This is a genomic window from Limnohabitans rimovensis (SeqCode) (genome assembly GCF_965234775.1).
Taxonomy (GTDB): domain Bacteria; phylum Pseudomonadota; class Gammaproteobacteria; order Burkholderiales; family Burkholderiaceae_C; genus Limnohabitans; species Limnohabitans rimovensis.
Genome location: NZ_OZ248562.1, coordinates 916,132 through 1,362,882, shown reverse-complemented (window position 1 = coordinate 1,362,882; position 446,751 = coordinate 916,132). Strand labels below are relative to the sequence as shown.

Here is a 446,751-nt window from a genome sequence, read left to right as displayed (position 1 = left end):
ATTGAACAAAATGCCGCCTTGGCCTTAGAGGTGGCGCAGCGTGCCTATGTGATTGAAGGCGGTCGCATTGTCACCACCGGCAACCCCAAAGAACTCATGACCCAACCCCACATACGCCAAGCCTATTTGGGCGAAGCCGCATAACACAAGGAGGATGAACCATGTCCCATGTCAAAGTCACTGACCTGGCCTTTGGCCGCTTGCAGTCGCCCAGCTTGGACCAAGCTGAAGAATTTCTCACCATCTTTGGCATGCACCGCGCCGAGCGCACCAAAGATGCGCTGTACATGCGCGGCACCGACCCCAATCACCACATCCATGTCACGCACCTGGGCCCGTCCAAGTTCGTGGGCTTGTGCTTTTTTGTTGACAACGAAGACCAACTCAAGCAATTTGCCAAGGCCCCCGGGGCCAGTGGCATTGAAAACATTGACGAGCCGGGTGGCGGCAAGCGGGTGCGCATCAGCGATCCCCATGGCTACCAAATGGAAGTCATGTGTGGCATGCAACAGGTGGCTCCCCTGCCCGTGCGCAAGGCCGTGGTCAACACCGGCGACAACAAATTGCGCCGCGCTGGTGAATTGATGCGCTTGACGCCAGGACCGGCCCAGGTCAAGCGTGCAGCACACGCGGTGATCATGACGCCCAACGCCAAAGAAAAAATCAAGTGGTACCGCGAAATGTTCGGCCTGATTTGCTCGGACGAGGTGTATGCCGGCGACAAAGAAAACGTGATCGCTTCTTTCAACCGCGTTGACCGCGGTGAAACCTTTGTTGATCACCACACCTTTTTGTGCATTGAAGGCCCCAATTCGGGTTTGAACCATTTGTCGTTTGAAGCGCAAGACATCGATGACATCATGCTGGGCCACCAGCATCTGCGCAAGGCCGACAAATACAAACACGTGTGGGGCATTGGCCGCCATGTGTTGGGCAGCCAGGTGTATGACTACTGGCAAGACCCCTGGGGACGTGTTCACGAGCACTGGAGCGACAGCGACGTGCTCAATGTCCATGCCCCCACCAATTACCTGCCGGCTGAAGAGGGTCTCAATTCCCAATGGGGTGAGGCTGTGCCCGAGGCATTCATCACCCACGCCTCACCCTGAGCCCATTCGTTGGCATGGGCTGCGTTGGTGCTGGCGACTAATGCCCGTGCCAAGCCAATCTTTTTTGACACGCTTTTGAACCCAGGAGAGCCTTTATGAAACCGTTTAACCAATGCATGCGTTTCGCCCCACTGTGGGCGGCCCTGGCCTTGTTGGTGGGCTGTGCCGCCCCTGCCCCTGTGGTGGCCCCGGCGAACGACCCGGCCACTCTGCGGGTGAATGTGTTTCGCGGCGGCAGCAATATTCCCATTTACATGGGTTTGGAAAAAGGGTATTTCCAGCGCCGTGGTCTGACCTTGCAAATGCAGTTCACGCCCAACTCCGACCAGCAGCGCGCCGGTTTGGCGGCAGGTCGATTTGAAATTGCCCATGCAGCGGTGGACAACGCCGTGGCCATGATCGAAGTGGCCAAGAACGACGTCATCATCATCGCTGGTGGCGACGGTGGCATGAACGAGTTGCTGGTGCGCCAAGACATCAACAAGCCTGCCGATATCCGTGGCCGCACTTATGTGGTGGACGCGCCCAACACCGCTTATGCATTGATTGGCCGCAAAGTGTTTAAAAATGCTGGCCTGATTGATGGCCGTGATTACAAGCTCGACCCCTTGGGCGGGTCTGAAACCCGCACCAAAGGCCTGGACACCCCAGCGGGTGCGGCCACCATGCTGAATCCACCGTGGAACTTCATTGCCCGCGACCGGGGTGCCAAAAGCCTAGGTCGAACGTTAGAGTTGTACGGGCCATACCAAGCCGTGGGTGCGTTTGTGATGCGCCCTTGGGCGCAGGCCAATGCCTCGGCTTTGGAGCGCTACATGGCCGCTTACATCGAGGGCTGCCGTGCCGCCCAAGACCCGACACAGAAAGCGCAGGTCTTGGCTGTGCTCAAGCGTGAGCTCAAGCTCGACGATCGCTTGACCGAATTGACCTACCGCGAGTTGATGTTGCCTGGCAGCGGCTTGTCCAAGGACTGCGCTCTGGATTTACAGGGCTTTAAAAATGTGCTGGCCTTGCGCGCTGACATCGAAGGCCAATGGGGCGGTCAAGCCCCAGCACCCGAGAAGTTTCTGGACCTGTCGTACTACGAGCGCGCCCTCAAGCACACTATGCCTTGATGGCTTGGGCCGGCCTGGCTCAGGCCGGGCCGGCTGATTGGCCTATGCTGTGTCCAAGTTGGTGATGGTTGGGCCAGGGCGGCTGTTTGTGATCGCCTGGGCTTTTATAAAGGTAATTCGCATGAAATCACTTCATCGCCGTTGGATCTTGGCTGCTGGTTTGACTGTGGCCACCGGGTTCGTGCCTGTGCTGGCGCAAACCGCCTACCCGAGCAAACCCATTCGCATCATTGTGCCCACCGCACCCGGTGGGGGCTATGACGTGATTGGCCGGTTGGTGGCTGAGCGATTGGGCCAAGAGCTGGGCCAGTCGATCGTGGTCGAAAACCGCACCGGTGCGGGCACTTTGGTGGGCACGCAGTTTGTGGCCAGCGCTGCGCCCGACGGCTACACCTTGGTGGTTGGGGGTTTGGCCAATATGGCACTCAACCTGGGGCTGTACAAAAACCCGCAGTACACCGCAGCTGACTTCACCCCCATTGGCTTGATGGCCAGTTTCAGCTACACCTTGGTGGCGCGCAAAGACCTGCCGCAAAACACCTTGAGAGAAGTCATCACCTATGCCCAGCAAAACCCCGGCAAATTGAGCTTGGCCACAGGCGGCGCCGGGTCTGGCCAACACGTGGCTGGGGTGTTGTTCAAACAGTTGGCCAAAGTGGACATCGTCGAAATTCCCTATAAGGGCGCTCAACCGGCTTACACCGACATGTTGGGCGGACGGGTCGATTTGTTTTTCGACAACACCACCACCGCGCAGCCGCTGATCGAGGCGGGTCGCATCAAACCCTTGGCCACGTCCGGAACCCGGCGCGAGCAGTCCATGCCGCAAATTCCCACCGCCCGCGAGGCGGGTGTGGATGGCCTGGAGATGGAAAGCTGGATTGGTATTTTTGCCTCCGCCAAAACCCCAGCACCCGTGCTGGAGAAGTTGCGCGTTGTTCTGGCCAAAGTCACCGCCCAGCCCGAATTGCGTCAACGCTTGGAAAAAGGTGGCTGGCGCATGATGGGCATGTCGGTTGCTGAAGCCGAAAGCTATGCCCGCGCAGAAGCTGACAAGTGGACGCGCTTTTTGAAGCAAGCCGGTATCTCTGGTGACTGACACACAAGCCATTGAGCAGGTGGTGCGCCATTGGGCGTTGTGCCGCGATACCCGCCAATGGGAGGGTCTGCGCCGCTGTTATGCCCCTGGAGCCAGCGTCAAAACCACTTGGATGGTGGGCAGTGCAGAGGACTTCATCGCCGCATCGATCAAAGGCGCAGACAACCCCCATGCCCCGCAGTCATTGCATTCGATTGGCGCCAGCAGCATCGAGCTTTTGGGTGACAAAGCCTTGGCCGAAACCCGCATGGTGCTGATGCTGCGTGCCCCGCTCGATGGTGTAGATGTGGACATCACCGCCTGGGGCCGGTTTTTGGATTTTTTTGTGCGCCACCATGGCCGCTGGTGCATCCAGCAGCGCCACCCCATCCATGAAAAAGACCGCATGGACCCAGTGGACCCCAGCGCAGTGTTGAAGCTTGACGCCGAGCGCTTGGCCAGTTTGCCCAAAGCCTATCGCCACATCACCTACATGCAGTCTTTGCAAGGCGCGACCATCACGCCCGATTTGGTGCAACACAATACGCTGGAACAAGCGCTGCTGTATCAAACGGCCCAGGACTGGTTGCGCGGCTGACATCGCCGTGGTGGTCAGCCCAGGTTTGTTGCTGCGCCAACACCGAAACCAATACCATTTGGAGCCTCGCCGATCATGAGCCCAGCCAACACCGCGCAAGACACCGACATTTGGCGCAACCAGCCCCACACGGCTGTCTCTGCCAGTGCACACGTGCCCTTTGTGGCCGCGCACCGATCGCCCGACCCGGCGATTGAAATCATCGACCCTTCTTTCGCCCGTTACCGTTTGTTCAGCGCGGGTGTCGAGCAACTGGCCAGCGGATTGCGCTGGGCCGAAGGGCCGGTGTATTTTGGCGACCACCGTGCTTTGTTGTTTTCGGACATTCCCAACAACCGCATCCTGCGCTTTGATGAAGTCAGCGGACACACCAGCGTGTTTCGTGCGCCCTCGCAGTTTGCCAATGGCCTGTGCCGCGACCGCCAAGGCCGCCTATTGGCTTGTGAACACCTGGGGCGGCGTGTCACCCGCACCGAGCATGATGGGCGCATCAGCGTGCTGGCCGATCGCTTTGAGGGCAAGCGCCTGAACTCCCCCAACGACATCGTGTGCGGCGCAGATGGCAGCATTTGGTTCACCGACCCGGTGTTTGGCATCAGCGGCCATTGGGAGGGCGAGCCTGCCACCCCCGAATTGGGACAAAACGTCTACCGCATCGATGGCCAAACCGGCGCCCTCAGCGTTGTGGTGAGTGACCTGCAAGGTCCCAATGGCTTGGCCTTCAGCCCAGACCAAAGCCATTTGTATGTGGTGGAGTCGCGCGCCAAACCGCACCGTTTGGTGTGGCGCTACCGCGTCAACGCAAGCAGCACCCTGACAGACAAAACCCTGCTCATTGATGCCCAAGGCCCCGGCGCCTTGGACGGCATCAAGGTGGACGTGGATGGCAATATTTGGTGCGGCTGGGGCAGCGATGGCTCAGTGGGCGCTGACTTGGAGGCCTTGGACGGGGTGCGTGTGTTCAACCCCCAGGGCCAGGCGATTGGTCACATCCACCTGCCCGAGCGCTGCGCCAACTTGGCTTTTGGCGGGCCGCAACGCAACCGCTTGTACATGGCCAGCAGCCACTCGCTGTATGCCTTGTTTGTCAATACCCAAGGGGCTGTGGTTTATTGATGCACTGGGACGGCCAAAAATGATTTCGGTATTACCGTTATAGAATTCGGTAATACATTGAAAGAGGTCTCCATGAGCACTACCCTCACTCTCAAGGGCCAGGTCACGATCCCCAAGCCCATTCGAGACGCCATGGGTTTGACGCCTGGCACCGCCATTGACTTTGCTTTGAACCAACATGGCGAAGTGGTGTTGCAAAAGGCGATCGATCCAAAAGTCCCCAACGCGAAGCCACCCAAAGATCGGTTCGAGTCCGCCCGTGGCCAGGCCGATGTGACTTGGCGCACACAAGAGTTGATGGACTTGCTGCGCGGCTGATCGGGAAGACCATGCTGGTCGACACCAATGTCTTGGTCGACGTATTGGAAAACGACCCAGATTGGGCCGATTGGTCGATTGGGCAATTGCGCGCTCAAGCGCAAATTCATCGCTTGGTCATCAATCCGGTGATCTATGCCGAACTGTCCCTGACCTTCAGTTCAGTGGAGGCCTTGGACGAAGCCTTGGCCCAAATGCAGATCACCCTCATTGAAATTCCAAGGGCAGCACTTTTTTTGGCTGGCAAAGCCTTTGTGAAATACCGCAGACAAGGCGGTACCAAAACCAATGTATTGGCCGATTTCTTCATCGGTGCCCACGCTGCGGTGGCTAAATTACCAGTGCTCACGCGGGATGTGGCGCGGTATGAAAGTTACTTTCCAACCGTGCAGTTGGTAGCGCCAGGGATCAAATATTGACTTGAACAGAGGCTTGGGGTTCAGCGGTTCCCCTCAATCCGCTCCCCATTGGCATAGCGCCCATGAAAGCGAAACCAGTTCTCGGCCGATAAGGCGTCGGGCAGGATTTGTTTGAACGCTTCGGGCGTGCCGCGTGGCCCTTTTTGCACCTCGTAGTACAAAAACATGTGGTGGATGTCTTTGAGCAGCAAGCGGCGCAGAAACAGGGGCATGGCCAATTTGGCTTTCACCGGCACGCCGCTGACCTTTTCCAAAGCCGCAGCGACTTGCGACAAATCACCTTCCCAGCCAATCACGTCCAAGCCTTTGCCCAGCCATTGATCGGGGTTCTTGAACTGAATGGCCGCTGCGCGACCAATGTCATAGGTCGCGCAGAACTTGCAGTTTTGCAGGCTTAAAAACTTGACCACGCCTTTTTTGAGCGGGTTCCAATTGGCCGGGTCGTCCAGGTTTTCAAAAAATGCGCAGGGTCGCAATATTGAAAAAGGCACGCCTGAGGCGCGCAGGTATTTCTCTAGCGCCACCTTGGCATGCAGATGGACCACGTGCTCATCGAACATCTCTGCATCGGCCACGCTCATGAAGATCAAGTGGTCAACCCCAGCCGCTTTGGCCGCGTCAATGGCGGTTTGGCCTTGAGCCAATTCGAGCCTTGCACTCTTTTTGGCCGCACCAAAAAAGTCGGTGATGACAAACATTTTGCGGGCGCCGGTTTGCGCCAAGGCGCGGTCAAGGTCAGCGCGCTGCGTGTAGTTGCACACCACCGGGTTCACACCCTGGGCCAATAAGTTGTTGTTTTGTGAGCGGGTGGTTCCATGCACCGCAAAGCCAGCCTCGCGCAGAGCGCGGCAAACGTGGCGACCGACCTTGCCGGTGGCGTTGAGGACAAGAACAGATTCAGTGGACATGGTCAAACCTTTTTTTTAATATCAAGACGGGGTGGGTGTTTTGCTGATCGGGGGCAAGCCAAACGGGGTGATCAACAGTGCCAAAAACCAAATGACCGGACCACCCACGCTGCCAGCGTTGAGTTCGATGACCCCAGGGGTGACCATGCTGAACAAAAACGCGAGGTCGGCGATGCCGATCACCCCCACGCCGATGACATAACCCAACCAAGCAGGGCCTTTGAGAATCATCCAAGACACAAACAAGCCAAGGACACCGTAGCCGCCCACATCCACGGCGAAATTCACGATCAATTGCCCGTGGGCAAAAGCGGTGGCGGCATCGCTGGCGTGCACAAAAGCCTCGCGCGGCATAGCGCGACCGCCCAGGAGCATGGCCCACTGGCTCATCGGGCTGCCTGCCAAGTACTGGTTCAGGCCTTCGACCCCCACCCAAATGTGGAGGATGCTCCACAAGACAAACAAACCGGCGCCAACTTTGGCGGGGGTGCGCAAAGGCGCGTCGTTGGGGGTGGCGTTCATGTTCATGATGTGAGTCCTTGGGGAGTAGAGATGGGTGCATTGTGATAGGTGCATAAAAGTAGATAAAGACCATTTAATGGAATTAATTGTTTTATAAATGGCACAATAAAAAAATGGAAACGTTTAAAAATATGCATTTATTCGTACAGGTGGCCAAAACCAGCAGCTTTCGCCGTGCCGCCGAGGTGCTGGACATGCCCCCTTCCACGGTCTCACGGCGGATTGCCGAGTTGGAGCGCGATGTGGGCTTGCGTTTGTTCAACCGCAGCACGCGGCGGGTGGAGTTGACCGAGGGTGGTCGTTTGTACTTTGACAACTGCAAGCGCCTCATTGAAGAGGCCGAGTTGGCACATCAAGCCCTGACCGAACTGCACACCCAGCCCAGCGGCGTGTTGCGGGTATCGATGCCCGTGGATTTCAGCGTGATTTACCTCAGCCCGGTGCTGGCCGACTTTGCGCGCCGCTACCCCCGCATTCAATTTGACCTGGACCTCTCGCCCAACCAAGCCGACTTGATGGGCGAAGGTGTGGACATGGCGATTCGCATGGGGCCACCCAAGGACACCCGCTTGATTGCGCGTCCGATTGCCCAGTTAAAGACCTTGCTGGTGGCTTCTCCGGGCTATGTGCAATCGCGCAAGGCACCCATGGTGCCAGCAGATTTGCGCGATCACGATTGCCTGCGCATGAAGGATGCGCCTTGGGCTTTGCACCACGCGGATGGGCGCAGCGAGATTGTCCAAGTGGGGGGCACTTTTGTGGCCAATAATCGGGGCTTGTTGCAGCAATTGGCTTTGCGCGACCAAGGCATTGCCATCACAGCCCACGACTGGGTGCAAGACGATTTGACCGCGCAACGCTTGATGCATGTCTTGCCCGATTGGTCACCCCCATCGGCACAGGCCTATGCCGTGACCACCACCCGCTTGCTCCCGGCCAAGGTGCGGGTGTTTTTGGACTGCCTGGTTGAATACATGTCACCCAAGCTCATTTCCCAACCCTTGGGATGACAGGCTGCGCCCATTCATCTGGCCAAGAAAAAAGCGGGTGGTGCCCAAAGCACCACCCGCTTTAACCATGGGGGCCGCGACCCCGTTTTCAGCGACCGGCTGCAGCTTTCAGAGCGGCAGCCTTGTCTGTGCGCTCCCAAGTGAAGTCGGGCTCGTTGCGGCCAAAGTGGCCGTAAGCGGCAGTCTTCTCATAGATGGGGCGCAGCAGGTCCAGCATTTGGATGATGCCTTTGGGGCGCAGGTCGAAATGCTCGTTCACCAAGGCGGCGATTTTGTCGTCAGCGATGACGCCGGTGCCGTGGGTGTTGATGGTGATGTTCATCGGGCGCGCCACGCCAATCGCATAAGCCACTTGCACTTGGCACTGGGTGGCCAAGCCGGCGGCGACCACGTTTTTGGCCACATAGCGAGCGGCGTAAGCGGCTGAGCGGTCCACCTTGGAGGGGTCTTTGCCGGAGAACGCGCCACCACCGTGGGGGCAAGCGCCACCATAGGTGTCGACAATGATTTTGCGACCGGTCAGGCCGCAGTCGCCCTGCGGACCACCCACCACAAAGCGGCCGGTGGGGTTGATCAGGTATTTGGTGTCTTTGAGCCACTCTTTGGGCAGCACGGGCTTGATGATTTCTTCGATGATGGCCTCGTTGAACTCGGGCTTCATCTTGTCGCCCAAGCTCATCTCCGGGGCGTGTTGTGAAGAAATGACCACGGTATCGATGCTGTGGGGCTTGCCATCGACATAGCGCATGGTCACTTGGCTTTTGGCGTCGGGGCGCAAAAAGGGCAAGCGGCCGTCGCGGCGCAGTTGGGCTTGGCGCTCCATCAAGCGGTGGGCATAGTAAATGGGCGCAGGCATCAGTTCAGGGGTTTCGCTGCAGGCGTAACCAAACATCAGGCCTTGGTCGCCCGCACCGGTATTCAAGTGGTCGTCAGACGCCTGGTTCACGCCCTGTGCAATGTCATTGGATTGCTTGTCGTAGCAAACCATGACCGCACAGCCCTTGTAGTCGATGCCGTACTCGGTGTTGTCGTAGCCAATGCGCTTGATGGTGTCGCGAGCCACTTGGATGTAGTCCACATGTGCGTTGGTGGTGATCTCACCGGCCAACACCACCAAGCCGGTGTTGCACAAGGTTTCGGCGGCCACACGGCTGCGTGGATCTTGCTTGAAGATGGCATCCAAAATCGCGTCTGAAACTTGGTCAGCGACCTTGTCAGGGTGACCTTCGGAAACAGATTCGGATGTGAAGAGATAGTCGTTCGCCATGATAAAACTCCATGTGGTTGATGTTGACGCGTTGCCAACTTCGGGAGCCTGGCGAACGCTTTAGCAGATGGTTTAGGGTTGCCCTCAAAACCTTTGCCACCGAGGTGGCGGTCGCCCTGCAAGTTGTTCAGTAACTCAGCGACAATTCAGATTGTAGCCAAAACCGAACATGCCAAATAACAAGCCCGGGTGTTCGGACGTGCTGCGCCACACCCAACATGACCGCTTTGTTTCGCTTGCTCGCCCGACTGCCTCTGCCTTGGTTGCAAACCTTGGGTGTGGGTTTGGGTTGGTTGGTGTGGTGGTCTTCCCCAAGCTATCGCTGGCGCTTTTTGCAAAACACCCAAGCCGCGGGTTTGCCTTTGGACCAGGTGCGGCCCGCCGTGGCCGCTGCGGGCATGATGCTGGCAGAGTTGCCTTGGCTGTGGATGCGTCCGGCCTCAAAGCGATTGGACGTGCCCTTGCATTGGGATGGCTTGAACCATGTGACCGACGCTTTGCAACAAGGTCGGGGCATGATTTTGTTGTCACCGCATTTGGGATGCTGGGAGTTGGGCGCCCAAATGATGGCCGAGCATTTGGGGCCCGCTCACGGCCCGATGTGGGTGATGTACCGCCCGGCGCGCAAAGCTTGGCTGCGCGACTTGGTGGCCAGTTCGCGCCAACGCCCCTTTTTGCAAGCTGCACCGGCCAATCAAAGCGGTGTGCGGCAGTTGTTGCGCACCCTGCGCCAAGGCGGCTACACCGCCATCCTGCCCGACCAAGTGCCGCCACAGGGGCAGGGTGTTTGGTCGCGGTTTTTTGGCCGCGATGTTTACACCATCACCTTGGCTGTGCGCTTGGCGCGCCAAACCGGTTCCCGCGTGGTCATGGGTTGGTGCGAGCGTTTGCCCAAAGGGCAGGGCTTCATCAGCCACTTTGAGCCTTGGGACGATGTGGGCTTGCATGATGCCCAGGTGCCGATTGAAGCCACTGTGCTGGCGATGAACCAACGCATCGAAGCCATGGTGCGGCGCGCACCTGGTCAATATCTGTGGGGCTATGCGCGGGACAAGCAACCGCGTGCAGAGGTTTGAAGATGTTCAGTGCCTTGGGTGTAGGCTTCATGCGCTTGCTGGCGCGCTTGCCGCTGACTTGGGTGCGTGGCTTGGGCACGGCTTTGGGCTGGGTGCTTTATCGGGGGGTGCCCGCACGGCGGCGGGTGGTGCAGGTCAACCTGGCTATGTGCTGGCCCCACTCCCCACAGGTCGAGCTTGAACGCATGACCAAACAATGCTTTGTGTTTTTTGCCCAGGCTTGGTTGGATCGCAGCTGGCTGTGGCATGCGCCTGCTGATGTGGTGCAACAACGCCTGCACTGGTTGGGTGACCTGGGGGCTTTGAAGCAGCCCGAAGGCGTGGTGGTTTTCGCGCCGCATTTTGTCGGCCTGGATGCGGGCTGGACAGCCTTGAGTTTGGCAACCCATCGACCCCTGAACACCATTTACACCCCGCAGTCCAACGTGGGCGTGGATGCCTGGATCGCGAAAGGGCGGCAACGTTTTGGAACGGTCAATTTGAGCAAGCGCTCTGATGGTGCGCAAGCATTGATCAGCGCCTTGCGCCGGGGCGAGTTGTTGTACTTGTTGCCTGACATGGACAGTGGCGAAGACGACACGGTATTCGTGCCTTTCTTTGATGTCCCAGCAGCCACCTTGACCTCTTTGTCACGGTTTGCCAAGCTCGGTCGCGCCCAGGTGGTGCCCATCACCACGCGGCTCACACCCCAGGGCTATGAGGTGCAAGTGCACCCCGGTTGGAGCGATGTGCCCAGTGGCGATGTGTTGGCCGATACCGCCTTGATGAACCAGCGTTTGGCCGATTGGGTTCGCACCATGCCTGCGCAGTATTTTTGGGTGCACAAGCGCTTCAAAACCCGGCCACCGGGCGCAGCCGATGTTTATGCCCGGCCCAAAAAACCGCTGATGTAGGCCTGCACCACGGCGGGTTGTTCATGCACCACCCAATGGCTGGCATCCGCCAAGGTGTGCAATTCCAAATCGGCGATGTAAGTGTCCAACCCTTCGATCAAACACGGCAACAAGGCTTTGTCTTGCAAACCCCAAATGACCATGGTGGGCACAGCTATGCGCAGCATGGCGTCGGGCAGGCTGATCACGCTGGCTGCTTGGTCATCGGGCCGAGGTGGGCGCAGGGGTGAGGCGCGGTAGTAATTCAAACCACCTTCCAAGCCGTGTGACCAATGGGCGCGGTATCGATCTTTCATGGCTGAATCCAGCCAAGCAGCAGGGCCATTGGCCAAGGTGTTGAAAAACCCCCACAAGCGTTGGTAATCATGGGCCGCCAGCAAGGCCGCCGCATCGGGGCGGATCAAAAAATTCATGTACGCGCTGGCGGCTTGTTGCCCTGGGTTGCTTTGCAAGTCGCGCAAAAAGGTACCCGGGTGAGGCGAGTTGATGATCACCAATCGCTGCAAGCGCTCGGGGTGTTGGTTGGCCAGGTTCCAGGCCACAGCGCCGCCCCAGTCGTGGGCCACCAATGCGGCCAAGGCTTGACCGGGGCTGACGATGTCGATCAAGGCCACGATGTCTTGCACCAAAAATTTGGCGCGGTAGGCGGCTGGGTCCGCGGGTGCGCTAGAGGTTTCAAAGCCGCGCAAATTTGGCGCCACACAAAAGAAGCCGCCGTTTTCGGGTTGTGAGAAATGGTCCAGCAAAGCATCCCAAGCAAACGCACCTTCAGGGAATCCGTGCAAAAACAGCAGCACCGGCCGCCCGGGCTGGCCGGTGTGGCGGCAATTCAAGCGGATGCCGTGCGGCAATGCGTGTTGGGTTTCAACGATGTTCGCCATCGGTATATTCGTCTCCAACGTTCAGGTCAGTGCCCAAGTCAGTGCCCACCTCAGTGTCTAAACCAGCAATCAGGTTTGTATCCAGCGTGGCCGGGGGCGTCCAGTTGGCCACCCATTGGGACAGCAGCAAAGCGGTTTCTTCCACCCCTTGGCGTTTGAGGGCCGAGAACAAGCGCACTTGGCCCCCGCCGGCTTGCAGCCTTGCGATGGACAAGGCTTTGGCGCCTTCGCTGCGGTTGAGTTTGTCAGCCTTGGTCAGCAAGACCAAAAACTGCATGCCCGCCTCCACCCGGGGGCGGATGACCTCGAGCAGGATGTCGTCGAGCTCGGTCATGCCATGGCGCGGGTCGCACAACAAGACCACACCACACAGGTTGTCGCGGCTCATCAGGTAGTTGGCCATCACCCTTTGCCAGCGGATCTTGTCTTGCTTGGGCACGGCGGCGTAGCCATAGCCGGGCAGGTCGGCCAACACCGCATCGGTTTGGCCATGGCGACCGAGGGCGAACAAATTGATGTGCTGGGTACGACCGGGTTTTTTAGAGGCATAAGCCAGCTGGTTTTGCTGCGTCAAGGTGTTGATGCAGGTGGATTTGCCCGCATTGGAGCGGCCCACAAAGGCGATTTCGGGCAAGCGGTACTGGGGCAGGTGGTGCAGCTGCGCCGCAGTGATCAAAAAGCGGGTGGTGTGCAACCAGCCCATGGCCTGTTTGGTCTGCCCGGCCAAGTCGGTTGCCGCCGCCAGGTCGCTGCTGGTGCTGGTTGGGGTGGGCGGGGCTGGTGGGTGGGGCTGGGTCATCACGGGTCCGGCAAGGGTGGGGGGCCCGTGGACCCCAAGTGGGCATTGTAGAATCCACCGGTTTAGCGCCACCCAACTGACCCAAGCCATGAAGCTGTTTGCCCCCTTATTCGTTGCCGCCGCACTTGCGTTGCCCCTGACTGGTCTGCATGCCGCAGACAAAGCGCCTGCCGCCAAAGCCCCCGATGTGGCCAAAGGCGAGGCCAGCTATGCCCCTTGCGCAGCTTGTCATGGTGCCGATGGCAACTCAGGCTCTCCGGCCAACCCCAAGTTGGCAGGCCAGCACCCTGAATACCTGAACAAACAGTTGCAAGAGTTCAAGTCGGGCAAACGCGCCAATGCCATCATGTCTGGCATGGTTGCAGCGCTCAGCCCGGAAGACATGAAAAACATCTCGGCCTGGTTGGGCCAACAAAAAGCCAAGCCGGGTTTTGCCAAAGACAAGCAAACCGTGGCTTTGGGTGAGCGGATTTACCGCGGTGGCATTGCCGATCGCCAAATCCCTGCCTGTGCCGGATGCCACAGCCCCAATGGCGCTGGTTTGCCCTCGCAATACCCCCGCCTGAGCGGTCAGCATGCGGATTACACGGCAGCTCAATTGAGTGGCTTCAGAGATGGTGTGCGCCTCAATAACCTCACCATGACCCAGGTGGCGGCCAAACTCAATGACCGTGAAATCAAAGCGGTGTCGGATTACATCGCCGGTCTGCGCTGATGCCCTGAACAACGGGCCCCGATCACCAAAACCGGCCCTTGAGGCCGGTTTTTTTTGGAGGTGAGGCACAATGTTTTGACTTTGATCGGAGACCGCCATGCACGCACGACATTCAGACAATGGACACAACCATCCCTTGGGCAGCGAGATCACCCCTGCCCACGCCCACCACAATCGCCGGCAAATGATGCAGCACCTCGCCACTGGGGTGGCTGGGGCTGCGTTGGCGAGCTGGGCCTCGCGAGAGGCTTTGGCCCAAAGCGATAAAGCCTTGGCGCGCCCGGGCAAGCTGGCACCACTGGCCGCGCGTCCATCGACATTGGCAGGGGCCAACACGATGGAAAAGCCCACCACCTATGCCGACGCCAGCACCTACAACAACTTTTATGAGTTTGGCACCGACAAGGCCGACCCCGCCAAAAACGCCCACACTTTGAAGACCCAACCCTGGTCGGTGGAAATCGAGGGCTTGGTGAAAAAACCCGGTCGCTGGGATATCGAGGATTTGCTCAAACTGAGTGCCATGGAAGAGCGCATTTACCGCATGCGCTGCGTCGAAGGCTGGTCCATGGTCATCCCTTGGATCGGCTATTCATTGTCCGAATTGATCAAGCGGGTAGAGCCCCAGGGTAGCGCCAAGTTTGTTGAGTTTGTGACCTTGGCCGACCCCAAAACCATGCCTTTTGTGGGTTCGCGGGTGTTGGAGTGGCCCTATGTGGAGGGCCTTCGCTTGGACGAGGCCATGCACCCCTTGACCCTGCTGACCTTTGGCATGTACGGCGAAATATTGCCCAACCAAAACGGCGCCCCGATTCGCTTGAATGTGCCATGGAAGTACGGCTTCAAAAATGCCAAAAGCATTGTGAAAATTCGCTTTGTGGAAAAGCAACCGGGGACTGCGTGGGTCAAGTCCGCTTCTCATGAATATGGTTTTTACTCCAACGTGAACCCCAATGTGGATCACCCGCGCTGGAGCCAGGCGACCGAGCGGCGCATTGGTGAGGACGGCTTGTTGTCGAAAAAACGCAAGACCTTGATGTTCAATGGGTATGAAGCGCAGGTCGGGCAGTTGTATGCCGGTATGGATTTGAAGAAAAACTATTGATAGCTTCCCATGTGGCGACACCCTGCGGCCAAACCTTTGTTGGCCCTGTTGTTGGCGTGGCCTGCATGTTGGCTGTTGTGGGCGGCTTTCCACGATCAGTTGGGCCCCAATCCCGCTGAAGCCTTGATTCGCCAATCGGGTGATTGGGCTTTGCGCGCTTTGTGTGTGGCCTTGGCGGTGACCCCGCTGCGGGTGATCACCGGACAAGTGTTGCTGATGCGTTTTCGGCGCATGCTGGGTGTCAATGTGTTTGTCTACGCTGCCTTGCACATGCTGTCCTACGCCTGGCTCGACATGGGATTGGACTTGGAAGACATTGCCCGTGATATCGCCAAGCGCCCTTTTATATTGGTGGGCTTTTTGGCTTTGTTGGTCTTGAGCGCCTTGGCGGCCACATCGTTCAACAAAGCGGTGCGCTGGCTGGGGACACAGCGTTGGCAAGCCTTGCACCGCAGCGTGTATGCCGTGGCTGCGCTGGCGGTGCTGCATTTTTACTGGATGCGAGCGGGGAAGAACAACCAGACCGAGGTGTTGATTTACGGTGCCATTTTGGCCACCTTGTTGGGCTGGCGCGTGTGGCACTGGTGGCGTAAACGTCCGCGCGCATGATTAGCTGAGTCCGTCCTAGCGGGGTAATTGGGATCAGAGTCCAATTTTTCGGTGTCCATGTTTGCTGAACCCGCCCCGCTGGCGGGCACGCCGTCCTCCGCCAGTCGCTTCGCTCCGATGTTGTCGGGCGGCGCACCCACCATCGGTGCTGCGAAAGTGATTGATGCGCGCCAACAACTTATAAACCCACACCCCATTGAAACCGACACGAGCGGGTGTGCGGGCCGACGACATTGGAGCAAAGCGACTGGAGGAGGCCTGCGTACCCCGAGATGGCAGTTTTATAGGGGTAGTTCACCGCCACTCAAAAAACAATGGCACCCAAAAACCGAAACAGACGTTCAGAGCAAAAGCTCGCCCCGCATTTGATCGGCAAAGGTTTCACGCTCGCGGATGATGTGCACTTTGTCACCATCGACCAACACCTCGGCAGCGCGGCCGCGGGTGTTGTAGTTGCTGGCCATGCTCATGCAATAAGCCCCTGCGGACAACACCGCCAAGTGGTCACCTGCTTGCACCGCCAGCGAGCGGTCGCGACCAATCCAGTCGCCGCTTTCGCACACGGGGCCGACCACGTCGTACACGGTGGCGTCACCTGCGCGCTGCGCCAGCGGGACAATTTGGTGAAACGCTTGGTACATGGCCGGACGCGGTAAATCGTTCATGGCGGCGTCAATGATGCAAAAGTTTTTTTGCTCGCCAGGCTTCAAATACAGCACTTCGGTCAGGCACACACCGGCATTGCCCACCAGCGAACGCCCAGGTTCGATCATCAAGCGACGCCCCCCAAAACCACGCGCATCCAAAAGGGCCAGCAGTTGCGCCCACAGCGCATCGGCCGCAGGTGGCGTGTCGCCGTTGTAATTGATGCCCAAGCCGCCACCAAAGTCGAGGTGGGGGATGGGCACACCCGCGGCTTCGATGGCTTGCACCAAGTCCAGCACTCTGTCGAGGGCGTCTAGGTAAGGTCCTGCACTGGTGATTTGTGAGCCAATGTGGCAGTCAATGCCCACCACCTTCAAGCCGGGCAAGGAGGCGGCGTGTTGGTAGCAGCGCAAAGTGTCTTCGTGGGCAATGCCAAACTTATTGCCCTTGAGCCCAGTGGAAATATAGGGATGGGTTTGCGGGTCCACATTGGGGTTGACGCGTATGCTCACCGGTGCGACCTTGCCGCACGACAGCGCCACTGCGCTCAGCACATCCAACTCGGCTTCGCTCTCGACATTGAAGCAAGCGATACCGGCATCCAATGCTTGGCGCATCTCTGCGCGGGTTTTGCCCACACCCGAAAAAATCACCTTGTCCGCTTGGCCTCCGGCAGCCAGCACACGGCTGAGTTCGCCGCCAGAGACGATGTCAAAGCCGCAGCCCGCTTGGGCGAAGACTTGCAACACACCCAAAGACGAATTGGCTTTCATCGCGTAATGCACCAGCGCATCGCGTCCCGCAAAAGCTTTTTGGTATGGGGCCAAAGCGCCCAGCATGGCGGCCTTGGAATACACAAACAGCGGCGTGCCGTGTTGCGCGGCCAGGTCGCTCAAGCGCACCCCTTCCAACCACAAATGGCCTTGGCGGTGGGACAAATAAGGCGAGCCGGGCAAGTCGGAGGTGGTCATGGTGTTTTGGGGGTGGCCGTTTCGGCGGGTGGGGTGGCTGGTGCGGGGGTGGGTGTGGCTGGCTTGCCCATGCCCGGGATCAGCACTTGGGGAAAGGGGCTGCGCTGTTCGGGTGGGACGTCGTTGGGCAAATACAAAGCACCGCGTTGACCGCAGGCCGAGACCATGGCGGCCACACCGACCGCAAGGACAAACCGTCTGAATAGAATGGGCCTGTGTTTCATTCTGAAATTGTAGCCAGCGCCTGTGGTGCCTTTGTATGACCGATAACGAATTCATGAACCTGGCTGAGGCCTTGCTGCTGTCGGTCGAACAACATTGCGACCGCATCAACGAATCCACCGATGCCGATATCGACAACCAACGCGTGGGTGGCATGGTCACTTTGGTTTTTGCCAACCGCAGTCAAATTGTGATCAACCTGCAAAAGCCTTTGCATGAGGTGTGGTTGGCCGCCCGCAGTGGCGGTTATCACTATCGCCACAACGGTGAGGCCTGGATGGACACCAAGGGCCAAGGCGATTTTTGGGTGCAACTGGGGCAAGATGCCAGTGCACAAGCCGGCCTGCCGCTGAGCTTCAGTTCTTGAACAGGTCGAGGATTCTCTTTTTCTCGTCGGCCGCAGGCAACTCACTGTTGCCCGACTTGTTCTCCATCCCCAAGCCAATGATGCCCGTGGTGCGGGAAAACTCCGTGAAAAACCAGTCGCCGGCTTCATAGACCACGCCAGCTGGCGCGCTCAATTCGGCAATGGGTGCGTTTTTGAGGGCGGTTTGCATGTATTGGATCCACACCGGCAGGCTCAGTCCGCCACCGGTTTCGCGGTCACCCAGTTTGCGCGGCGTGTCGTAACCAATCCAGGTCACCGCCGTCAATGTGGGGTGGTAGCCGGCAAACCATGCGTCCATCGAGTCGTTGGTGGTGCCGGTTTTGCCGTAAATATCGTTGCGCTTCAAGGTTGACTGCGCCTTGGAAGCGGTGCCCGATCGGGTCACCTCTTGCAGCAGACTGCTCATCACAAAGGCATTGCGGGCGCTGATGGCGCGCACCGATTCCTCTTGTTCAATGGGGGTGTAGTCGGAGAGCACTTTGCCCATGGCATCGGTCACCTTGGTGATCAGATAGGGGTTGATGCGAAAACCACCATTGGCAAACACCGAATAACCGGTGGCCATTTGCAACGGGGTGACCGAACCTGCCCCCAGCGCCATGGTCAGGTAGGCGGGGTGGCGTTGGGGGTCAAAGCCAAATTGGGCGATCCAGTTTTGGGCGTTTTGTGGCCCCACGGCTTCCAGCACACGTATCGAGATCATGTTCTTGGACTTGGCCAGTCCCTTGCGCAAGCTCATCGGCCCTTCAAAGGTGCCGTCGTAATTTTTGGGTTCCCAGGCTTGGCTGCCGGTCACGCTGGCGTCGTAAAACAGCGGTGAATCGTTGACCACGGTGGCGGGTGTGAAGCCCTTTTCCAAGGCGGCAGAGTAAATGAAGGGTTTGAAGCTCGACCCCGGCTGGCGCCAGGCTTGGGTCACGTGGTTGAACTTGTTTTTATCGAAGTCAAAGCCACCCACCAAGGCACGGATGGCCCCGTCGCGCGGGTCCAAGGCGACAAACGCACCCTCTACCTCGGGCAATTGGGTGATTTCCCACACAGTGCCTTTGACGATGCGGATCACCGCCCCGGGCCTGAGCTTGATGTTGGGCGGTGCTTTGTCGGCCAAACCCGATTGCACCGGCTTGAGACCTTCACCCGTGACCTCGATCACCTCGCCGTTTTGGCGCACGGCCCGCACCATTTTGGGCGAGGCTTCCAGAACCACAGCGGCCAACAAGTCGCCCTTGTCACCTTGCTCGACCAGGGTGTCATCAATCAGCTCATCGCGTTCGCGCACATTGGCGGGCAGGTCGATGAACTTTTCAGGGCCCCGGTAGTGTTGGCGCTTTTCATAGTCCATGATGCCCCTGCGCAAGGCTTGGTAAGCCACTTCTTGATCGGCCGCTCGCACCGTGGTGTAGACCTTCAAACCACGGGTATAGGCGTCGGCCCCGTATTGGGCGAACATCAATGACCGCGCCATCTCGGCCACGTAGTCTGCGTGGTTGCGAAAGCCCAGATTGGCATTGCGCACCTGCAACTCTTCGCCCTTGGCCTGATCGGCTTGTGCCTGGGTGATGAAGCCGTTGTCGAGCATGCGCTCAATGATGTAGAGCTGGCGCGAGCGTGCGCGCTTGGGGTTGTTGATGGGGTTGTAGGCCGATGGGGCTTTGGGCAAGCCCGCCAACATGGCGGCTTCGGCCACGGTGATGGCCTTCAATGGTTTGCCGAAATACGCCTCGCAGGCGGCGGCAAAGCCGTAAGCGCGGTTACCCAAAAAAATCTGATTGAGATAAATCTCAAAAATTTGGTCTTTGGTCAGCAGGTGTTCGAGCTTGAAGGTCAGCAGCAGCTCGTAAATTTTGCGGGTAAAAGTTTTCTCTGAAGTCAGGTAAACATTGCGCGCCACCTGCATGGTGATGGTCGACGCGCCTTGGCTTTTCGCCCGGCCCAAGTTGGCCAAGCTGGCGCGCACCAAACCAATGTAATCGACCCCACCATGGTGATAAAAGCGGGCATCTTCAATGGCCAAGACCGCGTCCTTCATGACCTGCGGTATGTCTTTGAACTCGGTGTAATTGCGCCGTTCTTCGCCAAACTCGCCAATCAAAGTGCCCTCGACCGAGTACACCCGCATGGACAGCTTGGGTCGGTAATCAGCCAGGTCAGAGATATCGGGCAGTTGGGGGTAGGCCATCGCCAGCGCCAAGGCGACCAGCAGTGACACCGATAAAACACCGGCCACGCTCAAGCCCACCGACCACTTGAGAAAGCCCCATACCAAGGCCCCCAGTTGGGATGGGCTGCTGTCGTTGGCGGGTGCCTCGGGGGGGGACTTGCGGTTCATGGGCGACCGCGCCGGTGTGGCCTGCGCGGTGAAACAAAACGCCGATTATAAAAAATACCACCCGGGCGTGAATCGGGCGGTGGGTGTTGAAACCAAAAGCATTCATGGTTAGGATGTGGTGAAACATCAGGGGGGTGCACATGGCGTGGGGCAAATCCTTCATGCGCGCTGGGCGACAAGCCCTGCTCGGGGTCGACTGGGGCGACGGCTGCTTGAGCTTGGTCGCTGTGGACGGTCACCCGGCCCAAGGCTGGCGGCTGAGTTTGAGCGAGCAAGAAAGCTGGCTGGGTGAGCCCAACCCCAGTGCAGCGTTGGCGCGTGCTTGGCGGCGCAGTGCCAGTCGGGTGCGGCGGGTCGCCGTGGCCGTCCCCGACGACAGTGTGTGGCAACAGGTGATGGTGTTGGATGCGCGCTTGCAAGGCGAGGACTTGCACTTTCAAATTGGCTTGCGCTTGCGCGACCAACTGCCCTGGGATTTGTCTCAAGTGAGCTGGGACTACGCTGGTCACGACACCCATGAAGCACCGCATGCCAATGGCACGTCCTATGCCGTGTGTGCGGTGCCATTGAGCGACTTGCAACCCATGCTGGATTGGGTGCGCGCCGCAGACCTGAAGCCGTGGGTGGTCGATGTGCACGCCCAGGCGTTGCAGCGCTGGAGCGAGCACGCGCAACGTTTGGTGCCTGGTCGGGCCGATGTACAGGCCAGCCCTTTGGCCATGGGGCTGGCATTGCGCCGGTTTGTGGCATGAACCCCATCAACTTATTGCCCCAGCGCGAGCGCCTGTGGCAGCGCCAGCGGCGCTGGTGGCGCCAACGCTGGTCTTGGACCTTGGGGGTGTCCTTGTCTGTGTGGGCAGGTTTGGCCGGGGTGCTGGCTTGGCACCACCAGCATTGGGTGGACGCCAATGCGCATGTGCAGGCCCAAATCGATGCGCAAGCACCCCTGCGCGCTCAGCAACAGCGCTTGCTGCAAGCGCAACGCCAATGGCAAGACGCGCTGCAAGGCATGGAGCACAAGAATGCGGCGATGCAGGAGCCATGGCGCAGTTGGCAAGCCTTGGCCCCAATGGCCGCGCCCCAGGTGCACTGGGAGCGATTGTTTTGGGACGGCCAGACCTTCAGCGCTTCGGGCCAAGTCTTGCAAGCGGCTGTGGCCACCCAGTTGCAAGCCCAATGGCAGCAGCACTTGGGCCCAGGCGTGGTGGTGCAGGCACTGGCCTTGAAAGCCGAGCCCACCCTCGACCCGCAAGGGGTGGCAGACCAGTGGTGGCATGGGGAGTGGCGCTGGCGCTACCCCGCCGCTGGGGAGGAAAAAAAGGCGCCAACTGCCTCAGCGGGTGCCGCACCGCAGCCCCAGGCCGTTGTGCCCGATGTGAAGGAGGGCAAACAGCGATGAACAGCCCGCCACAGCGTCTTGAATGGCCCCATCGCTTGGCAGCATTCAGCTGGGACACCCCTTGGGCCTGGCCTTTGGCCCAACAAGTGGCTGCGCTCACCGCACTGGTTCTGGTGTTGCTGATGGCCTGTGTGGCCACATTGTTGCCCTGGTGGGAGGCCTTGGCAGCATTGCAACAAAGCCATCAAAGTTTGTCCGCCCAATACGAAGCGGGCCAACAGAAGTTGCGCGATCTGCCCGATTTGGAGCAGCGCGTTCAGGCTTTGCGCGAGGCCCACGAACGCCGCCATCGCGACAGCACGGTGGCCCCCTCCCCGTGGATGCAATCGGTGAGTTGGACGCCAGTGTCGGGGCCGACGAATACCAGCGCTGCCCCGCGCTGGCGCGGCCAAACACAAGGCCAGGCCAGCGAGGTGGCCCAGGTGTTGGCCCAAATCGCGGCCACGAATGCCGCTTTGCAGGTTGAATTGATGCGCACCGCCCAAGCCGGTCAGTGGCGGTTGACATGGGAGGTGTGGGCTACACAGCCACCCCTGGGCAGCCGGATTGAGCCCAGCAACCCCAACAAGTGGTACCCCTTGCTCGACGACGCGCCCATGCGCGCCCATTGGCGCGCGCAGTTGCTGGCGCAACCTGGGCGGGTGCAATGGTTGATGCCACAACTCCACCGGCCCGCTGAAGCCTTGGAGGCTTTTGATCTGAGCCAAATGGCCTGGATCGGTTGGTTGGAACAAGGCGATCGGCGCATCGCCCTGGTTAAGGCTGGCTCAGGGGTGCAACGGGTGGCTGTGGGGGGTCACATGGGGCGTCAGCATGGCCGTGTTGAGCACATTGGCACAGATCACCTGGTTTTGCGTGAGGTGAAGCGCAACCCCCAAGGTGGTTGGTCGCCCGTCTTGACCCGTTGGCCCGCCCTGGCCCCAGACGTGCCCAAGGGCTCACCGCCGTCATCTCAAGCAAAGGCACCGCCATGAAAACTTGCGACCCGATCCAGTGCGCCACGCATTCACGCTTTATGCCAGTGACTTTCGGTTGGGTACCGTGGTGGCGTTCAGCAGGACGCTGGTTGGTGCCCTGGGCCATGGTGGGGAGCGTTCTGGGAGAGGCGCTGGCCCAAACGGGAACACGCGAGCAGACTGCGTCGTTTCCCTCAGCAACCACCTCAGCACCACCCACCGACGCCGACAAAGGTTTGCCCCTGTCGATGAATTTTCAAAACATCGAACTGCGCACCGCGCTGCAGGTGATGGCCGACTTCACTGGCTTGAATGTGGTGGTGTCGGACTCGGTCACGGGTCAGGTCACAGTGCGCTTCAAAGACGTGCCCTGGGAATTGGCTTTGGACAGCTTGCTGCAGGCCAAGGGTTTGGCCTACCAACGCCAAGGCTCGGTGTTGTGGGTGGCCACCCAAGCCGAAATCAGTGCGCGTGAAAAGAAAAACCTGGAGGCGCGCCAGGCCATGCAGGCCATTGAGCCGCTGCAAACCCGCGCCTTCGAGCTCAGCTACGCCCGTGCCACCGAGGTGCTGGCCCAGTTGCTGGGCAACACAAGCGCGGCAGTGGGTGCCGCGATGCCTTGGGGACCGTTTGGCTTTTCCCAGAACAACCCTGGTGGCGCATTGGCCAGCCACAGTGGCAACCCGCGCATCTTGAGCGCCCGGGGCAGCGCCATGGCCGAGCCGCGCACCAACCAGTTATTTGTGACCGATGTGTCAGAGCGTTTGCAGCAAGTGGCCCAGATGTTGGCGCGCATTGATGTGCCACTGCGCCAAATCATGATTGAAGCGCGCATCGTGGAAGCCACCGACACCTTCAGCAAGGCCTTGGGTGTGCGCTTGGGTGCCATCGTCGCCGCAGGTGCAACGACAGGGGTGGGCAACAATTTGGGCGCGGTGATCAACAATGCACGGGTCCCTGGCGTGACCGCAGCGGCCACCGATATCACGGGCAGTTTGGTCAATTTGCCAGCAGCGTCCATTGGCGGTGTGACAGCGGCGACGATGGCGGTATCCATTTATGACGCATCCAAAACGCGCTTATTGGGCCTGGAAATTTCCGCATTGGAGTCCGATGGCCAGGGCAAAGTGGTCTCCAGCCCCCGGGTGGTCACGGCCAATCAAACCAAGGCCATCATTGAGCAAGGCACCGAGCTGCCCTACCAAACCGCCACCAGCAGCGGGGCCACATCGATCGCCTTTCGCAAGGCCAACTTGAAGCTCGAAGTCACACCGCACATCGCCCCCAACGGCGGCATCATTTTGGACCTCGATATCAGCAAAGACAGCGTGGGTCAGGCCACCACCGCTGGTTTTGCCATCGACACCAAGCACATCAACACCCAGGTATTGGTGGAAGACGGCGGCACGGTGGTGATTGGCGGCATTTATGAACTCAATGAGACCAGTGGCCGCAATAGAGTGCCTTTTTTGGCCGATATCCCGGGCATGGGCTGGTTGTTCCAAAACAGTTTGCGCGCCACCAAAAAGCAGGAGTTGATGGTGTTCATAAGCCCTAAAATGGTTCATTCCAGTGCACCTGCACGCTGAGAAAGTATCTTTTGTTGGTTTTGGTTGGTCTGCCAGGTTCTGGCAAATCCACGGTGGGCCGTCAACTCGCTCGCCGTCTCGACATCCCTTTTTTGGACTCGGATCATGCGATCGAGCAGCGCTTGGGCTGCTCCATCCGCGAATATTTCGAGCGCCAGGGGGAGGAGCGCTTTCGCGACATCGAAACCGAGGTCTTGGCCCAGTTGGTGCTGCAAGGCCAAGGCGTGTTGTCCACGGGGGGTGGCTCGGTGTTGCGAGAACAAAACCGAGATCTGTTGCGCCAGAACGGCCAGGTGTTTTATCTCTACACCAGCCCGCAAGAGGTGTTTCGCCGTTTGCGCCACGACCGCCATCGGCCATTGCTGCAAGTGGCCGACCCGCTAAAGCGTTTACAAGACCTGTTCGCCTTGCGCGACCCTTTGTACCGAGCCGCCGCCCACCATGTGATCGAAAGCCCTCGGCCTTCAGTGGGTGCGATGGTGCAAGGCGTGCTGCAACATTTGGAGCGCGCGCCCGAATCTGACCCTGCCCCAGGGACCTCTCCCACCCCGACGCTGGCGCCTCCCGCATCACCTTCTCACTGAGCAATTGCCATGGCCCATACCCCGATCGAGACGGTTCACATCCATTTGGGTGACCGCAGCTACCCCATTCTCATCGGTGCGGGCTTGCTGTCGGACCCCGGCACTTGGGCCGACTTGCCCCGCGGCAGCAGCGCGCTGATCGTCACCAACACCACTGTGGCCCCGTTGTATGCGGCGTCAGTGCGGGCGGCATTGGCCCCCTGCTTTGCCCAGGTGCATGTGCTGGCCTTGCCCGATGGCGAGGCGCACAAGGGGTGGGAGGCGTTGAACCAAATTTTCGACCTGTTGCTGGGCATGGCCTGTGACCGACGCACCGTGTTGGTGGCCTTGGGCGGCGGTGTGGTGGGCGACATGACCGGTTTTGCCGCCGCCTGCTACATGCGGGGCGTGCCCTTTGTTCAAGTACCCACCACCTTGTTGGCCCAGGTGGACTCATCGGTGGGCGGAAAAACCGCCATCAACCACCCCTTGGGCAAGAACATGATTGGCGCTTTCTACCAACCTGTGCGGGTGGTGTGCGACCTGGATACCTTGCAGACCTTGCCGGCGCGCGAACTCAGCGCGGGTTTGGCCGAAGTCATCAAATACGGCCCGATTGCGGACATGGCTTTCCTGGATTGGATCGAAACCCACTTGGACGCTTTGTTGGCCCGCGACCCAGCCCCTTTGGCCTGGGCGGTTCAGCGCAGTTGCCAAATCAAGGCCGAGGTGGTGGGCCAAGACGAGCGTGAAGGGGGCTTGCGCGCCATCCTCAACTTTGGCCATACCTTTGGCCATGCCATCGAAGCCGGTTTGGGTTTTGGCGAGTGGTTGCATGGCGAGGCCGTGGGTTGTGGGATGGTGATGGCCGCCCATTTGTCTCAGCGCCTGGGCCTGGTGGATGTGGCCTTTGTGCAGCGCTTGACCCAGGTGATCGAACGCGCGGGCTTGCCCATCGTGGGGCCCGCCTTGGGCGTGGAAACCTATTTGCACCACATGCGGGTGGACAAGAAGGCCCAGGCCGGTGACATCCGCTTTGTGCTCATCGACGGGCCAGGGCGCGCTGTGGTGCGGGGTGCACCCGACGCCATGGTGGCTGACGTGTTACTGGCCTGTTGCGCCGCATGAGTTGGTTGGCTGTGCCCTTGCAGGAGGCAACGCATGGCGTGGTCCCATTGGAAAAGGGCGAACACCTGGCCCCCGCACTCAGCGACTTGGCCTGTAACCCGGCGTTGAGCCGGGGCCGGCTTCACCCCCAGCCTGACGCCCCCACCCGCAACGCCTTTCAGCGCGACCGCGACCGCATCGTGCATTCCACTGCCTTCCGCCGCCTGGTCTATAAAACCCAGGTTTTTTTGAACCATGAAGGCGACTTGTTTCGCACCCGCATGACCCATTCACTGGAGGTTGCGCAACTGGCGCGATCCCTGGCGCGGGCTTTGGGGCTGCACGAGGACTTGGTGGAGGCGATTGCGCTGGCGCACGACCTGGGCCACACCCCGTTTGGCCACGCGGGTCAAGACGCATTGCACGATTGCATGGCCGAACACGGCGGCTTTGAGCACAACTTGCAAAGCCTGAGGGTGGTGGATCGGTTGGAGGCGCGCTACCCCGACTTTGACGGCCTCAACCTGTGCTTCGAAACACGCGAGGGCATCCTCAAGCATTGCTCGCTGCACAACGCCCAAGCCATCGAGCGCGAGGAGCCTGATGGTGTGGGCGCCCGTTTTGTGAATCGCACCCAACCCAGCTTGGAGGCGCAGTTGTGCAATTTGGCTGATGAGGTGGCCTACAACGCACACGACATCGACGACGGTGTGCGCTCGGGTTTGATCAGCCTGGAGCAGTTGCAAGATGTGCCTTTGTTCGATGCTTATCGACAAGCCGTCCAACTCGAATACCCGGCTTTATCGCCCAGGCGTTTGCTCTATGAGTCCATCCGGCGAATGCTCAGTGATCAGGTGTATGACGTGATGGCGCACACCCGTGGCTCGATGCAAACGGTGGTGCTGCGCAGCGCCGATGGCGTGCGCCTGTCGCCCCCGGTGGTCGGCTTTGGTGCCGACATGCGCGAGCGCTCCTTGGCGTTGAAGCAGTTTTTGTTTCACAACCTCTACCGACACCCGCAAGTGATGGCCACCACCGATTGGGCGCGCTGCGTGGTGGAGGAGTTGTTTCACAACTACCTGGATCGGCCGCAAGAAATGCCCCCTGAACACCGCGAGCGGGCGAATCGCCATCGGGCAGTGGCCGATTACATTGCCGGTATGACCGATCGTTTTGCCACCCGCGAGCATGCCCGTTTGTGCCCCAACTCGGCCACGGCCATCAACCACCCGATGGCGAGGCCATGGCCATGAGCGGCACAGCCCCAGCCAAGGGATTGAGCCCCGCCACGGTGGTGATTTGGGCCGGCATCAGTGCGGCTTTGCATGTGGGCAAGATCCCGCCGGCCATTCCGCTGCTGCACCTTGAACTGGGATTGAGCCTGATGCAATCGGGTCTGATGCTGTCCATGGTGCAGTTTGCCGGCATGCTGCTGGGCTTGGTGGTGGGCCTGAGCGCCGACCATTGGGGCCTGCGCAAATGCATGCTCATGGGTTTGAGCCTGATGTTTTTTTCCAGTTGCCTCGGTGGTTTGGCCCCCGACGCCACCAGCTTGCTGGTGCTGCGGGGGGTGGAAGGCCTGGGGTTCTTGCTGGTGGTCACACCCGCGCCGGGTTTGATTCGGCAAAACGTGGCGCCTGCTGAGTTGAGCGCGCGCATGGGCGGGTGGGGCACCTACATGTCATTTGGCAGTGCTTTGGGTTTGTTGCTGGGGCCCATCATCATGGGCTTGTGGGGCTGGGCCACGTGGTGGATGTTTGCTGGCGCTGTGTCATTTTTGGCCTGGCTGGCGGTGTGGACGGTGGTACCTCGGCCCTTGTCGCTACCCGCTCCCATGGCCCCCAAAGAAACGCTGGCGGCTGTGGCCGGTTGGCGTGACCGCTTGGTGCGCACCCTCACCACCCCGGGGCCGTGGCTGATTGCGTTCGCGTTTGCGGTTTACACCGGGCAATGGATGTCGGTGATTGGCTTTTTACCCACCATCTACACCCAAAACAACATTTCTTGGGGCATGACGGGCGTGCTCACCGCGCTGGTGGCTTTGGTCAATTTTTCGGGCAATTGGATGTCGGGCCGTTTGCCCCAGCGCGGTTGGAGTGCACGCCAAACCATGGCCACCGGCTATGTGGTGATGGGCTTGGGCGCAGTGGGGGCGTTTTGGGATTGGGGTGGCTTGCAATTGCCCTTTGCTGCCCGCTACGCCTGCGTGGTGTTGTTTTCGGCGGTGGGTGGCCTGATACCCGGCACCTTGTTCGCCTGCGCGGTGCGCTTGGCCCCCAGCGAAGACACCGTCTCCACCACCGTGGGATGGATGCAGCAATGGTCGGCCACCGGCCAATTCATCGGTCCCTTGGTGGTGGCCTGGCTGGCCGGTGCGGTGGGCGGTTGGCAATGGACCTGGGTGGTCACGCTCAGCATGGCCACTTTGGGTCTGGTGCTGGCGCTGCGCATCCAAAAAGCCCTGGAACTCAAAACCTTGGCCGCAACATCCCATGGCTGACCTGGCCGACACCGAGCGCATTGCGATCGAAGACACCCAGGCGTGGCTGACCCGCGCCGTGGTGGGCTTGAACCTGTGCCCCTTTGCCAAAGCGGTGATGGCCAAAGGGCAGGTGCGCTATGTGGTGACCGAACTCACCGAACCCGAGCAGGTGTTGAAGCTGTTGCAAACCGAGATGCAAACCTTGGTCGATACCGACCCCGACACCCTGGACACCACCTTGTTGATTGCGCCCTACCTGCTGCCCGACTTTTTGGATTTCAACGAATTTTTGTTCGATTGCGAAGCGGTGTTGCAGGCCATGGACTTGGAGGGTGTGCTGCAAATTGCAGACTTTCACCCAAACTACCAGTTTGCGGGCACTGCGCCCGAAGATGTGGAAAACCGCACCAACCAATCGCCTTACCCCACGCTGCATTTGCTGCGCGAAGACAGCGTGACCCGCGCGGTTCAGGCCTTTCCTGATGCCGCCTTGATTTATGAGCGCAACACGGCTTTGCTGCGAGAGATGGGTGTGGCGGGGTGGCAGGCTTTGGAAATCAATTCCAGGCTCTATTGATGTGGCTTGACGCATCAAACCAAATGGTCAATGTTGCATAAATAGTACAAATTAACTAATTAAAAGCCATTAAATTTGAATTTTTAATTCAAAGTAATCATTAAATATCTGCTTATTGTCCAATAAAGCATGTTCTGGCTTTTGAAGGAATAAAAGTGGGTAAAAATGAAAAAGTAATACTTGATCTGACCTTTAAAAGACTGCTGTCTATTTGGTGGTCAATGGCTTGGCGCTCAATTGCTTGGACCATTTTGGCGGCACTTGTCCTTGGGGCCTTGATGGGTGGCATTGCTTATCTGCTTGGGCGTCCAGAGCTGGTGCTTACATTTTTCGGACCCTTGGTTTGGGTGGCTTCATTTTTCATATCCATCTGGGTCATGAAAACAGCGCTTTTGAAAAAGCGCAAAGAGTTCACCATCATTTTGTTGAAAAACTCGGGGTGAATGAAGTTCACACTGCTTTTCAAGAAAATTAACCATGTATTTTTTCTATTTACTGGATAAAATACATGGATGTACCAGAGGTTGTCCCAGCAAAAGCTCATCCAACGCTTGCAGCAGTTTCCGGCTGTAGGCCTGCTCGGGCCGCGTCAGGCGGGCAAAACCACCTTGGCGTTTGCCCAAAAAGCGCTGTACCCCGATGCACTTTATTTAGACCTTGAACTGCCTTCTGCGCAAAGGCAAATGGATGACCCCGAAGCCTTTTTGATGGCACATGCGCAGCAGCTGGTCATCTTGGACGAGGTGCAGCGCATGCCCGAGTTGTTTGGCATTTTGCGCGGCGTGATTGATCAGCGTCGCCGCATGGGCCAAGCCAGTGGGCAGTTCTTGTTGCTGGGCTCGGCCACAGGCGTGTTGATGCAGCAGTCCAGCGAAAGTTTGGCGGGGCGGGTGGCTTATGTGGAGTTGCCGCCACTTCAAGCACCCGAAATTTTCACGGACCAGCCTAGCGTTGCAGACCTCAATGCTTTGTGGGTGCGAGGCGGTTTCCCCCTGTCTTGGTTGGCCCCAACCGATGCCGACAGCATGACTTGGCGTGAGGTGTTTATGGCCACTTATTTGGAAAAAGACATTCCAGCGCTGGGGCCTCGCATCCCCGCCACCACCCTGCGGCGTTTATGGACCATGTTGGCGCACCACCAAGGCGAATTGTTGGACCTGTCCAAACTCGCCGCAGCTTTGGCCATCAGCGGTCAAACTGTCAGCCGTTACATCGACTTGTTGTGTGACCTCATGCTGGTGCGCCGCTTGCCCGCATGGCATGGCAATGTGGGCAAACGTTTGATTCGCTCGCCCAAGGTGTATGTGCGTGACAGTGGTTTGGTACATGCCTTGTTGGGCTTGCCAAACTTGGACGCGGTGCTGGGCCACCCCATAGCGGGTTCAAGCTGGGAGGGCTTCGTCATGGAGCAGCTGATCAACGCAGCGCCACAAGCCCAAGCCTGTTTTTACCGAACCAGCAATGGCGCCGAGGTGGACTTGGTGCTGACATTTCGCAACCAGCAAACATGGGTCATTGAAATCAAGCGTTCCAGTGCGCCCACCGTATCACGAGGCTTTTATCAAGCAGCCACAGACTTGGGGGCTGTGCGAAAACTGTTGGTCGCTCCTGTCGCGCAACCCTATCCTTTGAAAGACGGCATTGTGGTGGTGGATGTGATGACGGCCATTCGCTGGGTCACCGAACAAGAAGACAACCATGGTTAAAACAAAAAACTCATCCCCCACCCAACCCACATCCCCCAGCGATCAACTCGATCTGCGCCCCGGCCAGTCCATCGAACTCCTGAAAGCTCTGCACATCCTCACCCGTGAGGGCAAGCTCAACCAAGACTCACGGCGCAAGTTGAAGCAGGTGAAGCACCTGTTTCAGTTCATCGAAAAGCCTTTGATGGAGATGCTGACGCAGCGCTTGGCCCACGGCAACACCGCACCCATCACCCTGGCTGACCATGGCGCAGGCAAGTCGTATTTAGGCTTCATGATCCACGACTTGTTTTTTAAGCCGCAACAGCTGGTTCACGGTCGGTCGGTGGGTCAGGTGATTGGCATTGAAACCCGCCCCGAGTTGGTGGCGGCATCTCAGCAATTGGCAAAGCAATTGGGCTTTGCAGAGGGCATGCAGTTTGTCAATGCCAGTGTGAGCCAAGCCGCTACAGATGAAAGCTTGCCCGAGCAGATTGACATGGTCACCGCGCTACATGCCTGCGACACCGCCACCGATGACGCCATTGCTTTTGGCTTGGCCAAACACGCCAAGTTCATGGCCTTGGTGCCCTGCTGCCAGGCCGAGGTGGCGGCGTGCCTGCGCCAAGACAAAGCCCTGCAATTGGCGCGCACCCCTTTGGCCGAGTTGTGGCGCCACCCCTTGCACACCCGCGAGATGGGCAGCCAGATCACCAATGTCATGCGATGCCTGTACTTGGAGTTGCAGGGCTACCAAGTCACCGTCACCGAGTTGGTGGGTTGGGAGCACAGCATGAAAAACGAGCTGATCTTGGCGCACCACACGGGGCAAAAAAAGCACAGCGCCGGTGAGCGTTTGCAGGCTTTGCTGACTCAGTTGGGCCTACAAGCCTGGGGTGAGATGCGCTTTCCCGCGAGCCTATTTTGAAGCTGGGTCAAGTGAGATGGCGGAACGGCCAAAACCCGAAGTTCAGACCATCAGGTCAACGGCCAGCCCTTTGACCAGTGTGGCTGGGTGGCTGAAAGCGGCCAGTGCAAGACGCTTATGGGCAGCAGGACGTGTGGATGTCGACAAATCATCGGGGTCTGAGCGCTGCCGATAAAGGCCCCCTGGCCAACGCGGATCGGTCAATACCTCCCAGCCTTCATCCAGCTCGATGACAGGTGGTTGCAGTTTTTGACGGAAAAAGCGGTAATCCATGAAATAAATATAATACCTAAGTTAAATAAAGTCAATAAATTTACAAAAACATCCACTAAAAGTTGTATAAAAATCAAATAAAAGATTTAAATGGGGTCAGATTCCAATTAATATGACGTCATGGCCCGCTTACCTCGTTTGACCGTGACTGGTTACCCCCACCATGTGATCTTGCGGGGAAACAACCGCCAGGCCATTTTTCACACCCGTGCCGATCGGCTGCACATGTTGGATTTGCTCGCACGCCACAGTGCAGAAAACGCTGTGCAAGTGCACGCTTACGTGTTGATGGATAACCACATGCACCTATTGGTCACGCCACAAAAGGACGGTGGCCTGCCCGCCATGATGCAGGGGGTGGGGCGCAGTTATGTCAGGGCGTTCAATGACGCGCAAGGCCGCACCGGCACCCTCTGGGAGGGACGCTACCGATCGGCGGTCATCCAAAGTGAGCGCTATTTGCTCGCATGCATGGTTTATATCGATCTCAACCCGGTCCGCGCGGGGATGGTGGCGCAGGCGGTCGATCACCCTTGGTCCAGCCATGCCCACTACCTGGGCCAGCGGGTGGACAGTTTGATCACGCCCCACCCTTTGTTTTGGGCGCTGGGCAACACCCCTTTTGATCGCGAGGCCGCATACGCCGAATTGGTGCAAGCGGGCTTGGGTGCGAACCAACAAGTCGCATTGACCGATGCGGCGCTCAAAGGTTGGGCATTGGGGGAGGCTGATTTCATGGCCGAACTGCAAGAAAAAACAAGCCGACGCCCCCAAAAAGCCAAGGTCGGTAGACCGCCGTTGCCTGGTCAGGCTGAAGGGTTGGCATAGATCCCTGAAAAACCCAATTAAAATCAATGCTTTATATTTTTAATTAATCCGTCCCTAATTAAACGATTGGGACTGAAGTGCTGAATTAATTGGAATCTGACCCCAATTAAATGGCTTGGCATTGATGTTGCGCTGGACTAAGATTCACGTCCTTTTGAAGTTGAACCGCCAAGGAATGCGCCATGTCTCAGGCCTCTCACCCGTTTGATCCCCGCTCTTTCACCGAGGGTTTGTACCAGTCCTCGCAAGAACACGACGCCTGTGGCGTGGGTTTTGTGGCGCACATCAAGGGGGCGAAAACCCATGCCATCGTCAGCCAAGCGCTGAAGATATTGGAAAACCTGGACCACCGGGGTGCGGTGGGTGCCGACAAATTGATGGGTGATGGCGCGGGCATCTTGATCCAGCTGCCCGATGCGCTGTACCGCGAAGACATGGCGCGGGTTGGAACGGCCCCTGACGGGTCCGTGGGCGTGACCTTGCCAGCGTTTGGTGAATACGGCGTGGGCATGGTGTTTTTGCCCAAAGAACACGCCTCGCGTTTGGCTTGTGAGCAAGAGTTGGAGCGTGCCATCCGTTCCGAAGGCCAAGTGCTGCTGGGCTGGCGCGATGTGCCGGTGAATCTGGACATGCCCATGTCGCCCACGGTGCGGGCCAAAGAGCCGGTCATTCGCCAAGTGTTCATCGGTCGCGGCAACGACGTCATCGTGCAAGACGCTTTGGAGCGCAAGCTGTATGTCATTCGCAAAACCGCCAGCGCGGCGATTTCGCACCTGAACTTGAAGCACGGCAAAGAGTATTACGTGCCCAGCATGTCCAGCCGCACCATCATCTACAAAGGCTTGCTGCTGGCCGACCAAGTGGGTACCTATTTCAAAGACCTGCAAGACGAGCGCTGTGTCTCGGCGCTGGGCTTGGTGCATCAGCGCTTTTCCACCAACACCTTCCCCGAGTGGCCGCTGGCCCACCCCTACCGCTATGTGGCGCACAACGGCGAGATCAACACCGTCAAGGGCAACTACAACTGGATGAAGGCGCGTGAAGGCGTGATGTCCTCCGCCGTGTTGGGCGCTGACCTGAAGAAGCTCTATCCCATCAGCTTTGCCGATCAGTCCGACACCGCCACCTTTGACAACTGCCTCGAGCTGCTGACCATGGCCGGCTACCCCTTGAGCCAAGCGGTGATGATGATGATTCCCGAGCCTTGGGAAAACCACAGCACCATGGACCCACGTCGCCGTGCGTTTTACGAATACCACGCCGCCATGTTGGAGCCTTGGGACGGCCCAGCCTCCATCGTGTTCACCGATGGCCGCCAAATTGGCGCCACCTTGGACCGCAACGGTCTGCGCCCCTCGCGTTACTGCATCACCGACGACGATTTGGTCATCATGGGCTCCGAGTCCGGCGTGTTGCCTGTGCCCGAGAGCAAGATCGTTCGCAAATGGCGTTTGCAGCCCGGCAAGATGTTCTTGATCGACCTCGAGCAAGGTCGCATGATCAATGACGAAGAGTTGAAGTCCGGCTTGGCCAACAGCAAGCCCTACAAACAATGGATTGAAAACCTGCGCATCCGCTTGGACGATGTGGCCGAGCATCCCGTGGGCACACCCGACCAAAGCAATATCGCCCTGCTGGACCGCCAACAAGCCTTTGGCTACAGCCAAGAGGACTTCAAATTCCTCATGGCCCCCATGGCGGCCAACGGCGAAGAAGCTTTGGGCTCCATGGGCAACGACAGCCCCTTGGCGGTGTTGTCCAACAAAAACAAATCGCTCTACAACTACTTCAAGCAGTTGTTTGCGCAAGTGACCAACCCGCCCATCGACCCGATCCGCGAGGCCATCGTCATGTCCTTGGTGTCGTTTGTCGGCCCCAAGCCCAATTTGCTCGACATCAACCAAGTCAACCCGCCCATGCGCTTGGAGGTGAGCCAGCCGGTGTTGGACTTCCAAGACATGGCCAAGTTGCGCCACATCGAAAGCATGACCCAAGGCAAGTTCAAAAGCGCCACCTTGGACATCACCTACCCGCTCAGCTGGGGCCATGAAGGCGTGGAAGCCAAGCTGGCTTCCCTGTGCGCTGAAGCTGTGGACCACATCAAGAGTGGTCACAATATTTTGATCATCAGCGACCGCGCCATCAGCGCCACCCAAGTGGCCATTCCGGCGGTCTTGGCCTTGTCGGCCATTCACCAACATTTGGTGACTGAAGGCTTGCGCACCAGCGCCGGCTTGGTGGTGGAAACCGGCAGCGCCCGTGAGGTGCATCACTTCGCGGTGCTCGCCGGTTACGGCGCTGAAGCCGTGCATCCGTATTTGGCGATGGAGTCGCTGGCCGCCATGCACGCCGAGTTGCCCGGCGATTTGTCGGCCGACAAAGCCATTTACAACTATGTGAAAGCGATTGGCAAAGGCCTCTCCAAAATCATGTCCAAGATGGGCGTGTCCACCTATATGTCCTATTGCGGTGCTCAGTTGTTTGAAGCGATTGGTTTGAACACACCCACCATCGCCAAGTACTTCACGGGCACACCCAGCCGTGTCGAAGGCATCGGTATTTTTGAGATCGCCGAAGAAGCCATCCGCATGCACACCAGTGCCTTCAGCAACGACCCGGTGCTGGCCAACATGCTCGACGCTGGCGGCGAATACGCGTGGCGCACCCGAGGCGAAGACCACATGTGGTCGCCTGACGCGATTGCCAAGTTGCAGCACAGCACCCGTGCCAACAACTTCAGCACCTACAAAGAGTACGCCCAACTCATCAACGACCAAAGCCGCCGCCACATGACGCTGCGCGGTTTGTTCGAGTTCAAGATCGACCCCGCCAAAGCCATTCCTTTGGACCAAGTGGAATCTGCGGCCGAGATCGTCAAACGCTTTGCCACCGGCGCCATGTCGCTGGGCTCCATCTCCACCGAAGCCCACGCCACTTTGGCAGTGGCCATGAACCGGATCGGCGGCAAAAGCAACACCGGCGAGGGTGGCGAAGACCCCGCGCGTTACCGCAACGAACTTAAAGGCATCCCCATCAAAGCGGGTGAGTCGTTGAAGAGCGTGATTGGCGACAAGCAAGTCGAAGTCGATATGCCCTTGCTGGCAGGCGACTCGCTGCGCTCCAAAATCAAGCAAGTGGCTTCGGGCCGCTTTGGCGTGACCGCAGAATACCTCAGCAGCGCGGACCAAATCCAAATCAAGATGGCGCAAGGCGCCAAGCCGGGTGAGGGCGGTCAATTGCCAGGCACCAAGGTGTCCGAGTACATCGGCTTTTTGCGCTACTCGGTGCCCGGCGTGGGCCTGATCTCACCACCGCCGCACCACGACATCTACTCCATCGAAGACTTGGCGCAACTCATCCACGACCTGAAAAACGTCGCTCCCCATGCCGACGTCAGCGTGAAGCTGGTGTCCGAGGTGGGTGTGGGCACGATTGCCGCAGGTGTGGCCAAGTGCAAGGCCGACCATGTGGTGATCGCCGGTCACGACGGCGGCACCGGTGCCTCGCCGTGGTCGTCCATCAAACACGCGGGTAGCCCTTGGGAAATCGGTTTGGCCGAAACCCAGCAAACCTTGGTGATGAACGGTTTGCGTGGACGCATTCGGGTGCAAACCGACGGCCAAATGAAAACCGGCCGCGATGTCGCCATTGGTGCCTTGTTGGGTGCCGATGAATTTGGTTTCGCCACCGCACCCTTGGTGGTCGAGGGCTGCATCATGATGCGCAAATGCCACTTGAACACCTGCCCCGTGGGTGTGGCCACCCAAGACCCTGCGCTGCGCCAAAAATTCTCCGGCAAGCCCGAGCATGTGGTGAACTATTTCTTCTTTGTCGCCGAGGAAGTGCGCCACATCATGGCGCAACTGGGCATCGCCAAGTTCGACGACCTGATTGGCCGCAGCGATTTGCTGGACATGAAAAAAGGCGTCGAGCATTGGAAAGCGCGTGGCTTGGACTTCACCCGCTTGCTGGCGCAACCGCAGGTGCCCACCGGCACGGCCTTGTTCCATGTGGACACCCAAGACCACGGTTTGGACAAAGCGCTGGACAAGGTGCTGATCGAGAAAAGCCGCGCCGCCATCGACAAGGGCGAAAAAGTGCAGTTCATGGAAGTGGCGCGCAACGTCAACCGCTCGGTCGGTGCGATGTTGTCGGGTGCGCTCACCCAAGTGCGCCCCGAAGGCTTGCCGGACGACACCTTGCGCATCCAGTTGGAGGGCACCGGCGGTCAATCGTTTGGCGCTTTCTTGGCCAAGGGCATCACCTTGTATTTGATTGGCGACGCCAACGACTACACCGGCAAAGGTTTGTCGGGTGGGCGTGTGGTGGTACGACCCAGCATCGATTTCCGCGGCGAGTCCACGAACAACATCATCGTGGGCAATACCGTGCTGTATGGCGCGACCAGCGGCGAGGCCTTCTTCAGCGGCGTGGCCGGTGAGCGTTTTGCGGTGCGCTTGTCGGGTGCCACAGCGGTCGTTGAAGGCACCGGCGACCACGGTTGCGAATACATGACCGGCGGCACCGTGGTGGTGTTGGGTGGCACAGGACGCAACTTTGCCGCCGGCATGAGCGGCGGCGTGGCCTACGTTTTTGACGAAGACGGCCAATTCAACACCCGCTGCAACACCGCCATGGTCTGCTTGGACAAGGTGTTGGACGACAAGACCCAAGCCGCTGATGTGCCGCAAGCCTTGTGGCACCGCGGCCAAAGCGACGAGGCGCAGCTGAAAAAACTGCTGGAAGACCACCACCGTTGGACCGGCTCCAAACGCGCCCGTGCCTTGCTCGACGACTGGGCCCAAGCCCGTGCCAAGTTTGTCAAGGTCTTCCCCAACGAATACAAACGCGCTTTGGGTGAACTGGCCGCTGCATCCGCCGACAAACCCGCCAAGGCCAAAAAAGCCACGGTCAAGTCTTAAGCGCTCAACAAGGAATACACATCATGGGAAAAATCACCGGCTTCATGGAGTTTGAGCGCATCGACGAGGGCTACAAGCCCGTGCCCGAGCGTTTGAAGCATTACAAAGAGTTCGTCATTGGTTTGTCGCCCGAGCAAGCCAAGACGCAAAGCGCTCGCTGCATGGACTGCGGCACGCCGTTTTGCAACAGCGGCTGCCCCGTCAACAACATCATCCCCGACTTCAACGATTTGGTGTTCTCCAACCAATGGCACAACGCCTTGACGGTTTTGCACAGCACCAACAACTTCCCCGAGTTCACTGGCCGCATCTGCCCCGCACCTTGCGAAGCTGCTTGCACTTTGAATGTGAACGACGACGCGGTGGGCATCAAGTCGATTGAGCACGCCATCATCGACCGTGGTTGGGCCGAGGGCTGGGTCAAGCCCCAGCCACCCGCTGTCAAGACGGGCAAAAAAGTGGCCGTGGTCGGCGCCGGTCCTGCCGGTTTGGCGGCAGCCCAACAGCTGGCCCGTGTCGGTCATGCGGTGACGGTGTTTGAAAAGAATGACCGCGTGGGCGGTTTGCTGCGCTATGGCATCCCCGACTTCAAAATGGAGAAAAGCCACATCGACCGCCGCGTGGATCAAATGCAGGCCGAGGGCGTGGTCTTCAAAACCGGCGTGGTGGTGGGCAACTGGCCCAAAGACAGCAAGGTCACCAACTGGGCCAAAGAAAGCATCAGCGCCGATCAGCTGAAAAAAGAATTCGACGCGGTGCTCCTCACGGGCGGCTCTGAAGTCTCGCGCGACTTGCCTGTGCCTGGGCGCGAACTGAGTGGCGTGCATTTCGCCATGGAGTTTTTGCCGCAGCAAAACAAGGTGAATGCGGGCGACAAATTCAAAGACCAACTGCGAGCGGACGGCAAACACGTGATCGTGATTGGTGGCGGCGACACCGGCTCTGATTGTGTGGGCACCTCCAACCGCCACGGTGCCACCAGCGTGACCCAGTTCGAGGTCATGCCCCAGCCCCCCGAGCAAGAAAACAAACCGCTGGTGTGGCCGTATTGGCCGTTGAAATTGCGCACCAGCTCCAGCCATGAGGAGGGTTGCGAGCGCGAATTTGCCATCTCCACCAAAGAATTCATCGGCAACAACGGTCAAGTCACGGGCTTGAAAACCGTGCACGTGGAGATGAAAGACGGCAAGCTCACCGAAGTCCCTGGCACCGAAAAAGACTACAAAGCCGACATGGTGCTCTTGGCCATGGGCTTCACCAACCCAGTCGCCAGCGTGCTCGACGCCTTTGGCGTGGACAAAGACAACCGTGGCAACGCCAAAGCCCACACCGAAGAGGGCGGCTACATCACCAATGTGGCCAAGGTGTTTGCGGCCGGTGACATGCGCCGTGGCCAGTCGCTGGTGGTCTGGGCCATCCGCGAAGGCCGCCAAGCCGCTCGCACCATCGATCAGTTCCTGATGGGCGAGAGCGAGCTGCCGCGTTGATGTGGGGCTTGGGCGGGCATTTAAACCTTGGAATTACAATCCGCCCCCTGCCTCAAATCCCTTGTGGGCAGGCCCTCACACCCACCCTCAAAATGCACGCCTCCCCCCTCGTACTGGCCAAAGACCTGTGCTTTGGCTATGGTGAACGGCGCATTCTGGATGGCGTCACCTTCGAAGTGCCCCGGGGCAAGGTCACCGCACTGATGGGCGCCTCTGGCGGCGGCAAAACAACCGTGCTGCGCCTCATCAGTGGCCAATACCGCGCCCAGTCGGGCCAGCTGTTGTTCGATGGCCAAGATGTGGGTGCCATGGCCCAACCCGCTTTGTACCTGGCGCGTCGGCGCATGGGCATGTTGTTTCAGTTTGGTGCTTTGTTCACCGATTTGAGCGTGTTTGACAACGTGGCCTTTCCCTTGCGCGAGCACACCCAATTGGGCGAGGAGTTGATCCGCGATGTGGTGCTCATGAAGTTGCAAGCCGTGGGTTTGCGCGGTGCGCGGGACCTGATGCCCAGTGAAGTCTCTGGCGGCATGGCGCGCCGGGTGGCCTTGGCCCGCGCCATGGCGCTGGACCCAGAGCTCATCATGTACGACGAACCTTTTGCCGGTTTGGACCCCATTTCCTTGGGCACGGCGGCACGTTTGATTCGCCAACTCAATGACAGCTTGGGCCTGACCAGCATCATCGTCTCGCACGATTTGGAAGAAACCTTTCGCATTGCCGACCAGGTCATCATTTTGGCCAATGGTCGCATCGCAGCCCAAGGCACACCCGACCAGGTGCGCCAAAGCACCGACCCCTTGGTGCACCAGTTTGTCACCGCTGCGCCGGACGGTCCGGTGCGCTTTCACCACCCTGGCCCGGACGTAGCCAGCGATTTCGGCACCAGCACACAACGCCAACCCGGGGGGCGCGCATGAGTTGGTACCGTGCGGCTGATTGGGGTTGGTGGATACGCCGCAAATTGGCCGATCTGGGCCACGCCGCACGCTTGATGGTGCGCTTGGTTGGCATGTTGGGTGTCAGCCTGCGCCGCTGGCGCTTGGTGGTCGATCAGGTGCATTTCTTGGGCAACCATTCCCTGGCCATCATTGCGGTGTCGGGTTTGTTTGTGGGCTTTGTATTGGGTTTGCAGGGCTATTACACCTTGCAGCGGTACGGTTCTTCATCGGCTTTGGGCTTGTTGGTGGCCCTCAGTTTGGTGCGCGAATTGGGCCCAGTGGTCAGCGCCTTGCTATTTGCTGGGCGCGCCGGCACTTCGCTCACCGCCGAGATCGGTTTGATGAAGGCTGGAGAGCAACTGAGCGCCATGGACTTGATGGCCGTCGACCCCATTCAACGCATTCTGGCCCCGCGCTTTTGGGCCGGCGTCTTGGCCATGCCGGTGTTGGCAGCGGTGTTCAGTGCCGTGGGCATCATGGGCGCATGGGTGGTCGGTGTGGTGATGATTGGCGTCGATTCCGGCTCTTTTTGGGGCCAAATGCAGTCGGGCGTCGATGTGTGGAAAGATGTGGGCAATGGGGTGTTGAAAAGCCTGGTCTTTGGCATCACGGTGACTTTTGTCGCCCTGTACCAAGGGCACGAGGCCCAGCCCACGCCTGAAGGTGTTTCGCGTGCCACCACCCGAACGGTGGTGGTGGCTTCATTGGCGGTGCTGGGCTTGGATTTTCTCCTGACCGCGCTGATGTTCAGTCTTTGACAAGGGTGTGTGATGCAGCGATCTAAAAATGACGTGTGGGTGGGTTTGTTTGTCATGCTCGGTGCAGCGGCCGTTTTGTTTTTGGCCTTGCAGTCGGCCAATTTGCTCAGTGCCAGCTTTCAGTCCAGCTACAAGGTCTCGGCCAAGTTTGACAACATTGGCGGCTTGAAAAAGCAAGCGGCGGTCAAAAGCGCGGGCGTGGTGGTGGGCCGGGTCGAGAACATTGCTTTTGACGATGCCTCTTACCAAGCCCGCGTCACCATGGCTTTGGAGTCGCGCTATGTGTTTCCCAAGGACAGCTCGTTGAAAATCCTCACCAGTGGCCTTCTGGGTGAGCAATACATTGGCATCGAGGCCGGCTCGGACGAGAAAAATTTGGCTGCCGGCGACACGGTGCAAAGCACCCAGTCGGCTGTGGTGCTGGAAAACCTCATCAGCAAATTTTTGTACGACAAAGCCGCTTCTGGCAAAGACCCTGAAGGCAGCAAGCCGTGATTTCAGAAACATGTCGCAGGGCGACCCGCTTGGCCTTGGCCAGCGCCGTGTTGGGGTTGCTCACCGCTTGTGCCAGTGGTCCCACGGCCAACCCCAGTGACCCTTTGGAGCCCATGAATCGATCCATCGATCGCTTCAACACGGCGGTGGACGAGGCGGCGCTCAAACCCCTGGCCACGGCCTATAAAAAGCACACCCCAGACCCAGTGCGCACCGGGGTGAGAAACTTCTTTTCCAATTTGGGCGATGTCTGGTCGGTGTTCAACAACGTTTTGCAACTCAAGCCCAAGCAGGCCTTGGAAACCACAGCCCGGGTGGCGGTCAACACCGTTTTTGGCTTGCTTGGGGTGATTGATGTGGCCAGCGACATGAATTTGGAGCGCAACAAAGAAGACATGGGCCAAACCTTGGGTTATTGGGGCATGCCGCCAGGCCCTTATTTGGTTTTGCCTTTGTTGGGCCCATCGACGCTGCGCGATGCGGGTGGCACAGTGGTCGAAATAACCGTGGGCGATCCGATTGGCCAAATCAACGACCCTTGGACCTATGGCGGGGTGTTTGGCCTGCGCTTGCTGGATCGCCGCGCCAGCTATTTGCAAGCGGGCGACATGCTCAACGAAGTCGCTTTGGACAAATACACATTCACCCGCCAAGTCTGGCTGCAAAAGCGCCGTTCCGACGTTTATGACGGCGATCCCCCAGACGAGCCTGAGCTGCCCGATAATCGACAACCTCTTCCTGCCAAACCCGCAACCAAGCCATGACACCAGCTCCCATGCTCTCTCGCCGCCTCCTGATGGGGGTGGTCATCGCTGCATCCATGGGCACTTCGCCGCTGTGGGCTGCCGATGAAGCACCAGACGTGTTTGTGCGCCGCTTCACCAGCGAAATGATGGAGTTGGTGCGCAGCGACAAAATGATCAAAGCGGGTGACCTGAATTACATCGCCACAGTGGTGGATGCCCGGGTCTTGCCCCACCTGAACTTTCAGCGCATGACCGCTGCAGCCGTGGGCCCGGGTTGGCGTCAAACCACCCCCGAGCAGAAAAGCCGCTTGCAAGAGGAGTTCAAAATCCTCCTGGTGCGCACTTATTCGGGCGCCCTGACCCAAATCAGCGACCAAACTGTCACCGTCAAACCACTGCGCGGCTCTGCCACCGACACCGAAGTGCTGGTCCGCTCTGAGCTCAAAGGCCGAGGCGACCCCATCCAATTGGACTACCGCCTGGAAAAAACACCGGGCCAAGGCGCGGGCTGGAAAATCTACAACCTCAATGTGATGGGCATTTGGTTGATTGACACCTATCGCAGCCAGTTTGCCGAAGAGATCAATGCCAAGGGCATCGATGGTTTGATCAACACCCTGGCCGAGCGCAACCGCAGCAACGCCAAAAAATAAGCCATGTTTGCCCTGCCTGCCGTGGTGACCCACGCTCAAGCCCCTGGCGTTTTGCGCCAGTTGGTGCAGCACTGGCCAGCGCAGGCTAAGGCGCACCTGGATGCCAGTGGTTTGCAGCAATTTGACTCATCCACGTTGGCCGTTTTGCTCGCTTGTGCCCGCCAGGCCCAAAAGCGCGGGACCCCTTTGGTCATCGATGGCTTGCCCGAGCGATTGCACACCTTGGCCCAGGTCTACGGCGTGGCCGATTTTTTGGGGTTGCACCAAAGCGCCTGATGCGTGCCCAGACCCCTTCTACAGACGGGTGACACCCCGACCACAGGCCCGCCACATTGGCCACCGTGCGATTCACAGCGGGTCAGCCCCGCACACATAAAATCAAAGCACATGACCGCCATCTCTTTCGAAGCCGTATCCAAAACATTTCAAACCCCGCGCGGTCCCTTGCAGGCCCTCGACGGCGTCAGCTTGAAGGTCCAAGAAGGCGAGTTTTTTGGCTTGCTCGGACCCAACGGTGCCGGCAAAACCACCCTGATCAGCATCTTGGCGGGTTTGACCCGCGCCACCTCCGGCGTGACCCAAGTTCAAGGCTGCGATGTGCAAACCCAGGCCGCGCAGGCACGCCGCTTGTTGGGCGTGGTGCCCCAAGAGCTGGTGTTTGACCCCTTTTTCAATGTGCGCGAGGCGCTGCGGTTTCAGTCGGGTTACTTTGGCATCCGCAAAAACGACGCATGGATTGATGAGTTGTTGGATTGTTTGGGCTTGAGCGACAAGGCCAATAGCAATATGCGCCAACTCTCGGGCGGCATGAAGCGGCGCGTGCTGGTGGCCCAGGCTTTGGTGCACAAGCCACCGGTCATCGTGCTCGATGAGCCCACCGCTGGGGTGGACGTGGAATTGCGCCAAACCCTGTGGCAGTTCATTGCCCGCTTGAACCGCGAAGGCCACACCGTGCTGTTGACCACCCATTACCTGGAGGAGGCCGAGGCCTTGTGTGGCCGTTTGGCCATGCTCAAGCAGGGCCGGGTGGTGGCGCTGGCCCGCACCAGCGAGTTGCTCAAAGCCGCATCCAGCAATGTGCTGCGTTTCAAGCTCGATGCCCAACTGCCCCCAGAGCTGGCCCAACGCGCCCGCGTCACGGGGCGCATCGTGCAGTTTCCGGCCCACAACGCAGCAGAAATTGAACATTACCTGGCCGCGGTGCGACAAGCTGGTTTGGTGGCCGAGGACGTTGAAATCCGCAAGGCCGACTTGGAAGATGTGTTTTTGCAGGTGATGGGCGAGGGCGCCCAGACCCCCAGCGATGCGGTGGCGGAGGTGACGCCATGAACGGTTGGCAAGCCCTGTTCTACAAAGAAATCCTGCGCTTTTGGAAGGTTGGCTTCCAAACTGTCGCCGCCCCAGTGATGACCGCCATGCTGTACCTGTTGATCTTTGGCCACGTGCTGGAAGACCGGGTCAAGGTGTACGACCAAATCACCTACACGGCCTTTTTGCTCCCCGGCTTGGTCATGATGAGCGTGTTGCAAAACGCCTTTGCCAACAGCTCGTCGTCGCTGATCCAAAGCAAGATGATGGGCAACCTGGTGTTTTTGCTGCTCACGCCCTTGAACCACTGGAGCTGGTTTTTTGCCTATGTGGGCTCGTCGGTGGTGCGCGGTTTGGCGGTCGGCCTGGGTGTGTTTGTGGTCACCGGTTGGTTCACACCGTTGTCGTTTGTCTCGCCCCAGTGGATTGTGTTGTTTGCCATCATGGGGGCCACCATGCTGGGCTCCATGGGCGTGATCGCTGGTTTGTGGGCCGAGAAGTTTGACCAAATGGCTGCTTTTCAAAACTTCATCATCATGCCCATGACCTTTTTGAGTGGCGTGTTTTATTCCATTCACTCGCTGCCTCCGTTTTGGCAGACGCTCAGCCATTTCAACCCTTTCTTTTACATGATCGATGGTTTTCGCTACGGCTTTTTTGGTGTCAGCGACGTCTCGCCTTGGCTCAGTCTGGCCGTGGTGGGCAGTTGCACGGTGCTGATCAGTGCCACAGCCTTGCACCTGTTGCGCATCGGTTTCAAAATTCGCGGATAAACCCATGACAGCTGATCAACTCGAAACCATCATCGCCCAACAATTGCCCTGCCAACACCTGAGCGTGGAGGGCGATGGTCGGCATTGGTATGCCACCATCGTGTCCACCCAGTTTGAAGGCTTGCGCTTGATTCAGCGCCACCAAAAGGTCTACGCCACTTTGGGCCAAAAAATGCAAACCGATGAGGTTCACGCCTTGTCCATGAAAACCTACACCCCCAGCGAATGGGCCCAGCAAGGCTGATTCGCACCCAACACCGCACCCACATGGACAAATTACGCATCCGAGGCGGCCAATCCTTGCACGGCGAAATCCCGATTTCAGGGGCCAAAAACGCCGCCTTGCCCGAATTGTGTGCCGCCTTGTTGACGGCCCAACCCCTGACCTTGCACAACGTGCCGCGTTTGCAAGATGTGGCCACCATGCTGCGCTTGATCCGCAACATGGGGGTGAGTGCCGAGCGCGGCGAGGACGGCTCGGTCACCTTGAACGCCGCCGACTTGAACAACCCCCAAGCCCCTTACGACTTGGTCAAAACCATGCGTGCATCTGTGCTGGCCCTGGGACCTTTGATGGCCCGCTGCGGTCACGCCAAGGTGTCGTTGCCGGGTGGCTGCGCCATCGGATCGCGCCCCGTGGACCAGCACATCAAGGGTTTGCAGGCCATGGGCGCGGTGATCGATGTCGAACACGGCTACATGCTGGCCAAGCTGCCGCCCGGGCGCACGCGCTTGCGCGGGGCGCGGATCGCGACCGACATGGTCACGGTGACGGGCACCGAGAACTTTCTCATGGCCGCGTGTTTGGCCGAAGGTGAAACGGTGCTGGAAAACGCCGCCCAAGAACCCGAAATTCCTGACTTGGCCGAGTTGCTCATCGCCATGGGCGCCAAGATCGAAGGCCACGGCACCAGCCGCATCCACATCCAAGGCGTGGACCAGTTGCATGGCGCCACCCACAGCGTGGTGGCCGACCGAATCGAGGCGGGTACTTTTTTGTGCGCCGTGGCCGCCGCTGGTGGCGATGTGTTGCTGCACCATGCGCGCGGCGACCATCTGGAAGCGGTGATCGACAAACTGCGCGATGCAGGGGTAGTCATTGAAGACGTGCCCGGCGGCTTGCGTGTGCGCGCCACAGCCCCTGCTCATCAGTACCTCAAGGCGCAAAACTTTCGCACCACCGAATACCCGGGCTTTCCCACCGACATGCAGGCCCAGTTCATGACGCTCAATGCGGTGTCCCAAGGAACGAGCAAGGTGACCGAGACTATTTTCGAAAACCGCTTCATGCACGTCAACGAATTGGTGCGCTTGGGCGCGCACATCCAAATCGAAGGCAAGGTCGCTTTGGTTGAAGGGGTGGCCCAGTTGTCGGGTGCGACAGTGATGGCCACCGACCTGCGCGCCTCGGCCAGCTTGGTGATCGCAGGCTTGGTGGCCGATGGCGAAACCGTGGTCGATCGCATTTACCATCTGGATCGCGGCTACGACCGCATGGAAGACAAACTGCGCACCTTGGGCGCAGACATTGAAAGAATCCAATGACCGTCACCCTTGCCTTGCCCAAAGGCCGCATCTTTGAAGAAACCATGCCCTTTTTGCAGGCCGCTGGCATCCAGGTGTTGGAAGACCCAGACACCTCGCGCAAACTCATCTTGGCCACCAACCAAGCCCATGTCCGGGTGGTGCTGGTGCGTGCCACCGATGTGCCCACCTATGTGAGCTATGGTGGCGCCGACATGGGCGTGGTGGGTTTGGACACCTTGATCGAGCACGGTGGCGAGGGCATGTACCAGCCCCTGGATTTGCAAATTGCGCGCTGCCGCATGAGCGTGGCTGTGCGCCAGGGCTTTGACTACGCCCATGCGGTCAAGCAAGGCTCACGGCTGCGGGTGGCCACCAAATACACCGCCATTGCGCGCCAGTTTTTCGCCCAAAAAGGCGTGCACGTGGACCTCATCAAACTCTACGGCAGCATGGAGCTGGCACCCCTCACGGGGCTGGCCGATGCGATCGTCGATTTGGTCTCCACCGGCAGCACCCTCAAGGCCAATCAATTGGTGGAGGTGGAGCACATCATGGACATCAGCTCGCGCTTGGTGGTCAACCAGGCCTCTCTCAAACTCAAGATGTCCAGCATGCGTCCTTTGATTGACGCGTTTACCCAAGCGGTGGCTGCGCGCCCTGTGTGACTTTTCCACCCAGACGAACAGCCCTTTCTTTTCCCAACGCTGTGCCCCTGACCTTGTGACTTTCAACGCCTGACCATGAACGCCCGCCCGCTTCGCCTGTCCACCGCCCAAGCCGACTTTGAAACCCAGTTTCAGCAGCGCTTGCATTGGTCGGCCGACACCGATGCCGCCATCGAGCAGCGCGTGGCCGACATCTTGGCCGATGTGAAGCACCGTGGCGACGCGGCGGTGCTCGAATACACCGCTCGTTTTGACGGCTTGCAAGCCGACAGCATGTCGGCGCTGGAGTTGACCCAAGCCGAATTGAAAGCCGCCTTCGAGGGCTTGCCCCAAGTGCAGCAACAAGCTTTGCAAGATGCCGCTGCCCGTGTGCGGTCTTACCACGAGGCGCAGAAAAAAGCCTCGGGCGAGAGTTGGCAATACCGCGACGCCGATGGCACCTTGTTGGGCCAAAAAGTCACGCCCTTGGACCGCGTGGGCATTTATGTGCCCGGTGGCAAAGCAGCTTATCCCTCCAGTGTGTTGATGAACGCCATCCCAGCCCATGTGGCAGGGGTCGGTGAAATCATCATGGTCGTGCCCACCCCTGCCAAAGACCGCAGAGCTGCGGGTGCCGCGCGGGGCGAAAAAAACCCTTTGGTGCTGGCTGCGGCTTATGTGGCGGGCGTCACCCGTGCTTTCACCATCGGTGGCGCACAGGCGGTGGCCGCACTCGCTTACGGCACGGCCACCGTGCCGCGGGTGGACAAAATCACCGGCCCTGGCAATGCCTTTGTGGCAGCGGCCAAGCGGCGTGTGTTTGGCACGGTGGGCATCGACATGATTGCGGGGCCTTCTGAGATTTTGGTCTTGGCCGATGGCAGCACACCCGCAGACTGGGTGGCGATGGATTTGTTCAGCCAAGCCGAGCACGACGAATTGGCGCAAAGCATTTTGCTCTGCCCCGATGCCGCTTACATCGATGCCGTACAAGCGTCCATCGACAAACTGCTGCCCGAAATGCCACGCAAAGACATCATCGCCGCGTCTCTGAATGGCCGTGGTGCTTTGATCCACACCCGCAGCATGCAAGAGGCGTGTGACATCAGCAACCGCATCGCCCCCGAACATTTAGAGGTCAGCAGCCAAGCGCCCCACCAGTGGGAGCCACTGCTCAAACATGCGGGTGCCATCTTTTTGGGTGCTTTCACCAGCGAGAGCTTGGGCGACTACTGCGCCGGCCCCAACCATGTGCTGCCCACCTCGGGCACCGCGCGGTTTTCATCGCCGCTGGGGGTGTACGACTTCCAAAAGCGCTCCAGCCTCATTGAGGTGAGCGAGCAAGGCGCACAGGTGCTGGGCCAGATTGCCTCGGTGCTGGCGCACGGCGAGGGCTTGCAAGCCCATGCGCGGGCCGCTGAAATGCGCCTGAAAAACCATTGAACCGAAAGGACCCCACCATGTCAGAAACCACCCCCGCCGTTGGTCAATTGCAAACCTTCAAACAGGGCCATGTGGGCCATGTGGTGTTCAGCAATCCGGGAAAGTTCAATGCGGTCAACTACCAAATGTGGTGCGACCTGCCCGTGGCCATGGGCCAGTTTGCCCAGGACCCCGATGTGCGCTTGATCGTGTTGTCGGGTGCGGGCGAAAAGGCGTTTGTCTCAGGTGCGGACATCTCCCAGTTCGACACCCAACGCACCGGTGGTGACGCGGCCAACACCTACAACCAAGCATCAGAGGCGGGCTATGCCGCCGTGCTCGACTGCCCCAAACCCACCTTGGCCAAGATCCGAGGCGTGTGCATGGGCGGCGGCCTGGGTTTGGCCCTGAACTGCGATGTGCGCATTTGTGCCGACGATGTGCGCTTTCGCATGCCCGCGGGCCGTTTGGGTCTGGGTTATGCGTTTGACGGCATCAAACGCTTCACCGAAGTGGTGGGCGTGGCCAACACGGCCGATTTGTTTTACAGCGCCCGCATCTTTGGTGCGGCGGACGCTTTGCACATGGGCTTGGTCAAGCAGGTCACCACCGTGGCTGATTTAGACGCCGTGGTCGATGCCTATGCCGCCAATGTGTGCGAAAACGCCCCTTTAACCCTCGCTGCCGCCAAGCGTGCCTTGTTGGAGTTGCGCAAAAACCCCGAGCAGCGCGATCTGGCCCGCGTCAAAGCCATGGTCGATGCGTGTTTCATGAGCGAAGACTACAAGGAAGGCCGCAAGGCCTTTGCCGAAAAGCGCCCGCCCCAATTCAAAGCCCAATAAGCCTCTGGCCAGGGTCTGCGCACCGCATGCCTTGGCATGGCGATGAACATGAGGCCATCATCGCGAACACAGCCATGCAGACCCTCATCAGGCGCAGGGCAAATGCGGCCCAGCCTTTAGAATCAGTTCCTTCTCATGTCTGCACACCCCCTTCGCTTCATCCGCCAAGACATCCAGTCGATGCATGCCTACGCCATCCAACCCTCTGAGGGGATGGTCAAGCTCGATGCGATGGAAAACCCCTTCACCTTGCCCGCGCCCTTGCAAGCCGCGCTGGGGCAACGCTTGGGTGCGGTGGCCGTCAACCGCTACCCCGGCCAGCGCATCGAGGACTTGAAGAAAGCCCTGGCAACTTACGTTGACTTGCCCCCCGGTTACGCCTTGATGCTGGGCAACGGCTCAGACGAACTGATTGCATTGCTGGCCATGGCCTGCGACATGCCCGGTGCCACCATCTTGGCCCCCGAACCCGGCTTTGTCATGTACGCCATGAGCGCGCGCTTGCAAGGCCTGCAATTTGTCGGTGTGCCCTTGGCCGCTAACTTCGCGCTGGACGAAGCCGCCATGCAAGCCGCCATTGCACAGCACCAACCCGCGCTGGTTTATTTGGCCTACCCCAACAACCCCACCGCCAATTTGTGGGACGCGCAGGTGATGCACCGCCTGATTGCCCAGGTGGGCGCCTATGGCGGTTTGGTGGTGGTCGATGAGGCCTACCAGCCTTTTTCCAGCGGCACCTGGTTGGACGAAATCCGCCGCAACCCCAGTGCCCACAGCCATGTGTTGTTGATGCGCACCCTGTCCAAATTTGGTTTGGCCGGTGTGCGCTTGGGCTATATGTTGGCGCCGCAGGCCTTGCTGCACGAGGTGGACAAACTGCGCCCGCCCTACAACATCAGCGTGCTCAATGCCGAATGTGCGTTGTTTGCCCTGGAGCATGCCGACACCTTTGCCGAGCAAGCCGCCACCATCCGCGCTGAGCGCGCCCGGCTCATTCAAGGCTTGCAAGCCATTGCCGGTGCCACGCCATTTCCCAGCGACGCCAACATGGTCTTGGTGCGATGGGCCGGTGGCGACGCCCAGGCCCTGGCGGTGTTTGAAGGCCTCAAAGCCCGCAAGGTGCTGGTCAAGAACGTTTCTAAAATGCACCCCCTGCTCAGTGCCTGCCTGCGCTTGACCGTGGGCACCCCCGCTGAGAACACCTTGTTGCTCGATGCCCTGCGCGATTTGGCCAGCGCTTGATTGTTTGACCACCCACGGACACCCCCACCATGAACCCACGCACCGCCGATGTCAGCCGCGAAACCCGCGAAACCCGCATCCGCGTGAAAGTCAATTTGGACGGCACGGGGCAATCCAACCTGTCCACCGGCATTGGCTTTTTTGACCACATGCTGGACCAAATTGCACGCCATGGCCTGATTGACTTGGACATTCAGGCCGAGGGCGACTTGCACATCGACGGCCACCACACGGTGGAAGACGTGGGCATCACCTTGGGGCAAGCCGTGGCGCAAGCGGTGGGCGATAAAAAAGGCATCATGCGCTACGGCCACGCCTATGTGCCGCTGGACGAAGCGCTCAGCCGGGTGGTGGTCGATTTTTCGGGTCGCCCGGGTATTGAGATGCATGTGCCGTTCAAAAGCGGCATGGTCGGCGCGTTTGACACCCAGCTCACCTATGAGTTTTTCCAAGGCTTTGTGAACCACGCCTTTGTCAGCCTGCACATCGACAACCTGCGCGGTGAAAACGCCCACCACCAAGCCGAAACCGTGTTCAAAGCCTTTGGCCGTGCCTTGCGCGCTGCTTTGCAAATCGACCCGAGGGCTGCCGACCAAATCGCTTCCACCAAAGGCTCGCTGTGATTCCACTGCGCAGCGAGGGCACATGAAAACCGTGGCCGTGGTGGACTACGGCATGGGCAACCTGAGATCGGTGGCCCAGGCGGTGATGGCGGTGGCCGCAGACAGCGGGCACAGCGTGGTCATCACAGACCAAGCCAGCGTGGTGGACCAAGCGGAACGGGTGGTGCTGCCCGGCCAAGGCGCCATGGGCGACTGCATGCGCGAGTTGGCGCGCTCGGGCCTGATGGCCAGCGTGCTGCAAGCGGCGGCCAGCAAACCCTTGTTTGGTGTGTGTGTAGGCATGCAAATGCTGCTTGACCACAGCGAGGAGGGCCATGGCCCCGAGGGCACCGATTGCCTGGGCCTCATCCCCGGCCGGGTGCGGCGCTTTCAGTTGGCGGGGCAACGCCAACCCGACGGCAGCCTCTACAAAGTGCCCCAAATGGGTTGGAACCAAGTGTTTCAAACCCAACCCCATCCCCTGTGGGCGGGGGTGCCAGAGGGCAGCCACTTCTACTTTGTGCACAGTTTTTACGCCCAACCGTCTGATGCGCGCCACAGTGCTGGGGAAACCGATTATGGACAGCGCTTTACCAGCGCCTTGGCAAGGGATAATATTTTCGCTACCCAGTTCCACCCCGAAAAAAGCGCAGCCCAAGGTTTGACCCTGTACCGAAACTTCCTCCACTGGAACCCCTGAACCTGCTTGCCCCTGGCCCGTTTGGCGCTGCCACCCAACCCGCACACCATGCTCCTCATCCCCGCCATTGACCTCAAAGACGGCCACTGCGTTCGCCTGATCCAAGGCGATATGGACCAATCCACCGTTTTCAGCGAAGACCCCGCCGACATGGCCTTGCAATGGGTGAACAAAGGGGCGCGGCGTTTGCACTTGGTGGACCTGAACGGTGCGTTCGCTGGCAAACCGCAAAACTTCAGCGCCATCCGCAGCATCTTGAAGGCGGTGGGCGACGACATCCCTGTGCAGCTCGGTGGCGGTATCCGCGACTTGGACACCATTGAAAAATACATCGATGGCGGCATCCGCTACATCATCATTGGCACGGCAGCTGTGAAGAACCCTGGCTTTTTGAAAGACGCTTGCAGCGCGTTTGGCGGCCACATCATCGTGGGGTTGGACGCCAAAGACGGCAAAGTGGCCACCGACGGCTGGAGCAAACTCACCGGCCACGAGGTCGTGGACTTGGCGAAAAAGTTTGAGGACTACGGCGTGGAGTCCATCATCTACACCGACATTGGCCGCGACGGCATGCTGAGCGGCATCAACATCGACGCCACCGTCAAACTGGCGCAAGCCCTGACCATTCCTGTCATTGCGTCGGGCGGCTTGTCCAATATGAAAGACATCGAAGGCCTGTGCGCGGTGGAAGACGAGGGCGTTGAAGGTGTGATTTGCGGCCGCGCCATTTACAGCGGCGACCTCGACTTCGAGAAAGCCCAAGCCCGCGCCGACGAGCTGAACGGCTGAGATGCTGGCCAAACGCATCATTCCCTGTCTGGACGTGACGGCCGGACGGGTCGTCAAGGGCATCAACTTTGTGGAACTGCGCGACGCCGGTGACCCGGTGGAAATTGCCGCCCGTTACAACGAGCAAGGCGCGGACGAACTCACCTTCCTCGACATCACCGCCACCAGCGATGGGCGTGACGTGATCTTGCACATCATCGAAGCGGTTGCTTCGCAGGTGTTCATTCCCTTGACCGTGGGCGGCGGTGTGCGCACCGTGGACGATGTTCGCCGATTGCTGAATGCAGGTGCCGACAAAACCAGCTTCAACTCAGCGGCCATTGCCAACCCGCAAGTCATTCGCGATGCGTCTGCCAAATACGGCGCACAGTGCATCGTGGTGGCGATTGACGCCAAGCGCCGCTCTGCGCTTGAAGAACAGCGATTGGATTCACATGGCGTACCCATGGGCCCGGGCTGGGATGTGTACAGCCACGGCGGCCGCAAAAACGTCGGCCTTGACGCCGTGGCCTGGGCCACGCAAATGGCAGAACACGGCGCGGGTGAAATCTTGCTCACCAGCATGGACCGCGACGGCACCAAAAGCGGCTTTGATTTGGCGCTGACCCGCGCAGTCAGCGACGCCGTGCCCGTGCCGGTGATTGCATCGGGTGGCGTGGGCAACCTGGACCACTTGGCCGACGGCATTCAAACCGGCGGCGCCGATGCGGTGCTGGCTGCCAGTATTTTTCACTATGGTGAGTACACGGTGCAGCAGGCCAAGCAGAGGATGCGGGAGCGGGGGATACCTGTGAGGTTGTGAGTTGGTTGGGTTGAGCCGATAGCCTTTCTTCATACACAGGGTGCTGGCGTTTGACCCCACTGATGGGCCTTAAAAGACACAGAGATTCCGAATAATTATTGATTCATAAATAATATAAATATTCACTTAATTGAGCTAATTAATACACATTTTGAAGCTATAGTGCCCATAACGCAAGCACTCGTGCAGCTGGTCAAGTAAGCGGGTGAACTGCAAGGAAGGGGCACTGACTTTCATGGCAAATTTTTATCTTTATGAATTCACAGTTCATGAACCGCTGAGCCATAGCGAACGCGGCTTGCAGGCATTGCATCAAACTGATGTGTCGAATCTGGTCGGAGGTATGAACAGGGTTTTGTGGTCTACATCACTTTAGGCCTCAGAGAACAAACCATGCCACTTGACCTTTCCGACACACTCGTCGTTAGCATTGCAGCCACGGCACTCTTCGACCTCAAAGCAGCCGATGCCGTCTTCCGCGCCAAGTTCGAGCAAGACCGTCAGACAGCTGTTGTAGAGTATCGAGCCTATATGCTCGACCACGAGAAAGAGGACCTGGCCGATGGGACGGCCATGCCGTTGGTCAAGTCACTGCTGGCGCTGAACCGCTTTCAGCAGGAAGGCGACAAGAACCCACTTGTGGAAGTGGTTGTGATGTCTCGAAATAGTCCGGAGACCGGCGTGCAGGTGTTTAACAACATTCGAAAGCGAGGCCTGCCAATCTCACGTCACGCATTCACTGGCGGAGAGTCCGTAGTCGAATACCTAGATGCGTTTGATGTTGACCTATTTCTGACTACGAACGTTAAGGACGCACAGCGGGTAATTGATGGAAAGCTTTGTGCAGCGGCGATCGTCAAGCCTCCGCCAGCAGATCGACCCCCACTGCCGGATGATCACGTGCGAATCGCCTTCGACGGCGATGCTGTGCTCTTCGATGAAAGTAGCGAGATCGTCTACAAGATTGAGGGACTGAAAGGTTTCCACACGGCAGAGGACAACAAGCAAGATGAGCCAATGCAGGATGGCCCTTACGCTCAACTGCTTCGAAAGCTTGCGAGACTGCAGAAACGATTAACGGTCAGTGTTGAGTTCTCGCCTGTCCGAATCGCGATAGTCACCGCAAGGAACTCTCCAGCTGAGATGCGAGTGATAAAGACACTTCGCCACTGGGGCATCTACGTCAACGAAATTTTCTTCCTTGGCGGAGTCGACAAGACAAAGGTAGTAAAGGCGTTTCGAGCGCACATCTTCTTCGACGACCAAGATCTGCACCTTGACCCGGCAGCCAAATTCATCCCGTCCGGAAAGGTTCCGTACCGCTCGGATTCCCCGCTAAATGCATCATCGCCTAAGCCTGAGGCCTAACTGGTCGTTCAACCGGACAAATTGCGGCTGGCTTCGCCATCCACAATTTTCTGGTTAACTTCAACGTTAGGCCACGCATCACCCACCGTCAGCGACTCGAAAGACCATGGACTGGCTCACATTCACAAGTAAGCTGATCGACTCGCTTGCGTGGCCAGTTGCTGGCGTTGTTCTCGGATTACTTTTTCGAAAGAAGCTGCTTGAGTTGATTCCTACTTTACGCCGGGTGAAGGCAGGACCACTAGAAGCAGAGTTTGAGCTCGCAACCAAGCAGGTGCTGGTCGGAACCGCTGAACTAGCTCCGCAGGCGCAAGTGCCAGATGTTCCCGCATCAGTGCCTAGGCATAGCTTTGAGGAGGCCACAGCCAAGCTGCTTACGGCTCGATCTGAACCCACCGCAGCCATTATTGAAAGCTGGTCAACCCTAGACGGAGAGCTACACAAGCTGGGCCGTCAAACGCAGGTCGTGGTTGATCCGCTTGAAAGTCAAGCCAAGGTCTACCGTGCAATCATGGACTCCGATGTACTTCCCTTAGGAACAAGACAACTGATTCAGAATCTTCGGCAGTTGCGCAATCAAGTCGCGCATGCGCAGGTAGTCCCCAATCCTGAATCTGCACAGGACTACTTGGTGGCAATCGAACGCGTAGTAGAACTTATACGCAACTATCGTAAGAATTTGCCCGGCTACACAGTAGATGTTCGCTAGCCGCAGTCATGCCCAGCGAGCGGGGCCTAACCCCTCTCTCAAGCGGAGCGCCAACGGCAGGCCACCAGGCCCGGTCTGGCGTCCTGCCGTCGCCGCCCGGTTAGCTTGAACGTTATGCAGAGGTCAGTGAGCGAGAAGGCAGCCGCGTGGCGGTGGTGCTGTTTGGAGAAGTTAGGGTGTTTCACAGACCCCACCCATCCCCCAACACCGACAAAGGCGCTGTCGCCAGCATTCGTAAATGGCTAGAGCAGCACGGAGTAGAACCATGAACACCATGACAGTTGATGGCTATCACGCCAAGATCGAATACGACGAAGAGCTAGACCTGTTTCGCGGGGAAATTCTCGGGCTCAATGGCGGGGCTGACTTCTATGGAAAGAATCCCAAGGAGTTGCGCACAGAGTTCAAAAAGTCTTTGCAGGTCTTTCTGGATGTGTGCCAGGAAAAAGGCATTGAGCCCAAAAGAAATTTCTCGGGCAAATTTAACCTTCGCATTTCACCCGAGTTGCATGAGCAACTGGCCATTGCGGCGCAGGCCCAGGGCAAAAGTATCAACCTGCTGGCGCAAGAGGCTTTGCAGCTGCGTGTGGCGTCCTGAGTTACTTGCCTAACGGCCGCTCATTTATCGTAATGAAACCGACAAGCGATGATGAGTACCGCCGCATCATCGGCTTCGTAAACCAGCCGATGGGTGTCATCAATTCGGCGAGACCAATAGCCTGACAAGTTACCCACCAAGGGTTCTGGTTTGCCAATGCCGGTAAAGGGTTCTCGGCAAGCGGCGTTGATCAGCGTGTTGATGCGCTTGAGGGTTTTGCGATCCTGACCTTGCCACCACACATAGGCGTCCCACCCATCAGGGGTGAAGTGGATCTCCCTCATACATCCAACAACTGACGCTTTTTGGCCTTTCCTGCTTTGGCCTGTTCAATCGAACGTAGCAGGGCGCGAGCATTGGCTGGGTTGGACATCAAATAAAAAGTTTCCTGCATGCTGGCGTAAGCCTCTTCAGACATCAGCACTGCATTGCCTCCTTCGCGGCGGTGAATCAACGTGGGCGCTTGATCGTCTATGACCTTGTCAATCACGGCTTTGAGCGAGTTGCGGGCGTCGGTGTAACTGATGACTTGCATGGTCTGGACCTGTTCAGGTAGTTGATCAGGTATTGTAAAAGCTATTTCCTTGAATGTGAAGCCAATCTCCTTGGCGGCGATGGAAACTGAAATGGGCAAAAGGCCTTCATTTCCGGATCTAGCGATGCCCTTAACATCTCCCCCTATGAATTGGTTAGACACTATCAAATGGGACGCCCAAGGCTTGGTGCCGGTCATCGCGCAAGAGCAGGGCAGCAAAGACGTGCTGATGTTTGCGTGGATGAACCGCGAGGCGCTGCAAAAAACTGCAGAACTCGGCCGCGCGGTGTATTTCAGCCGTTCACGGGGCAAGCTTTGGTTCAAGGGCGAAGAGTCGGGCCATGTGCAAACTGTGCACGACATCCGCCTCGATTGCGACAACGACGTGATTTTGCTCAGCGTCACCCAAACCGGCCACGACCCGAGCATTGCCTGCCACACCGGCCGCCACAGCTGCTTTTACCAACGCTGGCAAACCAGCCCCGACGGCGGCCAGTGGTTGAGCGTCGAGCCGGTGTTACAAGACCCCGCCACCATTTACAAGGCCAAACCATGAGCTCTGACGACACCTTGGCCCGCTTGGCCGCGGTCATTGAAAGCCGCAAAGCGGCCAACGGCGGCAACCCCGACACCAGCTATGTGGCGAGGTTGCTGCACAAAGGCCCCGACGCGTTTTTGAAGAAAATTGGCGAAGAGGCCACCGAGGTGGTGATGGCCGCCAAAGACTTGGACCACGGCGGCGACCCGCACAAGTTGGTGGGCGAGATGGCCGACCTGTGGTTCCACAGCTTGGTGGCGCTGGCGCATTACGGCCTGACCTCCGAGGATGTGTTGCAAGAGCTGTCGCGCCGCGAAGGCTTGAGCGGTTTGGAAGAAAAAGCCTTGCGCAAAGCGCAAGCCCGTGAAGCCGGCGAAGATTAAACTTGTTCATTTAGCCCGTCATCGCGAGGTGCGAAGCGACGTGGCGATCCACTCCAAACTCACCATGCACACCGACCCCAACTGCATCTTTTGCAAAATCGTTGCCGGCAAGATACCGAGCAAAAAGGTTTACGAGGACGAAGAGATTTTCGCCTTCCACGACATCAACCCCTGGGCGCCGGTGCATTTTTTGATCATTCCCAAGGCACACATCCCGTCCATGGCGCAGGTGGAACCCGAGCACCAGGCCCTATTGGGGCGTATTTTGTTGCTGGCGCCCAAGCTGGCCTTGGAGCAAGGGGCCCGCCCGTACCCTGAGGGTGGCTTTCGCATCGTCACCAACACCGGGACGGAAGGCGGGCAAGAGGTTCATCACATGCACTTTCACGTGATGGGCGGCCCGCGCCCCTGGTTGCGGGGATAAGCCCCTCGGTCTTGGGTGGTGTCTCCAGCCCACTAGAATCGCCGGATTGTTGAGGAGATATCCATGGGATCGTTTTCCGTTTGGCACTGGTTGATCGTGTTGTTGATCGTGGTGCTGGTGTTTGGCACCAAAAAGCTCAAGAACATTGGCGCAGACTTGGGTGGTGCCGTCAAAGGCTTCAAAGATGGCGTGAAAGACGGCCAACCTGGCGCTGCGCCCGCTGAAGACAAAACCGCCGCCCCTGCGGCCCAAGTGGCTGCCGCCAGCCCTGCGGCTGACAAAAACACCATTGACGTCGAAGCCCGTCCCAAGCTCTGATCGAATGCCGTGATCGACCTGGGTGTTTCCAAAATAGCGCTGATCGGCGCGGTGGCATTGATCGTCATTGGCCCTGAAAAGTTGCCCAAGATGGCGCGCACCCTGGGTGCCTTGGTGGGCAAAGCACAGCGTTATGTGTCTGACGTGAAAGCCGAGGTCAATCGTTCGATGGACCTGGAAGAGCTCAAAAAGATGAAGGAAACCGTCGAGTCGGCTGCCCGCGACGTGGAAACCCAGGTCCATACCGCCAGCACTGACTTTGAAAAAGACTGGCAATCAGCGACCGCAGGCCTGGACACCGTGTCTTACACCCCAGAGGTGGTTTACCCCGAATACGCCCACCCCAAGAAAAAGTGGCGCATCAAGCAAGGGGCTGCCCCCCAGTGGTACAAAGCCCGCCACGGCATTCGCAGCAAGGCTTTGTCGGGTGCAGCGCGGGTGGCGCGGTTTCGCCCGCAGCGCCTAGGCTAAAGGCCCACCATGTCTGACCCCAGCACCAAACCGGAAGACGAACTGGCCGGCTCCGAGCAGCCCTTTGTGCAGCACCTCATTGAGCTGCGCGACCGCTTGATCAAGGCGGTGATTGCCATTGCGGTTTTTGCCATTGCCTTGTCCCTTTACCCTGGCCCCGGCCCACTTTATGACATCTTGGCCGCCCCATTGGTGGCCCAGTTGCCTGCAGGTGCCACGATGATCGCCACCTCGGTGATCTCGCCGTTTTTGGTGCCGCTCAAGATATTGCTGATGGCCGCTTTTTTGTTGGCCTTGCCGGTGGTGCTGTACCAAATGTGGGCGTTTGTAGCGCCGGGTTTGTACACGCACGAGAAAAAGCTGGTGTTCCCGCTGGTGGTGTCGAGCACCTTTTTGTTCTTTTTGGGTGTGGCGTTTTGCTACTTTTTTGTCTTTGGCCAGGTGTTTGCCTTCATCCAAAGCTTTGCCCCCAAAAGCATCACGGCGGCGCCTGACATCGAGGCCTATCTCAGCTTTGTGCTGACCATGTTTTTGGCGTTTGGCATGGCGTTTGAGGTGCCCATTGTGGTGATTGTGTTGGCCCGCATGAATGTGGTGTCGATCGAAAAGCTCAAAGCATTTCGCTCTTATTTTGTGGTGTTGGCCTTTGTCATTGCGGCCATCGTGACCCCCCCCGATGTGGTGTCGCAATTGGCCTTGGCCATACCCATGTGTGTGTTGTACGAAGTGGGCATTTGGGCGGCAAAGCTGTTCATTCGCCACACCCAAGCCCCTGACGCCGAGAAGCCACCCGAGGCTTGACACCGCATGAAGCGCTACTGGCTCATCTTCTCCCAGGTGGTCACGGTGTTGTTGGCCATTTGGTTTGTATTGGTCACGCTCAAGCCCCAATGGGTGGGCACGGGAGGCAATTGGTCGGGCGCGGTGCATTTGCTGCAAGCGCCCGCAGCTGCCCCGGGTGCCGTTGCAGTGGGCAGTTTCAGCCCCGCCGCACGTCAAGCGGCACCGGCTGTGGTGAGCATCAGCACCTCGCGCGCAGCAGGACCCAATCCGCATGCCAAAGACCCATGGTTCAAGTTTTTTTATGGCGACCAAGATGAAGCACCCCAAGGGGGCATGGGCAGTGGGGTGATCGTCAGCCCCGAGGGCTATGTGTTGACCAATAACCATGTGGTGGAGGGGGCCGAGCAAATTGAAATCGTGTTGCACGATGGCCGCCGCACCCAAGCCCAAGTGATTGGCACCGACCCCGACACCGATTTGGCCGTGCTCAAAATCAAACTCGACAAATTACCTGTCATCGTTTGGGGCAATTCGGATGAGTTGCAAGTGGGCGACCGCTTGCTGGCCATTGGCAACCCGTTTGGCGTGGGTCAAACCGTGACCAGCGGCATCGTGTCTGCTTTGGGGCGCAATCGGCTGGGCATCAATACCTTTGAAAATTTCATCCAAACCGATGCGGCCATCAACCCCGGTAATTCAGGTGGCGCATTGGTGGACATCCAAGGCCATTTGATGGGCATCAACACCGCCATTTATTCGCGCTCGGGCGGCAACATGGGCATTGGTTTTGCCATTCCCGTCTCCACCGCCCGCCAGGTGTTGGAAGGCATTGTGAAAAACGGTGTCGTGGTGCGCGGTTGGGTGGGCGTGGAGCCCAATGACCTGACCCCCGAGTTGGCCGAGTCCTTTGGCATATCTCGCTTGCAAGGCGTGGTGGTCACCGGTGTGCTGCAAAACGGCCCAGCATTCAAGGCCGGGGTACGCCCAGGCGATGTGTTGTTGGGTGTGGATGGCAAAACGGTCGAAAACGTCGATCAATTGCTGGCTGCGATTGCGGCGCTGAAACCCGGTGTGACCGCCTCTTTGTCGATTGAGCGTGGGGGCAGCCCCTTGTCGGTATCGGTCAACCCGGCCCAGAGGCCCAAGCAAAGGCCGGTGGAGCGATGAGCGCTGAGCTGTCTCAATTGGTGCAAGCTTGCCAAACCTTGCTCACCCCAGAGCGGTTCAAGGATTACGGGCCCAATGGTTTGCAAGTCGAGGGCAAGGCGCAGGTCGATGTGTTGATCTCTGGCGTGACCGCGTCCAAGGCCTTGATCGAAGCGGCCATCGACGCCAAGGCCGATGCCATTTTGGTACACCACGGCTTGTTTTGGCGCGGGCAAGAAGGCACGGTCACCGGTTGGATGAAGCAACGCTTGCGCTTGTTGTTGGCCCATGACATCAGTTTGCTGGCCTACCACTTGCCGCTGGACGCACACCCCGAGTGGGGCAACAACGCGCAATTGGGGCGGCGTTTGGGTTGGCGCGCCGACAGCCAATTTGGCGAGCAGCAATTGGGTTGCCTGGGCCAAGCGGCCGACGACACGGTTTGGCCCAACGCCCAAGCGCTGGCGGCGCATTTGCAGCAGGGTTTGGGTCGAGCACCCGTGTGGGTGGGGGCCGAAGATGTGACGCGACCCATCCGGCGGGTGGCTTGGTGCAGTGGCGGCGCCCAGTCTTACTTTGAAGCGGCAATCGCCGCTGGCGCCGATGCTTTTGTGACCGGTGAAATTTCCGAACCCCAAGCCCACTTGGCGCGTGAAACCGGGGTGGCTTTCTTTGCCTGTGGCCACCATGCCACCGAGCGCTATGGCGCACCGGCTGTCGCAGCCCACGTGGCCGCGCAGTTGGGCTTGGTCCACCGCTTCATTGACATTGACAACCCGGCCTGAGGGTATCGCCATGCCTGACCAACGGCCAGTGGCCATCACCTTGGGCGATGCGGCGGGCATTGGTCCTGAGATCATCGCCAAAGCTTTTGCACACCCCAGCGCCGCGCGTGGTTGCGTGGTTTTTGGCGACGCTCGCATCATGCAGCAGGCGCTGCATTTGTTGAAATTGGAGCCAAAGCTCAGCGTGGCCGTGATTTCCGATTTGACCCAGGCCCTGAGCCTTCCCGCTGGGGTGATTCCGGTCTGGCAAGTGGGTACCGAAAGCGACCCGCCACCATGGGGCCAGGTGAGCGCTGCCACCGGGCGTTTGGCCGCCGATAGCGTGCGCGCTGCGGCGCAAGCGGCACTCAACGGTCTGGTGCAGGCTGTGGTCACCGCGCCTTTGAACAAAACCGCATTGGCTGCGGCGGGCGAGAGCTTTCCGGGGCACACCGAGCTGTTGCAGTCGCTGGCGGCGAACCACTTGGGCGTGTCAGTCGACCAACTGCCGGTGCGCATGATGCTGGCCAATCCAGAGTTGCGCACGGTGTTGGTGAGCATCCATGTCTCATTGCGCCAAGCCATTGATGCGGTCACGGTGGACAACGTGTTGCAAACCCTGCGCATCGCGCACAACAGTTTGCGCAATGCCCAGGGTGGGCCGCCCCGGTTGGCCTTGGCAGGGCTCAACCCGCATGCGGGTGAGGGGGGATTGATGGGGCGCGAGGAAATTGACATCCTCGAGCCGGCATTGGAGCTGGCGCGGTCTTTGGGCATCGATGCCAGCGGCCCCTATCCGCCAGACACGGTGTTCATGCGCGCCCGCGCCAGCCATGGGCAAGCCAATGCCATTGATGCGGTGGTGGCCATGTACCACGACCAGGGCTTGATCCCAGTGAAATACATGGGCCTGGCCCATGGGGTGAATGTCACCCTGGGGCTGCCGTTTGTGCGCACCAGCCCCGACCACGGCACGGCCTACGATATTGCTGGGCAGGGGGTGGCCGACCCTTCGAGCTTGTTGGCCTCGCTAGCCATGGCCAGGACTTTGTCAACCCGGGTGGTGTGACCCTCAGGCCTTGTTTTGCAGGTTGTCGCGGATCTGGCGCAGCAGCAGCACTTCCTCGGGCGGGCTGGCAGGCTCTACTGGGGCTTCGGGGGCGGCTTGCTCGCCTTTGAGCCGATTGATTTGGCGAATCAACATGAAAATGATGAAGGCCAGCAGCACAAAATTGACCGCCACCGTGAGAAAACTGCCATAGGCCAGCACCGGTACGCCCGCTTTGCGCAAGGCGTCCAAACTGCTGCCGGTGCCGGCTGGTACCGCGCCCAAGGCGATGAACAGGTTGGAAAAGTCGAGCCGACCGATCAAGGCCGACACCATGGGCATGATCAGGTCGCCCACCAATGAGTCGACGATCTTGCCAAATGCCCCGCCAATGATCACCCCCACGGCCAAATCGATCACATTGCCCTTGATGGCAAAGGCCTTGAATTCTTGCAACATACAGCTCCTTAATGAGTTAAAAAGTACTCAATAATATACCCTTGAAAGGATGGCCCTGATCAGGGTGACAGGGTGGCGTCAGATCGGCGCTATGTCGCTCAGTTACAATCAACGGTTGACCCAACAAGCGACGTAAGTTCGAGGATTTTCATGAGTGACACCCGTTTGGACACCAGCAAGCGCACCTGGCTCATCGCCTCTGGTTGCGCTGGTGCAGTCGGCGGCATCGCCACAGCCGTTCCCTTTGTCAGCACTTTTCAGCCCTCTGAGAAAGCCAAAGCTGCCGGTGCAGCGGTGGAAGTTGACATCAGCACCATCAAGCCTGGCGAAAAGCTCACCGTCGAGTGGCGTGGCAAGCCAGTATGGATCGTGCGCCGCACACCCGAGCAACTCGATTCCCTCAAAAAGACCGAGGCCCTTTTGGCCGACCCCAAGTCTGAGCGCAACCCTGCCGACTTGACCCCCGAATACGCCCGCAACCAAGCGCGCTCGATCAAACCTGAGTTTTTCGTCGGTGTGGGCATTTGCTCGCACCTGGGTTGTTCACCCTCTGACAAGTTTCAAGCAGGCGCCCAGCCCTCTTTGCCCGACGACTGGGCGGGTGGCTTTTTGTGCCCATGCCACGGCTCGACCTTTGACATGGCCGGCCGCGTGTTCAAAAACAAACCGGCGCCAGACAACCTGGAAGTGCCGCCGCACATGTATTTGTCGGACTCTCGGCTGATCATCGGCGAAGATAAAAAGGCCTGACAGGAATCAACATGGCTGAATTCAAAGAAATCTCCCCCAACGCCAGCGTGGGTGACAAGTTGCTCAACTGGGTGGACAACCGCTTCCCGGCATCCAAGCTCTACAAAGAGCATTTGAGCGAGTACTACGCGCCCAAAAACTTTAACTTCTGGTACTTTTTCGGCTCTTTGGCCTTGTTTGTGCTCGTGATCCAAATTGTCACGGGCATTTTCTTGGTCATGCACTACAAGCCCGATGCAGCTCAGGCCTTTGCCTCTGTCGAGTACATCATGCGCGATGTGCCTTGGGGTTGGCTGATCCGCTACATGCACTCCACCGGCGCCTCGGCATTCTTTGTGGTGGTTTATTTCCACATGTTCCGGGGCCTGATTTATGGCTCATACCGCAAGCCGCGCGAGTTGGTGTGGCTGTTTGGCTGCGCCATCTTCTTGTGCCTGATGGCCGAAGCCTTCATGGGTTACTTGCTGCCCTGGGGGCAAATGTCTTATTGGGGCGCCCAGGTGATCGTGAACCTGTTTGCTGCTGTGCCCGTGATTGGCCCCGACTTGGCATTGTTGATCCGTGGCGACTACGTGGTGAGTGATGCCACCTTGAACCGCTTCTTCAGCTTCCACGTCATTGCCGTGCCTTTGGTGCTGCTTGGTTTGGTGGCGGCCCACATCATCGCCTTGCACGAGGTGGGCTCCAACAACCCCGATGGCGTCGAGATCAAGAAGTACAAAGACGATAAAGGCCGCCCCTTGGATGGCATTCCTTTCCATCCTTACTACACCGTGCACGACATCTTGGGCGTGACTGGCTTCTTGGTGATCTTCACCTCGATTGTGTTTTTCGCGCCTGAACTGGGCGGCTACTTCTTGGAGTACAACAACTTCATCCCAGCCGATCCCCTGAAAACACCGCTGCACATTGCCCCCGTTTGGTATTTCACCCCTTACTACTCGATGCTGCGCGCCATCACCACTGAGATGATGTATGCGCTGGTGCTGTGTGTGGTGATTGCCGCCTATTTGGGTGTCACCCGCATCAAAATGGCCAGCGTCCTCAAAGCTGCCGTGGTGGCCGCTGCGGTCATCATTATGGGCTTGATGCTGAAGATCGACGCCAAGTTCTGGGGCGTGGTGGTCATGGGTGGCGCGGTCATTATTTTGTTCTTCCTGCCTTGGTTGGACAACTGCGAAGTGAAGTCGATCCGCTACCGTCCCGATTGGCACAAATACCTGTACGCCATTTTCGTCATCAACTTTGTGATCCTGGGCTACCTGGGTGTGCAGCCGCCTTCACCCATCGGAGAGCGCGTTTCACAAGTGGGTACCTTGTTTTACTTTGGCTTTTTCCTCCTGATGCCTTGGTGGAGTCGTTTGGGTGAGACCAAGCCCGTGCCGGACCGCGTGACCTTCACCCCCCACTGAGCGCGCAGGAATAACACCATGAAAAAAATCCTCATCTCTTTGTTGGTCTCGCTCGGTTGCTTCTCTGGCGCATGGGCGTCTGGTGGCGACACCATTGCTTGGGACAAAGCGCCCAACAAAACCAACGACTTGGCTGCATTGCAAAACGGCGCCAAGCTGTTTGTGAACTACTGCTTGAACTGTCACTCTGCGGCTTTCATGCGCTACAACCGCTTGACCGATATTGGTTTGACCGAGCAACAAATCAAAGACAACTTGTTGTTCACCACCGACAAGGTGGGTGAGACCATGAAGGCCAACATCGATGCGCGCCAAGCCAAAGATTGGTTTGGTGGCCTGCCCCCTGACTTGACCTTGGTGGCACGTTCACGCTCTGGCAGTGGCGGCACTGGTGCCGATTACCTCTACACCTATTTGCGCACTTATTACCGCGACGACACCAAAGCCACCGGCTGGAACAACCTGGCCTTTCCCAATGTGGGCATGCCCCATGTGCTGTGGGAATTGCAAGGCGAGCGCCGCCCTGTTTTTGATGTGGCCCAGCAACATGGCCATGAGGTTCAGGTCTTCAAAGGTTGGGAGCAAGTCAAGCCCGGCACCATGACGCCATTGCAGTATGACCAAGCTGTGGGTGACCTGGTCAGCTACTTGCAGTGGATGGCTGAGCCTGGCCAAAATTCCCGGGTGCGCATTGGCGTGTGGGTGCTGATCTTCTTGTTGTGCTTCATGGTCATCGCTTGGAGATTGAACGCGTCTTATTGGAAAGACATCAAATAATTTTTCCCAACCCAAGCCTGCTGGCTGGGGTTGGATTTGGGAATGGGGGGTTAGCCCCCATTCTTTTTGAATTTCAGGAGCCTTCATCATGATGGTGCTTTATTCCGGAACCACTTGCCCCTTTTCTCACCGTTGCCGCTTCGTGCTGTTTGAAAAAGGCATGGACTTCGAAATCCGTGATGTTGACCTCTACAACAAACCAGAAGACATCAATGTCATGAACCCTTACGGCCAGGTGCCCATCCTGGTCGAACGTGATTTGATTTTGTATGAGTCCAACATCATCAACGAATACATCGATGAGCGCTTCCCCCATCCCCAATTGATGCCTGGCGACCCGGTCGACCGCGCTCGTGTTCGTTTGTTCTTGTTGAACTTCGAAAAAGAGCTGTTTGTGCACGTCAGCACCCTAGAGTCGCGCACGGCCAAGGCCAACGAAAAGGCCTTGGAAAAAGCCCGCTCACACATCCGCGATCGCTTGACGCAATTGGCCCCGGTCTTCTTGAAAAACAAATACATGCTGGGCGATAACTTCTCCATGCTCGACGTGGCCATCGCCCCTTTGCTGTGGCGTTTGGATCACTTTGGCATCGACTTGTCCAAGAACGCAGCCCCCTTGCTCAAATACGCCGAGCGCATCTTTTCCCGTCCGGCCTACATTGAGGCGCTCACGCCCTCTGAAAAGGTCATGCGCAAATAAGTCTGGCAGGGGGGAACCATGCTCAACGTTGCCGATTCCAACTCCACCCGGCCCTACATGATCCGTGCCCTCTACGAGTGGTGCGTGGATCACCACTTCACCCCCTATGTGGCGGTGCACGTGGATGAGACCGTTCAAGTGCCCCAAGAGTATGTGAAAAACGGTGAGATCGTTCTCAACATCAGTTACGACGCCACCAGTGGTTTGAAGCTGGGCAATGACTTCATCGAGTTCAAAGCGCGGTTTTCCGGTTCGGCCCGCGGCATCATGGTGCCGGTCAACCGGGTGTTGGCCATTTACGCCCGTGAAAACGGTCAAGGCATGGCCTTTCCGCTTCAACTCCATGCGCCTGAAGAGGGGTCCGATCTTGAAGGCGGTTTGAACAACTCTGGGGCGGTTAGCAGCGCCCCTGTCAAAACGCCGCGTAACCTCAATTTAACCTTGTCCGGCGAAAGCACCACACCGACGCCACCCCCCAAAAGCGGTGGCAAACGCCCAGCGTTAAAGCGCGTGAAGTAAAATTATCCAGCGCCGATTTAGCTCAGTTGGTAGAGCAACCGCCTTGTAAGCGGTAGGTCATCAGTTCGAATCCGATAATCGGCACCATTTACAAAGCCCACCCGCGTCCATCATGCATTCCCGCTTCATCGGGACATGATCTTCACCCGCATTTTTTGCACATCCCAACCTTGGGTGCGCAAATGGGCCAACAAAGCTGGCTCCAACTGGCGCAATTTGGCGCTCGCCGCATTGCTCGGCACCAACACACACCAGGTTTGACCGTCGATGGGCCCGGCTTTGAGGCCCTCGCGCAGCCCTGGGGGCAACAAAGGGGCAATCGATGCCAAACGGCGCAGCGAATCTTGGCCCAAAGCGCCCAAGCGAGCGAGGCTGGGCTCGGAGCGGGCGGCTTGCTCGGCGGTGAGCGTTTGAGGGCGTTGTTTCATGGGGCGATTATCCAACCGGTCAGCGCTAAAATGCCCGGCTACTTCAAAGGAACCCTTCACCTTCTTGGGCGCCCCTGCCCGAGGGATTGATGCACCATCCATGGCCTTTAAATTTTTGACCCAGATATTCGGCAGTCGCAATGAGCGCTTGCTCAAACAGTACAGCAAGACCGTGGCACGCATCAATGCCTTGGAGCCAAGCCTAGAGCAACTGACTGATGAAGCCCTCAAAGCCAAAACGGAGGCCTTCAAACAGCAAGTGGCTGGCGGCACCCCATTGGACGATTTGTTGCCTGAAGCTTTTGCTGTTGTGCGAGAAGGCTCCAAGCGCATCATGAAGATGCGTCACTTTGATGTGCAGCTCAGCGGTGGCATGGCACTGCACCATGGCAAAGTGGCTGAAATGCGCACCGGTGAGGGCAAAACCCTCACCGCCACCCTGGCTGTTTACCTGAATGCCTTGACCGGTCGCGGGGTGCATGTGGTGACGGTCAACGACTACCTGGCCCAGCGCGATGCGCAGTGGATGGGGCGCTTGTATAACTTTTTGGGCTTGAGTGTGGGCGTTAATCTGCCGCAAATGTCGCGCGAAGAAAAGCAAGCGGCTTATGCCAGCGACATCACCTACGGCACCAACAACGAGTTTGGTTTTGATTACTTGCGCGACAACATGGTCTACGAGCCTGCCGATCGCGTGCAGCGCAAGTTGCATTACGCCATCGTCGATGAGGTGGACTCCATCCTGATCGATGAGGCGCGCACGCCGCTGATCATCAGCGGCCAAGCCGAGGACCACACCGAGCGCTATGTGGCCATGAACCAGTTGGTGCCCAAGTTGCAGCGCCAAGAGGGTGAAGAAGATTTGCGCACTGGCGAAGGCGTCACCAAGGCGGGCGACTTCACGGTGGATGAAAAATCACACCAGGTGTTCCTCACCGAACAAGGCCATGAAAATTCTGAGCGCTTGTTGGTGGAGATGGGCATGCTGCCCGAAGGCGCGTCGTTGTACGACCCCGCCAACATCAGCCTGATGCACCACTTGACCGCTGCTTTGCGTGCGCACCACCTCTACCACCGCGATCAGCACTATGTGAACCAAAACGGCGAGATCGTCATCGTCGACGAGTTCACCGGGCGCTTGATGTCGGGGCGGCGTTGGAGCGATGGCTTGCACCAAGCGGTTGAAGCCAAAGAGGGTGTGAACATCCAGGCCGAAAACCAAACCCTGGCGTCCATCACCTTTCAAAACTATTTCCGCCTGTACGGCAAACTCTCTGGCATGACCGGGACGGCCGATACCGAGGCCTACGAATTTCAAGAGATTTACGGTTTGGAAACCGTGGTCATCCCGCCCAACCGCATCAGCCGGCGCGAAGACCAACTCGATCGGGTGTACAAAACCACCCAAGAAAAATACACCGCCGCCATCGATGACATCCGCGATTGCCACGAGCGCGGCCAACCGGTTTTGGTGGGCACGAGCTCGATTGAAAACTCGGAAATCATCTCCGCCTTGTTAACCCAAGCCAAGCTGCCGCACCAGGTGCTCAACGCCAAACAACACGAGCGCGAAGCCGACATCGTGGCCCAAGCTGGGCGCAGCCAGATGATCACCATTGCCACCAACATGGCAGGCCGCGGCACCGATATTGTGTTGGGCGGCAACCTTGAAAAAATGATTTCTGCGATGCAAGCCGATGCGGCCATCCCCGCCGATCAGCACGCACAGCAAGAGCAGGCCCTGCGTGCCCAGTGGCAGTTGGATCACGACAAAGTTGTGGCGCAAGGCGGTTTGCGCATCATCGCCACTGAGCGCCATGAGTCGCGCCGCATCGACAACCAGTTGCGGGGCCGTTCGGGCCGCCAGGGGGACCCTGGTTCATCGCGTTTTTACCTGAGCCTGGACGATCCGCTGATGCGCATTTTTGCGGGCGATCGGGTCAAGTCCATCATGGACCGCCTGAAAATGCCAGAGGGCGAGGCGATTGAGGCCGGTATCGTCACCCGCAGCATCGAAAGCGCTCAACGCAAGGTGGAGGCTCGCAATTTTGATGTGCGCAAGCAGTTGCTCGAGTACGACGATGTCTCCAATGACCAGCGCAAGGTGATCTATCAGCAGCGCAATGACATCTTGGATGCCCAAGACCTCAGCGCGCAAATCACCAGCTTGCGCGAAGGCTGCTTCACCGACTTGGTGCGCCAATTTGTCCCGGTGGAGTCGGTTGAAGAGCAGTGGGACATTCCCGCTTTGGAGCGCGCGCTCGCCATGGAGTGGCAAATCAATCTGGGTTTGCAAGCTTGGATCGAGGGCGCCACATCGGTGTCTGATGAAGATGTGGTCGAAAAAGTGGTCAGCGCTGCCCACGCCGCTTTTGCCACCAAGGTGGCTGATCTGGGGGTTGGTCAGCTCACGCCCTTCACGCGGGCGGTGTTGTTGCAAAGCATCGATAACCATTGGCGCGAACATTTGTCTTCCCTAGACTACTTGCGCCAAGGCATTCACTTGCGTGGTTATGCACAAAAGCAACCCAAGCAAGAGTACAAGCGCGAGGCATTTGAGTTGTTTGGTCAGTTGCTGGACCAGGTCAAGGCCGAAGTGACCCGCATCTTGATGAACATGCAAATCCAATCGCAGCAGCAAATTGACGAGGCTGCCCAAGCCTTGGAAGCGCAGGCCGAGAAGATCAGCAACGTCACCTATACCGCGCCCAGCGAAACCGGCGAGGCCTATACCTATGCCGGTCCCAGCAGCGAATTTGAGTTGGCCCCGCAGGGGCTGGTCAAAGTGGGTCGCAACGAACCCTGCCCCTGCGGCAGCGGCAAAAAATTCAAAAACTGCCACGGCAAGCTGGCCTAGCCTTATAAAACAACAGGTTACGCGGTTTACAGGGTTTGAAAGATGTTTTACAATTGTTAGGCAAAAGGTTGATTAATGGACTAGGTTAGGCAAATGTTAAGCACAGAATTTAAGGAAGAATTAGAGGACGGCAAAGTCCTTATCTTCTGTCGCAACGGCATATATCAGGCACGCTTTTACAAAGGCGATAGGAAGTACATTTACAAAACCTTAAAGACACGTAAGGTAGAAGAGGCACGTAAATTAGCCTTGAAATATCTCCACGAGATGGAATATAAACAGCGAGAAGGACTGCCACTACAGCAAAAATCTTTTGGCGATGTAATAGATGAATACATCGCACTTAGGCAAAGTCAATACCAAAAAAGTCTAGACGTTAAGACGAACTCAAGCTCAAGGCAGCAGACAAGTATTCATATGCTTCGTCAAATTAAGCGAGTAGCAAAGTTTTGGAGAGAGTACTGCGGTACAAAAAGTGTAAGTAATATGGACAACGCTGTTCTACAAGATTACATCCCCTGGCGTAAAGATTATTACCACCGAATGGCAGAGGATAAGCGTCCACGAAACCACAAAATAAACCCAGCTGATAAGACATTAGAGTGGGAGATGACACTAGGAAAGACGCTGATAAAGTTTGCTTATGAGCGTGGATACAGAGGACAGACACAGCTGCCAACATACAGATTTAATGCAGAAAGAGCTATTGTTCGTCCAACATTTACAGTAGCTGAGTATTGGGAAATCATAAAAGGAATGCGTAAGGGCATAAAAGATACAAAGAATAAGGAGTGGAAGTACACAAAGGAACTGCTAAGAGATTACGTTCTGGTATTGTCTAACAGTGGCATACGAGTTGGTGAAGCCAACAACTTAAAAGACAACGATATTGTTGAATTTAAGGATGAGCTAGGAAGAAAAAACTATATGTTTTCAGTGCGTGGGAAGACTGGACGAAGAGTTGTTATTCCACGAACTAATGTTGTTAGATATGTAGAACGAGTAAGACGGCGGAATCTTGTAAGAACACAAGAGGCGGAAGTTAGAAAAGTCCGAAGTCCAAAAAGAAAATTAAAAGATACAGACGGTTGGTTTTTCTGTATGTACGATGGCAACAAAATAGTCACACTCATCGACCAATTCAATGCTTTGCTTAAGTCAATAAGCTTGACAGAAAGCCGTGACAAAGAGAAATATACGCTGTACAGCTTGCGACATTTTTACGCTGTAATGATGATAAAACGTGGGATACCAATATTTGATATAGCAAGAAATATGGGTACGAGTGTGCAAATAATTGAGAAATACTATGGTAAACAAGCAACACCTTTAGCACTTGCTACTAAGCTAGGTGGGTAAGATAAACGGCAGAAGTATTACGCAATTTGAGAAAACGTATTACATCCTTAAAGAAGTTTATTTTAAAATAGAATTAATTATTTCTATACTTAGCGTACCAATCTTCTTCTTTTTCTAAAGTGCTCAATTTTAAACCGTTAGATGGTTTGATGGATGTAGTGACTATAGGCTTGGGTTGAGGAATAAACGCAGGCGTAGGTTTGATTGCTGTAATTGTAGCCGACGGTTTAATTTGAGGATTGGTAGGTGGGGGTTTTACAGCGTTTAAGGCGTTAGGGTTGAGGTTGTTAAGTGAAGAGGGTGGTTGTTTAGCTAACTGGACTTGAGGCTGCTTTGGTGGTAGTGGTGGAGGTGTAGGTATACGAATGCTTGTACCCTTACGTGATTTCTTAGTACGTGGCTTAAGCTTAGCCAGTGCCTTACGTTCCGCGTCCGAACGTTTCTGCTGTTCTGCTTGTTGTGCTATTGCTGACCAAGTGTTGTCAATAATTATTCGTAGCAATTCTAGTTGTGCTTTAGCGTCAGCAATTTCATAAAGTCGCATAGTCATCTCCTATTCTTATATTTAGCCATGAATAGGAGAATGGACTGGCAATAAAAGCCAGTCCTTAATCAATCATTTAGCAAAGCCAGCACGTAACTTATCACTTGCGTTGTTGATAGCTTCATCCAATTCACCAGCAATTACAGCATCTTTAAGCAGCACTAAGGTGCTGATAAGTTCATCACCAGTACTGAGTTCAATGGCGTTTTTACCTTTGCCAAGCTCCAAAGTCTTGCTGCCATAACGCACAGCCAAGTTAATCTTTCCATTGCTATTGGTCCAAAACCACTCTTTAACACGCTTGACAGCTTCTACACGTACACGCTCACCATCTGGCTTGGTTATGGTCTTAATACGCTTGGGTGCGTAAACATCACCATTTTTTTGTGCTTGACAAAGAGCAAGCTGCTCATCCAACTTGTCTGCTAGTTTATGACGACGAGATACAGTTGGACTAAGAAAACGTTCACGCTTGCTAGAAACAAGCTTCAATTTAGCAATTGCTGACATAGCAGAACTCCTTTTGTTAAGTGAATTATTAATGTAACTTCAGACTTTTTTAAGGTCAACCAGAAGAAAAATTTAATCTATTCTTTGGTTTCGCATAAATAAAGGTATAAATGAGATATAAAGGTTAGCACGCCGACTGTAATAGTGCCGCGAAATCCGTTCTGATGTGTGACGGTAAGCAATTTAACTCTCTCATAGTTAGCCTCATCGCACTACCCAATTTAACCGTTGGATGCCTTAAACGTCACGCCATTGCGTAGAAACGTTTGCGAAGTTGTACAGGTTGGTAATACAGAGATGTATGAACGTAAGCAAGTACGAAAATGTATAGGCTGAAAGTGAATGGGACTGCCACAATCCAACCCATAAACACACCACAAAGCTACTGATATAGGCTGTGAGTGTGTTGCGTAAGGCAAGCACATAAAAGGTGATAGCAAAACCTACCTTTCTTGTAATCAATCAAGTTGTGTGTATATCAGTTGTTAACCCTCAGTAATGAGCATTAGCTAAAGCTACGCCCTTTAACAGGGCGTGGCTTGTGCTTCCTAGTAATGAGCATTAAAAGTCAAAACACAAATAAAATTAAGAGAAGAAAAATGCGTTGAGCGTAAGCGAAGACGCAAGCGAAACAAAGTTTCGCTATCAATGTGTTCTCAAGTAACACACATACAAATGGCTAACTGCGTCCAAACATTACAGCGCAACATCAAACAACAGAGTTGTCTACATAGGAGCAATAGGGTAGTGCTTACGCAAGCTAATCGACAAAGCAAAGCACACAAGCAAGCTGAATTAAACAAGCTACAAACGCACAAAACAAGCTGAGCTAGGCTTGGATAGCTGGCGCAGCTTGCAACAGCGTACAGGGCTTATACGCAAGCTTGCTTAATTAAGTCGCAATCACACAGTATTTCCAATAAATACAAAACCAAAGCTAATTGCTAAAAGCTTTGGTTTATTGTTATACACACGCTAACCTGGCGTAATCATTAAGGAAAATAACTTGAATCAACAAAGTAAAAAAGAGGTAGGAATTAAGAAACAAAGAAAATACACTGTTCGCATTAGTAAACTTACATTTAGGAGAGCACTAATGTCCAAACAAGCAAAAGTACTCACAGCACAAGAAATACGTAGAGTGCTGGACTATGTGGCTACACGTCCCCACGCTGAGCGTAATAGAGCAATGTTTTTGACAATGCTGTACGCAATGTTACGTGTCAAAGAATGTGCGGCACTACGCTACGCAGATGTACTTGATGCAGAGGGCAAGGTTAAAACTGAGATTTACTTGACTGCAGAACAGACAAAGGGAGGCAAGGGCAGTACTGTGTTTGTGAGTGATAAGCTACGCCGAGAACTACAGACTTACGTTAAGGCTGTGCCATACAAGGAAATCACAGACAAGCTTTTCTACTCACAAAAGCGTCCAGCGGAAGGCTGGAGCAGCAATACCTTATGCCAACACTTTCACCACTTATTCCGCAATTGTGCCATTTCAGGTGGTTCAAGTCACAGTCCAAGACGCACAGGAATTACCAACTTGGCTGATAAAGGTGTCAGCGTTAGGGTGCTACAAAGCATCGCAAGGCATGCTAATCTGTCAACCACCCAGTGCTACATAGACGTCAATGACGCGATGAAACGCAAAGCGATTGAGTTGGTCTAATTATTCCGTTCTTCTAACTTTGATAGGCAAGAATTAAGCTTGTCTAAAATATACGCTTGTAGAGCACTAACATCAGTAAAAATTGTTTGTGATGCCAATCCTCTTACAGAAATATTGTAGGAACTTCCGTCAGCTTTTGGTGAAAAAGCTTCATCGCCATATATTGATAATTTGTCATTGAGCGCATCGCTTATCACATTGGTGTTATTGATAGTCATAGGCACACCCGTAACTTCAAAATAGTTGTCGTTAAAGTTTAAACTCTTACGACTTGAGTTGTGTTTTACGACAATCATATATTAGCCTTTTGAGGTTTTCTTAGCTGCAACATTTTTAGCTGCACGTGTACCGTTGGGACTACGCTTGGCGCGTGTAGCAAGAACACCTTTGAAGTCACTTGTCTTAAAACCAAAGTCTTTAATTTCTTGACGAATTCGCTTTAGTGCTTCTGTCTTCTCACCTTTAATAGCATCTTTTAGTGCTTCTTGATCAGCAGCAATTCGTGCTTTGATTTCAGCTACTTTACTCATTTTTCGTTCCTTTATCCAATGTTTAGAGAGATACAATCTTGTATTGTATCCATTATAATAAGCTGTGCAAGCCTCTTTCAATCAACATTTTTATGTCTAAATTTACATCTATAGAGATATGTGCAGGCGCTGGTGGACAAGCTTTAGGATTGGAGATGGCTGGCTTTAATCATTTAGCGACAGTAGAGATAGATGCACATGCATGTCAAACACTTAGACACAATCGCCCGAAGTGGAATGTAGTTGAACAGGATGTGAAATCTTTCAGTGCTGAAAAATTTAATGGTGTTGATCTCTTTGCTGGTGGTGTTCCTTGCCCACCTTTCTCCTTGGCTGGTAAGCAATTAGGGAATTTAGATGATAGAGATTTATTTCCAGACGCACTAAGACTTATAGAGCAATGTAATCCCAAAGCTGTTTTACTAGAGAATGTACGTGGTTTATCCACTCCGAAGTTTGAAAACTATAGGGCTTGGATTTTACAAACACTTTCTAAGCTGGGCTACAAATCGGATTGGCGTGTATTGAATGCATCTAGTTATGGTGTTCCTCAATTGCGACCAAGATTTATATTGGTAGCGATTAAGGATGAATATGCTGAATATTTTACTTGGCCTAAGGGTGAAGATAAAGTTGTAACAGTAGGGGATGCACTTTTTGATTTGATTGCTGAAAATGGTTGGCAAGGTGCAGATAAGTGGCTAAATTATTCAAACAAGATTGCGCCAACACTTGTTGGTGGAAGTAAGAAGCATGGCGGTGCTGATTTAGGACCAACGAGGGCTAAGAGACAATGGTTAGACCTCAAGGTTGATGGTAAGGGAATTGTTGATGTAGGTCCTGGAAGTGACGCGCCTTTAGATTTCACTCCAAGATTAACATTGCGTATGGCTGCACGTATTCAAGGATTCCCTGATGAGTGGCATTTTTGTGGAAAGAAGACTTCTGCTTATCGTCAAATTGGTAATGCTTTTCCACCCCCAGTAGCAAGGGCTGTTGGCTTAGCAATCATCAATGCACTTAAGAAGAAAAAACAAAAGAGAACTATTGAAGACAATCTGTTTTGCTTAGTCTAAATCTTTACGAAGTAATTGGACAAAAAATGCTTCTAGTTGTTCGTCATTTAGTTGGTTAATTTTGGGATTTTGAGATAAATTTTTTGGTATGTTTATCAACAATTTTTTGCTTGATTTTTCGGGATAAGCCCAACTGCAAGTTTCGCAATTTAAGGTGCAGTCTTGGCATTGTCTGCGTTTGACAACATTGCATTCATTGCATATAGGTTGCCAATTTCTAAGCTCTTCACTTCCACCTCGAGTTAGTGGAACTCTATGATCTGCTTGGAGTCCACGTACTCCAGCTAAACTAAATTTTCCGCAGATGGAACAAGTGTGTTTTGCTTGTTCAAACATTTCTATCTTTTGTTTTGCTGTTAAGTAAGTTCTATTGATGATTTTTGAAATATTATTGGAATTTAGTCTCCAGCAATGTTCGCCATTAATCTGCTTTGTTTCCAAATCTAATCCACCTCTGTCTCTCAGTTCTCGTAGTCGTCGGTCAAAATATTTCTGATTTGTTAAGGTTAACAATTCACTACTTCTAACCCAATCTTTTGGGAAAATATTTCCACTATTCCACAGTCTCTTAAGCATTTTAAGCTTGACTTCGCTAAGATTTAAGTGTGAAATGAATGCGTCGAAATCGTTTTGCATATGCTAACCAAAAGCAATGTAGGTAGTAAATTCTAATTCATTAGTCTTTCTTTGTGTGTATTTGTTTTATGTCGTATTGCACTCTGTGCAATCTAATCCTATTAAGCTGTTGATTTAATGATTGATTTCCTGTTTAAAAATCATGTCAAAAAATCAATAAAACACAGAAAAGTTATACTCATCTTGTGTCTGATTATTGATTGAGAATAGTAATTCTTTAGCGTAGCTATGGTCACAGTGCAACCCCAAATCACGCTATGATTAAGCTATGGCAACTTTAGTGGATTGTTAGACAAATGTTTTATACTTGTTTTTTATCAAAAAAAATCTATATAAATCAATGCCCAATCTTTAGTCCGTGGAAATTCAAAAACTGCCACGGCAAGCTGGCTTGAAACAATGGCTGTGAATTTATTGCCCCCCCAGGCCGGTGATTTGCATCCGGTGGCTGGTTTGCGCATTGGGGTCGTCGAGGCTGGCGTGCGCAAAGCCAACCGCAAAGACCTCACCGTGTTTTTGCTCGACCCTGGCGCTGCCGTGGCCGGTGTGTTCACCCAAAACCGTTTTTGTGCCGCGCCTGTGCAGTTGTGCCGATCGCATTTGGCCAGTGGGCAAGGCATCCGGGCGCTGGTGATCAACACTGGGGTGGCCAACGCAGGCACCGGTGCGCAAGGTTTGTTGGATGCCCAAGCGGTGTGCTCAGCTTTGGCCGAGCAGCTCCACATCAACCCGCAACAGGTTCTGCCGTTTTCCACCGGCGTCATCATGGAACCGCTGCCCCACGAGCGCATCGTGGCCGGTTTGCCCGCTGCCATCGCGGCGGCCCATGCCGACCACTGGTTGCAAGCCTCGCACGGCATCATGACCACCGACACCGTGGCCAAGGCCTTTTCCGTGCAGGTCATGCTGTCGGGTGTGCCGGTGACGGTCACGGGCATCAGCAAGGGCGCCGGCATGATTCGCCCCAACATGGCCACCATGCTGGGCTTTGTGGCCACCGATGCCTGCATTGCCCCTGGTTTGATGGACGCACTGGCCCATGATTTGGCCGAGGCGTCGTTCAACCGCATAACGGTCGATGGCGATACTTCGACCAACGACTCTTTCATCGTCATGGCCACCCAGCAGGCCAAGCACCCGACGGTCACCGATTGGGCTTCAACCGATGGCCAGGCCTTGCGCAGCGTTTTGATGCAGGTGTCACGCCAATTGGCCCAGGCCATCGTGCGCGATGGCGAGGGGGCGACCAAATTCATCACCGTCACCGTCGAGGGTGGGCGCGATGCGGCCGAATGCCGCCAAGTGGCTTATGCCATTGCCCATTCGCCCTTGGTGAAAACCGCATTTTTTGCCAGCGACCCGAATTTGGGCCGCATCTTGGCGGCGGTGGGCTATGCCGGTATAGCTGATTTGGACCAAGCCCACATTGATTTGTATCTGGACGATGTGCAAGTGGCCGTGAACGGCGGGCGCAGCCCCAGTTACCAAGAAGCCGATGGCCAGCGCATCATGAAGCAATCCGAAATCACGGTGCGGGTGGTGCTGGGTCGCGGTCCAGCCACCGACACCGTGTGGACCTGTGACTTCAGCCACGAGTACGTCACCATCAACGCCGACTACAGAAGTTGAGCGCCTGCAAGCTGCAGGTTTTTACGAGCGCCTTTTCATGAACGATAAATTTGATGCCCTGGTCGAGCGTTTGCACGCCTTGATGGACCGGGTGGAGTTGGTCCTTCCCCGCCCCTTGTCGGCGCCCGATTGGTCGGCCAGCGTCGCCTTTCGCTACCGCAAACGGGCCAGTGGCCATGGTGCCTTGGAGCCGGTGGCGCATGTCGCCCCTTTGAGGCTGGAAGACCTCAAAGAGATCGAGCCGCAAAAAGAAAAAATCCAGCAAAACACCGAGCAGTTTGTGCAAGGTTTGTCGGCCAACAATGTGCTGCTCACGGGGGCACGGGGCACGGGCAAATCGTCACTGATCAAAGCCTGCTTGAACCACTATGCGCCCCAAGGCCTGCGCCTGATCGAAGTCGACAAAGCCGACCTCACGGATTTGCCCGACATCATGGACCTGGTCGCCCACCGCCCCGAAAAATTCATCATCTATTGCGATGACCTGAGCTTTGAAGATGGCGAGTCCGGCTACAAAGCCCTCAAGTCCATTTTGGACGGCACCGTCTCGGCGGCGTCTCCCAATGTGTTGATTTACGCCACCAGCAACCGCCGCCATTTGCTGCCCGAGTACATGAAAGACAACCTCAGCTACACCCACACCGAAGACGGTGAAGTGCACCCAGGTGAGGTGATTGAAGAAAAAATCTCCCTGTCCGAGCGTTTCGGTTTGTGGGTGAGTTTTTATCCATTCACCCAAGACGAGTACCTCACCATCGTGACCCAATGGTTGTCCGCTCTGGGCGTGTCGCCTGCGCTGTTTGAGGCGGCGCGACCCCAGGCCTTGGTGTGGGCGCTCGAGCGCGGGTCGCGCAGCGGCCGTGTGGCGCACCAATTTGCCCGCGACTTTGCGGGTCACCACGTGGGGCGCAGCGCGGCGTGACATCCCCCTTGGTGGCCGACGCATCGCTGGCCCGTGAAGGTGGGCCCGAGCGGCCTTTGGTGCAAGTGGCCGTGGGTGTGCTGATCAAAGCCGACGGCCTTTTTTTGCTCACCTCACGCCCGCCTGACAAGGTGTACGCGGGCTACTGGGAGTTCCCAGGGGGCAAGCTGGAGGCCGGCGAAAGCGTGGCGCAGGCGCTGGGCCGTGAGTTGGAAGAAGAACTGGGCATCCGCATCAGCCAGGTTGAGGCCTGGCGCAGCACCCAAGTGGACTACCCCCATGCCTGGGTGCAACTCAACTTTTGCAAAGTCTGGGCCTGGCAAGGAGAGATGCAAATGCGCGAGGGGCAAACCTTTGCATGGCAGTCCTTGCCCGTGCAAGTGGCCCCGGTGTTGCCTGGCACGCTGCCTGTGCTGCAGTGGTTGGCCGAAGAACGTTCCCACCTTGGGCCGACCCACCAGGGGTAGGCGTTGCCACGGCTCACTGGGGCAAGGGTGGTGCGGGCAAGTTGCTGGGGTTGTCGAAATCGTCGCTGGGGGTGTCGTCAGGCAGGCGATGTTGCTCGCTGGCCCAGGCGCCGAAGTCGTGGTTTTTACAGGCCTTGGAGCAAAAAGGCCGGTAGGGGTTGGACGGGGCATACAAACTGTCCCCGCCGCATCCCGGGCATCTGACGGTGCGTGATTCCATCCCCATGCTGTGCCGAACGTCTGCCTGAATGCCTGAGTCAATGCGCCGTTGACGGGCTCAGACGCACAAGGCCACTTCGAAGGTGACGTCTTGGTTGCTTGCTTGCATGCGACCGGCCTCATCGGCCTTCATCATGCGCACCCAAATCATCAAACGATTGCCGCTGATTTCAGGGATCAGGCCATGTTGCGCGTCTAAGCGCAAGCGCATCAGCTGAAAGCGTCCTTGGGGCAGGGCTTGCTGAAACTGGCCCGCAGCAGCCACCACTTTTTGGGTCATGCCGTTGTCGCGCAACAAGCGCAGCAACAAGTTAACGGCATTTTGCAAGGGGCGCAGGCTCTCACCCCATTGGCGCAGGTCCTGACAGCGTTGTGCGCTCGGGTGTTGCTGCCACGCATGGTAGAAGGGCAAGTCAAAGCCACAGGTGCCACCTGGGATGCTGGAGCGGTTGCGCAAACTCGACAACCATTCGTTGTCGGTCACCGCTTGACCGATGCGCCCCGACAACGACTTGAGCAACTCCAGGTGCATATCGAGTTCGGCGATGACTTCGTTCAATGCCCCTTCAGATACCGAGGGGTTGCCCCGATAGGATAAAAACTGCTGGCGATTTTTTTCCAGGTCTTTGAGCACCTCGGTTTTGAGGTCGGCCCGGCCGCCCACATCCACCAGTTCAAACAAGGTGGTCAGGGCAAAGTGGTGGTCAACGGCGGACTCACGGGTGATCAATTCGTCGAAACGATGGAACAAATGCTCCAGCCGCAAGTAGGTGCGGACTCTTTCGTTGAAGGGGTGCTCGTAGAGGATCACTGCGCGTCATTTCCAGGCGCAATCATAACCTTGTCCGACAGGGCCAAATGGGGCCCTGGCCGCTGTTTTTCAGTGGCGCGGGCGCATTTCGGTCACGCCGAATCCCGTCCTGGGGTGGGCAAGCCCCACTGGCGGGCGAGTTGGGCCACCGCTGCTTCAAAGGCATCCAGCCCCAGGCCCTCATTGAGGATCAGCCAATCGGCCGCGGCCTGCCTTTGGGCCCGCGTGGCCTGGGCTTGAATGACCGCAAGAATTTGCGCTCGCGGCCAGCCATTGCGCGCTTGGACCCGGGCGATTTGGGTGTCTTCGCTGCAATCGATCACCAACACCCCATCCACCCGCTCGCGCCAGCGCCCCGACTCCACCAGCAAAGGGATGTCAAACACCAGCACCCGGGATCCAGCGTCCAGGGCCGACTGCGCTTGTCCGTCGATTGCTGCCTTGACCAAGGGGTGGACGATGGCTTCCAGTTGTGCTTTGGCTTTGGCATCGCTGAAGGCCAGCTCGCGCATGTGTTGTCGGTCCAGGCCGCCTTGGGCATCGATCACCGCGTCGCCAAAGGCCGCACGCAAAGGTGCCATGGCGGGGCCACCCGGGGCGGTGACCGAGCGGGCCACAGCATCGGCATCGATCACAGCGGCACCCAATTGGGCCAGCACTTGGGCGGCGGTGCTTTTGCCGCTGCCAATGCCGCCCGTCAAACCAATGCGCCACACTTTGTCCATGCGCGCAGTCTAATGCAGCCCTCAAAGCACTTGGCCGAGCTGAAAAATGGGCAGGTACAAGGCCGTCACCAAGCCGCCAATCAAAACGCCCAAGACCACGATCACCGTGGGTTCCATCAGCACACCGATGCGTTTTTGCAGCCATTGCACCTGTGCTTCGTGCATGCGTGCCACTTGCATGAGCATGTCATCCAAGCGGCCAGAGGCTTCGCCCACCGCGACCATTTGCACCACTTGGGGCGAGAACAACGGGCTGTATAAGCCCTCACGCCAACTTGCCGCGTTCAAGCTGCTGCCGTGTTCCAAAGCGTGGGCCAAGGCGGTTCCGGTCATCACGTCCGAGCGCACCAAGGCCAAACTTTTCTCATAGCAAAGATTGCCGCTGGCTTTTGCACTGATGTCCAAGGCCTCGGGCAAAGAGACACCGGCTTGCATCAAGCTGGAAAGCGTGCGCGCCCAGCGCGACACACAAGCAAGTTGCACCAACTGCCCCCATATCGGTAAAGCCAAGGCCAGTTGTGCCAGGGTCCATTGCCCCTTGGGGTGGTGGCGCAGCCAATGGCGCAGCGCCATCCCCAGCGCGATCAATGCGGCGGTCAGTGTCCAACCATGGGCCACCCACCAACGGCTCAAGGTCAACACCATTTGTGTGGGGGCGGGCAGCTCCGCACCCATCGAGGTGAAGATGCTTTCAAAGGCCGGCACCACCCACGCCAGCATGATGGCCAACACCACAACCGACAACACCAGCACGGCCAGGGGATAGGTCAGGGCCGACTTCAAGGCCTCGCGCAGGCCCAGGTCGCTGTCCAAACTTTGCGCCAGCTCAGCCAAAATCACATCCAGCTGGCCCGATGCTTCGGCCGCCGCCACCATCCCCAAATAAACCGGCCCAAAGCAGGCGTGTGTTTGCATGGCTTGGTGCAGGCTCACGCCACTTTCCACCTGGGCCATCAAATCTTGTGCAACGGCGCGCATGCTCGGGTGTTCGGTGGCGTTGTCCAGCAGTTTCAAGGCGCTCAACAAAGGAATGCCGGCTTGCACCAAGGTGGCCAGTTGGCAGGTGAAGCGGGCCACCTCCTTGGCGCGCGCTGGTCGGGGCGCTTGGGGCTGACGCTTGCGCTGGATGCGGATGGGCCGGATGCGCTGCGCATGCAAATGCGCTTCGATGTCAGCGCGTTGCAGGGCTGACATTTGGCCGCTTTGGTCTTGCCCCTGCGCATCGCGGCCCGTCCAAACAAACCAAATCTGTTGTTCTGGTGCCTGTGGCGCAGGCGGCTGGGGCCTAGACATGGGTGGCCCCCAACACCTCTTGCACAGCGGTGACGCCGCTGAAAACTTTGAGCCAACCGGATTGGCGCAATGTGCGCATGCCCTCGCGTTGGGCTTGGGCCGTCAGGGTGTGAAGGTCTTGGGCTTGCACCAGCAGCGTCGCCAGGGAGGTGCTCACTGGCATGACCTGAAAGATGCCGACCCGCCCCATGAAGCCCTCCAGGCATGCACCACAACCCACCGGTTGATAAATCGGTCGGTCGGGCTGAAGGTCGCTGGCAAAACCCGCCTGGGTCATGGCCGCGGCGCCCAAGCCCAGCCGATCAAACTCGGCGCCCAGGGTGGTGGGTCGCTTGCATTGCGCGCACAAACGGCGCACCAAGCGTTGCGCCGTCACCAGGTGGACGCTGGCAGCCAATTGAAACGCTTCCACACCCATGTGCATCAAACGGTACAGCACGCCCGGGGCGTCGTTGGTGTGCAGCGTGGTCAGCACCAGGTGCCCGGTTTGTGCCGCTTGCAAGGCAATGCCGGCGGTGGTGCGGTCGCGGATTTCGCCCACCATCAACACATCCGGGTCTTGCCGCAAAAAAGCCCGCAGACCGGTGGCAAAGTCCAAGCCTGCGCGCTCATTCACATTCACTTGGTTGATGCCTGGCACCACCATTTCACACGGGTCTTCGATGCTGGCAATGTTGACGTGGGCTTGGTTGAGCACGTCCAAGCATGCGTACAGCGACAGGGTTTTGCCAGACCCTGTGGGACCGGTGACGATGATCATGCCGCCCGTTCGGCGCAGTGCTTGGTGGATGTGTGCCAAGTCATCGGCCTCGTAGCCGAGCGCCGCCAATGCGGGTCGTTGCTGATCGCCCAGAAGGCGCACCACCAACTTCTCGCCATGCAAAGTCGGCAAAGAGCTGACCCTCAAATCAAAACGCCGCCCTTGCACCACCGCGCCAATGCGGCCATCTTGCGGCAAGCGCTTTTCTGCAATGTCCATTTGCGCCAAGACCTTGATGTGCGACAGCAGGCGCAGGCGCAAATCAGCGGCCGCGCTGGGTATGGGTCGCAACAGCCCATCGACGCGCAAGCGCACCTGAAAGCCGTTTTCCAGCGACTCGATGTGGATGTCAGACGCCCGCCATGCCACGGCTTGCGCCAAGATGCGCTGCCAATAGGCCACCGCATCGCCATCTTCTTCGGGCTCTACGGGTGCGGCTTCGCTCACCGCGTGGGCCTGTGACGCCGGATGATAAAAATCCAGCATGCGCTCGAGCTGATCGACATTGGCCACCACCCATTGCACCTTGCTGCGCAAGGCCTGCTCCATGGATTGGCGCGCCAGGGTGTCAGACGGGTCGGCAATCGCCACCACCACGGCGTTGTCTTTGCGTTCGATGGGCATGGCCCAGAGCTGTCGACAACGTGTGGAGTCGACCAATTGACGCGGCACTTTGCGCGGATTGATCTCTTCCAAATCCTGCCAGGGCAACTTGTAGGCATTGGCCAGCAAGCGGCACAGGGCCACCGCATCGATGAACCCAGTGCGCACACAGGCCTGCACCATGGGCCCAGCCTCACCCGACAAGGCTTGGGCTTGCGCTGGGTTGATGCGCTTGTGTTGGATCAGCAGTTGCAAAACCGGGTGCGCCAAAACTTGGCGGGTTTTGGTCAGGCCCTGCGGGTGGCTGCTTGGCGCGGTGTGTGCGCGTGAAACAGAATTTGGCAACTCGCTCATGCAATTCCCCCGTCTGACGGTTGTGGTCAGTGGCGCCTTAGAACTGCTGGTCACCTTTTGAAACATTTTCTACAGCACAGATTAAAAGCACAAGCGCCGTCTGGGCAGGGTTTGCACCTGGTGAACAGCTTGTGGCCATGGTTTTGATTTTTCACCGTCGACCCTTGCAAAAATGCCCTCTGGCATTTTTCAACCAGCGTTTGGTTCAAGGTGTTTGGCGTGCATGGGGTTGACAAAACTTTTCGCTGAACTTGCTTTCATTGATGAGAAGGGTCAACGTACTGACAGGTTTTTTGACCATGTTCCCGGTTCAGTCAATGGCCATTCAGGTATGGATCCCCATGAAATGCAGCCCAATGGACGCAAAACACACGAACCCTCATATGTTTAGCGCCTACAAAAAATTTTGAGTTTTTTGCAATAAATAATTTAATTATCGATTTATCATCCGCAATTCTGAAATTAGGTAAAACCATGAAATTCAATTTAAAACTCAACAAATTCAACATGTTATTGCTCGCCGTGGCGATGACAGGTTGCTCTTCGATGTCGGGGAAAAGCACCAGCAGTATTTGGGATGGTTTTGGCAAGAAAGCAGAGACGACTGAACTCAGCCGCACCCAAGCCTTGATGCGCGCCGGTGCCGAGTATTTAGAAAAGGGCGACTTGGACAATGCCCAAACGGTGTTCAATACTGCATTGAAATTTGACCTCAAAAACGCGCCCTTGCACTTTTTCAATGCGCTGACCTACCAACTCAAATACGAAAAGGGTGACGCCGATAGCTATGCCTTGGCCGAGGCAGGCTACAAAACTGCAGTGGGTCTGGACTCGACTTTGGATGTGGCCCATTTGCAGTTGGGGCGCTTGTACATGTCCTCCAAAAAGTTCACCGAAGCTAAGAAATCTTTTGCCTTGGCCGTGGACGCCAAGGTCAAAGCCCCGCAAGAGGCCTTGTTTGGCATGGCCCAGGCCAGTCTGTATTCGGGCGACGCAGCCACCGCAACCTGGGCCACGGCCGAGTTGGACAAGCTGGCGTGGAAAGATGCGCGTTTGTACCGCATGAAGGCCTTTCAAGCCGCGGTGGCCAAAAAGCCCGAGTTGGTCAAAACCATGCTGGCCCAGTACACGGCCATGGAAGGCAACAAGGACGAGGCCCGCTATGTCAGCGGTCGCTTGGACCAATTGCTGGCCACCAAAACATCGTTCCGCCCAGGTTCAGATGTGATGCTGGCCCAAGCCAAAACCGACGACGCCAAGCCTGAGGCCAAAGCAGACGCCAAAGAAGAGGCCAAGGACGACAAAAAAGCGGATGCGGGAGACCCCAATCAGCGCAAAAACTGGTTCCGTTGTGACCTGCGCCCAGGCCCCGTGTTCGAAAAAGACGCGGTGCCCATGAACAAAACGTTTGAGTTGCCAGCCAACGAAGAAAACATCACCGCACCCACCTTGCCCGCGCCCTGTGCCGGAGAGAACCCACCGGTGGCCATCATCGAAGTGACCATGATCCGCACCGAAGAGTCACTGCAAAAAAGCTTTGGCATCAATTTGATGGATGGCTTGACCTTGTCCAAGTCCCTGAGCTTTTCCGCCATGGGTGACACGGCCAACCAGGCCACCCAGTCGGCCAACAACCTGACCAATGCCGGCACTTTGGCTGCAGATGCGACAGGCGCAGTGACCGGTGGCTTTTTGAGCTACAACCTCAACATTGCCAACTCCCTCTACACCAAGAACGAGGTGATTGCCCGCCCCACCTTGTCGGCGATTGACCGCTTGCCGTCGATCTTTTTCAGCGGTGCCACCTACTCCATCAAGGTGGGCGGTGTCAACTCAGCCACCTTGGTCGACAAACCCGTGGGTGTGGCCTTGTCGGTCACGCCCACGTTTTTGGAGGATGACAAAATTTTGCTGTCCATCCGCGCCAGTCGTTCTTTCATTGAAGAAACGGCCAACTCCAACGTGGCGCTGATGCAAACCCGCAACGCCGTCAATGCCACGGCCCTGGTGACTTACGGCCAAACCTTTGTGCTCAATGGCTTGGTCGAACGTGAAATCGATTCCATGTCCAATGGTGTGCCGTTTTTGCAAGACATCCCCATCTTGCAATACTTCTTCAAGCGCTCGGTGACCTTGGATTACAACCGCCAAATTCTGACTTTGGTGACGGTGCGCAGATTGGTCGATTCGGACGACTCCATTGCCAAAGCCAAAAACAAAACTGGACTGATGTCGTCGCACAAAATGTCCGACCAGGTGCAAGAGTACCTGGACCTGCAAAACAACAAGCCGGTGCTCGACGAGGTGCTGGCCGGTTTGCGCGCAGACAATGGGCTGTACACCAAGCTTCGCCAGCGCGACTTGATCCAAGAGTCTTATGGCTCCAAAACCATGATCAAGCGACTGATCGAGGACATCAAGGACATGGCTTATTTCTAAGCATGCCTTCCATTGCCCGGGTCCGTGATGTCACGGGTCTCCATGGGGATATCTTTCAGGGCCTGACTTCACGGGTGGGAAGGGGAGGGGCAGATGCTTCAATGCGTGGCATGGTGAGGCTTTCAAGCCGGTTGAGCTATTGATGAAGCGGAACTGCAGGTGCAGCCACCACCGTCAACGAAAGGCTGATGCGCAGGCCCGTGCCTTGGGGGCCAGCCTCCCATTGAAGGCGCGATTTGAGCAAATGGGCGTAGGCTTTGATGATCGACAGGCCCAAGCCAAAACCAGCGTTCACATCGATTTGTGCGTCCGAGCGTACCCAACGTGCTTGTACGCGGATTTGCTGGGCCGGGTCGATGCCCGGGCCGTTGTCGGTCACTGACAACACCACTTGTGCGCCGGCCCCGGCTGTTCCAGGGTGGGGCAGGCGGGCCAAGCCAACGGTCACGCAAGGGCTGGCGCCGCCCAGGGGTCGCCCATGGCGCAAGGCGTTGTCCAACAAGTTGCCCACCACCCCCTCGATCAGGGTCGCCTGGCCCATCACCCAAACCGGTTCGTCAAGGCCTTCCGCCCCCAGGTCGACACTTTGCGACATGGCTTTGGGCATGTACCGCATCACCACCCCACGCACCAAGGTGTCCAAGCGCAGCGCTTGCAAGGGCATGCCCTGCTGGGCCTCATCCGCATAAGCCAGTGCCAACAATTGGTCCATCAAATGAGAGGCGCGTTCTTCACTTTTGACAATCGCCAGCAATTGCTCTCGCCATTGGGCCGGGTCGTTTTGTTGCAAGCCAAACTCGGCCAAGGCGCGAATGCCCGCCAAAGGGGTGCGCAGTTCATGGGCCACATTGCCAGTGAACTCGCGTTGCGCGCGCACACCGTCTTGTAAACGCATCAGCAAATCATTGAACGCCTGACCCAGCCGGCGCACATCGCGGGAACCACCCATGGGGGGTAAGGGGCTCAAGTCACTCACATCGCGACTCAAAATGCCTTGCTCCAACCCAAGCAAAGGGTCAATTTCTTTTTGAATCGCACGGCGCAAACCCCAACCCAACAGCATCAATAGCAGCACCTGCGGCACCACGGTGACCCACAGCAGGCTTTGCAACAAACCGCTGCGGCTGGCTGTGGTTTGTGCCACCACCACGAAAAAAGGCTGGGGCTGTGCTTGAAACAGCGTCACGCTGCGCATGTCCATGCTTTGAAACACCACGTTTTCAAACAATGGCGGGGCATTCAACTGCAAGGCAGGTGCCAACAAACCCGGGTGCCCCGCCACCCACGCACCTTGTTGGTCATAAATCGCAAAAAAGATGCTTTCGCTTTGGTCAAACAACACCGTGCCCAGGTCTTGGTTTGACAAGTTGAGCTCCAGCGCTTTGCCGGGCTTGATCACGCTGACCCGGCTGGCCAACAAATAAGCGTCATCGAGCAAGCTGCGGTCAAAGGCTTTTTGCGCAAAGTGGCTGGCCACAGCGATGACCACCAGGCTGGACACCAACCAAGTTAATGCCAAGGGCACCAAGATTTGCTGCAGTAAACGCGTGCGCAGTGAGTGCTCGGTCATGGTGCTGCGTCATCTGCTTGGGCTTCGATCACATAGCCAATGCCACGCAAGGTGCGAATGCCCGCGCCGCTGCCCTGCAGCCGCTTGCGCAATCGCGAGATAAAGACCTCCAGCGCGTTGTCGCCCAACCACTCGTCAAAGCCTGATAGCTTTTCTGCCAGTTCGCGCTTGGGGACCGCCCGCCCAGGGGGGCTCATCAACTCCCACAAGACTTCAAATTCGCGGCTGGGTAACTCCAAGTCCTGGCCCGCCAGGGTCAAGCGGCGCATTTGCCTGTCCAGTGACAAAGCGCCGACTTTCACCACATCTTGCACCCCAATGCCACGGCGCACCACAGCGCGCAAGCGTGCTTCCACTTCAGCCAAGTCAAAGGGTTTGCCCAAATAGTCATCTGCACCCGCATTGAGTCCGTCGATGCGCTCCTCGGTGCGGTTGCGGGCGGTCAACACAATCACCGGTGTGTGGTCGCCTCGGGCGCGGGCGGCACGCAGCACCTCCAAGCCACTGGCAGGCAGGGCCGTGCGCTGGGCGTTGGCAGGCAAGTTCAAATCCAGCAAAACAGCGTCGTAGCTTTGGATGCCCCACAGATGGTGAGCGTCTTGGACATTGCCCGCCACATCAACCCGGTGCCCCGCCGCCGTGAGGCTGCGGCACAACACGTCGCGCAAAACATCGTCGTCTTCGACCAACAACACACGCATGGCAGTTCATCCATCCCGATTGGTCAGGTCAAGGTCAGGTTGGCTGTGCGCCAATCCGTTCCATGATACGACACACCTTTTTGCAAGGCTGGCTGCCGCTGTGCGCGCTCACCTGTGGGTTGGCCACCGGCAGCTCCATCGTGGGTGCGCAAGAAAAAATGGCGCGCAACATCGCCCATAACAACATCAGCTTGGCGCTGGTGCTGCAAAGCGCAGGGCGTAACCTGGGCGTTCAACAGGCCCAGCGCAGCCTGGACGCCTCTCGCGCCGATGTCTTGTCGGCCAACCATGCGCCCCTGCCCAACTTGACACTCAAGGCCGCATCAATCGATTTGCAAAACGGTTTGGGCGCACCCTCAGGCAACCCCGTCAACGACTGGCGGGTGGACAAATCGATCGGTATCGATGTGGTTTGGGAGCGCGGCAACAAACGCGCTTTGCGCACCCAAACCAGCGAGCAGATGGTTTCGGCCGCCCAAGCCGACGTGCAAGAAGCCCAAGCGCAGCAACAAATACGAGCGGCCGTGGCGTTTTTTGAGTGGGCAGCTGCCCATCAGCGTGAGTCATTGATGCAATCGATGGCCCAAAGTGCCCAACAATTGCACCAAGCGACACAGCAACGCCTCAAAGCTGGTGACGTGTCCGAACAAGATGCCGACCGCATAGCCATTGAATGGTCCAAGGCCCAAGGCGATGTGGCACAGGCGCAAAGCGACAAAATCCGCAGCGCCTTGGTGTTGCAGCAAGTCACCTCCCTGCCAGGCCCCGTTTTTGGATGGCAAGCCCAGGTGATTTGGCCCAGCGCCACGCCTGCGGGCTCGCTGGACTTGAGCACCGCACAGTTACAAGCTTGGGTGCAAGCACGCAGCGATGTGGTCGCCGCCCAACAGCGCTGGCTGGCCGCGCGCAGCGCGCTGGAGTTGGCCCAATCGCTGAAAAAGAAAGACATCACCTGGGGTGGAGCCTACGACCATTACCCACCCAATTCGAACAGCCTGGTCGAGTTGCGGGTCCAAATCCCTTTGCACTGGGGATATGGCTTTGAAGGTGAAATTGGCCGCGCCACCGCACAGCTGCAGCAAGCCGAAGTGGCGCTGGAGCGTGCCCGCATTGCTGCACAAACAGATATCAGCGACGCTGCACAGGTGCTGCGCCATGCCCAAGAACGCTTGCAATGGTTTGAAGCACAGATATTGCCTCGGGCCCAAAAAATAGCCTCCCAAGCCGACTACGCCTACCAAAAGGGCGCCCTGTCGCTGACCGACCTGATTGAAGCACGCCGCACTTTGCGCAGCACCCAAATGGACGCCTTGAGCGCCCGCACAGAGCATGCCAAAGCCCATACCCAATGGGATATCCGCACCCAAAGTGCGGCTGCAGTGCGCCCCACCACAACCGCGACCACCCCATGACCATGACACACCGAAACCTGTTACCCGTTTGTTGGCTGGGCTTGGCCTTGCTGAGCGCTTGCGACCGCTCAGCACCTGCGGCCGTTGGGGCGCCGCAGCCGATTTTTGAAGCCAGTCAAATCAAATATCCCCCGGGTCACCCGCAACTGCCATTGCTGTCAGCCCAAGCCGCGCAAGCCGCACAAGACCTGGTGTTTGAATTGCCCGCACGCTTGGTTTGGAACGAAGACCGCACCCAGCGCATCACCTCGGCATTTGCCGCCCGGGTGAGTCAAATCCATGCCGATGTGGGCAAGTCTGTGAGTGCGGGCAGTGCTTTGGCCACTTTGAGCTCGCCCGAGTTTGGCGCTGCCCAAGCCGACGCGGCACGCGCCCTGGCCGATGCGTCCGTGGCGCAAAAAAACCTGGCCCGGCAACAAGATTTGTTCAATGCCGGTATCGTGGCACGCAAAGAGCTGGAACAAGCCCAGGGTGATGCCCTGCGCACACAAGCCGAGGTGGACCGGGCACAAGCCCGCGTGGCCATGTATGGTGGCGGGCAACGGGTGGACCAGTTGATCGCCTTGACCACGCAAATGACCGGTGTGGTGGTCGAGCGCAACCTCAACCCGGGGCAAGAGGTGCGGCCTGAAGCGGCATCCCCTGCGAGCGCGGCTTTGTTTGTGGTGACCGATCCGCGTGAGTTGTGGCTGCTGATTGACGCCAAGGTCGAAGATTTACCCCATTTGCGCACGGGTGTGTCTTTGCCGCTGCGGGTGTCCGGCGTGTCCGATGGCCGCTTTTCAGCCACCGTGGTCGGCAGCAGTGACGCCATCGATCCAGTGGCACGGGTGGTCAAAGTCAAGGCAAAAGTAGCCAACCCTGAACGATTGCTCAAGGCTGAAATGATTGGCACCGTGCAAGTCAAGCGCAAGCTCGACGGCGGGGTGATGGTGCCCTCCTCAGCCGTGTTTTTGCGCGGAACCCAACATGTGGTCTATGTGCAAAACCAAACTGGTGTGTACCAATCGCGCGACGTGGTGCTGGGGCAATCTGACAGCAAAACCTCCCACATCACAGAAGGCCTAGCACCTGGCGACATGGTGGTCAAACAAAATGTGCTGCTGCTCGAGCGCGAATTCAGCATGGCACAAGCCGCTGCCCGCACCCAGGTGGTCGAGGCGGGCAAAGCCAAGCCATGAAAAAAATTGTTTTGTATGCGCTGACCCAGCCATTGCTCATGGGTTTGGCCACCCTGGCCTTTGTGTTTGGCGGTGTGCTCGCGTTTAAAAACTTATCGGTCGAGGCGTTTCCCGACGTCACAGACACCCAAGTCACCGTGATCGCGCTGTACCCGGGCCGCGCCGCTGAAGAGGTTGAAAAGCAAGTCACCCTGCCCTTGGAAGTCGCCTTGTCGGGCTTGCCCAGTTCGATCCGCCTGTTCTCGCACACCCAATTTGGCCTGTCCTTCACTGTCATCACCTACGACGAAAGCATCCCTGTCCATTTGGCGCGCCAACAGGTCAATGAGCGGTTGCGCGGGGTGGACTTGCCCACGGGTGTTGAGGCCAATATTGCACCCAACGCCACGCCAGTGGGCGAAGTCATGCGCTATCGCCTGCGTGGCGATGGCCTGTCCACCACCGAACTGCGCGGCTTGCAAGACTGGGTGGTCGAGCGGTCCTTGCGCCAAGTGCCCGGGGTGGCCGATGTGGTCGCCATGGGTGGCTTCATCAAACAGTACGAGGTGCAGCCCGATCTGGACAAGCTCAAGGCCTACAAGCTCACCTATCAACAGTTGCTGGACGCCCTGGCGCGGGGCAACGCCAATGCCGGCGGCAGCTATGTGGCCCAGGGCGCACAGCAGTTCGCCATCCGTGGCATTGGTTTGCTGCGCGACGCCGACGATATTGGTCGCATTGTGGTGGGCAGCCGCGCAAGCACGCCGATTTTGATCCGCGATGTGGCCGCGGTGGTGGTGGGGGCTGTGCCACGCTTGGGCACTGTCGGCCAAGACGGCGACGACGACGTGATCACCGGCATTGTCATCATGCGCAAGGGCGAAAACCCCAGTGTGGTACTCAAGCAGGTGAAGGAAAAAATTGCCGACCTCAACGCCAAAACCTTGCCGCCCGGGGTGCAAGTGGTGCCGTTTTACGACCGCACCTGGTTGATGGAAAAGACTCTGTTCACCGTGTTCAAAAACCTGGTCGAAGGCGCCTTGCTCGTGGCCTTGGTGTTGTATTTGTTTTTGTCCAATGTACGCGCCAGCTTGGCGGTGGTGGTGATCATTCCGCTGTCGCTGTTGGCGACCTTCATGGGCTTGAAGATCATGGGCGTGCCCGCCAACTTGTTGAGCTTGGGGGCGATGGACTTTGGCATCATTGTGGATGGCGCGGTCATCGTGGTTGAAAACATCATGCATCGCCTGGCGCAACGTGGTGAGGGCATGAACGACAAAGAGCGTCGCCATGTGATTGCCAGCGCCGCCAACGAGGTGGGCCGCCCCACGCTGTTTTCAATGCTCATCATCATCGCGGCCCACATACCCATTTTTGCGTTGCAGCGCCATGAAGGCCGCATCTTCCAGCCCATGGCCTTGTCGGTCACCTCGGCCCTGATCGGCTCCCTGATTTTTTCGCTCACCTTGGTGCCCTTGATCGCTTTTTGGGTGTTGCGCAAAGGCTTGCCGCACCAAGACAACCGCCTGGTTTCCTTTTGCAAGCGCACCTATCAACCTGTTTTGGCTTGGGCCTTGGGACATGCCAAGGCGGTGATTGGCATGGCTTTGGGTGCGTTTATGCTGGCCTTGGTCGCCGCCTATCATTTGGGCTCTGAGTTTTTGCCCGAGCTCAATGAGGGCACGATTTGGGTCAACCTGCGCCTGCCCGCCAGCGTGTCCAACCCCGAAGCGGCGCGCATCTTGCACGATGTGCGCCGCGCCTTGCTCACCGTGCCCGAGGTCAATACCACGGTGTCCAAAGCCGGCCAACCCGAAGACGGCACCGACCCCAAAACCATCAGCATGGCCGAAGTGTTTGTCGACCTGAAACCGGTTGAGCAATGGCGGCCAGGTTTGACCAAGGAAGACTTGATCGAGCAAATGAACCAGGTGGTGTCAGACCTGCCGGGCATGGAGCCGACTTTTTCTCAACCCATTCGGGACAATGTGTTGGAGTCGATCTCGCAAATTGACGGGCAAATTGTGATCAAACTCGCCGGCGACGATTTGGCGCAGTTGCGCAAAACCGCCAAAGAAATTGAACACGAGATCAAGCAAGTGCGCGGCGTCTATCGCGCCGAAGTCGACCGCTTTGGTGAGTTGCCGCAATTGTTGATTGAAATAGACCGCGAGCGTGCTGCCCGATATGGGCTGAATGTGGGTGACATCCAAGATGTGATTGAAGCCGCCTTGGCGGGCAAGGCCGCCACCACCTTGTGGGAAGGCGAGCGCAAATTCAATGTGGCTGTGCGCTTGCCCGATGCCCAGCGCCAATTGGCCCGTTTGGCCGCCATCCCTTTGTCCACGCCAGACGGCGGCTATGTCAGCTTGGGCGCGGTGAGCACCATCCGCGAGACCTCAGGCGCCATGAACATCGCCCGCGAGTCGGGTCGACGCACCATGGCCTTGGGCATTTTCATCAAAGACCGCGACATGGGGTCAGTGGTCGAGGACATGAAAGCGCGTTTGCAAAAAAATGTGGCCATCCCGCCGGGTTACAAATTGACCTGGTCGGGTGAATTTGAAAACCAAGAGCGGGCCATGCAGCGCTTGAGCGTAGTGGTGCCCTTGTCTTTCTTGCTGATTTTCATTTTGTTGTTCCATGCTTTTTCGTCGCTCAAAACAGCATCACTCATTTTGCTCAATGTGCCCTTGGCCTTGATTGGTGGCTTCATCAGTTTGTGGATGTTCTCTATCCCCTTATCGGTATCGGCGGCCATTGGGTTCATCGCTTTATCCGGGCAAGCCGTCCTCAATGGGGTGGTTTTGATTTCTGTGATTGAACAATTGCGCAGCGCAGGCTTGAATGTGTTGGATGCGGTCAAAGAAGGCGCGATGCAACGCTTGCGCACCGTGCTGATGACCGCCTTGCTCGCTGCCTTGGGTTTGTTGCCCATGGCCTTGAGCCACGATATTGGCGCCGAAACCCAACGCCCTTTGGCGATCGTGGTGATTGGTGGCTTGTTCACCGCCACTTTGCTGACCTTGGTGGTGCTGCCCGTGTTGTATGTGCTTTGGTACAAGGACAACCAGACCCCCCAAAGATGAAACCAGCTGACATCATTGCGACGCAAGCGGCGTTGATGATCATTTCAGCGAGACTGAATGGGAATATCTTCCAGGGCTTGACAGCCGCTATTTAAGCCACAATGACGACCCCGTGTTTGCAGGCATGGGCTGAACTTTTTTTTGGGCTTGCCCATCCCCCGTTTTTTATAACTACAAAAGTCAGTTGCATGTTTTATTTCATTTCCACGGTGTTCACCAGTGCTTTTTTGTTGTTCATGGTGCAACCCATCATTGCCAAACAAATCTTGCCTTGGTTTGGCGGTTCTTCAGCGGTTTGGACCACCTGCATGGTTTTCTTTCAAATGGTGTTGCTCATGGGCTATGGGTATACCGACTGGGTGGTGCGCCGACTCAATCAGCGCAAGCAGGCCATTTTGCACACCGCGTTGGTGTTGGTTTCTTTGGTGTGGTTGCCCATCGTGGCCGGTGACCACTGGAAGCCTGACCCCGACACCGAGCCTTCGCTGCGCATCTTGTTGCTGTTGCTGGCCACCGTGGGCTTGCCGTATTTTTTGCTCTCGACCACCGGGCCTTTGGTGCAAGCCTGGGTGGCCAAAACCCATCCGCAGGTCAAGGTGTACCGCTTGTTTGCCTTGTCCAACTTGGCGTCTTTGATCTCCTTGCTGTGCTACCCCCCCTTGATTGAGCCGAACATCAATTTGCAAACCCAGGCGGTGGCTTGGAGCGGTTTGTATGGGCTGTTTGCCCTCCTGGTCATTGTGTCGGCTTGGCAAACCCTGCGCGCCCAGACAGCCGGGAAAACGGTGGATTCAGCGCACAGTGCAGCGTCTTCATCTGCCGCTGCGCCCCAGCGCCGGCAGGTGGTGTTGTGGTACCTGTTGGCGACCTTGGGTTCGGTGCTGCTCTTGTCCTTTACCAATCACATGACGCAAAACATTGCCTCGGTGCCGTTTTTGTGGATCGTTCCCCTGGTGATTTACCTGGCCACCTTTATATTGGTGTTTGATGTGGGTGGTGCGCGCTCGCAAAGTGGTTGGTACGCGCGGCAATGGTTCATGCCGCTGTTGATGGTGTTGTTGCTCATCACCGCTTATGGCATGGTGGAGGGCTATGCCTCGACCATGAACATTTATGTCGCCTTGCCGCTGTTTTGTGTGTTGTTGTTTGTGGCTTGCATGTTTTGCCACGGTGAGTTGGCGGCCATGCGGCCCGAGCCGCAATACCTGACCCAGTTTTATTTGGCCTTGTCGGTGGGTGGGGCCATGGGGGGCCTGCTGGTCGGGGTCTTGGCGCCACTGGTTTTTGACAGCTTTGCCGAGTTGCCCCTGGCCTTGATGGCGTGCGCTTTGTTGGCCACTTATTTGTGGTGGCAAAGTCCGACGGTCGGCTGGTCAAAAGGCGGAGCGCAGGCCATCACGGCAGCGGCCGTGGGCATCAGTGCCGTCACCGGCTGGTATCTGTGGGACTATTCGCAGCCGAGTGAGAACACCATTGTGTCCAAGCGCGACTTTTATGGCACCTTGAGCGTGACGCAAACGGGCCCCTTGGAAGACAAGGACACGATGCGCCACCTCTTCCATGGCACCATCAGCCATGGGTGGCAGTACACCGACGCCCAATTGCGCACCAAACCCATCAGTTATTTTGGGCCTGGGGCCGGGATTTCGCGGGTATTGGATTTTTATGCCCAGGAGCGACCCGCCATCGATGTGGGTATTTTGGGTTTGGGCATCGGGGTGCTGGCTGCCTATGGCCGTGAAACCGACCACTACCGCATTTATGAGTTGGTGCCGTCGGTGCTGGACATTGCCAAAAAATACTTTTGGTACCTTACAGATACCAAAGCCAAGGTGTCGTTCAGTTTGGGCGATGGGCGCTTGAGCTTGGAGCGCGACCCGCCGCAGCAATTTGACATGCTCGGCATCGATACGTTTTCTTCCGACTCTATTCCTATGCATTTGATGACGTTGGAGGCCTTGCGCGTGTACCAAAAGCAAATCAAACCCGATGGGGCCATCGTCTACAACGTGACCAATCGTCTGATCAACCTGGCGCCGATGGTGAAATTGTTGGCTGAGCAGGAAGGGATGACGGCGATCTTGATTTCCGACACAGCGGCCCGGGGTGACTACTACCAAACCGATTTTGTGATCGTCACCCGCAACCCCAAGCTGATTGCAGATGCCCGTTTGAAGGACGCTGTGCCCATCCAAGCCTTGCCGGGCTTGAAGGTTTGGACCGATCACCACAACAATTTGTTCGACGTGTTGCGTTGACCTCTCAGGCCCACTGGGCCTGTCAAGGTATAAAGCGGTTTCCTCAGCACTTTTGAGCACCGCATGAAAACCTACCGCATCGCTTGCATCCCTGGAGACGGCATTGGCAAAGAGGTCATCCCCGCCGGCCAACAGGTCTTGACCGCTTTGGCCCAGGCGCAGGGCCGCTTTGGGTTTGAATTCACATCCTTTGCTTGGGGCGGCGACTGGTACCGCGCCCATGGCGTGATGATGCCCGCCGACGGTTTGGACGCCTTGCGCGGCATGGACGCCATTTTGTTTGGCTCGGCCGGCGACCCGCACATTCCCGATCACATCACCTTGTGGGGTTTGCGCCTGAAAATTTGCCAGGGCTTTGACCAATACGCCAATGTGCGCCCCACCCGCATCCTGCCCGGCATTGATGCGCCGCTCAAGCGCTGCGGCCCCAAAGACCTGGACTGGGTCATCGTGCGCGAAAACTCCGAGGGCGAATACGCCGGCGTGGGCGGTCGGGCCCACCAAGGCCATCCGATCGAAGTGGCCACCGACGTGTCCATCATGACCCGCGCCGGTGTGGAGCGCATCATGCGCTATGCCTTTCGCTTGGCGCAGTCGCGCCCTCGCAAGCTGCTGACCGTGGTCACCAAGTCCAATGCCCAGCGCCATGCGATGGTGATGTGGGACGAAATTGCCGCGCAAATCGCCTTGGAGTTCCCCGGTGTGCGCTGGGACAAAGAGTTGGTGGACGCGGCCACCGCCCGCATGGTCAACCGGCCCGCCAGCTTGGACACCTTGGTGGCGACCAATTTGCACGCCGATATCTTGAGCGACCTGGCCGCCGCTTTGGCCGGCAGCTTGGGCATCGCACCCACGGGCAACATCGACCCCGAGCGGCGCTACCCCAGCATGTTCGAGCCCATCCACGGCTCGGCCTTTGACATCATGGGCCAGGGGTTGGCAAACCCTATTGGCACTTTCTGGAGTTGTGTCATGCTACTGGAGCACTTGGGCGAGGTGCAGGCCGCCAACACCTTGATGGCGGCCATTGAGCAAGCCACCGCCAACCCCGCCTTGCACACCCGCGATCTGGGCGGGCAGGCCAGCACCGAGCAAGTCACCCGCGCCGTGTGCGCGTCGATTCAATGAGGAGAGCCCCATGTCTTTTGGTTTGAGCATTCGTTCTGTACTGGCCGCCTTGAGTGTGTGCGCCACCGCGGCCTTGGCCCAACCCTGCCTGGAAAAAAACCTGCAGTACTGGCAGGCCTTCCCGCCGGGGGGTGAGTCCGATTTATCGGCACGCCATCAGCAAGCGGTTTTGCGCAAAAAATGTGCTTCGATTGAAACCATTGTTCAGTACAAGGCCGGTGCCGGTGGGGCCTTGATGTGGTCGCAAATGAACAACTTGCCTGGCGACGGTTTCAACGTGGTGGGCATCAATTTGCCGCACATTGTGTTTCAGCCCATCGAGGGCCAGGTGCAATACAAAACCGCCGACATCACGCCGGTTTTTTGGTTCCACTACACACCCGACACCTTGGTCGTGCCCACCAGCAGCGGTATCAAAAACTTTGCCGAGTTCATTGAGGCCGCCAAAAAAGACCCCGGCAAACTCTCCCTGGGCGGCTCGGGCTTGAACTCGGCCAACCACGCCGCGCACGAGCGTTTGAATGCGGCCTTTGGCATCAAAACCATTTATGTGCCGTTCAAAGGCACGGGCGACATGACCACCTCGGTGCTGGGCGGGCAGGTGGACGGTGCCATGACCTATGTGCCCTTTGTGGTGGCCAACAAAACCCGGGTGCGGCCATTGGCGGTGGCGATGGACAAGCGCCATCCGCTGATTCCCGATGTGCCCACCTTCAAAGAGCTTGGCGTGAATTGGGTGGACGGCGCCTACCGGGGCATTGGCGTGCCCAAATCCACACCGCCTGAGCAGCGCAAACGCTTGTCAGACCTGTGGATGGCTTTGAACAACGACCCAGAGATGAAAGACCTGGCCGCCAAAAGCGGCTTTGAGTTGGTCAATGTGGGGCTGGAGCAAATGGACGCGTTCATGAAAGAGCGCGCCCAGCTCTACACCGAGGGTGCGGCCCGCCTGGGTCTGGGCAAAAAGTAAGTTCGGACGGCTCCCGCATCGGCCCCAGGGACCATGTGGGGCCATGTGGGGCCGGGCAGGGGCTCACCCGATGCGCATCAACGGTTGGTGAACTGCGCTTTGCGCTTGCCCACAAATGCGGCCATGCCTTCTTTTTGATCGTTGGTGGCAAACAAGGCGTGGAACATGCGCCGCTCAAACATCACGCCATCGGCCAAGCCGCTTTCAAAGGCGCGGTTGACCGATTCTTTGGCCGCCATGGTGGCCAGCTGCGAGTGATCGCAAATCATCAAGGCGGCGGCCAGGGTCTCGTCCATCAATTTGTCCAAAGCCACCACCCGGCTCACCAGGCCAGAGCGCTCGGCCTCGGTGGCATCCATCATGCGCCCGGTCAAGGCCAAATCCATCGCCTTGGCCTTGCCCACCGCACGCGGCAAGCGCTGGGTACCACCGGCACCAGGGATGATGCCCAGCTTGATCTCGGGCTGGCCGAACTTGGCGTTGTCGGCGGCGATGATGAAGTCGCACATCATCGCCAACTCGCAACCCCCACCCAGGGCAAAACCGCTGACCGCTGCGATCACCGGTTTGCGCACCGAGCGGATGGTTTCCCAGTTGCGGGTGATGAAATCTTGTGCGTACACATCGGCAAAGTTGTAGCTGGCCATGGCACCAATGTCGGCCCCAGCGGCAAAGGCTTTTTCGCTGCCGGTGATGACCATGCAGCCAATGGCGGGGTCGGCGTCATAGGCCTTGAGCGCGATGCCCAACTCGTCCATCAACTCGCCATTGAGCGCATTCAATTGCTTGGGCCGGTTCAGGGTGATCACCCCGACCTTGTCGGCGTGGGTGGCGGTTTGGATGGTTTGGTAGGTCATGGGGTCTCCGGCAAAAAAGGGCAGGGGGTGGCTTGGGAGCATGACTATACCCAAGGGAAAACATTCACCAACTGTCGGGTCGGGTAATGTTAAATTGCAGGCCCGAGGAGAGCCCCATGTCTGAACCCCAAGTGTTGTATGAAGAGCGCGCCGCCGTGGCCTGCATCACCCTGAACCGGCCCCAGGCCTTGAACAGTTTCACCCGCACCATGCACAACGAGTTGTGGGCAGCGTTGGATCGCGCCGAGGGCAACCCCCACATCCGGGCCTTGGTCATCACCGGTGCTGGGCGCGGCTTTTGTGCCGGTGCCGATTTGTCCGAGTTTGACTTCACCCCAGGCCCAGACATGGTCGAGCGTGCCGACCCCGGCCCCTTGATCGACCAGTATTTCAACCCCACGGTGCGGCGCTTGCAGCAACTGCGCATGCCGGTGGTGGCCGCCGTCAACGGCGTGGCCGCTGGTGCTGGCGCCTCTTTGGCCATGACCTGCGACATCGCCATTGCCGCGCCCTCGGCCAGCTTCATCCAAGCGTTCAGCAAAATTGGCCTCATCCCAGACGCCGGTGGCAGCTGGTTTTTGGTTGAGCGTTTGGGTTTGGCGCGGGCCATGGCCTTGGCCATGACCGGCGACAAGCTCAGCGCCGAGCAGGCCCAGCAATGGGGCTTGGTGTGGCAAGTCGAAGCCGATTGCCTGGCTGCCGCCTGGGCCATGGCCGAGCGCTTGGCCACCATGCCCACCCAGGCCTTGGTGGCCACCCGCGCCTTGCTGCGCGACGCCAGCCAACGCACTTTGAGCGCCCACTTGGATGTGGAGCGCGACACCCAGTCGCAACTGGGTCGCACCCACGATTACATCGAAGGCGTGAGCGCGTTTTTGCAAAAGCGCCCTGCGCAATTCACCGGGAATTAAAGCCATGGACGAGACAGCGCTGGCCCAGCAGGTCGGGCAAGTGATGTTTGCCAACGACCGCGCCACCCGCGAAACCGTGGGCATGGATTTGCTCAGTTGCACCCCTGGGCGCGCCAGCATGCGCATGGTGGTAAAAGACAAGCACCTCAATGGCCACCAAACCTGCCATGGGGGTTTTATTTTCACCCTGGCCGACTCCACCTTTGCTTTTGCTTGCAACAGCCACAACAACAATGCGGTGGCAGCGGCTTGCAGCATTGAGTTTTTAAAGCCCGCGCACTTGGGCGATGAGCTGCTCACCGAAGGCGTGGAGCAGGTGTTGTCGGGGCGGCACGGCATTTACGATGTCAAAGTGACCAACCAGCGTGGCGAGACCGTGGCCCTGTTTCGCGGCAAAAGCGCGCAAATACCTGGAACGGTGGTGAACCCATGAACACCCAACACGCCTTCGCCCATGAGCCCATCGAACACGCCAGCGTGGATGAATTGCGCAGCTTGCAACTCAAGCGCTTGCAATCGACCTTGCAGCATGCCTATGCCAATTCGCCGGTTTACAAAGCCAAATTTGATGCGGCCGGTGTGCACCCCAGTGATTGCCAAAGCCTCACCGACTTGGCGCGCTTTCCCTTCACCACCAAAAGCGATTTGCGCGACAGCTACCCCTACGGCATGTTCGCCGTGCCGCGCGCGCAGTGTGCCCGCATCCATGCCTCCAGTGGCACCACGGGCAAGCCCACGGTGGTCGGTTACACCCGCAATGACATCGACACCTGGGCGCACCTGGTGGCGCGCAGCATCCGCGCGGCGGGCGCCCGACCGGGCGACTTGGTGCATGTGAGCTATGGCTATGGTTTGTTCACCGGCGGTCTGGGCGCGCACTATGGCGCTGAAAAACTCGGCCTCACCGTGGTGCCTTTTGGTGGCGGGCAAACCGAGCGCCAGGTGCAACTCATCACCGACTTCAAACCCGACATCATCATGGTCACCCCCAGCTACATGCTGGCGATTGCCGATGAGTTTGAGCGCCAAGGTTTGGTCCCCGCAGACAGCTCTTTGCGCATTGGCATTTTTGGCGCCGAGCCCTGGACCAACGACATGCGCCGCGCCATTGAGCAGCGCATGGGGCTGGACGCGGTCGACATTTATGGCTTGAGCGAAGTGATGGGCCCGGGTGTGGCCAGTGAGTGTGTGGAAACCAAAGACGGCCCGACCATTTGGGAAGACCATTTTTACCCCGAGGTGATCAACCCGGACACCGGTCTGCCCGTGGCCGATGGTGAGTTTGGCGAACTGGTCTTCACCAGCTTGACCAAAGAAGCCTTGCCCATCATCCGCTACCGCACCCGCGACCTCACGCGCTTGTTGCCCGGTTCAGCCCGCACCATGCGCCGCTTGGAAAAAATCACCGGTCGCAGCGACGACATGATGATCGTGCGCGGGGTCAATGTGTTTCCCACCCAAATTGAAGAACTGTTGCTCAAACAAGCGGTGCTGTCACCCCACTACCAGTGTGTGCTCAGTCGCCGGGGGGCGCTGGATGAGCTCAAGGTGGTGATCGAAACCCGCGCTGGCGTGGACCCCCAAGGCAGCGCCGCTCAGGCCGCCGCCCAGCAGTTGCAGCACGACATCAAGGCCTATGTGGGCACCAGCGCCGAGATCGAACTGCGCGCCGAAGGCGGTGTCGAGCGCAGCATGGGCAAGGCCAAGCGCGTCGTCGATACCCGCCAGTTGTGAGGGTTTAAACCAGCCAGCGTTTGAGCGCCGCAGCGTCGGTCACGCTCAAGCGCCAGGTGCCCACCCGCGGGTCGGTGGCCGCTGGCACCACCAAGGGCAGGCGCAGCAAATGCTGATCGCGCGCCACCAACGCGGTGCAGCGTTTAGCAGTACCCAGGTACAAACCCAAGTCATCGATTTTTTGCAAGCGCCATGCGCTGGCGGCACGGCCTTTGCTCGCGGGTACTTCCAGCCCCAGCCATTCGTCTCCAGGGGCCATGCCCGCGCGCTGGGCCGCGCCGTCGGTGAACACAAATTTCAATTGCACGCCCTTGTCCTCGCTCACCCGCAGGCCCAAGCGTTGGGCCCAGGCAGACGGGTCGACGTGCACGCTCAAGCCGTGGGCACTGAGCAACTCTTGCAGCGGCAAGTCGGCGGTACTGTGAACCCATCGCTGCACGGTTTTGCGCCAGTCTTGGCCGCTGACGCTGTGCAACACCGCCAGCAAATCGTCTTCACCCATGGGCCCGCCATGGCAGCGCTGCCACAGGCCGCGCATCACCGCGTCCAGGCTGTGGCCACATTGGCGCAAACGCAAGTCCAGGCACAGACCGACCAAGGCCCCCTTGGTGTAATAACTGACGGTGATGTTGGGGGTGTTGTCATCGGCCCGGTAATACTTGGTCCAGGCTTCAAAACTCGATTGGGCCAGCGAATGCACCAAGCGCCCCGGCGTTTGCAGCACCTGGTTGATGGTTTTGTTCAGGCCTTGCACGTAGCGCGTGCTGTCCATCAAACCACTGCGGTGCAGCAGCAAATCGTCGTAATAGCTGGTCAGGCCCTCAAAAAACCACAACAGCTCGGTGTGGTTTTCTCGGCCCCAGTCGTAGCGTTCAAATTCTCGCGGGCGCAAGCGTTTGACGTTCCAGGTGTGAAAGTACTCGTGGCTGATCAGGCCCAGCAAGGTCATATAGCCTTCGCTGGTTTTGGCCTCGCCCAGGCGCGGCAAATCGCTGCGCTGCGCAATCAGTGCCGTGCTGTGGCGGTGCTCCAAGCCCCCATAACCACTGTCAACCGCGTTCAGCATGAACACATAGCGGTCGTGCGCCGATGAAGCGACGCGCCCAGCGGCTTTGCCGTCGCCATGCCAAAAGCGAATTTGAGTTTCGCAAATGCGCTGGGTGTCGCGCAGCAAGCGTTCGCCATCGAAGCTGGGCGGGGTGCCGGCCACCACAAAGCGGTGCGGCACGCCGCAGGCCTCAAAACTACCCGACCAAAACGCACCCATCTCCACGGGCGTGTCGACCAATTCGTCGTAATCAGCGGCCTGGTAGTCGCCCCAGCCTTTGGCATTGACGCGGGTGGGGAGCAAGGCGGTGGCCACGCGCCAATCTGTGGGCACGCCTGCGGGGTTCAGGCACACGCCGTGGGCTGCATCGCGGTGGCCATGCACCCACAGAAACACGCTGGTGCCGTTGAAAAAGCCGCGCGTGCCATCCAGCCATGCGGTGCGCACCGAGTTGTCGTGGGCATGCACGCGGTAGTGCAAGACCAAGGCTTGTTGGGGGTCGGCGCTGATGTCCCAAGTGGCTTTGTCGATCTGCACCACGCTGCGAGGGCGAGTTGATTGCGTGGCGCGCAGACCCAACAATTGCTTGGAAAATTCGCGCACCATGTAGCTGCCCGCAATCCACACCGGCAATTGCACGCGCTGCAGGGCAGCGGGTTGGGCAATGGTGCAGGTGATGTCAAACACATGGGCGGCCCAGGCATGGGCTTGCACCTCAAACTGCACAGCCATCTGGGGGGTGGAGCGCTTGCGGGTGTTTGCCATTGCAATCAGGTGGCCGAAGCGCCCAGCAAACAAGACAACACCGCCACGGCTGTGAGCCGCGCACGCAAGGGCAGCCAGGCCGACCAACCCCATTGGGCCCAGGTGCGTCGGTCAACGCCGTAACAAACCACCAACAGCAAGGCCAACAGTGGCAGGCCAGCAAAGGCGGGCATGAGCAAGGCCACCCAGGCCACCAGCGAAGGAACGACGCCCCACACCAGGTGAAAACGCCGCGCCGGTGCATCCAGGGGCAAGCCCATGCCCCAATGGATGCCGCCCAAAAATGCGGCAATGGTGGCGGCATAAGCGCTCAAGGCCATGGCCACAAAGGCGTGCACATCGCCACTGACCAACCACATCAAGCCAGCCAGCCCCACAAATGGGATCAAGCCAGCGTTGCCCAGCCGCTGTACCAGGATGGCGATGTCGCCTTGCGCTTGTGGGGCGGGGTGTTGCATCTCAGGGCTTGGCCGCGATGAGCTGTTCAATTTGGGCCACCGGGATGGCACCTGGTACGCGCCTGCCATCTTGCGCCAACAAGGTGGGAGTGCCGGTGATTTTGTGTTTGCGCCCAAATTCCACATTGCGCGTCAGGGCCGAGCTGTCGCAATTGGCCACGGCAGGTGCGGTGTCGCGGGTCATGTAGTCCAGCCAAGCCTTGGGCTGGTCTTTGGCGCACCAAATGTGGCGCGATTTGTCCATCGAATCGGTGCCCAAGATGGGATACAAAAACAAGTACACGGTGATGTTGTCGACCTTTTGCAAGTCGCGCTCGAAACGCTTGCAATAGCCGCAGTTGGGGTCCTCAAACACCGCCAATTTGCGTTGTCCGTTGCCACGCACGATGGTGATGGCGTCTTTCAGCGGCAGGCTGGAAAAGGCAATCGCGTTGAGTTTGTCGCTGCGCTCTTCGGTCAAATTGCGTTTGGTGCGGGTATCGATCAAGCTGCCTTGCACCAGGTAGTGGCCGTTGGCGTCGGTGTAGTAAATCTCGTTGTCCTCCAGCAGCAACTCATACAAGCCATTGATGGGGGTTTTGTTGACGGATTGGATTTTGGGCAGGTCGGGGATGCGCTCTTTGAGGGTTTTGCGGATCGCGGCCTCTTGGGCCCCGGCCAAGCTGGGTATGGCCATACAGGCCAGCAGCATGGCGCCAAAAGACACGCGCTGGGCCAAGGCTGCACCACGTTGAAAGCTCGAAAAAATCATCATTGCATCGCCTGTTGAATCACCCATTGCTTCAAGGGTGGGATGGTGTCAAAGTTTTTCATGCCCCATTGGCGCAGGTCTTTGGCCAGCGCATGGGGGTGGGCAAACAAACGCTGCAAGCCGTCGCAAGCCACCCAAGTGGGCCACATGCCGGCTTTGCGTTGGCGCTCGTATTGGCGCAGCAAATGGCGGTCGCTCAAAGGCCGCCAGTGGTTGATGCCTTGGCGGGTTTGCAGCACATCATGCAAAGCTTGGGCATCGGCCAAGCCCAGGTTCAGGCCCAAGCCCGCCAGCGGGTGCACGCTGTGGGCGGCGTCACCGGCCAGCACCCACGCATGGCCGTCGCTGTCTTGGCCAGACCACTGGGTGGCACGGGCCATTTGCAGCGGCCAGCTGCGGCGCTCACTGGTGAGGGACAAGGTGCCCAATTGGTCGTGGCTGGCATGGTTCAAGGCTTGTTCAAACTCGGCTGCAGGCATGGCTTGCAACTGGGCGGCTCGTGCCGGGCTGAGCGACCACACCAAGGCCGCTTGCTGGCCTTGCGCGCCGCCCATGGGCAACAGCGCCAAGATATCGAGCTCGCCGTTGTCGTGGTTGAACCATTGAAAGGCCTGGCCTTGATGCGGCACGCTGCATTGCACCCGAGCGGCCAAGGCGTGTTGGTCGTAGGGCAAGACCTCGTGGGTGACGCCCAAGTGGTCGCGGCTGCTGCTGTGGCGGCCTTCGCACACCACGGTAAGGCTGGCGCTGGCTGCTTCGGTCAGCACGGTGATCAGGGGCTGGTATTGAATCGCTTGGGCCAATTGGGCTTGGAGCACAGGCACATCAACGATCCAACTCAAGCCCTCAGTGGTGGGCGCCGGCAATTGAACTTGCGCACCGCCATCGCCCCAGACCCGCATGCATTGCACCGGGGTGGCGTGCTCGGCATCGGGCCAGCAGCGCAGGCTTTGCAACAGGGTTTTGGAGGCGGCATTCAGGGCAAAAGCGCGCACATCGGGTGCGGCTTTGGGGGTGGTATCGACCAGGCCCACCCGCAAGCGCAAACCTGCCAACTGCAAGGCCAGGCTTTGACCGACCACACCGGCACCACGGATACACACATCGAAAGCAGCTTTCATGGTGGGCGATTCTAGGTGGGCCCTTTCACGCCAGCCGCCCAGGCACAATTCAACCCTCCTCATCGACCCGCCAATGAAACCATGACCGACGCCCAAGCCACCGTGTCCCAATTGTGGATATACCCCGTCAAATCTTGCGCCGGTGTGATGCTGCAAGAAGCCACCCTGACCGACCAGGGCTTGTTGAACGACCGCTGTTGGATGGTGGTCGACGCGCACGGCGAGATGGTCAGCCAGCGCGATGTCCCCCAGATGGCCTTGATCCAACCCAGCTTGCGCAGCTCAGAGGTGGTGCTGCGCGCACCAGGCATGTTGGCCTTGCACTTGGCCTTGTTTGAGGTGCAAGAAGCCGTGAAGGTTCAGCTGTGGGGGCACACCATGCCCGCGTTTGACATGGGTGATGTGGCTTCGCAGTGGTTCACCGACTTTTTGGGCCAAACCCCTGAGGGCAAAGCCTTGGGCCGATTGCGCTTGGCGCGTTTTGACCCCGACCATGTGCGCCTGAGCAGCACCCAATGGACCGGCACGGTGGCCGCGAAAAACCAATTCAGCGATGGCTACCCTTACTTGGTGTGCAGCCAAGCCTCGGTCGAAGACCTGAATGCGCGCTTGGCCACCCAAGGCCATGGCGCGGTCGATCTGCGCCGCTTTCGGCCCAACATCGTGCTCAGTGGCATTGCGGCGCATGATGAAGACCACCTGCGCAGCTTGTCGTGGCAGGCCGAGGAAGGCCAAGTGGTGTTGCAACCGGTCAAACCGTGTTCGCGCTGCCCCATGCCCAATGTCGATCCCGACACCGCCGCCGTCAACCCCTTGCTCAGCGATGTGCTGCAAAGTTACCGGCAAGACCGCCGCTTGGACGGGGCCATCAGCTTTGGCATGAACGCCATTGCCACCCAAGGCGTCAGTGAGGATGTGGAGCCGGTATTGCGCGTGGGTCAGGTGCTCGACCTCCAATACCTCCTGTGAGTTGGGCGCTGATGGGGTGCGCCTTCAGCGCGAGGCGCTGGCTACAATCCCACCCCTTTGGCGAGACTGTGCGCCCAACCATCCCCGCGCCTGCGGGTTGAGGAATTTCCATGAGTTTGAAATGCGGCATCGTCGGCCTGCCCAATGTCGGTAAATCCACCCTTTTCAATGCGCTGACCAAGGCGGGCATTGCGGCAGAAAATTACCCGTTTTGCACCATCGAACCCAATGTCGGTGTGGTTGAGGTACCCGATCTGCGCTTGGCGCAACTGTCCACCATCGTCAAGCCCGAGCGGGTGGTGTCTGCCATCGTGGAGTTTGTCGACATCGCTGGCTTGGTCGCAGGTGCCAGCACCGGCGAGGGTTTGGGCAACCAGTTTTTGGCCCACATCCGAGAAACCGATGCGATTGTGAATGTGGTGCGCTGCTTCGAAGACGACAACGTCATTCACGTGGCGGGCAAGGTCGACCCCATCTCGGACATCGAAGTGATCCAAACCGAGTTGTGCTTGGCCGACTTGAACAGCGTGGAAAAAGCTTTGCACCGGGTGCAAAAAACCGCTCGCTCGGGCGACAAAGAGGCCGCCAAATTGGTGGCCATTTTGGAGAAATGCCAACTGGCCTTGAATGACACCAAGCCCGTGCGCACCATCGACTTCAGCAAGGAAGAAAAGCCGCTGCTGAAGCAGTTTTTCTTGATCACCGCCAAGCCTGCCATGTTCGTCGCCAATGTGTCGGAAGATGGTTTTGAAAACAACCCCTTGCTGGATCGACTCACCGCCTATGCGACATCGCAAAACGCGCCGGTGGTGGCGATTTGCGCCAAACTCGAAGCCGAGATGAGCGAGATGAGCGACGAAGACCGCGATATGTTCTTGAGCGAGTTGGGCCAAACCGAGCCGGGCTTGAACCGCTTGATCCGCTCGGCCTACACCTTGCTCGGTTTGCAAACCTACTTCACCGCCGGCGTGAAAGAGGTGCGGGCATGGACCATCCATGTGGGCGACACCGGCCCGCAGGCCGCGGGTGTGATCCACACCGATTTCGAAAAGGGCTACATCCGCGCCCAAACCATTGCCTTTGACGACTTCATCCAGTTCAAAGGCGAGCAAGGCGCGAAAGACGCGGGCAAGATGCGCGCCGAGGGCAAAGAGTACGTGGTCAAAGACGGCGACGTGATGAACTTTTTGTTCAGCAGTTAAAGAACACCTGCACCAATACCTTCATCTGGCTGCGCATCGCAAGATGGCGAACGGGTGCATATTTCCAGGCGACAAAACCGCGTGAGCCACGCGAGATTTCACTTCGGGTGGGTTTTTTGCCAGTCCTCGTAAGAGGGAACGGTCATTTTGAAATGGTCGCGGGTGCGGGTGTAGAGCTGCCCAAACATGCGCCCAATCGGGTGGTATTTCTCTGGGTCGATGTAATAGGTCGCGGGGTCAAACAAACCATCGCGCACATGCATCATCACCACCTTGCCCACCACGATGTGGCGGTCTGGGCTGATTTGTAAAAAGGTGATTTTTTCGCACTCAAAGGCCACCGGGGCTTCTTGGATGCGTTTGGGTTTGATCAAGGTGGAGGGCACCATGGTCAGGCCAGCCATGTCGGTCTCGCTGACGGTGGGTGGAAAGTCCACCGCGCAAATGTTCATCGCTTCGCCCAAGCCTTCGTCGACCAAATGAATGACGAACTGGCCGTTTTTCATGATGTTGATCGTGGTGTCTTTGAGCGACTTGTCATGGCGGCGCGTTTCCAAGCCCACCACCAGCACGGGTGGGTTCTCTCCCATGGCGTTGAAAAAACTAAAGGGCGCGGCGTTGTCCCCGGTTTCTTCCCCATAGGTGCTGATCAGCGCAATCGGGCGTGGCACCACGGTGGAGGAGATGAGTTTGTACTGGATGTCATGGGACAAAGCATTGATGTCGATTTGCATGGGCTGACCTGGGTAAAAGTGGATGTTGTGCACAATAGGTTCCTCAACGCTGAGGGCCATCAAACCATTATGCCGATGAATTCTGTTTCCCCTGTGTCAACTGTTTCTCAAAACGATGTGCAAGCCGATGTGGATGCCTTGTCACACAGCTTGAAGCGCTGGGCACGTTACCCCGTTGCCGCCCAACGCGCACATGAGTTGACCGCCGAGTTTTCGCAACTCAACGCCTCGGTACAGGCGGGTGCTGCGCAGCTGCGGTTTGATGACGAGCCCAGTGCTTATGCGGCTTGGCTCCAATCGGGGCCCACAGGTGGCTGACACCGACATCGCCTTCATGGGCTTGACCGACGTGGCGCAGGCCATTGCCCAGCGAAAACTCTCTTCCCTGGAAGTCACCCAAACCTGTTTGCAGCGCATCGCGCAGTGGCAGCCCTCGCGCAAAGCCTTCATTCGCATCGATGAAGAAGCTGCTGTGGCCGCAGCGCGCCGGGCCGATGCCCAATTGGCCCAACACTCGTTCCAACCGGGCCCTTTGCATGGGGTGCCCTTGGCCCACAAAGATTTGTTTTACCGCAGTGGCCAGGTGTCCACCTGCGGCAGTTTGATCCGCCGCGATTGGCGCGCTGACACCACGGCCACTTGCTTGACCCGCTTGGATGCGGCGGGTGCCTTGGACTTGGGCACCCTCAACATGTCGGAGTTTGCCGGCGGGCCCACCGGGCACAACATCCACCACGGGCACTGCGCCAGCGCTTTCCACCCCGACCACATTGCTGGCGGTTCCTCCAGCGGTTCGGGCGTGGCGGTGGGGGCTGGCTTGGTGTTTGGTGCGCTGGGCACCGACACGGGTGGATCGATTCGCATGCCTGCTTCGGCCAATGGGGTGTTGGGGCTCAAGCCCACCTATGGCCGGGTCAGCCGCTATGGGGTGATGCCGCGCGCATGGTCGCTCGATCATGTGGGTGTGCTGGCGCGCTCGGCTGTGGACGCAGCGCGTTTGATGCGCTTAATTTCGGGCCACGATCCGCTGGACGCCACATCCATCGACCAACCGGTGCCCGATGACGAAGCGGGCTTGGGGGCGTCGGTGCGCGGGGTGCGTGTGGGCGTGCCCGATGTCAGTGCCTTGTGCGGGGTCGAGCCCGGCGTGCAAGCCATGCTCGAGGCCGCTCTGGACGTGTTACGCGATTGCGGAACGCAATCTCAGGCGGCGGCCATCGAAGACATGACGCCTTTGTTTCGCTGCGCCGAGACCATCATCAAGTCTGAGGCGGCCAGCATCCACGGGCCTTGGTTGCGCGAGCGCCCGCAAGACTACACGCCCTTGTTTCGCTCGCGCACCGAGGCCGGGTTTTTGATTCCCGCCACCCAATACATCGACGCTTTGCGCTGGCGCACGCAACTCAGCCGAAGTTTCATGGACACCACCATGCGGGGCATCGATGTGCTGATCCTGCCTTGCATGCCCTATGCCTTGCCCACCATCGCAGATTCGGATGTGGATCGCAGTGGGGAAGCGGTGCGCGCCTTGATCGGCCGCATCACCATGTACACCCGGCCCTTCAATTTATTGGGCTTGCCCGTGGTTCAAATTCCGGCGGGCTTTTGCCCAGCGGGTTTGCCTTGGGGCTTTCAGTTGGTGGGGCACCCGTTTCAAGAGGGTTTGTTGTTGCGATTGGCGAATCACTTCATGGCCCAAACCCCATCGCTGCTTCGCCGTCCACAGCTTTGAAAGGCATTCACCCATGAAGATGCAGGTTGCATGGTTCCACCGCTTTGGCGAACCTGAAGAGATGGTGTTGGAAGAAACGCAGTCCCCCATCCCCGGCCCTGGCGAGGCCTTGGTGCGGGTGCGTGCCACGGGCGTCAACCACGTGGATTTGGATGTGCGCGCCGGTACCGCCCGCGTGCCGATTCAATTTCCGCACATCTTGGGGCGCGAGTTTGCTGGAGAAGTGGCCGCCTTGGGCAGCGCTGGTGGTGCTTTCAAAGAGGGCGACCGGGTGTGGGTGGCCAGTCGCTTGGCCTGTGGTCAGTGCGAGTTTTGTTGGACCGGGAGAGACAACCTGTGTGCGCATGGGCATTTCTTCGGCATGGGTTTGCCGGGAGGCTACGCGCAATATGTCAAAGTGCCGGTGGTGTCTTTGCGCGCTTTGCAACCGCAAATGGGTTTTGAGCAAGCAGCTGCCAGCCAAATTGCGTTTGGCACGGCCTGGCATGTGTTGATCAACCGCGGCGGCTTGCAAGCGGGACAAACGGTGCTCATCCAAGCCGCAGGCTCAGGCATTGGCAGCGCGGCCGTGCAAGTGGCCAAGTACGCGGGTGCCACGGTGCTGGCCACCGCTGGCAGCGACAGCAAACTGGCCCGTGCCAAAGATTTGGGGGCCGACCACCTGATCAATTACACCGAGCACCCGCATTTTTCAGAACAAGTGCTGGCGCTGACACAGGGCAAGGGTGTGGACCTGGTGATGGAGCACATCGGCGGTGAGGTGTTCACCCAAAGCCTGTCCAGCCTCAAGACCGATGGAAAAATCGTCACCGTGGGCGCCCATGCGGGCGAGGTGGTGGCGCTGGACATCATTCCATTTTTTCGCCGGCAATTGCAATTGATCGGCTCGCGAAACGCCAACTTTGCCGAACTCAACCTGGTGATGGACTTGGTGGCGCAAGGCCGCTTCAAGCCGGTCATTCACGCGGCCTTGCCCCTGGCCCAGGCCGCCCAAGCGCATCGCATCATGGGCGCGCGGGATGTGTTTGGCAAAGTGGTGCTGCTGCCCTGAGCTTGCGTCCGGGCCCGAGCCCTGGTGCCCTGTGGGCACCGGTTCAGCGGTCGCCAGAAAAGTTGTGGCTCAACGCTGGCTGGCCCGAAAACTGGCGCACATGCGCCACCATGGCGGCACTGGGTTGCAAATACATTTGGTGGCGGCTCACGCCCGCACCGGTGGTGTGGGCAATGCGCGCAAAAAAGGCCGCGTGTTGAAACAGCACACCCAAGCTGTCCATCACCGGCACATCCCCTTGGGCTTGCAAGCGGCCCCGGCGCACCAAAAATTCGTTGAGCACCCCGTCGGCCGGAATGATGATGTCTGCGCCCTGGGCAATCATGTGGGCGCACGCGGCGTCAAAACGCGCTTCGATGGCTTGCGCCAACGCTTCGTCGGCTTCCAAAGAAAACTCATCAATCGCTGGCTCTAACGCAACGGCGCCCGCAAAGCGCCGCTCCAAACCATAGGCATGCATCAGGTCAGAGTAATCATCTGACTGGTCGGCGCACAAGGTGACCAAGCCAAATTTGCGGCCCAAGGAACAGGCCACCAGCGCACAGGTTTCGCCCAAGCCCAACACCGGGATGTTGACCAAGGAACGCGCCGCACGCAAAGCCGGGTCGAAAAAGCAGCCAATGGCCACCGCGTCATAGCCCTCGTTTTGGGCCACCATGGCGGCATCACAAATTTGCATCTCCAAGGCCGCTGCCACATAACGGTGTTTGATGGCGTCGATGGGTGCGCACCCGGGGGCATAGGTTCCCGGCCGCAAGCCATGGATCATCACGCTGGCGTCTGAGCCCATGACCTTGGCCGCATGTTCGGTCAGTGTTTTTCTATACAAGGGCATGACCGTCAGGTCGGTGAAGCTTTGGTGCCAAATGCGCATGATGACCTTTCAGGGCTGAAGAAAAAACCGACTCGCGTGGCGCGAAATGTCGCTGGCAAAGGCTTCGGTGGCATCAAAGCCTGCGTTTTGCAGCGTGACCAATTCGCCGTGTTTGAGCAACTTCATCATCTTGGGCCCTTGCGCACCCAAGTGGGCCTCTTGCGGCACACAGCACTCAATGACCTGGGTGGGGGCTTTGATGCGGCGCAAGGTGGCCGTGAAGTCGAAGTCAAAATTCATGCTGTAGACCTGGGCAATGTGCTGGCGGCATTGAACCATTTCGATCATGCGCGCCTCTTGTCCGCGCAAGGCTTCGGGCGTGATGCGCCTACCGGTCATGATGGCCGGGTTCCACCACACCTGGGCCAAGCCACTGAAGTCGGCCGCCCAGTTGCGCAGCAGGTGCGACCCGTCCGGATTGGCTTGGTAGGTGCCCATGTGTTTGCGCACCACTTCCATGATGGCGGCATTGCGGTCTTTGCGCGACACCACCAGGCTGTGGGTCATGCCGATCAGCACGGCTTTGTGGATGCGTTTCGGATAGGCCGCGGCCATGGCCGATGCGATTTTGTTGCCGGTGTGAAAGCCCAGCACATGGGCCCGCTCGATCCCCACATCGTCCATGAAGTGAATCATGCTGCGCGCCAAATCTTCCATGCGGGTGCCCGGGGCGGGGGCGTCGGACATGCCAAAGCCCAAAGTGTCAGGGGCAAAACAGTTGAATTGCTTGTCCAATTTGCGCATCAAGGGGGCGAAGCTCCAGGCCGAGCGTGGTGTTTCGTGCAGCATCAACAAGGGCTGACCACGCCCATGGTTGTAGAAATGAATTTGCCCTTCTGGCGTGCTGGCGTAGCCCCGTTTCATGCGCAATCTCCTGCGTTACGGATCAATTTTCGAACGGATGGTTTGGTGCCCCAAAGTGCATCTGAAAGCCATCCATCAGCCCTTGAAAGTCACTGTACCATGGGGTCATCATCGGAGTTCGCATGACACAAACCCCCGCACTTCACGAGCGCCAAAACGCCGCTCAACACACTCAAACTTTGTTTGCATGGGCCGCCACAGCCTGTGCCACGCCCTTGCCCGCCACCATTCGCCGACGGGCAGCAACCATCTTGGCCGATGACATGGGTGCCATGGTGGCCGGCTCGCTCGAGCCGCAAGTGGTCCAAGCCTGTGAAGCGTTTGTGCGCAACAGTTCATCGGCACAAGAGGCCACTGTGTTGGCCCCGGGTGCGGCAAGTGTGGACCGCTATGCCGCTGCCTGCGCCAATGGCATGGCCATCACCTGGTGCGAACTCGACGAAGGTTTTCGCAATGCGGCCTGCCACGGTGGGGCCTACACCTTGCCGGCTTTGTTGGCCGAAGCCCAGGCTTGCAATGCCAGTGTCGAACAAGTGCTCAGGGCGGTGGCCGTGGCCTATGAGGTGACCACCCGATTTGCCCTGGCCTACCCCTTCCCCAGTTTTTACGTGCACCCGCATGCCGCATTTGCCACCATCGGCGCGGCGGTGGCCGTGTCTTTGGTGCGTGGGCACGATGCGCAGCGCTTGCAAGACTGCGTGACCGGTGCCGCCTCGATGACCTTTGCCGGCCCATTTGACACCGCTGTGGAGGGCTCTTTGGTGCGCAATGCGTGGACTTCGGCTGGCGCATGGGTGGGCATGCGCGCCGCTGACTGGGCCCAGGTGGGCATCAGCGGTGGCATACACACCCCTTATGACGTGTTTGCCACCAACTTGCGCACCCGCTGCTTGCCAGAACAGTTGAGCGCAGGCTTGGGCGAGCGCTGGTCGGTGAGCAATGGGTATCACAAAATTTTTGCTTGCTGCAACTATGCGCATGCCGCCGTGGAGGCCAGCTTGAGCTTGCGCGCCCAACTCGGTCAGCGCACGACGGCCGACATTGCCGAAATTTGCGTGGAAGCCGGGCCGGCGGGTTTGTCTTTGTCCACCGTTGAGCCGGCCACGGTGTTGGCTGCCAAATTCTCCATGCCCCATGCCGTGGCTGCGACCACTTTGCGTGGCACCGGTGGTGCAGCCTCGTTCACCTTTGACACCTTGCAAGACCCAGACATTTCTGCCATGAGGCGGCGCGTCAAATTGGCCGCCTATGCCGGTGCTGGGCCACCGCCACGCGATCGCCCAGCGCGGGTCACCTGGACTTTTCATGACGGGGAGCAACGCTCGGCCACGGTCGAGAGTCCACGCGGCGGCGCCGATCAACCTTTTGACGAACCCACTCTGTTGTCCAAGTTGGCTGAAAACATGGGCGACGTTTTGCCCGCTGCCCCGGCATGGTTGGCCCGCCTGATCGAAGGCGATACAGCCCTGTCCAACATGGGCTGGCGCGAGGCCATGGCCGACATCACCCGGGGCGCACGCCCATGAGCGGATTGCGCCTATTGGTGCGCGCTTTGCGCGCGTGTGCCACGCAAGCCTTGCCCCCAGCGGTCAGCCATGCAGCGCGTTGGCATTTTTTAGACGCACTGGGCGTGGGCTTGGCTGCGGCCAGTGCCCAGGTCGGCGCGCCTTATCGCGAGCTGGGTCGAAGTTTGGCGGTGGGCGGGCCCAGCACGGTGCTCGGACAAGCCATGGGCGCTGCACCCGCCGATGCCGCTTTGGTCAATGGCGGCTTGATGCACAGCCTGGAGTTTGACGACACCCACACCGGGTCCATCATCCATGGCAGTTCGGTGGTGGCATCGGCAGCCTTGGCCATGGCCCAGGCGCACAACAGCTCTGGCGCTGCCATGTTGGGCGCTTATGTGCGGGGTTGGGAGGCCTTGGCCCGCATGGGTTTGGCCGCACCCGGCGGCTTTCATGCACAAGGGTTTCAGGCCAGCTCCGTGGCGGGCACCATGGCCTCGGCGTGGGTGGGTGCCGAGTTGGCGGGTTTGACTGAAGACCAAGCCGTGGCTGCCCTGGGCATTGCCCTGAGCCAGTCCAGCGGCGTGATGGAATTTGTCAGCAATGGATCGTCGGTCAAATCTTTGCACCCTGGTTGGGCGGCGCATTCGGGCTTGATGGCGGTGCAATTGGCCAAAGCGGGCATGACCGGGCCGGAGACAGCGCTCGATGGCCGTTGGGGCTTGTTCGCCCAATTCGCCCACGACCCGGCCGCTGCTGAGCGGTTTGCCCAATCGGTGGCCGACTTGGGTCAGCGTTGGCACATGCCCGACGCGGCCATCAAATTTCACCCCTGTTGTCATTACCTGCACCCGTTCATCGAAGCCGCAGGTTTGTTGGCGCAGCGCGGGGTGCAAGTGGCGCAGATCAAAGCGGTGGTGTGCGAGGTGCCCGAAGGTGCTGCGCCAGTCATTTGCGAACCCTGGTCCAGGGCTTTGAACCCTGCGAATGGCCATGCGGCGCGTTGGAGCTTGCCCATCACCGTGGCCATGCGTTGGGTGGAGGGGCGTGTGGATGTGACCAGTTTTGAGCGCAGTGCATCGGCAGATGTGCGCGCCTTGGCGCAAAAAATCAGTTGGGTGCCCCTGGCCCATGCGCGTTTTCCGCAGCGCTTTGAAGCGGTCATCACCTGCGAATTGACCACCGGCGAAAAGATCACCCAGCGCATTGACGATGTCGACGGCAACCACACCCGCCCACCCAGTTATGCACGCGTGCTGGCCAAGTTCAATGCCAATGCCGCGCTGACTTTGAAGCCCGAGGGCGTGGCCTTGTTGCAGCAAACGCTGCAAGACCTCGACAGTGCCAGCCCGGTGACCGCGATCGGTCAAGCCCTGGGACAACTCCTGGGTTGAATCAAGCCTTGAGGTGGCTGGCTTCGATCTTGCGTTGGATGTGCTCGCCGGCTGTCATGGCCGGGTAGCGGGGCGTTTCACCCGGGGCCACACAGGTGGGCACACTGGCAATGCTTTGATCGTAGTTGGGGTGCACAAACATACCGATCGATAAACGACGGCTTTGGGCCATGCCCACCGGCGGGTTGGCCACACGGTGCAAGGTCGAGGCCCATCGGTCGTTGGTCCAGCGCGCCATCATGTCGCCCAAATTCACCACAAACTCGCCTGGCTTGGCCTGAACGGCGCGCCATTGCCCATCGGGCATTTGCACCTCCAAGCCGCCTTGCGCATCGGTGGAGGCCAAGATGGTCATCGCCCCATAGTCGGTGTGTGCACCGGTGCGCAGTTGATTCGGCATGGGTGCCTCGGATAAAACCGGGTAGTGGTGGCACGACAAAATGCTGAAGTGGCGTTGCAACACCCCATCAAAATACCCTGGGGGCAAGCGCAGAGCGGCCCCAAACAAGCGCATCATGTCCTCGGCCAAGCGTTCATAAGCGCGGTACAAGCGCACCAAAGTTTGGTCCAAACCCGTGGGCAGGTTGGGGATCAGGTTGGGGGCATAACTGGTGGCGGCTTGCGCCAGGTGTTGGTAATGCGCCCGGTGATCGTCTATCGGGCCCAGGAACAAAGACTCGCGCAAATCGGGTGGCGTTTTTTGACCCAAGGTGTGCGCCAGTCCGCGTGTGGCAAAGCCATGAAAGCCGCGCTGCTTGGACGCGCCTGTGGGGTGCCATTGCTGCTTGGTCTCGTGCGGCAGATCGAAAAAATCAAACAGCTGTTGGGTGGCGGTTTCAAACAGTCCACTGGGAAAACGGTGACCTGAAATGATCAAAAAACCGGTTTGCTCACACGTTTGCGCCACCTGATGTGCAATCTGAGCTTGCGCTTGTGGATCGCCGTCTAAAAAAGGCCCGATGTGGATGGTGGGAACAGCGGTGCTGGGATGCATGGGCAAGGTCCTTCATTCAAGGGTTGAGGCTGAGGGCTTCGTCCACCACCTGCACGTAGCTGGGGTCGCGTTGAATCAAACCGCCTGAGACCAAAGCCGCTTTGAGGCGCAAAAAAGCACTTGCGGGCAAGTCGGGTTGGGTGGCCCACAGCCCGTGCAAGCGGTAGCTGTGCACGATGCGCGTCAACGCTTCTGGTGCCAGTGTTGGCAAAAAAGGCGCCACCGCTTTGGCCACATCGGCTGCGCTGGATGCCGCCAAGGCTTTTTGGGCGCGCGCCATGCCAGCCACCAAGCGCATGCAGTCATCGCGGCGGCGTTGGGTCATGGTGCGCGTGGCGTAAAACGTGGTGTAGGCAATGTCACCGCGCTGCGTGAAGCGGTGCCACACATGGCCTTGACCTTGCTGCACCAGTTGGTCCGCATAGGGTTCAAACAGTTGCACCACATCCACGTGGCCGCGCAAATAGGCGTTCAGGTTGCGCGCCATCGGGCGCACACGGTGTGCGGCGATGCGTGCGGGGTCTAGCCCGGCACGTTGCAAGTCGTCTTGAAAGGTCATCCAGGGGGTGGGCACGTCACCGGCCGGTGCCACGCGCAGGCCTTGTAAGTCAGCCCACTGGAAACGCCGCTTGCGGCTGCGACCCACCAACACAAAAGGGTCTTTGGCCACCACCTGGGCAAAGCAAACCAAGGGACAGCGCGGGTCGGCATCGTGGTGCATCATGACCCGCATCGGCCCGCCCCAGGACACATCGGCACTGCCGTCGAGCAACTTCAACGGGGTGTTGGTGGTGGCGGGCGAAACCACATGGTGCACATCCAAGCCTTCGCTTTGCCAATACCCGCCTGCCAATGCCAAGTAAAAGGGCACGTAGGGCACGGCCCGCATGTTTTCGCACAAAACCAGTGGACGGCGGGCCATGATTTTTATTAACCCAGGTAGGGAGAGAGGGGCGGTTGTGCCATGGCGCCAGTCAGCCTTTGGCGGCGCCCACTTGAGCGGCAGCGGTTTCCCCGGCCAAGCGGCCAGAGCTGGTGGCCATGAGCAAGCCGGAGCCCGACAAATAGCCCCAATCGGCAGGGCCGGACAGCCCGCGTGCGGCGCCACCCCCGGCCAACAAATTGGGGAACACACGGCCATCGGTGCGCAGCACACGCATGTCGGTGTTGATTTCCAAACCCCCTTGGGTGTGGGTCAGCGCACCAATGATCTTGCACAGGTAATACGGGGCTTGCAAAGCGGGCTTGTGGGTGAAGTCGCGCCCGAGCGCGTCAGCCTTTTGACCGCTGGCGCATGCGGCCACGTCGGCAAATGTGGCTGCCAAAACCTGTTCGTCACAACCGATGGCCTTGGCCAAAGAGGCAATGCTGTCATGGCGTTTGATGGCACCGGCCTCGTTGGCCTGCATGTGGCTGTGCTGCTTGTTGGCAGGGATCTCGCCGCGTTCGTCCCAAATGGCCCAGGCATATTGACCGGCTTGGCGGTGCACATGCAAGGCTTGCTCGGAGTAGCCGGAGTTTTCGTTGGAAAACCGCTGGCCTGCTTGGTTGACGTGAAAGCCGCCTTCGGTGACCGTGGGCCAACTCAGGTGAACCGCGTGCGGGGTGGCCACAGCACCGTGGCCTTGGAATGAACCCATGTCTTTGATCGAGGCCCCCAAGGCCGTTCCCCAGATCACCGCATCGCCTTGGTTGCCAGCATGGCCTTCATAGAACAAATCCACGGCTTCGGGGATGTACTGGCGCAGCATGTCTTTGTTGCCGCCAAAACCGTTGCAGGCCAAGATCAGCACATCGCAACCCATGTCTTCGGTCTTGCCATCGGGCCGTTTGACCCGCACCCCGTGCACCCGACCATCGGCATCGGCAAACAAGTCGGTCACATGGGCCGAGGTGGCAATCGGGATGCCCTCGCGCTCGACCGCAGACACCAGCACCGCCAGCAACTCCGCGCCATAGCGGGTTGGGGAGGCGTGCATGTGCGGGCGGCTGTGGCCCGGGTATTGAAAGTCCAGCACCGGTGAGATGGGCAATTGGTAGCGCTCGGCCAGCCATTCCACGGTCGGTCCCGATGCATGGGCGATGTGGCGGGCGATTTCCAAATCACATTCGCCGTGGGCTTTGGCCACCAGGTCTTGGAACAGCAAGTCGGGTGTGTCGTCCATCAGGCCAGCGGCTTTTTGCAAGCGGGTTCCGGCGGCCGGAATTTGACCGCCCGACAAAGAGGTGTTGCCCATGGGGCGCGCGTCACGCTCCAAGATCAACACTTCTGCACCGCGTTCATTGGCGGCCAAAGCGGCAATCGTTCCGCAAGCCCCCGCTCCGATGATGAGCACTTGCACATGGCTGGAAAACTGGGCTTGATCAGGCTTGAGCACCGACATCGGTAAATCCTTTGAAGTTGTGGTTTGAAAAAGTCAAGGTGCCGTGAGGTTGGGCAGCCAAAGGATCATCTCAGGGAAGATCACATACAGACCCAGGGACAAAAAGTCCAACAAAATAAATGGTGTCACCCCGGCAAAGGCTTGCCCCAGGGTGACCGGTATCGGCGACGAACTTTTCACCACAAAGACATTCAGCCCCACCGGCGGCGTCAGCACCCCAATCTCGGCCAGTTTCACCGCCACCACGCCCAACCAAATCGGGTCGAAGCCGGCTTCTTTCATGACCGGGAACATGACGGGCAGGGTCATCACCATGATGGCGATGGGTTCAATGAAGCAGCCCAAAATGGTGAACAACACCACAAAGCAAAGCAAGTAAGTGTATTTGTCGGCCCCCAAGCCGATCATGAAACTGGAGATGGTGGTCACCAGGCCCGAGTAGGTGAGGAAGCGGGCAAACAACATGCCGCCGACCACGATGATGAAGATCACCGAGGTGGTGACGGCCGCTTCTTTGAGCACCCCAATGAGTGAGCCCGGTGTCAACTTGCGACGGGCCAGCGCAATCAGGAAGGCCCCAAAAGCGCCCACCGCACCGGCGTAGGTGGCAGGGAAGTAGCCGCCATAAATGCCGCCCACCACAACGGAAAACAAAATCATGATGCCGTACACGCCTTTGAGAGACTCAAAGCGGTCGGCCCAGGTGAACTTCAGGTTGGCCAGCGGGGCCAAGTCCGGGCGCACGCGGGCCAGCACATAAATGCCCGTGCAGTAAATGATGGCGGTCAGAATCCCCGGCACCACGCCAGCGATCAGCAGCTTGCCAATCGATTGCTCGGTGATGACGGCATACACCACCATCAAGATGCTGGGCGGTATGAGCGCGGCCAAGGTGCCTGCGGCGGCAATGCAACCGGCGTTGAGCCGCACGTCATAGCCAAAGCGGGCCATCTCTGGCATGGCCATTTTGGTGAAGACGGCGGCATTCACGATGGTCGAGCCCGATGCCGCACCAAACGCGGCGGAAGACATCACAGTGGCCATCGCCAGCCCACCGCGCAGCGCGCCCAGCCACACATAGGCCATGCGAAACAACTCGGTGGTGATGCCCGACACCGTGGCAAAAGAGCCCATCAAAATGAACAAAGGGATCACCGCCAAAGCAAACGAGTTGGTGGTGCCAAACGGAATGGCGGCAATTTGGGCAAACGCGGCATCAGGGCCAACCGACAGGTAAATGCCCAAGAAGCCAGCCAGGCCCAGGGCCACACCAATGTGTGCACCCAGGACCAGCCAAATCAGCAAAAGGCTGACAACGACGATTCCGGTGGTTTCAGGAGAAAGTAATGGCATGAGAGTGTCCTGAATTGATTATTGGAAATTTGTCTGGGTTTGTTGCTCAGCGCTCGCCTCGCCACTGATCATGTGGCGAACATTTTGGATCAGGTCCAAGCCCAGTTGCACCAGCAACAGGGCACATCCCACCACCAACAACAAGCGCGCTGGAAAGAGCGGGAAGCGAATGGTCCCCATGGTGGCTTCACTGATTTCCAAGCTGTAAAGGGCTTCATCAAAGCCCTGCCAAGTCACCAAGCCAAAGAAGGCTATTGCCACCAAGTGGGTAACCGCATCCATGAAGGCTTTGGTGCGGGGGCCCCGATCGGTGTAAAAAATTTCCACCCGGATGTGGCCGCGCTGCGACTGGGTGAATGCCAGCGCACCAAACACAATCAGCACCATGGTGCTTTCGGTGATCTCCAAAGTGCCGGGCACGGGCCATCCAAAAAACTTGGTGCCCACGACATCGGCAAAGCCCAGAAACATGGAGATGATCATGCCCAGTGCGCCCATGAGTAGCAGCACCAGTGCCAATTTACGAACCCATTCGCTGATTTTTTGCATGTTGTGTATTCCTGAAAAATGGGGTGGTCAATCACGGCCACAGGCCGGTTGGACAAAAGCGTGGGTCAAATAAATAACCACCCATCAACTTGGGAGTTGTGGGTGGTTTTAATCAAGCGTTCAGATGGTGCTTTCGGTGGAAAGCCTCAGCCAAGAAAACACTGATATCAGAGGCCCAAAATTTGGCGCCAGCGAGCTGCGACCCGTTTGGGGGTTTCTGCATCGCCCGTTGCAGCAGCCGTGGCTTTTTCCCAGTCGGCCAAAAAGTCGGGCGCCGCGGCACGCCACTTCTTGAGCTCATCCGCTGAAACGGGGATCACATTGCCGCCTTGGGCCTTGATGTTGACCAAGGACTTGGCTTCGAAATCCAAAATGTAATTCATGTACTCACGCTGGGTGGCGCGGGCTTCTTCTTGAAAGATTTTTTGGATGTCGGGTGGCAGACGCGCCCAGGTGCGCTTGCCAATGGTGATGTTGTGGCCTGAAATGGCCATCACAGGGCCGCAATGGGTTTTGGCCACTTCATTGAGTTTGAGCGACTGGATGTTGCCAGGGTTGATGAAAGAGTAATCGATGTTGCCGCTTTTGAGCGCTTCATACACGCCGACAGGGGGCACGGTGACGGGCACTGCGCCAATGGCGGTGAAGGCCTTGGGAATGTCGGCACCAAAGCTGCGGGCCTTTTTGCCGCGCATGGTGGCAACGTTGGCGCAGTCATTGTTGCTACCGCTCAGGTAGTACTCGCCCAAGGGTTGTTGAAACAGCCACACCACGCCGATGCGGTCCATCTCTTGTTGGTAAATGGGCATTTCTGCCACCACAGTTTCGAGCAGGTCGATCACCTGTTTGGTCGAGGTGAACAGCATGGGCGTTTGAAACGCACGCCAGTAGCGCAACTGATCGGGGTTGTATCCAGGGGCGGTGGACGTCATGTCAATGGCACCACGCGAAGTCAGCATGAGCAACTCGGTGTCTTTGCCCAGACCACCGGCATAAGTGATCTCGATCTTGACTTGACCGTTGGTGCGCTTTTCGATTTTGGCCGCAAAATCTTTTTCAAGTTGCAAGAAGGGGCCGTCGGGCAAGTAGTGGCCCCAGCGCAGCAAAAACTTGGGCTGAGCCATCGCGGCAGCAGCCAAAGTCAGGCCCAGCACAGCGGCCAGCGCGGAACGCAAAAACGAAAACTTATTGAATTGCATCAATTGCTCCTGAGTCAATGAAAATGAATGGGATCAAATGATTGTTGGTGTGAAGACCAGATTTGTCAAGCGAGCAAACCTGTGCCGGATTGTGGGACTGACGGACCCGTCCAAGACGGTGCACAAACGCCAGGCTGGTGCATGCAAAGTGATTACTGTGATCAGCCTGACGGGGGTGGTGACCACACTGGTGCACGTCAAAGGTTTGGCATACTGGCCTTTGTTTCAACGCCCTGTTGGGCAACTCAGGGAGTACCACCATGGATTTACAACTCAGCGGCAAAACCGCATTGGTCACAGGGGCCAGTGTCGGCTTGGGGCGCTGCATGGCGCAGATGTTGGCGCGTGAGGGCTGCGAGTTGGCCATCGTGGCTCGGCGTGAAGAGTTGTTGAATGGCTTGGCCCAAGTCATTCAAGCCGATGGCGGCGTCAAGCCCTTGGTGATCGTGTGTGACATCACCCAGCCTGACGCCCCCATGCAAATTCGAGAGCAGGTGATGCAGCGCTGGGGCGGCTTGGACATCTTGGTCAACAACGCCGGGGGCTCGCGCCCGTTTGCCGGCATCGGAACCCGCGCGCAATGGGACGATGCGATGAATTTGAATTTTCACGCAGGACGCGAGCTCACCCATGCCTTGCTGGCCGATATGCAAACGCGTGGCTTTGGCCGCATCATCAATTTGACCGGCCCGGATGAACCCATGAGCATGAACGGTGGCGTGCCACCGAATGGCGCGGTGCATTTGTGGTCCAAGGCATTGTCGCGGCACGTCGGCGCACATGGCATCACGGTCAACAGCATTGCGCCCGGGCGCATCCACTCCGAGCAAGTCGATCAAAAGTTATTGCCCACCCCCGAAGCCCAACAAGCCTGGGTGGCGGCCAATGTGCCGGCCGGATACATTGGCGAGCCACAAGACCTGGCCGCTTTGGTGTGCTTTTTGGTGTCGCCGCTGGCGCGCTATATCACCGGCCAGGTGATCCATGTCGATGGTGGTGCCAGGCGCGCTGCATCTTGAGCCCACTGACACGCTGAATCTGTCTGGCCTTGTCGCGGCCAGACAAGCGCGGCCATTCTCTTGATGGCGCAGATGTGCAGCCTCTCGCAGGCTAAAACTTGCCGTACTTCAAATAAGCTTCCACCGGGTCCATGCCGCCGCGGATGGCTTCGCGCACTTGGTTTTCGGTCAGGGCCACGGCTTCGGTTTTTTCCACCACCTCGGCCACCAAGGCTTGGGGGATGACCACCACCCCATCGCGGTCGCCCAGCACATGGTCGCCGCTGTGGATGGTCACGCTGCCAATGGTCACTGGCTCGCCATAGCGGTCTGGTTGCCAGCGCGCCACGATGTCTGAGGGCGTGAAAAACGTGTGCACCACCGGAAAGCCCAGCTCCAAAATAAAGTCAGTGTCGCGGCAACCCCCATCGACCACATAACCCAGCACGCCTTTGTTCTTCAAGGTTTCTGCCGACAACTCGCCCATCAAAGCGATCTCTTGGTTGTGCGGTTGGCACACCACCACATGGCCGCTGGGCGCTTTGGACAGCAAGGTGGTCCAACCCAGCAAGCTGTCATGTCGGCTGATGCTGTGGTCGATGTGGCCTGACACCGTCCAAGCCGGACCCGCCACTTTGAGGGCTGGGTCCAGGGGGCGCAGGTGCGAGGGCAGCACGCAATTGGCATGGCCCATGCCGCGCAGCACATCGTGCACTGCGCCGGTATAAAGCTTCGACAGGCGTTCAACCAAGGTGGGTGTGTTCATGGCGGGGTTCCTTTCAGCCACTGTAGAAGATGCCCGCCACCCGCCCCATGCTGGAAAACCCCAGCTACAGCGCAGCCGCCCAGTCTTGTGGAAACACCCACAGCAATAAACTGGTGAACACCAAGTAGCGCATAAATTTACCGATGGCCATGTAGAAAAAGCAGGGCCAAAAAGGCATGCGCAAGTAGCCAGCCACGGCACACAAAGGGTCGCCAATCACCGGCAGCCAACTGAGCAAACAGGCTTTGGGTCCCAAGGCTTGTAGCCAGGCCAAGGCACGCAAGCGCACGGCACTGTCGCCACGCACCTTGTCCACCACCTTTTGTGTACCCCAGCCCATCCACCAATCGAGCGCCCCACCCAAGGTGTTGCCCGCCGTGGCGACCAAAATGGTCGGCCAAAACAAATCGGGGTTGAGCTTGATCAAACCAAACACCACCGGCTCTGAGCCCATGGGCAACAAGGTGGCCGATATGAACGACACCACAAACACCGTGCTCAGGCCAAAGCGCGGCAGCGCCAAAGTGGTCAACAGCAGGTGCATCCAATCCATCGTGGCTTGAGTATAGAAACATGTGAGGGATCACTGCGGTTTTTTCGCCATCGATTCATTGCGTGCATGTTCAGGCATGTGCGATGCCAAGCCTTTGGCACCAATTCGGTGAATAAAAATGGGTGTTTACACGAATGAAAAATCAGCGTTAAACGCTTGTGGCGGCAGAAAACACGCCGCTACAATCGTGCCTCCTTTTTAAGCACCCCCCTTTCGCACGCTTTGCCTTTTTCAAATGCACATCGGACCTTATGCTTTGACCAATCGCTTGATGGTCGCCCCCATGGTGGGGGTGACTGACAGGCCGTTTCGGCAACTGTGCAAGCAATGGGGTGCGGGCTATGCGGTCAGCGAGATGATCACGTCAAAGCGCGATTTGTGGCACACCGCCAAAACCATGCGCCGTGCCGACCACCGTGGCGAGAGCGGGCCGATCGCGGTGCAAATTGCCGGTACCGACCCGCAGATGATGGCCGATGCCGCGCGCCACAACATCGACCACGGCGCGCAAATCATCGACATCAACATGGGCTGCCCGGCCAAAAAAGTCTGCAATGTGTGGGCGGGATCGGCGCTGATGCAAAACCCACCGCTGGCGCTGGCCATTGTGGAAGCGGTGGTCCAGGCCTGTGCGCCCTTGGGCGTGCCGGTCACCTTGAAAATGCGCACCGGTTGGAGCGCTGAGCACAAAAATGCCTTGGCGTTGGCCTTGGCCGCTGAACAAGCGGGGGTGCAAATGCTCACCATCCATGGCCGCACCCGCGAGCAAGGCTACAAAGGCCAGGCCGAGTACCTCACCGTGGCCGAGGTCAAATCGCGCCTGCGCATCCCGGTGGTGGTGAATGGCGACATTGACTCACCGCAAAAAGCCCGCGCCGTGTTGGACCTCACTGGCGCAGACGCCTTGATGGTGGGGCGTGCGGCGCAAGGGCGACCGTGGATTTTTCGCGAAATCGCCCACCACCTGGCCACCGGTGACAGCTTGGCGCCTCCATTGGTGGCCGAGGTGCGCCGATCGCTGCTGGCGCATTTGCACGCGCACTGCGCTTTGTATGGCGAGTACACGGGTGTGCGCACGGCACGCAAACACCTGGGCTGGTATGTGCGCCACATGCCGGGGGGCGAAGCGTTTCGCCAACACATCAACACCTTGGAAGACCCGCAGGCTCAGGCCGATGCATTGGGTTTGTTTTTAGATCAATGGGCCCAAACCTCGGACCGCATGCCTGCGGCCATGTGGGACACCGCCCCGACACCAGAGACACAGTTCGCATGAGCAAAAAAAACATAGAAGACGTGGTGCGCTCCAGCCTGGAGGCTTACTTCCGCGATTTGCGCGGCACCGAACCCGGCAATTTACATGACATGGTGGTGAGTACCGTCGAAAAACCTTTGCTGGAAGTGGTGATGAAGCACGCCGAAGACAATCAGTCGCGCGCCGCCCAGTGGTTGGGCCTGAACCGCAACACCTTGCGCAAAAAACTCACCGAGCACAACCTGCTTTGATTGACCCCCTGCAAGGCTGCCCGCAAGCGCAGGACCTGCCAACCCTGGACCCCCATGAACGCATTGATTTCTGTCTCCGATAAGAGCGGCATCGCCGAACTCGCCCATGCTTTGCACGCTTTGGGCGTGGGCTTGATCTCCACCGGTGGCACCGCGCAGTTGCTGCGCGACCAAGGCCTGCCCGTGCGAGAGGTGGCCGATGTCACCGGCTTTCCCGAGATGCTCGATGGCCGCGTCAAAACCCTGCACCCCATGGTGCATGGGGGCTTGTTGGCCCGCCGCGACCTGCCTGCGCACATGCAAGCTTTGCAGGCGCACGGCATAGACACCATTGACCTTTTGGTGGTCAACCTGTACCCCTTTGAAGCCACGGTGGCCCAACCGGGTTGCACATTGGAAGACGCGATCGAGAACATCGACATCGGCGGCCCGGCCATGGTGCGCAGCGCTGCCAAAAATTGGAAGCATGTGGCGGTGCTGACCGACGCCACGCAATACGGCCCGGTGGTGGATGAGTTGCGCCAAAACGGCAGCTGGAGCGACACCACCCGCTTTGCATTGGCCGTGGCCGCGTTCAACCGCATCAGCCAGTACGACGGCGCCATCAGCGACCACTTGTCACGCATCCAAGTCGACGGAAAGCTCACGGTGTTTCCGTGGCAAGCGAATGGCCGCTTTGTCAAACTGCAAGACCTGCGCTATGGCGAAAACCCGCACCAACTCGCGGCGTTTTACCGCGATGTGAACCCCGCCCCCGGCTCTTTGGTGATGGGCGTGCAGTTGCAAGGCAAAGAGTTGTCCTACAACAACATCGCCGACGCCGATGCGGCCTGGGAGTGTGTGAAAAGCTTTGCCACACCGGCGTGCGTCATCGTCAAACACGCCAACCCCTGCGGCGTGGCCTTGGGCGCAGATGCCTTGCAGGCTTACCGCAAAGCGTTTCAAACCGACCCCACCTCGGCCTTTGGCGGCATCATCGCGTTCAACTGTGCGGTCGACTTGGCCACCGCAGAAGCGGTGCACAAACAATTTGTCGAGGTTTTGATCGCGCCGTCTTACAGCGCCGATGCGCTGGCCTTGTTGCAGTCCAAGGCCAATGTGCGGGTCATGCAAATCGACCTGCCCCCGGGTGGTGACACCGATTGGGCGCGCGGTCAAAACACGGTGGACATCAAACGCATTGGCTCAGGCGTGCTGATGCAAACCGCCGACAACCATGTGCTGCAAGCCAGCGACTTGAAGGTGGTGACGCACAAACAACCCACGCCGCAGCAAATCGAAGACCTGTTGTTCGCTTGGAAGGTGGCCAAGTTTGTGAAGAGCAACGCCATCGTGTTTTGCCGCGACGGCATGACCATGGGTGTGGGCGCCGGGCAAATGAGCCGCTTGGACTCAGCCCGCATCGCCGCCATCAAAGCCGGTCACGCCAGCTTGAGCCTGCAAGGCACGGCGGTGGCCAGCGACGCCTTCTTCCCCTTCCGCGACGGCCTGGACGTGGTGGTCGACGAGGGCGCGACCTGCGTCATTCAACCGGGTGGTTCAATGCGCGACCCAGAAGTGATTGACGCCGCCAACGAGCGCGGCGTGGCCATGGTGTTCACTGGGGTTAGGCACTTCAGGCATTGAGCCGTTTGGTTCGTGGCTTCGACCTTGCGTCGGCCGGGCCAAATGTTGGATCACTTTCCCGAAGCGCCGATCTCGCGTTCTGACAGGCGACCTGTCACATATTTGTGCAAAACACTTGCGATCAGCGTTTGATACGGCAGCCCCTCTGCAAGCGCCTTGGCCTGTATGTCTTGCAGGTCGCCAGTTGACAGCCGGATATTGACCCGGCGGTCTTTGATGGCTGTGGCCCGCGCTGCAGACTTGAACTTTGCAAGTTCTGCCCTTGTCGCCACAGACTTCAGCCTGCCATCCTCATATGCGGAAAGAATATCTGTTTCGTATGCATCGGTTTTAGGCATTTGTTTCACCTTGGTTCAAATAGTCACGCGTTGCCTTGCGGCCGGGTATGACTGTCTTTAGAAAAAAATGGTCATCTTCCTCGACAAATGGGACCAAGTACGCGTAGCCGTCACTGGTAACGACAAGCATCTTTTGCTTGGGGTACTTGGCCAAATTCGGGTGAGCCAGGATGTCCAACAGGCCCCCCGACTCAATGACAACCACCATGTTCTCGAATGAAATGCCCCGATCAAGCTGGAGTTGCTCGTTTTTTTCAGGGCTCCATCGAAATGGCTTCATGCGATGAGTTTAACGCAGTGTGTGCCTTTTGGCTTCAAATGGCAAATATTCGCCCAACCGGCGCCGATGGAGGTGTGGGCTCATTCGGAGTGTGACCACATCCGCAGCAGCCCAGGGCTGTACATTCCGTCCCAAAGCCATCCTCCCCACCTGACCCACTTGGACCCCCCTTTGAACTTCTCTGAACTGGGCCTGAGCCCTGCGCTGATGCGCGCCGTGGACAGCATGGGTTTGCACCTGCCCACGCCCATACAAGGCCAAGCCATTCCCGCCGTGTTGCAAGGCCGCGATGTGTGGGCCAGTGCGCCCACCGGGTCGGGCAAAACCTTGGCCTATGTCTTGCCTCTGGTGCAAAAAATATTGCAAGCGCCCAAGCAAACCAATTTCCGCCGGCCCATCCGCTGCCTGGTGCTGGTCCCCACCCGCGAGTTGGCACTGCAAGTGGGGCAAGTGCTGCGCCAAGTGGCTGACAGCTTGGGGCTCAAAGCGGTGGTGGCGCACGGCGGGGTGTCGATCAACCCGCAAATGATGGCCTTGCGCGGTGGTGCCGATGTGGTGGTGGCCACCACCGGGCGTTTGCTCGACTTGGTGGCGCACAACGCCTTGCGTTTGTCGGAGGTGCAGCACCTGGTGCTTGATGAGGCCGACCGCTTGCTCGAGCTGGGCTTTGCCGACGAGCTGCAAGCGGTATTGGCCTTGCTGACGCAAGCGCACCAAACCCTGTGTTGGTCGGCCACCGCCACACCCGAGTTGGCCACCTGGGCCCTGCATGGCTTGCGCGATCCGCTGCGCATCGAAAGCGATGCCGCCGAGGTGTTTGAAGCACCGCAGATCGAACAACTTGCCATCGCGGTGAATGACAAAAAACGCACGGCATTGCTGCGCCACTTGATCACCACCCAGGGTTGGCAGCGGGTGCTGGTGTTTGTGGCCACGCGCTATGCCTGCGCGCACCTGGCCAGCAAGATGTGCACGGCTGGCGTGCGGGCCAGTGCTTTGCATGGCGACATGTCGCAAGGGGGCCGCCAAGCGGCGTTGCAAGACTTCAAGGACAGCCGCATCGATGTGTTGGTCACCACCGATTTGGCGGCACGCGGCATCGACATTGCCATGTTGCCGGTGGTGGTTAATTTCGATTTACCCCGCTCGGCCAATGATTACACCCACCGCATTGGGCGCACCGCCCGCGCCGGTGCACAAGGGCAAGCCGTGAGCTTTGTCAGCGCCGACGCCTTGGCGCATTGGCAGTTGATCCAAAAGCGTGCACAGGTTCAATTGCCGTTAGAGGTGGTGGCGGGTTTTGAGCCCACCGATGAACCTGCGACAGTGCCCGGTGTGGGTGGCATCAAGGGCAAGCGGCTGAGCAAGAAAGACAAATTGCGCGCTGCCGCAGCAGCTTTCACACCCAGCTGAGCTTACGCTGGCCTGCGGGCGATAAAAGCGATCAGTGTTTTTCTGCAGGGCTGGGCGTGTGCAACAAGGCCAGCAAGGGAATGGCCGCCAGGGTGAGCCACATCATGGCTTGAAAGTCTTGCGCAAACGCCAGCATGGCGGCTTGTCGCGCCACTTGGGCATCCAACTGGCTCAAACCCTCTGGGGTGATGATGTGGTGCAGGCCTTGCTCGATGCCCATTTGCAGCGCCCAGTTGCCGGTGTGGATGTGTTCGGACAAGATCGCGTGGTTGATTTGGGTGCGCGAGCCCAAATAGCTGATGACCGCCGAAATGCCAATGCTGCTGCCCATGTTGCGCACCAGGCTATACAAGGACGTGCCATCGTTGCGAAAAGCCACTGGCATGGTGGAGAACGCCAAAGCGGTCAAGGGCACAAACAAAAACCCCAGCCCCATGCCTTGCAAGATGCCGGTTTGCACCACCGTCCAGCTGGTCACATCGGTGGTGAAACGCGTCATCCAATACAGCGAGGCGCTGGTCATGAGAAGGCCTGCCAGCACCAGCAAGCGCGCATTGACCCGGCCCGACATGCGCCCGACCACCAACATGGCCATCATGGTGCCCACCCCGCGTGGGGCCAGCAACAGGCCCACGTCCATCACCGGGTAGCCCATCAGGGTTTGCAAAAAGGGCGGTAGCAAGGCCATGGTGGTGAGCAAGATCATGCCGACAATGAAGATGAACAGCAGGCCCACGCTGAAGTTGCGGTCTTTGAAAATGCTGGGGTCAATGAAGGCTTTGGGTTGGGTGTAGATGTGGGCAATGAACAGGTAGAGGCCCAGCACCCCCAAGCAGGCCTCGGCCACCACCTCAGGGCTGGCAAACCAGTCCAGCGAATGCCCCCGGTCGAGCATCATTTGCAGCGAACCCAGACCCAGGCACAAAAAGCAAAAGCCCAGCATGTCAAAGCGCCGCTCGGGGTCCAGCTCGGTTTCGGGCACAAATGCGGCGAGACCCAACCAGGCCAACACGCCCACGGGCAGGTTGATGTAGAACACCCAGCGCCAGTTGTAGTACTCGGTGAGCCAGCCGCCCATCGACGGGCCCAGGATGGGGCCGACCATCACCCCCATGCCCCACAAGGCCATGGCCGCGCCGTGGCGTTCACGCGGATAGGCATCCAGCAAGATCGATTGCGACAGCGGCACCAAGCAAGCCCCAAACACCCCTTGCAGCAAGCGAAACAACACAATTTGTTCCAGGCTTTGGGCCGCACCACACAGCATGGAGGTGATGGTGAAGCCCACCACCGAAGCCATGAAGACGCGTTTGCGCCCCCAGCGTGCGGCCAAAAAACCGGTCAAGGGCATGCAAATGGCCGAAGCCACGATGTAGGAGGTGAGCACCCAAGATATTTGGTCCTGCGTGGCCCCCATGCTGCCTTGCATGTGGGGCAGGGCCACGTTGGCGATGGTGGTGTCCACCGCTTGCATGATGGTGGCCAGCATCACCGCCAGGGTCAGCCAACCCCGTCGCACGGCAGGGGTGGTGGATGGCAGGGGTGGCGAGGCGGTCATGCCCAAGTTTCAGGGCAGGGCATGGCCCCACAAGCGACGGCGGTGCTCGGTATCGATCTCCACGTGTGCGCTCATGCCCGAGCGCAGCACGGGGGCGTTGTCGGTGGGCTGCAAGGCCAAACGCACGGCGATGCGCTGGGTCACCTTGATCCAGTTGCCGGTGGCGTTTTGGGCGGGGATGAGTGAAAACTCAGCCCCCGTGGCCGGGCTCAGGCTTTCTACCCGCGCCGCCCATTGGGCATCGGGGTAGGTGTCGATGCGCACCGTGGCGCGCTGCCCGGGTTGGATGAAGGTGAGTTCGGTTTCGGTGAAGTTGGCCTCAATCCACCAGTTGTCGGTCACCACCAAGGCCATGGCCACCGTGCCAGCCCCCACAAATTGACCGGGCTTGGGCGGTCGGCTGACCACCCCGGCTTGGGCCGAGCGCACGGTGGTGCGGTTCAATTCCAATTGGGTTTGGGCCAACTCGGCCATCGCCAAGCGGTAGCTGGGGTGGCTCTCGATGGCGCTGTCCAGGCTGCCGCCCAAGGCTTCGGCGATGCGTTTGAGGTCCATCTCCAGGGCCTGGGTTTGCTGTTCGGCCAGATCGGTGTTTTGTTTGGCGTCATCAAATTTGGCCGCAGAAATAAAGTTTTTATCCAACAAGTCGGCTTGGCGTTGTTGCTCGCGTTGGGCAAACCGGTGCTTGGTGCGTGAGAGAGTGATTTCAGCTTGTTTTTCGCGGTAACTGGCTTTGAGCGCCATCAAGTCGGTGCGCACCTGCGACAGCCGGGCCTGCGCACGGGCCAGGTTGTGCTGAAAGGGTGCGGTATCGAGCACAAACAGCACCTGGTCTTTGGCCACCGCTTGGTTGTCTTGCACCATCACGCTGACCACGGTGCCCGAGACCTGGGCGCTGACGGGCACTTTGTCACCTTTGACATAGGCGTTGTCGGTGGCCATATAGCGCCCGCCTTGCAAATAGATATATGCCCCGGCCATGGCAGCCAGCAGGGGCAGCACCAACAGCAACACCCAGCGCAGAACGTTGCGCAAAAAATGGGTTGCAGGTTGGGGCACGCTCATGCAGCGCTGGCTTCAGGGGGTGGTGAGGTGGCCTCGTCAGCGGGTGCGGGCGGTTTGCTTTGGCGAATACCGGGTTTGCGCAAAATTTCCACATACACGGCCACAGCGCCGTCAATGGCCAAAGCGTCCAAGGCTTTGTTCAGTTCGGCCACGTGCACGCGTTGGGCGGTGTCGGCTTGCAAGCCCATTTGACAATCGAAGTCCCAATAGTCCACGCCTTCGGGCAGGGGCTTGTTGCGTTCGCGGCGCACATACTGGCGCAGCGTGTGTTTGAGGGCGTCCAGCACACGCTCGGGCTTTTTGCCCTCAACCATCAGGGGGTGGGTTTTTTTCATCAAAGTCCTTCAAAGGGTGGCGCCCTCGCAGGACGAAAAGTAACACAAGCAGGTGCGGCGGCTCAAGCGGCGCACAGGGTTTTACAGCGTGGCAAACACCTCGGCCGCGGCTTGCACCGTGGCGGCGATGTCGTCTGCGGTGTGGGCACCACTGACAAAACCAGCCTCGTACAAAGCCGGTGCGATGTACACGCCGCGGTCCAGCAAGCCGTGGAACAGTTTGTTGAACTTGGGGCTGTCGCTGGTCATGACCTTGGCGTAGTTTTGCGGCAACTCGGGCAGCAAAAAGAAGCCAAACATGCCGCCTTGGCAATCGGCGCTGAAAGGCACACCGGCTTTGGCGGCGGCACCGGTGAGGCCGTCGACCAAGCTTTGGGTGCGGGCCGACAGTGCATCGAAGAAGCCTGGTTTTGAAATTTCATGCAAGGTGGCCAAACCGCAAGCGGTGGCCACCGGGTTGCCGCTCAAGGTGCCCGCTTGGTAGACCGGCCCCAAGGGGGCGAGTTGTTCCATCACGGCGCGTTTGCCGCCAAAAGCCGCCAGCGGCATGCCGCCGCCAATCACCTTGCCGAGCACGGTGAGGTCGGGCTCGAAGCCAGGGATGGATTTCGCGTAAACACTTTGCGCACTGCCCAGTGCCACGCGGCAGCCGGTCATCACCTCGTCAAACACCAACAGTGCGCCATGCTGTGTGCACAACTCGCGGCAGCGTTTCATGAAGGGCACGCTGGCGCGCACAAAGTTCATGTTGCCAGCAATGGGCTCGATCATCAAACACGCCAGCTCTTTGCCATGCAGGGCAAAGGCTTCTTCCAATTGGGGGATGTTGTTGAACTCGAGCACCAAGGTGTGTTGCACCACCTCGGGCGGGACACCGGCGCTGGTGGGGTTGCCAAAGGTGGCCAAGCCTGAACCGGCTTTCACCAACAGCGCGTCGGCGTGGCCGTGGTAGCAGCCTTCAAACTTGATGATCTTGCTGCGGCCAGTGGCACCACGCGCCAAGCGCAAGGCGCTCATGCCGGCTTCGGTGCCCGAACTGACCAAGCGAACCATGTCCATCGAGGGCATGAGTTTCAACAGCGCTTCGGCGAGTTCAATTTCGCGCTCGGTGGGGGCGCCGTAGGAGAAACCTTCGAGCACCGCTTTTTGTACCGCTTCGACCACGGCGGGGTGGCCGTGGCCCAAGATCATCGGGCCCCAAGAGCCGATGTAATCGATGTGGCGCTTGTCGTTGGCGTCCCAAAAATAAGCACCTTTGGCGCGTTTGACAAAACGCGGTGTGCCACCCACGGCACGGAAGGCGCGCACCGGTGAATTGACACCGCCAGGGATGACTTGGCGGGCGCGGTCGAAAAGGGTTTGGTTCAGATCGGTCATGGGCTGTGTCGTCAGTGTTTGGTTTCGTGACGGGGAAGGGCAAATTCGGTGCCCACTTCGGTGGGGTCTTCTTCTTCCTCACCGTGGGCCCAGAAGAGGCGGTCGGGCACCACGTGGCCCATGCCAGGGCGAAAGCCGCTGTCCAGGCAATGGTCGAGGTAATTGAGGGCCTCCAGGCTGGCGGCTTCCAAATCGGTGCCGGCGGCGAGCAAGGCGGCCAAGGCGGCGCTCAAGGTGTCGCCTGCGCCCGAAAAAACGGCATCGATGTGCTCAAAGCGCTCGGTGGCCAACACCGTCAGGGGCGTGGCCAAGGCGTTTTCGATGTGCTGGTCGGGCTGTGCAATGCCGGTGACCAACACATAGGGCACGCCTTTTTCACTGGCCGCACGGGCCAAGTCGCGCGGGCCGGGGCTTTTGCTGTTGGACCAGTCGGGCAACAGCCAACGCCACAAGGTGCTGTGGTTGCCCACCAGCACCGTGGTTTGGGGCAGCATCAATTCCAAAAAAGCGTCTTGGTAGGCGTCGGCTTGCTCTTCGTCCCACCACGACAGGTTGGGCATGTAAGCGACCACAGGCACTTGGGCATAGTCGCTGCAGGTTTGGGCCACCACGCTCAAGGTTTCGGGGTTGCCGCAAAAGCCCACTTTGAACACCTGCACCGAGCTGTCTTCGAGCACCACCCGGGCTTGTTCGGCCACGGTGTCTTCATCCATGGACATGAAGTCAAAGATTTCTGCGCTGTCGCGGATGTAAACGCCGGTCACCACACCCAGGGGGTGGGCACCGACACAGGCGATGGTGAGTTGATCGGCACCCAGCCCGCCTGCACCGCTGGCATCGTTGGCGTTGAAGCACATCACGCAAGCGGGTGCACCGCCTTCTTCTTCCAGCGTGGGGGGGTCTTTAGAGCGGAATTCTTGCGCCATGGTGATCTATACAATGCGACCCATTCTATGCGAGCCCCCGTGGCCAACCCCCCACCTTTTCCCCTTGAACCTTGAAGGCTTGACTGTGGCTAAAACTTGGATGTGTTTGATTTGCGGCTGGATTTACGACGAAGCCGCTGGCGCCCCAGATGAAGGCATTGCGCCCGGCACCCCTTGGGATCAAGTCCCCATGAACTGGACTTGCCCCGAATGCGGTGCGCGCAAAGAAGACTTTGAAATGGTCGAAATTTAAGCCCCACTCGTTTTGTATGCCATGAGCGCGCCCGGCACTGCGGTCCCCACCGATTGGCGCCGTGCTTTTGATCAGTGCATGCTGGATTTGCTGCGGGGCCGGCCCCATGTGTCTCAGGCACCTGCGCTGGTGCTGCTTGGATTGTGTCAACAAGCGCGCGCGCAGCACACTGAGTCTGACCCCCAGGTGCGCATGTTTTGGGTGCTGTCAGCCCACTTTTTTGACCATTTGGCCCACACCCCCCAGGCCACGCCATGGCAAAACTGGCATGCGGTGGTGTGCGCGCGCATCATGGCCGCAGCACCGGGCTTGGCCCCGATGGTGCCCACACCCAACCAGCAAGCCGAAGCGCTGAGCGCCATGTTTTTGGAGTTTGTCCACGCCCAGGTCGAAGATTGGCAAATCGTGATGCAGCGTTGGTCGGATGCGCCGCAAGATCTGGCGGCTGCCCAGGCCTGCGAAGGTCCCACCGCACAGTTGCACCTGTTGCTGGGCGATATGCAGCTTGATGGCATGGCCGATTTGTGCGCCGCGCTCTTGCACTGCATTGAGGCCGCCTTGGCACACAGTGATTTGACAGCAGGTGCCCAGCGGGCGGGGCCAGCGGTGCCAGAAATGCTGCGCTTGTTGCACCAATACGCGGCTGGTTTTGTGCGCTCACCCGACCCGTCGGTGCTGGCCGCTTTGCGCCAGCCAGGGGTGTGAGCCCAGCGGCTCAGGCACCGGCTTTTTTCACCACTGCATAACGCGCCAAGGTGGCGTCACGCGCCAGCGCATGGTCGACGATGGGCAGGGCTTGGTTTTGCCCTAAGCGCACTCCGGCGGCTTGCAGCACCATGGGTGGGGCTTGCCACGGCGCATGGATCCAGCGCTCGGGCATCTCGGCCAGTTGCGGTTGGTAGCGGCGGATGAACTTGCCTTGGGGATCGAACTTTTCGCTTTGGCTGATGGGGTTGAAGATGCGAAAGTAGGGCTGTGCATCGCAGCCGCTGGAACTGGCCCATTGCCAGCCGCCGTTGTTGGCGGCCAGGTCAAAGTCGATCAAATGGGTGGCAAAGTAGCGCTCGCCCCAGCGCCAATCAATGCCCAAATCTTTCACCAAAAAACTCGCCACCACCATGCGCAAACGGTTGTGCATGTAGCCGGTTTGGTTGATTTGCGCCATCGCCGCGTCGACCAGCGGATAGCCGGTTTTTCCATCGCACCAGGCTTGGAACAAGGTCTGCGCGGCGGTGCCGCTTTCCCATTCGATGCGGTCGTAATCGGGCTTGAAGGCATGCGCCACCACGCGGGGGTGGTGGTGCAAAATTTGGTGGTAAAAATCGCGCCAAATCAACTCTGAGAGCCACACCGCGGCACCCGCCGAGCCTTGTTGCATGCGGGTGTGCGCCAAGCGTGCGAGTTCGCGGATCGACACCGTGCCAAAGCGCAGGTGCACGCTCAGGTAGCTGGGCCCTTTGACCGCCGGGAAGTTGCGCGTGTCTTCATAGTGGTCGATGCGGTTCACAAAGTCTGCCAAGGCCAGTTGCGCCCCGGGCGCGCCGCACACGACCGGCAACGCACTCAGGTTGCTGGGCACAAAGCCAATGTCTGTTGGGGTGGGGGGTGGCTGGCGCATGTTGCTGGGCCGAGCGGCCAAGCGCCCTGGCAAACCGTCGCAGGGCCAAGCGGCCAAATGCTCGGCGGGTTGGAGTTTTTTCAGCCACGCATTCTTGTAAGGGGTGAACACCCCATAGGGTGTGCCGCTTTGGGTCAGCACTTCTTTGCGCTCAAACACCACATGGTCTTTGAAGGTGAAAAAGTCTTTCCCTTGTTGGGCCAACAGGGTTCGCACCTGGTTGTCGCGCTCGATGGCGGCGGGTTCGTCGTCGTGGTTGGCAAACACCGCTTGAGCGCCAAGTTCGCGGGCCAATGCGTTGACATCTTGTGCCGCCCAGCCGTGGCGCACGATCAGGCCGGCGTGGGGCAGGCCAGCGAGCTGGCGCAGCGCTTCATCCAAGGTTTGCAGGCTGCCCAAAATAAAGTCCACCCGGCGGTCGCAGCGGGGCAGGGGGTCCAAGATGTCGCGATCGAGCACAAACACCGCATGCACGTGGGCACATTGGCTCAAGGCGTTGTGCAGCGCGGCGTTGTCGCTGGCCCGCAGATCGCGCCGAAACCACACCAAACCGGTGTCAAAGCGGGGCTGGCCCGAGGTGTTTGTCTTCAACATTAAAATGCGCCCATGTCCATGGATTCCGAACCGATCAACCTGACGCATCATTTTTTGATCGCCATGCCCGGATTGTCCGATGAATCCTTCGCCAAAAGCGTGGTCTACCTGTGTGAACACAGCGACCGAGGGGCTTTGGGCCTGGTGATCAACAAGCCCAGCGACATCAATGTGCGCGGTTTGTTTGACAAAGTCGACTTGCCCCTGCACCGCCAAGACCTGAATCAAACCCCTGTTTATCACGGCGGCCCGGTGCACACCGAGCGCGGTTTTGTGTTGCACGAACCGGTGTTGGCCCCCTCCAGCGAATCCAACGAAACCACCGAGTCTGCTTATGCCTCCACCTTGTCGGTGCCGGGCGGCCTGGACATGACCACCTCCAAAGATGTGCTCGAGGCCTTGTCCACCGGGGCGGGCCCGCGCAAGGTGCTGATTTCTTTGGGGTATGCCGCTTGGGGGCAGGGCCAGCTCGAGTCTGAGTTGGCCGAAAACGCCTGGCTCACGGTAGAGGCCGATGCCGCGGTGATTTTTGACACCCCGTGCGAGCAACGCTACGAAAAAGCCCTGTCATTGCTGGGCTTGCAGTCGTGGATGCTGTCGCCCGACGCGGGGCACGCATGAGCGCAGGCGTGATGACCGGCCCACGCCAGGTTGCGCCCCAATTGCAAACGTTTTTGGCCTTTGACTTTGGCACCCGCCGCACCGGTGTGGCGGTGGGCAACCGCTTGCTGTGCCTGGCCTCGCCCCAAGGCCATTTGCAAGCCCAAGGCGATGCGCGCTGGCCTTTGATTGCCCGTTGCATCCAAGATTGGCAACCCGATGCCTTGGTGGTGGGTGTGCCGTTTCACCCCGATGGGGCAGAGCATGAAAACACCCACCGCGCCCGGCGCTTTGCGCGCCAATTGCACGGTCGCTTTGGCCTGCCGGTGTTTGAAGTCGATGAGCGCTACAGCACCACCGAAGCGATTGCGGGTGGCGCCAAAGATGTGGATGCGGCCAGTGCCAGCATCATCTTGCAGCAGTTTTTTCAGGAGATGGCCACATGAGTGGAAGCTTGTCGCTCAACGCCGAGAGCTTGTATGGCGATTTGCTGCGCGCCTTGCAGCCGCAGTGGGGCGCCAACGACCGCTTGGTCGGCATCACTTCTGGCGGGGCTTGGTTGGCCGAGCGCTTGCAGGCCGACTTGGGCTTGAGCGAGCCGGCGGGGGTGATTTCATCGGCCATGCACCGCGATGATTTTGCGCGCCGTGGCCTGGCCGATGGCGGCGTCACCCGCCTGCCGTTTGAAATCGAAGGCGCGCACCTGTGGATCATTGACGATGTGCTCTACACCGGGCGCACGGTGCGGGCGGTGATCAACGAGTTGTATGACTACGGGCGACCGGCCAGCGTGCGCTTGGCGGTGTTGGTCGACCGAGGCGGGCGCGAGTTGCCCATCCAGGCCGATTGCGCCGCCGCCCGCCTGAGCTTGCCGGCGGATCAAAAGTTAAGCCTGCAACGCGATCCCGATGGGCGCTTGACCTTTTCACTCAGGGGCTGACGGTGCTGTACAAACGAAACCCGCAACTGAACAAAAATGGTGAGTTGATTCACCTGCTCTCTACCGAGGGTTTGCCCAAGGACATCATCACCCACATCTTGGACACGGCCAGCCAGTTTGTCTCGGTCAGCGACCGCGAGGTGAAAAAAGTGCCGCTGTTGCGCGGCAAAAGCGTGTTCAACCTGTTCTTTGAAAACAGCACCCGCACCCGAACCACCTTTGAAATTGCCGCCAAGCGCTTGTCGGCCGATGTGATCAACCTCGATATCGCGCGCAGCTCGGCCAGCAAGGGTGAGTCGCTGCTCGACACCATTGCCAACTTGTCGGCCATGGCCGCCGACATTTTTGTGGTGCGCCACGGCGAATCGGGCGCGCCTTATTTGATTGCCGAGCATGTGGCCCCGCATGTGCATGTGGTCAATGCCGGTGACGGTCGCCATGCCCACCCGACACAGGGCCTGCTCGACATGTACACCATTCGCCACTACAAGGGCGACTTTGCCAACCTGCGCGTGGCCATCGTGGGCGATGTGCTGCATTCGCGGGTAGCGCGCTCGGACATCCACGCCCTGACCACCTTGGGTTGCGCCGAAGTGCGTGTCGTGGGCCCCAAAACCTTGGTGCCCGGTGACCTCTCGCACATGGGTGTGAAGGTATTCCACCAGTTGGAAGCGGGCATCCAAGACTGTGATGTGGTCATCATGCTCCGGCTGCAAAACGAGCGCATGAGTGGCGCCTTGTTGCCCTCGAGCCAAGAGTATTTCAAGGGCTTTGGGCTGACCGCGGCCAAGCTGCAATGTGCCAAGCCCGACGCCATCGTGATGCACCCCGGCCCGATCAACCGGGGGGTGGAAATTGATTCGGCGGTGGTCGATGGCGCGCAAAGCGTGATCTTGCCGCAGGTCACCTTTGGCATTGCGGTGCGCATGGCGGTGATGTCCATCGTGGCGGGGAACGAAGCATGAAAACCTTGATCCAACATGGCCGTGTGATCGACCCTGCCAGCGGTTTGGATGCCGTGGCCGATGTGGCCATCGCCGACGGTTGCATTGTGGCGATGGGCCAAGCGCCCAGTGGCTTTACACCCGATGCGGTGTACGACGCCCGCGACCAAGTGGTCATCCCTGGCTTGGTGGATTTGTGTGCCCGCTTGGGCGAGCCCGGCCATGAGCACGAGCGCATGCTCGACAGCGAGTTGGCCGCTGCGGTGGCCGGTGGCGTCACCAGTTTGGTGTGTCCGCCCGACACCGACCCGGTGCTCGATGAGCCCGGTTTGGTCGACATGCTGCGCTTTCGCGCCGAGCGCTTGCAACTGTCGCAGGTGTTTCCGCTGGGCGCGCTGACGCGGGGCTTGGCCGGTGAAGTGCTGACCGAAATGAACGAACTGACCGAGGCCGGTTGCGTCGGCTTTGGCCAGGCCGAGCAAGCGGTGGGCAACACCCAGGTGTTGCAGCGGGCCATGCAATATGCCGCCACCTTTGGCTACAGCGTGTGGCTGCGCCCGCAAGAGTTGTATCTGGGCAAAGGCGTGGCCGCCAGCGGCCCCTTGGCCACCCGCTTGGGCTTGAGTGGCGTGCCGGTGGCTGCCGAGACGATTGCCCTCAACACCATCATCGCGCTGATGCGCATCACCGGGGCGCGGGTGCATGTGTGCCGCCTCTCCAGTGGGGCAGGTGTGGCCTTGGTGCGCCAGGCCAAAGCCGAGGGCTTGAACATCAGCTGTGATGTGAGCATCAACTCGTTGCACCTGATCGATGTGGACATTGGCTACTTTGACAGCCGGGCTCGGCTGAACCCGCCGCTGCGCCAACAGGCCGACCGCGCGGCCCTGGGCGAGGGCTTGCGCGACGGCACCATCGATGCCTTGGTCTCTGACCACACACCGGTGGAGGGCGACGCCAAAGCCCTGCCATTTGCCCAAGCCGAGCCGGGTGCCAGCGGTTTGGAGTTGTTGCTGGGTTTGGCCCTCAAATGGGGGCAAGACCCGGCTGTCGGTATCCACCGGGCTTTGCAGGTGGTGACTTCGGCACCGGGCAACTTGCTGAGCCAGTGCGGCGCGGTGCAGGCGGGTGGTTTGGGGCGTTTGCAAGTGGGCGCCAGCGCCGATGTGTGCGTCTACGACCCCAGCACCATTTGGCCGGTGCATGCCCACAACTTGCGCAGCCAGTGCAAGCACACGCCATTTGCCTTTGACATCGGTGGCTCAGCCCTGCCGGGTGCGGTGCGCGCTACCTGGGTGGGTGGGCGACCCGTTTATCGCGCCCCATGACACGTTCTGCCGAACCCAAGCCATGCGCTGGTTGAGGGGCATTTGGCGCTTGGCGCACATTGCGGCCTTGTTGGGGCACGGCAACTGGCGCATACGCCGTCAGTTTGGCCAAATGAGCCCAGCGCAACGCGCCCGGGCCGTGGAGCAGTGGTCGCGCGACATGCTCAAAGCACTGGGGGTGGCATTGCACTCGCAGGGCGATGTGCCCACCCACGGTCCGGTGCTGATGGTGTGCAACCATGTGACCTGGCTGGACATCTTGGTTTTGCACGCCTGTTCGCATGCGCGTTTTGTGGCCAAGTCCGAGGTCCACCATTGGCCCTTGATCGGCCCCATGGCTGCCGCCGCTGGCACCTTGTTCATTGAGCGCGCTTCGCGGCGCGATGCGATGCGGGTGGTGCACCAAATGGTCGAGGTGTTGCAGGCTGGCGAGGTGTTGGCGGTGTTCCCCGAGGGCACCACCAGCGATGGTTTGCAGTTGCTGCCCTTCCATGCCAATTTGATCCAAGCGGCCATCAGCGCCAACGCGCCGGTGTTGCCAACGGCGCTGCGCTATGTCGATGCCCGCAGCGGGCAAACCAGCCAAGCGGTGAGTTTTGTCGGCGATGAAAGCTTGGTGGATTCTTTGTGGCGCACGGCTTGCGCCAGTGGCTTGCAAGTCCACGTGGCCTGGGGTCAGCCTGAGCTGGATGCGGGCCGCGACCGGCGCACCTGGGCCAAAGATTTACAACAACAGGTGCATGCGCTGTGGGTGGGTTTGGGCGCTTCCCCCCTTGGCACTGAAACGGCGAGCCACCCAGCGCCACCGGTCAAGCCCTGGGCTTGAGGCAAAATCGCCACCTCGACAATTGCCAAAGCCCCTGTCGCCCATGCCCTCACTCGACGCCACCACCGCCCAAACGCCCGCTGCATTGCCGCCGGATGGGTTGGCGTTGTCTTCCTCGGACCAGGTGTTTCACGATGCCGCCAAAACCTTCCGCGTGATGGCGGCACCCTTGCGCTTGAAAATCATCAGCGCCTTGTGCCAAGGCGAAAAAAACGTGGGCGAGTTGCTGCAAAGCATCGACACCACCCAGCCCAATATGTCGCAGCATTTGCACACCTTGCACCGGGCGGGCATTTTGGGCCGCCGCCGCGATGGGGTGCAAATTTACTACCGCATCATCAACGAAAGCGTGGTCGGCATGTGCCGTGCCATGTGCACCCAACTGGCCATCGATGCCCTCGACGATTGATCGGTGCTGCAGGGCGCTGTAGAGGGTTTCTACCTTGCCAACCGGGAAAGTGCTGCGGCTACCATTTGTCCATTGGCGCATGCCACCCATGAACCGCGCCCACAGAGCCACTGTCTTTTGAATTTTTGAAGGAGCAATGATGAAACCAACCATGATCGCCTGTCTGGCTGCGGGGCTGATGGCCACCAGCTTTGGCGCTGCGGCCCAAACCGCCCCCGAGCATTTGCGCAGCTGGGCCGCTGGCTGCGCCAACTGCCATGGCACCAATGGCCAGGCCCAGCCCGGCATGGCCGCCCTGGCCGGCGTCCCCGCTGCCGCGACGGTGGCCAAGATGCAGGCCTACAAGTCGGGTGCTTTGCCTGCCACCTTGATGCACCAAATTGCCAAGGGCTATTCGGACGAGCAAATCCAAGCCATTGCAGCGTATTTCGCTGCCCAGAAAAACTGATCGGGAGCCGCTATGAAACGTCGTCAATGGATACAAACCGCGTCAGCGGGTTCGGTGTTGGGTGCTTTGGGATTGTTTTCGGGCTGTGCCACGCCTGGTGGCGCTGGCCCCAAGGTGGTGGTGGTCGGTGGCGGTTATGGTGGTGCCACCGCTGCCAAATATGTGCGCATGTGGTCAGACTACGGCATTGATGTGACCTTGGTCGAGCCCAATGCGGCTTTTGTGTCGTGCCCCATTTCCAACTTGGTGGTCGGTGGCAGCAAAACCATGGCCGACATCACCACGCCCTACGACAATTTGACGCGCCGCCACGGCGTGAAGGTGGTGCAAGACTTCGTCACCCAAATTGATCCCGACAAACGCATCGTTACCTTGGCCTCTGGCGCGACCTTGCCCTACGACCGATTGATCGTGTCGCCAGGTGTGGACTTCATGCCGGGCAGCGCCCCGGGCATGGCCAAGGCCGGCGCGGCCGACAAGGTTTTGCATGCGTGGAAGGCGGGCCCGCAAACCTTGGCCCTGCGCCAGCAATTGCAAGCCATGCCCGACGGCGGTGTGTTTGCCATGAATGTGCCCTTGGCCCCATACCGCTGCCCCCCTGGCCCCTACGAGCGGGCTTGCCAAGTGGCGCATTACTTCAGCCAAGCCAAACCCAAGAGCAAGGTGCTGATCCTGGACGAGAACGAAGACGTCACCTCCAAAGGTCCCTTGTTCAAAAAAGCCTGGGCCGATCGCTACAAGGGCATCATTGAATACCGCCCGCGCCACAAGGTGACCGACGTTGACGCCGCCACCAACACCTTCAAGTTTGATTTCAACGACGACGTCAAAGCCTCGGTGGTCAATTACATCCCGCCCATGCGCGCTGGCGACATTGCGGTCAAAACCGGCTTGGCCACCGCCAACCAGCGCTGGTGCGAAGTCAACTTTTTGACCTTTGAGTCGGTGGCGGTCAAAAACATCCATGTGCTGGGCGACTCGATCCAAATCGCCCCGGCCATGCCCAAGTCCGGCCACATGGCCAACCAGCATGGCAAAACCTGTGCGGCTGCGGTGGTGGCCTTGCTCACGGGCAAAGAAGTCAACCCCTTGCCCATTTACAACAACACCTGCTACAGCTTTGTCAGCGACCAAGATGTGATCCACGTGGCCAGCGTGCACCGCTACGACGCCGACAAAAAAACCATGCTCACCGTGCCCGGCTCGGGCGGGGTGTCGGCCGCGGCCAATGCCTTGGAAGGGCAATACGCTTTGGCCTGGGCGCGCAACATTTGGGCCGACAGTTTGGCCTGAAAGCATGTGGCGTCCTTGGTCCCACCGTGGGCCTGCATTCGCGGGGGTCTGGTTGTTGCTGTGGGCCCTTTGGAGCCCCATGCCAGCGCAAAGCCAGAACCGCGTGGTTTTGCCCACCGCCACCGATTTGCCCCAGGCCTTGGCGCAAGCCCTGGCCCAGGGTCAGCCCTTGGTGGTGATGGTGAGCTTGGACAACTGTCCCTATTGCCGCCAAGTGCGGCAAAGCCATTTGGGCCCGCTGTGGCGCGGTGGCCAAGTGGTGGTGCAAATCGACATGCAGCACAAAGAAACCTTGATCGATTGGGACGGCCAAACCCGCAGCCACGGCGATTGGGTGAAAAACCGCCGCATCTCGGTGGCCCCCACGGTGCTGTTTTTTGGCCCCAATGGCCGCGAAGTGGCGCAGCGTTTGGAGGGGGCTTCTTTGCCCGACTTCTACGGCGCTTACTTGGATCAGCGCCTGGAGCAGTCGCGCCAACTTTTGCAGCCGCGCGCGGGGGCAAATGGGGGAGCGGGCCAAGGCGATGTCCCCCGTGAGGGCCCAGGTCTAGGCCTGGCCTTCTCGCTGCCCTTGGGGCTTTCCCAACACCGGCCCCTTGTTTTCAAGCCAGACCTGGAGCCCCTCGGGTTTGCGGGAAAACACCAGCGACAAACCGCCGAATTCCCGGCGGAGTCGGTATATATTAGAGATTGCTGATATTTGATTTGAAAGGTCGAAAGATGCGTGGATGGAAGGTTTTGGTTTTGATGGCTGCTGTGGTGGCATCACCCGCTTGGGCCAGTGCGGATTTGGCGCAAAAAAACGCCTGCATGTCGTGCCATGCCGTGGCCAAAAAACTGGTCGGGCCCTCATACAACGATGTGGCGAAAAAATACGCCGGTCAAAAAGACGCTGCCACCACCTTGGCCCAAAGTATCAAGGGCGGTGGTGCCGGCAAATGGGGCCCGGTGCCCATGCCCTCACAACCCGCCTTGAGCGAGGCCGATGCACTCACCTTGGCCAACTGGGTGCTCGCGGGTGCCAAATAAACCCCCACTGACCCGCTGGGCGCTGGCCACTTTGTTGGCTGCGCCAGTGGCACTGGCATGGGCGCAAAGTCAAATTTTTGTGGGTGCTGATTTGGCCCTGGGCCGCCAGCTGATGGCCGAGCACAAATGCGAGGCCTGCCATGCCCGCCATGTGGGCGATGACGGCACCGATGTGTACAACCCCGCTGGCCGCCTGAAAACGCCGGGCTTGTTGCGCGGCATGGTCGAGGCTTGCAACACCCAGCTCAATTTGGGCCTGTTTCCCGAAGAGGTGACGGCTGTGGCGGCGGTGCTCAACCGTGACCACTACCGTTTCAAGTGACTTTTTTTGCTCTAAACATCAGTCTTTATTGATATAAATATGAATCCTCCCACCACCCATGGCCGCTTGCGCAAAGCGCCTGAAAACTTTTTGGACGCGCCAGCCTTGCAAACCGCCCGCAGCGAGTTGCGACAAGGTCGGCGTGGTTTCATCGAAAAAGCGTTTGCCGCAGCGGTGGCGGCCACGGGTGGGACCGCCCTGGCCCAAACCAACCCGGTGGCCCCAGAAGGGGGCGATACCCACATCTTGAACCTGCCCGAGCACGCCAAGGGTTTGGGTTTGGGCGTGGCCACCGATGGCTACGGCAAGCCCTCGCGGTTCGAGACCAATGTGCAGCGCCGCCAAAGCCCGGGCTTGACGCAAACCACCCAGGCTTCGGTGTCGTTTGCACCTTTGCAATCCTTGTTTGGCATCGTCACCCCCAGCGGTTTGCATTTCGAGCGCCACCACCAGGGTTGGTGGGACATCGACCCCTCCAAGCACCGATTCATGGTCAATGGTTTGGTGAAAAAACCGATGGTGTTCACGGTGGATGAAATCATGCGCCTGCCTTCGGTGTCGCGCTTTCACTTCATCGAGTGTGGTGCCAACACGGCGGTGGAGTGGGCGCAGGTGGCGGTGCCCACGGTGCAGTACACCCACGGCATGATCTCGTGCAGCGAATTCACCGGCGTGCCCCTGATCACCTTGCTCGAAATGGCCGGGGCCGATTTGAAAACCGGCCGCTTTGTACTGGCCGAAGGTGGCGAGGGTTCGTCCATGACCCGCACCATCCCGATGTCGCTGATCACCTCGGGCGAGGTGTTGGTGGCCTATGGCCAAAACGGCGAAATGCTGCGCCCTGAAAACGGCTACCCCTTGCGCTTGGTGGTGCCCGGTGTGCAAGGGGTGAGTTGGATCAAATACCTGCGCCGGGTCGAGGTGGGCGATCAGCCCTATGCCACCAAGGACGAGGCCATCCACTACATGGACCTGATGCCCAACGGTATGCACCGCCAATACACCAGCATCCAAGAGTGCAAGAGCGTGGTCACCACGCCCTCTGGCGGGCAGGTGTTGTTGGACAAAGGCTTCTACAACATATCGGGTCTGGCGTGGTCGGGCCGGGGCAAGGTCAAGCGGGTGGATGTGTCGGTGGACGGCGGTCGCAACTGGCGCAGTGCACGCTTGCAGACCCCGGTGCTGTCCAAAGCCTTGACGCGCTTCAACATCGATTGGGTGTGGAATGGCCAGCCCGCGATCATCCAAAGCCGGGCCATCGACGACACCGGTTTTGTCCAGCCCACCTATGCCCAACTGCGCAAGGTGCGCGGCAGCCGATCCATTTATCACAACAACGCCATTCAATCGTGGTTGGTGCAAGAAAGCGGCGAGGTGAAAAATGTCCAAGTGGCTTAAATCAACCCTGGCCCTGCTGTGGGGCATGGTGTTTTTGACCTGCAACACATGGGCCCAAACCGCCACATCGGTTTACCCTGGCTTGGGTCGTACCGCCACGGCGCGCGAAATCGCCGCTTGGGACATCGATGTGCGCGCCGATTTCAAAGGCCTGCCCAAGGGCTCTGGGTCGGTGGCCCAAGGCCAAGACGTGTGGGAGGCCAAGTGCGCGTCTTGCCATGGGGTGTTTGGCGAGTCCAATGAAGTCTTCAACCCGGTCATCGGCGGCGTCACCGCGAAAGATGTGGCCAACGGTCGGGTGGCCAATTTGGCGCGTGACGACTACCCCAGCCGCACCACCATGATGAAGCTGGCCACTTTGTCCACGCTGTGGGACTACATCAACCGCGCCATGCCCTGGAACACACCCAAGTCGCTCAAAACCGATGAGGTGTATGCGGTGGTGGCCTTCATGCTCAACCTGTCTGAGGTGGTGCCCGACACCTTTGTGCTGTCGGACCAAAACATCGCCCAGGTGCAGCAGCGCATGCCCAACCGGATGGGCATGAACACCGACCATGCGCTGTGGCCCGGGCGTGAATGGGGCTCCAAAACCACCCGTGCCGACACCGCCAATACCGCTTGCATGAAAAACTGCGCCACCGACCCGCGTGTGGCTTCTTTGCTCCCCGACTTTGCGCGCAATGCCCACGGCAATTTGCGGGATCAAAACCGCTTGGTCGGGCCCCAGCGCGGGGCCAACACCTTGGTCGCCGATGCCAGCGCTGCGACCAGCGCGCCGACCAGTGCGGCCAGTGCGGCCAGTGCAGGAGCCGGTGCAGGCAGCACCCCTGCCGCCGCCCCGGGCAATACCAAGGCCGTGCTGGCCTTGTTGGGCAAACACAATTGCACCGCTTGCCATGGCGTGGAGCGCAAGATCGTGGGCCCCGCAATGACCGATGTGGCGAAAAAATACCCCGGTCAGACCGATGTGCTGGCGCAAAAAATCAAAAACGGTGGCGCTGGTGTGTGGGGACCGATTCCCATGCCTGCGCAAAACCTGCCCGACGCGGACGCCCAAGCCATTGCCGCTTGGCTGGCGCGGGGGGCACCGCGTTGAAACCCCTCACTCTCTGGGGCAGACCAATTGAGGTTCTAATAGAGGGCATTTATGTTTAGGAGATTGACCATGCAAAATCGTCGCCAAGCGATCCAACATTCAGCGGTCGTGGCCAGCTTGCTGAGCGCCGCCGGCTGGCTGCCCACAGCGGCCCAAGCCGCACCCAACAAGGCTGCCTTTGAAGCCAAAACCGTGCAAGAAGCCGTCAAGGCTTCGGGCGGTGCCAACATCAGCGAGAGCAAAGACGTCACCCTGACCGCGCCCGACATTGCCGAAAACGGCGCAGTGGTGCCCTTGGGCGTGAGCACGGCCATGAGCGGCGTCAAACACCTGTTGATCTTGGTCGAGAAAAACCCCTCGGTGTTGGTGGCCGTGTTCAACGTCTCCGACGCGGTCGACGCCAACTTCGCCACCCGCTCCAAAATGGGTCAGTCCTCGGACGTGTACGCGGTGGCCATCATGAACGACGGTCGCGCCTTGTTCGCCAAAAAAGAAGTCAAGGTCACCCTGGGTGGCTGCGGCGGCTAAAGCCCCGCCACTGAGACCGTCCCCACACACATATATATAGGAGAGAAATCATGGCAGATCCCATGCGCATCCGCGCCCAAGCCAGCGGCGACAAAGCCACCGTCCGCGTCCTCATGAGCCACGAAATGGAGTCCGGTCAGCGCAAAGACGCGGCCGGCAAAATCGTCCCCGCTTGGTTCATCCAAGAAATCACCGCCAGCCACAACGGCAAGGTGGTCATGACCTCCGAGTGGGGCCCTGCGGTGTCGAAAAACCCTTTTTTGCAGTTCAGCGTCAAGGGTGCCAAGGCCGGCGACAAGGTGTCCATCAAATGGGTGGATAACCGCGGCGCCACCCGCACCGACGAAGCCACCATCAGCTGATTTTCCAAACCCAGAGGTTCGCATGCGACAAGCATTGATTCCCGTGGCCTTGGCCATGGTTTTGGGGGCATCACCGGTGCTGGCTCAAAAAACCACCAGCCAAGGCATTGACGAATACCGGGCCATGTTGCAAGACGGCAACCCGGCCGATTTGTTCGAGGCCAAGGGTGAAGACCTGTGGAAGCAAAAACGCGGTCCCAAAAACGCCAGCCTCGAGGCTTGCGATTTGGGCCAAGGACCGGGCGTCATCAAAGGCGTGTTTGTCAGCTTGCCCAAATACTTTGCCGACACCGGCAAGGTGCAAGACCTGGAGTCGCGCTTGCTCACCTGCATGCAAACCTTGCAAGGCTTTGACCCCCAGGCCATTGCCAAAACCAGCTTTGGCAGCGGCGAAATGGCCAATCTGACTGCCATGGCCACCTGGGTTGCGGCCGAGTCCAAGGGCATGAAGTTCAATTTGTCCCAGTCGCACGCCCAAGAGCGGGTGATGTACGAAGTGGGTAAGCGCCTGTTCTTCATGCGGGGTGGCACACACGACTTTTCTTGTGCCTCCTGCCACGGCGAAGAAGGCAAGCGCATCCGCTTGCAAGACCTGCCCTTGCTGACCAAGAACCCGGGTGACGGCATCGGTTTTGCCGCTTGGCCGGCCTACCGCGTCTCCAATGGGCAGATGTGGGGCATGCAGCAGCGTTTGAACGACTGCTACCGCCAACAGCGCTTCCCATTCCCCGGCTTTGCCAGCGATGCCACTGTGGCCTTGAGCGTCTATTTGGGTGTCAATGCCCAAGGTGCCGCCTCCATTGCCCCGGCCATCAAGCGCTGAATTGAAAGACACCATGAACACCAAAACCCGCCTGACCGGTTTGGCCGTGGCTGCCCTGGCATTGGTTGGCTGTGCCAACTTGCCCAGCGTGGCTGAGCTGAACCAAATCACCGACCAAATGGTCAAAGCTTCGTTCCGCACCCAAGCCCATGTGAATGTGGAGCGCTTGACCCAAACCGACGACACCAACCGTTTGTGCAGCGAGGCCGATGCCAGTGGCCAGCCGCTGGACGAAAAAGTGGCCAAAGCGATTGAAGAGACCAACCTCAAAGCCATCCGCTGGCCCAGCAATGGCCAGTTCATTGGCGACTGGAAACGCGGCGAAGCGATTGCCCAAAGTGGCCGCGGCCTGACCTGGACCGATGACCCCAAAATGGCCAACGGTGGCAATTGCTACAACTGCCATCAAATGGACAAGGCCGAAATCTCCTACGGCACGATTGGCCCCAGCCTGTACAACTACGGCAAGATCCGTGGCGTGAGCGACCCCAGCAGTGCAACATCCAAACCCATCGTGGAATACACCTGGGGCAAGATTTGGAATGCCAAGGCCTACAACGCCTGCTCCAACATGCCCCGCGCTGGGCACATGGGCATCTTGACCGAAGCCCAGGTGCGCGACATCGTCGGCCTGTTGCTCGATCCCAAGTCTCCGGTCAACCAGTGACCCACACCGGGCTTTGGCCCGGTTTTTTTAAATCCTTTATATCAGTGATGGCTTAACCATGAACCTCCACAAGCGCGAATTCATGCAGATCCTGGGTGCTGGCGCGGTGGCGGGCATGGCCATGGGCCGCTATGCCGAGGCCGATGCGGCCACCGCCAGCGAGGGCTTGTACGACGCGCCGCGTTTTGGTCAGGTGTCGTTTTTGCACATGACCGACTGCCATGCGCAGTTGCTGCCCATCCACTTTCGCGAGCCCAGCATCAACCTGGGCGTGGGCAGCATGCGCGGACAGTTGCCGCATTTGGTGGGTGAGCACCTGCTCAAGGCCGCGGGCTTGCGCCCCGGCACGGCCCAGGCCCATGCGCTGACCTATCTGGACTTTGACAAGGCCGCCCGCCGCTATGGCAAGGTGGGGGGCTTTGCCCACTTGGCCACCTTGGTCAAGCGCCTCAAGGCCAGCCGCCCCGGTGCTTTGTTGCTCGACGGTGGCGACACCTGGCAGGGCTCGGGCACGGCGCTGTGGACGCGCGGCCAAGACATGGTCGAGGCGTGCAAATTGCTCGGTGTGGATGTGATGACCGGCCACTGGGAGTTCACCCTGGGCATGGAGCGGGTGAAAGAAATTGTCGACAAAGACTTTGCCGGCCAAATTGAGTTCATCGCCCAAAACATCCAGACTCAAGACTTTGGCGACCCGGTGTTCAAGCCCTATGTGATGCGCGAAATCAACGGCGTGCCCTGCGCCATCATTGGCCAAGCCTTTCCCTACACGCCCATCGCCAACCCGCGCTACATGGTGGCCGACTGGGCGTTTGGCATCCAAGACACACGCATGCAAAGCATGGTCGACGAGGTGCGGGCCAAAGGCGCCCAAGTGGTGCTGGTGCTCAGCCACAACGGCATGGACGTGGACTTGAAGATGGCCTCGCGGGTGCGCGGCATCGACGCCATCATGGGTGGACACACCCACGACGGCATGCCCGTGGCCACCTTGGTGTCTAACCCTGGGGGCAAAACCATCGTCACCAACGCCGGATCGAACGGCAAGTTTTTAGCGGTGTTGGACTTGGACATCCGCCAGCAGCGCGTGGCCGACTTTCGCTACAAACTGATGCCGGTGTTTGCCAACATGCTGCCCGCCGACAAACCCATGCAGGCTTTGATCGACCGGGTGCGCGCCCCCTTTGCCCAGCAACTGAGCGAAACCTTGGCGGTGACCGAAGGCAGCTTGTACCGGCGCGGCAACTTCAATGGCAGCGGCGACCAGTTGCTGGTGGACGCTTTGATGGATGTGCAAGGCGCCGAGATTGCCTTCTCGCCCGGCTTTCGCTGGGGCACCAGTTTGTTGCCCGGCCAGGCCATCACCCGCGAATGGTTGATGGACATGACTGCCACCACATACTCGTTTGCCACCGTCAGCCAGATGAGCGGCGCGACCATCAAAACCATTTTGGAAGACGTGGCCGACAACTTGTTCAACCCCGACCCCTACTACCAGCAAGGCGGCGACATGGTGCGCGTGGGCGGCATGCAGTTCAGCCTGGACCCGCTGGCCAAAATGGGTTCGCGCATTGGCGATATGAGGCTCAAAGGCCAGCCCTTGCAGGCCGACAAAAACTACAAGGTGGCCGGTTGGGCCCCGGTGGCCGAAGAGGCGCGCAGCCAAGGCAACCCGCAGGTGTGGACGGTGGTTGAGCAGTGGCTCAAGGCCCAAGGCGGGCGCGTCAAACCGCGCCAGATCAACACGCCCACCCTCACCAGTGGCTTGCCCAACCCCGGCCACGCTTGAACCCAAGCGGTCTGTCACACATCGCCAAACCGCAAGCAGCACCATGGCCGATCGAACCAACCCACCGCACATGATGTCGCGTCGGCGCTGGTTGAGCGCGGCGGCCCTGGCTTTGCCCGTGGCTGGTTTGTGGCCCGATGTGCATGTGCTGGCGCAACAAGCGCAAGACTTCATCACCGGGGCACCGGTGCCCGACATCGCGCCCCAACGCGTCTCGCCCCGGGTGTGGATGATTTATGCGCCCGATGGCTTTCCCACCCCCGAAAACCGGGGCATGATGTCCAACGTATGCTTTGTCGTCACCTCGGCCGGGGTGGTGATTTTGGATTCGGGCAGCTCTTTGCAAATTGGCCAAATGGCTTTGCGGGTGATCCGCAGCGTCACCCCCTTGCCGGTGGTGGCGGTGTTCAATAGCCACTTTCATGGCGACCATTGGCTGGGCAACCATGCGTTTGCCTTGGCGCATGGGCCTGAATTGCCCATTTACGCCCTGCCCAAAACCATCGAGGCCATCCGGGGTGTCGAGGGCAATGCCTGGCGCGCCTTGCTGGAGCGCTGGACCAACCAGTCCACCGCAGGCACGCAAATCGTGCCGCCCAACCGCAGCGTCACGCCGGGGCAAGTGATCGCCATTGGCGACGTGCATTTCAAAATGCACCACCATGGGTCAGCCCACACGGAGGCCGATTTGTCGGTGCAGGTGATGGAGGAGGGCGTCACCGCCGTGGGCGATGTGGTGATGGGCAACCGCATTGCCAACATGGACAACGGCACCTATGTGGGCAGCTTTGCCTATTGCAAAGCCTTGGCGGCGCAAGCGGGTGATCAGCTGTGGCTGCCCGGCCACGGCCAACCCGCGCGCGACCTGCTGGCGCGCTACACGCGTTTTCTGGCCGGCATTTGGGAGCCGTGTTTGCAAGCCGTCAAAGACAATCAAACCGAGGCCCAAGCCCGCGCCCTGGTGCTGGCCGACCCGCGCGTGGCCGAGCGCGCCGCCACCATGCAAGGTTTTGCCAACAACATCGGCAAGTACATCAGCCTGGCCTACTTGGAAGCGGAAAAAGAGGCGTTTTAAAGCGTCAACATGGGTTGCCGCGCTGCGCTCGCCTGGATGGTTTGGCGTGGTCTTTGTCCCGCATTCACACCATGCTTTGCGGCCCCTGGTTGACACAGGCGGCATGTCAGACAATGGCGTCCATGTTTGGTTCCATCTCTTTCGCGCCAACACCCAGCAGGGCTCGGGTGCATGGGTTGCGCAAAATGGTTTGGTCCTGGCTGGTTTGGGCTTTGCTGGCCCCATCGGCTTGGGCCCAGTTTGAGCGCAGCGCCTGGCCGCCATCACAGGCCACGCCGGTGTGGCAAGCGCCAGACATCCAAGGCAGGGCTTGGCGCAGCGAAGCCCTCAAAGGGCGGGTGGTGGTGCTTAATTTTTGGGCCACCTGGTGTGCCCCCTGCAAAGAAGAGTTGCCCACCTTGCAAACCTTGTCTGATTTTGTCGACCCGCAGCAAGTGGTGGTGCTGGCCCTGAATGTGAAAGAGCCCGCCACCCGGGTGCAGCGCTATGCCCAATCCACCGGCTTGGAAATGCCGGTCTTGCTCGACCCCAAGGGTGAAGTGGCGCAGTTGTTTGGGGTCAAGGTGTTTCCCACCACCATCTTGTTGGACCGCCAGGGGCGGGCGCGCTGGCGCATTGTGGGCGAGGTGGATTGGCACTCGGCCCCAGCCCAGCAATGGGTGCAAGAACTTCAACCCCGATAATCACTGCGCTGCGGCCCATCCTGGGCCACAGTGACCTGCCTTCGGGGCACGGGAGCAATTGGGGGCGAAACCCGCCTTGAACCAGCTCCCATGTGTGCGCCGACAAGTCTTTTGCACCCCAACGGAGTTTCTTCATGACCCCCCTGCGCCGTACCCTTTTGAAAGGGGCCTCGGCCCTTGGCGTGAGCTCGCTCACCCCGATGGCCACCTGGGCCCAAACCCCTGCCCCCGATCGCGTGTTCCAACCCCAAGCGGGGCGTTGGCGCACCTTTGATGTGACCACCCGGGTCGACATCACCGGTGCCAACGGCGCCACCCAAGTGTGGTTGCCGTTGCCCAGCGTGGAGACGCCTTGGCAGCGTGGCCTGGGCCATCAATTCAGCGGTAATGGCAGCCACCAGTTGGTGAGTGACGGCCAGCAAGGCGTGCGCATGCTGCACAGCCGCTTCAGCGCCAGCACCACCCAGCCCTCGGTCGTCCTGACCAGCCGCGTTTCGGTGCAAGACCGCACACCGCGCGACCGTGCCAGCAGCAACGACCAAGACCCTGCCACCCTGCGCCACTACACGCGCCCCACCCGCATGCTGCCCACCGATGGCATTGTCAAAGCCACAGCTTTGAAAGCCACCCAAGGTGCCAATCATGACGCCGACAAGGTGCGGGCCATTTACGACTGGGTGGTGGCCAACGCCTGGCGCGAACCCAAGGTGCGCGGCTGCGGCGAGGGCGACATCAAAACCATGTTGGAGACCGGCAACCTGGGCGGCAAGTGTGCCGACATCAACGCGTTGTTTGTGGGTTTGTGCCGCTCGGTGGGCTTGCCCGCGCGCGATGTCTACGGCCTGCGCTTGGCCCCGTCGGCATTTGGTTACAAAGAGCTGTCGGGCAACCCCAGTGGTTTGCAAGGTGCGCAGCACTGCCGCGCCGAAGTGTTTGTGCGCGGCCAAGGCTGGTTGGCCATGGACCCGGCCGACGTGGCCAAGGTGATGCGCCTGGAAACACCGCAGTGGCTCAAGTCCACCGACCACGCGGTGGTCAAGCCTGTGTACCAGGGCTTGTTTGGCGGTTGGGAAGGCAACTGGATGGCCTGGAACACCGCTCATGACCTGGTGCTGCCGGGCAGCCAGCACGGCGAGTTGAACTTTTTCATGTACCCGGTGGCCGAAAACGCCTTGGAGCGCTGGGACTCTTACGCGCCCAACGACTTCAAGTACCACATCAGCGCAGTCGAAATCCGCGCCTGAGGCGGGCCAGGGCGGGGCAACCGGTCAAGTTTGCCCGGCTCGGGCCGATCATGTGTCAGCCCCCCTGCGCGCTCACCTGGCGCGCAGGGCTTGACAACGCGAACCCGATACCGGACCCCAAGCCCACATGTGGACTTTTTTGCGCAACCCTTTGCACCGCTGGTACAAGCCTTGGCTGCCCGCCTTGGCGGCGCTGTGCCTGGCTTCTTGCGGGGGTGGGGGTGGCGGCGGCAGCCCTCCCGCACCGGGCTTCACCACCAGCAGCGCCAATCTGCCCGCTGCGGCCGTGGTCAAGCAAGGCCGCTTCATTGACAGCGCAGTGATCGGCGTTTACTACGAAACCGCCACCCACAAAGGCTTCACTGGCATGAGCGGTGAGTTCTCCTACGTTGAAGGCGAGAGTGTCACCTTCAGCATTGGCAAGGTGGTGTTTCCCACCGTCCCCGCATCGGCGTTGGTCACACCGCTGACCTTGGCCGGTGCCGATCTCAGCGACCCCAAAGTGGCCAACATGGCGTATTTTTTACAGTCCTTGGATGTGGATGGCAACACCGCCAATGGCCTGCTGATCGACAAACGCTTGCTGGGCAAACAATATGACCCCATCGAGCAAAAGTGGATCGACGTCATCCCCGCGGACGTGGTCTACACCGACGCCAATGGGGTGCAGCAAACCATTCAATTGAGCAATGCCACGATCAATTTCAACCAAGAGACGGGGGATTTTGTGGCCGACCCGATGGTCAAAAAATTCCTCTTGGCCAACCAACAACTCACCGGTGTGCAGGTGGCCATTACCCCGGAAGCCGCCGTGGAAGACCTGGCCAAAAACCTGCTGGCCGAGGTCGACAAAACCACCTCTAAGCTGGGTTCATTCGACTCGGACACCAAGCCGTCCACCACCTGTGCGCCCCAAACCGCCACCATGACGGGCTCGCGCACAGCGCTGCCGGGCAATTTGTGGGCCGATGTGTATGCCAAGCCCAATAACAAATTCGGCTGGTTTTACGACAGCACGTTTGCCAACCGGGGTGGCTCGCCCTTGGGTGACTTTGCCTTGTCCAAAACCTCTGCGGGTCAGCCCGAATACATCGCCGCCAGTTTGAGTGAGTATTGGGACGAAAGTTACTCACCCAAAGCCGACCTTTGGTTGCGGCACCGACAACATGAAGGCGTGAGCCTGCGCATTGCCGCCCGCAAGTCACCCGCCGAGAGCAAATCCATGCCTGGGTTTGTGGGCAACGCCATCTATTTGCACTACGTGGGACTGCCGGGGTCTTATTTGGAGTTGGTATTTGGCCCGCAACAAGCGCCCACGGTGTTTTTCAGCTTCATTGGCAACGAAGCCAGCTTGCAATACACCGGCACGGCTGGGCGCGACGGCATGATGAACACCGGCGACGACGGCTACTACCCCAAGGTGGCCGGAGAGGGGTGGCAAAACCACCAGCCGGGCGACAAAAACTTTCCTTCCAGCTTGCGCATGGGCGGCACCAGCCCCAATGGCCGTCAATTGCCCATTGGCACCTGCTGGATCAAATCGGGCGGCTCTATATTGCTGTGGACGCGACCCTCCAACCGGGTGGACTTGTTTTTCAGCCCGATCAGCGAGGTCAACAAATGGGGCTGGATGGCGCCGTATTACGACGACAAGCTGGGCTATGAAGGCTCGGTGGGCATCCGCGAAGGCACCAACCGGCTCAACATCATCACCGGCGTCATCGGCGGGCAGTGATGGCGCTGGGTTGGGCATGCGCCCTTAAGATGGGGGGCAGCCATCCACATTTGCCACAAACCATGCCCTTGTCCATCGACGAATCCGAAGTCACCGTCACCGCGGTGCGGGCCCAAGGTGCGGGTGGGCAAAACGTCAACAAGGTATCGAGCGCCATCCATTTGCGCTTTGACATTGCCGCATCCTCATTGCCCGACGATGTGAAGGAGCGCATGCTGGCCCTGGCCGATGCCCGCATCACCCGCCATGATGTGGTGGTCATCAAGGCGCAGAACCACCGAAGCCAAGACATGAACCGCATGGAGGCCTTCAGCCGCTTGCACGAGCTGTTGGAGCAAGCCAGCCACGTGCCCAAAGCGCGCCGTGCCACCCGACCTACCCGCAGTTCGCAACAGCAAAGGCTCCACACCAAGCGCCTGCGCGGCAGCGTCAAGGCCTTGCGCAGTGGCAAAGCCAGTGCCGAAGACTGACCCCCTGGGCCGGTTCACCATTCAAAGGACACAAGCCATGCAAGCCCTGGACCAACTTCAAAGCCTCGACGACCTGCGCAGCGAACTCAAAGCCCGCCACCTGGTGCCCGGTTGGGAAAAGCAATCGCGACCCTTGTTCATCCCAGAGATGCGTTCCGATTACGACCCCGGCCACTGGCGCTATGCCCAAGTGCATGCGGCCATGCTGTCGGCGGGGCGTTTGATTGACACCGAGTTGGCCGAGCGGCGCAACACCATCATGGTCAACCCCCGCGCGGGCCACGATGTGGAAACCTTGAACACCTTGATCTGCGCCTACCAATCCATCTTGCCCGGTGAAAAGGCACGCTCGCACCGCCATGCCACCCACGCCATGCGCGTCATCTTGGATGCGCGTGGCGCCTACTCAGTGGTCAACGGCCACAAGCACCCGATGGAAACCGGCGACATCGTGCTCACCCCTGGCGGCAGTTGGCATGGACACGGCCACGAGGGCGACGCCCAAGCCCATTGGTTTGATTGCCTGGACTTGCCCTTGACGCGCCGGCTGGAAACCGTGTTTTTTGAAGAGCACCCGCTGGGGTTTGAGCCCATCACCCAGACAGCGCCAGAGTCCCCATACCGCTACAGCTGGGCCAGCACACAAGACAAACTGAAACATGCCACCGACGACCCGCATTGGGGACCGCACATTGCGCTTGAGGCGGTGGGCATGCCCACCATCACCATTCAGGTGCACCGCTGGGCACAGGGTTGGGCTGGGCGGCCTTACCGGCACACCGCCAACACATTACACGTGGTGTTGCAAGGGCACGGTCAAACCCAAGTGGGTGAACACAACTATGCATGGGAGTTTGGCGACACCATCGCCATGCCCGCTTGGCAGCGCATAACGCACCAAGCCTCGGCCGATGCGGTGGTGGTGTCGCTCAGCGACGCCAACCTGCAACGCTGGACCCAGCTGTACCGCCACCAAGCCCTGGACTGAAGCCACGCAAGCCTGGCGCCCCCGACAGGAATCGAACCTGTATCTGAGACTTAGGAGGTCCCCGTTCTATCCATTGAACTACGGCGGCGTGGGGATCGATTCTAGGGGGCCAGTGGATGACTTGGTTTTAAAACCAGGGCTTTGAACCCACCTTGGATGTTCACTTGGACATGGCCCGCATGGCCTCTTCCAGGCCTTTGAGGGTCAAGGGGTACATGCGGTTGGACATCAGTTGCTGGATGACGCTGATGCTCTGGCGGTATTGCCACACGCCCAGGGGTTCGGGGTTGATCCAAGCGAATTTGGGAAAGGCGTGGGTCAGGCGTTGCAACCATTCGGCGCCGGCTTCTTCGTTGTTGTACTCCACGCTGCCCCCGGGTTGCAAAATTTCATACGGGCTCATGGTGGCGTCGCCAATGAAGATGAGCTTGTAGTCTTTGTTGTACTTGCGGATGATGTCCCAGGTGTCGAATTTTTCGGCAAAGCGGCGGCGGTTGTTCTTCCACATGAAGTCGTACACGCAGTTGTGGAAGTAATAAAACTCCATGTGTTTGAATTCGGCTTTGGCAGCTGAGAACATTTCTTCCACCCGGGCCACGTGTTCGTCCATGGTGCCGCCCACGTCCATCAGCAGCAGAACCTTCACGTTGTTGTGTCGCTCAGGGACCATTTTGATGTCGAGCCACCCCGCGTTGGCTGCGGTGCTGCGGATGGTGTCGTCCAAGTCGAGTTCGTCGGCCGATCCTTCACGGGCAAATTTGCGCAAACGGCGCAGTGCCACTTTGATGTTGCGGGTGCCCAACTCCTGGCTGTCGTCGTAGTCTTGGTAAGCGCGTTGGTCCCACACCTTGACGGCACTTTTGTTGCCGCCTTTGCCACCGATGCGAATACCTTGGGGGTTGTAGCCACCATTGCCAAACGGTGAGGTGCCGCCGGTGCCGATCCATTTGTTGCCACCTTCGTGGCGCTCTTTTTGTTCCTCGAGGCGTTTCTTCAAGGTTTCCATCAACTCGTCCCAGCCCATTTTTTCGATGGCGGCTTTTTGCTCGGGGGTGAGTTCGCGTTCCAAGATTTTTTGCAACCACTCCAAGGGCACTTCCTTGGTGAAGTCGGCGATCATTTCGACGCCCTTGAAGTACGCACCAAAAGCCCGGTCAAATTTATCAAAGTGTTTTTCGTCTTTGACCAAGGCGGTGCGGCTCAAATAATAAAAGTCATCCATGCTGCACGCATCGCTGTCGGGGCCGACCACATTGGCTTGCAAGGCTTCGAGCAAGCTGAGATATTCCTTGACCGAAACGGGCAATTTAGCGGCTCTCAGCGTGTAGAAAAAATCAATCAGCATGGCAAGCCCCTTTCGCTGGGCAAACAAGCATTCGATGGTGTGGGGTGATTCATGGCCTGCGGGATGTGCTCAAAGCGTGATCGAGGTTGGCTCGCACAGCGGGCCACTCGCTGGCCAAGATGCTGTACACGCAGGTGTCGCGCAAACTGCCATTGGCCGCGATTTGGTGGCTTCGCAACACGCCGTCGAGTTTGGCGCCCAAGCGCTCAATGCCGCGCCGGCTGGCGCTGTTGTGCCAGTGGGTGCGAAATTCCACCGCGATGCAATCAAGTTGCTCAAAAGCATGGCCCAGCAACATGCGCTTGCACTCGGTGTTGAGGGCTGTGCGTTGCAGGCTTTGGCGGTACCAGGTGGAGCCAATTTCCAAGCGGCGGTTGGCGCTATCGATGTGCATGTAGGTGGTCATGCCCGCCATGCGCTCATCGGGCAAGTGGATCACCGCAAAGGGCAGCATGCTGCCGCTGGCTTGCAAGTCCAGTCGGCGCTGTACCTCGCCAAGCATGGCCGCCGGGGTTGGGATGGCGGTGTACCAAAGCTTCCACAATTCGCCGTCCTGCACCGCTTCGCTGAGTGCATTCGCATGGTCCAAGCTCAGCGGCTCCAAGCGGGCATGTTGCCCTTCCAGGGTGACGGGCTCCAGGTTCATGGGGCATCTGCCTCGCTGGGCTTGCCATACAGCCAGCGGCGAGCGGCTTGCAGTCCCATGCCACCCCCCAAACCGACCAGCGCGATGCCCACCATGCTGCGGGCGCTGTAGCCCGCCTCAAACACATCGCAACCCAACAACTGGCCGGCAAAAAAGCCCAGCAATGCACCCACCACAAACCCGACGGCGTCTCCCAGACCTTGTGCCAGCAAATGCTTCATGGGGGTCGATCAGCGGTTGCGGCTTTGCATGAAAACCAGTTTTTCGAACAAGGTCACGTCTTGTTCGTTTTTCAGCAGCGCCCCAACCAAAGGCGGCACAGCCACTTTGTTGTCTTGGGTTTGCAGGGCTTCCAGGGGAATGTCCTCGGCCACCAACAGCTTGAGCCAGTCCAGCAACTCGCTGGTGCTGGGCTTCTTTTTCAAGCCGGGCAGGTTGCGCACGTCGTAAAAGGTTTTCATCGCCACGGCCAGCAAGTCTTGCTTCAAGGTGGGGAAGTGCACCGCGACAATTTGTTTCATGGTGTCGGGTTCGGGGAACTTGATGTAGTGGAAAAAGCAGCGGCGCAAAAAGGCGTCGGGCAACTCTTTTTCATTGTTCGATGTGATGAACACCAACGGCCGCGTTTGGGCGCGCACCAACTCGCGGGTCTCGTAGCAATAAAACTCCATGCGGTCGAGTTCACGCAGCAAGTCGTTGGGAAATTCGATGTCTGCTTTATCGATTTCATCGATCAGCAAGGCCACGGGTTTTTCGGCGGTGAATGCCTGCCACAAAACGCCTTTGATGATGTAGTTGTGGATGTCTTTGACCCGCTCATCGCCCAATTGGCTGTCACGAAGTCGGCTGACCGCGTCATATTCATAAAGGCCTTGCTGGGCTTTGGTGGTCGATTTGATGTGCCATTGCAGCAACTCCACACCCAAAGCTTCGGCCACTTCTTCGGCCAGCATGGTTTTCCCCGTGCCAGGTTCGCCCTTGACCAGCAAGGGGCGTTTCAGGGTAATGGCGGCGTTGACCGCCAATTTGAGGTCTTGGGTGGCGACGTATTTGTCGGAGCCTTGGAATTTCATGGGTTTCTGTCTCTGAAGGGTGAGGTGTCTAAAACGGGTAGTTTATTGGTTCGATGGGTGAAATTACAGTTGTATTCTTATAAGCATTACAAATGTACAAATTTCTATGCAGAGGATCCCGGTGTCGCATCCGTGACCTTTCGGCGACATGTCAAATGAATGATTTGGTTCGGGCGGCATGGATTAAAGCTTGAGATTGAAAAGGTTTGCAGAGGGCAATCAGGTAAAGGGTAATTGCTAATACCCCAAAACTTACATAGCTACCAACATGAACATTGCAAATTTTTGTTGAGCGCATCTGAGTTTTTTGACCATGTCATCCATCTAAGGAGTCGAAATTGAGTCACCCTACGGAAATCAAAACGAATTATCGGTTTGAGATGATTGATGAGATCGTCTACATCAAGATGCGAGATGGTGTCAGCATTGCATTGCGCATCTATCGGCCAAAAACCGATGGTCCTTTGCCGTGTTTGTTTGCGGCCTCTCCGTACCAATTTGATACGGACAGCATTCCACACAGTGCATTGTTTTTATGGCGAGAGGTTGGCCCCGTTGAGTGGTACGTCCGCGAACATGGTTACGCCTACATACACGCAGATGTCAGGGGATCAGGCCGATCTGGTGGTGAGTACTCATTGGTTTCATATGAAGAGCAACAAGATCTGTATGAAATCATTGAATGGATTGGAAGGCAGGCTTGGTCCAATGGTCGTGTTGGTGGAATTGGACAATCCTATTACGCATGGTCCCAATGGTTCATGGGTGTGGTCAATCCACCATCGCTCAAATGCATTGCACCCTATGACGGTGCCACTGACTTTTATAGAGATGTGACTTACCACGGCGGTATTTATTGCGAGTTCATGATCTGGTGGTACAACATGGTCAGGGCCAATAACTTTATTCGTCCGGCCAACTTGCCCTTTGGAAAGGCCATGCACAGGGACATCACCTGGGAAATGATCGAGCACCAGACATATGACGATTGGTGGAAAGAACGTTCACCCATTGATCGAATCAAAAATATCAAGGTACCCATCTTTTCAATTGGGCATTGGGGTAAATTGGGCCTGCATTTGCGCGGAAATATTGTTGGCTATGAGCAAGCCGATACCGATAAAAAATTGATGGTGACGGGGGGCAAAGATGTTTTTGAAGTTCATGAAATGTTTGACACCATTGACTTTCATCAAAAGCATTTACTGCCTTTTTATGATCTGCACTTAAAGCAAATTGACTCCACGTACAGCAAACGCCCCCCCGTCGAGTTGTTTGTGCGTGGCTTGAACCAGTACAAATCTTTCCAAGAATGGCCCCCATCTAATACCAAGCAAAAAAGTTTTTATCTCTCGCAAAAAAATACAGGTAGCGTCAATTCAATCAATGACGGAACACTGGCATCAACTGTGTCTGCGGTTGAGGGCGAGGGAACGGAGTTCCGTTACCCAGATCCGCGTTGGAAATTTGGAGTGGTTACGGAAAGTAAATTTGGCCCTGATCCGATTGCTGGCGTGCTCACCTTCTGCACAGAACCACTGACCAAAGACATGGAGGTCATTGGTCCCATCATTCTCGAGCTTTATTTCAAATCGACCAATATCGATGCAGAGTTTATTGTCAAACTGTCCGAACAAATGCCTCAGACAGAGTCAAGTCAACTTGAGGGCCGACAGCCTGGATTTACAGTAGTTTCCAAAGGGTGGCTGCGAGCATCACACCGAGAAAAGGACATGGCTCAGTCAACCGTTCATCGACCTGTCTACACTCATAATAATCCCCAACCTATCGTCCCCGGGGAAATATACAAGTTAGAGATTGAAATATTGCCTTGCGCGTATATGTTCAAGAAAGATCATCGGATACGTTTGGAGATATCCAACTGTGATTCTCCCATGACCGATTCCTTGTTCAGTCATCAATACATTTGGTACAAGGTGGGGACAGACACGCTGCTGCACACAAAGCCGCAAACTTCTCGTTTGATACTGCCTGTTGTTCATTAACCCCCTTCATGGAGAAACTCATGTTCAAAAAAATCAATTTTGTTTTTTTGCTGGCCATGCTGTCAGCAAACCTTGGCTGGACTCAAGAAAAAATCCCTGTGACGGTGGCTGCTGGACAACCTCCGAGATCATTGCCTTCGTTGGCAAAGGTGAACGAATTTTTTATTCCAGAAGTAAACAAACGAATTAAAGCCGCCGGACTCAAATACCAGATTGACTGGACGGAGGCTTATGCTGGTTCATTGCTCAAGCCGTTGCAAATGCTGGATGGCACCAAGGATGGCGTAACGGGTATTGGATTTATACCGATCGGCTTTTATCCAGATAAATTGCCCTTGGAGCAGCTGTCATTCACAGTACCTTTTGCCACGACTGATGTATTGACCATCAGTCGCATCATGAATCGATTGCACAAAGCTTTTCCAGAATTTGGTGCGCAGTATGAGAAATTCAACCAAGTTCGCTTGGGCGGAAGCGGTGTGGATTCTTACGAACTCTTAACTACTTTTCCGGTGAAGTCTATTGATGACATCAAGGGCAAAAAAATCAGCTCTGGCGGTTTGATTTTGTCTTGGTTGCGTGGTACTGGGGCCACGCCTGTTCAGGGCAATATGATGGAGTATTACAACTCCACCAAAAGTGGTGTGTATCAAGGTTTCATCATCATGCCATCGACTTTTCCTGGCATGAAGTACCCAGAAGTTGCACCTTTCATCACGCGCGTAGGATTTGGTGCCCAGTACGCTGTTGTTTTGACCATTAATAAAGATTTGTACAAAAAACTCCCTGAGCCCATTCAGAAAATCATGCACGAAGTGGGTGAGGAATGGGGAATTGAGTCAGACAAAGCCTATGCACGTGCAGGTGACGATGGCTATAACTCTTTGCCAGGTTTCAAAGCCAGCGCTGTCTCGTTCACCAGGGATCAGCAAGTAGCATGGGCAAAATCCATGCCCAATTTGGCCAAAGAATGGGCGGCAAATGCGGATAAGCAAGGATTGCCCGGGACCAAAGCATTGGCAATGTTCATGGAAGAACTTCGTAAAGCGGGTATCAAGCCCATACGCGATTGGGATAAGGAATAAAAGTCAACTGATGACTGAATGGCCGCATTTATGCGGTCATTGTTTTTTAAGGACTTCTTGCCGTGAAAAAAAATATGTCTTTAATTTCGAAGGTTGCGATTGCTTTGAATTTGTTGGGTACGGCCATGATCGTTTTGATGGCTGTGTTGGTCAATGCAGATATTCTTTCGCGAAATTTTCTTAACGCTCCGATTGGAGGCGTGATTGAGTTCATCAGCTTGTCAATTGTCTCTATCGTTTTTTTGCAAATTCCAAACACCATCATGGAGCGAAGACATATTTCAAATGACATATTGATTAATTTATTGAAAAACTCTATCGTGCGTAACTATTTATCTCTTCTGTACAGCCTTTTGGGTGTTGTTTTAATGATATTGATTTTTATCAATGTGCTGCCGAACTTTGTTCAGGAATATCGTGGTAATTTTTTTCGAGGAACTGCGGGTTTTATTGAAATTCCAACTTGGCCTTTCATGCTACTGGTTTTGGTGGGTTCATTTTTCGCCATTCTTCAATACTTCGTTGAAGCACTACAAGCCTTTAAATCCGCAGACGATATGGAAAAGGTGGCGTGATGGATAAGTTACAAATTGGCATTTTGAGCATCTTGGTGGTGATGCTTTTGATTCAAACTGGCATGCACATTGCCGTCGCTTTGATGTTGACTTCTTTTGCCGGTGTCTGGATGCTGCGCGACTATTCGACCGCTGGTAAGTTACTGGCCAGCTCTGCAACCACATCTATTGCCAACGATATTTTCGCCGTGATTCCTTTGTTTGTGTTGATGGGGCTTGTGGTCTCGGCAACCGGCATGGGCAGGGATATTTTTGATGTGACTGCACGCTTTACCCAAAAAAGGAAGGGCGGCTTACCCATCGCAACGGTTTTGGCAAACGCAGTATTTGCGGCTTGCACCGGAACATCTATCGCATCAGCCTCAGTGTTTACTAAAGTGGCGGCCCCTGAAATGATTCGACATGGATACACCCCAGCCTTTTCTTTGGGTGTCGTTGCTGGCTCCTCTGTTCTGGGCATGTTGATACCCCCCAGTCTGCTGATGATTATTTTCGGTATTGTTGCGAACGTCTCTATAGGTGATTTATTTTTAAGTGGTGTGATACCTGGCCTTCTTTTGTCCGGTTATTTCATCGTTTCTATTTTGATTTGCATTTTCTTCTTTCCAAAGTTTGTATTTTCTGATGGCGTGGGTAAAGCGGAACTGTCTTTAGAGCAATTGGGGATAGAAAGCTGGCATCAATCACTTTTGAAGGTCGTTCCAATTGGCTTGCTCGTGTCAAGTGTTGTCGGTGGACTTTATTTTGGATTTTTTACCCCCACAGAGGCCGGTGCTGCCGGTGCCTTGACGGCAATTATTTTGGGCTTGTTCCGACGAGAACTCAAGTTGGCAGATTTTGGGGAACTGTTGCTCGAAACAGGTCGAGTGACCTGTGCGATTTGTTTTATTTTGATGTCTGCATCTATTTACTCGCAAATGCTGACCATGTCTGGTTTGCCGTATGCTGTAAGTCAGTGGTTGGTTCAGTCCAATTTTGACTTTATATGGCTACTGTTTTTGTATTTAATCACTGTTCTGGTGTTGGGTTGTTTCTTGGATTCTCTATCCATCATGCTGATACTCTTACCGTTCGTCATTCCATTGTTTGATGGCTTTGGCACCAATTTAATTTGGTTTGGCATCATCACCATTGTTGCCATTGAAATCGGTTTGCTAACGCCCCCGCTGGGCATGTCTGTTTTTGTTGTGAAAGCCAGTGTCAAGGAAATTGCGATCAGCACCTGGGGGATTTTTAAGGGCACCTTTCCCATGACCTTGGCAATGTCTTTATTTCTTTTGCACATTGTGTTTTTCCCATATTTGAGCATTGCTTTGTTGAAGTCCAGCAGTTGGAGTTGGTGGTGAAGGTGGCAGGCTGACCCATGAATTCAGATTGAGCAACTTATAATGATGCGTTGAAGAGGATTCAGCGTGAGTTGAGTCCTTTTGTTTTTATTTTTGAAGGAATCAATCATGACCAAGCTGAAAATTGTGGGTATTTGTGGCAGTCTGCGTGCCAAGTCATTTAACTTGTCTGCCTTAGAGACTGCTGGTGGCTTGATGCCCGAGGGAATGACTTTGGAAATTGCCCCCTTGCATGACTTGCCCATGTACAACGCCGATTTGCAAGAAAAAGGCATGCCTGCAAGCGTGCAAAAGTTGCGCGATATCATGGCCAGTGCAGATGGCCTGATTTTGGCGGCGCCAGAGTTCAACTGGACTATTTCGGCGCCTTTGAAGAACATGATCGATTGGATTTCTCGCTTCCCCGCCGGGCAGCAACCATTTTTTCAAAGGCCTCTGGCAATTTTGTCTGCGACCATGGGGCCGCTGGGTGGGGCAAGGGTTCAATATGATTTGCGCCGCAGCCTTGGATCTTTGGGGGTTCTTGCCTTGGCCAAACCAGAAATCTTCATCAACAACGCGCACACCAAATTTGATGCCACTGGCAAATTGACCGATGAGCCCACCTTGAAGATCATGCAAGAGCAAATGGTCGCGTTCCAGGACTGGATCGTGCGCATGAAGCGCGCTTACCCATGATGGTTTGAAGCGGCGGCGTTTGCATGCATACGCCCAGCTTACAAAGGGGGTCGATATAATCGTCCGCATTCATATCGACTCTCTCACTCGTCTTTTCAACATGAACGCCAAACTGTCTTTTGTGCTGGCCTTTGCTGCCGCTTGTGTGACCACCGCCACTGTGGCCCAAGAGCTCAAGGGCGATGCCCAAGCCGGGTCTACAAAAATTGCCATGTGCATTGGTTGCCATGGCATCAAGGGCTACCAAGCCAGTTTTCCTGAGGTTTACAAAGTGCCCATGATCTCTGGTCAAGGTGCCAAGTACATCGCTGCTTCTTTGAATGCTTACAAAACCGGTGAGCGCAAACATCCAACCATGCGCGGCATTGCCCAATCGTTGACCGACCAGGACATTGCCGATCTTTCCGCCTACTACGAGCAGCATGGCACCGCTGTTGCCGTGCCTGACAAAGCCGCTGAAGCCAAGGGCAAAGCCGCTGAACTGTTGGCCAAAGGTGCTTGTGTGTCCTGCCATGGTCCCAACTTGAACAAGCCGATTGATCCCAGCTACCCCAAAATTGCCGGTCAGCACAAAGACTATTTGTTCGTGGCCCTCAAGTCTTACAAGACCGAAGGCCAAGCCACATGGGGCCGCAACAACGGCGTGATGGGTGGTATCGCCAAGCAGTTCACGAATGCCGAACTGAAAGAGTTGGCCCAGTACATCAGCACCCAGCCAGGCGAGTTGCGGATCGTGCCGCAGTCCAAGTTCCGCTGAACTCCCGCGCAGGGGTTTTGTGAGCTTGCCCCATCCCGCCCCCATTGATTTCGCCCTGAAAAGGGTGAGCCGCTTTCGCAATTTGCCGCATGGCGAACCCGAATTGGTTCAGGCTTTTTTCGCCTCTGCGGCAAATGGCTTTTATGTCGATGTCGGCGCCAACCACCCCACTGAAGATTCACAGTCCTGGCATTTGGAATGCATGGGTTGGCGTGGCCTGCTGATTGAGCCCTTGCCCCATTACTGCGAGATGCTCAAGACCTCACGCAGTGGAACGGTCATTCAAGTGGCCTGTTCCAGCCCGATCAATGACGGTAAGACCATGCCCATGTTGGTCGCTGGCGTGCACTCCACCCTCAATGCCAACCCGATTGCCCTGGGCGCCAATGCGCAAGCGGTGATGCAGGTGCCGACCCGCACGTTGGATGCGGTGTTGATTGAAAACCAAGTTCAGCCCGGATTTGATTTGCTGTCCATTGACGTGGAGGGCCACGAGATGGAGGTGTTTCAGGGCTTTGATTTGGGCCGATGGCAGCCGCGTTTGGTGCTGTTGGAAGACCATGTCATTGGTTTGGATAAACACCGCTACATGTTGTCGCACGGCTATCAATTGCTGATGCGCACTGGCCTCAATGCCTGGTATGTGCCCAAAACCGAGGGCTACACCTTGTCACTTTTTGCGCGCTGGCAAATGTGGCGCAAATACTGGTTGGGTCTGTGGTGGCGGCAGCTCAAATACCGGCGTTGACCTGGGCGTCGCGGACGCCGTCGGCCGAGGTCATATCAGGACCTCAATCGTGGCTGCTCATGCGTTTGACGGCCTCCACATAGGCCGCTCCATCGGGCGGGCGACCGCTGCGTTGGCTCTCCCACAGCATCGCACCCAGGCATTCCATCACCGCATGTTGTGCGTCGTGGATGGAGTTTTTGCGCTCGGCCAGTTGTGCCACCGCCGATTGAATGCCTTGGGGCTGGTCGATCGAGCACTGTTCACTGATGGACAAGTGCATGGACAGGTGCAAAAACGGGTTGGCGTGTCCGGCTTCGACGGGGTAAGTTTGCTTCAGCGCCCAGGCTGCGTCGGACAAAACTTCATGGAATTCTGGGTGCTCATCCACCCATTGGGCCGCCAGTGTTTGCAAAGCGTCCATGGGGTCTCCCTGTCGCGAATGGAGAAAGACTTCGCAAAAAAAGCGACGAACATCATCCTGTGAAGGTGAAAACATGCATGTGACCAGGTGGATAAGGCAAAGCCCACCGGGTGTGGGCTTCTGGGCTTGAATCATAATTGCTGCCGAACTGGGCACGCCAGCCCGCGCACCGGCTTGTGCCTGTGTCACCGAATTTTTTTGTCAAAGGACCTCCATGAACCACGCCTTCATTTGTGACGCCATTCGCACCCCTTTTGGTCGTTATGGGGGAGCTTTGTCGTCGGTGCGCACCGACGATTTGGCGGCGGTTCCCTTGATGGCCTTGATGGCGCGCAACCCCCAGGTCGATTGGGCCGCCGTGACCGATGTGATTTATGGCTGCGTGAATCAAGCGGGTGAGGACAACCGCAATGTGGCCCACATGGCCAGTTTGTTGGCGGGCTTGCCGGTGGGTGTGCCCGGGGCCACGGTGAACCGCCTGTGTGGCTCGGGCTTGGACGCCATCGGAACGGCAGCGCGTGCCATCCGCTCGGGTGAGGCCCAGTTGATGATCGCAGGTGGTGTGGAAAGCATGAGCCGAGCACCCTTTGTCATGCCCAAAGCGGACAGCGCATTTGGGCGCAACGCGGAAATTCATGACACCACCATTGGCTGGCGCTTTGTGAACAAAAAAATGAAGGCGCAGTATGGCGTGGACTCCATGCCCGAGACGGCAGAAAACGTGGCCACGGAACACGGCATTGAACGTGAAGCCCAAGACCGCATGGCCTTGGCCAGCCAGCGCAAGGCAGTGGCGGCTCAAAAGGCCGGATTCTTTGACCAAGAAATCACCCCGGTGAGCGTGCCCCAGCGCAAAGGCGACCCGGTGGTGGTGGCCCAAGACGAGCATCCCCGCGAGACCAGCATCGAGTCATTGGCCAAGCTCAAAGGCGTGGTGCGCCCCGACGGGACGGTGACGGCAGGCAACGCCAGTGGCGTCAATGACGGGGCTTGTGCCTTGTTGCTGGCCGACGAAAAAACCGCTGCCCTGCAAGGCTTGACGCCGCGCGCCCGCGTGGTGGGCATGGCCACGGTCGGCGTGCCACCCCGGGTCATGGGCATTGGGCCTGCGCCTGCAACCGAAAAAGTCATGGCCTTGACGGGCTTGAGTTTGGCGCAAATGGACGTGATCGAACTCAACGAAGCCTTTGCCGCGCAAGGCCTGGCGGTGCTGCGCATGCTGGGTTTGTCAGATGATGATGCGCGCGTCAACCCCAATGGCGGGGCGATTGCATTGGGTCACCCTTTGGGGGCCAGCGGAGGCCGTTTGGTCACCACCGCCATCAATCAATTGCACCGCACCGGGGGCCGCTATGCCTTGTGCACCATGTGCATTGGGGTGGGGCAGGGCATTGCCCTGATCATTGAGCGGGTTTAAGCCTCACTGCTCCACAAAAGCACGCTCCACCACAAAGTCACCCGGCGTGGTGGTGTTGCCTTCTTTGAAGCCACGCTCTTCGAGCAAGGCCTTGGTGTCCTTGAGCATTTGTGGGCTGCCGCACAGCATGACCCGGTCGCGTGCCGGGTCGAGCGGGGGCAGGCCCAGGTCGCTGAAAACCTTTCCACTGGCGATCAAATCGGTGATGCGGCCTTGGTGTTCAAAGGGTTCGCGCGTCACCGTGGGGTAGTACAGCAGTTGCGCTGACACCATTTCCCCCAACAGTTCGTGCTGCGGTAAGTCTTGGCGCAGGTAGTCCATGTAGGCCAGTTCGTTGACCTGGCGCACCCCGTGCACCACGATCACTTTGTCAAACCGCTCATAGGTTTCGGGGTCGCGCACGATGCTCAAGTACGGTGCCAAACCCGTGCCGGTGCCCAGCAAATAGAGGTTTTTGCCAGGCAGCAGGTAATCGATCAGCAAGGTGCCCGTGGGCTTGCGGCCGACGATCAAGGTGTCGCCCACTTGGATGTGTTGCAAGCGCGATGTCAGCGGCCCATCGGGCACCTTGATGCTCAGAAATTCGAGGTGTTCTTCATAATTGGCACTGACGATGCTGTAGGCGCGCAACAAAGGTTTACCGTTGACCGGCAAGCCAATCATGGTGAAGTGACCGTTGGAAAAGCGCAGGGCAGTATCGCGCGTGGTGGTGAAGCTAAAGAGGCGATCTGTCCAATGGTGAACCGACAATATTTTTTCTTCGAGAAAGGCACTCATGAGCAATAGGGCACTGAATTAAAACTTAATTTTAAGTCAGTGCATCAGGGCTGATCTGGGGCTGTGGGTGCGGGCCTGCATGCGGAGGCAGTCGCCAGAATGTGGGCGAGCGTGTGGGAGACCTGACCTGTTGGGGACAGCCGCGCCGAAGCCGCGGCCCAAGCATGGCAAGATGACCCTAAATCCTGTGTGCTTTTGGGCGCTGGCCCAGCACATGGATGATCTTTGCAAGTCTTCACCAACCAGAGCTTTCCTGCGGACATGTCCCACCACCATCACCCTTTGGCACCGGCTTTCCCGCAGATGGGGTCCATCGATTGAGTGAAGCCTACATCACCGATCCCTTTTTCTATGCCTTGGCAGTACCCGCTGTGTTGCTGCTGGGTCTGAGCAAAAGTGGTTTTGGCGCGGGTTTTGGGTCTTTGGCCGTGCCCATCATGGCCATGGCCATCACCGTGCCTCAAGCCGCTGCGATCTTGATGCCCATTTTGCTGGTGATGGACTTGCTCGGTTTGCATGCCTTTCGGCGTGAATACGACGTCAAGCTGCTGAAGTTTTTGATCCCTTGGGGCATGGCGGGCATCGGGGTGGGCTTTTTACTCTTCAGGTACATGGAGTCGCGCTGGGTGGCCGGTTTGGTCGGCTTGACCACGTTGCTCTTTTTGGCCCAACGTTTGGTGTTTCCAACCACTGCCAGCAGTCGAGCAGCCCCCGCTTGGCTGGGTGCACTGTTGACGGCGACCTCGGGCTTCACCAGCTTCATTGCCCACGCCGGGGGCCCGCCCATCAACGCCTATGTGTTGCCCATGCGCATGGCGCCGATGGTTTACACCGCCACGATGGCGTTTTTCTTTTTCTTTGTGAATGCGGGCAAATGGATTCCGTATGCCATTTTGGGTTTGTTAGATTGGCGCAATTTCATGACGTCTTTGATCTTGTTGCCCCTGGCCCCAGTGGGCGTGTGGGTGGGTGTGCGGGTGGCGCGCAAGATCCAGCCGGTGTTGTTTTACCGTCTGGTGCACATTGGCATGTTTTGCACCGGATTGAAACTACTGGTTGACGCTTTTCGCGGGTGAGGGCGGCAGGCCCTGGCCCAATCCATTGGGTTTTTAGCCAGCTGCAGCCGCGTCGATAAAGCCATGCTGGCGCCAAGCCTCGTACACCACCACGGCCACTGCATTGGACAGGTTCAGGCTGCGTTGCCCGGCGCGCATGGGCAAGCGCAATTGCCGCTCAGCGGGGAAACCATCACGCACGGCTGAGGGCAATCCAGCGGTTTCGCTGCCAAACACCAGCCAGTCGCCGGGTGCAAAGGCGCAGTCGTGGGGCTGTTTGGTGCCCCGCGTGGTCAAGGCGTAGGCTTGGCCACCCAAGGTGGCCATGGTGGCGGCCAAAGCGTCCCAATCGGTGTGCACTTTCAGCGGCGCGTATTCGTGGTAATCCAGCCCAGCGCGGCGCATTTGTTTGTCGCTCAAGTCAAAACCCAAAGGCTCAACCAGATGCAAATGGCAGCCAGTGTTGGCAGCCAGGCGGATCACGTTGCCCGTGTTGGGTGGAATTTCAGGGTGAACCAAGACGATGTGAAACATGGCCCGCATTCTCTCCCAAGGCAGAGGGCGCGACAGGCGCGTTGAAGCGGGGCGCATCGGTGCGCGCGAACACCATGGCCGTGATATGGCGCACACCCACTTGCCTGAGTGCAAGCGCAGCGGCATGCAAACTGCTGCCCGTGGTCATCACGTCATCGAGCAGCACCACACTGGATTGGTTCAGGGCCTTGGCATGGCGCGGGTTGACCACCATGGTGCCCACCACATTTTGTAAACGCTGCGCCTTGGGCAGGCTCGCTTGTGGGGCGGTGTCTTTGATGCGCAGCAGCGCTTGGCCCAAGGCTTTGCGTTTGGCCAAGTGGCGTGCCAAGACCAGGGCTTGGTTAAAGCCGCGTTCACGCAAGCGCTCAGTTGACAAGGGCATGGGCACCACCCATTGAGCCATCTCCAGGGCGAGCTCTATGCCCGGTGCGTGCCGCATCACATGGGCCAGCGAGCGGCCCATGGCGCTGTCCCCCTCAAATTTCAACCGCGCCAAGCAGGAATCCCACGGATACGCATAGGCCACGGCACACAAACCGTGATCCCAAGGGGGCGGGTGCTGTGTGCATACGGGGCAAGGGGTTATATCGCCTGGCAATGTGCACCGGGGGCAGCGCGCTATGGGCTGGGCAAAGCGTTCAACGCAAGGGCTGCAAATGGGCTCAGCGGGCCAAGCGTGGCATACGGCGCACACGCTGTAACCGCGCTGAGCTGTGACCCAGTGGGCAGGGGAGGCGAAACCAAACAATGCCATGGCACCAATATACTGCCCGGCATGTCTTTGACCAAGTCTGCGCTTCCCCCCCACCTGGATGCCCTGGCAGCGCTGAGCTGGTTGGAGCGGGCCCAGCCAAAACCCGCTTGGCTCAATGAAGAAGTGGCCCGGCGCATGCAGCAGCGCCTGGATTGGATTCGCACAGCACCATCATCCTGGGCCGATTGGCACCCTGGCAATGGGGGATGGCAAGGACATGCTTTGCTGCGGCAACGCCACCCCCGGGCAGGCTGTTGGGTGGTCGAGCCCACCGTGTCGCGCATGAACTGGGCGCGCCAACACTTGGCCGAACCCTGGTGGCAATCCTGGCACCGTGGCAAGCGCCAAGTCGGGTTGGCACCCACGCAGGCCGTGGACATGGTTTGGGCCAATATGTTGTTGCATCAAAGTGAGCAACCGCTGGCTTTGCTGAAAAGCTGGCACCAGTCCTTGAATGTTGATGGTTTTGTCATGTTTTCAGCCTTGGGTCCCGACAGCTTGCGCGAATTGCATGCCCTGCACGAGCGCATGCAATGGGGCTCACCCGGGCTGGGCATGACCGATATGCACGATTGGGGCGACATGTTGCTGGAGGCTGGTTTTGCCCAGCCGGTGATGGACATGGAGCGCATCACTTTGACCTATGCCAACGCCTTGGCCATGCTTGCAGATTTGCGAAGCATGGGGCGCAACACCCACAGCGACCGTTTTGCAGCCTGCCGCGGCAAAGCTTGGCGTGGGGCTTGGCTGGCTGCGGTAGAGCAGTGGGGCGAGCGCAGCGCCAGTGATGGCAGGTTACAGCTCACATTTGAGGTGATTTACGGCCACGCTATCAAACCGCTGCCCCGTGTGCCCATGGCGGCTCAAAGCGCGGTTTCCCTGGGGGACATGCGCGCCATGTTGGGGCGCCCTCCCGCGAATTGAAAGCCTAGCGTCAGCCAATGGTCTTGCGCAGATTGTTAGAATGCAAGGATTGAATCCATTCAAATGCATCCTTCTATGTGGCCCCGACATGAAACCATCTCCCGTGCCACTCAAATTTTCAAGTCTTCCAACACCATGAACAAGCTCTTTGGGAAATTGAACGCGGCCGCGCTGATGCTGGGCGCTTGGCTGGCAAGCTCTGCCTGGGCGGTCAACGACCTGCCCGGCGGACCGGCTGTCAGGCAGTTGAACTTGCACCCCGCTGCAACCAAAATTGCCGAAGAGCAAGCTTGGTTGCACTGGTTCATGCTGATCATTTGCACGGTGATCTTTGTGGTCGTTTTCGGGGTGATGTTTTATTCCATATGGAAGCACCGCAAATCCTTGGGCCACAAGCCAGCCACTTTTCACGAGTCGGTGAAGGTTGAAATCGCCTGGACCATTGTGCCTTTCGTCATTGTGATTTTGATGGCCCTGCCAGCCACGAAAGCGGTGGTGGCAAGCAAAGACACCTCCAACGCCGACCTCACCATCAAAGCCACCGGTTACCAGTGGAAATGGGGCTACGACTACATCAAGGGCGAAGGTGAGGGCATTGGCTTTGTTTCCACCTTGGACAATGAACACCGTGAAATGTCCAACAACGGTGCCAAGGGTGTGGACATCGACAATTACTTGCTCAAAGTGGACAACCCTTTGGTGGTGCCGGTCGACAAAAAAGTGCGCATCATCACCACGGCCAATGACGTGATTCACGCCTTTGCCGTTCCCGCTTTTGGCATCAAACAAGACGCGATTCCTGGTTTTGTGCGTGACACCTGGTTCCGCGCTGAGCGCACCGGCGATTTTTACGGGCAGTGTCAAGAGCTGTGCGGCAAAGAACACGCCTACATGCCCATCCATGTCAAAGTGGTGAGTGCCCCCGACTATGCGATCTGGGTGCAGGACCAGCAAAAGAAAATGGCGGCCAAGCTGGACGACCCGAGCAAGGTGTGGGTCTTGGACGACCTCGTCAAGCGCGGCGAAAAGGTTTATGCAGCCAACTGTGTGGCTTGTCACCAACCCACCGGCAAAGGTGCAGGTCCCATCAAGGCCCTGGATGGTGCTGCCGTGGTGCTAGATTCCGACAAGACCAAGCAAATCAAAATTTTGCTGAACGGTCAAAACAACGGTTCCATGCCCGCCTGGAAGCAGTTGAGCGACACCGATTTGGCCGCCGTCATCAGTTACACCAAAAACAATTGGTCCAATAAGACCGGTCAGTTGGTTCAGCCTGCCGAAGTCAAGGCCGCCCGTTAACCCCATGCCCCGATTGAGAAGGAACATTCCATGAGCGCAGTTCTCGACCCCCATGGCCACACCGCTGGCGACCACGGGCATGATGATCACCACGGCGCCCCGCACGGCTGGCGCCGCTGGGTCTATGCCACCAACCACAAAGACATTGGTACCCTTTACCTGCTGTTTGCCTTCGCCATGTTGATGATCGGCGGCGTTTTGGCGCTGCTGATCCGTGCTGAGTTGTTCCAACCTGGGTTGCAATTGGTCAACCCCGAGTTGTTCAACCAGTTCACCACCATGCACGGCCTGATCATGGTGTTTGGTGCCATCATGCCGGCCTTTGTGGGCTTTGCGAACTGGATGATCCCATTGCAAATCGGCGCATCCGACATGGCTTTTGCCCGCATGAACAACTTCAGCTTCTGGTTGATGATTCCAGCCGCTGCCATGCTGGCGGGCTCTTTCTTCATGCCAGGTGGCGCACCCGCTGCAGGTTGGACGCTGTATGCGCCCTTGACGCTGCAAATGGGTCCCTCCATGGATGCTGCTATTTTTGCCCTGCACATCCTGGGTGCTTCATCCATCATGGGTTCGATCAACATCATCGTGACCATTTTGAACATGCGCGCACCCGGCATGACCATGATGAAGATGCCCATGTTTGTTTGGACTTGGTTGATCACCGCTTACCTGTTGATTGCCGTGATGCCGGTGTTGGCAGGTGTCATCACCATGACGCTGACCGACCGCCACTTTGGCACCACCTTCTTCAACCCCGCCGGTGGGGGTGACCCGGTGATGTTCCAGCACATCTTCTGGTTCTTTGGCCACCCCGAGGTGTACATCATGATCTTGCCGGCGTTTGGCATCATCAGCCAGATCGTGCCGGCCTTCTCGCGCAAACGCTTGTTTGGCTACGCCTCCATGGTGTACGCCACGTCGTCGATTGCCATTTTGTCGTTCATCGTGTGGGCGCACCACATGTACACCACGGGCATGCCGGTCACCGGCCAGTTGTTTTTCATGTACGCGACCATGCTCATCTCTGTGCCCACCGGCGTGAAGGTGTTCAACTGGATCGCCACCATGTGGAAAGGGTCCATGACTTTTGAAACCCCCATGTTGTTTGCCGTGGGCTTCATTTTTGTCTTCACCATGGGTGGCTTCACCGGTTTGATTTTGGCCATGGCCCCCATCGACTTGCAGTTGCAAGACGGCTATTACGTGGTGGCGCACTTCCACTATGTGTTGGTGGCGGGTTCTTTGTTCACCATGTTCGCTGGTTACTACTACTGGTCGCCCAAGTGGACGGGTGTGATGTACAACGAAACCCGCGGCAAGATCCACTTTTGGTGGACCCTCATTTCTTTCAATGTGACCTTCTTCCCCATGCACTTCTTGGGCTTGGCGGGCATGCCCCGTCGTTATGCCGATTACCCCATGCAGTTTGCCGACTTCAACGCGCTGGCCTCGGTGGGTGCGTTTGCCTTTGGTTTCGCCCAGGTGTATTTCTTCTTGTTCGTGGTGTTGCCCACCATGCGTGGCAAGGGCGAGCCAGCACCCCAGCGCCCATGGGAAGCTGCAGAAGGTTTGGAGTGGGAAGTGCCTTCGCCAGCCCCTTTCCACACCTTTGAAACCCCGCCCAAACTCGATGCCACCGCCACCAAGGTGTTGGCGTTCTGAGAAACGGCATGAACCCCGATCCAAAAAAGCAAAACCTCAAGCTCGCCTTGATCTTGGCGAGCGTGGGGTTGGTTTTCTTTTTGGGGGTGCTGGCCAAAATCGTTTTGGTCGGTCGCGCCGGTTAATCCATGTCGCACAATCTGCTTTTGCTGCGCAAGTTGGTGATCATTGCTGTGGGCATGTTCGCCTTTGGTTATGCCTTGGTGCCCATGTACAAAGCCATTTGCGAGTTCACCGGCATCAACATCTTGGCCCTGGGTGAAAAAGAGGCCAAGGGCTCCAACAACGCCCGGGCTACATTGACCAATACCCAGGTCGATACCAGCCGCACCATCACCGTCGAATTTGACGCCAATGCCCGAGGCCCATGGCAGTTCAAGCCCGCTCAGCGTTCGGTGCAAGTCCATCCAGGTGAGTTGACCACTGTGATGTACGAATTTGAAAACGTTCAAGACCGCACCATGTCGGCCCAAGCCATTCCCAGCTATGCACCCCGCCAAGCGGCAGCGCATTTCAACAAGTTGGAATGTTTTTGCTTCAACCAATACACCTTGGCCCCGGGCGAAAAAAAGCAGTGGCCAGTGGCGTTTGTGGTTGATGGCAAGCTGTCCAAAGACGTGACCACCATCACCTTGTCCTATACCTTTTTTGAGGTGGGGTCCAAAACACCCCCTGCACCCGTCGCGACCTTGCCCCTCGCGGTTCATACAGGGGGCGGTACATGAGCCAATCGCTGCCGGTCAAGCCCGTCAAAAATTCTTTTGGGAGAGCCATGTTGACCGTTGCATGGTCTTTTTTGGGCATCCGCAAAAGAAGCGGCTTTGAAGAGGACTTGGCGCGGGTTTCACCCCTGCATGTGCTCTTGGTGGGCTTGTTGTCTGGTTTGTTGTTTGTGATCGGGTTGATCGTCTTGGTCAACTGGGTCGTTGCGAAATAATTAGGAGTCGTTTCAATGAGCGCCAATTCCCACGGTGGAACCCCTTACTACTTTGTACCCGGTCCATCGCGCCACCCGGCCATGGCGGCACTGGGTTTGTTTTTTGTGATCTTGGGTGCTGGTCAATGGATCAATGGTTCAGATTGGGGCAAATATGCCTTGTTGTTTGGCATGGTGTTTTGGCTGTTTGTGCTCTACCAATGGTTTGGTGAAGCCATCGCTGAAAGTCAAGCCGGCAGCTATGGCCACAAAGTGGAATTGTCTTTCCGCTGGAGCATGAGCTGGTTTATTTTTTCTGAGGTGATGTTTTTTGGTGCGTTTTTCTCTGCCTTGTGGTGGGCGCGTGCGCACTCGGTACCGATGCTGGGCAACTTAGAGAACGCGCTGTTGTGGCCCGACTTCAAAGCCGTGTGGCCCACACTGGCCGCTGGTGCGACGGCTTCTCCGGGGGGCATCATTGAGCCGTTCCAAACCATGACACCCTTTTGGCTTCCCACCATCAACACCGCCTTGTTGCTGACTTCGGGTGTGACCTTGACCATTGCCCACCATGCGCTGCGCGAAAACCAACGCAGCCGCACCATCACCTTTATGTGGCTGACGGTGTTGTTGGGTATCGTGTTCTTATTTGTGCAGGGTTATGAGTACGCCCATGCCTACAGCGAAATGAACCTCAAGCTCACCTCGGGTGCGTATGGCTCCACCTTTTACATGCTCACGGGCTTCCACGGTTTCCACGTGTTTTTGGGCATGTTGATGCTGCTGGTCATCACCTTGCGCTTGCAAAAAGGGCATTTCAATGCCGACAAGCATTTTGGTTTTGAGGGTGCGGCTTGGTATTGGCACTTCGTGGACGTGGTTTGGTTGGGCTTGTACATCCTGGTTTATTGGATGTGATGGCCACCCAACCAGCCGCATGAAAGGCCGCCCTGAGCGGCCTTTTTTCTCAACCCAATTGCACGGCTGCTTTGAAGCCGGACAAACAACCTGCCGAGCTGTGGGCGCTGATGCTCAATGACCTGCGGGAATGCCCGAGGGTTGGATGTAACCGAGCTTCCATGCCAGAAGCACACACAGGAACACCACGATCGAAAACCCCACCCGCATGGCCAGGGCCTTCATCATGTTGCTGGTTTTGGCTTGGCCATCGCGGCCATCGCGCATCATGAAAAATAAAGCAGTGCCCAAACTGCCAAGAATGGCCACAAAGCCCAGGGCGACAATCCATTTCATGTATTCCATTATCCGCTGTGTTCACGCATGAGTTTCAGCCACCCAAGCCCCGCTCCCAAAGTAGCCTGGCGCACGGCCCGGTGGTGGTTTGTCACGGTCGTGGCACTGACCACCATGGCCGTCACCGCGCGCCTGGGGGTGTGGCAATCTGACAGGGCGCAGCAAAAAGAAAGCTTGCACCAGTTGCAACAGGCCCAAGCCTTGTTGCCACCCTTGAGCAACGCGGCATTTGAATCCCCGGTAGACGCTGCCTTGGGCATGCACCGGAGTGTCCACTTACAAGGCGAGTGGCTGGCAGAGCACACGGTTTTTTTGCAAAACCGCAGCCAAAACGGTGTGCCTGGCTTTTGGGTCTTGACGCCCTTGCAGTTGTCACCCACGGCGATGGTGTTGGTGCAGCGCGGTTGGGCGCCTCGTGACCGCGTCTCCAGCGAAGTGCTGCCCCCCATCGTGACGCCCACGGGCTCGGTCCATGTGCAAGGCCGTTGGGTGGCGCCACCTTCGCGCATGGTCGAGCTTTCGCGAACCGATCAAGGCACAGCATCTGGGTCGGAACCAAGGTCATCGGCCATCAGGCAAAATCTAGATGTGAACGCATGGGCTGCAGAGATGAAGTTGCCCATCACCGCCACGGTGCTGCAAACCGGCAACGCTTCTGAAGGTCTGACGCGAGATTGGGCACCGGCTTTATCGGGTGCCGATAAAAACCGGGGTTATGCGTTTCAGTGGTTCGCTTTGTCTGGCCTGGTGGCCGTGTTGTTTGTTTGGTTTCAAATCATTTTGGTCCTGCGCCGTGCCCCCCCAACCCAATCCTGACAAAAACCAAGCCTTGGGCTTGACGGTTTACGACCTGCCCCAGCCAGAGGCTGTGGCGCAGGCCGACGGCAACCGCAGTTGGGCTGGGCGCTGGCGCATGCTGGCACTGCTATTGGTGTGTGCGTCTCCGGTGATCGCTTCTTATGTCACTTATTACCTGATCCGACCGGAGGCCCGCCGCAGCTTTGGCGAGTTGATCGAGCCGCAACGCGACCTGCCCGCCTTGGCCACCACCGACTTGGATGGTCGAGCGGCCTCTCTCCCCGAGCTCAAGGGGCAATGGCTGTTGATCAGCGTGTCCTCGGCCGCTTGTGCCGCCGAATGCGAAAAAAACCTGTACTTCCAGCGCCAAATTCACGCCGCCTTGGGCAAAGATCGGGACAGACTGGACCGGGTGTGGTTGATCACGGATGCCGGCGACGTTTCCCCCGCTTTGCGTGCCTCTATCCCCGGCTCCTGGAACCTGCGGGTGGACCCGCAGGGTTTGGGCCAATGGCTGCAACCCCAATCAGGGCATGGTCTGACCGAGCATTTGTACCTGGTCGATCCCATGGGCCGATGGATGATGCGCTTCCCGCCGCAATTGGAAGCTGAGAATGCCCCCAAACTCAAACGCGACTTGGAACGCTTGATCCGAGCTGCCAAGTCATGGGACTTGCCTGGGCGCTGAGCCCCCCAATGCCATGGATACCACCCCATTGTTTGACCTGAGCCCTTTGGCAAGTCTGTTGCTGCTGGCAGCCTTGTTGGCCCTGGGGCCGCTGGCATGGGTCTGGTGGCGTGGGGGCGCCAACCAATCGCTGTTGGCCAAACGGCACAGCCTCACGGTGTGGGTGTTGTTTCTGACCTTTGACTTGGTGGTCTTTGGGGCTTTCACCCGCTTGACCGACTCGGGGCTGGGCTGCCCCGATTGGCCGGGGTGTTATGGGCAAACCAGCCCTTGGGGTGCAAAGCAGGCGATTCGCGCTGCTGAAGCCGCGCTGCCCAGCGGGGCGGTGACCTGGAGCAAGGCGTGGATCGAGATGATTCACCGCTATTTCGCCACAGCGGTTGGCGCCTTGGTGCTCTTTCTGGCTTGTGCAAGCAGCTGGCGCAGCAAGGCTTCAGGGCCAGGCACTGAGCGGCTGGGCATGGGATTGGCATGGTTCACCTTGGCTTGGATTGTGTTGCAAGGTGCCTTTGGTGCCTTGACCGTCACCATGAAATTGTTTCCGATGATCGTGACTTTGCATTTGATGGGTGGCTTGGTGTTGCTGGCTTTGCTGGCGTGGCAAGTGGGCGCCTTGCGTTTCGCCTTGGGTCTGTCGCAACCCGTGGAAATCGAGCGCAGCTGGCGCCGCGCCCTTTGGTGGCTGCTGCTGCTGCTGGGGGTGCAAGTGGCGCTGGGTGGTTGGGTCAGCACTAATTACGCGGTTTTGGCTTGCGACACCTTCCCCAAGTGCCAAGACAGCTGGTGGCCAGAGATGGACTTTGGCGCAGGCTTTGTGTTGTGGCGAGAACTGGGCATGTCTGCCGACGGAAGTTGGCTGCCCATGCCGGCTTTGGTCGCCATCCACTACGCGCATCGCTTGGGGGCTTATGTGCTGGCGGTGGCGGTGGCGGGCGTGTGCTGGTTGTTGTGGCCGCGGCCTGAGTTGCGCGCTTGGGTCACAGCCTTGGGCGGCTTGTTGTTGTTGCAGGTGGCCACGGGCTTGAGCAATGTGGTGTTGGGTTGGCCGCTGGTGGCGGCTTTGCTGCACACCGCAGGCTCAGCCGCTTTGTTGTTGACCTTGGTCGGTTTGCTGCGCCTGACCGTGCCAGCTGCAAGCTCGCCAGTGTCGTCTGCATCCTCTGCGGGGTGGGCTACATGATGGCGCCGGTCTTCACTTTTGGCCAGCGTTGGCGGCAATTCCAGGCTTTGACCAAGCCCCGGGTGATCCAGTTGATTGTGTTTTGTGCCTTGATCGGCATGGTGCTGGCGGTGCCCGGCGTGCCAAGCTGGGACGAGGTGCGCTTGGGCGCGGTGGCCTGTTTGGGCATTTGGTTGGTGGCCGGTGCTGCTGCGGCGTTCAATTGCATCGTCGAGCAAAGCATCGATGCGCGCATGCGCCGCACCGCTTGGCGGCCCACAGCCAAAGGGGAGTTGAGCAACACCCAAACCCTGTTTTTTTCAGCGGTCTTGTGCGCGGCGGGATCGTGGTTGTTGTGGGTGTATGTCAACCCCTTGACGATGTGGTTGACCTTTGCCACCTTTGTGGGTTATGCCGTGGTTTACACCGTGATCCTCAAACCCTTGACGCCGCAAAACATTGTGATTGGCGGGGCTTCGGGTGCCATGCCGCCGGTGCTGGGTTGGGCCGCGATGACCGGGGACGTGGCCCCCGAGGCATTGATCCTCTTTCTCATCATCTTTTTGTGGACGCCACCGCACTTTTGGGCCTTGGCCTTGTACCGGGTGGAGGACTACCGCAAATCGGGCTTGCCCATGCTGCCCGTCACCCACGGCAACGAATTCACCCGCTTGCAAATAGTGCTCTACACCTGGGTTTTGTTGGCTGCTTGTTTGATGCCGTTTGTGTACCGCATGAGCGGTTGGTTTTACTTGGTCTGCGCGGTCATATTGAGCGTGATGTTTTGCTACTACGGTCATGCCTTGTGGCGCCAATACTCGGACGAGTTGGCGCGCAAGACGTTTAAATTTTCCCTCATCCACCTGAGCTTGTTGTTTGCGGCTTTGTTGATTGACCACTATTTATAAGAGGCATGACAATGACTCAACCAACAAGGCGTTCTTTCATGGCGGGTGCGCTGGTTGCTGCGGGTGCCTTGAGCGCTTGCGCCCCGGCCAAGCCCAGCTTCAAGTCGTTTGACCTCACGGGCGCAGACTACGCCCTGGGCTTTGACCTGACTGATCAGCGGGGCCAGCGCCGCAGCCTGGCGGACTTCAAAGGGCGGGTGGTGATGGTGTTTTTTGGTTACACCCAGTGCCCCGATGCCTGCCCCACGGCGATGTTTCAGTTGGCCGAGCTCAAACGCGGTTTGGGTGCCAAAGGCGACATGGTTCAAGGTGTTTTTGTCACCTTGGACCCAGAGCGCGACAGCGCTGAGATGCTCAAGGCATATGTGGAAAACTTCGATCCAAGTTTTGTCGCTTTGGTGCCCACGCTGCCAGAACTCGAGGCTGTCATCACGCATTACAAGGTCTACCGCAAAAAAGTCGCTGGCCCCACGCCCACCAGTTACACGATGGACCACCTCGCGGGGTTTTACATGTATGACATGCAAGGGCGTTTGCGCTTGTTCAGCCGACCGAATATGAGCACGGCCGATTTGCAATCTGACGTCGCCAGCTTGCTCGAAGGCCGCTGAAGGGTACCTGGGCTGAGCCAGACCCCCGCAAAAAAGCCGCCCGCAGGCGGCTCTTTCATTCGAGGCCGATGAGGCTCAGGCAAATTCGGCCAAGCTGGCTTTCATTTTTTTCATCGCCGCCACTTCGATTTGGCGAATGCGCTCAGCGCTCACGCCATATTCGGCCGCCAGCTCGTGCAAGGTCATGCCGCCCGAACCGTCGTCATTGACCTTGAGCCAACGTTCTTCGACGATGCGCCGGCTGCGCGCATCCAAACCCTCCAGCGCCATGGCCAATCCATCGCTGGACAGCACATCACGCTGATGGGCTTCCATCACCGCCGTGGGCTCGTGGCGCACATCGGTGAGGTAGGAAATCGGGCCAAAAGCATCTTCGCCATCGTCGCCCGGGTTGGGGTCGAGCACCACATCGCCACCGGCCATGCGCGCTTCCATCTCCAGCACCTCTTCGGGCTTGACATGCAGGCTGTCGGCCACTTGGTTGACCTGATCAGGGTTCAGGCTTTGGCGGTGCGCATTGGCATCGCTGACCTCGGCGCGCATGCCTTGTTTCATCGAGCGCAGATTGAAAAACAGTTTGCGCTGGGCTTTGGTGGTGGCCACCTTGACCATGCGCCAGTTTTTCAAAATGTATTCATGGATTTCGGCTTTGATCCAGTGCAGGGCATAGCTCACCAAGCGAACGCCTTGCTCGGGGTCAAAGCGCTTGACCGCCTTCATCAGGCCCACATTGCCTTCTTGAATCAAGTCGGCATGGGGCAGGCCATAGCCCAAGTACTGGCGCGAGATGGAAACCACCAAGCGCAGGTGTGAGAGCACCAGTTTGCCGGCGGCTTGCATGTCTTGGTGGTCGCGCCATTGGCGGGCAAATTCTTGTTCTTGCTCCAAGGTGAGCATGGGCAAGCGGTTGGCCGCTGATATATAGGCGTCCAGATTGCCCAAGGGTGGAACCAGCGCCCAGGGGTTGGCCACGCTGATGGGGCGGCTGCTCAGTGCAAGTTCTGTCATGGCATTTCTCCTGAATGGATACTTAGGTGCGAATGTTAGCACTCTGTCTGCTTGAGTGCCAATCTGGTATAGATTCTAGGGTTATCCCTCGATTGCAGTTGGGTAAAGCCTCGTTTTACTGATAAAAATCAAATGGATGGGAGTTATTGGTGGTTTGTGAGGCTGTGTTGATGTGTCGCAGCCTGCGAGCGATCAAGCAGGGCTGTCTCGCAGCCGGCTTCAGCCCACAGCGCGCGTGTCTGTGGCGGCGCTGCCCAGCAAGGCTTGGGAGAACTCCCGGGCCGAGAAGGTTTGCAAGTCTTCCAAGCTCTCGCCCACGCCAATGAAGTAAACCGGCACGGTCGCACCAGCGGTGCGTTGGCGCTCTAGCGACCACAAGGCGATGGCGGCCAGCACGCCCCCCTTGGCCGTGCCATCGAGCTTGGTGACGATCAAGCCCGTCAGCCCCAGGGCTTGATCAAAGGCCTGCACCTGGGCCAGCGCGTTCTGGCCGGTGTTGCCGTCGATGACCAACAACACCTCGTGGGGGGCAGAGGGATCGGCTTTTTGCACCACCCGTTTGATCTTTTTCAACTCTTCCATCAAATGGGTTTGGGTCGGCAAGCGCCCTGCGGTATCGACAATGACCACGTCCTTGCCCCGGGCTTTGCCGGCACTGACCGCATCAAAGGCCACGGCGGCAGGGTCTCCACCGGCTTGGCTCACGATATCGACCCGGCTGCGGTCGGCCCAGACTTCGAGTTGTTCTCGCGCGGCCGCTCTGAAGGTATCGGCTGCTGCCAGCAACACGCTGGCCCCGCTTTGGCTGAGGTGGCGCGTGAGCTTGCCAATGCTGGTGGTTTTGCCCGCCCCGTTGACGCCGGTGACCATGATCACGCTGGGGTGGTCTTGGCCCAGGGTCAGGGGTTTTTCCAAGGGCTGGAGCAACTCGTACAACAAATCTTCGAGCAAGGCCTGAACCTGGTGCGCCTCGGTGATGCCCTTGGATTTGACGGTTTGCTGCAATTGCTTCATCAGGTGGGTGGTGGCGGACACACCCGCATCGGCCATGAGCAAGGCCGACTCCAGTTCTTCATACAAAGCGGCGTCGACACGGGCGCCAGTGAAAACGCTGGCCAAGCCTTGACCGGTGCGTGCCAACCCTTTGCGCAAGCGTTGCAGCCAGCCAACGCGTTCAGGACTGACGGCCAGGGCTGAAGCCGGGGTGGTGGGCGGAGCGTTCGTCGCTGGGGTATTGCCACCACCCTCGTCATTGGCTTTGCTTTTTTTGAAAAAACTGAACATGCGTCAAGGTATATAGTCGTTAGATCGAGCAATGCTCAGTGTGTCTGTGGTCCTTATTCTATGAAACAGTTCTTTGCGTGCTGCTTGGCCGCAGCCGCCATGTGTTTGTCGCCCCATTTGCGGGCGCAACAGGCCCCCAACCCCATCAGCACCTTCAACTTGCCCAACGGCATGACCTTGGTGGTCAAACCCGACCGGCGTGCGCCCACTGCAGTCCATATGGTGTGGTTGCGGGTGGGCTCCATGGACGAGGTGGATGGCCTCTCAGGCGTCGCCCATGTGCTGGAGCACATGCTCTTCAAAGGCACACCCAGCGTCAAAGCAGGCGAGTTTTCGCGCCGGGTGGCCGCCTTGGGCGGGCGTGAAAATGCTTTTACCAGCCGAGACTACACCGGTTATTTTCAGCAAATTCCGGCCCAGCGTTTGGCCGATGTGATGCAACTGGAGGCCGATCGGTTTGCCAACAACCGGTGGGCAGATGAAGAGTTTGTCAAAGAGCTGGAAGTGGTCAAAGAGGAGCGCCGCATGCGCACCGAAGACGCGCCCCGTGCCATGTTGTACGAGCAAATGTCTGCCGTTCAATTCAGTGCCTCTCCGTATCGCCGCCCCATCGTGGGTTGGATGGAAGATTTGGATGCGATGAAGCCCGACGATGCACGCGCTTTTTACAAGCAGTGGTATTCGCCTGCCAATGCGGTGGTGGTGGTGGTGGGTGATGTGGTGGTCGATGAGGTTCACCGTTTGGCCCTGACCCACTATGGCCCGATACCGGCTCGCGCCTTGCCCGAGCGCAAACCGCGCACCGAGCCGCCCCAACGCGGGCTGCGCCGCTTGGACGTGAAAGCCCCCGCCGAGCAAGCTTATGTCGCCCTGTCTTTCAAGGTACCCACGTTCACTGGTTTTGATGGCAGTGCCTCGAACCAAGACGCACTGGCGCTGACGGTATTGGCCGCCGTGCTCGACGGCTACAGCAGCGCCCGATTGGACCGGGCTTTGACGCAAGGTCCCCAGCGTTTGGCCGACAGCGTGGGCGCCCACAATGGTTTGACCGGGCGCGGCCCACAAACATTTGTTTTGGAAGGTGTGCCGGCGGCTGGCAAAAGTGCGCACGATCTCGAGCGCGCCATGCGCGAGCAAGTGGCCATCGTGGCGCGTGACGGTGTCAGCGAGAGTGAGCTTCGCCGGGTGAAAAATCAGTGGGAAGCCTCAGCCGTTTACGGGCGCGACTCGCTGTTCAACCAGGCCCGAGAAATCGGCAGCTTTTGGGCCGAAGGTTTGCCGCTCGACACCAATGACCGTTTGATCGCCGCTTTGCAATCGATCACGCCGGCGCAGGTGCAGTCGGTGGCGGCGCGGTACTTTGGCGATGACGCACTGACCGTGGCGCATTTGCTACCCCAAGCCCGCGCAGCCACAGGGCTGCGCAAACCGTCGCTGCCCCTCAGGCACGGTGGAGGTGAGCGATGAAGCACTTTTTAACAGCATGGGTAACCGGCACCCTTTGCATGGCGCTGGCCCACGCGGGCATCCCGATTGAACACTGGACCCAGGCCAATGGGGCCCAAGTTTTCTTGGTGCAAAGCCCGGGTTTGCCGATGGTGGATGTGCAAATTGATTTCGATGCCGGGGGTCGGCGTGACCCAACGGGACGTTCTGGTTTGGCCAGTGCCACCGCGATGATGATTGGCAAAGGTTTAAAAGCTCGCGGCAATTTGCCAGCCATGGACGAAAACGCAGTCGGCGAAGCCTGGGCCGATGGCGGCGCTTTGTTCTCGGCCTCGGCCAGCGGCGACCGCATGAGCTTTACCCTGCGCAGCCTGACCCGAACCGAGGTGCTGGATGCGTCCATGCGCTTGGCCGCTCGACACCTGGCAGACCCAGCGTTCGCCGCAGACATATGGGGCCGCGAACGTGAGCGCTGGAGTGCCAGTTTGCGCGAGGCACTGACCAAACCCGGCACAGTGGCCGATCGCGCCTGGACGCCCGCTGTGTTTGGCACCCACCCCTACGGCCAACAAACCACACCCGAGAGCTTGCTGTCGGTGTCGGTGGCCGATATGCAGGCCTTTCATGCGCGGCACATCGTGCCCTGCCGCGCCAAGGTCAGTGTGGTCGGCGCGCTCAGCAAGGCCCAGGTGCAAGCGCGGGTGACCGAGTTGCTGGCGGCTTTGCCCACCGGGGCCTCGTGTGCCGCCTTGCCGGCAGTGCCTGAAGTGCAGCCGCTCGCACAAGCCAAAGAAATCTTCATCCCTTTTGAATCTGCGCAAGCCCATGTGAGCATGGGGCAGCCCGGCTACAAACGCGACGATCCCGATTTTTTTGCCCTGACCGTTGGCAACTATGTTTTGGGTGGTGGTGGCTTTGTGTCGCGCTTGACCGAGCAGGTGCGTGAAAAACGGGGTTTGAGTTACAGCGTCTACAGCTATTTTTCCCCAGGTCTGCATGCGGGTCCTTTTGCCATTGGCTTGCAAACTCGGCCGGACCAGGCCCGCCAAGCGGTGGAGGTGGCCCGCGCGGTGTTGAAAGAATTTGTGGAAAAAGGCCCTACCCAGGCTGAGTTGCAAGCGGCCAAAGACAACCTGACCGGCGGGTTTGCCCTGCGCTTGGACAGCAACCGGAAATTGCTCGACAACTTGGCCAACATCGCTTGGCACCAATTGCCACTGGACTACCTCGATACCTGGACGCAAAAAGTGCAGGCCTTGACGGTGCAAGACGTCGCCCAAGCCTTTGCGCGCAAAGTGCAACCCGAGCGCCAAGTCACGGTGGTGGTGGGAGGCTCTCCCTGAAGCCCGCCCGCAAAGCGCCTGCCCCCCAGCACCGGGGTAAGGCCAAAGGTGAGGTTCGCATCATTGGGGGCTTGTGGAAGCGCAGCAAGCTCAGCGTGCTGGACCGCCCGGGGCTGCGGCCCACGCCCGATCGGGTGCGCGAAACCTTGTTCAATTGGTTGGGCCAGGACTTGCATGGTTGGCGCTGTCTGGATGCGTTTGCGGGCAGCGGTGCCCTGGCCTTTGAAGCCGCTTCACGCGGCGCCAAAGAGGTGCTGGCGTGCGAAACCGATGGCGCTTTGGTCGAGCAACTGTTGGCCAGCAAAGCCAAGCTCAAAGCCGACGGGGTGCTGATTCAGCGCGCCAATGGGGTCAATGCCTTGCTGGCCCAAGCCCCGGCGAGTTGGGACTTGGTGTTTTTGGACCCTCCGTTTGACAGCGCCTTGTTGGCCCCCAGCTTGCAAGCGGCGCAAGCCGCGATCAAACCCGGTGGCAGGGTGTACTTGGAGGCCGGCGAAGCTTGGGGCGAGGCCCAATTGGCCCCCTTGGGATGGCAACTCCAACGCCATTTGCGCGCCGGTGCGGTTCATGCCCATTTGCTGGGCCTGTCCACCAGCGGATAATTTGCACGCTAATCAACAGGAGCCAGCATGCGCCAACCCGTGATCGCGGTTTATCCCGGCACTTTTGATCCCATCACCTTGGGCCACTTGGACTTGGTGCGGCGCGCTTGTGCCTTGTTTGACCAGGTGGTGGTGGGGGTGGCCATGGCACACCACAAAAAAACCATGTTCAGTTTGGATGAGCGCTTGGAAATGGTTCAAGAGGCCACGGCCAGCCTGGGCTCGGTGCGGGTGGCACCGTTTGATGGCTTGGTGCGTGACTTTGTGCGCGCCCAAGGCGGCGTGGTCATGGTGCGCGGTGTGCGCTCGGTCAGCGACTTTGACTACGAGCACCAATTGGCTGGCATGAACCGCCACTTGATGCCCGAGGTGGAAACCATCTTCATGGCCCCGTCTGCCAGCCAACAACACACCTCCAGCACCTTGGTGCGCGAAATCACGCTGTTGGGTGGCGAGGTGGAGCCTTGGGTCACCCCCGAGGTGTTGAGCCGCTTGATGGCCAAAAAACAAGCGGCGGCCTGAGCCATGGCAGATATCTTTTTGGTGCGCCATGGCGAAACCGCTTGGAACCGTGAACTGCGTTTTCAAGGCCAAATCGATGTGCCCCTCAACGACCTGGGACTCACCCAAGCGCAGCGCCTGGCCGATCGCTTGCGTGTGGAGTGGCAAAGTGGGTTTGACAAACCCTTGCGCCTGTTCAGCAGCGATTTGCAACGCGCCCACCAAACCGCCACCACCTTGGGTCAGGCCTTGAACTTGCCCGTCACCGCCCACGCGCCTTTGCGCGAGCAGCATTTCGGATTGTTCGAAGGCTTGCTGTCGGCCGATATTCAGCGCGAACATGCCGATGTGTGGCAGCGCTGGCTTCAGTTTGACGCTGATTTTGCAATCCCCGGCGGCGGCGAGAGCACCCGTGCATTCCATGCCCGGGTGTGCCAAGCGGTGCGCGGTTTGGCGCAGGCGCATGCTGAACACACCCTGGTCATCGTCACCCACGGCGGTGTGCTCGACATGCTGTGGCGCAGCGCCCAAGGCCTGCCACTCGATGGCCCCCGCACCTGCGACATACCCAATGTGGGCTTGAACCGCATGCGCTGGCTGGGCGAGCAACCCGAAATTGTGGTGTGGGCCGATACCGCGCACCTGGGGGGCTTGCCCGAGCAACCCAATTTCAAACAACGCTTGCGCCCGGTGGCCTGATGCGTGAGGTTACCCGTCATCCCATTTCGGGTCGCGCTGATCGGGTTTTGTGCCGCAGCGCAGTCGACCCATCCAAGCCTAGGGAACTGACATGGCTTTGATGATCACAGATCAATGCATCAATTGCGATGTGTGCGAACCCGAGTGCCCCAACCTGGCCATTTACATGGGCAGTGAGATCTACGAGATCGACCCGGACAAATGCACCGAATGCGTGGGGCATTTCGACGAGCCCCAGTGCGTTCAGGTGTGCCCCGTGGCCTGCATCCCGGTCAACCCCGAGCGCGTTGAGGTTTCAGACCAGTTGTGGGCCAAATTCCACCGCTTGCAGGCGCAGGCAAAATAGCGCCCCAATTTGTTCGTGGCCAGGCCTGTAAGGCCACGCCTGTCAGCGCGTTGGTGCCCCGGTCAACGGGGCGGCGCGTCTGGTGACGCTGGCTGGGGCGTGTCGGCGGGGGCTTGTGGTGTAGCCTGTACTGGTCGGGGCGGTTTGGGTCGGGGCGGTTTGCTGGTGTGGATGCGCTGGGTGGCGCGGGTGAAGTCGCCGCTGAGCAGGTCATCCACCGCCGATAGGCTGCGCGCCACGCAAGCGTGGATCAGTTCACGCTGCTCAGGGCTGGGTTTTTTCAGCACCCAGTGAATCACCTCTGACTTCACCCCAGGGTGGCCAATGCCCAGGCGCAAGCGCCAATAGGCGTCTGTGCCCAATTTGGCATGGATGTCGCGCAAACCGTTGTGCCCTGCATGGCTGCCCCCAAGCTTGAGCTTGGCCTCGCCGGGCACCACGTCCAATTCATCGTGCACGACCAACACCTGCTCGGGTTCAATCTTGTAAAAACGCGCCAGGGCAGCCACCGATGTGCCAGAGGCATTCATAAAGGTTTGAGGCTGCAACAGCCAAAGGGTTTGGCCGTTGACTTGTGTGCGTGCCATCAGGCCTTGGTAAGCGCGTTCGTGCTGTAAGGGCACCTTGAGTTTTTGTGCGAGCGCATCAACCCACCAAAAACCGGCGTTGTGGCGGGTGTCTTGGTATTCGGGGCCAGGGTTGCCCAGGCCCACTATCAGTTTGATCATGGTGACATTATCTGACTGTGCAGAAAAACGGCCCACCGAGGTGGGCCGTTTTTGTGGGCACAAGAAAAAGGAAGTGGATTACTTCTTGCCGGCTGGCGCTGCGGGTGCAGCAGGGGCCGGGGTTTCTTCTGCGGCCACTGACACCACCGCCACCAAAACCGGGTTGTTTTTGCCACGCACCACAGCGCTCACGCCATTGGGCAATGTGATGTCTTGCAAGTGCAGCGAGTTGCCCTTTTTCAAGCCGCTCAGATCCACCGCAATGAACTCGGGCAGATCGGCGGGCAGACAAGACACCTCAATCTCGGTCAACACATGGTTGATCAAGCAGGCGTCGGCTTTGACCGCGGGTGAATTTTCTTGACCGCTGTAGTGCAAGGGCACCTTCATGTGCAGCTTGGTGTGGGCGTCAACTCGCTGGAAGTCGATGTGCAACACGTAGGGCTTGAAGGGGTGGAACTGCACGTCGCGCAGCAACACCTGGGCCGACTTCTGGTTCAGCTCCATCTCCAAAATAGTGGAGTGAAAGGCTTCTTTTTTCAAAGCGTGCCACAAGGCGTTGTGGTCGAGTTCGATCAGTTGGGGCTCGCCCTTACCGCCGTACACAATGCCTGGCGTGCGGCCAGTGATGCGGAGACGGCGGCTCGCACCCGTACCCTGCTTGCTTCGCTCAAATGCGACAAATTTCATGATGACTCCTGTGTGAATCCACCGCGACCAGTGGTATTCAGGGTTAAAAAAAGGGCTGCGAACAGCCCGCTGTTGAGTTCTTCGTCAGGGCAATGTTTTAAAACAATTGCTCCTGATCGGAGAACAAACTCATCACCGACTCGCCTTTGGCAATGCGCTGAATCGTTTCTGCGATCAGCGCAGCCACCGAGAGTTGGCGGATTTTGGGGGATTGGGCGGCGCTCATGGTCAAGGGAATGGTGTTGGTGATCACCACCTCGTCCAAGGCACTGCCTTGGTTGATGCGCTCTATGGCCGGGCCCGAGAAAATGGGGTGCGTGCAATACGCATAAACTTTTTTGGCGCCGCGCTCTTTGAGCACTTCGGCGGCTTTGACCAAGGTGCCTGCGGTGTCGATCATGTCGTCCATGATGACGCAGTTGCGCCCTTCGATCTCGCCAATCACGTGCATGACTTCGCTGACGTTGGGTTTGGGGCGGCGTTTGTCGATGATGGCCAAGTCACAACCGAGCTGTTTGGCCAAAGCGCGGGCACGCACCACGCCACCGACATCGGGCGAGACCACGATCAGGTCTTCGTAGCCCTTTTGGCGTAAGTCGCCCAGCAACACCGGCGAGGCATAAATATTGTCCACCGGGATGTCAAAAAAGCCCTGGATTTGGTCGGCGTGCAAGTCCATGGTCAGGATGCGGGCCACGCCCACGGTTTGCAGCAAATTGGCCACCACCTTGGCCGAAATCGGCACCCGAGTTGAGCGCGGGCGGCGATCTTGGCGGGCATAGCCAAAGTAGGGGATCACGGCGCTGATGCGCTCGGCCGACGCGCGCTTGAGGGCGTCCACCATGATCAGCAATTCCATCAGGTTTTCGTTGGTGGGCGCACAGGTGGGCTGAACCACAAACACATCGCGGGCGCGCACGTTTTGGTGCAACTCAACGGTGACTTCGCCGTCTGAGAAGCGGCCCACCGTGGCTGCGCCCAGTTCGATGCCCAGGTTTTCAGCAATTTCTGCGGCCAGGCTCGGGTTGGCATTGCCCGTGAAGACCATGAAGTCAGATAGAGAGGTCGACATGATGAAGCTGTTTGAAATACCGGACCAATGACAACCAATGCCACAACCACATGGGTGTACGGCGGTTGCCGTGAACATCATGTGCCGCCATAAAAACTTTGGCAGGGGAGGAAGGACTCGAACCCTCGCATGCCGGAATCAAAATCCGGTGCCTTGACCAACTTGGCGACTCCCCTACACGGGCAAAAGGCCAAAACCTTTTGCCGATCAATCCTTGCCAAAAGCCCAAGCTGCCAAGGGATGGGCTTTTAAATTGCGACACACTTGAATTTGCCAGCCGTGGGGTGTTTCAGGCCACTCCAGGGCATGGGGCAGCAGGGCAAACACCGCACTGCCAGAACCGGTCATCCGAGCTTGCAACCCAAGACGCGAAAGCCAATCGAGGGCCTGCGTGACTTCGGGACACCACTTTTGGGCCACCGGCTGCAAATCGTTTCGACCAAAGCCAAAGCCTTGTGCAGCAAAGCCGGAGATTGTAGCAGGATCCGTGTCGCGTTTGAGGTCCGGATCCTTGAAGATCAAGGCCGTGTCCAGGCCCGCGGCAGGTTTAAGGATGACAAATTCCGCCTCTGGCAAATCGATGGGGGTGATGCGCTCGCCCACGCCTTCCACCCAGGCCGATTGGCCGTGCAAGAAAAAGGGCACATCCGCTCCCAGGGCCAAGGCAATGGGCAGCAAACGCTCCAGCGGCCAATGCAACTGCCACAAGCGGTTAAGGGCCATCAAGGTGCTGGCCGCGTCGGATGAGCCCCCGCCCAACCCAGCCTGGGCGGGCAGGCGCTTGTCCAATGTGATGTGCGCGCCCCATGACACACCCGACGCGGTTTGAAGGGCTTTGGCGGCTTGCACACACAGGTCGTTGGCGGGCAGCGGCGGGCCCAGGTCGTGGCGGCTGATGGCCGGGTTGGTGGAGGTTTCGATGTGCAAGCGGTCGCACCAATCGACCAGCATGAAGACCGACTGCAGGGCGTGGTAACCGTTGGGCATGCGGCCCACCACATGCAAGAACAAATTGATTTTGGCCGGGGCCGCAATGTCGTAAAGCGCGCTCATGGGGAGGTCGAAACCGTCAATGTCACCGCTGGTGCGGGTTGGCTGCGTTTGGCGCTCCAGCGGCCAGCTGGGCCACTGCGCTCAAGGGCCCAGCCCGGCACGGCCAGGTCGCGACCAGCCAGCCATTCGAACAAAGCGTCCAAGGGCAAATCGGTTCCCGTAGCGGCCTGGGTCATCTCAGACAGGCTGGTAAAGCTGCGGGTCTGGCCGTTTTGTAGCCATTCGGCCAGCCCCGGCGACCAACGCAACACCAAGCTGGCGTAGCCCAGGGGTGAGAACAGGGTCAATACGCCTTGCGTGGCATTGCCCTCCAGCTCGAAGGCGGCGGCCACATGTTGAACCGGGGTCTGATGCACGGTCAAGCTCATGCGGCCTTGCCAAAACGCATCACGCGAGGGTTGGGGGGCGTTGGCACAAGCGCCCACCAAAGCCAACACACACAGAGCTGCCAATGCCCGCCAGATCAAAGATCGACTTTCAAGCGGCGCAAAGTCTCGCGCAGGGTTTCGGTGTCGCCACCTTTTTGCAAGCCCTCACGCCAAATTTTTTTCGCTTCGTCGCGCTGGTTCAGTTGCCACAACACCTCGCCCATGTGGGCTGCAATTTCGGCGTCTGATTGGTTGGCGTAGGCCTTTTTCAGCAGTGCCAAGGCCACAGGTAAATTTCCCAAGCGAAACTCCACCCAACCCAGGCTGTCGGTGATGGCGGGGTCTTCAGGGGCCAGCTCCAAGGCGCGGGTGATGAGTTGTTTGGCCTCTGCCAGGCGCAAATTTCGATCGGCCAAAGAGTAGCCCAAGGCGTTGTAGGCATGGGGTTGATCGGGCAGGCGCCGGATCAATTCGCGCAAACGCCGCTCCATGTCGTCGAGGCGGTTGAGTTTTTCATCCAGCATGGCCAGCTCATAGAGCATGTCGTTGTCTTGGGGGTCGCGCAAAACCGCCATGTTGAGCAACCCATGTGCCGCCAAATATTCTTTGTTGTCGCGCAGCAGTTTGACCTCGGCCAACAGTTTGCCCCGCGCTTGGTTGGCGTTTCCAACGGGCAGGTTTTGGATCAGGCTGCGGGCTTCGCCCAGCTTGCCTTGACGGGCCAGCAATTGGGCACGGCGGCTGTGCGCTTGCAAGACAAAGTCGGGGTGATCTACTTTTTGCAGCCACTCTTGTGCTGCCTGATCGTCCAGTTGCTTTTCGGCCACTTGGGCCAGGCCCAAGTGGGCTTGCGCCAGGCCGCGCTGCGACGGGTTGGCTTGATCTTGCACCAAGCCCAGGTAGCGTTTCAAAGCCACTTCAGCGGCTTGCGGGCGGTTTTCATCCACATGCAGCAAACCCAACATCAACCAGGCCTGCGGCACCTTGGGTTGGGCCTGCGTCATGTCCTTGAGTTGGTCCAAAGCAGCGCTGTACATTTTGCTTTCCAGTTGCCATTGGATCAGGCTCAAGCGGAGCTCGGGTTGCGCCACTTTGGACAAGGACTGGTTTAATAAATTCAGGGCCCCTGGAACATTTTTTTCCAGCAGTTCCAAAGCCAGTAAACCTGGGCCGATGGCGCTGGGCTCGGCTTGATAGGCTTTTTGGGCTGCATCCAAAGCGCCTGTGGTGTCATTGGCGCTCAGCCGCACCCGTCCCACGCTGGTCCAGGCCGCAGATGCGGTGGCCGGCGCTTGGAGATAGGGCGCAATGGCTTGCTCCAAAACGGAAGCCGCCCTTTTTTTGTCGGTCACTTGTCCCAGGTGCCGGTGCAAGTTGGCCAGGGTGCCGTTTCGTTCTTCGGCCGGGGTGAGGTCGACTTCGGCGCGCAAAGGCTCTGTGGCGTCGCCCAAGCGGTTGAGCGCGAGCAAGATCTGCAAGATGTAGAGATTGGCCTGGCGCGAGCTCGGGTTGGCACCTTTCCATGCCCTGGCCGCTTGCAAGGCCGCATCGCCAGAGCGCGACTGCAAGGCCAAATCCACGGCCCTTTGGTAAAGCCGGACATCATTGATCTTGGTCGCCGCATCCAGCAACAAAGAAAATGCAGCCCCGGGGTTGCTTTGGCGGGCATTGAGTTCACCCAGCAAAACCTCGTAAAAGGCTTCGGCCATCAGGGCCGCTTGCTGGCGGTTTTGGATGGCGTTGCGTGCAGAGGTGGTTTGGCCCCATGCAGCAGTCGATCCGGCCAACAATAAGCACAATGTCCAGCACGCTGATTTTTTCATGCTCGGATGATAATCGCAGCTTTGCTTTTGCTGCTGCGCTCATGCCCGAATTACCTGAAGTTGAAGTCACCCGCATGGGATTGTCGGCCCCCCTGACAGGGGCCCGCATTGAGGCGGTTTACATGGGCAAACCCTTGCGCTGGCCGTTGCAGTGTCTCCCCCAAAGTTTGGTTGGGCGCACGATTTTGGGCGTGCGTCGCCGCGGCAAGTATCTGTTGATGGACCTCAGCGAGGGCCTTTTGTTGTGGCATTTGGGCATGTCTGGCAGCTTGCGCGTGTGGCCGCGCCGGCCCGAACCCGGGCTGCATGACCACTTTGACTTGGTCACATCAAACGGTTGTTTGCGTTTGAACGATCCGCGCCGTTTTGGGGCCGTGGTGTACGCCCCAGGACAAGACAGCCCGCAAGCCCAGCAATTGCTCGGCCACTTGGGAGTGGAGCCTTTGGAGCCAGGGTTCGAGCCCCCATCTTTCTACCAGGCCTTGCACCAGCGGCGAACGGCCATCAAACCCCTGCTGCTGGGCGGCGCTGTGGTGGTGGGGGTGGGCAATATTTATGCTTGCGAAGCCTTGTTCATGGCCGGCATTCGGCCCACGCTATCGGCCCAGCGCATCAGCCGGGTTCGGGCCACGGCTTTGCATGCGGCCATTCAACAGGTCTTGTCCCGCGCCATTGCGATTGGCGGCAGCAGTCTGCGTGACTTCAGCGGCACCGAGGGACAAAGCGGCTATTTCCAGCTGGAAACCAAGGTCTATGACCGCGAGGGCTTGCCTTGCCGCGACTGCGGCACCACCATCCGTCGGCGGGTTCAAGGGCAGCGCTCGACGTTTTATTGCCCTCAATGCCAGCGCGCATAAGCCATGTCCGTTGACCTGACCCACTTTGCCCAACAGCTGATCAAGTGGCAGCGGCAACATGGTCGCCATGACCTTCCCTGGCAAAAAAGCCTGGAGCCCTACCCGGTGTGGTTATCGGAAATCATGTTGCAGCAAACCCAGGTCAGCACGGTCAAAGCCTATTACGAGCGGTTTTTAAGTCGCTGGCCCCGGATAGAAGATTTGGCCGCAGCAGAACTTGACGAGGTCATGGGCTTGTGGAGCGGGTTGGGCTATTACAGCCGTGCCCGCATGCTGCACCGCTGCGCACAAGCCGTGGTGCATGAGCACGCGGGTGCCTTTCCGCAAGACATGGCTGCTTTGCAAAAGCTGCCGGGCATTGGCCCGTCAACCGCTGCGGCCATTGCTTCATTGTGTTTCGGTCAAGCGGTGTCCATCATGGACGGCAATGTGCGCCGGGTGCTGACTCGGTTGCTGGCCTTTGATGAAGATCTGGCCATGTCTTCGGCACAAAAAAACCTGAATCAGCACGCCCATGCCTTGTTGCCCCAAGGGCGCTGGGTCAAATCCATGCACCAATACACCCAAGGTTTGATGGACTTGGGCGCCACGGTGTGCCACAGCCGCCAACCCGATTGCGACCAATGCCCGGTGCGCTCCATTTGCCAAGGCCATGCCAGTGGGGTGCCCACGGCATTTCCGCGCAAAACCCGCAAATTGGTGCGCCGATCACAGGCGTGGTGGTTGCTGTTGTTGCGCACGCCTGAGGGTGCCGTGTGGTTGCGCAAGCGGCCCGCCAGCGGCATTTGGGCCGGTTTGTATGGTCCACCCGTGTTTGACAGCGAAGCTCTGGCGATGGCAGCCATCCCTTTGGATTGGCAAAAAAACACAGACGTTCATGCGCCTTTTGTGCATGTGCTCACCCATCGAGATTTGCACTTGCATCCGATGTGGCTGACGGTCCCCGCCACTACCAGCTGGGGCGAAGGGCAGTGGTGGGCTAAGGATGCCTGGCCCCAGCTGGGGCTGGCAGCACCGTTGCGTCGTTTGTTGCTTGGCTGAAGCTCAGGCCCTGTCGGCTTGCTCGCGGTGCCGCGACAGGGTGACCCAATCGGTTTGAAAGCGCTGGGCCAATTGCTCGACCATGTAAACCGATCGGTGTTGGCCGCCGGTGCAACCAATGGCCACGGTCACATAGCTGCGGTGGTCCTGGTTGAGAGAGGGCAACCAGTCGCGCAAAAAACGCTCAATGTCGTCAGCCATGCGCTGCACGGTGGAATGTTGCTCAAGCCAATCCATCACCGGCCCATCGCGCCCGCTCAGATCGCGCAGCTCATTTTCGTAATGGGGATTGGGCAACATGCGCATATCAAACACAAAGTCGGCATGCATGGGGATGCCGCGCTTGAAGGCAAATGACTCGAACATCAGTGTCAGCTTGGCAGCTGGTGCGGAGATCAATGACTTGACGTAGCTTTGAAGCTTGGCGCTGCGCAGGTGGCTGGTGTCAATGATGTGGGCTTTGTCGCGCAAGTCCACCAACAGCTGGCGTTCCAGTTCAATGGACTCGATCAAGTTGCGCTCAATATCGGGGTCCACGCTGAGGGCATCGTTGCGCGACAGCGGGTGACGGCGGCGGGTTTCTGAGTAGCGCTGAACCAAGGTGTCGGTGCTGGCATCCAAAAAAAGCATGCGCACATCGACATCTTTTTGGCGCACCAAATCCAACTCTTGCGGCAGCAGTGGCAGCGAGGCGGCACTGCGCACATCCATGGCAATGGCGATGCGCTTTTCCTTGCGTTTTTGTTCGAGCTGAACAAACGAGCGCAGCAGTTCGGGCGGCAAGTTGTCCACACACAAATAACCCGCATCCTCCAAGGCGTGCAGCGCCACCGATTTACCCGATCCGGACATGCCGGTGATGAGCACCAACTCTTGCCGCAGCTTCTTCATGCCCCACCGCCAACGCTGAGGTTTTGCAGCATCTCTTGTGCGTGGGCCAAAGATGTGGCGGAGCGCTTATCGCCGCCGAGCATGCGGGCAATCTCTTGCACCCGATCGTTGTCCGTGACCGCTTGCAGTTCGCTGAAGCTGCCACTTTTGTCGCTGCGCTTGGTGACCACCCAGTGGTGGTGGGCGCATGCAGCGACCTGCGGCAAATGGGTGACGGCCAGCACTTGGCGGTCGGCACCGAGTTGCTGCATCAATCGACCGACCGTTTCGGCCACCGCGCCGCCCACCCCAGAGTCCACCTCATCAAAGATCAAGGTCTGGGCTTGCCCCAGTGCGCTGGTGGTCACCGCAATCGCCAAAGCGATGCGAGACAACTCGCCCCCCGAGGCGACTTTGCCCACCGGCCTGGGGGTGCTGCCTGCATGCCCAGCCACCAAAAAAACCACTTCTTCCAAGCCGCTGGATTGGCCTTGGGGCAATTTGTTCAAGGCCACTTCAAAACTGCCGCCTTGCATCCCCAGGCCTTGCATGGCTTGGGTGATGGCCTTGGCCAATTTGGGCGCGCCCCGGCCGCGCATTTGAGAAACGCGTCGCGCTTCGGCTTGGTAGGCTTGTCCTGCCAACGCCAAGGCCTTTTCCAACGCGGCCAGGTCGCTGGCCTGTTCCAACCGCTTCAATTCATGGCGCCACGATTGGAGCAATGCAGCCAACTCTGCTGGTTGGCGCTTGTAGCGGCGGGCCAAGGACATCCACAGGCCCATGCGCTCATCCAGGCTTTGCAGGCGTTGCGGATCCAAGTCGGTGCGGCGCAGCCAGGCTTGAAGGGAGTGCGCCGCATCTGAGGTTTGCGCCAGGCTCGATGCCAACACATCGGCGAGGTTTTGAAACTCGGGCTCCACCGCGGCTTGATCGGCCAACAGGTTTTGCGCTTTGGCCAGTTGTGCCAGGGCACCTTGGTCGTCGGTATCGAGTTCACGCAAGGCATGTTGGGCTGCGTCCAGCAAGGTTTGGGCGTGGCTCAGACGGGTGTGATCGGCATTGAGCGTTTCCCACTCATCAGGCAAGGGGTTGAGTTTTTCCAACTCAGAAATTTGCCATTCCAAGCGTTCACGCTCTTGGACCAGGTTGGATTGGGCCAATTTGGCTTGCTCCAGGGCCAGTTGGCTGGCGCGCCATTCTTGCCACAGGGCTGCCAAGGCTTTGGTGTCAATGCCACTGTAGGCGTCGAGCAAGCCGCGCACCGCATCGGGTCTGGTGAGGCTTTGCCAGGCATGTTGGCCATGGATGTCGACCAAGCAATCGCCGACTTCGCGCAGTTGGGTGGCGGTGGCGGCGCTGCCATTGATCCAGGCCCGGCTTTTGCCTTGCGCGTCAATGGTTCGTTTGAGGAGCAAGCTGTCACTGGCATCGAAGCCCGCTTCACTCAACCACTGCTGCACTGGTGCTGAGGTGTCGAATTCGGCACTGATTTCACACCGGGTTGCACCTTCGCGCACCACACTGGCTTCAGCACGCGCCCCCAAGGCCAACTGCAAAGCATCGATCAAAATGGATTTGCCCGCGCCCGTCTCACCCGTGAGCACACTCAGGCCCGATGAAAACTCCAAGTCCAGGCTGCGCACGATCACAAAATCGCGCAAACCCATGGCGCGCAGGCTCATGCTCCCCCCTCGTTCCAATGCAGTTTTTTGCGCAAGGTGTCAAAGTAACTCCAGCCCTTGGGGTGCAAGAAAGTCACTTGGTGTTGTGAGCGCCGCACCGTAATGCGGTCCCCGTGCAGCAGTTTGGCCAGCGACTGCATGTCAAAGTTGGCGCTGGCGTCTCGCCCGGACACCAATTCGACGGCAATTTCACCCGGATCGGCCAGCACGATGGGCCGATTGGACAAGGTGTGCGGGGCGATGGGCACCAGCGCCCAACCCGAAAGGGATGGGTGGAGCACCGGCCCGCCCGCCGACAAGGCGTAGGCGGTAGACCCTGTGGGAGAGGCAATGATCAAACCATCTGCCCGCTGATTGGCCACAAAGTGGCCGTCCACCTCGACCCGCAATTCGACCATGCCCGAGGTGGCACCGCGGTTGACCACCACGTCGTTCATGGCCAAGGCGTCAAACACGCAAACCCCATCGCGCCACACCTTGGCATGCATCAAGGGTCGTTGATCCTCCTCATACAGGCCCTCCAACATAGGGGTCAAGGTGGCTTGGTAACCATCCAAGGCAATGTCGGTGATGAAGCCCAGGCGACCTTGGTTGATGCCAATCAGGGGTACGCCAGCGGCGGCCAAGCGCCGACCAAAGCTGAGCATGGTGCCGTCGCCGCCCACCACCAAGGCCACATCGCAGTGCTGGGCAATGCCGTCCACATCCAGGGTGCGCAAGCCTTGCATGCCGGTGTGGTTGGCGGTTTCTTGTTCCAGGCAAACGCTGCAGCCCAGCTGGGTCAAAAAGTGGGCGATGTCTTGTAAAACATCACGCACGCCGGACAGCTGGGTGGTGCTTTGGGGATTGGGGTATTTACCAATCAGGGCGATTTGTTGAAAGCGAATGGGCATGGGGAAATTACATCACTAAAATCATTCGAAATCATGACCATCCTAGACGATCGCGCCAAGTTATTGCTCAAAGCGTTGGTTGAACGCTATATCGCCGACGGCCAGCCGGTGGGATCGCGCACTTTGTCCAGGGCTTCTGGACTGGAGTTGTCACCCGCCACCATTCGCAATGTGATGTCCGATTTGGAGGAGTTGGGCCTGATTGCCAGCCCCCACACCTCTGCAGGCCGGGTGCCCACGGCCCGGGGCTACCGCTTGTTTGTCGACACCATGCTCACCGTGCAGCGCGAGCAACTCCAAACCCCGGCCCTGGCGGCAGAGCAACCGCAAAAAGTCATTTTGAATGCGGCGCAGTTGCTGTCCAACTTGTCTCACTTTGTGGGCGTGGTGATTGCACCCAGGCGCACATCGGTGTTTCGCCACATTGAATTTTTGCGTTTGTCGGAGCGCCGTTTGCTGCTGATCATCGTCTCGCCAGAGGGTGATGTGCAAAACCGGGTGATCTTCACTGAAACCGACTACTCCACCAGCCAACTGGTCGAGGCGGCCAATTTCCTCAACACCCATTTCGCAGGCATGGCCATCGAGCAGGTGCGCGAACGCCTCAAGAGCGATGTGGACAAACTGCGCAGCGAAATCGCCACCTTGATGCAAACGGCGGTCGCCGCAGGCTCCGAGGCCATGAACGACACCACGGCAGAGGTGATCATCAGCGGCGAGCGCAATCTGTTGGCGGTGAGCGACTTCTCCAGCGACATGGGGCATTTGCGCCGCGCATTCGATTTGTTTGAGCAAAAGGCCCAGCTCATGCGCCTGCTTGACGTGTCTTCCCAGGCCGAGGGGGTGAGCATTTTCATTGGCGGCGAGAGCCAAATCGTGCCCTTTGAAGAACTCTCGGTGGTCAGCTCGCCGTATGAAGTCAATGGCCAAGTGGTGGGCACCTTGGGGGTGATTGGCCCCACCCGCATGCCCTATGAGCGCATGATCCAAATCGTGGACATCACGTCACGGCTGGTCAGCAATGCCCTCAGCCACCAAAACAAATAACAGTTCATGCGCTGGGCCCTGACGCTAGGCGCAGTGGCGCACCTGATCTTGGCCTGGGGTGTGGGTCTGTCGGTGGACGAGGCCCATTACGCCTTGTACGCCTACCACCTGGACTGGAGTTATTTTGACCACCCGCCCTTGGTGGGCTGGTTGCAGTGGCCAGCGGTCGCCTTGGGTGGTTCAGATTGGGCCTTGCGCATCGTCCCTTTGGGCTGCGCCATGGCCACAGCTTGGTTGCTGTGGCGCATCACCACCCAGTGGGTTTTGCGCCACGGCACGCAGGCCAACGCGCAAACTGCTGCTCAGGGCGTTTTATGGCTGTGGTTGAGTGCCCCCATGGTCCATTTGTTGGCCTTGGCTTTGGTGCCTGACAGCTTGTTGATGCCCATTGCCTTGGCACTGCTGCTCGTGACTCTGCGCTTGGCGCACAACCCGCAAGCTACAGGCAGCCCTGCGCCGTACCCCTGGCGTGATTGGTGTGCCCTGGGCCTGTGCCTGGGCTTGGCCGGTCTGACCAAATACACGGCGGTGCTGCTGGTGCCAGGCGTTGTGCTGGTGCTGAGCTTGTCTTGGGGCTGGCATTGGTTGCGCGGCCCGGGCCCGTGGCTGGCGGCCTTGATCGCACTGCTGCTCATCAGCCCCGTGCTGTGGTGGAACCACCAGCATGGCTGGATTTCTTTTGCCTACCAGTTGGGACACGCTGGTGGGCGCGACACCTGGCAAGCCAAAAGTTTTTTTGGTTTTGTGCTGGTGCAATGTCTGGTCTTTGGCCCCTTGTCCTGGTGGGCCATGGTGGTGGGTTGGCGCCGCATGGCTTGGCCGCGTTGGACGGCGTGGTTGGCCCTGGGCATGGCCTTGCCGGCATTGCTGCTGACCTGGGTGCTGTCGGGCAAAGGCTCGGCCCTGCCACACTGGACCAGTTGGCCATGGCTGCTCTTGTTGCCTTTTTCGGCTTGGGCTTGGTACCAGCTGTGGCCCCAGCACAAAGCCTGGTTGCGGGGTGGATTGGCTTTGCAAGCGCTGGCCAGCGTGGCCTTGTGTGTCGGTTTGATTTTGGGCCGGCCAGCCAACCCATTTGCAGACGTGCAAGGGTGGTCATCGGCCGCTGAACGTGCCACCCAAGTGGCGCAAACCCATGGGCTGCGCACATTGACCGTGGTCAACTGGAGCCTGGCCAGCCGCTTGGCTTGGTATGCCCGTCCCATGCCCGTGATCGTGGCGCAAAGCCACCAGGATCAGTTCGATCTGTGGTTCGGCCATTTCAAACCGGGCGACGACGCCTTGTGGGTCGATTGGTCGGTCAAACCCTATCCGGCGCCCATCGCCAGCGCAGGCGAGGCGGGTTTTGCCCAATGCGACAAGGTGCAAACGCATGAGAGCCAACACCTGGGGCACGTGGTGGGCAGCTTTGCATTCCATGTGTGCCGTGATTGGAGGCTCGCTTCATGAAATGGCCTAAATCGTTGTGGTTGACCGCTGCCATTTTGATGGTGGCGGTGGGCTTGCAAGCCAGCCCCTTGAACAAAGACTTGTTTCTGGTTTTGAACAGTTGGGCCACTGTTTTGCCGGATCCCATTTGGTCGTGTTGGACCCTTTTGGGCGACACCTGGATGGTGTTGGCCCTTTTGGCCATTGGCCTGTGGTGGCAGCCGCAGGCCTTGCTGGGGTTTGCCTTGGCTGTGCCCTTGGGTGGTGCGGTGTCTCGCTTGACCAAAGTGCTGACCCAAATGCCGCGACCCGCTGGGGCGATGGAGCCCAGCCAGTTTCACATCATTGGTCCGGTGCTGGAGTTTCATTCTTTTCCCTCGGGCCACACCTTGAGTGCGTTTGCTTTGCTGGCAGTGGTTTTGGCCGGCCGCCGATGGGGCTTGTGGGCTTGGGTGGGTTTGATGCTGGCGATGGGTGTCGGGCTTTCACGGGTTGCAGTGGGTGCCCATTGGCCGGCCGATGCGCTTGCAGGTGCCGCTTTGGGTTGGGTGTGCGGAACATTCACCCGTGCTTGGGGTGACCAATGGCTGCAGCGCCAAAGCCCAGAGCGTCAACATCGGACCTTGCAAGCCCTGGCCTGGGTTTGCATGGCCTTGTGCGCCTGGGCCTACCGTGTGGACACCTTGTATCCCTTGGCCCGTGAATTTCAAATGATCTTGGCCAGTGCGGGTGTGCTGTCGTGTGCGGTTTGGTTGTGGCGAGGCCGGGCTGTGTATGCCCGCCATTAGAATCAGTTGATCGGGCCTATAGCTCAGTTGGTTAGAGCAGAGGACTCATAATCCTTTGGTCCCAGGTTCAAGTCCTGGTGGGCCCACCAATAGTGAAAAAGCCACTGATTTTTTGGTCAGTGGCTTTTTTGTTCGAATCTGAAAAGTGTTGGTGACGTTGACACAGAAGCCCTCGGTGCGACATCTTTTGGCGTCCAAAAGAAAAAGCATCGTTTTACAGCTTGAGCCTTCACTATGATGGCTCATGAAAATTCTGACCGACTTACCCCAGTTGCGCAGCGAGAGCGGGTTGCCAGCGCCGCGTCAAGTTGTCATGGGGGACGACACTGTTGTAGCAGATGTTGCCTATCGGATGATGTGTGAAGGCACCGGCATGTTGTGGCAGGGCGATTTTCACAATGCCCGCCAATTGCTGCAGGCTTTGTCACGCAGGACGCAAAAACGATCCTCCAAAAAACCTTTGAAAAATCAATCTGCTGATATTTCACAGGCTTTTCACTTGCACCGCCAGGCCTTGGGTCAACGCGCCAGGGTGCTGGGTATGTTATTTGTCCCCTTGGATGCCGACTATGGCATTCCTTTGCGTCGGGCTCCCGATGTTGGCGAGGCTTGTTTCCAAGCTTGGGGTCCTTCGTCTGGCCAGACCAGCATGGTTTCTTTGCGTGAATTGCTGGGGGTGTTGGGTGCGTATGAATGGCGGAAAAAAGGGGTAGAGGTTGCAGCTTTGGGCGTCGCGCCCAACAATCGCATCCATCCCCACTACGGTGTTTTCTCACCCGTGCGCGGTGAGTACATCGACCTGGTGGCAACCACGCCCATACATGATCACACTCTGGCCTTTGAAATTGGTGTGGGCTCGGGTGTGCTGTCCGCGTTGTTGGTCAAACGGGGGGTCGAGCGTGTCGTTGCCACAGACTGCGACAGCCGAGCGCTGGCTTGTGCCAAAGAGAACCTGGCGCGTCTTGGCTTTTCGGACAAGGTCGATTTGGTCAACGCCGATCTATTCCCCGTTGGCTTGGCCCCATTGATCTTGTGCAATCCGCCTTGGGTCCCTGCGCGCCCCACATCGCCCATCGAACGTGCCGTTTATGACGAGAACAGCAGCATGCTGCGTGGCTTTTTATCGGGTTTGCGCGAGCACCTCACGCCAACGGGTGAGGGTTGGCTGATCTTGTCGGACTTGGCCGAGCACTTGGGTCTTCGTTCACGCGCATCCTTGCTGCAGTGGATCGACGAGGGCGGACTTCAGGTCCTTGGGCGTCAAGACATACGCCCGCGGCATGGCAAGGTTGAAGATACGGACGACCCTTTGCATGTGGCCCGAGTGGCTGAGGTCACCTCTTTGTGGCGCCTCGGGCCTCAAAGAACTTAACTATCAGGGACTTTGTTTTCTCTGTCTGCAGCCAATTTGATTGATATGCTTGCAGTTATTTGATATTGGGAGGTACTGCTGATGGAAATCAATGCCGACCACAGCCAAAGGGTCGTGATCAACCACCATGACTTGCCATGGATTGCCAGCCCTGAATCAGGGGTGGAGCGACGCATGCTTGAGCGTCAAGGTGGAGAGGTAGCCTTGGCCACTTCCATTGTTCGCTATCAACCTGGATCCAAGTTTCCATCGCACTCGCATGAGTATGGAGAAGAAATTTTGGTCATGGATGGCACCTTCAGCGATGAAACGGGTCATTATTCTGCTGGCGCGTACATGATGAATCCGCCAGGTTCTTCGCACGCGCCCTTCAGTGAATCTGGCTGCACGCTCTTTGTGAAGTTGAGGCACCTTGGCCCAGATCAAATCAAGCGCGAAGTTGTTGATACGACAACAGCCAATTGGTTTCAAGGCATGGTTCCAGGCCTGACGGTGATGCCACTCATGCAACAAGGCAGTGGCTCCGCCTTGGTTCGTTGGGCGCCTCAAACTTATTTCAACCCCCACAGGCACTATGGCGGGGAAGAGATTTTTGTTGTGGATGGCGTTTTTGAAGACGAGCATGGGCGTTATCCCGGAGGATCGTGGATCAGAAGCCCTCACATGAGTCTGCACAGACCTTTCAGCAAAGAAGGTTGCGTTATTTTTGTTAAAACCGGACATCTTCTTGGCCCGTGACGGCAGCATCGCAGCAAGTGCCCAACACTGATTGAACACTCAAACCCCAAGGAAATATCGTGGACATGTCTGGCATTGCGTTTGGTACCACCGATTGGTCCAGCATCGATCGAACCGAGCACCCGGGAGCAACTGGCGTTGCTCACTGGCGCACACAACATTTTGGCCACATCCGGGTTCGCATGGTCGAATACTCGGCAGGCTACCTGGCTGACCATTGGTGCAGCAAGGGGCACATCTTGCTTTGCCTGGAGGGTGAGCTGCACACAGAATTGGAAGATGGCCGAACATTTGTCCTCAAACCGGGCATGAGTTACCAGGTGGCGGACCATGCTGAACCCCATCGATCCTCCACATCCATCCCTACGCGTTTGTTCATCGTGGATTGACCGTTGCGCCCGGCACATGTGTCCGACTTCAAGACATGGAGCATGGGCATGTGAAAATGCAATCAACATATTCACGGGAAATTTCCATATGAACTTTAAGAATTCCTTTTTCGCGGCACTCGGCCTGTGCGCCTTTTTCATTTCGTCAGTTGGAGCTCAAAACGACTTTGCCCAAACGGCAGCCAAAGAGCCCGGTGCGAAAGTGACGGCTTCGGGTTTGGTTTATCGATCGCTTCAAGACGGTCAAGGAGCCAGCCCCATGGCCACTGACAAAGTCAAAGTGCATTACCGAGGCACTTTTCCCGATGGCAAGGAGTTTGACAGCTCGTACAAGCGCAACCAGCCGATTGATTTCCCTTTGAACGGTGTGATCGCTTGCTGGACCGAGGGTGTTCAATTGATGAAGGTTGGCGGCAAAGCCAAATTGACTTGCCCACCCGCCATTGCCTACGGTACCCGTGGCGCTGGAGGCGTGATTCCTCCCAATGCAACCCTTCAGTTTGAGGTTGAGCTGATTGCCATTGCGGGCAAGTAGCAGCAATTCTTTGGGCAATGGTTTTGTCTGATGGTCCCAACGCCTACCCCTAAGGGGCTTCAACACTGGGTCAGATCACCTGATCAAGGGCGTCGGACCTATCGTGCTAGAATATTTCTTTTTTGAATGCGGCTGTAGCTCAGTTGGATAGAGTACTTGGCTACGAACCAAGGGGTCGTGGGTTCGATTCCTGCCAGCCGCACCATTCTCACAACCTGCTTTCTTCGGATGGCAGGTTTTTTTTTGATCTTTCTCCATGAGCAAAGCTTTTACCCGCGAAAACGATGGGGAAGACGAAGAGCCAAATGGTTTGCCACCGATCCCTGCCGGTGGGAAGAACTACATCACGCCTGCTGGTTATGCCCGCATCCGCGCCGAACTTTTCGAGTTGATCGACCATGAGCGACCCAAGGTGGTCGAAGTGGTGCACTGGGCAGCCAGCAATGGCGACCGGTCTGAAAACGGTGACTACATTTATGGCAAAAAGCGATTGCGTGAAATTGACCGCCGCATCCGTTTTTTAACGGGCCGCATGGAGTTGGCTGTGGTGACCGACCCCAGCGTGCACCATGGCAGTGATCAGGTTTTTTTTGGCGCTTGCGTGACCTATGGCTTGCCCGATGGCGAGGAAAAGACCATCACCATTTTGGGCATTGACGAGGCGGACAGCTTGCAAGGCCAGGTGAGTTGGGTCTCGCCTGTGGCGCGCAGCTTGTTGAAATCGCGTGTGGGCGACGAGGTTCGATTGACCACACCAGCGGGTGTGCAGACCCTGGAGGTGTTGTCGGTGGTTTATCCCGCACCTTCAATGCCCTGAAATTTCTCAACCGATCAATGGTAGCGGCCTGCGATGGCAGGTGAGGTGACCCGGTGAGCCTGAACCACCGATGGTGTTCGGCGCAAATTACGCAACACCGTGTCGAGGTGGCTGGTGTCGCGCACTGCGATCACAAAGCGCAACTCGATGGCCGCTTCACCGGTGGTCTCGTCGGCCATGTTGACCCGGGTGATGTCGGCCTCTGCACTGGTCATGGCGCTGGCCACACGGGCCAAAACCCCTTTGCCGTTGTTGACCGTCACCACCAACTCGGACTCAAACGTGCGCGCGGGCTCTTCGGACCATTCCACCCCCATGAAGCGTTCACGGTCCTTGTGTTGCAAGCGTTGTCCCACGCCGCAGTCGCTGGTGTGGATGATCAGCCCTTCGCCACGACCCAAGTAACCCAAGATGGGGTCGCCAGGCAGGGGGCGGCAGCAAGGCGCAAACTGCACCGACGCGTTTTCGCTGCCGTCGATCAGCACCGAGCCCTGTGACACGGTTTCGTGGGCGGTGAAGCGCTCACGGCTGAGAAGCAAGGGGTCTGGCTTTTCGCCGATTTCGCTGAGCAACCCTACCAAGCGCTTGGCCACGATGTGGGCGACTCGCTTGCCCAGGCCGATGTCGGTCAGCAGCTCTTCGCGGCTGCGGCTGCCGGTGAAACGCAGCAATCGATCCCACAGCCCCGCGTGTGGCCCCTCGTGGTCGGGTAGGCCCTCAAAACCCTCGGCGCGCAGGGCTTGGATCAGCATTTTTTGCCCCATTTGGGTGGATTCAACCTGGGCCAAGCCCTTGAGGTAATGGCGAATTTTGGAGCGCGCACGCCCTGTGCGCACAAAGCCCAGCCAAGCGGGGTTGGGCGCAGCCACGGGTGAGGTGATGATTTCCACCACATCGCCATTGCGCAGCTCGGTGCGCAACGGCACCGAATCGCCATTGATTTTGACCGCCATGGTGCGGTCGCCAATGTTGCTGTGCACTGCATAGGCAAAGTCGACGGCAGTGGCACCGCGCGGCATGGCCATGATGCGGCTTTTCGGGGTGAAGACATAAACCGCATCGGGAAACAAATCGACTTTGACGTGGTCCCAAAATTCGGAGGCGTCGTGGGTTTCGTCTTGAATGTCGAGCAAAGATTGCAGCCATTTGGCACCCAGGCGTTCGGCTTGTTCGGCACTTTGGCGATCGTTTTTGTACAGCCAATGGGCCGCCACGCCAGACTCGGCCACCACATTCATGGATGGGGTGCGCAGTTGAAACTCCACGTTGGTGCCGGATGGCCCCACCACCGTGGTGTGCAATGACTGATAGCCATTGAGTTTGGCAATGGCAATGTGGTCCTTGAAGCGCCCTGGCACCGGTTTGTAGAGTTGGTGCAGCAACCCCAGCGCGGTGTAACACTCGGTCACACCGCCCAGGATCAAGCGAAAGCCATACAAATCATTGACCTGGGCAAAGCTCAGGTTTTTGGTGTCCATCTTTTTATAAATGGAGTGAAGTGTTTTTTCGCGCCCGGTGATTTGCATGGCCAAGCCGGATTTTTGAAAAATGGCCTCGACTTCATGCTGAACTTTTTTCATCACATCGCGGCGGCGATTGCGCGCACGCGAGATGGCTTTTTCGAGCACCTTGTAGCGCCAAGGCATCAAGTGCCGGAAGGACAAATCTTGCAACTCGCGGTAGGTTTGGTTCAGGCCCAGGCGATTGGCGATGGGCACATAAATGTCCAAGGTTTCGCTGGCGATGCGCCGCCATTTCTCAACCGGCATGTCTGACAGGGTGCGCATGTTGTGGCTGCGGTCGGCCAGTTTGATCAAAATGACACGCACGTCGCGGGCCATGGCCAAGAGCATTTTTCGAAACGACTCGGCTTGGTTTTCTTCGCGGGTATCAAACTGCAATTTGTCCAGTTTGGTCAGGCCATCCACCAGTTCGGCCACGGTGGGGCCAAACTTTTCAATCAATTCGGTTTTGACAATGCCGCAGTCTTCCAGCACGTCGTGCAACAAGGCTGCCATCAGGGCCTGGGCATCGAGCTTCCACTGGGCACACTGGGCTGCCACGGCAATGGGGTGGGTGATGTAGGGCTCACCGCTGCTGCGCAATTGACCCAGATGCGCTTCATCGGCCAAACGGTATGCGCGCCGGACTTGCTCAACCTCGTCGGTGGAGAGGTAGTCCAGTTTGGCCATCAAGGCAGCAAAACTGGCCGCCGCCGCATTGGCCGCAGCGTGGGCGGGCTTGGCAGGTTGGGTCGGGCTGAGTGTGTTCACAGCCTTGACTGTATCAATTTGTCGTTGGTCCAGCCCCAACGCCGGTCATGGGCGAAAAAAAACACCGCCTCGGCGGTGTTTTGGGATGCGTGGTGAGGCTTTAGCCGGGCACTTTTTTCAGCATTTCCAGGCCGATTTTGCCAGCGGCGATCTCGCGCAGCGCTGTCACGCCGGGCTTGTTCTTGCTTTCAATTTTCGGGGTGTGGCCCTGGCTGATCATGCGCGCACGGTAAGTGGCAGCCAATACGAGTTGAAAGCGATTGGGGATGAATTCCAGGCAGTCTTCGACGGTGATGCGGGCCATTGCTTTACTCCAGAGGGTCATTTCAATTTGAGGGCCTGAAAAATGTCAGCCCGAGCGCGTCGCAAGGCTTTGTATTTGAGCCGTTGCGAATGAACAATGGCCTTGAGGTCAAACAAAGCCCGTTCAAACAACTCATTGATTATAACGAAGTCAAATTTCGGGGCCTGCGACATCTCATGGGCCGCGTTCTTGAGCCGCGTCTCGATCACATCCAGGCTGTCTTCGCCCCGATTTTGCAGCCGCGAGCGCAACTCATCCCAGCTGGGGGGCAAGATGAAGATGAGCACGGCATTGGCAAAAATCTTCTTGATTTGCAATGCACCTTGGTAATCGATTTCGAGCACCACATCGGCACCTTGGGCGATGCGTTGCTCGATGGACTCGCGCGAGGTGCCATAGCGGTGGCCATGCACCGTGGCCCATTCCAAAAATGCTTCTTGTTGGATCAAGGCATCAAAGGCTTCATCGCTCACAAAGTGGTACTCGCGGCCGTCCTTTTCTTGGCCACGCGGTGGGCGGGTGGTGTGCGACACCGATGGCCGCACGGCTGCATCCAGCTCCATCAAGGCCTTGACCAAGCTCGATTTGCCCGCGCCACTGGGCGCTGCCACCACATACACATTGCCAGGGTAGTCCATGGGTCTTTACTCCAGGTTTTGGACCTGTTCGCGCATTTGCTCGATCAGGACTTTCATGTCAACCCCAACGCGGGTCATCTCCAAGGCGGCTGATTTCGATCCCAGCGTGTTGGCTTCTCGGTGCAATTCTTGGATCAAAAAATCCAATCGCTTGCCAACCCCTTCTTTGACCGGCGGGTGATTCAGGCATTGGGTGATTTCAGCCAGATGGGCGCCCAAACGCGTCAACTCCTCGGCCACGTCGATGCGAATGGCAAAAGCAGTCGCTTCGCTCAAGGCCCGATCTTGGGCCTGATCGGCATTGGCAGATTCTTGTCCCAGGCCCAAGGCTTCATGCCAGCGGTCCAAAAAACGTTGTCGTTGTTGGGCCACCAGGGTGGGCACCAAGGGCAATGCCTTGGCCACCAAAGCCTGTAACTGGCCGACCTGCTCCAGCAAGTGCTGTACCAAGCGCTGACCTTCGCGGGAGCGGGCTTGCAGCAAGCTCGCCAGGGCATCCTGGGCCAATTGCAACAAGGCCGGCCCCAGATCTTGGGGGTTGGCCTGAGGTTGCACGGACAATTTGAGGATGTCGGCCACGCTCAAACCCCGCGCCTGGGGCAAAACGGCTTGGACCTGTGTTTGCCATTGGGACAACTGACCCAGCAAGGCAGCATCGGGCTGGGTCAATCCTGCATGCTGATCGGCTTCGAGGTGTACCCGAACTTCCACTTTGCCGCGCTTGAGTTGGGCACTGACCAGGTCGCGCAGCGCGGCTTCGTGCATGCGCAGCTCATCGGGCATGCGAAAGCCAATGTCCAAAAAGCGGCTGTTGACCGAGCGGATTTCCAAGCCCAGGCGAACCGGGGCTGTCGAAGAGGGGGGTGCGGTGGACGCCAGCAGCACTTGGGTGCTGGCGTAACCAGTCATGCTGTAAATGGGCACGGTTGATCAGGGGCTGACAAAAAAGGATTATCTCAGGGACGAGGGTCAGGCCTTGGGACAGGGTGTGATATGCGGGACAATCGCGGCCTCAAATGATTGCCCAATTGGAAATTCACCCCCATGACCTTGCCCGCCTCACGCCTGAACCGCGCCGTTGACCAGATGCGCCCCGTGCGCATCACCCGCCACTACACCATCCATGCCGAAGGCTCGGTGCTGATCGAGTTTGGTCAAACCAAGGTCTTGTGCACCGCCTCGGTGGAAGAAAAAGTCCCACCCCACAAGCGCGGGTCGGGGCAGGGTTGGGTCACCGCCGAGTACGGCATGTTGCCCCGCGCCACCCACACGCGCAGCGACCGCGAGGCGGCCAAAGGCAAACAAAGCGGGCGCACCCAAGAGATTCAGCGCTTGATTGGCCGCTCTTTGCGGGCGGTGTTTGACTTGCAAGCCTTGGGTGAGCGCACGATTCAAATTGACTGCGATGTGTTGCAAGCCGATGGTGGCACCCGCACGGCCAGCATCACCGGCGCCTATGTCGCCGCCCAAGATGCCGTTCGCGGCTTGTTGGCCAGCGGCAAGATCAGCCAGTCGCCCATCATTCATTCGGTGGCCGCCATATCGGTGGGCATTCTCAAAGGCCTGCCATTGCTGGATTTGGAATACACCGAGGATTCCGCTTGCGACACCGACATGAATGTGGTGATGACGGGTGCTGGCCACTTCGTGGAGGTGCAAGGCACGGCTGAGGGCGCGGCCTTCACCCGCTTGGAAATGGACCAACTCTTGGGTTTGGCTGAAAAGGGCATCCAAGAATTGTTCGCTTTGCAACAACAAGCCCTGGGTTGAAGGCTGGGGTCATGCGTCAATTGGTGTTGGCATCGAACAATGCAGGTAAGCTGGCCGAGCTGCGCATGCTCTTTGCGCCCTTGGGGTGGCAATTGCTGCCGCAATCTGACTTCAATACGCCCGAGGCTGAGGAGCCGTTTCACACCTTTGTGGAAAACGCTTTGGCCAAGGCCCGACATGCCGCCGCTCACACGGGCTTGCCAGCGGTGGCCGACGATGCGGGCTTGTGCGTGGACGCGTTTGACGGCTTGCCTGGGGTGCAAACCGCCCATTACGCCACTCAGTTTGGTTATGCCAAAGGCGATGAGAACAATGTGCGCGCCCTGCTCGAGCAACTTCAAGGGGTTGAGCAGCGCAGAGCGGCCTTGGTCAGCACCTTGGTGGCGGTCCGAACCCCGATGGACCCTGAGCCCTTGATCGCCGTGGGGCGTGCGGTTGGCGAGATCACCACCGCACCCCGGGGCCCCAACGGTTTTGGTTTTGATCCGGTGATGTACCTGTCCGAGTTGGGGCAAACCTTCGCCGAACTCGACCCAGCGGTGAAAAACCAATACAGCCACCGCGGCCAAGCGGCCCGACAACTGGTGGCGCTGATGCAAGCGCAGTGGGCCAAGCCTTGAGCGCTGCTGCGACCCCTTTGGACTTGAGCCAGTTGGGCGATGCCTCTCATTGGCTCAGGCCCGGCACCTTGCAACTGCCCGCCTTGCCGCCCTTGTCTTTGTATGTGCACCTGCCTTGGTGCCTGAAAAAATGCCCCTATTGCGACTTCAACTCGCACGCTTGGGGGCCAGGCATGGGCGAGTTGCCACAAGCGGCCTATTTGCAGGCGTTGGTGGCGGATTTGCAGCAGTCCTTGCCCCTGGTGTGGGGGCGGCCAGTGCACAGCATCTTCATCGGTGGGGGCACGCCCAGCCTGTTTGAGCCTTGGGCGATTGAGCAACTGCTGGGGCACATCCGAGCTTTGTTGCCTTTGGTGCCCGATTGCGAAATCACCTTGGAGGCCAACCCCGGCACTTTTGAGACCGATCGCTTCCATGGCTACCGAGCGGCTGGCGTCACGCGCTTGTCGGTGGGGGTGCAAAGTTTTCACAACGACAGCTTGCGTGCCTTGGGTCGGGTGCATGATGCCGACCAAGCGATGGCCGCTGTGCGGGAAGCTGCCGAGGCTTTTGACACCTTCAACATCGACCTGATGTACGCCTTGCCAGGCCAAAGCCTGAGCGCCTTACAGCACGATTTGGACACCGCGCTGGGCCTGGCCCCGCCGCACTTGTCCATCTACCACCTGACCATTGAGCCCAACACCTGGTTCGAACGCCACCCGCCCAGCTTGCCAGAGGAGGACGAGGCTTTTGACATGCTTGACATCATCACCCAGGGCACAGCTGAGCAAGGCATGGCGCGGTATGAAGTGTCGGCCTATGCGCAAAAAGGCCATGCGTGTTGGCACAACACCAATTACTGGCAATTTGGCGACTATTTGGGCATTGGCGCTGGTGCGCACAGCAAGATCAGTTTTCCGCACCGTGTGTTGCGCTTGATTCGCTACCGTGAACCCGCCCTGTACCAAAAGCAAGCCATGTCTGGGCAAGCGGTGAGCCAGGGCCATGAAGTGGCCCGAAGAGACCTGGCGTTTGAGTTTGCCCTCAATGCGTTCCGCTTGAAACATGGCTTTGCCTTGAACGACTTCAGCGCCCGCACCGGCTTGCCATTGAGCGCCATCGAAGCCCCATTGGCGCAAGCCCAGAACAAAGGCTTGATCGAGCAAGTGGGTCAGCGGGTCTTGCCCACGGAGCGGGGCTTTGACTTTTTAAATGACCTGGTGGAATTGTTTTTGCCGCCAGAGGGAAAGACCGCAGTGACCCCTGGGGCGACAGCGCAAACGCTGGTGTTCAAACCGAATCAGTGAGTTTTTCTCTTGCTCTGGCGCACCCGCCAAATCTCGTCGATGACCATGGTGACGGCCCCGATGGAGATGGCGCTGTCGGCCACATTGAAGGCTGGGAAATGACCGCCATGAAAAATGGGTTCTAAAAACGCCCAGTGAAAGTCGGCAAAGTCGATCACGTGGCCATAAAAAATGCGGTCCAACACATTGCCCACCGCACCCCCCAAGATCAGCGAAATGGCCAAACAAAACAATTTTTGTTGGGGGTGGTTGTGCAGCATCCACACCATGAACAGAGCCGCCGCGCTGCCCAAGCCAATGAAAAACCAACGCTGCCAACCGGAGGCCGATGCCAAGAAAGAAAAGGCAGCGCCGCTGTTGTGCACCCTGACCAGGTTGAAAAAATCAGTGATGAACAGGCTTTCGCCCCACTGAAAATGGCCCACGATCAACACCTTGGTCAATTGGTCCAGCACCAAAATCAACAGTGACAATGACAGCCACAGCTTGAGGGTGGGGGCGTTGCGCGTGGCCATGGTTGGGGCCCTGATCAGGCGAACGAACGGTTTTCACCAGCGCCGTGCAAATTGCTGTCGCAGCGCTGGCACAGGTGGGGGTGAGCCGCCACTTGGCCCACATCCACCCGGTAATGCCAACAGCGTTCGCACTTGACGTGGGGCGAAGGGCTGACCTGTACCGTGAGCGTTTGCCCTGACTCAAACTGCAGCGCAGAGGTGATGAACACAAAGCGCACATCCTCGCCCAGGCTTTGCAGCAAGGCATGGTCTGTTGCGCTCAATGTGAGCTGGACTTGGGCTTGCAAAGACGAGCCCACTTGACCTTGGCTGCGCAACACTTCGATTTCTTTGTTCACGGCTTCGCGCAATTCGCGGATGCGCGCCCATTTGGCCAGCAAATCCGCATCGGGTTCTGGCAGTTGCAAATAGGTGTTGGCAAAAATGCTTTTGCCGTTGCCCAGCACCGTCCATGCCTCTTCTGCGGTGAAACTGAGGAACGGCGCCATCCAGCGCAACATGGCTTGGGTGATGTGCCACAGCGCGGTTTGCGCACTGCGTCTGGCGTGTGACTGCGGCGCGGTGGTGTAGAGCCGGTCTTTGAGCACGTCCAAATAAAACGCACCCAAGTCTTCCGAGCAAAAGATTTGCAGCTTGGCCACAACGGGGTGGAACTCGTACACCCCAAAGTGACCACCTTCAAACACCTGTCGTGCTGCGTTGTAGTGGCCCACGATGTCGGCTTGCAGTTGGGCGGTGCGGCTCAGGGCGTAGCGGTCCACTTCCAGCAGATCGACCAAGGGCACCGCGTCTTTGGCGATGTCAAAGTCACTGGTGTTGGCGAGCAAAAACTTCAAGGTGTTGCGCACACGGCGGTAGGTGTCGACCACCCGCGCCAAGATTTTGTCGTCGATGTTCAAGTCACCCGAGTAATCGGTAGACGCCACCCACAGGCGCACGATTTCTGCGCCCAGCTTGTCGGTCACCTCTTGCGGCACCACGGTGTTGCCAAGCGATTTGCTCATCTTGCGGCCTTGGCCGTCGGTGGCAAAACCGTGGGTCAACAAACCTTTGTAGGGGGCGCGGTCGTACAGGGCGCAACCCAAGAGCAGGGAGCTGTGGAACCAACCCCGGTGTTGGTCATGGCCTTCCAAATACAAGTCGGCTTCGGGGCCAGTTTCGTGAAACGGTGGCCGGTCGTATGCGGCTTTGTGGCTGCCGCGCAGCACGTGCTCAAAGGTGCTGCCAGAGTCGAACCACACTTCCAAAATATCGGTACTCTTGGTGTACTGCTCGGGGTGGTCACCCGCTTGGTTCAAGATGTCTTCCACCGTGGCACGGCTCCAGGCCTCGATGCCGCCTTGCGCAACCATATCCGCCGCTTGGTCCAAGATGGCCATGGTGCGGGGATGCAATTCGCCGCTGTCTTTGTGCAAAAAGAACGGCACCGGCACGCCCCATGAGCGCTGGCGCGAAATGCACCAGTCGGGGCGGTTGGCGATCATGTCGCGCAAACGGGTTTTGCCGTTTTCGGGGTAAAACTGGGTGTGCTCAATCGCGTCCAGCGCCAATTGGCGCAGGGTCTTGGGCGCTTTGTCCTTGGTGAACACACCCGCACCCTCGTCCATGCGGATGAACCATTGCGCTGCGGCGCGGTAGATGACCGGCGTTTTGTGCCGCCAGCAATGCGGATAACTGTGGGTGATGCCATGCGTGGCCATCAATCGGTTGGCGTTTTTCAGCGCTTCCAAAATGACGGGCACCGCTTTCCAAATGTGTTGGCCGGCAAACAAGGGGAAGTCGGGGGCATAAGCACCGTTGCCTTGAACGGGGTTCAAGATGTCGGTGTAAGCCATGCCGTGCGACACGCAGGAGTTGAAGTCATCCACACCGTAAGCGGGGGCGCTGTGCACGATGCCGGTGCCGTCATCGGCGGTGGCGTAATCGGCCAAGTACACGGGCGCTATACGTTGGTAGCCCGCGTCCACGTGTGACAGCGGATGATGAAATTCAATCAAGTCCAGCGCTTGACCCTTGCAGGTGGCCAGTACGGTGCCGCTGAGTTGCCAGCGCTCCAAACATTTGTCCACCAAGCTTTCAGCGCAGATGTACAAGCCCTGGGCGGTGTCGACCAGTGCATAGCTCAACTCGGGGTTGAGGTTCAGGGCTTGGTTGGCGGGAATGGTCCAAGCGGTGGTGGTCCAAATGACTGCAAAGGCTTGTTTGTCCAGTTTGGGCAAACCAAAGGCCGTGGCCAGTTTGTCGGGTTGGGCGCACAAAAACGCCACATCCAAGGTGTCGCTTTTTTTGTCGGCGTATTCAATTTCAAACTCGGCCAAGGACGAGCCGCAATCGAAACACCAGTACACCGGCTTCAAGCCACGGTAGACAAAACCACGCTCGATCACCCGCTTGAAGGCGCGGATTTGCCCCGCCTCATTGGCGGGGTCCATGGTGCGGTAAGGGCGCTCCCAGTCGCCCAGCACGCCCAGTCGTTTGAAGTCTTCGCGCTGCTGCTCGATTTGCTCGGTGGCAAAGGCGCGGCTTTTGGCCTGCATATCGTCTCTGGAGAGTTTGCGGCCATGCAGTTTTTCAATGGCGTTTTCAATCGGCAAACCGTGGCAGTCCCAGCCGGGGATGTACTGCGCATCAAAGCCGGCCAATTGGCGGCTTTTGACGATCATGTCTTTCAACACCTTGTTCAGCGCATGGCCGATGTGCAATTTGCCGTTGGCATAGGGTGGGCCGTCGTGCAGCACAAACAGCGGTTGGCCGTGGCGCGTCACGCGCAGTTGTTTATAAAGCCCTTGATCCGACCAAGCCTTGGCCCACGCCGGTTCGCGCTTGGGCAAGTCGCCCCGCATGGGAAAGGGCGTGTCGGGCAGGTTGAGGGTGGATCTGTAATCGGAGGTGGATTCGGTCATTTTGAAGCTCAAACAAAAGCGGCATGGCCAATGCCAGGGCAGGGCGGCAAGGGCGGTGCAGGGTGAGTGCGGGCCCTAGGCGCTTCAAATTCGGTCGCGGGTGGTCTGGCGGCGGGTATTGGCGGGGCTGGGTGCGTGTTGCTCGAACCACAGACGGGCGTCCACACAATCTTGGGCAATGCCTTGCTGCAAAGCGTCCAAGCTGTCGTACTTCAATTCGTCGTGCAATTTATGTAACAAGTCCACGCGAATGATTTTACCGTAGCCCCCCTCTGGACCCAGATGGCTGGGCCACTGCAAACAATGGGTTTCCAGCAAGACGCGGCCGCCGTTGACATCGTTGGGGTCGATGGATGGGCGCACCCCCAAATTGGCCACCCCTGGCAAAGCGGTGTCGCCCAAGCCGTGCACTTGAACCACAAAAATGCCGCTGGCCGCGGGTTTCCAATGGCTGAAGCGCAAATTCAAGGTGGGGCATTGCAACGTGCGGCCCAATTTGCGCCCATGCACCACATGGCCGGATATGGCGTAAGCACGCCCCAGCAACTGGGCCGCACGGGCCATATCGCCATCTTTGAGTGCAGCACGCACCGAAGAGCTCGAAACCCTTTGGCCGCGCACTTCATAGCTGTTCATGCGCGCCACATCAAAGCCATGCCGGGCACCTGCTTCGTCCAGGCTGGCGTAATCGCCTTGGCGTTTGGCACCGTAACGAAAGTCGTCGCCAACCAGCACATAGCGCGCACCCAGCCCGGACACCAAGCCGTGGCGCACAAAGTCCTCGGGTGTGGTGCTGGCCAATGTCTCATTGAAGGGCAAGACCACACACTGGTCAATGCCGCAAGCGGCCAGCTCGCTCAATTTGTCGCGCAGGGTGGCAATGCGGGCTGGTGCCAAGCTGGGGTTTTGGGCCTTGCGAGCAAAGTGGTCACGGGGATGGGGCTCAAAGGTCAGCACACAACTGGGCAAGCCCCGGTGCTCGGCTTCAGAGCGCAGCAAAGCCAGCATGGCTTGGTGGCCACGGTGCACCCCGTCAAAGTTGCCAATGGTCAGGGCACAGTGGGGGAAGCGTTGCTGGGGTTGGAATCCGTGAAGAATGCGCATGGGGGGATGGGTCGTCACAAGGGCGCCAATAAAACAGGTTATATTGTCTCGCATAGAGACATTGCGTTTGCCATCGGTGGGCGCGATCAGAAAGCGCATCCGGTTTTAAACCATCGTGGAGGTGTGGATTGAAGGTCTTGAAACTCTCGGCCCAGGGCTTGCCCCAGTCGTGGATCTCGCTTGAACAGGCGGTGATCCATTACGCTGCCAACGAAGTACGTTGGGAGTCGGGGGGTGAAATCGCCGTTTTTCGGGGTGGCCACAATGCCATCACGGGCCAGCAGTCCATCATTGCGGTCAATAGCATCATTGGCACCCGAGGCGTGCCATCCATCAACCCCTTTGATTTGCGCCCTGGCTTGACCAACGCCAAATTGTTTGCCCGCGACCGCAATATCTGCGCTTATTGTGGCGATCATTTTCACGAAACCGAACTCACCCGTGAGCACATCATTCCGTTCGCCCAAAACGGGGTGGACCACTGGATGAATGTGGTCACCGCCTGCCGCGCTTGCAACCACCGCAAGAGCAGTCGCACCCCTGAGCAAGCCAAAATGCCCTTGCTCTACACGCCGTATGTGCCCACCTTGTGGGAAGACTTTATCTTGCGCAACCGCCGCATCCTGGACGATCAGATGGAGTTCTTGATGGCCCATTTGCCGCGCAATTCAAGGTTGGCCGCCTGAAGCGGGCACTGCGCGGCTGAAGGTTTTACAGCCCGGACCAGGTGGATAGGTGACGTGGTCAATGAGGTCAGCAACTCTGTCACGGCCCTCGGGTACATCAAATGCTCTTGCGAGAGAACCCGCGCTGCCAAGGTGTCTGCGGTATCGCCGGGCAAGACCGGCACCACCGCTTGCGCCAAGATGGGCCCATGGTCCAAATCGGCGGTCACTTGGTGCACCGTTGCCCCGGCAAAGCGACACCCGGCATCGATGGCCCTTTGGTGGGTGTTGAGCCCCGGGAATGCGGGCAGCAATGAGGGGTGAATGTTGATCAAGCGGCCCGCGTAGTGCGCCACAAAAGCGGGGGTCAGGATGCGCATGAAACCGGCCAACACCACCAGGGCGGGTTGGTGCACATCGATGGCCTGCATCAAAGCCTGGTCAAACGCCGCGCGCGGGTCCCCTTGATCGTCAAAAGCCCGATGGTCCACCACTTGGGTCGGCAAACCCAGCTCAGTGGCCATCTGCAAACCTTTGGCACCGGGCCGGCTGCTGATCACGGCACACACACGCGCTTGGAATTTTTGGTGCCATGCTTCTCTTTGGGCCGCTTGGGCGATGGCCGCCATGTTGGAGCCGCTGCCAGAAATCAAAATCACGATGTTGCGCATGACTGGAATTATCGCGAATGGCCACAGCCCAGGCTGGCTTTGCGGCAAAATCGCACGATCGTGCTAAAAAAATGCACGAACACCAGCGCCGACCAATGCGCTTCATGGAGAGATGACATGGACCTGAAATTCACCCCCGAAGAGCAAGCATTTCGCGAAGACATTCGCGCTTGGGTGCATGCTTCTTTGCCCACCCACATTTCACGCAAGGTCCATAACGCCTTGCGTTTGTCGCGTGAAGACATGCAAACCTGGGCCAAGATTTTGGGCAAAAAAGGCTGGCTGGGCTACGGCTGGCCCACCCAGTTTGGCGGCCCGGGTTGGAACGCAGTGCAAAAACATTTGTTTGAAGAAGAGTGCGCTTTGGCCGGGGCGCCACGCGTGGTGCCGTTTGGCCCGGTGATGGTGGCGCCCGTCATCATGGCTTTTGGCTCGCCTGAGCAACAGCAGCGGTTTTTGCCGGGCATTGCCAGCGGCGAGGTGTGGTGGAGCCAGGGCTACAGCGAGCCAGGCTCGGGCTCAGACCTCGCCTCGCTCAAAACCCGCGCCGAGCGGGTGGGCGACAAGTACATCGTCAACGGCCAAAAAACCTGGACCACCTTGGCCCAGTTTGGCGAATGGATTTTTTGCTTGGTGCGCACCAGCTCTGAGGGCAAGCCGCAAACCGGTATTTCGTTTTTGCTGATCGACATGAAATCCAAGGGCGTGAGTGTGCGTCCCATCAAACTGCTGGACGGTGAATGTGAGGTCAACGAAGTCTGGTTTGACAACGTCGAAGTGCCCGCCGAGAACCTGATTGGTGAAGAAAACAAGGGCTGGAATTACGCCAAGTACCTGCTGGCTCATGAGCGCACCAACATCGCCGACGTCAACCGCGCCAAGCGAGAGTTGGAGCGCTTGAAGCGCATCGCCAAAGCCGAAGGCGTTTGGGACGACATGCGCTTTCGCGACGAAATCGCCAAGCTCGAAGTCGATGTGATTGCCTTGGAGATGATGGTGCTGCGGGTGTTGAGCGCCGAGAAGTCGGGCAAGCAGTCGTTGGACATTGCTGGTCTGCTCAAGATTCGCGGCTCCGAAATTCAGCAGCGCTACAGCGAATTGATGATGCAAGCGGCTGGCCCCTTCAGCTTGCCCTTCATCCAAGAGGCGATGGAAGCTGGATGGCAAGGCGACCATGTGGGTGCGGCCCACTGTGCGCCTTTGGCGTCCACCTATTTCAATATGCGCAAGACCACCATTTACGGTGGCTCGAATGAAGTGCAACGCAACATCGTTGCACAAACTGTTTTGGGGTGAAGCATGGACTTTGATTTTTCAGACGAACAAGAACAACTGCGCGACGCAGTTCGCAAATGGGTGGACAAGGCCTACAGCTTTGACGAACGTCGCAGTGTGGTGGCCGCAGGTGGTTTTTCTGCCAGCGCCTACCAAGCCATGGCCGAATTGGGTCTGTGCGGTTTGTATGTGCAAGATGCGTATGGCGGCATGGCCATGGGGCCCACCGAGGGCATGGTGGCGATGGAAGAGTTGGGTCGCGGCATGGTGATGGAACCCCTGGCCCACACCTGGATCAGCACGGCGGTGCTGCAAGCTTTCGCTCCCGAAGACCTGAAAACCGAATGGCTGCCCCGCTTGGCCGGTGGCGAGGCTTTGCTGGTGTTGGCGCACCATGAAAAAGGCGCTCGCTACGACTTGCACAAATGCCAAGCCACTGCCAGCCAAGTGGGCGGTGCGTGGCAGTTGAGTGGTCACAAGAGCTTGGTACCTGCCGGTGACCACGCCCATGGCTTTTTGGTGCCTGCCACGGTGAATGGTCAGCAGGCGATGTTCTTGGTGCCGCGCAGTGCGGCCACCAACACGGCCCATGCCTACCTGGCGCAAGACGGCAGTCGCATGTCAGAGCTAAAACTGAAAGACGCCCCTGCACAACTCATCACCATGGACGGTTTGGCTGCCTTGCAACTGGCGGTGGATGTGGGTGCCACGTCCTTGTGCGCCGAAGCCGTGGGTTTGATGGAAAAAACCTTGGCTGTCACCGTGGAATACCTCAACACCCGCAAACAGTTTGGTGTCGCCATTGCCAGTTTTCAGGCGCTGCGCCACCGCGTGGCCGACATGAAAATGCAACTCGAGTTGGGCCGCTCCATGAGCTATTACGCCACGCTCAAACTCAATGCCCCGGCTGCTGAGCGTTCACTGGCGGTGTCGCGGGCAAAGTACCAAATTGGGCGCTCCACCCGCCATGTGGGCCAAGAAGCGGTGCAACTGCACGGCGGCATTGGCGTGACCGATGAGTACATCGTCAGCCACTGCTTCAAGCGCTTGACGCAAATCGAACTCAGCTTGGGCGACAGCTTGCACCACTTGGGTTTGGTGTCTGCGCAGATGCAAGAGACGGCTGGCGTGTTTGCTTAAGCCGTTAGTGGCGTGAAGCGCAACTGCTTCACGCCCCCAATCACCACCTCTTCGGTGAACATCGCAAACGGCCGCACCCACAGTCCGCGCTCACCGTATTCAGCGCGGTACAGCACCAAAGGCTCCAAGGTTTCGCTGTGGCGCACCACGCCCAGCACTTCGTAGCGCAGGCCTTTGTAGTGCATGTAGGGGCCCAGTGGCAGGGTGGGCAGGGGAGAGAGGTCAGTGTCGGACATGGGCGAGAGCATAAAGCTTTGCGCTCGACATACCGTGGCATGAGGATTTGGTCGATCAGGCTCGATAATGCACCATGCACCCCAAAGCCCTGATGGACGCCTGCACCGAATTGGTTCGCCAGGTTTTGAAGTTCGACCACCCCGCCGACGCGGTGGTGTCCCAATTTTTCAAGCAACACCGCAAGTCTTTGGGCTTGGGGCCGCGTGAGCGCACCGCCTTGTCGGGTGCGGTTTACAGCGTGTTGCGCCAGAAATTGTTGTTTGACCATTTGTCGCCTTCGGGCAGGGGCCCCAAAGAGCGGCGCATGGCCATCTTGGGGTTTGCCCATCACCAAGACCAGCTGGCCCACAGCCCGCAGCCAGGACAAGGCGCCAGGGATTTTTTGCGCAGCGCCCTGAGCGAGCCTGAAAAAAAATGGCTGGAGCAATGCGATGCGGTGGACCGCCAGGCCTTGCTCGACCGGCATCGGCACAATTTGCCCGAATGGCTGGTGGCGTCCCTCAAGGCCCAATTGGGCGATGATTTTTGGGCGTATGTGGCGGCTTTGAACCGCCCGCAAGGCATGGATTTGCGGGTCAATGCCTTGGGTCACAAGCGCTCAGAGGTGCAAGCCCAGTTGAAAAAAGAACGCATCGCCAGCGAACCCACGCCGTTTTCACCCTGGGGCTTGCGCTTGCTGGACAAGCCCAACTTGAGCGACAGCGCGGCCTTCAGCCAAGGCGCTGTGGAGGTGCAAGACGAAGGCTCGCAATTGCTGGCCTTGTTGGTGGACGCCAAGCGCGGTGAGATGGTGGTTGATTTTTGTGCAGGCGGTGGCGGCAAAACCCTGGCCTTGGGCGCTGCCATGCGCAACACCGGCCGCTTGTATGCCATGGACACATCGGCACACCGCTTGGAGGGCCTCAAGCCCCGCTTGGCACGCAGTGGCTTGTCCAATGTGCACCCATTGGCCATTGCCCATGAGCGCGATGACCGCATCAAGCGCCTGAGTGGCAAGATCGATCGGGTGCTGGTAGACGCCCCCTGCTCAGGCCTGGGCACCTTGCGCCGCAGCCCCGACTTGAAGTGGCGCCAGTCGCCCGAGGGGATGCAGGCCATGTCCGTGCAGCAAAACGCCATATTGGACAGCGCGGCCCGTTTGCTCAAGCCCGGTGGCCGTTTGGTATATGCGACGTGCAGCACCATGCTGGAGGAAAACGAAGCCGTGGCCCAGGCTTTCAGCCAACGTCACCCGAAGTGGGTTCCCCTGTCGGTCCAGGATGCCCTGACGGAACTCAAAGTGGACCAGGCCGCGCAATTGTGTGGCGATGACGGCATGTATTTGCGCATGTGGCCCCACCGGCATGGCACGGATGGTTTTTTTGCCGCCGTTTGGTGCGCGCCTTAAAATCAATGGTTATGACCCTTGACAGGGTTTGAAAGGAATCGCGATGTGGATCACTGACTCTCCCTTCATCACCGCCATGTTGCATTGGCTGGCCTACGGTGTGTGGGATTTGACAGCTTGGCAACTGCTGTGGGTGACCTTGGGCCTGACGCACATCACCATCGCAGCGGTTACCATTTATTTGCACCGCCACCAAGCCCACCGCTCGATGGACTTGCACCCCGTTCCCGCCCACTTCTTTCGACTCTGGCTGTGGCTCACCACCGGCATGCAAACCAAAGCCTGGGCGGCCATCCACCGCAAGCACCACGCCAAATGTGAAACCCCAGAAGACCCTCACAGCCCGCAAACCCGAGGCATTCGAACGGTGTTTTGGCAAGGCGCTGAGCTGTACCGTGCCGAGGCCCGCAACACCGAAACCTTGAGCAAATATGGCCACGGAACGCCCAACGATTGGGTGGAAAACTGGGTGTATTCGCGCTTTCCCTGGCAAGGCCTGGGTGTGATGCTGATCATCAATCTGGCTTTGTTTGGCGTGGTGGGCCTGAGCATTTGGGCGGTGCAAATGATGTGGATCCCCGTCACCGCTGCGGGCATCATCAATGGCATTGGCCACTACTGGGGTTATCGCAATTTCGAAGCGCCTGACGCCAGCACCAATATTTCACCTTGGGGCATCTTGATCGGTGGCGAGGAGTTGCACAACAACCACCACACCTACCCCACCTCGGCCAAGTTGTCGGTCAAGCCCTATGAGTTCGACATCGGCTGGTTGTACATCCGCGTGCTTGAAACCCTGGGTTTGGCCCATGTCAAGAAAACCCCGCCCAAGCTGCAATGGGGCGATGTTCAGCCCGTTGCCAATGAGCAAACCCTGGAGGCATTGATCGTCAACCGCTACGAGGTCATGGCCGGATATGCCCGCGAACTTCAGCGCGCGGTGGCCCAAGAGATTGCCCGTTTGCCCCAGCAACCCGCCGATTCGGTGCTGAAAGTGGCGCGCCGCTGGATGCACCGCGACGCCGACAAGGTGCCCAGTTGGGCCAGCCACAGCTTGGAACAAGCCCGCGCGGTGCTGCCCGATGCCGACACCATGGTTCGCATGCGCGAAGAATTGCGCCAACTGTGGCTGAGCACCCACCGCTCGCGAGACCAGTTGGCCAGCGATTTGCAAGCCTGGTGTCGCAAAGCCGAGGACAGTGGCGTGGCGGCTTTGCAAGAGTTCTCGCTACGCTTGCGCATGGCACGCCTCTGAGGGACGGGTTGCCCAAGGCTGAATCTGGCTCAGGAAAAAAGCCTATGGGCTTTCAGACGGGCAACTGATGCCGACCGACCATGAAAAAACCGCTCCGAGGAGCGGTTTTTTCTTTGGGCGCCAGGCTGAATCACTTCAGCTTGGTTTCCTTGTACTCGACATGCTTGCGGGCTTTGGGATCAAATTTCATGATCGTCATTTTCTCGGGCATGGTTTTCTTGTTCTTGCTGGTGGTGTAGAAATGACCGGTACCTGCCGAAGATTCAAGCTTGATTTTTTCGCGTCCGCCTTTGGAAGCCATGGTGAAATCCTTTCAGTCTGTGATGGATGGCGTTCAACCCCATTGGGTGAAGGCCAGGGATGTGGGGTGAATCAGGCTTGACCGCGGGCACGCAAATCTGCGAGAACCACTTCAATGCCTTTTTTGTCGATTAAGCGCAATGCGGCGTTGGACACGCGCAAACGCACCCAGCGGTTTTCACTTTCGACCCAAAAACGGCGGTACTGCAGGTTGGGCAGGAAACGGCGCTTGGTTTTGTTGTTGGCGTGGGAGACATTGTTTCCCACCATCGGGCCTTTGCCCGTGACTTCACATACGCGTGCCATGAGGACACTCCATTCAAACGGCCCACAACGGTGGTTGCGAACCTGACCTCGCCAAAAGGGGGCGGTATCCCTGTGCCACACCGATTGGCGCGACACTTACCCCCTGTGAGGAGATAAGCCATATATTATAGCCCGAAATAACCCGCTGGCCCCTGGGCTTTGGCAGACGCGCTACCTAAGCTGCACCAGCCTGAGGCAAAGCGGGTGCTAACTTGGGACTGGGGTCAAGGCAGAGAACAAATGGGGCAATGGGCTGCAGCGGAACCCGAAAGGCACGGGGTTCAGCTGGCTTGCTCCAAAAACCGCTGGGCGTCCAGGGCGGCCATGCAGCCGGTGCCCGCGCTGGTGATGGCTTGGCGGTACACATGGTCTTGCACGTCGCCGGCCGCAAACACGCCAGGCACGCTGGTCATGGTGGCCATGCCTTGCAAGCCACTTTGGGTGATGATGTAGCCGTCCTTCATGTCCAGCTGGCCTTTGAAAATATCGGTATTGGGCTGGTGGCCAATGGCAATGAAGCAGCCTTGCAAGGCCAGGTCGCGGGTGCTGTGGTCGGTGATGCTTTTCAGCCGCACGCCGGTCACGCCACTGGCGTCGCCCAAAACCTCGTCCAAAACGCTGTGCAGTTGCAGCACGATCTTGCCGCTGCTGACTTTGTCCATCAGCTTGTCGATCATGATGGCCTCGGCTTTGAACTTGTCGCGGCGATGCACCAAGTGCACTTGGCTGGCGATGTTGGACAAATACAAGGCCTCTTCCACGGCGGTGTTGCCACCGCCCACCACACAAACGGCTTGTTCTCGGTAGAAAAAGCCGTCACAGGTGGCGCAGCCGGAGACACCCCGGCCCATGAAGGCTTGCTCAGAGGGCAGACCCAGGTATTTGGCCGATGCGCCGGTGGCGATGATCAAGGTGTCGCAGGTATAGGTGCCGCTGTCGCCTTTGAGGGTGAAGGGTCGTTTGGAAAAATCAACCTGGTTGATGTGGTCAAACACGATCTCGGTGTTGAAGCGCTGCGCGTGCTCCAAAAAGCGTTGCATCAGGTCGGGGCCTTGAACGCCGTGCACGTCGGCAGGCCAGTTATCGACCTCGGTGGTGGTCATCAACTGGCCGCCTTGGGCCATGCCGGTGATCAACAAAGGTTTGAGATTGGCGCGGGCGGCGTAAACGGCGGCGGTGTAACCGGCCGGTCCAGAGCCGAGGATGAGGACTTGTGCGTGGGTGGTCATGGGGGCCTTGGAGAAGTGGGTCGCCGGTCAGGGCGGCAAACGACATTGTAAGAAGGGTGGGTTTTCCCGAATTTTGGCGGGCTTTCCACCCTTTGGCTGGGGTAAGCTTGCGGTTTTCGACATGACGTACTCCCTCAATACCTTGAACGCAGACCGCGATGCCGGGCCCGAACCCACGGGCTGGCGCCGTTTTGCCCAAGAAATGGCCTTGACCGCCGGGTTTTTGTTCCTGGCGTTTTGGCTCTTGGCCTTGATTTCCCATCACCCCGGTGATTCGGCCTGGACCACCTCTGGGGCAGGGGCGGTCACGCGCAATGCCGCGGGCCGCTTGGGCGCCTTGATCAGCGACATCGGGTTTTTCATGCTCGGCTATTCGATTTGGTGGTCGTATGGCGCGGCCTTGTCGGTCTGGGTCAGGGCTTTGCTGCAACGCTTGCGCAATGAAGGCGCGACCGTGGCCGATGTGCCCTGGCGCCACACCAAATCGGCGTTCTGGAGCGGTTTGGCCATGCTGCTGTTGTCGAGCGCAGCCCTGGAGTGGAGCCGTTTGTACCGCTTTGAAGACCAACTCGCGGGCAGCATCAGTGGTGGCGTGGTGGGTTACTTCATTGGCCCGGTGAGCGAGCATTGGCTGGGATTCAACGGGGCGGGCTTGGTGTTCATCGCCTTGATGCTGGTGGGTGCCTCATGGGTGTTTCGCTTTTCTTGGGTGCAGGTCGCGCAATATATTGGTGCGTCCATCGATGGCTTTGTGGCTTCTTGGCGCGAAAAGCGCGAGCTGGCCCAAGACCTGGCCATGGGTCAAGCAGCGGCCCGTGAGCGCGATGAAATCATCACCGAATCTCGCCCCGACATGGATGAACCCACAGCCCCGGCGGTGAACATTGAAGCCGTGGTGTTGGACGTGCCCAAAAGCACCCGGGTGGCCAAAGAGCGCCAGCGCCCCTTGTTCCAAGAGATGCCCGACAGCCATTTGCCCCAGGTGGACTTGCTCGATGGGGCCCTGACCCGCCAAGACACGGTGTCGAGCGAAACCATGGAGATGACCAGCCGCATGATTGAAAAGCGGTTGAAAGACTTTGGGGTCGAGGTGCGGGTGGTGGCCGCTGCGCCAGGACCGGTGATCACCCGTTACGAAATCGAACCCGCCACCGGCGTCAAAGGCTCGCAAGTGGTGGGCCTGGCCAAAGACTTGGCCCGCTCGCTGAGCCTGGTGTCGATCCGCGTGGTCGAGACCATTCCTGGTAAAAACTTCATGGCCTTGGAGCTGCCCAATGCGCGGCGGCAAACCATCAAGCTGAGCGAAATTTTGGGCTCGCAGGTGTACAACGAAGCCAAGTCCATGCTCACCATGGGTTTGGGCAAAGACATTGTGGGCAACCCCATCGTGGCTGATTTGGCCAAGATGCCGCATGTGTTGGTCGCGGGCACCACGGGTTCGGGCAAATCGGTGGGCATCAACGCCATGATTTTGTCGCTGCTGTACAAGGCCGAGGCGCGCGATGTGCGCTTGTTGATGATCGACCCCAAGATGCTGGAGATGTCGGTTTACGAAGGCATTCCCCATTTGTTGGCGCCGGTGGTGACCGACATGAAACAAGCCGCACACGGGTTGACTTGGTGCGTGGCCGAGATGGAACGCCGCTACAAGCTGATGAGCAAAATGGGTGTGCGCAACTTGGCTGGGTACAACACCAAAATTGACGAAGCCACTGCCCGCGAGGAGCACATCGGCAATCCCTTTAGCTTGACGCCAGAGTCGCCCGAACCGCTGGAGCGTTTGCCCCACATCGTGGTGGTGATCGATGAATTGGCCGACCTGATGATGGTGGTGGGCAAAAAAATCGAAGAGCTGATTGCCCGCTTGGCCCAAAAGGCACGCGCCGCAGGCATCCATTTGATCTTGGCCACCCAACGACCCAGCGTAGACGTGATCACCGGCTTGATCAAAGCGAATATTCCCACCCGCATTGCATTTCAGGTGAGCAGCAAAATCGACAGCCGCACCATCTTGGACCAGATGGGGGCTGAAGCCTTGTTGGGCATGGGCGACATGCTCTATATGCCCAGTGGTACGGGTTTGCCCATCCGCGTGCATGGGGCTTTTGTCAGTGATGAAGAGGTGCACCGGGTGGTCAACTACCTCAAAACCCAAGGTGAGCCCAACTATGTCGAGGGCTTGCTGGAAGGCGGTACCGTCGAAGGCGGCGACCTGGATTTGGATGGCTTGGGCGCCGCCGGCGGCGAAAAAGACCCCTTGTACGACCAAGCTGTCGAGATTGTTTTGAAAAACCGCAAGGCCAGCATTTCCTTGGTGCAGCGGCATCTGAAAATTGGCTACAACCGCGCGGCACGTTTGGTCGAGGACATGGAAAAGGCCGGCCTGGTCAGTTCCATGAGCACCAGCGGTCAGCGTGAAATTTTGGTGCCCAGTCGGGCCGAGTGAGATGCGCCGTTTTTTTGTGCTGATGGCGTGTTGGATGGTGTGCGCTGCCGCGCAGGCCGATGCCATGGACAGCCTGGGTGTATTTTTGAAAACCACACGCAGCGGGCGGGCTGATTTTGTGCAAACCGTCACTTTGCCATCCAAATCGGGTCAAGCGCCGCGCACCAAACAATCCAGTGGCGCATTTGCCTTCATGCGGCCCCAGCACTTCAGGCTCGACTATCAAAAGCCTTTTGCCCAATCCATCGTCGCCGATGGCAAAACCTTGTGGATTTACGACGCAGAACTCAAACAAGCCACGGCCCGTGCACAGGGCCAAGCCCTGGGGTCCACGCCGATGGCAGTGATCGCCATGGCCAGCGATGTGAGTGCCTTGCAAAAGGAATTTCAATTGCTGGCACAACCTGAACAAGATGGTTTGCAATGGGTGCAGGCCACCCCCGTGTCCAAAGATGCGGGCATGCAATCCATGCGCTTGGGGCTGCGGGTGTCTGGCACGGGCGTGCAGTTGGCGCGCTTGGAGATGGCCGACGCCATGGGGCAACGCTCGGTGCTGGTGTTTGACCGCATTGAAACCAATCCGGCAGGCTTGGGGGCATCTGGCTTTCAGTTCAGCCCACCTGCTGGCGTTGAAGTGCTCAGGCCCTGAGCACCTGGGTGCCCACCACCCCATGAGCACCTTGCCAACCCACACGCCCCTGGCCGAGCGTCTGCGCCCGCGCAGCTTGGGCGAGGTGATTGGTCAGCAGCAAGTGTTGGGCGAGGGCATGGCCCTGCGGGTGGCGTTTGAATCGGGCCAACCCCACAGCTGCATTTTGTGGGGGCCGCCGGGGGTGGGCAAAACCACCATCGCCCGTTTGATGGCCGATGCGTTTGACGCGCAGTTCTTGGCCATCAGCGCGGTGCTCGGTGGGGTGAAAGAAATCCGTGAAGCGGTGGACAAGGCGCTGGCTGAGCGCGATTCGCTGGCCCCCAAGCGCACCATTGTGTTTGTGGACGAGGTGCACCGCTTCAACAAAAGCCAGCAAGATGCTTTTTTGCCGCATGTGGAGTCCGGGCTGTTCACCTTCATTGGCGCCACCACCGAAAACCCTTCGTTTGAAGTGAACTCAGCCCTGTTGTCCCGGGCGGCGGTGTATGTGTTGCAGCCTTTGTCGGACATTGATTTGGCCCACATCATCGACAAAGCCCACGCCATCCAGGCCGTGCCCATCTTGGACGCCGATGCTCAAGCGCGATTGATCGCTTATGCCGATGGCGATGCGCGGCGCTTGCTCAATACCTTGGAAACCTTGGCGGTGGCGGCGCAGCATGAAAAGCTCGAACAGGTGAGTGATGCGTGGCTGATGAAGGTGTTGGGCGAGCGCATGCGCCGCTACGACAAAGGTGGCGAGCAGTTTTACGACACCATCAGCGCCTTACACAAATCGGTGCGCGGTTCCGACCCCGATGCCGCGTTGTATTGGCTGGTGCGCATGCTCGATGGCGGGGCCGAGCCCAAGTACATGGCGCGGCGCATGATCCGCATGGCCGCCGAAGACATTGGCTTGGCCGATCCGCGTGCACTGCGCTTGGCGCTGGACGCCGCTGAGGTTTACGAGCGCTTGGGCTCACCCGAGGGTGAGTTGGCCTTGGCCGAATGCATTGTGTATTTGGCGGTGGCACCCAAGTCCAACGCGGTGTACAAGGCCTACAACAGCGTGCGAAAACTCATCAAGGCCGATGGCACCCGCCCAGTACCGCTGCACCTGCGCAATGCCCCCACCGCCTTGATGAAAGACTTGGACTACGGCAAAGCCTATCGCTATGCCCATGACGAACCCGATGCGTTTGCCGCTGGCGAAAACTATTGGCCAGAGGGCATGACGCCGCCCACTTTGTACGAACCGGTGGAGCGGGGTTTAGAGATCAAAATTGCTGAAAAAATGCGATCTTTGCGAGAAACGAATCGCCAAGCCAGGGGCGCAAAAAAATAGCCACCCCAAAACCAGGGCATTGACCCCGGCGCAGCACTGCGTGTCTAGAATGGTTTGCAACCGGGGAGCCACCCAGCACACACCCGCTCACTTGCATGCAAATACATTGAACCGGTCTCACACCGCTGGCCACCATTTCTAATAAGACCGAATGGATATTTTCCTGCAGCAAATCATCAACGGCTTGGTCATCGGCAGCATGTACGCCTTGGTGGCGCTGGGTTACACCATGGTGTACGGCATCATCAACCTCATCAACTTCGCCCACGGCGAGGTGTTGATGGTGGGCGCGATCACCAGTTGGACTGCGATTGGCTGGATGAAGGAGGCTTCGCCCGACTCGCCGGCGGCCGTGGTCTTGTTGCTGGCTGTGTTGATCGCCTGTGTGGTCTCTGCGGCGCTGAACTATGCCATTGAGAAAATCGCTTACCGCCCCTTGCGCGACGCACCCAAACTTGCGCCCTTGATCACCGCCATTGGGGTCTCCATCTTGTTGCAGACCTTGGCCATGATCATTTGGAAGCCCAATTACAAGCCCTATCCCACCTTGCTGCCCTCTGAACCCATGGCCGTGGCCGGGGCGGTCATCACGCCCACCCAGTTGATGATTTTGTGTGTCACCGCCATTTCTTTGGCGGTGTTGATGTGGGTGGTCAATGCCACGCGCCTTGGCAGGGCCATGCGTGCCACGGCCGAAAACCCCCGCGTGGCCGCTTTGATGGGCGTCAAACCCGACACGGTGATTTCTGCCACTTTTGTCATGGGCGCGGTGTTGGCCGCCATTGCTGGGGTGATGTGGGCATCCAACTACGGCACGGTGCACCACCACATGGGTTTTTTGCCGGGCCTCAAAGCATTCACTGCTGCAGTTTTTGGCGGTATTGGCAATTTACCCGGGGCGGTGGTCGGTGGCTTGCTGCTGGGCTTGATCGAGTCGATTGGGTCAGGCTATATCGGCGCGCTGACCGGGGGGGTGTTGGGCAGCCAGTACACCGATATCTTTGCGTTTTTGGTGCTGATCGCGATCTTGACCTTGCGCCCCTCGGGTTTGCTCGGTGAGCGCGTAGCCGATCGGGCTTGAGGACGGCAGGCATGGGAATCCGAGTCACCTCTAAATCTCAGGCCTGGTTATGGGCCGTGGTGTTGCTGGCTTTTCCGCTGGTGCTGCAAAGCTTTGGCAATGCCTGGGTGCGCATTGCCGACATGTCTTTGCTGTATGTGATGTTGGCACTGGGCCTGAATGTGGTGGTGGGCTATGCCGGCTTGCTCGACCTGGGGTATGTGGCCTTTTTTGCGTTGGGCGCTTATTTGTACGGCTTGCTGGCTTCGCCCCATTTGCTCGAAGCCTTTCCGGCCTTGGTGGCGTGGTTCCCCAACGGCTTGCATTTGAGCTTGTGGGCGGTCTTGCCCATGGCGGCGGTGCTGGCGGCTTTTTTTGGCGCCTTGCTGGGTGCGCCCACCTTGAAGCTGCGCGGCGATTACTTGGCCATTGTGACTTTGGGCTTTGGTGAAATCATTCGGGTGTTCATGAACAACCTGGACCAACCCATCAACATCACCAATGGGCCCAAGGGTTTGGGTTCGATCGATGCGGTGTCTGTCCTGGGGCATCCCTTGTCCAAGCGACTCGACCTGGGCTTTATCGAATTGCCTTCGGTGACTTTGTACTACTACTTGTTTTTGGTTTTGGTCTTGGTCAGCATTTTTGTGTGCCATCGCATGGAGCGTTCGCGCATCGGTCGTGCTTGGATGGCCATCCGCGAAGACGAGGTCGCAGCCCGGGCCATGGGCATCCACACCCGTGACTTGAAACTGCTGGCCTTTGCCATGGGCGCTAGTTTTGGCGGTGTCGCTGGGGCCATGTTTGCGGCGTTTCAAGGCTTTATTTCACCTGAATCCTTCAGCCTGATGGAGTCGGTGATGATCGTGGCCATGGTGGTGCTGGGCGGCTTGGGCCATTTGCCAGGCGTGATTTTGGGTGCCGTGTTGTTGGCCGCTTTGCCCGAGGTGCTGCGCTTGATCGCAGCCCCCCTGCAACAACTCACTGGCGGGCGCTTTGACCCGGCGATATTGCGCCAATTGTTGATTGCCCTGGCCATGATCGGCATCATGCTGTGGCGCCCGCGTGGCCTGTGGCCAACCCCCGAACATGGCCAGTCAAGCTCAGGACAGAGGGCCCCATGAGCGAGGCGGTGCTGAATGTGCAAGGGGTGGGCAAGCGCTTTGGCGGCCTGCAGGCTTTGAGCGGTGTGGATTTGCGCATCGAGCGTGGCCAGGTCTATGGTTTGATCGGCCCCAACGGTGCGGGTAAAACCACGTTTTTCAATGTCATCACCGGCTTGTACACGCCCGACAGCGGCGTTTTTGAGTTGGGTGGCCAAACCTACGAGCCCAGCGCGGTGCACAAAGTGGCGCAAGCGGGGATTGCCCGCACCTTTCAAAACATCCGTTTGTTTGCCGAGATGACCGCTTTGGAAAACGTCATGGTCGCGCGCCATTGCCGCACCAGTGCTGGGGTATGGGGCGCCATTTGGCGCACGGCCCGTTTTCGTGCCGAAGAGGCCGACACTGCCGCGCGTGCGCAAGCCTTGCTAGAGTACGTGGGCATCGGCAACTACGCACCATTCAAAGCCCGCACCCTCAGTTACGGCGACCAACGCCGACTGGAAATTGCCCGCGCCCTGGCCACCGACCCGTTGCTCATCGCCTTGGACGAACCTGCGGCAGGCATGAATGCCACTGAAAAGCTGCAACTGCGCGCCTTGATTGACAAAATTCGCAACGACCATCGCACCGTGTTGCTCATTGAGCACGACGTCAAACTGGTCATGGGGCTGTGCGACCGGGTGACCGTGCTCGACCACGGCCAGCGCATCGCCGAAGGCACACCGGCGCAGGTGCAGCGCGATCCCCAGGTGATTGAAGCCTATTTGGGCACTGGGGCCCATTGACATGACGCAGCCAGCCCACAACGCATCGACCCCGGCCCAGGCCTTGTTGCAAGTGGAGCAACTGGTCCTGGCCTATGGCGGCATTGAGGCGGTCAAAGGCGTGGATTTGCAAGTCTTCCCCGGTGAGTTGGTGAGCCTGATTGGCTCCAACGGCGCAGGCAAAACCACCACCTTGAAAGCCATCGCCGGCGGTATGCCGGCCCAAGCGGGGCGCATTCATTACCAAGGCAGCGACATTGCCGGTTTGGGCGCGTGGGATTTGGTGCGTCAGGGCTTGTGCATGGTGCCCGAGGGGCGTGGCATTTTTGGCCGCATGACCATCATGGAAAACCTGCAAATGGGCGCTTACATCCGCGATGGTTCAGCCCAGATCCAAGCCGACATCGACCGCATCTTCACCACCTTCCCCCGCCTCAAAGAGCGACGCACCCAGCTGGCGGGCACCTTGTCCGGTGGCGAGCAACAAATGCTGGCCATGGGCCGCGCTTTGATGGCGCAGCCCACACTGCTGCTGCTGGACGAACCTTCCATGGGCTTGTCGCCTTTGATGGTGGACAAAATTTTCGAGGTGATCCAAGGCGTGGCAGCCCAGGGCATGACCATTCTTTTGGTGGAGCAAAATGCGCGACGGGCCTTGCAAATTGCCGACCGAGCCTATGTGATGGAATCGGGCCTGATCACATTGAGCGGCGCGGCCAAAAATTTATTAGACGACCCCAAAGTCCGAGCAGCGTATCTGGGTGAATGAGGTCCAAGGAGACAAACATGCGCGATTTTTTGAGTTCACAAGATATCACCGATTTCCAGACCCATGGTTGTCTGGTGCCCAGCTATCGGCTGGAACCTGAGGTGCTGTCCAAGGTGCAAAACGCCTTGGAAACCCTGCTGCGCGACAACCCCGGTGTGCGCCCTGAAAAACTGGTCAGCGCCCACATTGAAGGCAAAAACGATGAAGGCGTGCGCGGCAGCCAAGCCTTTTTGGACCTGGCCATGCACCCGCCGATCATCGATTTGGTGGAACAGTTGATCGGCCCCAACATTGTTCTGTGGGGCTGCCATGTGTTTTGTAAACCTGCGAGTGAAGGTTATGAAACCCCTTGGCACCAAGACGGTCACTATTGGCCCATCCGCCCCCTGGCCACTTGCACGGTGTGGGTGGCGTTGGACCCGAGCACCCGGGCCAATGGTTGTTTGCGGGTGATCCCAGGCTCGCACCAGGGCAAGCAGTTGCATCCCCATTTGCACGAAGACCGCACCGACTTGACCTTGAACCAACGCATGGCCGATGGCGTATTTGAGGAGTCGCAAGCGCTGGATTTGGAGCTGGAACCCGGTCAGATGTCGATGCACGATGTCTACATGATCCACGGCGCCAAGGCCAATACATCGGGGCAACGCCGCACCGGTGTGGCCTTGCGCTATATGCCTGCGAGTTCACACTTTGACCGCAGCCTCAAGCCGGTGGACGGACAGTCGGGCGTGCCGGTGAGTTTTGCCACCCGGCCACTGTGGTTGCTGCGCGGCAAGGATGTGTCTGGCCGAAACGACTTTGAGGTCGGTCATCGGCGCTGAGGGGAGCCGCCAGCGCGCATCGGTCTGTTCATGGCGCCAGGACGCAGAACTTAAAACCACCTCATGATCGGCTGGCTTGGCTCAGTCGACCTTGGCCCCGCTGGCCTTGACCACGGGCTCGTATTTGGCCAATTCGCTGGCCATGAAGCGACCAAAGCTTTCGCTGTCGCTGGGCACGGCCTCGGCCATCATTTGCGACCAACGCTCGCGCACCTCGCTGGAGCGCAAAGCTGCGACAAAGGCTTGGTTGAGTTTGGCCAATATGTCTTTGGGGGTGGCGGCGGGCGCCACCAGGCCCCACCAGGTATCGACGGAAAACCCGGGCAAAACTTCAGACAGAGCCATCACATCTGGCAGCATGGGGCTGCGTTGCGCAGTGGTCACGGCCAAGGCCAACAACTTGCCCGCTTTGATGTTGGCCGAAGCCGTGGCCAGGTTGTCAAAGTTAAAGTCCACCTGTCCGCTGAGCAAGGCCAGTTGCGCCGGGTTGCCGCCGTTGTAGGGGATGTGCACCGCAAAAATGCCTGCCCGGGCTTTGAACAGCTCGGCGGCCAAATGCCCGGCGCTGCCATTGCCGCCCGAACCCACATTGAGTTGACCGGGGTGGGCTTTGGCATAGGCCAAAAAGCTTTTCAACGAATCAATGTTCAGGCGTTTGGCGGTGTCGGCGTTCATCACCAGCACATTGGGCACCCGCACCATTTGGGTGATGGGCGCAAAGTCGCTGCTGGCCTTGTAGGGCATGCGGGCATACAACCAGGGGTTGACGGCATGGGTGGCAGTGGCGGCAATGCCAATGGTGAGTCCATCGGGCGCGGCCTTGGCGACGGCATCGGCACCGATGTTGCCGCCCGCACCAGGGCGGTTTTCGACGATCACCGTGCCCAGGCTGTCTTTGACCCGCTCGGCCAAAAACCGCGCGGTCACATCGATGGGGCCACCGGCGGCGTAGGGCACGATCAGCCGAATCGGCTTGCCCCCGGGTGCGGATTGTGCCCCGGCCAAACCCCAAGCCAACATCGCAAGGGCGATCAGCCAAGCCCGAGCCAGTCGAATGAGGCGCGCAGGATTTGTGATGGGCATGGTGGGGCTCCTGTTGTGTGTTGTCAGCTTTTGGCCTTGTCGGCCTCGGTGATGAAGGAATCGGCAAAAAACGAATCGCTGGGCAGGCCAGCCAAAGTGCAAAAGTCTTGCCGTGCCGAGTCCACCACGATGGGGGCGCCACAGGCATAGACCTGGTGGCCGCTGAGGTCGGCAAAGTCTTCCAGCACAGCGCGGTGCACAAAGCCGGTTCGGCCGGTCCAGGCGTCTTCGGGCAAGGCGTCGGAAACCACGGGCACATAGGTCAACCAGGGCAGGGCAGCGGTTTGCTCGCGCACCCAGGCGTCCATGTACAAATCGGACGGACGCCGCCCGCCCCAATATAAAGTGGTGGGGCGCTCAATGCCGGCATGGCGCATGTGCTCAATGATGGCCTTGATCGGGGCAAAACCGGTGCCAGAGGCCAAAAACACCAAGGGCTCCGGGTTGTCTTCGCGCAAGAAAAAGCTCCCCTGTGGCCCTTCAATGCGTTGAATTTCTTTTTCTTTCATCGCGCCAAACACATGGTCGGTGAATTTGCCACCCGGCATGTGGCGAATGTGCAGCTCCACGCTGGGGCTGCCTGCGACCAAGGTGTGCGGGGCATTCGCCATGGAGTAGCTGCGGCGCGCGCCATCGCGCAGCAAAAAGTCAATGTACTGTCCTGCGCGGAATTGGAAGCTGTCGTTGGCGGGCAATTGCAACTGGATCACCATCACATCGTGTGAAGCTTGGGCCATGCTGAGCACCCGCACTGGCATTTTGCGGATGGGGAAAGCGCCTTCCTCGACCACTTGGCGCGACTCCAGCACCAGGTCCGAGGTGGCCGTTGCGCGGCAGGTCAGCACATAGCCTTGTTCTTTTTCGGTGTCGCTCAAGGCCTTGCTTTGGTACTCGCTCATGACCAAATCACCGCTGATTTTTTTGCTTTTGCAAGATCCGCAGGCACCGTCTTTGCAGCCATAGGGCAGGCCAATGCCTTGGCGCAAGCCGGCGCTGAGCAAGGTCTCGTCGGCTTGGGCCGTGAAATGGCGGCCGCTGGGTTGGACCGTGACGCTGAAACTCATGTTTGGTTATCCTTGGGATTGAAATATTTGTAAAGTCTGCGATTTTGCCTTCAAACCAAACCCCGCTGGGCGCCTTGCCCGCCCGCTTTCGCCGCCAACGCTTGCTCATCGTTGGTTGTGGCGACGTGGGTCAGCGTTTGGCGCGGCTGACACCCGGCCCTTTGCGGGTGATGGCCTTGACCTCGACGCCTGATAACTGTGCCGTGCTGAGGCGACAGGGCATCATGCCTTTGTTGGGCAACCTGGATGACGCCCATAGCCTGCGCCGCTTGGCCGGTCTGGCCACGCGGATGGTGCATTTGGCGCCGCCACCCACCGAGGGTTGGTCGGACCCGCGCACCCTGGCCTTGATGCGCAGTTTGAATCGGCGCACCTGGCCGCGCAGTTGGGTCTATGGCTCCACCAGCGGTGTGTATGGCGATTGCCATGGCGCTTGGGTGCATGAATCGCAACCGGTCACCCCCTTCACCCCCCGGGCCTACCGCCGCGTGGATGCGGAAAAGCGCTTGCGCTGGCAGGGCAAAGGTACGGGCGTGCGCCAAGGGGTGCAGGCCAGCATTTTGCGCATCCCGGGCATCTATGCGTTGGACCGCGATGGGGGCACTCCCCAAGAGCGCTTGCGCAAAGGCACGCTGGTGTTGCAAGCCTCAGACGATGTCTATACCAACCACATCCATGCCGATGACTTGGCCCGCGCCTGCTGGTTGGCGCTGTGGCGCGGTCGACCGCAGCGGGTCTATCACGTGAGCGACGACAGCCAACTCAAGATGGGCGACTACTTTGACGTGGCCGCAGATATTTTTGGCTTGCCCCGCCCCAAGCGGGTGCCCCGTGACACGGCCAAAGACCAGTTGCCCTTGATGCTGCTGAGCTTCATGAGCGAATCCAGGCGCCTGGATAACACCCGCATGAAAGAAGAGTTGCGCTTGCGTTTGCGCTACCCCACGGTGCACACGGGCTTGCAGGCGGATGAACCCGTTTGAATGGGGTGCCCGGTGCGTCACACAGTACGCGCAGCGATGACAGACTTGTGGTGAAGCTTTTTAACGCATGCCCACTTTGGCGGTGCTGAAAATGTGCTGCGCCTCGCGGGGCATGCAGCGCCAGTAAGCGGGGGTGGCTTGTACTGAGCCTTTGAGCTCGGCGGCGGCTGCCCAAGCCCAGCGTGGGTTGTACAAAAAGCTGCGCGCGAAGGCGACCAAGTCCGCTTCTTGGTTGGCCACTATGGATTCGGCATGGGCGGCTTCGGTGATCAAGCCCACGGCAATGGTGGGCAGACCGGATTTATCTTTCACCATCTTGGCAAACGGCACTTGGTAGCCCGGAACCAAATTGATTTTTTGCTGCGGTGACACACCCCCTGAAGAAATGTGCATGAAGTTGGCCCCTGCCTGCTTGAGTCGCAACGACAAGTCGGCCGTTTCTTCGGCCGTCCAACCGCCCTCGACCCAGTCGGTGGCCGACAGCCGCATGCCCAAGCTGCCGCTGTAAACCTGGCGCACGGCTTCAAACACCTGCAAGGGAAAGCGAATGCGGTTTTCAAAACTGCCGCCAAAGTTGTCGCTGCGCTGGTTGGAGATGGGCGACAAAAATTCATGCAACAAGTAGCCATGGGCACCATGCAATTCGATGGCCTCAATGCCCATCTCTTGCGCCCGTTGAGCAGCGCGGACAAAGTCTTTCAGGATGCCGTCCAAGGCCGCTGGGCTGATCGCCTCGGGGGCGGGTTCGGTCGCGGTGATGGGCACGGCAGACGGGGCCTCGGGCCACCAACCGCCTTCGTTTTGGGGGATCAACTTGCCGCTGTTCCAAGGCACATGGCTGGATGCCTTGCGGCCCGCATGACCCAATTGGATGGACACCGGCACCGGTGGGGCCAGTCGGCGCGCCCGCCCCAGCACATCGGCCATGGCCTGGGCTGTGGCGTCGTTGTACAGGCCCAAGCAGCCTGGGGTGATGCGCCCGCGCTCAGACACAGCGGTGGCTTCGATGGTGAATAACCCGGCGCCACTGTTGAGCAAATTGCCCCAGTGCATCAGGTGCCAATCGCTGGCCAAGCCATCCACACAAGAGTATTGGCACATGGGGGCCACCACAATGCGGTTGGCCAACTTGAGGGGGCCGCGGCCAGAACCGAGTTCGAATTCGCTGAAAAGTGCGCTCACAAATCTCTCCAAGGGTATTGCGTGCCGAATGCTAGCTTGAATTGGCCGGGGGATCTGTCGTGGCAGCGACCTGACATGGCGAGCGGTTAGCATTCGCCCATGAAATGGATACGGTTGCTTTCATCGTGTTTTTGTCGGTCACCCGCAAGGCCCATGGCCAAACTTGGGTGGCTGGCCGTGGGCTTGGGGATCGGTGCCCCGGTCCAGTCTCAAGACAGCTCCACTGCACAGGACATTTGGGTCAACCCGGGTTTCGTTTCTTATCACTTCCCCAAGCATGGTTTGGGTTTCAATAACCTCAACACCGGTTTGGGTGCAGAGTGGCGCCAATCCAGCGAGGTATCCTGGTCTGGGGGCTTTTTTCACAACAGCGATTGGGCGCGCAGTTATTACGCCGGTGCATATTGGACGCCCTGGCAGTGGGCGGGTTGGCGTTGGGGCGCTTTTGTCGGCTTGATCAACGGCTACCCCCGAATGCTCGATGGCGGGGTATTCCCCTTTCTGACCCCGGTGGCCACCCGCGAGTGGGACCAATGGGGCGTGGGCATGAGCTTGTTGCCTGACTATGAAAACCGACTGCATGGGGCCTTCACCGTGCAAGTCAAATACAAATGGAAGCCATGACCGGTGACTGACCTGCCTTTGTTCCCCCTCAGCCAAGGCTTGCTGCCCCAAGGCTTACTGAACCTGCAAATCTTTGAGGTGCGATACCTCACCATGGTTCGCAACAGCCACAAAACGGGCACGCCGTTTGGCGTGGTCATGCTGGCCCAAGGCCAAGAGGTGCGACAAGCCGCCGCCACCGAGCGCCTGATGAACCACGGATGCTTGGCCCATGTGTCGGTCCTCGACGCAATCCAACCCAATTTATTGCGCGTGCAATGCGTGGGCGGTCAGCGGTTTCGCTTGGGTGAACATGAACAAGCCGCCAATGGTTTGTGGCACGCCCAGGTGACATTGTTGCCTGACGACCCAGCGACTGCGGTACCAGTGCAATTGCAATTTGCCGCTGACCAACTGCGTGAGTTGTCTGACCAATGGCTGGCGCGTGGCCTGGACCCAGACCAGTGGCCCTGGCGTGGCGATGCGGACTTTGGTGACAGTGCCTGGGTGGCGCACCGCTGGTTGGAGTTGCTGCCTCTGAGCCCCGCACAAAAACACAGTGCCATGCTCGAGGCAGATCCGGTGCAACGCTTGCAACGGGTCGCCGCGTGGCTCAAAACTTTTTAACCACAGCAAAGGTATTTATCCATGAAACAACGGCCGTCCCCTTCTCTGAGCAGGCGTTTGTGTTTGGGTCTGGCAGCCTCGGCCGTGGTGGCCCCAGGGCTGTGGGCCCAGACCTTTTCCGCCAAACCCATCCGTTGGGTGGTGGTGGCGCCAGCTGGTTCTTCGCTGGATGTGATTGCGCGCGCCATGCAAGACAAACTGCGCGAGCAATTGGGCACCCCCATCGTGATCGAGAACAAGCCCCAAGTGGGTGGCACGGCGGGCACCGCCGAGGTGGCGCAGTCGGCCCCCGACGGCCACACCTGGGTCATGTCCTTCAATGGTCCCTTGGCTTTTGCGCCGCACCTGTACCCGCGTTTGCCATATGCACCCTTGCGCGATTTGACGCCGGTGGTGTTGACCACTTCTCAACCCAATTTGATCGCCGTCAACGCCAGCTTGCCTGCCAACAACCTGCAAGAGCTGCTGGCCCTGTTGCGGGCCAATCCTGGCAAATACAACTTTGCATCGGTGGGCAATGGCAGCTCCTCCCACCTGTGCATGGAATACATCAAGGCCTTGAGCGGTACCTTTGCCGTGCACATTCCCTTCAATGGCGGGCCGCCTGCGGTGTTGGCCACTGTCGGTGGCGAAACCCACATGATTGCCGCTGTGCCGACCTTGCTGACCCCGCAGATCAAGGCCGGCCGGCTCAAAGCCATCGCGGTCACGGGTTTGCAACGCTACGGCCTCACCCCTGAGGTGCCCACTGTGAGCGACAGTGGTGAGCCCAGCTTGAAGGGCTTTGAGGCCATTGCCTGGAACGGTGTGCTGGTGGCGGCTGCCACCCCCAGGCCCTTGGTGGAGCGCATCAATGCCGCCATCAACCTGGCCTTGCAAGACGAATCGGTGCGCCAGCGCTTGCAAGCCGCTGGTTTGGAGCCTGCGGGCGGTACACCTGAAAAATTCTCCCAACTCATGCGCGATGAATCGGCCAAATGGCTGCCCATCATTCGCCGCTCCGGCGCGACCCTAGGCTGATGCGCACCTGGGGTGTGGGCATGGATGACTTTGATCTGGTGGTTTTGGGGGCAGGTGCCGCTGGCATGATGGGTGCGCTGGCTGCGGCCCAGCGCGGTTTGCGGGTGTTGTTGGTCGACCCCCACATGGACCACCCCAACAACCTGGCCATCAGCGGTGGTTTGTTTCCAGGGGCGGGTTCGGCCTTGCAAACTCAAGCAGGTGTGAAAGACAGCCCCGATCATTGGCTGGCTGATTTGCGCGCCTTCGCTGGCGACAGCGTGAACGAGCGCATTGCCACATCGGTGGCCCAGGCTTTGCCCGAGGTGGTGGATTTTCTAACCCGCGAATTGAATGCGCCCATCCATTTTTTGCCTGATGTGGTCTCGACCGGGCACCACGAATGCCGTTTCCACAGCACCCTGCCGGCCAGTGGCGCCGCATTGCACCAGTGCTTGCGCCAACAAGTCCAAGCCCATGAACTCATCCATTTGTGCCCGCGTCCGGTCACGGTGGTGCCCGTGGGCACGGGGTTTGAAGGCACGGACGGTACCAGCCGATGGCGTGCGTCGCATGTGATGTTGGCGGGTGGCGGTTTTGGCGCCCATCCCACATGGGTGGCGCAGCACATCCCGGCCATGCGTGGGGCGCTCTACAACGGGGCTGACCACAACGACGGCAGCACCATCGCGTTGGGTTTGGATTGGGGCGGTCAGTTGTGGGGGATGGATGGTTTTCAAGGGCAAGGCCATACCAACCCTGGTGGCCGCACGCGATTGGGCATGGCCATTCCTGCCATGGGCGGCATTTTGGTCAACCGACACGGCCAGCGCTTTGTGCGCGAAGACATCGGCCCATCGGCCTTGGCCCCGTGGGTGATGGCCCAACCGGGTGGCGTGGCCCTGGAGGTTTTTGACAGCCACATCGAGGCGGGATTGACCCAACATTCCGCTTATCAAGCCGCTTTGCAGGCTGGCCAGGTGATGCGTGCCGACGATGTGTCGACCTTGGCTGCTTTGGCCGGGGTTGACCCGATGGGTCTGCAAGCCACCCTCAGCGCGGTGCAGGACATGACCCGGGGGCAGGCCACCGATCCCCTGGGTCGAACCCAATTTGCCCGCTCACTGAATGCGCCGTATTTGGCCTCCTGGGTCACCGGGGCTTTGTCGCACACGCAAGGGGGTTTGGTCACCGATGGCGATGGCCGTGTGCTCAACGCGCAAAACCATTGGGTGCGCGGCGTGTGGGCCGCAGGGGGGTGCGCAGCAGGTTTGTCTGGGCGCGGTGCAGAAGGCTATTTGCCGGGCAACGGCTTGGCCCAATCGTTTGGATTGGCCTGGCGCATGGCCCAGGCCTTGGGGTCACCTGCGGCCTGACTCACTCCATGGTGGCGCCCGAAATCTCCACCGCGCGCTTGAATTTGTCCAACTCTTTGCGGTGAAATGCCGCGCTTTCTGCTGGGGTGCTGCCCACCGGGGTCACGCCCAGGGCGTCGAGTTGTTGGCGCACTTGGGGGTCGGTCAAGGCTTTGGCCACTTCGGCTGAGATGCGCTGCACCACGGCGGGCGGGGTGCCAGCGGGGGCCATCAGCAGCACCCAAGCGGTGGCGTCAAAGCCTGGAATGAACTCGGCCATGGACGGCAAGTCTGGGAATTGGGGTGAGCGCTTGTTGGAGGTGACCGCCAAGGGGCGCACATTGCCACCACGGATCAAAGGTGACATCGAGGGCAAACCACCCACCGTGACTTGCACGTCGCCGGCCATCATGGCTTGCGTGGCCAAGGAGTCACCCCGGTAGCTGACGTGGGTGATTTTCAGGCCCGCGTCGGCACGGATCAGCTCCATCACCAGGTGCGAGGTCGAGCCTTGGCCGGAGGATGAGTACGCCATTTTGTCGGGCTGGGCTTTGACCGCGGTGACAAACTCATTGAAATTTTTGAACGGTTGCTTGGGGCTGGTGGTGACCACTTGCGGGAAGGACACCAGCACCGAGATGGGCACAAAGTCTTTCAGTGCGTCGTAGGGTAATTTTTTGAACAACCAGGGGTTGATCGCCATGGTGCCCGGCGAGCCCAGCAGCAATGTGTAGCCATCGGGCTTGGCGCGGGCGGCAAAGTCAGTGCCGATGTTGCCGCTGGCCCCGGTTTTGTTGTCCACGGTGATGCCTTGTCCGGTGTTGGCCGCGATTTTTTGGGCGATCAAGCGGCCCACCACGTCCACCGAAGAACCCGCCGAAAACGGGTTGATCAACACCACGGGGCGGGTCGGCCAGTCGGTGCTTTGGGCTTGGGCCGCCAACGCCATGCTGGCGCATGCCAGGGTGGCGACGGCCTGGGCGAAGCGGGTCAGGGCTGGGGTCAGCCCCCATGGGGTTTGGGTGGTGTGCATGGAGTCTCCTTTCAAGCTGTCAGAGAGGGTAGTGGGTCAATGGCCAGCCAGCGCGGCCACCACCTCGGCGGTGCTGCGCGTGAGACCAATGCGGGGGAAGGTGAACTTCAAGGTGTTGGCGTGGGCCTCGGCCGAGGGGCTGGCCATGGCGTCAGACACAAACACCTGGTGGTAGCCGCGCTCATAGGCGTCGCGTGCGGTGGATTCCACGCCCACGTTGGTGCTGATGCCTGCCAGCACGATGGTGCGAATGCCGCGGCGGCGCAATTGCAGGTCCAATTCGGTGCCGTAAAACGCACCCCATTGCCGTTTGGTGATGTGCAAATCGCTGGCTTGCGCGCCGGCGGCATCCACCACGGTAGACCAATTGGCCGGTTTGGCCGCGGCCGGCGGGGGCATGGCGTCGGCCAGGGGGGCCAGGGCATCTTGCGCGCCCAAAGTGCCCACGGTCACCCACACCACGGGGGCCTGCGCGGCGCGAAAAGCATCGGCCATTTTCTTGGCTTGTGCGACCACCGTGCTGCTGGGCTGGGGATGCACATCCATGGCCACGATGCCGTGCTGCAAGTCGATCAGCACCAAGGCCGTGGTTTTCGGGTCTAGGGACAAAGTGGGGTTGCTCATTTAAAAATCCTTTATCAAAAAGTCACACATGCATGCCCGCTTCGTGCCCCTCGGCGGTGGCCGACAAAGTGTCTCGGGCGATCTTACAGTCGCCCACCAAGCGCACGCTGAGGCCTGCGGCCAGCAGACCTTGGTGCAGTTCATCACGGGGACGGCGAGGTGAGGCGTAGGCAAAAAAAGCCACATCGTGAATGTCGTGCAATGGGCCGCCAAAGACGCTGCGGTATTGCAGGCAGGCTTCGTTTTCAAAGCGTTCTGTCCATACCGGATCGACCCAGGTTTTGACTTCAATGCCACGCTCAGCAAATCGGCGGTGGATGCGTTGGCGCATCACCAACACCACCTCTTCGGCAATGGTCTCGCGCGGTGACAGCACGACCACGCGATCAAAGCGGTCGCGCAAATACTCAGCCGCCGCGTAAGTGCCTTCGGTTTGGTCCAGGTCGTAAATCACGGCGGTGCCCGACAGCGGGCCGCGGTGGGTCAGCAACTCGGCCATGGCTTGGCGCAGATCCGGCACCATGCCCAGGTTTTGCAATTCAGCGGGCAGGTCTTGCGGCCAAGTCATTTGGGCACCGGTGGCCAGCACCACCGTGTCGGGTTGCCAAGCCAGCACATCGCCAGCAGTGGCCATGCGGCCCAGTTGAAAACCCACGCCCAAGCGCTGAGCGGTGATCCATTGGTGGTCGTAAATGCTCGACATGGACTCACCCAGGGGCAGTTGTGCCATCAAGCGCGTTTTGCCCCCCACCTCGGCAGAGCTGCCCCAGACCATCACTTGATGGCCGCGTTGCGCGGCCGTGACAGCCGCCTGCATGCCGGCGATGCCCGCTCCCACCACAGCCACTTTGCGCACCTGGGCAGCCGGTGCCAGGCGTTCATCCAGTTCGTCGGCCTGGGCCAAGCGCGGGTTGTTGTCGCAGCCCATGTGGCGGTTGTTGTTGATGGTTTTCCAGCAGGTGTTGCAAGAGACGCAGTAGCGGATGTCGCTGGCCCGACCGGCCTGGGCTTTTTGCGGCCATGCCGGGTCAACGATCAAGGACCGGCCCAATCCAATCATGTCGGCGTCGCCGCGTGCCAAGATGGCTTCGGCCTCGGCGGGGTCGGTGATACGGCCAAGACCCATCACCGGCACGGTGGGTGTCCAGGCTTTGAGTTCGCGGATCAAGCCCATATAGGTCTGGCGCGGGTAGCTGTCGTCGGGCAGGTGCATTTCCAAACTGCGGTGGTGAGAGCCTTGGCAATAGGTCAGGTAATCCACGCTCACGGCTGCCACCAAGGCCTGGGCGATTTCGCCTGCCTGCTGCAGCGCAATCCCCCCAGGCACGCCGTCGTCGCCAGGCAACTTCACGCCAATGATGAAACCGGTCCCACACAGTTCGCGCACAGCGTGGCAGGTGTCGGCCAAAAACCGCAAGCGCCTCAACGCATCGCCGCCATAGGCGTCATCGCGCTGGTTGGAGCGGGGGGACAAAAACTGGTGAAACAAATGCCCGTGGCCTGCCGACACCTCGATGCCGCCAAAGCCACAGGCTTGCATGCGCAGGCACGATTGCGCGGTGTGCTCGATAAATCGCGCAATCTCGTCCACACCCATGGCGCGGGGCATGGAGTAGCTCAGGTCATCGGGCAAGGGCGATGCGCCCAAGGCTTGGTAGGTTCGCCCCGGCACATGGCGGCCCCGTCCTGTGTCTTGGACCTGACCGATCAACACACTGTCGTGGGCGCGTACCCCGTCGGCCAATCGGCGCAAATCACCCACCATGCTGTCATTGAAAGCACACAAGCGCTCGGGGCCGTGGTGGGGCGCGATGCCGATGGGATCGGTCACCACCATGGCCGCACCCCCTTTGGCACGGTTCACGTAGTAGTGCAAATAGCGTGGGTGCAGGCCTTGGTGGGCACCAAACCGGGGTGAAATGGAGGCGTGGGTGATGCGGTTTTTCAGTTGTTGCCCAGCCAATATTTGTGGGCTGAACAGTAAGGGGTAGGGGGTTTCATCCATGGGCAATGGCATTTAAGCGAGGCACTTTACCCCAGCCTTTGGGTGCATGGTCCCCTCAAATACCCGCAGATCCAATGAAAAAACCAGCCCTTTTGGGGCTGGTTTTTCATGAGTGGTGCCGGAAGCCGGAATCGAACCGGCACGGTGTTTTGCACCGGCAGATTTTGAATCTGCTGCGTCTACCAATTTCGCCACTCCGGCAGGAGGGAGAGGGGGAATTATGGCACAGTGCGGGGATGACATATCCAACCATTGAAGACGCGATCGGCCACACCCCTTTGGTGGCCCTGCAACGCATCGGTGCTCAACACAATGCCGATCGAGGCAATGTGATTTTGGGCAAGCTCGAAGGCAACAACCCGGCTGGCTCGGTCAAGGACCGACCGGCCTTGTCGATGATCCAGCGCGCCCAAGAGCGGGGAGACATTCGACCGGGTGACACCTTGATCGAGGCCACATCCGGCAACACCGGCATTGCGCTGGCCATGGCCGCGGCGATCAAGGGCTACCGCATGGTGCTCATCATGCCCGAGGACTTGTCCATCGAGCGGGCGCAAACCATGAAAGCCTTCGGCGCCGAATTGATCTTGACGCCCAAGAGTGGTGGCATGGAGTACGCCCGCGATTTGGCTGAAAAAATGCAAGCCGATGGCAAGGGTCGCGTGCTCGACCAGTTTGGCAATGCCGACAACCCCCGGGTGCATTTTGAAACCACTGGCCCCGAGATTTGGGATCAAACCCAAGGGCGCGTGACCCACTTTGTCAGCGCCATGGGCACCACCGGCACCATCACCGGTGTGGGCCGCTACCTGAAGCAAAAAAATCCCCTAGTGCGCATCATTGGGGCCCAACCCAGCGAGGGTTCGCGCATCCCTGGTATTCGCAAATGGCCCGAGGCTTACTTGCCTTCCATTTACGACCCCTCGGTGGTGGACGAATTGATGCTGGTGAGCCAAGCCGATGCAGAGAACATGTGTCGGCAATTGGCCCGCGAAGAAGGCATTTTTGCGGGCATTTCTGCCGCGGGTGCTTGCTGGGTGGCACAACAAGTGGCCCAGCGCGAACGCAACGCCACGGTGGTGTTCATTGTGTGTGATCGGGGCGACCGTTATTTATCCACCGGGGTGTTTCCAGCATGAGCCCATTTCAATTTTGTCCGCAATGTGCCACGCCCCTTCAGGCCATCACCCAAGATGAGGATGGTGGGCCCAAACAACGCCTGCGCTGCCCTGCTTGCCAATGGACGCACTGGAACAACCCCACCCCCGTGTTGGCGGCCATTGTTCAGTACCAAGGCAAAATTTTGCTGGCGCGCAATGCGGCTTGGACGGGGCGGCGCTTTGCCTTGATCACCGGATTTATGGAGGCCGGCGAATCTCCGCAAGAGGGTATTGCCCGAGAGATCAATGAAGAAACCAATTTGCACACCACGGCCTTGAGCTTGGTGGGGGTTTATGACTTTCAGCGCATGAACCAAGTCATCATTGCCTACCACGCTGTGGCCGAGGGAGAGGTTAAACTCTCGCCCGAATTGGCGGAGTACAAGTTGTATGAACCCAAAGATGTGATTTGTTGGCCTGCGGGCACCGGTTTTGCAGTGGGTGACTGGCTGCGCACGCAGGGAATAGAACCGCGCTTCATGACCTGGGAAGAGCGGGCCGCTCAAAGTTTGGAATGAATTCATGCTGATCGATCAAGAACTCGACACCCGTGGGCTGAATTGCCCCTTGCCCATTTTGAAAGCCAAAAAGGCTTTGACCGGCATGCAAAGCGGTCAATTGCTCAAGGTGATTTCCACCGACCAAGGGTCATTGCGCGACTTCGCTGCATTCGCCAAACAAACCGGCAATGAGCTGCTCGAGCAGCAAACTGTGGGCAATGAATTCATCCACACCTTGAAGCGCCGCTGATGCGTTTGCTTGACACCACACCCGCCATGGGTGTTTGGGCGTTTTAGATTTTCAATTGCTTCAAATACGCCGCAAAAGCGGGCCCCTCTTGCGGGTGGGTCAAGCCCAACTCCACGGTGGCCTGTAAAAAACCCAGCTTGCTGCCGCAGTCGTAGCGCACGCCTTGGTATGGGTAGCCCCAGACTTTTTCTTGGCCAATCAAGCCGGCAATGCCATCGGTGAGTTGGATTTCACCGCCAGCGCCCCGTCCGCCAGCACGGATGCGGTCAAACACCGATGGGCTCAAGATGTAGCGACCTGAAACCGCCAAGCGCGAGGGGGCTTTGTCGGGCGCAGGTTTTTCCACCATTTGCCGCACATCGACCAAACCATCGGCTTGGGTTGAGCCGGCCACGATGCCGTAGCGGTTGACTTGGTCCAGGGGCACTTCTTGCACCGCCAAAATCGACCCGCCGTGCTGGGCATGGACCTGGGCCATTTGTTGCAGCACACCGGGACCGCTGGACAAGCCGCGCATCAGGTCGTCGGCCAACAAAACCGCGAACGGCTCATTCCCCACCAAGGCCTCGGCGCACAGCACCGCGTGGCCCAGGCCCAGGGCATTTGATTGGCGCACATAAGAGCACACCATGTCAGCCGGTTGTACGCTGCGCACCACATCGAGCAAGGCACTCTTGCCAGCGGCCTGCAACTCGGACTCAAGTTCGTAAGCGGTGTCGAAATGGTCCTCAATGGCCCGTTTGCTGCGCCCGGTGACAAAAATCATGTGGCGGATGCCCGCCTCGTAGGCTTCTTCGACGGCATATTGGATCAGCGGCTTGTCCACCACCGGCAACATTTCTTTGGGACTGGCTTTGGTGGCGGGCAAAAAGCGCGTGCCCAGGCCAGCGACGGGAAATACAGCTTTTTGCAAGGCTTGTTTCATGGTGGGTGTGGGTGTTGAAAATCAATGTGCTGGTGCATGTGCGAGGCGTGTCAACCCAAGCGTTTGAGCTGATCTTCCACCTTCTGCAAGGTCGCCTCAAAGTCGGCCACCCGTTGGCGCTCTTGGGCGATCACCGCTGGCGGTGCTTTGGCGACAAAGGCCTCGTTACTGAGTTTGCCGTGGGCTTTGGCAATTTCGTTTTGCAGCCTGGCCACTTCTTTGCCCAAGCGAATTTTTTCGGCGGCCACATCCACCTCAATGAACAGGCACATGCGGGTGTCACCCACCACGGCCACCGGTGCGGCTTGGGCGGCGGCTTGCCATGCGGCCTCGTCGTCAAATACTTTCACATCGCTGAGTTTGGCCAGCGCTTGCAAAACCGATGCATTGGCACGCATGAATTCGGCATTGCCCAAAGCAAACAAGGGCATGCGGGTGGAGGGCGAGACGTTCATCTCACCGCGCAAATTGCGGCAGGCATCGACCAATGATTTCAATTGATTCACATTGGCAATGGCTTGCTCGTCCACTTTGTTCATCTGCGCTTCGGGGTAGCGTGAGATGCTCACCGACGCGCCGCCCAAGCCCGCCACAGGTGCGACTTTTTGCCACAGCTCTTCGGTGATGAAGGGGATGATGGGATGCGCCAAGCGCAACACGGCTTCCAAGGTGCGAATCAAGGTGCGTCGCGTCGCGCGTTGCTCGGCAGGGCCGCCGGTTTGGATTTGTACTTTGGCGATTTCCAAATACCAATCGCAGTACTCGTTCCACACAAATTCATAAATGGCCGTGGCCACATTGTCCAAGCGGTACTCTTCAAAACCTTTGGCGACATCGGCTTCGGCTTGTTGCAGCACGGATGAAATCCAGCGGTCGGCTTGGCTGAACTTCATGTATTGGTAAAATGGGCCTGCGGGAACGGAGTTGCCGTTTTCATCGGTGCGCGGAGGTGCGCATTCGGCCTTGGTGTGTTCCTTGAGGCCGCAGTCTTGGCCTTCGCAGTTCATCAACACAAAGCGGGTGGCGTTCCACAATTTGTTGCAAAAGTTGCGATAACCCTCGCAGCGCTTGCTGTCAAAGTTGATGCTGCGGCCCAAGCTGGCCAAGGCCGCAAAGGTGAAGCGCAACGCATCTGCGCCATAGGCAGGGATGCCCTCGGGAAATTCTTTTTGCGTGTTCTTGCGCACCTGCGGCGCGGTCTCGGGTTTGCGCAAGCCTTGTGAGCGTTTGTCCAGCAGGGGTTCGAGCGCAATGCCGTCGATCAAATCGACGGGATCGAGCACATTGCCTTCCGACTTGCTCATCTTCTTGCCCTGCGCATCGCGCACCAAGCCGTGGATGTACACATGCTTGAACGGTACCTTGCCCGTGAAGTGCGTGGTCATCATGATCATCCGCGCCACCCAGAAGAAGATGATGTCGTAGCCGGTCACCAAGACGCTGGAGGGCAGGTACAAATCGCCATCGGATGTTTTGTGGGGCCAACCCATGGTGCTGAACGGCACCAACGCGGACGAGTACCAGGTGTCCAACACGTCTTCGTCGCGGCGCAAAGTTTTGCCAGGCGCTTGGGCTTGCGCATCGGCTTCGTTGTGCGCCACATAGACCTTGCCGTCTTCGTCGTACCAAGCGGGAATTTGGTGGCCCCACCAGAGTTGGCGGCTGATGCACCAATCGGTGATGTTGTTCATCCACTGGTTGTAGGTGTTGACCCAGTTCTCAGGCACAAATTTCACTTCGCCCGACTGCACCGCGTCGATGGCTTTTTGCGCGATGCTTTTGCCGGTGGGATCTTGCGGGCTGACTTGGTTCATGGCGACAAACCATTGGTCGGTCAGCATGGGTTCCACCACTTGGCCGGTGCGGGCGCAAATGGGCAGCATCATTTTGTGCGGCTTGATCTCGAGTAACAAACCTTGGGCTTGTAAATCGGCGTTCACCGCTTTGCGGGCGGCAAAACGGTCCAGGCCTTGGTAAGCAGCGGGGCCGTTCTCGTTGACCTTGGCGTCCAAGGTGAAGATGGTGATCAGCGGCAGGTTGTGGCGTTGTGCACAAGCGTAGTCGTTGAAGTCGTGGGCGCCGGTGATCTTCACGCAGCCCGAGCCGAATTCGCGGTCCACGAAGTCATCGGCAATGATGGGGATTTGGCGGTCGCACAAGGGCAGGTCCACCATCTGACCGACCAGATGTTTGTAACGCTCGTCCTCGGGGTGAACCGCCAACGCGCCATCGGCCATCATGGTCTCGGGGCGGGTGGTGGCAATCGTCATGCCTTTTTGCATCACGCCGTCAATCAACTGCGGTCCCTTGGCAAATGGGTAGCAGATGTAGTGCATCTGCCCATCGGATTCGGTGGCTTCGACTTCCAAGTCCGACACCGCGCTCATCAGCACCGGGTCCCAATTGACCAAGCGCTTGCCACGGTAAATCAAACCTTGTTGGTAAAGCTTGACAAAGGTGTCGGTGACCACGGGGGACAACTTGTCGTCCATGGTGAAGTACTCGCGGCTCCAGTCCACGCTGTCGCCCATGCGGCGCATTTGTTGGGTGATGGTGTTGCCCGATTGCTCTTTCCATTCCCACACTTTGGCAATGAAATTTTTACGCGCCACATCAGGTGTGGGCCCCATGTCGTGTCGGCTGATGCCTTGGGCTTGCAATTGGCGCTCCACCACGATTTGGGTGGCAATGCCTGCATGGTCGGTGCCGGGCACCCACAGGGTGTTGAAACCCTTCATGCGGTGGTAGCGCGTCAAGCTGTCCATGATGGTCTGGTTGAACGCATGACCCATGTGCAGCGTGCCGGTCACGTTCGGTGGCGGCAACTGGATGGCGAAAGCTGGTTGCTCTGCTTGGGGCTGGCCTGTGCCACGAAAACCCGCCACGCCGTAGCCGCGCTTTTCCCACTCAGGCCCCCAATGGGCCTCGAGGGCGGCGGGTTCAAAAGATTTGGACAGGCTGTCTAAGCCGGGTTGCGCGGAGGGGGTGCTCATAGGGGGGCTGGAGTGTTCATGGCCCAGGATGGGCGCAGGTGCGGGCTGGAGAGGTGCCCATTTTAGGGGCAGGCAAGCGCGTGGGGCTCACAGCGAATGGGGTCCAGACGGGACCCCATTGCCGGATGTGTCAGGCCGTGGCCTCTTGTTGGGCGATCTGGCGCAACGCTTGCTCAAATACATCGGTGGGTTGCCCCCCAGAAATCAGGTGTTTTTGATTGATGATGATGGCAGGCACCGAGCGAATGCCAGCTTGCATGTAGTACTGCTCGGCGTCTCTGACATCTTGTGCATAGGTGTCGCTGTCCAAAATGGCTTTGGCTTGCGCCACGTCCAAGCCCGCTTCTTGGACGGCGGCGAGCATCACCTCCTGCTGCTCGATGGCTTCAGCGCGGCCTTGGTACGACGCCAGAAAGGCTTTTTTCAAGGCGTGTTGAGCACCTGACTTTTCGCTGAGGCCCGCCCAGTGCAACAAGCGATGGGCATCAAAGGTGTTGTAGACCCGGCCGCGCCCGCCCGGGTGAAAATCAAAGCCGACTTCTTTCCCACGTTGGCCAATCATGTCGCGCATTTGCGCTTGCTTTTCGGGGGTGGAGCCGTACTTTTCGGTCAGGTGTTCGCCCAAGTCTTGGCCGCCTGGACCCATTTGTGGGTTGAGTTCGAAGGGTTGAAAGCGCAATTCAACCGACACCTCGCCCTCCAGGCGTTGCAGCGCTTGCTCCAAGGCACCCAAGCCCACCGCGCACCAAGGGCATGCAATGTCGGAGACGAAATCAATGGTCAGTGGGGTGGTCATGGCAGCTCCATCTTGGTTGCAAAAGGGGTGATCATCGTTGAAATTTGGCGCCGCATGGTCGGCCTTCAGTCGGCCATGGCCAATGCTTTGGCCACGGCCTGAATCCAGCGGCCATCCAGTGCCGTGCCCTTGGCCGCCAAATACGCATCGGGTCGCAACAAGGCCCATCGGGCCTGTCCGGCATGGCAAGCTTGGCGCAGGTGCATGTCCACATCCAGCACGTGCTCCACCGCTTGGGCGGTGTCCGCACCTGAAACCACTTGAACCGCTCGCAGCGGCGCATGGGGCGTGAGTTGCAACACCCTTTTCAAATCAGATGGAGTCAAATTTCCAAACAGCAGCAGCAACAAATGGCCATCGGACCAGCGCAGAAGGTCATTGAGGCAACAAGCCTCTCCCCCCGAGCCGCGCAATGCCACGTTTTGCACCGATATGCCGCCGTTGGGTGTGCACACCCGCGAGCGGTGGTAGGTGTTGGCCACCGCCATGCGACCTGTGTTGATCAAGGGCCTGGCAAAGGCTTGGCGCTTGGCCAGGGCAATGGCCGCGTTGCGAAACAGGCGCTCAGCGCCATCGGCAGGGCGCAAAAAACGTGCTGTGCGTTGCGTCACTTGCACATTGACCTGGGCCGCCTCCAGCCGTTCATCGTTGTAGCTGTGCAGCAATTGCGCTGGCGCACGGCCTTTGACCACGGCGGCCATTTTCCAGGCCAGGTTATGGGCATCGGCAATGCCGGTGTTGCCGCCCCTGGCCCCAAATGGGCTGACCACTTTGGCGGTGTCTCCGACAAAAAAGACACGACCAACACGCAAATGGTGCAAGCACTGGGATTTATAAGCATAGGGGCCGACCCACACGATGTCGCAGTCGATGTCGGCACCAAATTGGCGTTGCAATCGCTCACGCACCACGTCTTCGCGGCTGGCGTACGAAGGGTCGGTGTTGGGTGCCATTTGGTAATCGATGCGCCACACCTCATCGCCCATCAGGTGCTGCCACACGGCGCGGTTTTCGTTGAACGGGGCTTCAATCCAGGTGTGCCGCTCCAATGGTGGCGTGTGCTTGAAACGCACATCGGCAATGCACCAGCGGTCATCGCCCCGCTTGGCGTCCATGCTGGCTTGGCACCAGGCATGAAACGGCGTGTGCGAACCCGTGGCGTCGATCACGTGCTCGGCTTCGATGCGGTAGCGGCCGGCTGGCGTTTCCACCTCCAAGGTGGCGACTTCATCGTTTTGTGTAAACCCCAGCACGCGTGATTGCCAGCGCAAATCGATCCGGGGTTTGTCTCGGTTCAGGTCTTGGATGCGCTCGACCAAAAAGCCTTCGATATAAAACTGCTGGATGTTGATGAAGGGGGGTTGTTCACTCAAATTGAAATGGCTTTGCTGGCCCAGGTCAAAAGAAAACACCTCATCATGTCCCGCAAAAGTGCGCCCCACACGCCACTCAACGCCTTTGGCTTTGATGCGTTGGTAAATACCCAGTCTCTCGAAAATTTCCAAGGATTTTTGGGTATAGCAAATGCCTCTGGATGAGGCGCCTTTGACACCCACGGTGTTGTCCTCATCCAGCACCACTGCGGTCACACCGCTTTGGGCCAGGCTGCAGGCCAAGGTCAAACCGGTGATGCCTGCACCCACCACCACGACTTTGTGCCGAGCCAAAGTTTCAGATTGGAGTTCCGGTGGGGCCACAAAAGGGTATTCGGGCAGGGCGTAGCCGCTGCCTTGGGTGAACTCGTAACCGTTGGTGTGGGCCACAGGGGCCATGGTGCTGGGTTGCATCATGCGGGCGTGGGGTGATTGAACTCCGGGCGGTCGTTTTGCTGTGGTTTTAAAACCTTGGCTGTTCCGCCTTTGGCACGGTCTTGACGCCATTGGTTTTTAAGTGCATTCCATTCCTTCAAACGGTCGTGGGCGGTGGCGCTTTCTTGCAGCATTTGAAACTCATCGGCCAATTGAGCGGTCAACTCCAGTCGGATGCCGTTGGGGTCAAAGAAGTAAATGCTTTTGAAAATGTGATGGTCGGTCACCCCAATCACATCCACGCCATGGGCTTTGAGCCGGGCCATGGTGTCTTCCAATTCACGCACATGGTTGACCCGAAAGGCAATGTGATTGACCCATGCAGGTGTGTTGGCCGAGGGGGCTGCGGCTTGGTCGTCTCCCAGGTCAAAAAAAGCGATGAAGGAACCATCTTGCAAGCGAAAAAAAATGTGCGTGTATGGGCAGTACTCGCCCGTGCTGGGCACATGGTCACTTTGGATGATGTGGTAGAGCGGCAAACCCAAAATATCTTCATAAAAATGCCGCGTCTCTTCAGCGTCGCGTGCGCGGTAAGCGCTGTGGTGCAGTTGTTGAATGGGCACGGGCGCTGGCAAGTTGGCTGGCCCTGGGTGCATGGCATGGGCTGTGGTCATGTTGTCTCCTGATGGGTGTCGGGCGTGCGACCGACTGCTGTACATCCTAGTACAAGCAGCGTGTTGCACTTTTGGATGCCAGCGGTGTCATTGGCGCTGTTCCCGATGTGCAAGCTTACAGATCAGGGCGGCAGAATCAGCATACCCGATGAACTCTTTATAATTAATAATCAAAAATGTTAAGGATTTATAAGTTTCCAATAGCTATCGTTAATGGGGGGCATTGAAATAAGCCATTAGACGGGCGGGTTCCAATGCCTGTACCCTCTGCTTTCTTCGGCGCACATGGTGTCGAAGCTTTTCATCAACCCAAGGAGATTTCTCATGGCAGCACTCAAAGGCTCCAAAACGGAAGAAAACCTGAAAGCCGCCTTCGCAGGCGAGTCACAGGCCAACCGCCGTTACCTGTATTTCGCGAACAAGGCCGACATTGAAGGCCAAAACGATGTGGCAGCGCTGTTCCGTTCGACCGCCGAAGGCGAGACCGGTCACGCCCACGGTCACCTCGAGTGGCTGGAGCAGTGTGGCGACCCCGCCACCGGCTTGCCCATTGGCGCCACCCGTGACAACCTGAAAGCCGCAGTGGCTGGCGAAACCCATGAGTACACCGACATGTACCCTGGCATGGCCAAAACCGCGCGCGACGAAGGCCACGACGAAATCGCCGATTGGTTTGAAACCCTGGCCAAGGCTGAGCGTTCACACGCCAACCGCTACGCCAAGGCATTGGCTGAATTGGTCGATTGATCTTTTCTCAGCATTGAGGGTAGGGCGTTGGGCTCAAAAAGCCACAGCGCCCCTCTCTGAATCCTGACCTTTCTAGAGAAGCTTTCTTTCTCACCCCCATTTTTTTGAGGAATACACCATGGCCCGCGAAGGCAGCTTGGAAGCCCCCACACGCCACCCGCTCGATTGGCTCAATCCCGAGTTCTATAACGAAGAAGCCTGCCTCACAGAGATGGAGCGCATCTTCGACATTTGCCATGGCTGCCGCCGCTGCGTGAGCCTGTGCGGCTCGTTCCCCACCTTGTTCGATTTGGTCGATGAAAGCCCCACACTCGAGATGGATGGCGTGGACAAAAAAGACTATTGGAAAGTGGTCGACCAATGCTATTTGTGTGACCTGTGCTACCTGACCAAATGCCCTTATGTGCCGCCCCACGAGTGGAACCTCGACTTTCCCCACACCATGCTGCGGGCCAAGGCCATCAAGTTCCAAAAGGGTGAGGTCACCACCGGCGAAAAATTACTGGCCTCCACCGATGTGCATGGCCAGTTCGCAGGCATTCCCATCGTGGTGCAAGCGGTCAACGCCATCAACAAAACCAAAGCCGCACGTTCGGTGATGGAGTCGGCTTTGGGCGTTGACAAAGACGCTTGGTTGCCAGAGTTGGCGACCCAGAAATTCCGCAGCCAGGCACCCAAGGCCCAGGCCAGCAAAGTGGTGAATGGCGAAAAAACACCTGGCAAGGTGGTGATTTATGCCACTTGCTACGTGAATTACAACGAGCCCGGCATTGGCATGGACTTGCTCAAAATCCTGGACCACAACGACATCCCCTACGAGCTGGTGTCCAAAGAAAAATGCTGCGGCATGCCCAAACTCGAGTTGGGTGATTTGCAGTCGGTGGACGAGAACAAGAAAATCAACATCCCCATCCTTGCCCAATACGCCCGTGAGGGTTACGCCATTTTGAGCGCCGTGCCTTCTTGCACCTTGATGTTCAAGCAAGAGTTGCCGCTGATGTATCCCAACGATGCCGAGACGCAATTGGTCAAAGAACACATGTGGGACCCGTTCGAGTACCTCATGGCGCGCAAGCGCGATGGCTTGCTGAAAACCGAGTTCCCCGAGAGCCTGGGCAACATCAGCTACCAAATTCCTTGCCATGGTCGGGTGCAAAACATCGGCAAGAAGACCGAGGAAATGCTCAAGATGATTCCCGACACCACCATCAACACCATCGAGCGGTGTTCGGGACATGCGGGTACCTATGGCGTGAAAAAAGCCACCCATGCCTACGCCATGAAGATTGGCAAGCCGGTGGTCAAAGCCATGGCGACCATGAAGGACGGCAGCAAACCCGACTACATCAGCTCCGACTGCCCGCTGGGCGGCCACCACATCGCTCAAGGCTTTGAGGTCAGTGGCCAAGCCGTGCCCGAACTCCAACACCCCCTCAGCCTCGTGGCCAAAGCCTACGGACTGAAGTAATTGGGGTCAGATTCCAATTATTTGAAAGCAAGTCATGCAAATCACTGGACACATCACCGCAGACAACCTGATGAGCCTGGAGGCTTACAGCAAATTCCGCAAGACCCACAAGGCCGAGGTACTGGCGCACCGCAAAATGCGCTCGGTGCATTTGGGCGACCACATCACCTTGCAGTTTGAAAGCGAAACCACGATTCGCTACCAAATCCAAGAGATGCTGCGGATTGAAAAAATCTTCGAAGAAGAAGGTATCCAGCAAGAAATCGACGCCTATGCGCCCTTGGTGCCCGAGGGCAGCAACTGGAAGGCCACCATGCTCATCGAGTACCCCGATGTCAATGAGCGCAAGCGCGAATTGGCGCGGCTCATTGGGGTGGAAGACCGGATGTTCATCGAGGTGGAAGGCCATGCCCGTGTGTACGCCATTGCCGATGAAGACCTGGACCGCGAAAACGACGAAAAAACCTCAGCAGTGCATTTCGTGCGCTTTGAGTTTGACCCTGCTGCCAAGGCCGCCATCAAGGCCGGTGCCGCGGTGAAATTGGGTTGCGACCACACCAACTATCCGGCGCATACGCAGATCGAGGAAGACGCGTTGGCATCCTTGGCTGGGGATTTGAAATAATCGCAGGATGTTATTCCTGCTCTCCCCCGCCAAATCCCTGGACTACGAGTCCGCCTTACCGCCTGTCAAGGCCAGCGAACCGCAGTTTGTCTCGCAGTCCACTGAACTGATTTCAACGCTCAAAAAGAAGAGCCCTAAGCAAATCGCTGAGCTGATGGACTTGAGCGAGGCCTTGGCCCAACTCAATGTCGACCGTTACAAAGCTTGGTCGCCAACATTCACCGAGGCCAACGCCCGCCCTGCGGTGTTGGCCTTCAATGGCGATGTGTATGAAGGCCTGGATGCCAAAAGCTTGAAGCCCAAAGAGCTGCAATGGGCGCAAGACCATGTGGCCATCTTGAGTGGTTTGTACGGCGTGCTGCGACCCCTCGACCTGATGCAACCCTATCGCCTAGAGATGGGCACGGCGCTCAAGCACGGCAAGGCGAACAATCTGTACCAGTTTTGGGGTGCGCAAATTGCAGCGCATTTGAACCAGCAACTTTCAGCCAGCAAAGACCCTGTCATCGTCAACTTGGCTTCGCAAGAGTATTTCAAAGCGGTGGACCGCAAGGTCTTGCAAGCGCGGGTGATTGACTGCGTGTTCCAAGACTTCAAAAACGGCCAATACAAAATCATCAGTTTTTTTGCCAAACGTGCGCGGGGTTTGATGGCGCGTTACGCCATTCAGCACCAAGTCAAAACGCCTGATGCTTTGCAAGGTTTTAACTTGGAAGGCTATGGGTTTGCACCTGACGCATCCAACGAAGATACCTTGGTGTTTCGCCGCAACACATTGGCTTGAGCCGGGGCCGCTGGACCATGCGCATTGCCGCCAACCGCATCGAAATCGAGCTCGAAGACAGCGGTGAAACAGACCGCCCGGTGGTCTTGCTCATCATGGGCATGGGCATGCAGTTGATTTCATGGCCGCCGGGCTTGGTGCGGGCTTTGCGCCATGCGGGTTTTCGGATCATTCGCTTTGACAACCGCGACGCCGGTTTATCCACCCGTTTTGCCCATGCCGGCGTGCCCAATTTGTTGTGGCAGGGGTTTCGCAGCCATTTCGGCTTTCCCTCAGAGCCTGCCTACAGTGTGCAAGACATGGCCTTGGATGCCCTGGGCCTGCTGGATGCCTTGCACATCAACCGCGCCCATGTGGTGGGCATGAGCATGGGCGGCATGATTGCCCAGCGTTTGGCCTTGCAAGCGCCCGAACGGGTGGCCAGCTTGTGCAGCATCATGAGCAGCAGCGGCGCACCCGATTTGCCCATGCCCGATGCCAAAGTGATGCAACTGTTGCTGGGCAAGCCTGCCCGGCCGGGCTTGGAGGGCGCTGTGGACCACACCCTTAAATTTTTGAGCACCGTGTCCAGCCCCGCTTACCCTCCCGACGCTGGCCTGCTCAAAACGCTGATCACGGCCAGTGTGGAGCGCAGTTACCGCCCCGATGGCATCGCTCGCCAAATGCATGCGGTGATGACCGATACCGAGCGGGCAAACCAATTGCACCGCATCACCGCGCCCACGCTGGTGATCCACGGCAAGGCCGATCCCTTGGTGCCCTATGCGTGCGGTGAAGACACGGCGCGGCGCATCCCCGGTGCGCGCATGATCGGTGTGGACGGCATGGGCCACGACCTGCCGCCACCCGTGGTCCAATCCATCACCGACGCGCTGATTCCTTTTTTGCATGAACATCCCTGAACATTCGCAGTTGGGTAAAGCGTCCACTTATGTGGACCAGTACACGCCCAGCTTGCTCTACCCCTTGCCCCGTGCCACCCAACGCCAAACCATTGGGGTGGGCGAAAAGCCTGTGTTTGTGGGCGCCGATTTATGGACCGCTTATGAACTGAGCTGGCTCAATTTGCGCGGCAAGCCCCAAATTGCCATGGCGCGCTTGGTGGTGCCGTGTGAGAGCACGCATTTGGTGGAGAGCAAGTCGCTCAAGCTCTACCTCAACAGCTTCAACAACACCCGCTTTGCCGATGCGGCCTCCGTGCGCGAGCGCTTGGAGCGCGACTTGTCTGCCTCGGTTTGGAATGGCGGCGCCGTTCGTGCCAGCGTGGGCGTGGTTTTGGTTCTGCCGGAACAGTTTGACAAAGAGCCCATTCAAGAATTGGATGGCCTGAGCCTGGACCGCTTGGACATCGATTGCGACCGCTACCAACCCGCCCCAGACTTGCTGCGTTGTGCCGACCATGAAAACCCCGTCACCGAAACCTTGACCAGCAACTTGCTCAAAAGCAATTGCCTGGTGACCGGTCAGCCCGATTGGGGCAGTGTGCGCATCAGCTACAGCGGGCCGCAAATAGAGCAAGGTGGTTTGTTGCAATACCTGGTGAGCTTTCGCAACCACAATGAATTTCATGAGCATTGCGTGGAGCGCATCTTCATGGACCTTTGGACCCACTGCAAACCCTCTCGGTTGAGTGTGTATGCCCGCTACACCCGCCGTGGTGGGGTGGACATCAACCCTTGGCGCAGCAGCCACCCGGGGGTGTTGCCGCCTTCAGTTCGCACAGCGCGCCAGTGACCGACCTCAATCTTTGAACGATTGCAGCGCTGCCAAGGCGGGGAAATTGCCCGAGCGTTTGCTCTGAAAAGCGGCAATGGCCTCTTGCACATGGGCATTGCTCCAAATGCCACTTTGCAGCCAACCCATTTGTTGCAGTGCATCGGTGGTGCTGTGGTCGCGTGCATAGTGCAGGGCTTGCTTGGTTCCCCAAATGGCAATCGGTGGCTTGCTGGCAATCTCTTGGGCGGCCAGCATGGCCGCTGCCAGCGTGGTGGCTTGATCGGCGCAAATTTCATTCACCAAGCCATGCTGCAAGGCCTTGTCGGCGTTCATGCGCCGGCCGGTGTAGGCCAACTCTTTGACCACCGCCATGGGCATGAGCTTGGGCAAACGCTGCAAAGTGCCCACGTCGGCCACCATGCCAATGTTGATTTCTTGGATGCAAAAAAACGTGTCCGCACTGGCGTAGCGCAAACAGGCGGCTGTGACCATATCGACCGCACCCCCAATGCAGCCGCCGTGCAAAGCCACGATGACCGGAATGCGCAGATTTTCCAAACGGGTGAAGGTGGCTTGCAAGCCGGCCAATAAATCGGCAATCGCGGCGCGGCCTTCAGGGCTTTGGTCATCCATGGTGACCGAGCTGCCAAACACGTCCAGCGACATGCCTGCGCTAAAGTGTTTGCCGGTGCTGCTGATCACCAACACACGGGCTTGGTTGCCTTGGTGCAAATCCTGCAACACATCGTCCAGTTCGCGCCAAAAAACCAAATCCAAGGTGTTGAGCGCTTGGGGCCGGTTGAGCACCAAGTGGGCTACGTGGTCTTGGATGTTGAGGTCAAAGCAAGTCAAGGGCTTCATCGGATGCTCCAAAAATCAGGCACAGATAGGGCGGTGTGTTCAAGCTGTGGTGTAGCCCATGGCATGGGGCAACCACAAAACCATTTGTGGAAACAAGGTGATGCACAGCAACAGGCCCAGCAGCATCACCAAAAACAGCCAACCCTCGCGCACCATCTCGCCAATCGGGATGCCGGTCAGGGCCTTGGTCACAAACAAGAGCATGCCAAAGGGCGGGTGGATCAGGCCAATCATCATGTTGAGCACCACCAGCACCCCAAAGTGCACCAAATCCACGCCCAACAATTTGGCCGCTGGCAGCAGCATCGGCACAAACACCAGCAGCAGCACCGACACATCCAAAAAGCAGCCCAGAACCAAAAACAAGACATTGACCATCAACAAAAACTGCAAGCGGCTCAAATGCAAACCATCGACCCATTGCGCCATGGCTTGGGGCACGCCTTCGGCGGTGAAGGCGTAGTTGAGCATGAAGGAGCCGGCCAAGATGATGGTGATCACCGCGCTGGCGCGGGCGGACTCCAGCACAACGCCCCAAAAGCTTCTCCAGCTCAATGCCTTGAACACCCAGGCTGACAGCACCAGCGCATGCAGGGCTGCCACCGCCGCAGCTTCTGTGGGTGTGAAAGCACCCGAGTAAATGCCCCCGAGCAACACGATCGGCATGGACAAGGGCAGAGCGCCGCGCGCGATGATGGTGGGCCACATGGCCCGGGGCACAGGGGCTTCACGCGGCATGTTGCGCCGGGTGGCGATGAAGTGCACCACCGCCATCATCAACAGCGTCATGCACAAACCCGGCAGCAGGCCACCCAAAAACAAGGCCCCCACCGAAGCGCCCGACACCAAGGCATAAATCACCATGGGGATCGACGGCGGAATGATGGGCCCCAAGGTCGCGCTGGCCACCACCACGGCCCCGGCAAAGCCACGCGGGTAACCGGGCTTGGCCAGCATTTGGCGGATGGTCACCAAGCCGGGGCCTGCGGCATCGGCGATGGCACTGCCACTCATGCCTGAAAACACCACGCTGACCAAAATGTCCACTTGGGCCAAACCACCGCGCATGCGGCCCACCAAGACCCGGCAAAAGTCAAAAATGCGCTCGCTCACCGTGCCCGCATTCATCAAGTTGGCGGCAAAAACAAACATCGGCACGGCCAGCAACACATAACTGTTGTAGAGCCCATTGCTCACCTGTTCGGCCACCAATCCCAGGTCTTGCCCTTTGACCCACAAATAGGCCACGCCCGACATCAGCATGGAAAACCCAATCGGCATGCGCAGCAGCATGCCCACGATCACCACGCCCGCCATGGCCATCAGGGCGGTGCTCATGGTGTGGGCGCGCTTTCATCCAAGCCCTGGCCACGCAAAGCCTGGGCAATGGCCCACAGGCTGCGCAGCGCCAAGGCCAGCAACAACAACACAAACGGAAAAAACACCCATTGAAATGACCAACCCAACACCGGCGTGCCCTCGCGGCGCATGAAGTGCACATAGTCCCAGCTGGCGGGCAAGGCCAGTAAAGCCAAGCCACCGATCATGCTGTGGCCCAGCACCCGCATGGCTTGGCGCGTGCGCCGACCGGCATGGTTCCACACCAGGTCAAACACCACATGCTCGCGCTCGGGCACCATGAAGGCGCAGGCCCACAAAATGGCCCACAGGTACAGCACCACTGCCAATTCATCCGTCCAAGGCAGGGGCTTGGCAAACAAAAATCGGGCCGTGATTTGGACGATGAACACCCCAAACAGCGCCAAAAAAACAGCGCCCCCCAGGTGCTGGGCGGCGCGTGCCAGGACTTTCATGCGTCAGCGGGTGTTGTTGATGCGTTCCAGCATGCCTTTGGTCCACACCTTGGCGTAGTCGCTCTTGGCATAGGCGTCTTGCACCGATTTGCGAAAGGCCTCCACATCGGGTGTGCTCACTTGCAGGCCTTGTTGCTTGAAGAAGTCGATGATTTGCGCTTCTTCTTTGATGCGGTTGTCATTGTTAAAGGTGGCTGCCGCTTGGGCAGCGGCCTTGACCGCTTGCTTTTGGGCCGCTGTCATGCCGTTCCAGGTTTTGCTGGCAATGGCAATGAACAAGCTGTCCACCAAATGGTTGGTCAACACCAGTTGTTTTGTCACCTCGTAAAACTTGGCAGCGCGCACAGTCGGCAAGGGGTTGTCTTGGCCATCGATGGTGCCGGTTTTCAGGCCCATGTACACCTCACCAAAAGCCAGCGGGGTGGCGGTGGCACCCAAGGTCTCACCCAAAAACAACCACTCTTTCGAGCCCGGCATGCGCAGCTTGATGCCCTTGAGGTCGGCGGGTGTGCGCACATTGCGCGCTTCGCGCAGGTTCACTTGCCGAGTGCCCAGGTATGCCGTGGACAGCACGGTGATCTCCATCTTGTCGGCCACCGCTTTGAACAACTCGTCACCAATCGGCCCGTTGAAAACCTTTTGCTGGTGCTGTGGGTCGCGCACGATGTAGCCAGCGGTGAAGATCGAAAACTCAGGCACCAGTTTGGCCATGTCAAACGCCGACACCGTGGTCAGCTCCAGGTTGCCACGCGCCATGGCAGCCGGTTCGGCCCCTTGTTTGAACAAAGAGGCATTGAGGTGAATTTGCACATCAAACTGGTTGGGTGCCGCTTTGTCCAGCGACTCTTTGAACACCGTCCACATCTTGGCGTGCCAGTCATCGGGCACCGCTGGGGTGGAAATGCGCAGCGGAATTTTGGTTTGCGCCATCAAGGGCGAAAGGCTGGCGCACAAGGCCAAGCCAAGCAGCATCGGGGTCACGCATCGGCGTGTCAGGTTCAAGGGTGTCATGCGGTCTCCATGGAGTTGGTGGCAATCGGCGCAGGTGTTGGCCACTGCTGCCGACCCCGGATGTTAAGCGCAGCGCCACCCCCGGCCCGAAGCAGCCCGCAGCCCCCTTACAATGCGCGCTCATTGACCCATAGGAAGCGTGGCAGAGTGGTCGATTGCACCGGTCTTGAAAACCGGCAACGGGCAACCGTTCGTGAGTTCGAATCTCACCGCTTCCGCCAACAGTTAGGCACCTCTCCCGACTGGGTCCCCATGAAAACCATCACCTTCTACCTGGACTTCATTTCGCCCTACGCTTATTTGGCGTTTGAGGCTTTGCCGCGCAACCTGAAAGCGTTGCCGCACCGCGTGGTGTACAAGCCCGTGTTGTTTGCCGCGATGCTGAAACACCATGGGCAGCTGGGCCCGGCGGAGATTGCGGGCAAGCGCGAGTGGACGTATCGCCAGGTGTTGTGGCAAGCCCAACAGCTTGGCGTGCCCTTGGATTTGCCCCACGCCCACCCGTTCAACCCCTTGTCTTTGTTGCGCCTGGCACTGGCTTGCAGCCATGCGGGTGAAACCCCTCATGCGGTGGTCGAAACCGTTTTCCACCATGTGTGGCGCGGCGGTGGGGTGGCAGACGACGCGGCGCGTGGGCAGGCCTTGGCAGCGCATTTGGCCCCGCCCATGGGGCCCGACGCGCCCGAGGTCAAGCAGCAACTCAAGGCCAACACCGACGAGGCGATTGCGCGTGGCGTGTTTGGTGTGCCCAGCCTGTGTGTGGACGACAAGGTCTTTTGGGGCTTGGACGCCTTGCCCATGTTGCAGGCCTATTTGGCCGGCGACCCTTGGTTTGACCAAGCCTGGGATGCCGCCGCCGCCATGGCGCCAGGCGTGCGGCGTTGAGGGGAGCTGGCCGGGGACGGGTCAGCCGTCAAATGCAGCAAAAGTCCAGCATGGTGGGGATTTGGTCGTTCATCAACACCACTTTTTTGCTTTGGATGCGCCATTGCCCCTGTGTGCAAACCTAAGGGTCAATCACATGCGGTATTCAGCACCCACGGTATTGATTTGGTAATTGTTGTAGTTGTACCCGTCCCCCACCGACTTGACCAAGCCCATGTGGATGTTCCAGCGGGGGTGAACCATCATGCCGCTGCTCACGCTGGTGATGCGCCGCTCTGAGGTTTTGTCTTCACCCATGTCTCGCTTGTAATTCAGGCCAACGTAAAGGGTGTTCAGCGGGTAATACTTGAAGCCCAACTCTTGTTGAAAGTTGGTTTGATTGAGGCTGCTGCTGTAGTCGCTTTTGCTGATCGCACCGTCCAACACCAAGGAGCTGCTGCTGGACAGCAGCACGACACCGTGAAAAGCCAGGGACGTGCTGGTCAAGGCCTCGTAGTAGCTGCCGGTGTAGCTGAAGTTGGTGTTGGTGGTGGTTTTGCTGCTGGCCCGCACCAAGCTCACAGTGGCACTGGGCCCGACAAAATAGCCCAAGCTGACCCGCTGAGCCTCGGTGTTTTGGCCCACCAAGCGCATCGGCGCAAATGTGTAAAAGGTACCGGAGCTGACTTGGCTCTCGAACTCGATCTCACTGACCACCGGGCCGCTGTAAATTTTGGTGCCGAATTTCCCCTGGTCTTGACGCGCGTTGACGACATCTTTTTGCTGGATGCTGGCGGGGGTGTGGCTGACATAGATGTGGCTGGCTTTTTGCAGCCAGGCCTGCTCGCCAAAAGGTTGGCCCAGACCCATTTTGACCGGCGTGAAATGGTGGGTGGCGCTCATCACCAGGCCATTCACAGACAGGTTGTCGCTGCGCTCGGTGTGAATGCGATTGACCGCCGCAGCGCCCCAGGCGGTCTCGTAGCTCGCCACCTGCGCTTGTGCGGCCAAGGCCAAGGAGGCCAGGCCCCAGGCAGCATTTTTCTTCATGTGACATCCTTGAGTGGCTGTGGTGGATGAGGGTGGACGGAGCCATGCAAAAGGCGGTTATCCCCGGTGTACAGCGCTGGTGGTTGGTTTTTGTAGGTCATTTGGGTAAATGATTGGCCTTTGTAAGTATCGGCCCCAACCAAGGTGTCTTGAGGCCCTTAGGCAATGCCAGTGGGACAGGCTTCATGGCAATGCCTGCCATGGACAGTCCCATGGGGCACCGACACTCTTTAGAATGAAGCGCAACCACCCCTTCACAGATATTTTGAGAAAGCACCCCCACCCATGTCCCCCAAAGCCCTGTTGTGGTTTGCCTTTTTGTTCTTGGGTTTGATTGGCCCCAGCATGGCACAAAGCGTCAATGAACCGCCCTACAGCTTGGTGAAAAACGAGCCACCTTTTGAAGTGCGCGATTACGGTGTACTGACGGTGGCAGAAACCGTCATCGAGGGCGACTTTGATGTCGCTGGCAGCCTAGGGTTTCGCCGGGTAGCTGGCTACATTTTTGGGAAAAATCAAAACGCCAAGGGCGAGAGCGAAAAAATCGCCATGACCGCACCCGTGACCATGGAAGCGCAAAACCAGCAATGGCGAATGCATTTCGTCATGCCCCAGGGCATGGCCTTGAGCAGCTTGCCCAAGCCTGTCGATGCCAGCGTGCAATTGCGTGAGCTGCCTGCACAACGCATGGCCGCAGTGCGCTTCAGTGGGTTGACCACGGCCGCCAGCATTGAGCGCCAGACCCAATTGCTCAAAGACTGGCTGGCACGCAACAACTTGGAATTTGAAGACCGTCCTCAATTGGCGCGCTACAACGACCCGTTCACCCTGCCTTGGAATCGACGCAATGAAATTTTGATCCCCTTGAAAGGAATGTGACATGTGGACAGCCAAACGCGTTTTCATTTCCACGGCCTTGGCTTTGCTTGCGGGATTGGCCGGAGCGCAGCCCTTCCCGAACAAACCGGTGAAATTCATAGTTCCCTTTCCCCCTGGGGGTGGCGCCGAGTCCACCGCACGTTTGGTGGCGCAAAAGTTGTCCGATCGCTTGGGACAGGCCGTGGTGGTGGAGACCAAGCCGGGCGCGGGAGGCAACATTGGCACCGAGTTTGTGGCCCGATCCCCCAAAGATGGTTACACGATGTTGCTGGCCACCAGCGGCATGTCAATCCAACCGCACTTGGCGCGTTTGGGGTGGGACCCGATCAAAGACTTTGCCCCGATTGGTTTGATCGCGTCTTATGCCCTGGTGATCGCGGCGCACCCCTCTGTGAGTGCGAATAATTTGCAAGACTTGGTCAGCCAAGCCAAGGCCAACCCCAGCAAAATCAGCTATGGCTCATCGGGCAGTGGCGGTCCATTGCACATGGGTGCAGAGCTGTTCAGCCACCAAGCAGGCATCAAGCTGTTGCACGTGCCTTACAAGGGCAATGCACCCATGACCTTGGCCATTTTGGGTGGTGAGATCAACCTGGTCTTTGACAGCTTGGTCGGCCCCTTGCCCAATATCCGTGCGGGCAAGCTCAAGGCCTTGGCTTGGACAGGCAAAAAACGCAACCCCAATTTGCCCGATGTGCCCACCGTCTCTGAGCTCAAGGGGCTCAATATGCCGCAGTTTGAATATGAATCTTGGAACGGCGTGGTGGTGGCCGCCGGCACCCCGCCAGAGGTGGTGCAAAAGCTCAGCCAGGAGCTGGCACAGGTGATGGCCATGCCCGAAGTCAAAGAGCGCCTGACCAACATGGGCTATGAACCGAGAACTGAAATGCGCGAAGATTTTGGTGCGGTGATCGCCCATGACTTCAAGCGCTTTGGTCAAGTGATTCGCGAGGCGGGTATCAAGTTGGATTGATCTCTATTTCCGGGGTTGCCACTGGCCAGCCCGCCGTTTTTTAATTTGCAAATAAAACGTGTATTCCAAGCAAATGACAAAAACCATCGCCGTTTTCCTGCACCAACCCACGTGCTCGACCGATTCTGTCAATGGGGTGATGGCCGCTTTGTCGCCCATGGCCCGCATCAAGCTGTTCACCAAGCACAAAGTGCTGAATGGTTTTTTTGACGATGTGGATGCGGTGGTGTTCCCGGGTGGTGATGGGGAAGCCACGGCGTTTCGCCATGTGCTCAAGCCCAACTTGACAGAGATTCGGGCCTTCATGCAGCGCGGTGGCAAGTACCTGGGCATTTGCATGGGCGCTTATTGGGCAGACGCCTATTACTTTGACTTTCTCAAGGGCACCCGTGCGGTGCAATACATCAAACGACCCCAGGCAGATATCCGTGCGTCTTATGGCACCACGGCGCCAGTGCTGTGGCACGATCGGCCTGAGCGCATGTATTTTTTCGATGGTCCGACCTTTGTCGGGGGGCGTTTTGAAACCATTGCCACGTATGCCAACGGCGACCCCATGGCCATCGTGCAAGACAACCTGGGTTTGGTGGGTTGCCATTTGGAGAGTCAAGCCCATTGGTACACCAAAAAGGTGATGCAAAGCCAATGGCACGAAAATGCACACCACCCCTTGCTGTGGCAGTTTGTGGCTGAACATTTGTTGCAGCGACGCCAAATGCCATTGTTTGAAGTCGGCGACAGACGAGGGTGACCACCACTGTCACAATGCACTTTTACCCAGGAGAAAAAATGAGCGACAAAGACACCATTGCCCACATTGAAGCCTTGGACGCCAAGCGTGCCGAATGCATATTGGCCCGCGATTTTGCAGGCCTAGAGCCCATGATCGCAGAAGATTTGCGCTACGTGCACTCCAGCGCTGTGTTGGAGAACAAGCAGCAATACCTGGCCAAATTGACCAGTGGCCATTACACCTACCGCGCCCTGACGACCTTGCAACGCGAAATGCGCGTGATCGGGGATGTGGTGCTGGTCAACGGGGACGCGCGCATTGAGGTCGAGGTCAGCGGCACAGCCAAAGTGGTGATGAGCCGCTACTTGCAGGTCTGGGTCAAGCGCAGTGCCGGTTGGCAGATGGCCTCTTGGCAATCGACGCCCATTCCACAGGCTTGATCAAACGCAGCGAGCCCCATCGACCTCGATGCACACGCCGCTGATGAATGCGGCTTCGTCACTGGCCAAGTACAAGGCTGCATTGGCCACATCTGCGGCGGTTGAAAACCGCCCCAGTGGAATGGTGCTCAAAAACTTTTGACGCCGGGCTTCGTCGACAGGGCCGCCTGCAAACTCTGCCGACAATCCCGTGTCGGGGTTGAACACCGGGTTGATGCAATTGACGCGGATGTTGTCGGGGCCGAGTTCGGCGGCCAGCGATTTGCTGGTGGTGATGACCGCCCCTTTGGAGCCGTTGTACCAAGTCAGGCCTGGGCGCGGGCGCACCCCTGCGGTGGACGCGATGTTGATGAACCATCCCCCGCCTTGCTGGCGAAAAACCGGCACAGCATGGATGGTGGAGAGGTAAATGCTTTTGACATTGATGGCAAAGACCTGATCAAACTCTGCCTCAGACACCTCTAGCGCCGGGCGATTGCGGTGCGTCCAGCCGGCATTGTTGACCACGCCATTCAAGCCTTGGCCGTGGGACTTGGCAAAGTCCACCATGCGCGCCCAATCAGCACTGCGGGTGACGTCTCCTGCACAAGCCCAAGCTTGGCCGCCACTGGCTTTGATGTCTTGGCAAACGCGATCGGCCCGCTGAGGGTCTATGTCGTTGACGGTGACCACAGCACCTTGCTCGGCCATGCGCTTGGCAATGCCTTCACCAATGCCGTTGCCAGCGCCTGTGACCAAAATGGATTGACCCTTGACTCTCATGCGGCACCCCTTCAGTGAAAGCTGCTGTGTTTTTGCAGCGAAGGCGCAAATCTTCTCACAAGGCGGTGAGACTGATGGCTGGGGTTTGCCTGCCCCTGATCAGCGCCGTTTCAGTTCTTGGACTTGTTGCTGTTGAAAGACCAAATCAAACTGAACTGCTTGTTTTTGACATAGGACAAGCAATCAAAACGGGTGCTGCTGGAGGAGATTTTTTCGCAGGTGTAAGAGTTGGGCTGAATGCGCGCCATGCAAAAAAGGCGTTGGTCTTTGGAGGAGATGTCTTCGCAAAATCGGGGGTTGTTTTGCTCAGCGGCTTCACACATCAACCGCAGGTCTTTGGTGGGTTTTTTATCGCAGTTTTGAGCCCATGCCGAGTTCAACGTCAAGGCCGAAGCCAAAAACACCCAACGCCAATTTGTGATCACTTTTCCGCCCATCTGAAAATCAAGACGGAATTTATTTTATGCCCGAACAAGGCGATGGCAGATATTTTTTTTGACTCAACTTGCGTGGAAATAGCATGAAAAAGATTTAGATGTCGCGTGACGATTTGAAGTCGGGTGGCGGGCGAAACTGTTCGGCCACCGCCCCTTTGATTTTTTGCACCAGCAATCCAGTGGTTTCTTGGCGCAAGGTGACCAGTCGCAGGCGAATGTAGGCCGCTTGCGCTTTTTGGGGGTCGCCTTCTGCTTCGACCAGGGCCTGAGCCCACAAGCCATCGCGGCGAATGCCTTGTTGCATCTCACGCATCACCATGGCGTGCAAAAGTTCTTCAGAGGGTGCACTGGACATAGATGCTTTCAAGTGGGGAATGGGTTGGGGTGCAGAAAAAAGGGGAAGAGGGTGCCGTCAAGTGGCTTGCAAGCGGCGTTTCAGGGCTTGGCCGGTTTCACGGGTACCCAAGCGGCCGCCAATATCGCGGGTGCATTCACCTGCGGCCACGCAGTCGCTGACGGCTTTTTCCATGGCCTGGGATGCGGCCCAAAAATGGGGTTGGTTGTGGCGCGAAGCATGCCAAGCCAACAGCATGGCGGCAGACAAGACTTGGGAAAAGGGGTTGGCAATGTTTTGCCCGGCAATGTCAGGCGCAGAGCCATGGGCGGCCTGACCCATGGCATGGTGGGCACCCGCGTTCAAGGAGCCACCCAAGCCCAAACTGCCCGACAACTCGGCAGTGAGGTCAGACAAGATGTCGCCAAACATATTGGTGGTGACGATGACGTCAAATTTTTCCGGTGCGCGCACCACATGCGCCATCATGGCGTCCACAATGAAGTCATCCACCGCCACATCGGGAAAGTCTTTGCCCACATCGGCACAGGTTTGCAAGAACAAGCCATCCGTGATGCGCAGCACATTGGCTTTGTGCACCAAGGTGAGCCGCTTTTGGCGCAAACGGGCCAATTCAAATGCGCTTCGGGCGATGCGCTCGCAGCACACACGGGTGATGCGGCGCATCGAGATGGCCACATCGTCTGTGACCAAAATTTCGCTATGCCCCAAAGCCATGTTGCGGTCGGCATAAAACCCCTCGGTGTTCTCGCGCACCACCACCAGGTCAAAAGGACCGGTCAGGGTTTTGATGCCGGCATAGGTTTTGGCCGGTCGAATGTTGGCGTAGAGGTCGAGGTTTTTGCGAAAAAACTTGGACGGGTTGATCTCGCCCTTGGACTCGTCTTTGAAGTCGTAAGTGGCCATGGGACCCAGCAACAGGCCATCGGCAGCCTTGACTTTGTCCAGCAAAGCCTGCGTGACCGTGGCGCCGTGTTGGCGCAAGCTGTCATGGCCTGCGATGTCGTGGCTGAGTTGCAAGTCCAGTCCAAACTGGGCATTGACGGTGTCCAGCAATTCGACACTGACCTGCATGGTCTCGGGGCCAATGCCGTCGCCGGGGATGATGACGATTTTCATGTCCATTCACTCGGCTTTGAGGTTGGCGTCCTTGACCAGTTTTTCAAACTTGACCGCCTCGCTGCGCACATATTCTGCAAACTCAGCCGGCGTGTTGCGCGGCACGTTCAAGTTATCGGTTTCAAACCGTGTGCGGATATCTGGGCTGGACATGATGGCATTGACCTCTTTGTTCAGGCTTTGCACCACGGCCGCCGGTGTGTCGGCAGGCGCAAACAAACCGCCCCACAGGGAATAGCTAAAGCCAGGGATGGCCACTTCAGCCACCGTGGGCACTTGGGGCAAGGAGTTCATGCGCTGGGGTGTGGTCACGGCCAGGGCTTTGAGTTTGCCGCCTTTGATCTGCGGCAAAGCCGCCGATGCGCTGCTGAAAAACAGTTGGATGCGGTTGCCCATCAAGTCGGCCATCAGCGGGCCCACGCCTTTGTAGGGCACATGCACCATGTTGAGCTTGGCACCCACCGACAAGGCCACCGCGGCCAAATGGCCCGGGGTGCCCGCACCCACCGAGGCATAACTGAATTCGCCCGGTTTGGCACGGGCTTGTTGCAGCATTTCATTCAGGGAGTTGTAGGGTGCATCCACAGGGGCCAACAACACCAGTGGCGCATTGCCAATCAGCACCACGGGAATCATGTCTTTGAGGGGGTCGTAGCCCAGGTCTTTCATCATCACCCGGTTGACAACGATCTCGCCGGTTTGGCCCAAAAACAAGGTGTGGCCATCGTTGCGGGCCTTGACGGCCAAACGCGTGCCCACGGTGCCAGAGACGCCAGGCTTGTTGTCCACCAAAACGGTTTGTTTGTACACCGCGGTCAACCGCTCGCTGACCAAGCGGGCAAAGGTGTCTCCTTGGCCACCAGGCGCATACGCCACGATGATGCTCACGGGTTTGGTGGGGTAGTCACCCTCAGCAGCCGCAGCGCTGCCCGAGGCCCACATCAGTCCAGTGCACATCGCAGACAAGAGGCTGTGGCGCAAGGCCTGGTTCAAATTCAACAGGGTGTTCATGATCAACTTTCTGAAATAAATGATGGTCTGTCGGCAGTCGAAACGCTCAAGCCAATAGGCGCTGGCGGATGTTCTCCGGGCTGAGGACTTCCAAAGGGGGTTGCCCTTGGTTGGGAATGCCAACTTGGGTGGCATTGAGCAGCATCGACACCATGGTGTAAGTGCCCGACAACACAATCAAGTCGATGACCTGTTGCTCGCCCAAGAGTTGCATGGCTTTTTGCCACAAGGCATCGTTGACCTGGTGGTTCAGGGTGAGTTGGATGCAAAAGTCATAAACCAGTGCTTGGGTTTCGTCCATGCTTTGGGGGCGCTGGCATCGGCGCAAATCGTCGGCGATGTGCTGGGGCAAGCCAGCGCGAATCGCAATGGGCTCATGCGCCCACCACTCGTACTGCGCATTGGCCACCCGGGCCTGAATCAGGATGGCGAACTCATTGAGGGCTTTGGGCACCGAGGTTTTGAAGCGCAAGTAGTCCAGCAGGTCAAAGCAGCGCCGCGCCATTTCAGGGCTGCGCATCAAGGCGTTGTAGGGCCCGCCCAGCCCGGCGCTGGAGATTTTCAAAATATCGTCGGCCAAGGGGCGAACCTCGGGGGGCAGTTCTTCGTAGCTACGCAGGGCAAATCGTTCGGTCATGGTGCGGCTCCAAGCAAAGTGTGAATGGATTGAAAAAAAGTGCGGCGGGTGTTGGTGAAGTGAGGGCGGCAGCGGCTGCTCCAATCGCTGGCGCGCACAGCCAGCCAGTCGGGTGAGCCCATCACCTCTGGCGCAGTCAAGTCATAGCCCGCAAAAGAGCGCGGGCCGTGGTCTTGGTTGATGTAACGCTGGGCGCGCACACAACCATTGACCATCGCCAAGCCGGGCATGTGCTCTTGGGCATACCACTGTGAAATTTCTTCCTCCCAGCCAGGTGCAGGATCGGTTTGCACGGTGTAGTGGGTGCTGATCTTGGCTTCGGGGCTGGCGCTGGGGCAGTCGAGCACCAATTGCAAACGCGAGGCCTGCGCTGCCACCCCGGCCCATTGCGATAGGCTGGCTTCCCATGCGGCGCTTTGGTCTGCGCCCATCATGGGCGTTTGTTCAAAGTGGACATACACATGGGTCAAGCCTTGCGCGTCTTCATCTTGAGGGGTACAGGTCACGCGCAATTGATGGGGCACGGGTGTCAAGGCAGCATACGCCCAGCTGGCCCAATCGCGCGCGCCCAAATCGGCCGGTACGCGCAACAACAAACAGTCGGTCAAGACCATGCTCAGTCGGCCTTGATTTTTTTGTCGCGGATGACCCGGGTCCATTTGGTCAAGTCGGCCTTGACCAGGTTACTCAGCTCCAACGGGCTGTTGCCGGCAGGCTCGGCACCCGAGGCCACAATTTTGGCGCGCACGGCTTCTGTGGCCAAAGTGCGGCGCAGGGCTTGGTTGATGCGATCAATATCGGCGCTGGGTGTGCCTTTGTGGGCAAACAAGGCGTACCAGTTGTCGGAGTCTACACCTGGCACACCGGTTTCTTGGAATGTTTTGACGTCGGGAAACAAGGGGTGGCGGCGCGTGGATGCCAATGCCACAGGCTTGAGCTTGCCACTTTTGATGTGCCCGATCAGGCCGGGGATGTCACCAAAAAAACCGTCCACATGGCCGGCCATGACATCGGTGATGGCTGGTGCGGCGCCTTTGTAGGGCACGTGCACCAAGTCGGTTTTGGTGGCATCGGCCAACAGTTCCATGGCCAAGTGGGGCACGCTGCCGGTGCCTGAGGAGGCCATGGTCACGCGCTTTTGTTTGGCCACAGCAATGAACTCTTGCGGGTTGTTGGCCGGGTGGTTGGGGTGCACCACCAGCATCTCGACGTTGTTGACCACCAGCGATACCGCTGCCAGGTCGCGCACCGGGTCGTAGGGCAAGTTGGGGTACAGACCTGGGTTGATGGAGATGGCGCCCACGCTGGACAGCCACAGCATTTGACCGTCCGCGGGTGCTTTGAGCAAAGCCTCAGCCGCAATGGCGCCATTGGCGCCGGCTCGGTTTTCCACCACCACGGTTTGGCCCAACTCCTTGCCCAGTTGTTCGCTGATGGTGCGGGCGATGAAGTCCACTGGACCGCCGGGCGGGAAGGCCACGAGCAGTCGCGTGACCTTGGTTTGTGCCCAGGCGGCGGTGCCCAGACTGAACCAAGCCAACAGGGCAAAGGTGGTCCATCGCTTGAAGCGGGTGCTGATGATCATCATGGTCTCCGAAGTGGTTGTGTCAAAGGGGATGGGGTCAGGGTCAGTCACAGCGCACCGACATGCCGCCGTCAACGACGATTTCAGTGCCGGTGATAAAGCGGGCCTCGTCGCTGGCCAAAAACAAAACGGCGCGGGCTGTGTCGCGGCCATCGCCCATGAAGGGCAGGGGGATGCGGGCCTGGCGTGCTTGCAACAAAGATTGCACATCGCCGCCCGCGCGCTGACCAGCCAATCGGGTTTCCACCATGGGGGTGTGCAACTGCCCAGGCACGACGGTGTTGACCCGAATGCCTTGTTTGGCATATTGCACGGCCACGACTTTGCCCAACTGGATCACGCCCGCCTTGGTGGCGGCATAGGCCACTTGGGCCGCGCCGGTCCAGCGCATGCCAGACGTGGAGGCGATGTTGACAATCGCCCCCGCACCTTGGGCCGCCATGATGGGCAGCACATGTTTGCAGCCCAAAAAAACGCTTTTGAGGTTGTGGTCGATTTGCGCGTCCCACACGGCCTCGCTCATCTCCACGGGCCCCCCAGCAGCCGAGCCGCCGACGTTGTTGACCAGCACATCGATGCGACCCCAACGGGCCATGGCGTGGTCAATGCAGGCCTTGATGGCTTCTGACAGAGTGACATCGCAGGCCATGGCCTCGATGCTGCCCCCACTGGTTACAGCGGCCTTTTGCGCCAAGGCTAAGGTTTCGTCCATGCGGGCCAGTTCGCGGTCCAAGGCCAGCACATGGGCCCCTTCTTCGACCATTTGCACCGCAATGGCGCGGCCATTGCCCCAGCCAGGACCGACCGAGCCCGCGCCGCTGACCACCACCACTTTGTTGGTAAAACGAGCCATCAAAAAACCTTTTCAGTGGTTGGCAAAACGGTACAAGGCCTGGGGGTTGTCCACCAGCACCCGCTGGCGCAGTTCTGCATCGGGGGCCATTTGCCAAATGGCATTGACCAAAGCGCCATCATCGGGCACGTGGGTGTGGTTGGGGTGGGGCCAGTCGGTGCCCCACACGCATTGGGTGGGAAAGCGCTCGACCAAGCTGCGCGTCAACAACAAGCCGGCGATGTAGGGCGGGCTGGGGTCGATGCGATCGATGCCACTGACCTTGACGTGCATGCCGGGCTGGCCGAGCAGCTCGCACAAGGCCACAAAGTCGGCGTGTTGGGGACCCAGTTGGGCGTCCACACGGCCCATGTGGTCAATGACCACCGGTACAGCGCTTTGCACGAGCACCGGTGCCAAGCTGTGCACCATGGCCGATGGAAAGTGCACTTGCAGGTGCATTTGCAAGGGGACCAAGCGCTGGGTCAGGGCCAACAAGGCCTGGGTGTCCACCGCGCCACCCAGATGCGGCATGAAGTTGAACCGCACCGCGCGAAAGCCCACGCCCGCCAGCCGCTGCAACTCGCTGTCGCTCACATCCAAGGGGACCAAAGCCACGCCCAGGTAGCGCCCTTGGCCGGCTGCAATCGCGTCTTCCACCACCCGGTTGTCCATGCCATGGACCGCAGATTGAACGATCACGCAGCGGCCAATGCCCAAGTGCCGGTGCAGATCGAACAAACGCTCTTTGGGCGCGTCCACCGGAGTGAAGTTGCGGCTGCTGGCATAGGCAAAACGATCGGCTGGGCCAAACACATGCACATGGCTGTCGCAAACCAAGGGCGGCAGTTGCTTGTCCGGATGAGAAGGGTTGGGGTTGTAGGTCAGGATGGGGGTGGTCATGGCGCCTCGCAGGTGAGCGACATTGTGCCGTTTCTGGCGCCAGGACTGACACGGGTTTGAGCGACATCACTTCAGGTGTCCGCGTTGACCCCAGATCTTCATCTGCCGCCCCAGTGTGGAAGTCTTGGCGACCTCTTTAGAATGCGCCGTCGGTGACACAATGCACCCCTTTGTATTTGCCGCGCACCGTGTGCGCAAACCCAACTGCGGTGTGATTCGATTTGAAAGCCAAGCATGATCAACAAAATCGCCGCTTCCGTGGAGGAAGCCGTGGGACCGGTTGCCGATGGCGCCACCATCATGGTGGGCGGTTTTGGCACGGCAGGCATCCCCAATGAACTGCTCGAAGGTTTGATGCACGTCTTGCAAGATGGCTCGGCACGCAACCTGGTGGTGGTCAACAACAACGCGGGCAACGGCGAAACGGGTTTGGCGGCTTTGCTCAAAACCGGTCGGGTGCGCAAAGTGGTGTGCAGCTTTCCCAGGCAAGTTGACAGCCAAATTTTTGACGCGCTGTACCGCAGCGGCCAGATTGAATTGGAATTGGTGCCCCAGGGCAATTTGGCCGAGCGCATTCGCGCTGCGGGTGCGGGCATTGGTGCTTTTTTCTCGCCCACCGCTTACGGCACGGAGCTGGCCCGCAACCCCGACGGCAGCGAGCGCGAAACCCGTGAGATCAATGGCCGCATGCATGTGCTGGAGCACCCCATTCACGCCGACTTGGCGCTCATCCGGGCCGAGTGCGGTGACCGCTGGGGCAATCTCACCTACCGCAAGGCCGCGCGCAACTTTGGTCCGGTGATGGCCATGGCCGCACGCCGCACCGTGGCCTCGGTGCACGAGGTGGTGGAGTTGGGGCAACTCGACCCAGAGATGGTGGTCACCCCTGGAATTTTTGTCTCCCAAGTGGTGCAGGTGCCGCGCGTGCAAACGCAAGGCGGCGGTTTCAAGGCATGAGGTTCACATGACACACCCCCGCAGAAGCAAAGACCAGATCGCCGCCTTGGTGGCCCAAGACATCCCCAATGGGGCCTATGTGAATTTGGGCATTGGCATGCCGACCATGGTGGCCAACCACTTGCCAGCCGGTTTGGAAATCATCTTGCACAGCGAGAACGGCATTTTGGGCATGGGCCCGGCACCGGCTGAAGCGGATCAAGACTTCGATTTGATCAATGCGGGCAAACAGCCCGTCACCTTGCTGCCAGGCGGGGCTTTTTTTCACCATGCCGACAGCTTTGCCATGATGCGCGGCGGGCATTTGGACATTTGTGTGCTCGGGGCGTTTCAGGTCAGCGCCACCGGCGATTTGGCCAATTGGCACACCGGCGAGCCCGGGGCCATTCCGGCGGTGGGTGGGGCCATGGATTTGGCCATGGGTGCCAAGCAAACCTGGGTGATGATGGATTTGCTGACCAAACAAGGCGCGAGCAAAGTGGTGCAGCAATGCTCCTACCCCCTCACCGGTTTGGGCTGCGTCAAACGCATCTACACCGATTTGGCCACCTTGGACGTCACGCCCCAAGGTCTGAAGTGGGTCGATGCGGTCGACGGTTTGTCGCGCGCAGATTTGGAGCGTTTGGTGGGCTTGCCCATCGCCGCTTGAGGTTCAATTTTTTATTCTGATGAGGAAACAACATGGCTAACAAAGTGGGATGGATTGGTTTGGGTCGCATGGGCGAGGCGATGGTCAAGCGTTTGACCCAAGCCGGTCACGGTGTGGATGTGTGGAACCGCACCCGCAGCAAAGCCGAGCCTTTGGCCGAATATGGCGCAACCATCGTCAACAGCAAGCTGGACTTGGCCGCGTGCGAGGTGGTGTTCACCATGGTATCGACCACCGACGACTTGAAAGAGGTGTTGTTCGCCGAAGGCGGCTTGGTGACGGGCAAAACCCTGCCCAAGATCGTGGTCGACAGCTCGTCCATTTCGCAAGAAGGTTCGGCCGAGGTGCGTGAAGCACTGGAGAAGATCGGTGTGGCCTATTTGTGCGCGCCGGTGTCGGGCAATGCCAAAGTGGCCAAGGCCGGCAAATTGTTGGTGGTGGCCTCGGGCCCGCGTCATTTGTATGACTTGGCCGAGCCATACCTTCAGGCCATGGCGCGCAAAACCATGTGGGTGGGCGAGGGTGAATTGGCGCGGGTGTGGAAGATCGCGCACAACACCATGTTTGGCGTGGTGATCCAAAACCTGTGTGAGATCACGGTGATGGCCGAAAAAGCGGGCATTCCGCGCCATTTGTTCTTGGAAAGCATCAACGACTCGGTCTTAGGCTCCATGTACACCCGCTACAAAACCCCCATGCTGACCAACCTCACCTTTGACCAGGTGACTTTCACCCCCCAGCTGCTGCTCAAAGACATGGACTTGGGCATGGCGGCTGCCAAAGCCCAAGGCGTCTGCATGCCCGCTGCGGCGGCCACCCGCGAGTCGGTGGCGCGCATGGTGGGGCGTGGTTACGACAACATCGACTTTGCCGCGCTGTTGGTAGAAACCGCGCGCGATGCCGGTTTGGAGTTGAAGTCCGAGAACAAAACCATCAGTGACGGTTTGAGTTCTTGAACCCATTTTTCGCATTGATATTTCATCAGGAGAAAACACGCATGAAGACCTCTATGAGTTTCACCCGCCGCACCGGCTTGGCCTTGGCGGCCATGGCTTGCATGTTGGTTCAAGGCCAGGCCTTGGCACAGACCTACCCAACCAAGCCGATCAAATTTGTGGTGCCTTTCAGTGCCGGCAGCGCCACCGACATCGTGGCCCGCACCGTGGCCGATGCGATGGGCAAGTCGATGGGCCAAACCATCGTGATTGACAACCGTTTGGGCGCGGGCGGCACGATTGCTGCCGCTTTGGTGGCCAAAAGCGATGCCGATGGCTACACCGTCTTGGTGCACTCCTCAGGCCACGCGCTGAACGCATCGCTGTACCCCAATTTGGCCTACGACACGGTGAAAGACTTGACCGGTGTGACCACCTTGGCGGCCATTCCCAATGTCTTGGTGGTCAACCCGGCCAAGGGTTGGAAAACCCAGGCGGAATTGATCAATGCGGTCAAAGCCAAGCCCGGCACGTTCAATTACGCCTCGGCCGGCGTGGGCAGTGGCACCCATTTGAATGCTGAAATTTTTCGCTTGCAGTCGGGCATCGATGCTTTGCATGTCCCCTACAAAGGAACGCCTGACGCCATGACCAATGTGATCGGTGGCTCCAACGATTGGTTTTTTGCACCCTTGGCTTCGGCCTTGCCGCTGATCAAAGACGGCAAGTTGCAAGCCCTGTCGGTCAGCACCAAAACCCGCGCCTCCACCTTGCCCCAGGTGCCCACCAGCATCGAAGCGGGTTTGCCGGCATCCGACTACACCTTGTGGGTGGGCATGATCGTGCCCAGCGCCACACCCGCTGCCGTGGTCAAGCGCTTGCATGAAGAGGCCCTCAAGGCCTTGGCCAGCCCAGACATCAAGGAGCGCATGGCCAAGTTGGGTGCCGACCCCTTCACCATGACGCCGGACGCCTTCAATGCCTACATCAAAGCCGAAATCGACACCGCTGCGCGCATCGTCAAGGCGGCAGGCCTGAAGGCCAATTGATGTCCATCATTTCGATGGCCACCGCATGAAGCTGGTGTTTTTGGGTGTGGGCAAGATGGGCTTGCCCATGGCCACCCATTTGTTGGCCGCTGGTCATGCCGTGTCGGTCCACGACACCGATGCGCAGCGTTTGGCCTTGGCCCAAGCGGCGGGGCTGACGATGGCCACAGACCTGGGCGCTGCCTTGGCCCAAGCAGACGGCGCCATGTCGTCCTTGCCCCACGATGCCGCGCTCCAAAGTGCCGCTGCGGTGGTGTCCGAGCACCTGCCCCAAGGCGGTTTTTACCTGGACACCAGCACGGTGTCGGTGGCTGCATCGGCCGCAGTGGCCAAGCTGTTCGCGCCCACCGGGCGAGACTATTTGCGCGTCACGGTATCTGGCAACAACCACATGGCCGAGGCTGGCCAATTGACCCTCATGGCATCCGGCCCCCAGGCCGTTTGGCAACGCCTGGCGCCCCTGCTCAAACCCTGGGGTTCGGTGCAGTTTTATTTGGGTGAGGGCGAGCAAGCCCGGCTGATGAAGCTGGTCATCAACCTGATGATTGGTCAAACCAGTGCCATGCTGGCCGAGGCCCTGAGCTTGGGCAGCAAAGGCGGTTTGGCTTGGACTGACTTGTGGCAAGTCATTGGGGCCAGTGCCGTGGCCTCACCGATTGTCAAAGCCAAAGCGGTGCAGTTGTCACAACGTGACTTCACGCCCACCTTCACCGTGCCGCAAATGCTCAAAGACATCGATTTGATTTTGGCCGAGGGCAACGCCTTGCAAGTGCCCTTGCTGCAAACCGCCATGACCCGCCAAATGATGCAGTCGGCCTTGGCCCAAGGCTGGGCCGAGCAAGACTACGCCGCCATCATCAAGGTGGTTGAACAATCCGCAGGCATTCACCAGGAGTAAACCGTGCGCAATTTGAACCAAGACACCATCACCGAGGCCGTGTTGGCCCGCTTTGCAAACACGCCTGACCCGCGCCTGAAGGAAATCATTTCCAGCCTGGTCACGCACTTGCACAACTTCGCCCGCGATGTGAAGTTGACCGAAGAGGAGTGGTTTTACGGTATCCAATACCTCACCGCCACCGGGCACAAGTGCACCGACGTGCGGCAAGAGTTCATTTTGCTGAGCGATGTGCTGGGCCTGTCCATGCTCACCATCGCCATGAACCAGGACAAACCTGCGGGCTGCACCGAGCCCACCGTGTTTGGCCCTTTCTTTTTGGAGAACGCGCCACATTTTGAATTGGGTGCCGATGTGTCCAACGGTGCTTCGGGCCAAAAGTGTTTGGTGCGCGGCCAGGTCAAGGGTTTGGGCGGCGAGCCGGTCAAGGGCGCCAAGCTCAATGTCTGGCAAGCCGATGACGATGGCAAATACGATGTGCAGTACGAAAACCTGTCGCAGCCCCAAGCGCGGGGCATTTTGAATGCCGATGACCAAGGTCATTTCCACTTCACCACCATCTTGGCCGAGGCCTATCCCATCCCCACCGATGGCCCCGTGGGCACCTTGCTCAACGCCACCAAACGCCACCCGTGGCGGCCCGCGCATTTGCACTTCATGGTGGAAGCGCCTGGCTACGAGCGCCTGATCACCCACGTGTTCCGCGACCACGACAAATACCTCGACTCCGATGCGGTGTTCGGTGTGCGCCAATCTTTGGTCACCGACTGGGTTCAGCAAGCCGACGGCACTTACTTGATGGAATACGACTTCGTGCTCAACCCCCAACGGTGAGGGACTGACATGACCATGCCCTCAGTGCGCAGTCTCTGGGGCATGGCTTTCGCGCTGTCCTTGGGGGCGGCCATTTCGCTGGGCATGGCGCGTTTTTCATACGGCCTGCTGCTGCCGCCTATGCGGGAAGATTTGACCTGGAGCTACACATTGGCTGGCGCCATGAACACCGCCAACGCCCTGGGCTATTTACTGGGGGCCATGGCCTTGCCACGCATGCTGCGCCGCTGGGATGCGGTGCAGGTGTTCATGACCGGTGCGGTGTTGACCAGCGTCTTCATGGGCTTGAGTGGTTTTTTCACGCAGGCTGAGCCCCTGCTGTTGCAGCGCGTGTTGGCCGGTTTGTCCAGCGCCTGGGTGTTTGTGGCTGGTGGTTTGTTGGCTGCACGGCTGGGCAATTTGCATCCCCACAGTGCCGGGTGGTTGTTGGGCTTGTATTACGGTGGCACGGGCTGGGGCATCATTTTGTCGGCGATCAGCCTGCCGCCGGTCATGGCCCACGCCCATGAGCAGGGCTTGGCCCACCCCTGGGTTTGGGCCTGGTGGTGGTTGAGTGCGGTGTGCGCAGCTTGTTGCCTGGCCATGTGGTGGCCCTTGAAGCGCTGTGCCCTGTGGCAGCGGCAAGGCCTGTTGGGGCATGAACAGAGCCCGAGTGACGCCACACCCAAGCCCTTTCACTGGCCATCCCTGTCCTATGCCTTGGCGGGTTATGGCCTGTTTGGCGTGGGCTATATCGGCTACATGACCTTTGTCGTGGCTTTGTTGCGTGAGCAAGGGCAAAGCGAAAGCGCGTTGATGGTGTTTTATGCCTTGTTGGGCTGCGCTGTGGTGCTGTCATCGCGCTTGTGGTCGGGCTTGCTCAACCGGGCCCGGGCCGGAGGAGCCATGGCCACCTTGAATGCTTTGTTGGGCCTGGCCACCATCGTGCCGGCACTCACCGCGCATGACGCCGCGGTGATGGCCTCAGGGCTGTTGTTCGGTGCGGTCTTTTTGTCGGTGGTGGCGTCCAGCACGGCCTTGGTGCGGTACAACCTCCCCGCATCCCAATGGGCCACGGGTATCAGCGCCTTCACCATTGTGTTTGCCACCGGGCAAATCATCGGGCCGGTGGTGGTGGGGTGGATTTCGGACGGCCCTGGCGGTCTGGCCCGAGGCTTGGTGTTTTCAGCCGGGGCCCTGCTGTTGGGCGCTGCATTGGCTTGGCGGCAAAAGCCCTTGTGATCAGGCCTGGGCTGGCTGGGGTCGATAAGCCAGCAAGCCGGCCCACAGCAACAGGAAAAATTCCCCAATCCCTGCCCCTAACAAGGTGCTGTTGGCCAAGCCGGTAAGCACCTCAATGGCCACCACGCTGCGCAAACCCCAGCGCGCAGACCCCGAAAGCTTTTGTGCATTGCGCCACAGCAGGGCTAAAAACCCCACAAACAAAGCCGCGCCCACCATCCCGCTCTCCAACGCCCACAGCAAAAATTGTTGGTGCGGATCGGTGGCTTTGGGGATGGTGCCGCCGTGCGCCACGTAGGCTTGGGGCCAGGCACCCACCCCATGGCCCAAGATCGGTTTTTCAGCCATCGCCTGGACCGATTTTTGCCAGGCGTCGATGCGAAAGCCCAAAGAATTTTCTTCTTTCAACGGCCCTTGCTGCAAGGCCAGCACATCTGTCTGGGCTTTGAGCCAGCGCTGCTGCATGCGCTCAGAACCCAAGCCCACGCCCAGGGCCACCAACACGGGCAGCAGCAGCACGCCCCATCGGTAGCGACGGGGTAAAACCCCCAGCAAAATAAAGACCCAGGCCAACAGCAAAGCCATTTGCCCGGTGCGCCCCGTCACCACCAGCAGCACATTGGCGCTGGTCAGGGCCAAGACCGCCCAAACTGCAAAACGCCGGTGTGGCACAGGCCATTGATCGCGGAAATACCAAACCACCAACATCATCAAGGTGCTGGTGATGGGTTGTTCGATGGTGCTGGTGAAGACCACTGCGTTGTCGGGGCTCATGACCGAAATCGCCCAGGGCAAGGGAACGCCCAGCACCATCAGCCATGAGCTGAGCAGCACAAACAGTTGCCCGGCCACCAGGCATTGCAAGACCGGCCAAGCGGGGGTGCCCGCGCGCAAGAGGTAGAAGGCGGCAGGCAACACCAACCACCGGGCATGGCGCGACAGGGCCAGCCAGGCCTCATGGGCAGGGGCTGAACTCCAGGCCATGGACAAGCCCATCCAGAGCAAGGCGGCAGCGCCCCACCACAGGCTGCTGGGCCAGGGCAGCTTGGCCGTGGCTGTGGGCAGGAGGGGCTGATGCCGTTGTCGCACCTCTGAAAGCATTTGCAGCAGCACAGCGATCAGCAGCATCAATTTGGCCAAGGACACCAAGGCCACGCCCAGGCTCACCGACAACGCCAAAAAACACAAGCTGTACAAGCGCAAGCGGGCGAGCTTGCCAAACCAGGGGCTCATTCCAGTTTGTCCCTTTGCGCCAGTTTGGGAAACAAACGCAGCCACATCACGGCGACCAAGATTGTGCCCAGGCCACCGATCCAGGTGGCCATCACCGGGCCGAGCCATGCCGCAGCCGCACCGGATTCGAACTCGCCCAATTCATTGCTCGCGCCAATGAAAATCGAGTTCACAGCGCCGACCCGACCGCGCATTTCGTCAGGCGTTTCCAGTTGCATGAGGGTCATGCGGATCACCACGCTCACTGTGTCAGCCGCACCGCTGATGGCCAAGGCCAGCATGGACAACCAAAAATGGGTGGACAAGGCAAAGAGGATCATGGCAAAACCGAAAACGGCGACAGCGATCAGCAAAACATGGCCCACACGGCGTTGCAAGGGGTGTGTGGTCAACCACATGGACGCCGCCAGTGCCCCCAAGGCGGGTGCAGCGCGCAGCAAGCCCAGGCCCCAAGGCCCCACCATCAAAATGTCTTTGGCAAACATGGGCAGCAGCGCGGTGGCCCCGCCCAACAACACGGCAAACAGGTCCAGCGAAATCGCGCCCAGCAGCAGTTTGTTGTGCCACACAAAATGCACCCCTGCCAACACGGTGCGCAGGGTGACGGGTTCGCCGGGCACCACATGGCGCTGATAGCCCAAGCCCCACAGCAAAGCACAGGCCAGCAGCAACAAAACCAGTGCGGTGGCATACACCGCGCTGGCGCCCAGCGCAAAGATCAACCCCCCCAATGCGGGACCGGAGATGATGGCCACTTGCATGCCCGATGAGTTGAACGCCGTGGCGCGTGCCAGCAATTTTTCGCTGACCAAAGCCGGCATCAAGGCTTGCGAGGCGGGCATTTGAAAAGCCCGCACCGCACCCATCACCACGGCCAAGGCCAAGATCAAGTCTTTGCTGATGGCCTGCTGTTCGCTCGCCCCCAGCAAAATGGCCGCTACAGCGGCTTGCACCAACGAACTGGCCAAGATGATGTGCAGCCGGTTCATTCGGTCGGCCACATGACCCGCCCACAGCGATAAAAGCAAGGCGGGGACAAACTGATAAAGACCGACCAGCCCCAAGTCCCAGGCGCTTTGGGTGGTTTCATACATTTGCCAGCCCAATGCGACCATCATCATTTGATTGGCGCAAGTGGTGGTGATGCGGTAGCCCCAGTAGCGCATGAAGCTGCGCTGGGCCCATATGTCTTTGAAAGCGTAGGTATCCACCCAGTCAGCTTACCTTGTTTCTAGCGCGTGTCTGGGTTGACTTGTCGCACCCGTTGCCGGGAGAAGGCGGCCACGCCTTCATCGTCAAGGGCCCACTGAATCGGGGCAGACACCCGGGCCAAAGCTTGGCGCACCCACCAGCGCTCGCCCCAACTGGGTTCAGGTTGCGCGAGCAGGGGGTGCACCCAAGGGGGCAAGCTGTGGTGGGCGGCGCGCACCACCAACTTCATCAAAGGTTGGTAGACGGCTTGGGTGGGATAGTCATTGAGGCGTTGGAGCACATACCGCGTGCGCTCATCACAGCGCAATTCAGGCAGGTAGCTGAGCAAGCGGCGCTCACAGGCGGCGCGGTGGCTGGGCACCGGGCCTGTGCCCATGGCGCTGCCCAGCACCGCCATTTCTGCGAAGTAGCGGTCTTGTGCATGGGTGTCCAAAGCGGGGCGGCCATGCTCGTCATAAGCCCGCATGAAACTGGTGCATTCGGCCAGGTGCACCCAGGCCAGCAGGTGGGGGTCATCGGCGCGGTAGGCTTGGCCGTGGGCATCGACCCCATTTACCTGGCGGTGGATGCGCTTGACCCGTTCCATGGCCTGTTCGGCCATGTCACGCCCGCCAAAGGTGGTGGCCGCGATGAAAAATGCCGTGCGGCCCAGCCGTGCGCCCAAATCGTCGCGAAAACTGGAGTGGTCCCACACACCCGCCAAGGCGCGGGGGTGCAAGGCTTGAACGATCAAAGAAGCGATGCCACCCACCATCATGGCCATGAAATGCGCATGCACTTGCCAGGCGCTGCTGTCTGGCCCCAACAGGCCCGGGTCGCCAGCGGGCTGCAAAAACACCTCGGGCCGTTGCCGGGTGTGGGTCATGTCCCGCACCTGTTGTGCGATGCGCTGTTTGACGGAGTTCATGGTGAGGGCTGGCGTGATCGGGTCTTGGACGCGCCGATAAAGGCTTTGGGCATATAGGGCGTTGCGAGCATAGTCTGAATGCGTTCGGCCAGTTAGCGCAGTGCCAGATCACCCATGCTGGGGTATGCTTTCACCCCGTGAAAATCACGCACGCATTCATCCTGCTGTACTTCGTGTTCTTGTTGGCCACCTTGTGGTGGGGGCCGCGCTTCATTCAGGGTCCTTGGATTTTTTTGCTGCGGGCTTTTTTCCCCAACTGGAAATTTTTTCATGCGGTGGGCGACGAGCCCCGCCTGTATGTGCGCTGTGGCGAGCCCACTGGAACCCCAAAGGGGCTGGACCCAGGGTTGGCCTGGCACCTGATTTATCCGCGCCGGCCCCGTTCAATGTGGGGCTGGGTGCACAACCCGGATGTGAACTTGGCTTTGTCCCAGCAAAACCTGGTCGACCATTTGGCCCACGATCTGAATCACTTGCCCGACCAGTCTGATCCCCGCGACTTGGTGGCCTACCGCTTGGTTCAGGCCTTGGCCCGGGAGGCTTGCGTGGAGCAGTTGGGGGCCCAAGCCGGCCAAGTTTTTGAATTTGAAATCCGCTTGGAGCGCTCTGATACGGAGGGGATGGTGGCGTCCCATACCTTGATGCAGGCGCCAGCGGCGGCGGTTTGAGGCGGCACAGTCAATGGGTCAGGCTTTGGACTTGGTGATGGCGGTGCGGTGCTTGGAATGGCTGCTGGCCTGGAGCCTGGGCCTCCAAACGCTGGAGTTTTTGCGCATCCATCGCTCGGGCGTGGCGGAGCGCATTTGGCATTGGCCCGCTCAAAAAGACGATGTGCCCGACCGCCCAAGATGGCTGAAGGCCTTTTTGGGCCATTTGTTTCAGCCCCCCGTTCACCAAGCCCACCTGTGGTTGCGCCTGGCCGTGTTGGTCCACATGGCTTGGAATGGGTCTCAAGCCTGGCATTTTCTGTTTTTGTTTTTGAGCGCCGTCGTGGTGTTGATCCGCTGGCGCGGCGCCTTCAATGGTGGCAGTGATTTCATGACCCTGGTGGTCTTGAGTGGCGGCTTGCTCGCCCATGGCGTCGGCTTTTGGGCGCACCCCAGCTTGGGCTGGCAAGCTGGCCTTTGGTACATCTGCATCCATGCCATCAGTTCGTACTTCATGTCAGGCTGGGTCAAACTCAAGCATGCACCCTGGAGAAGTGGGCAAGCGCTCACCATTTTTCTGGGCAATGCCGTTCATGGCCCTTTACCGGCCCGCAGTCTATTTAAACAGCCCTGGTTGGCGCGCTTGGGTGCATGGGCTTTCATCCTGTGGGAGTGCGCCTTTCCTGTGGCCTTGACCGGGCCGGTCTCAGCCCAGATCATGTGCTTGTTGGCAGCGATTTTCCATTTCCTGGTCTTTTGGCATTTTGGGTTGAATCGGTTTTTTTGGGCCTGGGTGACCTGTTTTCCAGCCGTCATTTACTGCTCAGATTGGAAAATGAATATTTAAGTGTTAAATTATGACCTGATTTTTGTTTTCGATGCGGCTGAAAACCCTGAGCATTAATGTGTTCAAGCCTTGGCACCAGCGGTCGATCAGTATTAAACTGCCCCTCCCAGATTCCAGGTCTCTTTCATGCAATTCATGTGGGTATCCGGCCCGACCGGTACCGTCCGATCCATCTCCATCACAGCGCGCAAGGTCATCATGGCCACGGCGGGCTTGTCTGTGGCCTTGATGCTGGTGGGATTTGTCATGTACTTCGTGGGTTTTCGCATCGCCGTGGAATTCAGCCCAGACTTGGCGCGCAGCATGGGCGGCGTCACCACCGAGGCCGAGCAACAGCGCATGGAAGCGGTTTACCGCGAGCGCTTGGATCAGTTGCGCCAGAACCTGCACACCACCTCCCAAGAAATCAAGCAACTCGAGAGCCTGAAAAACCGCTTCATGGAGTTGGCCACCCCCACCCAGTTGCGTGATCGTTTTCTGAACGGCAAAAAAGACGATGCCCGCGGCGGCCCTTTGTTGCCCACCCCCTTGCGCAATTTGTTTTTCCGCCAAACCTTGGACCAAGAGCTCAACGGCACCATGCAAGACCTGATGCGTTTGGATGCCACCGTGCGCGAGTTGCGCCAAGACTGGACCCAGCACCTGGAGTGGCTGCATTCCTTGCCCACGGGTTTGCCCATACAGGGTGAATTCCGGGTCTCCAGCGGTTTTGGCATCCGCAACGACCCCTTCACCGGTTTGTTGGCCATGCACGAGGGTTTGGACTTCACCGCGCCCACCGGCACACCGGTGGTGGCGGCGGCACCTGGCACGGTCACCCGTTCCAGCTTCGAGGGCAGCTATGGCCAGGTCATCGAGGTCACCCATGCCGAAGGCTTCATGACCCGTTATGCGCATTTGAGCCGCCGCCGGGTGGTGGAAGGCCAAGTGGTCGAGCGCGGCACCCAACTGGGTGACGTGGGCAGCACTGGCCGATCGACCGGACCGCACCTCCATTACGAGGTGTTTCGCAAGGACCGCCCCCTCAACCCCCTGCAAGTGTTGCCCCTCGGCTCGAGCTGATGGGATGGCTTGTGCCAGAGACTGACCGCCATGTTTGAAAAGCTCAAAGACAAATCGATGATGTCCTCGCAGGAGCGGTTTGACACCATCATTGGCCGCACCACCCAAATTTATGGCCGACTGGTGCTGCTCGACAGCGTGCGCATCGACGGCAAGGTTGAAGGCAACATCGAGACCACCAAAGAAAACAAAGTCACCGTGGCGATTGGCCCCACCGGCGAGGTGTCTGGGGACATCACCGCCCACCGGGTGATGGTGGCCGGCAAGGTCGAAGGCAATATTTACGCCTCCGAGCGCGTTGAGTTTCACAAAGATTCAGTCGTTCATGGCGATATCTCTTACGGCTCCATCGCCGTCGAGCACGGCGCACGCTTGTTGGGCTTGGTGATCCAAACCCCGAGTGGTGGCAGCAACAGCACTGCCGAAGCCGATAGCGTGATCCGCACGGCGCAAATCGGCAAGTCCTAAGCGCTCAAAGCCCGCCAAGCACACCTCCCCAGGTGATGTATCGAGCCAGCGTAAGCCCCAGCCCCAGCTGCTGCCGGGACACGGCGGCATCCCACTGATGTTTCAAGAGGACCCAGGCATGACCACCCCCAAACATGACGCCGACTGGTACGACCGCATGTACAACAACAGGGCGATGGTCCCCGACTTTGGCCAGTACTTTGAGCGCTGGGTGCGTGATTCGGCGCTGGCACGCGGCCAGGCTTGCTCCACCAGCGTGCCCTACGGCGCCCACACCAACGAAACCCTGGACATCTTCCCTGCGGAAAGCGCCGATGCACCGGTGTTGGTCTTCATCCACGGTGGCTACTGGCGCTTTTTGGACAAGTTTGACCACTCCTTTGTGGCACCGCCGTTCCAAAAAGCAGGTTGCACGGTGGTCGTGCCCAATTACGCCTTGTGCCCGGCGGTGACCGTGCCCGACATCGCCATGCAAATGGTGCGCGCCCTGGCCTGGGTGTGGCGCCACATCGCTGAGTATGGTGGCGACCCGCGCCGCATCACCGTGGCCGGACACTCCGCTGGCGGACATTTGGCCGCCATGTTGATGGCCTGTCAATGGCCGGTTTTTGCCCCAGACTTGCCCGCCGATGTGGTGCACAACGCCTTGTCCATCTCGGGTTTGCATGAGCTCGAGTCGATACGCCGCTCGCCGATGTTGCAGTCGGGCCTGTTGCTCACCGATGACCATGTGCTCAACGCCAGCCCCGCCTGGATGCCTGCGCCAGCGCGTGGCGAACTGATGTGCGTGGTGGGCGGTGATGAAAGCCAAGAGTTTTTGCGCCAAAACGCCTTGATGCAACAAGCCTGGGGCGTCAAGCGCGTGCCCAAGGCCATGGCCATGCCAGGGCGTCAGCATTTCTCCATGCTTGATGCCTTGTGTGACACCGCGCATCCGGTGCACCACATGGCCTGCGATTTATTGGGCGTGCGACCCAGCGCCTCTTAAGGGCTGGCGCGGTTAAAGGCAAAAGCCGCGCAGCGCCTTGGCTGCGCTGGGTGAGCCCTTCCAAGGCGCAAAAAAAGCCACCGAGGTGGCTTTTTGGCATGTGGACCAAGCGCATCACATCAACAGGTGCTCGCCGGCGTTGTCGCCGCCCAAGATGACGTAATTGACCTTGCGCACGTCCATCAGCTTTTTGCCACCCGCATAAGAGATGGAGCTTTGCACGTCCTCTTGCATTTCGCGCAGGGTGTCGGCCAGCTTGCCCTTGATGGGCTCCAGGATGCGCTTGCCTTCCACGTGTTTGTATTCGCCCTTGTTGAAGTCAGAGGCCGAGCCGTAATACTCTTTGTACAGCTTGCCATCAACCTCCACCGTTTGCCCCGGTGATTCTTCGTGACCGGCCAGCATGGAGCCAATCATCACCATGGTGGCGCCAAAGCGCATACTTTTGGCGATGTCGCCATGCTCGCGGATGCCGCCGTCGGCGATGATGGGTTTGGTCGCCACCCGAGCGCACCACTTGAGGGCGGACAACTGCCAGCCGCCGGTGCCAAAGCCGGTTTTGCTCTTGGTGATGCACACCTTGCCAGGGCCAATCCCGACCTTGGTGGCGTCAGCACCCCAATTTTCCAAATCGATCACCGCCTCGGGGGTGCCCACATTGCCGGCAATGATGAAAGAGCCCGGCAGGTGCTGCTTGAGGTGGGCGATCATGTGCTGCACGCTGTCGGCGTGGCCATGGGCAATGTCAATGGTGATGAAGTCCGGCACCAAGCCTTCGGACACCAATTGGGCCACAGTGTCGCGGTCGGCTTGTTTGACACCCAAAGAGATCGAGGCGTACAGCCCCTTGGATTTGAAGTCGCGCACAAAAGCCACATTGTCCAAATCAAAGCGGTGCATCACATAAAAGTAACCGTGTTGGGCCAGCCATTCGCAAATGGTCTCATTGACCACGGTTTTCATGTTGGCCGGTACCACCGGGAGGCGGAACGTGTGTTGGCCCAGCGTGATGCTGGTGTCGCATTCGGAACGGCTTTCCACGCGGCATTTGCGCGGCAGCAGCAAGATGTTGTCGTAGTCGAAAATTTCCATGGTCCAAGCTCCAGAACAAAACGGATGGTGAGCGCTTGGCTTGGCACCGGTTGCTGGATGGACCTGGCACGGCTTGCGGGCGATCCAAAAAGAAACCGGGCACAAGAATCTTGGGCCCGGTGGCTGATTCTATACGTGCTTGCCTACAATCCCCGAATGTCTCTTTTCACCGGGTCCTCTTCGGGACCACCGACCCTCCTCCCCCCCGACTCTGCCCTCCTGCAAGGCCTCAACGCTGAGCAACGCGCTGCGGTGGCCTTGCCGCGCGAGCACGCGCTCATCTTGGCGGGCGCGGGCTCGGGCAAAACCCGGGTCTTGACCACCCGCATTGCTTGGTTGCTGCAAAGCGGGCAGTGCGCACCGGCCGGGGTGTTGGCGGTGACCTTCACCAACAAGGCGGCCAAAGAGATGCTGACCCGTTTGTCGGCCATGCTGCCGGTGAATGTGCGCGGCATGTGGATTGGCACCTTCCATGGCCTGTGCAATCGATTTTTGCGCGCCCATTGGAAGCTGGCCAACCTGCCCCAGTCGTTTCAAATCCTGGATACCCAAGATCAGCTCTCGGCCATCAAGCGGCTGTACAAGCAGTTTTCGGTGGATGACGAGCGCTTTCCCCCCAAGCAAACCCAGTGGTTCATCGCGGCTTGTAAAGAAGACGGTTTGCGCCCGGCCGACGTGGAGGCGCGCGACGCCGATGCGCGAAAAAAAGTGGAGATATACCAGCTCTATGAAGACCAATGCCAACGCGAAGGCGTGGTCGATTTCGGCGAGTTGATGCTGCGCAGCTTCGAGTTGTTGCGCGACAACGACCCCTTGCGCGAGCACTATCAACGCCGCTTTGGCCATGTGCTGATTGACGAATTCCAAGACACCAACCGCTTGCAATACGCCTGGATCAAACAGTTGAGCTCGCCCACCAGCGCCGTGTTTGCTGTGGGCGACGACGACCAAAGCATTTACGCATTTCGCGGCGCACGGGTGGGCAACATGGCCGACTTTGTGCGCGAATTTGGCGTGCGCCACCAAATCAAGCTGGAACAAAATTACCGCAGCCACAGCAACATTTTGGACAGCGCCAATGCCTTGATCAGCCACAACCAAGGGCGCTTGGGCAAAAACCTGCGCACCGACCAAGGCCCGGGCGAGCCGGTGCGGGTGCACGAGTCCACCAGCGACTTTGCCGAGGCGCAATGGATGGTCGATGAAATGCGCCAGTTGCTGCGCGATGGTCAAAACGGCGATGGCAGCCAAGGCATTGCCTCGCGCAACGAAATCGCTGTGTTGTACCGCAGCAATGCCCAAAGCCGGGTGATTGAAACCGCGTTGTTCAATGCGGGCATGCCTTACCGGGTGTATGGGGGTTTGCGCTTTTTCGAACGCGCCGAAATCAAACATGCATTGGCTTATTTGCGCTTGTTGGAGAACCCGCGCGATGACACCAGCTTCATGCGGGTGGTCAACTTTCCACCGCGCGGCATTGGTGCGCGCAGCACCGAGCAATTGCAAGACGCAGCCCAAAGTGCCGGTTGCTCGTTGCACGATGCGGTCAGCGCCGTGGCCGGCAAGGCGGGGGCCAATTTATCGGCTTTTGTCGCCAAGCTCGATGTGTTGCGCGAGCAAACCCACGGCATGGGCTTGCGCGGCATCGTTGAAACGGTGCTGGCCCACAGTGGCTTGATCGAGCACTACCAAGCCGAGCGCGAAGGCGCCGACCGGGTGGAAAACTTGCAAGAACTCGTGAGCGCCGCTGAAAGCTTTGTCAGCGTCGAAGGTTTTGGGCGCGATGCCGTGGCTTTGCCTGTGGACATGGACACGGGCGAGGCGGCTGAGACGGGCGAAACTTTGTCCCCCTTGGCCGCTTTTTTGACCCACGCCGCCTTGGAGTCCGGCGAAAACCAGGCCTTGGCGGGTGCAGAGGCGATCCAAATGATGACCGTCCACGCCGCCAAAGGCTTGGAATTTGATGCGGTGTTCATCACCGGATTGGAAGAGGGCTTGTTCCCGCATGAAAACGCCTTGAGCGACCACCAGGGCTTGGAGGAAGAACGACGTTTGATGTATGTGGCCATCACCCGGGCGCGCAAGCGTTTGTACCTGAGCCATGCCCAAACCCGCATGCTGCATGGGCAAACCCGCTACAACATCCGCAGCCGGTTTTTTGATGAACTGCCTGAACACACGCTCAAATGGCTCAGTGTGGCCGCAAAGGGGCTCAACCCGGCCAGTGCTTGGGGCAGCTCACGAAAACACGAAGCGGTGGCGGCATCCACCGATTGGACCAGCGCCATTTCTCCCGCATCCCCTGCCACTGCATCCGGGGCCAATGCGTGGGTCAGGTCAGGGGTGCCCGTGTTTCACAACAAGTTTGGTGAGGGTGCGGTGTTGTCTATCGAGGGCAGCGGTGAGGACGCACGGGCACAAGTGAAATTTGGCCGCCATGGTGTCAAATGGCTGGCCTTGTCGGTGGCCAAATTGACGCCGGTTTGAGCCGGCCAGCATGGGGCCTATGGTCAGGGGACAGTCTGTGCGTGCCCCTGGGCGACTGAGGCCAGGGGTTCAGGCGACCACTTCTTCGGCCTCAAAGCAGTCTCGGAAGCTGAAGTAAATGGAGCAAAAAAACATCGCGGCCATCAGCAGCATCAGGGGCAACAGCAGCATTTTGGCGGTATCCACATTGTCGGTCGCCACAGCCACCAAGGTCACGATCAGTGAAAAGAACATCGCCACGCTGGCCCAGCCCAAAATAAACACCAAAAAAGCGCGCCAATTGCGCCAGCAAGCTACGGCACTGAAAAACAGGCTTTTTAAAGGCGCAACCCCATACCAATGGGTCAAGGCCGGAGCATGCCAAAAGAGCAAAGACAGCGGCATGTACAACAAGGTGCTCAGCCACATGGCCGATTGCACATCGCTTTGCATCAAAGTTTCAATGTCCATGCTGCCGCCAAACAGATAAAGCTTGGCAAACTGGCCGTCATCGCTCAGAGCAGCCAAGGCCAAAACGGCACAAAAGCCCACGGCATACAAACCGCCCAACACCGCCATGTGGCGGCGTGTTTCAGCCCCAGAGCGCAAACCCAACCACAGCAAATGCGGCATGGGAAAGTTGCCCACGTGCGCTTCGCGGGTGGCGGCCATCAACCCCAAGCTGGCCATGGGCAGCAAGGCCAGACCGACAAAGCTGCCGATGAAAGGAATGAGCGAGCACAGCGACAGCAAACCCATGAACAAGAAAAACTGCCCGGTCATGGCCAGAGGTTGTCGCCAAAAGGTGCGGATGCCCAGCCGCACCCACAACAAGCCTTGCTTGGCAGGGAGTATTTGCAGTTTCATGCGTTCAAGCCCACGGGGTGGTGGATGCGCTGCATGAGCACCCGCTCAAAGTGGCTCGGGTCGTGGGCTTGGAGCATGCTGGCTTCGCGCGGCAGGTGGAAGTCCCACAGCCGAGAGATCCAAAAACGCAAAGCAGCCGCCCGCAACATGGGGTTGAGCAGCGCCCGCTCTGCCATTTGCAAGGGACGAACCGCCTGGTAGGCGCTCAGCATGGCATCCAAGCGGGGGGCATCAAAAGCCCCGGTGTCGAGGTCGATGCACCAGTCGTTGAGGGCCACGGCCACATCAAACAACCAGTGGTCCACGCCGGCAAAGTAAAAGTCAAAGAACCCGCTCAATTCATCGCCCACAAACATCACGTTGTTGCGAAACAAATCGGCATGCACGGTTCCCATGGGCAAAGCCTGGTACATCGAGGAGGCGGCCACGTGGTTTTGAAATGCCAATTCGCTGGCCAGCAAGGGCGCTTGCTCGGGGTTCAAAAACGGGGCCACGATGGGCGCTGTTTCATTCCACCAGGGCAGGCCGCGCAAATTGGGCTGCGCCAAATCAAAGCTGACGCCGGCCAAATGCATGCGGGCCAGCATGTCGCCCACGGCGTGGCAGTGGGCTGCGCTGGGGTTGAGTTCACTCTGACCTTGCAAGCGCTCCACCACGGCTGCAGGTTTGTCGCACAAGGTGAACAAAATCTCTCCATGTGGATCAGCCTGGGGCATGGGCACTTTGATGCCCTGGCCGGCCAAATGCTTCATGAGCTGCAAGTAAAAGGGCAGTTGCGCGTGGTTCAGGCGCTCAAACAGGGTCAGCACGTAGTCGCCTTGAGCGGTGCTTGCGAAAAAGTTGGTGTTCTCAATCCCGCCGCTGATGCCTTGCAAAGACACCAGTTCCCCCAAGTGCAATTGCTGCATGAGTTGATCGGCCTGCTGCTCAGAGACCTCGGTGAATACGGCCATGGGGGAGGGGTTGTGATGGGTACGGAAGTTGGCCCATTGTACAAACAGGCCCCACTCAGGCTCCACTGAGGCGCCACTTGGCAAGGCACAATCCTTCCCATGAAAGACACACCCACCCTGTTGCTGGTTGACGGTTCCAGCTATTTGTACCGCGCTTTTCATGCCATGCCCGATTTGCGGGTGGACCGCAACGACCCGGCCAGCCAGGCCACGGGCGCGATTCGTGGCATGGTCAATATGCTGCAAAGCCTGCGCCGCGAATACCCCACGCACCACGCGGTGTGCGTGTTTGACGCCAAAGGCCCCACTTTTCGCGATGACATTTACCCGCAATACAAAGCCACGCGTTCACCCATGCCCGACGATTTGCGCAGCCAAATCGAACCCATCCACCGTTTGGTCAGGCTCATGGGATGGCCACTCTTGGATGTGCCTGGCGTCGAGGCCGACGATGTGATCGCCACCTTGGCCCACATGGCGGCGCAACAGGGCGTGCAAGTCATCGTCTCCAGCGGCGACAAAGACCTGAGCCAATTGGTCAATGAGCACATCACCATCATTGACACCATGAATGGCAAAAAGCGCGATGTGGCTGGCGTCACCGAAGAGTTTGGCGTGCCGCCGTCGCTCATGATTGACTACCAAACCTTGGTGGGCGACACGGTGGACAACGTGCCCGGCGTGGCCAAGGTCGGCCCCAAAACCGCGGCCAAATGGCTGCTGGAATACGGCTCGCTCGAAGCCTTGATGGCCCGAGCTGACGAGATCAAAGGCGTGGCCGGTGAAAACCTGCGCCAAGCGCGGGACTGGCTGCCTACCGGCCGGCAACTCGTCACCATGAAAACCGATTGCGATTTGAGCACCCATGTAGCGGGCCTGCCTTCGTTGGATGGCGTGGTCATGCAAGCACCCGATCAAGCAGGCTTGATTGATTTTTACAAGCAATACGGCTTCAAGGGCTTGGTCACTGCATTGGAAGCCGGCGAGGGTGCAGAGCCTTCCGCCAAAGCCGCCCGTGGCCCGTTGAACGATTCTGGCGTGGGCGAGGTGGGTGTGTTGTTCGATGCACCCGCACCCGTGGTGAGCACCGAGGTGCATTACGACACCGTGCTCGACTGGGACAGCTTTGGCGCGTGGTTGCAAAAAATCGAGGCTGCCGACTTGGTGGCCTTGGACACCGAAACCACCTCGCTGGTGGAGATGCAAGCGCAGATTGTGGGCATCAGCGTGTGCATCACGCCAGGTGCTGCCGCTTACATCCCCTTGGGTCACAACGCCGCCGATGCGCCCACGCAATTGCCACTGGCTGAGGTGCTGGCCAAGCTCAAGCCGTGGTTGGAAAACCGCGGGAAACACAAGCTGGGACAGCATGTGAAATACGACCGCCATGTCTTCGCCAACCACGGCATCGAGGTGCAAGGCTATGTGCACGACACCATGCTGCAAAGCTATGTGTTGGAGGTGCACAAACCCCATGGTTTGGAGAGCTTGGCGCTGCGGCACTTGGGCCGCCAAGGTTTGTCCTATGAAGACCTGTGCGGCAAAGGGGTGCACCAAATTTCATTCGCGCAAGTGGACGTGGCCAAGGCGTCGCACTATGCGTGTGAGGACGCCGATTTCACCTTGGCCGTGCACCAGCGGCTGTGGCCCCTCTTGCAAGCCGACGACAAGCTGCGCTTTGTGTACCAACTGGAAATCGACAGCAGCGAGGCGCTGTACCGCATCGAGCGCAATGGTGTGCTGATCGACGCGCCCACCTTGGCCGCGCAAAGCCACAGCTTGGGCCAGCGCATCATGCAGCTCGAGCAAGAGGCGTATGCGATTGCGGGCCAGCCCTTCAACCTGGCCTCGCCCAAACAATTGGGTGAAATCTTTTTCGACAAACTCGGTTTGCCGGTGATCAAAAAAACCGCCACTGGGGCTCGCAGCACCGATGAAGAGGTGTTGGAAAAACTCGCCGACGATTACCCGTTGCCCGCCAAAATTTTGGAGCACCGCTCGCTGTCCAAACTCAAGGGCACCTACACCGATAAGCTGGCGCAATTGGCACAACCGCGCACCGGCCGCGTTCATACCCATTACGCCCAAGCGGTGGCGGTGACGGGGCGCTTGTCCAGCAACGACCCCAATTTACAAAACATCCCCATCCGCACGCCGGAGGGGCGCAAAGTGCGCGAGGCTTTTGTGGCCCCTGTGGGCAGCGTGATCGCCAGTGCGGATTACAGCCAAATCGAGTTGCGCATCATGGCCCACATCAGCGACGACCCGGCCTTGCTCAAAGCATTTCACGATGGCTTGGATGTGCACAAAGCCACCGCGGCCGAGGTGTTTGGCCTGACCCCCGATGCGGTGAGTAGCGAGCAACGCCGTTATGCCAAGGTGATCAACTTTGGCTTGATTTACGGCATGAGCGCCTTTGGTTTGGCCAAGGCGCTGGGCATTGACAACACGGCGGCCAAAAACTACATCGAGCGTTACTTCCAGCGCTTTGCGGGTGTGAAGCGCTACATGGACGACACCCGTGCCCAAGCCAAAGCGCAAGGCTATGTGGAAACGGTGTTTGGGCGGCGTTTGTATTTGCCCGAGATCAACTCACCCAATGGGCCGCGCCGCGGTGGGGCTGAGCGTGCTGCCATCAACGCGCCCATGCAAGGCACAGCGGCCGACCTCATCAAGCTCAGCATGGTCAAGGTGCAGCAGGTGTTGGACCAAGAGGGGCGCGGTACCCGCATGATCATGCAGGTGCACGATGAATTGGTGTTCGAGGTGCCCGAGGGTGAAATTGATTGGCTCAAAACCGAGGTGCCGCGCATCATGGCGGGGGTGGCGCAGCTCAAGGTGCCGCTGCTGGCCGAAGTGGGGGTGGGGCCCAACTGGGACCAGGCGCATTGAGGTCACATCGCTCTTAGTTTTCCCTGACTTCACGCAACTCCACATTGGTCTGGCGCAGTCGATCGGCCAAAACCAAAGCCAAAGAGCGCATCACGCCCAGGCTCATCGAAGGGGATCCAGCAGCCAGTTTGGCAAAGGCGTTTCGATCGATGGCAAAAATCTCTGTCTCTTGCGAGGCATGCACATAGGCCGAGGGCGCCCGCCCATCTAAAAAAGACATTTCGCCAAAAAATTGGCCGCGGCTCAAGGTGGCCAAGTGGATGGCGCTGCCGGTGCTGGTTTTCAAACTGACCTTGACCTCGCCACGGCTGATCAGCATCAATTCACGTCCCAAAGACGTGGGTTCAAGCACCACGTCGCCTTCTTGGTAAGTGCGAACTACTTTGCACCGATCCAAGGCCTCCAACTCTGATGGGCCCATGCCGTGGAACAGCTCGAACTTGGCCACAGGCAGTCCTTGTCCCTGTGGGTGGACATAGCCCTCTAGCAACAAGGTCTCTTCTTCAATCCATTCCAAGGCTTGGTCCAACTCTGTGAAAACTTTGGTGGAGTTGTCCGATAACAACCCCATTTGGTCAATGTAGCTGCGCAAATTCCTGCCATTGGGCAAGCGATCGGGTACCCGGGTCAGGACCAAGCGCGCTTGATGGTTTGCCAGGTTGCTGCGAATGCGCTCAATCATTTGGCTCGCGGTCATGTCCATGGACTGCACCCGCATGAAGTCCAGCACCACAAACTTGGCTTTTTTGATCTCGGGCTCAATGGCACTGAACAGTTGATGGGTGGTGCCAAAAAACAGGCTGCCTTGCAACTCAAAAATAAGGGTTTGATGGCCTTTCTCAGCCAAGATTTCGCGCTCGCGCAGGCTGCGCACCCGTGAAGAAAAAACCTTATTGCCCCAATTTTTGCGGCGGATGGTGGTGGTGTGAATCTGTTCGCTCAAAAATAGAAAAATAGCCAAACCAATGCCCACGGCCGAAGCGGCGATCAAGCTCACTGTGTTGGCCACGATCACCACCAAAACAATCACGCCGAAGTCCAGCCGGGTCTGGGGCGAGCGAAACAGTTGCAGGGAGGGCCAGTCGATCATCTTGACCCCAATCACCACCAGCATGGCGGCCATTGAGGGCACCGGAATCCAAGCGATCAAAGACGTCAGCAACAAAATCACCACCAAAGACCCGAGTCCTTGAAAAACGCCCGACAAATGCGTGCTTCCCCCGCTGGCTTTGCTCACCAAACTGGCCCCAATCGCGCCCGAACCTGTGGCTCCACCAATCAGGCTGGACACCAAATTGCCCAAGCCCTGCCCCCGCAGCTCTTGGTTGGAGTCGTGCCGCGCGCCGGTGATGGCATCCAGCACCAGGCATTTGTTCAAGGTGTCAATCGACAACAGCACGGCCAAGGTCATGGCGGGCAACACAATTTGCTGCCATGGCGGCAAGCCTGTTGCGATCAATTGGTCCCAAGGCCGGGTCATGCCATCCACGAAGGCGGCGAGATTGACGCTCAAGGGGCCAATGATCAAGGGGTTGTCATGCAGGTTCAACAGCTCAGGCCAGGCGCTCAAGGCCATGGCCCAGTAAACGACCATCCCGGCCAACAAGCCCTGGATCACCCCGGGAACGCGTTTGGACAGGCGTGGTGCGAGCAGCATGCCCATCACCGTCGCCAAGCCCATCAGCAAAGAGGGCCATTGCCACTGCTCAGGCGCACTGAGCCATTGCCAGATGTTCATTTCTTTGGGCATTGCCAGCCATTTGGGCAACTGACCCAAGACAATGATCAACCCCACCCCACTGAGGTAGCCACTCACCACAGGGTGCGGCATGTATTTGATCAACTCACCCAGGCGCATGACCCCAAAGGAAAGTTGAATCAAGCTGCTGAGCAAAGCGACCAAAAACAAACTCAAAATCACATGGGCGGCATCATTGCCAAGTTGCACCATTTGCAGGGTCAATGCGGTGAGCACGGCCGCCGCCGGGGCGCTGGGCGCCGATATCAAACGCGGCGTACCACCAAAGATGGCGGCCACCAGCCCCAAGGCGGCCGCCCCCATCATGCCGGCCATCGCGCCTTGCGCGCCAAAGGCGCTGCCCATGGGTGAAAAAATCGTGACCCCAAAGGCAATGGCCGATGGCAAGGCCACCAGCATCGCGGAAAACCCGCCCCAAAGGTCGCCACGGACGTTGGGGTGATGTGCAAATGAACGCATGTGTACAGCTCGGTTAAATTGTCATTTGCAAAGTAAATTGCTAAAACTCATTTTATGCAGCGATTTACTCAAAAAAGAAGCCTAAATTTTCAAAAAGCGCAGTGATTACCTTGATGGTTGTGACAGATGAATGGGCCATGGGGCAACCGTTCCAGCCATTGCGGCACGGGTCTGTAGACTCCATCAGAACGTCCAGGCATTTGAATTGGAGAACTTAACGATGAATAAAACCTTGCCGCCCCCCACGCTGGTGCATTTGTGTGACTTGGCCGTCACCATTGCAGCCCCGATCGAAGTCGGCCGCACGCCCGCAGGTTTGCGCCGCATGATTCCCATCACGGGTGGCACGGTGACAGGCCCCCGCATGAATGGGCAGGTGCTGTCGGGTGGCGCCGATTTCCAATTGATTTTGAGCGATGGCACCCAAGCGCATTTGGATGCCCGGTATGTGATTGAACTTGTCGATGGCTCGCGCGTGTGGGTGCAAAACACCGCATTGCGCGTGGCCTCGGCAGAAAACTCTTTGCGCATCATGCGTGGCGAAAAAGTCGATCCCGATGCGGTTTATTTCCGCTGCCAACCCCAATTTGAAACCGCTGCCACCGATTGGGCTTGGCTGCATGAGAGCCAATTCATTGGCACCGGGCTGCGGGCGCCCGATGGTGTTTATTTGAGTTTTTATCGGGTGCTTTGAAAGGCTTCATCAAGATTGCACGCAGCCCCAAGCTTTGCCGATGGGCTGCTTTGGTGCAGAATGGTCGTTCCTTCTACACCTTCACAGGATGCCACCATGCCTTCAGCCTACGTCATTGTTGATATGCAAATCTCCGACATGGAGCAATACAAACATTACATGGCGGCAGCGCCTGAGTCGATCAAGGCGGCGGGTGGTGAGTACCTGGTGCGCGGCGGCCCCATGGAAACCTTGGAAGGCGAATGGAAACCCGCCCGCATGGCCATGCTGCGCTTTCCCAGCTATGCAGCGGCCAAATCTTGGTACGACGGCGAGATGTACCGCGCAGCTCGGGCCCAGCGCGAAGGTGCGACCTTGTTTTTCAATGCGGTCTTGGTGGAAGGTGTGAGCGCACCTGTCTGAGTCCCACTTTTTTCAAGCCTCAAACATACGCCAGCCAGCGGCCAAGCCCAATCACAACAGACCATCCCACCAAAGATGCCATCGCTTGCACCTTGGTCATGGCATTGATTTCTGAGCGCATGCGCAAAACTGTGGCGTTCATCAATAGCAAAAAGATCAAACACGTCTTGATCAAGAAAAGCCTTGAGCCGATCAGATCTGCGGCATGGGTCATGAACATCATGGATCCTGTTAATACGGCCAAGGCAAATCCGAACAGACTGACCGTTAGCCCCAAGCGGGATAGAGCGCTGAAATCTATGTGCGGACACACACCCAATAGCCTCAGATCCATTAAAACCACACTGCCAAACAACATACCGATACCGCAAATATGCAAAGACTCCACTGTGGGGTAAAGCCACAAAGAGTATTTCATGGCTTGAACCAGCCAGAAATCGTTGAGGAAATTCAGGGACACATCCATCAGCGCAATTCAATGACCTTGTTGTTGACAACAATGCGCTCCGCCCTGAGTTCATTGGGCTTGGAGCGATGGATGTAACCCTCAACCACCACCCGTGCACCCACTGCAATGTTCTCAGGCGTTAAGCCTCTGTTTTCCATCCGAAAAGGAGGGGCCAGCACGGCAGTCATCGTTTTTTCGCTCGAAACCAATGTGATAAAGCCATGCGGATGCTCGTATCCACTTTGAGTCACTGTGCCAGAGAGCTTGACCAGATTGGTCTGGTCATACTCTGACCATCCGTGGTGCGCCATGGCCTGGAGGCAGATGTTGCAAAGCAAAAGAAATATGAAATTTTTCACACTTTTATACATAAGACACAAGCCTTTAAAACACCATTGTATTTTCTGCTGAGAAAAGAAGTCTCGATGCACCGAGTTTGCTCATATTTCTGAAGTCGATGCTGGCGCGTTCTCATTCGATCCAGTCCTATTCAGTCTCTAAAAATTTCACAGTTGATCCATGGTTTTTAAAAAATCAGTTCGCCACTGCGGCGTTGGGTGCACTACCTTTTTACCCGCAACAAAGACATTGTGAGAGTTGCTTGATGGTGTGGAAAATATCAAAGCATCCATTAAACGCTCAGCAGGCACACCTAGCAGTGCGTCCGACTCTAAGTTGATCTCAACCAAATCAGCACGTTGCCCCATGGCAATACCCGCAAGTGGCAAACCAGCAGGCTGAGAACCGCCTTGAACGGCATTTTCAAATAACACTTGCCCTGTTGAGCCGAGGCCATTTTGATGAAGCAAACTCACGTTGCGTTTGCGCAATGACAATCGACATCCGTACTCTAGCCAACGAAGTTCCTCAGTCCAGTTGCGGTTGACATGACTATCGGTGCCGATAGACCACCGCATGTTTTGACGCAGGGCTTCAGGCAGATCAAAAAAACCATCACCCAAATTTGCTTCCGTGGTGGGACAGATCACCACAGAGGCTTGTTGCGCTTGAATGCCATTAATTTCTGCAACTGTTGAGTGTGTGGCATGGACCAAATTCCATCGCGCATCCAGCTTTGCGTGCGCAAGCAGCCACTCAACAGGTCGAAGTCCTGTGTGAGCAATACAGTCTGCAACTTCTTTGGTCTGCTCGGCAACATGAATATGCACTGGCGCAGAGCCACTGAGAGATGTCAAGCTGAGGATCTCTGCTTGAGCCACGGCTCTCAGTGAATGAATAGCAACACCTGAAGTCAAGCAAGATTGCTTGCCGTTTGAATGGGCATACTGAATAACGGATTGCTGCTTTTCCAAAATAGACTCAGGCGTTGAAGCAAACCTTCTTTGCATCGAATTCAATCCGGGTTGCCCAAAGCCCTGGTTCATATAAAGTGTTGGCAACATGGTCAAGCCAATGCCCACCTTGCTTGCAGCACGGACCAAGGCCCAAGTCATCTCAGCAGCATCGGCGTAATCTTGCCCGTCTGGGTTGCGATGTAAGTAGTGGAATTCACAAACGTGTGTATAGCCACTTCGCACCATTTCGCTGTAAAGCCACGTCGCAATAGACTCCAAATGATCGGGGCCAATGCGCAGCGCCACTCGGTACATGCGATCGCGCCAACTCCAAAAATCATCACCTGATTGCGAACTGCATTCTGTCAGGCCCGCAATTGCTCTTTGAAACGCGTGGCTGTGTGCATTCACCAAGCCTGGCACAACACACCCAAGATGTTCGGCACCATCAGACTCGGTAGCGGATGCATTTGGCTGAATAAGCGTCCAAAAACCCCGCGCATTCGACTCTAAAAGCACATTGGAAGCCCAGGCACCATCAACCCAAGCCAATTTAGCTTTGAATTTCATAGGCTCAGTAATTTCACTTGATTCAGTGCCGCGATCATCATCTTGTGCAGCAGGGGCTGAACTTGTGCTGCAAGTTGGGGTTGGTAGTGATAAGGCGGCAGTTCACTCATGTAGATGGACTGACATTTTTCAAGTTGAACGGCATGAATACCGCCTTGAGGATTGCCATAGCAACGTGTGATGTAGCCACCTTTGAAACGACCGTTTAGAACATGTGTAAATTCTTTTTGTTGTTCACAGGCTTCCATGACCGCAACCCCCACAGACTCAGCAGCCGACAAACCATTGGCCGTACCAACGTTCAAATCGGGCAATTTGCCATCAAACAGCCAAGAAATTTCACCTCGTATGCTGTGCGCATCCCACAAAAGAACATTGGGGTGCAATGAGCGCAACCTGATTAGCTCTTGCGAAAGTGCTTGATGGTAAGGTTGCCAATATGTTTCTCTGCGCCGCAACTTTTCTGCAGCATCCGGCTCGCAGCCATCTTTATAAAGGGGGTCGCCTGTGAAAAAACGTGTAGGACAAAGCTCTGTATTGGAAGCACCTGGATACATGGGGGCATCATCCGGTGGACGATTCAGGTCAATGACATAGCGAGAAAAAACAGGCGTCAAAATACTGGCGCCCATATCTTTCAAAAAATTGTATAAATGATTCAAGTGCCAATCTGCGTCCTCAACTTCCAGAGCGCGAGGAACGTAGTTAGACCTCAACTCATCAGGCAACACTGTGCCTAAGTGGGGCATGCTGATAAGCAGTGGTGCAGTGCCTAGGTGTAGATTAAATGTAGGTGTCATTTTTGCGATGAGTGTGGGTATGAAATTGTTTGACGAATCTGTCCGCCCCATATGGTTGACAAACAAGGATTGGATCCAAATGCATATGCCAACTCCGCGGGGTGATGGACATCCCACAAAACAAAATCGGCACGCTGATTGGCAGACAAAGCGCCACGATCTTTCAAACCCAGTGCTTGTGCGGCTATGCGAGTAACCCCGGCCAAAGCCTCTTGAGGCGTCAAGCGCATGAAGGTGCAAGCCATGCTCAACATCAGCAATAGAGATGTGCAAGGGGAGCTGCCAGGATTTGAATCGGTAGAGATGGCCATTGGCACTTTGTGCTGTCTCAAGAGATCAATGGGAGGCAGTTTGGTTTCACGAAGAAAATAGAAAGCACCTGGTAACAAGACGGCCACAGTTCCCGCTCTTGCCATGGCTGCTGCGCCTTCTTCATTCAGCCATTCCAAATGATCACAACTTAAAGCGCCATACTTTGCCGCCAAGGAAGCTCCGTGGCTGTCTGTCAGTTGTTCTGCATGCAACTTCACAGGCAAATTCAGCCGTATGGCTTCTTTGAAAACTGTTTCAGTTTGTGCATATGTAAAACCAATTCGCTCGCAGAAAGCATCGACAGCATCTATCAAGCCCTCAGCCCTCAGAGGTTCCATCATGGCAACCACTGAATCAATGTAAGCATCTGCTCGGTCTTGAAATTCCGGCGGTACGGCATGTGCGCCTAAAAACGTATTTTGGATTTGAACGAAATGATCCTGTGCAAGTTGTCGCGCAACTCGCAAACACTTGGCTTCATGCGCCAGTGACAAGCCATACCCAGATTTCACCTCTAGGGTCGTCACACCTTCTTTAAGAAGATAGGAAAGACGTTTTTTTGCTGATTCGTAGAGTTGCGCTTCCGTGGCCGAACGAGTGGCTTGCACTGTAGACTTAATTCCACCACCAGCACGTGCAATGTCTTCGTAGCTTGCACCATTCAAGCGCAATTCAAACTCATTGGCACGGTGTCCGCCATACACCAGATGGGTGTGGCAATCAACCAAGCCGGGCGTAATCAGTGCATTGCGTGCATCGTGTATTGCTGCGCCATGACGGTATTGCGCCGGCATTTCTGTTCGCGGACCCACCCACGCCAAATGCGCATCTTCAATGACGAGTGCGCCATCGTCTATCAGGCCATAGCTGGCATCATGACCTTCTTGCATGGTTGCAAGACGAGCGTTTTCCCATATCTCAAATTTCATAGAGAACACTCCATTTGAATCAACAGCACATGCATGTCACTGAATTCGATCTGTACATTCTGTTCAAGTGTGACCCAATACAAGGACGCTTTGCTCAATTCATGCCTTTGTTGATTGAGTGTGAAATGACCACCCTCATCTACAACAAAGATGGCCAAAATGGTTTTGGCTTTGATGTGCTGGGAAAAAAAAGTACGGTTAATCCGGTTCATCTGGGCTTTTGCGCCCTGAACCATCAGGTTGAAATCCAATGTGGGGCCGTCTATCAACGAACAGTCACATGGCGTATCACCGGAGAACTGAATGACGGGATCCAATGCGCCCAACACCATTCGCTTATCTGGAAACGCCAGAGCAACACCGGCGCCGTTGAGCACAGCAAACCATCGTTCCACGCCTTTGAATTCTGAAAAGGGGCCGTCGTTGTCAATGCGAGCCACAGACATTCTAAAAAGCCATTGCGACGGATGAGGCCAACATACCAAAGCTTGGGTGGTACCACCGCCATTTTTCCAGGGGCTAGCGGGCACATCTTGAAGTCGAATTTGATGCCAATCTTGCAACTGCATCATTGAAATGCACCTTTAAAACTGTACCTGCTTGCAGGATAGATGAGCCGTGCCAAAGAGGCCACCTGTTCTGAGCTGGCGGTAGTTCTGACCATCACCAAGCACGGCTGTGAAGTTTTAATTTTCAAATGCTGCGCTTCCATCTCGTTTGGTAAGACCGCTTCTATGGAATATGAAGCACTGGTGACTGGAACGACGTCTAGCAAGTGACGAGTGGGTGTGGTTTTAGAAAAATCCACAGATAAGTAGTCAGGTGCCAATTTGGGATTGACATACCGATCTTCAAATTGAAGCGGCACACCATTTTCAAAGTGAACCATGATGGTGTGAAAAAGTAAGCTTTTGAATGGCAAGCTAAAACAAGTTGCAAGCGCCTTGTTTGCTTTTGTATGCCCAACAAAAATAATTTCTGTGCTGTGCACATGACCTCGGTCTTTTATTTCTTCTTGAATGTCCCTAATTTCTAGCTTAGAAGAGACTTGATCAATTTCTGCGACAAAAGTTCCAGACCCTTGAACGCGTCTCACCACCCCTTCTGCCATCAGTTCCCGAAGAGCTCGGTTGACGGTCATGCGACTCACTCCGAATTGGTGCATCAGGGCACTTTCACTGGGCACAGGGTCACCCGCTATCCATTCACCCTTCTTGATTTTGGTGCAAATGAAAACTTTAACTTGCTTGTAGATGGGTACTTTTTCGAAATGCATAGACTAGAGAATACTACGATTGACAGAGGTTGTATAGACAACTAGGATTGACTCAGTTTCATTTAAATAAACATTTTTAAAACCATGAATGCTCCTTCAATTCCAAGCAGTTTGCTTCGCAAAGCGCGGCCGGTCAGAGCACCACGCGGACCGATCATCAGTTGCGCCAACTGGGAAATCGAAGCAGCCTACCGAATGATTCAAAACAATCTTGATCCTGAGGTGGCTGAAAACCCTGATGAACTCGTGGTCTATGGCGGCATTGGCAAAGCAGCAAGGAACTGGGACTGTTTTGAGGCCATCTTGGAATCACTTCGATCCCTCAAGCCCGATGAAACACTGCTGATTCAGTCGGGTAAACCCGTGGGTATCTTTAGAACCCATACCGGAGCTCCGCGCGTTTTGTTGGCCAATTCGAATTTAGTTCCCAAGTGGGCCACATGGGAGCACTTTAACGAATTGGACCGCGCTGGCCTCATGATGTACGGTCAAATGACTGCGGGTAGCTGGATTTACATTGGCAGCCAAGGGATTGTTCAAGGCACCTACGAAACCTTTGTGGAAGCCGGCAGGCAGCACTTCAATGGTGATTTATCAGGTCGCTGGATTTTGACAGCGGGTCTTGGTGGCATGGGTGGTGCACAGCCTTTGGCCGCTACTTTTGCTGGCGCTTGCTCGCTCAATATTGAATGCCAACAGTCCCGCATCGACTTTCGCTTAAAAACAAAATATGTCGACAAGCAAGCGGCCACAGTGCAAGAGGCACTTGACATGATCGCTCATCATACGGCTCGCAAAGAAGCCGTGTCTATTGCCTTGTGCGGCAACGCCGCTGAGCTGTTACCCCAACTGGTTGCAATCGCCAAGCAAGGCGGTATGCGCCCCGATATCGTCACAGACCAAACATCGGCGCATGACATCATCAATGGCTACTTGCCGATTGGCTGGACGCTTGAAGACTGGCGTGCGGCGCAAAAAGATCCCAGCCGCCATGCGGCACTCACACAAGCCGCAGGCGATTCATGCGCCACCCACGTTAAGGCGTTGTTGGCCTTTCATGAAATGGGCATTCCAACTGTCGACTATGGCAACAACCTAAGGCAAGTTGCCAAAGATTACGGCGTCGAAAACGCATTTGACTATCCCGGTTTTGTACCCGCCTACATCCGCCCTTTGTTTTGTCAAGGCATCGGCCCATTTCGTTGGGTTGCACTGAGCGGCGACCCAAGTGATATTTTGAAAACCGACGCCAAAATGAAGGAGCTGTTTCCCAATCACAAGCACCTGCACCGTTGGTTAGACATGGCTCAAGAGCGCATCAGCTTTCAAGGCTTGCCTGCGCGCATTTGCTGGATTGGATTAGGGGAGCGTCATTTGGCCGGTTTGGCCTTTAATGAAATGGTCCGAAATGGAGAGCTCAAAGGTCCAATTGTCATTGGCAGAGATCATTTAGACAGTGGATCCGTTGCATCTCCCAATCGCGAAACCGAGGCCATGATGGATGGCAGTGATGCCGTCAGCGATTGGCCATTGCTGAATGCCCTTCTCAACACGGCCAGCGGAGCCACTTGGGTTAGCTTGCACCACGGCGGTGGTGTGGGCATGGGTTACTCACAGCATTCAGGCGTGGTCATTGTTTGTGATGGGACTCAAGCGGCCGATGAAAAGCTGTCTCGGGTTCTGTTCAACGACCCAGCCACAGGCGTTATGCGACATGCAGATGCAGGTTACGACTTGGCCAAAAAATCCGCCAATCTAAACCATTTGCAATTGCCCATGATGTCTTGATTCATTTTTTCGCAGTATTTTTCACTTCAACTTTTAATCACAAAGGAGCTCACATGAAACATCTCGTTACCTTGGCACTCGCCTCTACCCTAAGCTGTGTGGCAATCGCACAAGAAACCAAAGTGAGCATTGCGCTTTCTGGTTGGACTGGTTTTGCACCCCTGACATTGGCCAAAGAAGCAGGCATCTTCAAGAAGAATGGCCTAGATGTCACCTTGAGAAAGGTGCCACAAAAAGATCGCCATTTGGTCTTGGCGTCAGGCGACGTGCAGTGCGCTGCCACCACCGTTGAGACGTGGATCGTATGGAACGCCAATGGAGTTGCAACAACCCAAATTTTCCAACTCGATAAAAGCTTCGGTGCAGATGGCATGGTTGTAAAAAACGACATTGCCAAAATCACAGACTTAAAAGGTAAAACCGTTGCAGCCAGTGCCCCTGGTACCGCTCCGTACTTCACTTTGGCTTGGATGTTGAAGAAAAATGGCATGACCACAAAAGATGTCAAGATCGTGAACCTTGAGCCCCAAGCTGCGGCCAATGCCATGATTGCTGGCAATGCAGGCATTGATGCAGCCTTGACTTATGAGCCCTACTTGAGCGCAGTGCGTGCCAAACCAGAAGCTGGCAAGATCATTGCAACAACACTTGACTATCCAATGATCATGGACACATTCGGTTGTGTTCCTAAATTCCTGGCTGACAATCCAAAGGCAGCAAAAGCCATTGCCGACAGCTACTTCGAAGCCGTAGAAATGATCAGCAAAGAACCCAAGAGAAGCTTTGAGATCATGGGCGCTGACGTCAAGCAAACAGGTGAGGCTTTTGAAGCCAGCCAAAAATATTTGCGATGGCAAGATCGTGCAGCCAACCTGAGGTTCTTTAGCGGTGAGCATGCTCAATTTAGCAAAGAAGCGGCAGAGTTGCTGTTAGAAGCAGGGATCATCAAGCAATTGCCAGACATGAGCAAATTGGCTGATACCCGCTTCATTAAGTAAGCACAATGCGGCCCTTACAACCCGTATCGCCCAGCGCCAAAGTGGCGCTGGGTATTTCATTCTTTGTTCTTTTCTTTGCAGTGTGGGCATTCGCCACATTGGGTGGCTATGTATCAAAGACCTTTTTGGCCGACCCCATCACCATGGTTCGATCTGGATATGACCTCCTGGTCAACCAAGGTTTTGCATATGACATCGGCATGACTGTTTGGAGGGTGTTGGGCGGCTTCTTTATTGCGGCCATTCTTGCAATACCTATTGGAATTTTAATGGGCGCCTACAAACCCATTGAAGCCCTTCTGGAGCCCTTCGTCAGCTTTGCAAGGTACTTGCCTGCGTCAGCATTTATTCCGCTATTAATTTTGTGGGCAGGCATTGGTGAAGCGCAAAAATTAGCCGTCATTTTTATTGGCTCATTTTTTCAATTGATTCTCATGATTGCCGTCTCTGTGGGCAACACAAGGCGTGATTTGGTAGAAGCGGCCTACACACTGGGTGCCAAAGACAGTGGTGTTGTGACGCGTGTTTTGTTGCCAAGTGCATCGCCTGAATTGGCCGAAACATTGAGAATGGTTTTAGGTTGGGCGTGGACCTACGTCATTGTTGCCGAGCTCATTGGGGCTTCAAACGGCATTGGTCACATGATCACTGACAGCCAAGCCTTAATGGCCACTGATCAAATTATCTTTGGGATCATCGTTATTGGCTTAATTGGTTTGATCACCGACATCGTCTTCAAAACATTCAACCGATGGCTCTTCCCATGGGCAAGACTAAGTTAAAAATGTCCATTCTTCAAATCTCGCAAGTAAGCAAAACATTCAGTACACAAGGTGCAGTCACGCAAGCGTTGACCGCCACCGATCTGACTGTTAACGAAAATGATTTCATCACTATTTTGGGACCTTCAGGATGCGGTAAGTCAACTTTGCTTCGCATGGTTGCCGGTCTTGATACACCCTCGTCAGGGGAAATAAAGCTTGAAGGCGTTCGAGTCACAGGCCCAGGTGCCGATCGCGGCATGGTGTTTCAAAGTTACACCCTCTTTCCATGGCTCAACGTTTTAGAAAATGTTTGTTTTGGTTTGCGCGAAAAGGGATTGCCTTTAACCGAACAGCATGAAACAGCACACAAGTTTTTAAAACAGGTTGGGCTGCAGGATTTCGCAAAGCATTTCCCCAAGCAGCTGTCAGGTGGCATGCAGCAAAGAACGGCCTTGGCGCGAGCATTGGCAAACGACCCACGCATCTTGCTCATGGATGAGCCTTTTGGTGCTCTCGACCATCAAACCCGAGAATTGATGCAAGAGTTGCTTCAAGACATCTGGCAATCTGAAAGAAAAACAGTTTTGTTTGTGACACACGATATCGATGAAGCCATCTTCATGGGCAATCGCGTCATGGTGATGAGTGCACGTCCGGGCCGCATTAAATGCGATTTACCCATTGAGCTTCCCTACCCCCGCCATTACTCGGTCAAAACGACACCTACCTTTTCAGAGCTAAAAGCCAGGTTGACGGAGGAGATTCGCATAGAAGTGCGGCGGGCGAGCGGGCTCGAATAGTTATTGACAGCAGGAGTTGTGTTTATGCAGAATATTTCCACATGATTTCATCCTCTCGACAACCCCTGGTCTTGACGCCAGGACGCATGTCAATTGCGCAATTGAAGTTGATTCATCAACATCAGCAGTTCATTGCTTTGCCAGAGAGTTGCAGATCAGACATTCGCAAGAGCCACGTGTTGGTGGAAGCATATGCCAATGGCGATGAACCCGTATACGGTGTCAACACAGGATTTGGCAAGCTCGCCAACCAACGCATCAACAAAGAGCAATTGCACACCTTACAACTGAACTTAATTCGCTCTCACAGCGTGGGTGTGGGAGAACCACTCGCAGCCCCAATCATTCGACTCATGTTGGCCACCAAAGCAGCGAGCTTGGCGCGTGGCTATTCAGGCGTCAGAGAAATTGTCATCGATACGCTTTTGGCTGTTCACAATGCAGGATTGGTACCAGACGTACCCTCGCAAGGCTCTGTGGGTGCATCTGGTGATTTAGCCCCTCTTGCGCACATGACATTGGCGCTGCTTGGGGAAGGGTACATCTGGGTCAATGGCATCAAAAGGCCAGCGCTTGATGCGCTAAAAGATGCAGGCATTTCACCCTTGACTTTAGAGGCCAAGGAAGGTTTGGCGCTCATCAACGGCACCCAAACATCTACAGCTTTGGCATTGCACGCCCTCTTTATTTTTGCACCAGTCTTTGAAGCTTGTTTGGTGATTGGTGCTTTAACCATCGATGCTGCGCGTGGGAGTGATGGGCCCTTTGATGCGCGCATTCACGAATTGCGGGGACAACGAGGGCAAATTGAAGTTGCCACGGTGTACCGAAATCTATTGATTGGCAGTGAGATCAGAAACTCACACCGCGAAGGCGATGATCGGGTGCAAGACCCCTACTGCCTCAGGTGCCAGCCTCAAGTGGTTGGCGCATGCTTAGATCAAATCAAGCACGCCATTCAAATCTTAACCATCGAAGCCAATGCCGTCACAGACAATCCACTTGTCTTTGCCAACGACGGCGTGATGTTGTCTGGCGGTAACTTTCATGCGGAACCTGTTGCCTTGGCAGCAGATGGCCTGGCTTTAGCCATTGCAGAAGTCGGCGCCATAGCAGAAAGACGCATTGCCATGCTGATTGACAGCAATGTGTCCCAACTTCCCCCCTTCTTAACCAACGATGCCGGGCTTAACAGCGGTTTTATGATTGCTCACGTGACCGCAGCTTCGCTCGCGTCAGAAAACAAGTCATTGGCACACCCGGCCAGCGTCGACAGTTTGCCTACCAGCGCAAATCAAGAGGACCATGTCAGCATGGCCACCTTTGCGGCGAGACGGCTGCAAAGCATGGTTCGCAATACAGCTTATATTCTCAGTATTGAATGGCTGGCTGCTGCACAAGGCATAGAGTTTCTGAGACCTTTGCAATCTTCAGTTTCACTAGAAAAAGCAATGGGTATTTTGAGAGAGAAAGTGTCATTTTTGGATCAAGATCGTTGGCTATCACCTGATATTGAATCTGCAAGCGCACTGGTTCACAGCGGGAAACTTTCTGAACTCATGCCAAACTTTCATTTGATTGAAAAAACCCATTTCACAGATTAAATTCCGCCACGGGTCTGCAGCGTCTGCCCCAACAACTTGGTGACCGCGTAGATCGCTTCGACGGTGGGAGTGGGTGTGTCGGTGATGCGACCCAGTTCCACCACCGCGCCCACCAAGGCTTCGAGTTCTAGCGCGCGACCGGCTTCCAGGTCCTGAAGCATGCTGGTTTTGTGCGCGCCCACGGCCTGGGCACCAGCCAGCCGCTGCTCAAGCGTGATGCGGAACTGCACGCCCAGCCGCTCCGCGACCGCTTTGGCCTCACCCATCATGCGCGTGGCCAACTCGCGGGTTGGGGCGAAGGTACAGATTTGCTCGAGCGTGGCGTGTGTCAGCGCGCTGATGGGATTGAAGGTCAGGTTGCCCCACAGCTTGACCCAGAGTTCGCTGCGGATATCTTTGCTGACCGGTGCTTTGAAGCCAGCGTGCATCATGACCTTGGATAAGCGCTCGACGCGTTCGCTGCGCGCGCCATCGGGTTCACCAAGGGTAAAGCGGTTACCCTCCATGACCCTGACCACGCCTGGTGCGACCAGTTCTGCGGCCGGGTAGACCACGCTGCCGATCACGCGCTCGGGCTCGATGTGGGCCGCAATCAGGCCACCCGGGTCTACCGCCTCAATGGAGCGCCCCTCCCAGGGGCCAGCCAGCTGATGGAAGTACCACCAGGGGACGCCGTTGATCATGCTCACCACCATGGTCTCGGGGCCGAACAGGCCGCGCAAGTCCGGTAACAGGTCGCGCACCTGGTGGGCCTTGACGGTGAGCAGCACGACATCCTGCGGCCCCGCATCCAAATAGCGTTGCACGGCGCGCACGCCCTTTGCATGCAGCTCGCTGCCATCTTCTTCAATGAGGCGAAATCCGTTGGCGTTGATGGCTTGAAGGTTGTGGTTGCGGGCGATGAAGGTGACTTCCTCCCCGGCGGCCGATAACCTTGCACCCAGAAAGCCACCTATGGCTCCCGCGCCGACGACGGTGATCTTCATGTGTTCAATTTCCTCTGTTCTTGAGCTTGGCCGGGAGGGTATTTTCCAACCCGTGTGGGAGGGCAGGCACAGATCGTCTCATGCCTTATGTGCCCGCGATTGCAGTGATTGCCAGTGCGCACTGGCCACACCCACATCAACAAGGCCAGCGCTGTGATATCCGCCACCAACAGGACTCACCCAAGACCCAGCTTGGCAGCCAGGCCGATGCGCTGCAGCTTGCCCGTGGCACCCTTGGGTATTTCGTCCAGGATCAGGATTTTCTTGGGCACCTTGAATTCGGCGGCGCGTCCACCCACAAAGGCCTGCAGATCGCGCTCGGTGGCGGTCTGACCTTCGCGCAGCACAACCGCGGCTGCGATTTCTTCGCCCAGCTTGTTGTGGGGCATGCCAAAGCACACCACCTGAGCCACTGCGGGATGATCCATCAAAATCTCGTCCACCTCGCGCGGACTGATTTTTTCGCCGCCGCGGTTGATGATTTCCTTGAGTCGCCCAGTGAGGGTGACGTAGCCGTCGTCATCCATCATCCCCTGGTCACCGGTGCGAAACCAACCGTTTGTGAAGGCCTCTGCATTGGCTTTGGGGTTGCTCTCGTAGCCGGCCGTGACGTTGGGGCCACGGATGACGATCTCACCGGTGCTGCCGCTTTTCAGCAGCGTGCCATCCTCGGCCATGATGGCCACCTCCGGGCCAGCAGCAATGCCCACGCTGCCGGGCTTGCGCACGGCTGGCGGCAGGGGGTTGCTGGCCATTTGGTGCGTGGCCTCGGTCATGCCGTAGCTTTCAATCAGGGGGGCACCAAAGACTTCCTCCATCTCGCGAATCACTTGCGGTGGCATGGAGCTCGAGGAGCTGCGAATAAAGCGCAGCGGGTGCCTCGCGATCACGTCGGCGCTTTTAGAGGCGCGCGACAGGATAGTTTGGTGCATGGTGGGCACGGCCGTGAACCAAGTGGGGCGGGCCTCGTCCATCCAAGCAAAGAACTTCAGTGCATTGAAGCCGGGGGTACAAAACACCATGGAACCAGCTGACAGCGGTGTCAGCACGCCAGCGATCAGACCGTGGATGTGGAACAGCGGCATGATGTTGAGTCCGCGGTCTGCGGCCGTGAAGGCCAGGGTATGGGCAATGTGTTGGGCCGAAGCGCACAAGTTGGCTTGTGACAGGGGCACTATTTTGGGCCGCGATGTGGTGCCCGAGGTGTGCAGCACCATGGACACATCAGACGGCTGGGCAAGCCCAGGGGACTCTGCGGCAATGCCAGGCGCTTGGTCACATTGCAAGCTGAATTGACCAGCGCCGGCTGCCCAGTCAGGCACCAATTCAATGATCGCCACACCCATGCGCTGCGCAACCGCCACGGCGGGCGATGTGCTTCCTTGCTCAACCACCAGCGCGCGGGCATTGAGGTCGGACAGATAGAACTCAAACTCTTCGGCCCGGTAGGCCGGATTGAGCGGCGCGGTCGCCACGCCACAAGCGGCAGCGATAAAGCATGCGGCCATCTCCGGACCGTTGGGCAGCACGATGGCGAGTCGGTCGTTGCGGCCAATACCCATGCCATTGAGGGTGGTCAAAGTGCGGTCTACCAAGGCGCGCAGTTCACCGTGGGTGAGGTCGGAGCGGCCAGGGGCGCTCAGGGCTGCTTGATCAGAGGTGCCGCTCTCAAGCAGGCGGCGAAGACTTGTTTCCATGGGCGGCTCAGCGATCTCGGTGGAAGTGCAATCCACCGTGTTAAGGGGACATGAGATGGTTTGGCCTGTATGGCCGAAACCCTCAAACCTGTTCGAAAACTCAGGGCTATTATCAACGCACCTTTATCGGCTGACCGTTACAAAAAAGCCGAGCACGTTTTCACGTTCTGGGCATTGTGTATGGGCTCCTCGACCTGGGCCAGAACCACGGACTGGTTGATTCAGCCATCGCCTCATGCAACTTGAATCACAATTTTCCCAATGTGCTGGTTGGTCACCATGTGGTCTTGCGCCTCGGTGATTTGGTCAAACGCAAACACTTGGCTGACCAAGGGCCGCATGTGGTCGTTGCCCAGCAGCGGTCCCAGGTCGCGCGCCATGGCCTGAAAGCAAGCGATGCGCTCGGCCATGCTGCGGGTTCTAAAGGTGACGCCAATCAATTGCAAACGTTTGAGCGCCAAGTCGTCGAGGTTGATCTCGCCGCCCATGCCGCCCAAGCGGCCAATCTGCACCCAACGCCCCAAAATGGCCATGGCTTGCATGTGCTCGGTGATGGCGCCTCCACCCACCGAGTCCAGCAACAAATCCACGCCATGATCGGGCGCGATGGCCTGCACACGCTCGGTCAATTTTTCGCGGCTCAGGTCCACCAAGTGGGTAAAGCCCAGGCCTGACAGTTCTGACAGCTTTTGCGTGCTGCGGCTGCTGCCGATGATGGTGCGCACACCCATGGCGCGGGCAATGTGTGCCGCCGCCATGCCCACCCCCGAAGACGCTGCGTTGATCAGCAGCACATCATCGGTCTTCACACGCCCATTGGTGACCATGGCGTCATGCGCCGTCATGTAGACATTGGGAAACGCGGCCGCTTCGTGCCATGACCAGTGAGTGGGCTTGGGCATGACCAAGCGCTGGTCCACCGCCAAATACTCGACATTGGCCCCGGTCACGCAATGGCCCATCACGGCTTGACCCAGGTTGGCCGTGGCCCCTTCGCCCAGACCCACCACTTCGCCCGCAAATTCGACGCCACTGCCACGGGGTTCGCCTGAGCGGTGCGCTTTGCGCGGCCCAACTTCGCCACGGTTGATGGCCGTGGCCTCGATGCGAACGAGCACCTCACCCGCTTGGGGCTGGGGCTGGTCCACGTCGCGCAATTCAATGCGCCCGCCATGTTCAGCGTGGGGGATGATGAGGGCTGCTTTCATGGGGCCTCCTGTAGCCTGGGTGACGTTTCAGTGAGGTCGCAGTCTATATGATGAACCCAGTGTTCATGAACCCAGGTCTGTCCTGGGGAAACCCTTTCACCTTCAAGGAGGCGCCATGTTGAAAGTTGCCGTCATCGGTGCTGGCGCTGCGGGTTTGTGCGCGGCCAAGCACCTGAAAGCCCAGGGCGTGGCCGTCACCGTTTTCGAGATGGGCAGCCACATCGGTGGCTTGTGGGTCTATGAAAACGACAACGGTCTGAGCCCGGCCTACCAGTCCTTGCATGTGAACTCAGAAAACCGGGTCACAGCCTATGTGGACTTTCCATTTTCAGCCGAGGCACCGCTGTACCCCGACCACCGGCAAATGACCGCTTATTTGCGCGCTTACGCCGAGCACTTTGATGTGGTCAAACACATCCGCTTTCGGTCGCCGGTGGAAGCCGTTCAATCGGACCCGGGCCACGGCGGCCCTTCTTGGTATGTCACCGTGCGCGGTCAAGACAAAGAGCGTTTCGACGCTGTCGTGGTCGCCAGCGGCCACCAAGGCGTGCCCTTGCACCCGCCCTTTGCCCCAGATTTTGCGGGCCGATACCTGCATTCGCACCAGTACCGCGTGCCCGAGCCTTTCAAGGGCCAGCGCGTGTTGGTGGTGGGCATTGGCAACAGCGCGTGTGACATTGCTGCCGATGTTTGCACCCAGGCCCAGGCCACGGTGATCGCGGCGCGATCGCCGGTGCTGCTGATGCCGCGCATGTTTTTGGGCGTGCCCACTTCACGCGTCTTGGCAAAGGTGGAAAAGCCTTGGGTGCCTTGGCCGGTGCGGCGGTTTTTTCGCACCCTGGTCTCGCGCATGGCGCATGGCACCATGGAGCAATGGGGATTTCGCACCCCCACGAAACGCACCCACCCGGCGGGCCACCATTTGTTGATGGGGCATTTTGTCTGGGGCCGCATCAAAGCCAAGCCGGGCATTGCCGCCATCCAAGGCCACGATGTGCGCTTTGACGATGGCACGGTGCAGGCCTTTGACAGCATCATTGCCGCCACCGGTTACCGGGTGGATTTGCCTTTTTTGCGGCCAGAAACTTCACCGGTCGATGGCCACTGGTTGCGCTTGTTTCACCGCGTGGTACACCCCCAGCAACCGGGTTTGTATTTCATGGGCTTTTTCAATGTCAGTGGCGGCGGCAACATCCGCATGATGGACGACCAAGCGCAATGGATCGCCAGTTTGGTCAATGGCCACTGTGGCTTGCCCAGCGTGGCCGAGATGAACCGCGCCATTGACCAAGAGCGCATCACCATTCAAAAGCTCTACCCCGACAGCCCGCGTTATGGCCTGGAGTTGGACCCGGTGGATTACCGCCGGCAACTGGCGCGCGTTCAAGGGTTTGCGAAAAGCCACTGAACCCCACTGCATTGGAGCCATTCATGAGCGAAGACATTTTGTTGACCGTGAGCGAGCGCATCGCCACCTTGACCTTTAACCGTCCAGCCTCGCTCAACAGCTTGAGCCTGGGGTCGATTCAATCCCTGCTGCAACACCTGCGCGACCTGGCGGTGCGCAGCGACGTGCGGGCCTTGGTGCTCACCGGACAAGGGCGCGGCTTTTGCGCGGGCTGGCAACTCGACATGGACCAAGTGCCGGGCATCGAGGGCGAGTCCTTGGGGGTGCGGCAATCGCACCTGATGGCCGAATACTTCAATCCCGTGATCGAGGCCTTGCACGACTGCCCCTTTCCCACCCTGGCGGCGGTGAATGGTGTGTGCGCGGGTGCAGGGGTCAGCCTGGCCTTGGCTTGCGATGTGGTCATTGCCCATCACAGTGCTTCGTTTGTGATGACGTTTGCACCGCGACTGGGCCTGATCCCCGATTTGGGCGCGACTTGGAAAATGCCACGCCTGGTGGGTTGGGCCCGTGCCCAGGCCACGGCCCTGCTGGGTGAGCGAATCAGCGCCGAGCAAGCCGCGCAATGGGGCATGATTTGGCGCGCTGAGCCCGATGCGGATTTTCAAAGCGCCGTGAACGATACGGTCATGCGCCTGAGTTTGGGCCCGCCGGGCATTGCCAAAGAGGTGCGCCACGCCCACCATGCGGCGCAAACCAACACCTTGAGCCAGCAAATGGATGTGGAGCGCCAACGCCAACGGGTGTTGCTCGACACCCCCCACTTCCGCGAAGGTGTGGCGGCTTTTGCGCAAAAGCGGGAACCGAAATTTGGCGCTTAAAGCGCCCACTGTTCTTGGTTCATAAAGGCCGCTTCATGCGCCTCGGTGGGAGACCCATGCAAAGGGTGGGCCAACTCTGCTCAGCGGCTCAGAACAAGACGGAGGGCAGGTAGGTCGCCATGCCGGGCACGGCCACCAGCAGCACGACAAAAGCCACCATGATCAAGAAAAAGGGCAACACCGCCTTGGACACAAAAGCCAGGCTGCGCCCCGACATCATTTGCATGATGAACAAGTTCAGGCCCACGGGTGGCGTGACCATCGACATCTCGACCATCAAAACCATATACACCCCAAACCAAATCAAGTCGATGCCAGCGGCTTGTACTGTGGGCAGCAGCAAAGAACTGGCCAGCACCACGATGGACACGCCATCCAGAAAGCAGCCCATGATGCCAAACAAAATGGTCAAGACCAGCAGCAAGCCATGGGCCGAGAGCTGATATGAATCGATGAACTTGGCAATCGTGGTGGGCAGGCCGGTGAAGTCCACTGCCGATGACAAAAACATCGAACCCATGATGATGAAGGCAATCATGCACGAGGTGCGAACCGACTCGCGCACGCTCTCAATGAAGTTGGCGCGGGTCAAGGTGCCCGAGATGGCCGACAGCAGTAAAGCCCCTGCCACGCCAATCGCAGCTGACTCGGTGGGTGTGGCCACACCGGTGTAGATGGAGCCAATCACCAGCGCAATCAAAATACAGACGGGAATCAAATGCCGACTCAGCTTGAGTTTTTCCATGAAGCCGATGGAGGGCTCTGGAGGTGGCATTTTGTCTTTGTGCAGCATGGCCCAAAAGGCGATGTAGCCCATGAACAGCAGCATCAGCACGATGCCCGGCAAAATGCCTGCAGCAAACAAGCGCGCGATCGACACCTCGGCCGACACGCCATAGACAATGAAGGTGATGGATGGCGGGATCATGATGCCCAGTGTGCCGGCGCTGGTCAAAGCGCCCATGCTCAAGCTGGGCTCATAGCCGCGTTTGTCGAGTTCGGGCAAAGAAATGCGGCCAATCGTGGCCATGGTGGCGGCTGATGAGCCGCAAGCCGCCGCAAAAATGCCGCAACCAATCACATTGACATGGAACAGTCGCCCTGGCAACCGGTTCAGCCAAGGGGCCAGGCCCTTGAACATTTCTTCGCTCAAGCGGCTGCGAAACAAAATCTCGCCCATCCACACAAACATGGGCAAGGCGGTCAAGGTCCAACTGGCGCTGCCGCCCCAAATCGAGGTGGCCATGATGGTGCCAGCGGGTGAGGTCGTACCCACAAAAAACACCACCAAAGCCGCGCCCAGCAGGGCGATGGCGATCCACAGCCCACTGCCCAGCAGCAGCCCCAAGCTGAGCAAGGTGATCAAAGCCAGTTGATCATTGCTCATGGTTCAGGTGGGCGAAGGCTGTGTGCCATCGCGCGGGTATTGGGTGGTTTCGTTCATCAGGTGCGTGATCAAGTTGTCGACCAGGGCGAGCCACAGACAGGCCACGCCAAGCGCCATCCACAACTGAGGCATCCACAGCGGCACGGCAATGATGCCTTGGCCCATTTCATTGAACTGGTAGGAGTCGTAGGTCATCGCGGCGCAGTACCAAGCGAAAAAGCCCACGATGCCCGACGCCATCAACAGGCAAAGGCGCTCAAGCCAGCGCTGCCAGCTGGTGGGCAAGCGATCGGCCAGCAAATTGACCCGAATGTGACCGCCGCTGTTGAGTGTGTAGGCCAAACCCATGAATGACGAGGCGGCCATGGCGTAACCCGCAAACTCTGCACTCCATGACACCACCAGCCCTAAGGGCCGGGCCACAATTTGGATCAGCACGAAGGCCACAATGCCTACCAAGGCCAAGCCCGAGACTACCCCACAGGCTGTGTAACAGCCATTGAGAATTTTGCGCATCACGGGGACTTACTTGTTGCGGAAGTCTTTGAGCGCTGCCACCCCATCTGGGCCAGCACGTTTTTCCCAGTCGGCGGCCAAGACGTCGCCAATTTTCTTCAAGTCGGCTTGGAATTTGGCGTCGGGCACCACGATGGTCATGCCCTCTTTGACCAAGCGGGCCTTGGTCTCATCGCCTTCGCGCTTGCTCCACTCCCAGCCGCGTTTTTCGGCATTGGTCGCGGCGGTCAGGATGATGTTTTGCAAATCAGCGGGCAAGCCTTTGAACACCTGGGTGTTGATCAAGATGGTGTCTTTGGAGTGCGCGGCTTGAAAGTCAATGAAGTACTTGGCGTATTCCCAGGCTTGGGTGGCGACACCCGTGGTGGATGAGGTCAGGGTGGCGTCCACAATGCCCACGGTGAAGGCTTGGCTAAGTTCAGAGGCTTGCAACACGGTGGGGGTGGCGCCCACCAATTCAGCAAAGCGCGATGCCGCTGGGCCCCAACTGCGGTGCTTCATGCCTTTGAAGTCCTCCACTTTGGTGACCGCTTTTTTGCTGATCATGCCCATGCCCGGAAATGGCACGGTGTACAAAATCGTGATGCCTTGCGCGTTCAGGCGCTTGTCCAAATACGGCTTGGAAATTTTCCATAAGCGCTCGGCCGCGTCATAGCCACGGTCCAAAAACAAAATGCCGTCGATGTCAAAAAAAGCAAACTCATTGCCGTAGGCGGGCAGGTTGGTCTCGGCAATCGGCACCTGACCGGTTTGAACCGCGCGCTTGATTTCGGGCATTTTGAACAGCGATCCATTCGAGTGCACCGTGATGTCAATGCGTCCGCCAGACGCTTGCCGGATTTCGTCGGCAAACATGCGCGTGTTCTTGGTGTGGAAGCTGCCATCGGCATATGGCGTGGGCATGTTCCATTTGAGGTTTTGTGCTTGGGCGGCCACCGGCATCAGCGATGCCAATGCCAGGGACAAGGCGGATAAAAGCAAATGGCGCTTGGGCAATGTCATGGGATTTCTTTCAATCAAAAAGCTGCAATGGGGGCTGCCTGTTTGTCAGGGCAGTGGCTTGGGCAGGGACGGCGGGCATGTACAAGCCAGGTCAGGGCTGTGTCAAGTGAATCACAGCTCGTTGAACCACTTGACCTCATCGAAAAACTTGTTCGGTTTGGTGAAAAACGAAATCGACAAACAACCATTGGGTGCGTGTGCAATGTGGGTGTTGCCACCTGGTCTCCACACAAAGTTACCCGCTGTGGCTGGCGCTTGCTCGTCTTCCAAGCTGCCCTCCAAGATGTAGGTTTGTTCAATTTCGGTGTGGGTGTGCAGGGGGATGAACGAGCCCGGTGCCATGCGCGAGAGCACGGTCAACATGCCGCTTGCGTCTTGGTACAACACCTTCACTTCCACGCCTGGAAACTTGGACGGCGTCCAAGGCATGTTCAGCACATCCACAAAGGTGGAACGTGGAGTGGCCACGATTTCTTCGTGGGTGGGGCGGCGCTTTTCGGTGGTGGCGGGTGCGGTCATGGTTCGTCTCCTAAGCAATCGGTGGGGGAAACATAACACCGAAGCCCTGATCTGAATTCAGGGTAATCACCTGTAAACCCAGGCTGGGCTGTCCAGCAGGTGACCGCAAAAATCAAACCATTTTCAAATTGATGCTCTAAGCACGGTCGGACCAGGCCTGACAAGCCCAACCACAACGGCTTGACTCTCCGATGCAGCGCATTTGATCAGCGGCCCACGGCAAAAGCCTGCATGCCCCGGGGGCTGGCGGCGCTGCGCAGGATCAAACGGCCTTGGCTGTCGCGTTCGCGCGTGCTCACGCACAAGCGGCCCTCGGACCATGGCTCGCCCAGGCGCACCTCATGGCCTCGGTCCTTCAGCGCCTGGGCATCCGCCGCAGTGAAGCGGCTCTCCACCACCAACTGGTTGAGCTTGAGCGCATGCGGCCAAAACGAAGCCGGGAAATGATCCACATGCCACATGGGCGCGTCGATCGCTGCTTGCAAACCCATGCCATGCACGGCATGGCGCAAAAAGAAAGCCGTTTGCCACTGGTCTTGCTGATCGCCACCAGGCGTGCCCATCACCATGTAAGGCTGGCCATCGCGCATCACCAAGGTGGGCGACAAGGTGGTGCAGGGCCGCTTGCCGGGAGCCAGCACATTGGGCACACCGTCATCGAGCCAAGAAATTTGCAAGCGGGTGTTGAGCGCAAAGCCCAAGCCGGGCACCGTGGGGCTGGACGACAACCAACCGCCCGACGGCGTGGCGGCCACCATGTTGCCGTGGCGATCGATCACATTGATGTGGCAGGTGTCGCCCACAAACAATTCATGCGCGGCCCAATCTTCGGGCGGCGGCAGTTGGGCAAAGGTCGGCTCGCCCACGCCGTAGCGCGTGTCCGCCACCGCCAAGGTGCGCTCGCACACGCCCAGGTCGGGCAACACAAAAGCCTGTCCCCCGGGCATGCCCGGTCGAAGGCTGGTGCTGGCGTGGTCACCGATCAATGCCCTGCGCTGCGCCAAGTAAGCGGCAGACAGCAATCCATCGGTGGGTACCGACACAAAACGCGGGTCGCCCAGCCAAGCCAATCGATCGGCCATGGCCAGCTTGCAGGCCTCTGCCACCTGGTGCACAAACGCTGCTGAATCGGGTGCGCATGCGCCCAGCTGGCCCGCATCGACCAAGCCCAGTTGCTGCAACATCACCAGGCCCTGGCTCCAAGGTCCGCACTTGGCCACGCGGTAGCGGCCAAAGTCGTGCCACAGCGGGGTTTCCACTTCAGCCTGCCAAGCGGCCATGTCGGACCCGGTCAACAAACCGACCTGGGGTTGGCCGCTGGAGTCCATCACCGGTGTGCGGCAAAACGCGTCAATCGCTTGGGCCACAAAGCCTTGGTACCAAATGGCCACAGCCGCATCGATTTGTTCTTCGCGCTCGGTGCTTTTTTGTGTGGCTTCGTTCACCACGCGCTGATAGGTTTGGGCCAGGGCGGGGTTGGTCATGTGAGAGCCGGGGCGCGGCACGCGGCCTTGGCGCAGCCATTGCTCGCCCGAGCTGGGCCAGTCGGTTTCAAACAAAGGCTTGACCGCCGCGATGGCTTGGGACACGCGTGGCAACACCGGAAAGCCTTGGGTCGCCAACTCAATGGCCGGCGCCATCACATCGGCCAAGGACCAAGTCCCGTGGTCTTTGAGCAGCCGCATCCAGGCCCCAAAGGCGCCGGGCACGGTGGCGGCCAGCAGGCCAATGCCAGGCACTTGTTCCATGCCACGTTCCTTGAAGTAAGCCGGCGTGGCCGCTTGCGGCGCACAGCCTTGGCCAGCGATCACTTGGGCGGCACCCAGCTTTTCGCTCCAGACCATGATGGGCACTTCTCCGCCGGGCCCATTCAAATGCGGCTCGACCACTTGCAACACCATCCCGCCGGCCACGGCGGCGTCAAAGGCATTGCCACCGCGCTCCAGCACCCCCATGGCGGTTTGGGCGGCCAGCCAGTGGGTGGCCGCTGCCACGCCAAACGTGCCGCTGATCTCGGGCCGGGTGGTGAACATATGGGTTCCTTCAAGGGGTGGCAGTTGGGTTCAGTTTAGGTCAGCCGTCACCTTCATCCGGTTTCAGCGCCAACACACAGACCCGCAGCGAGCCCAGCAACGCTGCCCACGCAGGCGGTCCGAACCAGGGGCAGGGACGGGCATGGAGGGTTTGAAGTCAAGGGTTAACCCTTGTTTATCAGGGTAAATCCAGCTGATTTTTCAGGGAAACCCCCTATTTGGTCCAACCATTAGTGTTTAAAAATCATTTGAAATCTTTGTGACAACGCCCAACAAGCCAGACCAGCAGATGATCGACCTCAGCCCCGTTTTCGTCCCCAAAGCCGCCGATGTGCTGGCCGATACTTTGCGCGAGCAAATCCTCAATGGGCGCTTGGGCGTGGGTTCTTTGTTGCCCAACGAGCGCGAGTTGTCGGAGCGGGCGGGCTTGTCGCGCACCTCGGTGCGCGAGGCCTTGCGCATTTTGGAGGTCGAGGGTTTGATCGCCACCCGCACCGGTCGCAACGGCGGCTCCGAGGTGGTGCGCCCGACCAGCGCCACGCTGGAGCGATCGATTGGCATCTTCATCCGGGGCCAAAACATCCGCAACCAATCGGTGCTCGAGGTGCGCGAGGCCATCGAGCCGCAAGCAGCCCGCTTGGCGGCCCTGCACCACCAGGCCGACGACTGGGCGGCCCTGGTGCAAGCGCACGACAAGTTGATGAACGCGGGTGAAGACATCCCCGCTTTTTTGCAAGCCAATTTGGATTGGCATGTGAGCGTGGTGCGGGCCAGCCACAACGAGTTGTTGATCGCCTTCATCGCGGCCATCTCCAGCAGTGTGTACGCGGCCACCGATTTGGCCGGTTTCAATTCAGTGGATGTGCGCCATGCCGTGGGTGTGGCACATCAGCGGGTGATGGATGCGATTGAGGCGCGCAATGCCGATTCGGCAGCGCGGCGCATGGGTCGCCATGTGGGGGCCTATGTGAGCAGCGTGGCCTCCCGAGAAGATGTGAAAGCGGCGGCTTGAGCGGCGGTGTCGCTGCACAGGACGCTGAAATCGAATAACCAACGGGGGCAAGCAGCCCCCAAGGAGACAGCATGGCCGGGATTGTGGGCATTGACGTCGGCGGGACTTTCACCGACTTGTATTTTTCGGGCAGCGAGGGCCGCTCGCACCATATTTTGAAGGTGCCCTCCACACCGCACGACCCATCGGTGGGTTTGCTCCATGCTTTGGAAAAAGCCAATTTGCAACCGGGCGAACTCGACGCCATCTTGCACGGCACGACGATTGCCACCAATGCGGTGATCGAGCGCAAAGGGGCTCGCTGCGCCTTGATCACCACCCGAGGCTTTCGCGATTTGTTGGAACTGGGTCGGCGCGACCGGCCGCAAATGTATGGCCTGGAGGGCGTGCACGAGCCCTTGGTGCCGCGCGAGTTGCGCTTTGAAGTCGACGAGCGGCTCGACCACGAAGGCCAGGTGCTGCGCCCACTCGATGAAGCCGGCCTGCATGCCGTGGCCGAGGCCTTGCAAGAGTTGAAGGTCGAGGCGGTAGTCATCTCCTTCATGCATGCCTATGCCAACACCGCCCACGAAGACCAAGCACGCGCCATTTTGGCCACCATCAACCCGGCCTGGGAATTGGTCACCGCCACCTCGGTGGTGCGCGAATACTACGAGTTTGAACGCACCAGCACCGCGGTGGTGCAGGGCTATTTACAACCCTTGGTGGCGCGCTATGCCCGCAACTTGGCCGACAAGCTCAAGGGCTGGGGCTATGAGCGTGAAGTGGCCATCATGCAGTCCAACGGCGGCGTCGCGCCCCTGCGTCAACTCAGCGAGCGCGCGGCCTACATCGTGCGCTCCGGCCCGGCGGCTGGGGTCACGGCCGCAGCCCGCATTGCCGCTGAGTCGGGCTTCAGCCATGTGATCACCGGTGACATGGGCGGCACCAGTTTTGATGTGGCCGTCATCATCAACGGCGAACCCGAGGTGGCCGAACTCACCAACCTGGACTTTCGCATTCCCATGCGCTTGCCCATGATCGATGTGCACACCATTGGCGCGGGCGGCGGCAGCATTGCCCACCTCGACCGGGGCGGCATGTTGCAAGTGGGCCCACGCAGTGCAGGCGCCATGCCCGGACCGGTGGCCTATCGACGGGGTGGCACCGAGCCCACTGTGACCGATGCCAATGTGGTGCTCGGGCGAATCAACCCCGACAGCCGCATGAACGGCGACGGCACCAGCTTGGACGTGGCCGGTGCCCGCGCGGCGGTGCAGCGCTTGGGCACACAAATGAACCTGGGTTTGGAGCAAACCGCCGAGGCGGTGTTGGCCGTGGTCAACCAGCGCATGGCCGGGCGCATGCGCTTGATGTCCATCGAGCGCGGTCTGGACCCGCGTGACTTTGCCTTGGTGGCTTTTGGTGGCGCAGGCCCCTTGCATGGTGGCGCGCTGATCCGCGAGGTGGGTGTCAGCACCATGCTGGTTCCCCTGTACCCCGGTGTGTTGTGCGCCTTGGGGTGTGTGTATGCCGATTTGCGCTACGACCTGTCGCAAACCATCGAGAAACGCACCGAGCGCTTGGGTGCCAACGAACTCGCCGAGATCATGGCGCGCCAACGCCAGCAAGGCCAAAAGCAACTCGATGAAAGCCAGGTGCCCATCGACCACGCGTCGCTCACCCATGCGGCTGACATGGCCTATGCGGGGCAAATCCATTCGCTGCGGGTGCCCATCCAAGCTGACTGGACACCGGCGCAAATGGAACAAGCCTTTGTCCAAACCTACCAAGACAAGTTTGGCAACACCTTGCAAGGCATGGCCGTGGTGGTGGTGAACCTGCGCACCATCGTGGTGGGCACGCGCGCCAGCATCGCCATGCCCACCATGCAAGCGGTGGCCAGTGGCAGCCAGCCCAAAGCTTCTGGGCACCGACCGGTGTACTTTGGCGGTTGGCATGACACCCCGGTGTACACCCGCGACGCCTTGGCCCCCGGCATGGCTTTTGTAGGCCCGGCGATCGTTGAGCAAAGCGACACCACCACCGTCATCGAGCCCGACATGACCGCCACTGTCGATGTGCACGGCAACCTGCTTGTGAAAGTGAAATGACCATGGATCCTGTCACCCTGGCCGTTGTGCGCGGCAGCCTCGAACAAATTGCCGATGAGATGGATTTGCACCTCATCCATGCGGCCATCTCGCCCATCATCTCTGAGACCAACGACTGTGCCAACGGCATCTTTCACCCGACCACGGGCGAGACCATTGCCCAAGGCCGCTACGGTTTGCCAGTGTTTTTGGCCTACATGCAATTCAGCGTGCAACACATCATTGGGCTGGCCAATGCGCAAGGCGGCTTCAAAGATGGCGACATCTGGATCATGAACGACACCTACTTGGGTGGCAGCCATTTGCAAGACGTGCAATTGGTGGCCCCCATCTTTGTCGGTGGCGAGTTGTTTGCCGTGCTCGCCACCACCGGCCATTGGATGGACATTGGCGGCAATGTGCCCGGTGGTTGGGGTCCCAAGGCCACCGAGATTCACCAAGAAGGCATCGTCATCCCACCGGTCAAGCTGTATGAGCAAGGCCGCTTGAACGAGGCCTTGTTGGCCATGTTCAAAGCCAATGTGCGCTTGCCCACCGAAATCGCGGGCGACCTTTCGGCCATGGTGAATGTGTTCTCGGTGGGCCACCGGGGTGTCGAGGCTTTGGTGCAGCGTTATGGCGCGCCCGTGTTGTCCGACTGCCTGAACGAAATGATCGCGTATTCCGAGCGCCAAATGCGCTCCTACATCAGCGAGATTCCCGACGGCACCTACCGCTGCGAGGACTTTTTGGACAACGATGGCATCGTCGACAAGGCGGTGCCGGTCAAGTTGGCCATCACCGTCAAGGGCGATGAAATGCACTTTGACTTCACTGGCACGGGTCCCAGCACCACCGGGCCGATGAACATGTCGCGCAACACCACGCTGTCGTCATGCTATGTGGCCATCAAGCACATCTTCCCCGATGTGCCGGTCAATGGCGGCACTTTTCGGCCCATCAGCTTCACCTTGCCCGAGCGCACTTTGTTGTCGGCCCAGTACCCCACGGCCTGTGGTGGCTACTTGGAGCCCATGGGCCGCGCCATCGACGTGACCTTTGGCGCCCTGGCCCAAGCCATTCCCGACAAGGTGCCCGCAGCGTTTTTTGGCACCATTGGCGTGGTGGCCATCAGCGGCACCCACCCGCGCAGCAAGAACTATTACGTGGGCGTGTTCCCTTATCCCGGCGGCTATGGCGCCAGCCGCGCCAGTGACGGTTTGATCAATGGCACGCCCCCACAGTCGATGGCCAACTTCATGTCTTTGGAAATGTCGGAGCACCGTTTCCCGGTGCGCTTTGACCACTTCAGTGTGCGCGAGGACTCGGGTGGCGCGGGCTGGCACCGGGGCGGCTGCGGCACCAGTTATGGCTTCACGATGTGGAGCGACTGTGTGGTCACCGTGCTGGGTGACCGTGCCGACCATGCGCCGTTTGGTGTGGGCGGTGGTGGACCTGCCTTGGCCAATGTGGTCGAGTTCGAAACCGATGGCAAAACCTGGCGGCCACCGTTTCGCAGCAAAGAAGACAAACGCGCCTTGAAGGCGGGCGACCGCTTGCGCGCCAACTCGCCCGGTGGTGGTGGCTACGGCCCGGCCTTGGAGCGCGACTTGGAAGCCGTCGAGCGCGACTTGAACGGCGGCTACATCAGCCGCGAAACCGCCGAGCGCGACTACGGCGTGGTGATCGCCCAAGACCGCACCCTGGCCACTGGGACCCACCGATACACCCTGGACGCCACGGCCAGCGTGGCCCGGCGCAAAAGCTTGGCTGCTGGCCCCAAATAAATTTTTTCATCAGAACACACACAAGGAGAAACGATATGCACGACCCCGCAGGCGCTTGGGAATTGCCACAAGAACTGGTGATGTTGCGTGACACCATTCGCCGCTTCATGCAAGAAGAGGTCAAACCGGTTGAAGACACCTTGGAGCACGACGCCTACACCCCGCCACCTGGGCAGTTGGCCGACTTGCAGCGCAAAGCGCGCGACTTGGGGTTGTGGTTGTTTGAAACCCCGGCAGAGCATGGCGGCCCAGGCCTGAACCTGTTGGGCCAGTGCGTGGCCGCCGAAGAAACCGCCAAGTGCCGCATGGGCGCTTACATCGCGGGTTGCGGCGCTTTTGGCTTTGATCCCCCCAACGTGATTTGGAAGGGCACCGAACACCAGCAACGCTTTGCCCGCCAAGACGTGGCCAATGGCACCAAGGCCTTTGTTGCCATCAGCGAACCCAGCGGTGGCTCCGACCCGGGGCGCGCTATCCAAACCCGGGCCGAGCGCAAAAGCGACCGCTATGTCATCAACGGCACCAAGATTTGGATCTCCGGCGCGGGCATGGCCGATTGGGGCATTGTGTTTGCGCGCGTCGGTGAGAGCAAAGGGCGCGACGGCATCACCAGCTTTGTGGTGGATAAATCCAAGCCTGGCATCAGCTTGTCCAAGATCCCAGTGATCCGCTCGTACTCACCGTATGAAGTGCACTTCAACGACTACGAAGTGCCGATCGAAGACCGCTTGGGCGAGGAGGGCAAAGGCTTTTCCTTTGCCGAAGAGTGGTTGGTGCACGCCCGCCCACCGTATGCCGCGGCCACCATTGGCATTGCCCAAGCTGCCTTGGACATCGCCATGGATTGGGCACGCCAGCGCAAAACCTTTGGCAGCCATTTGGCCGACAAACAAGCCATCCAATGGATGCTGGCCGACTCCGAGGTCGAACTTCGCGCTGCTCGCTTGTTGGTGTACCAAGCCGCTTGGAATGCGGACCTGGGGCGCGACATCAAGGTCGATGCGTCGGTGGCCAAGGTCTATGGCACCGAAACCGCCGGCCGCGTGGTTGACCGTTGCATCCAAATTTTGGGCGGCATGGGCGTGGCCCAAGAGCTTCCCTTGGAGCGCTGGTACCGAGAAATGCGCATCAAACGCATTGGCGAAGGCCCCTCAGAAGTGCACCGCATGGTCATTGCCCGCGACATGCTCGGCGCTTTGCGTGCTTGATACCCCCTTAGGAGAAACACATGTCGATTGATTTCAATGTCTCAGACGAGGGCGTGGCCCTGATCACCATCAACCGCCCCGAGCGCCTCAACGCCATGGACGCGGAACACTACGACGGCCTGTCCAAAGCCTGGATGACGGTGCGCGACGACCCGGCCATTCGCGTGGCCATCGTCACCGGTGCGGGCGAAAAATCTTTCACCACCGGGGCCGACATCAAAAGCTTCATCACCGCGCCCACGCCCATGTCGGAGATGTGGATGACCCAAGCCGGCCAATTGCTCAACCGGGGCTTGGAGGTGTGGAAGCCGGTCATCTCGGCCATCAACGGCTACTGCCTGGGTGGGGGTGTCACCTTGATGCTGGCCACCGACATCCGCATTGCCGCCAGCCATGCCACCTTCAATTTGGCCGAGGTCAAGCGCGGCGTGGTCGCGGCCAACGGCGGCACCCAGCGCCTGATCAGCCAAGTGCCCTATGCCATCGCGATGGAAATCTTGCTCGTCGGCGACACCTTTGACACCGCCATGGCCGAACGCTGGGGCTTGATCAACAAAGTGGTGCCCATGGCCGATTTGTTGCCCACCGCTTATGCCTATGCCAAACGGATTGCCGCCAATGCACCGCTGGCGGTGCAAGCGGCCAAAGAGCTGGCCATCCGCAGCCGCGACATGGACTTGCAAACCGGCTTGCGCTGGGAGCGCATGGTGACGCGCATGCTGCAAGGCACCGAGGACGTGGCCGAAGGCGCCAAGGCCTTCGCTGAAAAGCGCCCACCGCAATTCAAGGGGCGTTGAGATGAGCCGCCCGCTGCCTTTGGATGGCGTCACCGTGGTCGATTTGGGCCAGATTTACAACGGCCCGTATTGCAGCTTTTTGCTGGCCATGGCCGGTGCCCGGGTCATCAAAATCGAGTCGCCCGGTGGCGAGCATTTGCGCCGGCGCAGCGTGGTCGGCGGTGCGGCGGTGCCGTTTGCCATGCTCAACTCGAATAAAAACTTTGTCACCCTCAACCTCAAAACCGCGCGCGGTCGCGAGTTGTTGTTCGAGATGGTGCGCCGAGGTGACGTGGTGGTGGAGAACTTCGCCCCCGGTGCGATGGAGCGCTTGGGCGTGGGCTACGAGCAAATGTGCGCGGTCAACCCGCGCATCGTTTACGGCGCGGGTTCGGGCTATGGCCGCAGCGGCCCCAACAAAGACTACCCGGCCATGGACCTCACGGTGCAGGCCATGGCCGGCATCATGGACATCACCGGTTTCCCGGACCGGCCGCCCGTCAAGTCTGGCCCGGCCTTGTGTGATTTTTTTGGCGGCATCCATTTGTATGGCGGCATCATGACCGCGCTGTTTGAGCGCGAGCGCACGGGCCTGGGCCGGTTGGTCGAGGTGTCGATGCAAGAGGCGGTGTACCCCTCTTTGGCCTCCAACTTGGGCATGTACTTTGGCAGCCAGGGCCAAGCCCCGGCGCGCACCGGCAACCGCCATGGCGGCTTGGCCGAGTCGCCCTACAACGTCTACCCCACGAAAGACGGCTTCATCGCCATCATTTGTGTCGGTGAGGTGCATTGGAAGTCGCTGCTCAAAGCCATGCAGCGCGAAGATTTGCTCACCGATGCGCGCTACAAAGACCTGAAGTCGCGCGTGGCGCACATGGACGAGATCGACGCCTTGGTCGGTGGCTTCACCGCGCAATGGAACAAGCAAGAACTGTTTGAGGTGCTCATGCAGCACCGTGTCGCTTGTGCGCCGGTGCGCAACCTCGACGATGTGGTCAACGACGCCCACATGCACGAACGCGGTGCGTTGGAGTGGGTGGACCACCCCATGTATGGCCGCTTGTGCCTGATGAACTCGGCCATGCGCTACCAAGACAGCCCGCCCTTGGCCTTGAAGCCCAGCGGCGAACTCGGGTGTGACAACCGCAGCATTTATGGCGAGTGGCTGGGCCTGTCGAGCCACGACATTGACCAACTCGAAAAAGAAGAGGTGATTTGATGCGTGAAAAAACAGTGATTGCGGGCATAGGGCACACCGCGTTTGGCAAGCTCGCTGGGCGCAGCACCTTGTCGCTGAATGTCGAGGCGATTCGCAAAGCCTTGGCCGATGCCGGCGTGGACAAGGGCGAGGTGGATGGCTTGTTCGTCAAGTGCCCGACCTCCAAATTTGAAATGATGTATGCCCAAAAGCTGGCCGAGTCGCTGGGCATCGTGCCGCGCATCGGCGGCGTGTGGGACCAAGGTGGGGCCACCAACGCCAGCATGATTGGTTATGCCGCCATGGCCATCGAGGCCGGGCAGTGCGACATCGCGGTCATCGCCTTGGCCGATAACCCGGCGACGGGCACGCGCCAAGCCTATGACAAGGCCTGGGGCGAAGACAGCATTTTTGGCTGGTTCGGCACCCCTGCGGGGTACGCCATGATTGCGCGCCGCCACATGGGCGAGTACGGCACCACCAGCGACCAACTCGGTGCCATCGCCGTGGCCTGCCGCAAGCACGGGGCCTTGAACCCGAATGCCCAATTGCGCAAACCCCTCACCCTGGAGCAATACCGCGAATCGCGCTTGATCGCCGCGCCCTTGCGCCGCGACGACTGTTGCTTGGTGTCTGACGGTGCGGCTGCGGTGGTGGTGATGAGTGCACAGCGGGCGCGCCAACTCAACCTCAAGAATGCCGTGCCCATCTTGGGCTTTGGCCAAGGCCAAACCTCTTGGGAGGTGGCGCAGCGGGTGGAGTTGACCACCACCGCCGCTGAAAAATCCGCCCACACGGCCTTCAAGATGGCGGGCCTCACCCCCAAAGACATTGATGTGGCGCAGTTGTACGACTGCTTCACCATTGCGCCCTTGATGACGCTGGAGGCTTATGGCTTTTGCCCCCGTGGCAAAGGCGGCCAGTTTGTGCAGGGCGGGCGCATCGAAATCGGTGGCGAGTTGCCCATCAACACCTCGGGCGGTCTGCTGTCTGAGACCGGCATGCCCGGCTTGCAACTGGTGCTGGAAGGCGTGCGCCAAATGCGCGGCCAAGCGGTCAACCAAGTCAAGGGTGCACGCACCTGCGCCATCAGCAACCAGGGCGGCATCATGCACACCCATTCGACCCTGATCCTGGGTCAAGCTTGAGGAGAGCCACATGGACGAGAACAGCATCGAATCCCTCGCGCCCGAGCGCGACGCCATCAACACACCGTATTGGGACAGCTTGGCCCAAGGCCGTTTGACCTACCAGTGCTGCAACGCCTGTCACAAGGCCTGGCTGCCCCCGCGCAGCGAATGCCCCGGTTGTTTGTCTGATGACTGGGCCTGGAAAGATGCCAGTGGCCGCGCCAAGCTCATCAGCTGGGTGGTCTATCACATCGCCCACCACAAGGCCTTTGAAAACCGCTTGCCCTACAACGTGGCCGTGGTCGAGTTGGCCGAAGGCCCGCGCCTGATCAGCAACGTGGTGGGCATTGATGACCATGAAGGCTTGGTCATCGACCAGCCTTTGCAGTTGCGCATCGAAAACGAAGGCGGCGTGGCCTTGCCGCGTTTTGTGCCCGCATGACGATGCCTAGGGGTATGCACGTGCTGGTTTATCCCCTGTGCATGGCATGGGGTGAAAGCCATGATTCGATGAAACATTTGAGGAGAGAGCAATGATCAAAACATGGTTAAGGCAAGCCGCTTGCCTGGTGTGCGGCCTGGCGGTGGTGTTGCCAACGCTGGCGCAAAGCAACTTTCCGGCACGCGCATTGCGCATCATCGTGCCCACCACACCGGGCAGTGGCTCCGATGTGACCGCGCGTTACTTTGGCGAGCAAATCGCGGCTGCGCTGGGCGTGGGTGTGGTGATCGAAAACCGACCCGGCGGCAACGGCATCATCGCGGCCATGGCGGTCAAACAAGCGCCGGCCGACGGCTACACCTTGTTTTTGGGCACCAACACCCATTTGGCGGTCAACCCCATCGTTATCAAAGACCTGCCTTATGACCCGGTGAAAGACCTCAAGCCCATCACCGGTTTGGCCCGGGGCATGATGATTTTTGTCGGCAACCCCCAATCCAAAATCGCCAACGTGGCCGACCTGGTCAAGGCCTCCAAAGCCCAGCCGCAAGGCTTGAGCGTGGGCACCTATACCGCGGGCTTTCATTTGTCAGCGGCATGGTTTGCCAGCGAGGCATCGATTCCGTTTGTCAACGTGTCTTACAAAGGCGCGCCCGAGGTGTTCTTGGGCCTGATGGCGAGCCAGCTCGATTGGGGGGTGAGCGACTTGATCGCCGCCATGCCCCAGGTCAAGGCGGGCAAGTTGCGCGCCTTGGCGGTGTCGGGCGAAGCGCGTCACCCCGACTACCCCGACATTCCCACCCTCAAAGAGTTGGGTTACCCCAACTATGTGAACTACACCTGGACCACCTTGTATGTGCGCGCCGAAACCCCCGAGCCCGCCACCCAAAAACTGGTCGAGACCTTGCAAAAAATCATGGCCACCCAGGCCACCAAAGACTACATCCGCTCTATTGGGTCTGACCCCTTGAACCTGCAAGCCAACGAGATGCGTCAATTCCAGCGCAGCGAGACCGAGCGCTTCAAACGCATCGCCGATGGCGCGGGCATCCGCCCCCAATAAGCCTGTCATGAGCACGCCCTTGCCCAACCCAACCGCTGTGGCGCACGACTGGCATGGCCGTGCCGTGGTGGTCACCGGTGGCGTGCGCGGTCAAGGCGCGGCTTTGGCGGCGTTGTTGCTGCAAGCCGGGGCCGATGTGCATGTGATCGATACCTTGCCCGCCAGCGACCCGGCCTGGGATGCTTTGGTCAGCGTGGCCAGCGCCAGTGCCGGTCATTTGTACCGCCACGTGGCCGATGTGGCCAGCGACAGCGATTGGCAAGGTGTGCGCACGCAAGTGCTGGCCAGCGGTGTGCCGTTGTGGGGCTTGGTCAACAACGCCGGCATTACCGGCCCGCGCAACACCGTCACCCAAACCGTGCTGGCCCAGTGGCAACGCGTGCTTGACGTCAACCTCACTGGCAGCATGTTGGGCATCCACCATTTGGCCCCGCACATGGTGGCCGGTGCGTCCATCGTGAATGTGTCGTCCACCGTGGGCATGACCGGCTATTACTCGGCGGCCTATTCATGCAGCAAATGGGCTTTGCGTGGTTTGACCCGCAGCGCCGCGATGGAACTCGCGCCCAAGGGGGTGCGGGTCAACGCGGTCATGCCTGGCGTGGTCGACACCGACATGATCCGCAACCACCCAGCCTTGGTGCAGGCCTTGCAAACCACCATCCCCATGCAGCGCATGGCGCAAAGCGGCGACATCGCGCAAGTCATCTTTTTTCTGTTGAGCCCGGCGGCGGCCTACATCACTGCGGCGGACATCGCTGTCGATGGCGGCGTCACCGGTGCGGGCTTGTATTGGCCGGTGGGCCAAGCGGTGGGGGCCGTGGGATGAAGCCTTCCAAATTTTTCAAACGCACCTGGGGGGTGACGTCACCCGGGGTTGTGCGGGGCAATGCGTCAAGGGTCAGTCATTTCAAAAGGAGACAAGCATGTTGAACATCAAACGGCGCAGTTGCGCAGCTTTGGCCATCGCGGCCGCTTTCGTGGCCACACCCCTGTGGGCACAGCAAACCCTGAAGATCGGGGCCATCAACCCCTACAGCGGCCCCATGGCCTTGTACGGCAACGAGGTCACCCGGGGCTATGAACTGGCGGTCGATCAGGTCAATGCCGCTGGCGGCTTGCTCGGGCGCAAGGTCGAGTTGGTGCGCGGCGACGCCAGCACACCGCAGCAAGGCATTGCCATGGTCGAGCAACTGGTCAGCCGCGACAAAGTGGACTTGTTCATGGGCACGTATTTGAGCGGTATCTCGCTCACCGCCAGCGACACCGCTTTGCGCTACAACAAAATTTATTGGGAAACCAATGCCCTGGCGCAGTCGCTGATTGACCGTGGCTTGCCCAACTTCTTTCGCAGCGGCCCCGACGGCGGCACCTTTGCCGCGACCTCGGTGGCCACGGTGCGCAACCTAGTAGCCCCGGCGATGAAGAAAGAAGTCAAAGACCTGAAAATTTGGCTCGAGCACGAGGACTCGATTTACGGCACTTCCATCGCCGAAGCCCAAAAGCGCCAGTTGGAGGCCTTGGGCGCCAAGATTGTGGGCGTGGGCGCGCATTCAGCCCGCACCATTGACCTCAACGACACCGTGCTGCGCGCCAAACAAGCCGCGCCCGATGTTTTGATCAACACCGGTTATGTGCCCGATGGCAACTTGTTGCTGCGCACCGCCCGCGACCAAGGCTTCAAACCCGCCGCCATCATTTTGGTGGGCACCGGCGACACCCCCGAGACCTTGCAAGCCCTGGGTGCTGCATCCTTGGACGGCATCTTGGTGGTCGGCTACCCGCGCAACGACATCACCGAGGCCTATGGCCCCGGCAACAAAGCCTATTTGGCCGCATACCGCGCCAAATACAAGGCCGACCCAGTGGCCCCTCAAGGCATGACGGCTTATTCGGGCGTGCAAATGTTGTTTGAAGCGATTCGCCAAGCCAACAGCGTCGACCCCGAAAAGGTGCGCGCTGCGGTCGCCAAGCTGGACAAGCCGGAAAACTCATATGCCTCGGGCTACGGCGCCAAGTTCGACAAGAACATGCAAAACGTGCGTGCCTGGGTCACCACATCGCAGTGGCAAGGCGGCAAGATGGTCACCGTCTATCCCAACAACGCGGTGTTGCCCGGCGTGAAGTTGGGCAAATTGGCCCGGCCTTGAGGCGAACTTGAGGGTGCACGGCTGCGCCAAACCGCAGCCGTGCCCTGGCCTGACCCGTGGTTCATGACTTGAAAGCGATTCATGAGTGATTTGATCAATGTGCTGATGTTCGGCTTGTTGCTGGGGGGTATTTATGGCCTGGTCAGCATCGGCCTGAACCTGATCTTTGGCGTGGTGCGCATCGTCAACTTCGCCCAGGGCGAGTTGGTCATGCTGGGCATGTACGGCAGCTATTACGCCTACAGCCAATGGGGCATGAGCCCTTATGTGTCGGTGTTTTTGGTCGCGCCTGCGGTGGGTTTGCTCGGCATGGCGATCCAGCGCTTGGTCATACAGCCCTTGCACAACGAATCGAACATGCAAATTTTTGCCACCTTTGGTCTGCTGATGATGTTTGAAAACATCATGCTGATGGTCTCGCGCGGCGAGGCCTTGAGCATAGGCGGCGATGTGGGGGCTGAAGTGGTCTCTGTGGGCGACATGAAGTTCAGCCTGGTGCGGGTGGTCACCCTGGTGGCCGTGACCCTGATCACCATTGGCCTGCATTTCTTTCTCAGCCGCACCATGATGGGCAAGGCCATTCGGGCCGTCACCCAAGACAAACGCGCCGCGCGCACGGTGGGCATCCATGTGGAGCGCACCTATTTGTTCACCTTTGGCATTGGCGCCGCATTGGCCGGCATGGCTGGTGCCATGTTGACCCCTATTTACTCCATCACGCCCACCGTGGGCGGCAACTTCATCTTGGCCGGGTTTGCGGTGGTGGTGCTGGGTGGCTTGGGCAGCGTGTGGGGCGCTTACTGGGGTGGGCTGATTGTGGGCGTGGTCGAGGCCTTGGCGGGCTTTTACATCGACCCGGTGCTGCGCAGTGCCATTTGGTTTTTGATTTTCTTGGTGGTGTTGGTGGTCAAACCAGCCGGCTTGCTCGGGCAAGTGGGCGCAGAAGAGGTGGGTTTCCGTGAACAACATTGATACAACCAAACCAGCAGCACCCTCGGGCGAGGGGGTGATGGCCAGCACCAACAAGGTGCTGATCACTTATCTGCTCAGCATGGTCTTGGCGGCCTTGCCCATCGTTTTGTTGGTGGACGATGCGCATTGGCTCAACATCTTGGCCTTCACCTATTTGATGGGCGGCTTGGCCGCGGCGTGGAACATCATTGGTGGCTTTGGCGGCCAGTTCTCGCTGGGCCATGGGGTGTTTTTCGCCATTGGCGCTTACATGACGGCGCAAGGCGTGATCCGCTTTGGTTTTTCGCCCTGGGTCACCATGCTGCCGATTGCCGCCGTGGCGGCCTTGGTGGCCATGCTCATCTCTTGGCCCACCTTTCGGCTGCGCGGGCCCTTTTTTGCGATTGCCACCTTGGCCTTCAACGAAGTGGCCTTTGTGTTGGCCAATCACTTTGACTCCTTCACCGGCGGGCCACGCGGATTGATGATTCCCTTCAAAGCCGGTTTTGCCAACATGATTTTTCGCGAACGCTGGCAATACGCATTGCTGATGTTTGCTTTTGTCGCTTTGGTGGTGGGGGTGAGTGTGTGGCTGCGCCGCTCGCGCTTGGGCTACTACCTGTTGGCGGTGCGTGAAGACGAGGATGCAGCGCGTGCGTCGGGTATCAATGTGCTGTCGGTCAAGTTGCGCGGCATGGCCATCAGCGCGTTTTTGACCGCCATGGGTGGCAGCTTGTTCACCATGTATTTGCGCTACATCGACCCGCCCACCTTGTTCACGCTGCCCGAGGTGGGCGTCAAGTTTGCGTTGCTGGCGCTCATTGGTGGCATTGGCACCATCGCCGGGCCTTTGCTGGGTGCGGCGCTGATCATTCCGTTTGAAAACCATTTGCGTGCCGAAATGGCCAATGCCTTGCCGGGTTTGAATTTGGCGGTGCTGGGCTTGCTCATGGTGCTGGCCGCTTTGTTCATGAAGCGCGGCATCGTGGGCGCCATAGAGGATGCGCGCAAACGCTGGTTTGGCCCCAAGGAGGACAAGCCATGAGCCCAGCCATGTTGCAAGTCAAAACAGCGAGCAAACATTTCTTGGGCTTGAAAGCCGTCGATGAGGTATCGCTGTCGGTGCGCCCTGGGGAGATCGTCAGCATCATCGGCCCCAATGGCGCGGGCAAAACCACCTTCTTCAATTTGCTCACGGGGCAGTTGGCACCCACCAGCGGGGAGGTGTTGTTTGAAGGCCAGGCCATCAACCATTTGCCACCGCATGCGCGGGCGCGCCTCGGCATGGGCCGCACCTTTCAAATTTCCAAGCCTTTGATCGCCTTGACCGCGTTGGAAAACGTGATGATCGGTGCCTTCTTGCGCGATGCCCCGCTGTCGGTGGCCCGCGACAAGGCCATGGCGGTGCTGGAAAAAGTGGGCCTGGCCCGCTTGGCGATGCGCCGCGCCGGCGACTTGACGCTGAGCGAGCGCCGTCGCTTGGAAGTGGCGCGGGCCTTGGCCTTGCAACCGAAAATCATGTTGCTCGACGAGGTGATGGCGGGCCTGAACCAAAGCGAGGTGGGCCAAGCCATTGAGCTGCTGCAAGGCTTGCATGCCCAGGGCTTGACCTTTTTGATCATCGAGCACAACCTCAAAGTGGTGCGGGCGTTCTCGGAGCGCGTGGTGGTGCTGGACCGGGGCCGCCACATTGCCGAGGGCAGTGCCGACGAGATTTTGAATTCACCCGCCGTGATCCAAGCCTATTTGGGCGACGGCCACATGGGCAAGGGCGGCACCGATGTGCATGCCACCGCCACAGGAGAGCGCCCATGAGCGATGTGTTGAAAGTGGATGACCTGCGCTCGGGCTATGGGCAACTGCCGGTGCTCGACGGTGTGTCTTTGAACGTGGGCCAGGGTGAAATTGTCTCTGTGCTGGGTGCCAACGGCGCGGGCAAAACCACTTTGTTGCTCACCATCAGCGGCCACTTGCCCGCCTTCAGCGGCCATGTGCAATTTGAGGGCGAAAGTTTCGACCGCATCCCCGCCCATGAGGCGGCAGCGCGCGGCTTGGTCATGGTGCCCGAGGGCGGGCGCTTGTTCCCGTTCATGACGGTGCTTGAAAACCTGGAACTCGGGGCCTATCACCCAGCAGCCCGCGCCCGCATGGCCCAAAGCCTGGACGAGGTGATGGGCTTGTTCCCCATCTTGGCCGAGCGGCGTGGCCAGCTGGCCGGGCGTTTGTCGGGGGGCGAGCGCCAAATGTGCGCCGTGGCCCGCGCCATGATGTCCTTGCCCAAATTGTTGATGCTCGACGAGCCCTCCCTGGGCTTGGCCCCCATCATGGTCGACAAGGTGTTTGGCATGGTGCGCTCGCTGGTGGCGCAAAAAGGTTTATCGGTGCTCTTGGTTGAACAGAACGTGGGCAATGCCTTGCATTTGTCCCAACGCGCTTATGTTCTGGAGCACGGGCACATCGTCAAATCGGGGCCGTCGGCCGACCTGCTGAGCGACCCCGACGTGCAGCGCTCTTACATGGGCTTGTGACCCATGGCGCGACCGTCCCAGGCCATTTGCAGCGTTGGTGCGGGCGCGGGCTTTGCGGGTGACCGCATCGACCCGGCGCTGGACTTGGTGCGCTCGGGGCTGATCGAAACCATCGCTTTGGAATGCCTGGCCGAGCGCACCTTGGTGCCCGCCATCAAAGCGCGCGTCGACAACCCGCAAGCCGGGTTTGACCCACGTTGGCGTCGCCGCTTGAGCCCCTTGCTGCCCCTGGCTGCCGAGCAGGGCTGTCGGGTGGTGTCCAACCTGGGCGCGGCCAATCCGCGTGCCGCCGCCCATGCCATTGCTGGTTTGTGCCGTGAGTTGGGATTGCCCCAGCAGCGTGTGGCCGGTTTGGTCGGCGACGATGTGATGGGCTTGCAAGACCACATCCAATGGACCAAGCCTTGGCAAGGGCAGTTGATCGGTGCCCATGCGTATTTGGGCAGTGATCAAATCGCCACTGCGCTGCAACAAGGCGCGCAAGTGGTGGTCACCGGGCGTGTGGCCGACTCGGCTTTGTTTGCCGCCCCAGCTCGCTTGATGCTGCAAGACCAAAACAACGCCTTGGCCGGTGCTTTGGCCGTGGGCCACTTGCTCGAATGTGGCGGGCAACTCACCGGTGGCAACTTTGAGCCGATGGGTGGTGCGAACAAAGCACCGCCCTTGAGCGCCGAGCAATACGCCAGGCTGGGCTACCCCTTGGCCCATGTATACGCCGATGGCAGCGCCGATATCAGCGTGGTGCCGGGTGCGCCGGGCATCGTGGACGTGCTCACCTGCACCTTGCAGCTGCTGTACGAAGTGCACGACCCGGCCCACTACATCACCCCCGATTTGATCGTTGACTTCTCACACATCCAGTTTGAAGTCACCGGGCCGCAAAGCGTGCGCATGCATGGCGCGCGCGGCAAAGGCGTGCCCCCGCTGCTCAAAGTGGCGGGCTTTGTCGAACAGCCCGGGGTGCTGGCCGATGTGGAAATTGGTTTTGCCGGTGACGGCGCCTTGGCCCGCGCTCAGTGCGCCGCCGATGTGCTGCGCCTGAGGTTGCAAGGCTTGCCCACCCATGCCTGTCAAATCGATTTGGTGGGTGTCGATTCGGTGTTGCGCGGCAGTGCCCGGGCGGCCGCCGCGCCGCCTGCGAAGTTGCGGGTGCACATCAGCGCGGCGTGTGACGATGCGGCCACCGCCCAGTGGGTGGAAGACGAGGTCTATGCCCTGACCTTGAGCGGCCCCGCTGGGGGTTGCAGCGTGCGCTCTGAAAAACGCCTGCGTTTGGCCGTGGTCGATGGTTTGATCGACCGCCGGCTGGTCAAGACAGAACTGGTGTGGGGCCAGCCATGAGGGTGGGGAACTTGGCCAGCGGGCGCAGTGGCGACAAGGGCGACATGCTCGATCTGAGCTTGGTGGCTGGCACGCCCGCGCACTATGAGCGCCTGCGTCTGTACCTCACGCCCGAGCGGGTGCGCGCCATCACGGCGCCGTGTTTTGACTCGCCTGTGGTGCGCTACCAGGTACCGGGCCTGATGGCCTTGAAATTTGTGTTCCCCCAGGCCTTGCCCGGCGGCGTTTATGCTTCCATGCATGCGGGCTTGCATTGGCAAAAAGCCGCCATATGGCTGCTGCTGGACCACCGCATGCCGCCCCTCATAGGAGACAACGATGCGTCAGTGGGATGACACCTGGCCCGCCATGCGCCAAGAGGCGCACCATGGCGACCGCGTGGTGACCTGTTTTGAAAAGCGTTGGCACAGCTTGCACGCCTTGCTGACCCAAGCGGTAGATCGCAATGCCGATGGCGTGGCCTTGGTGTGCGACGAGCAGCGCATGACCTACCGCGAGCTGCACCACGCCAGCCAAGCTTTGGCCGGGGCCTTGCGCGCCCATGGGGTGGGCGCGGGCGACCGCGTGGCCTTGCTGCTGGGCAACCGCATTGAGTTTGTCGTGGCCTTGTTTGCCACTACGCAAATCGGCGCCATCTGCGTGCCCTTGAGCATCCGTGAACAAAAGCCGGGCTTGGCCTATGCCTTGGCGCATTGCGCGGCGGTGTGTGTGCTGCACGAGGCCGACTTGGCTGACCTGTTGCCCGCGCCCAGCGAAGCACCACAACTGCGCCACCGCGTGGCCATGGCTGCGTGCGCGGGCTCGGCCTTGTATGCCGATTGGCAAGCGCATGCACCCATGACCGACGTAACGCCCGTGCAGGAAGAAGACACGGCGGTGATTTTGTACACCTCGGGCACCACCGGTCGGCCCAAGGGCGCCATGCTCACCCACCTGAGCTTGGTGCACTCGTCCATGCACTACCAAATTGCCATGGGCTTGGGCCTGCAAGACAGTTCGGTGGCCACCGTGCCCTTGAGCCATGTGACCGGCTTGGTCGCTTTGATCACCACCCTGGTGCTGAGCGCCGGCAAGCTGGTCATCATGCCGCAGTTCAAAGCTGCGGCGTTTTTGCAGCTGGCCCAGCGCGAGCGCATGACCCACACCTTGATGGTGCCGGCCATGTACAACCTGTGCATGCTGTGTCCTGAGTTTGACGACATCGATTTGTCCACCTGGCGCGTGGGGGCCTACGGCGGCGCGCCCATGCCCGTTGCTTCCATCGAAAAGCTCGCCCAAAAAATGCCGCGCCTGATGCTGATGAATTGCTACGGCTCGACCGAGACCACATCGCCCGCCACCTTGATGCCGCAGGGCGATACCGCCGCCCACAACGACACCGTGGGCAAGCCCCTGGCATGCGCCGACATGCGGGTGATGGACGCCCAAGGCCACGAGTTGCCCGCCGGTGAAATGGGCGAAATTTGGATCAAAGGCCCCATGGTGGTCAAAGGCTATTGGGACAACCCACAGTCCACGGCCGACAACTTCACCGCCGGTTTTTGGCATTCGGGCGACCTGGGTTCGATCGACGCGCAGGGCTATGTGCGGGTGCACGACCGCATCAAAGACATGATCAACCGGGGTGGCTACAAGATTTACACCATTGAAGTGGAAAACGCCCTGTACGAGCACCCCGACGTGGTCGAGAGCGCCGTGGTCGCCAAGCCCTGCCCGGTGCTGGGCGAGCGGGTGCATGCCTTTGTCACCCTGCGCCAAGCGGGCACCAGTGAAGCGGTGTTGCGCGACCACTGTGCCCAGCGTTTGTCTGACTACAAGGTGCCCGAGTCCATCACCCTGTCCACCACGCCCTTGCCGCGCAACGCCAATGGCAAGGTGCTCAAACGCGCATTGCGCGACCAACTCACCTCCCATCCACCTGCCTAGAAAGTTGCGAACATGTCGAACCATTGCACCTTCAACAACATCGAAGAACTGCGCCAAGCCGTGGGCCAAGAGGCCTTTGTCACCGACTGGGTGCTGATCGACCAAAAGCGCATTGACTTGTTTGCCCAAGCGACCGACGACCCGCAGTGGATCCATGTGGACCCAGTGCGTGCGGCCAAAGAGTCACCCTTTGGTTGCACCATCGCCCACGGGTTTCTCACCTTGTCGCTGCTGGGGCGTTTTTACGACCAACACATGGACTTGCCATTTTGCAAAATGGGCATCAACTACGGTCTCAACCGGGTGCGCTTCACCAACCCGGTCAAGGTCGATCGCCAAGTGCGCGGTCGCTTTGTGCTGGCCAAATTGGAGGACATTGCCGGTGGCTTGCAAATGACCTTCAGCGTGACGATTGAAATCCAAGGCGAAGAGCGCCCCGCTTGCGTGGCCGAATCGGTGGTGCGGCAATATTTTGAAGCAGCGGTTTGAAAGGGACATGCGCATGAATCAGCCCCAACGCGTGGCCATCGTCACTGGCGGAGGTGGTGGTGTGGGCGCAGCCACTGCGCTCATGCTGGCCCAACGTGGCTACCACGTGGCCATCACCTACAACCGCAACCCAGCGCATGCTGACGCCGTGGTGCAAGCTTGCCAAGCCCATGGCGTGGAAGCCATGGCCATGGCCGTCAATGTGGCGCAAGACGCCGACTGCGAAGCCCTGGCCCAAGCCGCGCATGAGCGCTGGGGCCGCATCGACGCCTTGGCCAATTGCGCCGGCACCACCACCTTTGTGCCCCTGACCGACATGGACGCGGTGCAGGCCCAAGACTTTCAAGACATCTTTGCCGTCAACGCCATTGGCCCGTTTCAAATGGCCCGCGCAGCGGCCAAACGCATGGTCGATGGGGCGGCCATCGTCAATGTGTCATCTTTGGCCGGTGAGACGGGGCGCGGCAGCTCTTACCCCTATGTGTTGTCCAAGGCCGCGCTCAACACCTTGACCATCAGCCTGGCCCGCACCCTGGCCCCCAAAATCCGCGTCAATGGCGTCATGCCCGGCATGATCGAAGGGCGTTGGATGCGCGACGGCTTGGGTGAGGCCTCGTACCAGCGGGTCAAACAAGACTTCAGCGACTTGTCGGCCCTGGGCAAGATCAGCCAACCCGAAGACATTGCCCGCGCTGTGGTGTGGTTGCTCGAGCCCGACGCGGTGATCACCGGGCAAATGCTCAAGGTGGATGCGGGTTTCACCCTGGGGCGCGACCGCAACCAAAGCCGCTGAAACATTCAAATAATCAAAGGAGACTTGAATGAAACTGATCCATACCCTCTCGGCCCTGGTGCTGGCCGTGGCCAGCGCCTTGCCCACGGTGCAAGCCCAAGAGTGGCCGAACAAACCGGTGCGCGTGGTCACCGCTTTTGCCGCGGGCAGCGCCAGCGATATCTTGGCGCGCATGGTGGCCGAGGACTTTCAAGGCCACTTCAAACAAAGCTTTGTGGTCGATAACAAACCCGGTGCCTCGGGCATCATCGCCGCTGAAAACGTGGCCAAGTCACCCGCCGATGGCTACACCTTGTTTTTGACCACCAACACGGTGCATTCGGCCAACCCGTATTTGTTCAAAAAGCTGCCCTACGACCCGATCAAAGACTTCACGCCCATTGGTCGCTTGGGGTATGCGCCCTTTGTGCTGGCGGTCAAAAGTGACTTTCCAGCCAAAAACGTGCAAGAGCTGATGGCCTATGCCCGCAAGCCTGAAAACAAAGCCAGCTATGCCTACGGCAACAGCACGGGCCAAGTGGCGGGGGCGGCGTTCACTTCGCTCACCCGCATCAACGCATCGGCCGTGCCCTACAAAAGCACGCCCCAGGCCTTGACCGATTTGATCGGTGGGCAAGTGACGTTTTTGTTTGTGGACCTGGCCTCCAGCCGACCGCATGTGCAGTCAGGCCGGGTGCGGGCGCTGGCCCTGAGCGCCGAACAAAAATCCGCCCTGGCCGCAGACCTGCCCACCGTGGCCGAGCAAGCCAATTTGCCCGGCTTTGACCTGGCCGCTTGGATTGGTGTGGTCGGCCCAGCGGGCATGCCACCGGCCATCGTCAACAAACTCAGCGAACGCCTGGCCGCCATGCTGGTGCGCAAAGACGTGGCCGAGCGCTTGGTGAGCTTGGGGGTCGAAGCCCACCCCAGCACCGCCGGTGAGCTGGACGCGTATATGAAGAGGCAACTTGAAGGTTGGGGCCGCAAGGTGAAGGATGCGGGGATACAGCCGGAGTGACAAGCCATGACCCCTTCAGCATAACTCTGGCATAACGTTGTGCGTTATTATTATGTGTGGCTATCAAATCATTCAAATGCACTGATACACACCGCTTGTTTGAAGGAAATCGCGTGTCCCGCTGGGTCAACATTGAGCGAGCAGCACTCCGGAAGCTTCAACAATTGAGTTGGTCTTCTGTGTTGGGCGATTTGCGGGCCCCGCCAGGCAACAAGCTCGAAGCCTTAAAAGGCAACCGGAAAGGCCAGCACAGCATCCGCATCAATGAGCAATGGCGCGTATGTTTCAGGTGGGGCGATGAAGGTGCCATGGATGTGGAAATTGTGGACTACCACTGAAAGGAGTTACTTGTGAAAAAAATCAAACCTGTGTCTCCTGGCGAAATGCTGGAAGAAGAGTTTCTCAAGCCTTATGGGTTGACCAAATACCGATTGGCCAAAGAGATTGGCGTGCCGCCGCAACGGATTGGGGACATCGTGGCTGGCAAGCGCGCCATCACCGCCGACACCGACTTGCGTTTGTGCCGTTACTTTGGGCTGAGCGATGGTTGGTGGCTGCGCGGCCAAATGGAATACGACATGGCCATGACCAAAGCCAAGATGCTCAATATTTTGGCCGCGATTCGGCCCAGAGATTTATCACCCGCATAAACTGCATCACATCAATAGATTGAACGAAATTTCATCCGCCAAAGAAGAAAGAACAACATCATGAGCATCCCCTTTGAAGTTCAACGCAACGCCAACCCCATGCCCAAGGCAGAGCGCGAGGCCCTGTTGGTCAATCCCGTGTTTGGTCAAAACCGCACCGATCATCAAGTGGTGTGCACCTGGGAAAAAGAAAAGGGCTGGATCAGCGCCCAGGTTTTGCCGTATGGCCCGATCATGTTGGACCCGGCCGCCGCTGTGCTGCACTATGCCCAGGAAATTTTCGAAGGCATCAAAGCCTATCGCTATGCCGATGGCTCGATCTGGACATTTCGCCCGCATGAAAACGCCAAGCGCATGCAGTTGAGCGCGCAGCGCATGGCCTTGCCCGAAGTGCCTGAAGACATGTTTGTGGAGTCGCTCAAGCAGTTGATCGCCGTCGATGCCGACTGGGTGCCCGATGCAGCCAACGAAAAGTCGCTCTACATCCGGCCGTTTGAAATCGCTTCGGAGAATTTTTTGGGTGTGCGCGCCACCCACAAGGCGGAATACCGCGTCATCGCCAGCCCGGTTGGCGCTTATTTCACCGGCGGGTTCAAGCCCATCTCGATCTGGATCTCTCAAAAATCGGCCCGGGCTGGAAAGAACGGCACGGGTGCTGCCAAATCGGGCGGAAACTACGCGGCCTCTTTGGTGGCGCAAAGCGAAGGCTACGACAACGGATGCTCGCAAGTGATGTTTTTGGACGCAGAAAGCAGCACCTACGTCGAAGAGCTGGGTGGCATGAACCTGTTCTTCGTGTTCAAGGACGGCCATGTGGCAACCCCTGCGCTGGACGGCGCTATTTTGAGCGGCATCACCCGCAAGTCGCTCATCCAATTGATGCAAGACCGTGGCATCACCGTTCAAGAGCGAAAAATCAGCCTCGACGAGGTGAGGTCTGGCATCACCAGCGGCCTCATCTCAGAAGTGTTTGCCTGCGGCACCGCAGCGGTGATCACCCCCATCGGCGGGTTCAAAAGCACATCTGAGACCCTCAACATCTCCGCCACCGAACCCGGCCCGCTGACCATCAGCCTGCGTGAAGAACTCACCGGCATTCAATACGGCCGCGTCCAAGACCGCCATAACTGGATGTATCGCCTGCGGTAAAAAGGGAGCAACTGCGATGGCTTATGAGACGGTCCTGATGAAGGGCCGTTTTTCTTTGGGTGTGCAGATTTTTTTTCAGTAATTACGCCTTTAATTTGCAAAAATCATTAGAAATAAAAATAGAAATCACATATTTGAGTACTTTAATAAACATATTTAGATAAAGTCCCGCCCACTCATTGCTTGGGGATGGGAAATGACAGCAAGCTACGTAAATGGCTGACCAATGTCGTATGTGGATTTGGTCGAAAAAAACCGTGCAAAAAAACTTCGCAAAAGGTGTTCCATCACCAACCGCGGCAAGTCAGAGCGCATGGCTATTTGATCGAGACGACTGCAAACAATCAAATGGAGCAAAAGCGCTGAAAACTCAGCAGCTTTTGCATCCATTCTGTCGATAGCTGCCCTCCCCGTTCAATAAAAAAATTATCAAGGGGACATTTATGGCTAACAAACTGAATGCAATGCTAAAAGACAGCGCATACAAACTCACTCAATTCAAATCTGCACAAATTGGACATTTAGAGTCCTTGATAAGCTATAAAAACAGTAACAGCTCCAATGTGCCTTATGTCACTTGCCTTGTGCGTGGCAAGCCTATAAAGCTAACACCTGAGGAAGTAATTCGACAACTCTATCTGCTTCACTTACGGGACGTACTGGGTTATCCAGTAGAAAGGATGCAGGTTGAATATGGCGTCACCATGGGCCGTGATGTGAAACGTGCTGATATTTGCGTCTTCGACAAACAAAACCAAACAGCACCCTACATATTGATCGAAGTAAAAAAGCCCAAACTGAAAGACGGCAAGGAGCAACTGAAAAGTTATTGCCACGCAACTGGTGCTCCCATGGGAGTTTGGACCAATGGTGATCAAATTTCTTACTACCACCGCAAAGACCCAAACTACTTTGAAGATATTCCGGGCATTCCCTGCGAGCATCAAAAACTTTCCAATATCCTCAGCGAACGCTGGACGATTAACGAACTCATAAAGCTAGACAAACTTGTTAACGAAAAAAAGTCTCTCAAAGACCTCATCCTTGAAATGGAAGATGAGGTGCTTGCAAATGCAGGCGTGGATGTCTTTGAAGAAATGTTCAAACTTATCTTCACCAAACTCTACGATGAACTCGAAGGTGGCAGGGATGAGAAACGCCACCTGATTTTTAAAAATTATGGTGAAACTGACACAGAGCTGAAGGAAAAGATTCAAGCCCTATTTGACAAAGCCCGTGAAAAATGGGCTGGTGTATTCATCGAAGGAACAAAGATTGAACTGACGGCCAGTCACCTGTCTGTGTGCGTTTCATCGCTGGAGAAGGTCAAGCTGTTCAACTCCAATCTAGAGGTTGTTGATGAGGCATTTGAATACCTCATCAACAAATCCAGTAAGGGTGAAAAAGGCCAATACTTCACCCCTCGTTACGTGATTGACATGTGCGTCAAGATGCTCAATCCTAAAGAAACCGAAACATTAATTGACACTGCATCAGGTAGTTGTGGCTTTCCTGTACATGGCATCTTTCACGTGTGGGACCAAATACGAATTGATCAAGGATTGACTAAAAGTCACTTGTTCACCACCGAAAAAAAGGGGGCTCGGTATGAAGATTACGTACAGAAAAAAGTCTTTGCCATTGACTTTGACGAAAAAGCCGTTCGAGTGGGTCGCACACTCAACCTGATCGCTGGCGATGGACAAACGAATGTGTTACACCTCAACACTTTGGATTACGAACGTTGGGATGAAAAAACGGATGATGAAGCTTGGACAGACGTTTATGGTGAGGGTTGGAAAAAGCTGCGCAAACTAAGGGCTGATAAAAAACAAAACCGCGATTTTCTATTCGACGTGCTGATGGCGAACCCCCCATTTGCGGGTGATATCAAAGAATCTCGCATCCTTTCGAAATATGAATTGTCTCGGACTGTTAGCTTGGACAAAATCACCAAAGTAGATGCCGAAGACAAAAAAATCATGACTGCCGGTGCAAACGGCCCCACCTTTCCCGAAGCATTAAGTGCAAGCGTAGAAACCATTTATCAAATGGGGGATGGCACTTACCGCAAGGTTAAGGTCAAAAACCAAAGCAATGTGGGGCGCGATATTTTGTTCATAGAGCGCAACCTCAGCTTCCTCAAACCTGGAGGTCGCATGGCGGTAGTTCTGCCACAAGGGCGCTTCAACAACGCCAGCGACAAGGCTGTGCGCGAATACATCGCTTCCCATTGCCGAATACTGGCTGTTGTGGGCTTGCACGGCAACGTCTTCAAACCCCACACAGGTACGAAGACCAGCGTGCTGCTTGTTCAAAAGTGGAATAACGATGCCAAGGCTGGGCCTCTGTGCCCGCGCGTAGATGATTACCCCATCTTTTTTGCCACGATGAAAGAAACCAGCAAAGACAACTCGGGCGACAAGATTTACCGCAGCGCGCCGGATGGCTCTCCACTGCTGGATGAACATGACCACTTGGTGGTGCAACACGACTTGTTCAGTCAGGAACTAAAAGATGGCAAGCGCACCCCAGAGGGTATTGCCGAGGCGTTTGAAGAGTTTGCAAAAAAAGAAATGTTAGGTTTTTTTCTGTAGGCCCCTTTGACAAGGCGCGGTATGCGCGCTTGTTGAGGGGGCTGGAGATTTCCATCATTCCGTATCAAAAGGCGATTGGTGAAGATGCAACTGGTCGCATTGACTCATCTTTTTTTGAGAAGCAGTTCATTGAACTTAGAAAAATGGCGGCTACTTGGGAACGCCTTGATTCCCATGCTCGATCTATCGTATGTGGACCCTTTGGTTCAAATTTGCTCAACGACAACTATGTCGAACAAGGCATTCCGATGGTGAGGCCATTCAACTTGCGAAATGGTCGGATTGATGCGGGTGAAGTGGCTTTGGTAGAAGAGGATTTTATTGAGCGAGCTGGACTAAAAACGTTCGGTCTTGGCACTTTGATGTTTGCTCGTGTGGGTGATATTGGAGCGGGGATTAGCCTTAGTGAAAAAGTCACTATCAGTCCTAACATCATTGCGGCTGTACTTGACGGGTCCATAGATCCGTACTTTGTTGGGGTTTTTGCAAATACACGGTTTGGTCAACTTCAGTTGGAAGCGGGCATGAAGGTTGTTGCACAACCTACCATCTCCACGGACGCAATTCGTGCGCTACGCATTCCGCAGTTAGGCACAGTGTTCCAAAGGCGAATTTCTGATTTGTTTCACTTGGCAGTTGACGCACAGGATGCTAGTAAGCGACTTCTTGTTGATGCCGAAATCACCCTTCTTGGCGCCCTTGGTCTCAAAAACTGGCAACCCCCAGAGCCATTGAGCTACGTGCGCAGCAGCCGCGATGTGCTTTCAGCAGGGCGACTGGACGCCGAACATTTTCAAGAGGGCTATTACGCGCTAAGGCAGGCACTAACTTCTTATCGCGCTGGCTTTGCCAAATTACGTGACCTTTCGCAGAAATTTACAAACGGCACGGAGATTCGAGATTACCAAGGAGCGGGAACACCATATTTGCGCGTTGGTGACTTGAAGAACTTGGCGATCGACGGTGGTTCGGTAGTGTTTGTTGATCCCTTAGCTGCCGCCGAGTTAATTGACAAGGTTCAACTCGAAACAGGTGATGTCCTCATTTCACGATCTGGCTCGCTTGCTGTATCCGCAGTGGTAGAGCGGGAATGGAAGTCCGCACTAATTAGTTCGCATTTAATACGAGTACGGATTTCAGACAAATCTTTCGACCCCTACTTCGTTGCGCTGTTCCTAAAAACACTTCCAGGTCGAATGCAAATCACGCAATGGAGCAATGGCGGTGTACAACCAGAAATCAGTCAACCTGCATTAGGGCAAGTGGTGGTGCCTAAGGTGGACATGAAGGTGCAGCGAGTTATTCGTAGACACATACTTGAATCCGCCAACGCTAGAAACCGCTCTGCTGATCTACTCTATGCTGCTAAAAGAGCCGTAGAAATTGCCATTGAACAAGATGAAAAAGCAGCTTTCACTTATTTGGAGGCAAACACATGAGCGCGGATCACTACCAAGAATGGCGCAGAAAATCTGAGATTGATTACGTGCCTCAGTTGCTCATTCTGTGGCTCTCAACAAACTCGTGGTACCGGTCTCACTATTCGGAAATTGTTTCAAAACGCGACCGTGATTTTTTGAACAAACTCAGAGATGACCACAGCACGCGTAACAAATTATTCACGCGCTTCAAAAAAATACTTGAGGATGATGGGACCAAGGAGCATGCAGAGCTTAACGGCACCATCGAGGCATTGTTCTTTGCGCTGAACCGTGCGCTTTTACGCTGGGACGAAGACGATCCAGAAAGTGCAATCACGTTTGAAAACTGTTTGTTGACGCCATACCCGAAGGACTACGGGTCTCTGATAGTTAATAAACAGGCATCCGGCATCAATATGAGTAAAACACTGAAACTTACCAATGACAAGTCAGTTTTATTCAATGCTTTTTTGGAAATCATTTATCAAGTCCGCTGTCAGTTAGTGCATGGTCAATTAAAACCCGATGATCATTCCCATGAAGCGGTGAAACAAGTCTATTTACTGTTGCGCATTATGATGAGTTTCAATTAAGAATCTTGGATCATGATGGTTCTATGGTTTAGCCAACTCATGGAGGTTAACAATGTCATCACTCACCATACATAACATCCCTGATGAAACGCTCCGTGCCTTACAAGTTCGCGCTGCAAAGGCAGGATTGACTGTTGAGGCCGAAGTAGTCGCAATTATTGAAAGCGTTGCTTTTCCGAACAATCGAGTCAAACTGGGTTCCTTACTGGCAGAAATTGGTCAGCAGGCCGATGGTGCGGATATGGTGTTTGAACGAGACAAGACCTTTGCTGAACCCTTAGATTTCAATTCGCCTCCAACAACCTGACCTCTTTAAGCGCATCTTTAATTCAATTTGCGCCAACTTCAACTCGTAGGCAGTTTGCAGGCTCAATCGGTCAAAACATCATCGTCCTCAGGCGCGATTCCACCCTTGCGGCTTAAAAATTTCAGTGCCGCATTCACATCACCTTGCTTGGCGCGTTCAGCAAAATATTCAGCGGTCTTCATGGCCGCCAGCTTTTCAGCCACGGCACTCACAATGAATTGGTTCAAGGTGGTGCCATCTTCACGAGCCACTTGCTCTGCCCCCGCTTTCAGGGACAAGGGCAATCGAAGAGCGTAATTGCTTTGGGTTCCCATTTCAAACTCCTTGAAAAAACTGCCGTGGTGTCAAAACCAAGATGCCAAGTGATGAAGCCTGTGGTGAAAAGTCTTTGAGGTTGGTGGTCAAGATGGTCACAGGCTGTCCCAAGCCCAAACCGTTCACAGCCACCTCAAGAACCATGTCGTCGTTGGCATCGCGCAGTTGGGGTCTCCATAAAAACTGAATCTCCACCCGCTTAATGACACCTGCCAGTACATTCAATAAATTATTGATGTCCTTTGAATCGACACTGGCTGCCAATAACTGTTCCGGCCGCAACAAAACAGACTCGTACTCTAAAAACAAGGGGACGCTGCACAAAACACCAATCTCTCTTTGAATAGCAAGACGCAGTATCTCAGCCGAAGCGCCAGATGGGCTTCTCACAGCAGCTACCAGAACATTGGTATCAATTACAAAATTCATATTGCTGGCAATATATCAAAATATGTCGTGCAACACAAGCCTTGACCCACATCAACCCCCTTTGGCCCACCTACCCCTAGCATGACCCCCATGCACCAGTTGCATGGGCGCGTGAGCTGTTTGTGCGCCTGTTTCGGTGTGCGTCAAAGGGTTGCGAATGATCAGCTGGTGGCATGACAACTTTGTGGTGGGTGGCAGCGCGTGAAGCGTTTGCAGCTTTGGGGCCTGGTGGGGGTGATCGCTCTGGTGGGACTGGGCTATGGCAGCTGGCAACGGTGGGCGGGGCCCCGCATCGCTGTGGAGGTGCTGCAGCGCCAAGATGTGGTGCAAACCATGGTGGCCAGTGGCCATGTGCAAAGTCCGCACCGCACCGATGTGAGCGCCCAAGTCACCGGGCGGGTGGTGGCCATCCCCGTCACCGAGGGGCAGTGGGTGCGCCAAGGGCAAACTTTGATCGAGCTTGACAGCAGCGAGGCCCAGGCCAACCACCAGCAAGCCCTGGCCAACTCACAACAAGCGCAAGTCAATGTGCGGCAGTTGCTGGAACTGCGCTTGCCCGTGGCTGAACAAACTTGGCTGCAAGCCCAAGCCAACTTGAAAGTGGCCCAGCAAAGCTTGGCGCGCAGCCAAACCCTGTTTGAGCAAGGCTTTGTGGGCGCATCTGCCCGCGACGATGCGCAACGCGGCTTGGACGTGGCGCAGGCGCAGTTACAGATTGCCGCGCAACAACGCCAAAGCCTGTTGCCGGGCGGCAGCGACGAGGCCGCCGCGCACAGCGCGGTGCAGGTGGCGCGTGCGAGCGCGGCGTCTGCGGCTGCGCGACTGCGCTACATGCGCATCGTGGCACCGGTGGACGGCGTGTTGATTGCCCGCAGTGTGGAGCCCGGTGACGGGGTGCAGCCCGGCAAGGTGTTGATGGTGCTGTCGCCCAAAGCGGACATGCAGTTGGTGCTGCAAATCGACGAAAAGAACCTGCATTTGCTGCGCTTGAACCAAGCCGCTTGGGCCAGTGCCGATGCCTACCCCGATCAAAAATTTGACGCCGAGTTGGTCTACATCAACCCCCGGGTGGACCCGCTGCGCGGTTCGGTGGAGGTCAAGCTCCATGTGCCCAAACCGCCTGCCTATTTGCAACAAGACATGACGGTGTCGGTGGACATCGAGGTGGCGCGCCGCCCGCAAAGCCTGTGGCTGCCGCTGACCGCTGTGCAAACGGCGGGCAGTGATGGGCCTGCGGTGTGGGTGATGCGCGACCAACAACTGCACCGCCAACGCGTCACGTTGGGGTTGAGGCACCAAGGCCGTGTCGAGGTGTTGGCGGGCTTGGATGCCGGTGAGCGCTTGGCCACCCAGCCGATGCCCCATTGGCAGGAAGGCCAGCGCGTGCGCGCCGTGCCGCCATGAGGGCCACCCGCTGGCTGCCGTTTGAGTGGGTGGTGGCAATACGGTTTTTGCAAGAGGGCAAGATACAAACCGGCTTCATTGCCGTGGGCATTGCGATTGGTGTGGCGGTGATTGTCTTCATGTCGGCATTGCTGGCGGGTTTGCAATCGAACTTTGTCAACCGGGTGCTGACCGGCCAAGCGCACATCCAATTGCTGAACCAAAAAGAGGCCGTGCGTCCCCTGCGCGCAGGGGTGGCGGGCGAAGGCCAAGAGTTGGCGCAGCTGCAAGTGCCTTTGCAACGGCTCAAAGGTATTGACCAATGGCAAAGTTGGGCCACGCTGTTGGGCCAAATACCGCAGGTGAGCGTGTTGTCGCCATCGGTCACCGGGGCAGCCCTGGTGACGCGGGGCAGTGCCACGCGATCGGTGTCGGTGGTGGGGGTGCAGCCTGAGCTGTACTTCAAGATCATTTCCTTACCCGACAAAATGGTGCAAGGCCAAGCGCTGATCAACAGCGAGTCGATTTTGATTGGCACTGAGCTGGCCAGCGATTTGGGCCTGGGTGTGGGCGACAAACTGCGCTTGTCCAGCGGCACAGGCCGGGTGCAAACGCTCACCGTGAGCGGCATTTTTGATTTGGGCAACAAAGCGGCCAATGCGCGCAACACCTTTGTCGCGCTGCGCACCGCGCAAACCCTGTTTGACTTGGTGGGCGGTGCCTCGGTGCTGGACGTGACGGTGCGCGATGTCTACACCGCCGAGACGATTGCCCAAAAAATGCATCAACTCACTGGCTTGCAAGCCGACAGTTGGATCAAAACCAATGAGCAGTTTTTCACCGCGGTGAAGGCGCAGACCACAGCCAACACCGCCATTCGGTTTTTTGTGGCGCTGTCGGTGGGCTTTGGCATTGCCAGTGTGTTGGTGGTGTCGGTGGTGCAGCGCTCGCGCGAAATTGGCATCTTGCGCGCCATGGGCGTCACGCGGGGTCAGGTGCTGCGGGTGTTTTTGATCCAAGGTGGTTTGCTTGGCTTGGGCGGCGCGGTGTTGGGCTCGGGCATTGGGGCCTTGGCGCTTTTTTTGTGGCAGCGCTTCATGCGCAATGCCGATGGCTCGGAAATGTTTCCCTTGGTGTTTGACAGTGGCTTGCTGCTGCAAACCCTCATGCTCGCGACTTTGACGGGTTTGCTGTCGGCCTTTGCACCGGCCTTGCGGGCCGCCCGCTTGGACCCGGTGGTGGCCATCAGGGGTTGACGCAGCCATGAACAGCCCCATCACCACAAGCACGCCGGTGCTGGCCCTGCGCGGCATTCGCAAGTCGTTCAACCTGGGCGAAGCGAATGAAACCGAGGTCTTGCACGGCATTGACCTGGACCTGTGGGCCGGGGAGTTTTGCGCGGTGGTGGGGCCATCGGGCTCGGGCAAAAGCACCTTGCTCAACATCGTGGGTTTGCTCGACCGGCCCACCCAAGGGCAATTGACCATGACCGGCCAAGAAACCACACGCATGAACGACGCGCAGTTGACGCAGTTGCGCGGCCACACCATTGGTTTTGTGTTTCAGTACCACCACCTGTTGGGCGCCTTCAGCGCCTTGGAAAACGTGCTCATGCCGATGTTTGCCGACACCGGCTTTGCCACCGCGGTGGCGCGCCTGCGTGCCAGTGCTTTGCTCGCCAGCGTGGGCCTGACCCCTTGGCTGCACGTGCCCGCGAGCCATTTGTCCGGGGGGCAGCAGCAGCGGGTGGCGGTGGCGCGGGCCTTGGCGATGAAACCCGCCTTGATTTTGGCCGATGAGCCCACCGGCAACCTCGACACCAAAAGCGCCGATGGTGTGTTTGAGTTGCTGCAACGCGTGTGCAAAGAGCAGGGCACTGCCGTTTTGTTTGTCACCCACAACCCCTTGTTGGCCCAGCGCTGCGACAAAACCATCGCCGTGGTCGATGGCCGGGTTGGCGGCCCATAGCGCCAGGTGATGGGCTTGGTATGGCCGCCGTGGCCGTTGGTCCTGTTGTGGTGGCGGCTGCTTATTCGGGGTTCAAGCCCGCAAAAGCGGCGCGCTCGGCCCACAGGGCGCGGTCTTTGCGCACAAACTCGGCGAACTCGTCGGCCATCAGCAAGGTGGGCACGCAGCATTGCTCCAGCTTTTTGAGCAAGGCGGGGCTGTTCATGGCGCGTTTGACGGCGTTGCTGTAGCGCTGGATCACCGCGTCGGGCGTGCCAGCGGGGGCGTACATGCCGTTCCACGAACGCACTTCAAAGTTGGGCATGCCGCTCTCGGCCATGGTGGGCAGGTCGGGCAAGATGTCGATGCGCTTGGGTGAGGTGACGGCAATGGCTTTGACGCGGTCGCCTTGCACAAAGGGCAGGGCGGCGGCGTAGTCCAAGAACATGAAGCTCAGTTGGCCGCCCATCAAGTCGGTCACCGCCAGGGGGCTGCTTTTGTAGGGCACGCCCACGCTGGTCAAGTTCAGGCGCTTGAGAAACACCGCGCCGGCAATTTGGCTGACCGATGCCCCCCAGCCGTAGGCAGCTTTGTCGGAATTGGCTTTGATCCAAGCGGCCAGCTCGTTGACGTTGCGCACCGGCATGTCTTTGCGCACGATGAGCACATAGGGCGCGGTGAGCACCATGGCAATGGGCTTGAAGTCTTTCACCGGGTCGTAGGTCAGCTTTTTGAACAACACCGGGTTGATGGCGTGGGTGGTGTTGGAGGTGAACAGCAGGGTTTTGCCATCGGCCGGTGCGCGGGCCACAAACTCAGCGGCCAAAAAGCCATTGGCGCCGGGGCGGTTATCGATCACGGCGGTTTGGTTCAGCTCGCGGGCCACCTCTTCAAACAGGGGGCGCGCCACGTTGTCGGTGCCGCTGCCCGGCCCAAAGGGCAAGACCACGCGGATGGTGCCGCTGTCTTGGGCGCTGGACCAGCTGGTGGCCAAGGCCAAGGCGCAAAGCCCCAGCCATCGTGCAAAAGTGTTCATGTGTGTCTCCTGTGGGGGGCGGCCCAATGATGAGCAGGGCGCTGAACCACCGCCATCGAACCACTGTAAGGCTTGCAGCCGCCCAAGGCTATGCGGGTTTAAGCCAATCCCAGCCAACGCAAAGCGTTGTCTTGGCGCAGGGCTTGGCGGTGTTCGGCGCTGAGGTGCAGCTTGTCCACGCGCTGCGCGGGGTCGCGGTCCATGATGACAAAGGGGTCGTCTGTGCCCACCATCACTTGGCCCACACCATAGGTGTAAATCAAGTGGTGGATGCTGGCCTCGTCGTAGACCAAGTCGTCCACAAACATCTGCCGCGACACCGCGCGCGGGGAGTGCTTCAAGGCGTTTTGGATCGGGGGCATGCAAGTCCAAGCGTGCTCCAGGCGCGCCACCAACACCGGCAGCGAGCCGCCGCCGTGGCTGAAGGCGATGCGCAGGCCCGGCAAGGCAGCCAAGCGCCCCGAGGTGATCATGGACGCGGCGGACAAACCAATTTCGCCGGGGAAGGCCAGGGCTTGTTCCAAGGCCGGTGGGCCGACCAAGCGGTCCATGCCCGCTGGGCGCAGGGCGTGGACAAAAATCGCTGCGCCCAGGCTTTGCGCCGCCTCAAAAAATGGTGCGAAGTCGGGGTGGCCAATCGGCTTGCCGTTGATGTTGCTGCCAATCTCCACGCCGGCCATGCCCAGCTCGCCCACCACGCGCTCCAGTTCTTGGATGGCCATGTCCACGTCTTGCAGCGGCACGGCACCCAGGGCAATGAATTGATCGGGCTGCGCGCCCACTTGCGCGGCCAAGGTGTCGTTGAGGTAGCGGATCAAGGACTTCGCGTCATCGGGCTCGAGCCAGTAGGACAGCAACTCGGGCATGGGCGAGACCACTTGGCGGGTGACACCGGTTTGGGCCATGTTGCGCGCGCGCTCGTCAAAGTCAAAGCAGCTGGTGGGGATGGTGCGATAGACCTTGTCTTGGATCATCACATGGCGCTGGCAGCTGGATTCAGCCGGTGCAATGGACGGCCAGGCCACGCCTTTGCGCCCACCCACATACGCCGGAAACGAGGACGGCACCCAGTGGGTGTGGGTGTCGATCAGGCCGCAGTCGCAAACGGGTTTGAGCATGGGCATCAGTCGGACAAGCCGCGTTGGCGCAGCCACTGAAAGCACAGGTCCACGGTTTGGCGCAGGTGTTCGGGCTGGCCCACGTAATAGTGGTTGGCGCCTTTGATGACCTGCATGGTTTTGTCTTTGGACGCCACCAGGTCATAGATGCGTTGGGTGTGGGGCTGGGGCACCGAGTCGTCGGCGGAGTTTTCAATCGCCAAAAAGGGCACGCTGACGTGGGGCGCGTGGTCGAGCGAGTTGCATTGGGTGTCTTCGATGGACCACTGCGACAACCACGAACGCAGGGTGGAAAACCGGCCCAGCGATATGGGCCCGGAGTTGACGGTTTCGGGGTCACCCAGCCAGCAGGTGCCCACCACGCGGTCGTTGGGGTCGATGCTGCCATCGAGCCAACGAGGGTCGGCCAGGGTGCGGTGGGTGATGAAGCCGCGCTCGACCTCTTTGCCGCCGCGCTTGCGCAAGTCTTCCAACTGTTGCTTGACCCAGGCGGTGCGCCGGCGCATGCGCGCCAACTGCGCGGCGCGAAACTCGGTCACAAAGTCGGCCGTGTAAGGCCCTTGGTTGCCGGGGTGGTACAGGTCCAAGCGGGGGTCGCGCCGGTCGGGGTTGTCTTCGTCAATGACAGACGGGTCGATGAAGTCAAGCAACACCACGGCCCGGGCCAAGTGGCCGGCCTGCCAGATCACCCCGTCGGCGGCGATGGGGTTCATGGCTTTGAGCGCAATGGGCTCGCCGGCGGGTGTGGCTTGGATGGTGGTGTGTTCGGCTTGGGATTGGTAGGTCATGGACAGCGATGCGCCGCCCGACCAGCCCACCAAGACGATTTTTTCGTAGCCCCAGACCTCTTTGGCATGACGGAAATAGGCAGCGATGTCCATCAACACCTTTTCCATGATGAGCGGCGTGTCGTTGCGCGCATACCGGCTGCCCGCACACAACACATGCGCGCCACCAGCGGCCATGCTTTTGGGCACCGGCAAGATTTGCAAGGTGGACGCGGGGTGCATGTAAAACAGCAAGGTCTTGGAGGGTTTGCCTTTGGGGCGCAAACGGATGCCCTCGATGTTGACCATGCCGGACTGGCTGGCAAAGCCATACACGTCGCGAAAGGCCGAGGTCTCGGGGTATTGGATGTGAACCCAGTCGGATTCGATGTCAAAGGTTTGTGGCGTGCTCATGGGTTTGGAGTGTCAATCTTTTTGGATGCCGGTTTTTTGGATGACGGTGCGGTAGCGGGAAACTTCGGACTGGATCATTTGGACCAATTCGGCGGCTTTTTTGCCTTGCACATCGATGCCAATTTGGCTTGATCGGCGTTGCACATCGGGGCTTTGGATGACTTTGATGGTATCGGCCTGCATTTGGTCCAAGATGGCTTGCGGTGCGCCTTTGCGGCCCATCAGCACCGCCCAAGAGTTGACTTCAAAATCAGCCAAGCCAATGGCCTCTTGCATGGTGGGCACTTGGGGGTAGCCGGGTTGTCGCGCTGGGGCCGACACGGCCAGGGGTTGCAAGCGGTCCATCACCACGCGCGCGGTGGCCCAGGAAGAAATCATCAAGTTCAGCTCGCCCGCCGCCACCGCGCTGTGCAATTGGTTGCCGTCACGGTAGGGCACGCCCAGCAGGTCGATGCCGGTGCGGATTTTGAAGAACTCAGCGGCCATGTAGTTGGGCGCACCCAGCCCCGTGGAGCCATAAGTGAGCTTGCCGGGTTCGGCCTTGGCACGCTCCACAAACTCGGCCATGGTTTTGATGCCATTGGCCTTGGTGGTAAAGAACACCCAGGGCGCGGCCATCACATCGGTCAGCGGCACCATGTCGCGTTCGGGGTCGTATGGCAGCTTTTTGAACAAGCTGGGGTTAACGGCGATGCTACCAATGTCACCCACAAAGTAGGTGTAGCCATCGATGGGGGCTCTGAGGAACTCTTGCGCGGCCACGATGCCATTGGCACCGGGGCGGTTTTCCACCACCACGCTTTGGCCCCACATTTTGCTCAGGCCATCGGCAATAGTGCGGGCCAAGATGTCGACCCCGTTGCCGGGGGCAAAGGGCACAATCATGCGCACTTGCCGGTTGGGGAAGTTGGGTGTTTGGGCCTGGCTGCTCAGGGCCAGGCAGGCACCCAGCACGGCCGCCACAGCGGTGTGCCAAGCATGGCGTGGAAAAGACATGGGTTTCATTTTTGGCCTTGTGTGGAAAAGTGATTTGGAAAACCCACCCATTGCTGGTGGATGTCTTTTTGCAACTCTTTGGCTTGCAGCGCAAACGGCGTCAGGTGCATGGGGTAGCGCGTCTCAAACATGAAGGCCAAGTGGTTGTCGAGTTTTTGCGGCACCAACGCTGCGTTATAGGCCTTGTCGTAGGTGGCGACATCGGGCCCGTGCGGCACCCAGCAGTTGTGCAGCAAGGCCCCACCGGGCTCAAAGCCACTTGAGCGCGAGTAGTGCGCGCCGTGGATCATGCCCATGAACTCGCTCATCACATTGCGGTGAAAGGGCGGTGGGCGGAAGGTATCTTCGGCCACTGACCAGCGCGGCGGAAAAATCACAAAGTCCATGTTGGCCCCACCCACTTTGTCGCTGGGCGAGGTGAGCACGGTGAAGATGGACGGGTCGGGGTGGTCCACACTGATGCTGCCCAGAGTCACGTAGTTGACGGTGTCGTACTTGAAGGGCACATGGTTGCCGCGCCATGCCACCACATTGAAGGGTGAATGCGCGACCTCGGTGACCCACAGGTTGCCACCGTATTTGTGCACCAATTGGTGGGCTTGGTTGTTTTCTTCATAGGCGGCGACGGGAGCCCAAAAATCGCTGGGGTTGGCCAGGCCGTGGGAGCCAATGACGCCCAGGTCGGGCAGTTGGAACGGCATGCCGTAGTTCTCTCCCACAAAGCCACGGGCATGGCCGTCCAAGCACTTGACGGCAAATTTGATGCCCCGGGGGATGAGGGCGATTTCGTTGGGCCCGACTTGCAAGATGCCCAGCTCGGTGCGCAGTTCGATGCGCCCGGTTTGCGGGACAAACAACATATCGCCGTCGGCATTGACAAAGGCCCGCTTTGACATGGATTGATTGGCCCGGTACACATGGACGGCCAGGCCGCTTTGGGCCTTGGGGTCGCCGTTGCCGCACAAGGTGCTCAAGCCATCGATGAAGTCGGTGGGGGTGGTGGGCATCTCAAACGGATCCCAGCGAAAGGGGTTGGGGTTGAGGTCTTGCTCAAATGGACCCGACAACAAGAGGCCGTTGTCCATGCGCGAAAAAGTGGGCTGGTCCACCGAGGGGTGGATGCGGTATGTGTGCACGCGGCGGTTCTGTGCCCGGGGTGCGACAAAAGTGGTGCCGGAGATCAGCTCGGGGTACAGCCCCAAGGGCGCTCGCTGGGGGGTGTTGTTGCGCAAGGGCAGAGCACCAGGGATGGCCTCGCTTTCCAGAAAATTTCCGAAACCGTTGATGTGGGTGGATTTCATGGGGCAAGGGTTCCAAAGAACGCCGGTCTGACGCTCGCCGATGGTGTGCCACCTTGTTTGGTGGTGGCATCGGTGTTATCCCTAGGCGCTATTTATCAAGATGGAGAGTCTTGTTATAGGGCGCACATGCTTTGGCTAACGATGGACCGCGATGCTGCTGAGCGGCTTGCCATGACAGAAGAATGCAGTGATTGTCAGAACTGCGACTTAAACCGGGTGGTAGACGGCAAACACTTTGTTCGAGTTGAAGATGTGGGTTTCGACAAACTCACTCCACTTGAGTTTCGCGCCGAGGGCGCTCATCGCGCCCATCAGGGGCGACCAGTTCAAAATTTCTTGCTGACCGGCGTGTTCAAACTGTGCCGTGCTGCGGCCATGCCAGTAGGCGAAGTCGCCATCGACCAGGGCTTGGTACAAGGCGCGGTCGCTCACCGTGTCGGGGCGCAAGCGGTGGGTGTGGTCGCACAAAAAAGCGTGCGACCAACTCGACGAGGCCATCACCGCCACGCGCCACGGCGAGTCGCGCAAGATGCGGGCAGTGGCCGCACCCAAGTCCATGCAACGGGTGGGCGAGGGCGAGGGCGGGTCAAAGTCCAGTGGGTCGTTGATGTTCGTGAGAAACCCGCGTGCAGATATCACCTTGCGGCCATAGCAGTTGATGGGCACGGTCAAGGTGGGGTAGTCCCAGCCTTTGCGGTCGTAGTCCAAGTAAAGAATGGCATTGGTGAAGGCATGGGCCAAGCTGGCGTGGTGCAGGGGTTTGTAGGCGTAGGCGACATCAAAACCAGCCTCGATCAAGCCGGTGGTCAGGTGCTTTCCCACATCGCGGCGTCCGCGCAAGCGGTAGTGCACATCGGGGCCTTCGCCCCAGGCATTGGGTTTGCCGCCGTCCATCATGGACGAGCCTTGCGCATGGCGCCAGGGGTACACATCCACGTCGTCGTAAGCGCACACGGTGAACGGCGGGATGATGTCTTCTTTGAAGTTTTCGTATTGGTCGTCTCCCCAGATCAACACCAAGTCGGGGTTGAAGCGGTCGAGTTCTTCGCGCACGCGCCTGAATTGCGCGACCATGGCCGCGCGGTGCTGGCCAGCGGCGGCGGTGCCCATGTCGTTGGCCCACTCCGTGCGCATCACATCGGGCCAGTGGGCGGGGTCTTTGGCGCTGTCGGGGATGCCCGGGTCTTTGAGGGTGGTGCGCAAGATGCCCGACATCATGGCGTCGGGGGTGGACAGGGGCGGGTAGTGCGACAAGCCCAGGCCCAGTATTTCAGCCATGCTTTTCTCCTCAATTTGTGGTGGCAACCCAGCCCTTGGCTCAAGCAGCTTGGTTTTTGCCAAATTGTGACCCATGTGCCCACCCTGAAAAAGGCGGGTGTTTGACCGCATCAAACAGGGGAGATTGGGCACGCTTAAAATCGCCCGCTCACCTCCTGAAGCCGATACCCCAAACCGGCACCTCCACACCCCTCACCTGATAAGGCAGCCCCATGACCCCTGACCTGTTGCTCGACACCCAATCGCTGATGAACACCCGCGCCGATGCGCCGCTGCCCAACCGGCGCTTGGCATTGCAAACCGCGCTGGGCGTGGGTTATGCCGCTGCGGCCATGCCCTTGATGGCCCAAACCGCCATCAAAACGCCGACCGATGGTTTGGTGGCCGGTGAGGTGACCATCGACGTCAACGGTTTCAAAATGCCCGCCTACCGCAGCGCACCCGCTGGCAAAACCGGTTTGCCCGTGGTTTTGGTGATTTCAGAGATTTTCGGTGTGCATGAATACATTGCCGACGTCACCCGCCGCTTGGCCCGTGAAGGCTATATGGCGATTGCCCCCGAGTTGTTCATTCGCCAAGGCGACCCCACCAGCTTTGGTGAAATTGCCAAATTGCAAAGTGAGCTGATTTCTAAAGTGCCCGATGCACAGGTGATGGGCGACTTGGACGCCTGCGTGCGTTGGGCCGCTGGCCAAGGCGGCAACGTGGATAAGCTGGCCATCACCGGCTTTTGTTGGGGCGGTCGCATTGTGTGGTTGTACAACGCGCACAACCCCAAGCTCAAAGCTGGTGTGGCCTGGTATGGCCGATTGGTGGGTCAGTCGACCGCCACCACGCCCAAGCACCCGGTGGAATTGGTGGGCAGCATGCAAGCACCGGTGCTGGGTTTGTACGGCGCGGCCGACACCGGCATTCCGGTCACCACGGTGGACCAAATGAAGGCGGCTTTGCAAACCGCACCCGCTGGGGCCAAAAACTCGCAGTTCGTGGTGTATCCCGAGATGCCCCACGCCTTCCACGCCGATTACCGGCCCAGCTACCGCGCCCCAGCTGCGCAGGACGGCTGGCAGCGTTTGCTGGCTTGGCTCAAACAAAACGGCGTCGCTTGAAACTGTGCCCATGGGGGCTGGTAGCCCCCTTCTTGGACGCCGCCCCAGCTGCGGCGGCCCCCACAAGGACAGCTGAGTGAACCTCATATATATAGTCTTGGGCACCTTGGCCGCAGGCGTGGGCAGTGTGCTGGTGGCCGCTATGTGCGCCCGTGCCTTGCTGTCGGCCTATACCCAGCATTTGCTCAGTTTGGCGGCCGGCGCATTGCTGGCCACGGCCTTCATGCATTTGCTGCCCGAAGCCTTTGAATCGGGGGCTTCTCCCCACCAGTTGTTCATCACCTTGTTGGTGGGTTTGGTTTTTTTCTTTTTGCTCGACAAGGCCGAGTTGTGGCACCACGGCCATGAGCATGGGCACGCCCACAGCCATGGGCACGCGCAAGGCCATGACCATGACCATGACCATGACCATGACCATGACCATGACCATGACCACGCCAAGGATGCGCCCCCTTCGGGGATGGCCGGTTCTTGGTCGGTGCTGATGGGCGACAGCATCCATGCCTTTGGCGACGGTTTGCTGGTGGCGGCGGCCTTTTTGGCCGATGTGCAACTGGGCGTGGCCGCGACCGTGGCGGTTTTGGCCCATGAGGTGCCGCACCACATGGGTGATCTGGTGGTGTTGCAGCAGGGCATGGGGCAACCCCGCAGCGCCCTCCTCAAGCTGTGCTTGGCCGGTGGGGTCACGGTGCTGGGCGGTTTGGTCGGCCACAGCCTGATCGCCGGCCATGAAGAATGGCTGCCTTTTTGGCTCACCATGGCCAGCAGCAGCTATATTTATGTGGCCTTGGCCGATTTGATACCGCAGTTGCAAAAGCGCTTAGGCGCCAGTGCCACCGTGGCGCAAATTGGCTGGCTGTTCGCTGGCATTGCCCTGGTCACTGGGATCACCCAGCTGGGGCACGTGCACTGAGTAGGTGGGTCCTGACTTATGGGCCATGCCCGCAGCGACGCTGTCAAAAGCGCCTCATTTTGGTGCTAAAAACCCTATAAATGTTCGTACTTTGATCTTTAATGGTGCGTCATGGCCGTCAAGTTGCCTAGTATTGGTGCGCCCATGGCTTGTATTGGTGGCATATTGATTGCATACCAGGAGGGGGACAGGTAGTTGGGCATGCCGCAGGTATTGGTTGCGGTGTGATCCGTACAGGTTTTGGCTCAAATTTTTAAACATCACGAATGGAGTTCTCATGAAACGGTTCAGCTTCCCCATTTTTGGCGCCTCTGCGCCGTCGGCCATGACCTTGGCCATTGGCGTCGGTTTGAGCGCCATGAGCATGGCCGTGCAAGCGCAAGAAAAAGTCTTGCGCATTGCCATGACCGCCGCCGACATTCCCCGCACCTTGGGTCAGCCCGACCAAGGTTTTGAGGGCAACCGTTTCACCGGCATCCCGATGTATGACGCATTGACGCAATGGGACTTGTCCAAGGCCAATGCCCCCAGCGTGCTGATCCCTGGCTTGGCCACCTCTTGGGCGGTGAATGCCACCGACAAAACCAAGTGGACCTTCAAACTGCGCCCCGGCGTCAAGTTCCATGACGGTTCCGCAGTCAACGCCGATGCGATTGTCTGGAACGTGCAAAAAGTGTTGGACAAAGACGCGGTGCATTTCGACGCCAGCCAAGTGGGCGTGACCGCTTCGCGCATGCCCACCTTGCGCAGCGCCCGCAAGATCGACGACTTGACCGTTGAGTTGACCACCAGCGAACCCGATGCCTTCTTGCCCCTGAACCTGACCAATTTGTTCATGGCTTCGCCCGCGCATTGGAAAAAGAAATTTGACGCCGCCACCGGCGACACCCCTGCCGACAAGTCCAAAGCCGCCTGGACGGCGTTTGCCGCTGATGCGTCGGGTTCGGGCCCGTTCAAGATGGCGCGTTTTGTGCCACGCGAGCGCTTGGAGGTGGTGGCCAACAAAACCTATTGGGATGCCAAGCGCGTGCCCAAGCTTGACCGCATCGTGATGCTGCCCATGCCCGAGGCCAATGCCCGCACCGCCGCTCTGCTCGGCGGCCAGGTGGACTGGATCGAGGCCCCGGCGCCCGACGCCATGGCACAAATCACCCAGCGCGGCTTCAAGATTGAAAGCAATGCCCAGCCCCATGTGTGGCCATGGCAGTTGTCGTTTGCCGAAGGCTCGCCCTGGCTGGACAAGCGGGTGCGCCAAGCTGCCAACCTGTGTGTTGACCGCGAAGGCATCAAAACCTTGCTGGGCGGCATGATGGCCGTGCCCAAAGGCACCGTGCCCCCGGGCCACCCCTGGTGGGGCAACCCCAAGTTCGACATCAAGTACGACGTGAATGCGGCCAAAACCTTGATGACCCAAGCCGGCCACAGCGCGGCCAAACCGCTCAAGGTCAAGGTGCAAATTTCTGCCTCGGGTTCGGGCCAGATGCAGCCTTTGCCGATGAACGAGTTTGTGCAGCAGTCGCTCAAGCAGTGCTTCTTTGACGTTGAGTTTGACGTGATCGAATGGAACACCTTGTTCACCAACTGGCGCAAAGGTGCCAAAGACCCATCGGCCAACGGTGCCAACGCCATCAATGTGAGCTACGCCGCCATGGACCCCTTCTTTGGCATGGTGCGCTTCACCAGCACCGGCACCTTCCCGCCGGTGTCCAACAACTGGGGTTATTTCGGCAACCCAGAGTTTGACAAGCTGATTGCCGAAGCCCGCACCCAGTTTGACGACAAAAAACGCGATGTGGCCCTGTCCAAGCTGCACGCCCGCATCGTGGAAGAAGCCCCATTTGTCTGGATTGCGCACGACGTGGGCCCCCGCGCCGTCAGCAGCAAGATCAAGGGCTTGGTGCAGCCACGCAGCTGGTTCATCGACTTGGCCCCCATTTCGATCAACTAAAAGGCTCCCATGGGCTGACGGCATGGGCACGGTGTGCCCATGCCCGTTGGCTTTTTTGACGGCCAGGGCGATGCAGCCCTGGGTTTGGTTTCTTCTGGAGCAATGGGATGCTTGGCTTTTTGTGGCGACGCTTGGTCTACACCTTGCCCATCATGTTGGGTGTGGCTTTGGTGTGTTTTGCCTTGGTGCACCTGGCACCGGGCGACCCCTTGGTGTCCATCCTGCCACCCGACGCTTCGGCTGAGCTTCAAGCCAAAATGAAAGAGCTCTACGGCTTCAACCGCTCATACCCTGAGCAGTTTGTGTCCTGGGTGTGGCGTGCGGTGCAAGGCGATTTGGGCACCTCGATCGCCAGCAACCGGCCGGTGTTCAGCGAGGTGATGAAGGCGGTGGGCAACACCCTGCGCTTGGCCCTGTTGGCCACCCTGATCGGTTTTGTCTTGGGGTGTTTGTTTGGTTTTGTGGCCGGGTATTTTCAAAACTCTTGGCTCGATAAATTGGCTTCTTTGACCTCGGTGTTGGGGGTCAGCGTGCCCCACTATTGGCTGGGCATGGTGCTGGTGATTGTGTTTTCATCGATCTTGATGTGGTTGCCCCCCGGCGGCGCTGGGCCCGGCGGTTCGAGCGATTGGGCCTGGGACTGGGAGCATTTCAAGCACATGCTGTTGCCCGCCATCACCATGAGCGTGATTCCCATGGGCATCATCTCGCGCACGGTGCGCGCCTTGGTGGCCGATATCTTGGCCCAGGAGTTCATCGTGGGTTTGCGCGCCAAAGGTTTGACCGATGTGGGCGTCTTCATGCACGTGGTGAAAAACGCCGCACCCACCGCCTTGGCGGTGATGGGTTTGCAATTGGGCTATTTGTTGGGTGGCTCGATCTTGATCGAGACCGTTTTTTCGTGGCCGGGCACGGGCTTTTTGTTGAATGCCGCCATTTTTCAGCGCGACCTGCCTTTGTTGCAGGGAACCATTTTGGTTTTGGCCATGTTCTTTGTGGTGCTCAACCTGATCGTGGATGTGGTGCAAACCCTGCTCGATCCGCGCATTGCGCGCAACTGACCCCTCACACCCTTCCATCATGTTGCATGTGACTGTAGACCCCACCAAAGTGCCCGCGCTCCAAACCGAGCGCTCGGCCGGGTATTGGCAAACCGTGGGCCGGCGGTTTTTGCGTGACAAAGTGGCCGTGGCAGCGGCTGTGGTGGTGTTGGTGTTGCTGGTGCTGGCCGTTTTTGGGCCGTGGATTGCACCCCTGGATCCGTACCAATCGTCCATGCTCAAGCGCCTCAAGCCCATCGGTTTTGCGGGCCACCCATTGGGCACCGATGAGCTGGGCCGAGACATGCTCACCCGCTTGATCGTGGGCACGCGCTTGTCCTTGTTCATGGGCATCACCCCAGTGATTTGCGCCTTTTTCATCGGATCGTTCATTGGCATCACCGCGGGCTACACCGGTGGTTGGGTCAACACCGGTTTGATGCGCACCATCGATGTGTTTTATGCGTTTCCGTCGGTGCTGCTGGCCATCGCTTTGTCGGGTGCCTTGGGCGCGGGCATCACCAATTCGCTGATTTCACTGACCATCGTGTTCATTCCGCCGATTGCCCGCGTGGCCGAGAGCGTGACCACGCAAATTCGCGGGCGCGATTTTGTCGATGCCGCCCGCGCCTCGGGGGCCGGGGCTTTCACCATCGTGCGGGTGCATGTGCTGGGCAATGTGCTCGGGCCGGTGTTTGTGTACGCCACCAGCTTGATCGCGGTGGCCATGATTTTGGCCTCGGGCCTGAGCTTTTTGGGCCTGGGTGTGAAGCCGCCCGAGCCCGAGTGGGGCCTGATGCTCAACACCTTGCGCACCGCCATTTACACCCAGCCGTGGATCGCCGCTTTGCCGGGCGCGATGATTTTCATCACCTCCATTGCCTTCAATTTGTTGGCCGACGGTTTGCGCTCGGCCATGGAAATCAAACAGTGAGCGCACCATGCCTTTGACCCCGATCGATGTGGGCGGCCCCGCCCAACCCATGCTCCGTGTGCGTGGCTTGGTCAAACATTTCCCACTGAAAAAAGATGTGTTCGGCAAAGGCGGCGGCGTGGTGCGTGCCGTTGACGGGGTGGACTTTGATGTGTTCAAAGGCGAGACCTTGGGCGTGGTGGGCGAGTCTGGTTGCGGCAAATCCACCACCGCGCGTTTGCTCATGCAATTGATCGCCCCCGACCAAGGCGAGATGGTTTTTGATGGCCAAACCGTGGGGGGCTCGGCCCTGCCGCTCAAAGCCTATCGGCGCCAGGCCCAAATGGTGTTTCAAGACAGTTACGCCTCGCTCAACCCGCGCTTGACCATGGAAGACTCAATCGCGTTTGCGCCCATGGTGCATGGCGTGTCCAAGCGCGAAGCGGTGGAACGCGCGCGCGACTTGCTGGCCCGCGTGGGTTTGGCCCCTGAACGGTTTGCCGAGCGCTACCCGCACGAGTTGTCCGGCGGTCAACGCCAGCGTGTCAACATTGCCCGCGCCTTGGCCTTGCAGTCGCGCTTGATCATCTTGGACGAGGCGGTTTCGGCCTTGGACAAGTCGGTGGAAGCGCAGGTGCTCAATTTGCTGCTGGATTTGAAAGAGGACTTTGGCCTGACCTATGTGTTCATCAGCCACGACCTGAATGTGGTGCGCTACATGAGCGACCGGGTGCTGGTGATGTACTTGGGCCAAGTGGTTGAAATTGGCGACAGTGAAACCTTGTTCAAGCACCCAGCCCACCCCTACACCCAAGCCTTGCTCTCGTCCATCCCCACGCTGGACCCGGACAAGCGCACCGAAAAACCGCCCTTGGCCGGTGACCCGCCCAACCCCATCAACCCGCCCAGCGGCTGCCGTTTTCACCCGCGCTGTGTCCACGCCCAAGCCGCGTGCAGCCAACAATCGCCAGTGCTGGCCGACACCGCCCAGGGCCAGCAGGTGGCGTGTTGGATGCACGTGGCTGGCAGCGACCACCCGCTCGCCCCGGCGAGCCCTTCAGCGCAAACCGCGCAGGCAGGTGTGGCATGAGCAGCGCGCCTTCCAGCGATTGTTTTTTGGAGGTCCAGCAACTGCATGTGACTTTCACAGGCGGCAAAAAACCGGTGAAAGCCGTCAGCGGCGTGGACTTGCGGGTGCAGCGCGGCGAGGTGGTGGCCTTGATCGGCGAGTCGGGCTCGGGCAAAAGCGTCACCCTGCGCAGCCTGCTGCGCTTGCATGCCGAGAAAAGCACGCAGATTGCCGGCAGCATTCGCGTCGGCGATCAACAGGTGTTGCAACTCTCGCCCAGGGAGCTCAGCAGCTACCGGGGCCGGGTGGCGTCGATGATTTTCCAAGAGCCCTTGCTGGCCCTGGACCCGGTCTACAGCCTGGGCCAGCAAATCACCGAAACCATTCGCCGCCACGAAAACGTCAGCGCTGCACAGGCCCAGCAGCGCGCTTTGGCGCTGTTTGAGCGGGTGCGCATCCCCAGCCCCGAGCGGCGGCTGCAAGCCTATCCGCACGAAATGTCGGGGGGCATGCGCCAGCGCGCCATGATCGCCCTGGCCTTGGCCTGTCAGCCCCAGTTGCTTCTGGCCGATGAGCCCACCACGGCGCTGGACGCGACGGTGCAAATTCAAATTTTGTTGTTGCTGCGCGAGCTGCAAAAAGACCTGGGTCTGGCGGTGGTGTTTGTCACCCACGACATTGGCGCCGCCGTTGAGGTGGCCGACCGCATTGCGGTGATGTATGCCGGTCGGATCGTGGAAGAGGGGCCTGCCCGCACCTTGCTGCGCCAACCGCGCCACCCCTACACCCGGGCCTTGTTGCAAAGCCGTGCCGACGGTGCCTTGGCCAAAGGTCAGCGGCTCGAAACCATTGCCGGCTCACCACCCGATTTGGCCGCTTTGCCCCCCGGTTGCGCCTTTGCCAGCCGCTGCAAGTGGGCCCAGCCCGCGTGCGAAGTGGCCCCCCCCGACGTCAGCTGGTTGGCCGACAACCACAGCGTGCGCTGCTTGCGTGCCCTGGACCCGCAGACGCTTTGATGTTTCCCTCAGCCACACCACCATGAACCACCACACCGACGCCTTGTGGGACACCGCCCACGCCTTCATGCCCTATCCCACGGCCCCGGTGCCGAACGCACCCACCGGCCCCTTGGCGGGGTTGAGTTTTGGGGTCAAAGACCTCTACCACGTCAAAGGCTATCCCACCAGTGGTGGTCAGCCCTTCATGCTGGCACTGTCGGGCATCCAACAGCACACCGCCCCCGTTGTGCAGCAACTGCTGGACGCCGGTGCGCGTTTTGCCGGCAAAACCATCACCGATGAGTTGGCCTATTCCATGAACGGGCAAAACGCCCACTTTGGCTCGCCCATCAATGGCGCTGACCCCTTGCGCATCAGCGGCGGCTCGTCATCGGGCTCGGCCTCGGCGGTGTCCAACCGCCTGTGCGACTTTGCTTTGGGCTCGGACACCGGCGGCTCGGTGCGGGCACCAGCCAACCACTGCGGTTTGGTGGGCATGCGCCCCAGCCACGGCCGCATCAGCTTGGACGACACCCTGGCCTTGTCGCCCAGCTTGGACACCTGCGGTTGGTTCACCCGCGATGTGCCCACCTTCGCCCGGGTGGCGAATGTGTTGTTCGGTGAAGATGCCCATCCCTTGCCAAAAAATGTGCGTTTGCTGGTGCCCAACGACATATGGGGTTTGGCCACACCGGCGGCGGTCAAGGCCTTGAAGCCGGTGCGCGCCAAAATTGAAGACCGCTTGGGCAAGGCCCGCCCCGTCAACATCGCCTTGGACAACTTTGACACCATGTTCTGGCACTTTCGCGCCATCCAAGGCAGCGAGGCCTGGGATGTGGACGGTGGGTTCATCCGGCGTTTTGCGCCGGTGCTGGGGCCGGGCGTGGCCGAGCGCTTTCAGTGGGCGTCTGAAATCAGCGACGAAAAAGTGGCGGCGGCCCAGGCGTTTCGGCAACGCTGGCGCGAACACATCGCCGCCATCTTGGGCACCGACGGCGTGTTGCTCATGCCCACCATGCCCGACGTGGCGCCACTGATCAGCACTTCGGAAGCCGACTTGGACGATTACCGCAACCGCGCCACCCGCATGCTCTGCGGCGCCGGCTTGGCGGGCTTGCCGCAGCTGAGCTTGCCCCTGGCCCAGCGCCTGGGGGCGCCGCTGGGCATGTCATTGGTCGGGCCAGTGGGCTCAGACCGCAGCCTGGTGCGTTTGGCCGAGCAACTCCACGCCAACTGGGCTTGAGCCCGGCATGCGGGTCAGCCTGCGTTCAGCGGGTGCTCAAGTGGACGGGCGAGGGCAGGCTGAAGACCTCGCAGTCCTCTTGCGGGCCTTGGCGCTCAATGACCAAAAACGGCCCCGCGTCCAAAGCCATCAAGGGGTGGTGCCAGACACCTTTGTGCAGCGTGAAGCCTTGTTGACCGCTCACTTCAAAACACGCCAGGGTGTGCATGTCGGGGGCGGCGTCGCCCAAGGCCACCCACAAGCGGCAGCGGGCCGCGTTCAGCGGCACAAAGCTTTGGCTGCCCCAGCGGTGGCGCTCGAGCATGCCGCAGGGCGTGTCGGTGCTTTGCGCTTGGGCATGGAACACCGCCAACACCGCTTGTCCGTTGGCGCTGTGCAAGTCCAAAGCGGCGGGCAGATCCAAACGCGCGCTGGTGCCTTGGTTGATGGCGCGCTGGCCAGCGGCATCGAGTTGCAGCACCTGGCCGTAGGGCGCAAAGGCCTCAGCGGTGAGGGCTTGCAGGCGCACCTTTGGCGGGCTGGCGAGCGCGCTGTGGTCGGGTGGGTTGGGTGGCGTGGGCATGGCAGATATCATGGCACAAGCCGCTTCAGCCCCAGCTTGATCCACGCGGTTTGGGGCGAGCGCGCAGCGGCTGGCGCCTTGCCTGTGCCGACCGCGCAGCGCCACTGAATCCATTGACTTTTGCAAAGCCACCCACCATGAAACCAAGCCCTAGCCCCTTGCCCGATTTGCGCATCAATCACCAACGCTTGTGGGACGCCTTGATGACCTTGGCCCAAATTGGCGCGACCGCCAAAGGCGGTGTCTGCCGTTTGGCCTTGAGCGACTTGGACCGCCAAGGCCGCGACCTGGTCACCCAATGGGGCCGCGAAGCCGGCATGTCGGTGACGGTGGACCAAATTGGCAATGTGTTCATGCGCCGGCCCGGGCGCAACCCCGCTTTGCCGCCCATCATGACCGGCAGCCACATCGACACCCAACCCACCGGCGGCAAGTTTGACGGCAACTACGGCGTGCTCGCTGGCTTGGAGGTGGTGCGCTGCTTGAACGACCATGGCATCGAAACCGAGGCACCGATCGAAGTGGCTTTTTGGACCAACGAAGAAGGCTCGCGTTTTGTGCCGGTGATGATGGGCTCAGGTGTGTTTGCCGGCGCCTTCTCGCTGGAGCACGCCTATAACGCCCGCGACACCGACGGCAAGTCGGTGCGCGAAGAACTCGAGCGCATTGGCTATGTGGGCACCGAGGTGCCGGGCCAACACCCCATCGGTGCTTATTTTGAAACCCACATCGAACAAGGCCCAGTGCTCGAAGACGCCGGTGTGACGATTGGCGTGGTCACCGGGGTGCTGGGCATCCGCTGGTTTGACTGCACGGTGATGGGCATGGAGGCCCACGCCGGGCCCACCCCCATGCCCTTGCGCCGCGACGCCCTGCAAGTGGCCACCACTTTGATGCAAGCGGTGGTCGCGGCCGCCCAGCAGTTTGCGCCGGATGGGCGGGGCACGGTGGGCATGGTGCAAGTGCACCCCAACAGCCGCAACGTCATCCCCGGGCGGGTGAAGTTCAGCATTGATTTGCGCCACCCCACCGACGCGGGCGTGGACGCGATGGCCGATCAGGTCAAGGCCTTGGCGCAGCGCTTGCAAGAGCAAACCGGCCAAAGCATCCAGATCGAATTGGTCTCGAGCTACCCGGCCCAGGCCTTCCATGCCGAATGCGTGCAAGCCGTCACCGATGCCGCCCAGCACCTGGGCCACAGCCACATGCCAGTGGTCTCAGGCGCCGGTCACGATGCGGTGTACACCGCCCGCTTGGCCCCCAGCGGGATGATCTTCATCCCCTGCAAAGATGGCATCAGCCACAACGAGATCGAAGACGCCACACCCGAACACATCTCCGCTGGTTGCAATGTGCTGCTGCACGCCATGCTGGGGCGGGCGGGGGTGGTGTCGGGGGCTTGAGCCTCAGCCCTTGGCGCAGGCCAAGCCTGGGGTGTTGCACCACTCGCTCCAACTGCCCGGGTACAAGGCGCTGGTGCCCAGGCCGGCAATCGCCATGGCCAGCACATTGGGCACGGCACTGACGCCCGAGCCGCAGTGGTGGACCACCGTGGCGGGGTCGCGACCGTTGAGCAGCTGTTCAAACTCTTGGCGCAGCACGTCGGGGCTTTTGAAGAAGCCTTTGTCATCGAGGTTCAAGGCAAACGGGCGGTTCAGTGCGCCGGGGATGTGACCGGCCACCGGGTCCAGTGGTTCGGTTTCCCCGCGAAAGCGCGCGGGGGCACGCGCATCGATCAAGGTTTGCTCGGGTCGGCCCAGTTGCGCGGCCACTTCGGCGGTGCTGCGCCAGTTGACCAAGGGCGTTGACAGGGCAAAGTTGCCCTCGGGGCGGGGGGCTTCAATGCCCCGGGTGATGGCCCCGCCGGATTGCTGCCAAGCCTGAAAGCCACCATCGAGCACGGCCACGGCATCGTGACCACACCACTTGATCATCCACCACAGGCGGCCGCAGTAGTTGGCCCCTTGGCGGTCGTAGACCACCACTTGCATGTCGTTGTTCAGCCCCACGCTGCGCAGCCACTGCGCCAACACCTCGCGCTTTGGCAGGGGGTGGCGACCGCCATTGACCGCATACGCCGGGTCGGATTCGCTCAGGTCGTGGTTGAGGTCGGCAAACACCGCCCCGGCAATGTGCTCTTGGCCATACATTTGTAAACCAGCTTCGGGTTTGAACAGATCGGCGCTGACGTCAAGCACCAAACAGGGCTGACCTTGGAGGGCTTTGAGTTGTTCAACGTTGATGAGGTGGGTGTGCATTCAATTCTCCGCAGAGGGTTTGGGGGGTGATTCTTGCAGCCAAGTGGCCCAGATGCCGCTCAGCAGGATAACGGTCATGCCGGCCCACGTCCACCAGGTGATGGGGTCGTCAAAAAAGGCCACGCTGAACAAGGCACCAAACACGATGCCCGCGTAGTGCAAATTGGCCGCCACCAAGGTGGGCCCGTGGCTGTAGCCGCGGGTCATGCACATTTGCCCGGCGGAGGACAGCACCCCCAGGGGCAGCAGCCACCAGGCGGCTTGTGCGTTCCAAGGCGAGACGCCTTGCACGCCCATGCCAGCGGCACCGGTGATCATGGTGGCGATGGAGAAAAACAGCACCGTGCGGGTGATGGGTTCACCGGCATGGGTCAGGGTGCGCACCTGCAAATAAGCCAGAGCGGCGACCAGCCCAGAGACCAAACCGACCACTGCGGCAAACCATTGGCTGTTGTCGACGGTGGGGCGCAGCATCAACACCACGCCAATGAAACTGGCCATGATGCTCAGCCCCAGGGGCCAGGCTTGGCGGCCGTTTTGGGCCAGGGCAGGGCGCACGCCGCTGCCGCGCAGCCGCCACCACAGGGTGGCGATGAGGGCCATCAAAGCCACCCACACGCTGCTCATGTAATTGAGCGTCATGGCGGTGGCCAGGGGCAGTTCGGCCAGGGCGTAAAACCAGGTGACCAAAGAGAACACGCCGACGGCGCTGCGCCACAGATGCTGGCCGGGCATTTGGGTGCGCCACTCAATGTCGCGCCCGCGCAGCATGGCCAGCATGATCACCACGCTGATCACCCCACGGTAAAAAACCAATTCAGAGGCGTTGAAGTGCTGCGAGGCGAATTTGACGCACACCCCCATGCCGGCAAAAAACGCGGCCGACAGCAGCATCCAAACTGCTTGCATGTCAGCTGCTGTGGGCCATGCGTTGTCGGTACCACTCGTGAAAATGCTGCATCCCGTCTTCCATCGGGCTTTGGTAGGGGCCGCGCTCGTCGTCGCCCCGGCGCATCAGCGCGTGTCGGCCCGCGTCCATGCGCTCGGCGATTTCGTCGTCCTCCAAGCAAGTTTCCATGTAGGCGGCTTGCTGCGCCTGCACAAAATCGCGCTCAAAGGCCACGATTTCTTCGGGGTAGTAAAACTCCACCATGTTCATGGTCTGGGTCGGGCTGATCGGGTGCAGGGTGGACACGGTCAGCACATGCGGGTACCACTCGACCATGATGTGCGGGTAGTAGGTGAGCCAAATGGCCCCGTGCTCGGGCGGTTTGCCTTGGCGGTATTGCATCACCGCTTGGTGCCAGCGCTGGTAGACCGCGCTGCCCGCCGCCTTCAATTGATTGGCCACGCCCACGGTTTGCACCGAAAACTCGCGCTGAAACTCCCATTGCAGGTCTTCACAGGACACAAACTGGCCCAAACCGGGGTGGAAGGGACCCACGTGGTAGTCCTCTAGATAGACTTCGATGAAGGTCTTCCAGTTGTAGTTGCAGTGGTGCATTTCCACCCGGTCCAGGGCGTAGCCGGTGAAGTCCAGCGCTTGGCGCGGGCCCATTTGGGCCAAATCGGCGGCGATGTCGCGGCCGTTGTCTTCAAACAGCAAGCCGTTCCACGACCGCAGGGGGTAGTTGTTGAGGTTCAGGCAGGGGTCTTGGGCAAAGTGCGGCGCGCCCAGCAATTGGCCCGAGGGCGCGTAGGTCCAGCGGTGTACCGGGCAGACGATGTTGCCCGAGGCGCTGGCGGCATTTTTGGGGGCGTTCAGGTTGCCGCGCCCTTTGAGCATCACCGCCTGGCGGTGCCTGCATATATTAGAGATCAGCTCCACCCCTTGGGCGGTGCGCACCAAGGCCCGGCCCTCGCCCTCTTGGGGCAAGGCCGCATAGTCGCCCAGCTCGGGCACACTCAATTCGTGCCCCACATAGCGGGGCCCACCTTGAAAGATGGTCGCCATCTCGCGCTCAAACAGCGCCGTGTCAAAGTAGCTGGAAACTGGTAGTTGGCTTGCGGCCTGCTGCAGTTGAAGACTTAAATCAGACATGATTGACCTGACCAAAGACTCCCCACAGGGAGAGGTGGAAAAAGCCTGCCACGCGGGCAGGCCAGGGGGGGTGGATTCTAACCCGGGGGGCACAGGACCTGGGATCTTCCCTGAAAACCCATCCCAAAGCTCCAAAGTGTCAATAGAATGTGACACTTCACAACCCCAAACACCATGCCCAAAACCCCAGCCACCCCCGCGCCATCCACGGCACCGGCCCCCGTCAGCTACGAGGCGGCCATGCAAGAGCTGGAGGCTTTGGTGGCCGGCTTGGAGGGCGGGCAATTGCCGCTGGACCAGCTGATCGTGAGCTACCAGCGCGGCTCAGAATTGTTGGCCTACTGCCAGGCCAAACTGCAACAGGTGGAGCAGCAAATCAAGGTGCTCGATGACGGCTTGCTCAAGCCCTGGAACCCCAACCCATGACCGCCGCAGACGCCGCCTTTCGCGACTGGACGGCTCACAGCCTGACCCAGGTCGAGGCGGCCTTGTCCGACTGGGTACCGTTGTCGGCCCCGGCGGGCTTGGGCGAGGCCATGCGCTATGCGGTGCTCGATGGCGGCAAACGGTTGCGCCCTTTGCTCACCTTGGCCGCCGCCCGCGCCGTGGCCGGAGCCACTGATGTGCCTGCCGCCTTGCGCTCGGCCTGTGCGGTCGAGCTGATCCATGCCTACTCGCTGGTGCACGACGACATGCCGTGCATGGACAACGATGTGCTGCGCCGCGGCAAGCCGACGGTGCATGTGGCCTATGGCGAGGCGCAGGCCTTGCTGGCGGGGGACGCCTTGCAGGCCTTGGCTTTTGAGTTGCTGACCCCCGACGACGGCAGCGTGGCCCCTGCGGTTCAGGCCCGGCTGTGTGCGGCCTTGGCCCGCGCCGCTGGCCACCACGGCATGGCCGGTGGCCAAGCCATCGATTTGGCCCATGTGGGTTTGGCCATGACCGAGGCGGCCCTGCGCGACATGCATCGGCGCAAAACCGGCGCCATGCTCGAAGTCAGTGTGCACATGGGCGCCTTGAGCGCCGGTGCCGATGGCCCCACACTGGCCTGCTTGCAGCGCTATGCCCAGGCCATTGGTTTGGCGTTTCAAGTGGTCGACGATATTTTGGATGTGACCGCCGATTCGGCCACCCTGGGCAAAACCGCTGGCAAAGACCAAGCCAACGACAAACCCACGTTTGTGTCATTGTTGGGTTTGGCGGGTGCCCAAGCCCAGGCCCAGGCTTTATTGCAAGACGCCTTGGCGGCATTGGACGCCGCCGTTTTGTCCGATGATGGGGCCTTGCGGGCTTTGGCCCACATGGTGGTGCAGCGCGACCGTTGAGAGGAAAAACCATGCCTACTTTGCTTGAAACCATTGACTCCCCTGCCGATGTGCGGCGCTTGTCGCGCTCGGCTTTGCCCACCCTGGCCAATGAGTTGCGCGCCTTTGTGCTCGACAGTGTGGCCAAAACCGGCGGCCATTTGAGCTCCAACCTGGGCACGGTGGAGTTGACCGTGGCCCTGCACTATGTGTTCAACACGCCGCACGACCGCTTGGTGTGGGACGTGGGCCACCAGACCTATCCGCACAAAATTCTGACCGGGCGGCGCGATCGCATGGCCAGCCTGCGCCAATTGGGCGGCATCAGCGGCTTTCCGCGCCGCAGCGAAAGCGAGTACGACGCCTTTGGCACGGCCCACTCGTCAACCAGCATTTCAGCCGCGTTGGGCATGGCCATGGCGGCGCAGCAAAAAGGCGACAAGCGGCATGCGGTGGCCATCATTGGCGACGGCGCCATGACCGCTGGCATGGCGTTCGAGGCGCTCAACAACGCTGGGGTGGCCGGGGCGAATGTGTTGGTCATCTTGAACGACAACGACATGTCCATCAGCCCACCGGTGGGCGCGCTCAACCGCTATTTGGCGCAACTCATGAGCGGGCGTTTTTATGCCGCTGCCAAGGACCTGGGCAAGCAAGTGCTCAAAGGCGCGCCCACACCTTTGTTTGAACTCGCTCGCCGCTTTGAAGAGCAGGCCAAGCACATCGTCACCCCCACCACTTTGTTCGAAAAGTTTGGCTTCAATTACATCGGCCCGATTGACGGGCACGATTTGGACGCCTTGATCCCCACGCTGGAAAACCTGCGTAACCTGCCTGGGCCCCAGTTTTTGCATGTGGTCACGCGCAAAGGCCAAGGCTATGACCTGGCCGAGCGCGACCCCATTGCCTACCACGGCCCGGGCAAATTCGACCCCAAGGTGGGTTTGACGCCACCCAGCGTGGCCCCCAAAACCACCTTCACCCAGGTGTTTGGCCAATGGCTGTGTGACATGGCCGCGCAAGACCCCAAGCTGGTGGCCATCACCCCGGCCATGCGCGAAGGCTCGGGCATGGTGGAGTTTCACCGCCGCTTTCCCGAGCGCTACCATGATGTCGGCATTGCCGAGCAACACGCACTCACCTTTGCTGCTGGCATGGCCTGCGAGGGCCTGCGCCCGGTGGTGGCCATTTACTCCACCTTTTTGCAGCGCGCCTACGACCAGCTGATCCATGATGTGGCCTTGCAAAAGCTGCCCATGGTGCTGGCGCTGGACCGCGCGGGCTTGGTGGGTGCCGACGGCGCCACCCACGCCGGGGCCTATGACATCGCGTTTTTGCGCTGCATCCCGAATGTCAGTGTGGCGTGCCCGGCGGATGAGAACGAATGCCGCCAATTGCTCACCACCGCCCACCAACAAGACCACACGGTGGCCGTGCGCTACCCGCGAGGGGCGGGCGTGGGCGTGGCCGTGGACCCAGGCTTGAGCCCATTGCCCTTTGGCAAAGGCGAGTTGCGACGCCACGGCAAGGGCGTGGCGATTTTGGCGTTTGGTACCTTGCTGTACCCGGCTTTGCAAGCGGGTGAGGCGCTCAATGCCAGCGTGGCCAATATGCGCTGGGCCAAGCCCTTGGACACCGAGTTGTTGCTCGAATTGGCCCGCACCCACGAGGCCTTGGTCACGGTCGAAGAAGGCTGCACCATGGGCGGCGCGGGCTCGGCGGTGATGGAGGCGCTGAACCACGCTGGCATGACCAAGCCGGTGCTGGCCCTGGGCTTGGGCGACTTTTTCACCGAGCAAGGCGACCCGGCCAAACTGCTGGCCCAGCAGGGCCTGGATGCGCCGGGCATCGAAGCCAGTGTGCGCCAACGCTTTGCCGCTTGGGTGGCACCTGCAACGGCCCCCCTCAAGCTGGTGGGTTGAGCAGATTTCAAACCTTGTGAGTTTTTTTGCATTCGGACAAATTTAGGGAAAACCCGTAACAGGTGTCCTGCATGTGACTGCCTACAATTCACCCTTTCGCTTATCCCTTTGACATTCACTTCCTGGAGACAACAACATGGATCGTCGTTCCGTCATTAAAAACGCAGGCATTGCCAGCATCCTGGCAGCTGGCGTCGCGCCCGCTGTGCGCGCCCAAGCAGCTTTGCGTTGGCGCCTGACCTCAAGCTTCCCCAAAGCCTTGGACACTTTGTTCGGCGTCAATGACGTGTTTGCAGCCAAGGTCAAAGAGATGACCGGTGGCAAGTTTGAGATCACCACCCACGCCGCTGGCGAAATCGTGCCCGCTTTCGGCACCGTGGACGCCACCAAGGACGGCACGGTTGAAATGTCCAACACCGCGCCTTATTACTACTTTGGCAAGGACGAAACCTTTGCCCTGGGTTGTGCCATTCCCTTTGGTTTGAACAGCCGCCAAATGACCGCCTGGATGTACGAAGGCAATGGCATGAAGTTGATGCGCGACTTCTATCGCAACTACAACATCGTCAACTTCCCCATGGGCAACACCGGCACCCAAATGGGTGGTTGGTTCCGCAAGGAAATCAAATCCCTCAAAGACTTCAAAGGTACCAAATTCCGCATTGGCGGCTTCGCCGGTAAAGTGGTTGAGCGCATTGGTGGCGTGCCCCAAAACATTCCTGGTGGCGAAATTTACCAAGCCCTGGAAAAAGGCACCATTGATGCCGCCGAGTGGGTGGGCCCGTATGACGACCTGAAGCTGGGCTTTTACAAAGTGGCCAAAAACTACGCCTACCCGGGTTGGTGGGAGGGCGGTCCCCAGTTGGACTTGCACATCAATTCCAAGGCTTTCGACAGCTTGTCGCCCGAGTACAAGGCCATCATCGCCAATGCGGCGGCCTATGCCCACACCGACATGCAAGCCCGCTACGACGCCCGCAATGCGGCGGCGCTCAAGCAGTTGGTGGCCGGTGGTGCCAAGCTCTTCCCCTTCTCCAAAGACCTGATGGACGCAGCCTTCAAAGAGTCCATGGCCCTGTACAGCGAAGTCTCGGCCAAGAACCCGAACTGGAAAAAGGTTTACGACGACTACGCGTCCTTCCGCAAAGAGTCCAACAACTGGTTCCGCGTGGCCGATGCGCGTTTTGACAACTACATGCAGTCGCGCTTGAAAGATCTGTGATCTGACCCTGTCTGGCCCACTTGGGCCAGCAGGTCTGTGTTGTACCCCCTTGCAGCCTGCGGACTGTCTGGGGGTTTTCTTTGGATAGCGATTTCCCATGAAACCTTTACTCTCTCTGGCCGAGTTCATTGACGCGGTCAACAACCGGTTTGGCACTTTGGCCAATTGGGCCGTGTTGTTCTCGTGCTTCATCAGTTGCGCCAATGCGGTGCTGCGCTTTGGTTTTAGCCTGAGCTCCAACGCGTGGTTGGAAATCCAGTGGTATTTGTTTGCCGGTGCTGTGATGCTGGGTGCGTCCATGGTGCTGCGCGTCAACGAGCATGTGCGGGTGGATGTGATTTACGGCCAGTTGTCGGCCCGCATCAAAGTCATGGTGGACTTGTTTGGTTTGACATGCTTTTTGCTGCCGGTGATGGGGCTGATGATTTACCTGTCTTTCCCCTTGTTTTTGCAAATGTTCAACAGTGGCGAGATGTCGTCCAACGCTGGTGGCCTGATCCGCTGGCCCGCCATGTTGATGCTGCCCCTGGGTTTTTCGATGGTGTTTTTGCAAGGTTTGTCGGAAATCATCAAACGCGTGGGTTGGCTCAGTGGCCAATATGAAATGAGCTTGGTTTACGAGAGGCCCCTGCAATGACCGTCGAACAATTTGCGCCCCTGATGTTTCTGGGGCTGATTTTGGTGATGCTGATCGGCTTTCCGGTCGCGTTTTCTTTGGCCGCGTTGGGCTTGTTCTCTGGCCTGTACGCCATCGACATGGGTTGGTTCCCGGCCAACTTTTTGGGCAATTTGCCGCTCAATGTGTTTGGCATTTTGTCCAACGAACTGTTGCTGGCCATTCCCTTTTTCACCTTGATGGGCGCGCTGCTGGAGAAGTGCGGCCTGGCCGAGGACATGCTCGATTCCATGGGCCAGTTGTTTGGCCCGATGCGCGGTGGTTTGGGTTATTCGGTCATCATCGTGGGCTTTATTTTGGGCGCCATCACGGGCACGGTGGCTGGGCAGGTGATTGCCATGGCCATGATCTCGCTGCCGGTGATGATCCGCTACGGCTACGACATGAAATACGCCACTGGCGTGTTGGCCGCATCGGGCACCATCACCCAGTTGGTGCCACCCTCTTTGGTGCTGGTGGTGATGGCCGATCAGTTGGGCCAATCGGTGGGCGACATGTACAAAGGCGCCTGGGGCCCGTCCATCTTGCAAATTTTGTTTTTTGCGATTTACACCTTCATCCTCGGCCGCATTTACCCGCACCATGTGCCGGGTGTGCCGCGCGATGCGCGCACCTTGCAGGGCTGGGCGCTGTGGAAAAAGTGCTTGCGCGGCATCATTCCGTCGGCCATTTTGATCTTCACCGTGCTGGGCAGCATGGGGGGCTTGCCCGGCATCAATGTGGCGATTGCCACGCCCACCGAAGCCGGTGCCATGGGGGCCGTCGGCGCCTTTATTTTGGCCGCCATCCACGGTCGATTGAACTGGCCGTTGATCAAAGACGCCATGGGCGGGACCATGCGCATCACCGCCATGGTGGTGTTCATCCTGATTGGCTCGCGCGTGTTCTCGCTGGTGTTCCAAGGCGTGGACGGCGGCAAATGGATCGAGCACATGCTCAGCGACTTGCCCGGCGGGCAGGTGGGCTTTTTGATCGTCGTCAACATTTTCATTTTCTTCTTGGCCTTTTTCCTCGACTTCTTTGAGATCGCCTTCATCATCCTGCCCATGCTCGGTCCCGTCGCGGCCAAGATGGGCATCGACCAAATTTGGTTTGGCGTGCTGCTGTGCGTGAACATGCAAACCAGCTTCATGCACCCGCCGTTTGGCTTTGCCCTGTTTTACCTGCGCGGCATCTCAGACACCTTGTTCAAATCAGGCGACATTCCGAAAAAGGTCGAGTCGCGCGATATCTACTTGGGTGCCATTCCCTGGGTGATCTTGCAACTTCTGTTGGTGGTGGTGGTGATTTTTGTCCCCGAAACTGTGACCACCTTTTTGGACAAGGAAGTCAAAGTGGATCTGGACAAGGTGCAAATCGAGATGCCGGTCGATGAGTTGGCCAACACCAACGACAACGACCGCATCACCGACATCTTGGAACAGAAAAAACCCGACGAGCCCAAGAACTGAGCGCGGGCTTGAGCACCGAGATCACGCCCGAAGTCGGCATGGGGGAGGGCGCTGTGCCCCCCAGTGCTCCCTGCGTGGAGGGAACGGCCTTCACCCCGACCATCAAAGCCTTGTCGGTGTTGTTGGTGGGCGGCATTGCGGTGTACGTGGTGCGCTTGTGGCCAGAGGACGGTTGGCTGTCGCTGGGTTGGCAATCGCTGGGATTCATGGCCGCCACCTTGGTGGTGGTGCTGGCGTGCTTGGGCTACATCTGCTGGAGCCGGGTGCGGATTGACGACACCCACATCGAGCAAACCTGGATGTGGCGCAAACGCGTGGCGATTGCCGAGATCTCGCAACTCAAACTCATCTACGTGCCCTATATGTCCTGGCTCATTGCCCCGCGCCTGGTGGTGCGTTTGGGTGTGACCGGTTGGTATGTGTTCCATGCCGCCGACCGGCGTGTGCTGCAGCGCTTTTACCAATTGGCCGTGCGGGGGGCGAACCCGTTGGGCAATTGACCCAGCGCTCAGCGTGTGGCGACCTGTTTGACCTGGCTATTTGGCAGCTTGGCCAAAGGCCTTCAAGCCTTGCGCCGTGGCCCCAACTTCCACCAGGGAAACAAAGACCGCAAAGACTGCACTTGGCCTCCTTGGTCGTCGGCATAGCCCACCCAAGACGCCAGGTGTTGTCGCCACTCCGGCGTGGCCAAAAACTGGCGCAGGGCCAGCACAGCGGGGCTGTCCAGCGCCGATTTGAGGCACACCAAGCGGTAATGCTCTTGGGCCAGTGGCACAAAACCCAGGCCGCGCTGTTGGGCGGCCCAGGCCAGGCCCAGGCCCACATCGGCTTGGCCCGCAGCCACCGTGGCCGCCACAGCACTGTGCGAGGGCTCTTCAAACGGCAAGCTGTTCAATTGCGGCACCGACAGGCCCTGCTCGGCCAGCAACTCTTGCAGCAGCACCTCGGTGCCGGTGCCTTGGGCGCGGCGGGCAAAGCGGGCTTGGGATTTGACGACATCGGCCAAGTTGTGCAATTGCATCGGGTTGCCGGGTGCCACCATCAAGCCCATTTGGCGTTGGGCAAAGCCCATCACCTTGTGCAAACCCGGTTTGAGCAAGGGCCGGTAATGGGACGCGGTGATGCCCCCGCTTTCGGGCTGATCGCGGGTGTGAAAACCGGCCATCACGCAGCGGCCTTCGTTCAAGGCGCGGATGGCGTCCACACTGCCGCAAAAGCGCACATCCAGGTGCAGGCCTTGGGCAGCGCTGAGGTCTTGCAAGCGGGTCAGTGCGTGGTCGTGGCTGGCGTACAGGGTGAGCACATGGGCTTGCGGGTCAAAGGCCACGGCAAAGCTGCGCTCCAACTCGGCGCGCAAGGCCTGGATCTGGGGCGATAAACGCGCCTGGGCTTGGTGTTCGGCCCACATCAGTTTGGTACCAAATGGGCTCAGGCGGGCCGATTGACCTTTTTCCCACACGATCAGGTCCTGCCCGAGTTCTTGCTCCCAACGCTTGAGTTCGCCCCACACATGGCGGTAGGACAAGCCCATGGCGCGGGCTGCAGCGCTGATCGAGCCATGCTCGGCCACGGCTTGCAGCAGGTCCATCAAGGGGTGGGTCACCCTATCGCTGCGCGTCAGGCGCGACAAGGTGTATTGCAGGTGAACGCTATGCACGGCGGTTCATATGGCGAGGTTATTCACAGCTGCCTAGGATAGCGCCCTTGCCATGCACAGCCTGACCCAAGCCATCGACCTGGCTCTCCAATTGATTTTCAGCGCCGACCCTTTGTTGTGGGCGGTGGTGCTGCGCTCGCTGGCGGTCAGCATGAGCGCTTGCGCTTTGGCCTGCGCCATCGGTTTGCCGCTGGGGGCTTGGCTGGGGGTGGCGCGTTTTCGCGGCCAAGCGGGGGTGTTGGCCTTGCTCAACACCGCGCTGGCCTTGCCCTCGGTGGTGGTGGGCTTGGTGCTGTACCTGTTGCTGTCGCGCTCGGGCCCATTGGGTTTTTTGGGTTGGTTGTTCAGTTTTCAGGCCATGGTGCTGGCGCAAACGGTGTTGGTGCTGCCCGTGGCCATGGCCTTGACGCGCCAAGTGGTGCACGACGCCGAGCGCGATCATGGCGAGCAATTGCAGTCGCTGGGGGCATCCGCTTGGATGCGCAGTTTTCTCTTGGCTTGGGATGAGCGCTGGGCTTTGCTCACCGTGGTGATTGCCTGCTTCAGCCGTGCCATTGCCGAGGTCGGCGCAGTGATGGTGGTGGGCGGCAACATCGACGGCTTCACCCGGGTGATGACCACCGCCATTGCCTTGGAAACCAGCAAGGGCGACTTGCCCTTGGCTTTGGCGCTGGGCATGGTGCTGTTGGCCGTTGTCTTGTTGTTGCACAGCGCCATGGCTGTGTTGCGCCGTGGCAGCGGGCGCTCCAGCGCTTTGGGGCTGGCATGAACACCTTGTTGCGCTTGAACCATGTCGGCTGCATGCTCGGTGGGCACTGGGCGCTGCGCGGTGTGGATTTGCACATGGCGCACGGTGAGCGCATTGCGCTGGTGGGTGCCAATGGCAGTGGCAAAAGCACCCTGCTGCGCTTGTGCCATGGCTTGTTGGCCGCGCAAGAAGGCGCGTGTTGGCGCGACCCCCATGCCGCGCAGGCGATGGTGTTTCAGCGCCCACACATGCTGCGCATGCCGGTGCGCGCCCATGTGGCCCTGGGGCCGTGGTTGGCTGGGCGGCGCTGGCGCGAGGCTTGTGCCTTGGCAGATGAAGCTTTGCAACATGTGGGCCTGCAAGAGGCCGCCACCCAATGGGCCAGCACCTTGTCGGGGGGGCAACAGCAGCGCGTGGCCTTGGCCCGTGCCTGGGCCATGCAACCGCGTTTGCTGCTGCTCGATGAGCCCACCGCCAGCCTGGACCCCAGCGCCAAGCGCGATGTGGAACAGCTGTGGGCCCAATTTCTCGGCGACGCGGGTCAGGCCGTGGGCGCGCCGGTGAGTTGTTTGTTCAGCAGCCACAACCTGGGCCAGGTCAAACGTTTGGCCAGCCGGGTGATTTACCTCGAGCGCGGGCGCATCTTGGCCGACTTGCCGGTGGGTGCGTTTTTCAACAGCGATTTGTCGCAAACCCACCCGCAAGCGGATTTGTTTTTAAAAGGGGAACTGAGATGACGGTCCATTGTGATGCTGGCGCCTTGCGCCGTGTTTGGCCTGCTGCCTTGCTGGGCTTGTGCCTGGCGCTGAGCCAGGGGGTGGCCCGAGCGCAAACCACCTTGGTCATGGCCTCCACCACATCGACCGAGCAATCGGGTTTGTTCGGTCATTTGCTGCCGGCCTTCAAGGCCGCCAGCGGCTTGGACGTGAAAGTGGTGGCCTTGGGCACGGGCCAAGCGCTGGACATGGGGCGACGCGGCGACGCCGATGTGCTGTTTGTGCACGACCCGGTGGCCGAAGAAAAACTGGTGGCCGATGGCTTTGGCCTGCAACGCTGGCCGGTGATGTACAACGACTTTGTGCTGATAGGCCCCGGCAACGACCCCGCCCAGGTGCGCGGCAAAGACATCGCGCAGGCCTTGCAAAAAATCGCCCAAACCCAAGCGGCGTTTGTGTCCCGCGGCGACAAGAGCGGCACCCATGCGGCCGAGTTGCGCTACTGGGCCATGGCGGGCACCAGCCACATGGGCGCGGGCTACAAGGCCTGCGGTTGCGGCATGGGGCCGGCACTGAACATGGCCGCCTCGATGGGGGCTTATGTGCTGGCCGATCGGGGCACCTGGCTGAGCTTTAAAAACCGCGCCGACCTGGCGGTGTTGGTGCAAGGCGATGAGCGCTTGTTCAACCCCTATGGGGTGATCGCGGTCAACCCGGCCAAGCACCCGCATGTCAAGGTGAAAGAAGCGCAGCGCTTCATCGATTGGGTCACCTCACCGGCTGGCCAGGCACACATCGCGGCCTACAAAATTGGCGGCGAGCAACTGTTTTTTCCCAGCGCGAAACGCTGAAGGAGGGCGTTTCAGGCGCGCGCGACCCAGGCTTGAAACGACCATATGCCCGCCACCGTCAAGGCCAGCGAGCCCAGCAAATGCATGGCCGCTGTGCCCAGGGCCATGGCGTAGCGCGATTGCATTAGCATGGCCACCACCTCGGCTGAAAAGCTGGAAAACGTGGTCAGTGCCCCTAAAAACCCGGTGACCAGTGCCAAGCGCCAGGCTGGGTCCAGTTCGGGCAGATGGTCGAACAAGGCCACGCACACGCCCACCAAATAGCCGCCGATCAGGTTGGCGGCCAAGGTGCCCCAGGGAATGGCGGCACCGGTGTTGAGCCACAGGCCCAATTGCCAACGCGCCAAAGCGCCCACACACGCGCCCAGGCAAATCGCCAACACCGCCAGGCTCATTTGTTTTCGCCCATCACCAGGTCGGGCAAAAAGGTGACGATGCTGGGGAACAAGGTGACCAACACAATGCACACCACCAGGCACAAAAAGAAGGGGATGGCGGCGCGCGCAATGGTGTTGCTGTCTTTGCCGGTCATGTTTTGCAGCACAAACAGATTAAAGCCCACGGGCGGCGTGACCTCGGCGATCTCGACCAGCAGCACAATGAAGATGCCAAACCAAATCAAATCAAAACCAGCCTTTTGGATCATGGGCAGCACCACAGCGCTGGTGAGCACAATCATGCTGATCCCGTCCAAGGCGGTGCCCAAAATCAAATAGATCACGGTGAGCACCGCGATCAAGGCCAAGGGGGAGAGTTGCATCGCGTTGACCCATTCGGCCAGCTCGCGGGGGATGCCGGTGAAGGCCATGGTCTTGGTCAAAAAGGCCGCACCGGCCAAGATGAACATGATCATGCAGCTCGATCGGGCTGTGCCCATCAAGCCCTCTTTGAAGTTGGTCCAGGTCAGGCTGCGGCTCCACGCGGCCAAGGCCAATGCGCCCACCACGCCGTAGGCTGCGCATTCGGTGGCCGTGGCATAGCCCGCGATCAGCACCCAACAAATGAACACGATCAGCGCGCCGCACGGAATGAGGTTGCCCGACAAACGGATCTTTTCCATCAAGGTGGTGGGCGGGTCGGGGGGGGGCACTTTGTCGGGGTGGCGCCAACTCCACCAAGCGATGTAGCCACTGAACAAGGCCATCAGCAACAAGCCCGGTGCAAAGCCTGCCAAAAAGATGCGGATGATGGACGCATCGGCCGCCACCGCATACACCACCATGGTGATGGAGGGTGGGATCAAAATACCCAGCGTGCCCGCGGTGGCCAGGGAACCCAAGGCCAGCTTTTCGTCGTAACCCCGGCGCATCAATTCGGGCAAGGCCACTTTGCTGATGGTCGCGCAGGTGGCGGCCGACGAGCCCGAGACCGAGCCAAAAATCCCACAACCCAAAATGGTGGTGTGCATCAACCGACCGGGCACGCGGTTGAGCCAGGGACGCAGGCCTTCGAACATCTCTTCGCTGAGCTTGGTGCGAAACAAAATTTCGCCCATCCATATGAATAAGGGCAGGGCGGCCAGCTCCCAGCTGGCATTGCTTTCCCAAAATGCCGAAAACAGGTTTTTGCCCGGTTGGGTGCTGGTGAAAAACGCTTGACCGACCCAACCGCAAATGGCCAAGGTCATGGCGATCCACACGCCGCCGCTGAGCAGCAGCAACATGATGAACAGCAGCAAGCCGCCAACCAGCAAGATGTCCACGTTCAGACCTCGGCGGAAAAGTCGCCACGCGCGTGGCGCGCTTGCACCTCGCGCACATAGGTGGGCACGGCACCGCGCCACACCAGCCACCATTCATCCAGCAAGGCCACCCACAACAGCACCGAGCCAAAAGCAAAGCTCAGCTGCGGTATCCACAGCGGCATGGGCAGCATGCCTTGGGCGATGTCATTGAACACCCAGCTTTCATGGGTGAACAAGCAAGCCGACCAGGCCAGGTAACCGGTGGCGACCACACCCACGCTCAAGGCAGAGATTTCCATGCGCCGGCGCTGGCTGGGGGCGACATGATCGAGCAACAGGGTCACGCGCACAAAGTCGCCGTGTTTGAAGGCGTGGGCCATGGTCAAAAACGCCGCTGCTGCGCAACACCAGGCCACTACGTCATTGACCGCGCCGGTGCGCACCCCCATCTCGCGCAACAGGCTTTGGCCGACCATCAAGACGGCGATCACCAAGATGAAAAAGGCGCCCAGGGCGCCTGCGGCCAGGTACAGGCGGTCCAGCCCGCGGCGCCACATTTACTTCTTCGCCGGTGCGGCTTTGGGGGCAGACTTCAAATAAGCGGCCACCAAGGCCTCGCCGTCAGGTCCAGCGCGCTTTTGCCAATCGGCCAGCATGATGGCGCCCACTTGTTTCAAATCTCCCATCAGCTTGGGCGATGGGGTCATGATCTTCATGCCTTTTTCGGTCAGGGCCTTTTTGTACCAGTCGTTCTTTTCCTCGCTCACCTTCCATCCACGGACCTCGGCGTCGGCAGCGGCCTTGGTCAGCGCGGCTTGGGTAGCGGCATCCAAGGCGTCAAAGGCTTTGCGGTTGACGATGATGGCGTTTTTGGGCAACCAAGCCTGGGTGTCGTAGAAGTACTTGATGCTCTCATAGGTCTTGGTGTCGTAACCGGTCGAGCCCGAGCTCATATAGCTCTCGACCACCCCAGTGGCCAAGGCCTGCGACAGCTCAGCGGCCTGGATGGTCACGGGTTGGGCGCCAATCAGCTCGGCGATCTTGCCGGTGGCGGGGCTGTAGGCGCGCCACTTCAAACCGCGCATGTCGGCCACTGAGGCGATTTCTTTTTTCACATAAATGCCTTGCGGCGGCCAGGCCACGGCATACAGCAGTTTCATGCCTTGGGCGGCCAGTAACTTGTCGGTGAAAGGTTTTTGGGCGTCTGACAGGCGCTTGGATTCGGCATAACTGGTGGCCAAAAACGGGATGCCATCGGCCCCGTACATGGCGTTTTCATTTTCAAAGTTGACCAGCAGCACCTCGCCAATTTGGGCTTGACCGCCTTGCACGGCGCGCTTGATTTCATTGGCCTTGAACAGCGAGGCATTGGCGTGCACCGTGATTTTGAGCTTGCCACCAGTGGCTTTGTCCACATCATTGGCAAACTGGACCAGGTTTTCGGTGTGGAAATTGGTCGCCGGGTAGGCGGCGGGCAGGTCCCACTTGGTTTGGGCCATGGCCGTGGAGGACAGGGCCAGGGTGAGGGCGGTTGACAGCAGCAGACGGTTGGTCATCAAGGTCTCCTATAAATTTGGGATGAGAAACACAACTGTAACCGCTGCGACAGCCAAGACCGAAGCCTGCCGGCCCAAGCCTGCAGCCCTCTCGGCCTCGGCATAGGGGCGGCGAGGCGATCATCCATCGGTTTTCAATTGTTGCAACTCGTCACACAGTACACTTCTGTATGTTGAGCTCAAACTTCAGACATGCTGGTTTTAGGGCTCGAAAATTGACCATTTTGTCTGGGTGTGTTGCTTCATGAAATTGCGCGTGCGTTGGTGGTGGATGGGACTGGCCTTGGTGCTGGCCTTGGGCGTGCTGTATCACAACCGCATCTATGTTTTGCAGCACTCATTGGGCTGGCACACCGATTGGAAACACCCGCGAGACCCTTACCGCCCGATTGATTGGCAGCCTGGCCCCCTCCAATCTGATGTGACCCCTGACCAACGCCCGCCCAACATCATCGTCATCTTGGCCGACGACATGGGCATTAACGATGTCGGTATCCATGGTGGCGGTCAAGGGCCACAAGGGGTGACCACCCCGCACATTGATGGCTTGGGCCAAGCCGGTGTGAGTTTTGACCGCGGCTATGCGGGCAGCGCCATTTGCACCGTTTCTCGGGCGGCCTTGATGACGGGGCGATATCCCTGGCGCTTTGGTTTGGAGTTCACCCCTTTGCCCGGCGCCATGGGCTTTGTATTGGGCAATCTTTATCCGCCTGAGCCGCCTATGTTGTTGGACAAGGGGTTGGCGCGCCAGGCCAAGGATTTCAACGAATTGGGCATGCCCGCTTCAGAGTTGACGCTGGCCGAGATGCTCAAGCAAAAGGGTTATCACAACATCCACATTGGCAAATGGCATTTGGGCAGCACCTCAGAGATGCGACCCAACAACCAGGGCTTTGACGAAAGTTTGTTCATGGAAAGTGGCTTGTACCTGCCACAAAATGACCCGCGGGTGGTCAATTCCAAACAAAACTTTGACCCGGTGGACAATTTTCTTTGGCCCAATATGCGCTTTGGTGTGAGCTACAACGGTGGGCGCTGGTTTGAGCCCAATCAGTACTTGACCGATTACTTCAGCGAAGAAGCTGTCAAGGCCATTCGAACCAACAAGCACAGGCCTTTTTTCATGTACCTTGCCCACTGGGGTGTGCACACCCCTTTGCAAGCGAGCAAGGCCGATTACGATGCCTTGTCCCACATCAGCGACCATCGCCAGCGGGTCTACGCGGCCATGGTCCGATCCGTTGACCGCAGTGTGGGGCGGGTGATGCAAACTTTGCGGGAAGAGGGCTTGGACCAAAACACCTTGGTGGTGTTCACCAGTGACAACGGCGCGCCGGCCTACATTGGACTGCCGCAAGTCAACAAACCTTACCGGGGTTGGAAGCTGACTTTTTTTGAAGGCGGCTTGCGGGTGCCTTTTGTGGCCCAGTGGCCGCAGCGCATTTCGCCTGGGCAGCGTTACACCACACCCGTGCACAACATCGATATCACGCCCACGGTTTTGGCAGCGGCAGGCGCTGCCTTGCCCAGCGATCGCACCCTCGACGGTGTCAACCTGTTGCCATTTGTCGCTCGCCCCAGCGCATCTGCCACGCCTGCTTCGCTCCATGCCAAGGCCCCAGTTGTGCGATCCACCCAGCCTGAACGTCCCTTGTTTTGGCGTGCTGGGCCGCACCGCGCTGTGCAGTCGCAAGGTTGGAAGTTGATCAGCGTCCACCGACCGGCCAAAGACTGGTTGTTCGATTTGAATACCGACCCTACCGAGCGCAAAGATTTGGCACTGCTGCGTCCGGATAAATTGGCCGAGCTCAAGGCTTTGATGACCGCACACCATGCCAACATGCCCGCGCCCATGTGGCCGTCCTTTTTGGAAGGCCCCATCTTCATTGATAAGACCTTGGACCAACCGCACCAAGAGGGTGATGTGTTCACCTATTGGGTCAATTGATGCCTTGAACCGACCTTCCCACCGATTCAAACCATGGCATCTTTTTTTGCGCTTGCGAAACGTGCTGTGCTGACGCGGCGCAGGTTGAGTTGGATGATGGCTGTCTTGGCGCTGACGGGCACAGGCGCCTGGTGGTGGCTTGACCACCGCACGCAGGCAATACCTGCTGCCCGTTCTGACACCTTGAGTTGCCCTTTGCCCGTCGAGCAGGCCCAGGCCCCTGCACCCGGCATGGTGTGGGTTCCGCCCGGGCGTTTGCGCCTGGGCGATGGCGTGTACCCCGAGGAAGGCCGCTCCCAACCCGTGGACGTGGGTGGTTTTTGGATCGACCGCACCGAGGTCAGCAACGATCAATTTGCGGCATTTGTCAAAGCCACTGGACACGTCACCGTGGCCGAGCGGCCCTTGGACCCTCGCCAGTACCCGGGCCTGCCCCCGGCTTTGCTGCAAGCTGGAGCGGTGGTGTTCACGCCACCTCAGCGGCCCGGTGACGGTGGCACACCCAGTGACTGGTGGCGTTTCGTGGCGGGCGCCCAGTGGCGTCACCCAGGCGGGCCTGGCACCGACATCGCCGGCAAGGGGGCATTCCCCGTGGTGGCCGTGGCGTTTGAAGATGCACAAGCCTATGCCCAATGGGCAGGCCGCCAGTTGCCCAGCGAAGCCCAGTGGGAGTGGGCGGCTCGCGCGGCCCAAGCCCCCAACGAGGCGGCCATGGTGGGGCACGAGGCACCGCGCCATGCCAACACCTGGCAGGGTGTGTTTCCCGCGGTCAACTCGGGCGACGATGGCTTCATTGGTTTGGCCCCGGTTGCTTGCTATCCCCCCAATGCCTTGGGCGTGTTTGACATGCTGGGCAATGTGTGGGAGCTCACCACCGATGCCTACACACCCCGCGCGCCGGATGCTGCGGTATCGCTGATGCCTGTGGGCATGAAGGGTGAAGTGCCCATGCGCGTGATCAAAGGGGGGTCGTATTTGTGCGCACCCAATTACTGCATGCGTTACCGGCCCGGCTCGCGCCAGCCGCAAGAAGAAAACCTGGCTGCCAGCCATTTGGGCTTTCGCACGGTGTTGATGGCACCCGCGCCTAACCAAACTGGGGGGGCGGTGCGGCCCTGAGCACGCACACCCCTTTACGCACCATGGGCACATCTTCCTTTGTTTGGCATCAACGGCCTTGGGCGCGCCTTGCTTTCATGGGCTTGATGGCGGCGTTGTTGGTGGGCATGGTTGTGGTGACACAAGCCGCAAACTTGCGACAGGCTGTGAAAGCTTATTTGTTTGGCTTCCCCTTGGTCATCATGGACCTCACTCGCGAGCACCACCTGGCGCGCACCGGCAAGCCAAACGCCTTGAGTTTGGCGCGTCAATTCCCCACACCCCATTTCAAAGAGGTGGTGCGGCCCAACTTAGACACTTTGTACGCCACGGCTTTTTTGGACACGCGGTTGGGGCCTTGGCAATTGGATCTGCCGCCCAACGCAAAGCGCTATGAATTGGTCACTTTTTTGGACGCTTGGAGCGATGTATTTGCCACAGCCGGTACGCGAACACATGGCCACCTCGGGCAACGGCTGTGGTTGGTCGACTCGAACTGGCAAGGCAGCGTACCGCAGGGGGTGCGTTTGCTGCGTGCGCCCAGTCGCATGGTGTGGGTGATTGGGCGCATCCAAACATTGGGGATTGACGATTTGCCCACGGTGCACGCTTTGCAAGACCAATGGGTGCTTGCATCCTTGGGCGCGGGTGCCACCAATGTGGCGTCGAGTTCTGCCACCGAAACAGCAAGTCCAGTCCAGGTCGATGTGTCGCCATTGGCGCAAATGGAGGCCATGGGAACGCAGGATTTTTATCGGCGTTTGGCCGCGCTCATGGCCGATAACCCACCCCGACCTGATGATGCCGACATGGTGCGTCAGTTAAAAAATTTTGGTGTTGAGGCTGGCAAGACAACTTCGATGGGGCTTTGGGATGGGGCGTTGTTGTCCTTGGGGCGCTGGTTGACCATGCGGTCGCTGTACCAAGAGCTGGGCAAGCCTTCAAACCTTGTCAACGGCTGGCGTGTCTCGCCCTTGGGTTTGGGTCAACTGGGGGTTGATTACCCCACACGTGCTGCTGTGGCCCTGGTCGGTTTGGGGGCCAATTTGGCGCAAGATACCTTGTATGCCCAATCCCAACTGGACGGCAACGGCCAAGCATTGCACGGCAGCCAGCGCTATCGCATCCGCTTTGAAGCGGGTCAATGGCCGCCGGTGAATGCGTTTTGGTCGGTCACGGCCTATGACGGCCATGGCTTTTTACTGGACCACCCGAGCCAGCGCCATCTGGTGCGCAACACAGACCCGTTGCAGGCCCATGCCGATGGGTCTTTGGAGTTATGGGTGCAACCCGATCCTCCACCGCACCCCTACACTGCCAATTGGGTGCCTGTGGTGTCGGGCCAGGCTTTCACCCTGAACTTGCGCCTGTACGGTCCCCAAGCGGCAGCCCTGTCTAAAGCGTGGTCACCCCCGCCCATTCAACCCAGAAGTGGAACCCGATGAGTATTTTGGACAGCCAAGCCCTGCACCTCGCTCAGGCGGAGCCTGGCTTGGCCAATGACCCGCCATCGCACCAGTTGCAAGCACTGTTTCAGGCCCAGCGCACCGCTTTCGAGCGCGACAGCCTGCCCAGCTTGAAAGTGCGCCGCGACCGATTGGACCGCTTGATGCAGATGACGCGCCAGCATGCCCAAGGCATTTGCGATGCCATTTCAAAAGACTTTGGCCAACGCGCTTGGCAAGAGACCTTTATGGCCGAGCTGATGGTGTTTGAGCAGCGCTTGAATTACACGCGTCGCCATTTGCCACGCTGGATGCGCATGCGCCGCGTGGGCACGCAGCTGCAATATGGGCTGGCACGCAACCGTTTGTTGCCCCAGCCGCTGGGGGTGGTGGGCATTTTGAGCCCCTGGAATTACCCCTTTGATTTGAGCCTGAGCCCGGCCATTGATGCCCTGGCTGCCGGCAACCGGGTGATGATCAAACCCTCGGAGCTCAACCCCCACTTTGGCCCCTATTTGGCAGAAATGGTGGCGCAATTCTTTGACCCCAGCGAACTCACCGTGGTGTTGGGCGATGTGCCCTTGGCTGCCGCTTTCAGCCGATTGCCGTTTGACCATTTGTTGTTCACCGGCTCCACTGCGGTGGGGCGGGTGGTGGCCGCTGCGGCAGCTGCCAATTTGACCCCCGTGACCTTGGAGTTGGGCGGTAAGTCCCCCGTGATCATTGACGACGATTGCGACCTGCCCGCTGCAGCCCAGCGCATTGCGTGGGGCAAGTTGCTCAATGCGGGACAGACTTGTATTGCGCCAGATTACGTGTTGGTCGCTGATGCCCAAGTCGACCCTCTGGTCCAGGCCATCTTGAGTGCCATGCAAAGCCAATACCCCCGCTTGGCCCAGAACCCGGACTACACCAGCATCATCAGCCCGCGCCACTGGCAGCGCTTGCAAGACATGTTGGCCGATGCCCAGGCCCAGGGCGCGCAATTGCATGTGCACCATCCGGCAGGTGAGGTATTTGACCCAGCGGCGCGAAAAATGGCCCCCGTGATCATCACCGGCGTGCGGCCCAGCATGCGCATTGCCCAAGAGGAAATCTTTGGCCCCATCCTGCCGATCATGGCTTGTGGCGACTTGGACCAAGTCTTGGCCCATGTTCGCCAGTGCGACAGGCCTTTGGCCCTGTACTGGTTTGGTCGCAACACCCAGCGACGAGACCGCGTGCTGCGTGAGACCATATCGGGCGGCGTGAGCATCAACGATTGTTTGCTCCATGTCAGTCAATTGAGCCAGCCCTTTGGTGGTGTCGGACCCAGCGGGCAAGGGGCGCATCATGGTCAATGGGGCTTTGAGTCGTGCAGCAAACTCAAACCCATCTTTATCCAGTCGCGCTGGCATGGCATGGGCTTGGTCAGTGCGCCTTATGGCCGCTTGATCCATTGGGCTTTTCGTTTCTTTACCCGCTGAAACAGCGCACTGACATGCAAACCAATCAACAGATGGTTCAAGTGCTGGCCGTGGTCTTGATCATGGGTTGCTTCGCACTGGCCGAATGGCGCAAAGGGCTGTTTTTTCCCAGCGCCGCCAACCCGCAAGACCATCGCCTGGATGTGGCCGCCACCTTGATGCTTCCATGGGTATCGGGTGTGGTTTTGATCACTGCGCAGGCTTTGAGCGCGTGGGCCATGCCCGAGCATCGCAATGCCTGGGCTGATTGGGCTTGGTGGCAAATGGTGGCCGTGTTGTTGGTGGCCGATGACTTCACCCAATATCTGTGGCACAGACTGAGCCACACGTCAGTGCTGTGGCCCTTGCACCGCGCTCACCATTCGCCCGCATACATGAGTGTGCGCATTGTTTACCGCAACAATGTTTTTTATTACGCCATGATGCCGGGCATATGGATGTCTGGCGTCTTGCTATACCTGGGCTTTGGTTGGGTGTATGTGGCCTATTCGGTGGTCAAGCTGTCTGTCATCATGGGCGCACACAGCACAGTGCGTTGGGACCGTTTTTTGTATGCAACACCAGCCTTGGCGCCGCTGGCCTGGCTGGTCGAGCGCACCATCTCCACGCCTGCCACCCACTTTGCGCACCATGCCTTGGTGCAAGACGATGGCATTGGCCACTACAGCGGCAATTACGGTAACTTGTTATTTCTGTGGGATGTGCTGTTGGGTACCGCGCGATTTTCCAGGCGCTATCCACCAGCCTTTGGTTTGATGGACGATCGCCGCCATGGCCCAGAGTCTTGGGTGCCGCAAATGATTTACCCCTTGAAGAAGTCGCAGCGCAGCGAAACCGTGATGGGCTCAGGCGCCCACCAACCCCCACGTTGAGTGCAAGCGGCGCTGACAGGCGCAAAGGCCTTGCCAAAAGTCAGGCCAGTTTGGCGTTGGGGGTCACTTGGTGCGGCTCCACCAAATAAACAGAAATCAAACGCTTCAAATGCTGCTCTGAATCGGGTGGGCTGTTGGGTCGACTCAGCGCTTGGTAACAGCCGACCAAGGCCAGGTAGAACAGGCCGGCCAAATCGGCGGCGGTCTTGGGGTTGGCGGTCAAGCGCAAGAACTTTTCTTCAAACAGGGACAAGCGCAGTTGGTCGACTTGCGCGAGTTGCTGCGCCACTTTGGCGTCGTGCCGGCCCAGATCACGCAAGGCCAATTCAAAGCGCATGTTTTGCAAGTCTTCACCAGCGTGGGCCAGGGCCACTTGCACCAGGTGCATCAAATCGTCTTTGGGGCGGTCGGTGGTGTGGGACCGCAGTTGTTGTGCGACCGCCAACTCCCGCGCGTACCAACGCGCCCACAAGGCCTCGATCAAATCCGCGTGGGAGGCAAAGTGCCAATAAAAGCTGCCCCGGGTGACGCCCAACCGTTTGGACAAACTCAACACCCGTGCTTGGTCAAAGCCGCCTTCCACCACTGCCGCAAAGGCGGCGTCCAACCAATCGCCTTGTCCAAGGCGATGGGGTGTGGGTGGTGGGGGGGTGCGCGGCATGAAAAAAACTAAACCTGCAAGCCGCACGATCAGCGGTCAACTCATTTTAAAGCCCAGTGATGGACCAGCTGTGCGGGTGCCATGGCGCTGTCATGCGGGGGTGGTGGGTGTGCCCGTTTGGCATCTGCTCCCCGCATCCTCGCTAAGCCGTACACTTGTGTATGGCGTGTATGGTCAAACCCATGTCGTAACTCTCGCCAAGGGTTTGGAAACAGGCAGTGCGGCCTGCAGGGCCGCTGTGACAAGGAGGCAGAGATGGAAATTGCCGTGGTGCTCGGGGCTGCCCTGGCATGGCTGTTGTTCGTTTATTGGTATGGCGGTGCTGGCAAGCCGATGTCGGCATCTGAAAAAGAACGCATTTTGTCCGCTTTGACCGAGCGCTTGCAAGGCGGCCCGCACGCCGATTTCATCACCCAAGCCAAAGTTTTGCTCGACAGCGATGACGGCAAAGAATTTGTCATGCACAACAGTGTGCGTTACCGCCCTGTGGCCGTTTACCCCCCAGGCAAAGACGGGCCGACTGACCCCCGCGCGGCTGATCGCCTGTATTTCAAGGCCGCCTTGCCCGTGTTGTTGCGCCTGGCCAGCGTGCCCATTTTTGTGGCGCGGAGTCAGGGGGGGGTCATCACCTGGCCGGGAACCCCGCGCTGGCACTATGTGGCCTTGGTGCGTTACCGCAGCCGGCGCGATTTTTTTAAATTCGCCCTGGCCATTGAGCGCAGTGGCCACGATGTGTACAAATGGGCGGCCATCGAAGCCACCCATTTGATGCCAGTACAAGCGCTGGTGAGTTGTTTTTGGGTGCGCACCACCCTGGCCTTGGTCTTGGCTTTTGCCGCGCTGGCCGCCTGGGTCTGAAACCATGTCAATCCACGCAACACCCAACATGGCCTCATTCCTGCGCTCTTTGATCCAGCCGCCGCTGAGCCAGTGGTGGTTGTCCGAGCAGCGCATGCGCGCTCAAAGGGCTGGCCACGAAAAACGCCGCATGGCGCAGGGTGCGCCCCACCAGGTGCATTACTTTCACCAATCCGATGACCCCTATTGCGCGTTGCTCAGCCAAATGCTGCCAGATTTGCTCCAGCGCTATGCGGTGGATTTGGTGCCGCACTTAGTTGGACCAGCGGCAGACCCAGTGGCGCCCGATCGTGCACGTTTGGTGGCACACAGCCGAAAAGACGCCGAGTTGCTGGCCCAACACCATGGCTTGCGTTTCCATGACAGCGGTGCCCAACCCACCGATGGGGCGGTGGGTTGGACCAATTGGGTTTTGTGCCAAGCCATTGAACAAGGGGACTTTGTGGTCCAAGCGGCCAAAGCGATGGATCGGCTCTGGTCCGCAGCCTGGCCCAACGTGGGGCATGTGGATGGCGCTGGTCAAGCGCAAGTGGCACAGGCCTTGGCCCAAGGTGAAGCCAAGCGCGCGCGCTGGGGGCATTACTTGGGCGGGACTTTTTATTATGCGGGCGAGTGGTATTGGGGCCTCGACCGGCTCTATCACCTCGAGCAACGTTTGCAAGACCTGGGCGCCTGGCGCGCTGGGTCGCCGGCGGGTGTGATGTTCCCACCCCCTGAGGATCTCCACGCCGCGCAGCCTTCACCGGTGCGCTCATTTGATTTTTTCCTCTCGTTGCGCAGTCCTTACACCGCGATCGTGGCGCAGCGAGTGTTGGATTTGGCACAGCACACGGGTGCGCAACTGAACCTGCGCTTTTTGCTGCCCATGGCCATGCGTGGCTTGGCCGTGCCGCGGGCCAAGCGCATGTACATCGCTTGGGACACTGCGCGCGAGGCGCGTGCCCGAGGGGTGCCTTTTGGGCGCTTGCTGGATCCTTTGGGCGTGGCCACTGAGCGCGGTTTGGCGGTGCTGGCCGCGGCCATGCAAGCGGGCATGGGTGAGGCATTTTTACTTTCGTTCTTGCGCGGCGTGTGGTCTGAGGGGGTGAATGCCAGCACCGACGCTGGGCTGCGCCGTTTGGCACTGCGCGCGGGTTTGAGCTGGGCCCAGGTGCAAGATGCATTGAACGACGAGCGATGGCGCGCCAGCGCCGAAGCCAACCGCCAAGCTTTGCTGGGCCATGGCTTATGGGGGGTGCCTGCCTTTCGTGTGGGCACGCAGGTGTTTTGGGGCCAAGATCGCTTGTGGGCGGTGCAACAAGCATTGTTGGATGAAAGGAACGCCAGATGAAAGCTTCTCCGGTGATCAAAGTTTTGCAAGGGCTTTGTTTGGTTTTGTATGGCCTGGGCTTGGCCGCACAACTGGGGCTGTGGACTGGCGAGGGCGCTGTGTTGTGCTGGCGCGCCAGTTTGGCCATGCTGGCCGTGCATGTGTTGGAGTTGGCCTGGGCGCGTCGTTGGCTGGCTTTGCACCCCGGGCCAAGGTGGGTGAGTGTGTTGCTCACCGTGTTGTTTGGTGTCTTGCATTGGTGGCCGCTGAAAGTGCGGGCCTCGCAGGTGCCTGACCGACATGGAGCATGAAATTGTTTGAGCGCATCAGACGGTCTTGGGTGTGGGTGCTGTGTGCGGGACTGGCTGCGACCCATGCTTTGAGCGCGCCCACACCCGTTCGTCCGACGTCGGCGGGGACGGTGTCTGCGCCAATGAAAAAGTTGTCGGCGCGCCCCAACTTGGTGATCTTGCTGGCCGATGATTGGGGCTTTACCGATGTGGGCTCATTTGGCGGAGAGATTGCCACCCCCCATTTGGACGCCTTGGCCCGGCAAGGTATGCGCTTTTCCAACTTCCATGTCAGCGCTTCTTGTTCGCCCACCCGGGCCATGTTGCTCACGGGGGTGGACAACCATCGCAATGGAATGGGCAATATGCGCGAAACCATTCCGCGCAGTCACCTGGGCCAACCTGGCTATTTGACGGTGCTCAACACCCAGGTGGTGACCGTGGCCACCTTGTTGCGCGACAGCGGCTACCGCACTTATGCCTCGGGCAAATGGCATGTGGGCAAAGAGCGCCACAACCTGCCCGATCGGCGTGGCTTTGACCAATCCATCGTGCAAGGCGACAGCGGCTCTGACAACTGGGAAACCGCTCGACGCTATCTGGATTTGGCCGACAAGGTTTATTGGTTTGAAAATGGCCAAGAGGTCAGCATGCCCACGGACTATTACTCGTCGGCTTATTTTGTGGACCGCATGTTGGGCTTCATGCAAGCCGATGCTGCGCGTGCCGCGCAGCCCTTTTTTGCCTATTTGGCGTTTCAGGCCAACCACATTCCCTTGCAGGCGCCCCAGTCGTTCATTGACAAATACAAGGGGCGTTACCGAGCTGGGTGGTCGGTGTTGCGCCAAGAGCGCCACCAAAAAGCCATGGCGCTGGGTGTGGTGCCACCCCACAGCAAGATGGTCGAGATGGCCACCACCGTGCGCTGGGACAGTTTGAGCGCCGAACAAAAAGCCTATGAAGAACGCAAGATGGAGGTTTATGCCGCGATGGCCGAGGCCATGGACCACCACATTGGGCGATTTGTTGAACACCTGAAACAAACCGGGCAATACGACAACACCGTGTTTGTGTTTTTGTCTGACAACGGTGCCGAGGCCTCCGACCCGTACGCCGTGCTCAGCGGTCGCTTGTGGTTGGACTGGCAATACCAGCGCGGTATTGATCAGCTCGGTGCCAAGGGCGCTTACACCGTGATTGGGCCGAGTTGGGCCAGCGCCGTGGCCTCGCCTTTGAGCACCTACAAGTTTTATTCGGGCGAGGGTGGCATTCGCGTTCCCATGATCGTCTCAGGCGTGCCGGGCATGCAGCGCAACCGCATTCACCCGTTCTTCAGCCATGTCAATGATGTGGCACCCACCTTGTTGGCTTTGGCCGGGGTGCCACAACCCGGCACCCATTACCAAGGCCAAAGCATCGAGCCCATGACCGGTCGCAGCCTCTTGCCTGTGCTGTACGGGCACAGCGAGCGCGTTTACCCTGTGGACGAGCCGATTGGCTACGAGTTGTCGGGCAACCAAGCCTTGTTCAAAGGCGATTTGAAGTTGATCAAAAACATCCCACCGGTCGGGGACGGTCAATGGCATTTGTACGACATCGTCAACGACCCGGGCGAGACCCAAGACTTGAAAGACCGCATGCCCGAAGTGTTTGCCCAGATGCAAGCGCAGTACGCCACCTATGCCCAGGCCAATGGCGTCTTGCCCATGCCCGAAGGCTATGAGCCCATGTGGCAGGTGCAGGTCAATGCTTTTTTCAATGTGTATGTCCAGCGATTGATGTGGCCTGTTGTGTGGATATTGTTTTTGCTTGGATTTCTCGCCTGGGGGTTGTGGCGCCGATCTAGGCGTCGGCGCTGGGCGTGAATGGTTCTGACACGCTGTCGTCAGACGCTTCAATACACAGGTGTATTGTTGGGCTATACTTTTTTCACTTGGGTGCCTGTGGAATCAGGGCTGTTCCCCGGCCACAGGCCCTCAACCATGGATGACGCATGTTCAAACGACCCCTTGTGATTTGGTTGCTGCTTTTGACGGGCGCCTGTGCGTCGGTGCTGTGGTGGTTCCAAGGCCCCATTGCCCTGGAGGTGGCGCGCCGCGTCGCCACCCACAAAATGAATGCCAAGGCCATCCGCGACTTGCCCGATGGCTTGCATGTGGGCTTGTGCGGCGCTGGCTCCCCCTTTCCCGACGACTTACGCTCTGGCCCTTGCACTTTGGTGGTGGCGGGCAAGCGCCTCTTGGTGTTTGACACAGGAACCTCGAGTGCCCGTCAAATTGGGCGCATGGGCTTTTGGTTGGGTGACATCGAAGCCGTGTTCCTGACCCATTTCCATTCCGATCACATCGGTGGTTTGGGCGAGTTGATGCTGCAGCGTTGGTTGCAAGGTGGGCATGCACAGCCCTTGCCAGTGCACGGGCCCACGGGTGTGACCGACGTGGTGAATGGTTTTGTTCAAGCCTATCGGCAAGACCAGGGTTACCGGGTTGAACACCATGGCGAAAAATGGTTGCCCTCTGGTGGATTTGGTGCCACCCCAATCCCTTATGGCTTGCCTGAAAAGGGCACGGTCACCGTGTTCAAAGCCGGCGACTTGGAAGTGCTCGCCTTTGCGGTGAACCATTCACCCATCCACCCGGCTGTGGGTTATCGCATCCGCTACAAAGACCGAACCGTGGTGCTCAGTGGTGACACCACCGCCAATGATCAGGTGTTGGCCCAATCCAAGGGGGTGGATGTGTTGGTGCACGAGGCCTTGTCGCCGGGCTTGGTGCGCTTGCTCAGCGAAGTGGCACAACAAAGCGGCAAACCGGTGGTGGCCAAGTTGATGAACGATGTGCTGGACTATCACGCCACACCCGAAGAGGCGGCGCAAACCGCGCGCGATGCGCAGGTGCGCTTTTTGGTGCTCAACCACATCGTGCCCACTTTGCCGCCTTTGCCCGGCATGGAAAAAGTGTTTCTTGGCAGCGCCCGTGACATCTTCAAAGGCCCCATTCACGTGGGTATCGATGGCGACTTTGTTTCTTTGCCCGCTGGCAGCACCACCATCACGTGGGGGAACCGCTTGTGAGCTTTCCCGCGCCAGCCCTGCCCCCCACCCCGGCACAGGTTTTGCGAACGCCCGATCATTGCTTTGAAGGCTTGAGTGACTTTGCCTACACACCGCACTACAGCGCGGTGGGTGGCTTGCGCGTGGCCCACATCGACGAAGGTCCGCGTGCAGGGCCCTTGGTGTTGCTGATGCACGGCGAGCCCACGTGGTCTTATTTGTACCGAAAAATGATCCCACCCTTGGTCCAGGCCGGTTGCCGGGTGGTGGTGCCCGATCTGGTGGGCTTTGGTCGATCTGACAAACCGGCCCGAACCCAAGACCACAGCTATGCCCACCAAGTGGCGTGGATGAGCGCATGGATGGCCCAATTGGACCTGCGCGATGTGACCTTGTTTTGCCAGGACTGGGGATCGCTCATTGGCTTGCGCATGGTCGCGCACATGCCCGAGCGCTTTGCCCGCATCGCCTTGGCCAATGGCGGCTTGCCCACCGGCGACATGCGCGTGCCTGCGGCTTTTCACTGGTGGCGTCGGTTTGCCCGTTACAGCCCGTGGTTTCCCATCGGGCGCATCGTGCGTTTTGGTTGCGTCACCCCATTGAGCACCGCTGAAGTGGCTGCTTATGACGCCCCCTTTCCCAGCCGCGCTCACCAAGCCGCAGCGCGTGCCTATCCCAGCTTGGTGCCCATCAGCCCCCACGACCCCGAGCGGGCCGCCAACACCCAGGCGTGGTCGGTGCTGCGGCAATGGCAAAAGCCTTTCATCACCTTGTTCAGCACCCGCGACCCGGTGACCCGGGGTGGCGACCGGATGTTTCAAGAAGCAGTGCCCGGTGCCCAAGGCCAAGCCCACACCCGCGTGCGCACGGCGGGGCATTTTTTGCAGGAAGACAAGGGCCCTGAGTTGGCCCAGTTGGTGCTGCAATTCATCGCCAATAACCCAATGGGGTTGACCGCCCAGCCGCCAACAGTGCCGTTGCATGGGTGATTTTTTCAAAGGCCAAGTGGCGGTGGTCACGGGGGCCGCTTCGGGCATTGGAGCGGCATTGGCACATGCCCTGGCCCAGCGCCAATGCCATTTGGCCTTGGTGGATCGACAAGCCGAAGCGTTGCAAGCCCTGGCCTTGGCGCTGGCCAGCACAGGCGTGCGCATCAGCGTGCATGCCATGGATGTGCGTGACAGCCATGCCCTGGCCGATTTGCCTGCCCAGGTGATGCAAGCGCACGGCGCGCTGCAACTGTTGATCAATAACGCGGGTGTGGCCAGCATTGGCCCATTTGCACAGCAAAGTGCAGATGAGTTTGACACCGTGTGGGCCATCAATTTTGGTGCGGCGGTGGGATTGACGCGGGCCTTCTTGCCGCACTTACTGACCCAAAAAGCAGCCCACATCGTCAATATGTCGAGCGTGTTTGGTTTGGTCGCGCCAGAGGGCCAAGCCGCTTATGCGGCCAGCAAGTTTGCGTTGCGTGGTTTTTCTGAAGCCTTGCGCCAAGAACTGCGTGGCGCATCGGTTCGCATCATGGTGGTGCACCCCGGTGGCGTGGACACAGCCATTGCCAGCAGTGCCATGGCCGGTGGCGTTGACCCGCATGAAGCCGCGCGTGAGCGCAAGCGTTTTGCCCGTTTGCCCAAGCTCAGCGCCACCCAAGTGGCCGAGCGCATCTTGCAAGCCTTGCCAAAGGGCAGAGATCGCTTGGTGCTGGGTTGGGATGCACGCCTGCTCGATCTGATGCAACGCTGTTTTCCGCAGGGCCACGCCCGCGTGCTGGCATGGTTGATGCGCTGGGGTGATACACCCCGTCGCAGCCCAAAAGACAGCCGTGGTCGCAGCCCGCCATCAGGGGGCGGCCATGGCTAGTTGGCAAGCCCATGCCTTGTCGTTTTTTCTGCGCTGGCGCTTCAAGCGCCAGTTGGCGGCGGCCCAAGACGTGGCCCAGGTGCGGCAGGTGATGAACCAAATGCCACAGGGGCAGCCCCGTGGCGTTCAATGCAGTGCTTGGACGGGCGCTGGCGTGGAAGGCGAGCGGGTGGTACAGCTCAACACGATTGCATCGGCCCCTTTGTTGTACTTGCATGGTGGCGGTTTTGTCGCTGGCTCTTTCATGACGCACCGTGCCATCACCGTGGCTTTTGCCCGCCGCGGTTTTGAGGTGTTTGTGCCCAACTATCGATTGGCCCCTGAGCACCCATTCCCGGCTGCTGTGGATGATGCGTTGGCAGCTTATCAAGCCGTATTGGCCTTGCGACCAGGTGTTCCCTTGGTGATCGCGGGCGATTCAGCGGGTGGCGGCCTGGCCTTGTCGCTCATGTTGAGTTTGAAAGCGAAGACCTTGCCCATGCCCCAGGCCGCGGTGCTTTTTTCGCCTTGGTTGGATTTGACCTTGTCGGGCGCATCCTTGGTCGCTAACGCCAAACGCTGCGCCATGTTTGGCCCCGATCAATTGCAAAAAGGGGTGGACTTGTATCTGCAAGGCAGCGCTGCCGATGCGCCCTTGGCCTCGCCCTTGTGGGGAGACTTGCAAGGCCTGCCACCCACCTTGACTTTTGTTGGCAGCGACGAGGTGCTGCTTGACGATGCACGCCGCTTGCATGAGCGCGCCTTGGCCGCTGGCGTGGCCCACCAGTTGGAAACCTGGCCCGTGGTACCCCATGTGTGGCCCTTGTTTCGCAAGTGGCTGCCCGAGGGTCGGCAGGCTTTGGCCCTGGCGGCCGATTTTTTTCACAACCCAACGCACCCTTGGGTGCCGCTTCAGGAACGCGCATGAGCACCCCCCATGGCCAGACGGCAAACCCTGTGGAACCCGATCACCAGGTGATCATTGTGGGGGCGGGCTTTGGCGGCTTGTGCATGGCGATGCGTTTGCAACAAGCCGGCGAGCAGCGTTTTGTGGTCCTCGAAAAAGGTGCTGATGTGGGCGGCACCTGGCGCGTCAACACCTACCCAGGTTGCGCTTGCGATGTGCCCTCGCACCTGTATTCGTTTTCGTTCGAGCCCCGCGCCGATTGGTCGCGCATGTATTCGCCCCAGCCCGAAATATGGGACTATTTGCGCCACTGTGTGGACAAGCACGGCTTGCGATCGAAGATCCAATTCAACTGCGCACTGGCCCAGGCCGACTTTGATGAGGCCCACCACATTTGGCGCATCCGCACCGTCGATGGCCAAACCCTGACCGCGCGATGCTTGGTCACCGCCATGGGCGGGTTGAGCCGCCCGGCGATACCGGTGATACCAGGCATCGAGCGATTTGAAGGCGCTGCTTTTCACTCTGCCCAGTGGGATTCGGGCTTTGACTTCAAAGGCAAGCGGGTGGCGGTGATCGGCACGGGCGCCAGCGCCATTCAGTTTGTACCGCAGTTGCAAAAAGTGGTGGCGCAATTGCACGTGGTGCAGCGCACACCGCCTTGGGTTTTGCCCAAAATGGATCGACCCATCACCGATGCCGAGCGCCGCTGGATGCACCGCTTGCCCCTGTACCGACAGTTGTTCCGCTGGTGGATTTATTGGCGCCAAGAGATACAAGCAATCGGCTTTACCCTGCGCCCGGCGTGGATGGATTGGGTGCAAACCTTGGGTTTGCGCTTCATGAAAAAAAACATCAAAAACCCGTCCCTGCGCAGCTTGCTCACACCCGACTACCGCATTGGCTGCAAACGCATCTTGCTCTCCAACGACTACTACCCGGCCCTGGCCCAGCCCAATGTCACCGTGCACCCCGCTTCTGGCATGGGTGGGGTGGGCACCAAAGGCATTCTCATCGATGGGCAAGAACAACCGGTGGACGCCATCATTTACGGCACCGGTTTTCGGGCCACCGACCTGTACACACCGCTCAAGTTCATGGGCCGCGGCGGGGTGGACCTGAACGACACCTGGGCCGCCACCGGTTTGCAGGCCTACCAAGGCACCTTGGTCGCGGGTTATCCCAATTTGTTTTTGCTGCTGGGGCCCAACACGGGCTTGGGCCACAACTCCATCATCTTCATCATTGAGGCCCAGGTGAATTACATCCTGCGCTGCATCCGCAGCATGAAAGCCCAGGGGCAAACCGCCATTGAGGTCACGCCCCAGGCCCAAACCAGTTACAACCAAGAAGTGCAAAAGCGCACCCAAGGGACGGTGTGGGGCAGCGGGTGCAAAAGTTGGTACCTCGATGCCGCAGGCCGCAACGTCACCTTGTGGCCTGGTTTCACCTTTTCATATTGGTGGCGCACCCTGCGCTTGCGCCGCCAAGACCTGCGGTGGTCGCGCGCAGCTTGATGCGGGTGCATCACCCACGCTTCACATGCGGCTGAAGTATTCGTTGCGCTGAAACGCCATCTTGTCTTCGGCCTGCTGAAAGCGCTGCCACTCCAGTTGTTTGATGCCGTTGAGCAGCGCCACAAAGCCGGGGCCAAACGCGTTCACCAAATGCGTGTCGGCTTGCAAAGCCGCCAAGGCTTGGCCCAAATCGGTGGGCAGCAGGGTGTTGCCTTGGCCATAGGGGGATTCGGTGGCTAAAGGGGGCTTCAAGCCGCGCGCAATGCCGTCCAAGCCGGAATGGATTTGAGATGCCATGTACAGATAGGGGTTGGCGGCGGGCTCGCCGATGCGGTTCTCTATCCGGGTGGCTGTGTCTTGCGCTTGGCCAATCACCCGCAACATGGCCCCCCGGTTGTCGCGCCCCCACACCGCCGCTTGTGGCGCCAAGGCCAGCGGGCGAAAGCGGCCATAGCCATTGGCCGTTGGCGTGCAAAACACCAAAGCACCGGCCGCATGGTCGAGCAAGCCTGACAGGTAGTGCGCGCCCAAGGGGGACAAGGTGTGTTCGGCGTCTTGTGCGCTGCTGCCCTGGGCCGCTGCATCGCGTTGGAACAAGTTGGCTCCGCTCTCCAGATCGATCAGCGATTGGTGCAAATGCCAACCGCTGGACATGATGTGATCAAACGGCGGGCGGCACATGAAGCTCGCCCAATACCCAGCGCGGGCCAAGGCCTGGCGCACCCCATTGCGAAAACGCACCATGTTGTCGGCCGCGCGCAAGGCGTCGGTGGGGGCAAACACGGCTTCGACCTGGCTGGGGCCGAGTTCAATTTCCAGCGACAGCAAGGGCAAGCCCATGCCTTGGGCGGTGTCTTGCACGATGCGCAAGGCCGCATGGGCGGTGTCGCTGTGGGCTTCGCTGAGCAAGGCGCAGCCGGGGTGGATCAAGTCGACCTCGGGCGGCGGACCCGGCCAAGCGGCTTGCTGCGGGTCGGTGTGCGCGCCGGGGCCGCGCAGGCGGTAAATGTGAAACTCCACCTCCAGGCCACATTGCATGCCCCAGCCTTTGGTTTGCAGTTGGGCCACAGCCGATTGCAGCACCCGCCGGCTGTCCCAAGCCACGGGTGTACCGTCTTGGAACCACGCTTGGCATTGCACCCAACCCACCTCGGGGGCCCAGGGCAGGGTGTGCAGTTCGATGTCTTGCGCCAGCAAGGTGACGTTGTTGCCCTGGCCAAAGCCGTGCAAGCCATCGGTGCCACCGGGCTCAAAGACTTTGAAGGCGGTGCGGTCCGAGGTGTCTTTGAGCATCAAGGTGCTGACCATTCCGACCCCATTGCGCAGCGCGCCTTCGACCGCATCGGGCATCAGGGTTTTGCTGCGCGTGGTGCCATGGATGTCGCACCACACAAACCTCACTTCGCGCAGCGCACGCTCGCGCATTTTTTGCAAGGCTTGTTGCAGGGCCAGTTCCCGTTGCGGGGTGTGGATGCCGCAGCGTTCGTCAAAGGTTTGGGTTGGCATGTGACTGCGGGTCAGACTGTGTTTGGGTGGGCCTGGGTGTCGGTCATCCACGGGCAGGCCGCGTGCTTGGCCTGGGCCTGCTCGCGCCACCAAGTGGCCCAGGTGCCGGCCGGGGCCACACCATCCACAGTGTCGGGCCCGGTGCGCTGCTGGGCCACATCGGCCTGCGACACGCCGGGGGCCGGGCCACCGCCCTCCACGCTGTCGATGGCTTGCAGCAGCTGGCGCCGGTTGGCCACGATCAATTTGTCGCTGGTGCCCAAATGTTCGCGGGTGCGGTCTTGGATGGCGCCCATGCTCTCTACCGCCCATTGGTCGTGCACATTGATGTCGTCTTCGCCCATGCCCAAATAGGTTTGGTCGCGTTGCTCATCGGGGTTGAAGCCCCATTGGTTGTGTCGCCCCGACACCGGGATGTAGTCGGGCAGGCTGATGTAGGGCGCGCGCTGGGCGCGCATGGCCGCGCCGTCCAGGGGTTTGTCGAAGCTGGTGAAAAACGCATACCAATAGGTGTGGGTGTCGTCCACCGGCACATGCATTTGGGTGATGGTCATGCTCGCCGACAAGGGGATGATGAAGGTGCTGGGAAAGATGGACTGGGTGACGCGCACATGGGTCAGCTCCTCGGTCATGGGCCGGCGCGAGGTGATTTGCATGCCCTGTGGCGTGGGTTCAAAGCCAATGTCGGGGCGGTAGAACTCGCGCATGATGCGGCTCATGGGCCAGGCTTGGCCATCGATCGCGCCCACGCTGGCGCTGCGAAACTGTTTGCCCCCGGCGTTGTCGCCCACCGCGCTCAAGTCTTCGTCGTGCAAAAAACGGTGCAAAAAAGACGGGTGGGCGGGGTCGATGCCCACCTCAAAGCATTGCAACCAGTTGGCATGCCACAGGCCTTTGAAGGCAAAGCTGTGGCTGGCCGGCGCCAAAAACGCGTCGATGGCGGGCAGGGGCGGCGGCGCCACATCGGTCGGGCCCATCCAGGCAAACACCACACCGTTGCGCTCCACCACCGGGTAGCTGGTTTGTTGAACCCGGTCGCACAAGCGGCTGCCCAGGGGCTCGGCGGGTGTGTCCAGGCAGCGGCCTGAGACATCAAACTTCCAGCCGTGAAAGGGGCAGCGCAGCCCATCGCCCTCGTGGCGGCCAAAGGACAAATCGGCGCCTCGGTGCGGGCAATCGCGGTCGAGCAAACCCCAGCGCTGCTGCGCATCTTTGAACAGCACCAGGTCTTGGCCCATCAAGCGCACGGCTTTGACCGGGCGTTGCGCCATGCGCGGGTCCAAGGCGGGGTTGAACTCATCCACCAGCGCGGCGGGCTGCCAGTAGCGGCGCAGCAGTTGACCGGCGGCAGTGCCGGGGCCCACGCGGGTGATGCGGTCGTTTTGTTCGGCTTTCATGGTGTGTGCAGTGTGTGGCGAAGAGGGGCAAACGATAACAGCGATTGCCAAGGGCATCAACGCAGCTTGGGTGGGGCTAGAACAGAAGTTTTAACCGAGGCAGAACCCTCACACAAGGGCTCCATCGCCCTATCGCTCTGGGCTGGGATAAAAGGTGTGGGACAGATGCTCACCGTTTGGATTCACCTTGACCAACAACATGTCGCCCACACCCACGACCTTGCCGGTGAAGGCCTGGATATTGACATGGTGCGTCACCAAGATGCGTGGCGTTTTGGATGGTTTGGCCAATTCATTTTTAATAAAGCCTTCCAATGCTTTGGTTTGCTTTCTTGCCAGCGCCATGTTGTCGAAAAACGATCCAAGCGAAGGCTCGGTTTTCACCGGGCCTTTGTTCAAAAGAGTAGCGGTGTCCACACATCTGCACCACGGGCTGCTGAAAACGTGGGCGCTGGCAATGCCTTGTTGGCCCAACCAAACACCAATCGCTTGGGCTTGCTTTTTACCCGCATCGCCCAAGTTGCGCTGGGTGGCGCACTGACCGATCACGTAGCCTGCTGGGTCTCCATATCCAGGCGCATCGGCATGCCGCATCAACAAGACATGCTGGCCATCCATCAAGTCTTGGGCCAAGCCGGCTTTGGCTGGCGCCATCGCGCAAAAAAAACTGAGTAATAAAAGAAGCGGGGTAAGGATTGGGTGGAAGGGTTTCATCAAAGGGGCCACGTACAACATCAAGAAGGCCATCCTATCTGACAAAAAATTTGCTTGGCCCGGGCTGTCCACAAAACCCGTCGGGATGTTGGCCCAGGTGTTCAGGGGCCACCCCTGTACCGCCCCAAGCCTTGTTCCGTTACATTCTTCTCATGGGCATGGCCTCTTTCAAGGCAGGCTTGGGTTGACGCCGTGTGAATCAAACTCGATCAAGCGCTTGTCAATCCATGGCACTTTTGTGCATGCCAACACGAATCCAATAGAAAAATGAGTGAAATCAATGGCTAAAGACAGCAAATGGCAGTTCTGGATCGACAGAGGCGGCACATTTACCGACATCGTGGGCAAGCGACCCGATGGCGCCTTGGTCACCCATAAATTGCTCAGCGACAACCCAGAGCATTACCGCGACGCAGCGGTGGCGGGGATACGGCATTTATTGGGTTTGAAGCCCGACCAAGCGGTGACCCCTGCGCTGGTGGCGTGTGTGAAGATGGGCACCACCGTGGCCACCAATGCGCTGCTCGAGCGCAAGGGCGAGCCGACCTTGCTGGTCACCACCCAGGGCTTTCGCGACGCCTTGCGCATCGCCTACCAAAACCGACCGCGTTTGTTTGACCGGCACATTGTGTTGCCTGAGTTGCTCTACAGCGAGGTGATCGAAGCGCAGGAGCGCATCGGCGCGCATGGCGAGGTGTTGCAAGTTTTGGATGCCGCGCAATTGCGGGCACAACTGCAGGCTGCCCATGGGCGAGGTTTGCGCAGTGTGGCCATCGTGTTCATGCATGGCTACCGCTACACCACGCACGAGGCGCAGGCGGCGCAATGGGCGCGCGAGCTGGGCTTTACCCAGGTCAGCGCTTCGCACCAGACCAGCCCCTTGATGAAGTGGGTCAGCCGAGGCGACACCACGGTGGTGGACGCGTATTTGTCGCCCATCTTGCGCCGCTATGTGGAGCAAGTGGCCAGTGAGATGCCGGGCGTGCCTTTGTACTTCATGCAGTCTTCAGGCGGCTTGACCGATGCCCATGCGTTCCAGGGCAAGGACGCGATTTTGTCCGGCCCTGCGGGCGGCATTGTGGGCATGGCGCGCACGGCCGAGTTGGCGTTTGCCCATGGCGAGGGTTTGGACGGCACCACCCGGGTGATTGGCTTTGACATGGGCGGCACGTCCACCGACGTGAGTCATTTTGCCGGTGAGTTTGAGCGCGAGTTTGAAACCCAGGTAGCAGGGGTGCGCATGCGCGCCCCGATGATGAGCATCCACACCGTGGCCGCGGGTGGCGGTTCTTTGCTGCAATTTGACGGGGCGCGGTTTCGGGTGGGGCCACAAAGTGCCGGGGCCAACCCCGGCCCGGCCAGTTACCGCCGGGGCGGCCCCTTGGCCTTGACCGATGCCAATGTGCTGCTGGGCAAAATCCAGCCGCAGCACTTCCCCCATGTGTTTGGCCCGGGCGGTGACCAAGCCTTGGACACGACTGCGGTGCGCGCGCGCTTTGATGCCCTGTTGGCGCAGATCAAAACCACACCTGCGGCAGCCCCCGACATGACGGTGGAGTCGGTGGCCGAGGGCTTTGTGCACATCGCCGTGCAACAAATGGCCAATGCGATCAAAAAAATATCGGTGGCCCGAGGCTACGACGTGACCGAATACACCTTGCAGTGTTTTGGTGGGGCCGGTGGGCAACACGCTTGTTTGGTGGCCGACGCTTTGGGCATGTCGCGCGTCTTGGTGCACCCGCTGGCGGGTGTGTTGTCGGCCTACGGCATGGGCTTGGCCGATCAAAGCCTGATTCGCGAGCAAGCGGTAGAGATGCGCTTGAGCGCTGAAACCATGGGCACATGGGTGCCCGACCTGCAGGCCTTGACCCTGCGGGCTGAGCAAGAACTGCGCGCCCAACCCTTGGGTCAAGGCGAGATCCTTTTGCGCCAACGTGTGCATGTGCGTTACGAGGGTAGCGATGCAGCCTTGATCGTGCCGTTTGGTTCTTTGGCGGACATCCAAGCTGGGTTTGAGCAGGCTTATCGCCAGCGGTTTGCATTTTTGATGAGCGGCAAGGCCTTGGTGGTGGAGGCGGTGTCTGTGGAAGCGGTGATTGCCGGGGACGCACCCCGTGAGCAGCTGCAAAGCTTGAACCCGATGCGCGATGTGCCCCAGCGCGAAACTGTGCGCATGCACGGCCAGGGTGGCTGGCAAAAGGCGGCCTTGGTGGTGCGCGCCGACATGCGTGCGGGTGACCAGATCGCGGGGCCTGCCATCATCGCCGAGCCCAATGCCACCACGGTGGTCGAGTCGGGTTGGCGTGCCCAATTGACCGCCTTGGACCATTTGGTGCTCTCGCGGGTCACGCCACGGGCAGTGACCTATGCCGCAGGCACACGGGTTGACCCGGTGCTGCTGGAGGTGTTCAACAACCTGTTCATGAACATTGCCGAGCAAATGGGTTTGCAACTGCAAAACACCGCGTACTCGGTCAACATCAAAGAGCGATTGGATTTTTCGTGTGCGCTGTTTGACGCGCAGGGCAACTTGATCGCCAATGCGCCGCACATGCCGGTGCACCTGGGCTCGATGGGCGAGAGCATCAAAACAGTCATCTTTGAAAACCAAGGCCGCATGCAGCCCGGCGATGTGTTTGTGCTCAACGACCCCTACCACGGCGGCACCCATTTGCCTGATGTGACGGTGATCACGCCGGTGTATTTGCCCGACCACCCTGAGCCTGTTTTTTATGTCGGTTCGCGCGGTCACCATGCCGACATTGGCGGCACCTCGCCGGGTTCGATGCCGCCGTTTTCCACCTCGATCGAGGAGGAGGGCGTGCAGATTCAAAACTTCAAGCTGGTCGAAGGTGGTGAGTTGCGCGAGGCGGCCATGGTGGCCTTGCTCAGCGCCGGGGCCCACCCCAGCCGCAACCCGGCGCAAAACATGGCCGACTTGCGCGCCCAAATTGCTGCCAACGAAAAAGGCGTGCAAGAGTTGCGCCGCATGGTGGCGCACTATGGGTTGGCGGTGGTGCAAGCCTATATGGGCCATGTGCAAGACAACGCCGAAGAGTCGGTGCGCCGCGCCATCGCGCTGCTGGGCCCACGCTTGGCCCCATCGACAGCGCAAGCACTGCCCCAGGCCTTTGTGCTTGATCTGGACAACGGTGCGCGCATCCAGGTGGCGGTGCGCATCGATGCCCAAGCCCGCTCAGCGGTGGTGGACTTCACCGGCACCTCGGCCCAGCAAAGCAATAACTTCAACGCGCCCAAGGCGGTGTGCATGGCAGCAGTGTTGTATGCGTTTCGCAGCTTGGTCAATGACGACATCCCGCTCAATGCCGGTTGTCTCAAACCCATTGAGGTCATCATCCCCGAGGGTTGCATGCTCAACCCGCGCCACCCGGCATCGGTGGTGGCGGGCAATGTGGAAACCTCCACCTGCATCACCAACGCCTTGATGGGCGCCTTGGGCGTGATGGCCGGCAGCCAACCGACGATGAACAACTTCACCTTTGGCAATGCCAGCCACCAGTATTACGAGACGATTGCCGGCGGCAGTGGGGCGGGTGGATTGTTTGGTGACCACGGCGAACCGGTGGGCGGCTTTGACGGCACCAGCGTGGTCCAGACCCACATGACCAATTCGCGCCTAACCGACCCCGAGGTGCTGGAGTTTCGCTTCCCGGTGCGCTTGCAGTCGTTTGCATTGCGCACGGGATCGGGTGGAGCTGGGCACTGGTGCGGCGGGGACGGTGGTGTGCGCCGGGTGGAATTTTTGCAGCCCATGACCGCAGCCATCCTCTCGAATGGTCGGGTGCACCCGGCGTTTGGAATGGCGGGCGGCCAACCGGGGGCGGTCGGCATCAACCGGGTGATCCGCGCCGATGGCAGTGTGCTCGAGTTGGGCCACATTGGGCAGGTGCAAATGGCGGTGGGCGATGTGTTTGAAATCAGCACGCCCGGTGGCGGCGGTTACGGTTTGGCCGAGGGTGGGGCAGACCAGGTTTGACCATTGACGGTCAAGCCTTGGGCAGCAAAGCGCTCGGCGCTGGCGCTGCGGATGCCCTTGACGCGTTGCATCAAATCGGCCCAATCGGAAAACGGCTTGACTTGGCGCTCGGCCAAGATGGCCCGGCTCATGGCGGGCCCCATGCCGCGCACGCTGTCGAGTTCGGCTTCGCTGGCGAGGTTGATCTCTAAAGCCAATGCCGCGCCCGCGAACCCGCACAGCACGCCCCACAAAGCCAAGCGCTGCAGCAAGGCGGGCCAGGCCATCCAGCCCAATCGCGGGGGATATTTGACCCAGCCCATGGTGCTCAGGCGGGTGTGCCTGCCACTGACAAGGCCTGCATGTATTGGGCCACGCCGGTTTGCACATCGGCAAACACATGGTCGCAACCGGCGCCGCGCAAGGCACTCAGGTCGGCCTGGGTGAAGCACTGGTATTTGCCGCGCAAGGCGTCGGGGAAGGGGATGTACTCAATCAGGCCTTGCGCTTGCGCTTGGACCAAGCTGGTTGGTTTTTGTGCGCTCAGGCTTTGCACCACGGCCAGTGCCACTTCGTTGAAGCTTTGCGCCCGCCCGGTGCCCAGGTTGAACACGCCGCTGGCTTGGGGGTGGTCGAAGAACCACAGGTTGACCGCCACCACATCACCCACCCAGACAAAGTCGCGCAACTGCTCGCCGGGGCCGTAGCCGCCATATTCACCAAACAAACGCACCCGACCATCGGCATGGAACTGGCCATGTTGGTGATGGGCCACGCTGGCCATGCGGCCCTTGTGTTGCTCGCGCGGGCCGTACACATTGAAGTAGCGAAAGCCGCACACCTGCTGGGCTGCTTTGGAGAAATCGGCACCGCATTCGCGCCGCATGCGCTGGTCAAACAGCAGCTTGGAGTAGCCGTAAACATTCAGCGGCTTTTCAAATTCGGGCGTTTCGATAAAGCTGGCCGAGCCGCCATAGGTGGCGGCCGAGGAGGCGTACAGCAAGCGGGTGCCCAGGCGCTGGCAGGCGGCGAACAAGTCGCACGACAACTGGTAGTTGTTGTGCATCATGTACTGGCCATTGGTCTCCATCGTGTCGCTGCAAGCGCCTTCGTGGAACACGGCTTCCACACTGCCGTAGTCGCCCTTGGCAAACCGCGCATAGAACTCACCCGCGTCTTGGTAGTCGGCGATGTGCAGGTCGGCCAGGTTGCGAAACTTGTCGCCATCGCGCAAATCGTCCACCGCGATGATGTTGGTGATGCCGCGTTGGTTCAAGCCCTGGATGATGTTGCTGCCGATGAAGCCGGCAGCGCCCGTGACAACTATGCGCATGGATGCCCCCTTAAACCGGCGCTGTCGCGCCAAACAACTCGGCATGCGACACGGTGGCCGTGCCCAGCTTGCCCACCACATAGCCGCCCGCCTTGTTGGCCCAGGGCATGGCCTCGCGCAGGGTCAAGCCCGCGCCGACCAACACCGCCAAGGTGGCGATCACCGTGTCGCCAGCCCCTGTGACGTCAAACACCTCTTGGGCTTGCGCCCCCACATGGCTGGCCCCTTGGGCGTCAAACAGGCTCATGCCCTCTTCGCTGCGGGTGACGATCACCGCTTGCAAGCCCAGTTGCTGGCGCAGGTTTTGGGCTTTGTCGGCGAGTTCTTGTTCAGAGTGCCAGGCACCCACCACTTGTTGCATTTCGCTGCGGTTGGGGGTGATCACGGTGGCACCAGCATAAGCGCGGTAGTCGCTGCCTTTGGGGTCGACCAAGATGGGTTTGCCCAAAGCGCGCGCTGCGGCAATCATGGGGGCCACGTGGGTCAGACCGCCTTTGCCGTAGTCGGAGAACAGCACCACGCCATGGGCGGGCATCACGCGTTCAAAGCGCGCCGATTGCTGCTCGAGCACCGCAGGGCTGGGGCGGCTTTCAAAATCGGCGCGCAGCAGTTGTTGTTGGCGTCCAATCAAGCGCAGTTTGACGGTGGTGTGCAAAGTGGGGTCGCGCTCGAGTTCGGGGTGGATGCCGCTGCGCGCCACCAGGGCCTCAAATTGGTGGCTGGCCGCATCGTCGCCAAGCACGCTGAGCAAGCTCACCTGCCCGCCCAGGGCGGCCACGTTGCTGGCCACATTGGCGGCTCCGCCCAGGCGTTCTTCTTCGCGGGTGACGCGCAGCACGGGCACGGGGGCCTCGGGGCTGATGCGGTCGACCGCGCCATACCAATAGCGGTCGAGCATGACATCGCCCACCACCAAGACATGGCTCTGGGCCAATTGCGCAGGGGTCAGGTGTTTCACAATTCCTCCACCCGCCGCGCGGGGTAACTGTCCCAGGCTTGGCAGCCCGGACATTGCCAAAAATGTTGGGTGGCTTCAAAACCGCAGGCTGCACAGCGGTAGCGCAACAAAGGCTTGACCGCGCGGGCCAGGGCTTTTTGCAGGCCTTCAGGGGTTTGCGTTTGGCCTTGCATCCACTGGCTGGCCACCACCAGTGAGGGCTCTTTGTCCAGGTGTTGCAGCAACAGTGCGGGCACGGCCTCTGGGTCGTCCACAGCGGTCAAATCGGCCAATGCTTTCAAAACGTCCAGCGAGGGCGTGTGTTGGTAGGCCTGTTGCAACAGGGCACGCACCGGTGCGACTTGTTGGCACTCTTGTGCCCAGCGCGCCAAGTGGGGGGCCACCAAGGGCAGGGAGGGCGCTTGGGCTTGGACCAATTCGATCAACAAGGCCAGCGCTTGGGGGACCTGGCCGGCGCGGTGCAGGCCTTGGGCCAACGCCAGGCTGGCGCGCACATTGTGGGGTGACAAGGCCAAGGCGCGCTCCAGCAAGGCTTGCGCGGCGGGCCATTGCTCGGCGCTGTTCAAGGCCAGCGCTTGTTCGCACAGGTAATGGGCTTGGCGCACTTGGAAGCTGCCTTCGCCCGCTTGGGCCAGCTTGTCGGCCATGGCGGCGGCTTGGCCCCAATCGCGCGAGCGCTCAAAGATGCTCAACAAGGCCAGGTGGGACATGGATGCAAAGGCGGTGCCTTCCAGCAGGCGCAGCGCTTGCTCGGCGCGGTCAAGCAAACCGGCTTTGAGGTAGTCCAGCGCCAGGGCATGTTGCGCCCGGTCACGGTCGCTTTGGCTCAGGTCGGCGCGGGCCAGCAGGTGTTGGTGCACCCGCACAGCGCGCTCGTACTCGCCGCGGCGGCGAAACAAATTGCCCAGCGCAAAGTGCAGCTCCGAGGTGTCAGGGTCGCTTTGCACGGCTTCGATGAAGGCGTCAATCGCCTGGTCTTGCTGCTCGTTGAGCAAATGATTCAGGCCCTTGAAATAGGCTTTGGGGGTGCGTTGGTTGTCGAGCCTCAACTGGCGCAGGTCAAAGCGCGACGCCAACCAACCCAGGGCAAAAGCCATGGGCAGACCCAGCAAGATCCAGCCTTGGTCAAACTCCATGCGCTTCGATCTCGTTGGGGGTTTTGCTGGCGGGCTTGTCTGGGATGGGAGGGGCCGAGCGCGCGCGTCGCACTTGGCGGTGCTCGCGCCACCATTTGGGCACCATCAGCAAGACGCCCAAAACCAAGCCCAATACAAACACCGCCAACAGCACCAGCACCTGGGGTGCCAGCCACTGTTGGCCAAAAAAGAAATGCACCGTCACATCGTGCTGGTTGTTCAGCGCGAAGGCAAACAGGGTGAAAAAAATGGCTGCTTTCAGCGTCCACTGAAGCAGCCCGATGAGTTTCTTCAAGTTGGTTCCTCAGGGGCTTGAAGATTCTAAGAGCGATGGGCGCAAGGCGGCCACGTCAAGAGGGTGGTTGCTCAAGCAACTTGGGGGTGCCTTGGTCCACTTCTTCGCGCAAGGCTTTGCCTGGTTTGAAGTGGGGCACGCGTTTTTCGGGAATGGCCACTTGTTCGCCCGAGCGCGGGTTGCGACCCATGCGGGGAGGGCGGTGACTGATGGTGAAACTGCCAAAACCGCGCAGTTCAATGCGGTGCCCGCGCGCCAGGGCGTCGCTCATGGCTTCGAGCAAGGCTTTGACGGCAAACTCGGCGTCGCGGTGGGTCAGTTGACCGAATCGCTCAGCCAGGGCTTCAACCAAATCGGAACGTGTCATAGGTCTGATACAGCAAAAATCAATCCAATGCCAAGGGCGTTGGGGCCGCTGCACCCACTCCCTGGCTGGTGGCTAGGAAATGGGGGCAGTGCCCCATCTTCAAACTCAGTTGTTGTCGAGCTTGGCGCGCAACAAAGCACCCAAGCTGGTGGTGCCCGCGTTTTCGCGCGAGGACTGCTGGCTGAGGTTTTGCATGGCGTCGGCTTGGTCCGCCGCATCCTTGGCCTTGATGGACAGTTGGATGTTGCGGGTTTTGCGGTCGACGTTGACCACGACGGCGGTGACTTCGTCGCCCTCTTTGAGGACGCTGCGGGCGTCTTCAATGCGGTCACGCGAAATTTCGCTGACCCGCAGGTAGCCAATGATGTCTTCGCCCAGGTCGATCTCGGCGCCTTTGGCGTCGACGGTCTTGACCTTGCCGGTGACCACTTGGCCTTTGTCGTTGATGGCGGCAAAGGTGGTGAAGGGGTCGGCGTCCAACTGCTTGATGCCCAAGGAGATGCGTTCGCGCTCGACGTCCACGGCCAACACCAGGGCTTCAACTTCTTGGCCCTTCTTGAAGTTGCGCACAGCGGCTTCGCCGGTTTCGTTCCATGACAGGTCAGACAAATGCACCAAGCCGTCGATGCCAGCGGCCAAGCCGACAAACACGCCAAAGTCGGTGATGGATTTGATCGGGCCTTTGACGCGGTCGCCACGCTTGGTGTCTTGGGCGAATTCTTGCCAGGGGTTGGCACGGCACTGCTTCATGCCCAAGGAGATGCGGCGTTTGTCTTCGTCGATCTCAAGGACCATGACTTCGACCTCGTCGCCCAAGGCCACGATTTTGGAAGGCGCGACGTTCTTGTTGGTCCAGTCCATTTCAGACACGTGCACCAAGCCTTCGATGCCGGGCTCGAGTTCCACAAACGCGCCGTAATCGGCGATGTTGGTGATCTTGCCGAACATGCGGGTGCTTTGGGGGTAGCGGCGGTTCACGCCCATCCAAGGGTCGTCGCCCATTTGCTTCAAGCCCAAAGAGACGCGGTTCTTCTCGGTGTCGAACTTGAGGATCTTGGCGGTGATTTCTTGGCCAGCGACCACCACCTCGGAGGGGTGACGCACACGGCGCCAGGCCATGTCGGTGATGTGCAGCAAACCGTCGATGCCACCCAAGTCGACAAACGCGCCGTACTCGGTGATGTTTTTGACCACACCGTGAACGATGGAGCCTTCTTTGAGGGTTTCCATCAGCTTGGCGCGCTCTTCGCCCATCGAGGCTTCGATCACAGCGCGGCGTGACAACACCACGTTGTTGCGCTTGCGGTCGAGCTTGATGACCTTGAATTCCATGGTCTTGTTCTCAAACGGAGACAAGTCTTTGATGGGGCGGGTGTCGATGAGCGAACCGGGCAAAAAGGCGCGGATGCCGTTGACCAAGACGGTCAGGCCGCCTTTGACCTTACCGCTGGTGGTGCCGGTGACGAATTCGCCGGACTCGAGGGCTTTTTCCAGGCTCATCCAAGAGGCCAAACGCTTGGCCGTGTCGCGGCTGAGGATGGTGTCGCCATAGCCGTTTTCAACGCTGCCAATGGCCACGGAGACAAAGTCGCCGGCTTGGACTTCGACTTCGCCCTTGTCGTTTTTAAATTCTTCGATGGGCACATAGGCCTCAGATTTCAGCCCTGCATTGACCACCACGTGGTTGTGCTCGACGCGGACCACCTCGGCGGTGATGACTTCGCCCGTGCGCATTTCAGAGCGCTTGAGGGATTCTTCAAACAGGGCTGCAAAAGATTCAGACATAAAGTTTCCTTGACCGGGCGCAGGGTGAATGCCAGCACCATTGCTGGACAAATTATTCTGGTTCGGCGGTGGGTAATGCGGCATGTACCGCGGTTGGTTTCAAAACCCCAAGGGCCGGTGCGCAAGCTGCGCGAAGGGTGCCCGAGGGACCGGTTCAAGCCACGCCCACGGGGGGCACAACTTGTTTGCTTTGCCACCAGTTCAACACTTGCGCCACCGATTCATCGATGGAGAGCGAGGAGTTGTCCAAGTGCATTGCGTCTGGCGCGGGCTTGAGAGGTGCAACGCTGCGCTGTGTGTCGCGAGCGTCACGCGCTTCCAAGTCTGCGCGAAGAGCCAAGATTGTAGTGGAAAAACCCTTTGAAATCAGTTGCTTGTGCCGCCGTTCTGCTCTTTTTTCTGCGCTGGCGGTCAAAAACACCTTCAAAGCGGCCTCGGGGAAGATGACCGTGCCCATGTCGCGCCCATCGGCCAAGAGGCCGGGCAGGCGGGCAAAACCGTGCTGCAAGTCCACCAAAGCCTGACGCACAGCGGGCAAAACCGATACTTTGGAAGCGTTCATGCCCGCTTCTTCGGTGCGAATGTCCTCAGAAACATTGACGCCCGACAAAAGCACCTGCTCACCTTCAAAGCTCACAGGGAGGTGGCGGGCCAAGTCGGCGATGGCCGCTTCATGCTCGGCGTCCAGCGTCAAACCTGCTTGCAATGCGGCAAAAGCGGTGACACGGTACAAAGCGCCGCTGTCCAGATAGTGGTAGCCCAAACGCTGGGCCACCAGCGCTGCCAGCGTGCCCTTGCCCGAGGCGGTGGGGCCGTCGATGCAAATCACTGGCACTGTTGCGGCGTGGGACAAAGCGAACAAGGCCTCGAAGTAATCGGGGAAGGTTTTGGCCACGCATTTCGGGTCTTCGATGCGCACCGGCAAACCGGCGGGGTTGAAGGCGGCCAGCGAAAAACACATGGCGATGCGGTGGTCGTCGTAGGTGTGGATGCTGGCGGCTCGCCACTGTTGAACAGGGTGGATGCGAATCCAGTCGGCGCCTTCTTCGACAAGGGCACCGAGTTTTCGCGCTTCGGTGGCCATGGCGGCGATGCGGTCGGTTTCCTTCACCCGCCAGCTCGCGATGTTGCGCAAGGTGCTGGGGCCGTCGGCATACAAAGCCATCACGGCCAAGGTCATGGCGGCATCGGGGATGTGGTTGCAATCCATGTCGATGGCTTTGAGTGGCCAAGACCCACGGCGGGTTTGCACCCAGTTGGGGCCGCTTTCAATCACCGCGCCCATCTGTTCAGCGGCTTCCATGAAACGAATGTCGCCTTGGATGGAGTCTGCGCCCACACCTTGAATGCGCACCCCTTGTTCGGACGCCAAAGCGCCCAAAGCAATGAAGTAACTGGCCGAGGAGGCATCGGCCTCCACATGAAGTACGCCAGGCGAGGTGTAACGGCTGCCCGCAGGAATGGTGAAACGCTGCCAGCCTTGGCGCTCAACCGTGACGCCAAAGCGCTGCAACAGGTTGAGGGTGATGTCGATGTAGGGCTTGCTGATGAGTTCGCCCACCACCTCGATGACCACATTTGTTTTGGCCACCAGTGGCAGCGCCAACAACAAAGCGGTGAGAAACTGGCTGGACACATCGCCACGCACTTGGATGGGCTTGTCCAACTGCAAACCGCTGTGGCCTTTGAGGTGCAGCGGCGGAAAACCGTCTTGCCCTTGGTAAGCAATGTCACAACCCAGCTGGCGCAGCGCATCGACCAAGTCGCCAATTGGGCGCTCGTGCATGCGGGTCACGCCGTGCAAACGCGCTTTCGCGCCAATCAGCGCCAAGGCAGCGGTGAGGGGGCGCATGGCGGTGCCCGCATTGCCCATGAACAAATCCATCTCAGCGCTGGGTGCTTGACCGCCCAAGCCGGTGATGCTGATCGTGCTGCCTGCCTCCACCACCTTGCAGCCCATTTGGCGCAAAGCATTCAGCATGACGCGGGTGTCGTCCGAGTCCAGCAGGTCATGCAAAGTGGTGGTGCCTTGGCACAAAGCCGCGAGCAACAACACACGGTTGGAAATGCTTTTCGAGCCCGGCAGCTTGACCGTGCCTTGGGCACTTTGCAGGGCGGGGACGTCGAGGAAGGCGGTGGCGAACATGACGCGATGCGAAGAAGTCGGTCTTTGAGTCAAGCGGTGCCAGATGCCAGCGCCCAACTCGAGCGCACATCGCTGGCTTGCTGAATGAGTTGCTGCAAGCCTTTTGTGTCGCCACTTTGCATGGCGGCTTCAAACAGCGCCAATGAGGATTGAAAGTGCGCCAATTGGGCCAACACCTCGGTGCGGTTGGCGCTCAGGATGTCACGCCACACGGCAGGGTCGCTGGCGGCGATGCGGGAAAAGTCGCGAAAGCCCGGGCCCGCCATGTCCAAGTAATCGGCGCCCTGTGGATGCGTGGTCAAGGCGTGCACGGCGGCAAAGGCCAGCAGGTGCGGCAGGTGGCTCACTGCGGCAAAGGTTTGGTCATGGTCCGCAGCCGTCATGGTGCTCACATGGCTGCCCATGGCCGACCAAATGTCGTGCGCTTGTTTGGTGTGGCGCATGCTGTTGGACGATAAGGGGGTGAGGATGGTGCGCCGGTCTTGGTACAACCGTGCATCGGCGTGCTCGATGCCCGCTACTTCTTTGCCCGCGATCGGGTGTGCCGGAACAAAGCAGGCGAGTTTGTCGCCCAATTGGGCTTGGGCTGCGGCGATCACATCGCATTTGGTCGAGCCCACGTCCATCAACAGGGCTTGGGCCGACAAAGCCGGGGCCATGGCGGCAAAGCTTTCTTGCATGGCACCCACGGGGACGGCCAACAGCACCAGGTCTGCACCGCGCACAGCCTCGGCCACGCTGGCGCAGGCTTGATCAATGACGCGCAGTTCGCGTGCGCGTTGGCGGGTTTTTTCGGAGGCGCTGAAGCCGACGATGGTTCGCACCAAACCCGCTTGGCGGGCGGCCAGGGCAAAGGAGCCGCCCATCAGGCCGCAACCAATCAAGGCGAGGCGCTCAAAGTGCGGTGAAGCCAAAGTTTGCATTTGCGACTTTCAGGCGCTGACCGGGTAAGAACCCAGCACCTTGTAGAAAGCGCACAGGGACTGGAGCTCGGCCAAGGCCTGGGCCACATGGGCTTGGCTGGTGTGGCCCTCGATGTCGATGTAGAAGAAGTATTCCCACTGCCCCGATTTGGCCGGTCGCGATTCAAAGCGCGTCATCGACACGCCATGGGTTTTGAGCGGCACCAACAGGTCGTGCACGGCACCCGGGCGGTTGGGCACCGATACCACCAAGCTGGTGCAGTCTTTGCCGGAGGCGGGTGGGGTGGCCATGGTTTGGGGCAGGCAAATCACCGCAAAACGGGTGCGGTTGTGGGCTTCGTCTTGAATGGCGGGGGCCACGATGTGCAGCCCAAATTGGTTGGCCGCGCGCTCGCTGGCAATGCCCGCCCAGGCCGGGTTGGTGGCGGCCAAGCGGGCGCCTTCGGCGTTGCTGGACACGGCACGCCGCTCCGCATGGGGCAGGTGTTGGGTGAGCCAGGCTTGGCACTGTGCCAAGGCCTGGGGGTGGGCCAGCACCACCTCGATGCCTTCGGTGCTGTTGCTCAAGCGCATCAGGTTGTGGCGCACCAGTAAGCTGACTTCGCCCACCACATGCACGGGGGAGCGCAAAAACAAATCGAGCGACCGTGCGACCACGCCTTCGCTGGTGTTTTCCATGCCCACCACGCCAAATTGCGCCGCTCCGGCGGCGGTGGCGTGGAACACCTCGTCAAAGTTGGCGCAGTAGTTGAGTTGCACCGCACTGCCAAAAAACTCGATGGCGGCTTGTTCGCAAAAAGTGCCTTGCGGGCCCAGTACAGCGACGCGTTGCGGCGCTTCCAGAGCGAGGCAGGCGGACATGATTTCGCGCCAGATGGCGGCCACATGGCTGCCGTGCAAGGGGCCAGGGTTCAAGTCTTGGATTTTTTGCAGCACCTGCGCCACCCGGTCGGGGCGGAAAAACGGCGAGCCTTCGCGTTTTTTGATCTCACCCACTTGCTCGGCCACCCGCGCGCGTTGGTTGAGCAATTGCAAAAGCTGTTTGTCCAGCGCGTCAATTTGGTCGCGCAGCGGGGCCAGGTCGGCCGAGGTCACAGGTGCGGGGGGCTGGCTCATGGTGTGTGTGGGCTAAAGGGTGGCGGGGCTTGGGGCTTGTCAGTCAACGTCTGTTGAGGTGAATGCCGCCATGTTGGTTGGAACCTTGCGATGACGTGCGTGTGCAGCGCATGGCTCAGGCCTGGGTTTTTTCAAAGTCTTGCATGTGGTCGACCAAGGCTTGCACGCCGGCCAAAGGCATGGCGTTGTAAATGCTGGCGCGCATGCCGCCCACCGACTTGTGGCCTTTGAGTTGCAGCAGGCCACGCGCTTGGGCACCGCTCAAAAAGGCGGCGTTGAGCGACTCGTCGCGCAGGAAAAACGGCACGTTCATGCGCGAGCGCGATGAGGCTTGTACGCGGTTGAAGTACAGGCCAGAGTTGTCGATGCAGTTGTAAAGCAAGGCGGCTTTGGCTTGGTTACGCGCCTCTAGAGCGGCCACCCCTCGCCAATCGCCTTCGCGTTGTTGCGCGATCCACTCAAATATCAAACCCGCCATGTAAATGCCGTAGGTGGGCGGGGTGTTGAACATGGAATTGTTTTGCGCCACCGTTTGGTAGTTGAAGGCGCTGGGGCAAATGGACAGGGCGTGGCCGAGCAAGTCTTTGCGCACCACCACCAGGGTGAGGCCTGCAGGACCGATGTTTTTTTGCGCCCCACCAAAGGCCAAACCCACGCGCGACCAGTCCACCGGGCGCGACAGCACATGGGATGAAAAATCAATCACCAAGGGTGCGTCGCAGCCCAGGGCTTTCAGGTCGGGCAGGGTGTGGCACTCCACACCATGGATGGTTTCGTTGGTGCACAGGTGCACATAGCTCGGGTTGGCGCTCAACTGCCAAAGGCTTGGGTCGGGCAGGTGGTCAAAGCCTTGGGCCTGGCTGCTGGCGGCCACATGGGTGGGACCGTAGCGTTGTGCTTCGCGCAGAGACTTTTCACCCCAACTGCCACTGAGCACAAAGTCAACCGTGGCGCCGCGCCCCAGGTTGAGCGGAACAATCGCGTTCTCGGCAATGCCACCGCCTTGCATGAACAAAATGTCGAACTCGCTGGGGATGCTCAGCAAGGCGCGCAAATCGTGCAAGGCCTTGTCGTGGATGGCCATGAACTCTTTGCCACGGTGGCTCATTTCCATCACGCCCATGCCGCTGCCATGCCAGTCGCTGATCTCGGCGGCGGCTTGTTGCAGCACCTCCAAGGGCATGGCCGCCGGGCCGGCAGAAAAGTTGTAGGGCCGGTTCATGCCGTTTTAGGGGGTGGGCTCGCTGGGTGCCGCATTGGCGCCGTCTTCATCACCCGACTCGCCCTCGCCTTCTTGGCCTTGCGCGTCGTTTTCCACAATGCGTTGCAAGCCATTGAGCTTGGCGCCTTCGTCCAAAGCAATGAGGGTCACGCCTTGGGTGGCGCGACCGAGTTCGCGAATTTCGCTCACCCGCGTGCGCACCAGCACGCCGCGGTCGGTGATGAGCATGATTTCGTCTTCGGCCCGCACCAAGGTGGCGGCCACCACTTTGCCATTGCGCTCGGATTGCTGGATGGCGATCATGCCCTTGGTGCCGCGCCCATGGCGGGTGTATTCGTCGATCGGCGTGCGCTTGCCGTAGCCTTTTTCGGTGGCGGTGAGCACGCTGTTGCGAACCACGCCATCGGTGGGGGCCTCAGCGGCGTTGGTTTCTTGTGCGGCCACCAACATGGCGATCACGCTTTGGGTGTCGTCGAGCATCATGCCGCGCACACCGCGCGCACTGCGGCCCAGTGGGCGCACATCGTTTTCGTCAAAGCGCACGGCTTTGCCACCGTCGCTGAACAGCATCACATCATGCTGGCCGTCGGTCAAGGCCGCGCCGATCAAAAAGTCGTTGTCGTCCAAATTGACCGCGATGATGCCGCCTTTGCGCGGGTTGTTGAACTCATCGAGCGAGGTCTTTTTGACCGTGCCCATCGAGGTGGCCATGAACACAAACTGATCGGCCGGGAAGGTGCGTGCTGGCCCGGTGAGGGGCAACACCACATTGATTTTTTCGCCTTCTTGCAGCGGGAACATGTTGACGATGGGGCGACCGCGTGAACCGCGTGAACCCTCGGGCACCTCCCAAACCTTGAGCCAATACAAACGCCCCCGGTTGGAAAAGCACAAGATGTAATCGTGGGTGTTGGCGATGAAGAGTTGGTCGATCCAATCGTCTTCTTTGGTGGTCGTGGCTTGCTTGCCGCGACCGCCGCGTTTTTGGGCGCGGTATTCAGACAGCGGCTGGCTTTTGATGTAGCCCAGGTGCGAGAGTGTGACCACCATGTCGGTGGGCGTGATCAGGTCTTCGGTGGCCAGGTCTTGGGCGTTGTGCTCGATCACACTGCGCCGCGCGCCGAGTTTGGTTTGGCCAAACTCTTGGCGCAGTTGGGTCAATTCGTCGCTGATGATGGCCGACACGCGCTCGGGGCGGGCCAAGATGTCGAGCAAATCGTCGATCTCGGCCATCACCTCTTTGTACTCGTTGACGATCTTGTCCTGCTCCAAGCCCGTCAGGCGTTGCAAGCGCATTTGCAAAATTTCTTGGGCTTGGGTGTCGCTCAGGCGGTACAGGCCGTCAGCCCCCATGCCAAATTCTTTCTCCAAACCATCGGGGCGGTAGTCGTCGGCATTGACCACGCCGCCATCGGTGCGGGCGCGGGTGAGCATGGTGCGCACCAATTGGCTGTCCCAGGAGCGGGTCATCAGCTCGGCCTTGGCCACCGGCGGTGTCGGCGCTTGGCGAATGATGGCAATGAACTCATCGATGTTGGCCAGGGCCACAGCCAGGCCTTCCAGCACATGGCCGCGCTCGCGCGCTTTGCGCAAGGTGTAAACCGTGCGGCGGGTGACCACTTCGCGCCGGTGCTCTAAGAACACGCTGATCAAGTCTTTTAAATTGCACAAGCGCGGCTGCCCGTCGATCAGGGCCACCATGTTGATGCCAAAGGTGTCTTGCAGCTGGGTTTGCTTGTAGAGGTTGTTGAGCACCACCTCGGGCACTTCGCCGCGTTTGAGCTCAATGACCAAGCGCATGCCGGACTTGTCCGACTCGTCTTGGATGTGGCTGATGCCTTCGATTTTTTTCTCGTGCACCAACTCGGCCATGCGCTCTTGCAGCGTCTTTTTGTTCACCTGGTAGGGCAGTTCGTCAACGATGATGGCCTGGCGCTGGCCTTTGTCGATGTCTTCAAAGTGGCACTTGGCGCGCATCACCACCCGACCGCGACCGGTGCGGTAGCCGTCTTTCACGCCTTGCATGCCGTAGATGATGCCGGCGGTGGGGAAGTCTGGGGCGGGGACGATTTCCATCAAATCATCGATGCTGGCCTCGGGGTGGCGCAGCATGTGCAAGCAGGCATCCACCACTTCGTTCAAGTTGTGCGGCGGGATGTTGGTGGCCATGCCCACGGCAATACCGGCCGAGCCGTTGATGAGCAAATTGGGCAGTTTGGAGGGCAAAACCAGGGGCTCTTTTTCGCTGCCGTCGTAGTTGGGGCCAAAGTCCACGGTTTCTTTGTCGATGTCGCCAAGCATTTCGTGGGCGATCTTGGACAAGCGGATTTCCGTGTAACGCATGGCGGCGGCGTTGTCGCCATCGACCGAGCCGAAGTTGCCTTGGCCGTCCACCAGCATGTGACGCAGGGAAAAATCTTGCGCCATCCGAACAATGGTGTCGTACACCGCGCTGTCGCCGTGTGGGTGGTATTTACCAATGACATCGCCCACGATGCGGGCTGACTTCTTATAAGGGCGGTTCCAGTCGTTGTTCAACTCGTGCATGGCGAACAGCACGCGACGGTGCACGGGCTTCAAACCATCGCGGGCGTCGGGCAGGGCACGCCCGACGATGACGCTCATGGCGTAGTCCAAATAGCTTCGCCGCATCTCATCTTCTAGGCTGATGGGCAGGGTCTCTTTGGCGAACTGGGTCATGGGGGAGCGTCTCGGACAGGTAAACCGCTGATTTTAGGCCCTCAGTCCGCCCGCTCTGGCGCGTCACTTTTGAGTTGAATTGAATTACTTCAGTGCCTCAAAAGCGTCAAATTTGCCCTTTTGTGGTGCGGGAGCAACAATCCGGGTGTCCTCTGTCGCCCTGGCGGCCCCGATCAGCGCTGTCAGTTTGAGGCCGATATCTGTGTGGCACAATGGCCCCAGCATTGACGGTGATGGTCACCTCAAGCCACGTTTCGCAGTGTCACTGCGGCCTTTTCCCAGATGAGGAGAACCATGAAAAAATTGAACCAATTGGCGATGTTGGTCGCCACCGTCGCCCTGGCAACCACTGCGGTTGCGCAAGATATCAACAATTGGCGCAACGCTGGCGGAGAAGTTTGGAAAAACTCCTCTGGCGAATGCTGGAGAAACTCCTCTTGGACCCCCGCCACCGCAGCCAAAGGTTGTGATGGCGCTCTGGCCCCCGCACCTGCTCCAGCACCTGCACCTGCACCTGCACCCGCTGCTGCCCCTGCACCGGCTCCCGCTGCTGCACCTGCACCCGCACCCCGTCCGCCAGCACCCCCTGCACCTGCACCCGCAGCAGCCACGAAGGTGACCTACGCTGCTGACGCGTTCTTTGACTTTGACAAAGCCGTGCTCAAGCCCGAAGGCAAAGCCAAATTGGACGACCTGGTTGGCAAAATCAAGGCCATCAATTTGGAAGTGATCATTGCTGTGGGCCACACCGACTCTGTCGGCGTTGATGCTTACAACCAAAAACTGTCGGTGCGCCGCTCTGAAGCCGTCAAGGCCTATTTGGTGACCAAAGGCATCGAGAAAAACCGTGTCTACACCGAAGGCAAAGGCGAGAAGCAGCCTGTGGCCGACAACAAGACCCCTGAAGGTCGCGCCAAAAACCGCCGCGTCGAAATCGAAGTGGTCGGTACCCGCGCCAACCGTTAAACCTTCGGGTTTGGCAACCAACCCCGCCTCGGCGGGGTTTTTTTTCGCCCATGGTGGGCTGGCCCATCACTTCTAAGACAATCATCAAATGACCACCATCAATGCCGACCCCGCCGAGCTGGCGAAATTTTCAGATTTGGCCCACCGCTGGTGGGACCCCGAGAGCGAGTTTCGGCCCCTGCACCAAATCAACCCCCTGCGTTTGGACTGGATCGCCAAGTTGGCCCCTTTGGCTGGTGCGAAGGCGCTGGATGTGGGCTGTGGCGGCGGCATTTTGTCGGACGCCATGGCGCGCCAAGGTGCACAAGTCACCGGCATCGACTTGTCCACCAAGGCCTTGAAAGTGGCGCAACTCCATGCCTTGGAGGCCCAGACCTCAGGGGTGCAGTACCGTGAAATCAGCGCCGAAGACATGGCCGCTGAACAGCCGGGCGCTTTTGATGTGGTCACTTGCATGGAAATGCTCGAGCACGTGCCCGACCCCGGTTCGGTGGTGCGGGCCTGCGCCAGCTTGGTCACGCCGGGGGGCTGGGTGTTTTTCTCCACTTTGAACCGCAACCCCAAGTCGTTTTTGTTTGCCATTGTGGGGGCCGAGTACATCCTCAACCTGCTGCCCAAAGGCACCCACGAATTTGCCAAATTCATCCGCCCCAGTGAATTGGCCCAGGCCTGTCGCCAAGCCGGTTTGGACTGGCACAGCCAACGCGGCTTGCAATACAACCCGCTGACCCGTCGTTACTGGTTGAACGCAGACACCAGCGTCAACTACATGGTGGCCTGCCGCAAGCCGCCGGTCAGCGCATGAAGCCGCCCCGCCCCATTCAAGCGGTGCTGTTCGACCTGGACGGCACCTTGATCGACAGCGCCCCCGACTTGGGTGCCGCCGCCGACAAAATGCGCACCGACCGTGGGTTGCCATCGTTGCCATTGGTGCATTACCGGCCCATGGCCGGGGCCGGTGCGCGCGGCATGTTGCAACTGGCCTTTGGCATCACCCCCGAAGACGCGTCCTACAACGATTTGCGCGATGAGTTTTTTGTCAACTACGAAGCGGCCCTCACCGTGCTGACCCATCCCTTTGAAGGCGTGCCCGAGTTGGTGCAAGCCTTGCTGCGCCACCCCTGCGCTTGGGGTGTGGTGACCAACAAAATGGAGCGCTTCACCCACCCCATCGTGCAAGGCATGCCCTTGTTTGAAACGGCTGGTGCCGTGGTCTGTGGCGACACCACGCCGCACCCCAAGCCGCACCCCGCGCCCTTGCTCGAGGCCGCCCAGCGCATGGGTGTTGATCCGGCGCATTGCGTGTATGTGGGTGACGACGAGCGCGACATTGTGGCCGGACATGCGGCCGGCATGTGGACGGTCGCTGCACACTATGGTTACCTGGGGCAGGGAGCCCCGGCCAGCGATTGGGGTGCCCATGCGGATATTCATTCTCCGTTGGCGCTATTGAAAATCCTGGAACTGGACTAAACTACCCAGCTCAGGGGCTGCACTGGTTTCGACATGGGTTCGGACGCGCGGCAGGGCATGTCGAGGTTCTGTTACCTCGTAAATCCGCAGAAAAAAAACTAACTGCAAACGACGAACGTTTCGCACTCGCTGCTTAATCCAGCGGGCCTTGCAACAGTTGGCCGATAGGCTGGGCAAGGGGGTCTGGGGTGGCAACACCTCAGGCGTCCAGGCTGCAAGGTAATCCATATTGGCTGGTCGCACACCGGGTACCTTGGTGCGTGACGAGACTCAAGGGTACTGGCCAAGTGCACAGCGTGTCGCTGCGCGGTGCACCGGGTAAGACTCAAATCAGACGACTACACATGTAGAACTGTTCGAAGAAGGCTTGTGGACGGGGGTTCAAATCCCCCCAGCTCCACCAGATGATGGTTTAAAGGCCGCTAACGACATACAGTTAGCGGCTTTTTCTTTGGTAAATCAAGGGTTTTGGCTGCAGGGAGTGCTAACAAAGAACATTGACAGCCAATTACGGTACTGAGACAGCTTGTTAATAACTGCAAACATAAAAAACCTCCAAGGTTGAAGCCATGGAGGGTGACGCTTGAGATTGCTGAATGAGCCACATCTTCCTTGCGGAATAACCACCTTGCTCAAACAGCAGGTTGGCTCAAAAGGTACGCTGGTGATAGTTAATGCAATCGAGCGTAGCCAATCCATAAGGCCTCCTCGTAGAATGATCAGCGAGGTAGCTTGAATGCGAAAGGCTTCGTTGTGAGTGCCTTTGGATTAATGGTTTCAAGCGCTGTATTCTTCAGCATGGGTTGTCAGCCAAGTCCTTCACTTGAAGAACAATCTGTCAACGCAACATAAGCTAATGCCAATTCAGTGCATATTTTTTCTGGGCCAGATTGCGATGCGATGTGTCGGATTCAAAACGAAGTAAAACTGCTGCTGAAAAATGAATTGCTAAAGTTTGAAAATAAATGCATTACGTAAAAGTTCATAAGAGGTTGCTATATTTCTGTATGCTTTAAGAGAGCTTCGTCGCTTGCCTAACATTTTAAAAATCTAAACTGGTTTTTTAAGAAACACCTTGGGAGATATTTTTTTAAAACCTTTTGTATTTTCGGTAATTTGGGTATTCACAACAAACTTTTCACATAATTAGTCCGCCCTGAACAATTGAATTTCTCAAACTACAACGCCATAGTTTGTCCGCTGAGATGGCGAAATGGCTTGCAGCACCGTCTGCAAATTAAGCCCAAACTTGGCACAAAGAAGCCGCAGCTTCCTCAGCAGCATCCTCATGTTGTGGCCTGCTCCGCACATCACCGCATGCAGCGCATCGCCCAGCGCACCTTTGAGCGGGTTTCGACTCAATTTGCCGTCCATCTTCATGTGCCCAATGGCTGGCTCGATGGCACTGCGCCGTTTGATCATCGCCTTCATCGCTCTTGTCACCCGGCGTTGGCCTGATCTGAGAATCTCAACGCCTTCAATCTTCACCCCCTGATACCCCTTGTCCACAATCACCGTCTTGGGCTTGATGTTGGTCAAGATGCTCACCTGCTCAATGGTTTCGTCCAAGGTGTGCCCGTCCCAGGGGTTGCCTGGCATGGAGCGCATGCCCACCACCAAGCCCTCTTTGAGCGTGGTGGCCACCGTCACCTTCACCCCAAACTCATAGGGCGTGCGCGCTTTGCCCTTGCTGATGCACTCCACCTCTGGGGCGTGCAAGGCGTACAGCTTGTTCTTGTCTTTGGTCTTTTGCGTCAAGATGCGACTCACCCGTCCCAGTAGGTCCTGCGCTTGGGGCTGCTGGTGCTCTGGCAGTTGGTGCAACTTGCGCTGCACTTCGCGCTGAACACGGCCCACCCGGGTTCTGAGCGTTTTGATGGTCTTTTTCATGCGCTTGTACTGCTTGGCATGCGCATAGCGCCCCGCCTGTGCGGCCAACCGGGGGGCCTCTCGGTTGTAGTTTTGGCGCAGTTCAATGCCGTTGTCTTCCGCCAACTTCACCAAGTGCTGGCGGCTCTTCTCCAGCAACCGGCTGTCAGTGGGGTGGGCTATGGCCTTGGGCATCACCGTGGTGTCCACAATGATTTTGTCGGTGCTGCTCGCTTTGAGCATGCCACCCCGGCGCGCGGCATCAATGGTCACCATCAGCAAGGTTTCCACCCCCTCTTCACCAATGCGCTTTCTCCAACGTGTCAGGCTCGAGGGGTCAATGGGGCAGCGGGTTTGCAAATAGCTCTCGCCCGTGAAGTATTGCCAATATGGGTTCTCCACCCATGTGTTGACCACCAACTCGTCCGAACAATCAAAGGTGTGTTGCAAATACAGCAGGCCCGCCACCAAACGAGGCGGCAAGGCCGGGCGGCCGCGATCGGAAACAAAGTGACCAGAGAAAGTCTTGTCAATCTCGCTCCAATCGATCAGCGCGGCCAGCTGAATCAGCGGGTGCTTGAGATTTAAATGCTGATCCAGCGGATAGCCAAACAATTGCTGTGTCTGCGGTGTAGGTGACTTGGGGCCCATCAAATACCTCGTCTAAATTTGCAAGAAATCTACATCCATTAACGCAACAACTTGCAAATTTGCCGACAGGATTTACACCATATCTTCAATTAATTCATATGCTTATGAATTGTTCAGGGCGGACTAACGGGTGTTGCCAGCTACACCGGTTTAACCACCGTCACCAGCAGCGCCATTACATATAACAACAACACAACGCCCAGCACCAGCGGCTTTGCTGGCGCGGGTACCGTCACTATCGCTCCAACATCAGGTTCAAGTTTTACCAGCGCTTTCACACCTAACTACACATTTGCCAGCACCCTCACTGGGCTCACATTGGGTAGCAGCAGCAACACACAAAACATCACCTTAGCTGCGCCCATCAGCATTGCAGGGCCGATCACGGTAGACGGTGGGCAAATCAACTTGAACAGCAGTTTGCAAACCACAGCCTCAAGTGCAGCTATCAATATCAGGGCCAAGACCAATATCGCAAACACATCGCTCGCCACGTTGACCACAAACGGCGGCAACATCTTGTTGGCCTCCAATGTGGATGACGCTACCGATGGCGACACCACCACCAATGGCTACATCCGACTCGACTATGGCCTCAATGCCACTTCCAACGGCGGCAACATCACCATCGGTGGTGGCAACTTGCTGGGCACGGGTTACGCCATGGGCTCTTCCAGTGAAAACCAAACCCATGGGATCCGTTTCGACAGAACCTTGAGTTTGAATTCATCGGGCGGCAACATCGCCTTGCGGGGCAAATCTTATGCAAGGGCTGTGGCTGAGGGGTTTGGTGCTTCTGGCGTTGGTTTTTATTTCTTGACCAGCAGTGGTTTGATTGACAGTGGTACAGGCACCATTTACATCGACGGTTACAGCCAAACATCGGGCAGCGCCTTTGGCTCTGGCGTTTACTTTTATACGCAGCAACCCTTCACCATCAAATCTGCGAACACCACAACGGACGCCATCAAGATCATCGCGAAGGCGACGGGCTCAAGTGGACAGTCATGGGGCATTGAGCAAGAGGACAACACGCTGTCAATTTTGGCCACCGGAACGGGTGGGGGTATCACGCTCAACACCTCGCAAAAGCTGACGCTTGAAGTGGTGATGCGCGGCACTTGGAATATGTTGGCCAGCAGTGGACCCATTACTTGGAATGCTAAATCCGACGCAGATGGCTTGACGGGTTCATGGTGGGGTAATTTCGCTTATTGGGGATCCAAATCGGCAACGGAGGTTCCAACCAGCTCGTCCAATATCAGCATTGCAGTGGACAGCTTCAACTGGGCTTTCGGTAACAGCCCACAGTTCGGGACAAGCGGAACCGTCGAGATTAAACCCGCATCTGCATCTTTTACTTATCCTGTGGCCACCAGCTGGTTCCCCCTCAACCAAAACAATTTGAACGTGGGTGGATTTACCTTGGGTAAAACAGGTAACAACGCTCTTATCACGGTGAACACCGCAGTGTCAGCCAACGGCCCCATCACGCTGTATGGGGGTGACGTCAATGTGGACACAAACTTAACCTCTACAAAATCTGGTTCGGCCATTTCAGTCTTCGGTCTTGGAAAAATCACCCAGGCCTCGTCGACAACGGTCCAGACCTTGCTTGGCAATATCAACTACAAAGCCAGTGCCGCTGGCGGCACAGCGGGCGGCATTGTGCTGAATTCGGCCAGCGCACTCAGGTCGTTTGGCGGCAACATCACATTGGGTGGTGGCTACACCGGTACGCTTGGTACAGGTTTGTATTCAGCCACGGCCAATGCACCCGGCGTGTTGATGACCACAAACACCATGGATGCTGCGGGGGGCAACATCAATATCTACGGCCGAAACACAGCTACCTACGACGATGGTGTGCGCATCAACGGCAGCACCATCACCACCTCGGGTACAGGTGCTATTGGCATTTATGGCGACTCTTTCGGCGGCTATAACGGGTCGAACCCCTATGGTGGCATCACATTTGACGCAACAGCGACAAAGATTGAAACCAACCAAGGCAACATCACCTTGGGTGGGTATCTCACCAACGCACAAAGCAACACAGCGGGCGCCTTGAACTTTTACAGAGTCACGGGGGTTGCGGGTCAAACGCGACATATACAAATTGTTTCTCGGACAGGAAACATCAACATCACCGCTGACCGAGGCACCACAACGGCCACGGGTATCAATATGTATAGCTGGGGCAATGTGTACTTAGGCTCTCCCCTGGACGCCAGCTACACCGCCACAGGAAATGTGGTGCTGACTTACCCCAATTCAAATTTGGCGACACAAAACGGCTTGCGCGTCAAAACGACAGGCGCTGTCACTTACCAGCCGGTGGGGGACAACTTCACCGATGCCATGACGTTCCCACTTAACAGTTATCACGTCTTGGCCGAGAGCGCTTCCAGTCTCACGATTGGCAAAGATATTGGAAGCAGGACGCACACCGACACGGTGACGATGGGCAGCGACATCAGTGTGAATGGCTCAGTCAGGATTTATGCAGACACCATCAATCTGAACTCAAACATCACTACCACTGGCGGCGGGGTAGCCGGTGACGTATTGGCCAAAGCCAGTGGCAATATTTCATTGGCTGCTGGCAAAACCATCACCACCACCGGCGGTGATGTGGTGCTGTGGTCCAACAGCGACGGCGGTGCAGACACCGGCTCTGTGTTGCTGCGAGATGGCTCCAGCATCACCACTTCGGGTGGGCACCTGTGGGCGGGTGGCGGTTCAGGCTCCACCACTTGGAACGGCTTAACGGTGGGCAATGGTTATGCCGTGGCGGGGACCACCCTGACACCTGCTTCATGTGCATGCTCTAGCTTTAGAGCAGGTGTCTATTTAGAAGCCACCACACTGAATACAGGCGGCGGCAATCTTGCCCTGTGGGGTAAGGGTTTAAGCAATGACAGTGGCATTCTTACTTTAGCAACGAACAATATTGATGCAGGTTCGGGCAAGGTTTATATCAATGGTGAAGGTGGTTTCTACGGTTTGATGTTGGGTATCCATTACCAATTAAGGTCTGCACAGGTCAATATTTCTTCCATAAGTTCGGCTGCTGATGCCATCACCCTGGTGGGCAGTGCCACTGCTGCTGGCAGTTCCGGCATATTCGCTGGTCCTACGTCGCTCAGAAATACCAATGGCGGAGGCATCAGCATCACGGGTAGCTCAAGCTCAAACACGGGCACAGGGATAACGATTGGTTATTTGACGAACGCGGCCAGCTTGGTAGCCTTGGCCAACACAGGACCCATCACGATCAACGCGGGGCGTTCACTCAGTTCGGCAACGGCTGGTTTTATTGTGTTGGGGCAGCAGGCTAGCTCGCTGGTCCCCACCTCAAGCAGCAACATCACCTTGGCGGCTGACAGCTTTTCGTGGGGCACCTCGAGTTCGGCCGTTAAAAGCAGTGGCATCTTGACTGTTCAGCCATCCACAGCAGGTACCTCCATCGGCGTGGGCACTGGCAGTGGCACCGTGTCTTTGCCGACAAGCTTGTTCACTGGCACATCTGTGTTCAAAGATGGTTTCAGTTCAATCGTTTTGGGCGCATCTGATGCTGGCGCCATCACCGTGGGCGGTGCCAACACCTTCACCGATAGCGTGGCTTTGGTCACCGGCGGCAACATCACCCTCAATGCGTCATCGTCTGTTTCAAGCAGCCAAGCCGGCGGTTATGTGGCCTTGGCGGCAACCGGTAGCTTCATCAACAACGCGGGTGCCTCTGCACTGTCTACGGCTTCTGATGGTCGTTGGTTGGTGTACAGCGCAAGTCCCAACAGCGCAGGTACGAATTTTGGCAACCTGAACAGCGCCAACTTGCCCGTGTGGGGTCAAACCTTTGCCACCCAGCAGCCCTCTGCCGTGGCGGTGACCGGTAACCGCTATGTGTTTGCCAGCATTCCCACGGTCGCGGTGACGGCCAACAGTGTGAGTAAAACCTATGGCGATGTTTTATCGGGCACCAGCTTGCTGGGCCTGAGCAGCAGCGCCACGGGCAGCACTGTGTTTACCTTGCCCACGTTGACCGATGTGTTCAGTGTGCAGCCCACCGCCACATCGGCGGGCTTGGTCACCACCGCAACTGTGGCGGGTGGGCCTTATGCCATTACTCTCACACCAGGGACGGCACGATCCGGCTACAGCGTCAGCTATGCAACGCCTGGCAGCATCACCGTCACCACCAAAGCCTTGACAGTCACAGGCACCTCGGTGGCCCACAAGGTTTATGACGGTGGCTTGGTGGCCACGCTCAGCAGTGGTTCTTTGCAGGGCGTGATCAACAGCGACGCCGTGTCTCTCGTTCAAGCCGGCAACTTTGCCAGCAAAAACGTGGCCAACGGCATCAGCGTGACAGCGGCTAACTCCTTGTCTGGCGTGAACGCCAGCAACTACAGCCTGACCCAGCCCAGCGGCCTCACAGCCAATATCACGCCCAAGCCCATCACCATGACGGGACTCAGCGCCAACGACAAGGTGTACGACGGCAACACCTCAGCCTCGTTAGCCGGGTCTGCCGTGCTCAGTGGCAGTGGTGCCGTGGGTTCGGGCAGCAGCATTGACGGCAAGTGGTATGCAGGTGACACGGTGTCCATCACTGGCCCACCTAGCGGAACTTTTAACAGCAAAAACGTGGCCGAGGCCAACAGCGTGACTTTCTCAGGGCTGTCTCTGACAGGCGCACAAGCTGCCAACTACACACTCACCGTGCAGTCTGCAGCCACCGCGCGAATTACCCCCAAGGCAGTCACGCTGCTGGCTTCCAAAACCTACGATGGCACCACGGGCCTCACAGGCTACGTCACGGTGAACGGCCGCATTGGCTCTGAGGTCTTGGGTTACAGCGGCGCTGCAGCCAACGACGCTCACGTGGGCACCTTGGGCAAATACATCAGCGCCATTGCCCTGGCCGATGGTGGCAGCGGTGCCACCGCAGGCTTGGCCAGCAACTACAGCTTGCCCGTGCTCAATGCGGCCAACGCACCTGTCACCATCACCGCTAAAGCACTGACGGTCAGCGGCACCAGCGTGACCAGCCGAGCGTATGACGGGACAACAGTCGCCACTTTGGCTGGTGGCACCATCAACGGTGCCGTCAATGGCGACACCTTGGTGCTGACACAAACCGGCACCTTTGCCAGCAAAGACTACAGCGCTGCGGCCATCGCAGTCACTGCCAGCAGCACCTTCAGTGTGGGCAGCAGCACCAACGGCAGTGTGCAGGGCGACTACAGCATCGCTGCACCGACGGGCCTTAGCGGCTTCATCACCAAAAAAGCGCTCACCATCACGGCCAACAACGATGCCAAGTTTTACGGCTTGGCTGACACCGCTGGCTACTACGGTGTC

447 protein-coding genes, 7 tRNA genes, 1 other RNA gene and 2 pseudogenes (2 of these 457 cut by a window edge) are annotated in these 446,751 nt (G+C 58.7%); 292 read left to right on the top strand and 165 right to left on the bottom strand.

The genetic code is table 11. The features are described 5' to 3' along the window. The 8 genes from AC8GFZ_RS06675 to AC8GFZ_RS06640 form a co-directional block, all read left to right on the top strand. A protein-coding gene (locus AC8GFZ_RS06675) for an ABC transporter ATP-binding protein (RefSeq protein WP_506643572.1) crosses the window boundary here: on the top strand, positions 1–144 show its end. 585 nt of this gene lie to the left of the window's left edge; only the last 144 of its 729 coding nucleotides appear in the window; the start codon falls outside the window, past its left edge; the stop codon is at positions 142–144. Between the two features lie 17 nt (positions 145–161). Further along, on the top strand, positions 162–1,109 hold the full coding sequence (locus AC8GFZ_RS06670) for a VOC family protein (protein ID WP_506643570.1): 948 nt from the start codon (positions 162–164) through the stop codon (positions 1,107–1,109). Positions 1,110–1,204: 95 nt separating this feature from the next. After that, on the top strand, positions 1,205–2,224 hold the full coding sequence (locus tag AC8GFZ_RS06665; RefSeq protein WP_506643568.1) for an ABC transporter substrate-binding protein: 1,020 nt from the start codon (positions 1,205–1,207) through the stop codon (positions 2,222–2,224). Positions 2,225–2,345: 121 nt separating this feature from the next. After that, positions 2,346–3,323 (top strand): Bug family tripartite tricarboxylate transporter substrate binding protein, encoded by a 978-nt coding sequence (locus AC8GFZ_RS06660; RefSeq protein WP_506643566.1) that lies wholly within the window; start codon positions 2,346–2,348, stop codon positions 3,321–3,323. Next, positions 3,316–3,900, top strand: coding sequence for a nuclear transport factor 2 family protein (locus tag AC8GFZ_RS06655; protein ID WP_506643564.1), 585 nt, complete (start codon positions 3,316–3,318; stop codon positions 3,898–3,900). The genes AC8GFZ_RS06660 and AC8GFZ_RS06655 overlap by 8 nt, the downstream gene beginning before the upstream one ends. A 75-nt stretch (positions 3,901–3,975) precedes the next feature. After that, positions 3,976–5,016: an SMP-30/gluconolactonase/LRE family protein gene (locus AC8GFZ_RS06650; RefSeq protein ID WP_506643562.1), complete on the top strand. Its 1,041-nt coding sequence runs from the start codon at positions 3,976–3,978 to the stop codon at positions 5,014–5,016. 72 nt (positions 5,017–5,088) lie between these two features. Further along, entirely contained in the window at positions 5,089–5,334 is a 246-nt protein-coding gene (locus tag AC8GFZ_RS06645) for an AbrB/MazE/SpoVT family DNA-binding domain-containing protein (protein WP_506643560.1), read from the top strand. Between the two features lie 11 nt (positions 5,335–5,345). Next, on the top strand, positions 5,346–5,753 hold the full coding sequence (locus tag AC8GFZ_RS06640; RefSeq protein WP_506643558.1) for a type II toxin-antitoxin system VapC family toxin: 408 nt from the start codon (positions 5,346–5,348) through the stop codon (positions 5,751–5,753). Between the two features lie 20 nt (positions 5,754–5,773). On the opposite strand, the gene AC8GFZ_RS06635 is transcribed toward AC8GFZ_RS06640, so the two are convergent. Together AC8GFZ_RS06635 and AC8GFZ_RS06630 are read right to left on the bottom strand one after the other, a co-directional pair. After that, positions 5,774–6,661, bottom strand: a complete 888-nt coding sequence (locus AC8GFZ_RS06635) for an NmrA family NAD(P)-binding protein (protein WP_506643556.1) — start codon at positions 6,659–6,661, stop codon at positions 5,774–5,776. 21 nt (positions 6,662–6,682) lie between these two features. Beyond that, entirely contained in the window at positions 6,683–7,189 is a 507-nt protein-coding gene (locus tag AC8GFZ_RS06630) for a hypothetical protein (RefSeq protein WP_506643554.1), read from the bottom strand. Positions 7,190–7,296: 107 nt separating this feature from the next. Between AC8GFZ_RS06630 and AC8GFZ_RS06625 the strand changes: the two genes are divergently transcribed. Then, positions 7,297–8,193 carry a LysR family transcriptional regulator gene (locus AC8GFZ_RS06625; RefSeq protein ID WP_506643552.1) on the top strand — a complete coding sequence of 299 codons (897 nt, stop codon included), beginning with the start codon at positions 7,297–7,299 and terminating at the stop codon, positions 8,191–8,193. A gap of 88 nt (positions 8,194–8,281) precedes the next feature. Here the strand turns inward: AC8GFZ_RS06625 and metK are convergent, their stop codons facing one another. Beyond that, positions 8,282–9,460 (bottom strand): methionine adenosyltransferase, encoded by a 1,179-nt coding sequence (gene metK / locus AC8GFZ_RS06620; protein ID WP_506643550.1) that lies wholly within the window; start codon positions 9,458–9,460, stop codon positions 8,282–8,284. Between the two features lie 218 nt (positions 9,461–9,678). Here metK and AC8GFZ_RS06615 point away from each other — a divergent pair, with 218 nt between their 5' ends. Together AC8GFZ_RS06615 and AC8GFZ_RS06610 are read left to right on the top strand one after the other, a co-directional pair. Then, complete coding sequence (locus AC8GFZ_RS06615) at positions 9,679–10,536, top strand: lysophospholipid acyltransferase family protein (RefSeq protein WP_506643548.1); 858 nt, start codon at positions 9,679–9,681, stop codon at positions 10,534–10,536. 2 nt (positions 10,537–10,538) lie between these two features. Next, positions 10,539–11,429 (top strand): LpxL/LpxP family acyltransferase, encoded by an 891-nt coding sequence (locus tag AC8GFZ_RS06610; RefSeq protein WP_506643546.1) that lies wholly within the window; start codon positions 10,539–10,541, stop codon positions 11,427–11,429. Here AC8GFZ_RS06610 and AC8GFZ_RS06605 read toward each other — a convergent pair. Beyond that, positions 11,399–12,310 (bottom strand): alpha/beta fold hydrolase, encoded by a 912-nt coding sequence (locus tag AC8GFZ_RS06605; protein ID WP_506643544.1) that lies wholly within the window; start codon positions 12,308–12,310, stop codon positions 11,399–11,401. The genes AC8GFZ_RS06610 and AC8GFZ_RS06605 overlap by 31 nt on opposite strands. Further along, positions 12,294–13,112 carry a ribosome biogenesis GTP-binding protein YihA/YsxC gene (gene yihA / locus AC8GFZ_RS06600; protein ID WP_506643542.1) on the bottom strand — a complete coding sequence of 273 codons (819 nt, stop codon included), beginning with the start codon at positions 13,110–13,112 and terminating at the stop codon, positions 12,294–12,296. The genes AC8GFZ_RS06605 and yihA overlap by 17 nt, the downstream gene beginning before the upstream one ends. An 85-nt stretch (positions 13,113–13,197) precedes the next feature. Between yihA and AC8GFZ_RS06595 the strand changes: the two genes are divergently transcribed. The 3 genes from AC8GFZ_RS06595 to msrQ all read left to right on the top strand — a co-directional run bounded on the left by AC8GFZ_RS06595 (position 13,198) and on the right by msrQ (position 15,538). Then, positions 13,198–13,824 carry a c-type cytochrome gene (locus tag AC8GFZ_RS06595; protein ID WP_506643540.1) on the top strand — a complete coding sequence of 209 codons (627 nt, stop codon included), beginning with the start codon at positions 13,198–13,200 and terminating at the stop codon, positions 13,822–13,824. Between the two features lie 97 nt (positions 13,825–13,921). Beyond that, positions 13,922–14,929, top strand: a complete 1,008-nt coding sequence (msrP, locus tag AC8GFZ_RS06590; RefSeq protein ID WP_506643538.1) for a protein-methionine-sulfoxide reductase catalytic subunit MsrP — start codon at positions 13,922–13,924, stop codon at positions 14,927–14,929. Positions 14,930–14,938: 9 nt separating this feature from the next. Then, on the top strand, positions 14,939–15,538 hold the full coding sequence (msrQ, locus tag AC8GFZ_RS06585; protein WP_506643536.1) for a protein-methionine-sulfoxide reductase heme-binding subunit MsrQ: 600 nt from the start codon (positions 14,939–14,941) through the stop codon (positions 15,536–15,538). A 341-nt stretch (positions 15,539–15,879) separates the two neighbouring features. On the opposite strand, the gene lysA is transcribed toward msrQ, so the two are convergent. Together lysA and lptM are read right to left on the bottom strand one after the other, a co-directional pair. Continuing rightward, a complete protein-coding gene (gene lysA, locus AC8GFZ_RS06580) occupies positions 15,880–17,154 on the bottom strand; it encodes a diaminopimelate decarboxylase (protein ID WP_506643534.1) in 1,275 nt (424 codons plus the stop codon). Then, complete coding sequence (gene lptM, locus AC8GFZ_RS06575; RefSeq protein WP_506643532.1) at positions 17,151–17,378, bottom strand: LPS translocon maturation chaperone LptM; 228 nt, start codon at positions 17,376–17,378, stop codon at positions 17,151–17,153. Before lptM ends, lysA begins: the two co-directional genes overlap by 4 nt. A gap of 35 nt (positions 17,379–17,413) precedes the next feature. Here lptM and cyaY point away from each other — a divergent pair, with 35 nt between their 5' ends. Next, positions 17,414–17,743, top strand: coding sequence for an iron donor protein CyaY (gene cyaY, locus AC8GFZ_RS06570; RefSeq protein ID WP_506643530.1), 330 nt, complete (start codon positions 17,414–17,416; stop codon positions 17,741–17,743). On the opposite strand, the gene AC8GFZ_RS06565 is transcribed toward cyaY, so the two are convergent. After that, a complete protein-coding gene (locus AC8GFZ_RS06565) occupies positions 17,733–20,093 on the bottom strand; it encodes a penicillin-binding protein 1A (protein ID WP_506643528.1) in 2,361 nt (786 codons plus the stop codon). The genes cyaY and AC8GFZ_RS06565 overlap by 11 nt on opposite strands. Before the next feature lie 140 nt (positions 20,094–20,233). On the opposite strand from AC8GFZ_RS06565, the gene pilM reads away from it, so the two are divergent. From pilM to AC8GFZ_RS06505, 12 genes are all read left to right on the top strand, one after another. Beyond that, on the top strand, positions 20,234–20,845 hold the full coding sequence (gene pilM / locus AC8GFZ_RS06560; RefSeq protein WP_506643526.1) for a pilus assembly protein PilM: 612 nt from the start codon (positions 20,234–20,236) through the stop codon (positions 20,843–20,845). After that, positions 20,842–21,492, top strand: coding sequence for a hypothetical protein (locus AC8GFZ_RS06555; protein ID WP_506643524.1), 651 nt, complete (start codon positions 20,842–20,844; stop codon positions 21,490–21,492). Before pilM ends, AC8GFZ_RS06555 begins: the two co-directional genes overlap by 4 nt. Positions 21,493–21,527: 35 nt before the next feature. Next, positions 21,528–22,466 (top strand): pilus assembly protein PilP, encoded by a 939-nt coding sequence (locus AC8GFZ_RS06550; RefSeq protein WP_506643522.1) that lies wholly within the window; start codon positions 21,528–21,530, stop codon positions 22,464–22,466. After that, a complete protein-coding gene (locus tag AC8GFZ_RS06545) occupies positions 22,463–24,037 on the top strand; it encodes a type IV pilus secretin PilQ (RefSeq protein ID WP_506643521.1) in 1,575 nt (524 codons plus the stop codon). The genes AC8GFZ_RS06550 and AC8GFZ_RS06545 overlap by 4 nt, the downstream gene beginning before the upstream one ends. 11 nt (positions 24,038–24,048) lie before the next feature. Next, positions 24,049–24,621 (top strand): shikimate kinase, encoded by a 573-nt coding sequence (locus AC8GFZ_RS06540; protein ID WP_506643519.1) that lies wholly within the window; start codon positions 24,049–24,051, stop codon positions 24,619–24,621. A gap of 9 nt (positions 24,622–24,630) precedes the next feature. Further along, the gene (aroB, locus tag AC8GFZ_RS06535; protein ID WP_506643517.1) at positions 24,631–25,728 is read left to right on the top strand and encodes a 3-dehydroquinate synthase; all 1,098 of its coding nucleotides are present in this window, start codon (positions 24,631–24,633) and stop codon (positions 25,726–25,728) included. Continuing rightward, positions 25,725–26,960, top strand: coding sequence for a deoxyguanosinetriphosphate triphosphohydrolase (locus AC8GFZ_RS06530; RefSeq protein WP_506643515.1), 1,236 nt, complete (start codon positions 25,725–25,727; stop codon positions 26,958–26,960). The genes aroB and AC8GFZ_RS06530 overlap by 4 nt, the downstream gene beginning before the upstream one ends. Next, complete coding sequence (locus AC8GFZ_RS06525) at positions 26,957–28,207, top strand: MFS transporter (RefSeq protein WP_506643513.1); 1,251 nt, start codon at positions 26,957–26,959, stop codon at positions 28,205–28,207. Before AC8GFZ_RS06530 ends, AC8GFZ_RS06525 begins: the two co-directional genes overlap by 4 nt. Next, positions 28,200–28,766 carry a DUF1415 domain-containing protein gene (locus tag AC8GFZ_RS06520; protein WP_506643511.1) on the top strand — a complete coding sequence of 189 codons (567 nt, stop codon included), beginning with the start codon at positions 28,200–28,202 and terminating at the stop codon, positions 28,764–28,766. Before AC8GFZ_RS06525 ends, AC8GFZ_RS06520 begins: the two co-directional genes overlap by 8 nt. Positions 28,767–28,921: 155 nt before the next feature. Next, on the top strand, positions 28,922–29,209 hold the full coding sequence (locus AC8GFZ_RS06515) for a hypothetical protein (protein ID WP_506643509.1): 288 nt from the start codon (positions 28,922–28,924) through the stop codon (positions 29,207–29,209). 69 nt (positions 29,210–29,278) lie between these two features. Then, on the top strand, positions 29,279–30,472 hold the full coding sequence (locus tag AC8GFZ_RS06510) for an ATP-binding protein (RefSeq protein ID WP_506643507.1): 1,194 nt from the start codon (positions 29,279–29,281) through the stop codon (positions 30,470–30,472). Beyond that, a complete protein-coding gene (locus AC8GFZ_RS06505) occupies positions 30,465–31,379 on the top strand; it encodes a class I SAM-dependent methyltransferase (protein ID WP_506643505.1) in 915 nt (304 codons plus the stop codon). Before AC8GFZ_RS06510 ends, AC8GFZ_RS06505 begins: the two co-directional genes overlap by 8 nt. A 42-nt stretch (positions 31,380–31,421) precedes the next feature. Here the strand turns inward: AC8GFZ_RS06505 and AC8GFZ_RS06500 are convergent, their stop codons facing one another. Then, positions 31,422–31,652 (bottom strand): hypothetical protein, encoded by a 231-nt coding sequence (locus AC8GFZ_RS06500; protein ID WP_506643503.1) that lies wholly within the window; start codon positions 31,650–31,652, stop codon positions 31,422–31,424. 120 nt (positions 31,653–31,772) lie between these two features. Between AC8GFZ_RS06500 and AC8GFZ_RS06495 the strand changes: the two genes are divergently transcribed. From AC8GFZ_RS06495 to AC8GFZ_RS06375, 25 genes and pseudogenes are all read left to right on the top strand, one after another. Then, complete coding sequence (locus AC8GFZ_RS06495; RefSeq protein ID WP_506643501.1) at positions 31,773–32,480, top strand: transposase; 708 nt, start codon at positions 31,773–31,775, stop codon at positions 32,478–32,480. Between the two features lie 182 nt (positions 32,481–32,662). Then, a complete protein-coding gene (locus AC8GFZ_RS06490) occupies positions 32,663–37,402 on the top strand; it encodes a glutamate synthase-related protein (protein WP_506643499.1) in 4,740 nt (1,579 codons plus the stop codon). Positions 37,403–37,425: 23 nt separating this feature from the next. Continuing rightward, a complete protein-coding gene (locus AC8GFZ_RS06485; protein ID WP_506643497.1) occupies positions 37,426–38,889 on the top strand; it encodes a glutamate synthase subunit beta in 1,464 nt (487 codons plus the stop codon). Between the two features lie 92 nt (positions 38,890–38,981). After that, positions 38,982–39,809 carry an ABC transporter ATP-binding protein gene (locus AC8GFZ_RS06480; protein ID WP_506643495.1) on the top strand — a complete coding sequence of 276 codons (828 nt, stop codon included), beginning with the start codon at positions 38,982–38,984 and terminating at the stop codon, positions 39,807–39,809. Continuing rightward, complete coding sequence (mlaE, locus tag AC8GFZ_RS06475; protein WP_506643493.1) at positions 39,806–40,588, top strand: lipid asymmetry maintenance ABC transporter permease subunit MlaE; 783 nt, start codon at positions 39,806–39,808, stop codon at positions 40,586–40,588. The genes AC8GFZ_RS06480 and mlaE overlap by 4 nt, the downstream gene beginning before the upstream one ends. Before the next feature lie 12 nt (positions 40,589–40,600). Continuing rightward, entirely contained in the window at positions 40,601–41,083 is a 483-nt protein-coding gene (mlaD, locus tag AC8GFZ_RS06470) for an outer membrane lipid asymmetry maintenance protein MlaD (RefSeq protein ID WP_506643491.1), read from the top strand. After that, complete coding sequence (locus tag AC8GFZ_RS06465; RefSeq protein ID WP_506643489.1) at positions 41,080–41,847, top strand: MlaA family lipoprotein; 768 nt, start codon at positions 41,080–41,082, stop codon at positions 41,845–41,847. Before mlaD ends, AC8GFZ_RS06465 begins: the two co-directional genes overlap by 4 nt. Before the next feature lie 11 nt (positions 41,848–41,858). Further along, a complete protein-coding gene (locus tag AC8GFZ_RS06460) occupies positions 41,859–42,482 on the top strand; it encodes an MlaC/ttg2D family ABC transporter substrate-binding protein (RefSeq protein ID WP_506644256.1) in 624 nt (207 codons plus the stop codon). A gap of 3 nt (positions 42,483–42,485) precedes the next feature. Beyond that, positions 42,486–42,758, top strand: coding sequence for an STAS domain-containing protein (locus AC8GFZ_RS06455; RefSeq protein ID WP_506643487.1), 273 nt, complete (start codon positions 42,486–42,488; stop codon positions 42,756–42,758). Between the two features lie 111 nt (positions 42,759–42,869). Then, on the top strand, positions 42,870–43,811 hold the full coding sequence (locus AC8GFZ_RS06450; protein ID WP_506643485.1) for an ABC transporter ATP-binding protein: 942 nt from the start codon (positions 42,870–42,872) through the stop codon (positions 43,809–43,811). Continuing rightward, positions 43,808–44,563, top strand: a complete 756-nt coding sequence (locus tag AC8GFZ_RS06445) for an ABC transporter permease (protein ID WP_506643483.1) — start codon at positions 43,808–43,810, stop codon at positions 44,561–44,563. Before AC8GFZ_RS06450 ends, AC8GFZ_RS06445 begins: the two co-directional genes overlap by 4 nt. A 4-nt stretch (positions 44,564–44,567) precedes the next feature. Next, positions 44,568–44,807: a BolA family protein gene (locus tag AC8GFZ_RS06440; RefSeq protein ID WP_506643481.1), complete on the top strand. Its 240-nt coding sequence runs from the start codon at positions 44,568–44,570 to the stop codon at positions 44,805–44,807. A gap of 23 nt (positions 44,808–44,830) precedes the next feature. Further along, positions 44,831–46,108 (top strand): UDP-N-acetylglucosamine 1-carboxyvinyltransferase, encoded by a 1,278-nt coding sequence (gene murA, locus AC8GFZ_RS06435; RefSeq protein WP_506644254.1) that lies wholly within the window; start codon positions 44,831–44,833, stop codon positions 46,106–46,108. After that, complete coding sequence (gene hisG, locus AC8GFZ_RS06430) at positions 46,105–46,755, top strand: ATP phosphoribosyltransferase (protein ID WP_506643479.1); 651 nt, start codon at positions 46,105–46,107, stop codon at positions 46,753–46,755. Before murA ends, hisG begins: the two co-directional genes overlap by 4 nt. A 75-nt stretch (positions 46,756–46,830) precedes the next feature. Further along, entirely contained in the window at positions 46,831–48,177 is a 1,347-nt protein-coding gene (gene hisD, locus AC8GFZ_RS06425) for a histidinol dehydrogenase (protein WP_506643477.1), read from the top strand. A gap of 17 nt (positions 48,178–48,194) precedes the next feature. Further along, entirely contained in the window at positions 48,195–48,998 is an 804-nt protein-coding gene (locus tag AC8GFZ_RS06420) for an enoyl-CoA hydratase (RefSeq protein ID WP_506643475.1), read from the top strand. 135 nt (positions 48,999–49,133) lie between these two features. After that, complete coding sequence (gene hisC / locus AC8GFZ_RS06415; RefSeq protein ID WP_506643473.1) at positions 49,134–50,240, top strand: histidinol-phosphate transaminase; 1,107 nt, start codon at positions 49,134–49,136, stop codon at positions 50,238–50,240. A 29-nt stretch (positions 50,241–50,269) separates the two neighbouring features. Beyond that, a complete protein-coding gene (gene hisB / locus AC8GFZ_RS06410) occupies positions 50,270–50,863 on the top strand; it encodes an imidazoleglycerol-phosphate dehydratase HisB (protein WP_506643471.1) in 594 nt (197 codons plus the stop codon). Between the two features lie 22 nt (positions 50,864–50,885). Then, positions 50,886–51,542, top strand: a complete 657-nt coding sequence (hisH, locus tag AC8GFZ_RS06405) for an imidazole glycerol phosphate synthase subunit HisH (RefSeq protein ID WP_506643469.1) — start codon at positions 50,886–50,888, stop codon at positions 51,540–51,542. Between the two features lie 48 nt (positions 51,543–51,590). Continuing rightward, complete coding sequence (hisA, locus tag AC8GFZ_RS06400; RefSeq protein ID WP_506643467.1) at positions 51,591–52,331, top strand: 1-(5-phosphoribosyl)-5-[(5-phosphoribosylamino)methylideneamino]imidazole-4-carboxamide isomerase; 741 nt, start codon at positions 51,591–51,593, stop codon at positions 52,329–52,331. A 1-nt stretch (position 52,332) separates the two neighbouring features. After that, positions 52,333–53,133 carry an imidazole glycerol phosphate synthase subunit HisF gene (hisF, locus tag AC8GFZ_RS06395; protein WP_506643465.1) on the top strand — a complete coding sequence of 267 codons (801 nt, stop codon included), beginning with the start codon at positions 52,333–52,335 and terminating at the stop codon, positions 53,131–53,133. A 393-nt stretch (positions 53,134–53,526) separates the two neighbouring features. Then, positions 53,527–54,501, top strand: a complete 975-nt coding sequence (locus AC8GFZ_RS06390; protein ID WP_506643463.1) for a 5'-nucleotidase — start codon at positions 53,527–53,529, stop codon at positions 54,499–54,501. Positions 54,502–54,607: 106 nt separating this feature from the next. Next, positions 54,608–55,210 (top strand): hypothetical protein, encoded by a 603-nt coding sequence (locus AC8GFZ_RS06385; protein WP_506643461.1) that lies wholly within the window; start codon positions 54,608–54,610, stop codon positions 55,208–55,210. Positions 55,211–55,344: 134 nt separating this feature from the next. Then, positions 55,345–55,479 (top strand): annotated as a pseudogene (locus tag AC8GFZ_RS06380) (type II toxin-antitoxin system HicA family toxin); the annotation flags it as partial. After that, positions 55,476–55,808: a type II toxin-antitoxin system HicB family antitoxin gene (locus tag AC8GFZ_RS06375; protein ID WP_506643459.1), complete on the top strand. Its 333-nt coding sequence runs from the start codon at positions 55,476–55,478 to the stop codon at positions 55,806–55,808. The pseudogene AC8GFZ_RS06380 and the gene AC8GFZ_RS06375, both read left to right, overlap by 4 nt. Positions 55,809–55,828: 20 nt before the next feature. Here the strand turns inward: AC8GFZ_RS06375 and AC8GFZ_RS06370 are convergent, their stop codons facing one another. Beyond that, positions 55,829–56,092, bottom strand: coding sequence for a Txe/YoeB family addiction module toxin (locus tag AC8GFZ_RS06370; RefSeq protein WP_506643458.1), 264 nt, complete (start codon positions 56,090–56,092; stop codon positions 55,829–55,831). After that, positions 56,089–56,442 (bottom strand): type II toxin-antitoxin system Phd/YefM family antitoxin, encoded by a 354-nt coding sequence (locus AC8GFZ_RS06365; RefSeq protein ID WP_506643456.1) that lies wholly within the window; start codon positions 56,440–56,442, stop codon positions 56,089–56,091. The genes AC8GFZ_RS06370 and AC8GFZ_RS06365 overlap by 4 nt, the downstream gene beginning before the upstream one ends. Before the next feature lie 46 nt (positions 56,443–56,488). On the opposite strand from AC8GFZ_RS06365, the gene hisI reads away from it, so the two are divergent. From hisI to pdxA, 9 genes are all read left to right on the top strand, one after another. Next, positions 56,489–56,899 (top strand): phosphoribosyl-AMP cyclohydrolase, encoded by a 411-nt coding sequence (gene hisI / locus AC8GFZ_RS06360; RefSeq protein ID WP_506643454.1) that lies wholly within the window; start codon positions 56,489–56,491, stop codon positions 56,897–56,899. Beyond that, positions 56,896–57,264, top strand: coding sequence for a phosphoribosyl-ATP diphosphatase (locus AC8GFZ_RS06355; RefSeq protein ID WP_506643452.1), 369 nt, complete (start codon positions 56,896–56,898; stop codon positions 57,262–57,264). The genes hisI and AC8GFZ_RS06355 overlap by 4 nt, the downstream gene beginning before the upstream one ends. 64 nt (positions 57,265–57,328) lie before the next feature. Next, on the top strand, positions 57,329–57,688 hold the full coding sequence (locus tag AC8GFZ_RS06350; RefSeq protein WP_506643450.1) for a histidine triad nucleotide-binding protein: 360 nt from the start codon (positions 57,329–57,331) through the stop codon (positions 57,686–57,688). Between the two features lie 63 nt (positions 57,689–57,751). Beyond that, positions 57,752–58,006 (top strand): Sec-independent protein translocase subunit TatA, encoded by a 255-nt coding sequence (gene tatA / locus AC8GFZ_RS06345; RefSeq protein WP_506643448.1) that lies wholly within the window; start codon positions 57,752–57,754, stop codon positions 58,004–58,006. Positions 58,007–58,015: 9 nt separating this feature from the next. Beyond that, positions 58,016–58,477, top strand: coding sequence for a Sec-independent protein translocase protein TatB (gene tatB / locus AC8GFZ_RS06340; RefSeq protein ID WP_506643446.1), 462 nt, complete (start codon positions 58,016–58,018; stop codon positions 58,475–58,477). 9 nt (positions 58,478–58,486) lie between these two features. Beyond that, complete coding sequence (gene tatC, locus AC8GFZ_RS06335) at positions 58,487–59,278, top strand: twin-arginine translocase subunit TatC (RefSeq protein WP_506643444.1); 792 nt, start codon at positions 58,487–58,489, stop codon at positions 59,276–59,278. A 6-nt stretch (positions 59,279–59,284) separates the two neighbouring features. Then, entirely contained in the window at positions 59,285–60,427 is a 1,143-nt protein-coding gene (locus AC8GFZ_RS06330) for a S1C family serine protease (protein ID WP_506643442.1), read from the top strand. Next, positions 60,424–61,191, top strand: coding sequence for a Nif3-like dinuclear metal center hexameric protein (locus AC8GFZ_RS06325; RefSeq protein ID WP_506643440.1), 768 nt, complete (start codon positions 60,424–60,426; stop codon positions 61,189–61,191). Before AC8GFZ_RS06330 ends, AC8GFZ_RS06325 begins: the two co-directional genes overlap by 4 nt. Before the next feature lie 10 nt (positions 61,192–61,201). Then, entirely contained in the window at positions 61,202–62,239 is a 1,038-nt protein-coding gene (gene pdxA, locus AC8GFZ_RS06320) for a 4-hydroxythreonine-4-phosphate dehydrogenase PdxA (protein ID WP_506643438.1), read from the top strand. 3 nt (positions 62,240–62,242) lie between these two features. Here pdxA and mscL read toward each other — a convergent pair whose 3' ends face one another. Beyond that, positions 62,243–62,677: a large conductance mechanosensitive channel protein MscL gene (gene mscL, locus AC8GFZ_RS06315; RefSeq protein WP_506643436.1), complete on the bottom strand. Its 435-nt coding sequence runs from the start codon at positions 62,675–62,677 to the stop codon at positions 62,243–62,245. 150 nt (positions 62,678–62,827) lie between these two features. Here mscL and petA point away from each other — a divergent pair, with 150 nt between their 5' ends. From petA to AC8GFZ_RS06285, 6 genes are all read left to right on the top strand, one after another. Continuing rightward, positions 62,828–63,427, top strand: coding sequence for a ubiquinol-cytochrome c reductase iron-sulfur subunit (gene petA, locus AC8GFZ_RS06310; protein ID WP_506643434.1), 600 nt, complete (start codon positions 62,828–62,830; stop codon positions 63,425–63,427). An 11-nt stretch (positions 63,428–63,438) separates the two neighbouring features. Then, positions 63,439–64,839 (top strand): cytochrome b, encoded by a 1,401-nt coding sequence (locus AC8GFZ_RS06305; protein WP_506643432.1) that lies wholly within the window; start codon positions 63,439–63,441, stop codon positions 64,837–64,839. 18 nt (positions 64,840–64,857) lie between these two features. Beyond that, positions 64,858–65,616 (top strand): cytochrome c1, encoded by a 759-nt coding sequence (locus AC8GFZ_RS06300; RefSeq protein ID WP_506643430.1) that lies wholly within the window; start codon positions 64,858–64,860, stop codon positions 65,614–65,616. 88 nt (positions 65,617–65,704) lie between these two features. Then, positions 65,705–66,316 (top strand): glutathione S-transferase N-terminal domain-containing protein, encoded by a 612-nt coding sequence (locus tag AC8GFZ_RS06295; protein ID WP_506643428.1) that lies wholly within the window; start codon positions 65,705–65,707, stop codon positions 66,314–66,316. An 18-nt stretch (positions 66,317–66,334) separates the two neighbouring features. After that, entirely contained in the window at positions 66,335–66,835 is a 501-nt protein-coding gene (locus AC8GFZ_RS06290) for a ClpXP protease specificity-enhancing factor (protein ID WP_506643426.1), read from the top strand. Positions 66,836–66,846: 11 nt separating this feature from the next. After that, positions 66,847–66,922, top strand: a tRNA-Thr gene (locus tag AC8GFZ_RS06285). Between the two features lie 38 nt (positions 66,923–66,960). Here the strand turns inward: AC8GFZ_RS06285 and AC8GFZ_RS06280 are convergent. Further along, positions 66,961–67,263, bottom strand: a complete 303-nt coding sequence (locus tag AC8GFZ_RS06280) for a hypothetical protein (protein ID WP_506643424.1) — start codon at positions 67,261–67,263, stop codon at positions 66,961–66,963. A gap of 100 nt (positions 67,264–67,363) precedes the next feature. Here AC8GFZ_RS06280 and secA point away from each other — a divergent pair, with 100 nt between their 5' ends. Both secA and AC8GFZ_RS06270 read left to right on the top strand, forming a co-directional pair. Next, positions 67,364–70,120, top strand: coding sequence for a preprotein translocase subunit SecA (gene secA, locus AC8GFZ_RS06275; protein ID WP_506643422.1), 2,757 nt, complete (start codon positions 67,364–67,366; stop codon positions 70,118–70,120). A gap of 93 nt (positions 70,121–70,213) precedes the next feature. Beyond that, positions 70,214–71,479, top strand: coding sequence for a tyrosine-type recombinase/integrase (locus AC8GFZ_RS06270; RefSeq protein ID WP_506643420.1), 1,266 nt, complete (start codon positions 70,214–70,216; stop codon positions 71,477–71,479). A 73-nt stretch (positions 71,480–71,552) separates the two neighbouring features. Here the strand turns inward: AC8GFZ_RS06270 and AC8GFZ_RS06265 are convergent, their stop codons facing one another. Then, positions 71,553–72,023: a hypothetical protein gene (locus tag AC8GFZ_RS06265; RefSeq protein ID WP_506643418.1), complete on the bottom strand. Its 471-nt coding sequence runs from the start codon at positions 72,021–72,023 to the stop codon at positions 71,553–71,555. A gap of 72 nt (positions 72,024–72,095) precedes the next feature. Then, on the bottom strand, positions 72,096–72,533 hold the full coding sequence (locus tag AC8GFZ_RS06260) for a DUF6641 family protein (RefSeq protein ID WP_506643416.1): 438 nt from the start codon (positions 72,531–72,533) through the stop codon (positions 72,096–72,098). Positions 72,534–73,539: 1,006 nt separating this feature from the next. Here AC8GFZ_RS06260 and AC8GFZ_RS06255 point away from each other — a divergent pair. Next, positions 73,540–74,205, top strand: a complete 666-nt coding sequence (locus tag AC8GFZ_RS06255) for a tyrosine-type recombinase/integrase (RefSeq protein ID WP_506643414.1) — start codon at positions 73,540–73,542, stop codon at positions 74,203–74,205. Here the strand turns inward: AC8GFZ_RS06255 and AC8GFZ_RS06250 are convergent. Then, the gene (locus tag AC8GFZ_RS06250) at positions 74,202–74,501 is read right to left on the bottom strand and encodes a hypothetical protein (protein WP_506643412.1); all 300 of its coding nucleotides are present in this window, start codon (positions 74,499–74,501) and stop codon (positions 74,202–74,204) included. The genes AC8GFZ_RS06255 and AC8GFZ_RS06250 overlap by 4 nt on opposite strands. A gap of 3 nt (positions 74,502–74,504) precedes the next feature. Then, positions 74,505–74,735: a hypothetical protein gene (locus tag AC8GFZ_RS06245; RefSeq protein ID WP_506643410.1), complete on the bottom strand. Its 231-nt coding sequence runs from the start codon at positions 74,733–74,735 to the stop codon at positions 74,505–74,507. 92 nt (positions 74,736–74,827) lie between these two features. On the opposite strand from AC8GFZ_RS06245, the gene AC8GFZ_RS06240 reads away from it, so the two are divergent. Beyond that, positions 74,828–75,811, top strand: coding sequence for a DNA cytosine methyltransferase (locus tag AC8GFZ_RS06240; RefSeq protein WP_506643408.1), 984 nt, complete (start codon positions 74,828–74,830; stop codon positions 75,809–75,811). Here AC8GFZ_RS06240 and AC8GFZ_RS06235 read toward each other — a convergent pair. Further along, the gene (locus AC8GFZ_RS06235; RefSeq protein ID WP_506643406.1) at positions 75,803–76,447 is read right to left on the bottom strand and encodes an HNH endonuclease; all 645 of its coding nucleotides are present in this window, start codon (positions 76,445–76,447) and stop codon (positions 75,803–75,805) included. The two genes, AC8GFZ_RS06240 and AC8GFZ_RS06235, sit on opposite strands and share 9 nt — an antisense overlap. 399 nt (positions 76,448–76,846) lie before the next feature. On the opposite strand from AC8GFZ_RS06235, the gene argJ reads away from it, so the two are divergent. The 3 genes from argJ to AC8GFZ_RS06220 are packed head-to-tail and all read left to right on the top strand — an operon-like array spanning position 76,847 to position 79,465. After that, positions 76,847–78,076 carry a bifunctional glutamate N-acetyltransferase/amino-acid acetyltransferase ArgJ gene (gene argJ, locus AC8GFZ_RS06230; RefSeq protein ID WP_506643404.1) on the top strand — a complete coding sequence of 410 codons (1,230 nt, stop codon included), beginning with the start codon at positions 76,847–76,849 and terminating at the stop codon, positions 78,074–78,076. 37 nt (positions 78,077–78,113) lie between these two features. Further along, positions 78,114–78,998 (top strand): ATP-binding protein, encoded by an 885-nt coding sequence (locus AC8GFZ_RS06225; protein WP_506643402.1) that lies wholly within the window; start codon positions 78,114–78,116, stop codon positions 78,996–78,998. Continuing rightward, positions 78,995–79,465, top strand: coding sequence for an NUDIX domain-containing protein (locus tag AC8GFZ_RS06220; protein ID WP_506643400.1), 471 nt, complete (start codon positions 78,995–78,997; stop codon positions 79,463–79,465). Before AC8GFZ_RS06225 ends, AC8GFZ_RS06220 begins: the two co-directional genes overlap by 4 nt. A gap of 13 nt (positions 79,466–79,478) precedes the next feature. On the opposite strand, the gene AC8GFZ_RS06215 is transcribed toward AC8GFZ_RS06220, so the two are convergent. The 5 genes from AC8GFZ_RS06215 to AC8GFZ_RS06195 all read right to left on the bottom strand — a co-directional run bounded on the left by AC8GFZ_RS06215 (position 79,479) and on the right by AC8GFZ_RS06195 (position 84,230). Beyond that, positions 79,479–79,691, bottom strand: a complete 213-nt coding sequence (locus AC8GFZ_RS06215) for a DNA gyrase inhibitor YacG (RefSeq protein WP_506643398.1) — start codon at positions 79,689–79,691, stop codon at positions 79,479–79,481. Between the two features lie 51 nt (positions 79,692–79,742). Beyond that, positions 79,743–80,495 carry a cell division protein ZapD gene (zapD, locus tag AC8GFZ_RS06210; protein WP_506643396.1) on the bottom strand — a complete coding sequence of 251 codons (753 nt, stop codon included), beginning with the start codon at positions 80,493–80,495 and terminating at the stop codon, positions 79,743–79,745. 92 nt (positions 80,496–80,587) lie between these two features. Then, complete coding sequence (gene coaE, locus AC8GFZ_RS06205) at positions 80,588–81,220, bottom strand: dephospho-CoA kinase (RefSeq protein ID WP_506643394.1); 633 nt, start codon at positions 81,218–81,220, stop codon at positions 80,588–80,590. A 21-nt stretch (positions 81,221–81,241) separates the two neighbouring features. Beyond that, the gene (locus AC8GFZ_RS06200) at positions 81,242–82,513 is read right to left on the bottom strand and encodes a type II secretion system F family protein (RefSeq protein WP_506643392.1); all 1,272 of its coding nucleotides are present in this window, start codon (positions 82,511–82,513) and stop codon (positions 81,242–81,244) included. Further along, positions 82,506–84,230, bottom strand: a complete 1,725-nt coding sequence (locus AC8GFZ_RS06195; protein WP_506643390.1) for a GspE/PulE family protein — start codon at positions 84,228–84,230, stop codon at positions 82,506–82,508. Before AC8GFZ_RS06195 ends, AC8GFZ_RS06200 begins: the two co-directional genes overlap by 8 nt. A gap of 474 nt (positions 84,231–84,704) precedes the next feature. Between AC8GFZ_RS06195 and AC8GFZ_RS06190 the strand changes: the two genes are divergently transcribed. After that, positions 84,705–86,669 carry a secretin GspD/PilQ domain-containing protein gene (locus tag AC8GFZ_RS06190; protein WP_506643389.1) on the top strand — a complete coding sequence of 655 codons (1,965 nt, stop codon included), beginning with the start codon at positions 84,705–84,707 and terminating at the stop codon, positions 86,667–86,669. A 136-nt stretch (positions 86,670–86,805) separates the two neighbouring features. Here AC8GFZ_RS06190 and AC8GFZ_RS06185 read toward each other — a convergent pair whose 3' ends face one another. Continuing rightward, positions 86,806–88,239 (bottom strand): sensor histidine kinase, encoded by a 1,434-nt coding sequence (locus AC8GFZ_RS06185; RefSeq protein ID WP_506643386.1) that lies wholly within the window; start codon positions 88,237–88,239, stop codon positions 86,806–86,808. Then, positions 88,236–88,940: a response regulator transcription factor gene (locus AC8GFZ_RS06180; RefSeq protein ID WP_506643384.1), complete on the bottom strand. Its 705-nt coding sequence runs from the start codon at positions 88,938–88,940 to the stop codon at positions 88,236–88,238. The genes AC8GFZ_RS06185 and AC8GFZ_RS06180 overlap by 4 nt, the downstream gene beginning before the upstream one ends. Before the next feature lie 62 nt (positions 88,941–89,002). Between AC8GFZ_RS06180 and AC8GFZ_RS06175 the strand changes: the two genes are divergently transcribed. From AC8GFZ_RS06175 to AC8GFZ_RS06150, 6 genes are all read left to right on the top strand, one after another. Further along, positions 89,003–90,352 carry a TolC family protein gene (locus AC8GFZ_RS06175; RefSeq protein ID WP_506643382.1) on the top strand — a complete coding sequence of 450 codons (1,350 nt, stop codon included), beginning with the start codon at positions 89,003–89,005 and terminating at the stop codon, positions 90,350–90,352. Between the two features lie 2 nt (positions 90,353–90,354). Next, on the top strand, positions 90,355–91,533 hold the full coding sequence (locus AC8GFZ_RS06170; RefSeq protein ID WP_506643380.1) for an efflux RND transporter periplasmic adaptor subunit: 1,179 nt from the start codon (positions 90,355–90,357) through the stop codon (positions 91,531–91,533). Next, on the top strand, positions 91,530–94,601 hold the full coding sequence (locus tag AC8GFZ_RS06165) for an efflux RND transporter permease subunit (RefSeq protein ID WP_506643378.1): 3,072 nt from the start codon (positions 91,530–91,532) through the stop codon (positions 94,599–94,601). Before AC8GFZ_RS06170 ends, AC8GFZ_RS06165 begins: the two co-directional genes overlap by 4 nt. A 188-nt stretch (positions 94,602–94,789) precedes the next feature. Further along, positions 94,790–96,859, top strand: a complete 2,070-nt coding sequence (locus AC8GFZ_RS06160; RefSeq protein WP_506643377.1) for a fused MFS/spermidine synthase — start codon at positions 94,790–94,792, stop codon at positions 96,857–96,859. A 63-nt stretch (positions 96,860–96,922) separates the two neighbouring features. Beyond that, complete coding sequence (locus AC8GFZ_RS06155) at positions 96,923–97,987, top strand: tartrate dehydrogenase (protein ID WP_506643375.1); 1,065 nt, start codon at positions 96,923–96,925, stop codon at positions 97,985–97,987. Between the two features lie 10 nt (positions 97,988–97,997). Beyond that, complete coding sequence (locus AC8GFZ_RS06150; RefSeq protein WP_506643373.1) at positions 97,998–98,957, top strand: tripartite tricarboxylate transporter substrate binding protein; 960 nt, start codon at positions 97,998–98,000, stop codon at positions 98,955–98,957. A 77-nt stretch (positions 98,958–99,034) separates the two neighbouring features. Here the strand turns inward: AC8GFZ_RS06150 and AC8GFZ_RS06145 are convergent, their stop codons facing one another. Further along, positions 99,035–99,814: an enoyl-CoA hydratase gene (locus tag AC8GFZ_RS06145; protein ID WP_506643371.1), complete on the bottom strand. Its 780-nt coding sequence runs from the start codon at positions 99,812–99,814 to the stop codon at positions 99,035–99,037. Positions 99,815–99,930: 116 nt separating this feature from the next. Here AC8GFZ_RS06145 and AC8GFZ_RS06140 point away from each other — a divergent pair, with 116 nt between their 5' ends. The 3 genes from AC8GFZ_RS06140 to paaK are packed head-to-tail and all read left to right on the top strand — an operon-like array spanning position 99,931 to position 102,459. Next, the gene (locus tag AC8GFZ_RS06140; protein WP_506643369.1) at positions 99,931–100,725 is read left to right on the top strand and encodes an enoyl-CoA hydratase-related protein; all 795 of its coding nucleotides are present in this window, start codon (positions 99,931–99,933) and stop codon (positions 100,723–100,725) included. 4 nt (positions 100,726–100,729) lie between these two features. Next, positions 100,730–101,158 (top strand): hydroxyphenylacetyl-CoA thioesterase PaaI, encoded by a 429-nt coding sequence (gene paaI / locus AC8GFZ_RS06135; RefSeq protein WP_506643367.1) that lies wholly within the window; start codon positions 100,730–100,732, stop codon positions 101,156–101,158. Continuing rightward, the gene (gene paaK, locus AC8GFZ_RS06130; protein ID WP_506643365.1) at positions 101,155–102,459 is read left to right on the top strand and encodes a phenylacetate--CoA ligase PaaK; all 1,305 of its coding nucleotides are present in this window, start codon (positions 101,155–101,157) and stop codon (positions 102,457–102,459) included. The genes paaI and paaK overlap by 4 nt, the downstream gene beginning before the upstream one ends. Positions 102,460–102,463: 4 nt before the next feature. On the opposite strand, the gene AC8GFZ_RS06125 is transcribed toward paaK, so the two are convergent. The 4 genes from AC8GFZ_RS06125 to AC8GFZ_RS06110 are packed head-to-tail and all read right to left on the bottom strand — an operon-like array spanning position 102,464 to position 106,602. Further along, entirely contained in the window at positions 102,464–104,272 is a 1,809-nt protein-coding gene (locus AC8GFZ_RS06125; protein WP_506643363.1) for a M61 family metallopeptidase, read from the bottom strand. 5 nt (positions 104,273–104,277) lie between these two features. Next, entirely contained in the window at positions 104,278–104,730 is a 453-nt protein-coding gene (locus tag AC8GFZ_RS06120) for a DUF3429 domain-containing protein (RefSeq protein WP_506643361.1), read from the bottom strand. A gap of 1 nt (position 104,731) precedes the next feature. Further along, positions 104,732–105,421 carry a DsbC family protein gene (locus AC8GFZ_RS06115; RefSeq protein WP_506644252.1) on the bottom strand — a complete coding sequence of 230 codons (690 nt, stop codon included), beginning with the start codon at positions 105,419–105,421 and terminating at the stop codon, positions 104,732–104,734. 59 nt (positions 105,422–105,480) lie between these two features. Continuing rightward, positions 105,481–106,602 (bottom strand): FAD-dependent monooxygenase, encoded by a 1,122-nt coding sequence (locus AC8GFZ_RS06110; protein WP_506643359.1) that lies wholly within the window; start codon positions 106,600–106,602, stop codon positions 105,481–105,483. 81 nt (positions 106,603–106,683) lie between these two features. On the opposite strand from AC8GFZ_RS06110, the gene AC8GFZ_RS06105 reads away from it, so the two are divergent. Beyond that, positions 106,684–107,571 carry an MOSC domain-containing protein gene (locus AC8GFZ_RS06105; protein WP_506643357.1) on the top strand — a complete coding sequence of 296 codons (888 nt, stop codon included), beginning with the start codon at positions 106,684–106,686 and terminating at the stop codon, positions 107,569–107,571. 110 nt (positions 107,572–107,681) lie between these two features. Beyond that, complete coding sequence (ychF, locus tag AC8GFZ_RS06100) at positions 107,682–108,773, top strand: redox-regulated ATPase YchF (protein ID WP_506643355.1); 1,092 nt, start codon at positions 107,682–107,684, stop codon at positions 108,771–108,773. Between the two features lie 98 nt (positions 108,774–108,871). Here ychF and AC8GFZ_RS06095 read toward each other — a convergent pair whose 3' ends face one another. Then, entirely contained in the window at positions 108,872–109,540 is a 669-nt protein-coding gene (locus AC8GFZ_RS06095) for a flavin reductase family protein (RefSeq protein ID WP_506643353.1), read from the bottom strand. 42 nt (positions 109,541–109,582) lie between these two features. Here AC8GFZ_RS06095 and AC8GFZ_RS06090 point away from each other — a divergent pair, with 42 nt between their 5' ends. The 3 genes from AC8GFZ_RS06090 to AC8GFZ_RS06080 are packed head-to-tail and all read left to right on the top strand — an operon-like array spanning position 109,583 to position 112,290. After that, a complete protein-coding gene (locus AC8GFZ_RS06090; RefSeq protein ID WP_506643351.1) occupies positions 109,583–109,825 on the top strand; it encodes a hypothetical protein in 243 nt (80 codons plus the stop codon). Beyond that, a complete protein-coding gene (locus tag AC8GFZ_RS06085; RefSeq protein ID WP_506643349.1) occupies positions 109,818–111,239 on the top strand; it encodes an amidase in 1,422 nt (473 codons plus the stop codon). The genes AC8GFZ_RS06090 and AC8GFZ_RS06085 overlap by 8 nt, the downstream gene beginning before the upstream one ends. A gap of 13 nt (positions 111,240–111,252) precedes the next feature. Continuing rightward, complete coding sequence (locus AC8GFZ_RS06080; protein ID WP_506643348.1) at positions 111,253–112,290, top strand: zinc-binding dehydrogenase; 1,038 nt, start codon at positions 111,253–111,255, stop codon at positions 112,288–112,290. 43 nt (positions 112,291–112,333) lie between these two features. Here AC8GFZ_RS06080 and AC8GFZ_RS06075 read toward each other — a convergent pair whose 3' ends face one another. Both AC8GFZ_RS06075 and AC8GFZ_RS06070 read right to left on the bottom strand, forming a co-directional pair. Then, positions 112,334–113,164, bottom strand: a complete 831-nt coding sequence (locus AC8GFZ_RS06075) for an aspartate/glutamate racemase family protein (protein ID WP_506643346.1) — start codon at positions 113,162–113,164, stop codon at positions 112,334–112,336. Positions 113,165–113,173: 9 nt separating this feature from the next. Next, positions 113,174–114,028, bottom strand: a complete 855-nt coding sequence (locus AC8GFZ_RS06070) for an alpha/beta fold hydrolase (protein ID WP_506643344.1) — start codon at positions 114,026–114,028, stop codon at positions 113,174–113,176. Positions 114,029–114,150: 122 nt separating this feature from the next. On the opposite strand from AC8GFZ_RS06070, the gene AC8GFZ_RS06065 reads away from it, so the two are divergent. Then, positions 114,151–115,554 carry an MmgE/PrpD family protein gene (locus tag AC8GFZ_RS06065; RefSeq protein ID WP_506643341.1) on the top strand — a complete coding sequence of 468 codons (1,404 nt, stop codon included), beginning with the start codon at positions 114,151–114,153 and terminating at the stop codon, positions 115,552–115,554. Then, a complete protein-coding gene (locus tag AC8GFZ_RS06060) occupies positions 115,551–116,927 on the top strand; it encodes an MmgE/PrpD family protein (protein ID WP_506643339.1) in 1,377 nt (458 codons plus the stop codon). The genes AC8GFZ_RS06065 and AC8GFZ_RS06060 overlap by 4 nt, the downstream gene beginning before the upstream one ends. A gap of 1 nt (position 116,928) precedes the next feature. Here the strand turns inward: AC8GFZ_RS06060 and AC8GFZ_RS06055 are convergent, their stop codons facing one another. The 6 genes from AC8GFZ_RS06055 to AC8GFZ_RS06030 form a co-directional block, all read right to left on the bottom strand. Next, the gene (locus tag AC8GFZ_RS06055) at positions 116,929–117,921 is read right to left on the bottom strand and encodes an isopenicillin N synthase family dioxygenase (protein ID WP_506643337.1); all 993 of its coding nucleotides are present in this window, start codon (positions 117,919–117,921) and stop codon (positions 116,929–116,931) included. 16 nt (positions 117,922–117,937) lie between these two features. Next, on the bottom strand, positions 117,938–118,843 hold the full coding sequence (locus AC8GFZ_RS06050) for an ABC transporter substrate-binding protein (RefSeq protein WP_506643335.1): 906 nt from the start codon (positions 118,841–118,843) through the stop codon (positions 117,938–117,940). A 52-nt stretch (positions 118,844–118,895) separates the two neighbouring features. Next, a complete protein-coding gene (locus AC8GFZ_RS06045; RefSeq protein ID WP_506643333.1) occupies positions 118,896–120,305 on the bottom strand; it encodes an FAD-dependent oxidoreductase in 1,410 nt (469 codons plus the stop codon). Positions 120,306–120,338: 33 nt separating this feature from the next. Continuing rightward, on the bottom strand, positions 120,339–121,658 hold the full coding sequence (locus AC8GFZ_RS06040; RefSeq protein ID WP_506643331.1) for a TRAP transporter large permease: 1,320 nt from the start codon (positions 121,656–121,658) through the stop codon (positions 120,339–120,341). Positions 121,659–121,676: 18 nt separating this feature from the next. After that, a complete protein-coding gene (locus tag AC8GFZ_RS06035) occupies positions 121,677–122,207 on the bottom strand; it encodes a TRAP transporter small permease subunit (RefSeq protein WP_506643329.1) in 531 nt (176 codons plus the stop codon). 167 nt (positions 122,208–122,374) lie between these two features. Next, positions 122,375–123,406 carry a TRAP transporter substrate-binding protein gene (locus AC8GFZ_RS06030; protein ID WP_506643327.1) on the bottom strand — a complete coding sequence of 344 codons (1,032 nt, stop codon included), beginning with the start codon at positions 123,404–123,406 and terminating at the stop codon, positions 122,375–122,377. A 260-nt stretch (positions 123,407–123,666) separates the two neighbouring features. Here AC8GFZ_RS06030 and AC8GFZ_RS06025 point away from each other — a divergent pair, with 260 nt between their 5' ends. Continuing rightward, positions 123,667–124,425 carry an SDR family NAD(P)-dependent oxidoreductase gene (locus tag AC8GFZ_RS06025; RefSeq protein WP_506643325.1) on the top strand — a complete coding sequence of 253 codons (759 nt, stop codon included), beginning with the start codon at positions 123,667–123,669 and terminating at the stop codon, positions 124,423–124,425. Between the two features lie 91 nt (positions 124,426–124,516). Here AC8GFZ_RS06025 and AC8GFZ_RS06020 read toward each other — a convergent pair whose 3' ends face one another. After that, entirely contained in the window at positions 124,517–125,170 is a 654-nt protein-coding gene (locus tag AC8GFZ_RS06020; protein WP_506643323.1) for an RraA family protein, read from the bottom strand. Positions 125,171–125,234: 64 nt separating this feature from the next. After that, positions 125,235–125,714, bottom strand: a complete 480-nt coding sequence (locus tag AC8GFZ_RS06015) for a YqaA family protein (protein WP_506644250.1) — start codon at positions 125,712–125,714, stop codon at positions 125,235–125,237. A gap of 244 nt (positions 125,715–125,958) precedes the next feature. On the opposite strand from AC8GFZ_RS06015, the gene dusB reads away from it, so the two are divergent. The 3 genes from dusB to purH are packed head-to-tail and all read left to right on the top strand — an operon-like array spanning position 125,959 to position 128,855. Continuing rightward, on the top strand, positions 125,959–126,999 hold the full coding sequence (gene dusB, locus AC8GFZ_RS06010) for a tRNA dihydrouridine synthase DusB (protein ID WP_506643321.1): 1,041 nt from the start codon (positions 125,959–125,961) through the stop codon (positions 126,997–126,999). Further along, positions 126,996–127,229, top strand: a complete 234-nt coding sequence (locus AC8GFZ_RS06005; RefSeq protein ID WP_506643319.1) for a helix-turn-helix domain-containing protein — start codon at positions 126,996–126,998, stop codon at positions 127,227–127,229. The genes dusB and AC8GFZ_RS06005 overlap by 4 nt, the downstream gene beginning before the upstream one ends. Before the next feature lie 54 nt (positions 127,230–127,283). Beyond that, the gene (purH, locus tag AC8GFZ_RS06000; RefSeq protein ID WP_506643317.1) at positions 127,284–128,855 is read left to right on the top strand and encodes a bifunctional phosphoribosylaminoimidazolecarboxamide formyltransferase/IMP cyclohydrolase; all 1,572 of its coding nucleotides are present in this window, start codon (positions 127,284–127,286) and stop codon (positions 128,853–128,855) included. 50 nt (positions 128,856–128,905) lie between these two features. On the opposite strand, the gene AC8GFZ_RS05995 is transcribed toward purH, so the two are convergent. Next, positions 128,906–129,193 carry a hypothetical protein gene (locus AC8GFZ_RS05995; protein ID WP_506643315.1) on the bottom strand — a complete coding sequence of 96 codons (288 nt, stop codon included), beginning with the start codon at positions 129,191–129,193 and terminating at the stop codon, positions 128,906–128,908. Further along, positions 129,186–129,473 (bottom strand): BrnT family toxin, encoded by a 288-nt coding sequence (locus AC8GFZ_RS05990; protein ID WP_506643313.1) that lies wholly within the window; start codon positions 129,471–129,473, stop codon positions 129,186–129,188. The genes AC8GFZ_RS05995 and AC8GFZ_RS05990 overlap by 8 nt, the downstream gene beginning before the upstream one ends. Before the next feature lie 171 nt (positions 129,474–129,644). On the opposite strand from AC8GFZ_RS05990, the gene AC8GFZ_RS05985 reads away from it, so the two are divergent. Continuing rightward, the gene (locus AC8GFZ_RS05985; protein WP_506643311.1) at positions 129,645–130,886 is read left to right on the top strand and encodes a DEAD/DEAH box helicase; all 1,242 of its coding nucleotides are present in this window, start codon (positions 129,645–129,647) and stop codon (positions 130,884–130,886) included. Between the two features lie 31 nt (positions 130,887–130,917). On the opposite strand, the gene AC8GFZ_RS05980 is transcribed toward AC8GFZ_RS05985, so the two are convergent. The 5 genes from AC8GFZ_RS05980 to thiD all read right to left on the bottom strand — a co-directional run bounded on the left by AC8GFZ_RS05980 (position 130,918) and on the right by thiD (position 136,147). Further along, positions 130,918–132,444, bottom strand: a complete 1,527-nt coding sequence (locus AC8GFZ_RS05980; RefSeq protein WP_506643309.1) for a DHA2 family efflux MFS transporter permease subunit — start codon at positions 132,442–132,444, stop codon at positions 130,918–130,920. 9 nt (positions 132,445–132,453) lie between these two features. Further along, positions 132,454–133,509, bottom strand: coding sequence for an HlyD family secretion protein (locus AC8GFZ_RS05975; RefSeq protein WP_506643307.1), 1,056 nt, complete (start codon positions 133,507–133,509; stop codon positions 132,454–132,456). After that, positions 133,506–133,844, bottom strand: coding sequence for a DUF6172 family protein (locus AC8GFZ_RS05970; RefSeq protein ID WP_506643305.1), 339 nt, complete (start codon positions 133,842–133,844; stop codon positions 133,506–133,508). The genes AC8GFZ_RS05975 and AC8GFZ_RS05970 overlap by 4 nt, the downstream gene beginning before the upstream one ends. Before the next feature lie 81 nt (positions 133,845–133,925). Continuing rightward, the gene (hemL, locus tag AC8GFZ_RS05965) at positions 133,926–135,221 is read right to left on the bottom strand and encodes a glutamate-1-semialdehyde 2,1-aminomutase (protein WP_506643303.1); all 1,296 of its coding nucleotides are present in this window, start codon (positions 135,219–135,221) and stop codon (positions 133,926–133,928) included. A gap of 11 nt (positions 135,222–135,232) precedes the next feature. Further along, on the bottom strand, positions 135,233–136,147 hold the full coding sequence (gene thiD, locus AC8GFZ_RS05960) for a bifunctional hydroxymethylpyrimidine kinase/phosphomethylpyrimidine kinase (RefSeq protein ID WP_506643301.1): 915 nt from the start codon (positions 136,145–136,147) through the stop codon (positions 135,233–135,235). Positions 136,148–136,226: 79 nt separating this feature from the next. Between thiD and AC8GFZ_RS05955 the strand changes: the two genes are divergently transcribed. Together AC8GFZ_RS05955 and AC8GFZ_RS05950 are read left to right on the top strand one after the other, a co-directional pair. Beyond that, entirely contained in the window at positions 136,227–136,400 is a 174-nt protein-coding gene (locus AC8GFZ_RS05955) for a rubredoxin (RefSeq protein WP_506644248.1), read from the top strand. 21 nt (positions 136,401–136,421) lie between these two features. Continuing rightward, positions 136,422–137,105 carry a hypothetical protein gene (locus AC8GFZ_RS05950; protein ID WP_506643299.1) on the top strand — a complete coding sequence of 228 codons (684 nt, stop codon included), beginning with the start codon at positions 136,422–136,424 and terminating at the stop codon, positions 137,103–137,105. A gap of 10 nt (positions 137,106–137,115) precedes the next feature. Here the strand turns inward: AC8GFZ_RS05950 and AC8GFZ_RS05945 are convergent, their stop codons facing one another. After that, positions 137,116–138,612 (bottom strand): cryptochrome/photolyase family protein, encoded by a 1,497-nt coding sequence (locus AC8GFZ_RS05945; RefSeq protein ID WP_506643297.1) that lies wholly within the window; start codon positions 138,610–138,612, stop codon positions 137,116–137,118. A 12-nt stretch (positions 138,613–138,624) separates the two neighbouring features. On the opposite strand from AC8GFZ_RS05945, the gene AC8GFZ_RS05940 reads away from it, so the two are divergent. From AC8GFZ_RS05940 to AC8GFZ_RS05820, 25 genes are all read left to right on the top strand, one after another. Next, entirely contained in the window at positions 138,625–139,233 is a 609-nt protein-coding gene (locus tag AC8GFZ_RS05940; RefSeq protein WP_506643295.1) for a YqgE/AlgH family protein, read from the top strand. Next, positions 139,230–139,658, top strand: coding sequence for a Holliday junction resolvase RuvX (gene ruvX / locus AC8GFZ_RS05935; RefSeq protein WP_506643293.1), 429 nt, complete (start codon positions 139,230–139,232; stop codon positions 139,656–139,658). Before AC8GFZ_RS05940 ends, ruvX begins: the two co-directional genes overlap by 4 nt. Beyond that, positions 139,655–140,152 (top strand): bifunctional pyr operon transcriptional regulator/uracil phosphoribosyltransferase PyrR, encoded by a 498-nt coding sequence (gene pyrR, locus AC8GFZ_RS05930; RefSeq protein ID WP_506643291.1) that lies wholly within the window; start codon positions 139,655–139,657, stop codon positions 140,150–140,152. The genes ruvX and pyrR overlap by 4 nt, the downstream gene beginning before the upstream one ends. Positions 140,153–140,154: 2 nt before the next feature. Then, positions 140,155–141,117: an aspartate carbamoyltransferase catalytic subunit gene (locus tag AC8GFZ_RS05925; protein WP_506643289.1), complete on the top strand. Its 963-nt coding sequence runs from the start codon at positions 140,155–140,157 to the stop codon at positions 141,115–141,117. Continuing rightward, positions 141,114–142,421, top strand: a complete 1,308-nt coding sequence (locus tag AC8GFZ_RS05920) for a dihydroorotase (protein ID WP_506643287.1) — start codon at positions 141,114–141,116, stop codon at positions 142,419–142,421. The genes AC8GFZ_RS05925 and AC8GFZ_RS05920 overlap by 4 nt, the downstream gene beginning before the upstream one ends. A gap of 22 nt (positions 142,422–142,443) precedes the next feature. Continuing rightward, positions 142,444–143,247 (top strand): lysophospholipid acyltransferase family protein, encoded by an 804-nt coding sequence (locus tag AC8GFZ_RS05915; RefSeq protein ID WP_506643285.1) that lies wholly within the window; start codon positions 142,444–142,446, stop codon positions 143,245–143,247. A 43-nt stretch (positions 143,248–143,290) separates the two neighbouring features. After that, a complete protein-coding gene (locus AC8GFZ_RS05910; RefSeq protein ID WP_506643283.1) occupies positions 143,291–143,656 on the top strand; it encodes an ArsR/SmtB family transcription factor in 366 nt (121 codons plus the stop codon). Between the two features lie 139 nt (positions 143,657–143,795). Continuing rightward, entirely contained in the window at positions 143,796–144,104 is a 309-nt protein-coding gene (locus AC8GFZ_RS05905; protein WP_506643281.1) for a c-type cytochrome, read from the top strand. 12 nt (positions 144,105–144,116) lie between these two features. Further along, on the top strand, positions 144,117–145,397 hold the full coding sequence (locus tag AC8GFZ_RS05900; RefSeq protein WP_506643279.1) for an FCSD flavin-binding domain-containing protein: 1,281 nt from the start codon (positions 144,117–144,119) through the stop codon (positions 145,395–145,397). 79 nt (positions 145,398–145,476) lie between these two features. Further along, positions 145,477–146,094 carry a thioredoxin fold domain-containing protein gene (locus tag AC8GFZ_RS05895; RefSeq protein WP_506643277.1) on the top strand — a complete coding sequence of 206 codons (618 nt, stop codon included), beginning with the start codon at positions 145,477–145,479 and terminating at the stop codon, positions 146,092–146,094. Positions 146,095–146,117: 23 nt separating this feature from the next. Then, positions 146,118–146,426 carry a c-type cytochrome gene (locus AC8GFZ_RS05890; RefSeq protein ID WP_506643275.1) on the top strand — a complete coding sequence of 103 codons (309 nt, stop codon included), beginning with the start codon at positions 146,118–146,120 and terminating at the stop codon, positions 146,424–146,426. Beyond that, positions 146,416–146,748 carry a hypothetical protein gene (locus tag AC8GFZ_RS05885; protein ID WP_506643273.1) on the top strand — a complete coding sequence of 111 codons (333 nt, stop codon included), beginning with the start codon at positions 146,416–146,418 and terminating at the stop codon, positions 146,746–146,748. Before AC8GFZ_RS05890 ends, AC8GFZ_RS05885 begins: the two co-directional genes overlap by 11 nt. Positions 146,749–146,787: 39 nt before the next feature. Further along, positions 146,788–148,146: a sulfite dehydrogenase gene (gene soxC, locus AC8GFZ_RS05880; RefSeq protein ID WP_506643271.1), complete on the top strand. Its 1,359-nt coding sequence runs from the start codon at positions 146,788–146,790 to the stop codon at positions 148,144–148,146. Further along, on the top strand, positions 148,130–149,245 hold the full coding sequence (locus AC8GFZ_RS05875; protein ID WP_506643269.1) for a c-type cytochrome: 1,116 nt from the start codon (positions 148,130–148,132) through the stop codon (positions 149,243–149,245). The genes soxC and AC8GFZ_RS05875 overlap by 17 nt, the downstream gene beginning before the upstream one ends. A 69-nt stretch (positions 149,246–149,314) precedes the next feature. Then, positions 149,315–149,773: a thiosulfate oxidation carrier protein SoxY gene (gene soxY, locus AC8GFZ_RS05870; RefSeq protein ID WP_506643267.1), complete on the top strand. Its 459-nt coding sequence runs from the start codon at positions 149,315–149,317 to the stop codon at positions 149,771–149,773. Between the two features lie 50 nt (positions 149,774–149,823). After that, on the top strand, positions 149,824–150,135 hold the full coding sequence (soxZ, locus tag AC8GFZ_RS05865) for a thiosulfate oxidation carrier complex protein SoxZ (protein ID WP_506643265.1): 312 nt from the start codon (positions 149,824–149,826) through the stop codon (positions 150,133–150,135). 22 nt (positions 150,136–150,157) lie between these two features. Next, positions 150,158–150,958 (top strand): sulfur oxidation c-type cytochrome SoxA, encoded by an 801-nt coding sequence (soxA, locus tag AC8GFZ_RS05860; RefSeq protein WP_506643263.1) that lies wholly within the window; start codon positions 150,158–150,160, stop codon positions 150,956–150,958. Between the two features lie 13 nt (positions 150,959–150,971). After that, positions 150,972–151,625, top strand: a complete 654-nt coding sequence (gene soxX, locus AC8GFZ_RS05855) for a sulfur oxidation c-type cytochrome SoxX (protein ID WP_506643261.1) — start codon at positions 150,972–150,974, stop codon at positions 151,623–151,625. A gap of 58 nt (positions 151,626–151,683) precedes the next feature. Continuing rightward, positions 151,684–153,414: a thiosulfohydrolase SoxB gene (gene soxB, locus AC8GFZ_RS05850; protein ID WP_506643259.1), complete on the top strand. Its 1,731-nt coding sequence runs from the start codon at positions 151,684–151,686 to the stop codon at positions 153,412–153,414. Positions 153,415–153,457: 43 nt separating this feature from the next. Beyond that, positions 153,458–154,489: an MBL fold metallo-hydrolase gene (locus tag AC8GFZ_RS05845; protein WP_506643257.1), complete on the top strand. Its 1,032-nt coding sequence runs from the start codon at positions 153,458–153,460 to the stop codon at positions 154,487–154,489. Positions 154,490–154,674: 185 nt separating this feature from the next. Beyond that, the gene (locus AC8GFZ_RS05840; RefSeq protein WP_506643255.1) at positions 154,675–155,172 is read left to right on the top strand and encodes a TlpA family protein disulfide reductase; all 498 of its coding nucleotides are present in this window, start codon (positions 154,675–154,677) and stop codon (positions 155,170–155,172) included. Positions 155,173–155,306: 134 nt separating this feature from the next. Beyond that, positions 155,307–156,416, top strand: a complete 1,110-nt coding sequence (locus AC8GFZ_RS05835; RefSeq protein ID WP_506643253.1) for a transglutaminase-like domain-containing protein — start codon at positions 155,307–155,309, stop codon at positions 156,414–156,416. Positions 156,417–156,543: 127 nt separating this feature from the next. Beyond that, positions 156,544–158,151 carry a hypothetical protein gene (locus AC8GFZ_RS05830; RefSeq protein ID WP_506643251.1) on the top strand — a complete coding sequence of 536 codons (1,608 nt, stop codon included), beginning with the start codon at positions 156,544–156,546 and terminating at the stop codon, positions 158,149–158,151. A 62-nt stretch (positions 158,152–158,213) separates the two neighbouring features. Then, a complete protein-coding gene (arfB, locus tag AC8GFZ_RS05825; RefSeq protein ID WP_506643249.1) occupies positions 158,214–158,621 on the top strand; it encodes an alternative ribosome rescue aminoacyl-tRNA hydrolase ArfB in 408 nt (135 codons plus the stop codon). 37 nt (positions 158,622–158,658) lie between these two features. After that, positions 158,659–159,609, top strand: a complete 951-nt coding sequence (locus tag AC8GFZ_RS05820; protein ID WP_506643247.1) for a cupin domain-containing protein — start codon at positions 158,659–158,661, stop codon at positions 159,607–159,609. 13 nt (positions 159,610–159,622) lie between these two features. Here AC8GFZ_RS05820 and AC8GFZ_RS05815 read toward each other — a convergent pair. From AC8GFZ_RS05815 to AC8GFZ_RS05795, 5 genes are all read right to left on the bottom strand, one after another. Further along, positions 159,623–159,697, bottom strand: a tRNA-Arg gene (locus tag AC8GFZ_RS05815). Positions 159,698–159,769: 72 nt separating this feature from the next. Then, positions 159,770–160,954, bottom strand: coding sequence for a vWA domain-containing protein (locus tag AC8GFZ_RS05810; protein WP_506643245.1), 1,185 nt, complete (start codon positions 160,952–160,954; stop codon positions 159,770–159,772). Positions 160,955–161,003: 49 nt separating this feature from the next. Further along, positions 161,004–161,600, bottom strand: coding sequence for a GNAT family N-acetyltransferase (locus tag AC8GFZ_RS05805; protein ID WP_506643243.1), 597 nt, complete (start codon positions 161,598–161,600; stop codon positions 161,004–161,006). After that, positions 161,597–161,821, bottom strand: a complete 225-nt coding sequence (locus AC8GFZ_RS05800; protein WP_506643241.1) for a hypothetical protein — start codon at positions 161,819–161,821, stop codon at positions 161,597–161,599. The genes AC8GFZ_RS05805 and AC8GFZ_RS05800 overlap by 4 nt, the downstream gene beginning before the upstream one ends. A gap of 9 nt (positions 161,822–161,830) precedes the next feature. Next, positions 161,831–162,673 (bottom strand): AAA family ATPase, encoded by an 843-nt coding sequence (locus AC8GFZ_RS05795; RefSeq protein ID WP_506643239.1) that lies wholly within the window; start codon positions 162,671–162,673, stop codon positions 161,831–161,833. Positions 162,674–163,011: 338 nt separating this feature from the next. On the opposite strand from AC8GFZ_RS05795, the gene AC8GFZ_RS05790 reads away from it, so the two are divergent. The 7 genes and pseudogenes from AC8GFZ_RS05790 to AC8GFZ_RS05760 all read left to right on the top strand — a co-directional run. Next, a complete protein-coding gene (locus tag AC8GFZ_RS05790; protein ID WP_506643237.1) occupies positions 163,012–164,679 on the top strand; it encodes a CocE/NonD family hydrolase in 1,668 nt (555 codons plus the stop codon). Positions 164,680–164,699: 20 nt separating this feature from the next. Next, entirely contained in the window at positions 164,700–165,764 is a 1,065-nt protein-coding gene (locus tag AC8GFZ_RS05785; protein ID WP_506643235.1) for a C4-dicarboxylate TRAP transporter substrate-binding protein, read from the top strand. A gap of 62 nt (positions 165,765–165,826) precedes the next feature. Beyond that, entirely contained in the window at positions 165,827–166,339 is a 513-nt protein-coding gene (locus AC8GFZ_RS05780) for a TRAP transporter small permease subunit (RefSeq protein ID WP_506643233.1), read from the top strand. Beyond that, positions 166,339–167,685, top strand: coding sequence for a TRAP transporter large permease (locus tag AC8GFZ_RS05775; RefSeq protein WP_506643231.1), 1,347 nt, complete (start codon positions 166,339–166,341; stop codon positions 167,683–167,685). The genes AC8GFZ_RS05780 and AC8GFZ_RS05775 overlap by 1 nt, the downstream gene beginning before the upstream one ends. Positions 167,686–167,793: 108 nt before the next feature. Further along, a complete protein-coding gene (locus AC8GFZ_RS05770; protein ID WP_506643229.1) occupies positions 167,794–168,363 on the top strand; it encodes an NADPH-dependent FMN reductase in 570 nt (189 codons plus the stop codon). Positions 168,364–168,463: 100 nt separating this feature from the next. Beyond that, on the top strand, positions 168,464–169,120 hold the full coding sequence (locus tag AC8GFZ_RS05765; protein ID WP_506643227.1) for a c-type cytochrome: 657 nt from the start codon (positions 168,464–168,466) through the stop codon (positions 169,118–169,120). Positions 169,121–169,139: 19 nt separating this feature from the next. Beyond that, positions 169,140–169,718, top strand: a pseudogene (locus AC8GFZ_RS05760) (FkbM family methyltransferase); the annotation flags it as partial. 193 nt (positions 169,719–169,911) lie between these two features. Here the strand turns inward: AC8GFZ_RS05760 and AC8GFZ_RS05755 are convergent. Beyond that, positions 169,912–170,346: a DUF1841 family protein gene (locus AC8GFZ_RS05755; RefSeq protein ID WP_506643225.1), complete on the bottom strand. Its 435-nt coding sequence runs from the start codon at positions 170,344–170,346 to the stop codon at positions 169,912–169,914. 139 nt (positions 170,347–170,485) lie between these two features. On the opposite strand from AC8GFZ_RS05755, the gene pcaF reads away from it, so the two are divergent. Beyond that, positions 170,486–171,688: a 3-oxoadipyl-CoA thiolase gene (gene pcaF / locus AC8GFZ_RS05750; protein WP_506643223.1), complete on the top strand. Its 1,203-nt coding sequence runs from the start codon at positions 170,486–170,488 to the stop codon at positions 171,686–171,688. A gap of 3 nt (positions 171,689–171,691) precedes the next feature. Here the strand turns inward: pcaF and AC8GFZ_RS05745 are convergent, their stop codons facing one another. Continuing rightward, positions 171,692–172,465, bottom strand: coding sequence for a ferredoxin--NADP reductase (locus AC8GFZ_RS05745; RefSeq protein ID WP_506643222.1), 774 nt, complete (start codon positions 172,463–172,465; stop codon positions 171,692–171,694). Positions 172,466–172,782: 317 nt separating this feature from the next. Between AC8GFZ_RS05745 and AC8GFZ_RS05740 the strand changes: the two genes are divergently transcribed. Then, on the top strand, positions 172,783–173,541 hold the full coding sequence (locus AC8GFZ_RS05740; RefSeq protein WP_506643221.1) for a sulfite exporter TauE/SafE family protein: 759 nt from the start codon (positions 172,783–172,785) through the stop codon (positions 173,539–173,541). A gap of 33 nt (positions 173,542–173,574) precedes the next feature. Here the strand turns inward: AC8GFZ_RS05740 and AC8GFZ_RS05735 are convergent, their stop codons facing one another. Both AC8GFZ_RS05735 and AC8GFZ_RS05730 read right to left on the bottom strand, forming a co-directional pair. Next, positions 173,575–174,054 carry a tRNA (cytidine(34)-2'-O)-methyltransferase gene (locus AC8GFZ_RS05735; protein ID WP_506643219.1) on the bottom strand — a complete coding sequence of 160 codons (480 nt, stop codon included), beginning with the start codon at positions 174,052–174,054 and terminating at the stop codon, positions 173,575–173,577. Next, positions 174,026–174,520 (bottom strand): ComF family protein, encoded by a 495-nt coding sequence (locus tag AC8GFZ_RS05730; protein ID WP_506643217.1) that lies wholly within the window; start codon positions 174,518–174,520, stop codon positions 174,026–174,028. The genes AC8GFZ_RS05735 and AC8GFZ_RS05730 overlap by 29 nt, the downstream gene beginning before the upstream one ends. Before the next feature lie 312 nt (positions 174,521–174,832). Here AC8GFZ_RS05730 and AC8GFZ_RS05725 point away from each other — a divergent pair, with 312 nt between their 5' ends. The 7 genes from AC8GFZ_RS05725 (at position 174,833) to AC8GFZ_RS05695 (ending at position 180,533) form a co-directional block, all read left to right on the top strand. Then, a complete protein-coding gene (locus AC8GFZ_RS05725; RefSeq protein WP_506643215.1) occupies positions 174,833–175,735 on the top strand; it encodes a class I SAM-dependent methyltransferase in 903 nt (300 codons plus the stop codon). A gap of 174 nt (positions 175,736–175,909) precedes the next feature. Then, positions 175,910–177,034, top strand: coding sequence for a cytochrome c oxidase subunit II (gene coxB / locus AC8GFZ_RS05720; RefSeq protein ID WP_506644246.1), 1,125 nt, complete (start codon positions 175,910–175,912; stop codon positions 177,032–177,034). Positions 177,035–177,064: 30 nt separating this feature from the next. Further along, positions 177,065–178,699, top strand: a complete 1,635-nt coding sequence (gene ctaD / locus AC8GFZ_RS05715; RefSeq protein ID WP_506643213.1) for a cytochrome c oxidase subunit I — start codon at positions 177,065–177,067, stop codon at positions 178,697–178,699. Positions 178,700–178,707: 8 nt separating this feature from the next. Next, positions 178,708–178,824, top strand: coding sequence for a cytochrome oxidase small assembly protein (locus AC8GFZ_RS05710; protein WP_506643211.1), 117 nt, complete (start codon positions 178,708–178,710; stop codon positions 178,822–178,824). Positions 178,825–178,827: 3 nt separating this feature from the next. Beyond that, positions 178,828–179,424: a cytochrome c oxidase assembly protein gene (locus tag AC8GFZ_RS05705; RefSeq protein ID WP_506643209.1), complete on the top strand. Its 597-nt coding sequence runs from the start codon at positions 178,828–178,830 to the stop codon at positions 179,422–179,424. A gap of 47 nt (positions 179,425–179,471) precedes the next feature. Next, positions 179,472–179,636, top strand: a complete 165-nt coding sequence (locus AC8GFZ_RS05700) for a DUF2970 domain-containing protein (RefSeq protein ID WP_506643207.1) — start codon at positions 179,472–179,474, stop codon at positions 179,634–179,636. Positions 179,637–179,651: 15 nt separating this feature from the next. Further along, entirely contained in the window at positions 179,652–180,533 is an 882-nt protein-coding gene (locus AC8GFZ_RS05695) for a cytochrome c oxidase subunit 3 (RefSeq protein ID WP_506643205.1), read from the top strand. Positions 180,534–180,647: 114 nt separating this feature from the next. Here the strand turns inward: AC8GFZ_RS05695 and AC8GFZ_RS05690 are convergent, their stop codons facing one another. Beyond that, positions 180,648–180,869, bottom strand: coding sequence for a twin transmembrane helix small protein (locus AC8GFZ_RS05690; protein WP_506643203.1), 222 nt, complete (start codon positions 180,867–180,869; stop codon positions 180,648–180,650). A 27-nt stretch (positions 180,870–180,896) separates the two neighbouring features. Here AC8GFZ_RS05690 and AC8GFZ_RS05685 point away from each other — a divergent pair, with 27 nt between their 5' ends. The 5 genes from AC8GFZ_RS05685 to AC8GFZ_RS05665 are packed head-to-tail and all read left to right on the top strand — an operon-like array spanning position 180,897 to position 185,033. Then, complete coding sequence (locus AC8GFZ_RS05685) at positions 180,897–181,685, top strand: SURF1 family protein (RefSeq protein ID WP_506643201.1); 789 nt, start codon at positions 180,897–180,899, stop codon at positions 181,683–181,685. After that, on the top strand, positions 181,663–182,355 hold the full coding sequence (locus AC8GFZ_RS05680; protein ID WP_506643199.1) for an SCO family protein: 693 nt from the start codon (positions 181,663–181,665) through the stop codon (positions 182,353–182,355). The genes AC8GFZ_RS05685 and AC8GFZ_RS05680 overlap by 23 nt, the downstream gene beginning before the upstream one ends. A gap of 13 nt (positions 182,356–182,368) precedes the next feature. After that, a complete protein-coding gene (locus AC8GFZ_RS05675) occupies positions 182,369–183,535 on the top strand; it encodes a COX15/CtaA family protein (protein ID WP_506643197.1) in 1,167 nt (388 codons plus the stop codon). Further along, positions 183,532–184,422 (top strand): heme o synthase, encoded by an 891-nt coding sequence (cyoE, locus tag AC8GFZ_RS05670; protein WP_506643195.1) that lies wholly within the window; start codon positions 183,532–183,534, stop codon positions 184,420–184,422. Before AC8GFZ_RS05675 ends, cyoE begins: the two co-directional genes overlap by 4 nt. An 11-nt stretch (positions 184,423–184,433) precedes the next feature. Next, positions 184,434–185,033 (top strand): SCO family protein, encoded by a 600-nt coding sequence (locus AC8GFZ_RS05665; protein WP_506643193.1) that lies wholly within the window; start codon positions 184,434–184,436, stop codon positions 185,031–185,033. Between the two features lie 75 nt (positions 185,034–185,108). Here AC8GFZ_RS05665 and rpoH read toward each other — a convergent pair whose 3' ends face one another. Beyond that, a complete protein-coding gene (rpoH, locus tag AC8GFZ_RS05660) occupies positions 185,109–186,041 on the bottom strand; it encodes an RNA polymerase sigma factor RpoH (protein ID WP_506643191.1) in 933 nt (310 codons plus the stop codon). A 219-nt stretch (positions 186,042–186,260) separates the two neighbouring features. Further along, complete coding sequence (gene ftsY, locus AC8GFZ_RS05655) at positions 186,261–187,325, bottom strand: signal recognition particle-docking protein FtsY (protein WP_506643189.1); 1,065 nt, start codon at positions 187,323–187,325, stop codon at positions 186,261–186,263. A 60-nt stretch (positions 187,326–187,385) separates the two neighbouring features. Between ftsY and AC8GFZ_RS05650 the strand changes: the two genes are divergently transcribed. From AC8GFZ_RS05650 to AC8GFZ_RS05625, 6 genes are all read left to right on the top strand, one after another. Beyond that, entirely contained in the window at positions 187,386–188,792 is a 1,407-nt protein-coding gene (locus AC8GFZ_RS05650) for a M16 family metallopeptidase (protein ID WP_506643187.1), read from the top strand. 38 nt (positions 188,793–188,830) lie between these two features. After that, positions 188,831–190,114: a M16 family metallopeptidase gene (locus AC8GFZ_RS05645; protein WP_506643185.1), complete on the top strand. Its 1,284-nt coding sequence runs from the start codon at positions 188,831–188,833 to the stop codon at positions 190,112–190,114. Beyond that, entirely contained in the window at positions 190,111–190,716 is a 606-nt protein-coding gene (gene rsmD, locus AC8GFZ_RS05640; protein ID WP_506644244.1) for a 16S rRNA (guanine(966)-N(2))-methyltransferase RsmD, read from the top strand. The genes AC8GFZ_RS05645 and rsmD overlap by 4 nt, the downstream gene beginning before the upstream one ends. A 27-nt stretch (positions 190,717–190,743) precedes the next feature. Further along, on the top strand, positions 190,744–191,238 hold the full coding sequence (gene coaD / locus AC8GFZ_RS05635) for a pantetheine-phosphate adenylyltransferase (RefSeq protein ID WP_506643183.1): 495 nt from the start codon (positions 190,744–190,746) through the stop codon (positions 191,236–191,238). 3 nt (positions 191,239–191,241) lie between these two features. Beyond that, positions 191,242–191,916 (top strand): histidine phosphatase family protein, encoded by a 675-nt coding sequence (locus AC8GFZ_RS05630; RefSeq protein WP_506643181.1) that lies wholly within the window; start codon positions 191,242–191,244, stop codon positions 191,914–191,916. 91 nt (positions 191,917–192,007) lie between these two features. Beyond that, a complete protein-coding gene (locus AC8GFZ_RS05625; protein WP_506643179.1) occupies positions 192,008–192,262 on the top strand; it encodes a YfhL family 4Fe-4S dicluster ferredoxin in 255 nt (84 codons plus the stop codon). Between the two features lie 62 nt (positions 192,263–192,324). Here AC8GFZ_RS05625 and pth read toward each other — a convergent pair whose 3' ends face one another. The 7 genes from pth to AC8GFZ_RS05590 all read right to left on the bottom strand — a co-directional run bounded on the left by pth (position 192,325) and on the right by AC8GFZ_RS05590 (position 197,996). After that, complete coding sequence (pth, locus tag AC8GFZ_RS05620; protein ID WP_506643177.1) at positions 192,325–192,990, bottom strand: aminoacyl-tRNA hydrolase; 666 nt, start codon at positions 192,988–192,990, stop codon at positions 192,325–192,327. Positions 192,991–193,068: 78 nt separating this feature from the next. Next, on the bottom strand, positions 193,069–193,680 hold the full coding sequence (locus tag AC8GFZ_RS05615; RefSeq protein ID WP_506643175.1) for a 50S ribosomal protein L25/general stress protein Ctc: 612 nt from the start codon (positions 193,678–193,680) through the stop codon (positions 193,069–193,071). Between the two features lie 97 nt (positions 193,681–193,777). Then, positions 193,778–194,752: a ribose-phosphate pyrophosphokinase gene (locus AC8GFZ_RS05610; protein WP_506643173.1), complete on the bottom strand. Its 975-nt coding sequence runs from the start codon at positions 194,750–194,752 to the stop codon at positions 193,778–193,780. A gap of 99 nt (positions 194,753–194,851) precedes the next feature. Then, positions 194,852–194,928 (bottom strand) — tRNA-Gln (locus AC8GFZ_RS05605). Positions 194,929–194,959: 31 nt separating this feature from the next. Continuing rightward, entirely contained in the window at positions 194,960–195,805 is an 846-nt protein-coding gene (ispE, locus tag AC8GFZ_RS05600; RefSeq protein WP_506643171.1) for a 4-(cytidine 5'-diphospho)-2-C-methyl-D-erythritol kinase, read from the bottom strand. Further along, on the bottom strand, positions 195,802–196,257 hold the full coding sequence (locus tag AC8GFZ_RS05595; protein ID WP_506643169.1) for a lipoprotein insertase outer membrane protein LolB: 456 nt from the start codon (positions 196,255–196,257) through the stop codon (positions 195,802–195,804). Before AC8GFZ_RS05595 ends, ispE begins: the two co-directional genes overlap by 4 nt. Before the next feature lie 11 nt (positions 196,258–196,268). Continuing rightward, positions 196,269–197,996 (bottom strand): tetratricopeptide repeat protein, encoded by a 1,728-nt coding sequence (locus AC8GFZ_RS05590; RefSeq protein ID WP_506643167.1) that lies wholly within the window; start codon positions 197,994–197,996, stop codon positions 196,269–196,271. Between the two features lie 41 nt (positions 197,997–198,037). On the opposite strand from AC8GFZ_RS05590, the gene mutM reads away from it, so the two are divergent. Then, positions 198,038–198,853: a bifunctional DNA-formamidopyrimidine glycosylase/DNA-(apurinic or apyrimidinic site) lyase gene (mutM, locus tag AC8GFZ_RS05585; protein WP_506643164.1), complete on the top strand. Its 816-nt coding sequence runs from the start codon at positions 198,038–198,040 to the stop codon at positions 198,851–198,853. 3 nt (positions 198,854–198,856) lie between these two features. Further along, positions 198,857–199,894 carry an A/G-specific adenine glycosylase gene (gene mutY, locus AC8GFZ_RS05580; protein WP_506643162.1) on the top strand — a complete coding sequence of 346 codons (1,038 nt, stop codon included), beginning with the start codon at positions 198,857–198,859 and terminating at the stop codon, positions 199,892–199,894. 3 nt (positions 199,895–199,897) lie between these two features. On the opposite strand, the gene rapZ is transcribed toward mutY, so the two are convergent. Genes rapZ through AC8GFZ_RS05565 form a run of 3 tightly spaced genes read right to left on the bottom strand, consistent with a single transcriptional unit; the run spans position 199,898 to position 203,339 of the window. Next, positions 199,898–200,776 carry an RNase adapter RapZ gene (gene rapZ, locus AC8GFZ_RS05575; protein WP_506644242.1) on the bottom strand — a complete coding sequence of 293 codons (879 nt, stop codon included), beginning with the start codon at positions 200,774–200,776 and terminating at the stop codon, positions 199,898–199,900. Between the two features lie 5 nt (positions 200,777–200,781). Beyond that, on the bottom strand, positions 200,782–202,446 hold the full coding sequence (gene recN, locus AC8GFZ_RS05570) for a DNA repair protein RecN (protein WP_506643160.1): 1,665 nt from the start codon (positions 202,444–202,446) through the stop codon (positions 200,782–200,784). After that, positions 202,443–203,339, bottom strand: coding sequence for an NAD kinase (locus tag AC8GFZ_RS05565; RefSeq protein ID WP_506643158.1), 897 nt, complete (start codon positions 203,337–203,339; stop codon positions 202,443–202,445). The genes recN and AC8GFZ_RS05565 overlap by 4 nt, the downstream gene beginning before the upstream one ends. Before the next feature lie 39 nt (positions 203,340–203,378). Here AC8GFZ_RS05565 and hrcA point away from each other — a divergent pair, with 39 nt between their 5' ends. The 10 genes from hrcA to greB all read left to right on the top strand — a co-directional run bounded on the left by hrcA (position 203,379) and on the right by greB (position 210,453). After that, positions 203,379–204,386: a heat-inducible transcriptional repressor HrcA gene (gene hrcA, locus AC8GFZ_RS05560; RefSeq protein WP_506644240.1), complete on the top strand. Its 1,008-nt coding sequence runs from the start codon at positions 203,379–203,381 to the stop codon at positions 204,384–204,386. A 6-nt stretch (positions 204,387–204,392) separates the two neighbouring features. Beyond that, positions 204,393–205,835, top strand: coding sequence for a glycosyltransferase family 39 protein (locus tag AC8GFZ_RS05555; RefSeq protein ID WP_506643156.1), 1,443 nt, complete (start codon positions 204,393–204,395; stop codon positions 205,833–205,835). Further along, positions 205,832–206,602, top strand: a complete 771-nt coding sequence (locus AC8GFZ_RS05550; protein ID WP_506643154.1) for a phosphatase PAP2 family protein — start codon at positions 205,832–205,834, stop codon at positions 206,600–206,602. Before AC8GFZ_RS05555 ends, AC8GFZ_RS05550 begins: the two co-directional genes overlap by 4 nt. Before the next feature lie 12 nt (positions 206,603–206,614). Then, a tRNA-Ile gene (locus tag AC8GFZ_RS05545) sits at positions 206,615–206,691 on the top strand. Between the two features lie 155 nt (positions 206,692–206,846). Next, on the top strand, positions 206,847–207,974 hold the full coding sequence (locus AC8GFZ_RS05540) for a methyltransferase (RefSeq protein WP_506643152.1): 1,128 nt from the start codon (positions 206,847–206,849) through the stop codon (positions 207,972–207,974). Positions 207,975–208,055: 81 nt separating this feature from the next. Further along, complete coding sequence (locus AC8GFZ_RS05535) at positions 208,056–208,712, top strand: cupin domain-containing protein (RefSeq protein ID WP_506643150.1); 657 nt, start codon at positions 208,056–208,058, stop codon at positions 208,710–208,712. A 59-nt stretch (positions 208,713–208,771) separates the two neighbouring features. Next, positions 208,772–209,101, top strand: a complete 330-nt coding sequence (locus AC8GFZ_RS05530; RefSeq protein ID WP_506643148.1) for a DHCW motif cupin fold protein — start codon at positions 208,772–208,774, stop codon at positions 209,099–209,101. 88 nt (positions 209,102–209,189) lie between these two features. After that, positions 209,190–209,636, top strand: a complete 447-nt coding sequence (locus tag AC8GFZ_RS05525; RefSeq protein WP_506643146.1) for an FKBP-type peptidyl-prolyl cis-trans isomerase — start codon at positions 209,190–209,192, stop codon at positions 209,634–209,636. 128 nt (positions 209,637–209,764) lie between these two features. Continuing rightward, positions 209,765–209,841 (top strand) — tRNA-Arg (locus AC8GFZ_RS05520). 51 nt (positions 209,842–209,892) lie between these two features. Further along, positions 209,893–210,453, top strand: a complete 561-nt coding sequence (gene greB / locus AC8GFZ_RS05515) for a transcription elongation factor GreB (RefSeq protein WP_506643144.1) — start codon at positions 209,893–209,895, stop codon at positions 210,451–210,453. A 14-nt stretch (positions 210,454–210,467) separates the two neighbouring features. Here greB and AC8GFZ_RS05510 read toward each other — a convergent pair whose 3' ends face one another. The 4 genes from AC8GFZ_RS05510 to AC8GFZ_RS05495 all read right to left on the bottom strand — a co-directional run bounded on the left by AC8GFZ_RS05510 (position 210,468) and on the right by AC8GFZ_RS05495 (position 214,592). After that, complete coding sequence (locus tag AC8GFZ_RS05510) at positions 210,468–212,726, bottom strand: RelA/SpoT family protein (RefSeq protein WP_506643142.1); 2,259 nt, start codon at positions 212,724–212,726, stop codon at positions 210,468–210,470. Between the two features lie 100 nt (positions 212,727–212,826). Continuing rightward, positions 212,827–213,030: a DNA-directed RNA polymerase subunit omega gene (gene rpoZ, locus AC8GFZ_RS05505; RefSeq protein WP_506643140.1), complete on the bottom strand. Its 204-nt coding sequence runs from the start codon at positions 213,028–213,030 to the stop codon at positions 212,827–212,829. A gap of 17 nt (positions 213,031–213,047) precedes the next feature. Then, positions 213,048–213,668: a guanylate kinase gene (gmk, locus tag AC8GFZ_RS05500; RefSeq protein ID WP_506643138.1), complete on the bottom strand. Its 621-nt coding sequence runs from the start codon at positions 213,666–213,668 to the stop codon at positions 213,048–213,050. 6 nt (positions 213,669–213,674) lie between these two features. Then, a complete protein-coding gene (locus AC8GFZ_RS05495; protein ID WP_506643136.1) occupies positions 213,675–214,592 on the bottom strand; it encodes a YicC/YloC family endoribonuclease in 918 nt (305 codons plus the stop codon). 120 nt (positions 214,593–214,712) lie between these two features. Here AC8GFZ_RS05495 and rph point away from each other — a divergent pair, with 120 nt between their 5' ends. The 3 genes from rph to hemW are packed head-to-tail and all read left to right on the top strand — an operon-like array spanning position 214,713 to position 217,347. Then, positions 214,713–215,438, top strand: coding sequence for a ribonuclease PH (rph, locus tag AC8GFZ_RS05490; protein WP_506643134.1), 726 nt, complete (start codon positions 214,713–214,715; stop codon positions 215,436–215,438). An 11-nt stretch (positions 215,439–215,449) separates the two neighbouring features. Further along, positions 215,450–216,058, top strand: a complete 609-nt coding sequence (rdgB, locus tag AC8GFZ_RS05485) for an RdgB/HAM1 family non-canonical purine NTP pyrophosphatase (RefSeq protein ID WP_506643132.1) — start codon at positions 215,450–215,452, stop codon at positions 216,056–216,058. Then, positions 216,055–217,347, top strand: coding sequence for a radical SAM family heme chaperone HemW (gene hemW, locus AC8GFZ_RS05480; RefSeq protein WP_506643130.1), 1,293 nt, complete (start codon positions 216,055–216,057; stop codon positions 217,345–217,347). The genes rdgB and hemW overlap by 4 nt, the downstream gene beginning before the upstream one ends. Here hemW and lspA read toward each other — a convergent pair. The 3 genes from lspA to AC8GFZ_RS05465 form a co-directional block, all read right to left on the bottom strand. Continuing rightward, positions 217,341–217,862: a signal peptidase II gene (gene lspA / locus AC8GFZ_RS05475; protein ID WP_506643128.1), complete on the bottom strand. Its 522-nt coding sequence runs from the start codon at positions 217,860–217,862 to the stop codon at positions 217,341–217,343. The genes hemW and lspA overlap by 7 nt on opposite strands. Positions 217,863–217,876: 14 nt before the next feature. Then, complete coding sequence (gene ileS, locus AC8GFZ_RS05470; protein ID WP_506643126.1) at positions 217,877–220,765, bottom strand: isoleucine--tRNA ligase; 2,889 nt, start codon at positions 220,763–220,765, stop codon at positions 217,877–217,879. Positions 220,766–220,849: 84 nt separating this feature from the next. Next, positions 220,850–221,869 carry a bifunctional riboflavin kinase/FAD synthetase gene (locus tag AC8GFZ_RS05465; protein WP_506643124.1) on the bottom strand — a complete coding sequence of 340 codons (1,020 nt, stop codon included), beginning with the start codon at positions 221,867–221,869 and terminating at the stop codon, positions 220,850–220,852. Positions 221,870–221,997: 128 nt separating this feature from the next. On the opposite strand from AC8GFZ_RS05465, the gene AC8GFZ_RS05460 reads away from it, so the two are divergent. Then, complete coding sequence (locus AC8GFZ_RS05460) at positions 221,998–222,555, top strand: HNH endonuclease (protein WP_506643122.1); 558 nt, start codon at positions 221,998–222,000, stop codon at positions 222,553–222,555. On the opposite strand, the gene purN is transcribed toward AC8GFZ_RS05460, so the two are convergent. Then, positions 222,501–223,205, bottom strand: a complete 705-nt coding sequence (gene purN / locus AC8GFZ_RS05455) for a phosphoribosylglycinamide formyltransferase (protein ID WP_506643120.1) — start codon at positions 223,203–223,205, stop codon at positions 222,501–222,503. The genes AC8GFZ_RS05460 and purN overlap by 55 nt on opposite strands. Before the next feature lie 117 nt (positions 223,206–223,322). Between purN and AC8GFZ_RS05450 the strand changes: the two genes are divergently transcribed. Beyond that, on the top strand, positions 223,323–224,501 hold the full coding sequence (locus AC8GFZ_RS05450; protein ID WP_506643118.1) for an acyl-CoA dehydrogenase family protein: 1,179 nt from the start codon (positions 223,323–223,325) through the stop codon (positions 224,499–224,501). A 3-nt stretch (positions 224,502–224,504) separates the two neighbouring features. Then, positions 224,505–225,620, top strand: coding sequence for an acyl-CoA dehydrogenase family protein (locus AC8GFZ_RS05445; protein ID WP_506643116.1), 1,116 nt, complete (start codon positions 224,505–224,507; stop codon positions 225,618–225,620). Here AC8GFZ_RS05445 and AC8GFZ_RS05440 read toward each other — a convergent pair. Beyond that, the gene (locus AC8GFZ_RS05440; RefSeq protein WP_506643114.1) at positions 225,617–225,856 is read right to left on the bottom strand and encodes a DUF1653 domain-containing protein; all 240 of its coding nucleotides are present in this window, start codon (positions 225,854–225,856) and stop codon (positions 225,617–225,619) included. The genes AC8GFZ_RS05445 and AC8GFZ_RS05440 overlap by 4 nt on opposite strands. A 74-nt stretch (positions 225,857–225,930) precedes the next feature. Between AC8GFZ_RS05440 and AC8GFZ_RS05435 the strand changes: the two genes are divergently transcribed. Beyond that, positions 225,931–227,244 carry an RsmB/NOP family class I SAM-dependent RNA methyltransferase gene (locus AC8GFZ_RS05435; RefSeq protein WP_506643112.1) on the top strand — a complete coding sequence of 438 codons (1,314 nt, stop codon included), beginning with the start codon at positions 225,931–225,933 and terminating at the stop codon, positions 227,242–227,244. A 43-nt stretch (positions 227,245–227,287) separates the two neighbouring features. Continuing rightward, positions 227,288–228,499: a DesA family fatty acid desaturase gene (locus AC8GFZ_RS05430; protein WP_506643110.1), complete on the top strand. Its 1,212-nt coding sequence runs from the start codon at positions 227,288–227,290 to the stop codon at positions 228,497–228,499. 130 nt (positions 228,500–228,629) lie between these two features. On the opposite strand, the gene rpmG is transcribed toward AC8GFZ_RS05430, so the two are convergent. From rpmG to trxB, 3 genes are all read right to left on the bottom strand, one after another. After that, positions 228,630–228,800, bottom strand: a complete 171-nt coding sequence (gene rpmG, locus AC8GFZ_RS05425; RefSeq protein ID WP_502214355.1) for a 50S ribosomal protein L33 — start codon at positions 228,798–228,800, stop codon at positions 228,630–228,632. Positions 228,801–228,871: 71 nt separating this feature from the next. Continuing rightward, positions 228,872–229,105: a 50S ribosomal protein L28 gene (gene rpmB / locus AC8GFZ_RS05420; RefSeq protein WP_506643107.1), complete on the bottom strand. Its 234-nt coding sequence runs from the start codon at positions 229,103–229,105 to the stop codon at positions 228,872–228,874. A gap of 281 nt (positions 229,106–229,386) precedes the next feature. Next, positions 229,387–230,334: a thioredoxin-disulfide reductase gene (gene trxB, locus AC8GFZ_RS05415; RefSeq protein ID WP_506643105.1), complete on the bottom strand. Its 948-nt coding sequence runs from the start codon at positions 230,332–230,334 to the stop codon at positions 229,387–229,389. Between the two features lie 121 nt (positions 230,335–230,455). On the opposite strand from trxB, the gene AC8GFZ_RS05410 reads away from it, so the two are divergent. The 8 genes from AC8GFZ_RS05410 to AC8GFZ_RS05375 all read left to right on the top strand — a co-directional run bounded on the left by AC8GFZ_RS05410 (position 230,456) and on the right by AC8GFZ_RS05375 (position 239,279). Continuing rightward, complete coding sequence (locus AC8GFZ_RS05410; RefSeq protein ID WP_506643103.1) at positions 230,456–232,780, top strand: DNA translocase FtsK; 2,325 nt, start codon at positions 230,456–230,458, stop codon at positions 232,778–232,780. A gap of 1 nt (position 232,781) precedes the next feature. Then, the gene (gene lolA / locus AC8GFZ_RS05405) at positions 232,782–233,429 is read left to right on the top strand and encodes an outer membrane lipoprotein periplasmic chaperone LolA (RefSeq protein WP_506643101.1); all 648 of its coding nucleotides are present in this window, start codon (positions 232,782–232,784) and stop codon (positions 233,427–233,429) included. A 22-nt stretch (positions 233,430–233,451) separates the two neighbouring features. Further along, a complete protein-coding gene (locus AC8GFZ_RS05400; RefSeq protein ID WP_506643099.1) occupies positions 233,452–234,756 on the top strand; it encodes a replication-associated recombination protein A in 1,305 nt (434 codons plus the stop codon). A 151-nt stretch (positions 234,757–234,907) separates the two neighbouring features. Then, positions 234,908–235,837, top strand: a complete 930-nt coding sequence (locus tag AC8GFZ_RS05395) for a branched-chain amino acid ABC transporter permease (RefSeq protein WP_506643097.1) — start codon at positions 234,908–234,910, stop codon at positions 235,835–235,837. Positions 235,838–235,848: 11 nt separating this feature from the next. Further along, positions 235,849–236,940, top strand: coding sequence for an ABC transporter permease subunit (locus AC8GFZ_RS05390; RefSeq protein WP_506643095.1), 1,092 nt, complete (start codon positions 235,849–235,851; stop codon positions 236,938–236,940). Next, the gene (locus AC8GFZ_RS05385; RefSeq protein WP_506643093.1) at positions 236,937–237,707 is read left to right on the top strand and encodes an ABC transporter ATP-binding protein; all 771 of its coding nucleotides are present in this window, start codon (positions 236,937–236,939) and stop codon (positions 237,705–237,707) included. Before AC8GFZ_RS05390 ends, AC8GFZ_RS05385 begins: the two co-directional genes overlap by 4 nt. Position 237,708: 1 nt before the next feature. Then, positions 237,709–238,455 (top strand): ABC transporter ATP-binding protein, encoded by a 747-nt coding sequence (locus AC8GFZ_RS05380; RefSeq protein WP_506643091.1) that lies wholly within the window; start codon positions 237,709–237,711, stop codon positions 238,453–238,455. Between the two features lie 17 nt (positions 238,456–238,472). After that, positions 238,473–239,279 carry a phytanoyl-CoA dioxygenase family protein gene (locus AC8GFZ_RS05375; protein WP_506643089.1) on the top strand — a complete coding sequence of 269 codons (807 nt, stop codon included), beginning with the start codon at positions 238,473–238,475 and terminating at the stop codon, positions 239,277–239,279. Between the two features lie 81 nt (positions 239,280–239,360). On the opposite strand, the gene AC8GFZ_RS05370 is transcribed toward AC8GFZ_RS05375, so the two are convergent. Further along, positions 239,361–240,362 (bottom strand): Bug family tripartite tricarboxylate transporter substrate binding protein, encoded by a 1,002-nt coding sequence (locus tag AC8GFZ_RS05370; protein ID WP_506643087.1) that lies wholly within the window; start codon positions 240,360–240,362, stop codon positions 239,361–239,363. 23 nt (positions 240,363–240,385) lie between these two features. Next, on the bottom strand, positions 240,386–241,426 hold the full coding sequence (locus AC8GFZ_RS05365) for a CDP-6-deoxy-delta-3,4-glucoseen reductase (RefSeq protein ID WP_506643085.1): 1,041 nt from the start codon (positions 241,424–241,426) through the stop codon (positions 240,386–240,388). A 44-nt stretch (positions 241,427–241,470) separates the two neighbouring features. Between AC8GFZ_RS05365 and AC8GFZ_RS05360 the strand changes: the two genes are divergently transcribed. After that, positions 241,471–242,409 (top strand): Rossmann-fold NAD(P)-binding domain-containing protein, encoded by a 939-nt coding sequence (locus AC8GFZ_RS05360; RefSeq protein WP_506643083.1) that lies wholly within the window; start codon positions 241,471–241,473, stop codon positions 242,407–242,409. A gap of 60 nt (positions 242,410–242,469) precedes the next feature. On the opposite strand, the gene AC8GFZ_RS05355 is transcribed toward AC8GFZ_RS05360, so the two are convergent. Continuing rightward, entirely contained in the window at positions 242,470–243,591 is a 1,122-nt protein-coding gene (locus tag AC8GFZ_RS05355; RefSeq protein ID WP_506643081.1) for an NADH:flavin oxidoreductase/NADH oxidase, read from the bottom strand. A 153-nt stretch (positions 243,592–243,744) separates the two neighbouring features. Here AC8GFZ_RS05355 and AC8GFZ_RS05350 point away from each other — a divergent pair, with 153 nt between their 5' ends. The 4 genes from AC8GFZ_RS05350 to AC8GFZ_RS05335 are packed head-to-tail and all read left to right on the top strand — an operon-like array spanning position 243,745 to position 247,196. Then, entirely contained in the window at positions 243,745–244,215 is a 471-nt protein-coding gene (locus tag AC8GFZ_RS05350; RefSeq protein ID WP_506643079.1) for a hypothetical protein, read from the top strand. A gap of 3 nt (positions 244,216–244,218) precedes the next feature. After that, positions 244,219–244,821, top strand: coding sequence for an LON peptidase substrate-binding domain-containing protein (locus tag AC8GFZ_RS05345; RefSeq protein WP_506643077.1), 603 nt, complete (start codon positions 244,219–244,221; stop codon positions 244,819–244,821). A 21-nt stretch (positions 244,822–244,842) separates the two neighbouring features. Further along, complete coding sequence (locus AC8GFZ_RS05340) at positions 244,843–245,841, top strand: Bug family tripartite tricarboxylate transporter substrate binding protein (protein ID WP_506643075.1); 999 nt, start codon at positions 244,843–244,845, stop codon at positions 245,839–245,841. 20 nt (positions 245,842–245,861) lie between these two features. Beyond that, the gene (locus AC8GFZ_RS05335) at positions 245,862–247,196 is read left to right on the top strand and encodes an FAD-binding protein (RefSeq protein WP_506643073.1); all 1,335 of its coding nucleotides are present in this window, start codon (positions 245,862–245,864) and stop codon (positions 247,194–247,196) included. A 1-nt stretch (position 247,197) separates the two neighbouring features. Here the strand turns inward: AC8GFZ_RS05335 and AC8GFZ_RS05330 are convergent, their stop codons facing one another. The 4 genes from AC8GFZ_RS05330 to AC8GFZ_RS05315 all read right to left on the bottom strand — a co-directional run bounded on the left by AC8GFZ_RS05330 (position 247,198) and on the right by AC8GFZ_RS05315 (position 251,038). Continuing rightward, on the bottom strand, positions 247,198–248,208 hold the full coding sequence (locus AC8GFZ_RS05330) for a Bug family tripartite tricarboxylate transporter substrate binding protein (RefSeq protein WP_506643071.1): 1,011 nt from the start codon (positions 248,206–248,208) through the stop codon (positions 247,198–247,200). A 36-nt stretch (positions 248,209–248,244) separates the two neighbouring features. Further along, positions 248,245–248,832: a hydrolase gene (locus AC8GFZ_RS05325; protein ID WP_506643069.1), complete on the bottom strand. Its 588-nt coding sequence runs from the start codon at positions 248,830–248,832 to the stop codon at positions 248,245–248,247. Between the two features lie 22 nt (positions 248,833–248,854). Then, positions 248,855–250,837 carry an oxidoreductase gene (locus AC8GFZ_RS05320; RefSeq protein WP_506643067.1) on the bottom strand — a complete coding sequence of 661 codons (1,983 nt, stop codon included), beginning with the start codon at positions 250,835–250,837 and terminating at the stop codon, positions 248,855–248,857. A 113-nt stretch (positions 250,838–250,950) separates the two neighbouring features. After that, positions 250,951–251,038: transfer RNA gene (locus AC8GFZ_RS05315), tRNA-Leu, on the bottom strand. A gap of 35 nt (positions 251,039–251,073) precedes the next feature. Between AC8GFZ_RS05315 and cysM the strand changes: the two genes are divergently transcribed. The 3 genes from cysM to AC8GFZ_RS05300 are packed head-to-tail and all read left to right on the top strand — an operon-like array spanning position 251,074 to position 252,747. Next, entirely contained in the window at positions 251,074–251,976 is a 903-nt protein-coding gene (gene cysM, locus AC8GFZ_RS05310; RefSeq protein WP_506643065.1) for a cysteine synthase CysM, read from the top strand. Further along, positions 251,973–252,515 carry an NUDIX domain-containing protein gene (locus AC8GFZ_RS05305; RefSeq protein ID WP_506643063.1) on the top strand — a complete coding sequence of 181 codons (543 nt, stop codon included), beginning with the start codon at positions 251,973–251,975 and terminating at the stop codon, positions 252,513–252,515. Before cysM ends, AC8GFZ_RS05305 begins: the two co-directional genes overlap by 4 nt. Before the next feature lie 4 nt (positions 252,516–252,519). Beyond that, entirely contained in the window at positions 252,520–252,747 is a 228-nt protein-coding gene (locus AC8GFZ_RS05300; RefSeq protein WP_506643062.1) for a sulfurtransferase TusA family protein, read from the top strand. 43 nt (positions 252,748–252,790) lie between these two features. Here the strand turns inward: AC8GFZ_RS05300 and galU are convergent, their stop codons facing one another. From galU to AC8GFZ_RS05275, 5 genes are all read right to left on the bottom strand, one after another. Then, positions 252,791–253,672, bottom strand: coding sequence for a UTP--glucose-1-phosphate uridylyltransferase GalU (gene galU / locus AC8GFZ_RS05295; RefSeq protein WP_506643060.1), 882 nt, complete (start codon positions 253,670–253,672; stop codon positions 252,791–252,793). Between the two features lie 50 nt (positions 253,673–253,722). Then, the gene (locus tag AC8GFZ_RS05290; RefSeq protein ID WP_506643058.1) at positions 253,723–256,665 is read right to left on the bottom strand and encodes a valine--tRNA ligase; all 2,943 of its coding nucleotides are present in this window, start codon (positions 256,663–256,665) and stop codon (positions 253,723–253,725) included. Positions 256,666–256,795: 130 nt separating this feature from the next. Further along, positions 256,796–257,461, bottom strand: coding sequence for a DsbA family oxidoreductase (locus tag AC8GFZ_RS05285; protein WP_506643056.1), 666 nt, complete (start codon positions 257,459–257,461; stop codon positions 256,796–256,798). A 65-nt stretch (positions 257,462–257,526) separates the two neighbouring features. After that, positions 257,527–259,251, bottom strand: a complete 1,725-nt coding sequence (locus AC8GFZ_RS05280; protein ID WP_506643054.1) for an FAD-dependent oxidoreductase — start codon at positions 259,249–259,251, stop codon at positions 257,527–257,529. Next, a complete protein-coding gene (locus AC8GFZ_RS05275) occupies positions 259,248–259,883 on the bottom strand; it encodes a VOC family protein (protein ID WP_506643052.1) in 636 nt (211 codons plus the stop codon). Before AC8GFZ_RS05275 ends, AC8GFZ_RS05280 begins: the two co-directional genes overlap by 4 nt. Before the next feature lie 324 nt (positions 259,884–260,207). On the opposite strand from AC8GFZ_RS05275, the gene AC8GFZ_RS05270 reads away from it, so the two are divergent. The 6 genes from AC8GFZ_RS05270 to queF all read left to right on the top strand — a co-directional run bounded on the left by AC8GFZ_RS05270 (position 260,208) and on the right by queF (position 265,241). Continuing rightward, a complete protein-coding gene (locus AC8GFZ_RS05270) occupies positions 260,208–260,630 on the top strand; it encodes a rubrerythrin family protein (RefSeq protein ID WP_506643050.1) in 423 nt (140 codons plus the stop codon). A 118-nt stretch (positions 260,631–260,748) separates the two neighbouring features. Continuing rightward, positions 260,749–262,098: a heterodisulfide reductase-related iron-sulfur binding cluster gene (locus AC8GFZ_RS05265; RefSeq protein ID WP_506643048.1), complete on the top strand. Its 1,350-nt coding sequence runs from the start codon at positions 260,749–260,751 to the stop codon at positions 262,096–262,098. 34 nt (positions 262,099–262,132) lie between these two features. Further along, positions 262,133–262,723, top strand: coding sequence for a DUF3501 family protein (locus tag AC8GFZ_RS05260; protein ID WP_506643046.1), 591 nt, complete (start codon positions 262,133–262,135; stop codon positions 262,721–262,723). Between the two features lie 7 nt (positions 262,724–262,730). Further along, positions 262,731–263,507, top strand: coding sequence for a peroxide stress protein YaaA (gene yaaA / locus AC8GFZ_RS05255; RefSeq protein ID WP_506643044.1), 777 nt, complete (start codon positions 262,731–262,733; stop codon positions 263,505–263,507). Beyond that, positions 263,504–264,409: an alpha/beta fold hydrolase gene (locus tag AC8GFZ_RS05250; RefSeq protein WP_506643042.1), complete on the top strand. Its 906-nt coding sequence runs from the start codon at positions 263,504–263,506 to the stop codon at positions 264,407–264,409. The genes yaaA and AC8GFZ_RS05250 overlap by 4 nt, the downstream gene beginning before the upstream one ends. Further along, positions 264,396–265,241, top strand: a complete 846-nt coding sequence (gene queF, locus AC8GFZ_RS05245) for an NADPH-dependent 7-cyano-7-deazaguanine reductase QueF (protein WP_506643040.1) — start codon at positions 264,396–264,398, stop codon at positions 265,239–265,241. Before AC8GFZ_RS05250 ends, queF begins: the two co-directional genes overlap by 14 nt. Before the next feature lie 6 nt (positions 265,242–265,247). Here the strand turns inward: queF and AC8GFZ_RS05240 are convergent, their stop codons facing one another. The 4 genes from AC8GFZ_RS05240 to AC8GFZ_RS05225 are packed head-to-tail and all read right to left on the bottom strand — an operon-like array spanning position 265,248 to position 268,909. Next, entirely contained in the window at positions 265,248–266,084 is an 837-nt protein-coding gene (locus AC8GFZ_RS05240; RefSeq protein WP_506643038.1) for an enoyl-CoA hydratase-related protein, read from the bottom strand. A gap of 39 nt (positions 266,085–266,123) precedes the next feature. Further along, entirely contained in the window at positions 266,124–267,422 is a 1,299-nt protein-coding gene (locus tag AC8GFZ_RS05235) for a TRAP transporter large permease (RefSeq protein ID WP_506643036.1), read from the bottom strand. After that, entirely contained in the window at positions 267,419–267,898 is a 480-nt protein-coding gene (locus tag AC8GFZ_RS05230; protein WP_506643034.1) for a TRAP transporter small permease, read from the bottom strand. Before AC8GFZ_RS05230 ends, AC8GFZ_RS05235 begins: the two co-directional genes overlap by 4 nt. Positions 267,899–267,901: 3 nt before the next feature. Next, positions 267,902–268,909, bottom strand: a complete 1,008-nt coding sequence (locus AC8GFZ_RS05225; protein WP_506643032.1) for a sialic acid TRAP transporter substrate-binding protein SiaP — start codon at positions 268,907–268,909, stop codon at positions 267,902–267,904. Positions 268,910–269,042: 133 nt separating this feature from the next. On the opposite strand from AC8GFZ_RS05225, the gene AC8GFZ_RS05220 reads away from it, so the two are divergent. Next, positions 269,043–269,130: transfer RNA gene (locus tag AC8GFZ_RS05220), tRNA-Ser, on the top strand. Positions 269,131–269,161: 31 nt separating this feature from the next. Next, a complete protein-coding gene (locus AC8GFZ_RS05215) occupies positions 269,162–269,794 on the top strand; it encodes a 2-hydroxychromene-2-carboxylate isomerase (protein WP_506643030.1) in 633 nt (210 codons plus the stop codon). A gap of 132 nt (positions 269,795–269,926) precedes the next feature. On the opposite strand, the gene AC8GFZ_RS05210 is transcribed toward AC8GFZ_RS05215, so the two are convergent. Beyond that, positions 269,927–270,823, bottom strand: a complete 897-nt coding sequence (locus tag AC8GFZ_RS05210; protein WP_506643028.1) for a hypothetical protein — start codon at positions 270,821–270,823, stop codon at positions 269,927–269,929. A 285-nt stretch (positions 270,824–271,108) separates the two neighbouring features. Here AC8GFZ_RS05210 and AC8GFZ_RS05205 point away from each other — a divergent pair, with 285 nt between their 5' ends. The 4 genes from AC8GFZ_RS05205 to AC8GFZ_RS05190 all read left to right on the top strand — a co-directional run bounded on the left by AC8GFZ_RS05205 (position 271,109) and on the right by AC8GFZ_RS05190 (position 273,848). Beyond that, positions 271,109–271,702, top strand: coding sequence for an SOUL family heme-binding protein (locus AC8GFZ_RS05205; RefSeq protein ID WP_506643026.1), 594 nt, complete (start codon positions 271,109–271,111; stop codon positions 271,700–271,702). A gap of 1 nt (position 271,703) precedes the next feature. After that, complete coding sequence (locus AC8GFZ_RS05200) at positions 271,704–272,675, top strand: Bug family tripartite tricarboxylate transporter substrate binding protein (protein WP_506643024.1); 972 nt, start codon at positions 271,704–271,706, stop codon at positions 272,673–272,675. A gap of 73 nt (positions 272,676–272,748) precedes the next feature. Next, complete coding sequence (locus AC8GFZ_RS05195) at positions 272,749–273,426, top strand: BPL-N domain-containing protein (RefSeq protein WP_506643022.1); 678 nt, start codon at positions 272,749–272,751, stop codon at positions 273,424–273,426. 38 nt (positions 273,427–273,464) lie between these two features. After that, positions 273,465–273,848, top strand: coding sequence for a nuclear transport factor 2 family protein (locus AC8GFZ_RS05190; RefSeq protein WP_506643020.1), 384 nt, complete (start codon positions 273,465–273,467; stop codon positions 273,846–273,848). On the opposite strand, the gene AC8GFZ_RS05185 is transcribed toward AC8GFZ_RS05190, so the two are convergent. Further along, positions 273,849–274,610, bottom strand: a complete 762-nt coding sequence (locus tag AC8GFZ_RS05185) for an SDR family oxidoreductase (protein WP_506643018.1) — start codon at positions 274,608–274,610, stop codon at positions 273,849–273,851. A gap of 14 nt (positions 274,611–274,624) precedes the next feature. Here AC8GFZ_RS05185 and AC8GFZ_RS05180 point away from each other — a divergent pair, with 14 nt between their 5' ends. Next, positions 274,625–275,134: a hypothetical protein gene (locus AC8GFZ_RS05180; protein ID WP_506643016.1), complete on the top strand. Its 510-nt coding sequence runs from the start codon at positions 274,625–274,627 to the stop codon at positions 275,132–275,134. Positions 275,135–275,141: 7 nt separating this feature from the next. On the opposite strand, the gene AC8GFZ_RS05175 is transcribed toward AC8GFZ_RS05180, so the two are convergent. Genes AC8GFZ_RS05175 through AC8GFZ_RS05140 form a run of 8 tightly spaced genes read right to left on the bottom strand, consistent with a single transcriptional unit; the run spans position 275,142 to position 281,489 of the window. Next, positions 275,142–275,414 (bottom strand): hypothetical protein, encoded by a 273-nt coding sequence (locus AC8GFZ_RS05175; RefSeq protein ID WP_506643014.1) that lies wholly within the window; start codon positions 275,412–275,414, stop codon positions 275,142–275,144. A gap of 45 nt (positions 275,415–275,459) precedes the next feature. Then, positions 275,460–276,521 carry an isocitrate/isopropylmalate dehydrogenase family protein gene (locus tag AC8GFZ_RS05170; protein WP_506643012.1) on the bottom strand — a complete coding sequence of 354 codons (1,062 nt, stop codon included), beginning with the start codon at positions 276,519–276,521 and terminating at the stop codon, positions 275,460–275,462. A gap of 6 nt (positions 276,522–276,527) precedes the next feature. Further along, the gene (locus AC8GFZ_RS05165) at positions 276,528–277,532 is read right to left on the bottom strand and encodes a Bug family tripartite tricarboxylate transporter substrate binding protein (protein ID WP_506643010.1); all 1,005 of its coding nucleotides are present in this window, start codon (positions 277,530–277,532) and stop codon (positions 276,528–276,530) included. A 46-nt stretch (positions 277,533–277,578) separates the two neighbouring features. Then, positions 277,579–278,169 (bottom strand): carboxymuconolactone decarboxylase family protein, encoded by a 591-nt coding sequence (locus tag AC8GFZ_RS05160; RefSeq protein ID WP_506643008.1) that lies wholly within the window; start codon positions 278,167–278,169, stop codon positions 277,579–277,581. Continuing rightward, the gene (locus AC8GFZ_RS05155; protein WP_506643006.1) at positions 278,166–278,783 is read right to left on the bottom strand and encodes a hypothetical protein; all 618 of its coding nucleotides are present in this window, start codon (positions 278,781–278,783) and stop codon (positions 278,166–278,168) included. The genes AC8GFZ_RS05160 and AC8GFZ_RS05155 overlap by 4 nt, the downstream gene beginning before the upstream one ends. A gap of 2 nt (positions 278,784–278,785) precedes the next feature. Continuing rightward, a complete protein-coding gene (locus tag AC8GFZ_RS05150) occupies positions 278,786–279,754 on the bottom strand; it encodes a Bug family tripartite tricarboxylate transporter substrate binding protein (RefSeq protein WP_506643004.1) in 969 nt (322 codons plus the stop codon). 43 nt (positions 279,755–279,797) lie between these two features. Then, positions 279,798–280,607, bottom strand: a complete 810-nt coding sequence (locus AC8GFZ_RS05145; protein WP_506643002.1) for an SDR family NAD(P)-dependent oxidoreductase — start codon at positions 280,605–280,607, stop codon at positions 279,798–279,800. Between the two features lie 12 nt (positions 280,608–280,619). Further along, the gene (locus AC8GFZ_RS05140; RefSeq protein ID WP_506643000.1) at positions 280,620–281,489 is read right to left on the bottom strand and encodes an amidohydrolase family protein; all 870 of its coding nucleotides are present in this window, start codon (positions 281,487–281,489) and stop codon (positions 280,620–280,622) included. Between the two features lie 234 nt (positions 281,490–281,723). Here AC8GFZ_RS05140 and AC8GFZ_RS05135 point away from each other — a divergent pair, with 234 nt between their 5' ends. From AC8GFZ_RS05135 to AC8GFZ_RS05105, 7 genes are read left to right on the top strand one after another with little or no spacing between them, the layout of a single operon-like run. Continuing rightward, entirely contained in the window at positions 281,724–282,446 is a 723-nt protein-coding gene (locus AC8GFZ_RS05135) for a 3-oxoacid CoA-transferase subunit A (protein WP_506642998.1), read from the top strand. A 7-nt stretch (positions 282,447–282,453) separates the two neighbouring features. Continuing rightward, entirely contained in the window at positions 282,454–283,095 is a 642-nt protein-coding gene (locus AC8GFZ_RS05130) for a 3-oxoacid CoA-transferase subunit B (protein ID WP_506642996.1), read from the top strand. Positions 283,096–283,127: 32 nt separating this feature from the next. Continuing rightward, the gene (locus AC8GFZ_RS05125) at positions 283,128–284,051 is read left to right on the top strand and encodes an NAD(P)-dependent oxidoreductase (RefSeq protein WP_506642994.1); all 924 of its coding nucleotides are present in this window, start codon (positions 283,128–283,130) and stop codon (positions 284,049–284,051) included. Between the two features lie 41 nt (positions 284,052–284,092). Next, positions 284,093–285,079 carry a Bug family tripartite tricarboxylate transporter substrate binding protein gene (locus AC8GFZ_RS05120; protein WP_506642992.1) on the top strand — a complete coding sequence of 329 codons (987 nt, stop codon included), beginning with the start codon at positions 284,093–284,095 and terminating at the stop codon, positions 285,077–285,079. Between the two features lie 25 nt (positions 285,080–285,104). Then, positions 285,105–285,977, top strand: coding sequence for an NAD(P)-dependent oxidoreductase (locus AC8GFZ_RS05115; RefSeq protein WP_506642990.1), 873 nt, complete (start codon positions 285,105–285,107; stop codon positions 285,975–285,977). 3 nt (positions 285,978–285,980) lie between these two features. Further along, on the top strand, positions 285,981–286,811 hold the full coding sequence (locus AC8GFZ_RS05110; protein ID WP_506642988.1) for an intradiol ring-cleavage dioxygenase: 831 nt from the start codon (positions 285,981–285,983) through the stop codon (positions 286,809–286,811). Positions 286,812–286,820: 9 nt separating this feature from the next. Beyond that, positions 286,821–288,032 carry a YbfB/YjiJ family MFS transporter gene (locus tag AC8GFZ_RS05105; protein WP_506642986.1) on the top strand — a complete coding sequence of 404 codons (1,212 nt, stop codon included), beginning with the start codon at positions 286,821–286,823 and terminating at the stop codon, positions 288,030–288,032. Here AC8GFZ_RS05105 and AC8GFZ_RS05100 read toward each other — a convergent pair whose 3' ends face one another. From AC8GFZ_RS05100 to AC8GFZ_RS05090, 3 genes are all read right to left on the bottom strand, one after another. After that, positions 288,033–289,265 carry an O-antigen ligase family protein gene (locus AC8GFZ_RS05100; protein ID WP_506642984.1) on the bottom strand — a complete coding sequence of 411 codons (1,233 nt, stop codon included), beginning with the start codon at positions 289,263–289,265 and terminating at the stop codon, positions 288,033–288,035. Continuing rightward, positions 289,262–290,431, bottom strand: coding sequence for an MFS transporter (locus AC8GFZ_RS05095; protein ID WP_506644238.1), 1,170 nt, complete (start codon positions 290,429–290,431; stop codon positions 289,262–289,264). Before AC8GFZ_RS05095 ends, AC8GFZ_RS05100 begins: the two co-directional genes overlap by 4 nt. 65 nt (positions 290,432–290,496) lie before the next feature. Continuing rightward, entirely contained in the window at positions 290,497–291,384 is an 888-nt protein-coding gene (locus tag AC8GFZ_RS05090) for an oxygenase MpaB family protein (protein ID WP_506642982.1), read from the bottom strand. A gap of 137 nt (positions 291,385–291,521) precedes the next feature. On the opposite strand from AC8GFZ_RS05090, the gene AC8GFZ_RS05085 reads away from it, so the two are divergent. The 5 genes from AC8GFZ_RS05085 to AC8GFZ_RS05065 all read left to right on the top strand — a co-directional run bounded on the left by AC8GFZ_RS05085 (position 291,522) and on the right by AC8GFZ_RS05065 (position 295,396). Beyond that, positions 291,522–292,052, top strand: coding sequence for a hypothetical protein (locus tag AC8GFZ_RS05085; protein WP_506642980.1), 531 nt, complete (start codon positions 291,522–291,524; stop codon positions 292,050–292,052). A 13-nt stretch (positions 292,053–292,065) separates the two neighbouring features. Beyond that, positions 292,066–292,878 carry an HTTM domain-containing protein gene (locus tag AC8GFZ_RS05080; RefSeq protein ID WP_506642978.1) on the top strand — a complete coding sequence of 271 codons (813 nt, stop codon included), beginning with the start codon at positions 292,066–292,068 and terminating at the stop codon, positions 292,876–292,878. A 126-nt stretch (positions 292,879–293,004) separates the two neighbouring features. After that, positions 293,005–293,940: a M23 family metallopeptidase gene (locus AC8GFZ_RS05075; RefSeq protein WP_506642976.1), complete on the top strand. Its 936-nt coding sequence runs from the start codon at positions 293,005–293,007 to the stop codon at positions 293,938–293,940. 30 nt (positions 293,941–293,970) lie between these two features. Then, positions 293,971–294,408 carry a bactofilin family protein gene (locus tag AC8GFZ_RS05070; protein ID WP_506642974.1) on the top strand — a complete coding sequence of 146 codons (438 nt, stop codon included), beginning with the start codon at positions 293,971–293,973 and terminating at the stop codon, positions 294,406–294,408. A 118-nt stretch (positions 294,409–294,526) separates the two neighbouring features. Beyond that, positions 294,527–295,396 carry an alpha/beta hydrolase gene (locus AC8GFZ_RS05065; protein ID WP_506642972.1) on the top strand — a complete coding sequence of 290 codons (870 nt, stop codon included), beginning with the start codon at positions 294,527–294,529 and terminating at the stop codon, positions 295,394–295,396. A 114-nt stretch (positions 295,397–295,510) separates the two neighbouring features. On the opposite strand, the gene AC8GFZ_RS05060 is transcribed toward AC8GFZ_RS05065, so the two are convergent. Next, a complete protein-coding gene (locus AC8GFZ_RS05060) occupies positions 295,511–296,488 on the bottom strand; it encodes a GMP reductase (protein WP_506642970.1) in 978 nt (325 codons plus the stop codon). 156 nt (positions 296,489–296,644) lie between these two features. On the opposite strand from AC8GFZ_RS05060, the gene AC8GFZ_RS05055 reads away from it, so the two are divergent. Beyond that, positions 296,645–298,975: a UvrD-helicase domain-containing protein gene (locus AC8GFZ_RS05055; RefSeq protein ID WP_506642968.1), complete on the top strand. Its 2,331-nt coding sequence runs from the start codon at positions 296,645–296,647 to the stop codon at positions 298,973–298,975. Positions 298,976–299,044: 69 nt separating this feature from the next. On the opposite strand, the gene AC8GFZ_RS05050 is transcribed toward AC8GFZ_RS05055, so the two are convergent. Next, positions 299,045–299,821 carry a BPSS1780 family membrane protein gene (locus AC8GFZ_RS05050; RefSeq protein WP_506642966.1) on the bottom strand — a complete coding sequence of 259 codons (777 nt, stop codon included), beginning with the start codon at positions 299,819–299,821 and terminating at the stop codon, positions 299,045–299,047. Beyond that, on the bottom strand, positions 299,818–300,774 hold the full coding sequence (locus AC8GFZ_RS05045) for a homoserine kinase (RefSeq protein WP_506642964.1): 957 nt from the start codon (positions 300,772–300,774) through the stop codon (positions 299,818–299,820). The genes AC8GFZ_RS05050 and AC8GFZ_RS05045 overlap by 4 nt, the downstream gene beginning before the upstream one ends. Before the next feature lie 99 nt (positions 300,775–300,873). On the opposite strand from AC8GFZ_RS05045, the gene polA reads away from it, so the two are divergent. Continuing rightward, on the top strand, positions 300,874–303,666 hold the full coding sequence (polA, locus tag AC8GFZ_RS05040) for a DNA polymerase I (protein ID WP_506642962.1): 2,793 nt from the start codon (positions 300,874–300,876) through the stop codon (positions 303,664–303,666). Between the two features lie 13 nt (positions 303,667–303,679). Here polA and AC8GFZ_RS05035 read toward each other — a convergent pair whose 3' ends face one another. Next, a complete protein-coding gene (locus AC8GFZ_RS05035) occupies positions 303,680–305,884 on the bottom strand; it encodes a SulP family inorganic anion transporter (protein ID WP_506642960.1) in 2,205 nt (734 codons plus the stop codon). A 220-nt stretch (positions 305,885–306,104) separates the two neighbouring features. Between AC8GFZ_RS05035 and AC8GFZ_RS05030 the strand changes: the two genes are divergently transcribed. Both AC8GFZ_RS05030 and AC8GFZ_RS05025 read left to right on the top strand, forming a co-directional pair. Then, complete coding sequence (locus tag AC8GFZ_RS05030; protein ID WP_506642958.1) at positions 306,105–306,578, top strand: DUF3237 domain-containing protein; 474 nt, start codon at positions 306,105–306,107, stop codon at positions 306,576–306,578. A gap of 96 nt (positions 306,579–306,674) precedes the next feature. Next, the gene (locus AC8GFZ_RS05025) at positions 306,675–306,980 is read left to right on the top strand and encodes a DUF1330 domain-containing protein (protein WP_506642956.1); all 306 of its coding nucleotides are present in this window, start codon (positions 306,675–306,677) and stop codon (positions 306,978–306,980) included. A gap of 19 nt (positions 306,981–306,999) precedes the next feature. Here AC8GFZ_RS05025 and AC8GFZ_RS05020 read toward each other — a convergent pair whose 3' ends face one another. The 7 genes from AC8GFZ_RS05020 to hutC all read right to left on the bottom strand — a co-directional run bounded on the left by AC8GFZ_RS05020 (position 307,000) and on the right by hutC (position 312,610). Then, complete coding sequence (locus AC8GFZ_RS05020; RefSeq protein WP_506642954.1) at positions 307,000–307,446, bottom strand: hypothetical protein; 447 nt, start codon at positions 307,444–307,446, stop codon at positions 307,000–307,002. Next, positions 307,446–307,799 carry a DUF6152 family protein gene (locus AC8GFZ_RS05015; RefSeq protein ID WP_506642953.1) on the bottom strand — a complete coding sequence of 118 codons (354 nt, stop codon included), beginning with the start codon at positions 307,797–307,799 and terminating at the stop codon, positions 307,446–307,448. The genes AC8GFZ_RS05020 and AC8GFZ_RS05015 overlap by 1 nt, the downstream gene beginning before the upstream one ends. Before the next feature lie 135 nt (positions 307,800–307,934). Beyond that, a complete protein-coding gene (locus AC8GFZ_RS05010) occupies positions 307,935–309,293 on the bottom strand; it encodes a formimidoylglutamate deiminase (protein WP_506642951.1) in 1,359 nt (452 codons plus the stop codon). Next, a complete protein-coding gene (hutG, locus tag AC8GFZ_RS05005) occupies positions 309,290–310,093 on the bottom strand; it encodes an N-formylglutamate deformylase (protein ID WP_506642949.1) in 804 nt (267 codons plus the stop codon). Before hutG ends, AC8GFZ_RS05010 begins: the two co-directional genes overlap by 4 nt. Then, positions 310,090–311,334: an imidazolonepropionase gene (hutI, locus tag AC8GFZ_RS05000; RefSeq protein WP_506642947.1), complete on the bottom strand. Its 1,245-nt coding sequence runs from the start codon at positions 311,332–311,334 to the stop codon at positions 310,090–310,092. The genes hutG and hutI overlap by 4 nt, the downstream gene beginning before the upstream one ends. Further along, positions 311,331–311,906: a HutD/Ves family protein gene (locus AC8GFZ_RS04995; protein WP_506642945.1), complete on the bottom strand. Its 576-nt coding sequence runs from the start codon at positions 311,904–311,906 to the stop codon at positions 311,331–311,333. Before AC8GFZ_RS04995 ends, hutI begins: the two co-directional genes overlap by 4 nt. Next, positions 311,903–312,610, bottom strand: a complete 708-nt coding sequence (hutC, locus tag AC8GFZ_RS04990; protein WP_506642943.1) for a histidine utilization transcriptional repressor HutC — start codon at positions 312,608–312,610, stop codon at positions 311,903–311,905. The genes AC8GFZ_RS04995 and hutC overlap by 4 nt, the downstream gene beginning before the upstream one ends. Positions 312,611–312,694: 84 nt before the next feature. On the opposite strand from hutC, the gene hutU reads away from it, so the two are divergent. Genes hutU through hutH form a run of 5 tightly spaced genes read left to right on the top strand, consistent with a single transcriptional unit; the run spans position 312,695 to position 318,564 of the window. Then, on the top strand, positions 312,695–314,398 hold the full coding sequence (gene hutU / locus AC8GFZ_RS04985; protein WP_506642941.1) for a urocanate hydratase: 1,704 nt from the start codon (positions 312,695–312,697) through the stop codon (positions 314,396–314,398). A 53-nt stretch (positions 314,399–314,451) separates the two neighbouring features. Then, positions 314,452–315,396 carry an ABC transporter substrate-binding protein gene (locus tag AC8GFZ_RS04980; protein WP_506642939.1) on the top strand — a complete coding sequence of 315 codons (945 nt, stop codon included), beginning with the start codon at positions 314,452–314,454 and terminating at the stop codon, positions 315,394–315,396. A gap of 5 nt (positions 315,397–315,401) precedes the next feature. Beyond that, positions 315,402–316,178, top strand: a complete 777-nt coding sequence (locus tag AC8GFZ_RS04975; protein ID WP_506642937.1) for an ABC transporter permease — start codon at positions 315,402–315,404, stop codon at positions 316,176–316,178. Positions 316,179–316,180: 2 nt separating this feature from the next. Further along, positions 316,181–316,960 (top strand): ABC transporter ATP-binding protein, encoded by a 780-nt coding sequence (locus AC8GFZ_RS04970; RefSeq protein WP_506644236.1) that lies wholly within the window; start codon positions 316,181–316,183, stop codon positions 316,958–316,960. Between the two features lie 41 nt (positions 316,961–317,001). Continuing rightward, positions 317,002–318,564, top strand: coding sequence for a histidine ammonia-lyase (gene hutH / locus AC8GFZ_RS04965; protein ID WP_506642935.1), 1,563 nt, complete (start codon positions 317,002–317,004; stop codon positions 318,562–318,564). On the opposite strand, the gene AC8GFZ_RS04960 is transcribed toward hutH, so the two are convergent. From AC8GFZ_RS04960 to AC8GFZ_RS04950, 3 genes are all read right to left on the bottom strand, one after another. Then, a complete protein-coding gene (locus tag AC8GFZ_RS04960) occupies positions 318,561–319,550 on the bottom strand; it encodes a 2-dehydropantoate 2-reductase (protein WP_506642933.1) in 990 nt (329 codons plus the stop codon). The genes hutH and AC8GFZ_RS04960 overlap by 4 nt on opposite strands. Before the next feature lie 176 nt (positions 319,551–319,726). Further along, positions 319,727–321,247, bottom strand: a complete 1,521-nt coding sequence (locus AC8GFZ_RS04955) for an acyl--CoA ligase (protein WP_506642931.1) — start codon at positions 321,245–321,247, stop codon at positions 319,727–319,729. A gap of 233 nt (positions 321,248–321,480) precedes the next feature. Continuing rightward, positions 321,481–322,455 carry a quinone oxidoreductase family protein gene (locus tag AC8GFZ_RS04950; protein ID WP_506642929.1) on the bottom strand — a complete coding sequence of 325 codons (975 nt, stop codon included), beginning with the start codon at positions 322,453–322,455 and terminating at the stop codon, positions 321,481–321,483. Positions 322,456–322,570: 115 nt separating this feature from the next. On the opposite strand from AC8GFZ_RS04950, the gene AC8GFZ_RS04945 reads away from it, so the two are divergent. Beyond that, complete coding sequence (locus tag AC8GFZ_RS04945) at positions 322,571–323,863, top strand: flavin-containing monooxygenase (RefSeq protein WP_506642927.1); 1,293 nt, start codon at positions 322,571–322,573, stop codon at positions 323,861–323,863. A gap of 23 nt (positions 323,864–323,886) precedes the next feature. Further along, positions 323,887–324,684: an enoyl-CoA hydratase-related protein gene (locus AC8GFZ_RS04940; RefSeq protein WP_506642925.1), complete on the top strand. Its 798-nt coding sequence runs from the start codon at positions 323,887–323,889 to the stop codon at positions 324,682–324,684. Positions 324,685–324,772: 88 nt separating this feature from the next. On the opposite strand, the gene AC8GFZ_RS04935 is transcribed toward AC8GFZ_RS04940, so the two are convergent. From AC8GFZ_RS04935 to AC8GFZ_RS04915, 5 genes are all read right to left on the bottom strand, one after another. Beyond that, the gene (locus AC8GFZ_RS04935) at positions 324,773–326,071 is read right to left on the bottom strand and encodes a TRAP transporter large permease (protein ID WP_506642923.1); all 1,299 of its coding nucleotides are present in this window, start codon (positions 326,069–326,071) and stop codon (positions 324,773–324,775) included. Between the two features lie 3 nt (positions 326,072–326,074). Further along, positions 326,075–326,587, bottom strand: a complete 513-nt coding sequence (locus AC8GFZ_RS04930; RefSeq protein WP_506644234.1) for a TRAP transporter small permease — start codon at positions 326,585–326,587, stop codon at positions 326,075–326,077. Positions 326,588–326,596: 9 nt separating this feature from the next. Continuing rightward, positions 326,597–327,589, bottom strand: a complete 993-nt coding sequence (locus AC8GFZ_RS04925) for a TRAP transporter substrate-binding protein (RefSeq protein ID WP_506642921.1) — start codon at positions 327,587–327,589, stop codon at positions 326,597–326,599. A 111-nt stretch (positions 327,590–327,700) separates the two neighbouring features. After that, complete coding sequence (locus tag AC8GFZ_RS04920) at positions 327,701–328,108, bottom strand: cupin domain-containing protein (protein WP_506642919.1); 408 nt, start codon at positions 328,106–328,108, stop codon at positions 327,701–327,703. Between the two features lie 206 nt (positions 328,109–328,314). Further along, positions 328,315–330,141, bottom strand: a complete 1,827-nt coding sequence (locus tag AC8GFZ_RS04915) for a gamma-glutamyltransferase family protein (protein WP_506642917.1) — start codon at positions 330,139–330,141, stop codon at positions 328,315–328,317. A gap of 259 nt (positions 330,142–330,400) precedes the next feature. Between AC8GFZ_RS04915 and AC8GFZ_RS04910 the strand changes: the two genes are divergently transcribed. The 28 genes from AC8GFZ_RS04910 (at position 330,401) to AC8GFZ_RS04775 (ending at position 358,721) form a co-directional block, all read left to right on the top strand. After that, entirely contained in the window at positions 330,401–331,153 is a 753-nt protein-coding gene (locus tag AC8GFZ_RS04910) for a FadR/GntR family transcriptional regulator (protein WP_506642915.1), read from the top strand. Positions 331,154–331,224: 71 nt separating this feature from the next. Further along, a complete protein-coding gene (locus tag AC8GFZ_RS04905; RefSeq protein ID WP_506642913.1) occupies positions 331,225–333,246 on the top strand; it encodes a hydantoinase/oxoprolinase family protein in 2,022 nt (673 codons plus the stop codon). A 2-nt stretch (positions 333,247–333,248) separates the two neighbouring features. Beyond that, positions 333,249–335,012 (top strand): hydantoinase B/oxoprolinase family protein, encoded by a 1,764-nt coding sequence (locus AC8GFZ_RS04900; protein ID WP_506642911.1) that lies wholly within the window; start codon positions 333,249–333,251, stop codon positions 335,010–335,012. A 35-nt stretch (positions 335,013–335,047) separates the two neighbouring features. Beyond that, positions 335,048–336,220 carry an acyl-CoA dehydrogenase family protein gene (locus AC8GFZ_RS04895; RefSeq protein WP_506642908.1) on the top strand — a complete coding sequence of 391 codons (1,173 nt, stop codon included), beginning with the start codon at positions 335,048–335,050 and terminating at the stop codon, positions 336,218–336,220. A gap of 20 nt (positions 336,221–336,240) precedes the next feature. Next, positions 336,241–337,017, top strand: coding sequence for an enoyl-CoA hydratase/isomerase family protein (locus tag AC8GFZ_RS04890; RefSeq protein WP_506642906.1), 777 nt, complete (start codon positions 336,241–336,243; stop codon positions 337,015–337,017). Position 337,018: 1 nt separating this feature from the next. Further along, positions 337,019–338,215, top strand: coding sequence for a CaiB/BaiF CoA transferase family protein (locus tag AC8GFZ_RS04885; RefSeq protein WP_506642904.1), 1,197 nt, complete (start codon positions 337,019–337,021; stop codon positions 338,213–338,215). After that, on the top strand, positions 338,215–339,342 hold the full coding sequence (locus AC8GFZ_RS04880) for a thiolase family protein (protein WP_506642902.1): 1,128 nt from the start codon (positions 338,215–338,217) through the stop codon (positions 339,340–339,342). Before AC8GFZ_RS04885 ends, AC8GFZ_RS04880 begins: the two co-directional genes overlap by 1 nt. 10 nt (positions 339,343–339,352) lie before the next feature. Continuing rightward, positions 339,353–339,766, top strand: coding sequence for a Zn-ribbon domain-containing OB-fold protein (locus AC8GFZ_RS04875; protein WP_506642900.1), 414 nt, complete (start codon positions 339,353–339,355; stop codon positions 339,764–339,766). A 91-nt stretch (positions 339,767–339,857) separates the two neighbouring features. Further along, complete coding sequence (locus tag AC8GFZ_RS04870; protein WP_506642898.1) at positions 339,858–340,829, top strand: Bug family tripartite tricarboxylate transporter substrate binding protein; 972 nt, start codon at positions 339,858–339,860, stop codon at positions 340,827–340,829. Positions 340,830–340,836: 7 nt separating this feature from the next. Further along, a complete protein-coding gene (locus AC8GFZ_RS04865; protein ID WP_506642896.1) occupies positions 340,837–341,658 on the top strand; it encodes an SDR family NAD(P)-dependent oxidoreductase in 822 nt (273 codons plus the stop codon). A gap of 97 nt (positions 341,659–341,755) precedes the next feature. Beyond that, on the top strand, positions 341,756–342,979 hold the full coding sequence (locus AC8GFZ_RS04860) for an ABC transporter substrate-binding protein (protein ID WP_506642894.1): 1,224 nt from the start codon (positions 341,756–341,758) through the stop codon (positions 342,977–342,979). Positions 342,980–343,060: 81 nt separating this feature from the next. Continuing rightward, the gene (locus AC8GFZ_RS04855; RefSeq protein WP_506642892.1) at positions 343,061–343,951 is read left to right on the top strand and encodes a branched-chain amino acid ABC transporter permease; all 891 of its coding nucleotides are present in this window, start codon (positions 343,061–343,063) and stop codon (positions 343,949–343,951) included. Further along, positions 343,938–344,975: a branched-chain amino acid ABC transporter permease gene (locus tag AC8GFZ_RS04850; protein ID WP_506642890.1), complete on the top strand. Its 1,038-nt coding sequence runs from the start codon at positions 343,938–343,940 to the stop codon at positions 344,973–344,975. Before AC8GFZ_RS04855 ends, AC8GFZ_RS04850 begins: the two co-directional genes overlap by 14 nt. Further along, a complete protein-coding gene (locus tag AC8GFZ_RS04845) occupies positions 344,972–345,745 on the top strand; it encodes an ABC transporter ATP-binding protein (RefSeq protein ID WP_506642888.1) in 774 nt (257 codons plus the stop codon). Before AC8GFZ_RS04850 ends, AC8GFZ_RS04845 begins: the two co-directional genes overlap by 4 nt. Positions 345,746–345,750: 5 nt before the next feature. Continuing rightward, positions 345,751–346,458 (top strand): ABC transporter ATP-binding protein, encoded by a 708-nt coding sequence (locus tag AC8GFZ_RS04840; RefSeq protein ID WP_506644231.1) that lies wholly within the window; start codon positions 345,751–345,753, stop codon positions 346,456–346,458. 3 nt (positions 346,459–346,461) lie between these two features. Beyond that, complete coding sequence (locus AC8GFZ_RS04835) at positions 346,462–347,799, top strand: acyclic terpene utilization AtuA family protein (protein ID WP_506642886.1); 1,338 nt, start codon at positions 346,462–346,464, stop codon at positions 347,797–347,799. Then, positions 347,796–348,134: an AtuA-related protein gene (locus AC8GFZ_RS04830; RefSeq protein ID WP_506642884.1), complete on the top strand. Its 339-nt coding sequence runs from the start codon at positions 347,796–347,798 to the stop codon at positions 348,132–348,134. The genes AC8GFZ_RS04835 and AC8GFZ_RS04830 overlap by 4 nt, the downstream gene beginning before the upstream one ends. Next, positions 348,118–349,725 carry a class I adenylate-forming enzyme family protein gene (locus AC8GFZ_RS04825; RefSeq protein ID WP_506642882.1) on the top strand — a complete coding sequence of 536 codons (1,608 nt, stop codon included), beginning with the start codon at positions 348,118–348,120 and terminating at the stop codon, positions 349,723–349,725. Before AC8GFZ_RS04830 ends, AC8GFZ_RS04825 begins: the two co-directional genes overlap by 17 nt. Before the next feature lie 12 nt (positions 349,726–349,737). Next, positions 349,738–350,214 carry a MaoC family dehydratase gene (locus tag AC8GFZ_RS04820; protein WP_506642880.1) on the top strand — a complete coding sequence of 159 codons (477 nt, stop codon included), beginning with the start codon at positions 349,738–349,740 and terminating at the stop codon, positions 350,212–350,214. Positions 350,215–350,227: 13 nt separating this feature from the next. Next, complete coding sequence (locus tag AC8GFZ_RS04815; protein WP_506642878.1) at positions 350,228–351,007, top strand: SDR family NAD(P)-dependent oxidoreductase; 780 nt, start codon at positions 350,228–350,230, stop codon at positions 351,005–351,007. 28 nt (positions 351,008–351,035) lie between these two features. Further along, entirely contained in the window at positions 351,036–352,004 is a 969-nt protein-coding gene (locus AC8GFZ_RS04810) for a Bug family tripartite tricarboxylate transporter substrate binding protein (protein WP_506642876.1), read from the top strand. Positions 352,005–352,060: 56 nt separating this feature from the next. Further along, on the top strand, positions 352,061–352,342 hold the full coding sequence (locus tag AC8GFZ_RS04805; protein ID WP_506642874.1) for a type II toxin-antitoxin system RelE/ParE family toxin: 282 nt from the start codon (positions 352,061–352,063) through the stop codon (positions 352,340–352,342). Positions 352,343–352,354: 12 nt separating this feature from the next. Next, positions 352,355–352,654 carry a HigA family addiction module antitoxin gene (locus AC8GFZ_RS04800; protein WP_506642872.1) on the top strand — a complete coding sequence of 100 codons (300 nt, stop codon included), beginning with the start codon at positions 352,355–352,357 and terminating at the stop codon, positions 352,652–352,654. 60 nt (positions 352,655–352,714) lie between these two features. Next, positions 352,715–353,803 carry a branched-chain amino acid aminotransferase gene (locus tag AC8GFZ_RS04795; protein WP_506642870.1) on the top strand — a complete coding sequence of 363 codons (1,089 nt, stop codon included), beginning with the start codon at positions 352,715–352,717 and terminating at the stop codon, positions 353,801–353,803. 443 nt (positions 353,804–354,246) lie between these two features. After that, complete coding sequence (locus AC8GFZ_RS04790) at positions 354,247–356,400, top strand: type I restriction enzyme HsdR N-terminal domain-containing protein (protein ID WP_506642868.1); 2,154 nt, start codon at positions 354,247–354,249, stop codon at positions 356,398–356,400. Between the two features lie 29 nt (positions 356,401–356,429). Continuing rightward, on the top strand, positions 356,430–357,839 hold the full coding sequence (locus tag AC8GFZ_RS04785) for a restriction endonuclease subunit S domain-containing protein (RefSeq protein ID WP_506642866.1): 1,410 nt from the start codon (positions 356,430–356,432) through the stop codon (positions 357,837–357,839). Then, positions 357,836–358,414, top strand: coding sequence for a hypothetical protein (locus tag AC8GFZ_RS04780; RefSeq protein WP_506642864.1), 579 nt, complete (start codon positions 357,836–357,838; stop codon positions 358,412–358,414). The genes AC8GFZ_RS04785 and AC8GFZ_RS04780 overlap by 4 nt, the downstream gene beginning before the upstream one ends. 52 nt (positions 358,415–358,466) lie before the next feature. Then, positions 358,467–358,721, top strand: coding sequence for a FitA-like ribbon-helix-helix domain-containing protein (locus AC8GFZ_RS04775; protein WP_506642862.1), 255 nt, complete (start codon positions 358,467–358,469; stop codon positions 358,719–358,721). A 62-nt stretch (positions 358,722–358,783) separates the two neighbouring features. Here the strand turns inward: AC8GFZ_RS04775 and AC8GFZ_RS04770 are convergent, their stop codons facing one another. Both AC8GFZ_RS04770 and AC8GFZ_RS04765 read right to left on the bottom strand, forming a co-directional pair. Next, on the bottom strand, positions 358,784–359,035 hold the full coding sequence (locus AC8GFZ_RS04770) for a YlcI/YnfO family protein (RefSeq protein WP_506642860.1): 252 nt from the start codon (positions 359,033–359,035) through the stop codon (positions 358,784–358,786). A 1-nt stretch (position 359,036) separates the two neighbouring features. Beyond that, positions 359,037–359,465, bottom strand: coding sequence for a putative toxin-antitoxin system toxin component, PIN family (locus tag AC8GFZ_RS04765; protein WP_506642858.1), 429 nt, complete (start codon positions 359,463–359,465; stop codon positions 359,037–359,039). 201 nt (positions 359,466–359,666) lie between these two features. Here AC8GFZ_RS04765 and AC8GFZ_RS04760 point away from each other — a divergent pair, with 201 nt between their 5' ends. Genes AC8GFZ_RS04760 through AC8GFZ_RS04750 form a run of 3 tightly spaced genes read left to right on the top strand, consistent with a single transcriptional unit; the run spans position 359,667 to position 362,816 of the window. Beyond that, the gene (locus tag AC8GFZ_RS04760) at positions 359,667–360,869 is read left to right on the top strand and encodes an efflux RND transporter periplasmic adaptor subunit (RefSeq protein ID WP_506642856.1); all 1,203 of its coding nucleotides are present in this window, start codon (positions 359,667–359,669) and stop codon (positions 360,867–360,869) included. Further along, complete coding sequence (locus AC8GFZ_RS04755; protein ID WP_506642854.1) at positions 360,866–362,104, top strand: ABC transporter permease; 1,239 nt, start codon at positions 360,866–360,868, stop codon at positions 362,102–362,104. Before AC8GFZ_RS04760 ends, AC8GFZ_RS04755 begins: the two co-directional genes overlap by 4 nt. Before the next feature lie 7 nt (positions 362,105–362,111). Next, positions 362,112–362,816 (top strand): ABC transporter ATP-binding protein, encoded by a 705-nt coding sequence (locus AC8GFZ_RS04750; protein WP_506642852.1) that lies wholly within the window; start codon positions 362,112–362,114, stop codon positions 362,814–362,816. A 61-nt stretch (positions 362,817–362,877) separates the two neighbouring features. Here the strand turns inward: AC8GFZ_RS04750 and AC8GFZ_RS04745 are convergent, their stop codons facing one another. The 6 genes from AC8GFZ_RS04745 to AC8GFZ_RS04720 form a co-directional block, all read right to left on the bottom strand. After that, positions 362,878–363,831, bottom strand: a complete 954-nt coding sequence (locus AC8GFZ_RS04745) for a Bug family tripartite tricarboxylate transporter substrate binding protein (RefSeq protein WP_506642850.1) — start codon at positions 363,829–363,831, stop codon at positions 362,878–362,880. A gap of 98 nt (positions 363,832–363,929) precedes the next feature. Continuing rightward, complete coding sequence (locus AC8GFZ_RS04740; RefSeq protein WP_506642848.1) at positions 363,930–364,949, bottom strand: amidohydrolase family protein; 1,020 nt, start codon at positions 364,947–364,949, stop codon at positions 363,930–363,932. Between the two features lie 5 nt (positions 364,950–364,954). After that, positions 364,955–366,130 carry an alpha/beta hydrolase family protein gene (locus AC8GFZ_RS04735; RefSeq protein WP_506642846.1) on the bottom strand — a complete coding sequence of 392 codons (1,176 nt, stop codon included), beginning with the start codon at positions 366,128–366,130 and terminating at the stop codon, positions 364,955–364,957. A gap of 12 nt (positions 366,131–366,142) precedes the next feature. After that, positions 366,143–367,135, bottom strand: a complete 993-nt coding sequence (locus AC8GFZ_RS04730; RefSeq protein WP_506642844.1) for a Bug family tripartite tricarboxylate transporter substrate binding protein — start codon at positions 367,133–367,135, stop codon at positions 366,143–366,145. Continuing rightward, positions 367,132–368,427, bottom strand: a complete 1,296-nt coding sequence (hmgA, locus tag AC8GFZ_RS04725) for a homogentisate 1,2-dioxygenase (RefSeq protein ID WP_506642842.1) — start codon at positions 368,425–368,427, stop codon at positions 367,132–367,134. Before hmgA ends, AC8GFZ_RS04730 begins: the two co-directional genes overlap by 4 nt. 207 nt (positions 368,428–368,634) lie before the next feature. Then, positions 368,635–369,705, bottom strand: a complete 1,071-nt coding sequence (locus tag AC8GFZ_RS04720; protein ID WP_506642840.1) for a DODA-type extradiol aromatic ring-opening family dioxygenase — start codon at positions 369,703–369,705, stop codon at positions 368,635–368,637. 212 nt (positions 369,706–369,917) lie between these two features. Here AC8GFZ_RS04720 and AC8GFZ_RS04715 point away from each other — a divergent pair, with 212 nt between their 5' ends. The 8 genes from AC8GFZ_RS04715 to AC8GFZ_RS04680 all read left to right on the top strand — a co-directional run bounded on the left by AC8GFZ_RS04715 (position 369,918) and on the right by AC8GFZ_RS04680 (position 378,938). Further along, positions 369,918–370,814, top strand: coding sequence for a dienelactone hydrolase family protein (locus tag AC8GFZ_RS04715; protein ID WP_506642838.1), 897 nt, complete (start codon positions 369,918–369,920; stop codon positions 370,812–370,814). A gap of 76 nt (positions 370,815–370,890) precedes the next feature. After that, a complete protein-coding gene (locus tag AC8GFZ_RS04710; RefSeq protein ID WP_506642836.1) occupies positions 370,891–371,727 on the top strand; it encodes a ZIP family metal transporter in 837 nt (278 codons plus the stop codon). Positions 371,728–372,052: 325 nt separating this feature from the next. Further along, complete coding sequence (locus AC8GFZ_RS04705; protein ID WP_506644229.1) at positions 372,053–373,675, top strand: ABC transporter substrate-binding protein; 1,623 nt, start codon at positions 372,053–372,055, stop codon at positions 373,673–373,675. Between the two features lie 107 nt (positions 373,676–373,782). Continuing rightward, positions 373,783–374,736, top strand: a complete 954-nt coding sequence (locus tag AC8GFZ_RS04700) for an ABC transporter permease (RefSeq protein WP_506642834.1) — start codon at positions 373,783–373,785, stop codon at positions 374,734–374,736. Positions 374,737–374,755: 19 nt separating this feature from the next. Beyond that, positions 374,756–375,649: an ABC transporter permease gene (locus tag AC8GFZ_RS04695; protein ID WP_506642832.1), complete on the top strand. Its 894-nt coding sequence runs from the start codon at positions 374,756–374,758 to the stop codon at positions 375,647–375,649. Between the two features lie 7 nt (positions 375,650–375,656). Continuing rightward, entirely contained in the window at positions 375,657–376,718 is a 1,062-nt protein-coding gene (locus tag AC8GFZ_RS04690; protein WP_506642830.1) for an ABC transporter ATP-binding protein, read from the top strand. Beyond that, on the top strand, positions 376,715–377,713 hold the full coding sequence (locus AC8GFZ_RS04685; RefSeq protein WP_506642828.1) for an ABC transporter ATP-binding protein: 999 nt from the start codon (positions 376,715–376,717) through the stop codon (positions 377,711–377,713). The genes AC8GFZ_RS04690 and AC8GFZ_RS04685 overlap by 4 nt, the downstream gene beginning before the upstream one ends. Before the next feature lie 22 nt (positions 377,714–377,735). Beyond that, entirely contained in the window at positions 377,736–378,938 is a 1,203-nt protein-coding gene (locus AC8GFZ_RS04680) for an amidase (protein WP_506642826.1), read from the top strand. A gap of 25 nt (positions 378,939–378,963) precedes the next feature. Here AC8GFZ_RS04680 and AC8GFZ_RS04675 read toward each other — a convergent pair whose 3' ends face one another. Further along, positions 378,964–379,500, bottom strand: a complete 537-nt coding sequence (locus AC8GFZ_RS04675; RefSeq protein ID WP_506642824.1) for an ureidoglycolate lyase — start codon at positions 379,498–379,500, stop codon at positions 378,964–378,966. Positions 379,501–379,637: 137 nt separating this feature from the next. On the opposite strand from AC8GFZ_RS04675, the gene AC8GFZ_RS04670 reads away from it, so the two are divergent. After that, positions 379,638–380,903, top strand: a complete 1,266-nt coding sequence (locus AC8GFZ_RS04670) for a Zn-dependent hydrolase (protein ID WP_506642823.1) — start codon at positions 379,638–379,640, stop codon at positions 380,901–380,903. Between the two features lie 3 nt (positions 380,904–380,906). On the opposite strand, the gene AC8GFZ_RS04665 is transcribed toward AC8GFZ_RS04670, so the two are convergent. From AC8GFZ_RS04665 to AC8GFZ_RS04655, 3 genes are read right to left on the bottom strand one after another with little or no spacing between them, the layout of a single operon-like run. Next, positions 380,907–381,758 carry a sulfurtransferase gene (locus tag AC8GFZ_RS04665; protein WP_506642821.1) on the bottom strand — a complete coding sequence of 284 codons (852 nt, stop codon included), beginning with the start codon at positions 381,756–381,758 and terminating at the stop codon, positions 380,907–380,909. Next, complete coding sequence (locus AC8GFZ_RS04660; protein ID WP_506642819.1) at positions 381,759–382,667, bottom strand: DMT family transporter; 909 nt, start codon at positions 382,665–382,667, stop codon at positions 381,759–381,761. A gap of 1 nt (position 382,668) precedes the next feature. Further along, entirely contained in the window at positions 382,669–383,799 is a 1,131-nt protein-coding gene (locus AC8GFZ_RS04655; protein ID WP_506642817.1) for an aromatic ring-hydroxylating oxygenase subunit alpha, read from the bottom strand. 174 nt (positions 383,800–383,973) lie between these two features. On the opposite strand from AC8GFZ_RS04655, the gene AC8GFZ_RS04650 reads away from it, so the two are divergent. From AC8GFZ_RS04650 to AC8GFZ_RS04620, 7 genes are all read left to right on the top strand, one after another. After that, the gene (locus AC8GFZ_RS04650; RefSeq protein WP_506642815.1) at positions 383,974–384,225 is read left to right on the top strand and encodes an exodeoxyribonuclease VII small subunit; all 252 of its coding nucleotides are present in this window, start codon (positions 383,974–383,976) and stop codon (positions 384,223–384,225) included. Next, positions 384,222–385,124 carry a polyprenyl synthetase family protein gene (locus AC8GFZ_RS04645; RefSeq protein ID WP_506642813.1) on the top strand — a complete coding sequence of 301 codons (903 nt, stop codon included), beginning with the start codon at positions 384,222–384,224 and terminating at the stop codon, positions 385,122–385,124. Before AC8GFZ_RS04650 ends, AC8GFZ_RS04645 begins: the two co-directional genes overlap by 4 nt. Before the next feature lie 11 nt (positions 385,125–385,135). Next, on the top strand, positions 385,136–387,025 hold the full coding sequence (gene dxs / locus AC8GFZ_RS04640) for a 1-deoxy-D-xylulose-5-phosphate synthase (protein WP_506642811.1): 1,890 nt from the start codon (positions 385,136–385,138) through the stop codon (positions 387,023–387,025). 136 nt (positions 387,026–387,161) lie between these two features. Then, a complete protein-coding gene (locus tag AC8GFZ_RS04635) occupies positions 387,162–388,247 on the top strand; it encodes a TRAP transporter substrate-binding protein (protein WP_506642809.1) in 1,086 nt (361 codons plus the stop codon). A gap of 97 nt (positions 388,248–388,344) precedes the next feature. Continuing rightward, entirely contained in the window at positions 388,345–388,884 is a 540-nt protein-coding gene (locus tag AC8GFZ_RS04630) for a TRAP transporter small permease subunit (RefSeq protein WP_506642807.1), read from the top strand. Beyond that, positions 388,881–390,374, top strand: coding sequence for a TRAP transporter large permease (locus AC8GFZ_RS04625; RefSeq protein WP_506642805.1), 1,494 nt, complete (start codon positions 388,881–388,883; stop codon positions 390,372–390,374). The genes AC8GFZ_RS04630 and AC8GFZ_RS04625 overlap by 4 nt, the downstream gene beginning before the upstream one ends. 8 nt (positions 390,375–390,382) lie before the next feature. After that, complete coding sequence (locus AC8GFZ_RS04620; RefSeq protein WP_506642803.1) at positions 390,383–390,874, top strand: hypothetical protein; 492 nt, start codon at positions 390,383–390,385, stop codon at positions 390,872–390,874. A 62-nt stretch (positions 390,875–390,936) separates the two neighbouring features. Here AC8GFZ_RS04620 and AC8GFZ_RS04615 read toward each other — a convergent pair whose 3' ends face one another. After that, positions 390,937–392,031 carry a substrate-binding domain-containing protein gene (locus AC8GFZ_RS04615; RefSeq protein WP_506642801.1) on the bottom strand — a complete coding sequence of 365 codons (1,095 nt, stop codon included), beginning with the start codon at positions 392,029–392,031 and terminating at the stop codon, positions 390,937–390,939. Between the two features lie 52 nt (positions 392,032–392,083). Between AC8GFZ_RS04615 and AC8GFZ_RS04610 the strand changes: the two genes are divergently transcribed. Genes AC8GFZ_RS04610 through AC8GFZ_RS04600 form a run of 3 tightly spaced genes read left to right on the top strand, consistent with a single transcriptional unit; the run spans position 392,084 to position 394,346 of the window. After that, complete coding sequence (locus tag AC8GFZ_RS04610; protein ID WP_506642799.1) at positions 392,084–392,800, top strand: ABC transporter permease; 717 nt, start codon at positions 392,084–392,086, stop codon at positions 392,798–392,800. Beyond that, complete coding sequence (locus tag AC8GFZ_RS04605) at positions 392,797–393,516, top strand: ATP-binding cassette domain-containing protein (protein WP_506642797.1); 720 nt, start codon at positions 392,797–392,799, stop codon at positions 393,514–393,516. The genes AC8GFZ_RS04610 and AC8GFZ_RS04605 overlap by 4 nt, the downstream gene beginning before the upstream one ends. Beyond that, positions 393,513–394,346: an ABC transporter substrate-binding protein gene (locus AC8GFZ_RS04600; RefSeq protein WP_506642795.1), complete on the top strand. Its 834-nt coding sequence runs from the start codon at positions 393,513–393,515 to the stop codon at positions 394,344–394,346. The genes AC8GFZ_RS04605 and AC8GFZ_RS04600 overlap by 4 nt, the downstream gene beginning before the upstream one ends. 11 nt (positions 394,347–394,357) lie before the next feature. Here AC8GFZ_RS04600 and crcB read toward each other — a convergent pair whose 3' ends face one another. From crcB to AC8GFZ_RS04580, 4 genes are read right to left on the bottom strand one after another with little or no spacing between them, the layout of a single operon-like run. Further along, positions 394,358–394,741 (bottom strand): fluoride efflux transporter CrcB, encoded by a 384-nt coding sequence (gene crcB, locus AC8GFZ_RS04595; RefSeq protein ID WP_506642793.1) that lies wholly within the window; start codon positions 394,739–394,741, stop codon positions 394,358–394,360. Beyond that, entirely contained in the window at positions 394,738–396,048 is a 1,311-nt protein-coding gene (locus AC8GFZ_RS04590) for a TRAP transporter large permease (RefSeq protein WP_506642791.1), read from the bottom strand. The genes crcB and AC8GFZ_RS04590 overlap by 4 nt, the downstream gene beginning before the upstream one ends. A 2-nt stretch (positions 396,049–396,050) precedes the next feature. Then, positions 396,051–396,587, bottom strand: coding sequence for a TRAP transporter small permease (locus tag AC8GFZ_RS04585; protein WP_506642789.1), 537 nt, complete (start codon positions 396,585–396,587; stop codon positions 396,051–396,053). Next, the gene (locus AC8GFZ_RS04580; protein WP_506642788.1) at positions 396,588–397,586 is read right to left on the bottom strand and encodes a TRAP transporter substrate-binding protein; all 999 of its coding nucleotides are present in this window, start codon (positions 397,584–397,586) and stop codon (positions 396,588–396,590) included. It abuts the gene before it with no gap. A gap of 244 nt (positions 397,587–397,830) precedes the next feature. Between AC8GFZ_RS04580 and AC8GFZ_RS04575 the strand changes: the two genes are divergently transcribed. The 5 genes from AC8GFZ_RS04575 (at position 397,831) to AC8GFZ_RS04555 (ending at position 404,415) form a co-directional block, all read left to right on the top strand. Then, a complete protein-coding gene (locus AC8GFZ_RS04575) occupies positions 397,831–399,534 on the top strand; it encodes a sulfatase-like hydrolase/transferase (RefSeq protein ID WP_506642786.1) in 1,704 nt (567 codons plus the stop codon). 96 nt (positions 399,535–399,630) lie between these two features. Further along, entirely contained in the window at positions 399,631–400,653 is a 1,023-nt protein-coding gene (locus tag AC8GFZ_RS04570; protein WP_506642784.1) for an SUMF1/EgtB/PvdO family nonheme iron enzyme, read from the top strand. 23 nt (positions 400,654–400,676) lie between these two features. After that, the gene (locus AC8GFZ_RS04565; protein ID WP_506642782.1) at positions 400,677–402,077 is read left to right on the top strand and encodes a DUF1254 domain-containing protein; all 1,401 of its coding nucleotides are present in this window, start codon (positions 400,677–400,679) and stop codon (positions 402,075–402,077) included. Further along, positions 402,074–403,543, top strand: coding sequence for a coniferyl aldehyde dehydrogenase (locus AC8GFZ_RS04560; RefSeq protein WP_506642780.1), 1,470 nt, complete (start codon positions 402,074–402,076; stop codon positions 403,541–403,543). Before AC8GFZ_RS04565 ends, AC8GFZ_RS04560 begins: the two co-directional genes overlap by 4 nt. 14 nt (positions 403,544–403,557) lie before the next feature. Further along, positions 403,558–404,415: a sterol desaturase family protein gene (locus AC8GFZ_RS04555; RefSeq protein ID WP_506642778.1), complete on the top strand. Its 858-nt coding sequence runs from the start codon at positions 403,558–403,560 to the stop codon at positions 404,413–404,415. Positions 404,416–404,455: 40 nt separating this feature from the next. On the opposite strand, the gene AC8GFZ_RS04550 is transcribed toward AC8GFZ_RS04555, so the two are convergent. Next, positions 404,456–405,076 carry a TetR/AcrR family transcriptional regulator gene (locus AC8GFZ_RS04550; RefSeq protein ID WP_506642776.1) on the bottom strand — a complete coding sequence of 207 codons (621 nt, stop codon included), beginning with the start codon at positions 405,074–405,076 and terminating at the stop codon, positions 404,456–404,458. Positions 405,077–405,331: 255 nt separating this feature from the next. Between AC8GFZ_RS04550 and AC8GFZ_RS04545 the strand changes: the two genes are divergently transcribed. The 9 genes from AC8GFZ_RS04545 to AC8GFZ_RS04505 all read left to right on the top strand — a co-directional run bounded on the left by AC8GFZ_RS04545 (position 405,332) and on the right by AC8GFZ_RS04505 (position 414,851). After that, a complete protein-coding gene (locus AC8GFZ_RS04545; RefSeq protein WP_506642774.1) occupies positions 405,332–405,934 on the top strand; it encodes a hypothetical protein in 603 nt (200 codons plus the stop codon). Between the two features lie 4 nt (positions 405,935–405,938). Next, positions 405,939–407,264 (top strand): DsbA family protein, encoded by a 1,326-nt coding sequence (locus tag AC8GFZ_RS04540; protein ID WP_506642772.1) that lies wholly within the window; start codon positions 405,939–405,941, stop codon positions 407,262–407,264. After that, on the top strand, positions 407,261–407,554 hold the full coding sequence (locus tag AC8GFZ_RS04535; RefSeq protein ID WP_506642770.1) for a hypothetical protein: 294 nt from the start codon (positions 407,261–407,263) through the stop codon (positions 407,552–407,554). The genes AC8GFZ_RS04540 and AC8GFZ_RS04535 overlap by 4 nt, the downstream gene beginning before the upstream one ends. Continuing rightward, positions 407,551–409,398 carry an arylsulfatase gene (locus AC8GFZ_RS04530; RefSeq protein WP_506642768.1) on the top strand — a complete coding sequence of 616 codons (1,848 nt, stop codon included), beginning with the start codon at positions 407,551–407,553 and terminating at the stop codon, positions 409,396–409,398. The genes AC8GFZ_RS04535 and AC8GFZ_RS04530 overlap by 4 nt, the downstream gene beginning before the upstream one ends. 128 nt (positions 409,399–409,526) lie before the next feature. Continuing rightward, positions 409,527–410,606, top strand: coding sequence for an MBL fold metallo-hydrolase (locus AC8GFZ_RS04525; protein ID WP_506642766.1), 1,080 nt, complete (start codon positions 409,527–409,529; stop codon positions 410,604–410,606). Beyond that, positions 410,603–411,574 carry a haloalkane dehalogenase gene (locus AC8GFZ_RS04520; RefSeq protein WP_506642764.1) on the top strand — a complete coding sequence of 324 codons (972 nt, stop codon included), beginning with the start codon at positions 410,603–410,605 and terminating at the stop codon, positions 411,572–411,574. The genes AC8GFZ_RS04525 and AC8GFZ_RS04520 overlap by 4 nt, the downstream gene beginning before the upstream one ends. After that, entirely contained in the window at positions 411,567–412,448 is an 882-nt protein-coding gene (locus AC8GFZ_RS04515) for an SDR family NAD(P)-dependent oxidoreductase (RefSeq protein ID WP_506642762.1), read from the top strand. Before AC8GFZ_RS04520 ends, AC8GFZ_RS04515 begins: the two co-directional genes overlap by 8 nt. Further along, entirely contained in the window at positions 412,441–413,355 is a 915-nt protein-coding gene (locus AC8GFZ_RS04510; RefSeq protein WP_506642760.1) for an alpha/beta hydrolase, read from the top strand. Before AC8GFZ_RS04515 ends, AC8GFZ_RS04510 begins: the two co-directional genes overlap by 8 nt. Further along, a complete protein-coding gene (locus AC8GFZ_RS04505) occupies positions 413,352–414,851 on the top strand; it encodes a flavin-containing monooxygenase (protein ID WP_506642758.1) in 1,500 nt (499 codons plus the stop codon). The genes AC8GFZ_RS04510 and AC8GFZ_RS04505 overlap by 4 nt, the downstream gene beginning before the upstream one ends. 21 nt (positions 414,852–414,872) lie before the next feature. Here the strand turns inward: AC8GFZ_RS04505 and AC8GFZ_RS04500 are convergent, their stop codons facing one another. From AC8GFZ_RS04500 to AC8GFZ_RS04490, 3 genes are all read right to left on the bottom strand, one after another. Continuing rightward, a complete protein-coding gene (locus tag AC8GFZ_RS04500; RefSeq protein ID WP_506642756.1) occupies positions 414,873–416,357 on the bottom strand; it encodes a type I glutamate--ammonia ligase in 1,485 nt (494 codons plus the stop codon). Positions 416,358–416,368: 11 nt separating this feature from the next. Then, complete coding sequence (locus tag AC8GFZ_RS04495; RefSeq protein WP_506642754.1) at positions 416,369–417,754, bottom strand: Rieske 2Fe-2S domain-containing protein; 1,386 nt, start codon at positions 417,752–417,754, stop codon at positions 416,369–416,371. A gap of 129 nt (positions 417,755–417,883) precedes the next feature. Beyond that, positions 417,884–418,408, bottom strand: coding sequence for a histidine phosphatase family protein (locus AC8GFZ_RS04490; RefSeq protein WP_506642752.1), 525 nt, complete (start codon positions 418,406–418,408; stop codon positions 417,884–417,886). A 340-nt stretch (positions 418,409–418,748) separates the two neighbouring features. Here AC8GFZ_RS04490 and AC8GFZ_RS04485 point away from each other — a divergent pair, with 340 nt between their 5' ends. Then, positions 418,749–422,465, top strand: coding sequence for a hydantoinase B/oxoprolinase family protein (locus AC8GFZ_RS04485; RefSeq protein ID WP_506642750.1), 3,717 nt, complete (start codon positions 418,749–418,751; stop codon positions 422,463–422,465). On the opposite strand, the gene AC8GFZ_RS04480 is transcribed toward AC8GFZ_RS04485, so the two are convergent. From AC8GFZ_RS04480 to gyrA, 12 genes are all read right to left on the bottom strand, one after another. Beyond that, positions 422,429–422,767, bottom strand: a complete 339-nt coding sequence (locus AC8GFZ_RS04480; protein ID WP_506642747.1) for a ComEA family DNA-binding protein — start codon at positions 422,765–422,767, stop codon at positions 422,429–422,431. The genes AC8GFZ_RS04485 and AC8GFZ_RS04480 overlap by 37 nt on opposite strands. A gap of 5 nt (positions 422,768–422,772) precedes the next feature. Continuing rightward, the gene (gene rfaD, locus AC8GFZ_RS04475) at positions 422,773–423,777 is read right to left on the bottom strand and encodes an ADP-glyceromanno-heptose 6-epimerase (RefSeq protein ID WP_506642745.1); all 1,005 of its coding nucleotides are present in this window, start codon (positions 423,775–423,777) and stop codon (positions 422,773–422,775) included. 10 nt (positions 423,778–423,787) lie between these two features. Continuing rightward, the gene (gene rfaE1, locus AC8GFZ_RS04470; protein WP_506642743.1) at positions 423,788–424,789 is read right to left on the bottom strand and encodes a D-glycero-beta-D-manno-heptose-7-phosphate kinase; all 1,002 of its coding nucleotides are present in this window, start codon (positions 424,787–424,789) and stop codon (positions 423,788–423,790) included. Beyond that, positions 424,732–425,871 (bottom strand): lipopolysaccharide assembly protein LapB, encoded by a 1,140-nt coding sequence (lapB, locus tag AC8GFZ_RS04465; RefSeq protein WP_506642741.1) that lies wholly within the window; start codon positions 425,869–425,871, stop codon positions 424,732–424,734. Before lapB ends, rfaE1 begins: the two co-directional genes overlap by 58 nt. Further along, positions 425,861–426,154: a lipopolysaccharide assembly protein LapA domain-containing protein gene (locus AC8GFZ_RS04460; protein WP_506644227.1), complete on the bottom strand. Its 294-nt coding sequence runs from the start codon at positions 426,152–426,154 to the stop codon at positions 425,861–425,863. The genes lapB and AC8GFZ_RS04460 overlap by 11 nt, the downstream gene beginning before the upstream one ends. A gap of 67 nt (positions 426,155–426,221) precedes the next feature. Further along, entirely contained in the window at positions 426,222–426,533 is a 312-nt protein-coding gene (locus AC8GFZ_RS04455) for an integration host factor subunit beta (protein ID WP_506642739.1), read from the bottom strand. Between the two features lie 105 nt (positions 426,534–426,638). Further along, the gene (gene rpsA, locus AC8GFZ_RS04450; protein WP_506642737.1) at positions 426,639–428,318 is read right to left on the bottom strand and encodes a 30S ribosomal protein S1; all 1,680 of its coding nucleotides are present in this window, start codon (positions 428,316–428,318) and stop codon (positions 426,639–426,641) included. Between the two features lie 154 nt (positions 428,319–428,472). Then, a complete protein-coding gene (locus AC8GFZ_RS04445; RefSeq protein ID WP_506642735.1) occupies positions 428,473–430,464 on the bottom strand; it encodes a bifunctional 3-phosphoshikimate 1-carboxyvinyltransferase/cytidylate kinase in 1,992 nt (663 codons plus the stop codon). A gap of 29 nt (positions 430,465–430,493) precedes the next feature. Next, positions 430,494–431,387, bottom strand: a complete 894-nt coding sequence (locus AC8GFZ_RS04440) for a prephenate dehydrogenase (RefSeq protein ID WP_506642733.1) — start codon at positions 431,385–431,387, stop codon at positions 430,494–430,496. Positions 431,388–431,396: 9 nt separating this feature from the next. After that, positions 431,397–432,503, bottom strand: a complete 1,107-nt coding sequence (gene pheA / locus AC8GFZ_RS04435) for a prephenate dehydratase (protein ID WP_506642731.1) — start codon at positions 432,501–432,503, stop codon at positions 431,397–431,399. Positions 432,504–432,618: 115 nt separating this feature from the next. After that, positions 432,619–433,725: a 3-phosphoserine/phosphohydroxythreonine transaminase gene (serC, locus tag AC8GFZ_RS04430; protein ID WP_506642729.1), complete on the bottom strand. Its 1,107-nt coding sequence runs from the start codon at positions 433,723–433,725 to the stop codon at positions 432,619–432,621. A 6-nt stretch (positions 433,726–433,731) separates the two neighbouring features. Continuing rightward, positions 433,732–436,425, bottom strand: coding sequence for a DNA gyrase subunit A (gene gyrA / locus AC8GFZ_RS04425; RefSeq protein ID WP_506642727.1), 2,694 nt, complete (start codon positions 436,423–436,425; stop codon positions 433,732–433,734). A gap of 294 nt (positions 436,426–436,719) precedes the next feature. Between gyrA and ompA the strand changes: the two genes are divergently transcribed. From ompA to ssrA, 4 genes are all read left to right on the top strand, one after another. Further along, on the top strand, positions 436,720–437,391 hold the full coding sequence (ompA, locus tag AC8GFZ_RS04420) for an outer membrane protein OmpA (RefSeq protein ID WP_506642725.1): 672 nt from the start codon (positions 436,720–436,722) through the stop codon (positions 437,389–437,391). A gap of 88 nt (positions 437,392–437,479) precedes the next feature. Then, positions 437,480–438,196: a bifunctional 2-polyprenyl-6-hydroxyphenol methylase/3-demethylubiquinol 3-O-methyltransferase UbiG gene (ubiG, locus tag AC8GFZ_RS04415; RefSeq protein WP_506642723.1), complete on the top strand. Its 717-nt coding sequence runs from the start codon at positions 437,480–437,482 to the stop codon at positions 438,194–438,196. After that, positions 438,193–438,864, top strand: coding sequence for an HAD family hydrolase (locus tag AC8GFZ_RS04410; protein ID WP_506642721.1), 672 nt, complete (start codon positions 438,193–438,195; stop codon positions 438,862–438,864). The genes ubiG and AC8GFZ_RS04410 overlap by 4 nt, the downstream gene beginning before the upstream one ends. A 13-nt stretch (positions 438,865–438,877) precedes the next feature. Further along, positions 438,878–439,267: a transfer-messenger RNA gene (gene ssrA, locus AC8GFZ_RS04405) on the top strand. Positions 439,268–440,037: 770 nt separating this feature from the next. Here the strand turns inward: ssrA and AC8GFZ_RS04400 are convergent. Next, positions 440,038–441,384, bottom strand: coding sequence for an IS5 family transposase (locus AC8GFZ_RS04400; RefSeq protein WP_506642719.1), 1,347 nt, complete (start codon positions 441,382–441,384; stop codon positions 440,038–440,040). A 495-nt stretch (positions 441,385–441,879) separates the two neighbouring features. Here AC8GFZ_RS04400 and AC8GFZ_RS04395 point away from each other — a divergent pair, with 495 nt between their 5' ends. Then, positions 441,880–446,751, top strand: the start of a protein-coding gene (locus AC8GFZ_RS04395; RefSeq protein WP_506642717.1) for a beta strand repeat-containing protein. The gene runs 17,064 nt beyond the window's last position; only the first 4,872 of its 21,936 coding nucleotides appear in the window; the start codon lies at positions 441,880–441,882; its stop codon lies off the right edge, out of view.

What these genes read in the sequence shown, in the direction of transcription:
- AC8GFZ_RS06670 (WP_506643570.1), top strand. Translation starts at nt 162, where the DNA reads ATGTCCCATGTCAAAGTCACTGACCTGGCCTTTGGCCGCTTGCAGTCG.
- AC8GFZ_RS06665 (WP_506643568.1), top strand. Translation starts at nt 1,205, where the DNA reads ATGAAACCGTTTAACCAATGCATGCGTTTCGCCCCACTGTGGGCGGCC.
- AC8GFZ_RS06660 (WP_506643566.1), top strand. Translation starts at nt 2,346, where the DNA reads ATGAAATCACTTCATCGCCGTTGGATCTTGGCTGCTGGTTTGACTGTG.
- AC8GFZ_RS06650 (WP_506643562.1), top strand. Translation starts at nt 3,976, where the DNA reads ATGAGCCCAGCCAACACCGCGCAAGACACCGACATTTGGCGCAACCAG.
- AC8GFZ_RS06645 (WP_506643560.1), top strand. Translation starts at nt 5,089, where the DNA reads ATGAGCACTACCCTCACTCTCAAGGGCCAGGTCACGATCCCCAAGCCC.
- AC8GFZ_RS06640 (WP_506643558.1), top strand. Translation starts at nt 5,346, where the DNA reads ATGCTGGTCGACACCAATGTCTTGGTCGACGTATTGGAAAACGACCCA.
- AC8GFZ_RS06635 (WP_506643556.1), bottom strand. Translation starts at nt 6,661, where the DNA reads ATGTCCACTGAATCTGTTCTTGTCCTCAACGCCACCGGCAAGGTCGGT.
- AC8GFZ_RS06630 (WP_506643554.1), bottom strand. Translation starts at nt 7,189, where the DNA reads ATGAACATGAACGCCACCCCCAACGACGCGCCTTTGCGCACCCCCGCC.
- AC8GFZ_RS06625 (WP_506643552.1), top strand. Translation starts at nt 7,297, where the DNA reads ATGGAAACGTTTAAAAATATGCATTTATTCGTACAGGTGGCCAAAACC.
- metK (WP_506643550.1), bottom strand. Translation starts at nt 9,460, where the DNA reads ATGGCGAACGACTATCTCTTCACATCCGAATCTGTTTCCGAAGGTCAC.
- AC8GFZ_RS06615 (WP_506643548.1), top strand. Translation starts at nt 9,679, where the DNA reads ATGACCGCTTTGTTTCGCTTGCTCGCCCGACTGCCTCTGCCTTGGTTG.
- AC8GFZ_RS06610 (WP_506643546.1), top strand. Translation starts at nt 10,539, where the DNA reads ATGTTCAGTGCCTTGGGTGTAGGCTTCATGCGCTTGCTGGCGCGCTTG.
- AC8GFZ_RS06605 (WP_506643544.1), bottom strand. Translation starts at nt 12,310, where the DNA reads ATGGCGAACATCGTTGAAACCCAACACGCATTGCCGCACGGCATCCGC.
- AC8GFZ_RS06595 (WP_506643540.1), top strand. Translation starts at nt 13,198, where the DNA reads ATGAAGCTGTTTGCCCCCTTATTCGTTGCCGCCGCACTTGCGTTGCCC.
- msrP (WP_506643538.1), top strand. Translation starts at nt 13,922, where the DNA reads ATGCACGCACGACATTCAGACAATGGACACAACCATCCCTTGGGCAGC.
- msrQ (WP_506643536.1), top strand. Translation starts at nt 14,939, where the DNA reads ATGTGGCGACACCCTGCGGCCAAACCTTTGTTGGCCCTGTTGTTGGCG.
- lysA (WP_506643534.1), bottom strand. Translation starts at nt 17,154, where the DNA reads ATGACCACCTCCGACTTGCCCGGCTCGCCTTATTTGTCCCACCGCCAA.
- lptM (WP_506643532.1), bottom strand. Translation starts at nt 17,378, where the DNA reads ATGAAACACAGGCCCATTCTATTCAGACGGTTTGTCCTTGCGGTCGGT.
- cyaY (WP_506643530.1), top strand. Translation starts at nt 17,414, where the DNA reads ATGACCGATAACGAATTCATGAACCTGGCTGAGGCCTTGCTGCTGTCG.
- AC8GFZ_RS06565 (WP_506643528.1), bottom strand. Translation starts at nt 20,093, where the DNA reads ATGAACCGCAAGTCCCCCCCCGAGGCACCCGCCAACGACAGCAGCCCA.
- pilM (WP_506643526.1), top strand. Translation starts at nt 20,234, where the DNA reads ATGGCGTGGGGCAAATCCTTCATGCGCGCTGGGCGACAAGCCCTGCTC.
- AC8GFZ_RS06555 (WP_506643524.1), top strand. Translation starts at nt 20,842, where the DNA reads ATGAACCCCATCAACTTATTGCCCCAGCGCGAGCGCCTGTGGCAGCGC.
- AC8GFZ_RS06545 (WP_506643521.1), top strand. Translation starts at nt 22,463, where the DNA reads ATGAAAACTTGCGACCCGATCCAGTGCGCCACGCATTCACGCTTTATG.
- aroB (WP_506643517.1), top strand. Translation starts at nt 24,631, where the DNA reads ATGGCCCATACCCCGATCGAGACGGTTCACATCCATTTGGGTGACCGC.
- AC8GFZ_RS06530 (WP_506643515.1), top strand. Translation starts at nt 25,725, where the DNA reads ATGAGTTGGTTGGCTGTGCCCTTGCAGGAGGCAACGCATGGCGTGGTC.
- AC8GFZ_RS06525 (WP_506643513.1), top strand. Translation starts at nt 26,957, where the DNA reads ATGAGCGGCACAGCCCCAGCCAAGGGATTGAGCCCCGCCACGGTGGTG.
- AC8GFZ_RS06520 (WP_506643511.1), top strand. Translation starts at nt 28,200, where the DNA reads ATGGCTGACCTGGCCGACACCGAGCGCATTGCGATCGAAGACACCCAG.
- AC8GFZ_RS06510 (WP_506643507.1), top strand. Translation starts at nt 29,279, where the DNA reads ATGTACCAGAGGTTGTCCCAGCAAAAGCTCATCCAACGCTTGCAGCAG.
- AC8GFZ_RS06505 (WP_506643505.1), top strand. Translation starts at nt 30,465, where the DNA reads ATGGTTAAAACAAAAAACTCATCCCCCACCCAACCCACATCCCCCAGC.
- AC8GFZ_RS06500 (WP_506643503.1), bottom strand. Translation starts at nt 31,652, where the DNA reads ATGGATTACCGCTTTTTCCGTCAAAAACTGCAACCACCTGTCATCGAG.
- AC8GFZ_RS06495 (WP_506643501.1), top strand. Translation starts at nt 31,773, where the DNA reads ATGGCCCGCTTACCTCGTTTGACCGTGACTGGTTACCCCCACCATGTG.
- AC8GFZ_RS06490 (WP_506643499.1), top strand. Translation starts at nt 32,663, where the DNA reads ATGTCTCAGGCCTCTCACCCGTTTGATCCCCGCTCTTTCACCGAGGGT.
- AC8GFZ_RS06485 (WP_506643497.1), top strand. Translation starts at nt 37,426, where the DNA reads ATGGGAAAAATCACCGGCTTCATGGAGTTTGAGCGCATCGACGAGGGC.
- AC8GFZ_RS06480 (WP_506643495.1), top strand. Translation starts at nt 38,982, where the DNA reads ATGCACGCCTCCCCCCTCGTACTGGCCAAAGACCTGTGCTTTGGCTAT.
- mlaE (WP_506643493.1), top strand. Translation starts at nt 39,806, where the DNA reads ATGAGTTGGTACCGTGCGGCTGATTGGGGTTGGTGGATACGCCGCAAA.
- mlaD (WP_506643491.1), top strand. Translation starts at nt 40,601, where the DNA reads ATGCAGCGATCTAAAAATGACGTGTGGGTGGGTTTGTTTGTCATGCTC.
- AC8GFZ_RS06460 (WP_506644256.1), top strand. Translation starts at nt 41,859, where the DNA reads ATGCTCTCTCGCCGCCTCCTGATGGGGGTGGTCATCGCTGCATCCATG.
- AC8GFZ_RS06455 (WP_506643487.1), top strand. Translation starts at nt 42,486, where the DNA reads ATGTTTGCCCTGCCTGCCGTGGTGACCCACGCTCAAGCCCCTGGCGTT.
- AC8GFZ_RS06450 (WP_506643485.1), top strand. Translation starts at nt 42,870, where the DNA reads ATGACCGCCATCTCTTTCGAAGCCGTATCCAAAACATTTCAAACCCCG.
- AC8GFZ_RS06445 (WP_506643483.1), top strand. Translation starts at nt 43,808, where the DNA reads ATGAACGGTTGGCAAGCCCTGTTCTACAAAGAAATCCTGCGCTTTTGG.
- AC8GFZ_RS06440 (WP_506643481.1), top strand. Translation starts at nt 44,568, where the DNA reads ATGACAGCTGATCAACTCGAAACCATCATCGCCCAACAATTGCCCTGC.
- murA (WP_506644254.1), top strand. Translation starts at nt 44,831, where the DNA reads ATGGACAAATTACGCATCCGAGGCGGCCAATCCTTGCACGGCGAAATC.
- hisG (WP_506643479.1), top strand. Translation starts at nt 46,105, where the DNA reads ATGACCGTCACCCTTGCCTTGCCCAAAGGCCGCATCTTTGAAGAAACC.
- hisD (WP_506643477.1), top strand. Translation starts at nt 46,831, where the DNA reads ATGAACGCCCGCCCGCTTCGCCTGTCCACCGCCCAAGCCGACTTTGAA.
- AC8GFZ_RS06420 (WP_506643475.1), top strand. Translation starts at nt 48,195, where the DNA reads ATGTCAGAAACCACCCCCGCCGTTGGTCAATTGCAAACCTTCAAACAG.
- hisC (WP_506643473.1), top strand. Translation starts at nt 49,134, where the DNA reads ATGTCTGCACACCCCCTTCGCTTCATCCGCCAAGACATCCAGTCGATG.
- hisB (WP_506643471.1), top strand. Translation starts at nt 50,270, where the DNA reads ATGAACCCACGCACCGCCGATGTCAGCCGCGAAACCCGCGAAACCCGC.
- hisH (WP_506643469.1), top strand. Translation starts at nt 50,886, where the DNA reads ATGAAAACCGTGGCCGTGGTGGACTACGGCATGGGCAACCTGAGATCG.
- hisA (WP_506643467.1), top strand. Translation starts at nt 51,591, where the DNA reads ATGCTCCTCATCCCCGCCATTGACCTCAAAGACGGCCACTGCGTTCGC.
- hisF (WP_506643465.1), top strand. Translation starts at nt 52,333, where the DNA reads ATGCTGGCCAAACGCATCATTCCCTGTCTGGACGTGACGGCCGGACGG.
- AC8GFZ_RS06390 (WP_506643463.1), top strand. Translation starts at nt 53,527, where the DNA reads ATGCCACTTGACCTTTCCGACACACTCGTCGTTAGCATTGCAGCCACG.
- AC8GFZ_RS06385 (WP_506643461.1), top strand. Translation starts at nt 54,608, where the DNA reads ATGGACTGGCTCACATTCACAAGTAAGCTGATCGACTCGCTTGCGTGG.
- AC8GFZ_RS06375 (WP_506643459.1), top strand. Translation starts at nt 55,476, where the DNA reads ATGAACACCATGACAGTTGATGGCTATCACGCCAAGATCGAATACGAC.
- AC8GFZ_RS06370 (WP_506643458.1), bottom strand. Translation starts at nt 56,092, where the DNA reads ATGAGGGAGATCCACTTCACCCCTGATGGGTGGGACGCCTATGTGTGG.
- hisI (WP_506643454.1), top strand. Translation starts at nt 56,489, where the DNA reads ATGAATTGGTTAGACACTATCAAATGGGACGCCCAAGGCTTGGTGCCG.
- AC8GFZ_RS06355 (WP_506643452.1), top strand. Translation starts at nt 56,896, where the DNA reads ATGAGCTCTGACGACACCTTGGCCCGCTTGGCCGCGGTCATTGAAAGC.
- AC8GFZ_RS06350 (WP_506643450.1), top strand. Translation starts at nt 57,329, where the DNA reads ATGCACACCGACCCCAACTGCATCTTTTGCAAAATCGTTGCCGGCAAG.
- tatA (WP_506643448.1), top strand. Translation starts at nt 57,752, where the DNA reads ATGGGATCGTTTTCCGTTTGGCACTGGTTGATCGTGTTGTTGATCGTG.
- tatC (WP_506643444.1), top strand. Translation starts at nt 58,487, where the DNA reads ATGTCTGACCCCAGCACCAAACCGGAAGACGAACTGGCCGGCTCCGAG.
- AC8GFZ_RS06330 (WP_506643442.1), top strand. Translation starts at nt 59,285, where the DNA reads ATGAAGCGCTACTGGCTCATCTTCTCCCAGGTGGTCACGGTGTTGTTG.
- AC8GFZ_RS06325 (WP_506643440.1), top strand. Translation starts at nt 60,424, where the DNA reads ATGAGCGCTGAGCTGTCTCAATTGGTGCAAGCTTGCCAAACCTTGCTC.
- pdxA (WP_506643438.1), top strand. Translation starts at nt 61,202, where the DNA reads ATGCCTGACCAACGGCCAGTGGCCATCACCTTGGGCGATGCGGCGGGC.
- mscL (WP_506643436.1), bottom strand. Translation starts at nt 62,677, where the DNA reads ATGTTGCAAGAATTCAAGGCCTTTGCCATCAAGGGCAATGTGATCGAT.
- petA (WP_506643434.1), top strand. Translation starts at nt 62,828, where the DNA reads ATGAGTGACACCCGTTTGGACACCAGCAAGCGCACCTGGCTCATCGCC.
- AC8GFZ_RS06305 (WP_506643432.1), top strand. Translation starts at nt 63,439, where the DNA reads ATGGCTGAATTCAAAGAAATCTCCCCCAACGCCAGCGTGGGTGACAAG.
- AC8GFZ_RS06300 (WP_506643430.1), top strand. Translation starts at nt 64,858, where the DNA reads ATGAAAAAAATCCTCATCTCTTTGTTGGTCTCGCTCGGTTGCTTCTCT.
- AC8GFZ_RS06295 (WP_506643428.1), top strand. Translation starts at nt 65,705, where the DNA reads ATGATGGTGCTTTATTCCGGAACCACTTGCCCCTTTTCTCACCGTTGC.
- AC8GFZ_RS06290 (WP_506643426.1), top strand. Translation starts at nt 66,335, where the DNA reads ATGCTCAACGTTGCCGATTCCAACTCCACCCGGCCCTACATGATCCGT.
- AC8GFZ_RS06280 (WP_506643424.1), bottom strand. Translation starts at nt 67,263, where the DNA reads ATGAAACAACGCCCTCAAACGCTCACCGCCGAGCAAGCCGCCCGCTCC.
- secA (WP_506643422.1), top strand. Translation starts at nt 67,364, where the DNA reads ATGGCCTTTAAATTTTTGACCCAGATATTCGGCAGTCGCAATGAGCGC.
- AC8GFZ_RS06270 (WP_506643420.1), top strand. Translation starts at nt 70,214, where the DNA reads ATGTTAAGCACAGAATTTAAGGAAGAATTAGAGGACGGCAAAGTCCTT.
- AC8GFZ_RS06265 (WP_506643418.1), bottom strand. Translation starts at nt 72,023, where the DNA reads ATGCGACTTTATGAAATTGCTGACGCTAAAGCACAACTAGAATTGCTA.
- AC8GFZ_RS06260 (WP_506643416.1), bottom strand. Translation starts at nt 72,533, where the DNA reads ATGTCAGCAATTGCTAAATTGAAGCTTGTTTCTAGCAAGCGTGAACGT.
- AC8GFZ_RS06250 (WP_506643412.1), bottom strand. Translation starts at nt 74,501, where the DNA reads ATGATTGTCGTAAAACACAACTCAAGTCGTAAGAGTTTAAACTTTAAC.
- AC8GFZ_RS06245 (WP_506643410.1), bottom strand. Translation starts at nt 74,735, where the DNA reads ATGAGTAAAGTAGCTGAAATCAAAGCACGAATTGCTGCTGATCAAGAA.
- AC8GFZ_RS06240 (WP_506643408.1), top strand. Translation starts at nt 74,828, where the DNA reads ATGTCTAAATTTACATCTATAGAGATATGTGCAGGCGCTGGTGGACAA.
- AC8GFZ_RS06235 (WP_506643406.1), bottom strand. Translation starts at nt 76,447, where the DNA reads ATGCAAAACGATTTCGACGCATTCATTTCACACTTAAATCTTAGCGAA.
- argJ (WP_506643404.1), top strand. Translation starts at nt 76,847, where the DNA reads ATGGCTGTGAATTTATTGCCCCCCCAGGCCGGTGATTTGCATCCGGTG.
- AC8GFZ_RS06225 (WP_506643402.1), top strand. Translation starts at nt 78,114, where the DNA reads ATGAACGATAAATTTGATGCCCTGGTCGAGCGTTTGCACGCCTTGATG.
- AC8GFZ_RS06215 (WP_506643398.1), bottom strand. Translation starts at nt 79,691, where the DNA reads ATGGGGATGGAATCACGCACCGTCAGATGCCCGGGATGCGGCGGGGAC.
- coaE (WP_506643394.1), bottom strand. Translation starts at nt 81,220, where the DNA reads ATGGACAAAGTGTGGCGCATTGGTTTGACGGGCGGCATTGGCAGCGGC.
- AC8GFZ_RS06200 (WP_506643392.1), bottom strand. Translation starts at nt 82,513, where the DNA reads ATGTCTAGGCCCCAGCCGCCTGCGCCACAGGCACCAGAACAACAGATT.
- AC8GFZ_RS06195 (WP_506643390.1), bottom strand. Translation starts at nt 84,230, where the DNA reads ATGAGCGAGTTGCCAAATTCTGTTTCACGCGCACACACCGCGCCAAGC.
- AC8GFZ_RS06190 (WP_506643389.1), top strand. Translation starts at nt 84,705, where the DNA reads ATGAAATTCAATTTAAAACTCAACAAATTCAACATGTTATTGCTCGCC.
- AC8GFZ_RS06185 (WP_506643386.1), bottom strand. Translation starts at nt 88,239, where the DNA reads ATGACCGAGCACTCACTGCGCACGCGTTTACTGCAGCAAATCTTGGTG.
- AC8GFZ_RS06180 (WP_506643384.1), bottom strand. Translation starts at nt 88,940, where the DNA reads ATGCGTGTGTTGTTGGTCGAAGACGACGATGTTTTGCGCGACGTGTTG.
- AC8GFZ_RS06175 (WP_506643382.1), top strand. Translation starts at nt 89,003, where the DNA reads ATGATACGACACACCTTTTTGCAAGGCTGGCTGCCGCTGTGCGCGCTC.
- AC8GFZ_RS06170 (WP_506643380.1), top strand. Translation starts at nt 90,355, where the DNA reads ATGACACACCGAAACCTGTTACCCGTTTGTTGGCTGGGCTTGGCCTTG.
- AC8GFZ_RS06165 (WP_506643378.1), top strand. Translation starts at nt 91,530, where the DNA reads ATGAAAAAAATTGTTTTGTATGCGCTGACCCAGCCATTGCTCATGGGT.
- AC8GFZ_RS06160 (WP_506643377.1), top strand. Translation starts at nt 94,790, where the DNA reads ATGTTTTATTTCATTTCCACGGTGTTCACCAGTGCTTTTTTGTTGTTC.
- AC8GFZ_RS06155 (WP_506643375.1), top strand. Translation starts at nt 96,923, where the DNA reads ATGAAAACCTACCGCATCGCTTGCATCCCTGGAGACGGCATTGGCAAA.
- AC8GFZ_RS06150 (WP_506643373.1), top strand. Translation starts at nt 97,998, where the DNA reads ATGTCTTTTGGTTTGAGCATTCGTTCTGTACTGGCCGCCTTGAGTGTG.
- AC8GFZ_RS06145 (WP_506643371.1), bottom strand. Translation starts at nt 99,814, where the DNA reads ATGACCTACCAAACCATCCAAACCGCCACCCACGCCGACAAGGTCGGG.
- AC8GFZ_RS06140 (WP_506643369.1), top strand. Translation starts at nt 99,931, where the DNA reads ATGTCTGAACCCCAAGTGTTGTATGAAGAGCGCGCCGCCGTGGCCTGC.
- paaI (WP_506643367.1), top strand. Translation starts at nt 100,730, where the DNA reads ATGGACGAGACAGCGCTGGCCCAGCAGGTCGGGCAAGTGATGTTTGCC.
- paaK (WP_506643365.1), top strand. Translation starts at nt 101,155, where the DNA reads ATGAACACCCAACACGCCTTCGCCCATGAGCCCATCGAACACGCCAGC.
- AC8GFZ_RS06125 (WP_506643363.1), bottom strand. Translation starts at nt 104,272, where the DNA reads ATGGCAAACACCCGCAAGCGCTCCACCCCCCAGATGGCTGTGCAGTTT.
- AC8GFZ_RS06120 (WP_506643361.1), bottom strand. Translation starts at nt 104,730, where the DNA reads ATGCAACACCCCGCCCCACAAGCGCAAGGCGACATCGCCATCCTGGTA.
- AC8GFZ_RS06115 (WP_506644252.1), bottom strand. Translation starts at nt 105,421, where the DNA reads ATGCTGCTGGCCTGTATGGCCATACCCAGCTTGGCCGGGGCCCAAGAG.
- AC8GFZ_RS06110 (WP_506643359.1), bottom strand. Translation starts at nt 106,602, where the DNA reads ATGAAAGCTGCTTTCGATGTGTGTATCCGTGGTGCCGGTGTGGTCGGT.
- AC8GFZ_RS06105 (WP_506643357.1), top strand. Translation starts at nt 106,684, where the DNA reads ATGACCGACGCCCAAGCCACCGTGTCCCAATTGTGGATATACCCCGTC.
- ychF (WP_506643355.1), top strand. Translation starts at nt 107,682, where the DNA reads ATGAGTTTGAAATGCGGCATCGTCGGCCTGCCCAATGTCGGTAAATCC.
- AC8GFZ_RS06090 (WP_506643351.1), top strand. Translation starts at nt 109,583, where the DNA reads ATGAATTCTGTTTCCCCTGTGTCAACTGTTTCTCAAAACGATGTGCAA.
- AC8GFZ_RS06080 (WP_506643348.1), top strand. Translation starts at nt 111,253, where the DNA reads ATGAAGATGCAGGTTGCATGGTTCCACCGCTTTGGCGAACCTGAAGAG.
- AC8GFZ_RS06075 (WP_506643346.1), bottom strand. Translation starts at nt 113,164, where the DNA reads ATGCGCATTTGGCACCAAAGCTTCACCGACCTGACGGTCATGCCCTTG.
- AC8GFZ_RS06070 (WP_506643344.1), bottom strand. Translation starts at nt 114,028, where the DNA reads ATGAAACGGGGCTACGCCAGCACGCCAGAAGGGCAAATTCATTTCTAC.
- AC8GFZ_RS06065 (WP_506643341.1), top strand. Translation starts at nt 114,151, where the DNA reads ATGACACAAACCCCCGCACTTCACGAGCGCCAAAACGCCGCTCAACAC.
- AC8GFZ_RS06060 (WP_506643339.1), top strand. Translation starts at nt 115,551, where the DNA reads ATGAGCGGATTGCGCCTATTGGTGCGCGCTTTGCGCGCGTGTGCCACG.
- AC8GFZ_RS06055 (WP_506643337.1), bottom strand. Translation starts at nt 117,921, where the DNA reads ATGCATCCCAGCACCGCTGTTCCCACCATCCACATCGGGCCTTTTTTA.
- AC8GFZ_RS06050 (WP_506643335.1), bottom strand. Translation starts at nt 118,843, where the DNA reads ATGGCCCGCCGTCCACTGGTTTTGTGCGAAAACATGCGGGCCGTGCCC.
- AC8GFZ_RS06045 (WP_506643333.1), bottom strand. Translation starts at nt 120,305, where the DNA reads ATGTCGGTGCTCAAGCCTGATCAAGCCCAGTTTTCCAGCCATGTGCAA.
- AC8GFZ_RS06040 (WP_506643331.1), bottom strand. Translation starts at nt 121,658, where the DNA reads ATGCCATTACTTTCTCCTGAAACCACCGGAATCGTCGTTGTCAGCCTT.
- AC8GFZ_RS06035 (WP_506643329.1), bottom strand. Translation starts at nt 122,207, where the DNA reads ATGCAAAAAATCAGCGAATGGGTTCGTAAATTGGCACTGGTGCTGCTA.
- AC8GFZ_RS06030 (WP_506643327.1), bottom strand. Translation starts at nt 123,406, where the DNA reads ATGCAATTCAATAAGTTTTCGTTTTTGCGTTCCGCGCTGGCCGCTGTG.
- AC8GFZ_RS06025 (WP_506643325.1), top strand. Translation starts at nt 123,667, where the DNA reads ATGGATTTACAACTCAGCGGCAAAACCGCATTGGTCACAGGGGCCAGT.
- AC8GFZ_RS06020 (WP_506643323.1), bottom strand. Translation starts at nt 125,170, where the DNA reads ATGAACACACCCACCTTGGTTGAACGCCTGTCGAAGCTTTATACCGGC.
- AC8GFZ_RS06015 (WP_506644250.1), bottom strand. Translation starts at nt 125,714, where the DNA reads ATGCACCTGCTGTTGACCACTTTGGCGCTGCCGCGCTTTGGCCTGAGC.
- dusB (WP_506643321.1), top strand. Translation starts at nt 125,959, where the DNA reads ATGCACATCGGACCTTATGCTTTGACCAATCGCTTGATGGTCGCCCCC.
- AC8GFZ_RS06005 (WP_506643319.1), top strand. Translation starts at nt 126,996, where the DNA reads ATGAGCAAAAAAAACATAGAAGACGTGGTGCGCTCCAGCCTGGAGGCT.
- purH (WP_506643317.1), top strand. Translation starts at nt 127,284, where the DNA reads ATGAACGCATTGATTTCTGTCTCCGATAAGAGCGGCATCGCCGAACTC.
- AC8GFZ_RS05995 (WP_506643315.1), bottom strand. Translation starts at nt 129,193, where the DNA reads ATGCCTAAAACCGATGCATACGAAACAGATATTCTTTCCGCATATGAG.
- AC8GFZ_RS05990 (WP_506643313.1), bottom strand. Translation starts at nt 129,473, where the DNA reads ATGAAGCCATTTCGATGGAGCCCTGAAAAAAACGAGCAACTCCAGCTT.
- AC8GFZ_RS05980 (WP_506643309.1), bottom strand. Translation starts at nt 132,444, where the DNA reads ATGACCGCCTCGCCACCCCTGCCATCCACCACCCCTGCCGTGCGACGG.
- AC8GFZ_RS05975 (WP_506643307.1), bottom strand. Translation starts at nt 133,509, where the DNA reads ATGAGCGTGCCCCAACCTGCAACCCATTTTTTGCGCAACGTTCTGCGC.
- AC8GFZ_RS05970 (WP_506643305.1), bottom strand. Translation starts at nt 133,844, where the DNA reads ATGAAAAAAACCCACCCCCTGATGGTTGAGGGCAAAAAGCCCGAGCGT.
- hemL (WP_506643303.1), bottom strand. Translation starts at nt 135,221, where the DNA reads ATGACCGATCTGAACCAAACCCTTTTCGACCGCGCCCGCCAAGTCATC.
- thiD (WP_506643301.1), bottom strand. Translation starts at nt 136,147, where the DNA reads ATGGCGCAAGAATTCCGCTCTAAAGACCCCCCCACGCTGGAAGAAGAA.
- AC8GFZ_RS05950 (WP_506643299.1), top strand. Translation starts at nt 136,422, where the DNA reads ATGAGCGCGCCCGGCACTGCGGTCCCCACCGATTGGCGCCGTGCTTTT.
- AC8GFZ_RS05945 (WP_506643297.1), bottom strand. Translation starts at nt 138,612, where the DNA reads ATGTTGAAGACAAACACCTCGGGCCAGCCCCGCTTTGACACCGGTTTG.
- AC8GFZ_RS05940 (WP_506643295.1), top strand. Translation starts at nt 138,625, where the DNA reads ATGTCCATGGATTCCGAACCGATCAACCTGACGCATCATTTTTTGATC.
- ruvX (WP_506643293.1), top strand. Translation starts at nt 139,230, where the DNA reads ATGAGCGCAGGCGTGATGACCGGCCCACGCCAGGTTGCGCCCCAATTG.
- pyrR (WP_506643291.1), top strand. Translation starts at nt 139,655, where the DNA reads ATGAGTGGAAGCTTGTCGCTCAACGCCGAGAGCTTGTATGGCGATTTG.
- AC8GFZ_RS05920 (WP_506643287.1), top strand. Translation starts at nt 141,114, where the DNA reads ATGAAAACCTTGATCCAACATGGCCGTGTGATCGACCCTGCCAGCGGT.
- AC8GFZ_RS05915 (WP_506643285.1), top strand. Translation starts at nt 142,444, where the DNA reads ATGCGCTGGTTGAGGGGCATTTGGCGCTTGGCGCACATTGCGGCCTTG.
- AC8GFZ_RS05910 (WP_506643283.1), top strand. Translation starts at nt 143,291, where the DNA reads ATGCCCTCACTCGACGCCACCACCGCCCAAACGCCCGCTGCATTGCCG.
- AC8GFZ_RS05905 (WP_506643281.1), top strand. Translation starts at nt 143,796, where the DNA reads ATGAAACCAACCATGATCGCCTGTCTGGCTGCGGGGCTGATGGCCACC.
- AC8GFZ_RS05900 (WP_506643279.1), top strand. Translation starts at nt 144,117, where the DNA reads ATGAAACGTCGTCAATGGATACAAACCGCGTCAGCGGGTTCGGTGTTG.
- AC8GFZ_RS05895 (WP_506643277.1), top strand. Translation starts at nt 145,477, where the DNA reads ATGCCAGCGCAAAGCCAGAACCGCGTGGTTTTGCCCACCGCCACCGAT.
- AC8GFZ_RS05890 (WP_506643275.1), top strand. Translation starts at nt 146,118, where the DNA reads ATGCGTGGATGGAAGGTTTTGGTTTTGATGGCTGCTGTGGTGGCATCA.
- soxC (WP_506643271.1), top strand. Translation starts at nt 146,788, where the DNA reads ATGAATCCTCCCACCACCCATGGCCGCTTGCGCAAAGCGCCTGAAAAC.
- AC8GFZ_RS05875 (WP_506643269.1), top strand. Translation starts at nt 148,130, where the DNA reads ATGTCCAAGTGGCTTAAATCAACCCTGGCCCTGCTGTGGGGCATGGTG.
- soxY (WP_506643267.1), top strand. Translation starts at nt 149,315, where the DNA reads ATGCAAAATCGTCGCCAAGCGATCCAACATTCAGCGGTCGTGGCCAGC.
- soxZ (WP_506643265.1), top strand. Translation starts at nt 149,824, where the DNA reads ATGGCAGATCCCATGCGCATCCGCGCCCAAGCCAGCGGCGACAAAGCC.
- soxA (WP_506643263.1), top strand. Translation starts at nt 150,158, where the DNA reads ATGCGACAAGCATTGATTCCCGTGGCCTTGGCCATGGTTTTGGGGGCA.
- soxX (WP_506643261.1), top strand. Translation starts at nt 150,972, where the DNA reads ATGAACACCAAAACCCGCCTGACCGGTTTGGCCGTGGCTGCCCTGGCA.
- soxB (WP_506643259.1), top strand. Translation starts at nt 151,684, where the DNA reads ATGAACCTCCACAAGCGCGAATTCATGCAGATCCTGGGTGCTGGCGCG.
- AC8GFZ_RS05845 (WP_506643257.1), top strand. Translation starts at nt 153,458, where the DNA reads ATGGCCGATCGAACCAACCCACCGCACATGATGTCGCGTCGGCGCTGG.
- AC8GFZ_RS05840 (WP_506643255.1), top strand. Translation starts at nt 154,675, where the DNA reads ATGGTTTGGTCCTGGCTGGTTTGGGCTTTGCTGGCCCCATCGGCTTGG.
- AC8GFZ_RS05835 (WP_506643253.1), top strand. Translation starts at nt 155,307, where the DNA reads ATGACCCCCCTGCGCCGTACCCTTTTGAAAGGGGCCTCGGCCCTTGGC.
- AC8GFZ_RS05830 (WP_506643251.1), top strand. Translation starts at nt 156,544, where the DNA reads ATGTGGACTTTTTTGCGCAACCCTTTGCACCGCTGGTACAAGCCTTGG.
- arfB (WP_506643249.1), top strand. Translation starts at nt 158,214, where the DNA reads ATGCCCTTGTCCATCGACGAATCCGAAGTCACCGTCACCGCGGTGCGG.
- AC8GFZ_RS05820 (WP_506643247.1), top strand. Translation starts at nt 158,659, where the DNA reads ATGCAAGCCCTGGACCAACTTCAAAGCCTCGACGACCTGCGCAGCGAA.
- AC8GFZ_RS05810 (WP_506643245.1), bottom strand. Translation starts at nt 160,954, where the DNA reads ATGCTGATTGATTTTTTCTACACGCTGAGAGCCGCTAAATTGCCCGTT.
- AC8GFZ_RS05805 (WP_506643243.1), bottom strand. Translation starts at nt 161,600, where the DNA reads ATGAACCTGGAGCCCGTCACCCTGGAAGGGCAACATGCCCGCTTGGAG.
- AC8GFZ_RS05800 (WP_506643241.1), bottom strand. Translation starts at nt 161,821, where the DNA reads ATGAAGCATTTGCTGGCACAAGGTCTGGGAGACGCCGTCGGGTTTGTG.
- AC8GFZ_RS05795 (WP_506643239.1), bottom strand. Translation starts at nt 162,673, where the DNA reads ATGAAATTCCAAGGCTCCGACAAATACGTCGCCACCCAAGACCTCAAA.
- AC8GFZ_RS05785 (WP_506643235.1), top strand. Translation starts at nt 164,700, where the DNA reads ATGTTCAAAAAAATCAATTTTGTTTTTTTGCTGGCCATGCTGTCAGCA.
- AC8GFZ_RS05775 (WP_506643231.1), top strand. Translation starts at nt 166,339, where the DNA reads ATGGATAAGTTACAAATTGGCATTTTGAGCATCTTGGTGGTGATGCTT.
- AC8GFZ_RS05770 (WP_506643229.1), top strand. Translation starts at nt 167,794, where the DNA reads ATGACCAAGCTGAAAATTGTGGGTATTTGTGGCAGTCTGCGTGCCAAG.
- AC8GFZ_RS05765 (WP_506643227.1), top strand. Translation starts at nt 168,464, where the DNA reads ATGAACGCCAAACTGTCTTTTGTGCTGGCCTTTGCTGCCGCTTGTGTG.
- AC8GFZ_RS05755 (WP_506643225.1), bottom strand. Translation starts at nt 170,346, where the DNA reads ATGTTTTCACCTTCACAGGATGATGTTCGTCGCTTTTTTTGCGAAGTC.
- pcaF (WP_506643223.1), top strand. Translation starts at nt 170,486, where the DNA reads ATGAACCACGCCTTCATTTGTGACGCCATTCGCACCCCTTTTGGTCGT.
- AC8GFZ_RS05745 (WP_506643222.1), bottom strand. Translation starts at nt 172,465, where the DNA reads ATGAGTGCCTTTCTCGAAGAAAAAATATTGTCGGTTCACCATTGGACA.
- AC8GFZ_RS05735 (WP_506643219.1), bottom strand. Translation starts at nt 174,054, where the DNA reads ATGTTTCACATCGTCTTGGTTCACCCTGAAATTCCACCCAACACGGGC.
- AC8GFZ_RS05730 (WP_506643217.1), bottom strand. Translation starts at nt 174,520, where the DNA reads ATGGGCCGCTCGCTGGCCCATGTGATGCGGCACGCACCGGGCATAGAG.
- AC8GFZ_RS05725 (WP_506643215.1), top strand. Translation starts at nt 174,833, where the DNA reads ATGTCTTTGACCAAGTCTGCGCTTCCCCCCCACCTGGATGCCCTGGCA.
- coxB (WP_506644246.1), top strand. Translation starts at nt 175,910, where the DNA reads ATGCTGGGCGCTTGGCTGGCAAGCTCTGCCTGGGCGGTCAACGACCTG.
- ctaD (WP_506643213.1), top strand. Translation starts at nt 177,065, where the DNA reads ATGAGCGCAGTTCTCGACCCCCATGGCCACACCGCTGGCGACCACGGG.
- AC8GFZ_RS05710 (WP_506643211.1), top strand. Translation starts at nt 178,708, where the DNA reads ATGAACCCCGATCCAAAAAAGCAAAACCTCAAGCTCGCCTTGATCTTG.
- AC8GFZ_RS05705 (WP_506643209.1), top strand. Translation starts at nt 178,828, where the DNA reads ATGTCGCACAATCTGCTTTTGCTGCGCAAGTTGGTGATCATTGCTGTG.
- AC8GFZ_RS05700 (WP_506643207.1), top strand. Translation starts at nt 179,472, where the DNA reads ATGTTGACCGTTGCATGGTCTTTTTTGGGCATCCGCAAAAGAAGCGGC.
- AC8GFZ_RS05695 (WP_506643205.1), top strand. Translation starts at nt 179,652, where the DNA reads ATGAGCGCCAATTCCCACGGTGGAACCCCTTACTACTTTGTACCCGGT.
- AC8GFZ_RS05690 (WP_506643203.1), bottom strand. Translation starts at nt 180,869, where the DNA reads ATGAAATGGATTGTCGCCCTGGGCTTTGTGGCCATTCTTGGCAGTTTG.
- AC8GFZ_RS05685 (WP_506643201.1), top strand. Translation starts at nt 180,897, where the DNA reads ATGAGTTTCAGCCACCCAAGCCCCGCTCCCAAAGTAGCCTGGCGCACG.
- AC8GFZ_RS05675 (WP_506643197.1), top strand. Translation starts at nt 182,369, where the DNA reads ATGGATACCACCCCATTGTTTGACCTGAGCCCTTTGGCAAGTCTGTTG.
- cyoE (WP_506643195.1), top strand. Translation starts at nt 183,532, where the DNA reads ATGATGGCGCCGGTCTTCACTTTTGGCCAGCGTTGGCGGCAATTCCAG.
- AC8GFZ_RS05665 (WP_506643193.1), top strand. Translation starts at nt 184,434, where the DNA reads ATGACTCAACCAACAAGGCGTTCTTTCATGGCGGGTGCGCTGGTTGCT.
- rpoH (WP_506643191.1), bottom strand. Translation starts at nt 186,041, where the DNA reads ATGACAGAACTTGCACTGAGCAGCCGCCCCATCAGCGTGGCCAACCCC.
- ftsY (WP_506643189.1), bottom strand. Translation starts at nt 187,325, where the DNA reads ATGTTCAGTTTTTTCAAAAAAAGCAAAGCCAATGACGAGGGTGGTGGC.
- AC8GFZ_RS05650 (WP_506643187.1), top strand. Translation starts at nt 187,386, where the DNA reads ATGAAACAGTTCTTTGCGTGCTGCTTGGCCGCAGCCGCCATGTGTTTG.
- AC8GFZ_RS05645 (WP_506643185.1), top strand. Translation starts at nt 188,831, where the DNA reads ATGGCGCTGGCCCACGCGGGCATCCCGATTGAACACTGGACCCAGGCC.
- coaD (WP_506643183.1), top strand. Translation starts at nt 190,744, where the DNA reads ATGCGCCAACCCGTGATCGCGGTTTATCCCGGCACTTTTGATCCCATC.
- AC8GFZ_RS05630 (WP_506643181.1), top strand. Translation starts at nt 191,242, where the DNA reads ATGGCAGATATCTTTTTGGTGCGCCATGGCGAAACCGCTTGGAACCGT.
- AC8GFZ_RS05625 (WP_506643179.1), top strand. Translation starts at nt 192,008, where the DNA reads ATGGCTTTGATGATCACAGATCAATGCATCAATTGCGATGTGTGCGAA.
- pth (WP_506643177.1), bottom strand. Translation starts at nt 192,990, where the DNA reads ATGATCAAACTGATAGTGGGCCTGGGCAACCCTGGCCCCGAATACCAA.
- AC8GFZ_RS05615 (WP_506643175.1), bottom strand. Translation starts at nt 193,680, where the DNA reads ATGAAATTTGTCGCATTTGAGCGAAGCAAGCAGGGTACGGGTGCGAGC.
- AC8GFZ_RS05610 (WP_506643173.1), bottom strand. Translation starts at nt 194,752, where the DNA reads ATGTCGACCTCTCTATCTGACTTCATGGTCTTCACGGGCAATGCCAAC.
- ispE (WP_506643171.1), bottom strand. Translation starts at nt 195,805, where the DNA reads ATGAGCGCGCTTTACGACATTGCGGCCCCGGCCAAAATCAATTTGTTC.
- AC8GFZ_RS05590 (WP_506643167.1), bottom strand. Translation starts at nt 197,996, where the DNA reads ATGAAAAAATCAGCGTGCTGGACATTGTGCTTATTGTTGGCCGGATCG.
- mutM (WP_506643164.1), top strand. Translation starts at nt 198,038, where the DNA reads ATGCCCGAATTACCTGAAGTTGAAGTCACCCGCATGGGATTGTCGGCC.
- mutY (WP_506643162.1), top strand. Translation starts at nt 198,857, where the DNA reads ATGTCCGTTGACCTGACCCACTTTGCCCAACAGCTGATCAAGTGGCAG.
- recN (WP_506643160.1), bottom strand. Translation starts at nt 202,446, where the DNA reads ATGAGCCTGCGCGCCATGGGTTTGCGCGATTTTGTGATCGTGCGCAGC.
- AC8GFZ_RS05565 (WP_506643158.1), bottom strand. Translation starts at nt 203,339, where the DNA reads ATGCCCATTCGCTTTCAACAAATCGCCCTGATTGGTAAATACCCCAAT.
- AC8GFZ_RS05555 (WP_506643156.1), top strand. Translation starts at nt 204,393, where the DNA reads ATGCGCTGGGCCCTGACGCTAGGCGCAGTGGCGCACCTGATCTTGGCC.
- AC8GFZ_RS05550 (WP_506643154.1), top strand. Translation starts at nt 205,832, where the DNA reads ATGAAATGGCCTAAATCGTTGTGGTTGACCGCTGCCATTTTGATGGTG.
- AC8GFZ_RS05540 (WP_506643152.1), top strand. Translation starts at nt 206,847, where the DNA reads ATGAAAATTCTGACCGACTTACCCCAGTTGCGCAGCGAGAGCGGGTTG.
- AC8GFZ_RS05535 (WP_506643150.1), top strand. Translation starts at nt 208,056, where the DNA reads ATGGAAATCAATGCCGACCACAGCCAAAGGGTCGTGATCAACCACCAT.
- AC8GFZ_RS05525 (WP_506643146.1), top strand. Translation starts at nt 209,190, where the DNA reads ATGAACTTTAAGAATTCCTTTTTCGCGGCACTCGGCCTGTGCGCCTTT.
- greB (WP_506643144.1), top strand. Translation starts at nt 209,893, where the DNA reads ATGAGCAAAGCTTTTACCCGCGAAAACGATGGGGAAGACGAAGAGCCA.
- rpoZ (WP_506643140.1), bottom strand. Translation starts at nt 213,030, where the DNA reads ATGGCCCGCATCACCGTCGAAGACTGCCTGGAATTCATCCCCAATCGC.
- gmk (WP_506643138.1), bottom strand. Translation starts at nt 213,668, where the DNA reads ATGGACTACCCTGGCAATGTGTATGTGGTGGCAGCGCCCAGTGGCGCG.
- rph (WP_506643134.1), top strand. Translation starts at nt 214,713, where the DNA reads ATGACCTTGCCCGCCTCACGCCTGAACCGCGCCGTTGACCAGATGCGC.
- rdgB (WP_506643132.1), top strand. Translation starts at nt 215,450, where the DNA reads ATGCGTCAATTGGTGTTGGCATCGAACAATGCAGGTAAGCTGGCCGAG.
- lspA (WP_506643128.1), bottom strand. Translation starts at nt 217,862, where the DNA reads ATGGCCACGCGCAACGCCCCCACCCTCAAGCTGTGGCTGTCATTGTCA.
- ileS (WP_506643126.1), bottom strand. Translation starts at nt 220,765, where the DNA reads ATGACCGAATCCACCTCCGATTACAGATCCACCCTCAACCTGCCCGAC.
- AC8GFZ_RS05465 (WP_506643124.1), bottom strand. Translation starts at nt 221,869, where the DNA reads ATGCGCATTCTTCACGGATTCCAACCCCAGCAACGCTTCCCCCACTGT.
- purN (WP_506643120.1), bottom strand. Translation starts at nt 223,205, where the DNA reads ATGCGCAACATCGTGATTTTGATTTCTGGCAGCGGCTCCAACATGGCG.
- AC8GFZ_RS05450 (WP_506643118.1), top strand. Translation starts at nt 223,323, where the DNA reads ATGGACCTGAAATTCACCCCCGAAGAGCAAGCATTTCGCGAAGACATT.
- AC8GFZ_RS05445 (WP_506643116.1), top strand. Translation starts at nt 224,505, where the DNA reads ATGGACTTTGATTTTTCAGACGAACAAGAACAACTGCGCGACGCAGTT.
- AC8GFZ_RS05440 (WP_506643114.1), bottom strand. Translation starts at nt 225,856, where the DNA reads ATGTCCGACACTGACCTCTCTCCCCTGCCCACCCTGCCACTGGGCCCC.
- AC8GFZ_RS05435 (WP_506643112.1), top strand. Translation starts at nt 225,931, where the DNA reads ATGCACCCCAAAGCCCTGATGGACGCCTGCACCGAATTGGTTCGCCAG.
- AC8GFZ_RS05430 (WP_506643110.1), top strand. Translation starts at nt 227,288, where the DNA reads ATGTGGATCACTGACTCTCCCTTCATCACCGCCATGTTGCATTGGCTG.
- rpmG (WP_502214355.1), bottom strand. Translation starts at nt 228,800, where the DNA reads ATGGCTTCCAAAGGCGGACGCGAAAAAATCAAGCTTGAATCTTCGGCA.
- rpmB (WP_506643107.1), bottom strand. Translation starts at nt 229,105, where the DNA reads ATGGCACGCGTATGTGAAGTCACGGGCAAAGGCCCGATGGTGGGAAAC.
- trxB (WP_506643105.1), bottom strand. Translation starts at nt 230,334, where the DNA reads ATGACCACCCACGCACAAGTCCTCATCCTCGGCTCTGGACCGGCCGGT.
- AC8GFZ_RS05410 (WP_506643103.1), top strand. Translation starts at nt 230,456, where the DNA reads ATGACGTACTCCCTCAATACCTTGAACGCAGACCGCGATGCCGGGCCC.
- lolA (WP_506643101.1), top strand. Translation starts at nt 232,782, where the DNA reads ATGCGCCGTTTTTTTGTGCTGATGGCGTGTTGGATGGTGTGCGCTGCC.
- AC8GFZ_RS05400 (WP_506643099.1), top strand. Translation starts at nt 233,452, where the DNA reads ATGAGCACCTTGCCAACCCACACGCCCCTGGCCGAGCGTCTGCGCCCG.
- AC8GFZ_RS05395 (WP_506643097.1), top strand. Translation starts at nt 234,908, where the DNA reads ATGGATATTTTCCTGCAGCAAATCATCAACGGCTTGGTCATCGGCAGC.
- AC8GFZ_RS05390 (WP_506643095.1), top strand. Translation starts at nt 235,849, where the DNA reads ATGGGAATCCGAGTCACCTCTAAATCTCAGGCCTGGTTATGGGCCGTG.
- AC8GFZ_RS05385 (WP_506643093.1), top strand. Translation starts at nt 236,937, where the DNA reads ATGAGCGAGGCGGTGCTGAATGTGCAAGGGGTGGGCAAGCGCTTTGGC.
- AC8GFZ_RS05380 (WP_506643091.1), top strand. Translation starts at nt 237,709, where the DNA reads ATGACGCAGCCAGCCCACAACGCATCGACCCCGGCCCAGGCCTTGTTG.
- AC8GFZ_RS05375 (WP_506643089.1), top strand. Translation starts at nt 238,473, where the DNA reads ATGCGCGATTTTTTGAGTTCACAAGATATCACCGATTTCCAGACCCAT.
- AC8GFZ_RS05370 (WP_506643087.1), bottom strand. Translation starts at nt 240,362, where the DNA reads ATGCCCATCACAAATCCTGCGCGCCTCATTCGACTGGCTCGGGCTTGG.
- AC8GFZ_RS05365 (WP_506643085.1), bottom strand. Translation starts at nt 241,426, where the DNA reads ATGAGTTTCAGCGTCACGGTCCAACCCAGCGGCCGCCATTTCACGGCC.
- AC8GFZ_RS05350 (WP_506643079.1), top strand. Translation starts at nt 243,745, where the DNA reads ATGGCCAAACTTGGGTGGCTGGCCGTGGGCTTGGGGATCGGTGCCCCG.
- AC8GFZ_RS05340 (WP_506643075.1), top strand. Translation starts at nt 244,843, where the DNA reads ATGAAACAACGGCCGTCCCCTTCTCTGAGCAGGCGTTTGTGTTTGGGT.
- AC8GFZ_RS05335 (WP_506643073.1), top strand. Translation starts at nt 245,862, where the DNA reads ATGGATGACTTTGATCTGGTGGTTTTGGGGGCAGGTGCCGCTGGCATG.
- AC8GFZ_RS05330 (WP_506643071.1), bottom strand. Translation starts at nt 248,208, where the DNA reads ATGCACACCACCCAAACCCCATGGGGGCTGACCCCAGCCCTGACCCGC.
- AC8GFZ_RS05325 (WP_506643069.1), bottom strand. Translation starts at nt 248,832, where the DNA reads ATGAGCAACCCCACTTTGTCCCTAGACCCGAAAACCACGGCCTTGGTG.
- AC8GFZ_RS05320 (WP_506643067.1), bottom strand. Translation starts at nt 250,837, where the DNA reads ATGGATGAAACCCCCTACCCCTTACTGTTCAGCCCACAAATATTGGCT.
- cysM (WP_506643065.1), top strand. Translation starts at nt 251,074, where the DNA reads ATGACATATCCAACCATTGAAGACGCGATCGGCCACACCCCTTTGGTG.
- AC8GFZ_RS05305 (WP_506643063.1), top strand. Translation starts at nt 251,973, where the DNA reads ATGAGCCCATTTCAATTTTGTCCGCAATGTGCCACGCCCCTTCAGGCC.
- AC8GFZ_RS05300 (WP_506643062.1), top strand. Translation starts at nt 252,520, where the DNA reads ATGCTGATCGATCAAGAACTCGACACCCGTGGGCTGAATTGCCCCTTG.
- galU (WP_506643060.1), bottom strand. Translation starts at nt 253,672, where the DNA reads ATGAAACAAGCCTTGCAAAAAGCTGTATTTCCCGTCGCTGGCCTGGGC.
- AC8GFZ_RS05290 (WP_506643058.1), bottom strand. Translation starts at nt 256,665, where the DNA reads ATGAGCACCCCCTCCGCGCAACCCGGCTTAGACAGCCTGTCCAAATCT.
- AC8GFZ_RS05285 (WP_506643056.1), bottom strand. Translation starts at nt 257,461, where the DNA reads ATGACCACCCCACTGACCATTGATTTCGTCTCCGACATTGCATGCCCT.
- AC8GFZ_RS05280 (WP_506643054.1), bottom strand. Translation starts at nt 259,251, where the DNA reads ATGATGCAACCCAGCACCATGGCCCCTGTGGCCCACACCAACGGTTAC.
- AC8GFZ_RS05275 (WP_506643052.1), bottom strand. Translation starts at nt 259,883, where the DNA reads ATGACCACAGCCCATGCCATGCACCCAGGGCCAGCCAACTTGCCAGCG.
- AC8GFZ_RS05270 (WP_506643050.1), top strand. Translation starts at nt 260,208, where the DNA reads ATGGCAGCACTCAAAGGCTCCAAAACGGAAGAAAACCTGAAAGCCGCC.
- AC8GFZ_RS05265 (WP_506643048.1), top strand. Translation starts at nt 260,749, where the DNA reads ATGGCCCGCGAAGGCAGCTTGGAAGCCCCCACACGCCACCCGCTCGAT.
- AC8GFZ_RS05260 (WP_506643046.1), top strand. Translation starts at nt 262,133, where the DNA reads ATGCAAATCACTGGACACATCACCGCAGACAACCTGATGAGCCTGGAG.
- yaaA (WP_506643044.1), top strand. Translation starts at nt 262,731, where the DNA reads ATGTTATTCCTGCTCTCCCCCGCCAAATCCCTGGACTACGAGTCCGCC.
- queF (WP_506643040.1), top strand. Translation starts at nt 264,396, where the DNA reads ATGAACATCCCTGAACATTCGCAGTTGGGTAAAGCGTCCACTTATGTG.
- AC8GFZ_RS05240 (WP_506643038.1), bottom strand. Translation starts at nt 266,084, where the DNA reads ATGAAGCCCTTGACTTGCTTTGACCTCAACATCCAAGACCACGTAGCC.
- AC8GFZ_RS05235 (WP_506643036.1), bottom strand. Translation starts at nt 267,422, where the DNA reads ATGAGCACCGCCCTGATGGCCATGGCGGGCGTGGTGATCGTGGGCATG.
- AC8GFZ_RS05230 (WP_506643034.1), bottom strand. Translation starts at nt 267,898, where the DNA reads ATGAAAGTCCTGGCACGCGCCGCCCAGCACCTGGGGGGCGCTGTTTTT.
- AC8GFZ_RS05225 (WP_506643032.1), bottom strand. Translation starts at nt 268,909, where the DNA reads ATGACACCCTTGAACCTGACACGCCGATGCGTGACCCCGATGCTGCTT.
- AC8GFZ_RS05215 (WP_506643030.1), top strand. Translation starts at nt 269,162, where the DNA reads ATGAAAACCATCACCTTCTACCTGGACTTCATTTCGCCCTACGCTTAT.
- AC8GFZ_RS05210 (WP_506643028.1), bottom strand. Translation starts at nt 270,823, where the DNA reads ATGAAGAAAAATGCTGCCTGGGGCCTGGCCTCCTTGGCCTTGGCCGCA.
- AC8GFZ_RS05205 (WP_506643026.1), top strand. Translation starts at nt 271,109, where the DNA reads ATGTCCCCCAAAGCCCTGTTGTGGTTTGCCTTTTTGTTCTTGGGTTTG.
- AC8GFZ_RS05200 (WP_506643024.1), top strand. Translation starts at nt 271,704, where the DNA reads ATGTGGACAGCCAAACGCGTTTTCATTTCCACGGCCTTGGCTTTGCTT.
- AC8GFZ_RS05195 (WP_506643022.1), top strand. Translation starts at nt 272,749, where the DNA reads ATGACAAAAACCATCGCCGTTTTCCTGCACCAACCCACGTGCTCGACC.
- AC8GFZ_RS05190 (WP_506643020.1), top strand. Translation starts at nt 273,465, where the DNA reads ATGAGCGACAAAGACACCATTGCCCACATTGAAGCCTTGGACGCCAAG.
- AC8GFZ_RS05185 (WP_506643018.1), bottom strand. Translation starts at nt 274,610, where the DNA reads ATGAGAGTCAAGGGTCAATCCATTTTGGTCACAGGCGCTGGCAACGGC.
- AC8GFZ_RS05170 (WP_506643012.1), bottom strand. Translation starts at nt 276,521, where the DNA reads ATGAAAATCGTCATCATCCCCGGCGACGGCATTGGCCCCGAGACCATG.
- AC8GFZ_RS05165 (WP_506643010.1), bottom strand. Translation starts at nt 277,532, where the DNA reads ATGAACACCCTGTTGAATTTGAACCAGGCCTTGCGCCACAGCCTCTTG.
- AC8GFZ_RS05160 (WP_506643008.1), bottom strand. Translation starts at nt 278,169, where the DNA reads ATGACCGAACGATTTGCCCTGCGTAGCTACGAAGAACTGCCCCCCGAG.
- AC8GFZ_RS05155 (WP_506643006.1), bottom strand. Translation starts at nt 278,783, where the DNA reads ATGGTCTTGACCGACTGTTTGTTGTTGCGCGTACCGGCCGATTTGGGC.
- AC8GFZ_RS05150 (WP_506643004.1), bottom strand. Translation starts at nt 279,754, where the DNA reads ATGATCATCAGCACCCGCTTCAAGCGATGGACCACCTTTGCCCTGTTG.
- AC8GFZ_RS05145 (WP_506643002.1), bottom strand. Translation starts at nt 280,607, where the DNA reads ATGGCTCGTTTTACCAACAAAGTGGTGGTGGTCAGCGGCGCGGGCTCG.
- AC8GFZ_RS05140 (WP_506643000.1), bottom strand. Translation starts at nt 281,489, where the DNA reads ATGACCACCCCCATCCTGACCTACAACCCCAACCCTTCTCATCCGGAC.
- AC8GFZ_RS05135 (WP_506642998.1), top strand. Translation starts at nt 281,724, where the DNA reads ATGATCAACAAAATCGCCGCTTCCGTGGAGGAAGCCGTGGGACCGGTT.
- AC8GFZ_RS05130 (WP_506642996.1), top strand. Translation starts at nt 282,454, where the DNA reads ATGACACACCCCCGCAGAAGCAAAGACCAGATCGCCGCCTTGGTGGCC.
- AC8GFZ_RS05125 (WP_506642994.1), top strand. Translation starts at nt 283,128, where the DNA reads ATGGCTAACAAAGTGGGATGGATTGGTTTGGGTCGCATGGGCGAGGCG.
- AC8GFZ_RS05120 (WP_506642992.1), top strand. Translation starts at nt 284,093, where the DNA reads ATGAAGACCTCTATGAGTTTCACCCGCCGCACCGGCTTGGCCTTGGCG.
- AC8GFZ_RS05115 (WP_506642990.1), top strand. Translation starts at nt 285,105, where the DNA reads ATGAAGCTGGTGTTTTTGGGTGTGGGCAAGATGGGCTTGCCCATGGCC.
- AC8GFZ_RS05105 (WP_506642986.1), top strand. Translation starts at nt 286,821, where the DNA reads ATGACCATGCCCTCAGTGCGCAGTCTCTGGGGCATGGCTTTCGCGCTG.
- AC8GFZ_RS05100 (WP_506642984.1), bottom strand. Translation starts at nt 289,265, where the DNA reads ATGAGCCCCTGGTTTGGCAAGCTCGCCCGCTTGCGCTTGTACAGCTTG.
- AC8GFZ_RS05095 (WP_506644238.1), bottom strand. Translation starts at nt 290,431, where the DNA reads ATGCGCTACTGGGGCTACCGCATCACCACCACTTGCGCCAATCAAATG.
- AC8GFZ_RS05090 (WP_506642982.1), bottom strand. Translation starts at nt 291,384, where the DNA reads ATGAACTCCGTCAAACAGCGCATCGCACAACAGGTGCGGGACATGACC.
- AC8GFZ_RS05080 (WP_506642978.1), top strand. Translation starts at nt 292,066, where the DNA reads ATGGGTCAGGCTTTGGACTTGGTGATGGCGGTGCGGTGCTTGGAATGG.
- AC8GFZ_RS05075 (WP_506642976.1), top strand. Translation starts at nt 293,005, where the DNA reads ATGCAATTCATGTGGGTATCCGGCCCGACCGGTACCGTCCGATCCATC.
- AC8GFZ_RS05070 (WP_506642974.1), top strand. Translation starts at nt 293,971, where the DNA reads ATGTTTGAAAAGCTCAAAGACAAATCGATGATGTCCTCGCAGGAGCGG.
- AC8GFZ_RS05065 (WP_506642972.1), top strand. Translation starts at nt 294,527, where the DNA reads ATGACCACCCCCAAACATGACGCCGACTGGTACGACCGCATGTACAAC.
- AC8GFZ_RS05060 (WP_506642970.1), bottom strand. Translation starts at nt 296,488, where the DNA reads ATGGAAATTTTCGACTACGACAACATCTTGCTGCTGCCGCGCAAATGC.
- AC8GFZ_RS05055 (WP_506642968.1), top strand. Translation starts at nt 296,645, where the DNA reads ATGTCTCTTTTCACCGGGTCCTCTTCGGGACCACCGACCCTCCTCCCC.
- AC8GFZ_RS05050 (WP_506642966.1), bottom strand. Translation starts at nt 299,821, where the DNA reads ATGAAACTGCAAATACTCCCTGCCAAGCAAGGCTTGTTGTGGGTGCGG.
- AC8GFZ_RS05045 (WP_506642964.1), bottom strand. Translation starts at nt 300,774, where the DNA reads ATGGCCGTATTCACCGAGGTCTCTGAGCAGCAGGCCGATCAACTCATG.
- polA (WP_506642962.1), top strand. Translation starts at nt 300,874, where the DNA reads ATGAAAGACACACCCACCCTGTTGCTGGTTGACGGTTCCAGCTATTTG.
- AC8GFZ_RS05035 (WP_506642960.1), bottom strand. Translation starts at nt 305,884, where the DNA reads ATGCGTTCATTTGCACATCACCCCAACGTCCGTGGCGACCTTTGGGGC.
- AC8GFZ_RS05030 (WP_506642958.1), top strand. Translation starts at nt 306,105, where the DNA reads ATGAATAAAACCTTGCCGCCCCCCACGCTGGTGCATTTGTGTGACTTG.
- AC8GFZ_RS05025 (WP_506642956.1), top strand. Translation starts at nt 306,675, where the DNA reads ATGCCTTCAGCCTACGTCATTGTTGATATGCAAATCTCCGACATGGAG.
- AC8GFZ_RS05020 (WP_506642954.1), bottom strand. Translation starts at nt 307,446, where the DNA reads ATGGATGTGTCCCTGAATTTCCTCAACGATTTCTGGCTGGTTCAAGCC.
- AC8GFZ_RS05015 (WP_506642953.1), bottom strand. Translation starts at nt 307,799, where the DNA reads ATGTATAAAAGTGTGAAAAATTTCATATTTCTTTTGCTTTGCAACATC.
- AC8GFZ_RS05010 (WP_506642951.1), bottom strand. Translation starts at nt 309,293, where the DNA reads ATGAAATTCAAAGCTAAATTGGCTTGGGTTGATGGTGCCTGGGCTTCC.
- hutG (WP_506642949.1), bottom strand. Translation starts at nt 310,093, where the DNA reads ATGACACCTACATTTAATCTACACCTAGGCACTGCACCACTGCTTATC.
- hutI (WP_506642947.1), bottom strand. Translation starts at nt 311,334, where the DNA reads ATGAAATTTGAGATATGGGAAAACGCTCGTCTTGCAACCATGCAAGAA.
- AC8GFZ_RS04995 (WP_506642945.1), bottom strand. Translation starts at nt 311,906, where the DNA reads ATGATGCAGTTGCAAGATTGGCATCAAATTCGACTTCAAGATGTGCCC.
- hutC (WP_506642943.1), bottom strand. Translation starts at nt 312,610, where the DNA reads ATGCATTTCGAAAAAGTACCCATCTACAAGCAAGTTAAAGTTTTCATT.
- hutU (WP_506642941.1), top strand. Translation starts at nt 312,695, where the DNA reads ATGAATGCTCCTTCAATTCCAAGCAGTTTGCTTCGCAAAGCGCGGCCG.
- AC8GFZ_RS04980 (WP_506642939.1), top strand. Translation starts at nt 314,452, where the DNA reads ATGAAACATCTCGTTACCTTGGCACTCGCCTCTACCCTAAGCTGTGTG.
- AC8GFZ_RS04975 (WP_506642937.1), top strand. Translation starts at nt 315,402, where the DNA reads ATGCGGCCCTTACAACCCGTATCGCCCAGCGCCAAAGTGGCGCTGGGT.
- AC8GFZ_RS04970 (WP_506644236.1), top strand. Translation starts at nt 316,181, where the DNA reads ATGTCCATTCTTCAAATCTCGCAAGTAAGCAAAACATTCAGTACACAA.
- hutH (WP_506642935.1), top strand. Translation starts at nt 317,002, where the DNA reads ATGATTTCATCCTCTCGACAACCCCTGGTCTTGACGCCAGGACGCATG.
- AC8GFZ_RS04960 (WP_506642933.1), bottom strand. Translation starts at nt 319,550, where the DNA reads ATGAAGATCACCGTCGTCGGCGCGGGAGCCATAGGTGGCTTTCTGGGT.
- AC8GFZ_RS04955 (WP_506642931.1), bottom strand. Translation starts at nt 321,247, where the DNA reads ATGGAAACAAGTCTTCGCCGCCTGCTTGAGAGCGGCACCTCTGATCAA.
- AC8GFZ_RS04950 (WP_506642929.1), bottom strand. Translation starts at nt 322,455, where the DNA reads ATGAAAGCAGCCCTCATCATCCCCCACGCTGAACATGGCGGGCGCATT.
- AC8GFZ_RS04945 (WP_506642927.1), top strand. Translation starts at nt 322,571, where the DNA reads ATGTTGAAAGTTGCCGTCATCGGTGCTGGCGCTGCGGGTTTGTGCGCG.
- AC8GFZ_RS04940 (WP_506642925.1), top strand. Translation starts at nt 323,887, where the DNA reads ATGAGCGAAGACATTTTGTTGACCGTGAGCGAGCGCATCGCCACCTTG.
- AC8GFZ_RS04935 (WP_506642923.1), bottom strand. Translation starts at nt 326,071, where the DNA reads ATGAGCAATGATCAACTGGCTTTGATCACCTTGCTCAGCTTGGGGCTG.
- AC8GFZ_RS04930 (WP_506644234.1), bottom strand. Translation starts at nt 326,587, where the DNA reads ATGCGCAAAATTCTCAATGGCTGTTACACAGCCTGTGGGGTAGTCTCG.
- AC8GFZ_RS04925 (WP_506642921.1), bottom strand. Translation starts at nt 327,589, where the DNA reads ATGACATTGCCCAAGCGCCATTTGCTTTTATCCGCCTTGTCCCTGGCA.
- AC8GFZ_RS04920 (WP_506642919.1), bottom strand. Translation starts at nt 328,108, where the DNA reads ATGACCGCACCCGCCACCACCGAAAAGCGCCGCCCCACCCACGAAGAA.
- AC8GFZ_RS04915 (WP_506642917.1), bottom strand. Translation starts at nt 330,141, where the DNA reads ATGTTCACCACCCGGCCCGAGATCAGCGGCACGTTTGGCGTGGCAGCG.
- AC8GFZ_RS04905 (WP_506642913.1), top strand. Translation starts at nt 331,225, where the DNA reads ATGGCCGGGATTGTGGGCATTGACGTCGGCGGGACTTTCACCGACTTG.
- AC8GFZ_RS04900 (WP_506642911.1), top strand. Translation starts at nt 333,249, where the DNA reads ATGGATCCTGTCACCCTGGCCGTTGTGCGCGGCAGCCTCGAACAAATT.
- AC8GFZ_RS04895 (WP_506642908.1), top strand. Translation starts at nt 335,048, where the DNA reads ATGCACGACCCCGCAGGCGCTTGGGAATTGCCACAAGAACTGGTGATG.
- AC8GFZ_RS04890 (WP_506642906.1), top strand. Translation starts at nt 336,241, where the DNA reads ATGTCGATTGATTTCAATGTCTCAGACGAGGGCGTGGCCCTGATCACC.
- AC8GFZ_RS04885 (WP_506642904.1), top strand. Translation starts at nt 337,019, where the DNA reads ATGAGCCGCCCGCTGCCTTTGGATGGCGTCACCGTGGTCGATTTGGGC.
- AC8GFZ_RS04880 (WP_506642902.1), top strand. Translation starts at nt 338,215, where the DNA reads ATGCGTGAAAAAACAGTGATTGCGGGCATAGGGCACACCGCGTTTGGC.
- AC8GFZ_RS04875 (WP_506642900.1), top strand. Translation starts at nt 339,353, where the DNA reads ATGGACGAGAACAGCATCGAATCCCTCGCGCCCGAGCGCGACGCCATC.
- AC8GFZ_RS04870 (WP_506642898.1), top strand. Translation starts at nt 339,858, where the DNA reads ATGATCAAAACATGGTTAAGGCAAGCCGCTTGCCTGGTGTGCGGCCTG.
- AC8GFZ_RS04865 (WP_506642896.1), top strand. Translation starts at nt 340,837, where the DNA reads ATGAGCACGCCCTTGCCCAACCCAACCGCTGTGGCGCACGACTGGCAT.
- AC8GFZ_RS04860 (WP_506642894.1), top strand. Translation starts at nt 341,756, where the DNA reads ATGTTGAACATCAAACGGCGCAGTTGCGCAGCTTTGGCCATCGCGGCC.
- AC8GFZ_RS04855 (WP_506642892.1), top strand. Translation starts at nt 343,061, where the DNA reads ATGAGTGATTTGATCAATGTGCTGATGTTCGGCTTGTTGCTGGGGGGT.
- AC8GFZ_RS04845 (WP_506642888.1), top strand. Translation starts at nt 344,972, where the DNA reads ATGAGCCCAGCCATGTTGCAAGTCAAAACAGCGAGCAAACATTTCTTG.
- AC8GFZ_RS04835 (WP_506642886.1), top strand. Translation starts at nt 346,462, where the DNA reads ATGGCGCGACCGTCCCAGGCCATTTGCAGCGTTGGTGCGGGCGCGGGC.
- AC8GFZ_RS04830 (WP_506642884.1), top strand. Translation starts at nt 347,796, where the DNA reads ATGAGGGTGGGGAACTTGGCCAGCGGGCGCAGTGGCGACAAGGGCGAC.
- AC8GFZ_RS04825 (WP_506642882.1), top strand. Translation starts at nt 348,118, where the DNA reads ATGCGTCAGTGGGATGACACCTGGCCCGCCATGCGCCAAGAGGCGCAC.
- AC8GFZ_RS04820 (WP_506642880.1), top strand. Translation starts at nt 349,738, where the DNA reads ATGTCGAACCATTGCACCTTCAACAACATCGAAGAACTGCGCCAAGCC.
- AC8GFZ_RS04815 (WP_506642878.1), top strand. Translation starts at nt 350,228, where the DNA reads ATGAATCAGCCCCAACGCGTGGCCATCGTCACTGGCGGAGGTGGTGGT.
- AC8GFZ_RS04810 (WP_506642876.1), top strand. Translation starts at nt 351,036, where the DNA reads ATGAAACTGATCCATACCCTCTCGGCCCTGGTGCTGGCCGTGGCCAGC.
- AC8GFZ_RS04795 (WP_506642870.1), top strand. Translation starts at nt 352,715, where the DNA reads ATGAGCATCCCCTTTGAAGTTCAACGCAACGCCAACCCCATGCCCAAG.
- AC8GFZ_RS04790 (WP_506642868.1), top strand. Translation starts at nt 354,247, where the DNA reads ATGGCTAACAAACTGAATGCAATGCTAAAAGACAGCGCATACAAACTC.
- AC8GFZ_RS04780 (WP_506642864.1), top strand. Translation starts at nt 357,836, where the DNA reads ATGAGCGCGGATCACTACCAAGAATGGCGCAGAAAATCTGAGATTGAT.
- AC8GFZ_RS04775 (WP_506642862.1), top strand. Translation starts at nt 358,467, where the DNA reads ATGTCATCACTCACCATACATAACATCCCTGATGAAACGCTCCGTGCC.
- AC8GFZ_RS04770 (WP_506642860.1), bottom strand. Translation starts at nt 359,035, where the DNA reads ATGGGAACCCAAAGCAATTACGCTCTTCGATTGCCCTTGTCCCTGAAA.
- AC8GFZ_RS04765 (WP_506642858.1), bottom strand. Translation starts at nt 359,465, where the DNA reads ATGAATTTTGTAATTGATACCAATGTTCTGGTAGCTGCTGTGAGAAGC.
- AC8GFZ_RS04755 (WP_506642854.1), top strand. Translation starts at nt 360,866, where the DNA reads ATGAGGGCCACCCGCTGGCTGCCGTTTGAGTGGGTGGTGGCAATACGG.
- AC8GFZ_RS04750 (WP_506642852.1), top strand. Translation starts at nt 362,112, where the DNA reads ATGAACAGCCCCATCACCACAAGCACGCCGGTGCTGGCCCTGCGCGGC.
- AC8GFZ_RS04745 (WP_506642850.1), bottom strand. Translation starts at nt 363,831, where the DNA reads ATGAACACTTTTGCACGATGGCTGGGGCTTTGCGCCTTGGCCTTGGCC.
- AC8GFZ_RS04740 (WP_506642848.1), bottom strand. Translation starts at nt 364,949, where the DNA reads ATGCTCAAACCCGTTTGCGACTGCGGCCTGATCGACACCCACACCCAC.
- AC8GFZ_RS04735 (WP_506642846.1), bottom strand. Translation starts at nt 366,130, where the DNA reads ATGAGCACGCCACAAACCTTTGACATCGAATCCGACTGGGTTCACATC.
- AC8GFZ_RS04730 (WP_506642844.1), bottom strand. Translation starts at nt 367,135, where the DNA reads ATGAAACCCATGTCTTTTCCACGCCATGCTTGGCACACCGCTGTGGCG.
- hmgA (WP_506642842.1), bottom strand. Translation starts at nt 368,427, where the DNA reads ATGAAATCCACCCACATCAACGGTTTCGGAAATTTTCTGGAAAGCGAG.
- AC8GFZ_RS04720 (WP_506642840.1), bottom strand. Translation starts at nt 369,705, where the DNA reads ATGGCTGAAATACTGGGCCTGGGCTTGTCGCACTACCCGCCCCTGTCC.
- AC8GFZ_RS04715 (WP_506642838.1), top strand. Translation starts at nt 369,918, where the DNA reads ATGACCCCTGACCTGTTGCTCGACACCCAATCGCTGATGAACACCCGC.
- AC8GFZ_RS04705 (WP_506644229.1), top strand. Translation starts at nt 372,053, where the DNA reads ATGACCTTGGCCATTGGCGTCGGTTTGAGCGCCATGAGCATGGCCGTG.
- AC8GFZ_RS04700 (WP_506642834.1), top strand. Translation starts at nt 373,783, where the DNA reads ATGCTTGGCTTTTTGTGGCGACGCTTGGTCTACACCTTGCCCATCATG.
- AC8GFZ_RS04695 (WP_506642832.1), top strand. Translation starts at nt 374,756, where the DNA reads ATGTTGCATGTGACTGTAGACCCCACCAAAGTGCCCGCGCTCCAAACC.
- AC8GFZ_RS04690 (WP_506642830.1), top strand. Translation starts at nt 375,657, where the DNA reads ATGCCTTTGACCCCGATCGATGTGGGCGGCCCCGCCCAACCCATGCTC.
- AC8GFZ_RS04685 (WP_506642828.1), top strand. Translation starts at nt 376,715, where the DNA reads ATGAGCAGCGCGCCTTCCAGCGATTGTTTTTTGGAGGTCCAGCAACTG.
- AC8GFZ_RS04680 (WP_506642826.1), top strand. Translation starts at nt 377,736, where the DNA reads ATGAACCACCACACCGACGCCTTGTGGGACACCGCCCACGCCTTCATG.
- AC8GFZ_RS04675 (WP_506642824.1), bottom strand. Translation starts at nt 379,500, where the DNA reads ATGCCCACGCCACCCAACCCACCCGACCACAGCGCGCTCGCCAGCCCG.
- AC8GFZ_RS04670 (WP_506642823.1), top strand. Translation starts at nt 379,638, where the DNA reads ATGAAACCAAGCCCTAGCCCCTTGCCCGATTTGCGCATCAATCACCAA.
- AC8GFZ_RS04665 (WP_506642821.1), bottom strand. Translation starts at nt 381,758, where the DNA reads ATGCACACCCACCTCATCAACGTTGAACAACTCAAAGCCCTCCAAGGT.
- AC8GFZ_RS04660 (WP_506642819.1), bottom strand. Translation starts at nt 382,667, where the DNA reads ATGCAAGCAGTTTGGATGCTGCTGTCGGCCGCGTTTTTTGCCGGCATG.
- AC8GFZ_RS04655 (WP_506642817.1), bottom strand. Translation starts at nt 383,799, where the DNA reads ATGTCTGATTTAAGTCTTCAACTGCAGCAGGCCGCAAGCCAACTACCA.
- AC8GFZ_RS04650 (WP_506642815.1), top strand. Translation starts at nt 383,974, where the DNA reads ATGCCCAAAACCCCAGCCACCCCCGCGCCATCCACGGCACCGGCCCCC.
- AC8GFZ_RS04645 (WP_506642813.1), top strand. Translation starts at nt 384,222, where the DNA reads ATGACCGCCGCAGACGCCGCCTTTCGCGACTGGACGGCTCACAGCCTG.
- dxs (WP_506642811.1), top strand. Translation starts at nt 385,136, where the DNA reads ATGCCTACTTTGCTTGAAACCATTGACTCCCCTGCCGATGTGCGGCGC.
- AC8GFZ_RS04635 (WP_506642809.1), top strand. Translation starts at nt 387,162, where the DNA reads ATGGATCGTCGTTCCGTCATTAAAAACGCAGGCATTGCCAGCATCCTG.
- AC8GFZ_RS04630 (WP_506642807.1), top strand. Translation starts at nt 388,345, where the DNA reads ATGAAACCTTTACTCTCTCTGGCCGAGTTCATTGACGCGGTCAACAAC.
- AC8GFZ_RS04625 (WP_506642805.1), top strand. Translation starts at nt 388,881, where the DNA reads ATGACCGTCGAACAATTTGCGCCCCTGATGTTTCTGGGGCTGATTTTG.
- AC8GFZ_RS04610 (WP_506642799.1), top strand. Translation starts at nt 392,084, where the DNA reads ATGCACAGCCTGACCCAAGCCATCGACCTGGCTCTCCAATTGATTTTC.
- AC8GFZ_RS04605 (WP_506642797.1), top strand. Translation starts at nt 392,797, where the DNA reads ATGAACACCTTGTTGCGCTTGAACCATGTCGGCTGCATGCTCGGTGGG.
- AC8GFZ_RS04600 (WP_506642795.1), top strand. Translation starts at nt 393,513, where the DNA reads ATGACGGTCCATTGTGATGCTGGCGCCTTGCGCCGTGTTTGGCCTGCT.
- crcB (WP_506642793.1), bottom strand. Translation starts at nt 394,741, where the DNA reads ATGAGCCTGGCGGTGTTGGCGATTTGCCTGGGCGCGTGTGTGGGCGCT.
- AC8GFZ_RS04585 (WP_506642789.1), bottom strand. Translation starts at nt 396,587, where the DNA reads ATGTGGCGCCGCGGGCTGGACCGCCTGTACCTGGCCGCAGGCGCCCTG.
- AC8GFZ_RS04580 (WP_506642788.1), bottom strand. Translation starts at nt 397,586, where the DNA reads ATGACCAACCGTCTGCTGCTGTCAACCGCCCTCACCCTGGCCCTGTCC.
- AC8GFZ_RS04575 (WP_506642786.1), top strand. Translation starts at nt 397,831, where the DNA reads ATGAAATTGCGCGTGCGTTGGTGGTGGATGGGACTGGCCTTGGTGCTG.
- AC8GFZ_RS04570 (WP_506642784.1), top strand. Translation starts at nt 399,631, where the DNA reads ATGGCTGTCTTGGCGCTGACGGGCACAGGCGCCTGGTGGTGGCTTGAC.
- AC8GFZ_RS04565 (WP_506642782.1), top strand. Translation starts at nt 400,677, where the DNA reads ATGGGCACATCTTCCTTTGTTTGGCATCAACGGCCTTGGGCGCGCCTT.
- AC8GFZ_RS04560 (WP_506642780.1), top strand. Translation starts at nt 402,074, where the DNA reads ATGAGTATTTTGGACAGCCAAGCCCTGCACCTCGCTCAGGCGGAGCCT.
- AC8GFZ_RS04555 (WP_506642778.1), top strand. Translation starts at nt 403,558, where the DNA reads ATGCAAACCAATCAACAGATGGTTCAAGTGCTGGCCGTGGTCTTGATC.
- AC8GFZ_RS04550 (WP_506642776.1), bottom strand. Translation starts at nt 405,076, where the DNA reads ATGCCGCGCACCCCCCCACCACCCACACCCCATCGCCTTGGACAAGGC.
- AC8GFZ_RS04545 (WP_506642774.1), top strand. Translation starts at nt 405,332, where the DNA reads ATGGAAATTGCCGTGGTGCTCGGGGCTGCCCTGGCATGGCTGTTGTTC.
- AC8GFZ_RS04540 (WP_506642772.1), top strand. Translation starts at nt 405,939, where the DNA reads ATGTCAATCCACGCAACACCCAACATGGCCTCATTCCTGCGCTCTTTG.
- AC8GFZ_RS04535 (WP_506642770.1), top strand. Translation starts at nt 407,261, where the DNA reads ATGAAAGCTTCTCCGGTGATCAAAGTTTTGCAAGGGCTTTGTTTGGTT.
- AC8GFZ_RS04530 (WP_506642768.1), top strand. Translation starts at nt 407,551, where the DNA reads ATGAAATTGTTTGAGCGCATCAGACGGTCTTGGGTGTGGGTGCTGTGT.
- AC8GFZ_RS04525 (WP_506642766.1), top strand. Translation starts at nt 409,527, where the DNA reads ATGTTCAAACGACCCCTTGTGATTTGGTTGCTGCTTTTGACGGGCGCC.
- AC8GFZ_RS04515 (WP_506642762.1), top strand. Translation starts at nt 411,567, where the DNA reads ATGGGTGATTTTTTCAAAGGCCAAGTGGCGGTGGTCACGGGGGCCGCT.
- AC8GFZ_RS04510 (WP_506642760.1), top strand. Translation starts at nt 412,441, where the DNA reads ATGGCTAGTTGGCAAGCCCATGCCTTGTCGTTTTTTCTGCGCTGGCGC.
- AC8GFZ_RS04505 (WP_506642758.1), top strand. Translation starts at nt 413,352, where the DNA reads ATGAGCACCCCCCATGGCCAGACGGCAAACCCTGTGGAACCCGATCAC.
- AC8GFZ_RS04500 (WP_506642756.1), bottom strand. Translation starts at nt 416,357, where the DNA reads ATGCCAACCCAAACCTTTGACGAACGCTGCGGCATCCACACCCCGCAA.
- AC8GFZ_RS04495 (WP_506642754.1), bottom strand. Translation starts at nt 417,754, where the DNA reads ATGAAAGCCGAACAAAACGACCGCATCACCCGCGTGGGCCCCGGCACT.
- AC8GFZ_RS04490 (WP_506642752.1), bottom strand. Translation starts at nt 418,408, where the DNA reads ATGGCGCCAGCCAAAGCCGGCTTGGCCCAAGACTTGATGGATGGCCAG.
- AC8GFZ_RS04485 (WP_506642750.1), top strand. Translation starts at nt 418,749, where the DNA reads ATGGCTAAAGACAGCAAATGGCAGTTCTGGATCGACAGAGGCGGCACA.
- AC8GFZ_RS04480 (WP_506642747.1), bottom strand. Translation starts at nt 422,767, where the DNA reads ATGGGCTGGGTCAAATATCCCCCGCGATTGGGCTGGATGGCCTGGCCC.
- rfaD (WP_506642745.1), bottom strand. Translation starts at nt 423,777, where the DNA reads ATGCGCATAGTTGTCACGGGCGCTGCCGGCTTCATCGGCAGCAACATC.
- rfaE1 (WP_506642743.1), bottom strand. Translation starts at nt 424,789, where the DNA reads ATGTCCGGGCTGCCAAGCCTGGGACAGTTACCCCGCGCGGCGGGTGGA.
- lapB (WP_506642741.1), bottom strand. Translation starts at nt 425,871, where the DNA reads ATGGAGTTTGACCAAGGCTGGATCTTGCTGGGTCTGCCCATGGCTTTT.
- AC8GFZ_RS04455 (WP_506642739.1), bottom strand. Translation starts at nt 426,533, where the DNA reads ATGACACGTTCCGATTTGGTTGAAGCCCTGGCTGAGCGATTCGGTCAA.
- rpsA (WP_506642737.1), bottom strand. Translation starts at nt 428,318, where the DNA reads ATGTCTGAATCTTTTGCAGCCCTGTTTGAAGAATCCCTCAAGCGCTCT.
- AC8GFZ_RS04445 (WP_506642735.1), bottom strand. Translation starts at nt 430,464, where the DNA reads ATGTTCGCCACCGCCTTCCTCGACGTCCCCGCCCTGCAAAGTGCCCAA.
- AC8GFZ_RS04440 (WP_506642733.1), bottom strand. Translation starts at nt 431,387, where the DNA reads ATGCAAACTTTGGCTTCACCGCACTTTGAGCGCCTCGCCTTGATTGGT.
- pheA (WP_506642731.1), bottom strand. Translation starts at nt 432,503, where the DNA reads ATGAGCCAGCCCCCCGCACCTGTGACCTCGGCCGACCTGGCCCCGCTG.
- serC (WP_506642729.1), bottom strand. Translation starts at nt 433,725, where the DNA reads ATGAACCGGCCCTACAACTTTTCTGCCGGCCCGGCGGCCATGCCCTTG.
- gyrA (WP_506642727.1), bottom strand. Translation starts at nt 436,425, where the DNA reads ATGACCCAGTTCGCCAAAGAGACCCTGCCCATCAGCCTAGAAGATGAG.
- ompA (WP_506642725.1), top strand. Translation starts at nt 436,720, where the DNA reads ATGAAAAAATTGAACCAATTGGCGATGTTGGTCGCCACCGTCGCCCTG.
- ubiG (WP_506642723.1), top strand. Translation starts at nt 437,480, where the DNA reads ATGACCACCATCAATGCCGACCCCGCCGAGCTGGCGAAATTTTCAGAT.
- AC8GFZ_RS04410 (WP_506642721.1), top strand. Translation starts at nt 438,193, where the DNA reads ATGAAGCCGCCCCGCCCCATTCAAGCGGTGCTGTTCGACCTGGACGGC.
- AC8GFZ_RS04400 (WP_506642719.1), bottom strand. Translation starts at nt 441,384, where the DNA reads ATGGGCCCCAAGTCACCTACACCGCAGACACAGCAATTGTTTGGCTAT.